The organism is Candidatus Kaiserbacteria bacterium (assembly GCA_016699245.1).
Taxonomy (GTDB): Bacteria; Patescibacteriota; Minisyncoccia; order Phycocordibacterales; family UBA918; genus Damh-18.
The window spans coordinates 57,672-519,044 of sequence record CP064968.1 but is presented as its reverse complement, the minus strand read 5'-3'; the positions used below and the strand labels follow the sequence as shown (position 1 = coordinate 519,044).

Here is a 461,373-nt window from a genome sequence, read left to right as displayed (position 1 = left end):
TCACGTCGAGCATGAGTGGCTGATGATCCGAAACAATATCAGGGAGAACCGAAAATGCTTCTACACGCACATCACCCTTCACAAACGCATAATCAGAGTGCAATAACTTTTTTTCTGGATACCGGTTCCACGTATGTTCATTCCGTGTCGTCTTGATCTCATACTCTTTGATAAGGTCACGGTATCCTTCGCTATCAAACATGGTAATACTTTCTGTGGTTGGAAGAAGATTAAAGTCTCCCATAATAATACGGGGAAGAGTATAGTGCGCACCTTTCTCAATGAGTGCCCTCGATGCAAATAGACGTTCGGGATTATCTTCTTTTTCGCCTGGATACGCAATACCATGAAAATTACAAATCCAGTATTTTTCGTTACCTCGTTCGACTATGACCCACTGATCAAGTCCTGTCTTTGGTATAGCAGAAAGTATCGTCCCGTGTTCATGAATCTTAATATCTTTGCGTATTAATATTGAAAGAGTATAACTTTCTTGCTCTGATATTGATTTTGCATGCTGAATACGTGTATATGAATCAAGAAAAGGTTCGACGATAGTATCAAATGCGTCAACTGTTTCTTGTAGACAAAAAATATCAACGGAGCGTGCGTGTGAATGAAAAAATTGGGTAATCTCATTTTTTAGTTTTCCCCCATACCACGTATTCAGACAAAGTATTTTCATAGACAAAAAGTGTAACATATCAGGATGAGTCTAAAAATCCCCCAGACGCCGTAGGCGTCTGGGGGATTGCATGTCTGATAAATTACTTCACGAGGTGATGGCTCTTTACGGTAAGTCGAGCACTGCGACCTTTGTCCAGCTTTGGTAAAATAATTTCAAGAAGGCCATGTTTCTCGCGCGCTTCTGCTTCATCAATGACAATTTCCTCAGGAAGGACGATAGAACGTGAGAAGGAGCCCCAGAAGAGTTCTCGATGGTAGTAGTCTTCGTCAGGTGCTTCCTGTACTTCTTCACGAAGACCCTTGAGAGTTACCATATCGCGGGTGATAGAGATATTGAGATCTTCAGGGCTTACACCCGCTACAAGAGCTCGAATCACTACGGTATCTCGTGTTTGATACATATCAATAGGAAGTTCACCATCTTGTTCCTCCTCGTCTTGTTGACGCCAGGTTTCTTGGTCTATGGTGTCATCTTCAGGGACATCGGCCTTTTCAAAATTTTGTGCCTCTCCAAATCCATCATCAGACGATGCATCGAGTTTAATTGAGCCAGTAATACGTTCGAGAAATGATGGTTTTTTCATATTATGCGACGATGCTTTTTTTCTAGTAACTTCACTTTTTCAAAGAGAATAAAGAGGACGACAATACCCATCCAGACAAACATAAAGACAACGAGGACGGTACCACCGCTTGCATCCATTATAGAGAAATTAAAGAGTGCATGCAATATGACAGCAAGGAATAAACCAAAGGTAGCAACGAGTACCTTTACCCAACTACGTGCATAGTATGAAAGTGCCATCGCGACACCTACCGTACTTGAGGCAAGTACATGAAGAAGTGTGGCACCAAGGAAACGGAAATTGCCGGTAATGAATGAGTTGGCAAATTCACCATCTTGGAGTGGATTAAAAATGAAAAAGGCGTTTTCGAGTGCAGAAAAACCGAGTGCAATCGTGAGCATGTAGATGATTGCGTCGATGGGTTCGTCGACTGCTTTGTTCCAGAGCACCACAATGAGTGCCGCAGAGTACTTTAATACTTCTTCAATAATTACCCATACAAAAATCAGGTTGTCGCCGTCGAAGCGCTCCATGGCGAATTGCTGAAGGGGAAGCACGAGCGGTACGATGAGCATTCCGGCGACGAATGATGTGGCGAGAAGTGCCTTTGGCTCGGGATGTGCCCTATCTTCACGGAGCCAAAACCACAGCCAAAAAAGTGCAGGAATAAGTCCTGCAAGAAAGGCGATGGCAAAGTTGAGCGAACCCATTTGACTATTGTACCATCTTAGATTAAGAAATCCCCGCAGTGGTGCTGGGAAGGAGAATTTCCTTTTTACCATTTGGGCTTGTCCATTCATCACACAGCCCTCTTGCGCTCATCTCCGCGTATGCTATCTGGAAGATGTTGCCAAATTGTTTCGGTTACAAACGGCATGAAGGGATGAAGAATCTTGAGGGAGGTAATGAGACATTCACGAAGCACGTATTGGCGCGCAGCACGAGCACCAGTATCCTCCCCATTCAATATTGGTTTTGATTCTTCGAGTATGACGTCTGCAAGTTCGTGCCAGACGTAGTGATAAGCTTTTTCCGCCGCGAGGTAGAGATGGTATTTTTCAATATCGGTAGTTATTTCTGCAACTGCAGTATGGAGTCCGGTAAGTATCTCGGTGTCACGTGGTGAAAGAGTGGGGGAGAAACTCAAGTCCGCATCAGCGATGTTGGTAAGGATGAAACGACTGATGTTCCAGACTTTGTTTGCAAAGTGCTTGTATCCACGCACCTTGTCTTCAGCAAGTGGTACATCGTTTCCGGGTGCGGCACCAATGATGAGTGAAAGACGTGTGGCATCAGCACCATACTTTTCTATCATATCGAGAGGGTCTATTACATTGCCGAGTGATTTCGACATTTTCTTCCCCTTTGCATCACGTACAAGGCCGTGAAGGTACACATGTTTAAAGGGCACTTGCCCGAGGTGGAATGTGCTCAGGAGCACCATACGCGCTACCCAAAAGAAGAGGATATCGTACCCTGTCTCGAGCAGTGTGGTGGGATGGTATCGCTTCATGTCGGCGGTTTCATTAGGCCAGCCGAGTGTCGAGAATGTCCAAAGACCTGAAGAGAACCAGGTGTCGAGTGTGTCGGGATCTTGCTCCCAGCCTTCGCCTTCTGGCGCAGTAATACCACAGTATATTTCTCCACCATTTGTATCGATGCCCTGCCCCAGGGCACCTTTATACCACACAGGAATACGATGGCCATACCAGATTTGGCGGGAAATACACCAGTCGCGAAGATTATTAATCCAGTTGTCGTATACACGTTCAAAACGGTCAGGAAAAAGAGTAATACCACCACCGGCCACAGCGGTATGCATAAGGGTTTTGAGAGTGACCGTGTCGCCTTCTGTAATTCCAGGAATTTCTGAGTGCCCCATGGTGAATTCCTTGTTCACATCAATCCACCATTGCAATTTCGGAAGCGGCTCAATGATTGCGCCCGTGCGCTCTGCGGTGGAGACGTTTTGCGAAATGACTTCTTCCTTTTGAAGAAGTCCTTCCTCACGAAGAAATGCAACAACACTCTCACGTGCCTCACCGACCTTCATACCGTTAAGGCGGCCGTCTACCGTCATTTTTGCATACTCATTGATTACTTGTGGGCGCGCAAGATTATGACGGTCTGCAATCTCCCAGTCCACTTGGCTGTGTGCAGGGGTAACACCGAGTGCACCGGTCCCAAAGTCTTTTTCAACATGCTCATCAGCAACCACGGTGATATGGAGTGGTACATCACAAAAGACCACATCATACTCCTTGCCCACGTATGCTTTGTACCGCTCATCATCAGGATGTACAGCAACAGCAGTGTCACCTACTTTGGTTTCGGGGCGTGTAGTTGAGATAGGAATAGGGAAGTCCTTGCTGTATGTAAACGTGTACATCGTTGTTGTGCGCTCCTCGTATACAATCTCATCATCAGAAATAGTGGTCTGACCCTTTGGGTCCCAGTTCACAATACGCGCACCGCGATAAATAAGTCCCGCATCATACATGCGCTTGAATGCAGTTGTAACTGCTTTATACCGCGCATCATCGAGAGTGAATGCGTAGCGACTCCAATCGAGTGAGGAACCCATGTGCTTCGTCTGATTGATTATGGTGTTTTTGCTTTCTTCGGCAAATGCATATATACGGCGCAGGAGTTCATCACGTCCTAAGTCGTAACGACTTTTGCCTTCTTCCTTGTATATCATTTTCTCCACCTTTGACTGCGTCGCAATAGCAGCGGAGTCGGTACCGGGGAGCCAGAGTGTTGGTTTCCCTTGCATACGATTGTATCGCACGAGAATGTCCTCGATAGCGAGCATAGCGGCATGCCCCATGTGAAGTGTGCCGGTTACATTTGGCGGAGGGAGGACGATAGAAAAAGCCTCTTTTGTTTCATCAGCAATTCCATCTTTGATGCAGGTGTCGGGATTAAAATACCCAGATTCTTCCCAGAATGCATAGGTCTTCTCCTCATGCTCTTGGGCATTATAGGGCTGTAAAAAAATCTCGGGAATGTGCGCAGTTTGCTGCGTGTCTTTTTCTTGTTCACTCATAGTAGCGTGATAATACCACGAAAATAAGCCCCTACGAAGAGTACGATGTGTTTCAGGAAATCGTGTGGACTCTATGTCTCAAGCGAAAGATTTCCATCTGCTTTGAGGTCGGCAAGCGCACTGTATGCCTGTGCATGTGCACTTTGCGCATGTCCAGCGAGCGCAATCATCACACTATTGTCGGTCGAAAGATTTTTTGGAGGAAAGTAGAGTGCGAGGTCGGGATATTCATGCTTGAAAAACGAAGTGAAGGTTTCGCGAATGTATGTGTTTGCAGATACACCACCCCCCACAATGAGTGTGTGAATACCATGAGCATCAATCGCACGCTCTGATTTTTTCAAGAGGACAGCAGTGACCGCATCTTCAAAATCACGCGCGATAGCATCGACATCATTTTCGCTTAACGTCTTGCCCTCTATAGCGTAGCGTACGGAAGTCTTGAGTCCAGAGAATGAAAAATCAAGATTGTCAGCATCAATCATTGGGCGAGGAAGGGTAGCAAATGCGGGGAGATTTTCTGCACGCGCTCGCGCAGCATGCACGCCAATCTCTGGCCCACCCGGATAGGGAAGTCCGAGCATACGCGCCACTTTATCAAATGCTTCCCCCACTGCATCATCACGTGTTTCACCAATCTTTTTAAACGAGAGCCATTCTTCCATAAGGACGAGTTCGGTGTGTCCACCTGAGATAAGGAGCGCGAGCGCAGGAAAGGGAATAGCAGGGATGCTGTCTGTGGTGAAAATGGAGGAAAGTACGTGTCCCTCCATGTGATTAATAGGAACTACGGGGATTTCCCATGCGTATGAAAGTGCTCGAGCAAAGTTGATACCGACCCAGAGTGCAGGCTCCAGCCCCGGGCCGCTCGTGACTGCAATGAGGTCAACTTTCGGCACCGCATACGATTGGAGAAATTCAGTAAAGGTATCACCCAGCCCTGGCTCACGGTAGAGGATTGTCTGAAGTGTTTCAGATTCTTCTGAGGTAAGCGTGTGCACGCGAGCCTCAAGAAGCCCTGCTTCTTCTAGAGCACGTATGAGCATCGGTACCAGCGTCTTTGCATGCTCCCGCTTAGCAAGTGCAGGGAAGACACCACCGTACTCACGATGTAAATCAATTTGTGAAAAAAGTGCATTACCGAGTATGTGATAGGTGGCATGAGGGAAATCACCCGTTGCCTCCACAATGCTCACTGCCGTTTCATCACACGACGTCTCAATACTAAGAATTATCATAGAGTCACTATACAAAAAGATTGCCAAGAATGCCACAAATCTCCCTAGGGGAACCCTAGGGAAGTTCTATTTTCTCTTATACAGAGTAAAGAGTGCAATCAGCGCTACCGCCATCCCCATGACCTGGTAACGGAAGGGGAGCATACCCGTATATGCGAGAACAAAGGCAAAAGGTGTTATCCCGATGAGCGTTGCAAACGTATACGTTGTCCATGAAATAGTACTAAAAAGACCAAGTATGTAACTGAGCATGTCTACAGGCACTGCCATCCGCAAGAACACAATAGACCAAAAGAGATTTTGTTGTGGAACTCTTTTTTCAAAAGCATCCACCTTTTCCCTTGAGAAAATCTTTTCAACTAAACCACGACCGTACTTTCTACTTATGCCAAATGCAATGAGAGCACCAATGAGCCAACCCACAATACTCGCAAGAGCCGTAATGATAGGTCCCCAAATGTTTGTCGCTATCGGCATAAGGGGGATACTGTTGAGAGGAGCAATAACCGTAGTGAGTACTGCGACAAGTGTATACGCAACTATTCCTAATAATCTTTTTTCACCAACCAAAAGCACAAGTTCGCCAGAATAGATTTGAGCGAAATAAGTGGAAGCCAAGAATAGCAGAATAAGTACCAGTAGTGAGAGTAGGGTCTTGAGTTTCATGGTTGATATAATGTACCGCAGTTGTATAGATGCCGCAAAAGATTTTTGGGTGGGGGTATATTTTCTCTAGGGTTAACCTAGATAGAAAGGGGACAGCTTTAATTACAGCTGTCCCCATTACTATTTTTTTGCTGTATTTAAAAATTGTTGGGCCAAAGTCGTGCAGTATGCCGAACGGTGAGTATCTCGATGGAGTGAGAATTGATACGATATACAACAATATACGAAGAGTGTATTACGAGTTCTCGCGTCCCGTCTACTCTACCCGGTCGTCCTGCTTTTGGATTATCGACTAATACCTCTTCAACTCGGTCAAAGATACTGTCCACCAGAGATACAGATGCTGATAGATTCTCTTTTGCAATGTATTCAAGGATAATCGAAATTTCAGAGAGGGACTCATTGGTCCAATAGATTTTCATGTCTTCTTAATCTGCGTATCAAGTGTTGCTCGGAGTTGTGTCCGTGCCTCAGTGGTCGACAATACATGTCCTGCCTCAGCATCGACAACACCTCGATGTACCGACGCTACAAAAGCCTCCTCTTCTGCGAGATATCGTTCAATAGCATCGTTTGCAAGAAACGACTTCGAACGACGAGTGAGTAAAGAGAGGGCGTCTAGTCTCTTACTCGTCTCAGGTTTTGTATGAACGGAAATAACCGAACGGTTGCTTTCGTTTGTTTCCAAAAGTTTTTGATTCATATGTATACATACTACTACATTTCAGAAGAAAAGGAAGTCAGAGAAAAGGGGGTACGGTTCACAAGACCCATTTATCTTGGGGTGGGGTTCATTACTGTCTCATTTTCTCATTTGTTTGTGCTACAAATCTCCCTAGGTTAACCCTAGGAAGATTGAAAGTCCGTCCTCCTGTTGCATCCGCAACAGTTGCGGCGTATCGCGCCCAGTGGTCACGAGTTGCTAAGTAAAATCAAACACTTTGTGTTTATTTTACTAAGCACTCTCGACCCCGCCTCGCGGTTTTTCTTTCAAGGAGAAAGAAAAACATCGCTGTGGCTCGCACCGAGGTCCGGAAGCAAAGCCTTTTGCTTCCTAGATTAAAAATGGACCATTCATATGAATGGTCCATTTTTAATCTCCCTCGGTGCGCGATACAGGACTTGAACCTGTGACCCCCACAATGTCAATGTGATGCTCTACCAGCTGAGCTAACCGCGCATACTATTCATTTGTATCTTTTTCTCACCTTTGCGCTCAATGTGAGTCCTTAACAGGACCTGTTCAGGTTGTATGATATTTTTCCTTACGTCAAAATATCGACAACCTCTTGCGAAATGGGTCCCCGACTTACAGTCGCTGTACACCTTTCGCAGAGACTGCTCAAGGTCTTGCGAAGCTGCGTAAACTCGCTTCTCACCCATTTCTCACTCTACCAGCTGAGCTAACCGCGCGGGTAACTACAAGTATACGTGAGCCCGCTACAAAAACAAGCAAACAAGCCACATAACAAGTGTTGACATATATACTAATATAGGCCATAATATAAAACTCTATAGTTCCTTATGGAAAGGGGAAAATATTGAATGAGGAGTATTTGGAGCAGAAGAAGGCAAACCTTTTTCGGCGGCGTGAATCGAAGGTGCGTATTCTCAAAAGGGGTGGCGAACAAGCACTTTCGCACTCCTATTACGATGTTACGCGAATTGATTTTGCTCTCAAGCGTATCGAAGAAGGTCAGTATGGCCTTTGCACGAGCTGTGGGGTGCCGATCCAAGAAGAGCGCCTCCAGATTATTCCGGAAACCCCGTTTTGCGCACATTGCGCAAAACTCATAGAAGTACAGTAGCCCAACTCATGCATGACTTTATGCATGAGTTTTATTTTGTGCGTGTGTAGTGTCGTACGATAAAACTGATACGTGCATCCTCAAGACGTTCCTGCTCTTCTTCAGTGAGTAATCGTTCGGGAAAATGACCTATGGGGAATCGAAATGAAATGAGTTGTACGTCCTCGGGTTGAATAGTGCCTTCACCAGAACGCGACACTTGTGCCGTATCAGGCTTTGTACGCCAAAGGTCGTGAGTAGGGGGATATCGTATGTTCGGTATGGAGATGTGTAGGTGAAAAAGAAATAACTACCTTTACCATACCCTCGACATCTTTTCCTGAAAAGCCTTCTTGCATCGCAGTTGAAAAACCACGAGATGACGCCATAATGCACATATTTGCATCACCTTCTTTGCTTTTCAGTGTGATAGGAGTTTCTTCGAGAACAAGATCTATTGCGCGCGTGAATGATTCGCTTCGTGCACGCAGCGTGGGATTGAATAAAATTTCAGCAACCACATTTTTTTCAGCAAGAATAAATCCAGCATCAGCGAGATCTTCTTCAAGATGTTCAAAGACTGCGACAGACTCTGGTGTGGTGTGTGCTAGGGCGCAAAATTCATGTGCCAGTCTCAGTGTTTCTGATTCAACGGATTCTTTTTGTGCTCTCGTATCTTCAAATCGCATATGTATCAAATTATGTTGATAATAGTAGCATATCGAATTTGGATGGGGATTTAAGTATGCATGTGGACATTTTCATATCACGTGTTATAATCCCGCCAGTCTCTGAATTTATCAGAGTGTACATATAGGAGAAACAAAGTATGAAAAAAGCAATGAAGGGTTTTTTCATGGCAGCAGATGCGGTACAAGTACCTCGGGGCGCAATCTCGCACATGGTGCAAAAACGTGTCGAAGCATCTGTCGGTAATCGTCCACTTTCGCATGGTGAAACGCGAGGTATTGATATACCCAATCACTTCATCAGCACTGTCCCGCGCCACCATAATCGCGATCATGTCGCTTCGACAATGGTTAATGGCGTGACAGTGTTCATTCACGAAGTTCCGCACGGGGATACACCAGCAGAACGTGTGTGGATTCCACAAAAACCCGATGGCAATGTTTTTGACGAAATATCTCTGATTTAAGCGCTACGGCGCTTCAAATCCCGGTGACACCCTGTGTCGCCGGTTTTTTCTTGCAAGAAAGACAGGTATACTACGTCAGATATAATTATGCATACCGAAACGAAAGAAATAGAAATGAAGCTGGCTTTGAGTCGGCCGTTTGCTTTCATGAAGCATGTCTCGCACGCGCACGCGAAGTGGCTTTTTGGTGTACTCCTCGTGATTTTTGTGGCGGAACTCGCGGGTACGAGTATTCCGTATATTTTCAAGATGTTTATTGATACGGCGGGCGAGATAGGGCGCGGCGAAGCAGTGCAGACCGACATCTGGCTCGTGGTGATTCTTTTTCCACTCATGACCGCACTCACATTTGTCTCATGGCGCTTGAGTGGTTTTATTGGTATGGAGTGGGCAAGTCGCGCAAACGCCACTGCGTACAAGACACTCTTCGGGTACCTCGCGCACCACAGCCACGCGTACTTTGCCGATCGATTTGCTGGCTCCCTCTCAAGCAAGATAAGTCATGCGAGTGAGGGGGTACAGTCGCTTTTTGAGGCATTTATGTGGAGTTACGTCCCCTCAGTTCTCGGACTTATTTTTACGGTGGGATTTATCTGGTTTTCGAGTCCGACTATCGCCTTTATCTTCATCGGACTCATTGTAATTCTCGTGCCGCTCAATATCGTGCTTGCGCGCCTTCGACGCCCGCATGTGGTGGAGTTTTCGGCACAGGCAACAAGAGCACGTGGCTACGCCGTGGATGCTATTTCCAACATGGCCGCCATTCGCCAGTACGTGCGGATGGATGAAGAAAAAAACGCCTTTGAAGCGCATATCGACGAGATGCGTCGTCTCAATATAAAACAATGGCGCATCAGTGAGTGGGGGCTTTTGCTCAATAATGCCATTATTGTGCTCTTTGAGGCTGCGATGCTTTTTATATCGGTGAAGCTTTGGATAAGTACACAACTCACCACGGGTGAACTCATTATGATTGCAACACTCATGATGAATGTGCAGAGTACCTTGGTCTTTATTGGTATGAGTATGAACGGTTTTATTCGTCGCTATGCAGAAATTGAAGAAGGACTTACTGATATCATCGTGCCCCACGAGATTCTCGATACCGAAGGCGCAGTGCCACTTGTTGTGCGGGAAGGAGCAATAGTGTGCGACCATGTGCATTTTGCATATGGAAATGAACCGGTATTTAAAGATTTTTCTCTCGCCATACGCTCGGGCGAGCGGGTGGGGCTTGTGGGTACAAGTGGCGCCGGCAAGACCACTCTTGTCTCACTTCTTCTTCGTCAACACGAAGTGCAAGAAGGAAATATCAGTATTGATGGACAAAACATCAGTATGATTACACAGGATTCACTCCGCAACCACATCGCCATTGTGCCTCAGGAGCCACTCCTCTTTCACCGTTCTATCCGCGAAAATATTGCGTATGGCAAGCCCCAAGCTACACAAGAAGAAATAGAAAACGCAGCAGAGAAGGCTCAGGCACATACCTTTATTTCAGCAATCAGTGAGGGGTACGACACGCTGGTGGGTGAGCGTGGGGTGAAACTCTCGGGTGGGCAAAAGCAACGTATTGCGATTGCTCGGGCTATTTTAAAAAACTCCCCAATACTGATTCTCGACGAGGCTACGAGTGCACTTGATAGTGAAAGCGAAGTGGCAATACAAAAGGCACTGCAGGAACTCATGAAAGGGAAGACAGTGATTGCGATTGCACATCGTCTTTCAACACTTCGCGAAATGGATAGAATTGTCGTCCTCGAAAACGGTGCTATTATCGAAGATGGGACTCACGAAACCCTCGCAAATGCTGGAGGCACCTACGCCCGTCTCTGGGAACATCAAGCCGGAGGCTTTTTGACAGAGTAGTATATCCAGACCAAGGTTAAACCTCGGGCTAGCCCGAGGTTTAACCTTGGGTCATCACATTTCACTTAAAAAACTTGTGTTATTAAAGAATATGTGCTCTAATATAGAGGGTAATTTGTGTTTAACTACTTAAGGAGAAGAAAGAAATGTTTATCGCAATTCCTGGAAAAACTGGTCTCGTTGGTACGCGCCACGAGACCAATCCACCGGCTGCAGAGCCTGCACAAAAGCAGGCCACACCGGAACCAAAGATAACCGTGAATCACCGCTGTGGATACGCTTGCTCGTGCAAGAGTATTCACCACGAGTTCAGCCGGAAGGATCCAGAACACATCAACAATCGGGTCGGGAAAGAACGCCGCAAGTGTACACATTCGCACTTTGGACGGCGCGGCCGTCGCGCAGTCGTTATATTCCACTGACAATCAGCGGAAACATAAAAGCCCACACGCATCACGTGGGCTTTTTTTAAATTCCCCCAGAAAACCGAAGGTTTTCTGGGGGAATTTTCATGTCTGTGTTCTTTGATACTTAGATTCGCTCAACGAGCATCATATTGGTTGCACCAGAACTTCCAAAGGGAATTCCCGCGCCGAGTACAAACACATCCCCCTTAGTCGCGACATTGTACTCAGAGAGTACCTTACGCGCCACCTTTTGCGCATCAGCGAGATTCTGTACTTTATGAATAAGTACTGGTTCACATCCGAAAGATATAAGACTCTGAGCATATGCTGCCTTGTTGGGTGTGAGTACAAAGATTGGCACAATCGGCTTGTATCTTGCTACCATACGGCTTGTGAGACCACTTTCACTAAAGGTTACAATAGCCTTTGCATCGGTGGTGATAACTGTCTTTGCAACCGACTTTCCAAGTGCCTCGTACGTCTCTTTTGCTTTGAATTCCCACTGGGTCATTCGTTCGCTAAAGAATGCATCTGTCTCTACTTCACGCGCAACTCGTGACATTACCTCCACAGGACGCTCAGGATGAACACCGATTGCGGTTTCATCAGAAAGCATGATGGCATCAGTACCATCGAGGATTGCGTTTGCGATATCGCTTACTTCAGCACGCGTAGGTGTTGCCTCTGTCTTCATTGAGTCGAGCATCTGTGTGGCAGTAATGACTGGCTTTCCTGCAAGGTTTGCAGCACGAATGATGCGCTTTTGGAGAAGAGGTACCTTTTCTGGAGGAACTTCAATAGCAAGGTCGCCACGAGCTACCATCACTGCATCGGTTGCATCGATAATTTCCTGCAAGTTTTCGATAGCATACTTCGTCTCAATTTTTGCAACAATCATGATTTGTCGTTTCTTGTCCTTGTTAATGAGTTTTCGAAGCAGATGAATGTCTGCTGCATTTCGCACAAAGGAAAGAGTAACAAAGTCAGGATTCTGTGTGAGTCCCCACACGAGATCTTTTTGTCTTTTGGTGTGAGAGAAGAGATAGAGAGATTTGCATCGGGTACATTCACTCCGCGTCGTCCGCGAATCGTGCCTCCGTGAATGATAGTGGTTACTATTTCGGTGTCGGTGCATGAGTCAACCACAAGTTTTAATTTGCCATCATTGAGGAAAATCGCCATTCCGGGCTCTACTTCCTTGGGAAGTTTTGCGTAGTTGAGTGATACACGAGACACCGTCCCCACGCATTTTTCTGTGGTGAGCGTAATTTTTTCTCCGGGGACGAGCGTCACCGTCTCCGTTGCAAAGTCACCGATGCGAATTTTCGGGCCAGAGAGGTCCTGAAGAATTGCAAGTGGTCGTTTCAGAGTTGCGGCAGCGGCGCGCGCATTTTTAATCTTGAGCGCATGCTCGGTATAATCACCATGGCTCATATTGATACGTGCCACATTAAGTCCCGAAAGAATCATCTTTTCGATTACTTTTACGTCTGTGGAATTAGGCCCGAGCGTCGCGACGATTTTAGTTTTTGAGTTAAAACACTTCTTCATAACGTATATTTCAGTATTGTAATAATAATTTAAGTGAGCAGTATACACTAAAGTGCAAATTATAGTATCGGTTATATGGTGATATAAAATCCCCCCTAGGTTAACCCTAGGGGGGATTTAACCTCTCTGGGTTACTCCTCAGCGTGATGCGGGTAATTATAAAAAAGCCCAGTCCTTTACGGGAACGGGCTTTTGAAGTGTCGTGTGTCTTATTCGACTAGTTTTTTTCCGAGTTGTCTGAGTACCCGCTGGCCTAGTTTCAAACAGGCCAAAACCTCTCGTGGTGTTATGTTCATTGCTTCAGCAATCTCAGTGATTGTTTGTTCATAACAATCATCAATACCACAATTCGTAAGGCCGAACTTTCGTATAAGCGCTTCTCGCACCAAGGGTTTCTTTTTTTCTGCTATCTTCGCATGGTCAATTAACGAAAGTAGTTTCGAAATGAGATCCCTATTCGCAACAGACTTTGGTACATCTTGTTTTGTATCCGCAATAGTGTCATGCAAGGTACTTTCATCTCTATCTCCATGCTCACTATCCATTGAATACGCACGATAACTTCCTCGAAGTTCTCGTACGCGCTTTTCAGGAAGACCAAGTTTTTCTGCAATGCGCCGATTGGTTACATTTTTCTCAGGCTCCGCTACCATGAGTGCATATTCAGCTTTGAGTATGCGACGCATGTCGGCCCAGATACTTTGCGATATCAGCACTGCCGATGATTTGTAAAATGCCTTGAAGATGGCACTATTTATCCAATTATAGGCATAGGTCGAAAATCGTATACCTCTTTTCGGATCAAAATGCTTGACCGCCTTGAGTAATCCAAGACTTCCACATTGTGCAAAATCAGCAAATTGCTCTGGTGATCGACTAAACTTTCGCGCCTGGTTCACAACGAGACGCAGGTTACAGAGAATGAGTCTCTCTCGCGCCGCTTTATTTCCATTTTGGTTTTCTATTGCCAGTGCATATTCCTCCGCGGGTTTCAGAAGTTTAAATTTTCTAGCATCTCCTTGAAATATATAAATCGATGCTCTTTCTGCATACGGCTCGAGTTCATGCTCGCTAGTTTTTTTGCTCACGGCAATGCTCCTTGAATGATTGTAAAAGTGCTACTAGTCACTAGTAGAGCACATAGAGTGCATCATGTACAGAGCCCTCCAGCAAAAGGTTAAACCTCGGGCTAGCCCGAGGTTTAACCTTGGTTTTGATGAACTAGGTAGTTTTCTTATAGTCCTTGGAGCATCTTTCTCATCTGTGCAATCTCTGCTGATTGAGAGGAGATTATTGCTTCAGTAAGTTCTGTAATCTCATTATGGGTGATGTATGGCTCTACACTGTGAGCCATCATGATTGCTCCCATGTGGTGCCCAATCATATCCTCGAGGAAAACTTGGTCGAGTTGCGCTCCTGAAAGGTTTTTTAATTCACGCATCATTGGCATGTATTTTCCATTATCTGCGTACTTTTCTCCAAACCATTCCTCATACCAATTCTTCATTTCAGCGATTTCTACTTCTTGAGCTACCACAATATTCTCCACCAGTTTTTTGATTTCGGGGGTAGAGCCACCACGTGCGATAACCTCCTTCGCAGTATCAACCGCTTCTTGGTGATGGGGTATCATTCCTTCTATAAACTCACGTTCGCTATCGACCATCATCGCCATCATGTGGTCCATTTGACTCATACTGCCCATATCAGGGTCATCATTATCCATCATCGTGTTGTCGTGCATACGATGCATCCCCATGGGACTATTTTCTGACATTTTTCCGTCATGTCTTTGCCCGTATGACATATCTCTATCTGCAACAGTGTACCCACCAACACCACCAATAAGGAGAGCAATAATACCAACAATAATAGTCTGATTAGTTATTTTCATTATCGTATTATACCTGGAAATCTGACAGGGACAATAATGTTGTAATGTGTGCATGGGCGCACCCCAGGATTTTTTTATGCACTAAAAAAGCACTTACCGTATATGTAACAGGTGTACAATATACGGTAAGCATGCAGAAATAGGTGTCATAGAAATTGGTGGTAGGTATCAGCTTCGATTCTCCCGTAAACAGTCTCCCAAACTGTTTACTCGTGGGGTCATGCAAAAGCCGCCCGAAGGCGGCGATTGCTTGCATGACCCTACAGAGCCTTGACTGGAACACCTTACAGGATGAGGTTATTAGGTGGCAAGAAATCTTGTACTGGTGTCCAAGCCTACAACTCAAGCTTCTTGCAGATAGAGAATGTGTAGCAAATTAAGCTCAATTAACAAATCTTGCTTCAGCAAACTCCAAACAGATAGGTAGTAGAACTACTTACTAACCTGTTTGAGTGCATCAATAAGTGGCTGAAGTATGTAGTGCGTATGTTCGTCAGTTGATACATCTTCAACTGTAGGTTCTGAAAATATGATTTTTCCGAAGATATTTTTGTGGAAAGGTATGTGTATCACCTTTAACTTTTCTGATGAAATGCAGGAAATATCAAATATATCTTTTGCCCCATTCGTATTTTCGTGAGTTGGTATCAGTGGCTTTCCATCGTTGAAATCATACTGCCAAACTTCAGCTATGGTGAGCACGAACTTCCCATTATTCTTAATGATTGAACTAGAAATCAAATCCATTGTCATCACTTTTTGTTCCTGATTCTGAAATGGATGGGCTATAACTACAGGAACATCGTCAATTCCCTTAAAAATAAAAGTAGTAGGAACAAGATATTTGTCTTTTTTGAGATTACTCACTGCTACTTGGGCAAAAAGCTTCATTTGAGAAAATGGGTACTCTGTAGGAAATAAACCATCTAACAGGGAGAGGGTTGCTTCTGATTTCCACTCGTCACCATATTTTTCACGGACTTTATCAAGATGAACAGAGTCACGTTGAATACTTTCAGTATGTGCCTTGATAGTTGCTCCATCTTCAAAACTAAAAATTAAGCAACGCTCTTGTTGCGTAAGCACCATACATTTCAATAGATTTTTGTCATTCAGCTCGCCAGAGCAATAGTCTCCAGTACTATGATTTTCTCTTTGTGGTAAAGCAAATCTTTGACTTGCATCAACGAGCATTTCAGAGAAAAAATAGTATGCCTGAGTAATTGCATTGAGTAGTTCGTACTCAGGTAATTTGTCATAGACCCATTTTCTTTCAAACTCAAATACGAGCCTACTTTTAATTTCCTCCGCAACTGGCAAGTGCCTTGCGAAAGTATTGTAGAAGCCTTGTGCGACATCATAGCTATCTTTAGTTGGGTCAAAAGTAAAAGCCATTTTCTGAAAATCTATCCAACCTTTTGTTCTTGCGGTGGCGACACTATGAAGTTTCAAATCTTCCTGTTTTACAATGACATTTCTAGCCTCGTGAAGCTCTTTGAGTATCGGATTGACTCGCATTTTTTCTTGCCAACCAGCGTACCAAATATCAAAGTCAGGCAAGTTATCTTTCTGCTTCTGGAGTGCAAAAGTGAGGTTTCTGAGTGCTTGAATTGCTGTATTTATTCCAGCTCGAAAATCGTCAATTCGATGATAACCATCAAGTGCAGTGTGCCAAGCTCTGTGTGCCTCGTCTAGGCGATTATATGCTGTATCTAATGGTGATACAGACATAGTTAAAAGTCTTCTAATGGATAAATATCAAAAGCCACTTCTTCATAAGGGTGTACTGCTTTGACTCTGTCAATAACATCTTTGAGAATTGCTCTAGGCACTAAAACTTCAATTCGGTCTTCTTCCACTGACTCGTACACTCCAGCTGTACCGACACTAGGATTTGTTTTTTCGTTACCCTGAAAGCGTCCAATTCCTCTTGTGGAGAATGAGCAAAAATCATAGTTTCCAATTTTTCCAGCACCAGCCTCACCTAAAGCAGTACGCACAATATCGGTATGTGTAAGAGGTACAAAAACAACAAGCTTTACGTTTAAGGAACTCATACGGACTTTTTAAGTAACTTTCTTCTGGCTACAATCATCAATACAAAAGACATATTTGTGAAAAAGAGACTTCCGATATAGAGGACAGTTGTCACATTATAGTTTTGGAGAGCAATAATACTCAAAACATTTGCAGTTCCACTCATTAAGAAAGTGCTTGCTGTCTCTGTAAATGGCTCTTGATAACCCTTTCGGAAAGTAGGTAAAAAACCTACGAAGTCTATGAGCGATACAGCTATAATCGCCCACACAGGATTTTCAATAGTGAAATAAATGACGATAGCAACGAGTGAGGCGAGGAGACAAAATCCATCAAACTTTGAAATGTTCTTTGTTCCATATTTGAAAGAGAGTAGGAAGATAGCAAAACAAAATACAGCACCAATCCCAAGAGCCCAAGCCCCGTATCCAGCACCCTCTTTCAGTTGTGCCATAACGCCAACTGTCTGCAAGATTGTCCATACAAGCCACGAATATGTATGTGGCTCAGTCTTTCGCTTCAAAATGTCCCTTATGTAAGGGGCGAAACACACAACAGCAAGAATAGATGATGCTATCCCAAAAAATAATTTAATTTCCATAACCCTTAAAGTTTAACATTATTGAGGTCGTATTTGCTATAATAAAAGTAAGCCAAAACTAAATCGTTCATTATCAGATAACCAGTGGTTACTCTATGAACGACATAGCCCCTAAACCCTATAAAATGACCCCTGAGAGGGTCGCAATCATTCTCGAAGCCCTAGGTGATGGAATGACTCAAAGAGATGCTTCTATGCTCGCTGGTATTAACGAGGATACTTTGTGTAATTGGAAGCGTACAAAATCGGAGTTTTCGGAGCAGATGGGTCAAAAAGCAATCGAGTACAAGCGTAAGATGATGAAGAAAATAGAAAAAGCAGGTGAAAAGGACTGGAAAGCAAATGCGTGGCTTCTTGAGCGTAAGTTCAAGAAAGACTTCTCGTTAGACCCACATTTTGAAAAAGAGCCAGTTTCTGATTTTCCAGCATTTGGATTTGACTACAGTGCAATTGCAGATAGGGTGATTGAGCGTATGTAGTAAAAAATAAAGCAGAAAATAAGCTGGTCTATAGCGGGATTTTTTGATATTATCAATCCACAGATGAAATAAAATTACCAGCCACAACATAGTTACCTAAGGTCTTGCCTCGGCAAGATACGGTACAAATAAAACCCATCCCTGATATAAAGCTCCTCGTCAGAGCACTCAGGGATGGGTTGTATCTGGAAACAGGTACAGGTGTCGCAAGGCATCACTGGCGGGGAGCTTTATGTTCCTGCCTAAATTGCAAACCCATCCCTATGCAAAAAACAACCTTTTCAATATCGACATTACTTTTCCTATGTCTTTTCTCAGTAGCACACGCCACCGACTACAACTATCTCCCTGCTGATGTAGGGATAAAGCAGAATGAAGCACTCTCAGCTCTGGAGTATCGACTCCAAACGCTTGAGGCACAAATCGCAAACAGTCCTCAGGTTTCAGTCGATACTATCAATGCTCGTATTAAAGCACTTGAAGCAGAGCGTGATACGGAGAAGCGATATGTTACGGGACTGTACGGAAGCTATGGTATCGGGAATCAACTCGATGCCAAGCTTGCTGAGATTGATGCAAAGTACGATGCCCAAATAAGTGAACTTGAAGACGAGAAAGATGAGCACTCGTCAGAAGTCTCTGCTCTTGCAAAAGCTGAGAAAGAGGCTGAAAAATTACGTCAGCAAATCCTAGAGTTACAAAAGCAAAACCTCTCACAGATTGAGGAATATCAAGAGCTCCTTGATGAGCAGATGGAGTCATACAGTACCCCTGAGGTATTCACTGATGCTGATATTTACGAAGGATTTGTCTATATGGATTCACTATCCCTCGCAGACGCCAGAGACTTCTTTGGGAGAATAAAAGCGAGCAGACCTGATATTTCTGACAGAATTGCGGTTCTGTATTACCAAAAATACCCGAACGGAAAGGAGGGTACAGCACAGCACGATGAGTATCTTGAGTCGCTTCCAAAGGAGGTGTCAGTGGTATCACCCGCAATAGCTCAAAAACCACTTGTGACGCCTGATATAGCTCCACCTGAGCCAAAAGAACTGTCGGAGGTTTTAGTGGCTCCTACAACAACTCCAGTTACTCAACTTCCAGTGGTTGAAGAAATACCTACGCCAGAGCAACCACAAGAGGATTTTGTGCAGAAAGTGGTTGGCTTTTTTAAGCAGTTGATGTTTTGGCGATAAATATGGAAGCACTTGCACACAAAATTGTTACGGCATTTTTTAATCTTGCTGAAATAATAGGTTTCTTATCAGCTTGCTTTGCTGGTCTAATCATTGGCGGGGCGGTGTTATTTATTGGCATTCAAATAATCTTTCTTTTTCTGAGATTTTTTCAGAATTAAGATTTGAGACCGAAACTGTTAGAATATCAGTATGTCAAAAGCTGAGTCTCAAGTTACAGGTTTTCTTCAGATATTAAACAAACCAGCAAACAGAAAACTCGCTGGTTTTTTGCGTATTAGGGCTGGCTTACCAAGTCGAGGACTAAGAACTGAACAGATTGACCTGACTAAACACGACATACATCGTATATGCCAAAATATGGCACTCTACAGAGCGAAATTGCTCATTAAGTATCCAGAGCTGTTTGATACGCTCATTAGCCAAGACGAGTCTTCTGTGGACTTTTGGACTGAGTATTTCATCTATGGTTATCCATTAGAAAAATCACGAGAAATCTTTAACATCTATGGATGTGAAGTCTTCAGTTTACCAAACGGATTCACTAAAAATAATATTGCTTTGCCTAAAGGTATCTATATCCGTTTTGGTACAAATAATTCAATAAAAAATCTCAAGGATTTTATTGCTCAAAACTCAAGAAACATTCTCAAGAAGCAGGAGCAGACTTTCGGTAAAATGAAGTTACCAAACCTAAAACCTAAAAAATACGAACTTAGAGACAAGGTTGTGACCACGCTTTATTTCACTGAAATGACACAACTTAAAAAACAAGCAATCGAGCTTGGTTTTGAGCGAAATCTACAGGATATCTACAGATATAGTGCGGTAGAAGCAAAAGAGAAAATCATCTGCTTGTTTGTTCAAAAACTATTTAAGAATAAACTAAGTAATGGCTCCATTCGTTCAATAGCTGAGGCAAACAAGCACTTACTGGATTAAACTAATCTAGTCATTTCCAGTATCTCTATAGCATTAGAAGTAGCACACACTACTTCAATGACCTTGGAGGAGTTCAAAAAACTTTGTGCAGACGATATAAAAAATCTTCCAGAAAAAGAAGTTGAGTCTCTTTTTCGTATTTCTACAAGCTTTGCAAACTTTGCTTACAAAAAATGGATTGAACAGAAAGTACTAAATCAGAAATAAAAAATGCTAAAATATAACTGCGATGACCCATCCCATCTACGCAATTGGATATGCTCGAATCAGTGACCCTAGTCAGCTTAAGGGTGACGGCTTAGAGAATCAAATAAAAGCTATTGAGCGTCATATCGAGAATAATCACTGGACTCTTTTTCCTGATGGGAAAGTAAGTAGAGAAATCTTTACTGGTAGAAAAGTTGAAGTAGCAAAAAGACCAAAATATAATGAACTGATTGATTTAATTAAGAAAAATCCTAACAAAATAAAGTATTTTGTTATAAACAGGATTGATAGGAGTACTCGCTCTGGTAGTGAAGAATATCTTTTAATAAAAAGCCAATTAGCAAGTCTTGGTGTTGAACTTCGTGATAGTCAAAATATAATCCAGCCAATATCAAACACTCTTGAACATCTTGGCATTTCCTTTGATTGGAGTAATAAGAGCCCAAGTCGTATCACTGAAATACTGCTTGCAGAGATGGGCAAAGAAGATGTTGCAAATATCCTTACTAGAACTGTAAACACGAGCTTCTCAAGAGCTAGTCTTGGCTTCAAGTTAAGAGAAGCTAATTATGGTTATAAAAATGTCGTTATTCTTGCTAATGACGGAAAGCAAAAAACAATACAACTTCCACACGAGCAGGAAGCACCTCAAATCATTGCTCTTTTTGATAAAACCGTTGAGGGAGTTTTAACAGAACAAGAAATCGTAGACCACATAAACTCGCTTGGCTACAAATCAAGAGATAGGAAACTTTGGAATGGAAAAAAGGGTGACAAAAGAATAATCGGTGTAAAAGTAGGCAATAAACTTACAATCAAGCAAATGCAGAAGTACAGGAAAAATCCTATCTACTGCGGAGTCAATATTGAGAATTGGGGCAAGATTCAAAAAAAGAAAATAATCACAAAGACCCAATACAAGGGATTGGTTAGCATCGAGAAGTTTAATCAAGCCAACAAGGGCAAAGTGTATGTTGAGGAATTACCAGAAAACAAAATCAAACTCTTTTACGACTTAAACCCTGAGAAAATACTCAAGAGAAGACAGAAGTTCCGTAAAGATTACCTGTTTAAGAATGTAGTCTTGTGCGATGTCTGTAAAAAACCTTTTTTAGCAAGTCCATCGACAAGCAAAAATAAGGAGAAATATTCTTTTTATCATTGTAGCCGTACACATAAATATTACGGGAAACCTCAAAGTGAGGTTGATAAGGCAATGATGACCTTTTTGAGTAAAATTAAGTTTAGTGATAAGTACCATTCTATCTTAAAAAAAGTCCTTACTCATAAACATAAACAAGAACAGGAGAAATCGCTTGATACTCAAATTGTAATAAACCAGAGAATCACAGGAATCCAATCTGAACTGAGAGAAACGCTGACTGCAATCAAGAAATCAAACTCTGAGTTGGTGAAAGACGAGATGGAGAGGGATTTTGAAAGACTAAGTATGGATTTACGACAAGTGCAGGGTGAAAGGAAGAAAATTGAGTTGAGTTACGAAGAAGTCACCTTGTTCTTAGAGTACTCAAAAAATCTAATGGAACACCCTATAGATATGTTCCTAGATATAAGTAGTTATGCCGAACAGATGGCAATTTACAAGATACTATTCTTGGAGTTTCCGACCTACAAAGAAGTACTTAGTGGAACACCTAAAATATCCTTGTTTTTCAAGGTAAGTGATGAGAATAGAGATGATAAATCTCTGGATGTGACCCCACGGAGAATCGAACTCCGATTTCCAGGATGAAAACCTGATGTCCTAACCGTTAGACGATGGGGCCGTATGTACCTTTTGCATCATTGTAGTTTTAGTCTTGCCGTGTGCGTCACTTTTTCTTCTGGGAAGAAGAAAAAGTGACTTGGCCTACTTTTTCATTTTGAAAGAAAAAGTAGGCAGACCAGAAGTTATTGTCGCTTGCGCTCAGTAACTTCTAGGCCACTCAGAAATTATAATCGCTTGCGCTCTTTAATTTCTGGCCACCGTTAGACGATGGGGCCGGACGAAATTCTTTGAATTTTGTACGGCCACATCGTCGATGACGATGGGTGAGAAAGTCTGGGGGACTTTCGCAAGACCTTGCCTGATATTTTTCAAGGCGTGAGCTGAAGAAAAATATCGACAAGGTGTACAGTCCCTGCAAGCAGAGCTTGCTAGGACGTCACTCGGTGCAAGTATGAGTAAAACTCCTACATGACACCTCGTTCGTCCTAGTAAGGGACAATACAATCCGAACCTCGCTATACTACCGAAAAATTGGAAAAAATGCTAGTTTAATAGTTCATACATTTGGAAGAGTCGCATAGTGGTTTAGTGCACCGGTTTCGAAAACCGGCATCGGGGAGACTCGATCGGGGGTTCAAATCCCCCCTCTTCCGCAACTGCCAAACCCAATGCGAAAGCATTGGGTTTGTTGCATGTTGCGAGAAGAGGGGGGATTCGAACGACGGAGCCGGGGCCCCTCTGGGCCGGCGAGTCGTGTCCCGCGGCACTTATGAGCGTCAGCGAATTAGTGACCGTCAGGACGAATCCCCCCTCTTCCGCCAATAGAACTTAGTATCGGCAGACCCGAGTACCTAAAAAGCTTGATCTGAGCTAAAATTAAGTCATGGAAAAGTTTGAAAAGCCAAAACAAGAAAGGAATCTGGAAGGTGATAAAAACTCATTTATTGAGACGATTTCTTCCGTTTTAGTTGAAGAAGTTCCCACCATATTTGATAAACAGTCAATTCAAGAACTTGCGGAGAGTATAGGAAACACCAAACTGTTCATCTTGGGCGAAATGCACGGAGTAAAAGAGAATGCAGATGTAATTTACACACTGTTCAAGAAATTCGGCTTCCGCCAACTTGCCCTAGAATGGGAGCCAGAGCTTAAAACAGTCGCTGAAAGGTATCTGCAATCGGGAGAGCTTGATTTTGATGCTATTAAGGATAGTCCGGATGGACGCATCACCGCAGGCCACTTTGCTCTCCTTAAGAAGCTTAAGTCCGAAGGAATGCTTGAAGGACTTGTCTGTTTTGACGGAGGTTCTGGTGGATACGGATGGAATGCGCGAGATGCGGCTATGGCGGAAAATATTCTCAACAATCTTTCAGACGTACCGACTCTCGTAGTTGCAGGAAATCTTCACACGAAGACTGAACCGATTACTTTTGATAATGAACCTGACGAACAGCATCCGATGGGAGAGAATATAAAGAGACAGATTCCTGGTATCACTTCGGGCAGGATTGAATATCTTATGGGCCAGTATCATAACTACGGTACGAAAGAATTCACAAAGCTTTCCGATGAGGAATTACCATCTATGGCAAGATTTTTTAAGGACGAAGACGGTTTATACACTTTTGAATTAGTTGAAGCACATGCCGCTACAGTTCCAAGTCCCAGTGAAAGGATTTAAATACTCCAACCCACATACCTCATTTCAACTCTTAAAACAATCCTCAAATATCCTTACATCATCTCACCGCTCTGATACTGAACCTACGATGCCTGCCAATACAAAATAGCCCCGCAAGGGGCATATTTTGTTGGCGGAAGAGAGTAAGCTCCGGGGGAGCTTACGCGGGGGATTCGAAAAGGTTGTCGAAAGTTTCGACTGCAAGGAGAAACTATCATACAACCTGAACAGAATCTGTGCCGCGTTCCAGTGAACGAAAAGATTCGAATCCCCCCTCTCGCGTCCAGTCCATCACACCCTCCATGCTATGATATACGCATGTTACGCAGTACTCGTTTGAAAAGGGCGGAGGCACATATTAAATCTGCGCATAAGCGCTCACCACTTTCCTCATATTTGAAGGAAGTAATCTATGGTGCGATAGACGGTATCATTACTACCTTTGCAGTGGTGGCTGGGTTTTCAGGCGCTGCACTTTCGAGTGATACCACCACACAACTTTCTTTTATGATGGTGCTTCTCTTTGGTCTTGCAAATCTTTTTGGAGACGGAGTCTCTATGGGTTTGGGAAATTTTCTTGCAGTACGCTCGGAGCAGGGGCTCTATAAAAATCTTTGGAAGCGTGAGCAAAGTGAATCGACAGAAAATGGAAGTGTAGAGGCACGCGAGACCAAGCTTGCCCTCATGGGAAAAGGATTTTCGGAAGAAGATGCGCAAGCACTCACCGAAATTTTTCGTCGGAACGAACCATATTGGGTGGATTTTATTGTGAGTAACGAACTCAAAGTGGCAAACCCTATGGGTGAAAGTCCTGTGTACACCGGTATCGCTACATTCACTGCCTTTATTTCATTTGGCTTAGTGCCACTGGTGCCATTTATGGTGATGGGTTCAATTGATCCTCACACAGTCTTTCAGTTTTCTGCACTCGGTGCACTTATTGCACTCATAATTCTTGGAATGTTTAAATGGAAAGTGGTGGGTACGCATCCCGTGTATTCGGTGCTTGAAGTAGTTGTGGTCGGCAGTATGGCTGCTTCAGTAGCATTTTTCATTGGTACACTCTTTACTCTCTAAAAGACCTCTCTATACACAGGATTGTACGTATGTTTATACACGTGTTTATTCACACGGATATACACAGAATGGCTTATTATAAAGCAATTTTACTGACTGATTTTTGGTATTGACGGAGAAGAGTGAAAGAGGGACACTAGAGAGGTCTTCTGGGTGTGGTGTTTTTCTTCACATATTTAGTGCTCGTAACAGAGTACGCTTGAAGGCCCAGAAGACATGCTCTACGTTGTATTAAGAAAAACCGCCAAGCCGTTGGCGGTTTTTCTCTGTCTGGTTTTTAAAGTAGGAAAAACTACCTAGTCTTCACATACACATAAATGTCTTCAAGTGCCTTTACGGCATCTCCTGCGGAGATGTTGTTTTGGTGGTAGTGAACGTTAGTGCAATCGCCGGCGGCCCAGATACCCTCAACACTGGTACGCTGAGTCCAAGGGTCTATGGTGACACGGTTGTATACATCAAGTGCGATGATGTCTTTTGCAAAATCAGTATTAGGAAGCATACCAATTTCTACAAAAATACCGCCGACTTGAAGTGTGTGTGACTCTCCCAGTGCATTCGTATAGGTGAGTCCGTTTACAAATCCATCTCCGAGAATTGCGGTGGTTTGAGCGTTCAAGATACCTGTCATATTGGGATGAGCGAGCACCTTTTCTACCGTGATAGGGTCTGCCTTATACGTATCGCCAGAGTTGAGCAGTGTGACGCTCTTTGTGTATGCGAGGAGTTGAGCGGCTGTCTCGAAGCCAGCGTTCCCACCACCAATCACTGCGACATCCATACCACTAAACATAGGGCCGTCACAGGTTGCACAGTACGTGAGACCTTTTTGGTCAAACTCAACTGCACCCGGTACGGTGAGTTTACGGCGGGAAGAACCGGCTGCAATAAGTACGGTGGTACTCGTGTGTACCGCCCCATCGCTTGTCGTTACCGTAAAGCCAGTTTCCGTTTTTGCAATGTGTGAAGCGGTAACACCGGGCATGATGGTGACGCACTCTTTGGCATACGCTTTGAGATGGTTTTCAAGGCTTTTTGCGAGGTCGGCTCCCGAGATTGCTATTGTGCCTATCCAATTGTGAATTTCTGAAGACACAACACTTTGTCCACCCCATTCTTTTGTAATAAAAAGTGTCTTGAGTTGTTTGCGTGACGCGTAGATGCCAGCTGAAATACCTGCCGGGCCTCCACCAATGATGATGAGATCGTACATAAAACTTAAAATTATTGTATGCGCATAGCATAGCATGCGAGGGTAGACATGTATACCCGAGGGGGGTATACTAGAAAAATATGAAAGCAATTCAGAATCGCATACGACGTGTGCGTGGACAAATGGTGAGTCTCGAGACCTCCATTGGTGAAGGGAATACGTGTGAGAATGTTATTCCCCAATTACTAGCAGTGAAAGGGTCGGTAGACGCACTCGTCCGGGTGTATCTGGAAACATCTCTAGATGGGTGTATGCAAGATAAAGACACCGATACCATGCGCCAACTTATTAAATTACTTATTGCAAAAACATGAACAAAGCATCACTCAAGTCAAAAGGATTTTTTACATACGCAAAATAATTCCTTGACTCACTATCTATAGGAAGCCAGCACCATACCCGGTACTTAATGAAAGAGCGACACGCGCGGGTGCGGGTATTATGTTTGTCCTTGGTTTTTTTCTTTTATGCAAGCGTTTTACGTAAAGGAGTATGTGTATCTCAAGTACGTAGTACTTTTTTTCTTTATTGATTTTCTGATGAAGGTGGTGATTGGGACACGCTTTTCCCCTATTAGTATCATTGCAAATTGGATAGTTCGTGCACAAGAGCCTGAATACGTAGGTGCAATTCAGAAGCGATTTGCATGGAGTATTGGTCTCGTGCTTTCGGGTACCATGGTTCTCCTCGTATGGATACTTGGTGTCACTGGTCCTATTAATCTCAGTATCTGTATGCTCTGTTTAACGTTTATGTTTCTCGAGACAAGTTTTGGTATTTGTGTGGGATGCAGGATATATAATTTTCTGCTTGCACACGGTGTGGTGAAAATGCCTGAGTATAAGCCGGCATGTCCGGGGAATGTGTGTGTTGTGGAATAATGTGCAAAACCAAAGAAATCCCGCGCTGATGGCGCGGGATTTGAATTTTAGAAATATGGTAGTGAATACAAGATAGGGAAACGCAGGAACCGATCACAAATCACTAAGTATATTTTTTCACTACGTTCAAAATCTACTAAGTGTTCGCGATCCCGCCTCGCTGTTTCGTCGCCCTAGGAAGGGTCGACTCATATCGCTCCGGCCCGCAGTTCCACATTTTTGTGCAATCCAAACTTATTTAAGTTTGGATCTGCGCAAAAATGCTGGAACTGCGCCCCAATCGTCATCGTTCTCTTCGTCGATGGCGTCGATGGGTTTTGGTTCACGTTGTCCGGGAGATTGTTGCTGTATTTGTGGGCGAGATTCTTCGCGTGTCATAGTCGGCTCCGAAGCGACAGGAACTGGCTCCTGAGTTCGTGGAGCACTTATCGAATTGAAAATGCGACCACGTGTCTCTAGTTTTTCCTCGGGAATAGATTCTGGCGCTTTTCGTTCGTTTGTCATGCGCACATGGGGCAGATGGTGTCCCGTGTCTGACTCAGGAAATCCTGTAGCAATTACAGTTACACGCACCTCATTCTTCTTCAGTTTTTCGTCTTTGATAGCACCAAAGATAACCTTTGCATGAGGGTCAATAGACTCGGTGATGATGCGTGCTGCATCTTGAATCTCGAGCATACCAAGGTCATCACCTCCCGCAATTGCAAAGAGTACTCCCTTTGCGCCCGTAATAGAGACTTCGAGGAGTGGAGAATTGATGGCTGCCCGTGCTGCCTCCTCCGAGCGTTTTTCACCCGTAGAAAGTCCAACACCCATAAGTGCAGAACCTGCGTTTTCCATGACGGAACGAATGTCGGCGAAGTCTACGTTGATGATACCTGGCATGGTGATAAGGTCTGAGATACCTTCCACTGCTTGCTTGAGTACATTGTCACAGAGTTCGAATGCCGCCTTGACGCTCGTCTCGCGGTCGACGATAGCGAGGAGTCGGTCGTTCGGAATAGTGATGAGTGCGTCTACTTCTTTTTTAAGATCTTCGATACCCTGAAGCGCAAGGCGCATACGCTCTTGTCCTTCAAAGAGGAAAGGTTTGGTTACTACTCCCACGGTGAGTGCACCTGTCTCGCGCGCAATCTTTGCCACCACCGGTGCAGCACCAGTACCAGTACCACCACCCATACCACCGGTGATGAAGATCATGTCGGAACCTTTGATTGCATTTGCAATTTCTTCACGTGTCTCTTCAGCAGCACGACGACCCATGTCGGGATTGCCTCCTGCACCAAGACCACGGGTAAGATTCTTACCAATGTTGATTTTCTTTTTTGCGAGTGAATGATGAAGGTCTTGTGAGTCGCTATTGATAGCGATAAACTCGACTCCCTTCACCTTTGCCCCAATCATGTAATTAACGGCGTTGTTTCCAGAACCACCGACACCTACTACGCGTATCCGAGCGAATGACTCAACGTCTGTTTTAATTTGTTCCATATAATTTCTTACACCAAACCTCCTCCTCTAATAATGTATGCCTATCATACAGTGCATAAAAATATCTGTCACTATATTGACAGTATTGTGTTTCGTGTGATTCACATTTTACATAAATGTGGTAAAAAAGTGGCTGAGAGTGAGGCTAGGGGAGGAATTGTTTGAGCCAGTTGAAGAATTTACCTCCTGTGTTCCGTGCGAGATTGATACCACTTTCTTCTTCGGTACCCGTCATTCCCCAGATACAGAGTCCATACGAGACTGCCCATGAGGCGTCGCGCACCTTGCCGTTTTGGCCAGGGTCGAGGGTAGCAATCTTTGACGGGAGACGAAGCGATGCACGTGCAAGGTCTTGCACGGTCGTGATACCGGAGCCACCACCGGTGAGGATAACTCCTGCAGGGAGAAGACCGTCGCGTTTCATCTTTTTGAGGTGAGCATCAATGAGTTCAAAAATATCAATAAGACGAGCAGAAATAATTTCGTCGAGTTTCTTTTTTGAATAGGGAATTGAGGTCATGCCACCACGTTTTAATTTTTCAGCTTCGTCGAGAGGGACTTTGAGGCCGAGCGCGATGTCGTTTGTAATATCATTTGAACCAATAGGGAAGACTTTGAGGGAAGTGGGAGTATTGTTTTCAAAAACGACTATAGAGACTGTTTCGGCACCTATATTGGCAAGGACGCACCCGGCGCGTTTCTGAGCCTTGGTGAGCATCACAAGGCTTCCTGCGAGAGGTGAGGCCATGACGTCGTCTACCTTGATACCAATACTTTCAATAGCGGAGACAAGGTCGTTGAGGTGTTGCTCAAATGCAGTAATAAAGAGAACATCAGTTTCAAGTTTGGTTCCCTTAAGTTCATGGGGACGCCCGTGCACTTTTTCGTTGTCGACGGTGAAATGAAGAGGAATGGCGTGGATGATTTTACGATTCGGGATGCGGTCTTTAATGTGCTCTTCACTTGCTTCAACTGCCTTATCAATGTCCGCCTGAGTAATGACTGAGTCGGCACGAGAGGTGATAGCTTCGCCATGGGCGTGGATTTCATCAAGACCAATGCCCCCCATAGAGATATATGCTCGCTTCACTTTTATACCACTGGCTTTTTCGGCCTGTGCGACTGCATTACGGACACTTCTTACCACGTCGCTTTCATTGATGATGTAGCCATTACGAAGACCACGGCTCTCGGCGTAGCCGGTGCCGATGATTTGTGGAACCCCTTTTGATTCGGGAGTGTTGCTCGCAATAACCACCTTCACGTGGTACGTGCCAACATCGATTCCTGTTACATAGAGTTGTTTCATATAAAAAACGCGGCTGTTGGTCGGTGCCTCAGAGAGATAATCATTATTTCAAATTGAATTTAGAAACAAATTTTTTCTCTGCTTTGTCCATTGTAGCCCCATGAGGGTACCCTTTCAAATGGAGTAACCCGTGGATAAACAGGTACCCTACGTATCCTTTGGGTGAAAGAGAGAATTTATATGCTTCCTTTTCGGCAACTGAAGGTGCAATGTATATTTCGCCCGCAGCATCAGAGAGTGGAAATGAAAGGACGTTGGGTACGTAGGTGGCGTTGCGGTAGGTTTTGTTGAGAGACTGTGCGCGCACCTTTCCAATAAAAGTGAGCGAGAGCGCATACTTCTTGCCAAGAATCGCGTCTTTCATTTCTTCGTAGGGAAGGGTGGGAAAGGTGCGCGCACTGTGTGACAGGTACAACATAATACGAGTAGTGTATCACGCTGGTACTCACAAATAAAAATGGCTTCCGCAGTAACTGCAGAAGCCATTCATGTAATTTCCCGTTTTCAGGAAGTTTGTGGTACGGGTCGTAAAGAATGATTTCGAAACCATTCCTTCATACGTGCAAATACACTTTTCCCCTTGGGGAGGTCGGTACATGCTTTGAAGAAATCATCACCGAGGTTTGCGAGTAATCCTATGCCGTAGAAGAGAGATACGTGACTCATTTCGGGTGTCGCTATGCCCGCAAGGACAAAAGGAAAGAGGAACACGGAAAGCAAAAGAGTTGCTTTTCTAAACCCTCTTCCAATAACTCTCCATCCATCAAGAATACTACTACCCCCTTTTCCTTCCGATTTTCCATCATGTATCTCGTCCTTAATGAGTGTAAAGATGAGCCATGACTGGTTCATAATCCAGAGAAGTGTGATTACGCCAATAAATATAGAGAATGCATGATCTCTGATGATTGCCGTTACGCACACTGGAATGATTCCAATTATCATCAAAAACTTCATTGTTGCAACAGGAACTCGTTTCGACCATCCAAATATTTTTCGGACGCGGTCACATATCGGTTGAAAAAGACGATCAATCAAGTAATCATCAAGCAAATCAAAAAGGTTAATATGCATGGCAGTTCTCCAAGGTTTGGTTTCAAAAGGCAATCCGTTGCACAGATTGCCATGCATACACCCATAAGTCAATAAAAATAAGATGGTCGACTTACGATGTCGGCCATGATGTGTGAGAGTGTGAGAGGCGCGGGCGCACATAACAAAAATCCTCACCGGGAGGTGAGGATTTTTTTATTTGCGACCGCGGACTGGTTCTTGAATCTTTCCCAACTTGAGCAGTTTTTCGTAGTTGACCTTGTTGGCCAATTTCTTGAGTCTGCTTGAGCGGACGACGAGTGGTGACTTTCCTCGAGCGAAATAGCGCTCTTTGCGAAGTCGATTGAGTACGCCCGAACCCTGTACACGCTTGGTGAAGCGACGAATAAGGTTTGCAGTGCTTTCCTGATTATTTTTCTTTACTTGAACGTTGGTTGCCATATGTCGCGAGAGAATACCATGGTGCGCTCCGCTTTGCAAGCGCAAGCCAATGGTCAGTTTTAATTATTATACGCAGGTTGCGTCTTGTAATTCACGGAGGTGGAGTGCTATTCCACATAACGGTATGTTTTTTTGATTTTGCAGTTTTAGGTCACGCACAATCACGTTTCCGTCAATAAACTCCTTATGCCCGAGAATGACCGCATAGCGAGAGTCTTTTGCCTCCGCATTTTTCAGTTGCTCACTGAGTGAGTCACTCGTAATGTTTTGGTGAACACTTACTCCTGCACGGCGAAGTTCCTCAATAAGGAGAAGACTCTTCACTTTGGGTCCAAAACCAAGCTGTACGAGATAAATTTCGGAATTGTGCTTGTTGCGTGGAGAAGGAATGTGTACAGGAGCTTTTTTGTCTGTGAGTATCACCACAGCGCCCGCTGCAGGGGTTTTTGTTTTGGTCATTTTGGTGACAAAGGTATTGTATCTACCACCACGAATGTAGAGTGGACTGTTTTTGATTTTTTCGTTGTCCTCATTCATGAGATCGATTGCAAAAAGAGCGTCAGAATAACATTCGTGGTGACCTACCAACTTTGGGTCTATTTCAAATGGTGTACCGCTTATGTCGAGGAACTCGACAATCTCCCGAAAATGTTTTCTGCTGCCATCGGTGAGATATTCAAGCGGATTAGGACTTTTGTGGACGAGTTCGTGATCTTTTTCAATAAGATGCATGAGTGCGTACATTGGGTGGTCCTTCATAAGTTCACGTGCTTGTGGGGGCATATCATCAAGTCGTTTCTTGAGGAAGGTAGTGAGGTCCCTGAGGTATCGTGTGACCGAGTCTTGGTCACCAAGAGAATTGATACGTACTGAATGCTTTTCAAAGCCCAAGTCAGTAAGGAATGAGCGAATGGTTTGAATAAGCAGTGCTTCTGCTATGCTCTTTTTTACATTGAGTACGTGAAAGGTGATTGCAATGTCGCCTGTACGTGGTACTTGTTCTGCAGAATAAAAAAGAGATGGTCCCTCAATGCCGTTCAATTTACCGTCAAAGTATGAGCACATGCCGGAAGTAAGCATACCGCTTAAGGAATCAGTTTTGCGGTCTTGTGCAGATGTTTTGTGTTGAACTTTAACCGAGCAATTTTTAGAATCAGGATGTGACTTCAATTTTTCGAGTGGAGAAAAACCAAAATGATGGGCAGTGTGCGAGGCTGATTTAATGAAATCAGGTACAGTTACATTTTGTGTCATAGAAGTCTTATTTTATGCTCGTAATATTGTTCTCTTTGAGAATATTGTGCTCACCAGGGAATACACCTACCTTTGTTATAGGAAAAAGACGAAGGAATGCACGCCCAACAATATTGTCTCGCTGTAAGACACCCCACGCTCGTGAATCAGAACTCGCATCGCGATTGTCTCCCATGACAAAGTACTCACCTTCGCCAAGGGTTTCAGTTAGCGTGGTGCTTGATTTCATACTGAGTATATATGCCTCGTCCAAAAGAACACCCCCAGGATTTTCTTTATTGGTAATGGTTACATCGTGTCCAGAAATGCTAATGGTGTCACCGGGAAGACCTATGACTCGCTTGATAAAAAACTTTGAAGGGTCCTTGGGGTAGCGAAAGACCACAACGTCCCCCCGCAAGGGTTCATCAAAATGGTAGGTGAGTTGGTCGACGATGAGGTATTGACCTGTAGAGAAGGTCGCCTCCATCGACGCACCAGAGACAATAAATGGCTGTGCAATGAAAAGTCGAATGGGAAGCACAATAAGAAGGGCTACGAGAGAGAAGCGAATAATCTCGCTCACCATACCTTCTTTTTTTTCTTCCGATTCGTGTGAAATAGCGTGCACAGTAGTATCTTGAGTAGAATTTTCTGTGTGTTGTGACTCGGGAATGCGCTCCATAAAATTGATTCGAACACCATTATAACGGTGCATTGTGTTTGACACAAGGCCTGTGAAAAAAAGCGAGAAAGAGTGTGCTCTGTGCGTGCAATATTTCGCGATAGAAACATGATACCTATGGTATTATTGAAAGCATTATGTTTACGGTGGTGGGCTTAGGAAATCCTGGGAAAGAATATCGCGACACGCGGCATAATGTGGGGTGGATGGTTTTAAGTGTCATTGTAGAGGAACGAAAACTCCCATCATTTTCAGAGTCTACTCGCTATCGAGCACTTATTTCTGAAGGGGTGATTGAGCATACTGATGTGGCAATGCTTCTCCCTATGACATTTATGAATAACTCAGGACTATCGGTATCGCGGTTCCTTAAGGATCATGAGTGTTTGGAGCGGCTTGTTGTAGTCCATGATGATGTGGACTTACCCTTTGGTGATATTCGCGTTTCATACGATAGAGGGGCAGGGGGACATAACGGCGTACAGTCTATTATTGATACCTGTGCCACAAAAAACTTTGCGCGTATTCGCGTGGGCGTCGCACAAAAAAGTTTTTTAGATGGGGAAGCACGACGTCCCCTCGGCGAAGCACTCTCAGATTTTGTCTTGGGGAAGTTCAGTAAAAGCGAGCGTGAGCAACTGGGCGCAATAAGCAAAAAAGTAGACGAAGCCCTCGTGCATATTTTCGAAAAAGGCGTCGAACATGCTATGCAGGAGGTGAATAAGGGATAATAAAAAAGCCCGCAACACTGAGTTGCGAGCAAATTGACGAGAGGAGAGGTTCTTATCCTGTTCTTGTCCTACGTGAGTAGGGAGGAACAATTACCCTTTTAGGGACCGAAGTCCACCTAGTCGTCAGTTAACGCATTATTTTTTTGGAAACGTTTCTTCGACGAGTTCACGAACAACACCTTCAATGAACTCCTGCGCTTCTTCGACTGGGATGCCGATTGCTTTCGCTTCGTTTCCGATATCGCGTTGAATGTGTTTTCCGATACGGAAACCATCTCTGCGCATCTGCATCTTGAGGACGAGTAACGCGATTTCACCTTTTCGTGCTTCAGTCATTGCCATGACGTACTCCTGAGTGACACTATCACATGATAGTTTAAGTATTATACAACATAAATGTAAAAATGCAACCTACAGAAAATCGTTCAGATGAGCGATTTATTGTAGGTTCTGATACAAAACAACCGGCGCCCAAAGGGCGCCGGTTGTTTGTTTGTGTTCGTTTGTCTATTAGCCTACGCTTTCTTTTTGAACGCGAGGGTCATACGCTGTTCCTTAGGCTCAAAGAGCGTAATGGTGAACTCGTATGATGAACCGAGTGAGAGTGATGAGCGAAGTTCTGCTTCAGTCGCAAACTCTGAAATATGTACGAGACCTGCCACACCTTCCTCGATTGAGGCGAGTGCGCCATGCTTGTTGTACTTGATGATAACACCCTGTACGACTTGGTCCTTGTGGTATTTCTTTGCGGCGCTTACCCATGGGTTTTCCTTGAGTTGTTTGATTGAGAGAGAGATCTTGTCATCCTTCACCTCAATCACCTTTACCTTTACTTGCTCGCCTACTTTGTAGAGTGAACGGGTATCTTCAACGAGTCCCCAGTCGAGTTCTGAGATGTGGACGAGTCCCTCAAGTCCTTCCTCGAGTTTTACAAACACACCAAAGTCTACTGCACCCGTGATAGTACCACCGAGTACGTCACCCACATTGTAGCGGCTTACTTTTTGCTCCTTCTCATCTTTTTCTTGTGGTCCCTTTTCTGAGAAGATGAGTTTGCCTTCCTTTTGGTCGGCAGTAATCATGATTACTGAGAGTGACTTACCAATGAGGTCATTGAGTGCGGTAAGGATTTTGTCCTTGTCGCCGTCCTCAACACGTGGATAGTGCTCTGCAGAAAGTTGTGATGCAGGAAGGAATCCTTGGATACCCTGCCATTCGATAATAAGTCCACCCTTGTTCGCCTCTTTGACGAGAAGTGACATGATAGTCTGCTTCTTTACCGCATCTTCAGCGTCGCTCCAGATGAGTGCCTGACGAGCCTCCTTGAGAGAGAGTTCGATATAGCCATCCTCATTACCCGCATCTACCACCTTTGCAGCAATAGTGTCACCCACGGATACCTTACGGAGGATGTCGCGTGCGTTCATGTACTCACGGCCGTAGATGATACCGGTACCAAATGGTACGAGTTCTACAAATACGCGTGCGCGTCCGATTGCGGACACCTTACCCTCAACAAGGTCACCGTCCTTAGGCGGGACTGGGCTACCCTCGACGAGTTGGTTCATGGGGCTTTTAATACGTGCGGCTTCTGCGGCTGCTTGCTTTTCGTCAAGCTCCTCAGCCTCTTTTACTGGAGCAACAGTACCGCGTACTGCAGCAGCAATTCGGTCTAAGACCGACTTTTCGTCTGACATAATTGTGTTATCTCGGCGATGGGTGTCCACGCAAACCATGTCTCGTAGCCGTGTGCTCGAACGTGGGATTACCCGCATGCCGTTAGAACTAATAATTCGAACACATATTCTGTAAAAGAATATGTGTTCTCTACCTTAAAAGGTGGGCGGAGTGTACTACAAAAACAAGATTTCGTCCACAGCCACTATATGCCGACATCGTAAGTCGGCAAAAAAGTATATATATGGCCGACTTACGATGTCGGTCATTTTTTGGTGGGGGATTTTTCTTTGCGCATCAGGGTGCTGTCTAGTATCATAGAGCGGTATGATTATCACACACCATGGAGGTCAGTGTTTTAAGGTGTCGTTTGGCAATACGACACTTGCGTTTGACCCGATTTCAAAGAAATCTAAACTTGCCCCTGTTCGTTTTGGTGCTGATGTAGCACTCGTTTCGCTCAATCATCCCGATTTTAATGGGGTATCTGAACTCGAATATGGTTCGAAACAACCTTTTGTCATTGATGGTCCTGGTGAATACGAGGTGGGTGAAATGACTGCGCGTGGCTACGGTATAGAGACTATGTATGAAAATGTGAAGCGATACAACACTATTTACCAAGTGAAACTTGAAGGTATTAATATTGTATTTCTCGGAACACTCGGTACCAGTGTTATTGACCCGCAGATTCTTGGTGAACTCGGAGATATTGATATTCTCTTTGTTCCCATAGGTGGCGGAGATGTGCTCGATGTACCCGCAGCTTCTAAACTTGCTACGAAACTTGAAGCAAGCTGCATTATTCCCATGCATTACACTGATACTGCGCTCAAGGCCTTTTTTAAGGAATTTGGTGTTGATCCTGTAAAGCCACTTGATAAACTCACCATCAAGAAAAAAGATCTTGCCGAAATGGAAGGGTCTATTGTCGTACTCAATAGTTAATGTATGGGCATATTCAAGCGTGTTCAAGAAAAAGACCCCATCGCAAAGACACAGTTTTCGCTGTTGGCCGCGGGTGTAATGACTGGGCTTATTGCGCTTGTGTGGGTGTCTACACTACCTGCACGCATAGGAGATACGATTTCAGTCGACAAACAACAACGCGCAAATGAAGAAAGCGAAGAAAGCGAAGGAGGTCTCAACTCGTTGATTGGCGAAACAAAAAATCAGTTAGGAAGTTTGATGGAGTGGAAAGAGAAACTTGAGAGTGAGACTTCGCCCGAATCCGACCCAGCAGAGGATTCCATATTGGATGAGGTTCCTACAGAAAATACTTCCTCTCTCGCTCTTGAATCACTTTCAGTTGCTACCACAAGCGAAGCGACATCTACCCCTATAGAATCAGCACCTCTACTCGCCACTTCGACTCCCATAGAAGTTGTACCCGTAGAGCCAGCCCCGCCACCTAAGATAATACTTATTGGCACCACTACCAGCCAAAAACCCGAATAATCTGATATACTAGGACCCATTCACTGAAATTAATACTATGCCTTCAAAGAAAAAAACATCGAGTGCGGGAGATAATAATGACCCAAAGAAACAGGAAGCATTGCCTATTTTGGGGCATCAAAACGTAATCACGCAGGATATTACGGGTGAAATGCGCACATCATATCTCGACTATGCGATGTCGGTGATTACGCAACGTGCGCTTCCTGATGTGCGTGACGGCCTGAAGCCGGTACATAGACGCATCCTGTACTCAATGCGTCTCAATGGTCTGACCTCAGGTGCCCGTTTTAAAAAATCTGCAACGGTAGTGGGAGATGTACTCGGTAGTTTTCACCCACATGGTGACGCGTCGGTATATGACGCAATGGTAAAACTCGCACAAGATTTCAATACACGCTACCCCCTCGTGTTGGGACAAGGTAACTTTGGTTCTATCGATGGAGACAGTGCTGCTGCGTATCGTTACACTGAAGCAAAAATGTCTAAAATCGCGGAAGAATTACTCCGAGATTTGGAAAAAGATACCGTCAGTTGGCGACCCAACTTTGATGGAACGAAAAAAGAGCCAGAAGTACTCCCTGCAGCGGTACCAAACCTGCTCCTTGCAGGTACGTTGGGTATTGCGGTAGGTATGGCGACGAATATCCCGCCACATAATCTCCGTGAAGTAGCTGCGGCGGTGGAGCACCTTATCGAGAATCCAGAAGCATCCACGAATGACTTGCTCCAATTTGTGAAAGGGCCAGATTTCCCTGTGGGCGGTATTGCCTTCAATCAAAAAGACATTGCACACGCGTATGCCAATGGTCGTGGAGGAGTGGTGGTACGTGGTGAGGCAGAGATTATTGAAGACAAGAAAGGAAATTTCTCGATTGTCATTACCTCCATTCCATACCGCGTCAACAAGGCAGACATGCTCGTAAAGATAGCCGACCTCGTCCGCGACAAGCGCATCGAGGGTATTCGCGATTTGCGTGACGAGTCCACCACCGACATTCGTGTTGTGGTTGAATTAAAGACTGGTGCACAGCCACAAACGGTCCTCAACAAACTCTACAAACACACGCAACTTGAAGATACATTCCACTACAACATGGTGGCACTCGTGAATGGTGTGCCACAGACACTGTCACTCAAAGCAATCTTAGAAGAATACATCAAACACCGTGAGGAGGTGATTCGTCGTCGTACACAGTTTGATCTCACGAAGGCACAAGACCGTGAGCATATCCTTCTCGGACTCAAAAAAGCGCTTGACCATATCGATGCTATTATCAAACTCATTCGCGCCTCAAAGGACGTGCCGACCGCGCATGCGGGCCTTATGAAGGAGTTTAAGTTTTCTGCTATTCAAGCACAGGCGATTCTCGATATGCGTCTCCAAAAACTTGCAGGTCTTGAACGAAAGAAAATTGAAGATGAATTGAAAGAAGTGCAGGCACTTATTAAGGAATTACAAGCAATTCTCGCAAGTCGCAAGAAGATGCTTTCCATCATTAAAACTGATTTGGCTGAAGTGGCTGAAAAGTTTGGTGACGACCGTCGCACCAAGATAGTGAAAGGTGGTGTAAAGATGCTCAGTGTGGAGGATTTGATTGCGGATGAAGAAAGTGTGCTCGTACTCACCCAAGGTGGATACATAAAACGCACCAACCCATCTGAATACCGTACACAAAAGCGCGGTGGTGTGGGTGTGGTGGATTTGGATACAAAAGAAGAAGATGTGGTGACCACACTCCTTACTACCTCAATGCATAGCGACCTCCTCTTCTTTACGGATAAAGGCAGGGTGTATCAAACTAAGATGTATGATATCCCCGAAGGACGCCGTGCGACGAAAGGCAAGTCTATTATGAACTTCCTTGCGCTCACCATGGAAGAAAAAGTCACTTCAGTGCTCGCGGTACGCAAGGAAGAATGGCAGGGTGACTGGTCACTTATACTCGTGACACGCGACGGTGTGGGTAAAAAGTCTGATGCAGCATCATTTAAGGATGTGCGTCGTAGTGGACTCATAGCAATTACGCTCAAGGATAGTGATGCGCTTATCTCTGCAAAATTTGTCGGAAAGGGAGATGAGATGTCACTCGTCACGGCAAAGGGTCAGTCAATCCGCTTTAAGGAAAGTGATGTACGTCAGATGGGACGCACTGCGGCTGGAGTGAATGTAATGAAACTCGGCAAGGGTGATGTGATCGTTTCTGCAGATGTGCTTTCAAAGGAAAGTAAAAGTGACGAAATACTCGTTGTGATGGAAAATGGATTTGGTAAAACAACACCGGCAAAGGAATACAAAGTCCAAAAGCGTGGTGGCTCTGGTATTAAGACTGCTAAAATTACCTCAAAGACAGGCACGGTCGTGGGTGCAGCGATTGTGAGTGCTGAAGATAAAGCCGAAGGCGAACTTATTGTGATGAGCAAGAAGGGACAGGTGATTAAACTCCCACTGAAGGATGTGCCATCACTCGGTAGACAGACACAGGGAGTAAAGGTGATGAAGATGCGGGTGGGGGATGCAATCGCCTCAATTGTCTATTTCTAACCAAACTTCCCAAAATTGTTGATTACTTCGTTGTGCTGCAAAAATGAAGACTCATCGTACATCTGTCTCTTACAGAGACGGTAAACCTTTCACAGAAACTGTTCAAGGTCTTGCGAAAGTCTCCCAGACTTTCTCACGCCTCGTCTTCATTTTCTTGCCCGACCTACGGTCGCTGTTCAGGTTGTATGATATTTTTATAAAATATCGACAACCTCTTGCGAAGCTCCAAGTATTCGCTTCTCACCTTGTACTCAATCAATTTTGGAAAGTTTGGGAGTCAAGCAAATTTCCTCAGCGCTGCGCGTTTGGGAGTGTGTGAAAATGAGCCAGAACTGCTTTGCAGTTCCGGCTCATTTTCCACTACTGCCCATACCGATATCCCTGCGACCCTGTATACTGTACATATGTATCCTACCCAACTTGGAAGGTTTGTAGACCCAGAGAATACCGTTACCCATTTCCATTTGCGGGAAGGTGATGTCGTCGCAGATTTTGGCGCGGGTAGTGGAGCATATTTAAAGCCTCTTTCAAGTGCCGTAGGCTTAAGTGGCATAGTGTACGCATGTGAGATTCAAAAAAATCTTGTTGACGCTCTTGGTACCAAAGCAGCAGAGCAGCGTCTCAATAACATACGACCTGTGTGGTGCGATATTGAAGCTCCAGGCGGTACAAAATTCAACGATGGTACCCTCGATGCAGGTCTTCTTTCAAACATTCTTTTCCAGTTTGTCCGTAAAGATACTGCACTCACCGAAGTGGCGCGCGTACTCCGAAAAGGTGGAAAATTATTCGTCATTGATTGGACGGATTCATTTGGTGGTCTTGGTCCTCGCCCTGAAGATGTTTTTAGTGAGACTGATGCTCGAAGTCTTCTTGAGCAGGCAGGTTTTTCCTGTGAAGGTACATTTTCCGCAGGTGACCACCACTACGGTCTCCTTTGTCATAAGAAATAGTTAAACATATATATATATGAATATCCGCCCTTTTGAAATCATACTTATCGCAGTGTTTGCTATAGGAGCCATAGGAGGGCTGATATATTTTGCGAAATATAAACCAGAATCAGACCCCACGGCAGTATTATATGGAGACAGTGTTGTTATATGGGGTACCCAGGATGCAGACAAGATGGAGGGTTTGTTCCTTTCTATCTCTAAAAATAATGAATCCTTCAATGTTGTCAGCTACCATGAAGTGGAAGAACGCTCATTTCAAAATGAGCTTCTCAATGCTATTGCTGACGGAAAAGCTCCAGACTTAATCATTATGCCGCATACGCTTCTCGTTACCTATCGTACAAAATTAAAACCCATATCATTTAAAACCATTACGCAAAAGGCATTCCGTGATACCTATATTGAAGGAGCTGAAATCTTTATGCGAAGCGATGGTATCTATGGTGTCCCTATCGCTGCGGACCCACTCATTATGTACTGGAACCGTGACATCTTTTCGGGGAGTGGCGTAGCTTCCCCCCCAAAGACATGGGAGACACTCACTGCACAAACCACCCGTGCAATCAATCGCACCGACAACTGGCTCAGTCTCACTCAGAGCGCTGTTGCTTTTGGGGAGTTTATGAATGTCAATCATGCAAAAAATATTCTGTCCATGCTTTTGTTGCAGGCAGGTAGCGAAATTGTCACTGAGAATGAAGACGGAGAATACGCAGTGACAATAAGCAAATCACAAGATGGGGGCATGTCAGCAGGAAGTGCAGTTCTCTCCTTCTATACCCAGTTTTCGACCCCAAGCAAGGAAGCATATTCATGGAATAGGTCAAAAAATATGGACCGAACTGAGTTTCTTGAAGGTAAACTTGCGCTGTACTTTGGTATGGGGAGTGAAAAAACTTCTTTAGAGCGGGATAACGCAAATTTAAATTACGATGTGGAAATAGTTCCGCAGGGAAGTGAGGCGACCATTCAACGTAATTATGCCGATTTCTACGCACTTGCTATTCCACGCTCATCTAAAAACATTGAGGGTGCATACGCCGTAGCCTCTTTCCTTGGGCAACCCGTGCAAGCAAAGAAATTTGCTGAAACGTTCAATTTTGCCCCGGTACACCGCTCACTCTATAGTGAAGATGTTGCAGATCCATTTAAAAATGTGCTCTACCGATCTGCACTCATCGCTCGGGGATGGCTTGACCCAAATCCATCCCAAAGCAGTGAAGCGTTCCGAGCGATGGTGGAGGATGCACTTACTGATCAAACAAACCTAAGTAAAATTATTAACGACACCGTGACATCACTGAAGTCACTTTTTAATAAATAGTAGTATGTCGCCTATATCTACAAAAATACATAAATATGTAATTCGAGTATTTACACTTAGCCCTTTATATCTACCTTTTGTGACCTTTGCTCAAGGTGCTACCCTGACTAATCCGCTGAGTTCAAAGACCATCCCTGAGTTCTTGCTTAAAATCATTGACATTCTCCTCGTTTTCGCGCTCCCGCTCATAATTCTCTATATCATGTATGCAGGATATCTCTTTGTGACTGCACAGGGTAACCCTGGTAAAGTAACGGAGGCACGCACCGCTCTCCTGTGGGCAGTGGTTGGTGGCGTGATTGTGCTTGCTGCTAAGATTATTGTGGATGTGATACAACAGACAGCGCGTGCGTTGTAAATTTAATAATAGCGTACATGACATCCATGCCAAACAATATGAAAAAATGTCTGTATACATATACATGTATATTGAGTGCACTTTACATACCGCACGCTGTGTTTGCTGACGATGGAAAATTTATTAATTGGCTTAAAGCAAAAGATATTCCGGAGTTTTTGCTTAATATTATCGATATCCTCCTCGTCTTTGCACTCCCGCTCATAATTCTCTACATCATGTACGCAGGGTATCTCTTTGTGACTGCACAGGGTAACCCTGGTAAAGTAACCGAAGCACGCACCGCGCTTCTGTGGGCAGTGGTTGGCGGTGTGATAGTCCTCGGTGCTAAGATTATTGTGGATGTGATACAACAGACAGCAGGAGCCCTCTAACACGAATACATTTTATGCATATCTTTATAGTCACACTTTTAGCACTACTTCCCCAGATAACGCTCGGTGCTAATGCACCAACAGATTTCAAAAGTCTCGTGTCTTTGCTCACTAACATTTTAGGTACGCTTGTGACACTCACTTTTGTACTTACCTTTATTGCATTTTTATGGGGTGTCGTGAAAGGATGGATTATTGATGGTGGGAGTGCTGAAGGTGTTAAAAGTGGTAAAAATGTGGTCATTGTGGGTGTCATTGCATTCGTTATAATGATTTCTGTTTGGGGAATTCTTACCATGCTTCAATCGTCTCTTTTTAGTCCGTGAAATTCTATATCCACAGGGTCTCTTCCACGGAGTGTCATTAAGGGCTACAATAGTTAAGATATTCTATAATTATTAAAAAATAAGATAAAAGTCCATATCGTATGAAAACATTACTCAAGATCCTTCCGTTTACTGCATTAACACCTATGCTTGCGCTTGCGCAAGGTGATATGACAGAGTTGGCGTCATTCATTTCAAACTTCGTTGCCTTTATAAATGGTACACTTGTACCACTTATTTTTGTAATCGCCTTCCTCGTATTCCTTTGGGGAATGTTCAAGACCTTTATTCTCGGTGGTAGCGATGAGGGCAAGCAGTCAGAAGGAAGGCAACTCATGGTGTATGCTATTGTTGCTTTCGTTGTCATGGTGTCGCTTTGGGGAATTGTGAATCTACTTGCTGATGCGTTTGGATTAGAAGGTCAAATTATTAACATACCAGACACTATTTCAATCTAGGTATCGTTAAGTTACAAAACTACAGATGATTGCATACGCAGCCGGGGGAGCACACATCACCGCAGCAAAGGCGATGCTGGCAAAGATAGAGAGTGCAATACTTTTTCCTCTCATGACACTCATGATGGCGGTTGCCTTCTTTATCTTCATCTGGGGAGCGTACCAATTCGTCCTGAATGCTGATGACGATACTAAGCGCACTGAAGGGAAGGCGCACATGTTGTATGGCATCATTGGGCTTCTTGTAATGGTCTCCGCAATGGCAATACTCACTATTGCACTGGGCACAGTCGGAGTAACTATTTGAAAAAAACACAACGATAAAAAAGCCCGGAAATCCATGGTGGATTCCGGGCTTTGTTGCTTCTCCCTACGGGCATGACTGCCGATAGGTCACTTCTTTTATGCCTTTTTTGGTGACCATAATGCGAAAACCTGTTCCTGCGACATGATCACCTCGTTGGTGAACTTCCCATTCCCCATCTACTCCTTGGTTGAGTACCTGGTATTCACGGCCATTGCCGTCCGAGTACAAAACCGTGCAGTAATCGGGGATTTGAATCGTCAAGGACGGTGTGTTGATGAGGATGCTTCCGTCAGGATTCAACTCCTCCCACACCACGCTCTTGGTCTCCCAATTTCTTCCTGCAGGTATGTTCCCAAGTTGCTTTGAAGAGGAGGATGAATCATCTTTCGTATCTTTGCTTTCGCTCAGCACTACGGATGACACACCTCCTTGAACCTTTTTCCAGACCTTGGGTGCATCTGCTCCAAAGAACAAGAGTCCACCGCCAACGATGATGAGTGCAGCCGTCTCAACCCACACGGTGCTCACTTTTTTGATGAGCCCGCGTACAGCCAGGATGAGGAGAATGCAGATTGCAATCCAAAGATTGACATCGACACCCCCAAGACCCGAAAGGCTATCTGCTGAGTAGAGCCATACGGCAACTACAAGTGCCACGATGCCGCCAAGTACCCAGACGAAACGACTCTTGAAACTGAGTTTGAAACTGCTGGGACTGCTTGGAGGAGCCGGAGCCCTTCTTGAGTTGGAGTCCCACACCATGAGGGTGAGGACTCCCAAAACCAGACCTGCTATCGATCCTCCTATAACAAATAGCAGTATTAATGCTACTGACATGTGATTCTCCTTCCGAATGTTTAGGTTTTAGTGCTGATGTCTTTCAATTCCTGAAGCATCGCTGCCTGGATAGGGTCGGCATTTCCGCCACCCCCACCCAACACCACGACAGCACGATCACCCGCAGCTTGGGCAGTACGCACATCACGTTCGGCAGCAAGAACTGCTAAACCAATGTGCCCACCCGCCTTCACTACAGCAATCTGCGCGTCTAACTGTGCAGCATCACCCTTCGCAAGTTCTTCCTTTACCTGACGCTCGACACGCGCAACTGCTAGACCAGCGGTCTTTTTTCCTATTTCGGTGCGCGGCTCAACCAAGGAGATGTCAGTGATGAGTACTTGCTTCATCCTGATACCTGGTGTCGCTGCTTCCTTCATAAGGATGTGTATCAGCCCGTTTGGACCAGAATCGTTTTTTGCAGCAAGGACTTCAGAAAGTGGGCGTGTCGGAGTGTATCCCGTCACGTCACTTTTGATTTCACTTGCAAGACGATCTGCCCAATCATCGGTTTGATACGCCACCATGAACGGGTTGTGTACTTGTGGTATAGATTCCACTTCAACACGCACCGTGCTCATGTCACTTGTGTCGGCCTCAGGTACTTCCACTGGGAACATAAAGTCGGCTACCCTGAAATGGTCGCTGTAATCCTGAGTTTCGACGATACTACCACCTCGTGCCTTTTTGAGGCGGTCGAGAGTGTACGTACGAACCCGCCGAAACGGATAAATACCGACACACACATACCCAGTCAAGTGATATACCCAGCGTTGCCATGCCCAAAAAAGAATGTAGATTCCATTTTTTGGTAGAGGGAATGGATGAGCGTCCTGACGACCAGGAGGTGTTTCAACAACTTCCCAATACTCGCTCGTAGTTTCCGATATACTCGAATCCACAAAGCCTTTAAAGGTGTGGCCGTTGTAACGCATGATACATCGAATGAATCGGTCGCCCGCTTCGATAATCTTTACTTGTCCCGGAGCGAGACTGGTAAAGAAGCCAAAGCTTGAAACCGGGTAATCCGCAATTTTGGAATCCCCGCGAAAACGATTCGGCCTGTTGCTCAGGCGTTCAACTGCTGTCGGGATGACAGGCAAAATGAACAGAAAAAGCATTACCGCTATGAGAACGCCGATGGGAACCATTATTAGGATGAATAGTTCAGTCATGATTTTAATCCTTTCAATTTTCAAAAAACTATGCACCCGAGAGTGCGGATTGTGGAGGGGTAGGGGACTACCCCTATCTGCTAAAATAGTAGCATAATTTGATATAAAAGTCAAGGTTTTGAGATGCAAGAAAAATAGAATATGCAGTATATAAGCCATTTTTGGCAATTTTTGTTTAGAATCGTCCCGATTTTGCACCTGTTTTACCCCAAAATAAGGTAGCAAATCCGCTTTGATGCGGTATCATGCTCTGTACTGGTATGAAAAAAGACTTAACACCACGGAAGATTTTGAAGGAAAAGGTGCAGGAAGCACATATTCCACGCACGACACTCTCGTTTTATCGGTATGTGCGGCTCAGTGACCCTATAGCGATGCGTAACACGCTCTTTCTCCGCATGAGTGAGTTGGACTGCATGGGGCGTATCTACGTGGCATCTGAGGGTATTAATGCGCAAATGAATGTGCCCACAGCAAACTTTGACGCACTTGATGCATATCTGCAATCAATTCCCGAGTTTGCGAGGGTGCCATACAAAGTTGCGGTCGAGGAAACTGACGTGGTGTCATTCTATAAACTCACTATCAAGGTGCGTCCGAAGATCGTGGCAGATGGACTCGATGATGATTCTTTTGATGTGACGAAGACAGGCGCATACCTCAGTGCTGCAGAAATGAACACCTATATTGATGACCCCGATGCGGTTATTTTTGACATGCGAAATGGCTATGAGAGTGAAGTGGGGCACTTTGAGCGGGCTATTCTACCAGACGTGGATACATTCCGTGAGGAATTGAAAGTCGCACCAGACATGCTTAGGGTACATAAGAACAAGAAAATCGCGATTTATTGTACCGGCGGCATTCGCTGTGAAAAGGCAAGTGCATGGCTCCGTCATAATGGTTTTACTGACGTCAAGCATTTGAAGGGAGGGATTATTGACTACAAGCGCCAAGTGGAAGAAGAAGGACTTCCGAATCGCTTTAAGGGGAAAAACTTTGTCTTTGATGAACGACTTGGTGAGCGCATCAGTGATGAGGTGATAGCGACGTGCCATCTATGTGCAAAAAATAAATGTGATGAGCATATTCATTGCAAAAATCAGGCCTGTCACGTGCTCTTTATTTGTTGTGATGAGTGCAAGAAAAAGAAGAAAGGGTATTGCTCATATAAATGCCTGATTTTTGATGTACTCCCAGAAAAAATTAAGAAGACACTGGTGAAAAATAATCACACAAAGAAACTCGAGCAATTTAAAAAACATCGACTCAAATCTGTAGTTCGGTAGGAAATCAAACTTACCGTATATGTAACAGGTGTTACATATACGGTAAGTTTGGTAAAATGTGTTTTAAGGTTATTTTTTCTTCTCGAATATGGGTAGGGAATCAAAATCCCCCAATCGCGAAGCGCTTGGGGGATTTTATAAGGGTGGGCGCGAGAGGACTTGAAACTTTTCGTTCACTGGAACGCGGCACAGTTTCAGTAAATCTTACAGATTCCGTTTAGGTTGTATGAAATTTTGACAAATTTCGACAACCTTCAAAAACAAATCGTTTTTGCCTTGTGGATATTTTACTTCGTCTCATCTGCCTGCCGGCAACTGAGACTCGCAAAATCTCTCACAAGGTCTTCGAGTCTTCTACCAAAAATAACTAATCCTCAGAAGTATCTGAGGATTAGTTATTTTGTGGGCGTAAGAAGACTCGAACTTCCATGCCTTGCGGCTCACGGACCTGAACCGTGCGCGTCTACCAATTTCGCCATACGCCCAACAGAGGAGATTTTAGCATAGACTGTAGGGGTGTTGAAGACGCCACGAGTTTCTTAGTATTTTCCTTCATTGCGTACAGAGATCATTAGTCTTCACAGATTACTAACTATAATTATTCACTTCGTACATTTTGGGTATATTTGTCGTTACGAGTCTCTTAGTATTTTCTTTCATTGCGTACCACCAGGGAATCGGTCATTACATGACCAGTAAATCTTACAGATTCCGTTTAGGTTGTAGGAAATTTTGACAAATTTCGACAACCTTCAAAAACGAATCGTTTTTGCCTTGTGGGTATTTTGCTTCGTTATCACTCGCAAAATCCCTCGCAAGGTTTTCGATCCCTGGCCGCGAGCAAAACAAATTGCTCGCTTGGGCGGACTAATTTAAAAAACCACACAAAATTGTGTGGTTTTTTAAATTAGTCCGCCCACCAGGGATCGAACCTGGGACCTTATCGTTAAGAGCGATCTGCTCTACCAGCTGAGCTATGGGCGGATGGAATTGAACAGTTGAGAGTGTACTAAAATTATGACATAAAAACAAGTGCTTGTACGCAGTTATATTAAATTTATGTTATGATACCGCCACGCCCGGGTGGCGAAATTGGTAGACGCGCAAGACTTAAAATCCTGTGGTTTATAAATGACCGTGCGGGTTCGATTCCCGCCCTGGGCACCAAAATAAAACACCAGATTCCTCTGGTGTTTTATTTTGGTCAAGATATATCAAGGCGACGCCTTGGCAATATTTTATCCCCACGAGGATAGGGAAGTAATTACCTGTGGGCTATACTAGAGTAATCAGTAGTAGCCTGTATGTTAATCTCTGAAGGCTTATACTGTTTATAAACTTTTATACTATGACTTCATTAGAAGGTGGAAACATGAGTTTTGGAATGGATGTAAAGCATCCTGATAGAAAAACGTGTGAGAAGGATTTACATGCCGCGCTTAATCCAGATTTGAACGAATCTGTTCTGTGCGAGTCTACTGAAGATGAAGAAGTTGTTGAGGAATTACGAAATATTGAGGTGGTTTCTCTAAATCCCAATACCATCATTGACCGTGAAGAAAGTTTTTCGGAACGCCTTCAGGGCACCGCACGTAAGGCTGCAAAAGTAATGATGCTCGTCACCGCACTTTCATCACTCTCAGTATTTTCAAATGACGCAGAAGCAGGTCAGTACCGTTACTATAAAGATACACCGCGAGCGGAGCAGGGAGAAAGAAATAATTTAGGGCAACCTGAAAGACAGAGACTTACACACGCAAGCAAATGGGCAGGAGAAAAGGTGAGAGGTGCGCAAAATGACTTAAAAGAAATTAAGACGGCACAAGATGCAGAATGGTTGGTGCGATTGTACGTAGATGGATTTGCGAACGAATTTTACACTCCTACTCATGGTTCTTCAAAACGGCCTATCTACAATGCACCTGCACGTGTGTACACCACTGATGATGCAAAATTTGCAATAGAGTGCGCAGAGATGCTAAAGGTGATTATGAAAGACCTACATGGTACGTTTGGTGTTGATAATTATGAAACGCGCGTAGCACGTCTCGATAAAGTTATTGTAAACCTAGACCAGCAGACATCGTACTCGTTTCAAAAAGAACAAGAAGCAAAGAGGAAAATGATGCAGCGATTTAGAATGAATCGCTATTAATCCAATAGTGTATGGAAACAAATCTTGAAAAACTAACGACTGTTCTGCAACACTCTGAACTTGCACCAGAAGACAAACAAATTCTTTTAGAGGTATTTGCGCAGGTAGACGATGTCGAACTCGAGGGATTACTCGAACTCTTTCTAGAAGATAATTCTTGGATTTCAATTATCAATGACAATTTTAAAGCAAAGCGTGCCGCATTCGAATCAGGAGATCCCCTCGTGATGGAAGAAGTGTTGAAGCAAGAAGAAAATTTACTGAATCAGATTAAAGAGTAGGTGCGATTCCTTGTCTCTCATGGTATATTCATTTCCATGCGCGGGTGGTGAAACGGTAGACACGCCTGCCTTAGGAGCAGGTGCCGCAAGGCATGGAGGTTCAAGTCCTCTCTCGCGCACAAAATGAAACACGACTAGTTTTCTAGACGGGTTTTATTTATGGTCGTTATTCAGTGAGATAATTTCCAGTTTGAGGAGTAAATGGTAGAGTAGATTGCCCTTGTTTGACCAGGTGGCGAAGCGGTAACGCATCGGTCTGCAAAACCGACATTCACGGGTTCAAATCCCGTCCTGGTCTCAAGTAAAAAACTCCACTCTGTGGAGTTTTTTTCTTGACCAAGGGATTTGAAGAGGTTGTTAATATTTTTAAAAAATATCTTACAACCTGAACGGAGTCTGTAGGACTCAAATCCCGTCCTGGTCTCAAAATATAATCCCCAGCGCCTTTGACATAGGGGATTTTCCTATTTTTTCCCATCCCCAATATCTTTTATAAGGAGATCAATGTGTTGGCGGTGGCGCTCACCATAATCAATAGCAAAGTCGATATTAGGAATGTAGCGCAACCGTGCATGCTTTTTGATATACTCACGTAATTCAGTCCCTTTGCGTTTGAGAAAAATAAGCGCATCAGCTTCACCTCCATCAGGGATGGTAGTGATATGCACGGATACACTTTTGTAGTCCGCCGATACCACAAGATTAGTAACCGTAATAAGTGGATTATGATTTGCTTCTTCACGGATAAAGCGCGCAATTATTTCAGTGAGCACGGAGCGTACCTTTTGGTGTTTGTCGAATTCCATATTACGTAATGATGATGTTGTATGCCTCGATATAGTCTCCTGGTGCGATGTCCACTTTTGTATCTAATTGCATACCAAACTCACCGTCAGTGATTGCCTGCACATTGGATTTTTGTTGTTGAAGATTTTTCAAAACTCCACGACCCATGTCTATATCGCGTCGGGTAATGCGCACGTGTTGATTCAGCGTAAGCGTTCCTGTTTCAAGGCGTCCGCCGAGCACATGGGCATTTTTTTGAACACTAAAGACTCGGAGTATCTTTGCGTTGCCCGTGATACGTTCCTCCTCCTTCTTTGGTGTGCGTGCTTTGACAGCTTCTTCGAGCCACTCAGAGAGTTTGTAGATAATATCAAACGTCTCCACGGCAACACCGAGACGTTCGGCAAGGTCAATAGCGGCACGGTCAGGCTTTACATTGAACCCCACAATAATAGCGTTTTCAGTCGCGCTCACATTTTGGACGTCATTTGCAGAAATGGTACCGACGCCTGTACCAATAATACGGACCATCACTCGATCGGAAACACATTTTTCAAGTTCATGGATAATCGCATCAATAGTACCGAGTACATCCGCTTTGATGAGAAGGGGAATAGTGGGTAGATTTGAAGTGTTGTTTTGTGCTGTTGCTTTTGGCTCTGCATTTTTACGAGAAAGTATGATTGCCTCGGCTTCTTTCTTTGTGGCAACAATAGTGAATGTATCACCAATCTTTGGTACCTCAGTCCATCCCACAATTCCGACTGGCTGTGATGCGTGTGCTTCACGAATAGTTTTCCCCGCCCAATCTTCCATAATGCGTACGGGCGCAAAACTCGTACCCGACACAATAAAGTCTCCAGAACGCACGATGCCGTCTTGCACCATGAGTGTGGCGGTGGCACCTCGTTTGCCATCGAGATTACCTTCAATGACACTTCCGGTACCAGGGGCAGTGTTGTCTGATTTGAGTTCTGCAATTTCTGCGGTAAGCAGGAGAATATCGAGAAGATCAGGAACACCCTGACCGCTTTTTGCGGAGATAGCAGTCCAGGAAATGTCGCCCCCCATACCCTCGATATAGATTTCGTTTTCAATGAGTGAAGATTGTGTACGCACGAGGTCAGCACCAGGCTTGTCGATTTTATTAATCGCAACAATATAGGGTATTCCCGCAACTTTGATACTCTCAAGTGCCTCAAGCGTTTGAGGCTTTACACCGTCTTCTGCAGAGACAATAAGTATTGCTATGTCGGCAACATCGGCACCGCGAAGACGCATCTTTTGAAATGCCGCGTGGCCTGGGGTATCAAGAAAAGTGATCTGTTTCTTTTCGCCTTCTTTGGTGGTGTGCTCCACACAGTATGCGGAAAGATGCTGGGTAATACCACCCGCTTCACCAGCGACAATGTTTGTTTTGCGGATGTAGTCGAGGAGTGTCGATTTTCCATGGTCAATATGACCCATGATAACGACAATCGGTGGTCGACTTCCGATATGTGATTGTGTAGTTTTTTGTTTTGCCATACCGTTCGGATTATTGAAAAACGCCCGAAAAAGGCGCAAAGCAGCGAATATGTGAGGAGTATAGCAGATATTTCTTTTGCATGGAAGTCAAGGGTATGGCATTATCAGCGAATGGAATTTTTCATTGCGAAAAAGAAAAAACGCATTCATCTTGATTATGCTTCGGCAACTCCGGTGCATGCTGACGTCTATAAGACAATGCAACCATATGTATGTGATATGTGGGCAAATCCAAGTGCATTGTATGCCGAGGGTGTCGCCGTACGAGAAGTGATTGAGAATTCACGAGAGAGACTTGCACGTGTACTTTGTGTACGGCCAGGTGATGTGACATTTACGAGCGGTGGCACTGAGGCAAATAACCTCGCACTCATTGGTGCGGTAGGAGCACAGCATAAAAAAGGACGTGCATATACTGATATAGAGATTATTGCGACGCGTATAGAACACCCTTCTATTATGGAGACACTTGCATATCTTGCGAAGCGGGGGGTGGTGGTTACCTATGTGCCTGTAGACAATGAAGGGTTGGTTGACATACAGGTACTTGAAACGCTTTTGAATACAAAAACAGTATTAGTGACTTTTGCGTATGTGAACTCTGAAGTAGGGGTGATTCAGGAGGTGAAGAAAATTACACGCATGGTACGCAAATGGAATGAGGCGCATAGTGAGCACGTACTCGTGCATACTGATGCCTCGCAGGCGCCACTCTGGCTTCCGTGTGCACTTGATATGCTGGGCGTCGACATGATGACTTTGGACGCAGGAAAGTGCTATGGGCCAAAAGGAGTCGGAGTGCTCGTGCATCGGCAGTGGGTGGAGATAGTACCGGTGGTATTTGGTGGCGGTCAGGAAGCGGGGTTGCGCTCGGGCACGGAGAGCGTCCCACTTATTGTGGGATGTGTGACGGCACTCCTTCGTGCACAGAAGGAGTGGCAGTCACGGAGCACGACGGTAGCCTTGCTTCGAGACCGTTTCATCACACTTCTTTCGACCATCCCCGGCATTGTCTTAAACGGCAGCGCCACTCTACGTGTTGCAAATAATGTAAACATCTCTATTCCTGGACTTGATACTGAATATGCGGTCATTTGGCTCGATGCAAAAGGTATCGCTGCATCCACAAAAAGTGCATGTGGTGCACAGGGAAGTACGGGTTCATATGTTGTTCGTGAGATGACTCATGATGAAGCACGTGCTACGGCAACACTTCGCTTCACGCTTGGTGAAGAAACTACAGAGACAGATATAGTGACGGCAACCACAGTCCTCGCATCATTTGCTGTACGCATGCATGAAGATAGCAGGGAAGCCACGAGTCGTTGACACTCGATAAAAATGTTGTACTATAATATATATTGAATTATAAGTGCATACGACGGGGAATACTGTTTTCTGTGAAGCGATACTCGCGTATAATATAGTTACCTATGCCAAATTTTCACAATTTCACATCACGCGCAAAAGAAGCTATACGAAAGGCTCATGAACTTGCTATTGAGCGTGGTCAAAATCATGTAAGCCCGACACATTTGCTCACGTCTCTTGTCATGCAGGACGAAAACACGGTTATTTCACTGCTTGACCGTCTTGATATCGACATTATTGCCTTTACCGACTTACTGCTTGAAGCACTCGAGGCCCCGGTAGGACAGACACTCTCACAGTCATATCAACTCTATCTCACGCCAGATTTGGCGCAGGCTCTCGAAGAGTCGGGACGTATTGCACAAAGCCTCAATGATTCCTATGTGGGCGTGGAGCATCTTTTCCTTGCGCTTCTCGAACACCCCGGACCTGCGATTGAAGTGATTGAACGTTCACATATTGATAAAAAGAAAGTACAAAACGCACTTCGTGAAGTACGTGAGCACAATATCGATGATGCACAGACGCCGAAGAAGTTTCGTGCACTTTCAAAGTATGCACGTAATCTTACGAAGTTAGCACAAGAAAATAAACTCGACCCGGTCATTGGCCGTGATGCGGAGATTCAACGGGTGATTCAGATTCTTTCTCGTCGTACTAAAAATAATCCCGTCCTCATTGGTGAGGCAGGTGTGGGCAAGACTGCTATCGCAGAAGGACTTGCGACCGCCATTGTGCAAGGTAATGTGCCTGAGTCAGTACGGGAAAAAGAAATTCTTTCCCTCGACCTTGGGCTCCTTATTGCGGGGACCAAATTCCGTGGTGAATTTGAAGAGCGTCTTAAGAATGTGATGAAGGAGGTGGAGCAGGCTCAAGGAATGGTGATTCTCTTCATTGATGAACTCCATACTATCGTGGGAGCAGGTCAAGCCGAGGGTTCTATGGATGCATCAAATATGCTTAAGCCTGCGCTCGCGCGTGGCGAAATGCGCGTCATTGGTGCGACAACCTTAAAGGAATATCAAAAGCACATCGAGCGTGATCCTGCGCTCACACGACGCTTCCAGCCCGTATATGTGAACGAACCTTCAATAGAGGATGCGGTCGCTATTCTTCGCGGGGTGGCAGAAAAATATGAAATCTATCACGGTGTACGTATTACCGATGACGCTATTGTTTCTGCGGTAAGTCTTTCCAGTCGATACATTACCGACCGTTTCTTACCGGATAAAGCAGTAGACTTGGTGGATGAGGCAGCATCAGCACTTCGTATCTCTCTTGAAAATAAGCCCGATGAACTCGTCTTCGCTGATCGTGCGGTGCGTCGCCTCGAAATCGAACGGGAAGCATTTCGGAAGGAAGAAGGAGTATCAGAAAATAAAGTAAAAATAAGAACACGTCTCAAGGAAATTGAACACGAGATAGGAGAATTGAAGCAAAAGACTTCAGCGCTTGAGACGAAGTGGAATAATGAAAAAGATGCGGTTACTGAAATTCGTGAAATGAAGAAAATGCTTGAGTCACTTCGCCTCGAAGCGGACTCTGCTGAAGCCAGTGCCGACCTGACCCGTGCAGCGGAAATTCGCTATGCGCTCATTCCAAAAGTCGAAAAAGACCTCGAGGCAAAATCAGGAAAACTGAAGAAACTCCAGCGCACACGTCGCCTCCTTAAAGAAGAAGTAACCGAGGAAGATATTGCTGGTGTCGTGTCACGCTGGACGGGTATTCCCGTCTCACGCATGCTCGAAGCAGAGGCCAAGAAACTTGCGCGTATCGCAGAGGTGCTTGCGGAGCGAGTTGTGGGACAGACCGAGGCGGTACGTCGCGTGTGTGATGCTATTAAGCGTTCGCGTGCAGGAATTTCTGACCCTAATCGCCCGATTGGTTCATTCCTCTTCCTCGGGCCTACCGGTGTGGGAAAGACCGAACTCTCTCGTGCGCTCGCGGAATTCATGTTTAACGACGAAAGTGCTCTCGTGCGCATTGATATGAGTGAATACATGGAAAAGCATTCCGTGTCTAAAATCATTGGGTCGCCACCAGGATATGTGGGACACGAGGAAGGGGGTGCGGTGACCGAGATAGTGCGTCACCGCCCATACTCGGTGATTCTCCTTGATGAAATTGAAAAGGCTCACCCAGAGGTGTTTAACATTCTGCTTCAGGTTCTCGACTCGGGGCATCTCACCGACGCAAAGGGGCGTAAGGTAAACTTCAAAAATACCGTCATTATAATGACATCGAACATAGGTGCGGAACATATCGACCGTATGTCTAAGTTTGGTTTTATGAGTCATTCCGATGAGACTACGCAGTACGAGCAAGCAAAAGACAAAGTGCTCGAAAGTCTTAAGAACTTTTTCCGCCCCGAGTTTCTCAATCGTCTTGATGAGATAATTATCTTTGATATTCTTTCAAAGGAAACTATCCGTAATATCGTAGGTCTTCAAGTGGAAATGGTTATCGAGCGTCTTGCACAAAAGGATATTCAACTCACGATTAGTGATGAGGTTATGGACTACATTGCAAAAGAGGGGTACGACCCAAAGTTTGGCGCGCGACCACTGAAGCGTGTCATTCAATCTAAGATTTTGACGCCAGTAGCTTCGATGATGATTAGTGAAGGAATGCTTCAAGGGGGAACCGTATCGGTCACCATGAAAAAAGGAGAAATTGCATTTGATGTAAAGAAAAAAGGGAAGAAGGAGCCACGGAAGGTACGAGAAAAAATTCAAGAAGCGGTGATGGTATAGAAAGATACAATTCTTCATCGAAATAAAATAAATGCCCAGACTGCGTAGCAGTCTGGGCATTTAAGAACATCACATCGACACATTGAGGTGGATTACTCCCGATGTTTTCAAAATGGTGAGTGTTCCAAGAACAAGGAGGACAAACGGAATGATTTTTTTGAGCAACTCCTTTTGGCTTAATTGAAGCGTTGCCTTAGGCCCTACACTACTACCGAGTGCGGAGCCGATACAGAGTGCGGCGACGAGATCCCATCGTTCGATGCTACCGTAGAAGACGTAACTCATAAAACCAACAAGACAAATGAGTACCTCCGCGAGTGTGGTGACACCTATTGCAGACCGATGCCCCTTTCCCATGACTACCTGTCCACCCGTGACGAGTGGACCAAAGCCACCTCCCGAGAGACCTTTATTGAAGGCAGAAACGATACCGAGAATAAACATCTTTCCCGTGGTGTACTCAAAGGTAAAACCCATCATAAGCACAAACGCCATAAGAAGCACGAGTCCTCCAATGGTGTAATTCAATGTGCTTTTTTCAATGATGTGCGTACCTACATATGCAGCAAACAGGCTGGCAAAAATACCGAGTACCGAAATGATGAGTACTGCTTTCGTGTCAGGCGAAAGTTTACCATCTATGCGGTTAAAGTATGCATTGCCAAGGATGTGATGCTGTCTCGCTGCGAGTGCGCCACCAATCATCTGTGAGATGAGAATGGCGGGTACTGCATCATGCGCACCAAACCCAAGAATGAGGAGGAGTGGCGAAAGAATCGTCCCATACCCCATACCAATTGATGAATCAATGAGTTCGCACACAAACGCTATTGTGCACAAAAAGAAAAAGACAAAGAGCATATTGCTCAACAGTGTTTCCATGACGGTGTACCTCCCTAATGTGTAAGAACAAATTCCCTATGAATATATACCTATAACTCAAAATGTACAGAAAAGATGTATTTTTAGCGAAAATCACCCTGTGGAGACCTTTGTTGACTTCGTGTCATACCGTGGTTGAATGGAAGTACTAATAATAATGGTTTAGAAATATGTTTGGATTCGGAGGAGAAAAGCCAAAGGCAGTAGGTGGAGAAATGGGGCAAGGAGAAGCACGTGAGGAAGAAAAGAGTTGGGCAGAAATGGTGGCAGAAAAAAAAGCTCAAGGACAGATGGGAGAACGAAAATTAGAACCACTCATGCGTCCTGACGAATCTGTGATTGAACCGGAAGGTATTTCACCAGAATCAATTAATCGCGGATACGAAGGAAGTGTCGCATCTGGAGTCGGATCTCTCGGAGAGCTAGTTCCTCAAATTGATATAGAAGCTGAGAAGAAAGAACAACTCGATGCAATGAGCGCCCGTATTGAAGAATCGTACAAACACCCCGGCGACGATGAAAGAATGGCAGCATAGTTAGAGAGGAACAACAGATAAAACCCGCGAGGCCTTTGGCCTCGCGGGATTTGCGATATACTATAAGATATGAAATCTAAACATAAAGACTTTAAATACTTTGTTCGAACATTATCTATCATTGTGGGGCTTGTATTGGTGTGGCGAGGTATTTGGCACATCATTGATGCTATGGACATTTATATCTTTGATGGAAACCGCCTCTGGACTGCTATTGGTGGAGTCGTTATCGGCATATTGATGTTATATATTCCCGACCATGACCTTAAAGAAATTGAGAAATTGTAATATATGAAAAAAATTATTTTTGCAGTGATTATTATTGCACTTGCAACACTTGCGATTGTTCTTGCGTTCTTCAGTGACGTAGATACTTCTGTACCAGAAGTAGTTAATATTCCCGATGAAGTAGTTGAAAAGCCCGTGGTAGCAAGCACCCCAAGTTCTATCGCCTACACTATTGATGGTACTGAATACCTACTCAATAACGGTTTGTATACTGCACCCGCTGCACCAGGAAGTGCGAGTATGACCACTGTGTCGATTTTTTCTGGTCCTGTGTATGGCGACCTCGATAAGGATGGAGATGAAGATGCTGCAGTACTGCTCACCTATAGCGCGGATGGCAGTGGCACATTCTTTTATGCAGCAATAGCGCGTAAAAACGGAGACAGCTATACGAGCACTAACACACTGTTCCTTGGCGATAGGATTGCGCCACAAACATTAGAAATTCAGAATGGACGCGCGGTATACAATTATGCGGTACGAAAAGAAAGTGACCCTATGACGACACCACCTTCCCTTGGTAAGAGTCTTTGGATTCACCTTGACCCCACAACAGGAGAAATAGGGGAGTGGGTAAAAGATTTTGAGGGAGAGGCGGATACTTCAAAAATGAATCTTGAAATGAAGAAATGGGGGTGGGTGGATAGTGTAGAAATGGGAGAGTATATGGTGCCCACAAATGCCGGAGCCTTTACACTCACCTTTAGTGACGGGAAGGTCTCAGTGGGAACTGATTGCAACACCATGGGTGGCACCTACACGACGAGCGGAAGTAAATTGACGTTTGGTCCGATGATGTCGACACTTATGTATTGTGAAGGCTCACAGGAAACTATGTTTGGCACAATGCTGAGTCAAGTAAAATCGTTTGCATTCACAAAAAAGGGAACACTCGAGATGCAATACGGAGAAGGAGGAGTTGCAACATTTAGGTAGCAGAGAAAATGAAATATAAGTTTTGAACATTGAAAACATCCGAGTAATGCCACTCCCTCGCTCCTTGATATTTATGATAAACGATGTATAGTCGATATAGTTTCAATTGAAAGGAGGTTTGCCTTGACCCCCCCCCCCCCCCTTTTTTTTTCCCGGGGGGGGGGGCCCCCCCCCCCCCCCCCCCCCGGCCCCCCCCCCCGGCCGCCCCCCACCGCAGACCCACACCCACCCACCCCCCCCCCCCCCCCCCCCCCCCCCCCCCCCCCCCCCCCCCCCCCCCCCACCCCCCCCATATGGGCCCCGAGAAATAACCAGCACGCAACATCGCTGGTTATTTTTTATTCTTGATAAGTCTACACATTCACTCCTCTGGTATGGGATACTATAGATACTATTTGATAAGTATTTTTTATGGAGACCATAATTTTCTTTGGTATTATCGCACTCTTTATGTGGTGCAAAAGTTTGAGTAATCGCCTTTCAGTGCTTGAAGGGAAGGATGCAAAAGAGGTGGTAGAGCCACATACCATGTACGCACCAGGTACATTTACTGCTCCGGCCAATGAACCCACTCCCGTAGATGTGTCTGAAACAGTGCCAGTATACACAGTACCTCCTCCACCTACAGAGGTGTATACAGAAACGCCAGTTCCAGTACCTCCACCACAGCCATCGGTCTCAACACCCAACCCACTCATGGAATGGTTTTCTGAAAACACACTTATCAAGATTGGTGCGTTTCTCTTTTTCCTCGGCGCAGTATGGTTTGTGAGTTATGCAATAGCACAGGGATGGGTAAGTCCGCTTATGCGTATCGTGATGGGTGTGACTCTCGGTATTGCGGTATGTGCCGTGGGCGTTTGGCGTAAATATACAAATATTGAACAGTATCTCGTTCTCACGACACTTGGTGTGGGTATTATCACGGCAAGTATTTTCACCGGCCAATTTCTTTTCAAACTTTTCCCACCAGTATTTGCGCTTGTACTTCTCCTCGGTACCATTGCGTATGCCGTAATGGTGAGTCTTCAGACACGTACTGAATGGCTTAGTGTGCTTTCGGCTATCACTGCGCTCCTCGCGCCAGTCTTGGTTACTATTTCTGACTTAGATCCCATACTTTTCCTCATCTATCTTCTCGCTGTTTCGCTCGGATTCCTTGCTGTGGTCTTTATGACGCACTGGCGCGGTGTCACGCTTACACTTGCCGTTGGTACGAGTATTTTTCTCTGGAATATATGTCTCGATAGCTCCGCTCTCTCGCCCGATATCGCATGGCTTTTTGTGATTCTTTTCTCGAGCATGTTCTATAGTGCAAGTTCGGTGAGTATGTTCAGAAATAAGAGTGTGGTAAGTGCCGATGTGACTACACTCGGATTTTCTGTCGTAACGTTTGTGACGATGGCGTATGCACTCATTGATGCAGAGGGTCTCGTGACTTTCATTGCTGCATTTATTGCTGCGGGCACAGGGTATGTACTCTATGTTGCACAGCGTCCTAAAGAAACAGTCTCTCTGTATGCTGGGCTCTCGGCACTGCTCATCTGTATTGCGACAGCATTTACTTTTGATGGATATACACTCACGATGGTGTATACACTTGAGATTACTACAGCACTTGTGCTTGCGCTTCATCTCAGACTCCCACACTATGTGGTCATCGTGACGACATGGCTCTTTACACTCCCTGTAGTGCTTTCTATCCGTGAGTTTGATGCTCCTGAGTGGAGTACGGGTATCTGGCATGGGCCTGCAGTTTCTATTTATACACTCACACTGGCGACTGCGGTAAGTGCGATGTATGCACTTATGGAGTCCAAACGGACTCAAAATTTCCTCTATCAGAGCATCGGGGGAGTGTTCACTACATTGTTTTGGGTGTATGCGTGTGCGTGTACTTCGGTGGTATGGATTGCACTCTTTGACGGTCAGCTTGTATATGCGCTTCAGTATATGACGTGGAGTGTTATTTGTGTACTCGTACTCGTGTTTGTAATACGACGCGGTATGCCCGCTTCGTGGATGCATCTCGCACTCTTCTCCTTCACCCTTCCTGTCTTTGTCTCATTCGGCGCATTATTTGATTCGAGGTGGGCAACAGAATGGCTTCATCCGAATGGAGTAGGACTCTATTTCATGACGCTACTTTCACTTCTCATCGGCGTGCGGTTTGTGCTATGGGGAATGATTCGCCAAAATGCATCTCTGCGGGGGATTGGCGGCATATGGCTTGGTATTTTCTGGATCTACATGCTGACCGCGTCGTCTCTTTTTTGGTCAGCTGTCTGTGTGGACCAGGGAATTACACAGGTGCTCTCGTACATTTCATGGGCAGTGGTGAGCTACTGCTTCATTAATGCGGCACTGCATCCAGCGCTTTCGTCACGCTGGCTCGCGCTTGCTTTTGTAACACTGGTGGTGCCTCTCGTCACCACGTTTGCTTCATTTGGTGCCCCTGCGTGGGGAAGTTCTGCGATTCATCCCGACGCAATGGGGCTCTACACATTCACCTTGTTTCTTGTACTTCTCGGGCTTACGTTTATCCGTATTAAACCAGGATATCAAGGTGATCATGAGATTCTCGATGCGTGCACACGCATTGTGTGGAGCGGTGTTGGGCTCTATGTCATATCGCTCGTGTGGCTCATTACCCATGCGGTTTTTGCGTCTCCCGATGTCGCGGTTTCGGTTGCACTCTTTGTCTATACGGTTTCAGGATTGGCTCTGTATAGTGCAGGAAAGAGTATGCAGAAAGATATAATTCGCTACGTCGGAATTATTCTCCTCAGTGGCGTGGTACTTCGCTTACTCATTGTGGATGTATGGGAGATGGACATTCTCGGTCGTATCGTGACCTTCCTCGGTGTCGGGCTTCTCTTTATTCTCACCGCACTCTTCGAAAAGCCATTTGAGAAAATAGGGAAGGATGGTGGCGGGAAATAGAAAAACTGCCGAAAATAAAATTCAATAGCGCCCGCACACGGGGCACCATTTTCTCAGTGTAGTTTTCTAATACCTTAAACCAAAGGAGCGTGGGAATAAGAGGGAATTTCCGTCTTTTGTTTTTCCTTCCACAATAGGAAGTTGTTGTGTATTTCTTGGCCAAGAGAGAGGGAGTGTGCCTGTGAATGGCTTTTTGCCAAAGAGTACATCACTCACACCCGCGCCCTCACTACCGGGAAGCCACGCAGCGACGACTGCATCCCATCCGGGTATTTCTTCAGTAATAATGATTGGCCGTCCTGTTACTAAAACAACAATAACTGCGTTACTCACTCCCTTTAGACGCGTAATGGTGGCAATATCTTCCGCACTCAGTGACGGATTAGGGTTGTCTCCCCAACCTTCTGCATACGGAGCCTCACCCACAACAGCAATACCAATGTCAGCTTTTGGTGAATTAGGAGAGAAGTTTGCATTTGTATCAAACTCAATAGCGGTTCCAAAGGGAGCATTCTCCCGTATACCCTGAAGGATGGAGGTGGCACCCGGGAGCCAATTCCCATCGATACCTTGCCATTCGACAGTCCAAGCACCTGCTTGTCTTCCGATATTATCTGCAGCACTTCCTGCAACTCGAATGGTACCAGCACTTTTTTTGATAGGGAGTAGCTCATTTTCATTTTTAAGAAGTACAAGTGATTTCGCTACCGCCTCACGCGCGAGTGCACGATGAGCGGATGACCCTAATGTGACAGTATCTTCCTCTGGCACCTCATCAAAAAGCCCCATCTGAAACTTTGCGGTAAGAATTCGTGCTACGGCATCATTGATTCTGGCTTCGGATGCGTCACCTTTTCTTACCGCACGTGTGACGTTCTTGATAAACTCTTCATAATCAAACGGCAGCATAACCATATCCACACCCGCATTGATAGCAGTGACTGCAGCCCTATAGTTGCCGCCAGGGATTTCATACACACCATACCAATCAGAAACCACAAAACCTTTAAATCCAAGTTCATCCTTGAGTACAGTTTGTATGAGATATGAAGAAGCAGCGAGTTTTGTGTCGCCCCAACTATTAAGCCCAGCCATAACACTCATTGCTCCCGTATCAACTGCTTTTTTAAATGGGGGTAGGTAGTGTGCACGAAGTTTCTTTTCATCTATAGGCGTTGTTCCTTGGTCAATTTTAAAATTTTCATTACTTGCAGTATTCCAAAGCATCCCTCCGGCACCAATGTAGTGTTTTGGCGTCGCTAATACTGCGATAGTGGAGGAAGGAGTGGACGGGTTTTCTTGGAGACCGCGAATATACGCACTTCCCAGTTTGCTCACCAATACTGGATCATCAGAAAATGTCTCATAGACGCGACCCCAGCGAATATCTTCAGGCATGTCGTAGGTGGGGGAATAACTCCAACGTATACTCGTAGCGAGGAGTTCATCTCTGGTTGCTCGTGCAACACTTTCAACTAATGTAGCGTCGCCACTTGCCCCGAGGCCAATCATATGGGGAAACACAGTAGCCCCCGGGACATTGCTGTGACCATGAATGGCATCAACACCATAGAGTATAGGAATACCAAGGCGAGACATGCGTGATACATCTACAAATGTATCCACCATATTCTTCCATCCCGAGTAAGTATTGTCTTCAGGCTTTCCTCCAAATCCGCTGAGCATCCCCCCTAAACTGAAAGTGCGAACGTCTGTGAGTCTGTTTAAACTGTTTTTTCCACGAGTGCCATTTGTCCGACTTTTTCTTCAAGTGTCATATACGAGAGTAGGTCGGCGACTCGGAGGGGAAGAGGAGCGTCACTATTTTGAAAGAGCGGGTTTTCGGGTACGTCTCGGGTTTGCAACTCATGTGCGAGATTCCATATATAGAAACCGGTTGCAACGCTTATGAGCAGGAAAGTAATGAGGAATGCACTCCAATACTTTTTTAAAAAAGGAAGTTTCATTTGTTCCAGTATACAGTATGAAATAAAAGCATAGATGCCAAACCTACTCCAGCCCAATGATAATCATAGCAATTGGTAAGTATTTTTAGTGAATGCGCTGGGCTGATGGCGGTTCGACAACAATGCCTAATTTAACTTACAAAATCTTGAGGTTGCTTATAGCGCAGTAATGCATTTTTTAGGAGTTATTCACCTGTGGTCATAGTGAAATTTTTTAAAATTGCTACACTTATGATAGTAACTTAATTTCATGTCCTTAATTTTTTAAGGAAGTTGCGTACATTTAGAGCAGTCGATTTTCTTTGGAGGTTATGATCCTGTCTAATTTCAGAAGTAAAAAATTACTATTCACTCTAACAGGTATATTTGTTTTTGTATTTTCTATATTGATATTTAATATTGAATCCATTCCTGCATTTGCGCAATTGGGATTATTTGTTTCAAATGATCAGAACATTAAAAAGAGGCTCTTTCAAGTTTGAAAGAGCCTCTTTTTTTAAACAAACAAGAAGTAGAAAAGATTTTTCTTGATGAATCTAGTGAAAGCAAGTCTGAGGTTCTTAGTTATATTGATATGGGCTTTTCTAGAAATGGAGATACAGAAGAATCTGTACCCAATCAAATTTCTGACATAAAAATATATTTTTATGTTTCTAATAATTCACAAAGATTTGATCGTTTTACTATAAATACCGGTATTCAAAAAGGAACTTTAAACTACATAAGAATTGAAGGAGCTACTGGATACAAATGGGAGAATGATGAATTAGTCATTGCATATGTTCCGCTTTCAGCGGGGGATTCAACGGTCGTTACTGTAACTGCACTACCACTAATATCGGAAAAGCCATTAGAAATAAAGGTTTCTCCTGTTGTAAAAAACAGGGAAGGGTCAGTTATGAATACTGGTTCTATTAAGAATAAAACGATTTATCCCACTTCTAGTTCTAATTTCAAAGAGATAAATACCAGAAGACTCAAACAAAACATTTCTGACATTCAATAGTTCATATGATCGTAACTACGAAATTAAAAACAAAAAAGTTGACGACCTTGTTTGTAATTTGTGTTTATCTGATCCAACTTTTTTCACCTCTTGCCATTTTAGTTACTCCAAGGACAGTAGATGCGGCAACAGGCGGTTCATGCAAGGCACCTTCCTCTGGTAGCCCTAAGCCTAATGTTACGCCAGACTATGGAGGGGTGGCTTTAGATAGGGCAGCAGAATTTTTGGCGGATATGGATGATATTACTGGTGCCTACTATGATGAAGAGAGCAACAGAATAGTTTTTATTGGTACAACCACTTCAACCTTACCTGAATTTAACAAGGATGACCTGGCTGTGGCGATTAGGGCGGTTATCTTCAACAACGCACTTCCCGCAGTGAGTATAGAGATGCGGGGGATAGATCCTGATCCAGATATAGATCCTGTGCAAGATGTTGTGTATACAGGTGAAATCGAAAATACAAATTTTGGAAAAGTCTTGTTTGATGCAGATATGATGTTGAAAAGATTTACGTTAGGCTACGATGAAAATGAGAATCCCATTTCAACTTCAGTCACAGGATATAAATCTGTATTTGAAAGATATATTGAGCTCGATCCCCTTTACCCCGACAAAGATGCATATTCAAGATACTGGATATCACCACAGGAAATAGTTTTGAAAGAAGCAACCTCCAGTGATACATTTATTTTTGATGAGGTTGTAATGCAGGTCCAGACTGAATCCATAATTGGAGATCCTGATCAGGCTTGGGTAGAAGCCTCTGAAGAATTTGTCACTCATCACACTGAACATTTTGATGAATTTGCTGAGGAAGTACCTTTTTATGCAAAGACTAAGCAGTTAGCTAAAATAGTTGGTGTAGTTAAGTGGATTAAAGATAATGGGATTGGTGTTGATTTTGAATGGGCGAAAAACTACGAACTCATAGCTACAAGTACACCCACTACAACCTTAATGATAGTCACGCCTGAAGTTGAAGCGAATGGATACATTTATGAAGCTTTTGGGGGCATTGATTACAACACCCCTAACACTTATGAGAATGATACCCATGGTACATCTACTCAACTTCAAACTGACTCTGAAGCTGCGGCCACTTCGTCAAGTGACGGTATTCACTGGACTTTCAATTCTGATGGAGAGTTATACGAGGCTGTCTCAGTATCTGCAGAAATTTTCAGAACAGCAGGGGCATACACTATTAGCGCGGAAGATATGTCTGCTCCGACCGCGTCCCCATTACCCCTTGAAGTTACTCGTTCTTATTCTTCGTTTGCTGTTGGTAATGATGTAGGTTTTGGTCCGGGATGGGATATATATCCTGCTTCGCTGTCTAACTTAAAACCGGGAGTTAAGACAACGTGTACAGTTTCTGGAGGATATTCTGGGTCTTTTCCAAAAAGTCTTGCAATTACTTCTCCTTATGGTCGAGAGACTTTTACATTCAGTTGTCCTACGGGTTACGTCGCAGATGATTCTAAATATCACTCGACCCTCAAACGTGATTCGGATGGAACATTTCGGATACAGACTAAGGATCAGAGCAATTATCTTTTCTATACAGGAAACGCTTCCACTACAGAGTATAAATTAATGAGGAGTTACGATGTTCACAGCGGAGACCAAAACAGTTTTATGCGGATTTATAACTGGGGTGCTGCTACAACAACGCTTTTGACGATTCAGGATATGAATCCTAATAGTTCAATTCCAACAACAACCAATGGTCACAATCTTGCTTTTGGATACGACGGTAATGGCAAAATTACAACAGTGACCGGTCCATCAGGTGTTGTTCATTATAGCTACAATGGTGCGGGTGATCTCGTGAAAGTCATTGATGCTCGGGGTGCTACCACTACATATACATACGATAACGATCATCTGTTAGAATCAATCACCGATCGTGAAGAAACAAAATTTGTTGATAACACGTACGATTCACTAAAACGTGTCATTACACAAACTGATGCTAATGATGTAACAAAAACGATTACATACAATGAAGAAAATCTGACCATGTCTTGGGTAGATAATAATGGACGTACTGGAAGGAGTGTCTACGATGAATTAGGTCGTCTTACACGAGAGGTAAATTCAATTGGTGCAACTACAACTCTTGCATACGGTACTTCGACTGAAGATGTTCCGAAACAAATTATAGATGCGCGGAATGCAACTTCAACATTTACCTATGATTCAAGGGGAAATCTGACCTCATACACAGCTCCTAATGGCGACCTCATTGCATATACTTGGAATGCTTCAAACACAGTATCTGAGATTAATGACCATAGATACACCTCATTATTTGGTAGTCCGCGAAAGACTAAATATTCGTACGATGTAAATAGTAATCTTACACAATCATCAATTGCCGGACAGGCAACAACAACGTATGCCTATACTTCGCGTGGACAGATAGCAACAACTACTGACAGTAATTCAGGTACAGTGGCATTTACGTATAACTTGTATGGTTTACCAACTGTAATGAAAAACAAGCTTGGACAAAATACTACCTACACATACGATAATTCAGGAAGAGTAACGCAAGTGCTCGATCCTGCAGGTGCGGCAACCAACTACACATATGACGTAAACGGAAATAGGCTTACTGCGAGTACTACCGTTGCTCTTTCTCAATACTCGTATGATTCAAATGATCAACTCTCTTCTTTTACTGATCCTAGTAACGCAAATACGACCTATAGCTATTCTTCTGTTGGTAAATTAGCTACTACAACCAATCCGTTAAGTGCAATTACAAATTATTTCTACGATAGTTATAATAATTTACGTAAAGTTAAAGATTCTCTTTCTCGTGAAACTTTGTTTTCTCATGATGCACTTAATCGTGAGATATCGGCCGAGACTCCTAATGGAAAAGTACGTTCAACACAATATGACGCAGGTAATAATCCGGTTGTGGCATCACAGCCAAATGGTACGGTTTCAACATCTACCTATGACTCACTTAATCGTCTTATTACATCAAAAAAAGGTGGAATCATGACAAAATACACCTATGACAGTGCTGGTCGGGTAAGTACTGTTGCAGATTCAACTGGAACAACTACCTATACTTATGACATTAGGGATCGAGTCACTCAGGTTACAAATCCTTATGGACTTACTGTAGGGTATGAATATGACGACCTTGATAATTTAGTGGAGATTACCTACCCAGATAACCAAACAGTAGAAAATGACTTTAATGCGGTTGGTCAACTAACTCAACAGACAGACTGGAACAATGACATCACTACTTATACCTATACATCATCAGGTCTATTGAGTACAACAACCATGCCGAACGGTATAACCATGAAGCGGGCATATGATTCAGCAAATCGACTTTCCTCTATAACGTATCGAAACGCCGCACATACGGTAATATTCCGTGAGACATATACACGCGATGCACGGGGCTTTATCACTGATGTTAGTGAAGATGGGGCTTTTACAGCCCTAACAGAAACTGATTATGAATACGATGCAACTGGGCGTCTTATTAATACAAATGGAGATGTGTTCGACCAAACATACGAATATGACACAGTGGGTAATTTAATAGAAAAATTTAATACTGATGCATCAACCACACATGAGTATTCAGATGATGATGAATTATCGACATCTACACTGGCGCTGAACGAACTCTTCAACTTTTTTGCAATGCTCGATTCAGTACCATCAACAGTAATGAATATGTTCATATCTGCGGCATCCTCATCGTATGCATTTGTGCACAGAGTATATGACACTATCAATAGTTCATCTGACGAAATCACCGATCCGGAAGAATCAGACCAAAACTTATTTGCATACAATAATAAAAACAATGAACCACTAGAATCTTCGACTGAACCTATATGGGGTACGGGTGGCGGTGGTGTATTAGCTATGCTAGAGCAGACAGGTTTTGTAAAAAAATTAGTAGGAATGAGTAAGCCCTTTACTCTAGAATTTGCACCAAATGACGGAGAGCATCTTTCTGCGGATGCCACAGAGATAGTTTCAAGTAGTACAGATTCTTCAAACACAGTTAGTAGCAATGATGATATTGTGTCTTCGTCTGATGAATTCCTATATGAAAATAATGAAAATGAAACAGGTTCACAACCAGTTATTGAGCAAACAGAGGAACCGGTTCCCACCAGTGATTTTTCAAATAGCCAGTATGTCGATCGAGGAAATAAATTCTCTCTGGAGATGGATGGGGGTAACCAAATTGAAATTTCAAAAATGAAACCTTCTGTAACATTTGAGTATTTTGGAGGCGAGAGTAGTTTCTCAGTTCTTTATGGTGATAATTCAACGCCGCAATTAATTGAAGGCAAAAAACTTAAGTACGCTGTGACACCGAAGGAGGCGGTACAGGTGTATCCACTTGAAGCTAAGAAAGGAATGGAGCAAGGTGGATTTGAAATGGAAGTTGTTCTTGATGAGGCACCATTAAGTAATGTATTTACGTTTACCATTGAAAATATTGACGATCTCGATTTCCTATATCAACCAGCATTAACACAGGAAGAGATAGAAGCTGGATCAGAACAACCAGAAAATGTTTCAGGCTCTTATGCTGTGTACCACAAATCTAAAAAGGATAATGAATATAAGACAGGAAAGATTGCACATATTTATAGACCTCACGTTGTTGATAGTGCAAACAATGAAGTGTGGGGGACTCTTGAGATAATAAATAATGAGCTCAAAGTTACGGTTCCAGAAGAATTCCTAAAGAATGCAACATATCCGGTTACCGTGGACCCTACATTTGGTTATACCTCCGTTGGTGGTACATCTGTTGCAGTAGGTACAGATCGCTTTAGTGGGTCATTGTTTACTACTCCATCTGATTATGGCTCATTCACAAGCATGTCGTACTACTGTGATAAGGCTACAAGTGGCAGCGAAAATTCCAAAGCATTGATTGTCGTGCATTCCACACTAAATCTTGCTACTAATGGTGTGGCGACATCTTCTTCCTGTGTGAATGGGTCTCCAGCGTGGAAGACTCCCGTATTTCCTACGAGTCCCTCACTCACTGCAAATACCGAGTATGTGCTTGGTGCTGTTTCAGAAGGTGTTCGCACACGACTCTACTATGATACCGGGGCAGCAAATCAGGGACATATTGATAGTACTAATAGTTACACGACACCTGCCAATCTTGGTTCTGCCACTCATGATACTCGTAAGTATTCAGTGTACATAACCTACGCTACCGGTAGTTCTAGCAACGCAACGGCGACCGCTCCAACTTCACTTGAAACTGAGGGGGCAACCAATCCAACAAATGTAACGGATTCAACTCCAGAACTTTCTGCAATATATAATGACCCTGATACCAATGATGTGGCTACTGCGTATCAGATCCAAGTCTCAACATCATCAATCTTCTCAAGTATTAAGTGGGACTCACTTAAAACGACTCTTTCAAGTTCAACACCACAGGGATCTCGTATAGCACCTATCTCCTATAGTGGCTCTGCTTTAGCATCGAGTACTACCTACTATTGGCGCATAAGATTTTGGGATACTGCCAATGCAACAGGAACAATGAGTACGGCCACATCAACATTTTCACTTGCCGCGTCTGCAACAAATACTGCACCCTCGGCCCCCAGCTCTCTTCTTGCAGAAGGACAAACAAACCCAATAAATGTGACGGATTCAACACCTGAATTTTCTGCAATATACAATGATCCGAATATATCTGATATCGCAACCTTATATCAGATTGAAGTCTCTACGTCATCAAGCTTTGCTGTTATTAAATGGAATTCAGGTAAAACCTCACTTGCAAGTTCTACTTCACAAGGAGCTCGTATCGCAGATATTTCCTATGGAGGTTCTGCCCTCGCTTCAAGTACCACATATTATTGGCGAATAAAGTTCTGGGATGCAGCTAGTGCGACAGGCACAGTCAGTACTGCCACATCGACATTCTCACTTGCAGCGTCTGCAACAAACACGGCTCCTTCAGCACCGTCATCACTTCTTGCTGAAGGGCAAATAAATCCTACAAGTACAACTGACTCAACTCCGGAATTCTCTGCAATATTTATTGATCCTGACACTGGAAACATTGCCATAAAGTATCAAATACAAGTATCAACATCATCGAGCTTCACAAGTACGAAGTGGGATTCAAGCTCAACAACTCTTGCAAGTACGACTTCAAATGGAACTAGAATTGCCGATATTTCATATAGTGGCACTGTTCTCGCCTCAAGTACGACATACTATTGGCGTATTAAATTCTGGGATGCCGCGAGCGCGGAAGGATCATGGAGCACAACAACTTCAACATTCTCACTTGCAGCAGCAAGTAGCTCAACAACATCTTCTACGAGTTATACATACGATGATAGTGGAAATTTGATTTCTGCAATAAAGGGAGCATTAAGTAAAATATATACTTGGAATCCATTAGGATTACTGGCGTCTGTGGTTATAGATGGTTTGTCAACGATCTTTACTTATGATGCAGAGGGTAATCGTATAGAAAAAGTTTCTGAGGGCGCAGGAGGGGAACAGGGTGGCGGCTCAGTAATATTTGCTGACTCATTTACTGAGGCAGCAGATACTTACCCCACAAGTCATACTCCTAATACTGGAATAAGTTGGTCATCTATTAATACGTCGGGTAGCGGTTCATCAAATAGTGTAAAAATACTCGCTTCTTCTGATACGCTTAACGGTAGTATATCTGATGCTACTGCCGGAGTTATGTATTCTGCAAATACAACATATAACTCTCCTGACTACCAAGTTAAATTCACTTTGACGACTGCACCAACCTTTGATGAATATCTCAATGTTGGACTTCGTATGGATGGTACGGGAGCGAACGGTTATCTTCTTGAAGGATGGTGGGCAGATAACCATGATCCTGCTATTTATAAAGTCTCTGGCGGTGTATTTACTGAGCTCGCTACTCACGACAGCACAAATGTCACTCTATTTAATAACGGTGATATAGTACGCGGTGAAGTATCCGGAAGTGACATTGTTATGTTTGATGAAAACGACATCGGACAAATATATGCATCGGATAGTACTTTTGCCTCAGCAAATAAAGCAGCTATAGGATTTGGAGCGTATCGAGATGTAGGCGGTGATATAGAAGTCAGTGTGCCGGTTGTGGATGACGTTGAAATTACTGAACTTGGAACCACAACGAGTTGGAGGAGCCCTGCCACAACAGGAGAAACCAACAATAATTGGGTGAACCCAACGAATGCATATTCATCAAATGATACTCGAGCTACAATAGTTGCGGATACGTATGTTGGTACTGGAGCACAAGACTATGGAGATTTTGGATTCAATATTAATTCTGGAAATGAAATACTCGGGATTGAAGTTAAGGTAGAATCTCTCACTGACTCATCAGGCTACCATGATCTTGCTGTTGCAGTATCGAAAGACAATGGAAGCAGTTGGTCTTCCGAAAAGACAATACGATATGAAGATTTCGATATCTCTGATGGAACAAAACTCGCCGGACACGCTCTTTCACTTTGGGGTTATACATGGAGTCCTTCTGAACTTTCCAATACTAATTTCCGAGTCAAAGTAAGACTCGCAGACAGAGAAACTTCTACAGTTGATGATCTAGGAATAGATCAAATTTCAGTAAAAGTGTTCTACATTCCGAGTTCTGGTGGCAATGTCACTAAACGTTATGTGAACGATGTATTGGCTCCGTACACCCTTGTTCTTGCGGAAACTGATGAAGAAAATGTCGTGAACCGTTTAAACATATGGGGTCCCAATGGCCTTGTGTCTACGGGGGGTGATACTGATACAGATAGGTATTACCCTCTAATAAATCACCAGGGCACCGTTCGCTTCCTTACGGATTCTTCTGGTAATCTTCTGAATTCTTATACCTACTCACCCCACGGCGAAGTGCTTTCTTCAGAAGAAGGCGAGACCAATCCATACCAATTTACAAGCGAACAATTTGACGAAGAGACAGGTCTTCTGTATCTTCGAGCAAGGTATTATGATCCAGAAACTGGTCGATTTATCTCTCGAGATCCAGTTCGTGGCACTCTTGATAATCCATTGTCTCAAAATCCATATGTATACTCATTGGATAATCCAGTTGCATATAGTGATCCGAGTGGCGAGTTTGTTTGGCAGGCATTACTGGGACTATTTGTTCCAATCGTTGAAGATCCCTGTACCGATATAAATCCTACGCAGGAACAGATTACTAAAGCTTACCTGACAGGAGATTTGTTCTTTATGGCAGAGATGATGTCTGGTGGCGGGCAGGCTGCAAAGAGCATCGTATCAAAAATATTTATAAAACATGAACATGCTATACAGCACATGATTGAAGGTGTGTCAGAGGAAGTTATTGATGCAGCGATAAAGGCAGATATTCTAGTAAAAGGTGTTGGAGCCGTAGGTAAGACCGTGAAAAGAGAGATCGTGGTTGCTGGCAGAACCCTTGAATATCGTGTTCATACAGTAACAGAGGATTTTATAAATGTAGGGACCTATTTTTTCAAATAGCCTCCAAAATCATGCTAGAAAAACAATACAGAAAATTGACCGAGAAGGAGTTTGCAATCTTTGAAAAATTAATGGAAAAGGATTTTTCGGGTAGAGATGTCATCCAAGAACAAGTGCTGCTAAGCGAGGTTACAGAACATACTGATGGTTCTGGTACACTTTTTTTTAAAATACCCACAACTGTTAAAAAAGCTGAAGTAAAACAACGTGTTCCTGTGGAAGGTCGTGTAGAAACAGAAAATGTGACCATGGATATACTCCTGCATGTTCTTGATGGAACAGTCAGTGAATTAGAGTTTGTCCGATATAAAGACGATGGTAACAATGTGTTGCCGGAGCCAGAACTTATTGTGGTTGAATGAACGTAAAAGGGGGTAAAAGGGGACAGCCACCGTTCTCTAGCCTTTCTTATGGCATAATATTAATCTATGCCACGTTGTGCGCGTGTTGACGTTGGAGGAGAAGTCTACCATGTACTTAATCGGGCAAATGGACGTCTGAAGATGTTTGAGACTGATGCTGATTATCTTCTTTTTGAAGAAATATTGAATGAAGTGAAGGAGTTGATTGATATGCGTATTCTTGCATATACTCTTATGCCTAACCACTGGCACATTGCTCTATATCCGCGTAACGATGGAGATCTAGGAACATTCATGCATCGACTCACAAACGCACATACACGTAAAGTGCACGCAAAAACAAATACGAACGGTAGTGGACATTTGTATCAAGGTCGTTATAAATCTTTCCTTGTCGAATCCGACAATTATCTACTCACTCTCATTAAGTACATTGAGAGAAATCCTGTGCGATCAAATATAGTCCAGTATCCATCAGAATGGCGATGGGGAAGTGCGTGGCGACGGGGGAAAGGGACATTGAACCAGCAGGCACTCCTCGCACCTTTACCTGTACCTTTCCCAACAAACTACCACACATGGATCAATGAGTTAGATGCGGAAGTTGATTTGATAGATATCCGAAATGCGATAACACGCGGTGTACCGTACGGAGGTGAATCATGGGTCGATAAGATGATAGATATACATGAATTACATTCGACTGTTCAAGCAATAGGGAGACCACGAAAGCGATGACTGTATTAGAACACACAAATCTGAGAACAATGGTGGCTGTCCCCTTTACCTCGTGTCCCCTTTACCTTGCAAATCTGAGAACAATGGTGGCTGTCCCCTTTACCTTCCCCTTTACCTTGAGTCCATACGAATATACAATTTCACTTAGGCTACGGTATCCTAATTCAAATCTCAAAGAAGAATATGCTGAACTTAGTAAAACTCCAGAAATTATTATGGGGAAGCTGAAAGAGGTGGGTGTGCAAGATTTGGGGTACCTGTCATCATAAAAAGGAATTATTGCGCATACGACATCCATACAGCATCATCTTTTCAGACACAAAAACATACTACCGATGTGTGGTAAAATGAAGTATGAAATACTTAACCATTGCAGTAGTTATTGGTGTACTTGTTATTGGTTCGTACTACTTTATTAAAAGTTCACCCACGGACACTCCTACTGAATTGAGTGTTGTGGTTGAGAAGGATAAGAACCCTGCTACCACAACACAAGTGGCAGTTGAGCCTCGGCCTGAACCGGTTGTGGAAGAAGACAAAACTAAAACGATTGTCGGTACATCTGTCGAAAATAGACCTATTACTGCGTATCATTATGGTACCGGAGAAACGGAACTTTTGTTTGTGGGTGGTATACACGGAGGGTACTCGTGGAATACTGCACTCGTCGCATATGAACTCATGGATTATCTAAAAGAAAATCCAAATGTGATACCGAAAGAAATAAGAGTAACTGTTATACCAGTCTTGAATCCCGACGGTCTCACAAAGGTTGTTGGTACCGCGGACATGTTTAAAAAGAGTGATGTTTCCACCTCAGAAGACATACTTGTTTCAGGTCGCTTTAACGCACATGATGTAGACCTCAATCGAAATTTTGATTGTGATTGGCAATCGTCAGGAACGTGGCAAAACAAGGTCGTGAGTGGCGGGAACAAGACTTTTTCGGAGCCAGAAAGCCAAGCGTTCAGAGAGTACATTACATCAAATACACCAGATGCGGTTATTGTTTGGTACAGTGCATCGGGTGGAGTGTTTGCGTCTAATTGTCATAGTGAAATCCTTGAGGAGACAACCGCAATACTGAATGTGTACTCTAAAGCTTCTGGATATATGGCATACAAGGACTTTGACTTCTATGCAATAACGGGTGATATGGTGAATTGGCTCGCAAAAAATAAAATTCCCGCAATAAGCGTTCTTTTGACGAACCATACTGACACCGAATGGAATAAAAACCAGGCTGGTATCGAAGCCCTGTTCAAATACTACGCAAAATGATTTTGTCACCTTTGCGGAAATCCTTTTTCATGGGCGGGGTTTTGGTTCTCGGAGTAGTTCTCTTTTTTGTGTTTTTTCGCTTCTCTAAAGAGCCTGTCCCTACTCCCGTGGAGGAGGAGATTCCACAGAATAAAGAAGAAACAACAGTCACCCCAGAACCGATGTCGCGTGCTGTTATCGGTGTCTCTGTGGAGGGAAGGGAAATTGAAGCATATACCTACGGCACTGGCGATACGCACCTATTGTTTGTCGGAGGCATACATGGGGGTTATGAATGGAACAGTGTGCTGCTTGCGTATGCGTTTATGGATTATTTTGAAGCGTCACCCGAGAAAATCCCTTCCAATATACGTGTCACCATCATTCCCTCTGCGAATCCAGATGGTGTGTATGAGGTAATTGGTAAGGAGGGGCGGTTTGAAGGTGCTGATGTGCCGCTTAGTACAGGAGGTGCGGGGAAGGGGCGTTTCAATGCCCATGACGTCGACCTCAATCGGAATTTTGATTGCAAGTGGAAGCCAGAGAGTACGTGGAGAAATAGCATTGTGAGTGCCGGTACTGCACCCTTTTCCGAACCCGAAGCATCCGCTATCCGTGACTTTGTGCTTAAATATAAACCCGCTGCTGGTATCTTTTGGCACAGTCAGTCCAATGCAGTATATGCTTCTGAGTGCACCGAGGGTATTCTTTCCGAGACTCGTACTCTTATGGATATATATGCAAAAGCAGCCGAGTATCCAGCGGTCGATTCCTTTAGTGCATATGCAATCACGGGAGATGTGGAAGGGTGGCTTGCGTCTATTGGGGTCCCTGCAATAACCGTTGAACTCAAGACCCATGAGACTATCGAATGGGAGAAGAATCTCGCTGGCGTCACTGCGTTATTTGCTCACTATAGCGAATAGTGTAGATGTGGAGGGCTTATTACACAGCGGTATATGAGCACCTGCACCATCCTGCAGGGCCTTCCTTTTTGAAAGCGAAGGTGCATTTAGTGCAGGGCAGTAATTGTTTTGTCATTGCTTGGTCAATGGTAAGTACTTTTTTATCGAGGGCTACACATTTGGCACATGATTTTTCTTGATGCGTGGTGATGTGTACTTTTTGGTACCCACGACGTTTGAATTCTTGTAATTGGAGCATGAAACCATTTCTTTGTATGTGATGGTACCTTTCCCCCGATTCAAACAAAAAAATTGCATGTTGAAAGTGTATTGATACTCCGACATTCGGATATATTGCAATTAGGTAATTTGAAATGTTCATGACCACCTCCTTACAGAGGGGTTCATTTGTGTTTCGCGCGCGAAGAATCGATTGGTGTTCACGGTACAGCTCAAGCAGCGAAATATCATTAACGTCTAAAAACTGCTTCATGGACTCCAAGAAATATCTGAAATGCTTGTAGTTTTTAAGATCGCCATCAAATACGTTTGCTTGTTCCTCCGTATAAATACTCTTTTCTTTTGTATACGGATGTGTCCTCACCATAATTTGTTCATGGCAAAAAGGGCATTTTTTACTTCTCTGTGGTACTGACAATAACTCTTTTTCACAAAGAGAATACGGACAATATACTCTTTCTACATATGTAGCATGAGTGTGTATTTGACCACGTGGATTCAATAGTGTCGAGAAGAATTCTTGTAAAAATGCCATATAGCAAAATAATGTCAAACTGTACCCATTTTTTACAAAATTGCAACCTTTTTGCAAAACTGAAGCAGAAAGACTCAAGTTTTTTCATATGTGAGATATTTGACGGACGTGTCGATTCACGGTGAGCTTTTGTTTTGTATATATACTATTTTTAAGTACGCTAAGCCTGAGGTGGTTCGAATCTTTGGCTTTAGTATAAAAAGAAACCGCCCGACAAAGCCGAACGGCTTCATCGGGCGATTGGAAGGATTTACGCGTCGCTGAAACGTTGCCAAAACTCCTTGCGCGTCATGACGGGCTTCACAACCTCAGCACAATGCAGGTCGAAGAGAAATTGTGCATACGGGTGCTCTGGAAAACCTCGGTCCATCCAATACTCTGCTGCTTCGGGTGACTTCTGTTCCAAGGCATTGATTGCCTGAGATTGGAGCACGATGTAGCCGGGGAAGTCTGGGATTTCGAGGCCTGTTCCCAAATCACGTACAATGTCACCTTTGTTTAGTGGTACACCATCGTGGGAAAACAGGCATGGTACTTCGAGCCCGACCCACTCCTCACGGACCCACGAAGGCACTCCGCCAAGGGGAACTGAAGTGAATCGAATCGTCCCCAGATCCTCCATTGTAACTTGTCGCATGACTACCTCTCTTTGAAGAACACATGCCGATGTAGGCAAGATGGAAGAAGTAAACTCCAACAATTAAACAAAGTCAACAGTTGTCCTTAAATTCACAGCAAGTGTTCCCATTTCTCCATCTCGGAAGGAAAATAAAGCGGTTGAAACATGCAAACACCTTATCTCTGAATAGGTGATTGACAGAAGTGTACACCAAAGTGTACACTTCTGTCATGAATACTAAATTTATTGGAGTGAAAGACTTTCGTCAAAACATCTCTGATTATGCTAAGCGTGCTCAAAAGAGTGATACTCGGTATATAGTGATGAATCGAAACAAACCTTTATTCGAGATTAAGGCATTTGCCGAGGATGAATATCTTGATTCATTTGTCGCAGATATAGCGAAAGCCGAGGCAGATGTTGCTCGAGGTAACTATCATACACATGAAGAAGTGATGAAGGTTTTAGGTATTGCGTAATCTATGCACGTGACGATTATTTATTCTGATGATGCTTTACGTCAGTTAAAAAAACTCAGTCCTGCACTTTCAAAACGTATCGTCCTAAAGATTGCCGATAATGTTTTACAGGATGACCCGCTCGTCCGTGCCAAAGCACTGCAAGGTACATTGTCAGGTAAATACCGGTATCGGATTGGTGATTATCGAGCTATTTTTACTATTGATGAAAATGGGAATATTACAATACTGACCATCTTAAGTATCAAGCATAGAAAAGATGTGTATAAGTAGAATGAGGAAAATGGGGTTGGCAGACCGAGAAATGGTGGCTGCGAACTGTCCCCTTTATCGAGTGCTCTCGCTTGAAGCAGAGTTCTTTATAGGTTAGGTGTGTCAAGCACCTCTTTTATTTGAGGGAGTATATATTGAAGCACTACTTTTTGATAGCCGATTTTGTTGTAGTGAATGCCATCAGAAATCTTATTCGTAGGGTCTAGAAATATATCTTCAACTATGAAAGGTACCAAAGGGATATTCTCGTCATTCGCAATTGTCACATAGAGGGTATCAAATTGTGCTTTATACAAAGTCCCTGCGTTGAGTGGTGCCTTCATTTGTAATAATAGTAACTGGGGAGGGTTTTCACCACTTCCTAGTATTTGTATGGTCTCTCGAATATTCTTTTCTGTTTCTTCAATAGGTAACGAGCGGAGTGCGTCGTTCCCTCCAATACCAATGATGATAATATCAGGGTCTTGAGAGCGAATAAAATTCACGCGCTCCACATTACCTCGCGTGGTCTCACCACTTACGCCCGCATTGATAATGCGTACTGCGTATCCTGCTTCTTGGAGTGCTTCTTCGAGTTGTGCAGGGTATGCCTCTCTTTGTAATACTCCGTACCCTGCAGTGAGACTATCGCCAAAAGCGATAATGGTACGGGTATTCTCTGGTACTGCTCGAGGCTCCAAAGTATCTTGTATTGGGACAGAAGTACTATGCATAAAAAACCACCATCCCGATACACCAAGGAGAAGTACTGCTATGCTCGTGTATATAAACAGTCTATTCATACGATAATAATTCACGCAACTGCATTGTATCCGTTTTGTATAAGTATAATGCAATCCCCACTATGAAGAAAATAATGAAGCATAAACCTATAATGATTTCGGCATCAAACAGGACAATAGAATCAAGTTTCAAGAAGGTCGTACTCATGATCGCTGTTACGAGAATACCAATACCATATGCAAGGAATGAGGCCACAAGTGTGATGGAAAGAGTCTCTAAAATGTACTGAAGGAAAGAAATATTTTTGCTGAGACCAAGTGCACGAAACCGAGCCCCCTCCCGCCTCCGTGTCGAGTATGAGGATACTACCAACATTGCGATGAGGAGTGTCGCAATAGAGAGTGGGGGAATGGTGACGATGAGCACAAGCACGAGAAGAGTACTCACTATCCGAAGGAGTAAGGGGCCTATTGATTGTGTTTCAAGTATTGAAACATTGGGGGCATTTGTTGCTAAAAAACGCCCGAGCTCTGCTTGTTTTTCGGGTTCATAGTACGAGTATCCAAAATAAATACTGGGGAATTGACCAATATCCTCAGGCGAGAGGACAAAATAGAAAAAGGGAAGCCCGGAACGTGAGTCGGTACTGCGTAGGCTCGTCACGGTACCAGAGATTTCGAACCCTTGAATAAAAAACGTTATCCGTGAGCCAAGTGAGATATTTGCTTGCTCCGCAAAATCTGCATCCACGGAGATTTCTCCTGGGGCACCATTTGACCACACCCCCTGCGTCACTGTCTCACTCGGAAGGAGTTCCGGTCGAGCGGTAAGGTTAAACTCTCTCCCTAATTCACCCGAGACATCGGTATTGCCTGCTTCAATTTCTTCTTGGATCATGAGTCCATCGATTGCAATAATGCGTGCACGAATATTAGAAAACAATTCTAATTCAGGAAACGCAGATACAATCTGTTCCTTTTGTGATGGTTGGATGTCGAGTACATAGGTAGAGGGGACGGTGCCACTCAGATCATTAATTAAAAAGCGTTCGAGTGAGACCTGAAGGAGTGCTAGTGTGCATAGGGAAGTGAGTGCGACAAAGAGTGATGTAAACGATATGATACCAAAGAGACCGTCTGCATACTTTTGACTGAGAATGCTACGTAAAAAGAAGTTGGTACGCGCCCGTATTGCATATAGACGATTTAAGGTGACTGTATACAGCGCAGCGATAATAATGTACGCAAGTGCCATTGCGCTAATGGCAACGATTCCTTGGAAGATACTTTGCAGAAGGAAGGATGCTAAGGCAATGAGTGGGGTGAGGGTAGAGATAGTGATTAGAGCAATTGACCCTATGGAACTTCGTTTGGTAGTGATTACACCAGCGCCAATGAGGATTTGCTTAGGACTCAAAGAGAGTATTCTATAGACGGCTGGTAGAAAGGACATCGCTGTAATTAATACAATCAGCATGACGGTGACACTGCTATAAAAGAGTACATCAGGGGTCGGCAGATCTACGAGGTATTTTTCTGAAACAAATTTTTGTACCTGTGTAAATATGAACGTGCCGAGGCCAATACCAATGATATTAGCAAGAAGTACAACGTACCCCAGTGCGGCACCGAGTATAGAGACAAGTCTATTTTTTCTAAGGCCAAGAGACAGTAGTACCGCGAGGCTCTTTCGTTCAATGGTGACGAGGTATAACACGCTGGCATACACATTCACGGCAGCGAGAATAGCAGTGATAAGGACGGCAATTATAAGAAAGTCAGACACCGTTGCTAATCCAAATTGCAACCCTCGTTGGTCCTGTCCTGCGATATCAATATCAAGCACAGGATTGGCGTCTTCAAGCGCTCTCAAGGCATCGATAGTGGTGGGGGTGAGGTTTGGGGCTATGACTGCATATATGTATTCAGCGCGTAATAGTTGAGGATCAATAGCAGCCTTCTCAAAACTGGCCTGACTCATAAATACTTTAGGGAGAAATTGGAATCCTCCGAATAGCGAGGTGGGCTCAGTGATGACCACGTCTCTTACCACAAGCGACACCTCGCCAAAAGAAACGACGTCACCAGGTTGTACGTTAAGGCGGTCAAGCCCATTTTCATCAATGAAAATCTCCCCGTCTGCTACTTGGCTAAAGATAGTGTCACGCAATACGATTTCACCATATAAGGGAAAATTCGTGTCTACGAGATTGATGGTAAAGGGTGCGGTGGCAGTGTTGCTCTGTAGTGTGCCTGAAAAAGTGATTTGCTCGGATACCTTTGTTGTTTCGACACCCGCAGTCTGTAAAAGTTCTTCACCATTGATAGGTGACGTGCTTTCAATAACCACATCGCCTCCCTGTAGTTCTCGTGCTTGCTCGGATAGTAAATCTGCACTTGCTCCAGTGAGGAGCAGAATAAGAATTAATACGATACTTGTGATTGCTAAGGAAAGAAATGGCAAAATAAACCGCCGCCACTCACGCCGAACAATACGGGTACTATATGAAAAGATGAGTTTACTTCCGTTCATGCAGTGTTCTATCTTTTAATTCAAATACGCGGTCCATGCGTTCTGCGATTGATTCATCATGGGTGATGATAAGTAGTGTCGTACCAATTTTTGAAACTGCACTCAGGAGCATCGACAAAACTTTTTCACCGGTTGCGCGGTCAAGGCTTCCTGTTGGCTCATCTGCCAGTATAAGTGTGGGTGTATTCATCAGTGCTCGTCCGATTGCGACGCGTTGCTTCTCACCGCCGGAAAGCGTGAGTGGTAGCGCATCTCTTCGCTCTGTTAGACCAAGATCATCAATTAAATGGGATACTGCTGTTTGAGATATCTCTCGATTACCGATTTCAAGCGGTGCCACAATATTTTCTTTGACGGTAAACGGTGAAATCAGTTCAAACGATTGAAAAATAAATCCAATATGTGTATTGCGAAATAATGCCTGCTCGTTCTCTGTGAGCATATGTATTCTCGTCCCTGCGATTTCGATACTGCCGTCAGTTGGACTATCGAGCAATCCGATACATGATAACAATGTGGACTTGCCCGAGCCTGACGGACCAATAATTGCCACTTTTTCACCTTTCCGCACCGTGCATGATACGTTCTCCAAAATCAGGAGCGGACCACTCGGTGTAGTAAATGTCTTACCTATGTTCTCAAGTTTTAAAATTATATCTGCATCATTCATTCTTCTAGTGTACCATTTTGTTATGTTGATGTGGCACAATACCAGCAATTATTATTCGCTTTGAGATACGTCATTTCACCTGTATATCCCACCATGGAGGAAGCGTGCTGTTTTTATAATTATTTTGTAATGAAAAGGAGTGAACTACGGCTCTTTACATACACAGTAGATTTATAGGTTAGAAATATCGTTGTAATTGTATGATATACAAAAACCATGATGAAGAAACAAAGGTCCAAAACCAAACACCTATTAAAATTACTCCACTCACAGATGACTTTCGGGAAGAATTGTACTATATGTACAAAGTGTACAGACCTCAGGCTGACAGAAACGATTACAACTATAGCACATAGCCCCTAGGCACCCACCAAAAAAAGACCGCAAGGTCTTTTTTGTTTGTGTGCGCAGAGTTGGAGATGGTTCGAACTGCGTGTGCTATGCTTTTGTGATATGGATCAACAAAACATAGAGATAACCAAGAATGGTTCTTTTAATTCTGTTCGAATTTTTGCACTCATCGGTCTATCGATTATTGGTGTGTCTGTAATTGCAGCTACTTATCTGTATATTGATTCGTTAATAATTAAGGAGACAGAGGATATTGTGCAGCAAGAGGATGATTCTATATGGAGACCTGATCTCGTTGACTTTGGAAATATGCCAATTCCTGACCAATCTATCTCATCAGGAACTCCGCCTATAGGTGATCCGATAATAACTGAGGACATTTTGACTTTCACAGAAGATGAGAAGATTAATGAGGAACAAAGATCACCGGAGACATCAACTGCAGACGAGAAATCTAGTGAAACGGTCAGTTATGTTTCAAAATTACCCACTAATTTCAAGGATGGTATATCTACTGAAATTCTTATAGATACTGACCTACTAACTCAAACAGTTTTATCAAATGGTTCGATTATGTCTGAGCATGAGTGTTTAATTGAGGATGTAGTTGTCATTTGTTATATCTTTGAGAATAATAAACTTAATATTAAGAAAAATCTTTCGGTTGAGTTCCGAAATATTAATTATGGACGCAGTCGATATATTGTAAAACTATTTTCCTCTGTGGACACAAATTCGGTTTATTTTACATCTGAGGGACTATTTGGTGGTTCAAATTGTTGCTCAGTTTTGCGATTTGATGGAAATAGTTTGGCTTTTGAAGACGTTGATTTCGGTTTTGATCCGTATGGTGGTGACAGATTGTCTCCGTCAAATAAATTAGTTGCGCGGTTAGCAGATGAAACAACTATCGAGATATACGATTATGAATTTGGAGCAGTGATTCAAGTGGTAAAAATAAATACCAATGAGAGTCTCCATCAAAGCGAGTTTGGATATGGTGGGGCCTATCCTAATATGGAGTGGGTGGATGGCAATTCATTAAAATACGGTGTATACAAACCATACGCTGATGATGGGAGAGAAGAAAATGAATTAATCGAATACAGAATAGCAAGTATTGGAATTTGATACGTAACGCTTACGTGTTATGTATGTTTGGTTTGTGCGCCGGGCTGGATTCGAACCAGCGAAGACCGAAGTCGACAGATTTACAGTCTGTTGTGATTGACCACTCCACCACCGACGCATGATTGTATTGTTCTTTTCAGACCTCTATAACTTAATAGTCTGTTGTGATTGACTCCTTTACAGGGACTGTTCAGGTTGTATGATAGTTTATCTCGCTTCACTCGTAAACTATCGACTGATAAACGAGTGTACAGTATGAAAGTTCACTTTCATACATGACACGAGTGCAATCAGAAAGCTTTTGCTTACAACCTCTTGCGAAATGGGTCCCGACTTACAGTTGCTGTACACCTTTCGCAGAAACTGCTCAAGGTCTTGCGAAGCTGCGTAAACTCGCTTCTCACCCATTTCTCACTCCACCACCGACGCATATATGTAATTATTTGTCTCCGTAAGGAGGACAGGCTCTAAAGTACCATAATTCACTTATAAGTAAAAGTACCTGAATGTACTATGGTACGATATAGGGAGCATGACCACCAACCACCGCATACTATTCACCACAGCACTCTTCCTTCTCACCGCCTCTGTCACGTACGCTGCAGGGCTTGTCCCCTGTGGTGGTGGTCCTCCCGAATCAATGTGTCGCGTCTGTGACTTTGTTGCTATGGGGCAGGGATTGATGACTTGGTTTATTGGTGCGTCTGCAAGTATCGTTGCCCTCATGTTCGCCTTTGGGGGTATGAAGATGGTGATGTCCGCAGGGAACACTGGAAAAGTCTCAGAAGGAAAAGAAATGATGTCGAACTCTATCATAGGTTTCTTCATCCTCCTCGGTGCATGGCTTATTGTGAATACGATACTTATGACCGTCATGAGTGATGGTAAAGGTGTTGAGGTGTGGGGTACGGTACAGTGTGTTGATAATCCTACGATGACCGCCACGATGACGGGGCCAAGTGGTGGTGCTACGACAAATACAGGTCCGGGTGGTATGACGAATCCGGGGGGAGGAAGTGGTATACAGTGTGGGAGCCTTAATCCGGCGTGCAGTGTGAATGCGCTTACAGCCGCAGGCTTTACTCCTTCACAAGCAAATGTCATGTCGTGTATCGCGATGACAGAGAGTTCTGGTAATCCTACAGCGCAAAATAAAAGCGGTAGTGCATGTGGCACATTTCAAGTCATTAAATCAACTTGGGAAAGTGCTGCAAAAGGCACGAGTTGCAGTAGTTTTTCGTCTTGTACCAATGCATCGTGCAACGCTGAGGTAGCAAAAAAGCTGGTGTCACAGAGCGGATATAGTAGTTGGACCTGTGCCAATTGTAATGCAAAAGCTCAAGCGTGTATTACAAAGTATGGACCATAAATTGTATATGAATAATAAAAGCATCATTATCGTCATTGTATTACTACTCCTTGGGGGGTTTGGTTTTTGGTTTTACATTTCAAATAATGCAGTGGATACTCCGTCTGAAAATCAAGGAACAGAGTTTCCGAGTAGCGGAACAAACGCCTCACAAAATCCAGATGGCACGTCCTCTACAAATACGGGTAGTAGTAATACGTTGCTCACACTCAATACAACATCGGGTGCTACTCTCTCGGTGCGTAATTTTATGAGTGACCCAGACACCGTGGCAGACCCTCAAAATGAGGGATATTACCACTTAGGTGAACACTTTCCACTTGATGGCTCTTTCGTAGAAACATACCCTCCTTTTACCATTATGTACGTTGCACAAACACAGTACTTCAATATTTCACTTACTTCAGAACCAATAAGCAAAGCCCGCACTGGTGCTGAGCAATATTTGCTTACCCATCTTGGACTCAGTGAGGAGCAGTTGTGCCAGATTGACTATATGGTGAGCGTTCCGTATTTTATTAATCAGTTTTACACAAGTCAGGATTTACGATTTAGTTTTTGTCCGGGTAGTGTTCCATTATAATGTCTAATTTTATTTTATGACCACCAACCAACGCATACTATTCATCACAAGCCTCTTCCTTCTCACCGCCTCTGTCACGTACGCTGCAGGCCTAGTCCCCTGTGGTGGTGGTCCTCCCGAACCAATGTGTCGCGTCTGTGACTTTGTTGCTATGGGGCAGGGATTGATGACTTGGTTTATAGGCGCATCTGCAACTATCGTTGCCCTCATGTTCGCCTTTGGTGGCATGAAAATGGTGATGTCCGCAGGGAACACTGGAAAAGTCTCAGAAGGAAAAGAAATGATGTCGAACTCTATCATAGGTTTCTTCATCCTCCTCGGTGCATGGCTTATTGTGAACACGATACTTATGACCGTCATGAGTGATGGCAAAGGTATTGAGGTGTGGGGTACAGTACAGTGTGTAGATAATCCAACGATGACCGCCACGATGACAGGACCAAGTGGTGGTGCTACGACAAATACAGGTCCGGGTGGTATGACGAATCCGGGTGGAGGAAGTGCAGGATCAATTGCTGCTGCTGCACTCGGGGCACAAGGTTTTTCAACGGCAGGAGGTCCTGGTGGTGGCTCACTTGCATGCGCATGGGCTGTAAACAAAGTACTAGAAGATGCAGGCATAAGTCCCATTGATGGTAATAGTGTGAAGTCAATGGAGCAAGCACTTGCAGGAGGTAGGGGAACATTGGTTGATCAATCAGCTGCGAAAGCTGGGGATATTGTTATTGTGACTGACGGTTCACGATCTCATACGGGCATTTGCATGAATGCAGGATGTACAAAAACAATTTCAAACAGTTCATCGAATAAAACATTTTCTTGGGTAAGTGATTCAAGTTTTAGCCCATCCTATAAAGCGGGACCTGGAAGAATCTATAGCATAAATAAAATTTAATAACTTCAATCTATGAATAAGATAATCATACTAGTTGGGCTTCTCGGAGTTATTGGATTAGGTTATTCTTTATGGGTCCTGTCACCAAACGAACTCCCAAAACCCCCAAATGGTAGTGTCTCAACTTTCCCCGTAGCATCATCTACTACAGGAACAACAGAAACGCCAATCAATCAAGAAGAACAAACGAAGCGTGTAGCGATAAAAAGTGCGTTTGAAAAGCAAGTCGTGACACCACTCCCAATCACTCTTGGATATACCATCATTGTTTCAAATTATGCCTTACAAGAATGGGATGATGGATATTCTGCAGGAGAATCAGTTTTTGTGTATACGGCAGAAAAAGGTTGGACAGTTATCCCAGAAGCCGCGGTCGTTTGGAGTGTAGAAAATCTTGTCTCTGTTGGTGTTCCTGAGTTAGTTGCACGGGAGATAATAATAAAAAGGAAGGCTAGCCAAGGTTATTAAATTCTTCATATAATCGTTGACCCCAATGCGTATTTCCCGTACTATAGGAGTCCTGGGCCTATATTTCAGTGGTAGAATTCTGGTCTCCAAAACCAGCGACCGAGGTTCGAGCCCTCGTGGGCCCGCCATATTAAAACACCTCATTTGATGAGGTGTTTTAATATGGCGGGCCCACGAAGCGCATCTGTTTGCGAATGCAAACAGGAGCACGGGCTCGAAGCCGTTGCGTGCTATTTTATGATTCGCAGAGCGAAGAAATAAAATAGCCACAACGGGTACTGAACATGTAATGTTCAAATCCTCGTGGGCCCGCCCAGATATACAAAAAGCTGTCATAAGACAGCTTTTTGTATATCTGGGCGGGCCCAAGCACAGTGCGGGGCACTGTGCGATCAGGATTTGAAGCCCTTTAGAGATATCTTTTCGAATGAAATGAAGAAAAGTATCCTAAAGGGGTACTGAAACTGTAAGTTTCGAGCCCTCGTGGGCCCGCAAAGGAACACAAAAGAACAGACACGAAAGTGTCTGTTCTTTTGTGTAGCAAGCAAACTGCTTTGCTTGCGGTCCTTTGCGGGAGACGGAACGATGCCGCTAGGCGAGTGAGTCGGGGTCGAGAGTGCTTAGACTTTTCTTTGAAAAGACTTAGATAAAATTTTCTGGGAGATAATTTTATCGTGACCGCAAAGAGGTGACCTGCGTCACGTACGTGCTCGACGGGGTGAAATAGTTTGGGAAACTATTTCACGAGCGTTGTGAGTCACTTTCAAAAAGTGATGAACAGCGAGCTGGGGTGGCCAGAAAATAATAAGCGTAGCGATTATATTTTCTGAGCCCTTCATAAATTCTTTTACATAAAAGAATTTATGAAGGTGCTTATTATTTTAGAAGCGAAGCGAACTAAAATAATTAGCAACTCGTGACCGCAAAACGAGCATTTACAGAGAATAGGTCCATGTAAATAAGATGCTCCAGTGATATAACGCGTTTGAGGAGTTCTTCATGCACTCTTTTGTTAAATTGTATTAGAATTCTTGAACTCATTACATACATGGCAATAAGTTGCTAACTACAGTTCTACATACTATAGTTAGCGTATATGGATTCCTTTATAATACTCGTACTAACCGCAGTAGTGCTAATTGTCGTAGCACTGATTGATTACTTTGTTAAAAATCTCAAGAAGGTGGAGAAAGAAGTGGTTGCAGACTTGCAAAATGCTCAAGCAAAGGGAGAGAGTGTGTACACCATACCTGAGGAATACAATAACGTATCTCTTGGAGTCGGTTCTGGAATCAAATTCGGTTTTGGTTTTGGGATAGGATTATTTTTTGCAGGTATAATTATAGCCCTAACGTCAAGTTTATTTTTTGGGTTTACAATATCAAAAATACTTTCGAATGTCTAAAATAACATTTGAGAAGATTTACTTTAGCCAATCCCATCCTTCTTTAGGTAACCATCCCTGAGCATCTAACGGATCAACTTTTATAACCATGTAATGTAAAGCACCCATGTGCTGTTTTACTAATTGATTTAATTGGTTTACGTTTAAATTCGTCTTTACCATATATACTGACCCACTGAGATAGTGCCACCATGCTGAAACATGTGTGGGGTATAAATTAATCGTAACAAAATTATGGAACTTTGTCAGATTGAAGGGGGGGTTACTGTTTGTGGCAATAAGATAGACATTCATACTAATTTTATGGGTTCACTCAATTGAACTTCTGAAATTGGGGATAATTCAAGTAAATCCTCATCTACGATAGGCTTGTTTGGATTCAAAATGGCCAAAACGTGTGTCGCTTTTGTACCAAGGGTATGTGTTTCATCTCCAATAAGAGACAAAGCTTGTTTTTGTATAACATGAGTTTCTGACCTGAGCATGTCTGGATTATTCTTGGCAAAATGTTCATAACTCCGCACAATCATGATAAGCACTATCGTTGGAAACAGTAGTGAAAAAAATCTTAACCATGAATTTTCCGAAAGAGTAAAAACAATGCATACAACTGCGACGGCAAAAACAAGCCCAATCAATAAAGGATACAATGCACTAGACTTACTTATTTTAGCTATCACTCCTTCAATCTGAGGTAAGAGATAATTCATCTTATTTCCACAACTATACCACAAATTTTTATTAATTAAAGTGTCTGTTCTTTTGTGTACCAATTCCTCACCTCACTACATCCCTCACCCCTCATACCCCCGAATCGCATTCATAAAAATCTCTCCAAACTGAGACAACTTCTTCTCACCCACACCACTGATGCTGAGGAACGCTTCATTCGTTTTTGGTTTATGAAGAGCCATTTCATGAAGTGCTTTGTCGCCAAAGACAATGTACGGAGGAACGCGAAGTCGTGCTGCTTCGCTTGTTCTCACTTGACGTAGTGCTTCAAATAATGAGACGTCATAACTCGCATTTTTAACTACTGACACAACTGACTTCGGCACCACCTTCTTAGTTTTTTGAATTATGAGTGGAGTGGGAGAAATACAGTAGTCACAGTTTCCGCAGTTTTGCTTTGTGTACTCTTCATTAAAATATTTAAGCAAAAACTTTCGACGGCATCCCGTTAGTTTTCCATATTGTACTGATTGTTCGAGATTGTACTGTACCTGTTGTTTTTCCACTGGGTCTGCGATTCTGTTGTTAAAAAAGTCATGTTTGAATTTATCAGCAAGAGAAAACAAGAGTACGCAACGTGCAGGGAGGCCGTCTCGCCCTGCGCGACCTGTCTCTTGATAGTATCCTTCTATTGATTTGGGGAGACTATGATGAATGACTAATCGTACATCGGGTTTGTCTATTCCCATGCCAAAGGCAATGGTAGCCACCATGATTTGGATATCGTCACGAATAAAGCGCTCCTGGTTGTCTCTGCGGGTATCAGCACTCAGACCTGCGTGATACGTACTTGCTTTATATCCTTGCTTATTTAATTTCTCTGCAACCGTTTCAGTGTCCTTTCGAGAGAAGCAGTAGATGATAATGCTTTCACCCTTATATAGAGACACAAGAGAAAGAATAGTGGAGAAGGAATCTTTTTTTGGTAACACTTCATAACTCAAGTTTTGCCGATTAAAGCTTGAAGTGAAAATGTGCGGTGAGGGGAGCGCAAGTTGGCTCACGATATCTGCACGGACTTTTTCCGTTGCAGTAGCGGTAAGAGCAATGATGGGAATAGAAGGAAATTTTTGTCGAAGTGATTTGAGGTTACGATAGTCTGGTCTAAAGTCGTGGCCCCACTCAGAGATACAGTGCGCTTCATCAATAGCGAATAGGCTCACTGGCAGTGTGTGTAAGAGTGCTTCAAAATGGGGAAGTGCGAGTCGTTCTGGTGTTATGTACAAAATTTTAAGTGACCCATTTTTTACCTTCTCTATTACTCCGCTGATTTCATCTTGACGGAGGGAACTATTAATAAATGCTGCGGGTATGCCGTTCCCCGTGAGTGCATCCACCTGATCTTTCATGAGTGAGATGAGTGGGGAAATGACAATGGTGGTGCCCGGTTGCAGCAAGGCGGGTAGTTGGAAACAGAGCGATTTCCCACCACCAGTTGGCATAAGGACGACACAGTCCTGTTTGTCCATTACTTTTTCAATTATATCTTTTTGCAACGGTCGAAATTCGTCGTAGCCAAAGTATTGTTTTAAGGTGCTGTACATATGAAATAATGCGTAGTGACACCTATTATCCCATACCTGATATAGAATCAAAACAAAAACGTTTCAAAACCTTGTGGTGTAGTGACCATTGTATCAAGGCGACGCCTTGATACAATTTGATGTAGTTGGTGGTTAGGTATTTAGGAATGCTTTCACCATTTCCTCGATTTTCTCAGATTCTTCTCTTTCAAACCATTGTATATCTTCATCTCTCTTGAGCCAGGTCATTTGTCGTTTTGCATATTGCCAACTTTTTGTTTCTATAAGGGCACACATCTCATTTTCTGTAATGATATTTTGAAGATATTTTGCAATGTACTCATACTCAATGCCGAGCTCGGTCATTCGCTCATACGAAAGACCATTCTTGTGGAGAGCGACAACCTCATCAATCATTCCCCTATCTAATCGCTCTATGAGGCGTGTGTGTATATTTTTGACCAATTCCTCCTTTTCGATACTAATGCCAATTTTAAGAGGATTATACAACTCCACAGCCTGAGTCTTCGGTACTACTTCAATAGCCGAAGCAATTTCAATCGCTCGTATGAGTCTTCTTCTATTATTCTGATCAATAGTGAGGGCTCGTGCTGTGTCCTGTTTCTGAAGTTTTAAAAAAAGTTCTTCAGTTGGGAGTTTCTCGAGTTCAGTACGTAATTCGGGGTTTGGTGAAACTTCTGGTGTTGAGACATCGCCAAGAAGTGCGTCTACATAGAAAAAGGTACCTCCAACAATAATGGGTAATTTTCCCCGTGAAAGGACGTCACTCATTGCTCTTCGGCCGTCGCGGACGTAGTCGTGGGCGGTGTACACCTCGTTTGGCTGTGCGACATCGAGGAGATGGTGAGGAATACCCTGCATTTCTTCCTGTGTCACTTTTCCCGTACCAATATCGAGTCCCGTATATACCTGCCTTGAATCAGCAGAAACAACCTCGCCACCAAATTTTTTGGCAAGTTCTATAGAAAGGGAAGTCTTTCCCGATGCTGTAGGGCCTACGATAACTATGGCCTTATGTTTTTTCATTGCTAAATTATTCGGAATAAAATTCCTTCCTCAGTATGTCTTGCGGAATGTATCTACTCGCCTGATTGAATATTTTTTTGAGCGTACCCAGTTTAATTTCCTTATGATTTGGGACTATAAGCACTTCTGTACCATATGCGGAAAAACGCTTTAATTTAATATGACTTCCCGTTTGTCCAGACAACTCAAAACCTTGAGTCAAGAGAATAGAAATAACATCCTTTTGAGAAAGACGTTTTAGTTTAGGCATACGTCAGTGCAGAAATTTCAAAGTTGGCGAGTACCGACGGAGCGCTCCCAAATCCAAGAGTCGAATAGTCCTCATTTTCAAAGTAAAGCGCAACGGCGTCTTTAATATTTTTAGCAAGTTCGTCAAGCGTAGGAGCGTCTGTCACAATCGCGACATTTACACCTTCGGCAATATAGTATCCATCTTCTTCTGTGATTTGAAATTGAATAATATTTTTCATTTGACCATTATATTACAAATTATCAATATATTCAAAGCGCATGCAAAGTCACATTTGCATTTATGCATAGAAGGCGTATGGTTTCAAATGGAAGCAGTCTTGTGGGTCCTTTAAATTAAATATGTGGAGGTGAATCGTGATTATTACAGGAAATAGTCCAGAAGTGGCTGTCTTGAAACAAGTGTGGAATTCTGCAGAAGGACGTGATGAGGATCTCATGGAAGACTTACGAAGGAGGTTGATGTTGCAGGTTTTAGTACCAGCCATGGAAGGATTCAGTGGTCATCTCATCCTCAAGTATCATGAATTTCTTACGAGGGTTTCTAACGGTAACCACAGTTTTGCGCGTGGTTCTGAGATGGAAACAAAGACTGTGTATTGGGTCTCGGTGGGACGCCTTTCGGGCTGTGACATTGAAGAAGTCCCTGAAGTGGTTCATCGCGTGCAAGGGGAAAATAAGTTCGTTACACCAAAAAAAGTCCGTTTACCAGTTCATTGGGAGACCTTTCTCATGCCTCAATATCAGAGTGGTGAATATCAAGCATATTTTGTCCTTGGGGAACCTAATGATATGGAAGAGAACAAGTTTGACATTTCATTGCTGGGCTATCACTTGTTCAGCCTCATGAAACCCCGCTTCGACTGGGCTACCAAGATTGAAATTGCAGTTGGCAACGAGTCAGTGGGCACGTGGCTTACGGAACGGAAGTCCGCACAAACGTTCAATATGCTCATGAGGAGGTGAAACCCGTCGCAACACGAAAACCCGTGCTTCACGACGGGTTTTTTGTTTTAATAAAGAGATTTCCGAAACACTGTGCTGGAGGAGGGACTTGAACCCTCAAGCCTTGCGGCATGCGATTTTGAGTCGCACGTGTATACCATTCCACCACTCCAGCACACTATTTCTGAAATTTGTAATTTTCTATGATAGAGGTGTTAACCCTCCCGCCTTATCGTTCTCTGAACGCCTCACAGGCGCGGTTCAGGTTGTATGATACTTTCTCCTTTTAGTCGAAACTATCGACTGACAAACAAGCGAGCAAAATAGAAAATTATTTCTATTTTCGAGCGCGAGCAGTCAGAAAGCTTTGCTTACAACCTCCTGAAATAATTTCCCAAATTATTTCAGCCTTGCGATACACGATTTTGAGTCGTGCGCGTATACCAATTCCGCCATCCCGGCATGTGCCCTAATAGGTGCCCAATGAGTGTATCAAATTATACACAGTGATGGAAATAATCAATATGATACAATATCCACCATGGCGTACGAAAGTAATTCGATTTTTTGGATCGAGGTAGAAAAAGTTGTCCCCAATCCGTTTCAACCACGGCGTGAATTTGATCAGGCAAAGTTGCAAGAACTGTCGGAGTCTATTCGTATGTACGGGGTACTGCAACCCCTCGTCGTGACACGACACGAGATTATAGGTGAAGATGGAGCATTTACCACTGAATATGAACTCATTGCCGGAGAGCGTCGTTTGCGTGCCTCTAAACTTGCAGGACTTTCACAGGTTCCGGTGATTATTCGCACTGGCGAAGAATCACAACTCATGAAACTTGAGTTGGCGATTATTGAAAACCTCCAACGTGAAGATTTAAACGCGGTAGACCGAGCACTCGCCTTTAAGCAACTCTCAGAGCAGTTTGGTCTCTCCCACATGCTGGTGGCAAAAAAGGTGGGACGGAGTCGCGAGTATGTTGCCAACTCTATTCGTCTCCTTATGCTTCCCGAGACTATCCTTGGTGCGCTTCGTCAAGGTGATATCTCTGATGGTCACGCACGTACACTCCTCATGCTCAATGATCGTCCCACAGAGCAGGATGTGGTCTTCCGTGAGATTCTTATAAAGAAACTTTCGGTGCGCGAGGTAGAGCGTATTTCTCGCAAGATTGCGACTGAAAAAGTACGAAAGAAAAACTGGCAGGACTCAGACCCGGAACTTATTGAAATTGAAAAACAGTTCACTGAGACTTTTGGAACGCGGGTACAGATTCAGAAGACCGACTTTGGTGGCAAACTCACCATCGACTATTTTGCATCGGATGATTTACGTAAGCTTCTCGAGGTGATTCATAAAGCCGAAACCAATGTGTACGGTGGTACCGCAACGAAGATGCTTGCACACATTGAAAGTGCGACACCGCTTGCAGCCACAATTCCGCATATTGCAGAGCCTCTGGAGCGTGCCGATATGCCCGCATCCCCTACGTATGAGGAGGATGTCTTTACTCGATATGACTCAATCGAAACTCCAGAGACAAGCGAAGCGGTGCTCCATGCAGAAGAATTACAGGCAGAGCAGGGCGACTTCGGTGTAGTGGAAGAAGTACTTGAAAAGGTATCGGAAGCACAAGATATGCCTGTAGTCGCATCAACTCCGATTCCAACTCCAACATACTCTTCATATGCACCTGCTCCAGTAACATCTCACGTACCTGAAGAAGTGACACCGAGAGTGCCCGAGTATAGAGCATATACACCCACTCCTTCCGTAGTTGCCCCAGCACCCATAGTGACGGCGGATATTGCTCCTACACCAACACCCGAGCCTGTAGCAGAACCTGAGGTGGTGCAAACACCAGTTCAGCCTGAACCAGTGGTTGACGACACCGACCTCTACGCAATCAAGAACTTTTCACTATAGGGTTTTGTTCGGCAAGTGCTGCGCGTATCTTGCGACGAGCAAGCGATGTTTTTGAATAATTGAGCCACTTACGCGTGGGCTTGTTTGCTTTGCCGGTGATTATTTCAACGATGTCTCCATTATTAAGTTCCGTACTGAGTTCGGTTAATTTGTTGTTAACTTTTGCTCCCGCAACATGGTCGCCAATATCGGAATGAATGGCGTACGCAAAGTCTATTGGAGACGCACCTACGGGTAAGTCAATCACATCACCTTCGGGTGTGAAGACGAAGATTCGATACGAGAAAAAGTCATCACGGTGACCATCAAAAAACTCGCGTTCGCTATCGCTTGTCTTGTGAGTGTCGGCAATTTCCTGAATCCACCTTGGGATCTTGAGTTTATGATCCTTGTCAGTCAATACTTCTTTTTGTGCATCAGGCGCCGCCTTACTTTTCCATATAAATGGCTTAAAGAGAGCGGGAACAAGTGATGCAAACCATGCAGCGGTACCACCAGACTCCTTTTGCCCCAATTGGCGATTTTTGTAAATGATGTGTGAGGCGATACCGTATTCTGCTTCACGATGCATTGCTTCGGTGCGAATTTGCACTTCGACAATAGTGCGGTTGGGGGTGATGACAGTGGTGTGAAGTGACTTATAACCATTTGGCTTCGGGAACGCAATATAATCCTTTACGCGCTGTGGAAGCGGACGCCAGACTTCATGGACAATACCCAGAACCTGATAACACTCTTCAATAGTGGGGACCACCACACGAATAGCAAGATAGTCGTATACACGGTCCATATCCCATTCACGACGCTTTAATTTTTGGAAAAGGCTATAGAGACCTTTTGAACGAAATGATGTATGAAAATCACGTATGCCACTTTCGGCGAGACGCTTCTGGAGTGCTTTGCGCGCACGTTCTAAATCGACTTCACTGCTCTTTGCGATGTGTTTGGTAACGTCAAGGACACGCTTGTGTTCTTCGGGATATACATAGGGAAACGCGAGGTCCTCGAGTTCTTTACGAATGCGTCCCATACCGAGGCGGTGAGTGACGGGAACATAAATTTCCAAAGTCTCACGTGCAATACGCAATTGCTTTTCTTGCGGTACATACTGCAAGGTCTGCATGTTGTGGAGACGGTCGAGCAACTTGATGATGAGGACACGTATGTCTTGACTCGTGGCAACAAAAAGTTTGCGAAGACTTTCATTGTGACGGTCGCTCCCGTAGTAGCGTACGGAGCCAAGTTTGGTGACACCCTGCACGAGAAAAAAGATTTCTTCGCCAAATTCGGCCTTCAGTTCTTCAGGGGTAACGTTTGTATCCTCGATACTGTCGTGAAGAAGGCCTGCAGCAACCGTGGGTGCACCCATACCTATTTCGGCAAGCATTTTTGCTACCGAAGCAAGGTGTGTGAGATACGAATCCCCCGAATAGCGTGTGCGCCCTTCATGTGCCTTTGCAGCATAGTCGTATGCACGACGAATAAGCGCTACATCATCGGGAGAGGTAATGGTAAGTACATCAATAATTTCCTGCGCAGTGATGAGAGTAGCCATACTCTTATAGTACACTCTGTTCCTCGGAGAGCAACAGAGCAAGCAGGAACTACTATTTTTTAGCGAGAAGTGCTATAGCGTCGTCTAGACTGAAGGTATCTATATTGGTGTTGTCGGGGAGCCAGATACGCGCGAATCCTCGGGTGAGATAGCGGCCTGATTTTGATTCGAAAACCTTAATCATTTTTTTGGTTTTTGGGTGTACGCCCACTTCTTTGAGGAGTTTTTCACCCGTACGCGTCTTCTTTGGTTCCTTTAGAATTTCAAGTGCACGGTTAAAAGTGACTTCGTATGGTGTGTCAGGATTCTTGAGTGATCGGAAGTCACCAACGTGACCGATGTATGGTCCGAAGCGCCCTGTGTTTGCGATAATAGGTTCTTCTGTGTCGGGGTGGGTACCCAATGTACGGGGAAGTATAAGGTAGTGGAGAGCGTCAGCAAGAGTGACCTCTGCAAGTGCTTTTCCTTTTGGAAGACTTGCGCGCTTCGGAGCAATGGCCTTCTTGCCCTTAACCTTCTCAGGAGTTTTGCCAACTTGTACGTAAGGGCCAAAGCGTCCATTCAAGAGATATATTTCTTCTCCCGTCTCAGGGTTGATACCCAACGGCTCGTCGTTTTTAATAAGTGAACCATCAATCATGCGCGCGCCATCACAGGCAGGGTAGGTAGCGCACGAAAGGAATTTGCCACCACGGCCAAGCTTGATAACCATTTCTTTGTTACAAAGCGGGCAAGGGAACTCTTTTGGTCCTGGGCCGAGGTTGGTGATTTTTTCAATATCTTCTTTCGAGAGCACTTTCTTATGGAACGGCTTGTAAAAGGCACTGAGGGTTTCGGTATAGCCGCGGGTGCCGAGGGCTATTTCGTCGAGTTTGTCTTCCATTTCACTCGTGAAATCATCACCGATGTATTCGGTAAAGTGTTCTTCGAGAAATGAAGAGACAAGGTCACCCGTGTCGGTAGGGAGAAGCGTGCGTCCTTCCTTTAGCACATACCCACGATCAATAATCGTCTTCATAATAGATGCGTACGTCGAAGGGCGGCCGATACCTCGTTTTTCAAGTTCTTTAATGAGTCCTGCTTCGGTGTATCGGCTGGGCGGCTGTGTCTCCTTACCCTCACTCTCGAGTATCGTGAGCGTGAGACTGTCACCAACTTTAAGAAGTGGTACCTCCACATCTTCTCCACGGGCACGGGTATCAACGGTGAGCCATCCGGGGAAGAGTACGCGCGAGCCTGTGGTAGCAAAGTCTGGGATACTTTCTGATGAGTCGGTGATATTTCCCGTGACCTTCGTGCGCTCTATTTGCGCGTCACTCATTTGTGATGCAACAGCACGCTCCCAAATGAGAGTGTATAGTTTCTTTTGGTCGTCAGTGCTCCCCGCAACTCGCTTAGCAAAGTTGCTTGGGCGCACCGCCTCATGGGCTTCCTGCGCTGACTTACTTTTTGTCTTGTACGTACGCGGTGCAACGTATTCTTTTCCAAATTCTTTTGCCACGAGCGCGATGATTTGCTTTTGTGCAATATCACTCATGTTGGTAGAGTCGGTACGCATATAGGTAATGAAGCCGGCCTCATAGAGTTTCTGCGCGGCTCCCATGGTGCGCGATGGTGAAAAGCCAAGACGCGTTGAAGCCACCTGCTGAAGCGTAGAGGTGGTGAAGGGAGGGCGGGGGACGCGCTTTTGCTCTGAGGTGGTGATGTTTTTCACTACCCATGGATGCGCACTTCCGATAGACACTATAGAATCTGCTTCCTCTTTTACTTTTGGTTCAATAACACAGGTAAGTGGGAGCGGAGTTTTGCTTGGAGTCTTTGTGTGTGCGGTAAGCACAAAGTATGCTTCAGGCACAAAGGCACGGATGAGACGCTCACGCTCCATAATGATGCGGAGAGCGGGGGACTGTACGCGCCCCGCAGAAAGTCCGTACCGTACTTTTTTCCAAATGAGTCCCGAGAGGTCGTACCCTACAAGACGGTCGAGAACACGCCGTGCTTCCTGCGCTTCTTTAAGGTGCATATCAATGTCGCGCGGATGGAGGAGTGCCTCCTTCACTGCTGGCTCTGTAATTTCATGAAAGACAACACGCTTCGGCTTCTTGGTTTGGTCCTTAATAAGTTCAGCCACATGCCACGCTATTGCTTCACCCTCGCGGTCGGGGTCAGTTGCGAGGAGAACCTTGTTTGCCTTCGCCGCTTCCTTCCTCAGTTCACTGATTACTTTTTCCTTACCTGCGGACTGAATATATTTTGGCACGAAGCCACCCTCGATATCTATGGCATCAGTACTGCTTTTGGGGAGGTCGCGCACATGGCCCACGGATGCACGCACGGTGTATCCATCACCGAGATATTTCTCAATAGTTTTCGCTTTTGCAGGTGATTCTACGATAACAAGTGTTTTACTCATGACCTCAATACATACTAGGGAACGGGAATACTGTCAAATGGTAACTTTGTATGCAATACCCACTAGACCCTTCAAAAAATACTATTATATGCAACTTTATAGCCAGAAAACTCTATATATGAGGAATTGAAGTGTCTTTTGAGTTACAAAGGAAAATATGCGGATTAATACATACGTTCTTAATGTAAAAGGACAAAAGTCGCGGAAAATATGATTAAAAGGTGCTATTGACAATATTTTGAGGTGTGCTACCATATTGGGACGTTCATGTGGACGTGATTACGAAAGGAGCTGCACCTTGAGGATCAAAACCGCTTTTGCGAATATTTTGAAAACCGATGACCTGATGACCATTTCCTTCGACAACGGCGCCAACGGCAATAATTGATCCAGGGCCGGCCGCCGGCCAGGGATACTATCGGCTAGCATTGTCTAACCGGTAGCATCAATGGCGTAACACCCCGAAATCGCCTCTTGTTCAACAAGGGCGGTTCTCGGGCAACTTGTTTGGCCTCTCGCCGCTCGCGCGTGAAGTACACCCGCTCCGGCAAGGCCGCGCCTGCGGGGGAATCCTCCCCCGCTAACCCCGGGGTGGCGAGAATCGCTCGCCGCCCCACCAGCCCTAACCAATCGTCGCCCACATCAAACGGCGACAAGTTCTTTAGGAAGGAGGTTCCTCACCACGAAAATCAATCCAAAAGGCAGACCCCGGTCTGCCTTTTTCTATTTTTCATAATAAAAAAGCCTGGTCGATTGACCAAGCTACTTAATCCAACGTGAATTTTTATTCCTCGCGAATTTCGTTTTTGTTCACCAGTTCAGAGTATGACTGGTGGTAATTCATTGATTTCCGCTTCGAGTTTTCGGATTTTTTTCAATGAGGGACGGTCAGTCGTTTCAATCTGAATGTGTATACCTTGAAATCCATTTACCGTTACTTTTGCTGATATTTTAAGTTTCGTGATTATTTCAGATATTGAATTTGCACATAAAACTTCTACAGCCTCTGGTTCGTGTGGGATATGGGTGCGTGGTCCACGTCGGACACGCAACAAGAAATTTTCACCATCCGTTTTAATCTCAGTCACCTTCACTTCTCTCTCCTTTTCCAAATGAACATACAGTTTCAGCAGTCATAAGTCTACTCCACTAGAAGTAGATTGCAATGCAAGCACTAGATTTTATAAAATACTCCGTTTTGCTCAGTGATGTAGCCACTCAGTTCCATTTTCATGAGGAGGGTGAGGGTTTGTTCGTGGGGGTAGGGGAGTGTACGAATAAGTGCATCTTGGTCCTTGGGTTCAGTGAGAAGAGTGAGGACAGAAAGTTCTTCTTCAGTGAAGAGTGTGAGTGAGGCGGGTACGCTCGATTTCTCTTCGATGTTGAGTGCTATTAAAATGTCTTCAGGTGACGTGACGGGTGTTGCGCCGAGTTTGAGAAATTGATGGACGCCCTTGCTGTTTTCGGAAAAAATATTTCCGGGTACTGCAAGGAGGTCACGGTTGTAGTCGGCAGTGAGGCGGGCGGTGATAAGTGTTCCCGATTTCTCTCCGGCCTCAATGAGAAGTACTGCGTGTGAAAGTCCTACCATAATGCGATTGCGCTTCGGGAATGACCACGGGGTAGCCATAAAGGTGGGTTCGAATTCACTGAGTAGACCACCACCATGGGTGAGTATTTCACGAGCAAGACCTCTGTTGGTACGCGGATACATGACCGAGTCGGCAATACCCGAGCCGGGAACGGCGAGAGTGTAGAGATTATTACTCATGGCGGCTTTGTGAGCAAGCGCGTCGATGCCAAGCGCAAGTCCCGAGATAATCGACACGGGGTATCCGCGAAGCCCACCGATGAGATACTCCACCACTTGTTTCCCATAGTTTGTGTAGTCGCGTGAGCCAACTACTGCAAAGCACTTCATGTTATGTGGTGGCAACTCCCCACGTACTGTCACTTCCACAGGAGGCTCAGGGATTTCAATGAGCCGACGAAGTTCTATCTCTACAGATACCGTTCGAATAGGAAAATCCATATGTATATAGAGTGTACCACCCTGTATATTCGCATGTCTCTTTAAATACGGTATAATCCACAGGTTAATTCGTACTATATGTTAGATATTAAATTCATTAGGGAGAACCTCGACCTTATAAAAATGGCTGTGGAAAAGAAGCGTATGTCCGTAGACCTTGATGGACTTGTTGCCCTTGACGACAAGCGCAAGCAACTCCTTGTCTCCATGGAGGCTAAAAAGGCTGAGCAAAACAATGTCTCACGCGAGGTGGCTACCATCACTGATGAAGCAGTGCGTTCGGTACGTATCGCCGAGATGAAAATTCTCAAAGATGATATTCAGAAAGAAGAAGAGGAGTTGCGCGGAGTAATGCAGAAGTGGCAGGAACTGATGCTCCAGGTCCCCAACATTCCCGATATGTCGGTCCCCGATGGAAAAGATGATTCAGAAAACAGGGAAATCAAAACATGGGGAGAAAAAACCATATTTCCTTTCGCGCCAAAGAGTCATGTCGACATCATGACCGCGCTCAAGATTGTGGATTTTGAGCGTGGCACCAAAGTGCATGGATTCCGTGGGTACTATCTCCAAAAGGGTGGTGCACGTCTTTCATGGGCGATTTGGAATTACGCACAGGACTTTTTCTTGAAGCGAGGCTTCGACCCACTCATTGTGCCTGCGATTGTGCGGAAGAGTAATCTCTACGGTACCGGCCATCTCCCGAATGATGCGGAGGATGTCTATAAGACGCAGGATGAAGATTATCTCATTGGTACTGCAGAAGTCTCTACGATGGGCTATTACGCTGATGATGTACTTGAGCGCTCGGAGCTTCCTATTAAGTGGCTTTCGTTCTCACCCTGTTTCCGTCGCGAGGCGGGGAGTCATGGGAAAGATACCAAGGGACTCATTCGCGTACATGAATTTTTCAAACTCGAGCAAGTGATTATCTGTGAGGCAAACCATGCAGAGTCAGTGAAATGGCATGAGTGGCTCAATGAAAACACAGAACAATTTATTGAGTCATTAGGGATTCCGTATCGCACCGTGGTGAATTGTGGGGGTGACTTGGGACAGGGGCAGGTAAAGAAGTACGACATTGAACTCTGGGTCCCTGGGGAAGAGACGTACCGCGAAATTAGTTCTGCTTCGTACTTCCATGACTTCCAGACACGTCGTTTTAATATCCGCTATCGTGATGAAGAAGGAAAGATGCGGTACGCACATTCACTCAATTGTACTGCTATTCCCACACCCCGCATTCTCGTGTCACTCATTGAAAACTTTCAACGAGAAGATGGTACGGTAACCATCCCACCCGTACTTGCTCCGTATTTTGGTGCGGATGTACTACAATAGAAAGCGTGGCACCACGACCCGAAACAACAGTCCGCGTACGCGGGCGACGTGATACACAGCACAGCTTTGTGTGGCAGATTATGCGTGGGGTGTTGCGACTTTTTGCTATAGGAGCAGTACTCGGACTAGTGTGGTATGTCACACGACTTCCTTTCTTTACTATTACCGATGTTACGGTGTCTGGAGGTGAGACTATTTCTCATGAAGAAATACGGACACACGTACGCACTGAACTTCAAGGAGCATATTTCCTCATTGTCCCCAAACAATTTACGTATCTCTATCCAAAAGAGCGTGTGAGTGAAGTGCTTTTAAAGAATCCACGTATACACGATGTAGTGCTCGAAAGGACAGATAGACATACTCTCAATGTATCCTTTAAAGAGTATGTACCGTACGCCTTATGGTGTGGCTATAGTGCAAGTACCTCGCCATGTTACTTTGTAACTGAAGGAGGGTACGCGTTTGCTCTCGCTCCCACCATGCAGGGTGGTGCACTCCCACGGCATATACTTGAGGGTGTCGATGAACTCCATGTGGGTGATATGCATATAGAAAAATCACTTTCTGAAATTGAAGTATTCATGAAGCGTGTATCTGAGCAACTGAATCTTCGCATTGCATCGGTGCTCCATAAGAAGAATGGTGATATTGAGTTTAGTATCAATGGTGGGGGTGCGATATTTGTGACTGGAAAAAAAGACCTCAATGTTGCCTTTGATAATCTCACCTCCGTACTCGCTTCAGATGAATTTAAACACATTGAACCCGGCAATTTTAAATATATTGACGTGCGGTTTGAAAATAAGGTGTTTGTAAACGAAAAAATTGCTGAGGAGAGTACGACTACAGTGGATGTGTCAGCGACACTTCCAGAATAAGGAGAAACGTGGTATCACTTGATTCTATGTCTTTCTGGCACACACTGCCCAAACCACTCATGGTATTGGCCCCAATGGCAAACGTCACTGACGCCTCCTTTCGTCGCATGATTGCAAAGTATTCTCGACATACTCGTAAAAACGGCACCATGGGTGGGCCCGATGTCATGTGGACGGAGTTTGTATCGGCAGATGGCCTCATGCGCGCAACAGAAGCAGGGAAGGCGATGCTTATGGCCGACTTACTCTATGGTGAGGAAGAACGCCCTATTGTGGCACAACTCTTCTCATCACATCCAGAGTACATGGAGAGGGCTGCGCGACTCTGTGCAGAACTTGGCTTTGATGGAATTGATATCAATATGGGATGTCCCGACAAAACGATTGAGCGCCAAGGCTGTGGCTCAGCGATGATTAAGAATCCTGTGGTTGCACGAGAGGTTATTCGTGCCGCTAAACGAGGAGCACCAGGGCTCGCAATATCTGTGAAGACACGTATTGGCTACAATACAAATGAAATTGAGACGTGGTTACCTGCACTTCTCGAAGCATTTCCTGATGTCATCACGGTACATGCGCGTACGCGAAAGGAAATGTCAAAAGTGCCTGCGCGGTGGGAGCATGTGGCACGTGCGGTGTTAATTCGGGATGAAGTCCAGAATGCAATTCCCCAAAATGAGCGGACACTTATTTTGGGAAATGGTGACGTGACGTCACTTGCGGACGCCGAATCAAAAGTCGCCGCAACAAGTGCAGACGGAGTCATGTTTGGACGGGCTATTTTTGGGAACCCATGGTTTTTTCATCCCGATATCAACTACTCACAGATTTCCATTAAGGAAAAACTCGAAGCACTTCTCGAGCATACGCGTCTTTTTGAAGAGATACTGTCCCATAAAAACTTTGCACTTATGAAAAAGCATTATAAGGCATACGTGCACGAATTTGATGGGGCAAAAGAACTCCGTGCATCACTCATGAAGACGCACAACAGCACTGAAGTTGCTCAGGTTGTAAACAGGTTTTTTGATACTAGGGTGAGTAATGATTAAAGTCTGATATACTAAGAATAATGAGTGAGATATTACACGCCAATATTTTCTTCTTTATCACTGGTATTGCCGTTATCGTAAGTTCGGCGATTTTATGTGTGGCATTGTTTCATGCCATCAAGGTCCTCAAGTCATTGCGTCGCATTATGCTTCGCATTGAAGAAGGAACTGAAACCATTGTAGAAGACATACATCAGGTGAGCGATTTTTTCACCCAAGAAGGTTTTTTTGCACGCGTATTTGCAATACTGACCGGCTCCGGAAGACGAGCAGGTACACGCACTGCGCGTGAACGAACAAGTAAACGAAGTGAGTTAAAAATAAGAGACGAAGCATAATACTATGGCACAAAAAAAATCTACAAGCGATTTAAGTAATGCTCAAAAGGTTGGTATCGGTTTTGGTCTGACTGCCGCTGCGGTGACTGCGGCAGGTGCATATTTTTTGTACGGAAGTAAAAAAGCAACGCAAAATCGAAAGAAAGTAAAAGGATGGATGCTTAAGGCAAAAGGAGAAGTACTTGAGACTCTCGAAAAGGCTGAGTCAATTACTGAAAACGAATATAAGGCACTTGTAGAGACTGCGTGTAAGGCGTACGGCACGGTAAAGAGCGCAACCGCTGGTGAAGTAAAGGATTTTCAAAAGGAAATGCAAGAGCATTGGGGGAAACTTCAGTCAAGCAAGGCACTCAAAAAACTAGTGGCAGCGAAAGCACCAACAGTTAAAGCACCTGCTAAAAAAGTAGTAGCAAAGCCTGCTAAGAAGGCTACACCAAAGACTGCAACAAAAGCCGCATCGAAAACTGCTCCTAAGAAGGCCGCATAAAAGGGTAAGACTTTCCCTTAATACAAAACGTATCCCCCGAGCGGGGGATACGTTTTGTATTTTTATCGGGATACACGGTATGCTATAGGTATGCGAACACGCGGTACTTCTTTTTTTGATGTTGTGATTTTTTATGGAGCGCTCACTGCCTTTGTGGCTTCGGTGGTTGGCGTTTTTTTGTTTTTGCTCCTCCCGACGCAGACGGAACAAGTGGTTGAAAGTGCTCCTGTGATTACTACGCTCACACAGCCACTCACGACGGATACGTGGGGTGTCTTCGACCCCAAAACGGGCATAGTCATCACGGGAGAAAATCTCGACACCGAGCGTCCTATTGCCTCCGTCTCAAAACTCTTTACTGCATATGTAGTCATGGAGAGTGATAAAAAAGATGATGCATTTACCATCACTGCTACCGATGTCGCCACGTATGGTCGTTCGGGGAAACTTACCTATGGTGAGATGGTGACACCGTACACACTCCTTTTCCCACTTCTGATTGAATCATCAAATGACGCTGCAGTCGCAATCTCTCGCTATATGGGATCTGAGTTTGAGACACAGATACACTCAGTTACAGAAACATTGGCACTTTCACATACTCATATTGTGGAACCTTCGGGCCTCAGTCCACGTGATATTTCAAGCGTACGTGACTTAGCAATTTTTTATGCCTACTTAGCGAAAAACAAGCCACATATTCTTGATATTACTCGTCTCCCAATCTACATTGCCCTTCGGGATGGGTATATGAATAACAATCCTGCAATCAAGATAGATGCATATAAGGGAGGAAAACACGGTTTTACCGACGAAGCAGGACGTACATTTGTGGGTGCCTTTGAGGGGGAGGATGGAAAGGATGTTGGTGTCGTTCTATTAGGAAGTACTGATTTAATTCACGATATTGAAATACTCAGAACGCAAGGTGCGAAGTTTGCCGTCGCATCTGATATAATGGCAGAATGACCGATATTTCACTTGCGCTCTATCGCAAATACCGCCCCAGTACCTTCGAAGAGGTACGCAATCAAGACCACATCATTAGGGTATTACAAGGCGCGCTTGCTAAAAAGATGATTCCTCACGCGCTCCTTTTTACGGGGTCACGCGGTACCGGAAAGACGACCGTGGCACGCATTTTCGCACATGCAGTGGGTGCTCACGACGTGGATATCTATGAAATCGATGCAGCCTCAAATCGTGGTATCGACGATATACGAGAACTCAAGGAAGCAGTACATACATCTCCCTTTGAGTCCCCCTACAAGGTGTATATCATTGATGAAGTACATATGCTCACCAAAGAAGCATTTAATGCACTTTTGAAAACACTCGAAGAACCTCCTGCACATGTGATTTTTATACTTGCTACTACTGAGCGCGATAAACTGCTTGATACGATTACCTCACGGTGCCAAGTGTTTGAGTTTCATGCACCAACTCGTGAAGAGTTGCGTGACACGGTGATGGCAGTAGCGCAAAAAGAAAAATTTACACTTGATGCACATGCGGCAGATGTTGTGGCACTTGCAGCGGATGGCTCATTCCGTGACGCACTGGGCATTACTCAAAAGGTGATAATGGCTTCGGGAGATGCGGTACTGACCGCAGACGAAGTCGCAGCTATTGTTGGTGCACCTAAAAATATTTTACTCCAAGAAGTATTTGCAGCTTTTGCGACAAAAAATCTTGAAGCAGGACTCGAGGCACTTGCGCGCGCCGATGTGGGACGCTTTGATATGAAGCTTTTTATGCGTCTTCTCTTAGAGCGCGTACGGACAGTGCTTTTAGTACGCTTTAATCCAAAGGATGCTGATTCTTTTTTGGTACAGTACAGTGTTGAGGATGCGGCAGCGCTTCGTGCTGCAGCAAAAGATGCAGTCACCACTATTAATTCAGCGCTCGTACTAAGGCTTTTGTCCGCAAGTGAGTCAGTAGGAAAGAGTGCCATCCCGCAACTTCCTCTGGAACTTGCGCTTATTGAGCATTGTTCATAGATTATGCATATTTACTTCGTACGACACGGATCCACGGTATTGAATGACCTTCACGTCCACCAATCCCCGGGCACAAGCCTTTCGCCAAAAGGATATGACCAAGCGCTTTCCGTGGGTGAATCACTGCGCAGTGTTAATCCAGATCTACTTATTTCAAGCGAGTATACACGCGCACGTGAGACTGCCCGAGTGATTGGTGAGTGTGTTGGGCTCACACCAGAAGTGAGTGATTTTTTCTATGAGGTGTCTCGACCCTCATCACTTTTTGGTAAGTCCCATTTTCATCCGAAGACACTCGTGTACGTGTTTTTATCTACGCTCATGCGAAATCGTCCTTCTTGGCATTTCGAGGACGCTGAAAATTTTTCGGACATAAAAATGCGCGCAACGCGAGCGCTCACGTATCTTGAATCACTCACCCCTACACATGCTTCAGTCATAGTAGTTTCCCATACTATTTTTATAAACATGATGATATCGTATATGTGTCAAAACAAGATGTATGATCTCAAAAGTCTCATACTGACCATACTGCATATCAAGCAGATGAAGAACACTGATGTAATTCATGTAGAGTGTATGGGTAGAACGAATAAAAATTCCTGTGTATGGAGCGTCGTGTATGAGGTATAATAATTGTCATGAAATTGCGGCCGAGAAAAGTAGCACCCACACGCACACTTTTTTCGCGCGCGCTCCGGCCAATACTTTATGTTGGAGTATCACTTTTTATACTTGGCGCTTCTGCACTGACATTTTTTGTATTTGAGAGTAGGCACATAGCGGCACCATCATCTTCTATCGAGGTGACACAAATTACTCCTGAATCAGCTGCCGTCATTGAAGAAACACTCGAGTCCTTTCCAGTAAGTGTAAATCCTGTGGAAAAAGAAATCAGCGAGGATCCTGCTCTTGCAAATTTTATAGGAGAGCATATTGCGCCTACAGACCAAGTACTGAGCCTGAATCCGTACTGGTTTACTCGTGCACTCGGAAAACTCGCTTTGATGGGGTGGTATCAAAATCTTGCATCTCTTTCCAGTCGAATTTTGGTGGTAGAGTCAGGTGAGCGCAAGGAGCAAGTTGCCGAGCACTTTGGAAAGATTTTGAAGTGGGATGCGGTAGAAAAAAAAGAGTTTCTGGCACTAATTGAAACTACTGCACCGGTACTCGAAGAGGGTAAATTGTTTCCTGGTGCCTACACAGTGAGCAAGGACGCGTTACCGGGAGAGGTTGCGGCTCTTGTGCTCGAACGTTTTAATACTGAGGTTCTCAAGCGGTACCCTCAAGATATTGAAGAAGTCGTACCACTTTCAGATGCTCTTACTATTGCATCCCTTCTTGAACGTGAAGCACGTGACTTTGATGATATGCGCCATATCTCTGGAGTCATTTGGAATAGACTTTTTACCGATATGCGTCTACAGATTGATGCGACACTGCAATATGCAAAGGGGAGTAAGGCTAATCAGCCGTGGTGGCCGCGAGTTGTCCCCGATGATAAATATTTGTCATCAGCATATAACACCTATAAAAATGAGGGACTCCCTCCGACACCTATCGCAAACGCATCACTTGAGGCTATCACAGCGGCACTCAATCCAATCGAAACCGAATGTATGTACTATTTTCATGACAAGAAAGGTGGTTTCCATTGTAGTGTGACATACGAGGAACACGTAGCATCACTCAAAGAATATTATGGCCGAGGAAAATAAATGATATGCTCCACACTATTGAAACATCACTTCTTTCGCTTGTGCACACATTACCGCTCGAGTGGTTTGTGCTTATTGCGTCGATTGTAGAGGAAATCGTTGCACCTATTCCTTCACCCACCGTGATGGTGCTCGCAGGCTCGGCTGCGTCTGTCCAATCGTATGGCTACATAGGACTTTTATTCCTCGTATGTATTGGTGCGGTAGGGAAAACCTTTGGAGCACTCGTTGTGTATGGCGTGGCGTACCATGCTGAAGATTTTGTGTTGCGCCATTTTGGAAAATTTTTTGAAATTACTCCACATGACATAGAGCGGTTGAGCGCAAAAATTGGTACAGGATTCCGCGCATATTGGACGCTCACTCTTTTCCGTGCATTACCAATTATGCCGAGTTCACTGGTGTCTGTGGGTGGTGGGGTACTCAAAGTCCCGGTGCGTATTTTTGTGGTATCGGCGTTTTTAGGAACACTTATTCGCGACGGGCTTTATCTCTATGCGGGATATGTTGGTACCGAGGCACTGAGTACATTTATTACGCAATCGACTCATATTGAATCATTTGTGCAGTATGGTGTACTCGGGCTTATCGTACTTGGGTGTGTATATTTTATCTATAAAAAAAAGTTCTTCAAAACACCAAAAAATACCTCGGTATAACAATCTGTTTATAGATGCGACTCTATACGTGTGGTATAGGCTATACTAGTACTATATGGGTAGTGCGATGTTCATTATAGATTTCGGATTGTGGTACTACACACGAGGCTTTATTGATGTACTTTCTGTGTGGTTTAATTTTATGTGGTTCATTACTCACTATTTTTCTATCCCACTCTTACTTCGTACACTTTTTTCCCCATGGAAGCGCATGACGGATGACGGAAGACCAAGGAGTATTGAAGCGTTCATGGAAGCGTTTATTATGAATACCATGTCACGTGTCTTCGGTGCTTTTGTACGCCTCGTCATTATTTTTGTCGGTCTTATTACACTGTGCTTAGGGGTAGTAGCGCTCGGAACTGTATTCGCGTTTTGGATTCTCGCGCCGTTTCTTCTCGCATATAGTTTTTTCTATGGCATAGCATTACTTGCATGAGTACACTTTCTTCAGAAATACGTCGGTACACACCTGCAATCTCACTTGATGTGTTTCTTTCGAAGAAGTCGCGTTCATTTGTGTTAAAGTTTTTATCAGCAATCTTGTCGCTCCTCGGCATCGCCATTGTGGGATTCGTACTCCGTGACTTTTTTGTACACCAGTCCTTTACAATGAGTAGTTTTAGTGGGGATGCACGGTATTTAGTGGGAATGTTTTGTATCATAGCAAGTTTTTATGGAGTGCTTGTTCTGTGTACCTTTTTCTATAACACATTGTACTTCAGAGGATTAAGTACGGTGTATGGGGAGGACTTGGTTGATGGAGAAGGTATCACTCTTGAAACTGCAGCGGTGTGTCTCTCCTATGAGCACGACCTCACGCAGGGATTTTTAATGTCGACTTATGGACACGAGATTATGATTCGCTCGGGAGTGGATTCTGAAGCAGTGCAAACTTTCCTACAAGGAGATAGACCAAAACTTCCGGCTGATACACTCACCATACAGAGAGGGAAGTTCATTTCCCTTCAGGACGTGGGTGAGTTTCTTTTAGAAAAAGACACTGCTTTTAAGACATTTCTCTTTAAGCATGCAGTTACCCCATCCCTTTTTAAAGGTGCGAATGAATGGGTGTGGCGTGTCCGTGCGGAGTATAAACGAAAGAATCGTTGGTGGAGTCGTGACAATCTGGGCACCGTAACAGGTATTGGTCGTGAGTTCTCGTATGGCATTGCAATGAGTTTGAAGCGATATCAAAGGGACATCAATACGTCATCAGCGTTTTCTGTTTTTCTCGGCAATACTGCCTATGCGAATGAAGTGATTGAAAAAATTGAGACAACGCTCACGCGCTCCAAGTCTGCTAATGTGATGCTCATAGGTGAACCAGGGGTAGGGAAAATGGACATCCTCATTGAGTTGGGACGACGCATGCGCGAAGGACATTCTATTGCATCACTCACTGCGAAGCGTATTGAGGTCTTTGATACTGATGTGTTTGTTGCTTCATATAGTACTAAGGGAGAGTTTGAAGCAGCATTCTTGAAACTTATGATTCAGGCAGAGCGCGCGGGCAACATCATTATGGTGATTGAAAATTTCAGTTCATTTCTTTCGAGTGTGTCTGCGCTCGAGGCGAATGCAGCCGATCTTTTGGGCAGATTCCTTACTTCCTCTAATGTACAAATAGTGGGGACGGTAGATCCACGTAGTTATCATGTATCACTCGAAACCAATCAACAGTTACTTCAGTATTTTGAGCCAATTCTTATTGAGGTGCCGGATAATACAAGCACCGTGCGAGTGCTCGAGGAGGCTTCGTGGATACAAGAACACAAGCACCATGTGTACTTCACCTACCCAGCACTAGAGCGCATCGCAGAAAGTGCTGATCAGTACATCATTGAAGGAGTGATGCCCGACAAAGCCGTGAGTCTCCTTGCGGAAGTGGCAGCAAGCGCGGGACAAGACAAAAAAGTCATTATCGACCCTGATTTTGTTGATCTTTGTGTAAGTCAGAAAACGGGTATCCCAGTAGGCCCCGTGAGCACTGGTGAGCGCGACATACTTATGCATCTCGAGGATGTGCTCCATAAGCGCGTAGTGGGGCAGGAGCGTGCCATCAGTGTGATTGCAAGTGCGATGCGTCGTGCGCGTGCGGGTATTCAGAGCAAAGAAAAGCCCATAGGCACATTCCTTTTCCTTGGCTCAACAGGAGTTGGGAAGACCGAAACCGCGAAAGCGCTTGCACACACATTTTTTGGTGATGAACGTAACATGGTGCGCTTCGATATGTCGGAGTTTAGTGATGAAAATAGTCTCACCCGCCTTTTGGGTACCGTTGATGCTGTCGGTATGCTTCCCTCTGCACTTCGCGAACACCCATACTGTGTGCTTCTTCTTGATGAATTTGAAAAGTCTTCGGTGGCGGTACATGACCTCTTCCTTCAAGTGTTTGATGAAGGAGTCTTTACTGATGCACGAGGTGATAAAATAAATGCACGGAACACGATTATTATTGCCACCTCAAATGCGGGGAGTGACCTTATTTGGAACTATGTAAAAGAAGGAAAGCATCCGGATGATGAAAAAGATGCAATCATCGATGCCATTATCGAGAGGCGCACCTATAAACCCGAATTACTCAACCGCTTCGACGCTATAGTGCTCTTTGAGGTGCTTAATGAAGGTGAGCAGCGCTCTATTGCAGAAATGATGCTAGTCGATTTGCAAAAGCGCATCAGTGAGCAAGGATTTACCCTCGTCGTGAATGACGTGCTCCTCAATGTGCTCATGAAAGAAGGCTATGACCCTGAGTTTGGCGCCCGCCCCATGCGTCGCGCGATTCAAGATTTAATCGAAGAGCGCGTTGCCTTCAAAATCCTCGAAGGAGGATTAAAACCCGGTGATATAATTGAATTTTCTGCATCAGATTTTGCACAGAAGTAACTACGTACAAAAAAGTCCTGCGTGCGTAGGTTATTAGTGATTTCTTGTAATTTTAGAGTCTGTTCAATGACCTCAGATACGAGGCGTCGAGGAGTGAAAACATGAGTCGTATTTTATTATACGGTGAATGTTAGAAGGACGAAAACCACGAAGTAGATGGGGTTAGTAGATAGACTCTATTTATTCCAGGGCATTTTCTCGAGAAGGTGTGAAAGTCCGCACCAGCCGGTGATACCGGCAAACATTTGTCCGCATCCAACTACAAGCGCGAGAAATACAAACTTTGGATTTACGGTGAGTGCGAGAATGACTCCGAGTGTCACCAAAAGTCCTGCAGTGAGGAGCATTTGTCGCATGATTGGGAGCCGATGTGTAAATACCTTTGTAGGGAAACCTGCTTTCTCCCAAGCTAGGATACCGCCCTCTAGGTTGATGAGTTCTGCTCCTACACCCAGATTCTCGAGAATGTCGATTGCATGACGAGCACGTGCTCCACTTCGACAGTGAATGTAGATAGTTTTTTTATCTTTAAATTCAGGGAGGTGATTCTGAAGAGTATCAAGAGGGACACTGCGCACTCCTTCAATATACTTTTCTTTGAACTCAGCTGAAGTACAAACATTAATAAAATCGACTGCATCATTACGTTTTTCGTTTTCGAGTGCTTCTTTGAACGCATGTGCATTGATTTCTTTCATATCATCAGTATACCGTACGGGATAGAGCACTTTGTGTGCTATTCAGTAATTATTTTTGTAGTTGAAGGAAGTGATTTTTGTATAACATCCAAATCAGCCTGTGAGTAATTGTTGCCAGTGAGGATAAGTTCTTTGAGGTTTGATAAATTACCTAATTCATGGGGAAGTCCCGTGAGTTCATTATGTGCAAGGTCGAGATACTCAAGGTCTTTCAGTTGCCCTATTTCCGCAGGAACACCGGTGAATTTGTTGTAACTCAGGTTGAGTGTGCGGAGCGAAGTGAGGAGACGTACTTCCGCAGGGAGTGACCCCGTGAGATTGTTGTTTGAGAGGTCGAGCGTGAGAAGGTCTGTTTTGGTAAACACATCACTTGAAACTTTGGTGAGTCCTGTGTGTGCGAGGACGAGTGTGTGAGCTGCATCAGCTTTTGCTGAAGGTGTAGATGGAGTTTGAGAAGCGGTTGCTTTAGGCTCATTTTTAACGTGTGAAGTTGTATCGTCTGCTTTTTCTTTCGACGTAGACACGTCCTCTGTGGGCGCAATACTTGTGTTTGACCAAATGAAAAAGCCGATGAGAGCGATAACGAGTACTCCTATACTGATGTTTTTATGCATCTACCCATAGTACGCCTATATAATGCACATTACTAGCACATGTTCTCCTGGTGATCTATACTTACATTCTACGCATAGTTCTTTCTACCCAGTGAGGGCTAGTTACTCAGTGAGACAAACGAGCATATGCTTGAAGGCGTAGCTATTCATCAGGTATGCGGCCGCAGGGTCAACTGAAAATAAGAAAAAAGAGGCCTCCCTTGTGAGAGGCCTCTTGTTAATCATGGTTTTGAACGATAACACTCAAATAATTTTCGAAATCCTACATAATTAGAGTACCGAGGTAGTTATACAAAACAAAACCCCCGCAAAAATACGGGGGTTTTGGTTTGTATTACTACGCTTTCTTCCTGGTCGTTTTTTTCGCAGTCTTCTTTTTCGCTGGAATCTTGCCTTTTACCGTCTTTGGTTTTCGGACTTTCTTAATTGGTGCGTCATCATCATCGCTTATATGGGCTGCCTTAGCCACATGTGCTGGCTTTGTAGGCGGTGTGGGTGGGTTTAAGAGGTCGAGGATGCGGTTAAGTCGTGATTCGATAGTCGTGAGTTGGCGCTTCATGTCAATTAAATCAGTATTCTTTGCTACCTGCGGAGCGGCCTCGTATGATGGTCGATGTTCTTGATATGGCTTTTCGTATGAAGCAGATTTGTGTGGCCGCGCATCGCTGCGATTCCCATATTCACGCGGTGTATTGCCACGTTCTTCGTCGCGACTTTTCATATTGAAACACGCGCTGCAAAATACAGGCTTGTCACCACTCGGACGGAAGGGGACTTCACAAGACTTCTTGCATGCACTACAGGTTGCCGCAAAAAGTTCAGATGAGCGTTCACGTCCACCTCTGTCACCGCCACCCACGCCACCACTTCTTCGTCGTTCTCCACCACCAAAACTACTTCCGCGCTTGTCTCCAAATCGTGCCTTACCGCCAAAATCGTTCCCTCGTTTCTTCCCGTCAACTCCTTTAAAGTTATTCATTTGAAAACTATAACACGAAAATATTATTATGGCAATTTATCGCGAGCGGTGTTTCTTTCTGCGCGTAAACTATCAGTATGAGTAGAAGTAAGATTGAGTGCGATATTGGGAAAAAAATCCATGAATACATAGTGTAATTTGAAGATACATCACGGAGCGTACTAAATATTCTGAATAAAATGTGATACGCTAGTACCACATGGAAAAACCAACCGTACTTATTGTCGAGGATGACAAAAATATTCGAGGAATGTATTCAGATGCCTTTACACTTGCGGGAATCAAGGTACTCACTGCAGAAGATGGAAGCGAGGGAGTGAAGCTCGCTCTCCTGCATCACCCAAATGCAATTCTTATGGATATTATGATGCCTGTTATGAATGGTCATGAGGCGATGAGCATTATTCGCAGAGATGCATGGGGCAAACATGCAAATGTGGTGTACCTTACCAATATGACTGATCCAGAAAATATTGTGCACGCAGTTGAACAGGGAAGTGAAGAATATATCATTAAAGCAAATCTGACTCCCAAAGAGGTTGTGAATCAAGTTCGCATGGCGATGAGGGCCTAAATAAAAAACAGACTGCCTAGGGATGTATCCCTAGGCAGTCTGTTTTTTTGATTCAATGAATACTCCTAAATTACGATTTTGACTTTTTGAAACAGTCGATACACTTTAGATTGGACGTATCGCGTGGTTCAAAGGGTAGGGATGTAATTGCAGTATCGCAGCCACTACACTTCCAATCGCCCGAAAAACGTGGTCGCTCACCCTCCTGTTTTTGCGGACGTGGGCTATCACCTTTTTTGTTTTGATGGCAATCCCGACACAAAAGCCCCGTGGTGTTTCGTGGTTCAAATGGTAACTCGGTGATTGCTCCTCCACACCCACTGCACACCCAATTTCCTTGATGCATATGATTTAATATATTAAGTAATGTAGTGTAAGTATACAGCAAACCTGTATAGAGAAATAATCATTTGCGCATAGCGACATGTGATACATGTGGCATTGTGGGATACACTTTATTCCTCCTACTTAATACATGGCTTAGCTTTGAGGAGTTCAATCGCATTTGGTACGGCACCCGCTTTGATTTCTGATACCCGTGAAGCACCGAGTGCCTCTACAAAACACGCCTCTTGCGTAGCGCTAATTGTTGAAGGAACTGCGGCGGGGTCGATGCCGAGAGAGGTCAGCGCCGACTTCTGTGCCTCGGAGAGAGTAAAGCCAGTAGACTGTTGTGTTCCTTCTGTGGTCGTGTCGGTACTTTCTTGTGCAGGGGCTTCCTGCTTCGCTCCATTTGCCTCTGATGACACATCACCAAAGATAAGTGGCTTAATATTAAGTGGATCAGCGATAAAGAAATATACACTGATACACAGAAGTACAAGAAATAGTGCGCCGAGTGTGACAAAAATCTGTGTGATGATATTTTTCATATGTTATCCGCGAATGAATTGAAAGATGGCGATGAGTACTACTGCACCGATAACCCCTACAGCGAAACTGCGAACCGTGAACCCGCCCACTCCACCTTTGCCGAGCGCATGCATAATATAGCCACCAATACTGGAGCCAATAATACCCACAACGATGTTGAGAATAATTCCTTGTTGTCCATCAGTACCCATGATTAATGATGCAATCCACCCCACAAGACCCCCGAAGAGAATCCATAATAAAATACTCATATATGTGTGTTCTTAATGATATTGTTAACAACGCTGTGTGCTTTGACTATTACTCAATAAATTCAAGTCGTTTCACCTCAGCACCACGCTCGGTCATCTGGCTGTATACATGAATCTTTGTACCACTCATGAATTGGTCAGGGACACAGGGTGCGTCAGTTTTCGGGGTGGTACGACATACAGTCTTAGTATCAAAGAAAAGTGGTACCACGTGTCCCTCCTCACCATCTTCAATAAAGACTATGTGCCAATTTTGTGGGTCGAATGGGGCGGGGAGGTTTTTGAGAAGATATCCTTCCTTTTCAAAACTAAATTCTCGAAGTGGGGCAAATTCGCCTGGAGTACACGCGACGCTATCAATGAACCATCCGTCACCGATACGTTTTAGCGTAAATACGGATTGAGCAGTGAGTTCTTTTTCTTTTGCCATAATCAGTATGCGGGCTTCATTCTCTCCTGTAGATACTACTCGTCCTGTTGCGCGCATAGGAGTGGTGGTTTGGCAGAGGATAGGGTCAATTTCTGTATTTAAACGACGTTCGCTTGCTATAAGCACAGCACGTAGTTCATCGCTCAGAATTTTTTCACTCGCAAGGCCGGTTGCATATGGGGTTGTCGTAGTGGACACAACTGCATCAAGCCATTTGTTATAGAAGTCGAGCGCAATATCAACAGGTTTTTCCTGTTTAACTTCTTGAATATAAGAAACTTCATTGGTTGGTTCATTAATGTTGCGGGACTTCGTATACAGTACACCAACAATAACCATAATTAGACATATTCCCAGTACAACAATAGCTCCTAAAATTTTTTTCTTGTTTTCCATGATAAATATACGTTCAATAATGTGACAAAACCACCAATGTTAAGTATCGGTCTATAATAGAAGCCGTTGTGGAAAGGTGATTATTACAGGGTATGAGTAGGGGGTATATACCTTCACACTGTGGGGGTAATAAAAATAAAGAATGTACGCATCAAACTATCTTCATATGCTCGTGCTAGTCCTTCCGTGTGCCGTCACGTTTGAAAAATGTCCAGATGTAGTACTTTTCCACTTTTTCTCGTGCCCAGGGGGTCTTACGAAGGAACGTGAGACTTGAATTTACACTTGGTTTCTCTGTAAAGCATTTGATTTTAATTTTTTGACTCAGTGTCTCAAAGCCATAGTGAGATACGAGTTCTTCGACGACGGTTTTAAGCGTAATGCCGTGGAGGGGATTATTCTTTTGAATAGACTTTGATTCCATATGCAGATTGTGATTGTATTGTAGAAGTATAGCAAATCATTACTCGGAAAAACAAAACACCGTGACCAATGGTCACGGTGTTTTACGTGTATTCATTTAACTTGCTCGTACCAGTTTAACAATAGCGAGTAAGGCCACTGCACCAACAACGGCAACTAAGAGGCTGTACAAATTAAATCCTGTGACGCCACCTGCACCAAAAAAATTCATTATGTAGCCACCAAGAACTGCACCAATAATACCGACAACAATATTAAGCATGACTCCTTGTTGTCCGTCAGTATTCATAATCAATGATCCAATCCATCCTGCAACTGCTCCGAGTATCACCCATAATATAATTTCCATATAAATTTTTTCTAAAAATAATAATTATTTTTTTGATCCGTCACTTGTGTTGCTCTACTCGACTAACTTTTGGTCTGCTTCCATTGAAGAAACTGATTTACTCATAATGAATAATCGAATCAAGGCAACCGTGAGAATCCAATATACGAGCATTGCGAGCAATGTTGTCCATTCAAACACGCTCGTTTCTACTCTCATATTTTTAAACACAGCCAGAAAGGGCAGTACAAATATATTCGACAATGAATATATGAGACTGGTAAAGAGCGCTTCTGGATTTGCGTTGAGCAGTTTCAGTATAAACCGGATTATGAGGAGCCCTTCAACCACTGAGAAGGCGTACCACACTATTTGCGCCCCTCTATACAGTGGGCGACTTGATTCGCTTATCATATTTTGTGATTAGTTTATTACATGTGTACTCTCTAGTCTTTGCTGAGATGTTTTGCTCAGACCTATCCCAAAGATTGTGCTTCATAGATTTTCTTCAGCATTGCAATACCCGATGTACTTGGACTGCACCTGTATTTTCAGATGTTGATTTGGAGGTGTATGCATACATGCCGTGCATGATGTGCTCCTATTACAAATCTTCCACACGGTCAAGTTGAGTATCTCATGATATCTATATAGCTAAACGTAGAATATCTGATCTGCATTGTTGTAATTTACTTCTGATTAAAACGGCTCACTCTGAGACGGGTCGATGCGCATATTCATCACTAATTTAAAATATTATGTCAGATATAGATACAAAAGATGTTGACGCAAAAGAAGCAGATGAAACGGTGAAAAACACTGAGAAGCAAGCAGAAGAAGATCATCAGAATGCTGCCGAAACACATGAGAGGGCAGCAGAAGAGCATACCAAAATCGCAAAAGAACATGAAGAAAACAAGTCTGAATAATGTACGTGCAGATGAAAAGCAGATCCGCAAAAAAGAAGCAGCTACCCTGCTTCTTTTTTGTATGTCCACCGAGGAAACACATACGCATTTTCTTGTCCTAGATTATTCGGTAACTTGAGTCGTTGGTGTGGTGATTGGCTTCACGGGGTCTGCAACTGGTGTCACTGGTTTTACCGGGTCGGGAACTGTTACATTAATGTTGGTGGTGCTTCCGGTTTCTGTAGCAAAGAAACCTCTTTGATACAAAACTGTACTCCCAATAATAATTGCAAAAATAATGACCAGTGCCACTATCCACCCACTACTCGCGTCGTCATTTGTGCCTGGAATGTTCGAAATAATTGTATCAGCCATAGAATTATATTTTAAATACACGGATAAAATGCCTTCTTATTAACCTGCCGTGTAAATAACAAAAGTATTACCAGATTTAGGTGTGGGGAAATGAATGTCCCTGTAGGGAACGGCAAACAAACCCCTAGTGGCAACCTCGGGATGTAATAAAATAGAAAAGACGCTATATACTCTCTGAGTGTATTTCTTTCAGATATTGCTGGTAACGTGCGTCAGTGATACTTAATTTGTAATTTAAACGTGTGAAGACAATTTTGTATGATTTGCCAAATATACCGCGTACCTCAGTATGAATCTGAAATGATGCTGTTGTCCCTCCAGGAATCTTTGCGTAGAGCAAGGTGCCCACGGTCACTTGTGTGATACCCGCACCGCGCACCCGTACATTTGCAGTAGCAATTGTGCCTGGAGCGGTGCCCTCAATCTGATACATAAAACCAGCGGTCTTTTTTCCTGAAGCAATAGAAAGGGGAATAAACACATTTGCTTGCTTTGCGGTAATGTCTATTTCAAGGTAAAACTTTGCTATCACTTTATCTGTTGCATCGTCTATTTTGATTCTTTCTGCATGTGCTTGTTTCTTTTGTATCTTTACTGCAATGTAGTCATCCTTTCCCTCGAGTTTATATGCGCGAACCAACTCTTCTTGGAGTACTTTTACTTCCGCGCCTAGTCCCTTTATGAGTTTTTTATCGTCTGCAGATATTTTTTTCATAAGCACATTATAGAATATTGAATAATGTATTTTTCAAATACATGAGGATAATGAAAGCGTGCTGGAAATAAGACCACGCATTTCAGGAGAGATTGAGACCACTAAACACCAAATGAATTACGTTTAGAATATTATTGTGAGCAATTACCAGAGAAATGCAGAAATCGGTGGGGTAGATAATTGGTTGCTATGCGGATGTATATGTTGTATAATCGTAGTTCTCATATGTGTTTAATGGTTTCGTTTGTGAATCAACACAGTGAGAGATTTTGAAAGGAAGTTGCCATGACAAGCACTCAGAAGCATTACGATAACGGGAAACTTGTTGGTCAAGTCGATATAAACACTCATCCAGATGGATCGTCTCATGCGTATGTTCATGAAAATCACTCAGGTTCTCTGGGGATGGGTTTCAAGGAACTCATCGCAGTCGTTCACACTGACCAGAACGGTAATACAAGTACTGATTATCGGAAGTAATTTTACGCTCGGCCAAGGACAAGCGTTTTAATACAGTTCTTTTATCATGAGATGATTGAGTATGTTTAGATGTCTTTAACATCCCTTATCATTTTGTAGTTGAATTACGCATTGTTTATGAAACGGTACTCGCTTCAATAACACCAACGCTCATGGGACACTTCCATGGGCTTTTTATTTTTTGCGAAAAGAATGCAATCTGTCTACATCTTTGCTCACCGTTTCCCTACGCATCAAAGAAAAAACTTTTTCTTGACTCAAGTTTTTTAATCAATTGATTCCAGTATTTCTGAATAACGTCTGAAAACGCAATTTTGTCTGTTTTATTTTTTATGATTGTATCCCAAGAAACGTTGTAATCCTTCCAAATAGATTGAGTCGTTTCCATGCTCATACTCAAAGGGTCAACCAATTTATCTGCAGCATACACGAATCGAGACTCAGGATTGTCTCGTCGTTCATATTCATGAATGGTAGCGAGTAAATCACCGAATTCTGGAAACTCTTGTTCTATCTGTATAAGTGCTGCGGCTTCTCTCGCAACTTTCGTCTTCTTGGCTTCTTCATCATGAATAGGGGTATCGCCGGCATAGGCTTCTATAAGATCGTGCGCGAGGGCATACTGTAAGACCTTTTCAAGATTGAGGTCTAATTTTTGCACAGAGACGATGTACCAACAGAGGAGGGTCAACTCAAATGTGTGTTCGGCAGTATTGGTCACTTCCTTTTCGTCGGGCCGTCTCGCTACACGCTTAACCCGCTCAACGTCATGAAGAAGCTTCATAAACTTTTCTAAATCTTCTATCGAATACTCCGTTTCCTGATTTTGCATTATAGAGTAAGTATATATTGATTTTAGATATCTCATAATATGTCTCCAGTCAGTCACACTCTAACGAAATGTGGCTTTATGGAAGAACGTAAGACAAAGGAGGGTAAATCGTCTATATACTTAATTAACCGCGTATACATATTCATATGAAAAAAGGCTTATATATCATCCCTGCACTCGTTCTTGTTGTATTTACTATTACCTCTAGCCCTGCACAGGCTCTCAGTTGTCTCCCTACCGACATGTATATCAGTAGCGTTGTGGGTAATGATGAAACGGTGATTTTTGCAGCGAAAACCAATAGCACAATCGAGGCCACCACATATACTGCTGAAGCACTCTCCGTCGTTACCGCCTATCAAGGCTATGTGGAAGGTAAATTAATGGCATACCATCAGAAAGATGAAACCTGGGGGTACCTTTGTAACAATGGACCGAAAGGTGACAACACTGAAGGTGTCTATATCGCGACTCGCGATCATACGGGCACGTACCAAGTCACCCAACGTCTTGAGATGAATAGTGACTTACTCCCCGAGATTAAGGACATGCTCAAAGATAAAAAAATAACCGGTGAAATTGTCGAATTCAACAAGACCGACCGCATAAACCAAATTACTACCACGATTAAAGATCTCTTATATGAGGTCATCAAACTCCTCAAGGAACAGATGTACTGGCAGTCACTCAAGTAGTCCTAAAATAATCTATTTAAAATACATAGAAAAAACAACCGTTCACGCGGTTGTTTTTCTGTAAGTTAGAGAGATATGGGAACAGTGAATAGCACCCTCTACTAATATTACGAAAACTTTTTTATTTGTAGAAATCGGGCTCTTCGTAATAGTACGATTGTTCGATACCCTTCATGAAGACGTCACGATCATCCACTTTTGAAGTAAGTGCGCTACGTAAAAGTTCTCTGATTTCGAGTGCGTTTACGGGACTGCGTTCCATGGCGTTTAAATAGTCCATCTTATCTATCTTTTGCCAATAAATGCATTGACACAAATTTTTCTTTAAAATCAAATCAAGCCAAATGCGCTGACTCCGACCATTGCCTTCCATGAAGGGATGAGCAACATTCATTTCCACATATTTAGTGACAATATCTTCGAATGTCTGCTCTTTAAGTGAATCAATTGCCTTAAGGCTATCGGCAAGATACAGACAAGACGCAAACCGAAATCCACCCTTACTTATATCTTTTGTGCGAATCTTTCCCGCAAAATCATACAGCCCTTTAAAAAGATATTCGTGTATCTGCTGTAAACCTCGTGTAGTACCCACCTCGAACATAGCCTGTTCTTGGCTCTCAAAGAGTTTAATTGCTCGCTCCTTGCTCTGTTCGTCAATGGTTTTCATATTCCAATTATAACATTTTCCTAGAGTTTTTCACGCTTGAATGTCTACGAAAAACAAGAAGTTGAATGATTGACTGAATTTCACTCATTAATAATAGTCATCTCCCGTAACTACCATAAAAGTAGATTACACAAAAATAAAAAACACCCCGCTGCCAAGTTCGGAAGCAAGGTCTTCAATGGAAAAGATTGCAGTCACCATTTAATTTAAAGATCGAATAATGGTGGTTGTCTCCGTTTTTCCTTCGAGCCAAGATTATACACTCGTAACTATTTGTCTATCTTCGATATTATAATAGGCAATGTGTGGCATCTTTGGATACGTTGGAACACGAACCGTTGAGCCTATTCTTATTGAAGGACTTCGTATGCTTGAATATCGCGGGTATGATTCATCAGGTATTTTTATTCCAGGATATGGTGTACTGAAAGCAGTAGGCCCTATAGACAATCTCGCTAGGAAAATTACGGGGACTATCCCTGGTACATCTGGTATAGCACATACGCGATGGGCAACACACGGAGCGCCCACCGAATCTAATGCCCATCCCCACACAGATAGAAGTGGTTCTATATGGATTGTCCACAATGGAATCATTGAGAACTTCCGTGAACTCAAGGAGGGCCTTGTTGCACGTGGTGTTACTTTTTCTTCAGACACTGATACTGAGGTGCTTGCAAAACTGATTGGTACCTTTGATCAGAACGACATTCGTGTAGCGGTACGCCTTGCACTCAGTTTGGTGCGTGGTACCTATGGTATTGCAGTACTGAGCGAACACGACCCAAATACTATTGTGGTTGCTCGGATGGGAAGTCCTATCGTACTCGGCATTGGTGACGACGGGAATTTTGTATCATCAGACGCATCAGCGCTTTTAACTCATACTAAGGATGTAATTTACCTAGACGATGGGGAACTCGCGGTGATTACAAAGGACGCATATGAAGTCACAACACTCCATGGACAAACAATGACAAAAGTACCCGTTAAGATTGAGTGGGATGTTGAGTCATTACAGAAGAAAGGATATGAACACTTTTTACTTAAGGAAATTATGGATATTCCAGAAACGATCGAGAATACGATTCGTGGCCGACTCATTACTGATAAGGGGAAAGTAAAACTCGGCGGTCTCGAGTATGTGCTCCCGAAACTTACTCAGATTGAAAGACTTATGGTGGTAGGGTGTGGTTCTGCTTTCTATGCAGGACAGGTGGGAAAATATATGTTTGAGGAATATGTGGGTATTCCTGTGGATGTAGAGTTGGGAAGTGAATTTCGATATCGTTCAATACTTCCACAAAAGAACGCCGCATTGCTCGCCGTCACACAATCAGGCGAAACAGCAGACACTCTTGCATCGGTACGAAAAGGAAAAGAACTCGGTCTCATTACTATTGGTATGGTGAATGTGGTTGGTTCTACTATTGCACGAGAAACGGATGCTGGAATGTACAATCATGCAGGTCCGGAAGTGAGTATTGCTTCCACTAAGGCATTCATTTCACAGGTAGTAAGTTTCGTTCTTCTCACACTACTTATTGGACGTGAGCGCGGTCTCACACAAGAAAAGGGAATCGAGATAGCACAGGCACTTGCGTCAGTTTCTACATATGCACAAAAGATTTTGGATACTGCACCTGTAATACAAAAGGTTGCTGAGCGGTACGCATCATATCGCGATATGATGTACATCGGTCGTCATATGCATGCCCCTGTAGCGTATGAGGGTTCACTGAAACTTAAAGAGGTTACCTATCTTCATGCAGAAGCATATGCGGGTGGAGAATTGAAGCATGGCCCTATCGCAATGCTCGATAGTGACTTTCCGGTAATGGCGATTGTCCCCCAAGATGCAGTCTATGAAAAGATGGTTTCAAATATTGAAGAAGTGAAAGCACGAAATGCGCCAGTGATTGCAATCGCGACAGAAGGCGATACGCGTATTGGGGAACTTGTTGATGACGTGATATTCATCCCCAAAGTGCATCCGATTGTGCAACCGATTCTCTCGGTAATACCACTTCAACTTTTTGCGTACTATGTTGGTGTTGCACGCGGACTGAACGTAGACCGTCCACGTAACCTCGCGAAGTCAGTAACGGTGGAGTAAATATGGACGTCCCTAGAACGTCCCTAGGAACGTCCCTAGGGGAACCCTAGGGATTTATAGTTCCTCTAGAGACATCTCTGGTTTTGGTTCTGGTATTTTTTCAAGCATAAAAAAAATTATACCTTTTATCGAGAATAAATGAGAGTTCAGGTTATACGTACTTTGCAACGTCCCTAGGGATTCAACAGAATTCCAGAATAAAAAACACCCCGCAGCCAAGTTCGGAAGCGGGGCGCTTCAAAGTAGTGCGGGGTGTGGCTATAGTGCAGTTACAAATAGAACTGGGGCACTGTAACCGTTGGTAGCCCTGTATGTGATGAAAGGCTTACCACCATACTCGGACGTCTCTTTCCAGTGACGGACCCTAACATGGGACTCTATGGAAGTACTAAAGACTACATAGCCGTGATCGACGACGCGAGTCTTTTGTGAGAACTTCCAGAACAAATACCCCAGGGCGAACGAAGTATCCTGCATTTCTGGAACAATGTCGCCAGTAAAATCATTGGATAGATGAGCACTGTACGAACATGGTACTTTCGCTCCCATCATTACTACACTGCGTTCGTTTAAAGGATTAAAGAGGTCGAGCATCATAAATTCCGACCATATTCTTGTTGCCACCACTGCGGCGATTTCTCTTTTTTTACGCTGGGTTCGTGGAGGGATATCATCAATATTTTGATTCTGAAGCAATGATACAAATACGTCCTCTACGAGGTCCTCAATAGTTCGTGGTGCGACCGCACTAAAAACAGAGAGAGGGTAGACCCGACAGATATCGAAACCACCCCCATACCGATTGTATACCACCAGTTGTCGATTATCACTGAGATCTGGTGGTATGATGCCCAATAGTTCTTCAGCAGATTTGATTATTCCCACTGCTGTATTGCGTGCATTGATGTGGGACAAGCGATGCGCCGCGTCGAGCGCGATTTCCTTACGAAATATGACTGGGTCAAGGCCGTGGCCATTTTCCTGTGGATGGAGAAAGAACCGGCGGTTTACGATGAGGTTGAGTACAACACTGCTGGCATGTGCCGCTTGTGCTGGGGAGAAGGTAAAATCGTCATAATAGCGCTTCATGAGGTGTTCCTTTCAGGAGTACCAAGTTGTGGAAAGATCAAGGGCGTTGCATCATTGCAGTGCCGTTGCTACTATGCTACAGAAAGTCACCAAAATCAAGTTTTTTCTCCATAGGTCAGACCTATGGAGACAGAAAATCATGCTAGGATACTCACACATGAAAAAACTTATTTTCTTTGACCTTGATGGCACGCTTATTGAGGGTAATAGTTGGTATGAATTCAATTTGTACTTCGGTATGTCACCTTCTGAAGATAAGACTTTAATGGATTGGTATAACCGCGAAATCATTACCTATAGTGAATGGGACAGTATTATTGTAAAGATACTCAAAGAGAAGAACCAATGTACGTCTAAAAGGGTGCAGGAATTTATTAAAACAATTATTCCTCGTCCAGAAACAAAGGAAGTAATCAATACGTGCAGAGAAAGGGGACATACTACGATTATTCTCTCAGGGACGATGAAACAGATTGCTGAAAGCTTTAATGAACAAGTCGGAGCCGACTTCGTGTATACCACATCTGAAATTATTTTTGACGCGGAGGGGAATTTTGAAACAATTAAAAATGAAAAGAAAGACGGTCTTGCAAAACGTATAATTTTTGAACGAGTGTGTAGTGAATACGGAGTGAACGCAGAAGAGACCATCCATGTGGGTGATAGCAGGAACGACATAGAAATTTTTGAGAAAACAGAGAAGGGGATACTGATTGGAAATTATGAAAAACTCAAGCCTCTTGCATGGAAGCAAATTCACCATCTTAAAGAAGTCATTGAGTTAATTTGAATCAAAAACTGTGCGTCGAACCATAATTTGATTACTTCTTTCCATAAGAGTCACCCAGTAGTGAATTACAGCAGGGAAGCAAGGACAGAATATTAAATTCTTGAACAGCATTAATTGACAAGATGCTAAATCTATATTATGGTGATTGACCCCTTAAATCACAACTAGGAGAAGTTTATGAGTTCCAAAATCGTTCACGCTCTTTCACACGGACAGCCGTTGTGTGGATTTTCCACTGATGCTCCTGCTTTTTGGCCTGCTGGGCACGTGTGGACTCGGGTCTCTGACCGCGAGAACATCAATTGCTCAGGTTGCAAGCAAATAATTGATGAGATGTCACGGCAGGCAGAATCCGCCACCTCAACAACTGGTTAATAAAACATCGTGCCATTCGACGATGCAGAAGAAGATTCAGGCTAAGCCATTCTTCATGTCTAGAATCTCAAAGAAGAATACTCGAAGTGAAATACTGCCGTCCAGCTTACAACTGGACGGCTTTTTTATTATTACATCGGCCCTTGTTTTATATTTTTCATAAGATCTTGGACTTTTCTAAAGTTGCGATGCAGGGCTGGTTCGTCAATATTTTGTACAAGCGCGGTGCTTGCTTCTGGAAGTTGGTCGGAAAAATCATCTAAGATTCTTTTTCATTCATCCTGACGAATAATACTCTTCGTGTCTGTCGGATGAAGTGTAACTGTCGTGCGGTCATCAAAATTTTCTACAAGCACCTCAAGTCCCTTTGAACGTAACACTTCTACTACATCACCAGGAATCAGCACGTCTGCATTATAAAAATCAATAAACTGATTTTTTGGGTCCTTTTCACTATAGCCCGACTGAAACGTTTTGTACCCTTTACTCTGTAAAGCAAAGACAGCGTCTTTTACCTGTGGTTCAAGGAAGTCAGCATATGCACCGATTTCATACTCTTCGGGAGTCGCGGTCCTCGGCTGTTCTTTTAGTTGCTTTTCACTCTCATGTATTGCTTGAGTACTAAAATAGCGCTCCATTTTATTTATAAAAGCTCCTGAGTCACTAAGAGAATTACGGAGACTGTCTGGATATTGCTTTTTCTCTGTATCAGAAAGATTTGAGAGAATATATGTGTATTCATCGTCAACATCAGCCCTGTTTACAAAATATTCTAATATTTTCTCTTTAAGAGGGTCTCCGTCATCAAGTATTTCATTCACCACTCCCTCGTATGTCTTTTTGATTTCGACTATTATTTCCCCCATTTCTTCTTTAGAAATTGTCTCCTCGTGCTGCTCAGATAGATTCTCTTCCCCCACACCATTTTCCAATTGTGATTCTCCAAGCCCTTGTTCTTGTGGTGGTGTTGACTCTGAATGTGATTCCATATATTTGTATTATACACTCCTCAGACTTTGTACTACTGAATAGGGTATACATAGGCCTTGCCTATGGAGGGAATGAGGGAGATCCTAGGGATTCTTCAAGTCCAACGTCTCTAGGGATTCTACTTAGTTATTCTTCCACTCGTTTTCAGAAATGCCTGATTGGAGGATAATCGATTTCATGGTTTTTGGGTGGATACTATCACCAGCGTGTACGGGTACACATACTTGTCTATCAATACCATTCACTTTGGCTACATAATAAAAATGGCTGCCCCGTGTGTGGGAATGCGTAAAAGAATGACGTTTCAAAAACTTCATGACTTGTGCCGCACTCCAGTTGTTGAAACCGCGAGGCATATTTATGAAACAAGTGCGGAAATTGGTTGAGAGGAGACTCGATAAATTTGCTTTCCTGTTTTTCTGTGTGGTTTTGACTGAGACTCCCACAGTTTTTCATATACAGGATCAGATTTTTGATTTAAAGTCCGAACAGAAAGTTTCGCCTTTTGGGCTGACTCAACGTACCCTTTTATTGCCTCATCAAGAAGCATCATCACCTCCTCTGGTGAATCTCCTACCTCAACAATGTTAAATTCGAGAGCAACACCAAACCACTCATCTTTCTCTCGAAAAATGATACTTCGAACACTACCGCTTCGGTGTGTGTTGAGTGATGCCATATACAAATTAATATTACACCTAATTACTAAATGTGGCGAGTTGGGTATAAGGACTCGAAGTTTACGACTTCAGTACACCTTGTCGCTATTTTGTTTCCTTACGTCACAAAATAGCAGGCAAGGTCTTCTCGTCCTTGACGCACAGTGTCCCACACTGTGCTTACCTCCAGCTTGTAACACAAAAAATCCCTTGCGGGACTTTTTGTTAACAAGCTGGGGTACAAGGACTCGAATTCTACGAATTCAGTACACCTTTCGGATATTATTCTTCGCTTCACTCGAATAATATCACGAGAAGGTTTTCGAGTCCTTGACGCACAGTGTCCCACACTGTGCTTACCTCCAGCTTGTAACACAAAAAATCCCTTGCGGGACTTTTTGTTAACAAGCTGGGGTACAAGGACTCGAATTCTACGAATTCAGTACACCTTTCGGATATTATTCTTCGCTTCACTCGAATAATATCACGAGAAGGTTTTCGAGTCCTTGACGCACAGTGTCCCACACTGTGCTTACCTCCAGCTTGTAACACAAAAAATCCCTTGCGGGACTTTTTGTTAACAAGCTGGGGTACAAGGACTCGAACCTCGATACTCAGGACCAAAACCTGATGTCCTACCATTAGACGATACCCCAAAATTATTACTTCGTTCTGATTTGTGCTGTATGATCCTGACGCGCGCGGAGCGCGCCGGCACCTATAATGACATAGGGGATGGCGGATTGTCCAGATGTGAATCTTAGGAAGGGGTTAATTCATCACTTCATCCATGAGTTCGTTTATTTTTGCTCTTGCTCTCGCATCACTTGTAATAGTGAGTGCAGTGACGAGCATGGCGAGTAAATCATCTCGGTGCTCTTTAGAATACAGAGGTCCGTCTGCAAGTTCTCCTTCTACAAGAGAAATAGTCTCAGCCACTTGTTGTTCTGGCGACTTTTTCTGTTCAAATTGTTCTCGCATATGAAATAATTGTGCGTGTTACACAGCACATATCTCATTGTGCCAAAATTCAAAGAAAGGGCAATGGGGAAAGTGATACAAGGTGAATGCTTGAAAATGACTCCTGTATAATGGTAGTCTCAAAGATATGTCTATACGACCACAAAAAAAAGAAGGGAAATCCTCTACCTCATGGGGAAAGGAGGCTTCGTGGTATAGCGACCACCTTGAGGGGCAGGACACGTATCATGCAAAGGTGATTTTGCCGAATTTGATTCGTGTCATTCTTCCAAAGAAGGGACTTACGGTGCTCGAGATTGGATGCGGGGAGGGGTTTTTTGCGCGCGCACTTGCGCAGGAGGGTGCAGAGGTGACTGCGTGTGATATTTCTTCGGAGCTTATTACGATTGGAAAAGAACAGGGGGGCGACATAGCGTACCACGTGTCGCCGGCACAGGATCTCTCCTGGGTAAAACCTGCATCGCAGGATGTGGTACTTGCAGTCCTTACTCTGCAAAACATGGACAAACTTGATGTCGTCATGAAAGAAGTGGCGCGTACGCTTAAAAAAGGTGGGCGATTCGTCTTTGTGCTCAACCATCCCATTATCCGTGTGCCGCAGGCAAGTGCGTGGGGCTATGATGAGGCTACGCACACGCAGTACCGTAGGATTGATGCATATCTCTCGGGCAAGAAAGTAACTATTGATATGCATCCCGGGAAAGGCGGAAAGCGCTCGCTCACGTACTCATTCCATCGCTCACTGCAGGAATACATGAAGGTGCTCCGTGGGGCAGGGTTTGCTATTGTGCGTCTTGAAGAATGGATATCACATAGGGTAAGTGAGCCAGGGCCACGCGCGAAAGCAGAAAATGCTTCGAGGAAGGAATTTCCCCTCTTTATGATGGTTGAAGCCGCTCCGTTTACAGTATAAAATAATACTATATGAAACATTCACCTGAAGGAGTACCAGAAGCGAAAACAATTCCAGGGTCTATGGGTGAATATCCGCACCTTACTCTTGAAGAGTCAAATACAATTCAATTGTTACTTATCAAGAGATATCTCGCAAAGTATCCAAAAGAATTCAATGAAGATTTGAACAAGGCGGAGGTGTGTGGACTCAAGCGTATGGAGATGTCTCCAGAAACTCTTTAAAGATGAACCCGACCTTGTGGACTTTTTCCACGAAGATCCAAAGCGATGTGTAGCACTCATTACGGAGAAACTATACAGCCATACCATACAATAATTTTCATACATAAAAAAAGTGGAGTATACTGTGTGTTCACTATTTTTAGTTAATATATATTATTATGGAAACACCAACACAGGTACCACAGGTAACCTTTAAGATTCGCGTACCGCATGAAGTAGCGACCGGCGTTTGTTCTGCTATTGATGCAGAATGGGGAACACTCAGTACCGATGAGATTTTTATGGGAAAGAAAGTGATTGTTTTCGCGCTTCCTGGCGCATACACACCTACCTGCTCGTCAACACACCTTCCTGGATACGAAGCGAAGTTTGAAGAACTTAAGGCACTCGGCGTCGATGCGGTGTATTGCCTCAGCGTGAATGATCCATTTGTCATGTACGAGTGGGGTCGCGCACAGGGGGTAAAGAACGTACAGTTTATTCCTGATGGGAATACTGAGTTTACCGAAAAGATGGGGATGTTGGTAAAAAAGGAAGATCTTGGCTTTGGTAACCGCTCATGGAGATACAGTATGTTTGTTGATAATGGCGAGATTAAGAAAGTCTTCAGCGAGGAAGGGAAGTCAGATAACTTCGGATCAGACCCATTTGCAGTAAGTGATGCAGACACCATGCTCGCCTACCTCATGGAATCAGCACAATAAAAATAATAAACGGCCGACATCGTAAGTCGGCCGTTTATATTTATTGCCGACTTACGATGTCGGCAATAATGAATTAGGGAATGACTGAAAACAGCTAGCCTTGTAGGGGGACGGCTGTTTTTCTAAACAGGACGGGCTTCGTAGGCTTGAGCGAGTTCTGCAGAAAAGTCTTTGATGGTGTATACCACTTCACCTCCAATGACGTAGTGATAGTGGTCCTCTATTTCAAAGCGTTGAATGCGCATGCCGAGAGTGTTTTCGATATTATATTGCACAAAAGGAATACCTGTTTCCGTTAGACCAAATGCACTGCCATCATCGCGCATGGTGAAGGTGTGTACTCGAGGCTGTGAGTAGAGAAGCCAGTTGTCATTGTTCCATCTAAATGACGCAGTCTGGTAAAAAGTACCCATGGTGAATGTCTCCTCGGCTGAGGCACTTTGTACAGGAAACAGTAAAACCACGAAAAGCACGACAAGAATAATAGGGCTGTGGATATGTGAAAACATAGGTATTGAGTACTGTCTCTAAAAACCTTCAAAAGTACGAATGGCGCCAAAATGAGCCATAAAAGACAACTAATTAATTAAAATAGTACACTCTTTTTAGTAGTTGTCAAGACATAGATAAACTATGGGCTATAGACAATAGTTGGATACATGGTAGCATTGTTATTAACAAAACACAGGCCTGAGGTAGTCGGATCAGTAGCACAACGGTTTTGATTAAAAAGATAAGAAGTATTTCAATCAAATGAAGGGAAAAATCGCTCGTCTTACTGACCGAGGATTTGGTTTCATTACTCCTGATGAGGGAGGTGATAAGGATCTTTTCTTCCACGCTCGATCACTCGTAGATGGACTTCAGTATGACTCTCTTAAGGAGGGTGATACCGTCTCATACGATGTTGAGGATGGAGACAAGGGACCTGCTGCTGTGAACGTAAAGCTCGCATAAGCAACCAAATATTAAAACCGCGTGCCATAGGCACGCGGTTTTTATATATTGTGTACAAGTCGCACTTTTTTATGCACTCATGTGTTTAAATAGAGTTACTATGAAACGTGAAAGTCTTGTTGCGGAGGTGATGAATTTTATCGTCTCAGGATATGTATACTTTGTAGCACTCACGCTTGTCTTTTATATGATTACCTCGCTCGTGACAGGGATTATGACGGTGGTGGCTGGCTTCATGGATATCTCTGGCTCAATACACACTATCCTTTCGGCACCTGAGCGCAACCTCCTCGAGCTTGATTTGCTCCATACTATTGCATTTACTATCGTGCTCGTGAAGGCATACAAAATTCTTGTCTCTTATGCGCAAAAGCGCCATGTGAGCCTTAAATACCTCATCGAAATTGCGATTATCGCGCCCACTATCGAGATAGTCTTTAATTCTACAAAATACTCGATTGAGGCAAACATGCTCTTTGCAGGCTTTGCACTTGCCAATCTCATCACATATCTCTATTTTTATGGCACCATAAAACATGTCAGTGACGACTATCAGCACGAAATGTGTCTTGAGCCAGAAAAAGCACTTGTGGTAAAGTCAGCGCGCACAAAGAAAACTACAAAAAAGGAAGCCTAGTGAAGGCCAAGAGATTCATTTAGGAAATGAATCTCTTTTGCTCTGAGAGCATACACTGCACCAGGCTTGAGCGCCTTGAGAGTAAAGTGAAGCATACGTGTGCGTTTTAACTGAGTGACTTGGTATCCAAGCGCTGCACACATGCGCCGTACCTGGTGCTTCTTTCCTTCGGTGAGGGTGATGGTGAACACGTATTCAGAGTGGGGCGCGCGCTCTGCGCGCGCCGGTTTTGTCATATAGCCTTCAATACGCACGCCCTTACTCATACCATTGAGAAATGTCTGTGTCACACGTTTATCAACTGTTATCTCATATTCACGCTCGTGGTTCTTTTCGGGATTGAGTATGCGTTCAGTAATGCGTCCGTCGTCAGTGAGTACCATGAGCCCCTCGGAATCTTTGTCGAGGCGGCCAACAGGGAAGAGTCCGGTAAGTCCGTGACGCGTGAGAATGTCTGAGGCAATATCAGTTTCACCTTGAGCTGGAGAGTGGGTAATAATTCCACGTGGTTTGTAGTAGAGTACGTAGCGGTGCTCTACCGGCTTGTGGTTCTTTATTTCCACACGGTCGGTCTCTGCAACTTTCTGGCCTAGCACAGCCATTTTACCATTCACAAAAACCTGCTTCTTTTCAATAAGCGTATCGGCGCCACGGCGTGTGGCAAACCCTTTGACGGCCAAAAACTTGTTAAGGCGCATTGGAAACTCGTTCTCTTTCATTTGAACGTTGATTATGCTATTATTTCGCCGTTATGTCAAACAATGACACATGGGACGTGATTGTGGTGGGCGCAGGGCCTGCGGGTATGATGGCGGCAGGGAAAGCTGCATCACGTGGTTTTCGTGTGCTTCTTTTAGAAAGAATGCGACGGTGGGCAATAAACTCTCAATCACGGGCGGTGGTCGCTGCAATATTGCTAATGTAGAGTTTGATATTCGCACGCTCCTCACGCACTACGGCGATGCGGCACCCTTCCTCTTTTCACCATTTTCACAATTTGGAGCACAGGATACTGTGGACTTTTTCCTGAAACGTGGATTGCCCTTTATTGTGGAAGACAGAAAGCGCGCATTCCCTCATACGGAGAAAGCGAGTGATGTGACACGAGTGATGGAAGCGTATGTACGTGAAGTGGGTGTAGAGATACGCACAGAGACTCCTGTGCGCTCAATACACATGCGTGAGGGTGTTGTCGTGGGTGTACTTACCGATAATGGCATACTTTCTGCACAGTCATACATTATTGCAAGTGGTGGCACCTCACGTCCCGAGACGGGTTCTACGGGCGATGCTATGCCGTGGCTCGAGACTCTCGGACACACGGTGGCAGTACCTAATCCAGATCTCGTACCACTTGTAGCGAAGGAAACGTGGATAAAGGAACTTTCGGGCACGACACTTACCGATGTCTCCATTACTTTTCGTTCTGGTACAAGAAAAGTGCGTCGTGAAGGCAACATACTCTGTACGCACTTTGGTGTTTCGGGACCTCTTATTTTGAATACTGCGCGGGAAGTGAAGGTGCTTCTTGCGACTGGTCCTGTGATGGCAACTATCGATCTTTTTCCACATGAAGATGTGGGTGCATTGCGTACACGCGTTACTACGCTTCTTCAAGCTCATTCTAATAAAACTTTGGAAAACGCACTTAGCGAACTGATGTCAAAAGCAATTGTTGAGGCAGTGCTTGAGATGTTTCCAGAAGAGCAAAAGGTACAAAAGTCTCACAGCGTCACCCGGGAGGTGCGTCACGCGCTTATAGAGCGCATGAAGGCTATGCCGCTTACCATCACGGGTACTAAAGGACTTGATTGGGCGATTGTTTCTGATGGTGGCGTTGATTTGCGCGAGATAGACACACGTACGATGCAATCTAAAAAGCATCCGAGCGTGTACCTGGTTGGCGATATGCTCGATGTATCACGCCCTTCAGGGGGATTCTCACTCCAACTTTGTTGGACAACAGGATTTGTGGCAGGGAATAGCGTGTGCAAAATAATAGATAATAGATAATAGAAAAAAGAGAATAGAGAATAGTAAATATAAATCCCCTGCAAAACCGAAGGTTTTGCAGGGGATTCCCACCGTACTTTTAAAGCGCAATAGATTTTGTCGTGTAGTACTTGAGTTCTGAAGGATTGAGTTGAAGTTGCTGTGTGTTGTTGAAGTTAAATGGGAGATTGGTGACTTGAAGACGATAGGTTTTTTCAGGATTCACCGTTTCTGGAACAAATACTACTGCAAGTGTAAATTTTTCGCACCACCTTTCTTTACTTTATACATACCATTAGTACCGAGAGTTGCATTGCTCAAAACTATTGCAGAGAACTTTCCTTTCACTTCCTTATCATTTTCATCGAGGATGGTGTATGAAACGGTACTCGTACTTGGCGCAAAACTTTGATTTTGTGCAAAGAACGGAAGGTAGACATCATGCTTTGCCATGCCAAAAGAGTAATCGATGGTAAAAAGCACACCTCCAGTCAGTGCTTCTGCGCTTTGTGCAGTGGTGAAGTATGCGTGAATAGGCGTTGCTATAAAGATGAGTGCAAGAAGTGCTCCTAAAAAACCAATACGTACGAATGAAATAGTGTGAGTCATGATGAAAAGGATTATAGAAGTATTATACATGACTGACACGAAAAAACCGCCTTCGCGGTTTTTTCGTGTCTCGCTGTTAATAAATTATAGAGTCTCTTCATCGTCAAGGATGTCCATTGCATCATCAGCAAGTTCTTCTGCTTCTTCTGCGAGGTCCTTTGCTTCCTCATAGTCTTCATCTTCAAGTGCAGCAAGTGCTTCTTCAAGCACATCTTCAGCGTCATCTACCTTGTCTCCCGCTTCTTCGTTGTCTGCATCATCGGATGCTTCACGAGCGTCGTCTATCGCGTCACCCGCATCTTCGATAGCCTTTTCTGCGTCACTCTCTGCGCTGTCGTCTTCTGCATCTTCAAGTTCTGCTTCAATAGCATCAGAAAGGTCATCGTCGAGGTCGCTTGCGTCATCACCATCGTCAATAACGTCTGCGACAGTATCGAGAACCTCATCAAGTTCAGTAGAATCTACGGTTACCTCGTAGTCTTCACCATCAAATGTGAATTCTACAGTAGTTTCACCGTCTTCTATTTCAACTTCAACATCAAATTCTTCACCATCTTCATCTTCATCATCCATTTCGTCTTCATCTTCATCATCCATTTCGTCCTCGTCCTCTACATCGTCATCACGATCATCATCTCCGTGTTCCATCTTCCACTTTTTGCAAAGTGGACCCATTCCCTTACCGCTTCCCTCGTGCTTGTCGCAACGGAGATTGAAGCGATCTTCTACCTTTTTTGCAATACCGGGAGCCTTAAGAAGTCCCTCTGGTACTTTGCCATTAAATCCCCTCACGGAGATACTCTTCAAGCATATCGCGTGTCTCACCGTTCACTTTTCCAGTGACCTCAAGGCCATGACGTGTTTGGAAACGCATTACAGCCTCCTTTGTGAGTGGGCCAAAATAGCCAGTCTTCCTTCCCTCTGGGTAAATTGTTGGATCTGTTGCAAGGAGTTCTTGGAGTTTTGTGATGTCTGTGTCAGTCATTCCCTCTTCGAGGCCATCTTTTATAAGACTTTTTACTTCGCCACGGATAGTAGAGAGTTGTTTTTGCAATTCCTCTACCTTTGCCATGAGTACCTTGATTTGTTCAAGCATCGCTTCGTTTGACGTGGTGGCTGCCTGCGCACCGGGTACTACGACTGCTCCCACAAGGAGAAGCGTAATCATTGCTGTATAAATATATTTCATCATGAGAAAATTATTATGTTAAAACTAAAAAACACTGCTAATACAAAAGCACTCCCGAAAAGGTTTGCTTATAATACAGTATATACGCTCGAGAAGGGAATTTGTTATATTTACCTGTGAAGAGCAAATAATAAAATTAATGTTAAAAGACTATCTCAAAAATTATTTCATTCCGCATGAGAAAAATGATTTTAAGCCAGACTTTCTTGAGCGTGCATCGATGGGCATCATGCTTGTGCTCGTGCTTCTTTCGTTTGCGATTGCAAATATTCAGGCGCTCGTCTGGATTGGTTCTGACTGGATGGTCTCTACTATTCTTCCTGCAGTGATAGTTGATCTGACTAATGAAGAACGTGGCGGAGACTCTCTTTCACGACTTTCACGCAGTGATGTACTGGATGCCGCTGCAGAACTCAAAGCGCAGGACATGGCAAAGAATGGGTATTTTGCACACTATAGTCCCACAGGAGTCTCTCCTTGGTTTTGGTTTGATAAAGTGTCATACAATTTCATTCATGCGGGAGAAAATCTTGCAGTGCATTTTACTGACTCTTCTGATGTGGTAGATGCATGGATGAATTCGCCGACACATCGTGCCAATATTATGAACGGTAATTTCAATGAGATTGGTGTGGGTACTGCAAAAGGTACCTATGAGGGAGAGCCTACAGTTTTCGTAGTGCAACTCTTTGGCACGCCAAGCGCTGTGGTGGCTCCACCGCCTGTGGTGGCACAGGCCATTTCACCGACACCAGCACCAGCACCTAAAACTGATATTCTTGGTGAAACGTCCAACACGCCTCCTATAAAGGTGGTGCCCGCAACGCAGCCTATTGAGGTGGCAGCAATCCCTGCATCGAGCACTTTGGTAATGGAAAACACTACTCCTGAAGCATCTACCACCATTACTGAAGCGGAAGAGAGTACTTCCACCACGATTGCCTCATACACGTATGATGGTACTACGGTGATGTATACCGACCTTGCCACTACTTCACGTGAGGGTGTACCGGCAACCATCGACCCCAATACACCTTCTTCAGTTGATACAAGTAGCCCTTCTTTGTTTGAAAAGTTTATGACCCAGCCCAGTGAATGGCTTCAGGTGGTGTATGGCGCACTTGCGCTCATTGTGTTTCTGGCACTTATGCTTTCTATCGTGATTGAGTGGCGTCGCCAAAACCCAATCCAAATTGTCTATGCCAGCGGACTTATTGCTGTTATGGCACTTCTCTTTGAAGTACATACTCTCCTCACGGGTGTTACAATAGTGTAATGCAAAATCAAAAATCCGAGAGTCGCGAGGCCACTGGAGAGGTGCTCGGTGGCGTAGCATCTTCTGATGCGCAATTTTCTATGTATAGTTCCCGTCCTCAGGCCGGCTTCCCTTCACCGGGCGATGATCAGATTGAAAAGGTGCTTGATATCAATGATTTAGTCGTGCGACACCCCGCATCGACCTTTTTTGTGCGTGTGGAAGGGGATTCAATGATAGGCGCGGGGATATTTTCGGGTGACGTGCTTGTGATAGATAGATCCATTACCCCAAAGGATGGGCTTATTGTGGTGGCAGCGGTGTATGGGGAACTGGTGGTAAAACGCCTTCGCTCCCGTGGCGACACGCACGAACTTATCTCAGAAAATGAAGCCTATCAGCCCATCACTGTCCAAGGTCACGACGATTGCTTCGTGTGGGGCGTAGTAGTAGGCAGTGTCCGCCAATTTATTTCTTAATCACTCCATCATGGTCGACTTACGATGTCGACCATAGTTACTATTTATTCATTGCTTTTGTATGGTCGACATCGTAAGTCGACCATACAATTTTATTCAAATGTAAGGTGTCTGATTGATTGAATATCTGTTTCTAAGGATATACTGCGAAGATATTTTTCTGCATGGCTCGTGTAGTTATTATTGAAAACACCTTGGAATAATGAGGTGGTGAGAATCGAAGGGAAGTTTTTAATACCCCAGTAGTCGAGGTAACTACTCCAGCGATATGATTTTAGATACGTTATTGCAGCATCGACATTATCTATTTTTTTCATTCTCCAATCAGATGTGCCTTCCTGCATGTCGAGTGGATTGAAATGAATGTAATTAAGAATATGAAGAAAATGAGCATCTGAGTCAATTAAAATCTTTTTTGTGCGGCCTTGGAATAAAGTCCCGATACGATTATATCGTTCATTAAAATATTTTGCGTATCCCACGTTAAGTTTTCGAAGAAATAGTGAAATACCACCTTCTATGCACTCACTCAAGAGCAGGTGATAGTGATTAGGCATAAGACACCACCCATGAATCTGAACAAGCCTTTCGTCTAATTGCCGACATCGTAAGTCGGCAATTTGGCTGTAACGAGTGTGATTTGCAGGGAGAGTTGAATTGAACTCGTACATATCATGCACAAAACGCGCATAATCTTGAGTATCAAGAAAAATAATCCTTTTATCGACACCTCTATTGAGAGCATGATAGAGATCCATATTAATTAACAATATCAAATATTGCCGACATCGTAAGTCGGCCATGTGCACATATTGCTCGCGCTTGTGATTAGATTGGCCGACTTACGATGTCGGCAATAATGAGATGTGATAGAGGTTTGGTATACTGGGTAGCATGTTTGGGTTGATGGATTGCAATAATTTTTTTGTTTCTTGTGAGCGGCTTTTTCGGCCGGATTTGGTGGGGAAGCCGGTGGCGGTGCTGTCTTCAAATGACGGCTGTATTGTGGCGCGCTCGCAGGAAGTAAAGGATATGGGCATTTCAATGGGTGTCCCAGTTTTTCAAATAAAGGAACAATGCAAAAAAGAGAAGATTACTCTTTTTTCATCAAACTTCAATTTGTACCGAGACATTTCTGCTCGAGTGATGAGTGCATTGAGAGCAGAATGTGGTGCTATTGAAATGTATTCAATCGATGAGGCATTTTTTGAAGTGCCGGGTGCTATTACTGAAAAAAAGATAGGGGAGATACGAACTAGAATCATACAAAAGACCGGTATTCCCGTGTCTATCGGAGTGGCAGAGACAAAAACTCTCGCAAAAGTAGCAAACAGTATCGCAAAAAAAAGAATGAATGGTCGACTTACGATGTCGACCATACACAGGCCTATTATAAATAACATTCATGGTCGACATCGTAAGTCGACCATAGAGGAGGGGGTTTGTGTGATGGATGATTCTCTATGGAAGGAATGTGCTGCGTCACTTTCGTGTGGGAGTGTGTGGGGGATTGGGCGTCAGACTTCTGCTTTTCTTACCAAGGCAGGTATTAACACGGTTGCAGAACTTTTGGCGCAGGACAGGGCATTTATTAAAAGTAGTTTTGGAGTTGTGGGTGAGCGACTGGTGCTCGAACTCAACGGCATAGCCGTGTCAAAACTCGGTGACCATGCGGGTGGTGTACAACAGTCAATTGCGAGCACTCGTTCCTTTGGAAAAATTGTAACTGATAAACTCATACTCCAAAGTGCTTTAGGGCATCATGTGGCTCACGTGACAGAAAAACTGCGCACCCAAGAACTTGTTGCATCAACAATTACGGTGGTGGCGCAAGGGAGTAGATTTGGTGAATTTTCGCATCGTGAGGGGATTATAACCACCACACTTCTTGTACCTACGGACGATACATTCGTCCTTACTAAAGAAGCAATGAGGCTTCTTGATAGACTCTTTGACCCAGAAATTCCCTACAAAAAAGCCGGAATTATTCTCGGTGGTATTGAGCCAAAGCACTTTGCGCCGATATCACTTTTCCCTGAAGAAAAACGAAATACTAAAACAAGTACCCTTAGTGTACTTTCGGATTCACTCAACAAGCGTTTTGGACGCGATACAATACGTCCAGGCATTACCCTTGGAAGAGAAAAGTGGCAGGAACATAAAGAAAAGTTATCCCCACAGTATACGACACGATGGACAGACATAGCACGTGTTAAAGCCATATAAAAGTATGTCCGAGAGTGTCCGAGACGACAATGTCCAATATACTTCTCTATTGAATATGTGTAAGTGTATAGACTCTTAGTTATCAACAGCATAAGTGATATAAAGCATTAAAGACGTTGTATACTATATAAGGTCGAGCGAGGAGTAAAAGTCAACTGATATGACTTTAAGTAAAACGGCTGTATCATTTTTTTGGTACGACTTAAAGAAATATCTCTCCACAGACTTTCCTCAATCGAAAACATTGTGTGTCGTACACAGTGAAAGTTATTTAAAAACATTTAATACAAAAGTACATGTACGTTTCTAAACGACAAGTTACTATGCAGAGCGGGATCGCGACCCTAACTGCAATAGCGCTTGTACTCTGGGCATTGGGTGCACACATGTTCACGACGGCTGAGGCAGTAAACCTCGTCTACGTGAAAGACACCCTCTCAGATTCAGCACCAAGCACACTCTCGAACCACACGCTAGAGTTCTTATCACCAGGAGCACTTGTAGGGGGAAATACCATAACGGTTACTTTCCCAAATCAATTCACCGGAACAAGTTCAGTGACTGCCACAGACGTTGACCTTGAAATCAGTGGTGTTGACGAAACTATTGGTGGAGGTGCAACCGAATGGGCATTTGCATGGGCAGGTCCAACAATGACACTTACCGCAGGTGCTAGTGAATCACTCCCCGCAAATGCAACGGCAACCATCAAAATTGGAAGTCATGCAACTGATGGAGGAGCTGGAGCTATGCGACTTATCAATCCATCAGCAACAACTTCATACGAGATTACACTCACCGCAGCAACAAACACAGGACAGACACGAGTAGCGATAATTCCTAATGTACTCGTTACCGCTAACGTTGATACCACACTTACCTTTACGGTAAACGGAACATCAACAGGTCAGACAATCAACGGAAGTCCTACAACGACTTCAGCAACAAGTACAAGCACTGCTCTTCCGTTCGGCACACTTGCAGCTAATGTATCAAAAGTACTTGGGCAAGACCTTACGGTTGCAACAAATGCAATTCATGGATATGTAGTCACTGTCGATCAAAAGCAAAATCTGCTTTCATCAACAGGTGCGGACATTGATGGATTTGTAGATGGTGCATACACGAATACCCCACAGTCGTGGGTAGGACCATTAAACAATATCAATCAAGAGAACACATGGGGTCACTGGGGTCTTACGACCACTGACACCACACTTCTTGGAGCTGGACCTGATTTCACAGCAAACCAATGGGTAGCAGCAAGTACCACGCCAAGAGCTATTATGGCTCACAATGGACCGGCAGATGGTACGACCAATCTCATTGGACGAGCAACAGTCGGATATCAGATCCAAATCACTGCACTGCAGGAAGCGGGTGATGACTACAACACTACGCTTACATACATTGCAACACCGACGTTCTAAGACTTAAAATATGCAAAAATCCTCGTACTATATTGTGCGAGGATTTTTTGTTGCTTGAATTTACATTGTAAGACTTTATGTACAGTTTACAGATAGAATTTACTTGATCCTGATGATACAATTGTCCAGATACGATATGAAGTTGCATCTAGTTTTTCTCGCAGCATGTTTCTTGTTTTTGTCTTTTAGTGGCAGTGTCAATGCTCAAAGCAATGCGGGTATTACACTTATTCCTGCAACTATTGAAGAACGTGCTGATCCTGGCACTACACAAAACCACACACTTAAAATTACTAACGTCAGCGATGTCGATAAAGAGTACTTTGTCTACAAACGCGACATTACTGGTGTTGAAGCAGGAGGAGTACCACTTTTTGCTGATGAAGGTACTGAACGCACTGGCTATGAGCTTACTGATTGGCTCGTACTTCCTTCTGAACCACTCAAGGTTGCTGCAAATGCCACTGTTGAGCTTCCGATTACAATCAACGTGCCTGCAGAAGCTTCTCCTGGGAGCCACTTCGGTGGTGTCTTTGTTTCCGCTGAGCCACCGAAACTTCGTGAGACAGGCGCAGGTGTGGGATACGAAGTTGTCTCCGTGATAAGTATTCGCATCAATGGTGACGTAATCGATGCGGCTCGCATTCGCTCATTTTCAACAGATAAACTTCTCTATGGTGCAAAGAATGTCCAGTTTACGGCGAAAATTGAAAACCAGGGGAATATTTTGATCCGTCCACGTGGCCCGGTTTCTATTACCAGTATGTTTAATAGTGACCCTGTTGTTTTTTCCGTAAATGAAAATCAATATGGTGTCTTTCCTGGGACAATGCGTGACCTCAATTTTGAGTGGAACGATGAAGGGCTTGGTTTCGGTCGGTATGAAGCAGTCCTTGCACTTGCATACGATGGTGAAGATGGACAAAAGACCATCGATGCATCACTCGTATTCTGGGTATTTCCTATGAAAGTAATGCTCGGTTTCCTCGTAGGACTCATAATTATAGTCGTGGGTGGATATGCATTTACTAAGTACTATATTAACCAAGCCATCATGCGTGCTGCGGGGGGACGTCGCATCGTGCCACAGAGGTACCGCAAGCAGGTAGGAGTTTCTCGTTTTGCTTTTGTATTTACTGCAATTATGGCAGCAGTGGTACTTTTCCTCCTTGTCCTTCTCATCTTCTCTGCATAGATGTGATAAAATCTAGTATATGCAGGTAAATCGATACCATAGTTTTCTTCGTATCGCGATGGTGGTTACTGCCTTTGTATTGCTTTTTGACGGAGGATTTCTCTTTCCTATTACCAAGCAACTTTCGGGAGTTACTAAATCATATGTAGCGAGTGTAGGAACAGGAATGTTTGCAAGTGTACCCGAAACTGAGATTAATTCTCTCTCGGCACAGATATCTGAAAAGCAACGTGAACTTGAGGCGCGCGAGGCAGCACTCAATGAACGTGAAATAGCTGCACGTGACTATGGAACATCTGATACCGCAAATAACTATTCTACATACATCATCAGTGTTATCCTCTTTATCCTTACAGTACTTCTCATCCTTAATTACGCCATGGACTGGGTGCGAGTAAGACAACTACGCTATGGCAAGTAAGTGGGTAAAAGGAATTTTTGTTGTGTGTGGAGCAGTGCTTCTTTCCACGCTTGGTATTTTTGCTGCTGATTCGATGCAGGGGATTAACGGCGGTATAGGGCAGATGGCTGGTGTAGGGAAAGCAGGTATTTGCAACGAGGGCGCAACGCCCCTTACAGTAGATGGCCGTGTGCTTTGTGTGGATGTATATGAAGCAAGTCCGTCAAAAAATTGCCCACACATGACGCTCGGTAATGTAATGCAAAGCGAGGAGAATAGCAAAAATGCCGAATGTTATGCAGCCTCAGTGGCCAATGCAACACCATGGAATTATGTGACGTTGCCTCAAGCACAGCGTATATGCGCGCAAACAGGAAAGCGTCTTCCCACAAGTGCTGAATGGTATCACATCGTGCTTGGCACTACCCCTGAGTCCTGCGCGATACAGGGAAATGCAGTGACACTGACAGGGAATACAAAATGTGTTTCCACTGCCGGTGCGTATGATGCAGTGGGCAATGTGTGGGAATGGGTGGATGAAGAAGTGGTGGGCAACACCTATGGCGGTAGACAACTCCCTGAGGAGGGATATGTGACTTCTGTGGACGCACAGGGTGTGGCAGTTACCTCCGGTGAAACCGCAGATGATTTATATGGCAAGGATTATATTTGGACAAAAAATGAAGGAGTGTTTGGCATGATTCGAGGGGGGTTTTATGGAAGCAATCAAGACGCAGGTTTGTACACAATTAATGCATCGGTGCCGACGGGCTTTGCGACGCAGGGTGTGGGCTTTCGCTGTGTAAAAGATGTGTTTTAGAGAATGAAGAAGGCGTATACTAAATAAATGAAATGGGGAAAGATTGTCCTGGTTATTTTTGGTGCACTTATGGTGACTGCGCTTGGCATTGATGCTGCAGATACAATAGGAGGAAGTGAAAGTACACTACTTGCACAAGTGATTAAAACGAACACAAAGTGTAAAGAGGGAATGATTCCTGTTGAGGGAGTGCAAGGGGTCGCATGTGTTGATACCTATGAAGCTTCTCCAAACCCTGATTGCAATTTTATGCGTCCTGCAAGTGTTCTTGAAAGTGAACAAAATTTAAATAATTCGAACTGTGGTGCATCATCACGAACGGGGGTGTATCCATGGACGAATGTGACACTTCCACAAGCACAACATGCGTGTGCGGCAGCGGGAAAGAGGCTTCCGACAAGTGAAGAATGGTACAAAATGGCTCTTGGGACAAATGAGGAGAATTGTATTATTCACGCCAATGAACCAGAAATGCTTGATAATAGATCGTGTAAGTCCTTAATTGGTGCAATTGATATGGTGGGAAATGTGTGGGAATGGGTTGAGGGAGATGTGTATGGTAACAAAATTGGAGAGCATATATTGCCACCAGAGGGGTATATCACTGGTGTAACAAGCTCTGGTTTACCCGCTACTTCAAATCCAAATACTGGCGATATACTTTTCGGTGCCGATTATCTCTGGGCAAAAGATGTAGGAACTTTTACAATGATACGTGGTGGTTTTTATGGAAGTGGAAGTGACGCAGGGGTGTATACGCTCAATGCATCGGTTCCAATTCAGTTTGCAGTACCAGGTATCGGGTTTCGTTGTGTAACTTCATAATGAGTATGAACGTCTTTACATAATAGTATGATAAAGAAAATTTTTGTCTTAGTAGGAATAGTTGCTGGTGCACTCATTGTCACAGCGCTTGGTATAGATGCTGCGGATACGATAGGGGGTGTGAAGGGCACACTTCTCTCACAAGTGATTTCTCGGAATGGAGGAGTGTGTCCCCCTGGCATGACTGAGGTGTCCGCTATCCCCAACATCACGTGTGTCGACACCTATGAGGCATCTGCAAAAGATACCTGCCCCACACCGGTGCCTGAGCAAATGATGGCTACAAAACAGAATCTTGATGCCATCACCTGTACTGCTGAATCACAGAAAGATGCTACACCGTGGCGTTTTATTACTCGTGATCAAGCAATGCAAATGTGCGCGCGTAGTGGAAAAAGACTCCCCACAAGTGCAGAGTGGTATGCAATCAGTCTCGGTATGACAAATGTTGAATCGGAATGTAATGTGTCACAAAAAAGTATTACCAAGACAGGCGCATTTACCAACTGTTTTGCACCAAGTGGAGCGTATGATTTAGTGGGAAATGTATGGGAATGGGTCAGTGACGATGTTATAAATGGTGTGTATAATGCAATACCGGTACCTGGTACTGGCTTCGTAACACAGGTGGATGCAAATGGAATGGCTACGATGGTGTCTGATACACCAAGTAATCTCTTTGACGCAGATTATTATTGGTCTCGCACAGATGGCGCGTTTGGAATGATTCGTGGAGGTTATTACGATAGTGGGACTGACGGAGGTGTATATACCGTACATGCTGATACTCCACCCACCACTGCTGGTACTGGTATTGGATTTCGGTGTGTTAAATAAACCTATCGTATATTGTGCAGTAATGTGGCGTAGGAATGTGCCGTAATGCGGTACAATAAAAGGGTACCATGCAACAGCTGGGATTTTTAGAGTACACAAAATCAAAGTGGCTTTTTGGCGTCATCTCTTTACTTGTGCTTCTGTGTGTATATCAGATTGTGTCGGCAGCAGCAATCACTAATTATAGTGATAGGATATCCACTTCTGCACCAGGTGTTACCGCAAACCACACCATTGATTTTATTACCACAGTTCCAATTCCTCCGAGTGGCTTCATCCGATTTACTCCAGACGATGGCGATTTTGAGATCCCCGCCTCGGTTGATTTTGATATCGATAATATTGCTCTTTATGTAGCAAATGGGGGTGAACATGTATTGCGTGTCGCCACGACATCTGCAAATGCTGTTGAAGATGGTATTGCATTTACGACAGGCACATCAGGAAATATTGAAATTACTCTCAATAGCAGTGAAGGTATTCCAGCGGGTGCACAGATCAGGCTTCTTATTGGTGATCATACTCCAAATGCAACCACAACTGACATTGGTATTACCAACCCACATGCAACAGGCACCTTTGAGTATTTTATTGAAGCAGGGGATGGTGTCACTAATTCACGAGTACGTGGCTTGTATGCAATTGTTGACCAAGTACAAATTCAAGATGTAGATACTCGAGAAACTGATCCTCCTATTCGATTTAACGGTGCCCCTACAGGAAACATTTCGGGTACTACACTTAATGTAGAAATGTCACTTGAAACAGATGAGTTTGCTCTTTGCCGCTACGCAGCTGCCACAGGGACACCATATTATTCTATGGGTAGTTTGTTTTCAACATCGTATCAAACAGTTCATTCAGTAACCATTCCCGTTGCTACGAGTACAACGTACACATTTTTCGTACGCTGTATTGATGATGAAGGAAACATTAACATAGACGACTATGTGATTTCATTTACAATACCTGAATTTCCAACGGGTGAACCTGGAGGGACTGGTGAGGGAGATGGTTCTGGTACGGGAGGAGGAAGTGGAACAGGAGATACGGGATCAGGAAGTGGTAGCACGAATGGTTCAGGAGGGGGTGGCGGGAGCGCGAGTGGTTCGGGAAGTGGCGGAGGTGGTGGTGGTGGTGGTGGGCCGAGTAGTGGAGGTGATGGAGAGGGAGGAGGGCTCGAAGGTACTAATAAGCCATATCAAAGTGGTGATGGACGCGTTATCATAAACGGTTATGCATTTCCGCGGAGTACCATTACCATCCTCGTTGATGGACAAATCGCAGATACAGTAACGAGTGGTGGGGATGGTGCATTTTCAAGCACGCTTGATGCTATCGCGCGCGGTGCATACACCTTTGGTGTATATGGTACTGATAAAGCAGGTATTAAATCGAGTACTTATTCCACCACCTTCACGGTGACTGGTGCACGAGGGTCTACGCTATCTAACATCAATGTAATGCCTTCGATAAAAGTTATGCCAAACCCCGTCGACCCTGGTGCTCAACTTACCGTGAGTGGATACTCTATCCCAAATGCAACAGTGACGATAGAAAATCAAAATGATAAATCAAGCGCTTCGCTCAAAACTTTTACCGCAACATCCGATAATAATGGTGCCTGGTCAGTCCAAATACCTACTGATGGCTTCAGTAAGGGTACCTACAAAGTACGTGCAAAAGCAAAACAAGAGGCAGGTATAAGTACCAACTTCTCGGGATATACTTTCTACGGAGTAGGGGAAGCCGCACAAGTTGCCCGTAGTTCGGACCTCAATCGTGATACGAAGGTAAATCTCATCGACTTCTCTATTTTGCTCTTCTGGTGGGGAAGTGCCGGAGGTAATTCAAACCCACCCGCCGATATCAATGGTGACGGTAAAGTGTCGCTCACCGACTTCTCTATTATGATATTTAACTGGACTGGTTAGAAAATAGAAAATAGATAATAGAAAATATTTAACAACGCGAAGCGTTGTCCTATTATCTATTCCATATCTTCTATTCTCTATCCGAAGGCGATTTGTGCATAACTGTTGGAAAAAATATTCAATGATGACGTATACTATACACGTATGTCCTTTTTGCAAAGACTGAAAGGCCGAGGTGTTCGTACCGAGCAACGCTTGCAATCAAGCGAGGAAGAAACCGCGCTCGATAAAATCGTACAGCTCGACGTGGATGTGTTTCAAACCACTGATCTTATTGTGGTGTACGCACAGGCTGCGGGTGCCGAGCTTTCTGATATCCACGTATCTATCGAAGGAGATGCTGATGTCGTGCTTATTGAAGGGAAGCGCCTTCGCCCGGTGCATCTTGCATTCGCAAAGAAGAAGCCGGATGGTGCTTTTTTCACTGAGGAATGTGTATGGGGTGACTTCTATCGCAGAATTATTCTTCCTGAGAGTGTCGACATTGCACGTGCAGAGGCAAAAGTAAAAAACGGAGTTCTCGTCCTCGTCCTACCACTCTTACGACCGGAGGAAAAGGAGAAAGTGAGACTTAAGATTAATCGGGTAAAAGGGAAACCGACCCGATAAGCACACTATTATGATTGTTCCTTCAGTACCTTACAGATTCACAAAAACACTAATACTCCTTGCGCTCCTTTCGAGTGTTTTTTGCATGTATGCCTCAAAAGCGTTTGCTGCTGATGTTGCAATTTCACCAAGCACTGGCTCATACTCAGTCGGACAATCATTTACAGTTACCATACAGACGAACCCACAAGGCAAGAGTGTTAATGCAGTGGAGACACAACTGAGTTTTGACAATACTGTCCTCGCCGTATCTAATGTTTCTAAAACAGGATCAGTATTTTCACTCTGGACCACCGAGCCAACGTATTCTAATGCTGCAGGTACTATTACTCTCGGTGGTGGCAGTCCAACACCTTTTTCTACACGTTCTAATCTTGTTTCAGTTACCTTTAAAGTTTTAAAGGAAGGCACGGGTGCCGTAACGGTGGCTTCGGCATCAGTACTTGCTGCTGATGGGCTTGGTACGGATGTCTACACTGGCCCCACCAACGCCTCATATACACTTACTGCTGCAACATCGCCGACTCCACCTCCGCCAAAGCCTGTAGACGAACCAGAGGAAACTCCTGAGGAGGTGGAAGAAGATAACGATGCAACTATTACGTTTGGTGACCCACCTCGACCGCCAGAAGCAGGCTCGGCTGTATTTCTTGACCCAGAAATATGGTATGCCACAAAAGTAGGTGTGTTTACATGGACAGTACCTTTTGATGTTGACGCTCTTGCTCTTGATATCGCTACCTCATCTGAATTTGATCCTGAGACTGAATATGATCCACCAATTGACCAATTATCCCTCACTCCTGAGATGCTCGTTGATGGTGTGCAGTACCTCACCATGCAGTACAAGAATCAGGTGGGTTGGGGAGGAATTCTTCATCGTAAGTTGCTTATTGACACACTTCCCCCAGAGGCATTCACCATCAATGTACGCGCAGGCAACTCACCTTCAGCTTTCCCACTCCTCACTTTTGAAGCAAATGACGTTACTTCAGGAATTAGAAAATATGAGTTAAGTATTGCAAATGGTGAGCCGGTAGAAATCACTCCTGATGAAGCAAAACTCGGCTACATGCTCAAGAACCTAGAGGATGGAACATACACTGTATCCGTCACTGCATTCGACTTCGCGGGCAACAAGACTGTATCCACTGTGGCTGTTCTCATTACTTCTGGATGGCATCCACCAGTCGAAGCAGTTGCAACTGGCTCTATCTGGGATATTTTTAAGGGAAAGAATTTGATAATCCTTCTCCTACTCCTTGCACTTATCGCTGAATTTGGGTTCATGTTGTACGCCAAAAAGCAGCACGAACAGAAAGAACAAAAACTGCGCAAAGAAACTCGCGAAATTCAAGATCAAATGGAGAAAATCTTCTCTGCACTTCGTGATGAGATATACGACCAGATTAATATGATTACAAAGCACGAACGACTTTCAAAGAAAGAGCGCGAGGCTGTAGAGGGTCTTAACCAAGCACTCGAAGTATCTGAAACACTCATAGAAAAGGAGATTACCGATGTGAGTAAGATTCTGAAATAGGATTTATTGAGCATTCTCTTAAAGTCGAGGAGAGTTTAAAAAAAAGACTTTCAGCACATCATAACGACGTCGCTTTTCTTCCGGGGGGAAGAATAGCGACGGGCTCCAAAAATATAGTCGGCTCCGCCTCATTATTTTTGGGCCATCCACAGTTATACCCCATCAAATCAAGGTTTGATGGGGTATAATTATAGTTGAGCCGTACTCTCTTTTGAGTATTGGCTCCCTTCATCGTGTGGTGAATTATTTCACGCAAAAAGTAGGAGACAAATTTAAAAAACTGATATTTAAAGCGCCGAAATGGAGAGTGTGGCGTTTTACTGTTGATGATAATTTTTTGAGTACATACAAGCCATTATCTCTTCGTATTTTTTCTGGATACTCGTTTATTGTTCTTCCAATTTTGCTCCTTGCTATCCATGTTTTCGTGTTTGCTAATACTGAAGATAAAACTCAGTTTGAATTTGAAACACTCAATATTTATCCCGACACGATCGAGAGTTCTGGTTGGAATAATGTTGGCGGTTTGTATAGTCATGACCTAAATCAAGATTCACTCTACCAAGAATTTAATAATCAAAACTCTGCTTCACTTAGCGATGGGAGTGAGCAAGTTGAACAATTCATAAATGACCAAGACAACCAACAAACTGATTCCGTTGATTCTAATTCAGGAAACACTGAAGAACCTTCTTCGTCTAATCCTGAAACAGAGGAATCTGCTGGTGAAGCAATTGATGTTATTGATGTAACGGAACCGTCAGAAGATTCTGTTGTTGCAGAACCAGCTGAAGAATCGTCAAATCAAGCAGACGAGTCAAATGAGGAAAATGCAACAAGCGAATCTGCACCTGATACATCAGTTGAGACGTCTGAGGAGGTGCAAGCTCATGAGACTACTCAACAATCAAAAAAACTTGCTCAGTACCTCTCTCCCTATTTTGTGACACGGTTGGTTACTGAAGCACTGCCCCTTGCAAATTTTATTGATGAAGCACCGATTGAAGAACAAATTACCCTAGAAGTTTCTGATGAGAATGTTACCGATGAAGTTGTCGAGGATGTAACTACACCTACCTCGCAAGAAATGGTAACTGAAGATCAGACGACACCTATTGAACCAGAAGTTACCGAGGATGTAGATGCTGGTATTGAGACTGTCGATGTGGTGGAAGAGGGCATTCAAGAAGAAATTGCAGAAAATGCAGCGGAAGAGGTTTCACCACAGGAGCCAACAGAAGCAAATCTTGATGCATATAGTTGCACTATTATCACTGATTGTGCGATGCCAATACTTGAATTTAGTGGTTTTACAGTCCCAGATTTTGAGGGGGTTACCAAAGTTGAAAGTGCGCAGTTGCGTATTTCAGTTGGTGCACAACGCCCAGAGTCAGCAGAGACTTTTTCTCATCTTCGACTCGTGTATAGTTTTGATCACACAACATGGGCTGATGCAGGAACAATTGTGATTGATGATGAGATTTCAAATGCACTCAATGGTGGATACTTTTTGTTTGCACTTCCAAGCAACATTGATAATGAAGCACTCCGTGCACTTACCGTGCGCGTAGCATATGAAGGAGACACTGTAGTTCCACCCGAGTTGTATATCGATAGTGTATGGGTTGAGGTGAATGCAGTTTCATTTTATGAGACAGAATTAGGAGAGACTGATCTCGATGAAATTGAATACGAGCGATCACTTATAACTCCAACGTATAACGATTTACTCGAACCCGTTTCCGATTTTCTTGCTGATGATTTGCCAGTATTCCAATTCAAATATCGTTCTCAGGAAAATATTATTGAGAGATTCTTCGAATTCCTTTTTAGTGATTCAAAGGAATATGCAATAGTCAAAACGAGACTTAATCATGCTCTCTATGGAGATGTCGAAGTTCCTTCTCAAATTGAGTATAACGACAATGGTACATGGACTCTCAGTTTTCTTGAGTATCCACAAAAGATGCATCCTGGAAAATATGTACTCACGATGGATATAGAAGAAGATGGGAACACTTACACAGACCAGATTGAGTTTTACTGGGGAGTACTTGCAATCAATAGTACTAAATCGATGTACCACAAGGGCGAACCCGTTTCGCTTAACATGGCTGCACTTACGGAAACAGGAGACACTATTTGTCACGCACACCTTGTGCTCACCATCACCTCTCCATCACATATCGTGTACGATGTACCCGTGAGCGAAGGAGGCGATTGTGGGCCAAATAATGTTACCGATGTACCTGATTATCTTGCTCAGTTTACTAACACAGATGAAATTGGTGAATACCACATATCACTTTCACATTTCAACAAAGATGGACAAGAAGTACATCACACAAAAGATATCTTTGAAGTACGCGAGTATATTCCATTTGATATTGAACGTACCGCACCAACACGTATCTATCCTCCAGCTCCATACACCGTGTCGCTCCACATAACGGCGAACCGAGAATTCAATGGCGTGATTTCTGAAGCACTTCCACGTGGTTTTGAAATTGTTGATGCCGGTGGTGGCTCTCTTACAACATTGGGGGATGTGAATTATCTCACGTGGGATGCCACACTTCATGAAGGAGATGAGCTTACACTCACGTACATGTTTGATGCTCCTGACGTCAGTCCGTACCTATACCTCCTTGGACCTCTCGATATGGATGGATTCAAGGAATTACGCGCATGGCAAATTGCATCGGATGCACTGAGTGGTGTTGCGTGGCTTGAGGGGACACAATCAGAAAATGGTACAAATTTGAATAGTTTGCCATCGCGTATGCTTTGGAGTACAAGCACGGTTGATACGTACTACTATAGGCACTCGACCACTACTCAGTCTGAGCGAGTTACCCTTAGACGCTCAGGAGACTACTACTTTGCGGTAACTCTCCCTCAGCAACGAGCGGATGCAAACGCAAACTTTACCCGAATAGGGATAGAAGTCAGAGTAAATGGTGTTGCGGTACCTCAAGGACTTGGAAGAAGTGGATGGATTCGAGGAAATAATAACCATTCTGAATCATCATCACACGCAAGTTTCTTGCTTACGAACGCACAACCAGATGATTACGTCGAAGTGTATGTGCAAGACCTTACTTCGATTGGTGCTGACACGGTAAATGTTACCGGTCAAGCAAGTATGTACATTGAGTATATACCTGCATCAAATAATGTCTTTGCGGGGACAGCGACGAGTACCGTTGCGTCAACAACTCTTAATACCGCATCCTCTTCTCCACTTACCTGGACAGAGACACGACAAGATGTTGCTGGTTTTTCGCACTCAGATTCACTCAATCCCGAAAACATTATAATTAGTAACCCCGGTACCTACATGGTACAGGTCAGTGTACCGCTTGAGACAAACCGTGCATCATCGGTAGCTATGAATGTGCTCGGAAGGGTTCTTCTGAATGGTGTACAAGTACCAGGGGGTGTATTTTCACAAGGGCTTGCCTATGGTAATGCTGTGGGTGGTTCAAATGACTTTTATTCTTCAATACACTGGTCGGGAATTGTTATTGCAACAACGACAAACCAAGTACTCACGATTACAACCGAGCAAGAAGCAAGTGCGGGAACGACCACGGTACCGGCAGGATTTGTTGGTTCTATCTTCATTAAAGAAATTCCAAGCGATGATACCATTGTGCTTCGAGGTAGAAACCTCGCAAGCACAACAAACTGGAGTGTCACTCCAGCTCAAAAACTACTGTGGGACACTCGCCCTGTCTATGATTCGGTAACCTTTACTCATGCCACAACATCTTCTTCAACGATGGGAGATATCATTGTAAATGAATCGGGTGATTATCTTCTTTCTTATAATGATGCTCTCACATCAGCGAACAACTACAGGAATACACGCATTTCAGTTGAAGTTGATGGTGTTCCTATATCTGGAGCACAGACAAAGTCACAGATTATTCGAAACGCAGGTAATCATAGCGACTCATCTGGTGCCCTTGTGTACTTGCTCCGAGGACTTATGGCGGGCCAAGTCGTGAGAGTTATGGTTGATGAAGAGGCAAATACAGGCGGTACTACAAATGATGTCACCGATGCCGTGCTTATGCTCTGGAAAAAGGCAGAACTCAATCTTGAACCACAAACTATTACTTTTTACGATACACCGTTTGACAGTATTCGATATTCATCCACAACACCAAAGTTTGAGTTTTCATCCGTTGATCCCGACGGCACTTCTGATGTGGTATATGAAATTTCGTGGTCAACATCTACATCATTTGCAGCATCGACAACAAAAACAACGGGAGTGGATGCTGGTTTTACCAATACTGCGTCATCAAGTGATACAAGCCCATTTGTTGAAGGTAATCGTATTCGCTATCAGGTAGAGGCAGGTGATGCATTTGCATTTGATTCGGTTTATTACTGGCGAGTTCGCGCGCGAGATGTAACCGGCTCAGGAAATTATGGAGACTGGTCGAGTATTCAGAGTATGACGATTACGAGTGGCATTGAGACACAGGATTGGTATCAGACCGTTGATGGTCAATTTGATACCAATACACTTGTTGGCACAAATAGTAATGGTAATGGAAGTATTGAAGTGACCGTTGATGATAACACTGAGGTTCTTTTTGCTTACGCAGAATCAGGAAACACAACACTTCAGTATAGGCTCTGGGATGGGACTGCGTGGGGGATAGAACAGGATGCACTTGATGTGGGAGGCAATATCAATTGGGTGGTAACCGATGCAGCACCAACACGGGATGAGTATATTGCCGGCACGCTTGATGCAAATAATGATATTAATTTCCAGGTGTACACTGCAGCTTCATCGACACCATGGAATCACCTCTATGAACTGACGACGACTGCAAGTAATGCTTCAAGACGAGGATTGGCGGTAGCGTATGAGACGGGTTCTGGAGATGCGCTTGCAATTGGTTGTGATGGAGATGCTGATCCATTCTATAGAATTTGGGATGGTTCTAATTGGTCTGCTACGGGGACGGTAGACATGAATAGTGTCAATAATTGTGAAATGCTTACCCTCGCATCTGACCCGACATCCGATGAAATTATTCTTGTTGCTCGTGATACCGGAGCACAATACGAGGCGCAAGTATGGGATGGAAATACATGGCTTCCAGGAAGTTCACAGATTCTCGGTTCAATGCAAGCAGGAGACGAAACCAAGGAGGGTCTCTCAGTGGTGTATGAAGCATCAGGTCACCAAGCAATTGTCGTGACGACCAATGGTTCAGGAAACAACTTCCTTTGGAATAGTTGGAACGGGTTAATATGGGGATCGAATACACCGGTAACATTACAAAATGATTTTGAAAACGGTCGACTTGTTGCTGATGAAGGTACCGATCGCATTGCGCTCTGCTACATAAATGACTCTAACTATATTGGTGCAGTTATGTGGGATGGAAATGGGTGGGGTTCAAACAGAAATCTTATACTAACCGGAAATGATGACCGTGGACGTGCCGTGGATTGTGAATTTGAGACATCTGCAGGACGTGATGGAAATATCATTGCTCCATACTCGGATACTGGTGTTGATGGTGACTACCACGGCGTGTACACAGGTGCATGGGCGACCTCAACAGGGTCTGATATTAACGACTCATTCTGGGTGCAAACAATACGCACTGGTGATGGGCTTATTCTTGGAATGCATTTTGATGATGAAACTGATGATATCGATTTTACGTATTGGAATGGTACCTCGTGGTCTACTCCACACGAGACACTTGAAGACACTCCTTCATCAGTAACCGTTCCAACGTATGAAACGGGTATGATGGCAGCACGTCGTTTTGTGAGTGAGACGGGTACTGTGGTGTCAACTCCTATTCGTCATAGTGCACAGACCGGTCAACCAACATGGGGTGATGTTTATTTTTCAACTACGGAAACATCCGGAACCAATGTAACCCTGCAAGTATATTATTCAAGCACGACCACCTGTGATACACCGATTCCAGACGGTGTCTTACTCGGAAATGCTGTCGGTTTCGATGCCACCAGTAGTCCCATAAATATATCGGGCATTTCGACGACGACATACAATGAGATTTGTCTTAAAGCGACACTCGTGCAGAATAGTGGAACATCACCAACACTCAACAGTTGGCGCGTAACATGGGAGCGTAGCCCAATTGTTGCCCAGAATAGTTTTCGGTGGTACGTAAACGGAAGTTTTTTCACTCCGACTGACCCATGGCCATTAGGGGTTAATGACCTCGCTGAGTTTACATCACTCTCAAGTAGTGAATCAATTGATTTGGGTGAAAAAATTCGACTGAGGATGTCGCTCAACGTTTCAAACGTGAACCTTCCTACCTCAACTGACGCATTTAAATTACAGTATGCGGAAGGTGCTTCGTGCTCGCTCCTTAATGGGTGGGTGGACGTTGGCGCAATCGGAAGTACTACAGCCCTATGGAGAGGGTATGGGAATGCAATTGTGGGAAGCGATTGGTATAGTGGCAACTGGGGAAGACGAGTGAAGATTATTGTCGATAGTGATCTTGTGGTGGGGAGCATCACTGATTTTCCTGTGTACGTAAATCTCGCAGACCTTCCTTCTGGATTTTTCAGTGCGGTCCAATCTGATGGAGATGATATTAGGGTAACCGGATCAAATGGAATCACAGAATTGCCATTCGAACTTGTATCGATAAATACCAGTGCACTCACGGGAGAGTTGCACTTTAAAGCAAACCTTTCTTCAACGACTGATTCAGAGTTTTTCATTTACTACGGGAATGCCACCGCGACGCCCTATGGCGCAACTGCGACGTATGGCTCAGAAAATGTATGGACTAATAATTTTGAATCCGTGCATCACTTCAAAGAAAATCCCGGAGGCTCTGCGCCACAGATGTATGATAGTACCGGAAATGGTCATAATGCGACCACCGACCTCATGGACGCTACAAACGCTACGAGTGGACGAATGGGGAATGGTATTGATGCGAATGGTACCAACGAATCCGTTGTTGCCCCTGGTTTTACGGGGCTTGGGACAGTAAATACCGCATACGGTATGGGTATATGGTTTAAGCCGGATACTGGTGAGACTGATGGAAACATTATTGGTATGTCTCAACTTAACCCACCAAACAGTTGGCGCCTTCCACCGCTTTCACTGAATGGAGGTTTCCTCCAGGGAATAAGTTGGACAGGAACCCAGTCGACCGCTATTGGTACCACAACGGTGACGCAAAACCAATGGCATCAAGGATACACCACATGGAATGCAGCAACAGGACTCAAAACGTATCTTGACGGAAGTATAGCGCGCACCGTTGCTCAAGGGACATATACCGCAAGTGGAGCTTCAAACTTCCTCCATATTGCGGGAGATGTCAATGCTGGTGCGGGAGATGAAGGACATTTTGATGGGAAAGTGGATGAACTTCGTGTGTATACGACGATAGTCGCCGCAAACTGGATTAGTACTGAGTTCAATAACATCTCAAATGCGACTGGGTTTTACGATATTTCGAGTGAAGAACTTATCAGTGATGGTCGTGAAATTCCCTCAACACTTTTGACTGCATCTGATGTACCTGAAACATACGAAGAGCAAAATCCTACCTTTGACAATGTGAGTGCTATTCCTGCAAATATGGATGGAGAGTGGGATTTTGTACTTGAAAATAATAACGCAAGCTCTTCTACTGAATACTGTTTCCGCCTTGTGTATAGCGATGGTGAACTGCTCAATGAGTACCTGTACTATCCGCAACTCATCACCAACGCACCACCACTTGTTCCTACACTCTCGTTACCATTTAACAATGAGAAAGTAGCATCCGCGACACCATTTTTCGAATTTGTAACGGACGATGAGGCAAGTGATGAAATCACGTATAACATACAAATTGATACTGACTACACTTTTAGTGGTCCTCCGTACATCAGTCAAGATTCAGAAACACATGCCTCACCATTTTCTAATCTGACCGTTTCCTCTGACAAAGATCCATTTACAAGTGGACAGACAATACGATATATTCCTGAGACATCACTTGTGCCGGGAACAACGTATTGGTGGCGTGTCCGTGCAAAAGACCCTGGTGGCTCAAATACATATAGCGAGTGGTCCGAATTACACAGCTTTACCTATGATCCAGCCGTTACCGTGACGACGTGGTTCCAGACAACTGACGATCAGTTTGGTACTGATATACTCGAAGACGCAACACCAAATGATGCTGGGAATGACGTGCGCCTTACCCCGTCATACAATTATGCAACGGTGACAACCGAGGGTATCGATTTTGATGATGGTGATCCTTCGCGGGGGAATGCATGGGGAACACTCACATTTACCGATCAAAATGATGTCACCTATAGTCTCGAATATCTGTCGGGAGCAGTGTGGGCACTCATTCCCGACGCAGATTTACCTGGTAATAGTACTGGATTCACTTCAGGAACGACATCACTTTTGGGACTTGATACCGATATATATAATGAGATACGCATTCGTGCGGTGTTGAGTGACGCATCTGGTGAACCGCGTCTCCAAGATTGGACGCTCTCATGGGGAAATCGTGTTGACGCTCCGACACTCATATCTCCATTCAATAACGCAAAAGTCGCGACGAGGACACCGACGTTTACCTTTGTAACGACAGAACCAGACGATAATACACTTGAATATGAATTTTCATTTTCAACGTCATCAACATTTACTGCATCAACGACCTATCTCTCAAGTGCATCTGGATTTAGAGACTTGGTGACTCCTGCATCATCCAGTCCTTTTGCATCGGGTCATACTATTTCTTACACCATTCAGCCAGCTAATGTGCTCACAAGTAGTTCAACCTACTGGTGGCGTGTTCGCGCACGAAATACTGCTTTTTCATTATGGTCAGAACCATATAGTTTTACGGTTGATGAATCGATTGTGGTCTCCACGTGGTTCCAGACTACCGGTGCACAATTTGATACCGACACCCTCACGACAACACAAGGAAACGCCCTTCTTGGACAGGCTCAGATTGATACCACACTGCATGAGGCGATGGTTGCATATGGTGAAGGGTCGGTGCAATCACCGAAGTATCGTCTGTGGGATGGTACAGGGTGGAGTGAAGAACTACCCGCGGAAAGTGTTGGAGCGCAGATAGATACTGTGGCACTTGTATCATCACCGACACGTAATGAGTATGCACTTGCAACTCTTGGTACTGATGGTGATACCAATATCCAGATTTATGATGGTGGGTCGTGGGATCTTCCGCATGAAATCAGTGTAACGAGTGCCGACACAAATATGCGTGGCTTTGATGTTGCCTATGAGACTGATTCGGGAGAGCTTCTCGCTGTCGCGTGTGATGGAACTGAGGCTGTCTTTGATGTGTGGGATGGTGCGAGTTGGACCGGTACATCAACGCTCCCGCTTTCGAACACGAATTCGTGTATGTGGGTAAAGTTGGTGTCTAATCCTGATGCAACTTCGGATGAAATTATCTTGGTAACCCGTAGTAGTAATGCGAGTACGAACGATTATGAAGTACAGGTATGGGATGGTTCGGCATGGGATGGTGTCAATAAACTTCAATTTGGAGAGATGGATGAAAATGCACATGAGGGAATCGCGGTCGAATATGAAGAATCAGGAGATCAGGCAGTTGTGGTGGTTTCTAATTGGACGAATCCTCGTTTTATGTACTCAACATGGAATGGTAGTTCGTGGGTCGCAACATCCTCAGCAACGGGTACCGTAACACTTGGTAATGACTTTGAATGGGGAACTCTGAGTCGCGATGAGGGGACTGATCGGCTTGCCTTGTGTTATATAGACGAGAACAATGACATGGGATTGGTAATTTGGAATGGTTCATCTTGGGGTGTGTTTAACGAGTTTGAAACACTTGGGAATGCAAAACAAGGTCGACCAGTTTCATGCCAGTTTGAGACTATCGGAGCACGTGATGGATACATCATGATTCCGTATAGCGATGATGGTGCGGGGGGTATTGGGGATGGTGGAAAATACCAGTATTATGCAACAAGTTCATTTTCTGGTGAAATTGATTTGGGTACCATCGAAGATTCATACAATGTCATTAGTTCCCGAGCAGCTGATGGTACTATACTCGCACTGTATCTCGACGACGTTGCGGATGATTATGTATTTACTGCATGGGATGGTTCAAATTGGTCGACACAAGAAATTCTTGATACCAATCCGTCCGTGACCGGTACACCATTTAACGAATCTATTGCGCTTGCCTCACGTAAGTATCCTGCATTTACCTCAGGCGCACTTCGTTCGACGATTATTGATTATGATGATGGTGTGGGCCCAAGATGGGAACGAGTTCGTTTTACTGACTCAACACCAGGTGCAAGTTCTATTACGTATCGAGTGTACTACAAAACAAGTACGACAACATTGCTTGTTCCAGAGGTATACTTGCCTGGAAATAGTGCTGGATTCACATCATCTCCGATAGATCTTTCCTTACTCAATAAGGTAATACATAACCAACTCCTTCTTGATGCTGAATTTGAGTGTGTGCTCGGTGTATGTCCGACACTTGCTGATTGGGCAGTTGAATGGGCAGAGGGTATCGATATTTCCGGATACGCGTATGAGTACGACACGACAACTCTTGTAACGAGTGGTTCAGTCTCTGTGGTGGTGAATGGAGAACTGCAGGTTGGAAAGACGGGAAGTATTCTTGGCGATGGGTCATGGATGATAGAAAACGTGACTGCGTTTGAAGGGGATGAGGTACTCGTGTTTATTGACGGGGTGGTGGCAGATGCAGACGAAGCCCTCGCTGCTGCAACCTACGATGGAGTGGGAGATATGGCAGGACTTCAGCTTTCAAAACGCCACTTCACTATAGGATCAAGTGATTCGGGTACGACAACACATGCAGGTCTTTCCGGATATGACGTCACTGACAATGAAAATATCTTCATGAGTGTGAGTAGTAATGACCTTACGCTGTGTGCCGATAGTGGTTGTGCTGATGCTCGGCTTATTGTCAAATCAAATGCGACGTATCAACCAGGGTCTGGGGCCGATGCGGTGGTACATGACTTCCTCAACTATGGTAGATATATACCAAATGGCAATACACTCCGTGTCAGTGGATCATGGTATGACTACGGAACAACAACTGCGGGAACTTCAACACTTATCTTTACTGCAACCACTTCCTCAGAGACGGTGACGACCGCATCTTCCTCGTACAACTTCTATAATGTCACTTTCGGGGAGACGCTCGGTTCTGCACTTTGGAGTATCACTAAGCCACTCGACGTAAACGGTACTCTCGCCGTTGATTACGGAACACTTTCGCGAGGGACGTCCTCTATCGCTATTGCGCAGAATGCACGTATTAGTACAGGAGGAGTGCTTACCGGTCTTGGAACCACAACGTTCGACGGCTCCGGAAATTACACATGGACTGATACCAGTGCTAGTTCGTCGAATATCGGACGCGTGGTTGTTGATGGTGTTGGGCTCACGGTCACGCTTGGGGGAAATGCCCGTGCTCAATCGATTTTTATTGGGAACGATGACACACTCAATGCATCGAATGGTGGATATACACTCTCTGTACTCGGTTCGTGGACAAATAACAATTCCTTCGTACCACTAAACGGCACAGTCGCCTTTATTGGTACCACCACAGAAACTATTCGAACAGGAGGTTCGTCATTCAATAATCTCACGTTCAATGCAACAGGAACATGGTACTTTGCGAGTTCAACTCTGGGACTCACGGGAAGTCTCACTATTGCAACAGGAACTGTAACGCTTCCTACGGGGACCACTACCATTGGAGGTTCATTCCTCAATGCAGGGGGAACATTCCTTCACAACAATGGTGTCGTCATTATGAATAGTACGGTAGCTGGACGTACCATTACGCTTGGTGGGACACCATTCCTCAATGCTCTCTACAATCTTTACTTTACCGGGTCAGGTTCATGGACATTTTCTGAGTCACATGCAACCACTTCAAATGATCTTCGTATACAAAGTGGTTCGGTGACAATGCCCACAGGCTCACTTACTGTAGGGGGTGATCTGGTGACAACAGGCTCTGGTTCCTTTGCTCATGCCGGAGGTGAAATTATTTTCCTGGTGAGAGGCTCAGACAGTATTACGACAAACGGATCATCACTTAATAATGTTCGTACTCGAGGAGTGACAGGAGCCTCATGGCTCAACAGTGCGTGGAGCTACCGCTTACCGCTTACTGTGCAAGCACTAAAGGTTGCCTCATCGACAACAGGGTTTCCGGTATATGTAAAACTTTCAGATCTCCCCAGTGCATTTTTTGCGAATGTGAAATCTGATGGAGGTGATATACGTATTACGAAGAGTGATGGTATCACCGAAGTTCCCTTTGAATTGGTGTCTATCAATACCGGTGCATCAACAGGTGAGCTGTACTTCAAGGGAGATATATCCTCTTCTACAAACACAACCTTCTATGTGTATTACAAAAATGCAAGCGCAAGCGGGTATGCATCGACCTCATCATATGGAAGAAATAATGTATGGACGAATGGCTATGTTGCAGTGCTCCACATGGAAGAAAATCCAGGAGGAACCGCTCCTCAGATGACTGACAGTACGTCAGGAGCACGCTCGGGAACAACCTTCGGTATGGCAGCGGGTGATCAGGTGGCAGGTCAATTTGGGAATTCGGTGAATCATGATGGTGGTGCAACTGATCGCGTGCGAGCAGGGAGTTTTGCAAACTTAGGAACCGTAAATAAGCCATATGCAATTTCTGTCTGGTTTAATGCTGATACCGGTGAGACTAATGGTAACCTGCTCCATGTTTCAAGCGGAGCTGATGGTTCTGGGTGGTGTCTGCCCATGCTCGCAATATCGGGTAGTGTTATTCAAGCAATCAGTTGGACCGGAAGCCAGGTGACTGCACTCGGTACGACTGCTATTACTCAAAATTCATGGAATCAAACATATGCAACCTGGAATGCTACTTCGGGACTGCAAGTGTATTTGAATGGTGTGCGTGAGAAAACGACTGCTCAAGGTACATTCACCGCAAGTGGTGCTTCAAATTATATTCACACTGGTTTTAACTACGGTTCGTGTGCAGGAAATACGGGAGCATTCGACGGCAAAATTGACGAAGTTCGTGTGTACAATGAACATAAGCCTGCAAGTTGGATCCAGACGGAATACAACAACCAGGCAAGTACGACGAGTTTCTATACAATCGGTGTGTCAGAGGAACCTCGCGTACGTACGTTCTCTGATACCAATGCAACGATACTTGGTAACTATATTGCTGAAACAGGAAGTGATGTAGTATTTCCAACAGGAATACTTTCTGTTGGGGGTTCATTCGATAACGACGCTACATTTTCTGCAAATAGCGGTACTGTACGGTTTAATTCAACCGCCGGGAGTGAAACAATCTCTTCTGGTGCCTCACCGTTTGCAACACTCGACTTCAATAGCGCTTCTGGCAATTTCACACTCGTTGACAGTGCTACTGCTACCGTCGTGACACTGACACAAGCACTTCAGTTTACTGCAGCAAGTAACACGACACTTACTGCAACGAGTTCATTTACAAATCAAATGGTGGCAGCCTCAACCACATGGACTGGTGCAACGCTCAAACTTACGGGGAATACTTCTATGTCACTTAACGCAAAATCGCATGGAGGTGATACATACGGAATACTTATGGGTACGGGATCCACAAAAGTTTCAATGTGGAATTCTTCTGCGAATATATACACAACGTTGGGGACATCATCTATATACTCCCAAGATCATGCCGGGGCTGATGGAGATCTATATCTGTTTGGTCAATATACACGTACGAGTGGTACGGAACACTGGAGCTATGCAACTGATTTTGATGGTGCGCTTCTCAGTACCTCAACCTCTCGTCAAGTAGATGTCCGCTTTGCAAGTGGTACCTCTGCAGTTTTTGATGCGAGTACGCTCAGTATCCTTGCGACATCCTCAGCAACAACATCTATTGCAAATCAAGGTGCTGGTACGTACGCGATATCGGTACTTCGCGGTACCACAACTGCGTCATTTTATGATTTTGCCAATTTCGGTCGTTCAGGGTTGGTGCTTGCGAGTTCAACGAAAGTCCTTGGACTTTCTGATGGCGCATTTACGCTTGGTATTGCATCGGGTACCGCTATGACGGTTTCATCGACCACTATTAATAATGCAACAAATTCACTTCAAATCTCTCGAGTCAATTTCTCTACGACAACAGCAATAACAGGACGTAATGTGACACAAAATGATGGAAATCCAAGTTTGTTCTGGTGGTTCCGTGATACAAGTGGGAATCTCGATGGAGAGTCATTTGATAATGACACGGGGAATCCCGGATCAATTCGATGGGATGATAGCTCACTCTCAATTGTTGTATCGGGTAGGGTATACAGTGACGATGGGGTTACGGGAATGGGTTCACCAACATGTAACGGCTCGACGCCAAATGTGAAGGTGATAGTGAATGCGGGTGAGGTTGCCACCTCAACCTGGTGTTCTGCCGTGGACGGCAGTTACAGTATTACCGTTGGAGGAATTGTGGGGGATGTCGTACTCACGACATTCCTCAACACCAATGGTGGACAGCATGGTGCAGTGGTAACCAAGACTCCGACAGGAAATATTGCGAATCACAATATCTACGCCAATAGAATTATTACCAAGCATCAAGATGTGATACCTCTCTCTATTATCGATATGGCGGTTTTTGATGGTACCGATGATACTGATTTGCGCTTTACGGCAGCAACGGGTACCGTGAATACGCTTACACTTCTCGCTAATACAGAACTTCATGTTGCCTCAAGCACCACCTTTAATGCAAATGGAGATATCACTATACGAGGAAATGCATCAACTACCTCATTTGATGGTTCTCTCCATATCGATGATAACGCAACATTCATAGGCTATGCTACTTCCACATACACGCTGGGGGGTAGTTTCTTCATGGATACCGGAGCTACCTTTAGCGCGGCATCGACGACAGTAATAATGAATGCGACCACGACCGGTAAGACCATTACGACAACGGCAATTCAAGAAATTGGATTTAATACGCTCACCTTTAATGGGGTCGGGGGTGCGTGGAATATAAATGGTGATATTCGTGTACAAAACGGCATTGCACTGACACAGGGTACTGTGACGGGAACTGCGGATATTACGGTTATGAACGGTTCCCTCGCTGGTAACGGTACACTATCTATGGGAAGTGGCACAACAACTATTGATCAGACCAACACACTCGGTGGCACAACACCATGGACATTTGGCAATCTCGTTTTAGGTAATGGTGCGAACGTGGGTACGACAACTCCTAGTGCCGCTACGACCACAGTCCTTGGGAAGCTCACTATTAATGGGGCGCACTACCTTCAGGGTGGTAGTTCAATATGGAATCTTGCGGGTACTGGAAATGTGTTTACCGAAAGCGGCACCTTCCTTGAAGATACTACTACCGTACGTTATTCAGGAATCGGTGCTACCAATGTCATCGGAACAACATACTACAACCTTGAACTCATGGCGCAGGGAAATTCTCCCACATATACTGCTGTTGGTCTCGGTATGATTGTGTCGAATAATCTGACTGTAGGTGGTGCTACGACCACAGCACTCAATTTTAGTACCAACAACACTGTTCTTGATGTCAATGGAAATGTACTCATTACGAATACGGGTACCTTTGTAGGAAGTGGAAGCGCATCAACCACGATTGCGGGTAATTGGACTAACAATGGCACGTTTACCGGTAGTGGTGGTACAGTCACCTTTGATGGGGCGGGTAGTAGTGCTATTAATGCAGGCAACTCACCATTCAGTAGTCTGTCATTGAATGGCACCGGTACCTACACTATTACGGACCACGCTACCACGACGAGTGCATTCACTCTCAGAAATGCAAGTGCATTTACCCTCGCAAGTGGCAAAGCTCTTTCTGTGGGAGGCATCTTCACGAATGAGCTCGGTGGTGCTACCACCGACTGGACGGGAAGTACACTGGCACTGGTGAGTGGCACTAACTACAGCATGAATGCGAAGACTATAAGCGATACCTACGAAACACTCCTTGTGGGCGCAAATACCGACATTCGTATGTGGAATAGCAACGCGACGACATACACGGTAGACGGCACTGGTTCACTCTATTCACAGGATCATGCAGACCAGCCTGGAGAACTTTATGTATATGGAAACTATCCGGGAAGTGGCACTGCTGATTACTGGAGTTATGCAACAGACTTTGATGGTGTTCCTCTCGGTGGCTCCTCGCGTACTGCGGATGTGTATTTCGCAAGTGGCGCAAGTGCCACGATATTGAGTGGAAATCTTGCTGTTATCGGCAGTCCAACAGGATCGACGACAATTCAAAATCAGGGAAGTGGTACATACAGTATCCGCATCGGAGGTACGGCATCGACTACATGGAATTATTACAGAATTCGTAATACAGATATCAGCGGTCTTACTTTTAGTGGTACACCAAATATCGTCTCTCTCTCGTACGGTGACTATGAAGTTTCACAGAATAGTGGAAGCGCAATTACCGTAGGTGGAACTGCAATTCAAGTGAGAACATTAGTGAATACATACTTTGGAACTTCTGGTGCATCACCTGCATATAATGTGACCGCAACAGGAACCACTCTGAATTCATGGAAGTTTACTGGACACGATGGTGCCATTGCGGGAGAAGCATACGATGTTGATCCTGGAGCAAATGGTGGAGATCCTGGATATATCGTATGGGACAATAGCTCCACCTCAATTTCTGTTTCAGGTGTGGTATATAGTGGCGAGGGTTCGGGTATATCGACTGCGTGTGATGGTTCTACTGCACTCAAACTGGTTGTTGGGGGTGTGACACAATATACAACGAGTTGTGATGGAGATGGTTTGGGAGAACAGGAGCATATATCTTTGAGGGAATATCGTTCAATATTGGAGACTCATTCATTGTGTATATTGATGGACAAGCAGAAAAAGCTGCAACTGTCTCTGAGGACACATTTTCAACTATCAGTAATTTTGACCTCTATGAGAATCGAGTAATTGTTCGTCATGAAGGTATTGACCCACTTTCGATTGCTGATATGGAGGTATGGAATTTCTCTGATGATATTGATATTCCCTTTACGGCAGTCGATGGAGCGCCTGACACACTCACCTTACCTTTGAATACAAAACTCATTGTATGGGCTGATAAAACCTTCCGTCCTGAAGGTAATGTGACGGTAAGTGGCGGAGGTGGTGGTGCGGCACACGATGGGACTGTAGAACTGTTTGCGAACGCATCTTTTGATGCAACAGGGAGCGAATCACACAGTATTGGCGGCAGCTTCATAAGTGGTTCGGGGGCAACAGTTGATGGTGAGACAGCGACATTTACCTTTACCACCTCAGGTGCTACTCGTACGATAGATACCAACGAAGCATCACTTTTCAATGCAGTTTTCAACGGCAGTGGTAGTTGGAATGTGACCAACACGGCATTCTCAATCGGAAATGATTTTACTATTACTCAGGGTACCGTAACACTTCCATCGGGTACAACTACTATTGGTGGCTCACTCACTGTTTCGGGAGGCTCGTTCAATGCAAGTGGCGGCACTATGGTGTTTACCAGTTCAGGTGCAGAAACCATTATTCCCCGTACTTCAAATTTTGGTGCACTCACCATAAATGGTTCGGGCTCATTTACTCTCGTTGGTACCAATGCGACTGCGACAAAGAGTGTGCGTATTCAGAGCGGTACATTCACGAGTGCTACCGGCACACTTGCTATAGGAAGTAACTTTGAAAACAGTGGAACCTTCACTCATGGTGGTGGAACACTCCGCTTTACCGCAACATCTTCTACACGTGTCACTGCGGGAGGCTCTGATCTTTCAAGCACCACCTTTGCGGGAAGTGGTCCGTTCACGTTTACTGACGGTAATCTTGCACTTCAGGGTTCACTCCGCATTGAAAGTGGGTCAGTAGCATTTGCTACCGGCACAATGTCAATCGGTGGTTCGCTCTTAAATCAAGGTGGCTCGTTTACGCATGCGACTACGGGCACATTGCTCTTTAATTCGTCTGATACGGGAGAAACGGTAAGTCTTGGGACGTCAACACTCAGTAATGTAGTCTTTGGAAGTGGAACTGGTGGATGGACTGTTCTCGGAAATGCAACCACCACGGGCAGTTTTGCAATTACGGGTGCATCGAGTTTTAAACAAAGTTCAAGCACACGACTCTCTGTGGGTGGTGTATTTACAAACACTGTGGGTGGCGGAGCAACAGATTGGTCTGGTAGTACACTGGTGATTAAATCAGGACTTGGCTACACCATCAATACAAAATCAACGGGAGGTGATGTGTATAACAATATTATTGTAGGCTCTTCAACGGCACTCCGTGCATGGGACAGTGCGGGTACCATTACCATGGCAGATTCACTCAGTTCATTCTACTCGCAAGACCATGCGGGAGTCCCTGGCTCGCTCTATCTCTATGGTAATTATCTTCGCACAACGGGTGCGGATTATTGGAGCTATGCGACTGATTTCGATGGTGTGAGTATGGGAGGTTCACCACGACCCGTGAATGTGTATATGGCACAGGGCGCTACCACAACCTTCACGGGAGGTACACTTAATATTGTCGGTGTAAGTGGTTCAGACACACTGATTGGTAATCAAGGAAGTGGTACCTACACTATGGATATTCTTGGTGGTGCACTCAATGCGCTGTACTACAGTTTTGATGATATGGATGCAGACGGTCTTAACGTGAATGGTAGTACGACACTTATTACATCATTGTCAGAAGGTAATTTCACTCTTGTGGTAAATGGTGGTTCACTTATTACACTCTCATCAACAACACTCAATTACAACTCGGGACTAACAATTATTGGTACTTCTTTTGCCACGACAACGGCAATTACCGGCGCAAACATTAAAGTGACAGGTACGACGACAAGTGCATGGACACTTACCGGTCACACTGGAAATCTTGATGGTGAGAACTATGATATTGATACAGGAGCCGCGTGTGGTTCGATTCAATGGGATGATAGTTTGTGTCTTCTCACACGACAGTCTGCGTATCGCTTCCGTATTGATGACGGTGGGGAAAGTGCACCTGATAGTGAATGGTATGATCTCTCCTGGACAAAGCGTAAGCGCGTCACGATTACAAATGCCGATCCAGTAGCATACACCAATGCTGTGGTAAAACTTACGGTGACGTATGAAACGGGAGATATGCAACCAGACTTTGAGGATTTGCGCTTTACCTCGAGCGATGGGACGACACTCATTTCGCACTTCATTGAAACATATACAGGAAGTACCAATGCGGTTGTATGGGTAGAAGTGCCAGCACTTGCTACTTCAACGGATACAGAAATATATATGTACTACAATAACAACGCGGTGAGCGACGGAAGCGCAGCAACAAGTACCTTTGCGTTTGCAGAGACATTCGAAGACAATAGCCTTTCTGAATATATTGGTGATTATCCTGAATTTGCAATCTCAGGAACGAGTGCATATGAACGATCGTATAAATTGGTGGCGAGTGATCCTGATAACGGTAAGACAGAATCTGGCGGTATGTATATCAGCGGTAATGTCGTACAACAAGGGCAGACACTTCGCACGATGGCATACATTGATACTGCATCAGGCTCTGGTGATGAAATGTGTACACTCTTTGGCACACAGGATCAAACACACAATTATGCTGTTTGCCTTGAACTCTTCGGTGTTGACCGTCTTTCTCTCGCAAAGAACGTGCTGCATCGTGACACCTCAGGTACCGTGCTTGCATCGACCACGGTAACGTACAGCACCGGTTGGTATGAGATAGAGGTTGATTGGGATACTGATGACCTTATGTTGGTGATTGTGTCAAAAATGGAACGTTGTTGCTACAACGAGTGCAATAGATGGTAGTAGTCCATGGACACGGGAGGTGTGGGATACACGCTATGGTCATATCATGGCGCTTGGGATGTGTATTCTGCGCGTACGCTCATTACAACAACACCAACCACGACCTTCGGTGGCGAGCAGGTACCAGGCGGTGCATCATGGAGCGGGGCACGTAACACTCCTGCTTCAGGTGTCGATGTTGGCGATGTGATTCGTCTACGTTTCGTGGTGGAGAATACGGGGCTTCAAGTCAATAATCAAAATTATGAAATTGAGGTTGCACCAAAGGGCGCATCACCAAGTTGTGAGGCAGTTAGCTATAATGACTTTGTGGAGATACCCAATCAGGTAAGTTGCATGGGAAGTCCATTCTGTATGCTGTCTTCTACGTATGTAGATAATCTTGAAGCAACAACAGACGTACTTGGTGGCGACGGTGTCTTTATAAGCGGACAAATGGTCGAAGACGGAAGTAATAACACTGGTAATATCACACTTCCACAAAATACATACACAGAAGTAGAGTATGTATTCACACCGACAAGTAATACTTCTGATTCGAATTATTGCTTCCGTGTGTCAAACGAGGGGACTGATCTCGATTCATATACGCGTGTGGCTGAAATGCGACTTCAATTTGCTCCTAACGTCTCGACGCTTACACTTAACGGTGGTGCAGATATTCTTCTTACCCCTGGTACAACGACACGTGTGTATGCTACGGGAACGGTAACTGATTCAAATGGTACGGTTGATCTTGCACAGGCTACTGCGACCATCTATCGCAGCGGGCAAGGTCCTGCATGTACCCCTGATAATAACAACTGTTACATTACAGGACCTGGACAATGCGAATTCACTAATTGTGCAGGGAATACGTGTGATGTGGAGTGTCATGTGGACATATTCTTCCATGCCGATCCTACGAGTTCAGGTACATATCTTGGTGAGCACTGGGCAGCATTTATCGAAGCGGTAGATGACTCGGACTTGATTGGTGTCGGTTCTGCACCTTCAGGTATAAATCTCATTACGATGCAGGCGATTGAAGTAAATGATAGTATTGGATACCCTGCACTTGAGGTCAATACCGATTCTGGTTTGACGAATGCCTCTACGACCGTTGTAAATATCGGTAACAATGCAATTGATATTGCAGTAGAGGGTACTGATTTGACTGACGATAACACCTCATACATTCCTGCGTCATATCAAAAGTTCGCAACATCAAGCTTCTCATACGGTGGTTGCGGAGATGCATGTAAAGAACTTTCATCGACCACACCTACAAATTTTGAAGTTGATCTTGCGAAACCAGTCACCGCTTCACCTGCCATCAGTGACGACGTCTTCTGGGGGATTGCAATTCCATTCGGTGTTGCGGGCACTCCTCATCACGGAACCAATATTTTCTACGCAGTTCCAGACTAGTGTGTTAATAACACACACCGAGTCTGTACCAAACAGGTGGTACACTTACTGTACATGATTCGAGCGCTTTCAACAGCGGTAGTAACGCTTTTTTGTATTGTGTACTTTGCACAGGTCTCTCCTCTTGTGCATGCTGCAGACACGGTACCGCCTGATATCACGAATGTGCAAATCACCAACGTTGCGGAAGATACAGTGACGATTACCTGGCAGACTGATGAAGATGCTGATTCAACTATTAATTATGGACTTCAAGAAGATTACGGTACCGTACGTATTCCTGAAGCGATTCGTACTGAGCATTCTGTAACGCTGAATACCCTTGAACCTGGTCGTACCTACTATTTTCGCGTTGTTTCTTCAGATGCTGATGGGAATCAGGGCATTTCTGCAAACTATAAAGTAGTCACTGACGGTGACCCACAATCTGGCGCTGAAGCAGGGGAGGGTAAAGAAACGCAGACTGAGACGAGCCAAACAGTGCAGAGTGAAAGCCAGTCTCAGTCTGAATCACAATCACAGTCACAATCTGAATCACAGACCGTGCAAGAAGTGCTCGAACAAATTAAACAAATCAATTCGCCAGAAAAACTCCAAGAAATTCTCAATGAAACGGTAAAAGCAATTCAAGGTATTACCGAAGATCTCACTATTGTGGGTCCTCCGACGGTGATTGTAGAAACCACAAGTGCACTCGTAAAATGGACTACCGACCGTGAATCTAGTTCTGAAGTTCTTTTTTCTCCATCAGATACATATACCGAAGGTCAATATGCCTTCTCTCAAGCAAGTACGGGTGGTAATACCACTGACCACGAGGTACGCGTGATTGGTCTTGATCCATATACCGAGTATCATTTCCAAGTGCGTTCGAAAGACACATACGGTATTGAGGGGAAGAGCCGTGATTATACATTCAAGACAAAGGCATCACGCCCTGATATAAAAAATCTTCGTATTTTGAAAGTGGAGGAAAACTCCGCAACACTCGCGTGGGACACTACAGTTCCAGCAAAAGCACTCGTCGAGTATCAAGACTTGACGAAGGGTACCCAAAACTCAATAGGTCGTCCTACCCTCGCCACCAATCATCAAATGCGTATTTCTGACCTTACATTAGGTACACGGTATGTTGCTTTTGTTATTGCAGAAAACGCAGGTGGCGACCGTGTAAAGAGCAATCCAATTACTTTTATTACGGTAAAGGACACAGCACCACCAATCATCAGTAATGTGACGAACGAATCCACACTCTTCCCGGGCGGGGAGTCACGTATTCAAACAATTATAGAATGGATTACGGATGAACCAGCCCATTGTGCTCTCTCGTATCGTGAAGGTATTACCGGTGGTATTGAACCTACGGTTATTGATTCAAAAGACACTGGTTTCGCTATGCAGCATGTAGAGGTGATTGTCGATTTTGCACCAGCAACGGTGTATCAGTTTTGGCTTGATTGTGCAGACGAATCTAAGAATAGTGTGAAGTCAGAAAACTTTGTGCTTTTTACGCCTATTCAAGAAAAGAATATCATCGACATTATTATTGAAAACTTCGAGAGCACCTTCGGTTGGGTTAAAAATATAAATGGTTAGAAGATAGAAGATATGGAATAGAAAATAGAAGATAGAAGATAGATAATATAGAATAGAAAATAGAAAATATGGAATATAGAATAGTAAAAATTGAAAATCTTGAAACAACGCGAAGCGTTGTTCTATCTTCTATTTTCTATCTTCTATTTTCTATCTCATACATTTTCTATTCCATATTTTCTATTTCATAGCTTATGGCAAAACCACTTATCACATGCCGTGACCTCACGATTACCTACAACAAAGGGAAGTCGAATGAGTTTAAAGCGCTCCAGCACGTCAATACCGACATCTATGAAGGGGAATACATTATTCTCTTCGGTCCTTCTGGATGTGGTAAGTCGACACTCATGTATGCCATACAGGGCTCTTTGCCACCGGGTGATGGGACACTTCTTATTCGTGGCGATGATATTTATGCATATCCACCTCAGGAGCGTGTGTATTTTCAACGGTATGTGATGGGTATTATTTTCCAGTCTTTCAACCTCATTGGCTCTCTCTCCGTACTCGACAACGTAGCGCTCCCCATGATTTTTTGTGATGCGAACAAGGCAACTCGTGAGCGTCGTGCGCAGATGCTCCTTGACCGTTTTGGTGTGGGTGCGGTATCTCACAAGATCCCCTCTATGCTCTCAGGAGGTCAACAGCAGCGTGTTTCGGTAGCTCGTTCAATGGTTAACGACCCACAGATACTTCTTGCTGACGAGCCTACCGGTAACCTTGACAGTATTTCTACTCAACAGGTTATGGATAAGATTGATGAGATCAATACGTTTGATATGCGCACCATTATCATGGTGTCACACAACGCCGCACACCTTTCTTATGCACATCGAGTCTATTACCTTAAAGATGGTTTTATTGTGCGAGAAGTGGTCAATCCACAGCGCAAACAAATAAAGCCGGTACGAGAAGGGGAGACCATCGTTACTGAGTTAGAGGAACTCGCACGTCTTTTCCCGTATGACTCGGTTGATACATTACGTGTGAAGAGTCTCACCAACTTTCTTACACAAGAGTATACCTTTAGTCAGCTTTCGCGTATTGAAAAAGCAATCCACTTACTCATCATGGGTAAGATACATAAAAAACTATTTGTCGATGCACTCGTGAAAAAATATGATGAAGGGGGAGTGGGTGTCGACAGAAAAATCGCAGAACATATGGCTAATGTGTCGGTATCGATTGTTAAACAGTCAACTGATATCAAGCGTTTTCGCAATGACAATGATTCTGATGCGGCCTTTTTCTCTCAGCATAAGTTTGCTGAACGTGTTCGTGAGTATCTTCTTCAACACCACAGTGTTCCGCTTACAAAAGTCACTGAAGCCAATCTTACGACAATGATTGCAGACCGATTATCGGGTATTCATGGCGAAAAAGAGTTTCATGCACAACTCATGGCTACATATAAAAATGGCGGGCTCCATCTCGATGAAAAGACAAGTGATGACTTAGCACGGTATATGGAAAAACTCATCGCTCTTGGTGTGGATGTGAGTTATAAGACGTAATATATAGAAGATAGAAGATAGAGAATAGAAGATAGAAGATAGAAAATAGAAAATAGATAATAGATAATAGAAGATAGAAGATAGAGGATAGAGGATAGAGATGGTTGAATATTTATCTATATCTTCTCTATTTCCTATTATTTTCTATCTTCTATTTTCTATCCTATATTCTCTATTCCATATTCTCAATTTTCTATTACTATATGTAGTATATGCAAGTAGCGGATCTCGCGCGTCTTTCAACGCGCATGTTTAAAACGAATCCGATGCGTACCTGGCTGACTATCCTTGGTATGGGTGTTGGTACAGGTGCTGTGGTGATTTTGGTGGGTCTTGGTTTTGGACTTCAGCAAATCATTCTTGAACAAATCGTCTTTGGAGACAGCCTTCTTTCACTTGGTGTGTCTGCTACTGGTGCACGTAACCTTTCAATTACAGACGAAGTGATTCAAGGCTTTGAAAAAAATGTAAATATTGAAGATGCAGCGCCGTTAGCCCGTTTTCCCGCTCTGATTACCTACAAGGGTCTTACGGGAAATATCTTTATCCAGGGCGCTGAACCAGCATATCTACGATATGCTGGTATTACTGCATCCTTCGGAGACACCTTTGTTGAGGAAGATATTGCTAATACGGGCGAAGTCATGCTCTCACCAGCCGTTCTTAAACTCTTCGGTGTTGAAGATGCTGAATCTTTTATTGGACAGGAGGTGTCCTTTAGACTCCTTGTTCCTACAGATGATGGCACAGACCTAGTTACGGAAATCAATATTGAGAAAAAATACCGTGTAAAAGGAATTACCAAAGAAGAAGGTGTGCTTAATGTACTCATGATGCTTCCTGAACTCCGTAACTATGTAGGAATAGAGGAGTACGACAGAGCACAAGTGAAGGTTGTATCGAACGAATTTTTGGCAGACGTTGAAAAATCACTTATTGAAGAAGGATATCGCGTGACTGCGCTTTCAAAGACAGTAGAGCAAGCATCCAAGATTTTCCAAGGAATTCAAGTTGTTTTGGCGACGTTTGGTGGTATTGCACTTCTTGTATCTGCTATTGGTATGTTTAATACCATGACAGTGACTCTTTTGGAGCGAACCAAAGAGATTGGTATCATGCGTACTATAGGCGCTTCACCACGCGATATTAAGTTTTTGTTTGTGTCCGAGTCAATCATTGTGGGTTTTCTTGGTGGAGTAAGTGGGATACTCATGGGGGTAACCTTGGGATTTGTTGTGAATATCATGTTGAATGTTGCAGCGAGTCAGTTCGGAGGGAAGAGTGTTGATCTCTTCCAGTTTCCTATAGGATTCCTTGTATTCATTGCTTTATTCTCGGGTTCAGTGGGGTATTTAACAGGAATTTTTCCCGCACGTCGTGCGTCCTTACTTAATCCACTCGATGCTATTCGTTATGAATAACAAACTGTGTATAACTAAGGTTTTGTTGAGCTTGAATAAAGTAGAATTATGGTAATCAGTTCATATTAGTATATGTCATATAACACAGATCATTTACGTACGGCAGGTAAAATTACTGTGTATACCACATTCATTGGTGTAGTAGTTTTTGCAATAGTATTCATTTTTAATCTTGGTGAAAGCCAGATAAAGCAAGCAGATGCGCAAAGTACTGCGAGCACGACGGTTATTGTTGTAAATACCCCTCCTGCATGGACGGCATCAACTACTGAAATAATAGAATCCTCCATTACAAACCCAACTAACGCTGGCGACGTAATTTCTTGGAAAGCAATCGGCACCGACTCAAACTCTGAAGACTACTGGCTTCTCATCTGTGATACCAGCGCTATGCCAACATCTACGTCAGGCGGTGCACCGCGATGTACCTCTGGTGTCCAATGGGCAGTGTCAGGCACCACAACGAGTGGTTCACTAGCAGTAGCAGCAACAACGACTCTTGATGGCTGGGCTGAATCAAATGCATGGTATTCCTGGATTTGTGACGGAAACGCTGGTAACCCACGATGTAGCGTCTCATATTCTCAAGGTGTAAACGCTACGAACTCATCGCCATTTGAAGTCAATCATCGTCCAACTTTCACCGCATTCTCTGATCCTGTAACTGGCATCCCTGGTCAAGCGGTAACTTTCTATAGTACCTCAACAGATAACGACAGTTCTGGTGGTGCTCAATTCGACCAAGTATTTCTCACCGTTTGTTCTGTGGCTGGCTTTTCAACAACAACAAACTCATGTAATGGTCCACTTGCTGTAACACTTGCAACGTCAACCATATATGTAGATGATGATGCTTCAGCATCGTATACCATAATTATTCCAACCCAGGACACTGACTTTGGAGTATACCCGTACATCATTGACAATCATGGATTTGAAGCATCGGGAGGTGAACAAGGTCAAGTGAATACGCTTACGGTAAACAACGTTGCTCCAACAGTGAGTGGAACTAGTATTTCTCTCACCCAACCAATCACAAATGACATTGTTTTGATTAATGAATCAAGTGAGACAACTGGATTTACTCTATCATTTGTAGCCTCAGATAATAATAGTTGTGATGCATTTGGTGGTCTAGATGACGATGAAATTACTGATTACAACCTATCAATTTACCGAACACCTACAGGAAATAGTTCTACAACGTGTACATCATCTTCAATCTTCGATCCCAATGACTGTTATCCAAGTGACATTGCACCGACTTCATGGAATCTTGTGTGTACCGCCTCATCAACAACCTGTTCCGGTTCATCTGACTCAGATATTCTTTATGAATGTACATTCCCGATGTGGTACATAGCTGACCCAACAGGAAGTACAACGGCGTCCTTCTACACCACAGACGACTGGCGTGCTCAAGTGCAAGGTATAGATGATGATACTGCTGTAGGAGCATATGCTGAAAGTACTGTAGGAGTTGATGTATTACCTCTTCTCGCCTTTAATCTCACTACAATTCAAATTCCATACGGAGCACTCGAACCGGGACAGAAAAATGAAGTCCTTACAGCAACGACAACTATGGTAGCAACAGGTAATGTTGGTCTCGACAAGGATGTTACAGGATCGTCGATGTGTAGTACCTACACAAATGCGTCACCTTGTATTCCATCACTCACCGCAACTATTCCAGAGTACGAGCAAGTGTTTGCTACTTCGAGTGTAGCGTATACTACCGCTGAAGGCCTTGGAAATACACTTTCCTCAACGACTCCAAAGGAGATTGAAATTAACATACCTAAGTCGACATCAACTTCAACTCCAGCGCAACGTGATGCATATTGGGGTATACGCGTTCCAGGAACTATTACTTTTGCAGGGGCATATACCGGTCAGAACACATTTACAGCACTCGTCGGTGAACCATTACAGTGGTAGTCCTCTAAACATAGATTCATTGAACCCGCGTTATACAGCGCGGGTTCTTGCGTTTATAGAGTAAGTACACGATAATTATAGTTATGGTGCATTAGCGCCTGCATATATATAATGGCACTGTTTCGCTCAATCATTTTTTCAGTAGCGGTACTTTTTGTTTTTGTGCATACTACGTATGCAGGTTTTGGTGTAACGCCACCATATGTAACGAACGTAAGTCTCACCCGTAATTCTGTATACGAACAGACTATTTATCTTGTCCGTAGTGATCCTACCACCGCCCTCAAAGCAACAGTGAATGTTGATGTTCCTGAAATAAATGGATGGATAGTTATCAATGAAGGTAACGAATTTCTCTTGCCACAAGGTGTTCAAAAAGTTCCAATGACCGTTAAAGTGACTGTTCCAAAGGATGCTGATTTTAAACAATATAAAGGGAATATTCGCATCAAAACTGGTGCCCCTGATGATCAGGTTGCTGGAGGTGCGGTGAGTATTTCTCTTGGTGCTCAACTCGATGTCGACCTCACTGTTATTGATAAAAAAATTAAGGACTTCAAAGTTCGTAAAATTGGTGTATCTGACTTAAACGAAGGACACAAAGTTGGCTGGCTATATTTCCCGGGAAAAATTCGATTCGAAATGCTTATTGAGAACATAGGTAACGTAGAGATTGCACCGTCTGATGTTGTGTTTAGAATTTACGATAAGACAGGTAATGTGCTTCTTGAAGAAGCTCATAAAAAGGGAAGTATTGATACTGTAGATCCATTTGCAACTGAATCTATTTTTGCTGAAATCCCCACGAAACTTCCAGCAGGGAGTTACCTCGCTCGTTTTGAAATTTTGAATGAAGAAGATGTAAAGCTCAGTGGTGAGGTCAATCTTAGTGTATTGCCATATGGTACTTTACAAACTGCGGGATTCGGATTCCTTGGTCTTTCACTCCCCCATCAACTTTCAGTAATCATCCCAGTGCTCTTTATACTCTTCGTACCATTCCTTATATTCATTCGGACACGAAGAAGAAAGTAATTCGCTATGCATATGCTATGCGTCTCAATGCGGCTATTTGTACCAGTGTTTTATGCAATAATTATCTTTAGTTGTGCATCAGATGTATTTGCAAATATTAGTGTTTCCACAACGACAGTTCGTATTAGCATTTGTGGAGACACTCTTGTTAATGAAGGTGAGGAATGTGATGTTCCGGGAGAGATTGGGACATATAGTACGACTATTGCAGGTAGGCAGTGTGGCACAGATTGTCTTTATGGTAATTACTGCGGTGACGCCATTTTACAGACACTTGAAGGAGAAGTATGTGACGATGGAAATAATGATGATGGAGACTTTTGTGCTGGTGACTGTAGTCGCCAAACAGCTGATAGTGGAGGAGGGTCTACGGGAGGAGGCGGTAGTTCAGGGAGCGGTGGTCGCGATGAGCCATTGGGTGAAACACAAGTAACCATCACTGGAAAAGCATTTCCGAACGCTACAGTAAATATTTTGATTGACGGTGACACGGTAGGAACTGTGCGTACCAACAGCAGGGGTGAGTTTCAGTTTAATGTGACGACTGATCCCGGTACTGCATCATTTAGTTTCTGGGCGACAGACTCATCGGGAACCCGCTCACTCACGGTGAACACGACGTTTGATGTAACGCAGGGGGCTGTAACAAGTCTTAATGGCATCATGGTGCCACCAACACTCCGTGCATCTACGGTGAATGTAAATCCGGGTGATACCATTACGCTCAGTGGGCAAACTATGCCCAGTGTCACCGTAGAAGTTTCCATTGATAATGGAAAGAAGATGCTCACTACTACTTCAGACGCACTTGGTGCATGGTCTATACCGTTTAATACGGGTACTGTATCAGTAGATACACATACGCTCAAAGCGCGATTTGTCTCTGGTACGGGAGCCTTAAAAATAGAAAGCCCCTACGGCACTGTACTTTCACTTTTTGTGGGTGTAGAAGGGAAAGCAACAAGTAACGCCGACCTCAATCGTGATGGAAAAGTAAATCTTATAGACTTCTCTATCCTTGTTTTCTGGTGGGGAACCCCCGGTGGCAATTCAAACCCACCCGCTGACATCAATCAAAACGGCAAAGTAGGCCTCGAGGACTTTTCAATCCTTTTGTTCAACTGGACGGGGTAGAATAGTGAATAGAGAATAGAAGATAGAAGATAGAGAATAGAAAATAGAAAATAGGGAATAGAAGATAGAAGATAGGGAATAGAAAATAGAGAATAGAAGATAGAAAATATGGAATATAAAATCAACACGAAGTGTTGTCCTATTCCATATTCCATATTTTCTATTCTCTATTTCAATCTTGTGTATAACTCACGCAAATTATTTTCTCATACGCTACAATGAAGTTACGCCTACTTGAGGTATGCAGTCCACACATGTGAGGAGTGTATATCGCTTGTAGGAGGTAGTAATACGTCTCTACTGCAAATGCTCACAGCCGGGCATTGTTGGGTAGGCGTAATACATTGAAAGTGAACATTAGAGAGGTGGAGACTTTCGTGTTTGCGGAGTGCAATTTTATGTTGGAAAGAGCACCAACTACGCACTACTCATTATTAGAGTCAATGTATTGATTAATACAACGAAAAGCCTATGACTCACACGGCAAGAACCGTGCGAACTCTTCAGGCTGTTGCGATGACGGTTGGACTTGCCTTATTCCTTTGGAGTACTGGTCTTCCAACATTCTTCCGCTTTGCGGAGGCGGCATCAATCACCAACGCAAGTGATACGCTGAGCAACTCAGCACCTTCTGTAACATCAAACCACACAATAGCTTTTGAACTACCAAATGGTATGGCAACAAGCTCAAACTTTACTGTTACTTTTGCTTCACAATTCGACACTTCAGGAGTTTTAATCGGCGATATTGACCTCAGTGTTAATACGGTTGATCAAACGCTTGCGGGTGCGAGTGGGGCAGGTACATGGGGAGTGACTGGTATTGGTACAGATGCGATTACATTCGAGACACCAACAGACGGCGGAACCGCTTCATCATCAGATATGATAATTAAGATTGGTTCAAATGCTACTGGCGGTGCTATAAAAATTGTAAATCCATCTGCTACGACATCATACCCAATTACAATTGCGGGTACGATGCAAGATTCAGGAGAGATGCGTGTTGCAATTGTTGACCAGGTTACGGTTTCGGCAAATGTGGATACGTCACTCACCTTTACGGTCACTGGAGTAAATTCCAGTTCAACAGTAAACGGTAGTCCCACGACCACTATTGCAACCTCAACCCCAACAACACTTCCTTTTGGCAATTTGCCAATCGGAGTATCACGTACACTTGCGCATGATCTCTCTGTTTCGACGAACGCCTCAGTAGGCTACACCGTAACAGTTCAACAAGCAGGCAGCTTGCAATCTACAACTGGTGCGACTATCGATGGCTTCATCGATGGGACAAACACTGTTACGCCTTCGGCATGGCAGGGTCCAGGAGGTCTGATTGCAAATCCAAATTCCTATGGTCATTGGGGATTAACCTCAAATGACACAGCAATTCTTGCCCGATCTGTACAGTTCGGCTCGAATGAGTGGGTTTCTGGAAGTACAACACCGATTGCTATCATGGGCCATAATGGTCCCTCTGATGGAACAACAATAAACTCCGGTGCTGCACGTGTCGGCTATCAGATTCAAATTTCGGCTTTGCAAGAAGCAGGTGACGACTACACTACGACACTGCGCTATGTAGCAACTCCGACGTTCTAAGCAACAGTACAAGAATAAGGAAAACCCTATCTCCCACCACGAGAAGGGTTTTTCCTTTTTTCTGTGACTTCGTCACAGAAAAAGGAAAATCCTATATCCAAGCCCCTATATTTTCTGGAGGCCGGCCCACGCCGCGTGACAGGACTAAATGTCACTTTGCAAGACTCATTGAGGGCTTTTGTGAATGAAGTGAAACAAAAGACCCAATGAGTGGACAGGTCCTGTAAGGACAATAATTTTGGAGCCTGTCTCCTTTTTCTCTCATAATGAAAAAGGAGACCTTTTCTTCCCCCCGGAAGAAAAAGTGACGTCGTAAGACCCCGTAGCGAATCTATATACCAAGCCCCAATATTTTCTGAGGCCGCGCATTTTCCTAAAAATTTTTGCGCGAAGACGGAATCAATTTCCCAAGCCCCTATATTTTCTGAGGCCGTGACCCGAAATTACAGAGCGAAGCGACAATAATTTCGGATTCTGTCTCCAAATATTTTAGTTATATACAAGTTCAAAGAAATAATTTATAAAATAAAGTATAATTACCACAGGTTGGGTGGGGGGTTTGGAAAGAATTGTAGCGGTAAGCGAGTTTAAGGAAAACAAATGTTGATTGGCTAACAAAAAGTATTGGTGAAATAAAAGATGGTATTAAAGATATTGCTAACAATCAGAGTATTGCCAAAGATAATAAGAGATTAACACTGATTGGTAATGCCTCCCCGTTGCGTTTACTTACAGAAGGTGAACGTGTTCTGAAAGATAGTGGCATGAAAACCTATATTGATTCCCATGAGAATGAACTGCATCAAAAATGCGGTTATAATTGCGACATTTCAGCATACGAAATTCAAGAGAAAGTCTTTGATCTGTTTGATGACATAGAATTTGATAAAGAAACAGATAAAATATTTAAAGATTTTGCCTACACCCAAGGGATGAATATTGAGACTATTAGACGGATTGGAGCAATCTACTTTAGAGATAAATGTCTCCAAAAATGTCAATTACACCCTACTGATGTGGATGCCACTAAGCCAAAAGAAGGTGAGTTGGTTCTGTAGAGACTTATTTTCTGAGTCTTTGATATTGAAGTTAAGAATAACGAAAGCCTTCTCGGTCTGTGTACAGTCCCCCTCCTTTTAAGGTTACGATTTGGTATACTTTTAGTTATATGATGGATATACGAGTGCGTATTGCTTTTTTTGCTGTATTATTTTTTGGGGTGATTGCCACACATGCGCACGCTGCAACATTGTACTTTGATCCTGGAAGCGCTGATATTTTTCGGGGAAATAGTGTCACGGTAGGACTTCGCCTTGATACTGATGAAGGAGAGTGTGTTAATACTGTCGATGCTACTATTCATTATGATGCAGCACTCAACGCTGTCGATATTTCTCGCGGTGATTCTATTTTGAACCTCTGGGTTGAATCTCCAAAAATTGATGAGATAAACCACACCATTCGTTTTGCTGGAGGATTGCCTGGTGGCTATTGTGGACGTATCGCGGGTGATCCAAGTCTTACCAATATGGTACTTGAAATCGTTTTTCAATCACCAGGCTTCACGATTGGTAGCGGAAGCGATAATAAATCGCCTCGTATTTGGCTCGATGAAAGTTCACAAGTGCTCTTACATGATGGGAGCGGTACTCCAGCACCACTCAAACTCCAAGAAGCACGTATTAATCTAGCAGATACCGCAGGTACCCAAATCCAAGACACGTGGAAGGATGATGTGCGCAGTGACAACGAAATTCCTTCAGACTTTACCATTACTCTTACCAAAGACGATGTTGCATTTAATAATGAATACTTCATAGTCTTTAATTCAAACGACAAACAATCTGGTATTGATCACTATGAAGTAATGGAAGAACCATTTGCAGAGTTCAGTGCATTCAGATGGGGACGTGCAGACGCGCCGTGGATTGAAACTGAAAGTCCCTATGTACTCAAGGATCAAACCCTGAATAGCACGATTCGTGTAAAAGCTATTGATAAGGCAGGTAACATTCGTGTTGTAACTCTGGTTCCTGATACTGCACTTCGTAGTATGTCTCGTGACATGCTCATTACCACTATAATCGTAACGGGGACTATTATACTTATAACCGCGCTTGTATTTTATGCACTCTGGAGACGTAAACAACGATTACTGAACGAAGAAACAATCGAAGAAGAAACACAATCATGAATTTATTTAAAAAGTACATACTCGGATTAACTCTTCTTCTTGGATGTTACATTGGTGGTACTCAACATGTTGAGGCTGCAATACTTAAAGTAAGCCCAAACACAGGCGTATATACAGCAGGTACAATCTTTACTGTTTCGGTCGTGCTTAATACTGAAGGAAAGTCAGTCAATGCAGCGGATGGGCAACTTTCTTTTAATCCGCGTGAACTCACGGTGACGAATGTCACTCGTGGTGGTTCGATTTTTAATCTCTGGACTGAAGAGCCGACATTCTCAAATACCGCTGGAACAATCTCTTTTGGCGGAGGTTCACCAACGGGCTACAAAGGTGCTGCAGGTACTATTATTTCTATTACCTTTAAGCCACTCGCCGCAGGCACTCCCAAAGTGACTTTTAAAAGTGGCTCCGTGCTTGCTGCAGATGGCATGGGCACCAACGTACTCACCTCGATGAACGGAGGAACATTTACTATTGCAGCAAAAGGTGAGTCACCAGCACCAGAATACATCCCGCCCGCAAACACACCCTCAGCACCAAAAATTGTTTCAAGTACACATCCTGATTCATCAGTATGGTACAAGGAAAAGAATGCGGCACTCAGTTGGACTTTGCCTGCTGGCGTGACTGCAGTACGCATGCTCCTTGATAATACGTCGGGTACCATACCTACAAAGGTTTACGATGAACCCCTTACCTCAAAAAAACTTGAAGACCTTCCTGAGGGGGTTTCATATTTTCATTTGCAATTCAAAAATGCTGACGGATGGGGACGCATTGCTGAATATATATTGCGTGTAGATACTGAAACACCAAAGAACTTTACAATTTCTGAAGAGACACCACGTGCGGATAATCCAAATAAAACTCTTCTTTTTGCCTTTGAGGATGTATCGCCTTTACGTGAATATAAAATTCAGATAGATGGCAAAGAGCCAATCATCTTCAAGGACGCCGAGGGATTAAAAAAGTATACACTCGAGTCCCTTATGCCGGGGTACCACACTATTTCAGTAGAAGCATTCGATAGTGCAGGAAATACTGCTATTGCGAGTCATTCATTTACTATTGATGCATTTGAAAAACCTACTTTTGTCGAGTTTCCCTCGCGCATAAATACTGAAGTCATTCCTGTTATTAAAGGAAAGACACGTCCGAATGCAACAGTTGCTATTGAAGTGATACGTACAAGTGACAATACCATCGTAAGCGTAGCAGAAGGTGACTCTGACAAAAATCCGTATGTAATACAGAGTAATGCAGATGGTGAGTTTAGTTTTATCCCGGACAACAAATTCGAAACAGGTGTATATTCCATTACCGCAGTTGCCCGTGATGCATTTGGAAGTGTCAGTGAAAAATCTGATGCGATTAAAATTATTGTTGAAATTCCAGGCTATGTCGCTGCAGGAACTATCGTGATTAATATTCTCTCGGTACTTGTGCCTATTGTTGCACTTCTCATCGTACTTATCTTTGGCTCGTGGTATCTTTGGCATCGTCTTGCACTCAGGAAACGAAAAGTGCGTAAGGAAACCATTGAGGCAGAAGAACGTCTCTCGCTTGAATTTACGAGTATTATACAAAACTTAGATGTGAGTATTGCAGAGCTCAAAGAATCACGAAAGGGTAAACTAACGAAAGCAGAAGCAACGCTCATTGAGCGTATTGAGAATGACCTAAAGAATGCACAAAGTAAGATTGGTAAAGAAATTGAAGATATTGAAAACGTACTGAAATAGTTATTTATGAAAAAAAATATACATATACACATTTTGATTTCATTTATTCTTTTGGGAATCGCACTTGTGTTTGTTGGTGGTGCATGGTTTGTGCATCATAATCAGCGTGCAATGGAGGCTGAGGTGCATACCATGCTTACAGAGGAGCTAGAGTACATGCGAACTCTTGCTGAAATTACTGATCAAAATGGGGCCGATGATATTACTGAAATTATTATTAGTGATTGTCCGCGTAGAAGCGAGTATGAAGAACTTCTCAATTCACTTGCAACACTCACCAAACGTGATTTGATTGCGGTACAGACTCTCAGAGAGAGTTGCGGTAGATTTTACTCGGAAAGGAAAGCGCTCATGGTCTCAAAACTTGAGCGCGAATTTACTCAATACACAAAATTACTCACACTCCTTGCAACACTCAGTGAACGTGACATAGAATCGTATTACAAAAAGGAGTGGGAAGAAATCGTATCACTTGAGAAATCACGCAGTACAGCACTTCGTGATCAAGAGCGTCTTCAGAGTGAAATTGTTACAGCACTCATTTCCGGAGAATCGGTACAAAGTGTGAAGGTAACAACCCTTGCACGCGATGCGCAAGAAATTGGCGAACTTCTGGTTGTATACAATAAACGTATTGACGAGATTCGTTCACGAGTGGCACCCTAATATATGTTTGAAAAACTCTGGCAACTTTTTTTCCCAAAGTATACAGGAAAGCAGTTTACTACCATCAAATATGCTTTCCCTGCAGTAGTGATTGCAGCGCTTTTTGCAAGTCTTGCTTCAGTTATATCAGAAAATAGTTCATATATCACCATTGCAACTAGTGAGACATCGGTTACTCGTGATCAAGAATTTTTTGTAACAGTCTCAGCTACAGTACATGTTGCAATTAATGCAGTTGATCTTGTGCTCTCGTACCCCGAAGATAAAATCGAGGTGGTGGGGATTGATACAGGAACCTCAGTGATTACACTGTGGACAGAAACACCCTATTTCAAAGACGGAAAAATATATCTTCGTGGGGGTACTTTTCGTAAAGGCTTCATTGGAGAACACTCCATTGCTCGTGTGAAACTGCGTGCAATTGAATCAGGGAGTGCACGTATTTTTGTTAGTGAGTCTGCGTTGGTGGCGGGGGATGGTAAGGGTACGCCTATCCCCGTAACCGAAAATGACGGAAAGAATGAAGTTAAGATTGCGGTGTTGGGTGAGGATGGGGTTCTTTCTGCTGAAGCAACTATTTCTATCATTACTGACATGGATGGTGACGGGAAGGTGGACTTGAAGGATATTAGTACCTTCATGGCTGCGTGGTTTACTAAGGCGAAAACATACGATTTTGATGGCGATGGACGCATGACATTTAGAGATTTTTCAATTATTCTTGCCGACTCATTCACACGCTAAACTGTTGATAATAATGTGGATAAGAGTGGGATACACTGTTATTATTAGTCATAGGTACCTTTTGTATTTAAGTTGGTGGAGGTATCAGAGTAAATCAAAATACGGCTAATATACTTGGTTTATGGAACGTAGAGCAATGAAACAACGGTATATAATGATAGGAGCGCATAAAGAAATGCGGGGTTTAGAGTATCTGGTATACAGTGCTTTTTCTCTTGTGCTACTCGTTGTACTTGTATTCCTGCCTCTCGCCCCTGTATTTGCAGATGAGGTTGTTATGGATAATGGAGAATTAGTTTTACGAGATCAAGATACAGAAGTAGAACAAGAAGAAGTCGGTATCACTGATGTAGTTGATATTGCAGATGATGCTCTTGAGGTGTCAGACACAGAAGAGGTTCCATTGACACCAATTGAAGCAAGTATTGTCACTGAAGGGACAGAAAATGTCACTAATGGGTCTATACTTGAAGAACCAGAAGCAACTCCTGTATTCGTAATAGAGGAAGTTACAGAATCATCATCTGAACCACTACTCGAGGAAACAATTAATTCACTATATGAAGAAGTAATAGAGGACACAACAAAACAATTGTCCGAGGCAGCCACTGAAGAAAAAGCAGAATCGTTGCCAAAAACCCCTATCGAAGTGACTGTTGATGAAGTCTTGTCTGAACGTGGAAGTACTACTGAGGAAGTAGTTGAAATTGAAACCCCACAAGAAGAAGTAATCCCTAAGGTCACTTTGCCTGAGGAAGTACTTCCTCTTGAGGATGTTACACCTGACCCAGAAAATATAGGAGAAGAAGTCTCTGCTACCCTAGAAACTACATCTAGCACAACTATGGAAGAGCCAATAGTGCATGTAGTCACAAATGATGAAAACAAGTTTTCATTTTCAAAAGATGAGTGTACTACGGTTGGTGATGGTAGTTTTTACTGTGCAACTTCGAAAGATGCTCCTCGTGTTCAGAACAACGACAGAATTTTTTCTGCAGTTGACGCCGAGGGTGACAAAGAGATATATGCCGAAAAAAATGCAGAGTTAGTAACACTTACTGATAATCAGTTGGATGATGAGGCGCCATACTTTGATGAAGTCTCTAATACTGCTGTATGGCACAGGCTTATAGATGGCCGATATCAAATCATTCAATTTGATTTTGAAACTGGAGAAGAGACACAACTCACCGATGATAGGTATAACAACATGCAGCCAAGTGTCTTTGGTGATGCGGTAGTATGGCAAGGGTGGGTAGGGAATGACTGGGAGATTTTCCTTGAGACAGACGGAGAACGTACAATGCTCACTGACAATACCACTCATGATATTGCTCCGAGTGTGAATGGTACCCATGTCGTGTGGCAGTCATTCGAAGAAGATGCATGGCGTATGCAGGTATACGATATGCGCTCTGGTGCCACTCATACCATCGAAGACGCCGACGGTGGATCGATTGAAAATCCACGCTTTGTATTAGTATATGATGCAAAAATGGACACGGGAGATATAGAAACTCGTGGATACGACCTCAAGAGTGGTGAGGTACTCAATCTTGCATCAAGACCTACACCTGTTCCCGAAGAGATTCCTAATCCCGAGCAAACTGGTGAGGAGCGCGCACTTGTTGCTCCTGTTACGCAGCCTAAGCCAAAGACCGACTCCGACGAGAATGATGACGTAGGCACTACGACTGATGATGGTCTCGATGAGGGTGATTTAGTGATACCAGTCTTTACTGAGGATGAAAGTAGTTCAAGCACACCTGAAGTGGCAGTAGAAGTGAGTGATGTAGTCATTCCTTCTTTCAGTGAGGGTACTACAACAGACGAAGTAATATCAATTGAGGACTTAGTAGTTGAGCCATATGTACCATTGGAGGATGTTCTGAACGAGGAAATTAAAATCTAGGGCACACCTAAACTCCAACTCCACTCCGAAATGTGCAATATAGTACGTTGCACATATAGCATGCAGAGAATGTCATACGTGGAAAATGTAGAACGTACGATGTGGCACATTTCTCAAGTGAAAGGAGAGAGGTGTGGCTATTTGTGTTGATATTATAAGGTGTTTTCACACAGGTGAGCAATTGTTTTACACTCGTAAGTACGCGATAATAGAGAGGAAATGCATGGAGGAATTTTTAAAAAACTCCGGGGTATTAGAGTCGCTATTTCCCTGTATTTGCTTGCCGTAATTCTTGTCGGGAGTTTTGGTGATGGACTTATTTTTCATCCCACACACATTGCAGAGGCTGCCGAAGCAACCATTGATCCCGATGCACACATTAACGGTACCGCACATCTTATATCAGGTTCGCAGACTGTCTTTACCGACGATCAGACAGGGTATAAGTTCTTCCGCGATGCCCCTGGCTACTGTGTGTACAGAAAGACAACCGACGGTGGAACGACATGGAGTGCGACGACTACTGTGGATGGGCAGGCTGACTGTATCCAGATATCCGTATGGTATGACCGATGGACTCCCGGAGACACTGGTACGATAATTCATATTGCGACACTTGACACAAACCCGGACGACGTCTGGTATAACAACCTTGATACATCCAGTGATAGTTTGTTGATGGGTTCCGCGCCGGTAAGTACGACAATTGGGCAAGGAGGTACTATTACTGAAGGATCAAACCTTGCCTCAATAACGAAGGGAACAGATGGGACAATTTATGTAAGTAACATTGATGGCTCCGATTCGTATGTGGTTGAGTGTTCTGCAAATTGTAACATCGCTGGAAGTTGGATTGAGACTGGTACGAATCCCTTTGGCCTTACGGCAAATTATGCAATTCTAGCGCCACTTCCTGGTGGTGATATTCTCGCGATTCATCGAGATATTGCCGCAGCAGCTGAGGATATGGGAAGTAAAGTATGGAACAATACGGGCGGAACCTGGGACGCGGCTACGACAACATTTGATACGAACGCCCCCGATAACACAACCTATGATGCGGGGATGGCTTTCACGGTAAGTCCAACAACAGGAGATATATATCTTGCGTACGTTGCTCAGAACGCTGCATTAGGCAACGACGATCAGATTCGTACCGCAGTGTACTCGGGGGGTGTATGGACTCTAAAGAAAGAGGTTGTGCGATACAGTGAGTATGGCGTCACAAACGTCGCAATTGCGCTCGATGTGAGCAATGATGATGTATATGTTGCATACAGTGCTCTTACTGTCCCCACAACCTTAGCAAGTGCAAATGTGTACTGGAAAAAATCCGCTGATGGTATGAGTACATGGACGTATGAAGAGGGTCCCATGAATGATGCCCCCAACGACATTTATGGGGTGGACCTAAATATAAGCAATCGTGAGCGAATCTATGCATCATGGTTTCAAAACACAGGAGACGATATTATGGGGGACACCATTGCAGACATTCATCCAGGGATACAGGTTACGACGGTGAGTCCTGATGGAGTAAATGATACTGATGCGTATACTATGGACACTATCGACAGTGACGCATTTATAACAGGGACGTCACACCATATTTCAGGATCACAAACTGTTTTTACCGACGATCAGACAGGGTATAAATTCTTCCGCGACGCTCCTGGCTACTGTGTGTACAGAAAAACTACCGATGGCGGAACGACATGGAGTGCAACGACCACTGTGGATGCACAGACTGATTGTGCCATGGTAACGGTATGGTACGACCAGTGGACGCCAGGGGACACGGGTACCTACATTCATATTGCAACATTCGATGAGAATCCAGATGATGTCTGGTATAACCGTCTCGATACTGCTGGGGACACTCTTCTTATGGGTACATCTCCCGTGAGTGTATTCATAGGTCCACCTGCACAAGGGGGGACACTTACTGCTGGATCAAACTCCATTTCAATAACAAAAGCCACAGACGGAACGCTGTACGCGAGTAGTATTGATGCTTCAGATTCTGTTGTCCTCATGTGCACTGCAAATTGTAATCTCGCTGCAAGCTGGGATGAGGCAGGAACAGATCCGTTTGGACGTACAAACAACTATGCAATACTTGCACCACTCTCTGGTGGCGACATCATAGCGATACATCGTGACATAGGCGCATCTGCAGAAAATATCGAAAGTAAAGTATATGATAGTGGCACCAATACGTGGGACGCTGCGTCGACGACGATTGATTCTGATGCTCCTGATAACACAACGTACGACATAGGTATGGCAGTTACCGTGAGTCCAACGACAGGGGATGTGTATCTTGCATACATTGCGCGAAATGCCACACCCGGCAGTGACGACCAAATTCGCACTGCCAAATACTCGGGCGGTGTTTGGACGGCTACTACTGACGTAGTCGCATCGACAGTATCAGGACTTACGAACGTCGCCATCGCACTCGATGCGAGCAATGATGACGTGTATGTTGCGTACAGTGCGCAGGGTATAGCAAACAGTGCTAATACAGCGAGTGTACTCTGGAGAAAGTCAACGGATGATATGGCGAGTTGGGGATTTATACAAGGCCCAGTAAACACGAGCCCTACGAGTATCTACGGTATGGACCTTAATCAAGTAAGTAGCGATAGGATTTATGCAACTTGGTTTGGTGATGTCACTGATGATGTATACGGGGCGACACTCATTGATCTCCCGAGTCCTACGATTCCGACGCTTGATAATCAGGTTGCAACAGTCAATGCAAGTACAAGTAATGTGTACATTGGAGGTACGTTTGTTATATACAATACGGATGTTTTAAACTCGTATAATGTGACAGGGATTACCCTTACGGAAAGCGGAAGTGTCGATGCATCAACTGATATTGCGAATGTGAAATTGTATTATGAAATGGACACCTCGTCTCCCTACACCTGTACAAGCGAATCATATGATGGTTCCGAGAGTCGCTTTGGTTCAACAGATGTGAATGGCTTCTCAGGCGCCGATGGAGTGTCTTCTTTTACGGGTAGTACTGTCTCCGTGAGTGATACGGGGACCCTCTGTGTGTACGTAGTTTTTGATGTGCTGGATACTGCTGATGGAGATTCTACTATCGAAATATCTATTGAAAACCCAGGATCTGATATTTTTGTTACGGGAGGTACGGCTGGCCCCGTATCTTCTCAAGATATTCCTGGAACGACGACAATTTACAATGACGCTCCGACACTTATGCATTATCACTGGAGAAATGATGATGGTGATGAGGTAAATGCAACATCAAAAACGGCCGGTGTCGAAGACACATCACTCACCACAATGCGACAGGGGTCCACAACACGTCTGCGTGTTGAGGTATCAAATGAAGGAAGTAGTTCGACACCTGCTATACAGTACCGGCTTGAGTACGCTCCAAACCCGAGTACCTGTGACGCTGCTACAGGCTGGGTAGATGTGGGGGCTATTGGTGGAGACTTTGATATGTCAGTATCAGGGAATTTAAATGACGGGGATAGTACCACAAACATAACTGTAGAGGGAAACGGAGCCGTGAGTGATGAAAATGCGCTTTTCCACTCACCGAACTACGCAGTCAAAACCACATCGTCGGAGACAGGTCCAATTGTCCTCACCACTACAGAGTTTGTTGAATTCGAATATTCCATTGTTGCGTCAACAACTGCTATTGAAGGGAACACATACTGCTTTAGGGTCAGTGATCAGGGAAGTCCACTCTCTGAATATCGCGTATATCCTCGAGCCAACATTTCCGCTGACATACTTGTAACCGTTGCCACCTCATCGCAGATGGTCAATTTCACTATTCCCACGACAACCCAATATATTGGGACAGGTTTTGTGATTACAGAGAATGTCGACTCTCGTGACGTTACGAGTATTACTATTACAGAAAATGGAACCGTGAATGCTGAGACAGGTCTCGATAACATTGAACTCAGGTATGATCTTGATGTTACTGCACCATACGATTGTGCTGGAGAATCCTATACTGTGGGCGACGACCAGTTTGGCTCCACTGACACCGATGGTTTTTCATCTCTCAATGGAACATCCACCTTCACAGGGTCTGTCACCGTAAGTACGACCTCGACGCTCTGTCTGTATCCAGTGCTTGATGTGACCTCGTCGGCGCAAAATGGTGAGACAATCAATATTGTGATGGAGAATCCATCTATGAATCTTACCGTCTCAGTTGGCTCAGTAAGTCCAACCATCACTCGTGACCTGAGTGGTGAGACGACACTGCTCGGAGCAGTACTCACACAGACACACTACCACTGGAGAAACGACAATGGAGATGAGACCACCGCAACATCGTTCACGGGAGGAAATGAGGATTCTCCTGCGGCAAACATTGCACTCACGTCACCTGTTCGTCTTCGACTACAGGTTTCAAATGAAGGCGCGGTTACTTCTGGTGACACAGCGCTACGCGTAGAATACGGAACAAAGATTACAACATGCAGTGACGTTGGCTCTTGGACTGATGTGGGTGCTTTGGGTGGTGCATGGAATATGGCAACCACGTCAAATCTTACTGATGAAAGCGATACCACGAATATTTTTGGATCTGCGGAAGGTGCAGTCACTGATGAAAATACAAATTTTGTGAGCCCAAATAGCGCCGTTAAGGAATTACTCTCAACAGTTGCAACAACGACTCTTTCCCCAATTCAATTTATTGAGGCTGAGTTCTCTATGAAGCCCACGGTTGATGCGGGATACGATATTACCTATTGCTTCCGTGTCTCAAATGGAGGAACACCACTCAATGCATATCCTATATATCCTGAACTCACTACTTCTCCTGAACGAGATTTTGAAATTCAAAGAGGAACAGTTAATTTTTCTACAAATGCAATCACTCTGGTAGCCGGTGTTGACTACATTGCACCATCTGCATCAACAAGTGCGTTCGTCCGTATCACGAATTCACACCATACCGGTGCTGGGGATAGTTCCGCGGGTGGTAATCAAAATGCAGACGATGTAACAGCATATATTTTAGATCCATCAAATATTACAACATCGTTTACCATCCAGCGTCCCGCAACTGCAGCGGCGACAACCACGAGAGTGTCGTGGGAAATAGTTGAATATATCGGTTCTATAGGGGCAGATAATGAAATGATTGTACGAAGTCAGGGTACTATTGCATATACCACAACGAGCCTCACAGCAACCACATCAGTCATCAGCGATATTGGTAATGATACTGATGTCGTCGTGTTTATTACCGGAGTTGGTAGTCCAGATACGGGAACTGCTGATTACAATACTATGCAATCTACATCTGAGTGGCTTTCAGCAAGTGATCAAGCAGCATTTACTCGTGGTGAAGCGGGTAGTGATGCTGTGGTGTTGAGTTACGCAGTTGTAGAATTTACTGGTTTAAATTGGGCAATACAACGAAGTGAGCATACATATAGTGCTGCGGGTACAACAGAAACAGAATCAATTACAGCAGTTAACAGTCTCGCACGTACTATGCTTCACGCACAGAAGCGTGTGGGGGGCGGTCTTGCAGGAATTGACGAATTTGGCCATGAAGTGTGGCTTTCAAGCATTGGCTACGTCTCATACTTCCTGCAAACAGGAGCGACAACACCAGGAAATCAGACCTCTGTGGCATGGATTATCGAAAATATGCAGACGTCTGCGGGAGCCATGGATGTGACCTACTCAAATGGGGATTCGTTAAACGGTGCAGAACCATTTACCCTCAGTGTTCCTATAGGTAAGACACTCACTGACATCACTAATGCATCTATTTTTGTAAATTCACGTGTCGCGGGAACAGACGGATCCTTTCCTCGACCGATAGCAGGAGCAACCATCGCCTCATCGACACACTATGAATTGTGGCGCTCTGACACGGGTGCACAACTCGCGTATCGTACGATTATAGTCGAGTGGCCAACAGCCGGACTTACCTATCGTCAAAATTATTATCGATTGTATGTTGACAACAATGCGCTACTGCCGCTCGATGCGTGGCCTATAGGGGATAGTGCGCTTGGCGAAAATGAAGCACTTACTGGATTAGATGAGCCTCTCGGAGAAGCTGAAACAATTCGCATACGTATGTCCGTGCGTGCCATAAATGCAACATTTCCTGCTGAGACTAAATCGTGGAAACTTCAATATGGACAAATGCTTACCACATGTAGTGCAATAGATGAAACCAATTGGAATACACTCGGCGACATGAGTTCAAGTACTATATGGCGTGGTGCTGATGCAACCAATCTAGCGGACGGTACACAACTCGTGGGGAGTCCAACAACAACGGTACTGAGTGTTTCAGATGTTGCGGGTACCTTTGAAGAGATGAATGATAGTGCTGTGAATGCGTATGCAGTCCCTGAGGGTGATGATATCGAGTATGATTGGCTTATTGAACAAAATGGTGCAAGTGCTGAAACATTCTATTGCTTCAGACTCGTGGAATCTAATGGGACATTGATGGGTAACTATGCAAATTACCCACAAATTCGCACTGCAAGTTTTACCCCAAAGACACAAAATTGGCGTTGGTATGATGATGTTCTGAACGAAACTCCCGTAAGCGCGCTTGCAAGTGAAAATACCGCACCTATCGACTTTGTAAACGGGAGCACGACGAAACTTCGTGTGACCGTAAAGGAAACAGAGAATATCTCACGTGACGACGTGCGTTTTAAACTGCAGTACTCTGAATCCCCTAATTTCAGTACTGCATTCGATCTCACTGCATCATCGACCTGTACCGCTTCCTCTACATGGTGCTATGACGACAGTAATGGGGCAGATAACGTGAAGATCACTACCAAGACACTTTCTGATGCAGATTCGTGTGTGAGTAGTGTGGGAGATGGTTGTGGTACTCACAACCTCTCGCCATTGCCACTTACTGGGTTCCGCCACAACCGTAATACTGCTGCAGAATACGAATTTACACTTAAGTCAGCAGGTCCACGCGTTAATCGCGTCTACTACTTCAGGCTTTTTGACTTAGTGCAGGGTATTCCGGTGACCACAAATATAGGTGAATCATACCCCTCACTCGTGACCGAGGGTGCCAGTCTCGACTTCACCATGGAAGGTATTGCTTCATCTACCGTTGTAGAAGGAGGAATAACACTTGATATCAATACCACTCCCACGACACTACCATTTGGTAAACTTGTTCCTGATGGTATCAAAGAAGGTGCACACAGACTCACTATTGATACGAATGGCACTGAGGGGTATCAGATATTCATGGTTATGGATAGCGAACTCACGAGTGGAATGGGCGCTACTATGAAGCCGCTTACGAGCACCAATGCAGTACCTGCAGCGTGGACTACAGGTTGTAGTGTGAGTGCTGCAAGCTGTTTTGGATATCACACAAGTGATGATACGCTAGACGGAGTTTCTACAGCACGCTTTTTGGCACCTGATACATTCGCTCGCGTGAGCACTTCAACGCTTGATGAGGTATCATATAGTTCACAGCCAGTCGCGGGTGAGACCACCGATGTGATATACCGCATTTTGATTCGAGGATTACAAGATGCAGGAGTATATGAATCAAGAATTCGCTATGTTTCAGTTCCAATCTTTTAAAGCACTCATATTCCGACTTTTATTACCCATGCTCTTTTTGTGCGGAGGTGCAAACGCACACGCAACTACATCGTACACGGTGAGTCCTATGGTCATCGACCTCAAGTCAGAGGCGCGTGATATTGTCGAAAAAGAAATTACTATCACCAACACAGGTACAGCACCCGTCACTATATATCCATCAGTCAACAATATCTCACTACAGGAGGGAGGTACGATTGATAAGTTTCTTGCGCCCGTAGAAAGCGACCGTACTACTTCGCTTGCTTCGTGGCTTGAAATCAGTCGTCTCGGTATTGATTTACAATCTGGCGCAGCGAAGACAGTGAAACTCACCGTTCGTGTAACGCCCAATCCTGTTCCCGGTACGTATCATGCGTTCATCGGTTTTGGTAACGGTGGTAATCGCGATGAAGCTGAAAAACAGGTAGTGAATGGCCAAGCACCGGGCATTGTTGTGACGCTCACGATTGCTGATGATACAAATGAGTTTCTAAAACTCTCAAAATTTATTGTGAGTCGCTTTGTGACCAAGGTTGACAACCAAGCCGCTGTGTTTACTTTTACGAACCCAGGAGATGAAGTATTAGTCCCACAGGGTGAAATCATTCTCTATGATAGCACTGGAAAAGAAGTGGGTACCATGCCTGTAAATAATGAAAATGTAAGCATTAGTCCGGGGGGTGAGTATACGTTTACGGGAGCAGTGCCTACGAAAGGATTATTCGGAAAGTATAAGGCATTTCTCTCTGTAGAATATGGAACTACACAGCGTGCATCGATTCAGGATACTTCCTTTTTCTATGTCTTCCCACTTAAACTACTTTTGATATTTTTGGCTGGATGTATCCTGCTTGTAGCCGTACTTGCCTGGTATGTCCACAAAAAATATTTTGGTGAAGACGATTTAGATGACCACAGTGAGCGACTTACGGTCCATGTGCGTGACTCACAAAGTGAACCAAAGCATCATGATGTCGATCTCACACATCCGTCTAAAACACCATGATGACTCGAATTCACAAAAATAGTGTGTATGTCTTCCTGTCACTTGTTCTGTTTTGTCTCTGTGTATCGTTTTCGTATGCGCAAGAAAAACAGGTGATGAGTGTGACACCGCCGCTCTTTCAACTTTCGATAAACCCAGGTGATATTTGGCAAAGTAGTGTGAAAGTAGTAAATGGAAATCCCTATCCGCTTACGGTGTATGCTGAGTTATTCAATTTTAAAGCCGTGGGTGAAGCAGGACAGGGGAGATTCATACCTCTTGGTGAAGCTGGTGGGGATAATGCTACACTTGCTGAGTGGATTACACTCCCTTCAGGTCCATACGTTATTCCCCCGGAACAAACTGCCGACGTGTCATTTTTTGTTGAGGTGCCCGAGAATGCTTCACCGGGCGGACACTACGCTGCGATTCAAATTTCTACGGAGCCACCTAAAAACACCAATGAACTTGCGGTGCTCACCTCACAAGTGGTGACGTCACTTCTTTTTATGCGGGTAGAAGGAGATATGCATGAGGCTGCAACTATCCGTGAGTTTCGTGCTCTCGATGCGTTTCTTGATGTGCCTGACGCCACGTTTTCACTTCGCTTTGAAAACAAGGGCAACGTTCATCTTCAACCAAAAGGAGATATTCAGATTACCAACATGTGGGGTACTGAACGAGGTACTATTCCTGTGAATTACCAGACACACTACGGCAATGTACTCCCCGGCACTATTCGTGATTTTAATTTCTCATGGAAAAGTGAGTTTAAAATGACTGATATTGGACGGTATAAAGCTATAGCGACTCTTGGCTACGGTGAAAATGAAATCAAAAATGTGACAGCCGTGGCATACTTTTGGGTGATACCTATTAAGTGGACACTTATCGTACTTACTATTCTTGGCATTTTTATCACACTCATTACGCTCATGGTAAAGGCGTATGTGCGACGCATGCTCATGCTTGCAGGTGTGGATGTCGACAAGAAAGAACGCGAAGAAGCGAAGAAAGAAAGTCTCTCAAATAAAACTCCACGAACACTTCATACGTATCATGCAGTTGCAGCTCCAATTCGTGATGGCGTCCTCGATCTGCGTACACGACTTACTACTGCAGAGGAGTCACTTGATGTCATTACTACTATATGGCGTTTTATGCTTAGTTATAAGTGGTTCTTTATTTCGATAGTTGCACTTATTACTATTTTTGTTGCGATTACGCTCTATATTAGCCATGCCACCAAGCAAAACCAAGACTACGAGGTGACGATAGAAGAAACAGTAACTACGAGTGCTGCTGTTGAATAAAATGTACACACACCCCATACTTAGTGGTATAATAAACGAAATTAGTCGCTAAGCATTTTGTATTATGGAACACCGACATATGACCGTAGCGTTTATTATCCTTGCACTCGTGGTCGTTGGCATGTTTGTTTTTGCATACCTTAAGAAAAGTGAGATCGCTGAGGCGCCTTCGGTAACTCCAGGCACACAGATTCCAGGAGAAGGACCGTATGCCAATATTACCCGCATCGACGCAAAGCATTTCTTTATAGCACCCACACATACACTCGCCGGGGAGATTCTCATGCCAACCCCCTGTGACCTTCTCGAGTACTCAGATGTTGTTATTCAAGAATCATCGCCCGAAACCGTGATAGTAAATTTCAAAGTTGTGAATCACGCTGAAACGTGCGCACAGACCGTCACACCACAACGTTTTATGGTGACCTTCGACGCACATAAAGATGCAACGATTAAAGCAACCTTCGAGGGTCGCCCTGTAGAATTGAATCTTATTCCCGCAGCAGAAGGTGAGACACCTGAAAACTTTGAACTTTTCATGAAGGGCTAAGAATGATTACCCTCACAGTAAAACAAAAGATTGGTCTCGGTCTACTTATTGGAATAGTGCTCATGTGCGGAGCAGTACTCTTTGCACTGCGCTCTCCACTCAGTCCATTTTCAGGTCTTCATAACGACCTTAAAACAATCGAACCTCCAGTGGAACAGTCATACACAGACTTAGACGGTAATCCAGTGAAACTTTCTGATTTTAGAGGGAAACCACTTATCATCAATTCTTGGGCCACATGGATGCCGTTTTCTAAAGAAGAACTCGAAGCACTCAGTACTCTGAAAGAGTCAAAGGGTGACGCACTTACGATTCTTGCTATTAATCGCATGGAGGATAAAGCGGTCATCCGTGCATATCTAGCGACATATAGCATTGATGATTCTAAGATTATTTTCCTTGTTGACCCTGCCGACACTTTCTACAAAGGGGTAGGGGGATATGCAATGCCCGAAACCGTCTTTTATGCTACAGATGGCGTCATAACCGTACACACCCGCGGAGTGCTTGCACCGGAAGATCTCAAAATCTCTGCTGAAGCACTACTCGACTAATCACTGTACTTTTGTTGTGAAGCGTGTTATAGTATAAATGTAGAGTTCTTCCGCTCTCGCTCGCGTCATGCATCTTTATTTTGCGCCGTATGTTCGTCCCATACGGTATATGTCGCAGCGCATTCACTATGTTTAGAGCAATTGGATTTGTTATCATTCTTTGGTACATCTCCTCACTTTTTTCGCAAACGTTTAGTTCTGCAGATTCAGCTCTCAGTGCTTCGTTTGGACTTCTCGAAGCCACGGCAACTGCATCACAGCAACGCTTTGTGTATTAGATAAAAGGCCAGACAGCATGTCTGGCCTTTATTCATACATATTTTCACTATACAATATACCTATGAGCATTACACCACAAAAATTGGTTGAACACATTTTCTTTTTTGGAATTTTAGGAGCGAGTGCATACCTTGTATGGGGTTTGTTTGTACCTTTTGTCGGAGCGCTTTCTCTTGCTGCTATTGTGGTAACTGTGTGTTATCCCATTCATGAACGTATTATTCTTAAAACCCCACGACGCAACCAAACGCTCGCTGCATTTATTTCTCTTGCATTTGTGCTTACGGTGGTTGTGCTCCCCCTGGGTATTCTTGCATCACTTATTTTACACGAGGCAGTTTCGGTATATTCACTCATAGGTACATCTGACAATATCAGTTTTTTTAATTCAATTGCATCTATTGAACAAGTAGTGCAAAAGGTGATACCCAATTTCACGTTGAACATCGCCATGATGATTCAGCAAGCAGCGACATTTATTGTCAATCATTTCGTCACCATTTTTACAACTACAGCGGCGACAGTGTTTCAGTTTTTTATTAGTCTGATTGCAGCATTTTACTTTTTTCGCGATGGACGCTACTTCACAACATATCTTATCAAGTTGAGTCCGCTTCGTGATAGTTATGATGAGCAAATTATCGCGCGTCTTGCCCGAGCGATACGTGCAGTCGCTCTTGGAACGGTGCTTGTTGCAATGGTACAAGGGACACTCACTGCAGTGGGTCTTACACTCTTTGGCTTCGATAGAGCAATTCTCTGGGGCTGCGTTGCAGCTATTGGTGCTTTGGTGCCTGGGGTGGGTACAGCGATTGTGTTTATTCCTGCAGTGGCGTACCTTCTCATTATGGGGGCACAACTGCCAGCCCTCCTCCTTACTATTTGGGGGCTACTCGCAGTGGGATTAATTGATAATCTCCTTGGTCCCTATGTAATGGGCAGGGGAAACAAGATGCATCCATTTTTAATTCTTATTGCAGTGCTCGGAGGAATTGTGTTCTTTGGACCACTTGGCTTTATTCTTGGCCCCGTTATTTTGAGCCTTTTTCTCGTGCTCCTCGAAATCTATCACTCACACATAAAAACTTCTCAGCAGGGAACATAAGAGATATATGAAAACGCGATTTTTTTGTATTACTGTATTTGTGTGCTTCGTTTTTATAACAGGGATAACTCCTTTTGTTGAAAGTGCTTCCATTATGCAGGATACGTGGAAAAACAAAATGTCGAATGCAGAAGAGAAGGATACGCTTCCATTATTTGCACCAGTGGCCAGACCCGGGACTTTACTTTTTGTGGGTGACATCATGCTTGCGCGCGCAGTGGAATCTCGCATGAAGAAATCAGGCATGAGGTATCCATTTGAAGCACTCGAGAGCACTCTTTCGTCACCCGATGCTACCATAGGAAATTTCGAAGGTGTTGTATCGAAGGTGCATTACCCAACCCCAAATTATACGTTTCAGTTCTCAGTCGAACCAGTATACCTTGCACACTTAAAAACGGTTGGTTTTGACGTACTTTCACTTGCGAATAATCATGCTCTCGACTATGGGAAAGCGTCACTCACGCACACACGCACGCTCTGTGAAGAATACGGACTTATCTGCGGTGGTGACCCAAAGGGACTTACCGAAAAAAGCATTAAAGTAGTAGAAGTGGGAACACATCACGTTGGGATACTTTTTGTGCACACTCTCTTTGGCGCACCAGCCTCAAATACGCTCAGAGCATCCATTACTGAATTGAATCAGCAAAGTGATATACAAGTAGCATACGTGCATTGGGGTGAAGAGTATGAACTTATCCATAATGACGTTCAGGAAGAACTTGCTAAAACACTTATTGACGAGGGAATTGATGTAGTGATCGGACATCATCCACATGTTGTGCAGGATGTCGAACTCTATAAAGATAAACCCATTTTCTACTCTCTGGGCAATTTTGTATTCGATCAATTTTTTAGTAAAAATGTGCAAGAAATGTTGGGTGTACACATGAAGATAGACAAAGCAGAGATTACATACACACTGATGCCGTTTTCAAGTGTTGATACAGAAAGCCAACCACACCACGCAGATGAAATGACTGCAAGTGGACTCCGTGAACGTATTTTAAGCAATCTAGGGAACGATTCGCATGTGGACGTTACCTTCGGTACCATCACGGTACCACGGTAGTTGCTTGCATGTTTTCTGAACACCGCTATTATAGTGAAGAATAAATAATGTAATCTATGAATCCATTCAATAAAACAGAAGCAATAGGAATTTTTTTTAGTATCGGAGTAATGGCGCTTGCTCTCGGCGTCATGCGTTTTCAGACTGATGTTTTTGTGGTTAATAACGCGGTAGACGGTGCTACACAAGGAGCGGTGATAGCGGTAAGTCAAGAAGAAAAGAATTCAGTAGAACTTGAAGACGCACTGAAGGATGCACATTCAGCAGGGGGCACTCTTGTTGAGATGGTTACTGACGACGTTCGCATAGGTACGGGTGATGCTGTTGTAAAAGAAGGTGATGCAGTTACCGTGCACTACATCGGTACGACTCAGGATGGTGTTAAGTTTGATTCCTCATATGACCGAGGAATACCATTTATATTTACCGTAGGTGATGGCAAGGTAATTGAAGGGTGGGAGAAGGGGCTTATTGGTATGAAAGTAGGTGGTCAGCGCATCTTGGTGATTCCTGGCAGTATGGCATACGGCAACATGCAAGTGGGTGCCATCCCTCCAAACGCAACCCTCGTCTTCGCCGTAGAACTCCTCGAAATCAAATAACACATAATGACGGACATCCGATGTCCGTCATTATGTGTAAGAAAGTGTAATGGCAAATCCTATTACTTTTGACATTGTGAAGCGCCAGTCGGGGACACGTGCCCGGGCTGGCGTTATTCGTACTCCCCATGGTGATATTGAAACACCAGCTTTTGTGGTGGTGGGTACAAAGGGAAGTGTGAAATCAGTGAAGGGGGAAGATTTGAAAGAATATGTAGGTAATCAAGTAACACTTGCAAACACCTACCATCTCTACCTCCAGCCAGGAACCGATATTATTGAGAGAGCAGGGGGGCTCAATAGGTTTGCAAATTGGCAGACACCCACCATGACAGACTCAGGGGGATTTCAGGTGTTTTCGCTTGGGGCAGCCTTTGGAAAAGGGGTGACAAAATTTGCAAAAGAAGATGTTGTGGTACCGGAAGACGCAGGACTTGCGGTGTATTCAGAAGAGCTTGCTGAGAGTCAAGGGAAACTCTGTGTCATTGATGAAGATGGAGTGACATTTACGTCACATATTGATGGTGGCATGCATCGCTTCACTGCAGAGCGCTCAATTGAGATCCAGCATAGTATTGGTGCAGATATTATCGTTGCCTTTGATGAGTGTACATCACCCACCGCACCCCGAGAGTATCAACAAGAAGCAATGGAACGCACGCACCGTTGGGCCAAGCGCTCGCTCCTTGCGCATAAACGTAATTATGAAGCACTACAGAAGCAAGGACTTTATGGAGTCGTGCAAGGTGGACGCTACTTAGATTTGCGACAGGAAAGCGCTCGTACACTTGCCGCTATGGATTTTGATGGTTTTGGCATTGGCGGTTCATTTTCAAAAGAAGATCTCGGGGATGCACTAGCGGTGGTGAATGATATTCTACCCGAGAATAAACCACGACATCTTTTGGGTATTGGTGAGCCTGCGGACATTGTAGATGGTGTCCAGATGGGGTGCGACACGTTTGACTGCGTATTACCGACACGCCTAGGGCGCACTGGTAGTATCTATACACATACACACGAGGGGATTAAGCGCATCTCACTAAAAAATTCACAATATCAAACAGATTTAGGAAAGCCAGATGAGGGCTGCGATTGCTACGTATGCACCCACTACACGCGTGCCTACCTCGCTCATCTTTTTCGTGCACATGAGATGCTTGGGCCCCATCTCGCATCACTCCATAACCTCTATTTCATCGTCAATTTTACAAAAAAACTTCGCGAACACATTTTGCTTTCAGCGTAGTACCTGTATGTACGTTTAACGCATTCTATGGTTTAATCCATTCGGTTGATTTTTGACGAAAGGAACTTCCATGCTCGAAGGTATTCGCAATCTGATTTTGATGTATCAGTCAAAAGATGAATTCTTCAGACGTCTTCGCCTGTATTTCCTCAAAGGGAGTATTGGATACAGTCTAATTGAAAAAGCGTACGACGAAACGATGTGCGCTTTTGAAGATATCAAACGTGACGGTGGTTCACCCTACTTTGGGCACCCTGAAGCGGTAGCAATCATACTTTTGGAACATTTACGCATTCGTGACCCACATGTAATCGCTGCTGCAATTTTGCATGACAATGTTGAGGACTTGCCCCATCTTGGGTGGAATGATGAATATATCCAATTTGCGTATAATAAAGATATCGCGGAACTTGTGTGGTGGGTCACAAAGTTTGACATTGTAGACTTTGGTGGAGATAAAAAGAAGCGGAATGCACTGTATCACGTGCATTTACAATCTGCACCACGACGACCCATAATGATCAAACTGGCCGATCGACTCCACAACATCATGACACTTTGGGCTCATGAAACGGAAAAGCAACAAAGGAAGATTCAAGAAACATATGATTTCTATATACCTCTTGCTGAAGAGCACACCATTCTCATCCACGAACTTGAATGTGCTATACGAGAGGTTGAAAAATCTTGGAACAAGTAGTGGCTTCAAAAGCCGGTCCGCATAACAGACCGGCTTTTTTTATGTGCAATCTGAATGTATACTCACAGATATGGAATTTGAATTAGCAACTGACAAAACGCCTGCAGGCGATCAGCCGGAGGCTATTAAAAAGCTTGTGCAGGGAATCAAGTCTGGTATGCGCCACCAGACGCTCTTGGGTGTGACCGGCTCAGGGAAGACGTACACCGCAGCAAATGTGATTGCCCAAATTCAAAAGCCCTCGTTGGTGATTGCACACAATAAAACGCTCGCTGCACAACTCGCACAGGAGTATCGAGACTTTTTTCCCAACAATGCGGTGCATTACTTTGTTTCATACTACGATTATTACCAACCTGAGGCGTACATGCCTATTTCTGACACCTACATTGAAAAGGAGGCGATGATTAACGATGAGATTGATAGACTCCGCCATGCATCCACGCAGGCACTGCTCACCCGCAAAGATGTAATCATCGTTGCATCAGTGTCATGTATCTATGGTCTCGGTTCTCCTATCGAATATGAGAAAGTTCATAAAAAGATTGAGGTTGGGGCAATACTTTCTCGTGGTGATGCACTTAGACTTCTTGTGGGAATGTATTTTGAACGAACCAATGCTGACCTCACGCCAGCGCATTTTCGTTCAGTAGGGAATACTGTAGAAATAATGCCGACAAACGAACGGGTGATTTATCGTCTTGAGTTTGCAGGAGATACTATTCAACACATTACAAAAATTGATGCGCTTTCGCGCTCCATTATTGAAATCTGTGAGTCATTTTTCCTTTTTCCTGCAAAACACTTTGTGACACCTGAAGCAGAGAGGAAGCGTGCAATCAAAGATATTCAAGATGAACTCAATGCACAACTCAAGGTGTTTGAAAGAGAGGGGAAACTGCTTGAGGCTCAGCGTTTAAAGCGCCGTAGTGACCACGACCTCGCCCTCATACGTGAAGTTGGATACTGCAATGGTATCGAAAACTACTCACGACATTTTGATGGTCGCGTAGCAGGGGAGCCGCCATACACACTTCTTTCCTATTTTCCGCGTGCACAAGATGGTACACCTGATTTTCTTACCATTATTGATGAATCACATGTCACCATTCCGCAAATCGGTGGAATGTACGCTGGTGACCGCTCTCGTAAAAATACGCTCGTAGAGCATGGATTTCGTCTACCAAGCGCTATTGATAATCGTCCACTGACTTTTGACGAGTTTTCAAAGAATGTTGGGCAGTGTATATATACATCAGCAACACCAGGGAAATTTGAATTCGCGCATGGTCCTGAAAATGGAGGACAAATTGTAGAGCAAATTATTCGACCTACAGGGTTGATTGACCCTATGATTGATTTACGTCCAGTGACTGAGCGTGGTGACTATCCGGGGCAGGTAAAAGATTTTATTGAAGAATCGGTTAAGACTATCAAAAAAGGGACACGCGTTCTCGTTACTACACTTACCAAACAGATGGCTGAAGACCTCTCCGAGTTTCTCACAGAGCGTGGGGTGAATTCTAAGTACCTTCATAGTGATGTAAAAACTATTGAACGTATTGAAATACTTACTGATTTCCGGAGGGGTGTGTTTGATTGTGTGGTGGGGGTAAACCTTCTTCGTGAAGGTCTCGACCTTCCTGAAGTAGAGCTCGTTGCGATTCTTGATGCAGATAAATCCGGCTTTCTTCGTTCGGAAACATCGCTCATTCAGACTATTGGTCGCGCCGCGCGGAATGTGAATGGGCGTGTACTCCTCTATGCAGACGAAATGACCCCCGCACTTACCTATGCCATCAGTGAAACTAATCGTCGCAGAGAAATTCAACTTGCATATAACAAAAAGCACAACATTACCCCCGTTACAATAGCAAAAGAAATTAAAGATATTACTGCAGAAATGCGCAGCGAGCATAGTAAAGCAGTATCAACACTCCTCACTATAGATACTGAACTCTATTTGAAGAACCCAAAAGCAGTAATTAAGGAGAAACAAGCGCAAATGGCGGAAGCAGTGAAAGAGCTCGATTTTGAAACTGCAGCAATCCTGCGCGACGAAATCCTATCACTTGAGGCACTTAAGAAAAAGAAATAGTTATTGACAGTCCACACACCTGCACAGGTCTTCTTCACGGTATACTAGTAGAACGATATGGCTGCCCGCGTGATGAAACCGACAGCAAAAACAAAAGTCCCGGTGAAAGCACCAGGACGTCTTACTGCATCTAAAAAAAAAGAGGAGAAAAAAATAATCTCCAGTAATGTAATGAAGCTACCCATTAAGCCGAAATCCACAATTATAAAACTCAAAAAAAATTCTGAGCCGAAAAATTTGCATATTCTCATAACTAATAATACTAAAAAATCAAAGGCACCCATAGCCCAATCCGTGTTAAAAGCGAAGATAGTAGAAACTAAAAAACCTTCCAAGCAAGCAGTATCCGTAATTTCTACCTCTGTACTTGAGAAGCCAGCCATACAATCACCATTCCGTTTTCCGATTCTTACTGAAAAGAGGCTTCCGATTGTCGCGCGTATTGCTGGTTTTTTCCTTATGTTTGTCGGTACATTTTTCTCACTTCTTAGTGCTCCAGCAAGTAGCGATGCAATGCTAACTTTTATCGGTAGCTCACAGACCGCTGCTCTCACTCAGACACCTGCAACTTCTACTACAAATGCTGCAACAGATGCTGGATTCACGGATATAACTCCAATACCAAACATTTTCATAGAAGGTGGCCCACTTCTCAGTGGAACCGTCCCCATTACAATTACCGTACCACAAAGTTCAAGTGTTAAAGTAATTCTTGATAATCGGAATTCGACACAGTCTATCGTTCTCGGCAGTGCACAGAAGGTAGACGAAAACACATGGAGGATTTATTGGGATACAACAAAATTCAACAATGCCGAATACCGTATCAAAGTAGTCGTAATGAATCATGACACAACATATGACTATACCGGTCTTGAAGTTTATGATGTTCGAAATAATACTCCAGAAATATCAAAAGATTCCGAGACAAATGCGAATGATATTGGAGCGATAGCGAGCACAAGCGAGGACTCACCTATAAACGAAAGTGAATCATCAATCAAGTTCACAACTTCAAAAACAGGAATAATTACAAAAGCGATGGAGTTTAAGGTTGTTGTCGATAACGCTACTCGAATAACCATACATGCACACAATATCAAATCAAGAGCGTTGTATTACGTTGGGCTTGCAACAAACCGTAATGGCAATGAATGGGGGCTCAACTGGAAGTCAGAACTTTTACCTGATGGCGAATATGACTTTTTTATACGCGCTATCGTGAATGGTAAGATAGTCGAAAGTTCACGAGTAAATTTGATAATTGCAAACCATCCTGTGGTACCACCTCCCCTCGCTACTACGACAGAAGAAAAACCAATAGCGCCAATAATTCTACTCTCACTTAGTGAAACATCCCCTGTATCAGGTTTTGTATACATTAACGTCTCTACGTCACCCGTTGATTGGGTTGAGTTCTACAGTAATTCTAGTAATTCTTTTTCAACATATTTTCTTGGTCTAGCGACGAAGCTTTCTGAAACAAGTTGGTCGTACGAATGGGACACATCACAAACTCCAAATGGTACCTATATTATTCATTCACGTGTTAAGACAGCATTTGGCTTTACTGAAAGTTCTCGTTTTGAAGTAGTTGTACGTAATCAGGTAATGGATGCATTTACTCCTGAACAAGAGGATGTCATTGATGGGCTTAAGAACATTGCATCAGACTTACCATCGTTGAGTGATGGTCTGGATGATGTGGTTGATGGTTCAACTATTTATGTTGAACCAGTTGATGTGTTTATAACAAGAATTCAACCTGACGAAGGTTCACGTTCAAATGTAAGTACTATTTTAAAACAGCATCGCAAGAAACTCAATATTTACTTGGATGCCCTTGCAAGCGCGCAACGTTCGGGAAATGTTGATGGAGTTTTTAAAGCAAAGGAGGATATTGAAAAACTTAAAAATGATACAGTGCAAGAACTTCCTGAAAGTATTAAGAAAAAAGAACTTATCGATCAAATTAATACCTATCTTTCTCAAATAACGAATGAGCTACAAGAGTTTACATTAAAAAATGAAGCTATTATAAAAGAACGTGTGGGTGATGCTATTACGAACGATTCCGATAAAGATGGCATTACCGACTATGATGAGATAAGTCTGTATAAAACAAATCCATTTGCTGCAGATACCGATGGTGATGGATTCATTGACAGTTCAGAAATTACTCTAGGGTATAATCCTCACAATAGCAATCCTGAAGCTCTCGTTGCATATCAATCTCCAAAAGAAACAGGTATTGTCCGTGAAGACTTGCTCACTATTGATACCTTGACCACTCTTACACCCGATACTCCAGAGCAAAAAACACGAGCATTTATTTCAGGGTCTGCTCTGCCAAATAGTTTTGTTACACTTTATGTCTATAGCACACCTATCATGGTTACGGTTAAGACACGAAGTGACGGAAGTTGGAATTACATTTTTGACAAAGAACTCGAAAATGGTGAGCATGAAATATATTTAACAATCATTGACAATGCAGGTAGTGTCATTGCAAAAAGTAACCCACTACCATTTGTAAAAACTGCAGATGCGTTTACCAGAGCAGACGCAATGAGTGCTGCCCTCGAGGCACAAAATGCACAACCTAGTTTTACAAATAAAAACAATATGATTTTTATTGCATCGGTTATTATTGTTTCACTCGGCTTAGTGTTGTTGCTCATTGGTGCATTTACCCGCAGTAAAAAAACAGTCTTAAAAACTTCACGTACTTCATGATTCAATCTGCTTTCTCACTCATTATAAGTGGTTACCGATATGTGCGAAAACATCCTGAATTACTCATGACTATTGTTTTGATGTGTGTCATACCAATCGCATTTGTAGCGAGTGGATTGCAATTTTTGAATGCTGCTCGCGACAATCAAGAAAGACTTGAAAAGGACAGGATTGGTATGATGCATGACGTCTATAAATCACTTATGGATACTGCGAAGTATGATCAGAATGTCATGCAAAGTGAATTAACACGCATTGCACAACTCAATGAAGACATAATTAATTTTGTCGTTGCCCGCGAAAATGGCCCATATCTTGATGTGGTTGCATCGCTTGATATTTCTCAGATAGGAACCATTGTTGAAAATCCAACTGAGTATCGTGTTGCAAACGCGGACCCAAACCGTTCCACGACAAAGCCACAAGCTCGTGATGGAGTCCGCTATTGGTTAAGTTATCGAGTCGTTAAGGCAGATACTGGTGATGATTATTATATATTTACCGAGACATCGCTCGTGCATACAGATGCACTTTTTGCCTCTCGCATCATCAATGCCTATTATTGGCTTTTTGGGCTACTTGCAGTTGTGTTACTACTCGTACTTCGTCATGTACGACTCATTGACTATTCGTATTTGTATGCTGAATCAAAAAAAGCTAATGAAATGAAGGATATGTTTACCAACATGATTGCGCATGAACTCAGAGCACCACTTACCGCGATGCGTGGCTTTGCGAGTATGATTGTTGAAAACAAAGACGTTTCTGATGAGATGCGTAAATATGCGCATAATATTGAAGACGCTGCAGAACGGCTTGTGCTTGTGGTGAACGATCTTCTCGATGTAGCGCGTATTCACTCAGGAAAATTATCTATTACATCTTCTGATACCAATATTCAAGAAGTTGTGTCTGCTGTTTTAGAGATAATGCAACCTATTGCAAAAGAAAAAAATATTGCACTCACACAAGATACAAAAATATACCCTATAAACAAAATATACCCCATTAAGATGTTTATTGACAAAAAGCGTTTTCACCAAGCACTTACAAATCTTGTCAGTAATGCTATCAAGTATACACAAGCAGGCTCTATAACGCTTTCTATTGAAGATAGAGATGATCGTTTAGAGATTCGTGTAAAAGATACCGGCATGGGCATCAGCGCAGAGAATCAAAAAAATCTTTTTGCCCCATTTTTCCGTGTGCAAATTGCTGAAGTTGATAATACCGTGGGCACCGGCTTAGGTATGTGGATTACAAAACAACTCATTGAACTCATGGGAGGCTCTATTGCAGTGGAATCAATCAAGGGTGTCGGCACTCATGTGGTAATCACCCTTCCTAAGGTGACCTATCTCAGGGAACCACACACTTCAAAATAGTATATTTTCCTGTATAATCGTATCTACATATCCATATGCGCCAACATATGGCCTCATGCTATGGCTCAGAAAAAACAAACTAAAACATCATGGGAGGAACCAAATGATCCAAAAATCATTATTCGTGGTGCGAGAACGCATAATCTCAAAAACATCAATTTAGAAATTCCACGTAATAAAATGGTTGTTTTTACGGGTCTTTCAGGAAGCGGGAAATCCTCGCTCGCGTTCGATACTATTTTTGCTGAAGGACAGCGTCGCTATGTGGAGTCACTTTCGTCATACGCACGACAGTTTTTGAAGCAAATGCAAAAGCCCGACGTCGATGAAATTTCAGGACTTTCGCCTGCGATCTCTATTGATCAAAAATCAGCCTCGCGGAACCCTCGCTCAACTGTGGCAACAATTACAGAAATCTACGATTACCTTCGTATTCTGTATGCGCGCATCGGCCAACCGTATTGCCTCGACACTGATGTGCAAATACAAAAACTGTCTCAGGACGAAATCCTCGGGATTATTTTAAAATCTATTGAAGACCGTGAAATAAAACATATGCATGACCCCAGTGCAAAAAATGTGATGGGCGTTGAGGTAAGTTCTGCGCGCGTTTCAATTTTTTCTCCAGTAGTGGTGGGGCGAAAGGGCGAGTACTACCAAATGCTGTATGACCTACTCTCAAAAGGATACGAGACAGTGCGTATTGATGGTGAAATCAAGATGCTCCGTGAGAAAATCATTCTCAATAAGAACAAACGTCATGACATAGACGTGCTCGTGGACGAAATATACGTAAGCGAATTTTCCCATTCACCAAAGAATGCACGTGAGCGCCTTTCTGAGGCGGTAGAACTTGCACTCCGCGAGTCGAATGGTCTTGTGAAAATGCGTACGCCAAATGGCGAGGAGCGAATTCTTTCAGCAAAATTTATCTGCCCAATTGATGGTTCGTCATTTCCTGAAGTGGAGCCTCGTCTCTTTTCTTTTAACTCCCCATATGGTGCGTGTCCGGAATGTAACGGGCTCGGTACGACCGGTATTTTCAATACTGATGAGTGTGGGGTGTGTAAGGGTGCACGTCTTCGTCCCGAGGCAATGCGTGTATATATAGGGGGAGATGGAAAAAAGAATCTTGGAAAAAATATCGTCGATTTTACCAATATGACTATTGGCGAAGCCGTGAAGTTTGTTTCTGAACTAAAGCTTTCAAAGAAGGATCAAGATATCGCATGGCCCGCGCTTCGTGAAGTTATTGAACGACTCGACTTTATGATAAATGTGGGTATTGAATACCTTACCTTGAATCGTCGTGCAAATACACTTTCAGGAGGGGAAGCCCAGCGCATCAGACTCGCATCACAACTTGGTTCTGGGCTCGTGGGTGCAATGTATGTTCTTGATGAGCCTACTATCGGCCTTCACCAACGTGACAACGAAAAGCTTATTCAAACACTCACGCATCTTCGTGATTTAGGCAATACCATCATTGTGGTAGAACATGATGAAGATACTATTTTTGCCGCTGACTATCTTGTCGATATTGGTCCCGGTGCGGGTATTCATGGTGGGGAAGTGGTGGTCAGTGGCTATCTCGACGCACTTCTTGCAGAAAAGAAAAATACATCGGGTTCACTTACCCTTTCTTACTTGCGCCGTGAGACTGCAATAGAAATCCCTGCTGAGCGACGAGATGGTGAAAAGGGCTCCATTAAGATTCGTGGGGGGAAGGCATTCAATATCAAGAATTTAAATGTTGATATTCCGCTTGGACGTCTCATTTCTATCACCGGAGTTTCTGGAAGTGGAAAATCTACTTTTATGTATGAAATTCTTCATCGTAATTTACGTTCTCGTCTCGACAAAAAATTTCGCACACCACATACCTATAACGCGACAAGCCTTACCGGCACTGAGTACCTTGGACGCACCGTGCTCATAGATCAGTCTCCCATAGGACGCACACCACGTTCTAATCCCGCCACGTACACGGGTGCATTTACGCATATCCGTGACCTCTTTGCGGCCACCGGTGAGGCGCGTGCACGTGGATGGAAGGCAGGACGCTTTTCATTTAATGTGAAAGGAGGACGTTGTGAGGCATGTCAAGGCAACGGCGAAATTGCGGTTGAGATGCATTTTCTACCTACCGTCTTTGTGACGTGTGATGTATGTGACGGAAGACGCTTCACCAAAGAAACTCTTGAGGTGTATTACAAAGGAAAAAATATTTATGAAGTACTTCATATGACTATTGAGGAGGCAGATGCATTTTTTATTGATGTTCCCTCTATTCATGAGCGACTCAGCTCACTCCTCGATGTGGGGTTGAGTTATCTTGAACTGGGACAAAGTGCCACGACCCTTTCAGGAGGTGAGGCACAGCGTGTTAAAATTGCATCTGAGTTGTATCGGCCACACACTCAAAAAACAATATACCTTCTTGATGAACCTACTATCGGTCTTCACTATGAAGATGTGAAAAAACTTATAGAGATTCTCCAGCAGTTGGTAAATCGCGGTAATACAGTCATGGTCATTGAGCATAACCTTGATCTTATCAAATGTACCGACTACGTACTTGATATTGGCCCAGAAGGAGGAGAAGGGGGCGGACAACTCGTTGCAAAAGGTACACCCGAGGAAATTGCAGCGAATCCTAAGTCACATACAGGAAGATATCTGAAAGAAATGCTTTAATTCATGCATGCAAAGAGAGAAAATACATTGGAAAGATGTACCTAACACCCCTGGGGTGTATTTCTTTTTGGGTGTCAAAAAAGATATTTTGTATATAGGAAAAGCGACGTCACTCAAACAACGGCTCGCAAGTTATTTCGGAAATGATATTGCAAAAAAGAGGAGTTTTGTAATTGAGAAGATGGTGGCAGATGCAGTACGGGTTGAATGGATGCAGACCGATTCAGTACTCGAGGCAATGCTCATCGAGACCAATCTTATTCGTACACATAAGCCAGTGTGCAATACACGTTCAAAAGACGATAAAAGTTTTAACCACGTTATCATCACTGATGAAAAGTTTCCCCGTATACTTGTGGTACGGGGGAAAGACTTGGCGTCATATACGTATACTCATGAGTATGGCCCTTTTCCCAACGGTACACTTTTCAGAGAAGCACTTAAAATTATTCGAAAACTTTTTCAATTTTATGATATCGTTGCTCCTCTCGATACATATAAGAATAAAATGCACAAGGGAAAAGTGGATTTCAATAGACAGATTGGCTTATATCCAGAGCAGTGTACACCAGTAGAGTATGCTCGGACTATTCGGCATATTCGACTGTTTTTTGAGGGGAAAAAGGAGAAAATTGTTGCGGACCTTGAAAAGCAGATGCACAGCAAAGCTCGCGCACAAAAGTTTGAAGAAGCACTGGTGCTCAAAAAGAAAATTTTTGCACTACATCATATACAGGATGTGTCACTTTTAAAGCGGGAAGTGCGTGAGTATCGTGATAACAAAAGTATGCGCATTGAAGCGTACGACGTGGCTCATATGCAGGGAGATGCAATGGTGGGTGTAATGACGGTGGTTAATAGAGGCGAAACTGTACCATCGGAGTACCGCAAGTTCATTATCAAAGAGTGTAACGGCCCTGATGACACAAGAGCCCTTACAGAGATACTCACACGACGTTTAAAACACGAAGAATGGACACTACCTGATCTTATTGTGGTAGATGGCAGTACAGCACAAAGAAATGCGGCACTCAGAGTGCTTGAAGGCAATATGAGCGTTATTCCTGTGGTTGGGGTGGTAAAAGACGAACATCACAAGCCACACCACTGTATAGGCCCCAAAAATATGATTGCAGAGCACAAGGACGCCATTTTGCTTGCGAATGCTGAGTCACATCGCTTCGCCATCACATTCCACAGAAAAAAGCGAAAACCAATCTAACCCACCTCACCAACCCTGCACAGGGTAACCCTGTGACACAGGGTTACCCTGTGACAAAACAAGAGTGGGGGCTTGTCAATGCAATAAGCGTATGCTGAATTAGAATCATTGCCAAAACCCCCTCCATACAGTATAGTAGCGCCCAATATGGCTATCACACGTAACGCAAAGAAAGCACACCGCGCAGCGCAAAATAAGCGCGTGTTTAACATCCGTACAAAGACTATCGTCCACGACGTCGTCAAAGACTTCCGTACCAATGTAACCAAAGGAGCAGTAACAGAAGCAGAAGCATTACTCCCAAGCGTATTCAAAGCAATAGACAAAGCAGCAAAGCGTGGCGTCATCAAAGACAACACTGCAAGCAGGAAGAAGTCACGTCTTGTTGCGTCACTCAGGAAGGTAGTAGTGAAGTAGATATAATTCAAACCCCGGCGCCAAGACGTCGGGGTTTTGTAATCTGTATCTTTTGATAGTATTCGTAAGTTAGCATGTATATGAAAGTTGGATTTATCGGGCAAGGATGGATTGGAAGGAATTATGCTGATGATTTTGAACAGCGTGGGTATCAGGTCGTGCGCTATGGCCTGGAGGAGCCTTATGTACGAAACAGAGATTTTATAGCAGATTGCGACATCGTGTTTATTGCCGTGCCGACTCCCACAACTCCAAATGGATTTAATATTGATACAGTGCGTGGAGTGCTTCATCTGGTAGGAAAAGAAAAAATTGCAGTTATAAAGTCGACTATTCTTCCCGGTACTACAGAAATACTGCAAACAGAGTTTTCAAATATTTATGTCATGCACAGCCCAGAATTTCTTGTAGAGAAGACAGCAGCGTATGATGCTGCACATCCAAACAGAAATATCATCGGTATACCATTTGAAAACGAAGCATATACAGAAAAAGCAAACCAAGTGCTCGAGGTGCTACCGAAAGCTCCATACGAAAGCATATTGCACGCTCGGGATGCTGAGTTTGTGAAATATGCAGGTAACTGTTTTCTTTTCACAAAGGTTATTTACATGAATATGCTCTATGACCTCGTCACAAAAATGGGTGGTGACTGGACTCGAGTAAAGGATGCCTTTATTCATGATCCACGTATTGGAGTGAGTCATACAGAGCCCGTGCATCAAACAGGGCGTGGTGCAGGTGGACATTGTTTCATCAAGGACTTTGAGGCTTTTAGGGATATGTATGATACGTATATGCAGGACGAAGTAGGCAGTCATCTTATAAAATCTCTCGCGTATAAAAATGTCCAACTCCTCGTCGATAGCAACAAGGATTTAGACTTACTTGAAGGAGTGTACGGAAACTTGAGTAGGCATCGTGTATGGAAAAATATCAACGAAACCGATCTTTAGTGAACTTCCCTAAAGAATAATATAGGTGAAATTGATTTTGCTGTGAGTAATGTCAGAGATGCTTCAAAGTGGCGTGGTACACTAAATACACATGAGGAAAGTACGTGTTGCTATTTTACGTGGAGGATTTGGGGATGAATATCGGGCTTCATTGTGGACGGGTGCTTCAGTACTCGAGCATATTGATCGTGCGCAGTTTGATCCTCTTGATATTGTCATTGCTAAGAATGGCGAATGGATTGTAGATGGCATCGTGCGCCTCCCAGAACAAATCCTTGGTGGAGTAGATGCAGTATTTAATGCACTTCACGGTACCTTTGGAGAAGACGGCACCGTGCAACGCCTCTTAGATCGATATTCTGTACCATATACGGGTAGCAAAGCTTTTTCATCAGGACTTGCCATGAACAAGCCTACGACCAAGCATATTCTAAAAGACTCGGGGATCAAGATGCCTCATCACATTCAAGTATCCAGAGATTCGCTCGGTGACCTTGGTCGCGTCGCAGAAAAAATAGTGGATACCTTTGGACCGCACTACATCATAAAGCCCCTGAACGCCGGCTCGTCTGTGGGCACTATGTCAGTTAAGAATCCACTCCTTTTGCAGCAGGCACTCACTGATGCACTCAGTACATACGAAGAAGTGATGGTCGAAGTTAAAATTCCGGGCAGGGAAGCAACCGCAGGTATTATCGATAGATATCGAGACAAGCGCGTATACGCACTACCCCCAGTCGAAATTGTCCTACCTCCGAATGCAGACTATTTTTCACATGAAATAAAACTGGGCGGCCTTGCAGAACAGCATTGCCCTTCACGATTTGATAGACAAACAAAAAATGAATTAGAGTTCATTGCACAACTGGTTCACGAAACTTTGGGTCTTTCTCAGTATTCACGTTCCGATTTTATTGTTGCAGACGATGGCATTTATTTTCTGGAGGTCAACACACTCCCAGGGCTTTCGAAGGAATCATCGTTTCCTAAGGCAATCACTGCGGTGGGCGCATCATATACGGACTTTATTACCCACTTACTTCAGGATGCAATTACTATGCAGCGTCGGTATAAATGATAGACTAGAGTATATCCATGGCAACAAAACCAAAAAAACTTTCAAGTACTGATGTAGTCAAAAAACTATCGCAGATTTCAGAGTGGACAGTCAATGCAAAGAGTACTGAACTCTCAAAGTCTTTTGAATCGGCGTCTTTTGTAGCAGGACTCTCCCTCATTGCCCGTATCGCAGTACACGCAGAAGTAATGGGGCACCACCCCACAATTGAACTTTCGTATCATAAGATTAAAGTAAAGTTAACTACTCACGATGTAAAAGGACTGACTCGTGCCGATTTCGAATTAGCAAAGAAAATAGACAGCTGCTGTCATTAAACAAAAACCGATGGCAAATGCGCCGTCGGTTTTTGTTAGTCTATATGGGAAGTGCCCCACACTTCCCGACAAAAACAAAGTCGGGCTACCGAGAATCGAACTCGGTCTACATCCACCCCATGGACGCGTACTACCGGTATACTATAGCCCGACTTTGTTTTTGTCCCCGACATGGATACGTTCTACTACTATACAACACCCCGACAGAAATGCTTTTGTTATGGAACATATGCTGGACAGTATAGCAAAATGCTATACTTTTAACATACTATTAGCACATAACACTATGGGGCATTTTGAATCAAATCTTTGGGCAATGACCGAAAAACAAAAGCGTGCGAACGGTGAATTTAAGATGACTGAAAAACAAAAACTTGCCCAACTACCAACTGAAAATGCACAAACAAAAGAATATGATTTTTCTGCAGCAGAAAGCATTTTCGGAGGAGATGATGACACTTTAGTTGAACCTAGACGTGACGAACCAACAAAACACTGATGAAAAGTAGCAGAAACAAAGTAACAACATATCAAATAAGTCTAAAGTCGCATGGCACATCCTTTTGAGAAAATGTTTTTGTTGGCACTAAAGAAAAGTAATGAAGAAGAAAATTTGGTACTGAAAGAAGCGGAGAAACTCATTCACAAGGGATATGCACCAAACGAGATCCATGATGTGCTATCAAAACTTGCTGCAGGGCTGATTTCAGATAAGGAAGTGGAAGTTATCACTGATGCACTTGAGGAGCTAGGAGAGCAATTTGATTTTGAGGATGATGTGGACGAAGAAGAATGATTCTAAAGTGCCCCCGTAAGAAGCTTTGCTTCGTACGGGGGGGTTCATAAAAATAAAGATACTTACGACTCCAAAAGCACACTCGTGAACTGATTGTTATCAAAAATACATACATCGTCAGCATATACCTGTTCAATCAAAGGAAATATATCTACGTGGAAACGTGTTTTGTCTGCAGTTATCCCTTGCTTTTTATAGACAGTATGCTTTTCACCGAGAGAGAAGTGAAACCCAAAAATACGCTCAAACGCAGTGATGTCTTTCAAGTAGTGCTCACGAGTAATTGCACGGTTCAGCCCAAAGCCAATCTCGCGCAGTATGGGTCGCTCATTTCTTTTTACCAACTCTACAATCTTCACAAAAGAGTCAGGAGTATTGTCGCTCCATCCTGTAACGAGCCCATCCTGTATGTCTATGCGAAAGGGCTCGTGCATACCGGTGTGGTAGTCGGTGTCTGCATACGCGTACACCATGAGTGAACCATCCATCGCGCTCAAATTCACTGCCTCGGTAAACACTTCACCAATAGGAAAGGTGCCGCCGATATTTTCCATACCTGTATAATCACCAATGTTTACTTTTGGAATCTCAAGCCCTCCCGTCACCACAAGTTCTACACCAGTACCGATGAAACGCAATGTGTTGGTATTTGCAAGTTTTTCCTGCAGTCTGCGTCCTACACCGCGATACCACTCTGGGTCGTATGCAAGCGCATTAATGTATGTCTCCCATGAGTCAGGAGTATTGCGATACAAGTGGAGATGATCAATCACTTTTAGTTTGCGCTGAAAGAGTTGAATACGAATACGAAACTCGTTGAGACGGAAGTCTGTGGATTGAATAAGTATCACCAAATCACGCGGGGCAAGCGCATCAAAGAGGGCTATGATTTCATCTTTGGTGTGCGTATTAAAATCGATAAACTGCGCATCAGGGAGCACATTTCTGTATGCATCAGTAATGATCTCTGAAAGTTCATTCTCGGTGTCATACACGACGAGCGCTTTATGTGGATGTGTATGAAGAAGCGCCACCGTAACCATGTCACGTACATTTTTTGTGGCTTTCTCTGTGAGCACTTCTCTCGTGGATAGGGTATTCATGCACTGATTATATGCCTCGTGCATAAAAAAGCACCCTTAGGGTACGAAGCATAATTTGTACATCGAAAAGTAACACCTTATACCAAGGATTATGTGCGCAAAATTCGATGTAGTAGTGATCAAGCGCTTCTTGGCTTCCTCCACTACGCTCTAATTTATGAGTGGCCTGATAGTGTCCGGTCATGCCAGCACGTATTCTGTCCTTCTCACAAAAACCATTCTGCGCAAGCACCCTGTGCACTTCAACATTTACAGGTCGGGGACCGACGATACTCATGTCCCCCATAAGTACATTCCACAGTTGCGGTAGTTCATCTAAGTAGATTTGCTTGAGTATCCAACCTATTAATATTAGGGAGCCATCGCGCTCGAGTGTTTTTGTATATATGAACTCTGAACGTGCACGCATACCATCAATCACCTCCTGCTTAAAGATATTGAATTTGAAGAGAGTAAAGAGTTTCCCCCCTGACCATCGTTCCTCTGAATAAAAAAGTGGGTCAAATGGTCGCATACGAATGCAGTGCTCACTGAATATAAGAACGAGAAAAAGTATAATAAGCGGAGAAAGGAGCATGAGAAGCAAAAGGCTTACCGTTATGTCAGAAAGCCGCTTCATGGGATGTGTGGGTACGATTTTCATTATCATGTATGTATAGCATGCGGTCATACATAACCAAAGGCTGAAAGGTGCTTCGGAGTGCGTGATATGGGAATGAAAATTACGTGACACAAACTGTACATCGTCTATACACAAGAGTGAATTCAAGCGTATACTAAGAGTATTAATCATAAATAAGTATTTTATGAAAAACTTTCTCATTGTAAGTACATTTTTTGTTGCAATACTCTCGTGCGGATTTGTAGGAGCACCACAAACAGCAGAGGCGGCGTGCAGTTGGAACAGTTACTATAACCCCAACGGTGCATGTGTCTCTTCTTCTGAGCAAAATGAAAATAGATATGAGTATCGTAATAATTGGGAGTGGAATCGTTCATACCGAGGGGACAACAATACCGAATACCTCAGAGCGCAGATCCATCAACTCATGATGATTCTTGCGAGTTATCAGCAACACAGGTATTCCTCAAGCGACAGTGATAACAATAATGATAGCGATGTAGACGTACGAACACAGAGCGCAACGGATGTAGATGAAAATAGTGCAACACTGCGTGCAATCGTCGATATGAATAATGAAGACGAAGCGGAGCTCTACTTTGAGTATGGGCGCTCGTCAGGTAATCTCTCACTCAAGACTTCGCGAGAGAATCTCGATGACAATGACGACGGCGACACTATAGAAGTAGAAGTGGATGATCTGAGTGAAGACACGCGCTACTACTATCGAGCAGTAGCAGTCGATGAAGATGGCGATAGGGACTACGGCACAACAAACAACTTTACTACGGACGGAGATCGAGACGACAACAACAATGACGATGATGAACCGGTAGTTACAACACGGAGTGCAACTGATATTGATGATGAAAGCGCAGAACTGCGAGGAACAGTCGACATGAATGACTTCGACAACGGGCGTGCATTCTTTGTGTATGGAGAGGATGAGGACGCTGTCTCAGATGTTGAAGACGACTTTGACTCATACGACGACGTGGATGAGGATGGAGATGACCTTCAAAAGGTGCTTGTCGACTCTGATGTAGATGACTTCGATGAACTGAGTGAGGACATCTCTGGTCTAAACGACAATACAGATATCTTTTTTGCACTCTGTGTTGAGTATGAAGACGAGGATGACGACAGCACCCTCTCATGCGGAGCGGTACGAGAGTTCACTACTGAGTAGACATAAATAGAGGAGCTATAGCAGCAAGGCGACACCTTGGTACACAATACAGTCCGCGCTTCGCGCGGACTGTATTCCCTAGGGTTCCCCTAGGGAATAACTGTTTTGATTACAGTCTTGTTTTCCTAGGGTTTCCTGGGGTAACCCTAGAAAATCAAAGCATGTTATGCTTTTACTATGAAAGAACCACTCGATACACCAGAGGAATTTTTTGTAGTGCAACGCGCAAAGAGTTTTACGTATGCATTGCGAGGTATTTGGCTTTTGATGAAGACAACACCCAATGCGTGGGTGCATGTGGTCGTTTTTAGTATTGCGTTGGGGCTTGGCTTCTATTTTGGGATTATGAAGACCGAATGGATACTCCTCATCCTTGCAGGCGGATTTGTACTCACTGCAGAGGCCTTTAATACCGCAATTGAAATTGATATTAATCTCACCTCGCCTAATTACCACCCCTACGCCAAAGACACCAAAGACGTAGCCGCCGGCGCCGTGCTTATAGCCGCCATCACTGCACTCGTAATAGGAATACTTATTTTTGTGCCGTATGTGGCGTAGGGGGAGTATTCACGAGGTCCGACCTCGGGCGCGAAATTAAAATGTCTCAAAGTAACCCCTTTACAAATTAAAAACTTGTCATACTATTATCGAGTGGAAGTGTTCGTTACATAGATTTTTTTAGGAGACTAAGCAATGGCTACGACTGCGGTACAAGAATGTCTTGCAAAGGTTCATCACCTCTTTTCAGAAGCGGATGAAATCGAGAATATGTGTAAGCAATGCGAGCACATTATCGATTTACTCTTTAAGCTTTATAATGATCAGAATGACGCAATCGGGCGCTTTGCAAGAGAAAAAGGTTTTGCAGATGATCATCCTCTGGCAACGCTCGAAGATCTTTGGATTTCTGACTCTGACGGAGTGGATCGCTTCTATTCAGAATTTAAGGAGAAGAACCCTGTACAGTACGAAGAGATAAGGAAGAGTTTTGACTTTTTTGTCTTTATGCTTTTACAAATGCTCTGGAAATGCGACCCAACGCATCTCTATCTTTTGGAAAAAAGGCTTGGTCATACAGTTGGGGCGGCTGATCTTTCTTTGTATTGTGATAATCCTGAAGATCCAGAAGCAGGTGCGCTGCGAAATTTACGTAGAAGGCTCAGACCTTTTGTTGAGGAAACCACAGAATAAAATGAAATGAAGAAGATACCCAGTGGCGGGCTACATGTTTTGTGTAGCCCGTTTTTTGTATGTTTTCTGGTGTGAATGGAGATAATATCGAACTTACTCTCACTACAATAATGTCCTTAGTGAGGACAGCACGAGAATAATAGCGACAGTCATGAACGATACGGAAAAATGAAGGGGCAGGGATTAGACTCTTTCTCACTCCAACTTAGTGAGATAGATTGACATTTTAGTTAAATTAGCTAAAATGGCTATTATGACTAATAAATCTATTACTGCAACAGAGGCAAAAAATCGTTTCGCCGATTTGGTTGATTTAGCGCGCATAGAGCCAATCACCATCACTCGCAACGACAGACCGGTGGCTATTGTGCTATCTCCAACTGAGTACGCCAGACTCACTACATCAGACGATGCATATTGGGGGGAGCAAGCGAATAGGGTGAGCGCCCATGAATTTATTTCCGCTGCCGAGAGTCAAGATTTCTTAAACACGATACTCAATGCACCAGATAAAGCTTCATAAACAAGTTGCAAAGTTCGTAGTCGGTCTACCTCCCAAGCAGCAACGTCAAATTGCTGCTGCATTAATTTCTTTACAAGAAAACAACCTACCTCAGGACGCAAAAAAGTTGCAAGGCTATCCGTACTACCGAATTGATTGTGGTGAATACAGAATTATCTACAACTGGGATGATGTAATGATTAATGTGTACGTTATTGGCAAAAGGAACGACGGTGACGTGTATCGAAAATTTCAAAGGAAGTTTTAATATTTTACTAAGGTTACACGAGGTGAGTGGTAACAAAAAACATAAATATATCTCACTTTAGCACTAAATTAACGTTTTCTTAAAAAATGTTAATTTACAATTTTGCTAGTGATAATTAAACTATAGTGTGGGAAGGCAAAAGTGCAACAACGCAAAAGAAACTAGATAGCAGATGCAGGCGTGGATGCATTCATGGGAGAAATTATGATGGTATCTACATACAGAACTGAGATACCTGGGTATCCAATCTCGTATACTCCACCAAGAGGGTGGACATGTAAGGATCCCTTTCAGGTTCCCTTGAAGTGAAATAAAAGTGAACGCGTAGTTAAATTGTAATCATACATTTCAATCATTATGGAATCAATACTTATAACGCTCGGAATCTTCCTTCGCGCCTTTATTGTTATTAAGTTCGACTTTAATAAGTTTCGGAAAGAGATCATTGCTATTGGATTATTCATCGCAATCTTTATTTCCAATATAGTAGTACCGAGTCAGGTAATGGATTTGAGATTATTAATCTCGTACCTTTTGTTTCAGTGCTTCTTGGGGTAATGTTCGCTCGACAAATGCTCTCTGGAGTCTATATTGTCAATTCCTTAGTATTTTGGGCAGTTGCACTCTACTTATTTTTAGTAAACACCTCAATACAACTAATACTTGATAAGTGGTTTTTGACTTTATATGCTTTATTAATCGTGATATTTGGAGGAATTGCATTACATTCTTTAATTAGGAGATCTGCTATTTCAGCCATCATTCGATACATTGCTTCAGTTTCATTTCTGCTTTTGAGTATCGTAACCTTTTTTCTTCTCTCCAATACACTGTATGCGTCACACGCAGACGGAACATTGAGTCTCCTTTCAAGTGTGTTATATGGTTTTATCTCACTACAATTTTACGCATACCTGGTGTATTTGATTATTGCGCTTATACCAACCCCGGCAACGAACAATCACAGTATTATTAATCAAGACTCTTTTGAAGGATTGGGCTTTAATACCAAAATGCGTTCAGCACTTGTCTATGGTGGAAAAGTACTTATTGCTAATGTTTTTTCAATAAAAGACCACATCAAGGTGGTAGTGTTCTCGATAGTTCAAAAAAACTATCAAGAACACAGGTTGCAGTAATCTTCTTATTATTTTCACTAGTCCTAGCGACTAATTATTTTGCCAAATATATTGATCCCATACTCATCTCAAGTGCAGTTCTCGCACTCGTAGGTGCTATATCTAATGAAAGTTCCAGAGGGTAACCCTAGGGAACGAGTTGACCAAATCGTGTAAAATGCGTATTATATTCGGGTTCTGAATCTTTCAGGAAATGGGCCTGTACTCGCAAAGCGACGCGGGCCCTCATTCGGACAAAATAAAAATAAACTTTTATTTTGCCCCTCATTTCGGGCCTGTACTCACTTCGTGACGCAGTGCCCGGCATTCGGAAAATGGAAAAGTAAACTTTTCCCCTTCCTCATTTGGGCCCGTAGCTCAGTTGGCTAGAGCGTCTGTTTTGCACTCAGAAGGTCGCAGGTTCAATTCCTGTCGGGTCCACCAATAAAAAATACCAGATTCTTTCTGGTATTTTTTATTGGAAGGGGTCGGGGGGATTGAAGACCTCGAACAGTTGCTGTGAGAGGTGTACCGAACATGTAATGTTCAATTCCTGTCGGGTCCACAGTTACAAAAATACCAGTCTTCTTGACAGGTATTTTTGTAACTGCCTGGGTGTGGCTGGAATTGAAGACTTTGTGAGAGATTTTACGAGTGTAAGCGAAGTAAAATATCCACAAAGTGTACCGAACATGTAATGTTCAATTCCTGTCGGGTCCACCAATAAAAAATACCAGATTCTTTCTTGTATTTTTTATTGGAAGGGGTCGGGAAGGGAGAATGAAGATATTGCAAAGTTTTTTGACTTTTATATAAAATACTGTATAGTATTTTTTGCTTTAAATTTGTTATTTTCATCGCCAAAAGAGCAAGCATTTTAGGCTTGACTCACGTACTAATCAAACCCAGAAAGGAGTTACACCGTGCAAAGAGAGAAAGATGACGAAATAATTGGCAAACGCGTTCGAGTCAAAAGTTGCGAAGCGCGTAACCATGGCGACAACAATGGGTGCGTCTGCCATCTTATCGGCAAAGGTAGTCGAAATCAAAGAACGGTATGAAACACCCTGGGCTGGCACTGCCTCATATCACATCAAAGGCATGACGCAACGCGTCCGTCGTAGCGAGGTCACGCTTTTGAAGGATCAGTCCACACCTCTGACTACCCCGACTACATCCGTCAAGAAACCATGGAATCCGTTTAAAGTGTTCTTGTGGTAATGACCAGTACCAATCATCCAAATATTGTCATCTCTTTCCCGGTAATAATACAGGTGGCCACGATTCCCCGTCCTCTTTCTATTATCACAACGCCAAGCCCTGCGAATGAGTCTTTTTTGACTTTTTAAAATTCGCGGGGGTTTTTATGTGAGCCAAGGGGGGGGGCTTGTCTTTTTTGCTGTTGATATTCCCCCCCCAGGAGGTGGGGTGGTGAGTTGCGTTCAAAAGGCAAGAAATACCCAAAGTAATGCCTTTATTTTAGGACGTACATCTGATATGATGCGCGAAAATGATGAATATTGCACATGCAGCAACTGAGGGTGGAATTGCGATTCACCTGAGTGCGCCTGTTTTGGGGCACTTTTTTGACATACCGATTACGAGCACTCTTGTGATGGTCTGGTTTGTTATGGCTATACTCATCGGAATTGCAATCTATTCAAAGCACACACTGAAGATGGTACCGTCTCGTGGGCAGGTGGTTGTAGAGGCTCTTATTGGGAGCACGTATGAATACATTGCAGAGACACTTGAAAGTCGTGAACTTGCGCGAAAGTATTTTCCGCTTATCATGACTGTCTTCATCTTCATACTCTCACTCAATTGGCTTGGACTACTTCCTGGCGTGAGTTCAATCGGCATTCACCTTGAACTACATGGTGAACAAACACTTGTACCTTTTTTATATCCCGCAAATACTGACCTCAATATTACACTCGCCTTTGCACTCATAGCATTTTTCACAATTCAATTCTCTGGGATTGCGGCTATTGGTGCCTTTAAGTACGCGGGGAAGTTTATCAATTTTTCTTCACCACTTGCATTTGCCGTGGGGCTCATTGACCTCATCTCGGAGATAGCGCGCCTTATCTCATTCTCATTCCGTCTTTTTGGAAACATCTTTGCGGGGAAAACGCTCCTTGTGGTAGTGATTTTCTTTGTACCCTATTTTGTTCCTGTACCTATTATGGCTTTTGAAGTCTTTGTGGGATTCATTCAAGCATTTGTGTTTGCGATTTTGACGTTGTTCTTTATCAAAATAGCAACTTCAGAACCGGCGCATTGATTCCGGTAGAAACTTTTTCTCACAGGGGAGAAAAAGTTTCTACAGGAATGAATAGTGGGTACTCTCGAGCAGTGAAGGTTTCACTTCTCGTATTGTCCATTAGAAATAATTAATTAGATCACATGACAGAAATCGAAATGGGCCTTCAGGCAGCAGAATTGAGTGCCGAGGCCGTCAAATCAATCGCTATGGCTGTTGCTATCGGCGTCGGTGTATTTGGTCCTGGTATTGGTATTGGTCTTCTCGTGTCAAAGGCACTTGAGTCAATCGGCCGCAACCCAGAAGCATCAAAGCAGATTATGACTCCGATGTTCATCGGTATCGCAGCGGTAGAAGCGCTTGCAATCTTTGCGTTGCTAGTAGCTTTTGTTATCAAATTCGCTTAATAATCCAGTGTTTCGAGCATGTTGCTCGAAATGGTGAATTTATAATTTTATTTAGATTTATGGAAGAAATCATCCACGCATTTGGCATCGACTGGCGACTCATCGTCATTCAGATTTTGAACTTCAGCATCCTCATGGGTCTGCTCGGGTATTTCTTGTATACACCGGTTCTCAAAATGCTTGCTGACCGTGAATCAAAAATAAAAAAGGGTATAGAAGATGCTGAGCATGCTGCACAGGCGCGCACTGACGCGCTTGCGGAGAAAGCGGTGATTGTGAAGGAGGCACACACAGAGGCAGGTGCTATTTACTCACGCGCAACGCTGAGTGCTGAAGAAAAGGAGAAAGCGATGCTTAGAGAAGCAGGAGAGAAAATCGCTCGCGATATTCAGAACGCGAAGCAACTTGCCGCAGATTTAAAGACACAAGCACTCAAGGAAAGTGAGGCGGAAATAGCAAAGGTTGCATTCCTTGCTGCAGAAAAAGTTCTCGTGTCACAACTTTCAAAATAATATGCACATCAAAGAGTACACAGAAGCCGCATACGAATCCATCACTCAAGGTATGGATGTTGAGGCTGTGCTCAATAACCTAGAGGCATTACTCGCGCGGAGAGGCTTGGGGAAGATGTACCCACGTGTATTGCGTGGTTTACTTGAAAAAATTGAGCGTAGGGAAGCAGGCGACACGCCAAAAGTGTTGATTGCACGGGAAGTGGATATGGAGCGTCAGCGCGGTGCAATAGAGGCCGCAGTGGCTCGCATAGTCCCAGAAGGCACATACAGTGTACAGACTGATGAAACCATTATCGGAGGATTTATCGTCACAGGAAAAGGAAAGCGGATTGACCATAGTTACAAAAGCACATTATTAGACACCTATCACAGACTAGTAGATTAATATGAGCACAATCATTGAGAGGATAAAGAAGGAAATCGAATCAATCAAGCCCGAGAGTGGACTTGAGGAAATGGGAACCGTGGTCGCTGTAGGCGACGGCGTGGCTGAGATTGAAGGGGTTAAAGATGCACGCATGATGGAAATGGTGCTCTTTGATGACACTGAAGGACGCTCACTCAAAGAGAGTATGGAGCATACGGGATCTCTTTTTGGTCTTGTGCTCAACCTCGAAGAAGAGTCTGTGAAAGTAGTGGTGCTTGGCGATGCGTCGCGCGTACACGAAGGTATGCTCGTGCGCCGCACGGGGAAACTTCTCAGTATCCCTGTGGGTGATGACATCGTAGGACGTGTGGTGAATCCACTTGGAGAAATTCTTGACGGAAAGGGAGCGTATACGAATACACGCGCTATGGCTATCGAGCGTGTTGCGTACGGCGTGATGGATCGTTCTTCAGTGAACGAGCCTATTCACACCGGTATCAAAGCAATCGACTCAATGATTCCTATCGGCCGCGGACAGCGCGAACTCATCATCGGTGACCGTGCTACCGGAAAGACGATTGTGGCTATCGACACCATCATCAATCAAAAGTACGAGCCAAAGGAGAAGCGCCCTATCTGTATCTATGTTGCTATCGGACAGAAGGAGTCAAAGACCGCACGTATCGTACGCACCCTTGAAGAGCAGGGGGCAATGGAATACACTATTGTGGTTTCCACTTCTGCCGCAGATCCCTCACCACTCCAGTTCCTTGCACCATTTGCAGGAGCGGCTATTGGTGAATATTTTATGGAGAAAGGCCAAGATGCACTCATTGTGTATGATGATTTGAGCAAGCACGCGGTGGCGTATCGCCAGATGTCGCTCCTCCTTCGGCGTCCACCAGGACGCGAGGCCTATCCTGGAGACATTTTTTACCTACACTCTCGCCTCCTTGAGAGAGCAGCAAAACTTTCAAAGGAACTCGGAGGAGGCTCACTTACTGCACTTCCTATTATTGAAACACAGGAGGGTGACGTGTCCGCGTACATTCCAACCAACGTGATTTCTATTACCGACGGACAGATTTTCCTAGAGACCGACCTCTTCAACAAGGGTATCCGTCCTGCACTCAATGTGGGTATCTCAGTATCACGTGTGGGATCGTCTGCACAGACAAAGGCAATGAAAAAGGTGTCCGGAAAGATTCGCCTTGAGCTTGCACAATTTCGTGAGCTTGAAGCCTTCATGCAGTTTGCCGGAGACCTCGATGAAGATACAAAGAAGCGTATTGAAAGCGGTCGCAGATACACAGAACTTTTGAAGCAAGACCAACACCAAACACAACCCTTCTACTTGCAAGCAATTTCTATCTTCGCCGCAAACGCAGGCATCCTCGAGGGTGCGTCTGTTCCTAATGTGCGTGTTATTGAAAAGGAATTTCTCGGCATGATGGAGCGCGACAAACCAGAGGTGATTGAGTTCATCAAAAAAGAGCGCACCATCAGTGATGAGATTGATGCAACACTTAAGGAGGCAATAGTCACCTTTCAAGTCTTCGTTCGCACATCTGTACCAGTAATTTTGTATGGCACTCAAGCTGATTAAAAACAAAATAAAGTCGACTGAGCGCACGAGCAAGGTGACGAAGGCGATGGAGGCGGTTTCTGCGGTGAAGATGCGCAAGAGCCAAGAGCGCGCGCTCAAGGGAAGACCCTTTGCACAGGCGTCACTTCGTATCCTCGAAAACATTTCACACAGTCTTGATATTCAGCACCACACCTTTCTTACGAGTGATGTGGGTACGCATGATTGTCTCGTCGTAGTTACTGCCGACAAAGGACTTGCAGGAAGTCTCAATAGCGCCGTACTCAAGGAAGCGACACAGTTTCTTTCGTCACGAGAAAAGGACAGTGTTGAAATTGTATGCTTTGGAAAAAAAGCGTATGAGTATTTCTTGCGCCGCGGCTACACGGTACCCAAACACTATCTCAACGTAAGTGATGACGTGAATATAGATAGTATGGAGGAGGTTGTCTCACATCTTACGATGGAATTTAGGACAGGAAAATACAAGAATGTGCACTTGATATATCAGCATTTCAAGTCCACTTTTGAGCAAAATGCAACCACGCGTCAAGTGCTTCCCATCAATTTTGAAACGGTGCGCCTCATGATACGCGACATCCTCCCCAAGCATGGAAAGTATAGTGACCACACGAAGATGAAGTACTCTCCCGTATACACCATCGAGCAAAATTATGAAACGCTCTTTGATTCCATCTTTAGCTCACTCGTGGAAATCATGCTCTACCACGCACTCCTTGAGTCAAAGGCGAGTGAGCACTCCGCCCGAATGGTCGCCATGAAAAACGCCACCGACAAAGCCAAAGACGTAGCAAAGATCCTCACGCTCAAGTACAACAAGGAGAGACAAAGTGTGATAACCGCAGAGGTATCAGAAATAACTGGCGGAATCGAAGCGATGAAGACGTAAGCAATCATCAAAAAGAAATTTAATTATTTATCATTTACTATTTAATATTCACCGTATGACTACAAAATCCACCGAAGGAACAATTACGCAAATCATCGGTCCAATCATTGACGTCTTTTTTGCTGACGGCGTACCGGGCATTGGCCATGCGCTTAAAGTGCAATGTGAAGACGGGAAGACATTGACCGTAGAAGTGGCACAGCACCTTGGTGGCAACCGTGTTCGTACAATCGCCATGCAGGACACCGCGGGTCTCACCCGTGGACTTGCAGTACTCGACACTGGCGCACCAATCAGTGTGCCCGTGGGTGAAAAGTCCCTTGGACGTCTCATGAATGTGCTTGGTGAAACACTCGACGGCTTGGGTGAAATCAAGGATGCACCGACACTTCCCATTCTCAGAAAAGCACCGCATTTCACCGAGCAGTCCACAAAGACAGAAGTGTTTGAGACCGGTATCAAATCTATCGACCTTCTTGCTCCATTCATCAAGGGAGGAAAGGTGGGGCTCTTCGGAGGAGCGGGAGTGGGGAAGACTGTTATCATCCAAGAGTTGATTCGCAACATCGCTACCGAGCACGGTGGGTACTCGGTATTCGCGGGAGTCGGCGAGCGTGTGCGTGAGGGTAACGACCTCTATCACGAGATGAAGGAGTCAGGCGTACTCGAAAAAACGGCACTCGTATTTGGACAAATGAATGAAGTGCCAGGGGCACGTGCGCGCATCGGCCTTACGGGACTTACCATGGCAGAATACTTCCGCGACGAGGGAGGGAAGGATGTGCTGTTCTTCATGGACAACGTTTTCCGCTTTACACAGGCAGGGCAGGAGGTGTCATCACTCCTTGGTCGTGTATCTTCAGCAGTGGGCTATCAGCCAACACTCGCAGAGGAAATGGGACAAATGCAGGAACGCATTACCTCTACCACAAAGGGCTCTATTACTTCAGTACAGGCCGTGTATGTTCCCGCCGACGACCTCACTGACCCCGCGCCAGCCACTACGTTCTCTCACCTTGACTCTACCGTGGTGCTCTCACGTGCACTCGCGTCACTTGGTATTTATCCTGCTATTGACCCCCTTGAGAGTAAGTCATCGGCGCTTGACCCACTCGTGGTCGGACGTGAGCACTACGACGTAGCTCAGGGTGTGAAGCAAGTGCTCCAAAGGTACAAGGACCTTCAGGACATTATTGCGATTCTCGGTATTGAAGAACTTTCTGACGAAGACAAGCAACTCGTGTACCGCGCGCGCAAGATTCAGCGTTTCCTCTCACAGCCATTCTTCGTGGGAGAAGTATTTACAGGAACTCCCGGTACGTATGTGCCACTCAAGGAAACCATTCGTGGCTTCAAGGAAATTCTCGAAGGAAAGCACGACGACATAGCAGAGCAATCATTCTATATGAAGGGAAGTATTGACGAAGTTACAAACGCAACATGACCCAACAATCTACATTTACCCTCACTATATCACGCGTTGATGAAATGCTCTTTTCGGGTGCCGCACACTCAGTCACCCTTCCGGGTGAAAAGGGACAACTCACTGTCCTTGCCCAACATGAGCCTATTATCACACTACTGAAAAATGGTATTATTACGGTCCGCACGAGTGAGGGCGAAGAGACCTTTCCAATCGGAAAAGGCATTTGCGAGGTGAGCAATAATCAGGCGACTGTCCTCGTGCAATCATAAAGAGCCTATCCACTAACCCCACCTACTTCGTTATCTTCGTCGTAAAAACATTCATCGTACATCAAGTACGCCTCATGTTTTTTCTCCTCGATGCCTCGTATCTGGTGTTATTGGATAGACTCTTGATTACTATTTTAAGATATTTGTATGTTTGAAAAAGCAAAAGGTTTTATGATGAAAAAGTTGCTTGAAAAGCAACTCAAGGATGCACCTCCAGAACAGCGTGAACTTATCATGACGCTCATCGAGAAAGATCCAAAACTCTTTGAGAAGATTGCGAGTGAAATGCAAGCAGAGATTAAGTCCGGAAAAACACAGATGGCCGCTGCAATGAAAGTGATGCCCAAGTACCAAGCAGAACTCAAAGCCCTCATGGGTGACAAAATGCCTGGAGGCGCACAAGGCCCCACTGCAAAATTCAACCCAAACGGGACGATTCATCGTTAAACTTCTTCACAGTTTATAAAAGCGCGTGGCAAAGCGGCGCATTTTCTGTGGTACCATATTTGTAATGAAAAAAATCTTGGTCTTCTTAGGTAACCCTACGAATAGTTCTTTCTCCGGTACTGTGGCAGACACCTACGAAGAGGCTGCACGTCTCGCGGGACATGAGGTAGAGCGGATCAATGTAGGGAGCCTTGCCTTCGACCCTGTACTTCACCGAGGATACAAAGAAATACAACAATTAGAGCCAGACCTGCTCCATGTACAAGAAGCAATCAGATGGGCAGACCATATTGTATTTGTATACCCGAACTGGTGGTGCTCTATGCCTGCTTTAATGAAAGGTATGTTTGATCGTATGTGGCTTCCTGGCTTTGCATTCAACTTTGATCCTCAAACTAAAAAAGTCGTCCCGCATTTAAAAGGGAAGACTGCACGAGTTTTTATTGTAAATGGCTCTCATAGCCCATTTATGACCTGGTGGAAATTTGGTGACTACACCAACGAACTTGCTCATGGCATCTTGGGCTTTGCAGGCATTAGTGCTTCCGTCAAAGCATATGGCCCCACTGAGCGCGTCGATGACGCAAAGCGCACATCATGGCTGAAGCAAGTTACCCTTTTCGCACAAAAGGGAATATAAAATCAGGATTCTTCAAGCCTGACAAAGGGCTACCCTTCGCAAAACAATCTTAAATCAATTAGCAGTTATTGATTTTTCTGATATATATTCATGTATTGACACTGTCACTACATTCTATATAATAGCATTATGAAAACACAAGACACAATACAAATTAGAATTGACTCAAAAACAAAAAAGGCTGCTCGCGCAACGCTTGATGAGTTGGGTATTGATATGTCGAGTGCAATTACATTGTTTTTAACAAATGTTGTCCATCGAAAAGGAATTCCACTTGATTTGCTCACTGAAAATGGTTTTACCCTTGCTCAAGAGCGAGCGCTTATACTTGAAACAGAGTTAGCCAAGAATTCTGCAAAACGTTTTGCTACCGTTGATGCTCTCATGAGCGACTTGGAAAAATAGGATATGGTGTACGAGATTGTCAGAACAAAACGCTTCAAAACTGCTTATAAGAGAGTCAAACAATTAAACAGTTTCAAAGAAGATGTATTTGCAGAAATCGTTCTCACATTAGCATCAGGTTTAGCACTTAATGAAAAGTATAGAGATCATAAACTCACAGGAAATTTAAAGGATTTTAGAGAGTGTCACATTGCTCCCGATATTTTACTCCTCTATCAGATTGATAACGGAATTCTTGTGTTAACACTCGTGAGTATTGGAAATCATGCTCAAATATTTAAATAAATTAAAACCACCCTCCTGCCGAAACAAGAGGGTGACTCTCAGGGCGAAGGGTGGCGCTATCTACATGTCGTCGTCCGAGTAGAACGTTTCGTAGTGAGCGTTCTCGCTGATCAACTTGAGATGCACGGAAGTATTGAACTTCTCAGCGAGCCTGACAGAGACTCCCTTCAGGAAGTCAATGTCTTGGTCGCCATACACCTCCAGAACCCATTTGCCATGAGTCGCACTCCTTGCTTCGTTAGAAAACCAGAGCACGCCCATGAACCGGCGGCGAGGGAGGCAAAAAATCTTCTGCCACCAGTTCAGCTGAAGAGCCGAATTAGCATCCAGGAGACCGAGCGCGCTTTCTGTTGTCAGTTGTTGGCATGATATGCCAGTACAACTCGCGAAGGCAATGTTGGGGTATTCTTCCCGCAAGAAACGTCCCACTTTAATGATGAGAGTCTCTGCAAAACTAACTTTTGTATTTGACATCAGGGTATCCTCAGTTGAAGGTACAAGTATGGCTTCGCCATACACCCACCCGAACAATTCAGGAAAGTTTATTAATAATGTCACATATAATGATATTGTCAAGTTTCAGTCTTGACGCACCTGTTTTCTGATGTAGTATTGCTTTGTCAGCACTTGCTGAATTTTTTCATTTTTGGAGAAAGTCAATGGATACCAATGCACCGCTTGGAAATAAATTTCTCATGGCTGACGGCAGTACCATGACGCGAGATGAAATTCTCACGCTCACAAAGAGAAGCCACACCGTCATTGCCTATGGAGTCTTCGGAAAACCTGCAGTCAAACCGCTCTTTTTGATTCAACATGCGAAGTCACTCATTACCGTGAATGGCGATACAAAGGACGCTGAAATCACTGTCGAAAAGCTCCATCTTGCTGTCATCAGAGCAACTCATATTGTGTGCAAGTTCGGTTCAGCCAAGATTAGTCATCGGCCCATGAAGGGTTAGTCAGTCACACTCCTCCATAAGAGAAAAGAAACAGCATGCCCCACAAGAGTATGCCACCCGCAAAGACAAAATCTTTGCGGTTTTATAAATTTGTATGTGTATATGAATTAACTTAATCAAAAAAACCGCGGTTGCGGTTTTTCTAGGATTATAGTGTGAGGAGTCGCTACGCGACCCCTCACCGCTAGAATGAATCACATAGTGATAACTACAGGGTCGCCCACTTGCCCCAAATGAAAGAACTTTTTTGCATCACCATTCGCTACCCTGATGCAGCCATGCGAGGCTGGATGTCCAGGCAACTTTCCTTCGTGGATGAAGTAATGTTCGTGGAAATGCATACTCCGCGGCATCGGAGCAGGCCTCCCTTTCTGGTCCTTATATCTGCGCGAATAATGCATGAACTCCTTGCTCTTTATACTGAAGTACCCAGTGGGGGTTCTGTGGCCCTGCGCCCCACTAGAGATTTTCGCACAGTGGAGCGGTACACCATTTCTGAAGTAGCAAATACTTTGAGCTTTGCCGACTGAGATTGAGAATCCATCCGGTATCGTCTCAACATCAAAATGTGTTGCGGAGGTAGAATCCTCAACAGCTTCTTTGATAACAGAATTTGCTTCAGATACCAGTGACTCCTCGACAGCAGAGGTGGCGTGGCTGAAACTAAGAACAAACAAAATCAAAATGTACTGAAGAACATTGGACTTGCGCACGATAGTCTCCTCGTAAGTAGTGTGTGGCAAAACGCCACATACAGTATAGATATAATTTTTCTAAAATCAAACAGTCTATCACAATCAATATAGTACTGAGTTTTCAAGAAATGTATTCCGTGTGCAATGTATACTACAAACAAAACTTGTACGAAAATCAAATGCATGTTAAAAAACGTATCTCTTCACAGTTGCAACTATAATTGTCTTCTTCATGAAAATCGCTATCACATCGGTATACGCTAACCCCCTTCATCCGGGGCATATAGACTGTCTCGAACTTTCCAAGCAACTTGCTGATGAACTGTGGGTGATTGTAAACAACGATCATCAGGCAGTACTCAAGCGGGGTGTCCCAAGTTTTCAAGATGAACAATTTCGTCTTAGAGTAGTTGATTCATTAAAAATGGTTGACCGCGCCATCCTTTCAATAGACACTACACCAAGTGTCTGTGATACATTGCAAAAAATACTCAAAGAACTTCGTGAACGTGATGATGTTGATGAAATTATATTTACAAAAGGTGGTGATAGATTTGCATACGAGATTCCAGAGCGCGCTATTCTTGAAAAATATGGTGTTCAAATTGTCGATGGTCTCGGCGCAAAGACTCACAATAGTTCATCATATGTTCAAAATATCGCCAACAAAGCAGATGAGGCAGACATAACCAAAAAGATTGCAGAAATGCCTGCTGAGTATCGCGAGGAAGAGTACATTGAAGTCGGCGCACGACCATGGGGAGTGTATTACGTACTCGAGGACAAGCCACAGTTCAAGGTAAAAAAGATTATTGTAAACCCTGGTGCACGACTAAGTCTTCAGAGTCATGAACACCGAAGTGAACATTGGGTGGTTGTTTCGGGAGTAGCGAGTGTAGAAATTCGTGAAAAGCAGGATCCATCACACATCGGACACCGAATCATTCGAGAGAATGAAAGTTGTTTTGTCCCAAAAGACCACATCCACCGCCTCTCAAATGCTCATACCGACCCCCTCGTCATTATTGAAGTGCAGTCAGGTAAATATACTGGAGAGGATGATATCAAGCGGTACGAGGATGACTACAAGCGCTCATAAATTAACAAATTATGTCTACCACAAGAGTATTTCTATTTTTCTAATTCGTATTCACTCATAAAAATGAGTCACTATGAGTCGGAATTGTAGGGTTGCCAAATTTCGGAAAATCTAAAAGCCCCACTGAAGAAAGATTCTTCAGTGGGGTAGGGCAGGGCGGAGTGCGACAGTGACTACAGCACATTGACTTTAGATAGACACGCCTTGACTACTAAGCGACCTGTCTCATCATCGTCAACTATTTGATTGTATGAACCGGAATAGCCTTTCACAATGATGTAGTCACTGGACAAGGATTGAAACAGGCCTCCAACAGTACTCCAATGATGCTGTATGGAAACAATAGCACCACCGCCGAAGTCAACTGAACCATGGTGCCCACTACCTTTCACAACCCACTGAGCTTTTCTTTCGAGAGGTAAGCCAAATAGTGGCGAGATGATCGAACAGTTAATGCTGATTGGAGCACCAGCAACTTTGTTGGAGATGACAGTAAAATTTTCCTCTACCATCACTGACGAGTTACCGGAGAAAATCAAAAATAAGACAACGGCTCCGCAGCCAGCAACTGAGCCAATAGCAGTGCCAATGGCTACCGCTAAGCACGATTTTAATGCGCTCATGAAAATAACTCCTTAGAATGTTGCTACTCAATTCCGCTGACACCATGCCAGATGAACTCAGTAACCTATATGAAGAACAGCAAATTTATTATGTCATAGATACTTTACATGTCAAGCAATTTTTGTAAGGATCATAGTGTTGATGACATCATTTCTTTGAAAAGACTTGAAAATCTGGTACTCTAGGCACTATTATATACAGTAGGGAATCTTTGTCTTCTAATTTGCTTCAAAAATAAAATATTATGTCGTTATCAGTCGGAATTGTTGGGTTACCAAATGTCGGAAAATCGACACTTTTTAATGCACTTACTAAAAACGCCGTCCCCGCAGAAAACTATCCATTCTGTACTATTGATCCATCAGTGGGTGTGGTGGCGGTGCCCGACCATCGGCTTGAGACACTCTCTAAAATTTCTAGTTCACAGAAAATTATTCCGGCGATTATTGAATTTGTAGATATTGCGGGTCTTGTAAAAGGTGCGTCTTCAGGGGAAGGGCTTGGGAACAAATTCCTTGCCAATATTCGCGAGACCGACATGATTGCGGAAGTAGTACGAATCTTTGAAGATCAGGACATCATCCATGTAAATGGCGCAGTGGACCCCATGAGCGACATTGAAGTGATTAATCTCGAACTCGTGATGGCGGACACCGAGACGGTCTCTAAGCGTTTAGGAAATGTGGAAAAGGATGCGCGACGTGGAGACAAAGATGCGCAAAAGGAGAAGGATGTGCTTGAAAGACTCATTAGGCATCTTGAAGCAGGGCAACTTGCACGCTCATTTGATTTTGCTGATGGGGAAGCACAGGCTATTCAACACCTCCACCTCCTCACCATGAAGCATATACTCTATGTGCTCAATAAAATGCATGGCGCATACAACTTTGATGAGACCAATGATGATAGGTGGACAGAACTCATGGACTTTATGGAAAGCACCGGCTCGGAGTATGTGCTCATTGACGCGGGTGTAGAGCATGAATTGAAGGATTTGGAAGAAGATGAAAAGACAGAATTTAGACGCGAGTATGCGACCCTTGATTCTGGAATCGACTCACTCATTCGCGCGTGCTATCACCGTCTCGGGCTCATGTCGTATTTCACCACAGGAGAAAAGGAGACGCATGCGTGGACCGTACGTCATGGTGCCACGGGCCCTGGAGGCAGGTGCGGCTATTCATACTGATTTTAAAACACGATACATACGCGCACAGGTAGTGGCCTTTGAAGACCTCGTCACCTGTGGTTCTCTCGCGAAAGCACGCGAGCAGGGCAAACTCCGTACCGAAGGAAAGGAGTACATCGTGAAGGATGGTGATGTAATTGAGTTCATGATTGGGTAATAAAAAACCACGGGATTAACTGGTTAATCTTGCGGGTTCGTTCTCTCGCCAATACTAGAACCCATCATCCAGTGTCCCGTGGTAGCCATTTGCCCAAAGCAAAAGTGCGGCTAACACTTTTTTAGGTAGGTAGAAATATAGTAACACTTTAAAGATTTATTTCAAATTAACTATGTGGTTGGTATACATGATTCGCTGTAGCGATGGGTCACTCTATACGGGAGCGACGACTGATGTGGAGCGTCGCTTTAAAGAGCACAAAGAGGGGAAGGTAGGGGCGAAGTATACGAAGGCTAAAATTCCCATAAGTGTGGTGTATGTGGAGTCCTGTGCCTCGCGGAGCGAGGCACAGGTGCGCGAACATCAACTCAAGAAACTAAAAAAAGAAGAAAAAGAAACACTCGTGAAATCACAGGGAGCAAGAAAGAAAAAGAAATCACAGGGAGCAAGAAAGAAAAAGAAATGAGGAGTATACTTATACACAGGAACAATGTGAAAGGAGGTGCATGATGTATAACGTATACGATGTTGGCTTAATGGCTGAATTTGTATTAAACGAAGAACAACTGCTTGAGTATCAAAACCTTATTGAGGAGAAAAAGTACCTTGCGGCAAGAATATATGTAGCGGGCGGTTTAGAAAAATATGTTCTTGAGAATGTCATCGAACGGTCATTTGCTCTGTGGTTCTATACCGTCATAGACATCCCAAGGGAAATGATTCTAAAGATGCGCGCAAGGCAGCACAAAGGAGGGGTTTCATAAAATATCTGCATGCAAATGCAGATATTTTCTTTAAAATTTGACTAAATGCAGAAAATGACGTATTTTATAGGGAATAACGCGCCTTTGCTGGCGCATTTTATTTTCATGAGCAAAGAAACACGAAACATAGCGATTATCGCACACGTAGACCATGGCAAAACTACGCTCACTGACGCTATCATGCGCCAGACTGGTGCCGTGACCGACACCACGGTAACCATGGACTCCAACTCACTTGAGCAGGAGCGCGGTATTACCATATATGCAAAGAATGCATCTATTGAGTACAAGGGTACCAAAATTAACATTGTGGATACCCCAGGTCACGCTGACTTTGGTTCTGAGGTAGAGCGCGTACTTCGCTCTATTGACTCAGTACTTCTCGTGGTAGACGCGCAGGAAGGCCCTATGCCGCAGACTCGTTTCGTGCTCAAGAAATCTCTCGAACTCGGCCTCAAGCCTATAGTCATTATCAATAAAATTGATAAGCCTGCTGCAGACCCACACAAAGCAGAGGAACAAGTGCTCGAACTCTTCCTTGAACTCGGTGCGAATGACGAGCAAGCCAACTTTACTACCGTATACGCTATTGGCCGACAGGGAATTGCAAAGCGCAAGCTTGATGATGAATCTACAGACCTTTCACCACTTCTCGATACTATTATAGAAAAAGTTGAACCAGCAAAAGGATACTCTGAGGGTGAGGTACTCCGTGCACAGGTCTTCAACCTCGGGTACGACAACTTCCTTGGACGTCTCGCTATTGCCCGTATTTACGAAGGTGAAATCAAGAGTAGTCAAAACGTTTTTATTCTCCACAACGGCCAAGCGCCTCGAAGAGGAAAAGTGACAAAGCTTTTTACATTCAAAGGCATTGAACGTGTAGAATCGGATATCGCGTATGCTGGAGATATCGTGATACTTGCTGGTTTCCCTGATATCAATATTGGAGAAACATTGAGCGATATAGAAGCGGCACAGCCACTTGATGCTATTGCAGTAGATCAACCAACCATTGCACTTGATTTTGTGGTTAACAACTCACCATTTGCTGGACGTGAAGGAAAGTATGTCACCACACGTCAGATTCGTGGACGACTTGAAAAGGAACTTGAAATAAATGTTGGGCTCAAAGTAGATTTTGAGGGAAGTGGCGACTCATGCAAGGTGTATGGTCGTGGTGAAATGCACATTTCGATTCTTCTCGAAAACATGCGCCGCGAGGGATACGAACTTCAAGTATCACAACCACAGGCTATTATCGAGGAACGTGAAGATGGTAAGTATGAGCCATTTGAAGAAGTGACGGTTGATATCCCGAGTGAGTATCAGGGGGCAGTGATTGAAAAGCTCGGTCGTCGTGCATTCATCATGCAGGACATGATTATGCATGAAAACCAAGTACGACTTATTCTCGAAGGCCCAACACGTGGACTCCTTGGATACAAAGGACAATTCATTATTGATACACGCGGAGAGGGAATTCTTTGTTCACGAGTGATTGGTTTCCGCCCCTATGCAGGTGAAATTAAAAAGCGTCAGGCTGGCTCGATGGTTTCTATGGCTGCAGGAAAGGCACTCGGCTTCTCACTCTGGAACTTGCAGGATCGTGGACAACTTTATATTGGCCCTTCAGTAGAAGTGTACGAAGGTATGGTGATTGGTAATACCTCAAAAGGCGAAGAAATGATGGTAAATCCAACAAAGGGCAAGCAACTTTCAAATGTTCGCTCTTCGGGTACCGACGAAGCACTTACTCTCGTCCCCCACAGAGAACTCTCGATTGAACTCGGCCTTGAAATTATGTCTGATGATGAATATCTCGAAGTGACACCGAAGTCAACTCGTTTGCGTAAACAGGTTTTGAGGGAAACAGAACGAGTAAAATCTCGACGTTAGATAAAACTACAAAAATTCGCACCCCGTGCTAATTTTTGTTTAGGAACGGACGACGCAGGACACTGTCCGTGTACAATTTTCTTTTTTTCTATGACTTGCTATACTATTTGTCATGAAAATAACTTATGTATATGGAATCCTTGTGGTTGCACTCTTGGTAGGACTTGTGTTTGTTCGCAACAATACTGAACCAAAAGAAGCCCCTGTAACTGCCGAGGCAGTATCAATCTATGATTCTTTTGCACAGTGTATCACTGATGCAGGAGCAAAGTTTTATGGCACATACTGGTGTCCACATTGCAAAGATCAAAAAGCACTTTTTAAAAACTCAAAGAAGTTGCCGTATATAGAGTGTTCAACTCCAAATGGTCAAGGACAATTACCCGTGTGTACTGATGCAAAGATCACTGGATATCCGACATGGGTTTTTACAGACGGCTCGCGACTTTCTGGACAACAGACATTTGAAACACTTGCAGAAAAAACGAATTGCGCAGTACCACAGCAATAAAAAAATCCCCGCAGCTGCGGGGATTTTTTAACTCATCTGATTCGGAGGAATCACATTTTGTACAGGACTGACGACATTAGGGTTCCATTCAGATTTAATCTCACCATGCGCTTTTTCAAATTGTGAAATTTCGTGCGTCAGGTACTGCTGCAAACGTTTTGTATGTCCGGGAGTGAGTGAAAAAATTGACGATTGTGAGCCAGAGCTAAGTCCAATAACAAAATACTCTGGGGTGAAGCCAACCTTAATGCTTTCACAAAACAATTTTGGCGCCTTCTGCATATCTTCTGATTTCATATATGTGGGGGATTAGGTTGAGAGTATAACATATCCTTGATTCTGTCTGGGTGTAGTCTTCTACAAGTATTAACCTCAAATTCTCACCCGGACCACCTTACCGTATACGTAACACCTGTTACGTATACGGTAAGTGTAAAAATGACTTCAGTTACTAACAAAGAACCCCCGGTCCTACACTTTTGAGTGTTGGGTTCTTTACTAGTCTGTCGCGCTTAGCGACATAAAAAATGCATCGGCGGTGGCCGATTCCTATGCTAGCAAAGAACCCTGGTCATACTCTTTCAGAGTGTGGTTCTTTACTAGTCCGTCGCGCTTAGCGACATAAAAATAGCATCGGCGGTGGCCGATTCCTATGCTAGCAAAGAACCCCTGGTCCAACTCCTCCGGAGTTGGGTTCTTTACTTTTCCCAAAATAAGCACACAATTTATATATTATGGAAAACACAGCTAAAAATTTTGCCCTTCAATTGGGCTCACTCGTCTCTTTATACGTAACTATCGTTGGTCTTATCATGCTCATGTTCAGTGTTATTACTGCACATTATCCAGACGCTGCACAGGGTTATTGGGAGGTAGAGAGCGCTGCTTCGACACTCCGTTTTAGTATTGCAATGCTCATCGTCTTTTTCCCGGTGTATCTGGTACTCACACGACTGGTGAACATCATCCGTCGAAATGAACATGGTACATACCTCATGCTTACCAAGTGGCTCATCTATCTTTCACTTCTCGTGGGGGGTGCAGCAATTTTGGGTGACCTTGTAAGTGTTATCAATGGATTCCTTAATGGTGAACTCACCATTCGCTTTGCCCTCAAAGCACTTTCTTTCTTTGTGGTGGTTACTACCGCATTTGTGTACTACCTTTTTGACGCAAAGGGATATTGGCAGGCTCACGAGCGTGAGTCTGTATGGTATGGTGCTGGTGCAACGGTGATTGTAATTGGAGCACTGGTACTTGGTTTTATGAATACGCAGACTCCAAATCAAGTGCGTGAGTATCGTCTCGATTCGACACAGACAAGTGATCTTTCGCTGATACAGTCAAATATTGAATCGTTTTACAGTACTGACAACACACTCCCCCAAACTCTTACTGAAGCCTTCCAGGGTATCGAGATCCCTGTAGCCCCTGAAGGAAGAACAGCATACGAATACCGCGTCACTGGTCCCACAACATATGAACTTTGTGCCACCTTTGCAAACGAATCAACTAAAGCAGAGCAACAGCAATTTGCACAGCCTATGTATGTGGATGACTCATACATAAAAGGAAACATGAATTGGACTCACGGAGCAGGTGAATGGTGTTTTGAACGCAAAGTGGCACCGCTCGATACGAAACCCCTGATGTAATAACTGGACATATTCCGTTTTAACGGCATAATGAAACAAATTAACAGTTGCTTGTTTTGTGTATGCATAAAAAGTTCAATCACGAGGAAATAGAACAGAAGTGGCAGAAATCCTGGAAAGAATCTGGGATATACAACCTCGGTGCACGCGACACAAACAAAGAAAAAGAGTATGTACTCGTCGAATGGCCGTATCCATCGGGCAATCTTCATGTTGGGCACTGGTTTGCTTTTGCGGTGGTAGACATCTACGTTCGTGCGAGACGCATGCAGGGAAAGCAAGTGCTTTTCCCAATTGGTTTTGATGCGTTTGGACTTCCTGCTGAAAATGCTGCTATTAAAAACAAACTTGACCCAAAAGCATGGACTGAATCCAATATCGCATACATGAAGAAGCAACTCGAGAGCATGGGTAATGCGTTTTCATGGGACGTTTCTGTAAGTTCTACTGACCCAGAATACTTCAAGATGACGCAGTGGATGTTTACACAGTTTTTTGAAAAGGGAATTGCGTATCGCGGTAAGGGTGTGGTGAATTGGTGTCCTGCATGCAATACCGTGATTGCAAACGAGCAAGTCACAAGTAGCAACACCTGTGAGCGTTGCGGCAACACCATTATAAAAAAAGACATGACGCAGTGGATGCTCAAAATTACTGATTATGCTGATAGACTCATCGATGATCTTGATACGCTTGCGTGGCCCGAACCCATTAAGGAAGCACAACGACAGTGGATTGGGCGTTCAAAGGGTGCCAAAATCCCTTTCACTCTCTCTACCGGAGACACACTCGATATCTTTACCACGCGCCCTGACACGCTCTACGGTGCCACCTACGTGGTCTTAGCACCCGAGCACGACCTTGTCCTCAAGAACAAAGAAGTCATCCAAAACTGGGCAGAAGTAGAGGCGTATATAAAAGAAGCATCGCAGAAGGATGAAATGCTTCGTACAAAAGTAGAAAAGGAGAAGACGGGCGTGTGCCTCACAGGCATCACCACCACTAATCCCGCTACGGGCAAAAGTATCCCTGTATTCATTGCTGACTATGTGCTCAAAGGCTACGGCACCGGTGCCATTATGGCAGTACCCGCACACGACGAGAGAGACTTTGCCTTTGCAAAGAAATTTACACTTCCTATTGTGCAGGTAATAAAAGGTAATGAAGAACTTCCATTTACTCTTTCGGATACACTGATCAACTCTGGAGAATTTACGGGCATGGACTCGGAAGAGGCTAAGGGTGCTATTACTCTGAAAGTTGGTGGGGAACTTACGAATACTTATCGCCTTCGTGATTGGTCTATTGGTCGACAGCGCTATTGGGGGGTACCAATTCCTATTGTGTATGACAAAGAAGGTACACCACACCCGATTCCTAAGGAACACCTACCATGGCACCTACCCACCGATGTCGACTTCACCCCCACGGGCGAACCGCCACTTGCGAAAAGTGTTGAACTTCGTGAACGCGTGACACGTATCTTTGGTGAAGGTTGGACTCCTGAAGTCGAGACTATGGATACGTTTGTAGACTCTTCGTGGTACTTTTTGCGCTATCTCGATACTCAGAATGCTGAAGTCCCCGCATCTCTTGAAGCACAAAAAACCTGGATGCCAGTCGATGTGTACTTTGGTGGTTCTGAGCACACCACGATGCACGTGCTCTATTCACGCTTCTGGCAAAAGGCACTCTTTGACCTTGATCTTGTGACCTCACCTGAGCCGTACAAGATGCGCATCAATCGTGGACTTGTCCTCGGTCCCGACGGCAACAAGATGAGTAAGTCAAAAGGCAACGTGGTCGACCCCGATGAACAAGTTAAAATTCTTGGTGCTGACACGGTGAAGATGTATCTTGCCTTCATGGGTCCGTATGGCGAACTCGCCAACTATCCCTGGGACATGGGAGGCATTGCGGGGCTTCGTCGATTCCTCGAGCGTGTGTATGGCCTTGCTGAGCATGTGCGTGAGACTGAATCACATGAGACAACATCCCTACTTCACAAGACGATTGAAAAAGTGTCGGCTGATATAGCAGTATATAAGTTCAATACTGCTATCAGTGCACTCATGATTTTCATCAATCATGCCGAAAAATTAGGTTTGACCAAGAATTCATATTTACTCTTTCTTCGGTTACTTGCCCCATTTGCACCACACATTACTGAAGAATTGTGGTATGAAGCGGGGAATAGTGGTTCTATCCACATGTCTAACTGGCCTGCCTCAAACCCTACATATTTAATCGAAAGTAGTGTTACTTTGAGTGTTCAAATCAATGGAAAGATGCGCGGAACCATCATTATCCCCATAGATTCGGCGGAATCCGAGGTACTTGCCGTGCTTAAAGCAGATGAAACTCTCGCATCAAAATTGCCCGCAAACATAACTCGAGTGGTATATATCCAAAACAAAATTATTAATCTGATAGGAGAGGCTTGACTCAATCCCTTTATCGTGATAAAAATAGGAACACATTTTTGAGCAAAAAACCAATAATTAGACCATACCATGATATCATTTAAACCAAAGCAAGTAACAAAAAAGCTTCTTTCAGTGCTCCCCGAGCGCGCTCGTGATGTACTTGAAAAACGATATGGTCTCGTGAATAGTGCTGAAACATGCACTCTTGAGTCTATTGGTCAGACATACAATATTACCCGCGAACGTGTGCGTCAGATTGAAAACTATGGTATTCAATCTATCCAGAAGTCACCTGTATATAAAGAATTTCAGGAAGTATTTGATGAGTTACAAACTGCACTCCATGCTCTTGGTGGAGTCATTAATGAACAAGAGCTTCTCACTGAACTTTCAAAAGATCAGTCACTTCGTAATCATATTTACTTTCTTCTCGTGATTGGCGACCCTTTCAAAAGAATCAAGGAAAACAATGCCTTTTCGCACCGTTGGTATGTTGAAAAAAAGATTTCTGACACGGTAGAAGGAGCACTGGTGAGTATCTTCAATTCCCTTGAAGAGGACGAACTTATTGCTGAAGATGAAATCATTGCTCGCCTTAAGGAACATCTTGGAGAAATTGAAGAGCAATATCGTGATGAAAAAATTCTCAAGCGATGGCTCTCAATATCAAAGCAAATCGACCGCAATCCACTCGGTGAATGGGGACATGCAACGAGTCCCAATGTACGTGCAAAGGGAATTCGTGACTATGCATACCTCGCGGTAAAGCGCCATGGATCACCGATGCACTTTAAGGAAGTTGCTGATGCTATCAAGGAACTCTTCAATAAAAGCGCACACGTTGCAACAACACACAACGAACTCATAAAGGACCGTCGTTTTGTGCTCGTCGGGCGAGGACTCTACGCACTCTCAGAGTGGGGATACTCTACCGGTGTTGTAAAAGATGTGCTTCGTGACATTCTCACCACACATGGTCCACTTACTCGTGAAGAGATCATTGATAAGGTGCGTAAAGAGCGTTACGTAAAAGACAACACCATTATCGTTAATCTTCAAGATACGACACTCTTCAAGAAACTCCCTGACGGCAACTACATCCTCACTGAATAATCTCATACACAGAATCCCCCATGAAGACGCAGTCTTCATGGGGGATTTACTGTACAATAATGTACATGATTGGCTTAATTGAAGGTCCGGTAAACACACTAGAAAAATTTGGTGCAAATGCTGCATGGCTTTTGGTGGGCATAGGACTTCTTGTCGCAATAGTTGTGTTTCAAAAACTCGATATTAATTCAAATATCGTGTACGAAATGATGGTGGTCTCATTTCCTATCTGGCTTCCAATTATTACCTTTGGACTCTTGTTTGAGTATTGGCTGTACTTCGTGCAGAAGAAATTTGATGTTGCACAGGGACGGGTAACTCTTGAAATCAAATTACCACAAGAAATCTTTAAATCACCTGAAGCAATGGAGCTTGTGCTTATGCAAATGTATCAATCTGCCGCTCCCGACAACCATGTGCAAACATACTGGGACGGCAAGCATCCGCCACGCTATGGGCTAGAGCTCGTATCTCGTGCTGGTGACGTACGTTTTTACATCAGTACCCCTAAAAAGAAATTTAAAAATATTGTTGAGACTCAGTTATATGCACAGCATCCTGGCATCGAAGTACACGAACTCGATATTGATTACACTGCTGAAATTCCATGGGATCCATCACGTTTTTCATATTTTTCTGTTCACTTCGGTCCAAAAAAAGCTGACGCATATCCTATAAAGACATACGTGGAATATGGTCTTCAAAATATGCCCAAAGAGGAAGAGAAAATTGACCCTATCACTTCAATGCTTGAGGCACTCGGTAGTATGGGCCCTGGCGAGCATATGTGGGTACAGATACTTATAGATGCAAACAGAGAAATGACTTTAAAAGAAGGTTCATTAGGTCTTGCACCGGATTGGAAAGGTCCCGCGCGTGCAGAAATGAAAAGCATCATCGACAAAGCAGTAAAAGAACGTGGGGATGAAGAGAAGAAAGGCAATGTCATGATGCTTCTCACTGACACAGAAAAAGACACCTTGAAAGCTATTGAGCGCAGTCTCAGTAAGAGTGCATTCAATGTCGCCATCCGCGGGATGTATATTGCAAAAAATGAAAACTTCAACCCCGGTGAACGACTCGGGACGCTCATCACCGCATGGCGTTCATACGACGACCTGAATCGCAATTCCATTGGTGTTAAGTGGCGTACTGACTTTGACTGGAATTGGTGGCAAGATCCTTCTGGAAGAAAGAAGGATGCACTCAAGAAACAGGAACTTGATGAATACAAAAGACGTACGTACACAAATCATAATAAGAATGACAAGACGAAAGTAATGACCACCGAAGAACTTGCAACTATGTTTCATATTCCTGGAAAGGTTGCTTCAACACCAACACTCGCTCGTATTCCTTCAAAACGTGCAGAACCACCTTCAAACTTGCCTATTGGTTAATGTATGGATTTTAAGGAATACTACACAGAGCGCAAGCGTCGTCGATTGTCTACACACATCTTTCTATCCACCGCATTTCTTGTACTTGCATTCGCTGGACTATCCTTTGGATATCGTTTCTACAATACGCCGCCGCACACATTTCCTCTTCTGACTGACATCGTCATTGATGAAGGACTTACGGTGAGTGCAATAACAGAAAAACTCAAAGCACAAAATGTCGTGCGATCTTCTCTGTATCTCTATATGATACTGCTCTATGAGTATAAGGAAGTCTATGTACAAGCAGGAACGTATTCATTTGAGATGCCCCTTTCTACTCGTGAAGTGGCTGAGGCAATCACATCAGGGGAACATCGCTCACCACTCGTGAGCATCACACTTCCTGAGGGATTCAAAGCGAGTGATATAGACACGTATCTCGCTGATGCTTTAGGCACCCTCGATACTGCGCTGTTTCTCCCGTACGAAGGGTACCTTTTCCCAGACACGTATTTTATTTCTACGAGCACTACGCTAGACGAACTCAGACTACTCCTTACAAATACAAGTGCGTCACGGCTGAGTGCATACACGGAAGCAATCACTGCGTCTGGATTCACCGAAAATGAGGTTATTATTCTTGCCTCTATTATCGAACGTGAGGCAAAGGACAATGTTTCAAAGCGTATGGTCTCCGGTATTTTACAAAATAGACTTGCTGCAGAAATGCCACTTCAAGTAGACGCAGTTTTTAACTACATTTTAGGAAAGACTAGTAGTGAACTCACGCTCGATGATTTAGCAATTGAATCCCCATACAACACCTATACCAACACCGGCCTCCCACCAACACCGATTGCAAATCCCGGAATTGAGTCAATTGAAGCCGTTCTATACCCAGAAAAATCAGACTATCTGTATTACCTCACCGCACCAGATGGCACATTCCATTATGCTAAAACCTTTGAAGAACACAAGATCAATAAGGCTCGCTATCTGCGATAGTATTTTGAGATTCACTATGCTATTTTGATGCTCATACTATGAAAGAAAACGTTTTTGTTGGGGTGTCGGGAGGAGTAGATTCAAGCGTCGCACTCGTACGTGTGCTCCGCGCTGGACACCGTGCCACAGCGGTCTTCATCAAAACTTGGCAACCTGATTTTATAACCTGTAACTGGGAAAAAGAACGTCTCGACGCAATGCGCGTTGCTGCCCACCTCGAAGTACCATTTATCACCTTTGACGGCGAGGAGGCATATAAGAATGAGGTGGCTGATTATATGATTCGAGAATACACGCTCGGCCGTACACCGAACCCAGATGTGATGTGTAACCAGCATGTGAAGTTCGGAGCATTTCTTTGCTTTGCAATCGAGCACGGTGCAACAAAAATTGCCACAGGGCACTATGCAGAAGTGCAGATGAACAATGGGCGGTATACGTTGCTTCGCGGAGTCGACTCAGATAAAGATCAAAGTTACTTTCTTTGGACGCTTTCACAGGAACAACTTGCACACACACTTTTTCCTGTAGGTGATACAGAAAAATCAGAAATACGAATTGAGGCGAAAAGAGCAACTTTGCCCACATCTGCAAAACACGACAGTCAGGGTATCTGTTTCCTTGGACCAGTCGATATTAAAGACTTTTTGTCACACTACGTCGACGTGGCGCCGGGAAATGTACTTAATGAGGAAGGGCAGGTGATAGGCTCACATGATGGTGCACTCTACTACACACGAGGGCAACGCCATGGCTTTTCTATCCTCCCCTCACAGGATGTAACACGTCCGTATTACATTGTTGAGAAAGATACACGTGCAAATACAATCACTGTTTCTACAGAACAGCGGACATGTGCGAACGCTCGCGTCGTGCTGTCTGACATCAATCTCATTACCGAATCTCTTCCCCCCACATGTGAGGCGCAATTCCGTTATCGTCAAAAACCTTTCAACGTTAGTGTAGAAATGACTTCTGAGAGCCATGCTATGCTTACTGTACAAGATGCACATGTCGACATGCCATCAGTGGGGCAGTCCTGTGTACTCTATGCAGGAAGAGCATGTCTTGGAGGTGGGATAATTAATGATATTTTATGATAATCACAAAAGCCGATGGCACAACTGAAGAATTTAAGTCACATAAACTTATATCTTCTCTTAAGAGAGCCGGTGCGCGACCGGAGGAAATCATGCGTATTTTGATGGAAGTAGAGACATCACTTAAGGAAGGCATGAAAACGCAATTGATTTATCAAAAAGCATTTCAGTTACTCCGTGAAAGTGATGATCCTGTTGCGGCAAAATACTCACTACGCCGTGCAGTATTCAGCCTTGGCCCTACGGGTTTCCCCTTTGAAGATTTTCTTGGAAAAATTTTTGAAGCAGAAGGGTACACGACAAAGCGTCGTCTTGTCCTACGAGGAAAATGTGCAGTACATGAAGTTGACCTTGCTGCTTATTCGCCCTCAGAAACATTCATTGCAGAAGCAAAATTTCATGCAAAGCCAGGTATCAAATCTGATTTGCAGGTAGCAATGTACTCATATGCGCGCTATCTTGATTTACAATCTGCACGCATTGGAAAACACGACACTAATGGTATTGTTGCCCTGTACCTCATCACCAACACAAAATTCACAAATGCTGCTATAAAGTATGCTGAGTGTAGTGGAATCAAATTACTCAGTTGGGATTATCCCAAGCATGATTCACTCCACAAAAAAATTGAGCGACTTGGCACATATCCAATTACAGTGCTCACACATTTGAGTACCGGGCAGAAACAGTACTTGCTTCAGCATGGATTCATCTTGTGCTCTGATATTAGTAAAAACCCTTCTGTTTTACACGAACTCGGGTTGCCAAAACAAAAATTTGATGCTGTGCTCCACGAAGCATCATCACTCTGTGGCTCAAAATAAGTTTTTTTGACAAGTTGTATATCAATTTGTCGAGTAATGTGGCTCACATCCTCATTATTGTTACATGGTATAATCAGCACCATCATTATTAAGCGTTATAGTCATTCGTACGAATATGTCAGAAGTTGAAAAGCAGGAGAGTCAGAAGACCGTTGTAGCGTTCATTACTGGTTTGCTCATTGGAGGTCTGCTTGTGTGGGTATTTTCTTCAACACCAGAAGCAAAGCAAGTGCCCGAAGAAAAGACTACCGATACTGAACAAGTTGAAAAAGCAGATGAAGAGAAGTCAGAAGAGGTGAAGGCTGATTCGAAAGAAGTGACGAAAGATGTCACATCAACTGATACAGTAGTTGGCAAAGGTGCACTCGACGTAAAAGACCAAGCAGCTGGAAAAGTAGTTACACTTTCGAAAGTTGAGTTTCCGACAAAGAACGGCTGGATAGTAGTACGCGATTATGTTGACGGTACCTCAGGTAAAGTCCTCGGCGCAGCGAGGTACAGCGAAGCAGAGGGACTTACACCTACATCGGTGGAGCTCATGCGAGGAACTATTAAGGACAGTTCATACCAAGTGGTATTTTTCACAAACGCCGGTGACGCTGGATTCTCACTTACTGAGGACAAGGTCATCGTTGGCGGAGAAGTTACATTCAAGGCAAACTAACACCATTAACGTGTAGTACAAAAAATCCTGCACATGCAGGATTTTTTGTACTACGATACATGATGATATACTGAAAGCTATGGGAACATTTGTAAAAAAGTATAATCCAAACAGAAATGCAGATTGGAATTACGGAGGATCAAAGTGGCGACTTTCACGCTCAAAAATTGATTTATTTGTAGAATGTCCACGATGCTTCTATATTGACAATAAACTCGGTACTGCACGTCCGCGTGGGCCAGCATTTACTCTTAATGTAGCGGTAGATGCTCTTTTCAAGAAAGAGTTTGATGTATACCGTGCTTCACAGACGGCTCATCCACTTATGGAAAAATACCACATCGATGCAGTACCCTTTGCCCATAAGCATATGGATATATGGCGAGACAACTTCGAAGGTATTGCATATGTTGATCCAGAAACTAAACTGACGATTTCAGGTGCAGTAGATGACATTTGGCTTAGGCGAGACGGTAAACTTATTGTTGTCGATTATAAAGCAACTGCAAAGGAGGGAACCATTCTGACACTTGCTGATTCTTCGTGGGAAGCACAGTACAAACGTCAGATAGGTGTCTATCAATGGCTTTTCACAAAGAATGGTTTTGAAGTGGACGAGACTGGATACTTTGTGTATGCAAATGGTCAAAGCAACAAAGATGGCTTCCATGATACACTTCATTTTGAAACTACCGTAGTACCATGCAAAGGAGAAAATGACTGGCTTCCGCCCACACTTATAGAGATTAAGGGGTGTTTAGATTCTGAGGTGTTTCCAAAGTCTGGAGATGCGTGCGAATTTTGCCCCTACCGTGAGTCATGTGGTCGAAAGCTTCAAGAAATTCATAAAAATGCCCAGAAATAAGTTCACGCACATGGGTAAAACAAACTGTGCAAATAGTGTACTGGTTGAGTATAATAACAAAGAAGAAATTATCAAAAGAGTTATTAAGTATACATTTCATGGATGCAGCAACAGAACTTAAACGAATAAACGAAGACAAGCAAAAACTTGAAGTTTCTCAACGAACAATCGCAAGCAAATTACAACAAATTGAAGCTCGTCTTAAATCAAAACAACAAGAAGTAAACACAGCAGAAGCCGAACTCTTGAAAATTCAACGTGAGGCGACAGAGATGCATACAGAGAATGCAAAACTTGCAACACAGCATTCAGTCCTTGCACAAAAATTTGCTGATGCCTCAAAGCGTGCAGATGATGAAAAGGCAAAAGCACAAGACGAAAAGAATAAAAAATAATCATTGTGGCCTACTCGTACGCAATAGAACAAGCAATTAAGGCTGCTTCAGTGCTTCACAAAGACCAGGTACGGAAGGGAAGTGTGCCGTATCCCTATGTCACGCATCTTTTTGCTGTGGCAACTATTGTGGCAGACTATACTACTGATGAGGATACTATTGTGGCTGCACTTCTCCATGATACGCTCGAGGATACTGACTACACAGAAAAGGAACTCGAGGACGACTTTGGTGGTGCAGTACGAGATATTGTTGTAGCACTCACTGAACCCCCTGTTTCCGATTACGATCGAAAAAATATCTTTTTCCAAAAAAAAGAGTACTTAAAACAAATTAAAGACGCATCGGAACGAGCACTCATTGTGGTTGCAGCTGATAAAATCCACAATATGCGTTCTATAGTTGAGGAGTATTTCGATGATCACTCATCATTTTTGTCTCACTTTGGTACACATATTGAAGATAGGCTCATGGTATACCAAGAAATTAGCAATGTGCTCAACAGACGTCTCAAAAATCAAATTCTCTCAGAGTTTAACAGCGTATTTACTGAATACAAAAACTTCTTACACGATGTCGAAAAAAAGCGTACTGAATACTAAGGCACAATTAGACCCAAAAGATTTACCCGTAAAAACACTGAGCAAAAGTGATTTTGCGTGGGTTGATTGGCAACCAAAACATTTTAGAAATTTTCCTAATAAAGCAATTTCTGAACTAAAGAATGATTACGATGTTATAAAGAAAATTCCATCTTCTGAACGTACATTTGAAAATACTGTATGTGCGTTGGAACAATGTGGTCGTGAATATGGCCAGAAAATTCATTACGTAGGCTTTTTGTCTGAAGTATCACCTAAAAAATCAGTTCGAGAAATGGCTCACAAGGTTACTGAAGAATTTTCGCACTTGATTGTTGATGTCGTGTACGACGAGGGTATCTATAGAGCACTGTGTGAGTACGCTGAAAAAAAAGAAAAACTTCACGGCGAAGACAAAATTCTTTTTGACGATACTATGCGTGGGTATCGTCGTATGGGCTTTGGTCTACCGAAGAGAAAACAAGAAGTACTTAAGAAAAATCTCAAGGAACTTTCTCGACTTTCAATTACCTTTAGAAAAAACATCAATGATTACAAAGACTATATTACACTCACTGCCGATGAGGCTATCGGCCTTTCGAATAGATTTCTTTCTAGTCTCAAAAAAGACAGCAGGGGGAGATATCTTGTGTCACTTGAGTATCCAGAAATTGGACCATTTTTGGAGAATTCTCCAAATGATTTAAAACGCAAGGAAATTGTTGATAAAAATGCACGAAAGGGGGGACCAGCAAACATCAAGCTCCTTAAGCGAATCATAGCTTTACGTCAAGCAAATGCGAAATTGCTGGACTATAAAACATTTGCACACTATGCAATAGAGGAGCGTATGGCAAAAACACCTGAAAACGTCATGAAGTTTCTCAATAGTATTGTGAAAAAAGTTGAAAAAGGTGCACAAAATGACAAGAACGAACTACTTTCGTTCAAGCGAGAATTTACAAAAAACCCTCGTGTCTCAATTGAATACTACGATTCGTATTATGTGAATCAACTACAAAAGCAAAAGTATTCTGTTGATTCAGAGAAAATTCGTGAGTATTTTCCTTTTGAAAAGGTGCGGGAAGGAGTTTTTGGAACATACCAGAAACTTTTCAGTGTAAAATTTGAAAGAGTTTTAGACTATCCTCTCTGGCACCCTGATGTTGAACTTTATGCTATTACTGAGAACAAAAAGATACTTGCATATTTTTCTATGGATCTTTTCCCCCGCGATGGAAAGTACGGACATGCTGCAGCATTTGACCTTATTGACGGCAGAGTCAAAGAGGGGCACTACATTGCTCCTCTTGCTGCACTTGTCTGTAATTTTTCAAAACCATCCAAAGAAAACCCATCTCTACTTTCGCATGATGAGGTTGAAACATTTTTTCACGAATTTGGACACATTATGCATGATGTACTTACGAAGACACGATACGAGTCGCAAGCTGGTTTTCATGTGGCGTGGGATTTCGTGGAAATGCCCTCACAAATGCTCGAGAACTGGGGGTGGAACAAAGATATTCTCAGAAAAATCTCTGGACATTATAAAACAAATGCACGATTACCAGAGATGTTAATTACAAACATGTTACGTGCACAAAAATTTAGAATTTCAACGATGTACTTGCGACAAATGCTTTTGTCTCTTTTTGACATGAAATTGCATTTTGAAAGAGCACCGGGTGCTCCACAAGAAATTTATCGTCAAATGGTAAAAGATATAGTTGGTCATACTCTACCTAAAACTCAACTTTTTCCAGCAGGATTCGGTCATATCGTCGGAGGATATGAGGCTGGGTACTATTCGTATGCGTGGGCAAAAGTGTATGCACAGGATATGTTTACAAGATTTGAAAGTGAAGGAATCCTTAACACAAAAACAGGGAATGACTACCGCACATGGATTTTGGAAAAAGGAGGCTCTATCGATGAAATGACCTTAATCAAAAAATTTCTTGGTAGAGCACCAAACAATAAAGCATTTCTAAAGTACATTAGCCAAGACCGTGCATAGTCATCGGAAAATCAAAAACCTTTGAAAACACGCTGATATAGAAAAAACTGTACAAATCTTGTATAGTGTCCTCACTATGTCTGGAAATGAAATTAGAGCAAAATATCTTGCGTATATGGAAAAGCGGGGGCATGCGATTATCCCATCCTCAGCGCTCATTCCTGAGAATGACCCAACCACGCTTTTTACCGGTAGTGGCATGCAACCACTCGTGCCTTTTCTTATGGGAGAAGAACACCCTATGGGCACACGCCTCGCCGATTCACAAAAGTGTTTTCGCGCAGAGGACATCGAGGAAGTTGGTGACAATCGCCACACCACATTCTTCGAGATGTTGGGCAACTGGTCTTTAGGTGACTACTTCAAAAACGAGCAAATTCCCTGGATCTACGGATTTCTTGTAGAGGAAATCAAACTCAATCCGGAAAATATCTATGTGTCGGTATTTGCAGGCGATGAAACAAACAACGTGCCCCGCGACACCGTGGCTGCTGAACTCTGGCAAGGACTTTTCGCTGTGCGTAATATCACCAATGGCGTTGCATTCATGGGTTCCGAAAGGGAGGGTGGGGAACGTGGCATGAAGGACGGCGAACGCATTTTCTATTACGATGCATCAAAAAATTGGTGGAGCAGAGCAGGAAAGCCAGAGAAAATGCCTATTGGTGAAATAGGCGGTCCTGATACTGAGATGTTTTATGACTTTGGGACACCCCACGATGAAAAATTTGGCCCACACTGCCATCCCAATTGTGATTGCGGACGTTTTCTTGAAATTGGTAATTCTGTCTTTATCGAATACATCAAAGCCGAAGACGGTACGTTCCAAAAACTTCCAAAGCAGAATGTTGATTTTGGTGGTGGACTCGAGCGCATGGCTGCGGCAGCTAATGGTAATGGAGATGTGTTCACCATCGACCTCCTTCAAAATGTAGTTACTAAAATTGAGGAACTCTCGGGTAAAAAGTATACAGAGCATCAGATGGCGTTCCGCGTCATTACCGATCATATTCGCGGAGCAGTTTTTATGATAAGCGAGGCAATTTATCCTGCCAACTCAGAGCAGGGTTACTTTACACGTCGTCTTTTGCGAAGAGCGGTACGCTATGCAGATATTGTAGGTGTCCCAAACGGTGAATTAAAACTTCTTGCAAAAAGTGTTATTGATACGTACAAGGAGCATTACACAAAGATAGCTGAACATGAAGCCGATATTATCGACACCATCCATGGAGAAGAAGTGCAGTTTAGAAAAACACTGGAAAATGGGTTGAAAGAATTCAATAAAATTGCACTCAAAGTCACTCTCCCCATAAAACGTGAAGAAGGAAAGGTGGTTGTGGATAGAAGCAAGAAAATTATCCCTCAAAAGTTTATTACGGGCGAAAATGCTTTTAATCTCTTTACTACCTACGGCTTCCCGATTGAACTCACTATAGAAATTGCAAAAGAGCGGGGTATGACTGTTGCGATGGGTGAATTCAAAAAACTCATGGAGGAACATCGTGAACTCTCGCGTGCGGGTGCAGAGCAAAAGTTTAAAGGAGGACTTGCCGACCATTCAGATACTGTAGTCATGTACCATACCGCCACCCATCTTCTTCTTGCGGGACTTCGAAATGAACTCGGGACGGGTGTGCATCAGGCGGGCTCTAATATTACTGGTGAACGTCTTCGTTTTGACTTCACCTATAATGAAAAGGTTTCTCCAGATGTACTCACGCGTGTCGAGGCATTTGTGAATGAAGCAATTACACACAACGCAAAAGTACGTGTTGACACACTCTCAAAAACTGAAGCAGAAAACGACCCAAGTATCGAAGGAAGTTTCTGGGAGAAGTATCCCGATCAAGTAAAGGTCTATTCAATCGTAGGCGATACCGGTGTCGTGTACTCTCGCGAACTCTGTGGTGGCCCACACGTAGAAACGACAGGCGCAATCACCGGCACCTTTAAAATTCAAAAAGAAGAGTCTTCCTCTCGTGGTGTAAGGCGCATAAAAGCAGTGCTCGAATAATAAAGTGACGTATTAAAGCCATGATTTATGGTGTTTTTGTGACGTCTGGTGACACTTGCTAGTACATGGATATGTGGTATAATATTTATGTTACTTTTTTCCTAGAAAGGGGAAATCATGAGTAAAGTTCTTTCACTTTTTGTTTTTGCTTTTACGTTTGTCTTCAGTGCAAGTTTTGCACTCGCTAATGAAGGTGACTATGTCGTTGAGAGGCCGATAACAATGCGGCCCATACCGCCAGAACCATATTACGCACCTGGCACCGAGGTGATTCCACCGCAACGATGGCAGTATATGCCTCCTCGTCGGTATCAACGTGAAGAGTATTTTTATGCTCCACCGCAAATACAAAGACGTGAAGTTTACATTTACAGGTTTGAAGTTCGTCCTAGACACTACAGGGATGACCGACACTACCGGGATGACAGACATGACTGGCGCCATCGACGTCACGAGCGTTAAAGGTGCAGGCCGGGGTTCCATTTTTTTGGAAACCCGGCCTTTTTGTATGAAACTACTCCATAAAGAAAACAAGATTCAAACTACATGACTGAGTATCTGATTTCAATTATTTAAAACTGTAGATTACTCACACTTTTGCAACGCGTCTCACGGTATACTATTGGTACATGTTTAATCTTCGCCACAACAGCAGCGATACTGTGTATGGTGTGCTCGTTGATATCAGTTCTGGAACCGTGGGAATTGCTATTGTTGCATCACCAAAGGGCGCGAAACTTCCGCAACTTATCTATACCCACCGTAACACCATGCGCATTACTGAGCACGGCTCTGAAAAGTCAGAAAATATCCGTCGCGTTCGAGAGGCACTTTTCTCTGCGTCGCTCATTCTTTCTCAGGAAGGGAAGCAGGTACTCAACGAGTTTGATTCGAATGCTGTCATAACGAAAATGTATGTTACGTGCTCCTCGCCATGGTCTTATACGGTAGCTCGCACTGTGCATTTCGAGGACAATGTACCATTTAGAATTACGAATTCAATCATTAATGACCTCATTCAGAGTGCTGAATCAGAAATTCTTAATCATATTCGTGGGGTAGAACATGTCACCAGTAATGGATTTAGTATAGTCGAACGCGCTACTGTCGATATAACCGTCAATGATTATCCGGTGGTTCACCCGTTAAATTTAAAAGGTACTATTTTAGGTCTTTCACATATCACAGGACTGGTTCCCCAGGAAATTCTTGATGCGGTGAATGAAGTACAAGAAAAATTATTCACTGAGACAGAACTTCGAACACACACATACATGCTCATTATGTATTGTGTTCTCCGTGATATTTTTCCAAGACTCAATACATTATGTATCGTTGACATTACGGGAGAAGAAACTGAATTTGCTATTGTGGAGAATGGTCTCCTCATCGAAAATTCCTCCGTCCCTGTGGGAAGCAATACTTTTATTAGAGAAATAATGAAAAGCACTGGAAAACCCTCTGCTGATATTCAATCTCACATGAGTCTTGTGGGGAATGAAGCACACCTCAATGCAGCTGAATTTACTCCTCATATAGAATCATACAAAAAACAAATTTCTGAAACACTCAGCCAACTTCTCGAGCATCGTTCTATTCCTGCTGATATTGTCATTACTGCTCACAAACCTTTCGAGCGATTTTTTGCACCAATTATTGAGAATGTCTTCAAAGACACTATCAAAAACGAACCGCGTATTCTATCAATTAGCCAAAATATCATCGATGAAATCTCACATGGGGCAGGAGATGATGTGTATTTGGCCCTCGGAGCACGGTTTTTCCACAAACTACACGGTTGCAGTGAACTACATTACGAATAAAGGTATATACTTATTACAATGGCTCAAAAATGGAATCTTCAAGATATCAAACCTGCAGGTGGAAAAGCACCTAAAGCGTCTTTAGTGCGTGAGGTTCAAATACAAGCACCAGAGCGTCGCCCTCGCACAGACATAGCACCACGCATCCAACGACCAGAACCAATCGAGACTCAGTTTGACGACTCAGACCTCTCTACTATCGACATAATTGATGGCAAGTCTGAAAAACGTCACCGAGTCATTGTGACCTCTGCTGTGTCCGTTTTCATTATTGCGCTTGTTTTTGTGGTCAACATTTTTCTTGGCGGTGCCGATGTTACCGTGCACCCAAAAATTAGAGACGTGGCAGTCCAATCGAGCTTCCTTATATACACTGCACCGCAAACAGGCGAGCTTGGGTATGAGTTACTTTCCCTCGAGGAATCAGGAGAGCGTCAGGTAAAGGCAAGTGGCAAAGAGCAAGTATCACTCCGATCGGAAGGCAAGATTTTTGTATACAACAAGAGCACAAGCCTTCAAAGACTCATCAAAAATACACGGTTTGAAAGCCCCGACGGTTTTGTGTATCGCATCAAAGAATCCATTGAAGTTCCTGCATCAATTAAAGACGCAAAGGGTGTTGTTGTCCCAGGTAGTGTTGTTGCCGATGTATTTGCTGACAGCACCGGTGAGAAGTTCAACATTAAACCTACAAAGTTCACTGTTCCAGGATTAAAAGGAAGTGACCAGTTTGATAATGTCTATGGTGAGTCAACGGTAGCCTTTACCGGTGGGTTTGAGGGAGAAAAGTACATATTAGACGAACAAGAACTCAATACTGCACAACAGGCACTTCATGTAGAGCTCCGCGATAAACTTCTCAAACGTCTTGAGGAAGAGAAGCCAGCTGGGTTCGTAGTCTACAAAGACGCGGTGACTTTTGTCTACGAAACGCTTCCTTCCACAGAGTACGGTGATTCACTCGCCACCATCAAGGAGCAGGCTCGTTTACAAGTTCCCATTCTCAAGGAGCCAGAATTAGCCGCATATTTAGCAAAGAAGTCTGTCACTGACTATAACAACGAATCCGTTTTACTTTCTGACCCACAAACACTTACCTTCTCCTACACTGATGCAACTACGGGAACAACTGATATCAAGAACAATCAATCACTCGATATAACTTTAAAAGGTAATACACAGATAGTCTGGAAATTCGACGAAGATGTACTCAAAGGAGAACTCGTCGGCAAGAAAAAGTCTGAGGCTGACTTAGTACTCAGTAAGTACAGTAGTTCTATCTCAAAAGCTCAATCAGAAATACGTCCTTTCTGGGCTAATTCATTTCCAAAATCTCCAAAAGATATCACTATAACGACCATAATCGGAGAATAGAAATACAGTGTAAAACAGAAGTGGATACAGGTAGTTGACTCTTTTAGTATAGTTTGTTAAAATCACGGTCGTTTGATGCAAGAAAAATCAGACAAAGAACAACTCGTCTATGGAACTGTAGAGGAGGCGCTCCCTAATGCGCTTTTTCGAGTTTTACTGGATGGAGCTGAGACACCGATAATTGCGTACCTAGCAGGGAAAATGCGAAAATTTAAAATTCGTGTTCTCGTTGGAGACAGGGTAGCAGTAGTTCCTGAACCATACGGTGGAAAAGCACGAATCTCTAAACGCCTTTAATTATGAAAGTTCGATCATCAGTCAAAAAAATTAGTCCAGACGACAAGATTGTCCGCCGTCGCGGTCATGTGTATGTTATTAACAAAAAGAAACCTCGTAATAAGCAACGACAAGGATAAATATGAGAATTTCAGGTATTACAATTCCAGATACAAAGCATCTTGAGTTTGGCCTTACAGCCGTTCATGGCATTGGTCATTCTCGAGCTATTTCTATACTCAAGGAATTACACATTGATCTCTATAAGACAACAGGCGACCTTACCACTGATGAGGAGAACGCAATCCGTGAAAAGGTTGAGTCTTTCACCATTGAAGGTGAACTGAAGCGTGAAGTGAGCGGTAACATTAAGCGTCTCAAGGACATCCAGTCATACCGCGGTAGTCGCCACGCAAAGCGTTTGCCCGCACGTGGACAGCGTACAAAGACGAACGCGCGTACACTAAAAGGTGTTAAAAAGACTATGGGATCTGGTCGCCGTAAGCTCGAAAAGACTTAATTTCATTTGATTATTTATACTAACGATTGACCTATGGGTAAGAAAAGAATTATCAAAAAAGGAGGAAACGATTCGAGTGCGTCATCACGCGCGCTTGCTCGTATTCCAAAAAAGAAAGTGGCTATCGGCACACTGAATATTCTTGCAACGTTCAACAATACACTCCTCACACTGTGTGACAACAAAGGAAATGCACTTATTGCTGCATCAAGTGGCGCACTTGGCTTCAAGGGTTCACGAAAAAGCACACCATTCGCAGCTGCAAAGGTTGGTGAAATTCTTGGCGAGAAAGCAACACAGATGGGCATGAAGGATGCCAATGTTATTATCCGCGGGATTGGCGCAGGTCGTGAGTCAGCACTCCGTGGTTTCTCAAGTAAAGGCATCACTATTACCAGCATCGTTGATCAGACACCGGTACCGCACAACGGTCCGCGTCCACCTAAGCCCCGACGAATCTAATTGAACGAATATGATAATTGGACCTAAATACAAAATTGCAAAGCGTCTCGGAGCACCAATCTTCGAAAAGACACAGACTCAAAAGTTTGCACTTTCAGAGGCTCGTTCAGCGCGCAACAAGACTCGTCGCCCAGGCATGATGTCTGACTACAAGAAGCAACTCATTGAAAAGCAAAAAATGCGTTTCAGTTACGGTATTTCTGAAAAGCAACTCTCTGGATATGTACATGATGCGGTAGAACAAAGCAATCAGCCTATTGGTGCGCTCATTGCTCGCCTTGAATCTCGTCTTGATAATGTAGTCTATCGTCTTGGTTTTGCAAAAACCAGACGTCTTGCACGTCAAATTGTTTCTCACGGTCATATTCTCGTCAATGGCCGACGCCTCAATATTCCCTCTCATAAGGTGAGTATTGGAAGCGTTATTTCTGTCCGTGAGCAAAGCAAACAATCTCCACTGTTTGTTGTCCTTGGTGAAGCGCTCGCAACACAGACCGCACCACACTGGCTTACTCTTAATGCGAAGGAGCTGTCCGGAGAGAAAAAAGCAGAACCGACCTATGAACCATCTGAAACACAGTTTGATCCTCAGCAAGTCCTTGAGTATTACAGTCGTTAATAATTAATACCATAACTAACGTACTATGCTTGAAACCAACGTCGCATTGCCATCAAAGCCACGAGTAATCAAAGAGGAAGAATTCTCTGGTGTTTTTGAGATTGATGGTCTGTACCCTGGGTACGGCCATACCCTTGGAAACTCACTTCGTCGCATCATTCTTTCATCACTCCCTGGTGCAGCTATTACCCAAGTCAAAATTGAAGGTGTACAACATGAGTTTTCTACGATTGCAGGCATAAAAGAGGATGTCGTGACGATTCTTTTGAATCTCAAACGTGTACGTCTTCTTATGCACAGCGATACACCACTCACCATTTCATTGAAGGCAAGCGGCGCGCAGGTGGTAACTGCGGCACAAATCAGCACTCCAAGTCAGATAACTATTCTTAACCCTGAACAAAAGATTGCTGAGATTACTGAGAAGGGAACAACGCTCGATCTTGAAGTGACTGTTGAACACGGACTTGGATACGTACCACGAGAGGTACACCAAAAAGAGAAGGTGGACATTGGTACTATTGCACTTGACGCTGTATTCACCCCGATTCGTCGTGTGAACTACGAGGTGGAGAATATGCGCGTTGGTGATCGTACTGATTACAACCGTCTCCGTGTCTTTATTGAGACCGATGGGACATTGACTCCACGTCAGGCCCTCGAAAACTCAATCGAGATTATGGTGCACCAGCTCAAGGCTATCATTGGCTTCCAAGATAGTATACAACGTCCAACTGAAGCAGTGCGTACCGACGCAGAAGAAGTAGAGGATGAGGTAGGAGAAGTAGATGCTGATGTGCTCAAGACACGCATCGAAACACTTGATTTTTCAACACGCACACTCGGTGCACTTGAGAATGCAAATATCAGAACGCTTGGTGGGCTTGTGCGAAAGAAAAAAGATGATATTCTAGCGCTCGATGGCATTGGTCCAAAAGGGGTAGAAGAACTTGAGGCTATCCTCGCCAAGATGAATTTAGGTTTTAAAGAATAACATGCGACACCACAGCCAAAACAGAACATTCGGACGATCACGCAGTCAGCGCACCGCGCTTCTTCGTGGTCTCGCACTTTCCCTCATTGAACACGGAAAGATACACACCACTGAGGCAAAAGCGAAAGAACTTCGCCCGTATGTCGAGAAACTTATCACAAAGGGTAAAAACGACACTGTCGCATCTCGCCGTCTCGTGATGAGTATTTTGGGAGAACCACACACCAATGTGGTCTCAAAGCTGTTTAGTGATGTGGCAAAAAGATACACAGAGCGTAACGGGGGATATACACGCATTATTAAATTAGGTGAAACAAAGGCAGGGCGCACAGAAGCGTACATTGAACTTGTATAACGATATGGAAAAGAAAGAATTTATCATTGATGCAACAGGAAAGCGACTCGGTCGCGTAGCAACAGAAGTTGCGTCAATTTTGCTTGGAAAGAATACGACACATGTCGCCAAGAACCTCGTCGAGCCTGTCACCGTAAAGGTAACCAACGCTTCTAAACTCGATATTTCTGAGAAGCGTGGAAAGGAGGAGTTTCAGAGTTACTCTGGATACCCAGGAGGTCGTCGTGTGGAGACACTCGATCACCTTGGCAAGCGACTTGGCTACGCAGAAGTGGTAACGCGTGTGGTAAAGGGTATGCTCCCTAAGAACAAACTACAGACACCACGTCTCCATAATCTCGAAGTAACTGAATAATGACTATGGCAACGAAACAATATATTGAAGGAATTGGACGACGCAAAACTGCAACCGCACGTGTTCGTGTCACTAAAGCAAATGAGACTCGAGTAATCGTGAATGAAAAGGCACTTGCTGAGTACTTCACCGCGGCAACACTCCAGAAAAATTTGCTCTCCGTACTTGAAACTGCAGATGCAGGAATCGAGAACTACGAAATCAGTGCACACGTGCAAGGAGGTGGACTCAGTTCACAATCAGATGCCATTAGACTAGGAATCGCACGTGCACTCTTGAAAGAGAAGGCAGAGCGCCGCATCCCACTCAAGAAAGCTGGCTTCCTCAAGCGCGACCCTCGCGCCGTAGAACGAAAGAAGTTCGGTCTAAAAAAAGCCCGCAAAAGCCCACAGTGGTCGAAAAGATAAAACAAATGCCCCCTTCGGGGCATTTGTTCTTTTCGACGACCGGAGCGATATTTTTCTGCCCCATGGCCTCAAAAAATATAGTCGCTCACGCTCATCTGAGTATGAGTCATTGGTATGGGAGATATTCTGGATTCTGCAAAGTTCAGTCGCTTCTTAACTTTTTTCTCTGGGGAGATAAAAAAGTGAAGGCCTCAAAAAATATAGTCGCTCACGCTCATCTGAGTATGAGTCATTGGTATGGGAGATATTCTGGATTCTGCAAAGTTCAGTCGCTTCTTAACTTTTTTCTCTGGGGAGATAAAAAAGTGAAGGCCTCAAAAAATATAGTCGCTCACGCTCATTATTTTTTGGGCACCTTGACGCTCCGCCATTATCGTGATTAAATAAAATTTGCTTCAGTTCCTGATTCAATTCAAACACTTTCACTTCAACCATATTTTGGAGGTACTCATGGCCAACTCTTTAACCCCTGTTGATGTAGATTTCTTTGCTTCATTTGCAGAAGCTGCTGGTTCACCATCTTTGTCGTTACACCATCGTATCGAGGAGATGAAAAGCGGTACGCTCACTGTTGCAAAGTTCATTTATGTCATCGAGGACTTGGTGTGTGAACTCGACGAAAGTCATAATGCATCAGTGACAAGTTCTCCTTACGACGCCGAAGTTCGCGAAATGGCATCAAAGTGGAGTCATTCCGCGCCAGAGATTTTTGATTTTCTGGAATCGGTCAAAGCGTTAAACAAGCAAGGTGATGTCACAGAGGACCATCTTGGAATGCTCGCGATCATCTATGATCTATTGAATAAGAGGATGCAAACATTCATCCAAGAAGGCCAACCCGCCTAAACACAACCCAAACTGCCCACGGACCTGTTGATTCATTCAGCAGGTCCTTTTCATTTTTGAAATGTATCAAGTATCAATGCGACGCCTTGATATATTTATGTGGCGATCCTATTTAATTTTCGAGAAAATACTTTTTTGACAGTACCATAAATCGCAGTTATAATGCACGCACTATGGTACATACACATGATAAAGACGAGGAGGAAGAGATTGTTACGGAGGATGACACTATACCTCAAGATTCCGAAATGGATTTAGAAGATGAGGAAGAGCAACTCAGTGATAAGTTAAATAACCTGCGCAGAAAACTTGCCGTATGTGAAGCAGAGAAGCAGAAGCATCTAGAAGAATTGCAAAGAACACGCGCCGATTTCCTCAACAGCAGACGTCGTCTCGAGGAACAGGTGGTGCGCGACAAAGAACGCGCAACCGACAAGATACTCGTGGAGTTACTTATCCTTGCGGACAGTTTCGACATAGCGATGAACGATAAGGAATGGGCTTCTGTCGACGCCAAATGGCGGTCAGGTGTAGAGGCCATCCAGGCCACACTCGCATCACTCCTCAGACAATACCAGGTGGCATCACAAGACCCCGTTGGCTCATCCTTTAATCCCGAAGAGCATGAAGCGGTCTTGAATACACCGGTCACCGATGAGACACAGATAGATACCGTCATCGCAGTACTGCAGAAGGGATACAAGCGCGGCGACCACATCATCAGACCCGCACGTGTCGTTGTCGGCACTGAATAATTACTCGCATTCACTATTAGATAGTTTTAAAAAAAATCATTATGGCAAAAATTCTTGGTATTGACCTTGGCACAACCAACTCAGCAATGGCGATTATTGAAGGCAGCGAGCCGACGATAATCGAAAACGCGGAGGGTAATCGCACCACACCATCCATTGTTGCTATTTCCAAAACTGGAGAGCGTCTTGTGGGACAAATTGCAAAACGACAGGCGGTCACCAACCCAAAAAATACCATCTACGGTATTAAGCGCTTTATGGGTCACAACTTTGACGAGAAGGTAGTTCAGAGCGACAAAGGAATTGTCCCATATGAAGTAAGAGAGGGAAGTGACAAAGGTGTCGTGGTGCACATGGGAGAGAAAGACTACCGCCCTGAAGAAGTTTCTGCAATGATCCTTTCAAAAATGAAAGCAGATGCAGAGGCGAAACTTGGTGAAAAAATTACTGAGGCAGTTATAACGGTGCCTGCCTACTTTAACGACGCACAAAGAAAGGCAACGCAGGATGCAGGAAAGATTGCTGGTCTCGACGTAAAACGCATCATTAACGAGCCAACTGCAGCAGCCCTCGCATACGGTTTTAATAAAAAGAAAGAGGAGAAAATTGTGGTATTTGACTTTGGAGGCGGTACCTTTGACGTTACCGTACTTGAAGTAGGTGATGACGTGATTGAGGTACAGTCGACTGATGGTGATGCGCACATGGGCGGCCGCGACATCGATCAAAAAATTGTTCGTCATTTTATTGCTGAGTTTAAGAGTCTTGAAGGCATCGACCTTGGCAAAGATGCGCTCGCACTCCAGCGTCTTGATGAAGCAGCAGAAAAAGCAAAACATGAACTTTCTTCAACAGGCGAAGCGGAAATAAATATCCCCTTCATCACCTCAGACGCCAATGGTCCTAAACACCTTCTCTTGAAGCTCACTCGTGCAAAACTCGAAGAAATTGCACACGAATACATCGATCGCTCAATCGAGATTACAAAGCGCGCACTCGAAGCATCCGGACTTAAAAAAGAAGAGATTGATGAAATCATTCTTGTGGGAGGGCAGACACGTATGCCCCGTATCGTCGAGCGTGTAAAAGAACTCTTTGGAAAGGAGCCAAACAAAACGGTAAATCCAGACGAGGTAGTAGCGCTCGGTGCGGCTATCCAAGCAGGTATCCTGCAAGGCGATGTGCACGACATCACGCTCGTGGATGTGATTCCACTTTCACTCGGTATCGAAACTATGGGTGGTGTGTCCACAAAATTGGTAGAGAAAAACACGCACATTCCCACCAAGCGAGAACAAATTTTTTCTACTGCTGCTGACAATCAAACATCAGTAGAGATTCACATTACACAAGGAGAACGCCCAATGGCAGGGGACAACAAATCACTCGGTCGCTTTATCCTCGATGGTATCCCACCTGCGCCTCGTGGCATGCCGCAGGTAGAGGTTATCTTTGATGTTGACGCCAATGGTGTACTTAATGTAATTGCAAAAGACAAGTCAACCGGCAAAGAACAGAAAATTCGTATTGAGGCAAACTCTGGTCTCACCCCTTCTGACATCGAGCGTATGAAACAAGAGGCAGAAGCACACGCTGGTGAGGACGAGAAAAAGAAGCAACTCATTGAATCACGCAACTTGGCTGATCAAATGATATACACTGCAGAAAAATCGCTTATCGACCACAAAGATGCTATTACTCCAGAACTCAAAGCAGGCGTCGAAGAGAAAGTGAAGGCGCTCCGTGAGGTCAAGGATAAAGACGACAACGAGGCAATCAAAACAAAAACGCAAGAACTTTCCTCAGAAATGCAGAAGATTGGTGAAGCAATGCAAAAACAACCACCACAGGAAAGTGCTGCGCAACCAGAACAAAAACCCGACGAAGGCAATATTCGCGATGCTGAATCTGGAGAAAAGCCAACTAACTAACATCGTATGAAAAACTATTACGAAATCCTCGGTATCGAAAAAAGCGCCTCAAAAGACGAGGTGAAAAAGGCATTTCGTAAACTAGCTGCAAAGTATCATCCCGACAAGAAGACGGGCGACGAAGCAAAGTTTAAGGAAATAAGCGAAGCATACGCAACACTCAGTGATGAGAAGAAGCGTGCTGAGTATGACACCTTTGGTCGCTCGTATACAGGAGGCGGTGCGGGAGCACAACAGGGTGGTCAGTGGGGTGGTTTCCAAAGTGGCTTTGGTGGTGCAGGAGTAGAATTTGATATCAATGATATCTTCCAAAACTTTGGCGACATGTTTGGTGGCGGTGGAGGTGGTGGACAGCGTCGTGCACGTGGAAATGACATCTCTGTGGACATCGAACTCTCTTTCAAAGAATCAATTTTTGGTACCAAGCGAACACTCAAACTCACCAAGAATAATGCCTGCAACACCTGTAATGGTACGGGTGCAAAGCCAAAGAGCGAGATGGTTACCTGTGCTACGTGTAATGGTAACGGTCGTATCCGCGAGACGCGCCAAAGTATCTTAGGACAATTTGCAACCGTGCGTGAATGTAGTGATTGTAATGGGACGGGAAAGATGTCAAAGGAGAAATGTGCCGATTGCGCAGGAGGCGGGGTGCGACGTTCTGAGGACATTATCGACATCAATGTTCCTCCTGGTATCGAACCGGGTGAGATGATTCGTATGACAGGCAGAGGAGAGGGAGTAAAAGGCGGTACCTCTGGTGACTTATACATAAAGGTGCATGTACAACGTCACCAGAGCATCCACAGGAGCGATAGCACCCTTGAGACGACCCTTAAGGTTAAACTCACCGATGCACTCCTTGGTGCGACGTACGGTGTTGAGACACTCGATGGCATCATTCAAATTAAAATCCCTGAAGGGGTGAAGCACGGTGAGATTCTGAGGATAAAAGGAAAGGGAGTTCCCGTGGGCTCATCCCGTGGCGACTTCCATGCAAAGATTTCTATCGACATCCCCGAGAAACTTTCAAGAAATGCACGAAGACTTGTCGAGGAATTGAGGAAGGAGAATATATAAAACACATTAACAAAACACCGCAGACCCAAAAGGTTTGCGGTGTTTTGTTTACACATACATTTGAAAAAATACCACACGTTCTAAACACCCCAAGCCCAAAAGTACTCATTAGTGAGTATAATATAACAAGTGAATCCTGAAGACATCATCACACTACTCAAGGAATCTGTATTTATGATTTCGGTTTTTGGTGTACTTCTTTTTTATGCCATGGCAAGAGGGCGTTATGCACTCATTAATGTAATTCTTGCTCTCTACCTCGCACTTCTTATCTCCATAAAATTTCCATACTATGAGCAAGTAGCACAGGGGGAGGGGGACGGCGCCGCTATAGCAAAAATTCTCATCTTTCTTGCATTTGTAGTCGTAGGTACACTTCTTTTTCGTCGCCATATTCCGGGCGACGATTATGAGCCTGCCTTTCATCGCTTTGGTAAAAAACTACTCCTCGCGGCCATGGGTACCATACTTGTCATGATATTTAGTTTTCACGCGCTCCCCGTAACCGAAATCATTACCCCAGGCACTCCTATTCAGTCTCTCTTCGCCCCCACAGAAAACTTCTTCTGGTGGCTCATCCTCCCACTTGTTGCTCTGTTTTTTGTGTAATGATTAAAAATATTCACTCAAGCAAATAATATTTTCATATGTACAAAAAGCAATTTAATGAATGGAATACTATCAAGAAGAATGTTGACACCTACTCGCACAAACCTCCGCTCTTTAAGGACAGAGAAATATGGTGGTGTACGTTTGGAGTAAATGTTGGTTCTGAAGAGTGTGGTAAAAATCTATTTTTTAGACGTCCTGTTTTGGTTATAAAAAAACTTTCACAGACATCATTTATAGGAGTACCACTTTCTACAAAATCAAATTCTGGATCATGGTATGTTGATGTAACTCATAGTGATGGGTTAAAAAACACTGCAAATGTTGCGCAAGTTCGATATATCGATTATAGAAGACTTGATAAAAGGATCGGGACTCTTGATTCAATCGATTTTAAAAAAGTTCAAGACCAGCTAGGGAAAGTACTGGGTATATAACATAAATCCCCGCCCTTGCGGGCGGGGGACGTGGCTAATGCCAAATGTATGTATATAATACCAGAGAAGGGCTGTATGTCAAAATGTAATATAGGCTTGTGAATGCCATGACCGAAATCATTACCCCAGGCACTCCTATTCAGTCTCTCTTTGCCCCCACAGAAAACTTCTTCTGGTGGCTCATCCTCCCGCTTGTTGCTCTGTTTTTTGTGTAACGTTTGATTCGATCATTGTAATTTAAAATAAACAACGTACACTTATTTTATGCTTACTGAATTCAGAGGGAAACAATGGTTTTTTGAAGAATTATATTCCGACCATACTTTTGGTTTTGAAGTTAGCGACGTGCTCGTTCCTGAGTACAATACTGGCTTTCAAAAACTAATGGTCCTTAATACGCCTCGATTCGGAAAAGTGCTTGTGCTCGACAATGTCGTGCAATTTGCGGAATTTGATGAATATTTTTATCACGAGAGTATGGCTCATACCGCACTTTTTTCTCATGAAAACCCTCAAAATGTGCTCATAATAGGCGGGGGAGACTGTGGAGTCGCACGCGAAGTACTCAAGCATCATACTGTTGAAAAAGTCACGATAGTTGATATCGACCCACACGTTACAGAAATTTCAAAACTACATTTTCCATCAGCATCTCATGCTGCACTCAATGATTCGCGACTTACCATTCTTCACGAAGATGCATCTCACATTGATACATTATCCGAACAAAACACATTCGATATAATCCTCATGGATACTACAGATAATACTGGTAACGCAGTACCGTTGTTCCAGGGAGCATTCACCGACAAGATATACTCACTTCTTACGACAAACGGTATTCTCATGCGACTTGGAGGATCAAGACTCCTTCAAGCAAATGAACTACAAGCAGTATCCCGGGATACAATACGAGTATTTGGAAATGATAATGTACTCAATGTCACATTCTGTGGAGCTGCAACGTACTATGGCGGCCCTTTCTCGCTTGTGATAGCAGGGAAAAATGCACCACTTACGTCGGGTCATAAAAATGCAAACTTGATTCAAGCCAATTGGTATTCGGAGTCTCAGCGAGTACACATGCTTTCACAGGTGATACCATAACATCGCATACACAATAAGCTATATGTATGAGGAAAGATTGTCCACAAGTGATTTGATTTTAACAACTATTGTGTTATAATCTAAAAACATGAAAGCCACAATTTGGAATTTTCGTTTTTACATTGACGAGACAGACCCTAAAAAGGTGTTTGAATTCGGTAAGTCAGCATTAGAAAAGGCTGAGTTTATGATGATTGGATTCAGTGAGCACCATTTTTATCCCTATGGCTACACAGCTTTATGGCTCATTGCCGAAAGCCATTTTGCTATCCACACGTTTCCAGAGCAAAAAACCACCTACTGTGAACTTTCGTCATGCAATTCTGCAAAACATGCGATTTTTGTAGAAGACATGAAAAAATATGGGGTGAAGGAAGTTGAGTAAAGAGATGAACATACTCGCAGTATCTGGAGATTTTTCAATCGTAGATATGTGCGATTTTTTTATGCGTGAAGGGCATACGCTAAAAGTATATCTCGATGACCCGGAATACAAAAAAAGTGCCGAGGGAAGATTCACACTCATCGATAATTGGCAGGATGAACTTGCGTGGGTAGGGAAGGACGGACTTATTGTGTTTGATACCACAGGTTTTGGTAATGAGCAGGATGAGCTTCGCCTGAACGGCTATACCGTCATTGGGGGGAGTAAGGAGGCCGAACGATGCGAAGAAGACCGTGAGTACGGTCAACAGGTACTTCGGGACGCAGGACTCACAATTCTTCCAACACATCATTTCAATAACAAAAATAATGCTATTCGTTTTATTGAAGATCATCCCAAAGAGTGGGTACTAAAACATAATGGCCATGTCGAAATGACCGCGACACATATCGGAAATGCACATGATGGCCAGGACGTAATCGACGCACTTTTAAATGAGGCTGATGTGAACGGCAACACTATCATTCTACAAGAACGCGTACATGGTGTTGAAATTGGTATTGCGCGGTATTTCAATGGCACCGACTGGGTGGGGCCGATTGAATACAATATTGAGCACAAACGCCTTGAAGATGGTGACACTGGCCCAACAACGTGGGAGATGGGTACGCTCATGTGGTTTGACCGTGATGAATCCAATAAACTTTTCAATGACACACTCGCTCGTCTCAAGCCATTTCTTGCACTGGCCAAGTTTCATGGTGACGTAGACATCAACTGCATCATTAACGAGCATGGTGTCTTTCCGCTTGAATGGACTGCTCGTTTTGGTTTTCCTGCACTGCAACTTCAGCGTGTACTTGTTACATCATCTTTTACTGATTTTCTGTATGATGTGGCGCGTGGGAAACAATGCGATTTTGAGTATTCTGAAGGATATGGAGTTACCGTACTTGTTGCAGTACCACCCTTCCCATACAGCACACCGCTTGAAAATGGTTCATGTATAGACACACCAATCACGTATAGTGCACCCCTCACACCTGAGGAACAATCGCGCATCCACTTGGAAGATGTGTATATGGATACCGAAGGAACAATGCGCATTTCAAGTGAAAATGGATTTGTAATGCATGTAAGTGGAACGGGAAGTACCGTAGAGGAGGCACGCCATAGTGCATACACACTCATTGAAAAAGTAGTACTCCCACAGAAGTTTTACCGTAAAGATATTGGGCTCTCATTCCTTGAGAAAAATCACAAACTTCTCAAACAATGGGGCTGGCTTTGATAATTAACTCTATTAAAAGATTGTTTGAATGCTTCTTCATGAAAACACTATTTATTACACTTGACTAAATATTGTGAATAGAGACAACGAATAGTTCGTAACAAGTGATATAATTTTCATAATGAGAATAAAAACAAAAGTTTTCTATGGAATATTTTGTGCGTTAATAATGCTCTCTGTTTCTGCATCATACTATCGCTTCATGGTGCTCCACGACTACATCATACAAAACGAAGTTGACTGTGACCCAACGTATGAAAGTTGTTTCGTATGGGAGTGTGACTCGGATGTGGAGGAGTGTACCGGCAATCCCGATGAAGATATTTGGTATTACAAAATAGCCTACCGCAATGCGAAAAATATTCCTGCGTGTGATGCAGGAGAAGAAGCATGTGATCAATTCACCTGCCCAGAAGGCGGCGAGGCCGAATGTAATGAAGTACTCTGTACGCCTGCAACTCTCGAGGAGCACAACATAGACCAAGCGTGTACTTTACCTGAAAATTTTGCTAATGAACTTATAATTGAGGAGTCTGAGGAAAATGTAATGTTTGATGCTGAAATACCCTCAGAGAAAACTATAATAATTGAAGAAAGTACTACTGATGAAATACCAGCTGATAATCAAGTCAACATAGAAATTTAATTCCAAACACATTTCTGTAATCTGACAAATCCAGATTTATTCCCTTGTTTTCCTGTTATAGTGAATTTTATATGTCAAAACTAATGCCAGCAATCGAGAAACTTGTCGAGTGTATGGTTCGGGTAAAAAGGAGATGGTAGTGGGTCTTTTTGTCATTCCTGGACTCATACTTATTCTCGGTATAGTCGTTGGCATGATTTTTAACAGGGCTTGAAAATTCATGTATGGGTTTATAAGTGAATACTAAATGGATATATAGAAAACTAGAATTTTCTTACTTTTACAAACAAACTACTTACCCGCTACAGCAATTTGCCGATGCGCAAATTTAGGGATGAATAATTGACTTATGATGTTATATATGTTTAAATATGTATAGTTAAAATTCTGAATGAAGGGGGTAGGAAATGCGTGCATTCTCAATTGCCCTGAATTCTATTAGGGCGTTCTTTGGTATAGAGAATGGAGACGACTACAAGAAAGTGTGTAGAAAAATCGTCTTTGTGGGGTTTAAAAGGTTTATGTACGTTATTCTTGACTACTGGCTTGCAGGAATAACTGCTGCTGCAAATCTTTTTCTTAAGGCATATGAAGTAGATATTGTGCTTGCTTTTATGGCGATGCTACTTCTCAATATGACCATATGTATTGTGTTTGTGATGACATACGAAAAAACAGGTGTTGATCTTAGCCTTGGAGTTGATCTTCGTCGTGCTGTCGACAAGATTCATACTGAATCAAAAACTGCCGGATATTTTGCAATTTTAATAGTAAGTATTCAAGCAATATTTTGGTCTGGGCCAGAACAAATTGTCATTTTCTTTCAAAAAGAATTACCTGGTTGGAAAAGGTGGGTGGCACTCCTAGTCTTAACAGCAATTCAAACAGTAATCTGGATGTTTTTGTGGAGAACTGGCTATGACGTAATTTCTGGAGGGTAGCAACATGCTACCCTTTTTTTATAGTATCGTATGATATTATTTAAATATGAATGAAGAAATTTTTAATAAAAATATTACTGAGCCACCACTCTCTATAGAAGCCGTGCCGGATAACGAAACTTCACTTGCAAACATTTTGAGACTTGAAAAATTATGCTTTCCCGCAGAGTGGCAATACGTTGATGGTGAAGAATATTTTGCAGATGCTCTCAGTGATCCTCAAAGCATAAATCTTTTTTTACAAAATGAAAATGACGTAATAGGTTATATACTTGCACGTCCACACCATTTAGCATTTGAAGAACTCATTGACGACGATCCTCTTCTCACTAGAAGTATCGGTGACCGTTATTATATTGAGACAATCCAAATAGTTCCAGACGAACAGGGTAAAGGCGGTGGCAATACACTTATTGTCGCTGTTTGTGATGAAGCAAAAAAAAGAGGAGTTACTCAGTTTTCAATTCACGCACGTACAAACAATCGATTACACGAGACAATCAAGTCTCTTTTCAAAGAAAAAATCACTCTTGTTCGACCTATAAGCTCTTGGGTGCATGCTTCAGGAGAACCATATGAGTATATTGAATGGAATATATGAAGACTATTATGTTAGAATATGATTGAACCTTAATTTTAAAATAAATGATTTGTCCTGATTATCTTCAACCAACTTTTTTGATTTTAACAGAAGGAGTGCCTAGTCTATTATACTATTCTCACTCAACTGCCATTGCTATTTCACTTTTTTTAGGAGTATTTGTCTATTTAAAGAATAGTAACCTTTATGCTTCTCGTGTACTTTTGTTGCTTTCAATCTGCTTTTCAACCTGGACGTTTATAAATTTAATAACATGGACAAACAACGCTAGTGACATAATTATTTTTTTCTGGTCATTTTTTGGAATTCTATATGCGCTCATCTGTGTCTTGTCTCTTTATTTTATCTACGCTTTTATTGATAAAAGTAGTCCATCAACTTCAGTAAATTTGATTTTAGGACTGTTATTTATACCGATAGTCCTATTTGCACCGACTAATGCCCACTTAACAGTTTTTAATATTCCATTATGTGGTGTAGCTGATGAAGGCTTACTCTACACCAATTATTATTATATATATGGATTTTTTATTTCCATTTGGGCACTGATTGTTTTGGTGTTGAGATACAAAGCAGCGTCAGGTTTGCTAAAGCGTGAGATATTGATTTTTGGAATTGGTATTGAATTTTTTCTTTTCTCTTTCTTTTTGACTGGATATATTCCAAGTCTTTTAACAGATAATTTCTTTGTGCTTGAGTTTTACGGTCTTTTCGGAATGAGTTTTTTCATGTGCATTCTTACATACATGATTGTCAAATTCCAAGCATTTGAAATTAGGCTTCTCGGAGCCAAAGCACTTGTATTTGTACTTTGGTTCCTTATAGGGTCACTCATTTTTGTTTCGGAATCAGTATTCACACAGATTGTTGCAATCATCACCCTCATTTTTATCACTATTGCGGGATACTTCCTTATTCAAAGCATACAGAGAGAGGCGAAGCAGCGGGAGCAACTTGAAGTCCTTACCGAGCAACTCGGGAAGGCAAATGACCGACTCAAAATCCTTGACAAGATGAAGTCGGAGTTTGTCTCTATTGCATCGCATCAACTCAGAAGCCCACTCACTTCTATTCGTGGCTATGCATCGATGCTTGCTGAGGGTTCTTATGGCAAACTTCCTGCAAAGGCAGAGGAAGCGGTGCAGAATATTGCTGATTCAAGCATGTTTATGGTGCGCTCAGTGGAGGACTACCTCAATGTCTCACGCATCGAAGCGGGGAATATGAAGTATGAGATGAGTGATTTCAGTTTCAAAGATACTGCAGAGAAAATTGTGGACGAGATGCGTTCTGTCGCACTCAAAAAAGGTCTTATACTTATATTCCGCACAGACTGTAGTAGTTCAGGGATGATTTATGCTGATGTCGGGAAAACTCGTCAAGTCATTCAAAATATTCTCGACAACTCCATGAAGTACACACCTTCAGGTACCATCAAGATACTTGTACATGATGATCTCAAAAAGAAAAAAATTACAATTACTGTTCAAGATACGGGCATCGGTATGAACAAAGAAACACAAGCAGAAGTGTTTGATAAATTTATACGGGCAAAAAATGCAAATAGCGTTAATGTAACTGGCACTGGCCTTGGCCTCTATGTAGCAAAGAAAATGGTTACTGAGATGAAGGGTAAGGTGTGGGCAGAAAGCGAAGGTGACGGGAAAGGGAGCACCTTCCACATTGAGTTTCCGCTTATTGCAGGGAAATAATAATAGGGGACTTGAATTAAAGGTAAAATGTAGTATAATGCAGAAAGTTTAGTTTTCCTCAATTTTTAGATTATTCCCTGTAGTATCAGGAGAAAGGCTACAAAATGAAAAGGATTTTTGCACTTTGCATGCTTGCTTTTCTTGCGTTTGCCACTGCTTTCGGAAGTAGTGCACATGCATATGAATCACCTTGGAACACCAACCTTTCGCTCCCCCCAACACTTACATCAACAGAAATTTCTGAAGCTGAAGAAGAATTACTTCCAGAAAACTGGAATACAACACGGGTTGCGTATGCAAGCGACCATGGTCAAGTAATGCCAGACACGATGGAAAAAAGTGCTGTGTACGCTGAGTTAAGCGTTGTACATCGAATTGGTAAGGCAAAGCGTGACAGCTCTACATCTAGTTCATTGTACATCGAAACTCCCATCCCTTTGGGGGAAGATCTCTCGGTTTTTGCAGTTGGATACTACGACCGTGAATTCCAGGAAGTATACGCTGGTCTTGCCAAGAAATTTGGCAACTGGCAGTTTGGACTTGGTTTTGGTAGTGCATGGAGCGATGGAAGTCGAAAAACAGTCATTGCACCCTGGATGTATTATGGGTCAGATGAGTACGAAGCTTCAATCCTCTTCGAACGCTATTTGAAGGATAGAAGTGAGCCTTATATTTATAAGGCATCAATTGAAAAAAAGTTTGGTGATTTTCAGTTTGGTGTCTACGCTGAAAAAGATTTTGGAACTGGACCACTTGTGACATGGAAGGTGTCATCGAAAATCAAATTCTTTGTGACGGTACCGGTGGTACATCTACCGGATGATGGGCGGATGAGAGTACTCATCGGAATGAAAATAAGCACTGAGTAGAAGGGAGGCAGGCGCTCATGCGTTTGCCTCTTTTTTCTATTATTACCTTTCATAGTTACTCATAATTTGGTACTATTTTGAGATATGAGCAACAAAAAACGACTCTTCACGGGGCTACAGCCTTCAGGGACACTCCATATTGGTAATTATTTTGGTGCACTTAAGCCTTTTAAGGATGTGTGTGGTGAGTACGAGAGTTATCTCATGATTGCCGACCTTCATGCGCTCACAAGTGTACGTGACGCACAACTGCTGCGTCAAAACACGCTTGATATCGTACGTGACTACCTTGCGGCAGGAGTGAGTCCTGATGATGTTGTTATTTTTAAGCAATCCGATATACCTGAACACACCGAACTTGCATGGATGTTTGAATGTCTCGTAACGGTACCTTTTCTCATGCAGGCGCATGCTTATAAAGACAAAGTTGCAAAAGGCATGGAGGCGAGTGCGGGGCTCTTCAACTACCCTATGCTCATGGCGGCAGATATTCTTCTCTACGATGCTGATATCGTGCCGGTAGGGGAGGACCAGCGTCAGCACATTGAGTATGCACGCGAAGCAGTGACGAAGTTTAATAATGCATATGGAGAGACCTTCATTGCACCAGCGGAGATGATATTGGAAAGTGTCGGCGTTGTGCCTGGCACTGATGGTCAAAAGATGAGTAAGAGTTACAAAAACACCATTCCACTCTTTGGGACAAGGGACGAAATTGCAAAGGCAGTCATGAGCATTGTGACTGATTCATCGGGTGAACGCCCACAGCATGTGTACGCCATTCACTCACTTTTTAGAACAGCTGAAGAACTTGAGGCACTGTACACCGAGCATGCAGGGAAGTATAAAAACCTCAAAGAAGCACTTATTGAAGACATTGAAACACTGGTTGCACCTATGCGTGAAAAACGAGAAGCTATTACTGATGAAGTGGTGCGCCAAGTGCTACTGGACGGAGCAAAGCGTGCTCGTGACCATGCTGAGTCAAAGATGCGTATAGTCCGTTCCAAGGTAGGTATCGTTGACTAATACGTTCTTGGCTTATATAGTAATGACATTACCACTGACGCAATTGACACTTGCCGAGGTACCGGGTGCGCCCGTATAGCGCATAAATGAGCTTTTTCTCTTGCAAAACCGAATGGTTTGCAAGAGAAAGGGAAGTAGGGTGGCACCGCGGAATCTCTCATGTTGGGTTTACGAAACCCAACATTTAGAAACCGCCCCTATCGATACATTATTCCTTAATATATCTGTGGGGGCGGTATTTTAATTTCCTCTGCTGACACATAAACGATATGGAAAGAATTTTAATTAAAGACCTTAAGGATTACCTTGAGCAAAATGTAACTATCCAAGCCTCGGTGAGTGTTATTCGTAACCAAGGAAAGGTAGCATTTTTTGATTTTCGTGACCGCACGGGTATTATTCAGGGAATCATCTTTGGTAAACCAGAGTTGCTCGCGTCGGTACAGGAGGTAAAGCCGGGCTACACACTTGAATTAACTGGCCTTGTACATGCGCGCCAAGAAAAGATGGTAAATGCAAAAGTGCAAAACGGTGACATTGAACTCGAAATTTCGGGAGTCACAGTCCTCGGTGTTGCACAAGCACTTCCGTTTGACCTCGATTCAGAACTCAACCTCGACACCCTTCTCGATAATCGCCCCATCACGCTTCGCCGCCCACGCGAACGTGCGGTATTTACCGTGCAACACACCATCATCAACGCCTACCGTGCATACCTCATAAGCCAAGGCTTCGTAGAATTTCAAGCACCAAAACTTGTGGGTGGAGATGCAGAAGGTGGCGCAGAAGTATTCCAAGTAGATTACTTCAACAATCAACGCGCGTACCTTGCAACCAGCCCTCAACTTTATAAGCAAATGATGGTGGGTGTCTTTGAGCGTGTCTTTACTTCAGGTACCATGTTCCGTGCAGAAAAAAGCGCAACGACACGTCATCTGAGTGAAATCTCAATGCTCGACTTCGAAATGGGATTCATCAAGGACCATACTGATGTGATAAAAATGGTGACCGGATTATCACGCGCAATCACGGAAGCAGTTGCAACAAAGTGTTCTGCGGAACTTGCACTTCTCGGTATGCCTGTACCACTTGCACCTGAAGCCTTTCCTGTAATGACCCTTCGTGAAGCACAAGAACTTATCAAAAAAGAAACGGGTGTGGATAAAACTAAAGAACCAGACCTCGAACCTGAAGACGAACGTTTCCTTTGTGACTATGCACACGAGCACCTCGGTTCAGACTTTGTGTTTGTTACCCATTTTCCCACAAAGAAACGCCCATTCTATACACATGTAGAGCCAGAGAATCCAGAGTTCACCCGTAGTTTCGACATGCTCTTCCGTGGGCTTGAAATGTGCTCAGGTGGACAGCGTGTGCATGACTACAACACCCTCATTGAACGCATCAAGGAAAAAGGGCTTGATCCGGAAAAATTTGAATTTTATCTTCAGGCCTTTAAGTATGGCATTCCACCACATGGAGGTATTGGACTTGGGCTCGAGCGTCTCACTGCAAAGTTTTGTGGGCTCTCAAACGTAAAAGAAGCAACACTTTTCCCGCGCGATATCAACCGCATCGACACACTCCTCTCTAAGCCACAAGACAATGCAGATTAACGTTGAAAAAACGGGAAAGTCAACGAGAGGTCACACTCAGGTGGTATTTACAGAAAAGGGCATCGAGCGAATCATTCGTGAGGGAAAAAGTGAAATACTCGAAATCAATATTGGGAAGTTAGCAAAAGTAACACCCCGTACCCTCCGCACACTTGTGCGTAATGTAATACAAACGGCAAAACGTCATAAGATAGAAAAAATTGCATTGACGTTTTCGTACACCACTTTTCCAAAATGCGCTCAGTATGATGAAGCGTGGTTCTGGAGTACCATTGCAGAAAATCTTATCCTTGCTAATTACGAATACACCACATACAAGAGCAAACAGCCAAAATACGCTCTCAAAGAAGTGGCTTTGCTTGTAGACGACGTGAAGACCGTGCGCGACTTCGTCGCGCACGGTATCACCCTCGCCACCTATACCAATATGTGCCGAGACATAGCAAACACCCCCGGAAGCGATATGACCCCCACAATACTTGCATCGAAGGCAAAAGAAATTCTCATGGGTACCAAAGCAAAGGTAACTGTTCTCGACGAAAAGCAAATTACAAAACTCGGTATGGGTGGCGTTATTGGGGTAGGGAAAGGATCGAAGCATAAGCCGCGATTTATTATTATTGAATACTTTGGCGGAAAGAAGACTGAGAAACCAATTGTATTAGTCGGGAAGGGAGTTACCTTCGATACTGGAGGACTCCAAATTAAGCCAGGTATGGCCATGTACGAAATGCATATGGATATGTCGGGTGGCGCAGCAGTTATTGCTGCTCTTGCGGCGATTGCAAAACTGGGGCTAAAGAAAAATTGTATTGGGCTTATTCCTGCAGTTGAAAACAACGTCGGCGATGATGCCATTCGTCCTGGTGATGTACTCACTATGATGTCGGGAAAGACCGTTGATGTTCTCCATACCGATGCAGAGGGGCGACTCATTCTTGCGGACGCACTCCACTACGCACGAAAGTATGAGCCGAAGTTGGTGGTCGATATTGCGACACTCACTGGAGCATCACTCGTGGCAGTAGGACAACATGCACATGTGATTATGACAAAGAGCAGAAAGCTTGAAGACGCCTTTCGTGACCTCGGCGAAGAGAGTGGCGACTACACCTTCCCACTACCACTCTGGGACGAATACACACAGTACACAAAGGGAGTACACGGTGATATTTCCAATATTCATTCTGGCGATACACGCTACGGAGGCACCATTACTGCAGGTGCATTCCTTTCGCACTTCACCAAGAAAATGAAATGGGTTCACATAGATATGGCACCACGTATGACGTCCGTAGCCAGCGACAAACTCGCCAAAGGCGCCACGGGGGAGCCAATGAGATTGCTTGTAAAAATCGCTGAAAAATTCTAGACAAACTTACATATCTGTGTCAACACAGGGTAACCCTGTGTATAAAACATTTCATAAGTATGTGTTCTCATAGGGATGACCTATGCAATACGATGGGGAAAGATGCGCACTCTGATTGCCGTGCTCGTGGTAAAATTGGATCAAATGAAAAATCTAGTTCAGATAATCCTTCTTACTGCAATAATTTTTGGAGTGATTTTAATATATTTTATCTTCACTAAGGATACACAAACAGAAATCACGGTAACACCGAATACACAGCAAAATTTTTCAGGACAAGATGACTCTAATGAGACAACATCAGAAAAAGTTGTAGAAAAGTTACCAATGGATGAACCCATTGTTCAAACGAGAGAATCTACAATTACAAAAGAACAAAATAGAACAGAGGCAGTATCTACATCAACAATAGTTACTGATGAAACAGTTCAAAATTCTATATCGAAAAAAGTTGTAACAGAGTTACCGATGGATAAACCCGTTGTTCAAAAAAAGGAATCTACAATTTCGAAAGAACAAAATGAAACAGAGGCAATATCTACATCCACTATAATTTTTGATGAAACAGTTCAGAATTCTATTAATGAATTAGTTATAAGCGAGAGGCAACTCGGATCAAATATTACTGTTGGCTACATCTGGCGAGCCTTTGATGGAAGCCCGAAGTTTAATAGTGTGAGAATTCCTATTTGGGATATTAGTGCACTCGGAAAAGAATACCAAGTTGATATTTGGGACGGTGATTCGTTTGTTTTTTATAAGAATGCAAAACCTTTAGTTGATGAGGTGATCTTTCCAAAAGGTGGTGCGAGCCAATTTAGAGTTTCAGGAATTGATCCATCTTTTGGAATTTGTCCTGCTGAGCACTCGCGTTTTACTTGGGGAGTTACTTTTACAGCAGATGGAATATTTAAGGGTGAACGTGTCCCCATAACCATAGACGGGGCTAAAAAGGATATGTCATGTAACGTTGTTCATTAACATTCTGGAAGACACCCTTATACATACAATTGATTGTCTGACTTTATATTTTGATTGTTTTTAGTGCTAAAATATCATAATGAACGTAGAACAAACACCACAAACGACAAGTCGTTTCAGTATCCAGACCGATGCGTATTCGGGGCCTTTGGATTTACTTATTGATCTCATTGAAAAACGAAAGTTTCTCGTGAACGATATTTCACTTGCTGCTGTCACTGACGACTACATGGCATACGTAGCGCAGTTTGAAAAAAATCCACTTCGAGAAATGGCAGACTTCATTGTACTTGCTGCAACGCTCCTCCTTCTCAAATCAAAATCTCTTCTTCCTGTGCTTGAACTCACGGAAACAGAAGAGGAAACAATCGAGTCACTTGAAAAGCGTCTACGGTACTATCAAATATTTAGAACTGCAGGAAAATTAATCGAATCTACCTTTGGGAAAAGAGTCCTGTATGAGCGTCCATTTGTCCCCGATAAAAATCCACTATTTCTTCCCGACAAGTACGCATCAGTGACCACCCTTCATACCGCCATGGGTGACGTTCTTCGTAATCTTCCAAAGAAAGTCGAAAAGCCAAAAGTACAGGTACGCACGGTAGTCTCTCTTGAATCAATGATAGACAAACTCACTCATCGTATCGAGCGCCAATTCACGTGCAAGTTTAGAGATTTTACGGGAAATACAAAAGAGCGCTCTACTATTATTGTTGGTTTTCTTGCTGTTCTTGAAATGGTGAAGCAGGGAAAAGTGATGGTACGGCAGAGTGCACACTTTCTCGAAATAGAAATAGAACAAGAACGAAGCACTACACCACGATATCAGTAGATTGCAACCCATTTTTATGCCCAGATGTACTTCGTAAGAGCTAAAAATCTGTGTAAAAATTGGTATACTACTCGCAATGGAACTTAATGCACGCATTGAGGCGATTTTGTTTTACAAAACTGAGCCTATGTCTTTGAAGGCACTTGCTGTTTTTTTGAGCGTATCCATTGAGGAAGTGACGGGAGGGCTCGCTACACTCGCCAACGTACTTCAGAATCGCGGCATACGTCTTCTTACTACTGACACCAGTGTGCAACTCATCACTGCACCGGAAGCGAGTGAGCTCATCGAACAACTCCGCAAGGACGAACTAAGCACTGACATCGGCAAAGCTGGTGCAGAGACGCTTGCTATTGTGCTATATCGTGGTCCTCTTTCACGTGTGGAGATTGATCGTGTACGTGGGGTGAACTCGGCATTCATCCTACGTAACTTACTCATTCGTGGTCTTGTGGAGCGACGTGCACATCCTACTGACTCTCGTTCTTTTATCTATGCAGTAACACCGTCTCTCTTACAACATCTCGGTATCACCGCTCGGGAAGAAATGCAAGATTTTGCTGAAGTGATGAACGCTATTGATGTCTTTGAAGAACAATCTATTGCAGAAGAGCAAACTTCTAATCCAATTACAGAGTAATCATGTCTAATTTCGAGAAAAATCACACCACGTCGATACTCGAAGACCCTGAAGTTTTTTTGCATGACTTAGAAGTGCAAAATGATGAAAAGGAAGTATCACCGATTCCTGTTGTACCTCAACTTGGAGTAGCGCTTGGTTTACTTGTGTTTGTGTTTGGTGTCACCTACTTAGGAGCGTCAAGCGCACTTACTAAAGAGAAGACGATTGATGTCAAGGTAAGCACCATACCCTCTGTGCAAGAAAAGGCAATGGCTCGAAAGGTTAATGCATTTGCTGATACTTCACTTGAAGCGCGCAGTGCCTTTGTGTGGGACGTATCGGCACAACGCATTCTTTTCAACAAAAATGGCGATGATGTCCGCCCACTTGCATCGATCACCAAGCTCATGACTGCACTCGTTACGTACGAACTTCTTGACCCCTCAGACCGTGTCTCAATCACGAAAAATGCAATCCGAGTAGAGGGAGACAGTGGTCTAAAAGAAGGTGAGAGCTTTACTGTTGAAAATCTCGTTGATCTCACTCTCATTTCTTCTTCAAATGATGGTGCGGCAGCACTTGGTGCACGTGCGGGACAAACAATAGATGCACATGAAGACCCAAATGCAATCTTCGTTCATGCAATGAATGTAAAGGCTAAAGAACTCGGCATGTCCAAAACTCGTTTTGAGAACACCTCTGGACTTGATGTGAGTGCGACAGAAGCGGGTGCATACGGAAGCGCTCGTGACATTGCAATGCTCATGGAATATGTGGTAACTCACATTACTGATGCAGTCGCGCTCACGACGCTTGATCTCACCACAGTGCGTAACGTAAATGGCGAAAGTCACACCACTAAGAATACCAACACCTACACCGGTGACATTGACGGTCTCATCGCTTCCAAAACTGGTTACACCAGCCTTTCAGGCGGTAATTTGGTCGTTGCAGTGAATGTGGGACTGAATCACCCTGTAGTTGTTGTTGTACTTGGCTCTTCACAGGAGGGAAGATTCAAAGATACTCTTGATCTCATTGAACGAGCTCGGGTTCATGTTTCTAATCAAGCAGAATAAATTCTTATATGGAAACTACAATCATCAAAGTCCTCGCACCTACAGCAATTGCTTTCATTTTTGGTATTCTCATTACGCCACTCATCACGCACTTTTTGTACAAATTTGAAATGTGGAAGAAAAAACCAGGAAAAGGTGCTGGCTATGGTGGCGGAGAAACACCACTTTTTGATGCGCTCCACCAAAAGCGTGATACCAACACTCCACGCATGGGCGGCATTGTCATTTGGGCGAGTGTTCTCCTTACTATTTTCTCTATTTGGATTTTGCAGTTTATTTGCCCGGATTCAATTTTTGGCTCACTCGATTTCCTCAGTCGATCTCAAACATGGTTACCGCTTTCTGCACTCCTTGTAGGTGCAGCAGTTGGGTTTCTTGACGACTTTCTTGTTGTACGTGGCACGGGTACACACTTTGCTGGCGGTTTACCCCTTTCACAAAGACTCATGGTTGTGAGCCTTACGGCACTTTTTGCCGGCTGGTGGTTCTATGAAAGACTTGATGTACACTCGATACAACTCATTGGCTACGGACCTCTCGACCTCGGTATGTTCTTCATTCCTTTCTTTGTAATTGTTGCTATTGCTATTTATGCATCAAGCGTCATCGATGGTATTGATGGACTTTCGGGCGGGACGTTCATGTTTATTTTTACCGCATATGCAGGTATTGCGGTCTATCAAAACCAAATAGACATAGCCGCGTATTGTGCGACCATTGTGGGAGGAATTCTCGCATTTCTTTGGTTTAATGTGCCTCCTGCACGTTTTTACATGACTGAAACAGGCATCATGGCACTCACGATGTCACTCACCATTGTTGCATTTATGACTGACTCCATTGGAGGTGGGGAAGGTGTATCTATACTTCCCATCATCGGGATTCTCCTTGTACTCACCGTGCTCTCGGATGTACTTCAATTACTTTCAAAAAAAATTCGTAAGAAAAAACTCTTTCTTATTGCACCTCTCCATCACCACTTTGAGGCAACGGGCTGGCCTGCAGAGAAGGTGACGATGCGCTATTGGATACTTGGTTTTGTGTTCGCGATTATTGGCACTTTGCTTGCTATTGCATTTTGACATGCACCATACACTCGACAGAACACTCCTCGTGCTTACCTACGTACTCGTGGTGATTGGATTCTCTATTTTCTCTTCTGCGTCACTTGGTCTTCTTGCCCGCGATGGTGCAAGTTTTTCTTCTGTCGCACTCGGGCAAATTGTGTTTGGTATTATTGGAGGAAGTGCTGCACTTTTTCTTGCGAGTATCGTTCATTACCGCTGGTGGCGTCAATATGCATTTTATATTTTTCTTGTAACTCTTTTTCTTACAGCGCTTGTTTTTGTACCTGGTCTTGGCTCATCACACGGCGGTGCTACTCGCTGGCTCGAGATAGGCGGATTCAGCATGCAGCCTGGAGAGCTTTTGAAGATTGGTTTCGTGATATATATCGCCACCTGGCTCTCCGGAATGAAGTCGCAGATGAAGAGTTTTACCAGGGGCACCATGCCATTTCTTGGCCTCATTGCAATAGCGGGTATTCCACTCCTCATGCAGCCCGATACCGATACCTTCCTCATGATGATAGCGGCAGCACTTGCAATGTTTATCACTGCTGGAGGTCGATACCGAGATGTTTTTTTCATGATTATGGGAGGAGTACTTCTCATTGCAGTCCTCGTTCTCACACGTCCGTACATCAAGGATCGTATCGAAATATTTTTAAATCCTTCGCTCGACCCACAGGGTTCTGGATATCAAATCAAGCAGTCCCTTATTGCGGTGGGCTCAGGCGGACTTATGGGACGTGGGTTTGGACAGAGTATTCAGAAATTTGAGTATCTTCCTGAGCCTATTGGTGACTCTATCTTTGCGGTCTACGCTGAAGAGTTTGGCTTCATTGGCTCAATGATACTTGTGATACTTTTTTCAGGCTTTGCACTACGTGGATATCGGATTGCCACTCACGCATCAGATCTTTTTGGGATGCTTCTTGTCGTTGGTATTATTACTATCATTCTCGCACAGGTTTTTCTCAATATTGCTGCTATGGTGGCCCTCGCACCACTTTCGGGACTACCTTTACCGTTTATTAGCCACGGTGGTACGGCACTGCTCGTGACTCTTGGTGCTGTAGGGATTGTACTCAGTGTGTCTAAATATCGCCGTCCATCGCAAGGGTAGCATGATATAATCTTCAGTATATTACTATGTTCAAAGGCACCAACATTGATTCCCATCGCAAAGTATTATTTGTCGGCGGTGGTACTGGTGGTCATTTTTACCCACTTATTGCTATTGCAGAACAATTTAATTTAGCCGGAAGCCGACCTGAACTCTACTATGCTGGTCCAAACGAATACGATTCCGAAACACTACGCAATGAAGGTATTGAGTTCATCAAGGTGAATGCAGGGAAGCGACGACGCTATGCATCAATTCTCAATTATTTTGATGTTTTCAAGACTTTTTTCGGCTCATTCACTGCGCTTATTAAGCTTTTCATCCTGTACCCCGATGTTGTGGTAAGTAAGGGAGGTTACACCAGTGTGCCCATAGTTATCGCCGCTGCCATACTTCGTATTCCTCTTATTGTCCATGAATCAGATGCAGTAGTGGGGAAGGCGAATCGTCTTGGACTCCGTTTTGCACGCCATGTGATAACTTCATACGACAATGTACCACTTCCTCCAACAAAAGCAGAACAACACCTACTTGGTATTCCTATTCGTCAAGTTTTTCTCACTCCTCCCACACAAAATGCATTTTCAACTCTTGGTATTGATGCAGAACGTCCCGTCATCCTCATTATCGGAGGTTCGCAAGGAGCAGAGCGCATTAATGCTATGGTACTCGACTCACTTGACGAACTTCTCCCCGACTGCACTGTTATCCACCAGACAGGCGAGCTTCATTTCAATATGTGCACGGCGACAGCAGACGCTCTTATCCCTGATCAAGAGTCTCGCAAGCACTATCACCCCATCGCATTTTTAAACTCGGTCATGTTAAATGACGCATATCATCTTGCTTCTCTTGTCATTTCACGTGCGGGTAGTACTTCCATATATGAAATTGCACTCCATGGTAAGCCCTCTATCATTATTCCTATTCCTGAAGATATCAGTCACGACCAACGCTCTAATGCGTATGCATACGCTCGTTTTGGGGCAGCTCTCGTCATGGAAGAAAAAAACCTTTCGGACAACTTGCTTCGCGCAGAAATAGAACGTATTATGCAAAATGGTGAAATTTACGACACGATGGCAGGAGCAGCACGCGCGTTTGCTAAAAAGGACGCAGCGCTCCACATCACCAACCTCATCACTAAAGTTTCAATAGAACACTAAACTCAATTATGTCAAAATTTCAGAATACGGCTGTGGTTACGCGCATGGCGCCAAGCCCCACAGGGCATTTGCATATCGGCACTGCACGTACGGCTCTTTTTAACTACCTGTATGCGAAAAAGTATAATGGTACCTTTATTATGCGCATCGAAGATACCGACAAAGAGCGCAGTAAGAAAGAATATGAGGAGGAAATTCTTGAGGGACTCGAATGGCTCGGGATGTCCTGGGACGCCCTGTACCGTCAATCAGAACGTACCGCCATTTATCGTGGATACCTTGAGCTAGCCATTTCAAAAGGCCGCGCATACGTAAGTCACGAGGAAAGTAAGATGCGCCCTGGTGAATACGTTGATGTAGTGCGCCTTAAAAATCCTAACACCACTATTACTTTTGAAGATGAAGTTCGTGGTGAAATTACTTTTGATACTACTGAACTTGGTGACTTTGTAATTGCACGCTCTATCGATGATGCCCTGTATCATTTTACCGTTGTCGTCGACGATCACGAGATGGGTGTTACTCATGTAATTCGTGGTGAAGATCATATCTCGAATACACCACGTCAGATTCTTATTCAAGAAGCCATAGGGGCTGAGCGTCCTATCTACGCTCACCTTCCGCTTATCCTTGCTCCCGATAGGTCGAAACTTTCGAAGCGTCACGGTGCAGTAATGCTCAGCGAATACGAACGCCAAGGCTTTATCAAAGAGTCCATCATTAATTACCTGGCACTTCTCGGTTGGAATCCTGGCACTGATCTAGAGAAGTACACACTCGAAGAACTTACTCAGGCTTTCGATATTTCTGGTATCCAAAAGAGCGGTGCGGTCTTCAATATTGATAAACTCAAATGGTTTAACAAAGAGTATCTTACGAACTATTCAGTTGAAGAGTTCGGTGCATATATTGAGACTATTCTTCCTGATGCTCTTTTTGCATTGCCGCAGTTTAGTCCGGATCGGCTTCGCAAAGTAATACCACTTATCAAAGAACGCAGTAGTACCCGTGATGAGGTTTTTAGTGACTTCGAAGCAGGGGAGTACGATTTTGCTTTTAAACCCCCCGAACACAATCCGAAACTTATAGCGTGGAAAAACGATGCAAGCCCACGAGAATCACTCTCTCGTCTTCAAAAACTTGCAGAACTTATTGCTCAAATGCCTGAAGAACTTTCATCTGATGAGGCACGATCTTTTATTTGGGATTATGCAGTAGACACAGGGAAGGGAGAAGTACTATGGCCACTTCGTGTTGCTCTTACTGGTCGTGAGCGATCTCCTGACCCATTCTGTGTGATACATATTATCGGTTCTGCAGAGTCATACAAAAGAGTCATTACCGCGTGTGATACAATTCTTAGAGCATCATAGACTTCCTTTGGTGCAGTAGAATCTATGCGAAAACCCTCATTCATTGCTTTTTTTAATTCTGTCTGTGTACACCTACTCATGGTAAGTGTACTCTTTTCTGTGAGTCTTCCTATTACACATGCGGCTACTGAGGCGGAGGTGCTCCAAACTGAAATCAACGAGCGTAACTCTCGTCTAAAAGAAATCGAGCAGGAAATTGCCGGGTATCAAACCGAGCTTAAAAAAGTGGGCGGTACAAAAAATACTCTTCAAAAAGCAATTTCGTCTCTCGAGCTTGAACGAAAAAAAGTACAGTCTGATATTAAGTACACCCAAAACAAAATCGGCGCTACTGATTTGGAAATTGACAAACTTGCTCTCGAGATAGATGTCACCGAGGCAAGTATCACACTCAATCAAAGAGCCGTAAGCGAAACAATTCAAATGCTCAGTGAGACGGACGACCGATCTTTTATAGAAGTACTTCTAGAATATGACAATGTTTCAGAGTTTTGGGGACGCATCGATGAGCTCGAACAAATGCGACTTGTCATGCGCGAAAAACTTACTGACCTGAGTGCTGAAAAAGAATTACTGAGCGGACAATTTGCAACACAAACACACAAGCGCGAGCAGCTTCTTGGCCTTAAAGAGCAATATAGTGATCAAAATGAAGTGCTTGTTGACAACTCAACTCAAAAATCGAGGCTACTGTCTGCTACTAAAAACAAAGAAGTTGAATATCAAAAACTTCTTAAAGCTAAGAAGACTGAGTATGACGCTGTACTGAAAGAGATGCGTGACTTTGAATCAAAACTTCAATTTATTCTTGACCCCAACACCATTCCTGCGCGTGGGACACAGGTATTCAATTGGCCAGTGTCGAACGTAGTAATCACTCAACTTTTTGGTGGTACTGAATTTGCAAAGCAAAACGCGTCAGTCTACGGTGGACGCGCATACCATCCAGGCGTTGACTTTGGTGTACCAACAGGATCAAAAATTATGGCACCACTTTCGGGTACGGTGCGCGCAACTGGCAACACTGATGCAGTCCCGGGCTGTTACTCATGGGGCAAGTGGACACTCGTCGATCATGCCAACGGGCTATCAACACTCTACGCACACCAGAGCGTTATAAGCGTTGTTCCTGGGCAACAAGTTGCGACAGGGGAGATTATTGGCTACTCGGGCAACACCGGCTACTCCACTGGACCCCACTTACACTTCACCGTATATGCAAAGGCCGGAGTTTCTGTACGCAAATTTAATGAAATAAAAGCAGTCACGAGCTGTGGTGCTGCAACAACGCCAGTGGCAGCATCCGATGCGTACATAGATCCAATGGTATACCTTCCGCAATAGATTACGTACTTTGTCAAGTTTTGCGTGTATGACGTTTGTGCTGTGCTGGTTATTGTGATTACATTACTATATATGAAGAGATTACTGCTCACCTTTATTCTCATAGGAGTCATCTACGTACTCGGACAAATGGTGACATCTGGCATCGAAACCTATTCAGAGGGAGCATCCGTACTATTGAGTGGAATGAGCACCGCTACCATACATGATGTGGTGCGTGCGCATTACAACGAACATATTGCGATTAATGATTTTGTGCTGCCCGAAGATGCACAGTTTGTCCTTACACCGGTACATCTCAACAGTGACCGCGACCTGGATGTTATTGCACGCATAGAGTCCGACGCTACCTGTGGTGGTGGCGGTTGTATCACAACACTCTTTATACGCTCTGAAGATGGTCTCCTTACACCTATACCATTTGCATACGCTGTAAAAGAAATCGAGGTTCTTGAGAGTGTCACCAGTGGCATGCATGACATACGACTTAATGGGAGCACTGATGGAACCATGGTATGGGACGGGAATCAGTATTCGACCAACACCTTTTAAAATACTTTTTGTGGAAATAATTGCGACACATGATAGCAACATCATGTTTCGTTTTATTTTCTCAGTCACAAGGGAAGAGTGAGTGCTGTATAGAACGAGGTAGAGAGCAACACCATTGAGTACAACAGGAAATACCATGCACAATGCACAAAACGCCTCAAAACGCATTATGGGCGTATGTGTATATACAACACCACGTATATATACTATACGTCGTAAAAGATATATTGTGCGACGCTTACCATATCCTAGAACAAGGTATTCCCTATGTGCTTTGGTATCCAGCAATTAAAAGTTATATCTTTGAGATTCTGTTCTATGCCCTACCCCACAACTATAAGAAATCTCCGGAATGATTTCCGAAAATATTAGTGTGCTCTAAGGAGAGTTTTCTTGATGGTGTCATAGTGCTCATTTTCGACACTCAAGTCTATCTCTACACTTCCCTCTCTCGTGAGTCTTGATTCAATCTCTGGATGCCGAGTCAGGTACTCTTTAAATTTTTCAGGAATAATCTCATCTTGAGAAATGATAGTGCAGGTGCGATTACAACGAATACACTCTTTGAGAAGTGTGTAGTGCGTACAACCGAGTACTACAGTATCGATGTTTGCATATTTCGGTTCACAAAGAACGTGTCGTACTTCAGTGCATGCACCCTCCAAATCGCCCGATTCTATGAGTGGCACGAGTGACGGTGTGGCATGCGTATAGAGTGTAAAGTCTGCATCACCTTTTTTGAGTTCAATAAGATACTTCTCGGAGCGAATAGTACGCTCGGTGCCAATGAGTAATACATTCTTAGCCGGTGTCGCGAGAAGTGTCTCTACTGTAGGAATAATCACCCCAAGAAGTTTTCTATCAGGATACTCACGTGCAAGCATTTCATCTTGATGGATACGCACTGAGCGCGCTGAAGCGGTATTGCATGCCACAATGACAATCACTGCCCCCGCATCAAAAAGACGTTTGATGCCTGCATACGTAAGCGTATGTATCTCCTCTTCAGATTTACTCCCATAGGGTACATTGGCGGTATCACCAAAAAAAATATAATCGTACTCCGGCATGTATGCACGCACCGCACGTAGAATAGTGAGTCCACCCATCCCCGAATCAAAGAAACCAATTTTCATATTATGTGGCAATAGGCACAAAAGCAGTTGAGTACATGTTACAAATACGCATAAAGTGTTTCTTTTCCACTGGTTGTACGGATAGTCGCATACCCGTTCTCACGACGAGCATATTTTTGAAATATGGGTCATTTTTGAGTTCAGCAAGTGTCATAGCCTCAGAAAACTTTTCAATAAATGAAAGATCGACTGCAGACCAGCGCGGATTTTCTTCCAAAGATTTTGCATCGTATTTGTATGATTGTGCATCAAACTGCGTGGGGTCGGGATACGCTTCTCTGTGCACCCGCGCAAGCCCTACCACACCCACGGGCTTTGTGCTCGAGTGATAAAAAAGCACCATATCACCCTTCTCCATATTCCGCATAAAATTGCGCGCTTGGTAGTTGCGCACATCATCCCACCTACCTATTCTATCGCGTTTAAGATCGTCAATAGAGTAACACGAGGGTTCACTTTTCATGAGCCAGTACTGCATACCCTTTTATTATACGCCCCAAGGCAAAGTAGGTAAACGACCTAGAACAACATCACATGTTCGACGTCGTACGTCGAACATTGGTCATAAGAAAATCTCCCCAAATGGGGAGATTTTCTGTTAACGCATTGCAATAGTATGTGACCAACAGGCTGCAGATGCAGTCCATGGTCGCGTACCTTGCCGTTCATAGAGATCACGAGCATACGCCATATTGTCGTACATGTCCTCGAGATTCAGGCCAAGTTCCCTCGCTTCTTCTCCGTGATAACGCATATTGATTTGCATTACCCCAGTGTCAGCGGGATCCACCTTTCCTCTAAGAACAGTACCGTCAGCGAGCGTTTGTCTGAATTGTGATTCACACCGCGCTATTTGTATCATGACGGGTATATCACTGAAGTAGGAACGAACTGCCGTTTCTGTGTTCGCACCAACCAGCCGGACTTCAGTGACTTGATCTTCTTTTGTTGCAATGTGCCCATATGCAGTATCGGCTACCGATACTACTCCCATGTTCGATACAGCAATTATTGCTGTAAGTAAACTAGATAATATAAGCCATTAGTCTTAACGAATACATTTTGTATGTCCCGCCGAGGCGAACCAAACAAAAAGACAGCCACAAGCCGTCCATAAAAAGTATACCATTTTGAATGAAAAAATCAAATTACATAACTATAAATATAGACTGTCAACTATTTGACAGTCTATATTTATAGCCGTTTTCTAGGTGAAGAACATTGACAAACTTTATTTTATGTTGCCTTGTTTTTCTTTGATGAGTGCCATCGCACCATAGAGTCCACCCTCATCTTTCAAGGTTGCATCGACTATCTTAGGGCATAGAAGAAGCCCGCCCAGGGCCTCTTCAGTATGACGAATGATGTCGGGGAGGAGAATACGGGGGTCACCAATTACCATAGAACCACCGAGTACAATAACGTCTGGAGACCAGTACACAATGGTGTTTTTAAGTCCAAATGCCAATATTCCCGCGAGCTCGTCCCATACATGATCTTCCTGAGATATTTCATATGGCTTCATTCCCTTTCGTTTTTCGAGCGCAGTGCCTGACACCATATTTTCCAGAGTTGGAGACACATGACTGCCAAGTATAGTTCTATCAATATCCAAAATCTGTTGGCCAGGCTCAAATCCGACACTTACTGCATCAATGTGCCCATGCACATATCGTGCACCCCCTACCCCAGTACTCACCGTGTGGTACGCCACTATGTCTGCTCCCTTCCCTGCACCGTAATGCACCTCTCCAAGACCAACTATGGCGGTATCGTTTTCGAGAAACACGGGTGCATGATATTTTTGGTTGAGGTCGCCAGTAATCGAGCGCCCAACCCAGTCCATCAAAACTTTTTCGCTCACAATTCCAGTCTTTTCGTGATTGAGAGGTCCTCGAATACCTCCCGCCATCGCGGTCACACTCTCACCTCCACGCACTGTTTCTATGGCTGCCACAATAGCCGCAAGACCTTCGGCATACGAGAGTGGAGTATTAAATTTTTCTACGCGAAGAATTGTCTCTAGGTCGTTTGTTGATGCTACTCGGGTTTTGGTGCCGCCGATGTCAAAAAGAATATACATACTAACTCAATTCTGCTCTTACATACTTTTTATAAAATTCCACACTGGGTTGGTCGAAGGTGTCGATGTTGAAGAGATATCCAATATACATTACTTCTGCCATGAGTGACGCAAGGAGAAAACCCACTTCGTACTCGGTGCATTTTTCTAACTTTGTGTAGCGATACGGAAGCATTTGGTCATTATATGCATGAAGCACACCTTCGGTAATAATATCTTTTATGACTGACGATTTTCTGTTTTTAAGAAACGGAAGGTGTTCGAGTAACCAATGAACCTGAGGCATTCGTGCGCTCGTGCGTTCAGTGTAGTACACAAAGTGTGTATAGATACCCGTATAGCCTCCTAAATACAGTTCTGCACTAGAGTGTAAATCTGCACTTGTTGATACAATAGGAAGCAACTGATGCATGAAGGGGGTCCCTGCTTTTGTAGTGCTTTTACCAGTACTTTCGGCGAGTAGCTGACGGTACCATAAACCACAAGAACGAAGTCGTCGGTTAAAAGAAAAAAAGTTGACTGTGTGCACTCCAGAATATGCATGGAGTGCAAGCGTAACTGCACTTTCTTCAACGTGAGTGAGTGCCTCACTTTTGACCGCATCAAGTGCACCTTTCAGTAACTGCGGTATATTTATTCCCAGAAGAGTGAGCGGTACAACGCCTACAGCAGAAAAAACGGAAAACCTTCCCCCAATAGAATGTGGAAGCGTAAAGCTCAGTATATTTTTTTTTGCTCCTGCTTCGAGAAACGGTGTGCCTTCATTGCCAATGAAAATAATTTGTTTTAAAAATGCCTCACCAAACTTTTTTTCCCAAAGTCCAATGATGTGAAGTGCATTGAGCATAGTCTCTGTCGTTGTTCCTGACTTACTCACTACGACAAGCACAATGTCACGTGCATCTTTGGTAACACTAATGATGCGGCGCATATCTTCTATGTACTTCTCTTCGATACTGTCAACAATACTCAATCGAGGAATTTCTTTACTGACACATGCATCATATACAGCTTGCACACCCTGCATTGAGCCGCCAATAGCAACCAAAATAACGTGTTTTGTGCCTGTGAATGGAGCGAGACGTTTCTTGATGTCTTTCTGGTACGCTCCATCGCCCGCGATACAGAGTGAGGACTCAGAACGTTCAAAAATACCACTTTCCTGCACTTTTTCTATTTTTAGTCTGTATGCATGGGCTTTTTTACTCACTTCTTTAACTAAGTCTTTGGGAAATGTACTGTTGTGAAATGTGGACTGCATACAAAAACAAATTATACCTGACGAGGTGCTTTGGGATCGACATGAGCAATGATGTACTCATATGCTTCATCAACTGTATCAACAACATGAATAAGAGAAAGGTCATCTTTACTTATGGTCTTGTACTCTTTGAGAAGCACTTTCTCAAAATATGATATGAGAGGTTCCCAAAAGTCTCTGCCATAGAGCACAACAGGAATTTTTGTAATTTTCTCTGTTTGAATGAGGGTGATTATCTCTAAAAGCTCATCGAGTGTACCAAATCCTCCGGGAAAGTAGACATACACTTCAGAAGCAAATGAAAGCATCACTTTCCGCGAAAAGAAAAAGTGGAAACTCTCTGACTCAGTAACATAGGGATTGAGCTTCTGTTCCATAGGCAATTGAATATTGAGGCCAACCGACTTTCCTCCCACTTTAAAAGCACCGACATTTGCGGCTTCCATAATACCAGGGCCACCACCAGTAATGATAGCGAACCCCTTTTTTGCGAGCTTTGCAGCAAGAAGTTCCGCAGCTTTATATGCTGGTTCTTGTGGTGAAAGACGTGCGCTTCCAAAGAAAGTGGCTGCCGTGCTGTACTTGCGGAGAATATCAAATCCATTAACAAACTCGGACATAATGCGAAAAATGCGCCATGACTGCACTGCACCATCCGCCTCAAAAAGGTCGGTCAGTATACGACAATGCATGTCGCGTTTGTCGGTTTTAATATCAAACTTTTTCGAAGCAACTGTGCTTTTTTTTCTTAATGCCATGTGGAGATTATATCATGTACCTAGAGCCATGGAATTGCATACTGTTCAAACTCGGGGAGAAGTTTTTTGCCATTTAATAGACGTGAAATAACCTCAGCATGCGAAAGGGCGCCAGTGAGTGCATTATGAGGTTCTGGCTCGTCTGGAATGCCGCAATAGTTCATGACAGCGTCGAGATTGAGTGCAGTACGGCGATGCTGAGGGTCGATAGGCGGCGTAATACCGTGCGTCACCATGTGCATATAGCAAAGAGAGTGCGTATCAATGGTGCGGTGCGCTATATTCCACGGTAAGTCTGCCCGATCACACGCTGCCCGAAGGAAATCTCTATCAAACGACACATTTTGACCTGCGAGTGTTCTGTCACTCATGTGCTCCGACCATTCGAGAAACATACGCGCAATTTCCGCTTCACTTTTTTTAGTGGGGTCAGTAATTTCTGCTTCCGTGAATCCATTTACCTCAAGAGCACCTTCCATTATGTGTGCACCATGCCAAATACAACATTCCTCATAAAACCGATTTTCTGGATGATCAAAATCTAATGCACCAATTGAAACAATAGAATGTTTTGCCCACTCGGTCCCCGACGCCTCGATGTCTATAACTATCATAGAAATAGCATACCATATTCATTTTGTGCAGTTTATCTCAATATAATTAATGTGCGCTATACTATGCAGAATGCATACGGATTTTGAATCATCGTGGAAAGAAGTCCTTAAGGAGGAGTTCCAGAAGCCGTATTTTGCTGATCTCATGCGCACGGTGCGCAAAGAGTACCGTACGCATAAGCCTGTGTACCCTCCTCTACCATTTGTTTTTAATGCTTTTTCAGTTTGCCCCTTTGATGCAATCAAAGTAGTCATTCTCGGTCAAGACCCCTACCATGGTGAAGGCCAAGCACATGGACTTTGTTTTTCAGTGCCAGACGAAGTTCGCATACCACCTTCACTTAAAAATATATTTAAAGAACTCCAAAATGATTTGGGGATTCCGCTTCGCACGCATGGTAATCTTACACACTGGGCGGAACAGGGGGTATTTCTTTTCAATACTACTCTCACCGTACGTGATGGCGCACCAAACTCACACAAGGACATTGGTTGGGAAACTTTTACCAATGCGGTCATTCAAAAAATTTCTAATGAAAAAGAACATGTCGTGTTTTTGCTTTGGGGTAATAATGCGCAAAAGAAAAGTGTGTTTATTGACACCACCAAACATCTCATACTCACCGCACCACACCCCTCCCCTTTTTCTGCGCGCTCAGGTTTCTTCGGCTCAAAGCACTTTAGTATGACAAACACCTATCTAAAACAAAACAAGAAAACACCAATAGTGTGGTGATTATTTATCGCCGTACATGATGAGATAGACAAAGTTGTCGAGTATGTGGGATGCGTGAGGAGATTCGCATATGGCATTTTCCACCGTACTTCCCTTCGGTAAATATGCTGGGTTTTTGGCACAACGAGAACGTATATCTTCCCCAGTAAGTTCGGGATGAAACTGAAGACTATAGCGCTTTGGCCCGAGTCGCAGAGCACTGTACTTGCACTGCTTGCCAGAAGCAAGGAGTGTCGCGTGTAATGGCATCTCAGAGAGCGAGTCCTTGTGTCCATACTGCACCGCAAATGATGGAGGAAGTCCTGCAAAGAGGGGGTCATTCCTTCCCTCATCAGTGAGCATAATGGTATGTGAGCCCATTTTTGCTTGGGACAAATCATTGTGCACACGCACACCTGCAAAATGCGCGAATATCTGATGCCCAAAACAAATACCAAGAAGGGGCATGTTTGTCTGAGTTATATAGTCAAAGAGCGGAGCATGCGTGCGTGCAAAATTACATGAACAAGCAACCGCCTCGTGTGCTGCATCGAGTCCTCCGTCAAAAAATAAATCCCCGGAACCACCTAGAATGATTGCATCAACTTCCACACACAGTAAATCAGGACTTTTCAAATCGAGTCCATCATGAAACGCACTTCTAAATGTAAGCGTAACGGGAAGGTGCTGAAATGCACGAGTATATATCCTCACCTCATCAACGATGTGCTCAGTATGCTTCCTGAACTGCAAAATAAGTATATTTTTCATGGTTAGGGTGCCTATCATAATATCTCGCATCGGCTTCGTCCAGGAGTGGTATACTTATAAGGTATGGCACAATATAAAATACTTGTTGTCGATGACGACGAAGCACTTCGTGAAGCATTACACACTGCACTTCTGAGTGCGGGTTACAAGGCACTTGAAGCAAAAGATGGTATTGAGGGTCTGCTTATTGCAGAAGCGGAGAAGCCTAATCTCATACTTCTCGATATTCAGATGCCAAAAATGGGTGGGCATGAGATGTTGGGGGCACTCAAAAAAACATCGTGGGGTAAAGATATACAGGTAATCCTTCTCACTAATGCTGATGACGCAACCAATATTGCGCACGGTGTAAGTCTTCATTCAGACGATTACATTATTAAGTCAAATACAAGTCTTGAAGAAATACTAAAGCGAGTAAAACAACACCTCGCCGGGTATTTCGATTAAATTCCTTTGCACACTTCTTCTTAGATTATCTTTGAGTCCATCCAATGACCCCAGATACGAGGCATCGAGGAGTGAAGACATGAAGCGTACATGGCGTACGATGAATGTCTGAACGACTCACTCGTCGCTTTTTCTTCCGTGGGGAAGAAAAAGCGACAGACTCGGAACGTATTGTCGCTACGCTCTGTACGTTCCGGCCACGAAGTAGATGGGGTTAGTGGATGGACTCAAATTCCTTTGCAGTTTGCGGCGGGTGTATACCCCGCCTTTTCTGCATCTGTTTTCGTTGCAAACCACACTTTGTTTTCATCCTTAATTTGCTTTGCTCCAGGACACCAGGGGAGATGGTATTTTGTACCACTTTTAGATGCCACGTATGTCTCTTTCACTACTTTTTCCTCAACGAGAGGAGTTGTGGTGCTTGTAATATCATGATTTTGAAGAGTATTTGATTCAATTATTGTTGCTTGTATCGGTATACGAGTTGCCTCACTGTGCCCGTTCCCTACAGAAACACGCCCGAGGTAAAATGATACGAATGAAACTGTAATTATGAGGATTAGAAGAAGATATTCAGGATTTGAGTACAAGCCCTTGAATTTTCGTGATAATTCTTGTATACTCATGCCCATTATTATACATGACGAGTGCGGGTACTTCCGCATTGCATTTTAGATAAAATAGTACTATGGCAACGAAAAAGGCTGGCGGAACCGCCAAAAACCTGACTGACTCAAATGCGCAGTACCTCGGTGTAAAGCGTGGTGATGGACAGGCAGTGAAACTTGGAGAAGTACTCGTGCGTCAGCGCGGTACAAAGATTGAAGCAGGTAAGAATGTGCGTGTCGGAAAGGACCATACACTCTACGCAGGGAAAGCGGGCAAAGTTTCTTTTGGAAACATGCGCAAAGTAAAGTTTGATGGTCGCGTCGTTTCAAAGAAGCGCGTTGCAATCATTGCTACAACCTAAACAACTAGAAAAAGAAAACGCCTGGAGTAATCTCCAGGCGTTTTCTTTTTCTCTCTACTACTCCCCTGCCTTAATATCTATAGATTCAATCACAACTGGCTCTACCGGCAAATCACGTTGCCCTACCTCAACTTTTGAAATTGCATCCACGATATCGAGTCCCTTGATTACACGTCCGAAAACTGGGTGCTTTGAAGAGAATGGCTCCTTGTTGAAATCAAGACCCGTGTTATCAACGGTATTGATAAAGAATTGGCTTCCACCTGAGTTTGGCTGTCCTGTGTTTGCCATTGCAATAGTGCCACGTACGTTACTCAAAAGTGAATCTTCTACAAACTCATCTTGTACTGTATATCCAGGACCACCAGAGCCGTATGAAAGGATGTCATTGCCCTTGGTATTTGGGTCTCCTGCCTGAATCATGAATCCATCAATGACACGATGGAACTTAATTCCATCATAGAAGTTCTCCAGAGCAAGTTTAATAAAATTCCCGGTGGTGATAGGCATCTTATCTTCAAAAAGTTCTATCTCGATTGTTCCTTTGTTGGTGCTGAATACTGCGACTCGATTCATAGTGTTTGTTATGTCTGGGTTATTTATAACTAATTCCTCTGGTGTCAGTGGCCCTGCAAGTTGTGTTTCAGTGTCAAGAAGTAGTGCTGGTTTTTCATTATTTTTGTCCACCCACCAGCCAATAATTGCCACGAGTACGAGAGAAATTCCAAGGACGAACGCTATTTGCTTAATACTTGCCATATTACTTTTTCACTACCACTAACGTACAGACCCCCGAAATACCAGAAAAGGATAACGGAATCTGATGCACACCTAGTTCCTTAATCGGATGTGCGAGGTGCATACTTTGTTTCGATAGCACAATACTCTCCGTTGCTTCTAGGTGAGCAAGGATGTCATCGACACTAATACCTTTGAACAAATGTCCTTTTTCGTTGGCCTCTACCGTGTAGGGAATTTGTTTTTCAGCAAGCTTTGCACATGCAGCTTTGAACGCCTCAAAAAGAGCCTCCTGTTGTGAGTCTTGCTGTCGTACCACCTCAGAGACACGGCGCAGCTGCTCAGGTGTAGCAATAATAGCCAATTTTTTTGGAATGAGAAAATTGAGCGCGTGTCCATCCGGTACATCCTTTACTTCAGATTTTCGGCCGAGGCGCGCTACGTCTTTAATGAGAATTACCTTCATATCGTATTAGTGTAATGGTCAGTTAATTACCCTATAATGCGTCACATCATAGCAGATTTTGTGAAGAGCACACACTAGACTAGTGTGTGAAAGTGGTACTTATTTTGCAAGAAATTCAAGCGCAGCGTCCATTTGTGGATCCTTTTCTGCTGCGCGGTCTTCGGCGGTACGCTCTACAACAATATTTGGAGTGAGCCCCCCTTCGGAAATTGAAACACCATTTGGTGTAAGCCAGCGTGCTACCGTCACCTTGAGAGACGAACCGTCATCAAGTGGCACCAATTCCTGTACTGAACCCTTACCAAAGGACTGTGCGCCCACAAGTGTCGCTACACCATGCTCCTCGAGTGCTCCCGCAAGAATCTCTGATGCTGATGCCGAACCACCGTCAATGAGTACTACCATTTTCTCCGGTGCATGTGCACCGAGTTCACGTCCAGTGCTACGATACACTTCTTCTTTGACGTCTCCACTAAAACTTTCTCGAACAATTGGCTTTCCTACTGGGAGGAAAAAACTTCCAATCGACACTGCGCTTTGTAGATATCCTCCTGGATTACCACGAAGATCGAGCACCAATTTTTTAGTATCACTCCTTACATACTCCCGAAGGGCCTTTTGCATTTCGAGTTCTGAAATTGCATTGAAGCTGTAGAGTGTGATAACGAACACGTCTCCACGCACTTCGGTTTTGCTTGTGGGAATAGTTATCGTATCCCGCACAACGGTAATTTCACGAAACTCTTCTTCTCCCTTACGGAAAATAGAAAATGTAACCTCTGTTCCTTTTTCACCACGAATGCGCTGAACGGCCTCATCAACACCAATCCCTTCGGTTGATTCATCATTGATGCGCACAATAGCATCGCCCGCCATAAGCCCAGCTTTTTCTGCGGGACTATCAGGAAGTGGTGAAATCACCGTAATAACATCCTCACGCATTCCCACTTCCATACCTACTCCACTAAAATTGCCACTGATGTCTTCTTTAAACATCGCAGCATCTTCAGGCGGGAAATACATAGTGTAGGGATCCCCGTAAGACCGCACAAGACCTTCTATCGCACCTTGAATTTTTTCTGCATCAGAAATAGGAGTGGTAGTGGCCGATGTGACGAACTTTTTGTCAAGCAAATCCCATACGTCCCAAAATTCAGAAAGATCAATAGAGTCATCTGCTTTTGTTTCGTTACTTCTAAGGAATGAAAAAAGATTGGCTTCGAGTTGCGTGTCATTGCCAAGATGGAGACCTGAAAAAAAAGTTGCCGTTGCTAGCAGTACTGCAAGCCCAATACCCAAAAGGGGCTGAGTGCGTTTCCCACTCGAGTCGTCTTCATGTACTCCACTCATCGTGGAGTCGTTCTGCTCTTCATTGTGTATCATTTTTATATTATCGCATTCTTCCCCACTTATACAAAACAGAGAGATTGGTATTAGTGTTGGTATGGTAACATTACACTATGATTGAACGTTTTAGACAAGGGAAACTCCTCTGGGTAAATCTCAAAAACCCTTCTGCTGAAGAAGTGCAAAAAGTACTCCGTGATACGGACATTCCTCCAACCCTCATGACCGACCTCACTGCCGTAGTGCCAAAAAATACTGTCCAACGTGCCGAAAACACCATTAAAGTCACGCTTGACTTCCCTACTATCAAAAACCTTGATGTTGAACATCAGTTTGAAGTGAAGTTTCTTATTTCTAAGGGTAATTTACTCACCGTACAATATGAAGAAATGGAAGGTATTGATCGCTACAAACGCCAATTTGAAGTGGCAACGACCCTCCGCAAAAATCAACGAGGCTTAACAGGTGTGCACCTTTTTGTGTCGCTTTTTAGTAACCTGTATGACACTGCACATTCTAAACTAGAGTACATTGAGTCAAAACTTTCTGAAATTGAATCAGAAATTTTCAAAAATAACGAAAAACGTATGGTATATGAAATTTCTTCGATTAGTAAACAACTTATTGCGTTTCGTCACATCATTCGTGGTCATGAGGATGTGCTTGAGGATTTATCGCAACATATTGAGGATATATACGGCGAGCAATTTGTAAGAGAAATGCGTGCTATTCATAATCAGTACAAACTTTTAAAGCATAAAGTAAATACTCAGTATGAAACTCTCTCCGCACTACGTGAAACCAACAGCGCCATGCTTACCACAAAACAAAATGAAATCATCAAGAAACTGAGTATTATGGCCTTTGTTACCTTCCCTTTAGCACTATTTAGTTCGATGTTTGGTATGAATGTAGTTTCTGCACCTATTATTGGTCAAGAGCATGATTTTTGGATTATTGTGGGTATTATGGTTTCTGTTACTATTGGCTTCTTTACTTTCTTCAAGCGCAATGGCTGGATGTAGCATGCAGGGTGTGTAAGTTTTTGCTACACTGTGCGTATTCATAATTTTTTAATATATGGGTTTTTTCGATTTTCTTTCTTCTTCACACGTTCAGGAACCACATCCTCCCCTCTATTTCTATAATTCTGCCACCAGGACAAAGGAAGTATTCATCCCCTTGAAGCCCGGCATCGTGACCATGTATTCATGTGGACCGACGGTCTACGATCATATCCATATTGGCAATTTACGCTCGTTTTTACTTACTGACCTCATCAAGCGTGTGTGCATATACAATGGCTACAAAGTTAAAAATGTCATTAACTTTACTGACTTTGGTCACCTCACCGACGACGCCGATGCGGGCGAAGATAAAATGATGAAGGCCTTAAAGCGTGAGGGTAAACCTATCTCACTTACCGCAATGCGTGAGGTGGCTGATACCTATATGCAGTCCTTCAAGGATGACAATGATGCTTTTCGCAACCTGCGCCCCACCAAGTACACTCCTGCGAGTGACTACGTCAGTGAACAGATTCGACTTATTCGAACCCTCTACGAAAAAGGCTATGCGTACGAAACTTCTGATGGTGTATATTTTGATATTACTAAATTCCCCAAGTACGGTGTCCTTGGAAAAATAAATCTTAACGATTTACAAAGTGGCTCTCGCGTAGCAGTCAATTCTGAGAAACGGCATCCTGCTGATTTTGCACTATGGAAAAAGGGATTACTCGGATGGGAAAGCACTTGGGGTAAGGGTTTCCCCGGTTGGCATATAGAATGTACTGCTATGATTTTTAGTACGTTGGGCAAACAAGTAGACATCCATACAGGTGGCGAAGACCTCATGTATACACACCATAATGGTGAAATTGCGCAGGCGGAATCGGTAACCGGCAAACCGTATGTTGCCTACTGGCTTCACAATGCACATCTTAAAATCAATGATACAAAAATAGCAAAATCTCTCGGTAATGGTATTCGCCTTTCAGGACTTGTCGACCGTGGGTATACACCCCTTGTATACCGCTATTGGCTCCTCACGGGACACTATCGCACTGCTATGAACTTCACCTTCGAAGCACTCGATGCAACAAAACAAGCGCTTTTCCGCTTACGTCGCTTTATCTTTGAAGAAAGCAAAAATATCTCCGGCACGGTAAGTGAATCCTACCGTGCACGCTTTCACGAAGCCATTAATGACGACCTCGACACACCAAGAGCAATCGCCCTTATGTGGGAAATAATCAAAGACCCGTCGCTTACGAATCCCGATAAAGTCGCTACACTCAAGGCAATTGATGCAGTACTCGATATTGGGCTCTCTGACGATGCAAGCGACATTGTACGCGAACTAGGAATAGTTGCTCGTGAAGAAGTCCCCGAAGATATCCAAGAACTACTCGATAAACGCGAAATTGCTCGCGCAACTCTTAATTGGAGCGAGGCCGACCTTCTCCGCCAAGCAATCAATCTTAAGGGTTATACCATAGAGGATAGTCCCCAGGGTCAAAAGATATCAAAATGTTGAGTAACGAATCATAATCCCTTATCCCCAAAATCCCCACTATCCCCTTTTTTACCTGAGAACAATTCTTCGTGATACAATGCTCCCACTATGGAAGATACCCGAGAAGACACACGGCCACATGGCACCAAAAGTAGGCTTCTTCGTATGCCTCCCCAAAACCTTGAAGCCGAAAGGGCGCTCCTCGGTGCTATCATTTTAAAATCTGAAGTGATGCACGATGTCTCGGTGACCGTGTATCCTGAGTCCTTCTACGCAGACAAGCATCGTGAAATCTTCCGTGCTATTCTCGACACCTTCATGCATGGTGACCCTATCGATATTCTTTCGATTACCACCAAACTAAAGTCTCGTAGCCTCCTTGAGCGTACGGGCGGTGCTGCATACATCACCGAACTTGTAGAATCAGTTCCTGCTGCAGGTAACGCACTCTACTATGCAGAACTTGTCCAAAACAAAGCAATCCTTCGCGGCCTGATTAATGCTGCGGATGAAATTGCAGAAATAGGCTACTCTGACCCCGAAAATATCGACGAAGCTATGGATGGTGCCGAAAAGCGCATCTACCAAGTAACCAATGCTCCAACCACGCAAAAATTTACCCCGATTGGGAGTTCCCTCACCGAAGCATGGGACCGTTTTGAAAGCCTCAATTCGTCAGAAGAAACCCACCGCGGTATTCCTACCGGTTTTTCCGGCCTCGACAATCTTCTTGCAGGACTTCAAAAGTCAGACCTTATCATTCTTGCTGCACGACCTTCAATGGGAAAGACAACGCTTGCGCTCGACATTGCACGTAATGCTGCGTGTATCCACCGTGCCTCAGTCGGTATCTTCTCTCTTGAGATGAGCGATCAACAGTTAGTCGACCGTATGCTCGCGGCAGAAGCAGGGGTTGACTCTTGGAAACTTCGCACGGGTAAATTACGTTCCGATAGTGAATTTGAAGCAGTGCAAGCCGCAATGGCACGTCTCTCAGAAGCACCAATTCATATCGACGACCAGCCAGGAAATAATATTCTCAAAATGCGCTCATCAGCACGCCGTCTTAAAAACGAGCACGGCCTTGACTTACTCATTGTAGACTATCTCCAATTAATGAGCCCGACGAGTTCAAAAGCGAGCGATTCTATGGTGCAGCAAGTGACCGAGATTTCACGCTCATTAAAAATTCTCGCGCGTGAACTCGATGTTCCTGTCATTGCTCTTTCACAGTTATCGCGTGCCGTTGAGCAGCGTGGTGGCAAACCACGACTCTCCGACCTTCGTGATTCTGGCTCGATAGAACAGGACGCCGACGTGGTGATGTTTATTCATCGTGAAGACAAAATTAACAAGGAATCTGATCGCCCCAACATCGCTGAAATTCTCATTGAGAAGCATCGTAATGGGCCCGTTGGCAAAACTGAACTCTACTTCGACGATAAGCACGTTCGCTTTATCAATCTTGATACACACCACACCGTAGGCGCAGACCGCGACGACTTCTAATTCATGACTACATTCGACAAACTCATCAAACATTTTGAGCATTTTCCTGGCATTGGCTCGCGCCAAGCAAAACGTTTTGCATTTCATTTACTCACGCTTCCTCCTGCTGATGTTGCAGAACTTTCTGAACTCATCCGCACTATTCGCACCCACGTCATCTCCTGCCCTTCATGTGCGCGCTTTCATACACTTCAAAGTACCGATCAGACGTGTAGTATTTGTCATAGTGCGCACCGTGACAAGAGTAAACTTACGGTCGTTGAGCGCGATACCGATATCGACGCGATAGAGCGCAGTGGCATGTATGATGGACTTTATTTAGTACTCGGTGGTACTGTTCCCCTTCTCGATACACAGGATGTTAAGAAATTGCGAGGCGGTATGTTGAAGCACATTGTAGAAACGCGCGCACCACTCGGTCTCAAAGAAATAATTCTTGCTTTTGCTATAAACCCCGATGGCGAAAACACCGGAAGATATGTAGAAACACTGTTACGTTCACTTATCGACGAGCACAATATCAGAGTCACCCATCTCGGCCGTGGACTCTCAACGGGTTCAGAACTTGAGTATGCAGACCCCGAAACTATTAAAAACGCACTCAAAAATAGAAGTTAGGACTTTTCTAAAACTTAAAACTAGAAACCATAAATAAAACAAACCCCGTGGCAAAAGCCGACGGGGTTCTAAGAACTGCAGTGGTTACTTATACTTCTCAGAGGTACAAAAACTGAGAAAGCCCCCAGCGATGGCGAACGCCATTGAGAGATCATGAGACACTGCTGGAATCATCAAAGTGACGATTCCAAAAAAGCCAAAGTACATGAGAAACATCGCTGTTCCTACCACAAACGAGTTACCCTTCGAGTGTGGACTCAATAATCGCGGAGAAACGCAGTGAGGCAATGTCTCACATGCATAGAGGATGGCCATTGCCATGATGAAACAACAGGCGTAGAGCACGACGTGACCTGATACCGAAAACATTCCAAGTTCCATACTATTTCCTTTCAGTTGAGTGGGTACTACAGTTGTAAAGATCAAGCAACATTATTATGACATGGTATATAATATTTGTAAAGAACCCCACCAAAGGTGGGACCAGGGTTCTTTGCTAGCAGAAGAATCGGCCACCGCCGATGCATATTTTATGTCGCAGAGTGCGACATACTAGTAAAGAACCCCACCAAAGGTGGGACCAGGGTTCTTTGCTAGCAGAAGAATCGGCCACCGCCGATGCATATTTTATGTCGCAGAGTGCGACATACTAGTAAAGAACCCCATTTAATGTGTATTTATGGCTGGAATAATTCAAAAAAGCCCCGCGCTTGTGGCGCGGGGCTTTTATTTCAAATTTATTTGAGGGCTTCAATCTTTACCTGTGCGTACTTTTGGCGGTGGCCAATTCGGCGGTCGCGGTTGCTCTTTGCCTTGTAGCGAACGATGTGAATCTTGTCACCTTTCTTTTCGCCTTGGAAAGTTGCCTTTACGGCTGCGCCCTTAATGTATGGTTCACCAATAGTCGTATCTGAACCATTGTCTACCATAAGTACTTTATCAAATTCAATTGCATCTCCTTCTTTGTGCTCGCCAAGAAGTTCAACAAGGAGCACATCCCCGACTGATACGAGGTACTGCTTCCCGCCTGTCTCAATAACCGCGAATTCGCTCTGTATTTCTTTTGTTGTTTCCTTCTTTGCCATATGTGGGGGTGATTCTACAAGAAAACACAAAAATATGCAACTCCCCAGCCGTACATACAGCTCTTAATGCATAGAACACAGAATTCTTTATAACTTTGCAATTATTAGAATGTGTGTCATAATTCCACTTGTTCTTTCACATATCCGGAGGTTCAAATGAAACTGATCATCAGTGTTGCATTTGCCATACTTTTCGTTATGGGCTACGTGTATTACACCGACCCCTCCCAAGCATCCACCGTCAAAGGTGACAAAAACCGGTTCGTAACGACAGGACAAGAGTACTGCAAAGACCATGCGTCGCTCAGTACTGTTCTTGTCGAAAGTAAAAGTCTTCTGATAAACAAGTTGAATGAGAAGAATGAGTTACATGAATCAAAATCGGCAGAAATTGTCATCATGTTTTTATGCAAGGATGAGTACATCTTCGTTCTCGCGGGGCCAGACGATTCAAAACTCAGCGTCTTCATGATAAAGCCAAAAGAAACATCTGTCACAAAAAAGAATAGATTGCTTATGTGATGCATCAGATATCTTCAAAAATGGCACGGACTTTGTTCCGTGCCTATTTTTATTTCATGGTATCTTCACATCTCTTACTCTACCAATTGCTGTGGTTTTTCGAGTGCGATAGACTCAAAATCGATACTACCGTCCGTAATCTTGGCAACATCTTTATCGACTTTTCCAAACTCTTTTTGTGCAGCATTGTAGTGACTCACGGTGGTACCGAGTGATGTACCTACTTTTTTGAAATAGTCGTCATACGCCTTCAGGTGTCGTGAAAGCCCCTCGACATGCTTCCCTATCTGTTTTGCAGACTCTTCAATCTTAAACGCACGGAAACCATAAAGGACTGACTGCAAGTATGCAGCAAACGTCGTTGGTGACACGATGATTACATTCTTATCCTTGTATGCGTAGTCAATGAGCGAGCGCGTATTTACCTTTATTGAGCCCACCTCATTTACGAGAAGGTCATAGTAGATTGCCTCTGCAGGAATATACATAAAAGCAAACGGGAGTGTCCCGTCCTTGGGACGAATATACTTCGCCGTTTCATCAATGCGCTTCTTCAAATCGTTTTTAAATTCTTTCTCAAGTTCCTCCTTTTTCTCAGCATTCGTTTCATCAACGAGCCGGCGATAGTTGTCGAGTGAAAACTTTGCATCCACGGGAATCAAACCGTCTTTAGTTTTAACAACAGCATCCACTGCCTCCCCTCCTGGAAAACAATACTGGAGTTCGTATACGCTAGCGGGGAGTATATTTTCGAGCGCAAGTTGGAGTGACGCTTCACCGAGGTTTCCCCGTTGTTTTTGGTGTGTGAGAATCTTTTCGAGGTTTTGGAGTTGATCAGCGATGGTAAAGACTTGCTTTGAGGATTCCGAAACTTCGGTCACCCCTTTCACCACATTACGCAATTGCTCATTCACTTCCCTGTTGATTTCTTGAATGAGTTCACGACTCTCACGAAATTGTGCCCGTGCTCCTTCTTGCATTACTTTATTACTTTCACCCATGCGCTCATTCATGGTGCGTGTGAGTTCTGCTAGTTGCTGCTGGAGCATGAGGAGTCCATCAGAGGACGTATCCTCCTTTTCCTCTTCCTTTTTTATAAAAAATACATACACCAAAATACCAATAACCGCGATGAGCAAAACCACAATAAGCAATTGAAACGTTTCCATAATCGCTATTCTACCACGCCCCAAAACCATACAAAGATTATACAAAGGGCCACCCTTCGCACAATTGCGAAGGGTGGCCCTTTGTATGGTGTGATTTGTGGTAGGATAGAAGCATTAAGTTAAATGGATTATGGATTTACACACACAAATTAGAGAAGAATTGAAGGAAGCAATGAAGGCACATGACGCGGTGAAACTCCGCACGGTGCGCAGTATGCTCACTGCCTTTACCAATGAGCTGGTGTCCACGGGCCGCACACCGCAGACTCCGCTCGACGATGCTGGCGTACTTTCAGTTATTAAGCGCCTTGCAAAGCAGCGTAAAGAATCTATTACGCAATTTGAGGCAGGAGGACGCGAGGACCTCGCTGTGGTAGAACGTGAAGAACTTGTGGTACTGGAGTCATATCTTCCCCAAATGATGTCCCGTGAGGAAATTAGACCTATTGTAGCGACAAAGATTGCTGAGTTGGGTGCTCCAGACAAATCAAAAATGGGTATGCTTATTGGCTCACTTATGAAAGAACTTCAAGGCAAGGCTGATGGAGGAGATGTAAAAGCAGTGGTGGAGGAATTGCTTTCATAACAGATTGAATCGTTGCTAACCTATACTATTCACCACATACAAAGAATAGAGACCCTGAAATACCATTAAATTTCAGGGTTTTTAATGCTTGCATGTATTAAATATGTGTTGTATAATCTTCTTTGATATAAACGTTCTTTGGAGGTCACAAATGAGTGTACGGAACCTTGACCAAGACGGTCAGCAAAAGCTAAAAAGAGTAATCGAACTCGCAAATGGTGATATTGCTGCCATTCCTCGTTCGGTAAGGGAAGTTTTAAAGCATGTGTCCGAGAATGGACGAAGAGAATACCTTCGCGGTGAACTTACTCGCCTTGCAAAAAAGGAAATCAACACCAAGAAGGTGCATGTCCCTGAAGTGAAACCTGCCACGACTCCAAGGGTCATCCTCTCCCGCAGAGAATGGGCGGATGCATGGCGTCACGAAACAGCGATGGTGTATAGTATGCCGAAACGTGACCGTTCATAAATGACCCGAAGAATGGCCCGAAACGCTTCGCGTTTCGGGCCATCAGTATATTGACATACCTCAAATTTGTATGTACTATATTATTGCACTATCGTAAGTTCATTTTTATAAGGGGAAACCAAATGTCAGTCCAAGATATGCCCAGAGTAATACTGGCTGTTGTGAAAGCGGGTGAAGCAAATGTAAGTCTCACCATTCCGACAATTCTTCTGCCGAGCATAAATGCTGAAGAGAAAATCGAAGTGGAATTAGAAACCATCAGAAATAGTAGCGAAGTTTCCGCACTCGCTAATGTACTCATGGCCTGGTATGACGGGGACTCACATTCCATCATCATAACCATACCAGTGAATCCATTCGCCGAGCAGGACACACTGAACCGAATGTTACTTTTGCAACATCTCGGAAAACGTGTTGCAGAGCGATCATTTCCGCTCGATCTTTCAAACCTCCGTGAAATTCAGCAAAAGATTCTCGAATAAAAAGTTCTTCAGTGACAAAACAGGGCGCTCGAAATTTGAGCGCCCTTTTCATATCTCAGTTTAACTAAGTTTCCGTGCATCTGAAACGCTATATGTTCCAATCCGTGTTCGTCGAAGACTTTGGAGTGTTGCAGGATAGCCAAGACGCTTTCCTAACTCTTCTCCGAGCGAGCGAATGTAGGTACCGCTTCCCACCGCAAAGCGAATAGTCGCCACACACTTCCCTTCACTACACGTAAGCGAAAGCAATTCTACTTCATCGACACGCATTGTACGCGCAGGTACGTCCTCTATAGTCTCACCGGCCTTTTCAGCCTTGCGCGCACGCTTATACATCGGAACACCATCTTTTTTAATTGCTGAGTACGCTGAGACGGGGAGCGAGATTTCTCCTTGCATTGTGTGAAGCACTTCCCGTACCACAGACTCTTGAAGTACAGGCACATCACATGATTCAATAATTACCCCCTCTAAGTCGCCTGTGCTCCTCCGCTCACCAATGCGCACCTCTGTTATATATTCTTTATCAAGTTTTAAATACTCACTCAGTTTCTTCGTACCACTTTCTATCCCAATTATCATGAGCCCTGTGGCAAGCGGGTCGAGGGTTCCTGCATGCCCCATTTTGCGGATGCCAAGTTCCCTCCGTAGCCGACGAATAACATCAAAGGACGTAATGCCGAGCGGCTTATCGATGAGAATAATATCTGCGGGAAGATTCATAGAGGCATAGTATCAGAAAGTTCATGGAGTCACTACTTTCACAACACGAAAAGAACCCCTCCAACTTTCCTTCGAAAGTTGGAGGGGTTCTTACTGTACTCTGTCACAGTACTAAACTATAAGCCCGTCCTATAGGACAAAGATATTTGGATTGATAATAAGTATCGCACCCAAGATAAGCATGAGGAATCCACCAATGAGAAGCGAGAGTTGTGCATACTTATGCCCATGTGATTCAAGGCGCGAGAAGCCCCAAATAGCGAGACCAAAGACAATGAGGTCGTCCACCATGTAGCCGAGTGTGTAGATAAGAATATAGAACTGTTGTGACGCGAAGGAAAGATCGTTGAGCTCGAGAATCTTGGTGAATGCCTGTGGAATACCAATGGAGCACGCAAACTCAATAATATTGACCGAAAACGCAATCGCGATTACGGCTAGTACCGTAACAATGGTAGTCGGTTGCTCGATAATCTTTTGAATACGGGCAATCGTCTTCCCCTGTGTCTCAAGATCAGAAACATCACAGATGAGTGGCTTGAAACGATTTTTCTTCCAACGATAGAGGAAGAACGCACCGCCAAAGAGAGCAAGTATTCCGACAAGTGGCGTCACAATACTATCAAGCCCTACAAAGTCCCATGTAGTAAACCACACATTGAGGATGAGATTGTACATAACGGCCTCCGCGACAATGAAAAGTCCTGCGACCAACATCATCTTCTTTTTGTCCCCCACCTGCGTAAGAAGAACGAGGAAGGTTATAAGCACCCACATCGCACAGGGATTGAAACCGTCGATAGTACCGAGTACAGCTGCAAGTGAGATGAGTGAAAAGGATTTAAAATCTACCACACCAATGATGGGCAGATTAAACATGTACATATTGGGGTTGGTGAGCGTGCCACACTCAGTACCATTTTCATCACAGCCCGCACCTTTGAAACTATCTGCTTGCTTTGGCGCGCGCGCAAGATGGTCCTCAATCGTGCGAATATCGCCCGCTCGCGCGCGCTCTACCGCATCCTTGATAAAGGTACCCGTGATTTCATCCGTGTCATACCCCTGAAATACCACATCACCAATCACCGTGACCGGTGTCACATGAGAAAGCTCGTGCTTCGCAAGCACCTTTTCATACAAGTCTTTAGCCGCATCATCCTCCGTGACATTAAAGTATTCATACGTCACTCCTTCTACCGTAGGCAAGTACTCAGCCAAAAATGCCTTTTCTTCCGCACAATGGGCACAGTCGTCGCGACCAAAAAAGAAGATGGTGACGTCGTCACCCGCAGCAAAAACAGGGCTAAAAAATGCGCTGAGTGCAAAAAGTGCAAGTCCAAAAAATGATCCAAATATTTTCATAATCCCCAGTATACCATCCCTAATCACTCTGATACAAAGTCATCCTACGTACCAAGTGTATGCATATCGCATGCACGCAGTTCATTCACATGAGACACATACTCGGGGCATGCGCGCGCGACATGCGCCCAAAATTGTGGCCCGTGATTAAGCTCGAGAAGGTGGCACAACTCGTGCACGATAATGTAGTCCGCAAGATGTGGCGGAAGAAAGACAATGCGGTAATTAAAATTGAGATTTTGCTTGCTTGAGCAACTCCCCCAGCGCGTCCTTTGGTCGCGTATCGCGACTCGGCCATACGAGCATCCATAGTGAGTACTCCAGTACTCGAGACGCTCATGCGCGAATGCACGAGCACGCTCCTTGTGCGAGAGGTAGTGCGCAGCACTCCCCTGGCGCCTGCGGCGCCGGGTCCTTTTCACTCTTCGTATCCCAAACCACACACCAACACCACGCATATTATTTAATCGTATACAAAAGTCTTCCGAGGCGAATGAGGTCGTAGTCATACGCCTCATCAAGTTCTTCAAAGACTGGCTTTAATTTCTCCGTGCCATGCTTTTCAAATGCTTTGGATATATGGGGGTACGCAGCAGTCCAAACAGCATCCGAAGGAATAAGATTTTCAATATGCTTCTTTCCTATCTCCTTATCCTCTGCAAGTTTTTCAATATGCGACCAGATGGTCGAAAGTGCCATGCCACGCGTCTTTGCAATATCGTGTGCGCTCATACATTTTTCCACAAGTTCTTTGGTGACCGCATACGTATTTTCGCGTACCGGCACACCCGCATGCTTTACCCTTCCCTCCACCTTTTCTGCCCACTTACCACCCGAGGCATTTACAAAGTTTTTCTGCATCGTGGTCACTTCTTCACTTTCCATTTCGGCAAACACAAACTCCGCATCATCCGACTCCTCGCGGAAGTGCTCATCCTTGTGTACCACACGCGGGTCCACAAGGAGCGCTTGTGAATTGAGGCCGATTATTTTCATTCCGGTAAGAGAGCGTACGCGGGAGAGTGCGACGTATCCTTGGCCGTAGGTAAAGGCATTTCTGAGGTCTATTTCTGCAGCATCAAGTGACATCCCTTGGCTCTTATGCACGGTAATAGCCCACGCGAGGCGTAGCGGCACCTGCGTGATTTCTCCCTTCACTTTCCCATCCTCTATGACCGACCATGATTGCGGAGCGATTTTAATACTTCTCCCATCACTCGTTTCAATCACGGGGAATCCGTCTTCCCTATCAAAGTCCACCACCCGCCCCAACGTTCCGTTTACATACCCCACTTCAAAGTTGTTTTTCGTGCACATCACCATCGCCTCCTTCCTCAGTTCGAGCGTCTCAGGTGAGAGGCAGTTTTTTACCAACGTCTCCACGACATATTTATTCCCCTTTGTATCCATCTTAAAATGGACACTCGCGGCATTGAGTTCTTTAAGGCGCGAAGTATTCATACTGTCGACATCACTGTTGTGCGTATAGAGTTTCGTCGGTTCGATATCGGTGTAGCCTACATCTGTTTGCTCACTGAGGAGCGTGTAGTGACTCTCGTCCACATCATTTTTGCGAATAGAATTGAGAAGCCCTAAGAGGAGTTCATCCTCCTGGCGGTGCTGCTCGGTGAGGTAGCACGTGAGGAATTTTGCACTCTCCCACGCGCGCGACTCAAAGGCAAAGCGCGACATCTCCCCTCTCCCTGCAATAGGTGGCAACTGAAAAAAGTCTCCCACAAGTACTACCTGCATCCCCCCAAAAGATTCTCCCGATTGCTTCACCGTGCGACACACCGTCTCCACCATATCGAGCACACGCCCATCGAGCATCGAGATTTCATCAATAATGAGCACGCGTGCTTTTTTCACACGGCGCACGGTCTTTTCATTCCCCATGATGTTGTCGAGGTCGTACTGCGTGAGCGTGTCGCGCGCACCAATACCCGCCCACGAGTGTATCGTGGTACCGCCAATGTGTGTCGCTGCAATCCCCGTGGAGGCTGTAATAGCCACCGGTATGTCGCATGCTGTGAGCCAATCAATATACCGATTGAGCACATACGTCTTCCCCGACCCCGGCTCCCCCGTAAGAAAAGCATTCGCCCCCGTCTTCAGTATTTCCAGTGTCTGCGCCTGTATCATGAGAGTAGTATACCATCTTCACAGATATCAATTTCATAATTACCAAAAGTCGGACTGAGACAGCAATGAATTTAGGAATATATTGTTCCTGTGTACTTATTTTATATCTTTCGAAAGATATGTATACTTAACATTATTGTCTATGTCTAAAGATAAATCATATTTGATTTGGCATCGTATTGGAATCGTTTCAGGCATTGTGTTACTCCTATTAATTTGTTTTGTCTTTACAATTGGAGTCCCAATTGTTTTTGACATACCTCATAAAGTAGAACTTTATCGAAGTCCTAGTGATTCCGAACCACTTGTGACAATGTCTATTCCGCGATACTACAAAGTACATAGCAATGACATTCACAATGTATCTTCAATAAAAAGCGAATATTGTAGCGAATTTGAAGATGTAAATAGTACTTTTATTGAGTTGCAATACTTCCTTTATGGGGAACATGATAATTCTGTATATGATACTCAAGAATTTCTTTTGCAATTAAACAATAGCAGTGCAAATCTACAAAAACCTGATGCAAAACAAATTACCTATACTGACCTAGGCTCAGTAGTTGTTGGAAACACAACTCTTAATAAGTTCATTTTGAAATATCCTGTAGTCTCAAATCCGTCAACTTATTATGTAAAACCTTATGACACAGGATACCTCGTGATACATACTCAAGGAGTATTTTGTAGTGGTCGCCAACAAGTCACTGACTCTGATATCCAGTCAATGCTAGATACAATTGTATTCAACAATTCGCTATAAGAGTTTATATCTACATAGGCAATTTCTCCATAGGCAAGGCCTATGTATGCACCACTAGAAAGTACTCTCACTGATTGAACAAATCATTGTGTGAACCGACATTCACCATAAAAAGCACAAGTTCTTTATTGGAAATCTGATACATCAAGAGAAGGTCTCCCTGTACATGGCATTCGCGATACTCTGCGTACACACCATGAAGTTGATGGTCTCTGTATGAAGGAGGTAACGGTGAACCGCTCGCTATTAAATCAATTGTTTCAATTATTTCTTTTTGTACTGACTTCTTTAGTCCTCCTTTGATTAATCTTGCCAAAGACTTCTCAAATCTCTTTGCGTAGACAATCTGATACATACCTAGTCCTTCTCTTTCATAATATCCGCAAACATCTCACTCGCGTTCGAGTATCGTTTCCCATGCTTCTTTGCCCATGCCACCTCCTTGTCATATTCATCTACAATTTCACGAGGTGTGCGTGTAGGTTTAAAAGGAATTCCCTGCTCTATTACCACCTGATGGAGAAACATCTTTACTGCACTCGACATATCAAGTCCAAGCGCAGCAAGTGTCTTTGCCGCTTCTTTCTTTGTCTTTTCTTCAATACGTATGCTTAATGTAGTCATGCATATAGTTTAATCGTATGTACTTACATTGTCAACACAATGTACGTACATAAGAAATTACCTGTAATGTTCCCTGTTCCCTAGTTTCTACACAGGCATTTCACCATAGGCAAGGCCTATGTAAGCGCTTTATTAAAATATAAAAATCTGGTATAACTACTTTTGCTGAGTAATCAGCATTTGAATTGAGAAAACGCTGGCATGTGTTTTACTCACCAATTCTGTCTTCACAGACAGTCTGGCCCTATCGTCTAACGGTGGCCAGAAATTAAAGAGCGCAAGCGACTATAATTTCTGAGTCTGTCACTTTTTCTTCTACCCAGAAGCAAAAGTGACGCAGGCGGCCAGATTTAAACTACAATGATGCAAAACGTACATTCGGCCCTATCGTCTAACGGTTAGGACACTTGGTTCTCATCCAAGAAATCCGGGTTCGATTCCCGGTAGGGTCATGGTAGAAGTTTTTAAAGAAAAATCCCTTATTCATAAGGGATTTTTCTTTGTTAAACTTCCCATGACCCTAAGAAGAGTCTGAGAGACTCTTCGTCCGGGAATCGAAGACCTTGCCTAGTATTTTGTGACTGAAAGGAAACAAAATACTGACAAGGTGTACTGAAGCAGTAGGCTTCGAATTTCCCGGTAGGGTCACAGTTGGCAAAACAAAAGAGTCGTTGTCTTGTTGAAAGACAACGACTCTTTTGTTTTAGTACACAAACTGCTTTGTGTACGGGCCAACTGTGAGGGCGGAGCGATATGAGTCGCCCCTTCCTAGGGCGACGAACCGCGAGCCGAGGTCGAAAAGTACTTACTAGAATTGGAGCAGAGCGAACAATTATAGTTAGTAACTTGTGACCACAATGCATTCCGCATGACCAAATATACTTAGCAACTTGTGATCACAAATTACACCATGAAATATTAAAGTTTATTGTCCCTGTCCCCCCTCACTTTCTTTAAATCATAGAATGTAACTCATGTACCTCTATCATCACACGCCTCCCTTTTAGCCTCGTTTCCCTGTCCACTTTTTTATTTTCTTTAGTACAATGAGGGTACCGTACTCCTTGTATCTTGACTTAAGTTAAACTTAAGTTAAACTTATTGAATGAGCACAAAAATTAAAAAAACGACCGTTGGACTTAAAGAACTCCGTGAGAATATGGATGCGTATATTACACGCGTCAGCAAGGGTGAGTCGATCACCGTTTTTCGTCGTTCTACTCCACTTTTTAAAATTACTCCCGTAGATGCAGATGAAGACGGGTGGGAAACAGTCGTTGATTTTACGAAAGAAACTGGACATGGGGTACCCGTAGAACAACTACTTGCCTCAATGAAAAAAATGCATGGACAGAAATCAAAAATTTCTTAAAAGGCTCAGCGACAAGGAGTTTGCCGCAGTAGAAAAAATTCTTCAGCAAATCCTGAGTCGAGATACTACAGATCTCGATATTAAAAAACTGTCTGGATACAGAGACATATACCGGGCACGATATGGGAGCATCCGAATTATTTTTCTCGACATGGGAAAAAACATTGAAGTCCTCGAGATTAGTCGTCGAAGTGAACAAACATACAGAAACTTTTAAATCAACACAGATATCAGAATTTGAAAATACTCTCATTCCCGAGGTCCGACCTCGGGAATTAATATATCTTGAACCCTTACCGAATCCCTGTATCACAGGAGATGTCCTGTGTACTTGCCTGACCTGATTTAACGGTAACGTTCACGGGCGCACACGAGGGCATTGGGGCGTTATTTACGGTGAGTGCGTGGAGCACGTAGGTACCCACCGGAAGATCTATCTTGAATGCTCCCATATTGTCACTCTGTACGGTCTTCATAACCACACTCTTCCCCACTTCACTAATCTCAATGGTGGTTGCATACGGTTTTGGTGAACACTGCGGTTCTTGTGGGACACGCTCTACAGGGCAGATAGGACTCAGTGTCACTCGCCCTGAGACGCTTCCTACCATCAATTGCGCTAGTGGTGTCATCGTGAATGTAAATCGGTAATCTGCTTTATTCAGGGTTGTTGTTGATTTGTTTTCGGGGATTACGTCAGTAAGCGTGATGGAGTATCCCTCAAAGACAACTGCCGACTGTTGCTTGAATACTACATCCGCAGTTGTTGTTCCCTTTTCAAGGCGTGTCTTTAGAGAAATTTCACCTGCCCATACGCACATCACGTCAGAGGGACATCGACTGTCTGCAGTGACTTCAAGTGGTGTGACAAATATTCCATTATTTAAAATCTTTTGATTGAGTGCGACCTTCCCTTCTTCTTTTACCTCCACAACAGGAACGGGAGCTGGGCACTCTGCAAACTCGCATGAGGGACCAGTGCGTACAACAGACGAACCGTCGGGGCAAATTTTCGCCTCGGTGGTACACAGAACAGGTTCAACCAGTACGACTTCTTGAGGTGGATAGTAATAAAACACCCCAATAAAACCAAGTATGACAACGAGAAGTATAATGATGATTGCTTTACTCATGATATGTACGCCGTTTCTTATCATTTTATATTACATGAGTCCCCAATGGCTCGATTGTTACCTCACAGGGTCACGTTAATTTTTGCCTGAGTTGTTTCATCGCGAAAAGTAATCAATTGATATTTTAACACAAAGGAAAACAGCAACGGAAGAAAAGAAGTCGTGAACATTCCCCTAGGTCAGTCCCCTAGGGTCCAGAGAAATTTTGCTAGAAATTTAAATTGTTGGAGCAGAACATTTTTATGTACTAAGATATTTTTGACTTGGTTTTTGAGTTACTGCCCAAAACAAGCACATTTCACAATCAAAAAGGAGATTACGGTATGACGACGAGAAAGTTTTGGTCATAATGTATAAAACAGATTCGCGATGGCACCGACTATGAGGGCTGGGTTAAGATCGGCGACACCAAGCTCTACTGGAGTTGGTGTTCGCACTTCCGATCCACCAGCCTCGACAGCACGGAAGCGTCCGAAGACGAGGATGAAATCCATCGCATGTTCCAGATCACCGTTAAGCGTGGCGACTCGATTCTCGAACTCAAGAAGGAAGAGTACATGTTTTTTCATCGCGACGATTGTGCCGTTCGCAAAGGAATTCTACGACCTCGAGCAAACCCAGAGACAGCAACGAAGGCATGGCGGGGATAATGGCTGCGCTTACTGAAGGTTTTGATTCGTATGGTTTCCTGACCGCCCAGTCGTATGACTTCCCGCTAGAGGTCCTGCGAGATGCTTAGTTCACCGGAAGTTCGGCTGTCAGTTGGCCGCCGCCTAAGCGAGACGAGACAGTCCCTATCAGAGTCCCTTGGAAATCCATTTCCCTCGGCTCTGTTTTATAAAAATTTCAACAAAGAGAGCCTCTTACTATTTTACCTCTACCATAGGCAGGGGCCTCTGGAAAAGATGTACTTTGATGCCAGCAACACATGTTGTCTTTGGAATATTGTCACACTCTCTGATACAACCATAACGTTGGGTCTGGTACCTGTTTAAAACCCACGTTCCCACCTTTCGGTATGAGAAACGCGGGCAAGTGCTCGCGGTGACTATTATGCCTGCATTATCTGCAACATCAGCTCAGTCGCTTTGAGCTTGTTTTGCTTCATGAGACGTAGGTATGGTCTATTTCGACACGATACGGTTGGACGGAGTGCAAGTCTGTTGCGTGGTTGCCATTCTTCCAGATATTCGTTGGATCTCCGACGAGCACGAATGCGTTTGCTACTCGCGGCACCACCGCACGAACCTCTCTTTTTCTCATACTTGAAGAAGCCGTAGTAGGTGGAACAGGGTGTAAACCGCACCGGCTCGCTGATTGCTTGATCGAGGTCACGAGATACTCCGGTTCGCCACTGTCCATTGCCCCACCCTTCTTGTGGTATTGCGAGAACCACACTCTGTCCGGCATTTGCACGAGTGTGTAGAAGTTCCCTGGAAGTGGACGTGTATTGCCAGACGGTTCCATCAGCTTTTGCCACTGCGACCGAGTAGGTCATACGGATCGGGTCCTTTACCGATACCAGAATGAGCACCTTCTTGAACACCAATCAGACGTACCATTGCCCCAGTCGTGTGGTACCAATGTCACACCAACCAACTCGTTACACCATATTCACTTTGATGGTGCATCGTCGATACCTCCTATACTGAGGAGACGCGCATGGCAAGACCATCTTCGATCTTGCAATGTTCCACCCAGTATTCGCCAGGACCCCGACCGAAATGATGTACGGGTCGATAATTTTGAGACCATGAGCTTCTGTGAGAATCGTACACATGTGCAAGGAAGACAGAGCAAGATATTCAGGCGCGCTGGATCCAGAAGTCGCGCCGCGAGCACCGGATCACGCAGCGCTTCGTTGGTGGAGTTGTCTTGCTCCTAGGGTTCCCTAGGGGAATTATAGTTGCTCCCTAGGGTTCCCCTAGAATTAAAAAAGTCTGAAGCATGGGAGGATAGCATGGAAAATGTGAATCGCTGATGAACTTCATGACATCAGCAGTCCTCCGCCGAATGTCATCTGCCAATACAAACAGCAATTGGTCATGCAGAAGTACATTGTTTGTACGAACCCATATCCCCAGTGGGTATCCCCATGTCAGTGCAGCAACTACACGAAATGCTTTTGCCTCTAAATCTGGCACATCACAATCGACCAGGAATTCTTCCAAGTCATGAAATGCCTTGAGGTTTCCAATGTTAAAGTCGATGGCTAATTCCCCTTGAGAGGAATTGTGTGTACGACTCGAGGATACCGTAACGTACGCACCGATTCACCAGGCATAAGCATTATCTTTTCATCGAGCACAGTAATCATATTGTCTTTGCCAACGATTTTGAAAAACAATGAATGGAAAGACAGAGACACTATGAGATACCCGCAGAAAGCAATGAGCATCACAAGTCCAAACTCATCACGACCACCATAAGCCCACAAAACAACAACGAGAATGGCGAGAATAAAAGAGTCTAAGAAAACCTGGTACCTAAACACTTTTGCTTCCGGACAGACGTCGAAAAATTCCTGTTTCATTTCAGTCCTTACTCCTGTCAAAAATGAATGAATTACCTTGCTTGATACTCTCAAGGTGCGGTTTCAATTGATACAATTTCCTCTAATAAACTACCACAGGACAAAGAAAAAAGTCCACGCTGCAGGGCCTTGACCACAAAAAAAAATCATAAAAGAACCCTCGCCATAAGCGAGGATCTGTAAAGGTGAAACTTGGGTTAGATGAGAAACGGTTTTTCATCCCCAACCTGTAGGGCTGCTTTGAGACTGGAAACCGTAATGCTGATGAACGAAGTCTTATCAGAACTCTGCTCACCTGCCAAGGTTTCCACTACATGCGCAAAAATAATGTCCGAAAAAATCGGGCGCTGTCTCACTTTGGTCATCAGCAAGATTGCGCACTTTGGCAAAGATGATTTCTTCGACATACTCACAGATTTCTTCGGGAAGACTATTTGATTTGATTGCGTTTAAGGCACGATTGTTCAAGGGGGACTGGCCAACCATGAGTGGTCGAGCAGTATCTATGTCCCAATCAAACTTCAATGAAAAGAGCAGTTTTTTATTCCCGGGTGATGAAAAGTTCAATTCTCGAATGAATATTTCCAAAATAGGAAACCTTTCAATATGCGCAAGTTCAAACTCTACATGACATAAACCCCGAAGTGGCACCAGGTGCGCATTTGTCGGGAATCTGCAAAAGTGTGTTTTTCTCGTGGTTTGAGAATACGCGTTTCATTGAATACGGTGAGTACTTCTTTCCTTCCCCTTACTAAAAAACAATTTTGGGACTAAGAGAAATACGCATAGTGCTGCGATAAAACAACACAGAGCAAGTGGTGTGCCAAAAATACCACTCAGTGAGTGAAAACAACGCACCCAATACCAAACAGCAGGAGTGATAAAATGAGAGAGGTCATTTTAGAACGATTCGCTGCCGAATACAATTTGAGAAATGACACTGTGGGACTATGGCTCATTATAGTGATACGCATGAGAGACTCCTTCCAGAGAATGGGAACCTTAGGAATGACTATTCACCTTTAGACTATACCAGCCGTTTCATAAAAGAGGCCCCGGGAAAGACTCGGGGGTTGGGGACCCATTCTGGGTGGGGGGCCGAGGTTCGGCGTGGTGCGAATTTCGGGGGTATTTTCCGCCCGGGGGGCCTTTCATGGGAGCCCCCCTTTTTCCCCGGTTTCCGGGTCCATTCCCAGCTGTGCTTCTTCAAATAACTGACGCAACTCATCTTTCGTTTGATGTATATACATTTCTCTCTCCTCTTGGTTAATGATGCGTTCGGATAATACAACTCTTTTAATTAAAAGACAATAATCATGTTTTTTAGGTGTATTTTGGGTCAAAAATTTTAAAAATTAATGAGGGGTGCTATAGTACACAGATATGCGATACATGATTGCACACATGATTAAAGGGGATGCACGAAAGTACCATGAGGACTTGAGCCGTGCCTTAGCACACCACTACCACCTTCGACCTGTGACCGCGAGTATCGACCCCCATCTCACCATCAAAGCACCCTTTGAGGCGCTCAGTACAGACCTTTTTGATGTTGAACGCCTTATTGCACGCTTTGTGGATACATACAGTCCTGTGGAGTACACACTCTCTGGTTTTGGTAATTTTGATGACCGTGTCGTGTATATGAATGTGGCTGCACCGAGTGAAATAGTGACTGCTGTTGAAGACTTCAAAGAAAAACTGAAGGAACTCCCTTGGATTGAATTTAAAATCCATGAAAATGATACAAAGTTTCATGCGTCACTTGCTTATCCTAAAGATGCTGAACAAACCACAGAAATAGTTGAAAAGCTTTCAAAAGGTAATGCGCCCTCATACACCTGCTCTTTCGATACTATTACTCTCCTCAAGCGTAATGATAGACGGTGGGAAGTGGTAAAAGACTATCACTTACTTGGGAGCAATATAGGGGACATCGTAATCTAGGATGTATATACTCATGATATGCGTTTTCACTACACACGTAAAATCGTAGTATAATAGAAAAGCATGTACTACTCACGCCAGACGGTACGGACGCTCACGACGATTGTACTTCTCGCTGTGCTTTCACTCGTGTGTGCTCTCCTTTTCATTGCACGAGAAAATATAATAAATAAATCTATCGTGAATGCTCCTGTGTCCACAAGCACACCCGAGACTCAGGTAGCGTACACCACGCCGCAGGTACCTGTATATACCCCAGGAGAAGTAGCACAGATAGCGACAAGTACCGAAGAAAGACTGGAAACCATCTCCAAGGCACCCGTGGAAAGAAGAGTGAGGACTACTTCCCCACCCCAAGTCGATTCCATAGTACGTGTAATACCTGCGCCTGAAGTAGAGCAACAGAGTGCAGTGGGCTTTGATGCATCAGTCATGCTTCATGCACACAATGAAGTGCGCGAAGAGCATGGCCTCACCCCTCTCACATGGTCAAACACCCTCGCAGAAAGTGCACGAGAATGGGGCAAAATACTTACAAAAAACGAATGTGATTTCTATCACGACCCCAACACATCCTATGGTGAAAACCTCTACTGGCAATGGATAACGGATAGCGATAATAGCAGCCTCATTAGCACTCCCGAAGAGGCGGTCACCTGGTGGGCGGATGAAATTCGTTTTTATAATTATAAAAAAAATACCTGTCGCCGTGGCGAGGATTGTGGTCACTATACGCAGATAGTCTGGGCAGACACCACGCAAGTAGGCTGTAGTGTAAATACCTGCTTTGATAGACACAATGACAATACACAAACAGACCTTTGGATATGTAGATACGACCCCCCCGGAAATATAGAAGGAGAAAAACCATACTAACGAAAAAAACATGGTCGACTTACGATGTCGACCATAGAAACACACGATTGGATAGTATATGGCTTAAATACGTGACTTGACGCTTCGTGATACTAGTAGTATAACATTCAAGGTAATGTTCTAGGCGATTTCGCCTGTTTTGAGTAATCAATATCAAGGAGATCTAAAGTGAGTCACGATGTTGCTGTTGAAAAGAAAAATTGGGAGCCTGGGGTTTTTACTTACCTATTGGTCGTCTTGGTCTGCATAATCTATGGCTACAGTTTGCCGAGTGTACCCGAGGATATGCAGAAGCCTATCGAATCCGTTATCATCGAAAAACTAAAACAAGCACGGCCTGGGGACTATGCGATAACGACTAACGGCGATGTCCTCCTCCTTAGTGGAAGGTCAATGGGATTAACTGGATTGGACGAAGAGTATATCCATTATTCCACACACTTCACACTGGAGGAATATACCGAGAAGAAATCTCTGTCCAGTGTGGCACGAATTACGCGCGACGTTGTGAATAGCGAAAGCAAAAATTACGCCACTGTGAGTCGCTGTTTCTCAAAGGGCAAGTCCGTCAAGTCGATGGGTGCTGGTAAGTGGGCCTGTCCCAAGTAAGAGGACCCGACCTCAACAAAGGCCTGAAGTGTGCGTGCACACTTCAGGCCTTTTATTATGTCTGTTTCCATACATTGCCGACTTACGATGTCGGCAATGTATTATTTAATTGTTTTCCACATGGCGTCCTGACGGACGAGCATTTCTCCTGCTTTTTCTGGCTCGGCCATGAGTTCCTCTACAAAGCGTTCCGCGCGAATAGATTGAGAGCCTTTTACTAAAATTGCATCACCCGCTTTAATAAAGTTCTGCAAGTCCTTCCCTGCACGAAGTGCATCATCAAATTCAAAAATATTTTTTGGGTCCATTCCTGCCTCAACAGCTCCCTTTGATATTCCACGAGAGCGCACTCCGATTGTGACCAAAATCTGTGCGTTCTGTGGCACAAGATGCCCAATACGCTCATGCTCTCGAATAGAAAACTGCCCCAGTTCCATCATGTCACCCATAACAGCGATACGGCGCTTCACACCCTTCAACTCACCCAAAGTGATAAGGGAGCGTTCACTTGCCGTTGGTGAGGAATTATAGGTGTCATCAATAATGAGTGAATCCTTGATACCAGGGATAAGACGCATACGTCCGGGAGGGGGCGTGTATGTACTGAGCGCGATTGCTGCATCATCGACACTAATACTAAATACAGAAGCTACAGCCGTGGCTGCAGCGTAATTGTATGCATGCTGTACTCCAAGTGAGCCGTTTGCACGCATAAGGACCGCAGTATCCATATGGGTGAGCAAAAATTCAAAACCAACAGCTTTTCCATTTTCATATATCACTCTATCTCCAGAGGCAGTAAAGGGTGAGAGTGAGTAGCGGCTATATCCTATCGAGCGCTGAAAAACTCCTTGAACAATCTCTACAATCTTTTCATCATCTTGATTATAGACAAGGACACCATCGGGCTTAAGCGCATCCACAAGTTTCTTTTTTTCACGTATGACAGCTTCAGGTGATTCAAAAAACTCTACGTGAACAGGCACATTCGGCAAGCGTGTAAGCACCACCACATCAGGGCGAATCCATGCAGTGAGTTTGTCCATGTCACCCGGTCTGTCGACACCCATTTCAAGAATGAGTAACTTTGGATATTCTCCGGGGTGCATCGCAATCAGTGCACCATCAATAATATTTTTAAGCCATTTAAATGGATTATTCCATGCGTTCGGGAGACCAAGCACAGAGAGAGGTACACCAATTCCTGAATTAAAACTCTTTTCACTTTTGCGCACATGGATTTTCCCTTTAAAGACCTCGTAGATAGCATCTTTAATAGAAGTCTTTCCTACACTTCCCGTCACCGCAATAATTTGCGGACGTGTGCGACGTAAAAGCATCTTTGCTTCAAACGTAAGAATAGCAACAACAATATTCTTAAATATTTCTTTCATACAGGATTATCTTATGAATGCAGATTAACGATCAGGGGGTAGTGCATAATAATTAATGAGAAATTGAACCAACTCAATGAAGGGATCAGTCAATGTTTCAGATGCATATTCTACCCCCTTCGGCTCCACAGTATACAGGAAAATAAGGAATTGGGGGTCATACGCGGGGAAATAGCCGAAAAATGAGTGTAAATAACGATCGTCGTAGTACCCGCCTGTGGGATCAGGAATCTGCGCAGTACCCGTTTTGGCGGCTATGGTGTAATATTCATTTTTTGCCTTTCCTCCCTTAAGCGCTTTATCGACTACGGTCACGAGCATGCGAGTGATGTCTTCGCTCGTCTTTTCGGAGAAGACACGCTCACCTTCGGCATACCCTACATCATGTGACGTGCCATCTTTAAATTCTACACGCTTCACCAAATGTGGAGTAATGAGCATGCCACCATTCGCAAGTGTTGAAAGTGCACGCACGGTGGCAATAGGCGTGAGTGCAATACCTTGCCCGAATGATGCATTTGCAAATTCCAACTCACGATTCTCCTCAAGGTTTTTTACCAATCCACGCCCTTCACTCGGTAAATCAATTCCCGTCTCTGACCCAAGTTTGAGTCCATAGAAATAATCTCGGAAACGTTCTCTTCCAAGAAGTGATGCAACGTGCGCTACACCCGTATTGAGAGACTGACTCAATATTTCCTGCACTCCAACTGTCCCTCGCGCGCGACCATCGTAGTTACAGATTTTCTTTTCACTAAGAATAATACACCCTGAATCATAATAGGTACTATTCGGAGTTATCACTCCTGCGTCAAGTCCTGCAGCCATCGTGAGCGGCTTGATGATTGAACCCATTTCGTACACACTTTCAATGAGTGGATTTTGGAAAGATGCTATATCAATATCACCTCGATTATTCAGATCATATGAAGGCACGACATTAAGCGCAATTATTTCACCATTTTTAGGATTGATGATGATACCGCCTGTCACGCTACTACTCCAACGCTTCTGTGCATCTTCGAGCACCCTGTCGAGAGTACGGGCAACAGTTGGCTCAATAGTGGTGACCACATCCCCTTCAGTTTTGTCAGATGCATCAAAGACGAGAGTACCTAGGTTGCTAAATAGTTCAGCAAAAAAATTGACACTCAAATGGTTGGTATCGCGTATGAGTGTGTCGTTGTAGTAGCGTTCAAGGCCATACTTCCCTACGAGCGCATCACCATCGTACCCAATGAAGCCTATCGTGCGTGCTGCAAGCGATTTCCCTGGATAGTAGCGCCATTGATTCCGATACAGTTTTACCCCCGAAAGAGTAAGTGCTTCAATTTTTTCAGCATCATCATTTTCGATTTGTCTCTCTATCTCTTGATATGTTTTATCTTTTCGACTGGCACGTTCAATAAACATGTCGTGATCAAGAGGAATCACCCCCGCAAGCGCACCATACGTTTGCTCTGCATCAATTACTTTACTTGGATCAATTGCAAGGAGAAACCCTGTTTTAATTGTAGCTGCAGAAACTTTTTCACCGTCTTTTGTCGTGAAATACACACTCCCACGATTGTATAGTTCTCGTACTGTATGCACATACTGGCTTTCTCCCGAAGCACGGTACTCATCCCCATGCATTACCTGTATAAAATAAAGACGTCCAATAAGCACGCACATAAGTGCGAGCACTACTCCGGTAATGATGCGTATTCTGGTTACTGCGTCACGCCTCATGTTTCAATACTAGTTTTGTAATAACGAAAGAGTGTCTGTTGTTCTGTCTATAAAAATCTTTTTTTCCGCCATGACAAAGCCCCGATGGGTCGCGATGTCACTACTCACATCATGTTGCATTTCAATATATGTTGATTCGAGATCACCAATAACTGTTCCCACCTCGGCAATGCGCGTATCTACTTCTTTCCGCATAACCACATTAAGGACAGAGGAACTAACGAAATACATGTATAAAAAGAGTACCATCACAAAACACGACAGCGCAAGGTAAAAGAGCCGTGACTCGTCTTTGTGTGCTGTTGTGGTTTTATACTTCCTCATGTTTCTCAAAAATACGTAATTTGGCGCTGCGTGCGCGGGGATTTTCTTGTAATTCTTCAGGGGATGCAATAATAGGTTTTTTGGTATGCACGATACCAATATGATCGTGTGCAAGGTTTTTAAAGAGATGCTTAACAATGCGGTCTTCAATACTATGGAAGGTAATGACCGCGAGTCGTCCGTGTGGCGAGAGGAGTGCAACTGACTTCTTGATAAAGTCTTCAAGTGCAAGAAACTCGTCGTTCACGGTGATGCGGAGTGCTTGGAAAGTGCGGGTAGCACAGTGGATGCGGGCGCGCTTGTAGAAAGCGGGCACTGCAGACTCAATAATGGCAACAAGTTCAAAGGTGGTTTCTATCGGTTTCTCTGCGCGCGCCTCGACTATGTGTCGTGCGATGCGTCCCGCAAAGCGTTCTTCACCGTATCCACGAAGGATATTGATGAGATTTTCTTCGTCCCACTCATTCACGATGTCGCGTGCCGTAAAGACATAGTCTTTTGGGTCACCAAACGTCATGAGGAGTGGCTCGTCCACTTGAAAGGAGAATCCTTTCCCGTTGCCACTAAACTGTTCCATCCGCCAACCAAGGTCGGCAAGAATTGCATCAGCATGCTCTATATGAAGTTGTTCTAAAATTGAGTCAATCGTTCTAAAGTTTCCGTTACAAAGATGCAGTGTGCATGCGCTTCCTCTGAGCACCTCGGTGCCCTTTGTAATCGCAGTCACATCGGCATCTATCCCGACAAACACTCCGCGTGAGCCGAGTGTTTCGATGATGCGCTTTGCATGGCCCGAAGAGCCCAGCGTTGCATCAACAACCACAGAAGAATCATTGATCGCGAGTGCGTCTACCGCCTCGTCTGTAAGTACAGTTTTGTGAGATTGCATATATCATGTAACTTAGAGGCTCCTAGAGAACTCCAATCTCGCCAAGTTTTTCAGCGAGAGCATCAGCCTGCTCTTCAATGCGCTTCTTGTACTCACTCCACCGATTCTCATCCCACATTTCTACACGATCATGGATACCCGCAAGGACGACCTTTGTGGTCAATCCAGCGAACACCTTTAAGAAATCAGGAACGAGAATTCGTCCTACAGTATCTACCTCCACTTCGACTGCCCCCGAAAGGAAAAATCGATTGAACCCTCTTGTATCCGCCTGTCCGAGCGGGAGTCTACCGATTTTCTCGGTAATTTTCTCCCACTCTTTCAAGGGATAAACAAAGAGACAGTTATCAAGTCCACGAGTAACCACCAGTTTCTTACCAAGTTCCTTCCTCCACTTAGAAGGTAAGGACAGCCGTTTCTTGGCATCGATATTGTGTGTGTACTCTCCAATCAGCATGTGAATGATTGATGAACTCAATACTGTTAAACTATTTTCATAGTCTACCACTATCTCCCACCACATGTACATTATATACCACTCTGCCCCACCGTCTACCACACCCCCACACAAATCTGTGCATAACTTATAAGGGAACTTAACTCTTTCTCGACCAACATTTTAAAATGCACGCATAAAAGCAAAACGTCGCACCCTTTGGGTGCGACGTTTTGCTTTTTGCTCCGCTCGCCCTGTGTGGGCTCCGCAAGGCATTTGAAAACGTTGGTCTCAACGAGTTTCGTAGGCTGCTCTAAAAACGTAATGCTTCGACAAGGACGCTTGTTAATTGATACGAACAGACACAGTACTGCTATAAGGGGGTTTCGAGCGCACACAGCGCGAGAACTTCAGAAAACACAAAACGTGAGTCGCATGCGACTCACGTTTTGTGTTTTCGTACCCTTATAGCAGTACTGTGTCTGTGTACTTGATTAGTATTCTTTCGGTCTCATGAGTGGGAAAAATTGGACGTCACGGAGGGGTTTGTTTTCGAGGATGGCAAAGAGGCGCTCGCCAAAGCCGAAGCCACATGCGGGAGGCATACCATGTTCGAGCATCTCGACAAATTCATCATCAGGCATCATCGCTTCCTCATCTCCTCCTTGGAGCAGTGCCTGCTGTACATCAAAGCGTGCTTTTTGCTCAAGAGGGTTGTTGAGTTCTGAATATCCATTCCCTACTTCGGTACCTGCAATGATAGGCTGGAAACGCTGGACACTCTCTCCTCCTTCATTTTCTTTTGCAAGTGGTGAGACGAGTTTCGGATGATCAATGAGGAACGCGGGTCCCGTAATATTCTTACGGCAATACTTCCATAAGGTATCCATAAGACGCTCTTTGGTGTCGCCTTCATACTGCACACCAAGTTCTTGAAGTTTTGCTTTTATTGCTGTCTCATCTGCATGTACGGGATGAAGTCCTGTCTGACGCTCTATTTCCTCGGCATAGCGAATACGCGGCCACTCATGTACAAAATCAAAGGTGTGCGCACCGTATGTAAACTCAGTCTTACCATACACTTCATGAGCAATGGTACGATACAAATCTTGCACCATCGCCATTCCCTCTTCGTAGTTCGCGAAGGCTTGGTAACTTTCCATGTTGGTAAACTCCTGAAGATGGTTGTGGCTTGTGCCCTCGTTGCGGTACACGCGACCAATCTCAAAGGTCTTGTCGTAACCAGCAGCAAGGAGACGCTTCTGCCACAGTTCACCAACTGAAATACGGAGAAATACATCGAGGTCGAAGTCGTTATGATGGGTGCGGAATGGGCGTGCCTCGGCACCACCAGTCGTCACCTCAAGTGTAGGAGTTTCTACTTCAGCAAAGCCTCGTGCTTTCATAAAGGTACGAGTCACATCCCAGAATCGTTCTTTACGATGAAAGAGTGCACGCAGTTCTGGATTACTCAAGATGTCGAGATAGCGCTTTCTAAAACGTTCTTCCTCGTCTTGGAGTCCATGATATTTATCAGGAAGTGGCAGAAGGCTTTTTGCAAGCATACCCCACTCAGTCACGAGTATAGACTTCTGACCTTTGTCAGTTGCAAAAATAGTTCCGGTCATCTCGATGAAGTCACCATTGTCGATGACTTCTTTAAAAAGTGTAAATGACTCCTCCTGTATCACATTACTTTTAAAGACCGCCTGAAACTTCACACCGTTATCAAAAATATCTGCAAAGAGAATAGCCCCCTGCCCCCGCACAATCATGAGTCTTCCGGCAATGGTGACGAAAGTGCCGTCTGATACCAACGTATCAAAGGAAGACAAAATATCTTCCACCCGGTGAGTGCGCTTCGTGGTCGCTGGATAGGGATTAATACCCTTCTCCGTAAGTATTGCTAACTTCTTCAAACGCTCCCCTCGTATTTCATCTATCGCTGACATAATGGGTCTATAGTAGCGTCGAATGGACAAAATGAAAACCCCGTGACTTGCGGAGCACGTCACGGGGTTTTCCTACAGAAACATAAACGTATGGTTACTTAGTCAACTAAGCCACTTTAAGTACGGTATACGTCTGCTTCCCTCCAGGGGTTTCGAAGGTAAATGAATCACTCTTTGCCTTACCCATGAGCGCTTCACCGAGTGGTGAAAGGTATGAAAGTTTATGTTCATGAATGTTTGCTTCCTCTGAGCCCACTATGGTGTAGGTACGATGTTCTGCGTCAGTACCCTTTTGAATGGTTACCTCAGAGCCGAGTCCGACCACATCCCCCTTGTTGCTACTTGCGACAATCTTTGCTTCTTTGATGACCTTCTCGAGATATTGAATACGCTCCTCGATAGCTGCTTGCATATCACGCGCTTCCTGATACTCAGCATTTTCTGAAATGTCTCCCAAACTACGTGCGTACTCGAGTGACTCTGCCACTTCCTTACGACGAACCGTTTTGAGGTGATCGAGTTCTTTCTTAAGTTCCTCAAACTTTTCTTGTGTTAAAAACGAGTCGTGTGGTTCATTCATATGTATGTGTAAATAAGTTAGTGAGTCAATTATACGTAGACCACCATTGAAGTCAACGTGGGGAAAAATCATTGTTCCTTGACTAATAATAATTTTTCCTTTATGTACCTATTCCTCTAAGTATTCAGGGCGATTTATCGCAATCCAATCAAATACTTTACCCATCACCGAACCCGCACCCACTGTGTTACTCCTTGGACCATTCTCCATAAAAAGAATAAATGCATATTTTGGCTTTTTATACGGGAAGTAACCTGCAATCCATGAGTTCACCGTGGCTTTGGTGGTACCGAGTTCTGCAGTACCTGATTTTGCGGCAATCTCCACATCAGTACGTTCAAGTGCACGTGCGGTACCGCCTACTTGAATCACCGTCCCACGCATACCCTCTCGCACAACTTTCAAATCTTCAGGAATAAGTCCAATATCTTTCTTTACCCCCACTTCTCCTAATATGAGATGCGGTGTCACTAATGTTCCGCCATTTGCGAGTGCCGCATACGCACGGAGCATCTGGAGTGGTGTAGTCTGAAATCCAAACTGTCCAATAGCAGTGAGGTACGTATCTCCCAAACGCCAATCGTCTTTGAATACTTCCTGCTTCCATTCAGGCGTAGGCACGAGACCTTTCTGCTCACCCGAAAGTGCAATACCCGTCGTTGTACCGAGTCCAAAGAGACGGAAATATTTATTGAGACGTGTAATACCTAAACCTTTTTGATCACCGTACCCTCCCCCAATAGTCATCAGAAACACGTTTGAAGAGTACGCAATAGCATCACGAATAGTCATCGCGCCGAGAGTCGAACGCCAGTCGCGAAAGACTGCAGGATTACTCGGGTCATACGGATTAGGGATAGTAATTGCACCGGTACTTACAATCACTTTGGTAGGACTAATAATATTTTCTGCGAGTGCTCCATACGCTACAAATGGTTTGACAATAGAGCCTGGTGTATACACACCTCCCACAACCTTATTGAGAAATGGAAAACGAGGGTCGTCGTTGTACGACTGAATAAGGTCAACGTCGTCCCCATCTGCGAGCACTTCAGGGTCATACGAAGGGAAACTTGTGAGCGCTACTATTTCACCAGTATTCACATCAATCATCGCCGCTGCACCGCTACGAAAACCATTCTTCTCTGTGGTGGTGGCAATAAGGTCGTACATCACTTCGGAGAGTGCTGCGTCAAGTGAAAGATGAATTTCCCCTCCTGGAGTTGCAGCATCTACGACGTTTTCTGCAATCACGTCACCATACACATTCACTTCCACCAATTGCTCACCATTTTCTCCATGGAGAGTTTCTTCATACGTTTCCTCGATACCATTACGTCCAATGTAGTCAGTACGAAAATAGAATCCCGACTTGTCTTTTTGTGGGTAACTCACGTAGCCAATGAGTTGTCCAAAACCGCGCCTATCGGTGTATGCACGCACGGGGAAATCATATTGCTCGGTGGTATCAATTTCATTCCATGCAACGAGTTCACCATAGCGGTCATATACAATACCTCTCTCTGCTACGACCACCCCTGTCTCAGTGCGGTTGTGTTCACTTTTTTCTGCAAGTTCTGAGCCTTGAATAATTTGGAGTTTAAAAAGTTGTCCCAGAAAGGCGAGCATGATACAGCCAAAGATAACGCCAACGCCATACATACTTTTGCGACTGAGTGGCAACTCGATACGTCCCTCCATACGCCCTGTATTAAAGGACGGAAGATTAGATGCATCGAGTAAAATCTCATCAAACGAGATTTCAGGTTTTTTCTTTTTTCTAAAAAATCGCATAGTTATGTATAAAAACGTAAAAGCGGGCGCACAGCCATGACGGAAAGCATCGCGAGCGCTGCAATACCTGTGTATATAAACCACACCCCACGTGCAGTATCACCAAACTGGGCGTCAATACACACTCCAAGAACAAGTATTTCATACGGCGCAAAGACAAATGCGTAGAGTGGTGCAAGACACGCAAACACCCACACAGGAAAGAAAAGTGCTGCAAGTAGTACACATATAAAACTAATGATACGAAAATACATCATGGTGTTGTCGTGGCAGTGGTTGTACTTATGAGCGTGGAAGTGGCACTCAAACGCACTCGTTCGTCTTCAGGAACGGAAATCATAAAACGCTTCTGCTCCTCTGCCTCTACCCGGGTACGTGCCTCGTCAAACGAAATCGCATTCACCGGCACTGTCCCTACACTCACGATGCGAATCGACTGGAGCGGTACACCAAGCGTCACATACGCATGTTGTTCCGGCTCGGTAGCAATAGACTGAATTTCATCTACGGTGCCGAGCGTACCGGTATGGAGCGATGGAAGCACCACTGCATCACCTTTGGTGAGGGGAATTCCTTGTGGGACACTCAGATGCACGACACCCCCTCCTTCACCATAGGCAGTGGTAAAAAGATTCGCCCCAAAAATATATACGGTGGATTCTACGCCGGGTGATGAAAAGAGAGTGACGTATGACATATGGGGAAATATCGCATGCACATAGCCAAGCGCAATACCCTTTCCGTGATACACAGGGGCATATTCCACAATGCCGTCATCACTACCCTTGTCGAGCACCATGGTGTCATATGGCGTGTATGGCGGGCGTGCGAGTACTCCTGCCACTATCTGCGGCGAAGATGAGGCACTGAGCAAATTGCGCAATTCCGTATTTTCCGCAGTTATATAGGCAAGAGTTGCAGCAATACCTTGACTGGATGCTAACTCTTGCTCGAGTTCCTGGGTATGACTGAGCAACTCCATTCGACTTCGGATAAATACAGGGACGGTAGAAACAGACGTTTGCATGTAATGTCGTACCGTATAGAGTGCATTTGGAACCCATGAAGACACGGTACTCACTATCCCCTTTCCCAGCATTAAAATACACAGTGCAGCAACAATCCACACCACATACTTCACACGCGATGACTCACGAGAGTTGCGGTGAAAGTTCTCCTTCGTTTTCACTGAGAAGTTCTTCATAGTGTTCAAAATCTTCAAGTACCGTGCCGATGCCACGAACTACCGCACGAAGCGGGTCGGGTACAATTACTACGGGCACCTTAAGTACATTTTCGAGGAGTCGTGCTACTCCAGGAATGAGTGCTCCCCCTCCTGCAAGACTGATGCCGCGCTGCATAACGTCGGCAAGCACCTCGGGGGGTGTGAGTTCTATGACGTCACGTGAGGCCTCCACAATTGCATTTACTGAATTGCCTATTGCTTGGCGAATATCGCTGTCGGTAATGATTACCTCGCGTGGGAGGCCAGTCACCACATCACGCCCACGCACCACTATTTCTTTTGATTCCCCCTCTTCCTCTACCGACGCAAGGGCGATTTTTGTGTCTTCGGCGGTTTTATCGCCAACGAGTACTTTAAATTGGTCTCGAATATATGCCATGATATCGTTGTTCAACTGGTCTCCGGCGACACGAAGGTTTTTGGCGGTCACAATACCGTTGAGAGAGATGACTGCAATATCAGTGGTACCACCACCAATATCAATAATCATACTCCCCTGTGCTTTGTGAATAGGAAGTTTCGAACCAATCGCCGCAACGATGGGTTCTTCAATAAGAAACACATCGCGTGCACCCGCATTGCGCGCCGCGTCGCGTGCCGCGCGCATCTCTACCGAGGTGATGCCCGACGGCACACCAATGAGTACCCGTGGCGCAACAAAGGTCTTTGTCCCGACACGCACTTTTGCAATAAGATACGCGAGCATCTCCTCCGTTACTTCAAAGTCAGAGATAACTCCGTGCACGAGTGGGCGTACTACTTCGATATGTGAAGGCGTACGGCCGAGCATTGTCTTCGCCTCATTACCAATAGCAACAAGCTGTCCGGTCTTTTTATTGAGTGCTACAATCGTGGGTTCATTAAGCACAATTCCCTTGCCTTTTATATAGACAAGTGTGTTTGCGGTACCCAAGTCAATCCCAATGTCCGTAGACAGTGAGTTGAGAAATGAATCGATGTATGACGTAATCCCTTTCATTATGCAGTCGTATTAAGGAACTTTTGGAAGAGTTCTTCCTCAGTCATGAAGAGTACATTACTGGTCGCACGTTCGACCACTTCGTACTTCCCTTCTTCTTTTGTTTTCTTACTTACCACGACACGGTACGGCATGCCAAGCAGGTCACTGTCATTAAACTTCTCTCCTGCACGTGCATCGCGGTCATCGTAGAGCACCTCGACACCACCCTCCTTAAGAGTGTTATAGAGCCCATCAGCTTCGTCTTTGAGTTCAGTATCACCACCTGAAAGTTCAATGAGGTGTATTTGAAATGGTGCCACACTCTCTGGCCATACAATACCTTTTGCATCTGAAAGCGTCTCAACAATAGTACCCATGATACGTGTAGGACCCATGCCATAGCAGCCCATGTACACTGGCTTTTTATTTCCCTCTTCATCGGTGTAGTAAAGGCCAAGAGGCTCAGAAAATTTGGTACCAAGATGGAAAATATTTCCTACCTCGATAGATTTCTTCTCGACGAGAGTACTCTTGTCGAGACCCAGTTTTGTAATCACCTCGTCGGTATACACTTCTTTATTAAGTGCAATGTGGCGTTCCTCATCAACATAAATAATATCTTCTCCCGCATCCGAAACCGTCTGAAACTCTTCAGAAAACTCACTAAAGATACCCCCCGATGCAAACGTCGGATAGGTAATCTCGCCGAGACCAAGCCGCTCGAACACCCGGATGTATGCTGCGCGCATACGACTATAAAATTCTTCATGTTCACCTGCATCACGAGAAAAATCGTACAGGTCTTTCATCAAAAACTCTTTTCCACGCATGATACCGCTTTTTGCACGGGTCTCATTGCGAAATTTGTTCTGGAATTGATATGCAGCACGAGGAAGATCTCTATATGATGAGATGTATGAGGTCATGATGCGTGTAATCGGCTCTTCATGGGTAATACCAAGCCCAACTTCAGTACCATTCTTAAGTGCACTCTTAAACCAAATATCCACTTTTGCATCATCCCATCTATCAGTCTTTTCCCAGATTTCTTTTTCTTGAAGAGCAGTCATCACCATTTCTTGCCCCCCTTCATGATTCATCTCTTCACGAATGATGCTTTTAATATTCTCAAGCACACGAAGCCCAAGAGGAAGATAGGAGTACACACCAGCCATTTCTTTATGCACATACCCAGCACGAATGAGGAGTTGCGCATTTTTTGCGGTTTCGTCTGCGGGTACTTCCTTTCGTGTGCGGGTGAAAAGTCTAGACTGTTTCATAATATGAATATGTGCAAATACAATACTAATGAACACTGTACCAACAAAAAAGCCCGTGTGTACGTGTTTTTTCTATTGTACCTTAAATGAGAGTGCGGTCAAAATATTTAAGGATTCCGTACAGTGTACGAACAACATTTGTGTTTTTCTGGCCTATCTACAGCAATTTTGCAATATCATTCCATGTTACGAGAACCATAAGGAGAATAAGAAGGAAAAATCCCACAGTGTTCAAAACTGCTACATATTGTGCCTTAATCGGTGTTCCCTTCACTGCCTCGATAATCACAAAGAGAAGTCTGCCTCCGTCAAGCGCAGGAAACGGCAAAATATTAATGACCGCAAGGTTAAGTGAGATAAATGCAGTAAACATAAGGAGTGAAGTAATGCCGTACGAGGATGCTTCGTCCACAAGACCCACAATACCCACCGGCCCCGCCACTTGCGAAAAATCGGCCTGCATACGCACTGTGTCTGCAAGAAGTGTCCAAATACCTACCGTAATATCTCGAATCGCCGTCACGACAAATACTGATGAATCAACAATAGATTCACCAAGTGAGCGTGAGACCGTATCCACAAGAGTAAGTGCGACACCAATAGCTGGCCGTGAGGAACCTTCAATAACACCTGTCGTTGGTGTCACCTGCACTGCACGCATTTCTCCTTCGAGCATATACGCAATCGTGACCGGTACATCTTGGTGCTTCGCGATGAAATCACTAAATGCTGTAGGGGTAAGTGTCGTGAGTGTGTCATCCCCCGCCTGTACCTCACGAATGACTGCTCCTGGAGTAAGCGCTGCCTCAGCAGCAGGACCATCGGGGAGTACTTGTGTAATAGCGAGTACAGCAGTAGCGGTCGCGTCTTCCTCAGAGACCGAACTTTTTACACCCATACTAAAAGCAAGCGTGATGAGAAACCATGCAAAAAGAATGTTCATGGTGATACCTGCAACAAGTACTGTCGCTTGTGCCCACTTCCCCTTTGACATAAATGAGCGTGAATTCGCGTCGGGGTGAGTTGCCTCCCCTTCAAGGAGAGCATCCTCACCATAGATTTTTACAAATCCCCCTATCGGAAATAGATTAAACGTGTACTCCGTCTCACCTCGACGAATACCAAAAAGTTTTGGAGGGAACCCGATACCAAATTCATCCACGCGCATCCCCGTCCACTTTGCCACTGCAAAATGTCCTAATTCATGTACCAAGACAAGTACAAAAAGAACAACTAAAAATATGAGGATTGACATTATATGTTGATTTCAGCCTCCTTTAAATCCATCAAGGTGGCGAGCTTATTATTAAAAGTGTCAATGTGTTTTTGAATGTCTTCTTTTGCATTAAATTTTTCATCCTGACTCATCTCACCTGCTTTTTCGAGTTTATCAATTTCCTTTATGGTCTCGTCGCGCGCACCACGAAGTGAGACGCGTGCTTCTTCGAGCTTTGCCTTAGCGATTTTAAGAAGTTGTACTCTGCGCTCACTCGTAAGCTCGGGGAAAATGACGCGGATACCTGAACCATCAGTCACCACAGACACGCCGAGATCTGCATCGACGATAGCCTTCTCAACGCTCTTTATAACGCTCTTGTCCCAGATAGACACACGGAGAGTGCGTGCATCTTCGGTATTTACGGAACCCACCTGCTGGAGTGGTACGCGCGCACCATATGACTCCACTAAGACGAGGTCAAGAAGTGTCGGTGTGGCACGCCCGGTACGAATACTCGAAAACTCTCGTTCAAGCCATTTGACGACATCTTCTGCACGTTCAGTAAATTGTTTTGTGTTGTATGACATAGTGTTGCTATTTTAACGTACTCTTGTACTTCTTCAAAGGGTAAGTGCGATGTGTTCAAAGAGCATCTTTTTGGAACTTCCCGGCATGGGCAAATACGTGGCGAGCATGAGTGAATCTTGTATAAGTGCTGCGTTTCTTCTCGTGTGCGCGTACTCCGCAAATCCTGCTGCAATTTCAGCAAAAAATGCATTATCTTCGGTATTTAGCTTTTTTGTGATAAGTAAAAGTCTTTCGCTGTATCCCAACTTTTGAAATGCGATGAATGAAGTATGCGTAGTAACAGAATCTTCAACAGCCATAATAGAAAGTCGAGAGCGCAGTGTGGGTAAGAGCATGTCCTCACGTGGAATGATGAGGTAGAAGCACGTATGAGCGTTTGGTTCTTCAAAAAGTTTCAAAAGTGCATTTTGGGCTTCACCAAGAATGGAATCTGCTGCAATGACAAATACACGAACATCATCTTGTACTGGCCGAAGCATTGCATCATGAATAAGTGAACGTACATCAGCAATCGCCATCCGGTCAAACTCGCGGAGAGAGACATCGGGATTTTCTCCTGTTGTGTTGAACCCTCCATACGCATACGCCCACGTACGACTCCCTATAAGTGCATTTGCATGATGCATATCTATGCAGTATGCATCATTTTAACCGCCTTGTCTCTTAGAAATCTTCTGTACCACACGGCGAAGATAGTGTTCAAAAGTTTCGTTTTGCGTAAAAATGATTCCCTGCTCATGATGCCATGCATCGACATATTGCTTAATGGCTTTGACAATTTTAGGATCAGCCTCGTCAAAGCGCCCTGCCAACACTTCGCCCATGCTCAAGACTCCCAACCTTTTGAAAAGGGGATGCTCAATACCTCCAGGACCAATACCAAAAAATCCACTCCCCGCAAACACATTCCAATCATGAAGCATTTTATCGAGTGTTTTTGTAATCTGAGACGAAAAAAGTTCTGTCTGTTTTATGACAACGTCATCGGTGTTGATTCCTTCATGTACAAGTGTTTCAGTATCGTTCTTTTCGACAATATTTTTCTTGGTCATTTTATTTTCCCGAATGGCGATAGGATCTTCTGATTCGAGAGTAGTTAAAGTGATAGGAGACGCTGATTCTGCAGTAGCAGCCCACTTTTCATAATCACTAATGCCATCAGTTACAAAACCAGAGATTGTATCGGGAAGTGGATTGAGTGTTTTGTGTACCGAACCAACAACCGCAGAAATAGTGCTATCTGTTTTTTCAAACGCGGAGTGCATTTCTTCAGAACGTGATGCTTCTGTATGCTCTTGTAAGCTTGGAAGACCTTGTTCTGATTCAATGCGCTCGAGAATACTCATACGCTCCGGGTCGTTTTCCAAATGCGTATTCAGTATTGGTGACAAAGATTTCTCTGGCAAAGAGATACCAATCTCTGATTCTGTGAGCGGAACAGGTTCTGTCGGAGGCACAAGCGTTGCAAGTGTCTCGGCAACAGATTCCAAAGGTACTGGTGTAGAAACAAGTTCAGGTGTAGTTTTTGGTTCAGAAACTATTTCGGGCGTTACTGCTTCGGGAACGAGGGTGGGTACGGCAGTAGATGGAGGGACCTGCTCTGTGTTTCTGGGTACCGCAGAAGATGAGGCCTTATTGCCTTCAATCAATTGATTATAGGCGAGTTCGAGTTCTAGTATTGCACTATCTACACTTACCGGACTACCTGGAGAGGAAGCCTTGAGTGCAGCGAGGAGCGCAGTCATGTATATCTTTCCGAGGTTGTTTGGCACCGCCATAAGTGCTACAGGATTTCCAAAATGCGTATTGACTGCACGCTTAATCTCTGCGACACGTTCCTTATACTCCTCCATACTCATAAAAGAATCCTTAGTCTCCTGAGGTTGCTCAGACTCTGATTGAATTACTTGTTTCGGTGGTTGAGAAATCTCTGTAGAAACAGGCTCAGGAACTAGGGGTGTGGGTTCTACGACTGTTTCTAGAGTTGGTGGCAAAGAAACTAAAACAGGAGGAGCATCGGGGGGAACTACTGATTCAGGAACTATTGCCACGGGCTCAGAAACAGGTACTGAAACTGATTGTGCTGGCTTTGTAACTTCAGGCTCTTTAACAGGTTGTGGTGCTTGAGGTATTTCCGCGAGCACAGATTCTTGTGGAAGAATCGACAAAGGAGTAACACTACCGACATCCACAGTACGTGACGGTGGGGTTGTCGAAGCACCGCCAAAGCGTGGGGCGACACGACGGGAATGGAGCGCGGGCTTAGGCTCAGGTGCTATATCTTTTATACTTTCCGTGGGAATCGTCTTTGGAGGTACCGCCACAGGGTTACTGAAAGTCGCCACGACGTCGTCAATGCGTTTTTTGTATTCAGCATCTCCCCCATGCTGAGCGTATTCCAGCACAAGATTTCGAAACTCAGCATACACTTCGGGTTTAAGCGCGTTTTTCCCTGCTTTGAGGAGCTCAGTAAGACCCTGCCAACTCTTAAGGTCAAATTTTTTCTGTGTTCCCCCATTATCAGACAACACAGCACTCTGTAAAGTACTATTACCTCCCATATTAATGATTATTGTACCATTGCATTGAAATCTCTAGCGCACGCGACCGTTGATAACTATGCAAGATATCGGGCACGTATTACCGCATCTACCTGTAGTCGTGGTGTACCGTACTTGAGTGTTGAGTATTCAATGAGTTGTTTTGCATACTCGGGATTAGGGTCATTTGGTTTCATGGTATGAATATTGAACGGCTGAGTGGGTGTGCCGTCCGCAAGAATACGTACATAGGCATTTCGGTTTTCGATATTCATGAGGTCCGACGTGAGAAATGTTGGTGCAAATTGCTTCTCTAGGAATGTGGCATCCTCGGTACCCACACGGAAGACTGCCATGGAGCCAACGTTACCGAAAATAGCATCACGAATTTTTTCATCTATCTGTGCAATATATTGGTTTGCAATCATAAGTCCAAGCTTATACTTACGCGCCTCAGACAGAATCGCTGATATAGAATCAGTAGTGATGTTTTGGAATTCATCTATATACAGATAGAACGGTGGGAAACCCTTTGTGGGGTCATCCACACGTGACAATGCTGCCATGAGTATCTTGCCCACAATGACCATACCGATGAGGCTTGCATTCAATTCACCGAGACGTCCCTTTGAAAGATTAACAAGGAGTATCTTCTTTGTATCCATGATGTCACGGAAGTTGAATGAAGATTTTTGCTGGCCGATAATAGGACGAATGTAGTCGTTGGCGGTGAGTGGGTCAATCTTTGAGGTAATATACGGTACAAAGTTTTCAAGCGACTGCTCACCACCGGCCTTCGTTGCAATCTTTTCCCAGAATTGTTTCACCACAGGGTTTGTTGCCTTAGCAAGTTTGCGTGCGCGGAATACGGGGTCAACCATAACGCGCGAGATGTCGAGGAGCGTGCTCCCCGATGCGGGATCTTCCATAACGAGCAATGTGGAGTTACGGAAGTACTGCTCAAACATAGGACCAAGTGCTTCAGGGTTTGCTCCGTAGAGTTTCTGGAATATCGAAAGCAACTCGTTCACAATAAAAGTCTTCTGCTCAGGCTTGTTCTCATCAAATTCAAGCATATTGAGCCCGATTGATGTTTCAAGATTTGCTGGATCAAAGTAGATCACATCATCAAGACGCTCAGGAGGTATTCCAGCGACCACATCCATAATATCCGTACCGTGTGGGTCAATAAAACACACACCTGCTCCATCCTGAATATCCTGCACAATCATATTCTTTATGAGTGTAGATTTCCCAGCACCAGTCTGACCAATGACATAGAAATGACGCAATCTATCCTCGGGCGTAAGGTATACGTTTGTGGTCACATTTCGATACTCGTTCGCACCAAGGAGTGTACCGTGTTTTGGAAGATTAAGTGGTGCTGAGACTCCCTTCGCACGTGACTGTTTGAATTGTGGTGTCGACTCAATACCCTCTGCAGGAAAGTGTATGAGAGTCGAAAGTTCGGTGAGTGAGAGTGGCACCGCAAACGAAGAATCAAACTCACGAAACGAAAAATCACGTAAAATCTTCTGCTGCTTCCCTCCGGAAAAACGTCTGAAAGAACACTGATTCCCTTTCATATCCTGAAACTGATTGAAGCAGGACTCTAGCTCGGTAAGTATTTGCTGTGCACGGGGTTGGGTTTCCGCAGACACCGCAAGGCGAATGTTGGTTTCTACCACGGGTGATTGAATCTTCTTTCCAAAAATTTCAATCTTTTCAGTGTCTACTTTATTATCAGCATTGGTTGGGGTCATCTTTCTTTTTTTGGTCTACCGCCATGTCTTTCACCAGTTCAAAAAGTTGACCGCCAAAACTGCTTTTACGAATCGATACTTCTGCTTTTTCACCTTTCTCCATACGTTTCACAATACTGCTATATTCGTCATGGTATTCATCAGCGCTATTGCCGACTACTATCTGAATTGCTGCACCACCGCCATTGCGTTCAATTTTTGAAAATGCATTCAAAATAACATTGAGTGGATCCTTCTCGAAAGTCTCATGGAGCTTGAGTGGATAGATGGGATGTTTTTTAAGTTCAAGGACAGACACCATACTTACACCACCATCCACAAAAATATTGTAATCGTTTTGCTGGGCACGGAGGACCGCATGTGGGAAAAGCGAAAGTGAATGTTTTTCAAACAGATTTTCAAACTCAGTAGGGACAGCAACATAGAAAATAATATCGTCACTTTTATCAGAGACAGCGATTTCAAGCGTGTAACACAAATGGCTCTTGCGTGCCGAAATGGTCTGCATGCCGGAATAAAATTGCTCCATTGCTGAAAAGATGGCTTTGATATTATCTTGCTTGGACTCATCGGGTTGATGTGGAAGAGATATCTCAAAAAGTGACATGTTGAGCACTTTCCAGAGCGGCATACTTTCTTTAAGGTCAGCGACCTGCGTTTCATTCCTAATAAGTCGCGCGAGTTCGCGATGGACTTCATCAGCGAGAAACGGGTCGTTCATACGCTCGAGGACCGACATCGCGTTCCTAATACCCTTTTCATACGCTATGTGGATTATCTCCTCCACTTTATGAGGTGCAATTTCCACATGCCCATGAGATTCGGCAACAGCCAGCGGCGTAAGTTGATGCTTCTTTTCAAGAACCATGACGGGATCATGCTCAGCGTACTCACGAATAACCTCCTTTCCCACACTGTCACGGTCGGCGGCATCCATCTCTCTATTACGAGAGAGGACCTCCTGCTCACGCCGTGCCATCTCTCCACGTAAAAAAGCAATCTCCTCCTCAGGGGTTTTAAATTTCTGCTGTGGTATTTCCATACCAGTATCATACCGCGCCATAGGCGTATCGTAAGTAACAAGGAGGGGAAAATAAAATGGCACCGTGTAATTTCACACGATGCCATGATGGCTCTGAGACTTTCTTAATATTACAAATGTGCTTCGTCAATCGAATACACATAGTGCGACGCAAGTTCAATCTCAGAGACCAATTTTGACACTTGACTCAATTCTTCAATACGCCCAAACCATTTTTTCTTGATGGTTTTGGTGACCACAATGACAGGTTTAGTAAGTGCAATCCTGACACGTTCGCCATTTTGCTCCAACACCCTTCCTGTTAGGAGAACACCGTACCGTTCGAACTTTACTGGTGCACCTTTTTCAAACTCCCGACGGGAGTACACGAATCCAAGCATTTGAGCCTCCGTAAAAAACTAAAATATAACGCTATTATTATACTATGGATATCAATGTAAGTCAATAATGGCGAAGAGACCCACTCGTGAAGTTATTCATCAATATAAACGTATATAGATGTTATCGCTTCGCGAGAATGGTGCGTTTGTAGATATCAAGATGCTGGAGTGCTTCACCGGTTCCCTTTGCAACGCAAAAAAGTGCTTGGTCGGCGAGTGCTGCGGTGACTCCCGTACGGCGTTTTACGAGTTCAGGAAAATTGCGCAACTGTGACGTACCACCCGTCATGATAATGCCATGATCGATAATATCTGAAGCGAGTTCCGGTGGGGTATCCTGAAACACGTCCTTGATTGCTTTTATCATTTCTCGCAACTCGCGGGAAATAGCACGCACGATTTCATTTGTTTTTACTTCTGCAGTGCGTGGAAGCCCCGTGAGTAAATCACGCCCACTCACATTCATACTGAGTTCTTCCTCAAGTGGCAAGGCTGAACCAACACCAATTTTAATATCCTCTGCAGTCTTGTCACCAATCGCAAGATTGTGCGTCTTCTTCACGTGATCAATGATGGCAGCGTCTATTTTATTACCCGCGCACTTCACTGAGTTCGACGACACAATGCCGCCAAGAGAAATAACTGCCACGTCAATGGTGCCGCCACCTATATCAACAATCATATGCCCTTGTGGCTCATAGATAGGAACCTTTGCACCAATCGCTGCAAGAATGGGCTCCTTCACCACATACACATTACGTGCGCCTGCTTTCAGGGTAGCCTCAATCACGGCACGCTTTTCTGTAGAAGAAACTCCTGCAGGTACTGACACAAGTACGTCTGGTTTAAAAATATTAAAACTACCGAGTGCTTTCTTCAAAAAGTAGCGGAGCATAGCCTCGGTCACGCGGTAGTCAGCAATGACTCCGTCCTTCATTGGGCGGTACGCACGTATGGTATCGGGAGTACGGCCAATCATGCGCTTTGCCTCGCTTCCCACGGCAAGAATCTCATTGAGCCCCGAGACCGCCACAACCGAGGGTTCATTGAGTAGAATTCCCTTTCCTTCGACGAACACGAGTACGTTCGTCGTACCAAGGTCGATTCCCACCTTCGGAGTAAAACTGTAAGCCATACGATATCCCCATTATAGGGGTTTTTCACGGTAAGTCGAATCCATCACAAAATGCATACGAGTCGGATTATCCACATATTGGAATTCCCGCTCCTACTTCCGTCATATAGCATAGATGCTATACTTATCAAATTATTGAATTAGCACGGCACGTATGTATACACACATAGGACAGCAAATAGCAGATCTCCGCGAGACGAGGGGTATGACCCAGGGCGAACTTGCAAAACTCCTCAAGACGACACAGAGCGCTATTGCTCGCATAGAAAGTGGTAATCAAAACGTGAGCGCTGATATGCTCAAAAAAATTGGTCGTGCGCTTAAGAAAAATCTTGTTACCCTCTCCCCTGGCTCTATGAATCTCGCGATAGAAGGTGGTAAAAAACTCCGCGGTACCGTGGTGACCTCAACGTCTAAAAACGGTGCGGTAGGACTTCTCTGTGCATCACTCATGAATAAGGGTAAGACAACACTTCGCCACGTACCCCGTATTGAAGAAGTGCATCGCATCATCGAAGTACTGCAGAGTATCGGTATGCGTGTGGAGTGGCATGGCAGTGATGTGACACTTACCCCACCAAAAGTATTTGCACTGAAGAAAATTGATATCGAGGCAGCACGCAAGACACGCAGTATTGTGATGTTTATTGGACCCCTCATCCACACACTCCATTCATTTTCACTTCCACAATCGGGGGGATGCAAACTTGGCAGTCGTACCGTGCGTCCACATTTCTACGCGCTTGAACATTTTGGTGTCGACATTGAGACTACTGCCACTGATTTCAAAGTATCGGTAACTCCAAAAAAACCCACAGAAATCATCCTCTATGAGTCAGGTGATACGGTAACGGAAAACGCCATTATGGCAGCAGCCCTCACACCAAGTACAACCGTTATTAAATACGCCTCAGCAAACTATCAGGTACAGGAGATGTGCACGTTCTTCCAAGCATGTGGTGTCGTCATTGAAGGTGTGGGCACAACCACACTTACCGTCCACGGCATTACCAAACTCAACATGGATATTGAGTACACACTTTCTGAGGACCCTACTGACACCATGTTTTTCCTCGCGACCGCTATTGTGACCAACTCGAGTATCAAAATTGAGAGATGCCCCATTGAGTTTCTTGAGATTGAACTTCTTAAACTTGAAAAGATGGGATTCAAATTCACAAAGTCAAAAACATACTTCTCTCATAACGGGGTAACGAAACTCGTCGATATCACTACCAAACCCTCCAAACTCGTTGCACTTCATGAAAAAATTCACCCTTCTGTCTACCCTGGACTCAATATCGACAACCTTCCCTTCTTTGCAGTAATCGCAACACAAGCAGAGGGACAAACACTTATTCATGACTGGGTATACGAAAAACGCGCACTCTACTTTACCGAACTCGATAAACTCGGTGCCGACACCGTGCTTGCCGACCCGCACCGCATCTACATCACCGGACCTCGCACCTTAAGACCAAACGAACTCATCTGTCCACCCGCACTTCGTCCTGCTACCATTCTCCTCATCGCGATGCTTGGTGCGAAAGGTCATTCCGTCTTACGCAACATATACAGTATCAATCGCGGATACGAAAACCTTGTTGAGCGCCTCACCTCTCTGGGCGCCGATGTGCAGTATCTCGACGAATTTTAATCGACAATGATACAACCCCCTGCTCGCGCGGGGGGTTTTCCTTTGAAACCACTGTGTATTTGCTAGAATACCGAGAATGTTCGTAATTACTGTTGTCCCTTTGCGTCGCGGTGTCACCATCGATTCTCTCTCCTACTTTTCGAGTATTTCGTATGCACCCGGAAGTATTGTCACTATCCCTGTGCGTAACTCATCTGCACTTGGACTCGTTACTGAAGTGCATGAGGTAAGCACCACAAAAACCGCGCTCCGTGCTGCCACCTTTTCACTGCGCAAACTTCCACCACAGAAAACACTTCATTCCCTCGGAGACGCATATGTTAAAACAGCAGAGGCACTCAGTCTTCAGTATGCGTCTTCCGTTGGTGCTGTGCTTTATGCACTCCTGCCTCCCGAAATTAGGAATGGTGAAATCGAGATTCCCCACACACATCATGTGACCCCCGAGGAGACACACGTGCCTCAAGTACTAGAAGCAAAAAAGAGCGACCGCTATTTGGCGTATCGTTCACTTGTGCGTGAGACTTTTGCACACAGTGGCTCAGTCTTGATTGTCGTGCCATCATCGATAGAAGCAACTGAGGTATGTACTGAATTACAAAATGGTATCACCGACCGCATCATCCTCCTCACTACCGCATGTACAAAATCAGAAATCAAAAAAGGGTTTGCGCGTCTTGAGGATTTTAGCAAAGCAAAACTCATTATCACCACACCTACCTATGCACTCATAGAGCGACACGACATTACCACCGTCATTATCGAACATGCGCGCTCACCGTACTACAAAGAATTGACGCGTCCCTATCTCGACTACCGCGACGTACTCCGCATCCATGCGCGCCACACGGGTCGCACCCTGCTCTTTGCTGATATCTTGCCACGTGCCGAAGAAGAGTCACTACGACGGGATGAACACTATGCAACCTTGGGTGAAACACCGAAGCGCATAGAACTTCCTGGCACACTTGAGGTAATAGATACTTCACCAAAGGAAGATGCTCTTGCAGCATCCTTTGCACTTTTTTCACCAGAAGTGGTGCAGGCTATTAAAGAGGTCCGCAAGAAAAAGGGGCGTATGTTTCTCTTTGCGGCTCGTCGTGGGCTCGCACCGGTGGTGTCGTGTATTGATTGTGGGTACATCTTTCGCTCAAAAGAAAGTGGCGCGCCGTACTCACTCATTCGTACCATGAAAGGTGGCGTCGAGGAACGCTGGTTTGTGTGTAGTGCTTCGGGCGAGCGCGTGCGCGCGAGCGAGACCTGTACCGCATGCGGGTCGTGGCGCCTTCGCGAGCGCGGCATCGGCATCCAGCAGGTATATGACGAACTGCATAAACAATTTCCCACCATCCCGGTCATTCTCTTTGACCACATCACCGCAAAGACTTATAAAAAAGCGCTGTTTCTTCGTGATACCTTCTACTCTGGCAAAGGGGTGATTCTGCTTGGAACACACATGACACTTCCCTATCTCACTCTGCCTGTCGACCTCTCGGTCGTGGTCAACATGGACGCACTCCTTGCAACACCCACCTGGCGTCTCGAAGAAGAAAATCTCGCCCTCCTCCTCCGTCTTCGCGAAAGCACAAAGGGTAAAGTATTTATTCAGACGCGCGCTCCCGAGGCACCCACACTCACCTTTGCACGCCATGGGTATGTGGAGAATTTTTATACCGAGGAGCTTGCACTTCGGAAATCATTTGCATATCCACCCTACGCCACCTTTGTGCACCTTACCTGGCAGGGCTCACCGCTTGTGACCAAAAAACTCGAAGAAGACATAACCGCAATCCTCAAGGACTACAAACTTTCCGTCTACCAAAGCCCCACCTCCACCAAAGAAGCACCTATAATGTACGGGCTCATGCGCATCCCGAGTAACGAATGGCCCAACCAAAAATTAAGCGCATTACTTCGCTCCCTCCCCCCCTCCGTCCGTATCGTCATCAACCCCGACCGGATTGTGTAAGATTGACTATATTTATCTATGTGGTATAATCTTTTTTGTCGTTAATTGCCAACAGTCCATAGAAAGGAAACAGAAAGTGGAAAAAATTGAGATCTGCGAAAACAAATACGGTTGGTACGTCTCCCGCAGTGCAGGAGACAAAAATAAGTCCTACCTGTATCTTCACAAGAACGGAAAATGGCGCACAGGTACTGATCACGATGGGAAATTTACTGGATACTTCTCCTCACGAGAAGAAGCCGAAGAGATGTTTAAACGGTATCCAAGGTGACCCGCTACGCAACGCACACATGCCCAGCAATTATACGCTGGGCATCTTTTTTTATAATATGGTCGGACATCGTAAGTCACTCACGCTTACCGTATACGTAACACCTGTTACGTATACGGTAAGCGTGTTGTATGGGCTTGCATTGCGGTAATATTTATTTTCTATCAATTCTGCGCTATAGTAGCAAAACGTATGTCTAAATTAGTCGCACAAAACCATCCCGCACTTCATGATATTGCTGATGAGGTTCCCGTAGAGGAAATCACCTCGCCAAAGATTCAGAAGATTTTGAAGGATATGCGCACCGCGCTTGATGCATACAACATCAATGGTTTTAATGGTGTCGCTATTGCGGCACCACAAGTTGGCGTACCACTTCGCATCTTTATTGTGCACAACACAAGCACCCTAAAGGAAGAAAAGGGCCTTCTCCCTGAAATCATTGCTATTAATCCGCGTATAGTGAAAATATCAAAGCGTTCAAAACTTGTGGGCGAGGGATGTCTCTCAGTGGGTGAAAACTACGGTGCGGTGCGACGCTCTACCCACGCCACCATTCGCGCCTATGATGAAAAAGGTAAGGAATTCGAGCGAGGTGCGAGCGGACTTCTTGCACAAATTTTTCAACATGAAGTCGACCACCTCGACGGCATTCTCTTCATCGACAAAGCAGAGCGTGTCTGGCACAAAGATGATGAAGAAGCCAAGCAACTCCACGAAGCAAAATAATATGAGCACTCCCCCACGCATTGCGTTCTTCGGCACACCACAGATTGCGGTGTGGGTACTTGAAGAACTTGAGAAGGCAGGAATTGTACCAAGTCTCATCGTCACGAACCCCGATGCACCCGTTGGGCGAAAACAAATCATGACCCAACCACCCGTGGCTACCTGGGGCAAGGCACATGGCATTCCCGTATTCCAACCCACATCACTCAAGAATCCTGACGATCTCCACACACTCACCGAAGCATCATGGGATTTATTTGTGGTGGTGGCCTACGGCAAGATTCTCCCCGAGTGGCTCATCAATCTCCCCACACACAAGACACTCAATGTGCATCCCTCACTCCTTCCCCTACTTCGCGGTGCAAGCCCTATCAGAAGTGCGATTCTCGGAGACATACGCGAAACTGGTGTCACCATTATGCACATGGATGCAGAAATGGATCATGGACCTATTGTGGCGCAAATCAAAACACCTACTCCAGCATGGCCTATCCCTGGTCTCGAACTCGATGAAATTATGGCACATCAAGGTGGCACACTTTTAGCAGAAGTAATTCCGAAGTGGCTACGAGGTGAGATAACACCCACAGAGCAAGACCACACCAAAGCAACATTTTGTACAAAGATTACAAAAGAGATGGGCGAGATTTCACTCAAGGGTGACCACTATCAAAACTTCCTTAAAATCTGTGCATTCGATGGCTGGCCTGGCACATTCTTTTTCACTGAGAAAAATGGCGTGCGCATGCGTATAAAAATAGTAGATGCAAAACTTGCCGAAGACGGCTCCCTCAAAATTCTCCGCGTCATCCCCGAAGGAAAAAAAGAAATGTCGTACGAGACTTTCATACAATAACTAAAAACAGTAGGTCTTTCTGACCTACTGTTTTTAGTTACATCACTATTCCCTATTTTCCGGAACGAATCATATCCTTAAGCATCTGCCCTCCTTTGCGCACGAGACTGTGGCGACGACCGTTCGCACGCTGCAACTCAGCTTTCAAATCGTTCCGTGCGCTGTCGATAGCTTGTTCCATTTCTTCTTCAGTTGCTTCGGTTCGAAACAACTTTCCATTTACCGTAAGATTGACTTCTGCACGATAAATTTTCCCTGATTGATGTTCGGCGACTTTCTCGAGTTCAACTTCACAGAGTACTTCATTTCTATCATCGAGTAATTTGCCGAGTGGCATAAACTTCTGATCAAGCAATGTTTCTAACTTGGGCGTGACAGTGTAGTTAGTTGCTTTTACATTGATGTGAGGAAACGTCATATGTTTGTTTGATTAAACTGATACCTACATCTCTACACTATACATTTTACTCCTATTTTGGTGTCCCGTCAGTAGGCGCACGTGCGTAGGAGAAACACCTAATTCCTGAGCCAAAACTTCCCGAATCCGCTTGTTGGCGAGATTTTGTGTTGCGGGCTCCTTTACGGAAATAGTAAAAGTGGTCTCGTCTTCACGTATCACCTTCTCTTTCTTTGCGTTAGGAATCGCATGAACACGTATGTACATATACTAGTGACTAAATGCATAGCGCATAATACCTGAGTATATCACCAATACCGCCCTACCCCCCTCCCACCCCATATTCCTCGCTATCCATTTGCAGACTCGCCATTTTTCTGTACAATGCTGTCTGTCCCTAATAGAGAGACAAAGTACACATTCCAGTATAGTTCAGCGGTGGAGTGAGAAGTGACACAAAGTCACTTCGCAAGAGGTTGTCGAGATTTTCGAAAGAAAATATCATACAACCTAAACAGCTCCTGTTAAGGAGGTTGACTGTCAGTCAACTGCTCCCAATACAGAAGTTTCACGCTAACAATGGCTATAATGGAATAGACTACACATTCCGGTGTAGCTCAGCGGTAGAGTGAGAAGTGACACAAAGTCACTTCGCAAGAGGTTGTCGATAATTTGAGTTTACGAAAATTATCATACAACCTGAACAGTTTCTGTAAGAAAGTTGACTGTCAGTCAACTGCTCCCCAAGAGATTGCTTCCACACTATCAATGAAGTACACAGAAAAAATACACATTCCGGTGTAGCTCAGCGGTAGAGCAGTTGACTGTAAACACGAACTCAATCGAGTTTCAAAATGCAGCTTCCTACTGAGAAGTAGGTCGAAAACAAGGTGAATTGTCTGGAAACCCTAGCAAGTAATGTTGTGGGCAATCAGCAGCCAAGCTTTGATGTGAAAACATCATTGAAGGTTCAGAGACTATCCCTAACGGGAGTAGCCCCAGAAATGGGTCGAAGCGCCTTGCATCCTATTCAGTTTTGAAAGGATGATGATATAGTCCACCCCCACTAGAAATAGTAGGACACGTGTAATCAATTGGCCGCAGGTTCGAATCCTGCCACCGGAGCAAATTAAAATAACCCCTCATGGGGTTATTTTAATTTGCGGAGGTGGAGAAATGTGCCTGCGCACATTTCGTCAGGATTCGAACGACGGAGCATGTTGCTTTGCAACAGTGAGTCGGTGCCCAGACAATTTTCGTTAGAAAATTAGTCGATGGAGAAATTCCTGCCACTGGAGCTTGTTAGCAAAAATCCCCTCTTTGGGGATTTTTGCTAACAAGCTCCAGTGGAGAAAGCAATACAAAATTGCTTTCGTCAGGATTCGAAAAGGTCGTCGACAATTTCGACCAGAGGAAGAAATTGTCATACGACCTAAACGGTCCATGTAATGGAAGAATCCTCCTGCCACCGGACCACCATTAAAATCAGAATCATAAGTTATTACCAATAAAAAATTGTGGCTGACCTTATTTTTCTGAAATTAAAACGTACTTATCCCCATTTCACTACACCACCGCTTCTCTTCCATTTTTTACTCAGGATTAGGCAAAATTTCTTGAACAATACCCTGCACCACGTCTCCTTCCTCAGGAGTTATTGGTTGGTGAGTGCTGTTTGTACTTTTTGGAAGCAGAATTCGACGACCATCTTTTTTATCATAGTATTTTATAGTCACATATTCACCACCAAGTAGCGCGACTACTCTGTCACCAGTTTCTGCCTTCTCTGCAAAACGACACAATACGAGGTCGTTGTCATTTATACCAGCCTTATTCATTGAATCACCAGAGGCACGGACAATGAAATATTTTGAGCCGGGTCTGATTTTTCTTTTTTCAACCTGTATCACGTCTTCAATATTTGATTCACCGAAAAGTGGCTCACCACAAGGCGCAGATCCAACGAGTGGAACTAGAACCATTTCCTCTACATATGGAGAAATAATACTTTCTGATACTGGCTTTTTAGTAAGTGTTGAAAGGTTCATTCTGTCTTTAAAGTATTTTTCAGTTTCTTTGTCTACAAAATATACATAGCACCCTTTCATTCCGCGTGTCATAAGGGTTCGATAAGTATTTTTAATTATCGACATAGCCTTTTCGGCTGTAACTTCTGGTCTTTCTTTTAATTCTTTTTTATATCCCTTCAATGAGGCGTCAGTTTTTGCACGTTCATGAGGATTAGTGATTACTTTACCGTTTCTTATAACAAAATCTCTACCCACAATAACTCCAACATAATCAACTTCTAGGCCTTGGCATGTGTGGATACAACCAATTTCATTTACAGACTTTGGCGATATAATCCATACGTTTCCATCACTCGCAAGGTTCCACTGCATACCAAAATCATGCTCTGGAATAAGAATGTCATTTAAACGCTTGTCTTTTTTACTGACCCAATCCCAACAATATCCTGCTACGAGTCGAGCCTTATTATTTATCTTATTTTTTTCAAAAATTAAATCTCTCAGCTCGTTAGGCGAGTCTATAACCCTAAAATCGTACTCTATACCATCCAGTGTGGTATTGGCAGTATCTTTAATACCGAGAATATTATCGAGCCACGATAAGTAGCCATCGGAACCATTGCACCGAAATTGCGATTCGAGCTTAAGGTTACAAACTTTAGCATGGATTTTATCAGCCCATTTTTCAATTTCTTCTTTTTTACCTATATCATGCCACGTCACTTTTTGATCCTCATCAATAAAAAATATTGAGCATTTTGCAGAATCAATAATTTCTTTTATTTGGTTTTCGCCTAAATTCTTAAACATCCCAGACTTTTTATTAAGTCTATGAGCTTCGTCTACAATTAGAGCATCAAAAATATTTTCCTTTTCTCCAACAAAGGAACCGGATCCTGTAAAAAAATTTGATATTTCTGATTTCTTAAATGTGCCCGTAAGTTTTGCTTCAAACACTCCCCGTGGCGCAGCATTCTTTGTTACATACTGTGTATTCAGTCCAAGTTTAGTAATTGCAACTAAAAGATTTATGGCTACAACTGATTTACCTGTACCTGGGCCACCTTCGATAATTAATACATTTTTATTTTGTTTTGATGATTTTTTCGTAAGAGATAGAGCAGTTTCGTATACAACTTTTTGTTCATCTATCAAAACAAATTCTTGATTACCTTTTAGCATTGAGGTAAGACTGTCAGCAAGATTTTTTGATGGGCGAATTTCTCCATTATCTATTCTATAAAGTGTATTTTTCTTTTCACCATGCTTTACAAATTTAGCGATAAAATCTTGAAGTTTTTCTTTGTCACCTTTACAAAATGCTGGGGCTTTATCCAAATACTCTTGATAAAATGGGCTTAAAATAACATCACTATCAATATGATTATGTAGGTATGCGCAAGGCTCTAGGCTAATTTTTTCTTCGTATACTGTTGCATTGAATCCATAAAGAAGAGCTGAGTATGACCAGGCTTGATATGAAGGATGCGGTTCTTCGCTCGGACCACTTTTGAAACGAGTCAAGACGACACCATCTTTGTCTGTCTTTTCTATATCAGTCCACTGTTTAAGTTCTATGATAATTATTTTTTCTTTTCCTTCATCATCTTCACCTGTAATAATAAAATCGATGCGATTTTTTGCTCGAGGTATTGAATATTCGATAGCTATGCCGGAATCATCTGGGATCTTATCTGTCTGCATTACTTTATACATTGCATCGCCAAGGGAATTTTTCCATGAGTTGTACTCGCTACTTCCAACTTGAATATCAATATTAAGTTTTTCCTTTACTCGAGACCTAACAATATCTTCAATTCCATTTGAAGCATCTTTTAAAAACCCCAGTTTCGTTGATTGATAAACAATCATATTAGAGTTCGGTATACTTGTCGGCCTTTCCTTTAGCTTTTTCTACTGGATACTTTACTTCATTTTTATACATTTTCTTTTCCAAAGCACCAATGAGGTCAATTTTGTAGTAATGTGCAAGCATAATGACCCAGTAAAAGACATCACTGAGTTCGTCTGCAATTTCTTCTTCTTTTCCGTTCTTTATCTCATTATCTTTCGTCCACTGAAAAAGCTCTAAAACCTCTGAGGCCTCTAACTGTAGAGAAATGGCAAGATTCTTTGGGTCGTGAAATTGCTTCCAATCTCGGTCGTCACGAAATTGAATTATTCTTTCTGTTAAATTCTCAAGTCTGTCTGAATTAGTCATAATATAACACTATCATCTCAACTCACTTTACTCAATTATTCTTGAAAATATGTCATTTTTAAAAGAAAGTCTTACTGACATAACACCACATCCTCCACATTCATCCCCAATTGCTCTGCAAACCACGCGCGAGCATCTTCCTTCCCTCCTATTTGATCGATGAGTTTGGCTTCTAATGCTAGTGGTGCGGGGAGGGTGGAGCCGTCGGCTAGTTTTGCTACGTCTTCTACAGGGAGATTACGATTCTGTGCCACTTCTTTTACAAAGGTGTCGTGGTAAATCTTTAAGTCGCGCTCAAAGAGTGCGCGCTCTTCTGCGGTGAGCGCCCTGTCTGGCGTGCCTGAATCCTTGAATTTGCCAGAGGAGAGTGAAACGTACTCGAGCCCCTGCTCAGCATTTTGCTTTGAGTAGTCGAGATATGACATGGTGATGCCAATGGAGCCCACGTCGGAAAATGGATTGGCGATGATGGTGTCGGCGCCGGTGGCTACGTAGTAGCCACCGGAAGCTGCATAGTCGAGAATAAAGGCCGCGACAGGAAGTGTACTTCCCTTCAACTCATCAGCAATCATCTTCGATGCTGATGGTGAGCCTCCTCCTGAGTCGATGAGCATGAGGATTCCCTGAATGTTGGGGTCATAATTTTCGGCAGTATTGAGGAGCGAAAGTGTGTCGGTCATACTTGTAGAGAGTGATGGAGGGTCACCCTCTTCCTCGCCTCCAAGTTCATATGGAAACGTAGTGATTTCTCCATCAATCGGAATCACCGCAATATTGCATTGACCATCACTTATATACCATCCTGCGTTGTATCCGCTCCATTCATCATGCCAATCTCCCCACAATAGAAGAGAAACATAAAAAATAGTAGGAATCAAAATTGCTACCAGGACTACTGCTCCAACAAATTTAACGACCTGTATGATTTGAGTTTTCATATAGTAGTAGCGTAGCATCTATTCAACTAAACACACAATTCCTCTATCTCCCCTATTCTCACTACAGCTTCATACCAGCCTTTTGGTACAGAGTCGATGCCGTAGAAGATGCCGGCGAGGTCTGACCTTTGTAACTGCTATTTAATTTTCTTAATATTTTTTGCAAGGAGCACTTTTGCGTTTTTCTTTGTGATTACTTTCTTTCCTGTTTTTGCCTCAATGTCTTTGCGCGCATTACCTGCAATACTTCCGCCTTCACGAGCAACAATCTTATTTTCGTCCAGCGTTTTTGGCTCACGTTTTTCTGAGATTTCTGTTGTTGCCGTCTCTGCGAGCATGTTGAGCACCAATTCAAGGTTGGTCATGTTGTCACGCAGATTTTCTTTTTTTAGTCCTTTTAAATTTTTGTATTCTTTGGTCGTCATGCCAGTCCATGCCTTGGTAATTTCGTTTGTGAGGATGGCAAACTCTAGACCTTCTTTTGCACCTCGCTTTTCCCATTCATCAGTGAGCGTCTTTCGGATTTCGATACTCTTCAGTCGTTGGTTAATCCAGTCTTTGCTGTATCCCTTTTGCAAATATGTCTTAAGAGAGCGTTGAATGGCCAATTCTGGGTCGGCAGTCTCTTCGAGGCGCTCGTAGCCCACACGCGCAAGCCAAAGCTTGAATGGCTCAGCGTTTGGGGATGGAATGGATTGGATGAGGCGGAGTAACACCTCTGTATCAGCGACATCAGTAAGATAAAACTTGCCGTCACTAGCCTGCATTTTCAGTTGTCCGATTTTTTCGGACACCTCACTTCCCTCTTTCTTAAGTTTAGTTTTCAAATCATTCCAGTATTTTCGTGGTCTGTCAGTTTGTGCTAATACTTGGATAATATCCATAATAGCAAAATACCAAAGTTCTTTTTCGTCGTCCCAATGACGTCGAATGTGACTGCCTTCAAAAATTGCAATTGCTTTATTTTTTGATTCTTTTTTCATAAATACATAAATATTTAAAACTCTTTTGAACGTATGTCGCTTGTGTAACTATTATCTCATACTGCTACACCCCTTCACTCGCAGCGGCCATTACCATGATGTATATGGTGAATACGAGAAATGCAAAGAGCATTTTGTTGAATGAAATTACAATCCCTTGTTTTATCTTTACCCAAAGAGACACGTCACGTTCACCTTCGGAGACGACGTGCCATAGCGCAAGGCCGTAAAACACGACGAATGCATATGTGGAAATCCATATATCTGTGAAAAGATTTTCTGATTCAAAATATAGCTCTGGCCAAAACCATGCTCAAAAAAGAAAATTGCACCAATGGTGACGAGCACAATTCGCCACAGTCCCCATATGAGATAGTTACAAATTTTGAGAAGGGATTTCGTAATTCATTATAATTATGCGACAATCAGTGAAATTCGGTGTATATTTAGATAGTGCCTGTGGGCGAAAGCCCCGTTCAGCCATCAGATTCTGTAAGCTGAAGCCAGGCATACCAAAGAACCCCTCTCAATGAGGGATTTTTTGTTATACGAGAGTACTTTTCATAAGTGTTGATAACTATTGTTATTTGCTATAAATACTGTATAATCTAAAACGTAGAAGCAATTCTACTAATTTTGCGGTCCCGCTTTAATTGGCGGGATTTTCGCTTTTATAGTTGCGCTTGCCTGTATAAAACTTTCCGAAGTCAATATATTTATCTTTAACTTCGTGTAATTCGGTCGAAACATGACCACGAACACCAACAACACCAATCGCCTTACCCTTAATTTTTAGACGCTCTAATGGGGCATACATATCAGAGTCACCAGAAAAAAGGAGAACTGTTGTAAATTTTTCGGTATCATCAAGTAAATCCATCGTCATTTCAACATCGAAATTACATTTTGGTTCTTCAATAACCAATCCTGATTCCTTTAATTGCTCTACAACTGTGACAATACTCGCTGAAATGGTTTCATCAAAGGTTGCTAATGTATTGCGTTGAAAGAATAGCCCTTCATGTATGTGTCTCTGTATAAACTTCATTGGTTTACTGCGAACAATAGCGCCTGTTTTGCGCAACCGAGAATGAAAAGCTTTAGAATTAAGTTCATCGCGTGGATTCTCGCCATAGTATAGTTTTACTTCTTTTATATTTGGGTATGAAAGAAGTTGTGTCATTAAGTCCTCAAAACGAAATTTCCAACCTAGTCTATCCTGCCAATGGAGCATATTAGTAAAGTCAAAATATACATAAATTGACTGCTGGGCTTCAATCCACTCCAAATAGTCTGGTCTAACCAAAAATTTATTGAGAATATTTTGGGGAATTTCCATACTCAAATATTTTATCACATACCATGTTCATTTTTTCAGAATATCACTGAGTGTTCTGCTGTCGACATCAGAACCTTTTCCTTCAAGAAATGTGATGCGAGGAGTTAAAATATTTTATTCTGGAAGAATTACTTCACGGGGTTTGCTCCCATCAGCAGGACCGATGATACCCCGCTTTTCGAGCATGTCTATGAGGTGTGCTGAGCGACCGTATCCGATTCGTAATTTTCGTTGCAAGAATGAAGTTGAGATTTTCCCTTCCTCAATCGCGCATGCTTTTGCCTCTTCGTAGAGGTCGTCTTCATCTTCGTCATCTTCTTTAAATACATTAATTGCTGGAGTCTGAATAGACTCACTCTCTTCAGAGACTGCATCAGTTGCATCCAGTTTGCAAATTTTTTGTACATTCTTGGTTATCTGCTCATCACTTATGAAGTATCCTTGCAGTCGTGTGGGCCATGGGGAGCCATCGCTGAGCATGAGCATATCACCACTGCCAAGCAATGTTTCTGCACCACTTTGATCGAGTATGGTGCGAGAATCTGTATATGAGGTGACCTGCAAAGCAATTCTGCTCGATATATTTACCTTCATAAGACCAGTAATCACCTTCACCGAAGGGCGTTGTGTTGAAATAATGAGGTGAATGCCTACTATCCTGCACTTTTGGAGCAAACGCAAAATACATGCTTCAAATTCCTTTGGGTATGCAGCCATTAAATCGGCAAGTTCATCAATCACGACGACAATGTATGGCATTGTTTCAATATCTTGCTTTGCGTACTTTTTGTTTCCTACTACTTTTTCGTGGTAATACGAAATATTTTGTACTTTGAACTCCATCAAAATATCTATACGTCGTTCCATTTCCTTAACACACCACTTCAAAGCAATCATTACCTTTTTTACATCGGTTATAGTTGGTGTGAGTAGGTGCGGTAGACCGATATACAGAGGTAACTCAACACGTTTTATATCGACCAGTATCAGTCGCAGTCTGTCAGGAGTATGTTTTGTGATGAGTGAGTTAATAATGGAATGCAATAACGTGCTCTTCCCTGAGCCTGTTGCTCCTCCGATGAGAAGGTGTGGCATTCTCCGCACGTCGATGTACATACTCTCATTAAATTCTGTTTTGCCGAGTGGTATCACAAGGTCGTCATTTTCTGTAAACTCTGGTTCCTGTACTACAGCGTTCCAGTCCAATGATAGCGGTTCTTGTTTTTTTACAATGGTGATACCTACAAACGGTTCATCCTTTAGAGGAGCTTCTATTTCGAGTGTGCTGATACCAAGCGCATAGCGTAAATCATCTTCAAATGCCTTTATTGCGCGCATGCGCACAGGCTCACGTGTTTTAATTTTAAAGTGATAGAAGCGAAGTCCTTCGGTAACATCTATAATCTCTATAGGTACCTCAAATGATAAAAAAGTATCGCTAATAGTTTGTGATAGTTTCTTCAGCACTTCCCTGCTCTCACAGGTGTGTATCATATTTTTCATACCATAAGTATACACCTGTTGCTAACGCGAACGGGCTTCCCTTGTCTATATGTGTACAGAGACACGGCCTGCGCGCAGCGCGGGCGGGTTTTGTACTTATACAAATATTTGTCGCTAATCCCTATACATCCCTGGTTAACCCATTGCCGAAGTTGCCGTGCTTTGCTGTTTCTCTGAATTGTGGGATGCGGAGATTGAGTGTCTCTATGATTGCGCGGGGCTGTAGTAGTCCACGGGGTTCTATAGCCAAAAGGGTAGACTAGTATTTTGTAACTAATCTGTCTTTTTTAGGCTACTTAGGATGATTAATTATTGAGACAATTATGTAGTGGGGTTCGACTATGTGAAAGTAGAAACGGTAATTTTTATCAATCCTTCCCTGCCAAAGATTTTCAAAACCTTGATACTTTTTTACCTTAAGCGAGTGGTGTCTGAAATCCTCAATGAGATATGAAAACTGCTTATCGGTCTTCTTCTGAAGTTGTTTTGGCAGTGACGTATACTGCTTTATTGCTCCATCGGTAAGCCTAATCAACATAGTTTTTAAGCTTCTTATGAAACTCAGCCGTGCTACCGAACTCAATAAACTTTCCCCGCTTGATATCTTCAAGACCCTGCGTAATAGCGTGTGCGAGTTCACTATCAATCGTTGATGTCTGCGGTTCAAGGATTATTTTTCCGTTTGTGTGCTCCACAGTGAGTATCTGTCCCTCTTTGAGCGAAAGGGCATCACGGAGTTTTTTAGGGAAGCGTGAGTAGTCCACGCTGTTGGAGTTTGATTGTATTCATAAATTCAGTATATATGAATTTCAGCTTTTGTACAATCAGGCTTTTTCATCACTGACTGCTAACCCAGACACAACACTACCCTTCCTAATTAAGGATACAAATGAATTTCGCTAGAATTTTAGGATGAACTTTTATTGAACTTTGATATAATTAATTTCTAACAATAACACTTAATATCTATGAAAAAAGCATCTGTTTGGTTTGAGATTTATGTTGATGATATAGAAAGAGCAACAAAATTCTATGAAAATGTACTTGATACAAAATTAGAATTATTAGGTGATCCAAGTCATCAAGGTTTAAAAATGATGAGTTTTCCTGGTGATATGGAGTCATATGGTGCGGGTGGCGCCTTAGTGCAAATGGAGGGTGTGCAAGCGGGTGGCAACAGTACCATTGTATATTTTGGTTCTGAAGACTCTGCAATAGAAGAATCAAGAGTAGTTAGAGCGGGAGGACGTATCATGAGGCCTAAGATGAGTATTGGGGAGTATGGTTTTATTTCTCTTTGCTTTGATACAGAAGGAAATATCTTTGGTATACATTCAATGAAATAAACGCTGTTGGATCGCAATTTCACATCAAAAATATGAAATATGGCGTGAATATATGCTAAAAAGTAATAGAAATTCACGGTGTTTCATAGGTGGTGCCGTTGTGTAAAAAATTGACTTTATTAAAATTCCATTATAGTGTTTTTACACCTTGCCGAAACAAGGCGTTCTTATCTCGTATATTTGCGCTACAAACTATTTTAGGTACCATAACCATTTGAGAGGAAATGCAAAATGGCAACCGTTTCTCCCGCTCATTCAAGTAGTCTCGTCACCACTATACAGTGGATTCGGAGAATCAAAGGTCAGGAATACAGACCGTCTGCAGGTGGTGCTCCGAGCTTCTTTCCACCCACAGACCTTATCCACTACCTATCGCGTTTAGCAACAATCATCGAAGCTGATGGCAGTTTAAGTGGCAGAAACCCTCATGCAGAAAGGTTCGCTATCTGCCTTGCACACAATGGCAGGCTAAGTGACGCGTTCCACCTCTTTCAAGCGATTGTTCTGGACAATTCTCAAATCCTCTTCCTCAATAAAAAACCCACCCGCCAATGTTCGGAAGCAGTGGCAGACAAGCCTGGAAAGTTGGGCTATGAAGGTTTGTATCGATTTGGCTTATTAGCGCTTAAGATGAGAAAGAAGCGGTTAGCAAAACGACTCTTTCTCGAGATAGTCGACAAGACGCCAACCGAATGCTTTCCCATCCGCCTGCAAGACATCCGGATCGAAAGTCTCGAACTCCTGAGTAAACTTGGTGTGAAGAAACTAGCATCTAGACGTTTGGTAATTGACGAGCATAAAGCTGCAAAATCTCATCAGTACTGACTAACCAACCACCCTACCGAAGCCGTCTGGCTTTAGTTGGGCGGTTTCTTTTTATACTCAATAGGTACTTACATCCAAAAATGTACAGTCTTTCCTCGGGATTGTTGAGTGAGAAAAATTTTTCCGTGAGTTCTCTATACAGTAGTCAATACGAGTGATAGAATCTGCTTTGATTTCTTGTTATTTAAAGGAGAATCCTGATGTTAGAATTACTGTTTCTGTATCTTGTTGGTTTTATCGTTGGTCTTGTGTTGGGTATATTTTCTCCCATACTCGTACCTGCATGGATGATTGTTCTTTTTGGGGGACTTGGGATTGCTATCGTTTCCGAGGCTGTGGGACATTGGGTTCGATTGAAGTATCTCTATTCACGAATGTTGGTGTGTACCGCTGAGTACTCATAGACGAATGAGAGTATATTGAATTTTCTAACTTGGATTATAAACAAATCCTTCCGCAATTTTCCAAACACCTTTCTCTCTGAAGGCAGGAATGTTTTGTCGGCGCGCAGCATTAGAGATTGCAGATGCTGATGCATGACTAGTTTTTGCATAATCAGAAAGAGTCACAATTTTATCACCCTTAAGATACGTGATTCTTTTATGGAGTGATTCCGTGAGAGCAAGAGCGAGTATCTTTTCCATTTTCTTCGCTGTCTTTTTGTCTCGATATTCAGTAAAGGTGCTGTAATACTCTTTCTTTTCTTTATCACGAATAATAATACCTGGAAACCCAAGTCTTTGTAATTGATAGTTTATAAGGACACGACCAATACGACCATTACCATCACAGAACGGATGAATCGTCTCAAACTCGAGGTGAAATTTTGCAATTTTATCCAAAAAAAAGTTTGAGAGATTACCTGTATATTCGGAAAGTAATGAGTCAATCATTCTTTCAACATGTTCTGGTGCGGGAGCGACATGTGTACCAACCCGAACGTATTCACCTGTCTTTCGAAAACGGCCTGCAATCTCATCGTTGATACCACTAATAAGCATCTGATGGAGAAAAAGAATTACTTCTTTATTTATTTCGAGCTCTTGCGATTTGTTCCTAATGTACGCAACTACTCGAGCGAGATTCTTTGCTTCAAAAACTTCTCGAACAGATACCTCTCGAGCCACAGCCATTTCCAAAAGAATCTTCTCTGTCTCTTTGAGTGTGAGTGTCGAGTTTTCGATAGCATTAGAGTTGTAGACTGCCTCAGCCACTTCAGCCTCATCTACTAGTACCAAGAGTGATTCTTTGCCTTTTTTGAGAGTCTCAAAGGCAATCTTGAGATTTTGGAGTCTCGTTATGATTGGTTTGGTGATAGCCATAATGTTTAGTTAATTAACCTTTAATATTATAGTGTTTTCACACCTTATTGTCAAAGTTTAGTGAATAGGTAGTTAAAATAGACACTTATTCACTAATATTTACTATGAGAGACGAGTAGCATAGTGATATACATACATCAGAAAATCCATAGGCAGTTTCTAAATGATAATATTTTAGAAACAGTATGCAAAGGAAAGAGTGTCTCTATACAGTAGTCAATACGAGTGATAGAATCTGCTTTGCTTTCGTGTTATTTAAAGGAGAATCCTGATGTTAGAGTTACTGTTTCTGTATTTTGTTGGTTTTATCGTCGGTCTTGGGTTGGGTATATTTTCTCCCATACTCGTAACCGCATGGATGATTGTTCTTTTTGGAGCACTTGGGATTGTTATCGTTTCCGAGGCTGTGGGACATTGGGGGTTTGGCCATCGCTGGCATGATCACCGTTTGGGTTTTTATATCTTATGGCCTGCGGTTGCTGTTTGCACTCTACTCGGCTTCCTTTTTGGGACCGGCACAGTGGGCAACTTCCTTGTCGCCGTTGGTACACTTCTCAGTTGATTTTCCCTACCCACAATCCACCAAAATCGCCTGACCTTGGTCAGGCGATTTTCTTTGTTCCCAGGGGAGCCCTAGGGAACTTAAATTGTCATACGACCTAAACAGTCCATGTAATGGAAGAATCCTCCTGTCGACGGAGCTTATTAAAAGTTTCCCGAGGTCGGTCCTCGGGAACCTTGAAAAAACCCCTCCTAATCCGTGTCTCACTTAATAGACACCAATAAGAGTACATCACTTGGAATGAATAATGGCTGAAACAATAATGTAATAAGGTTCAACTACGTGAAAGTAGAAACGGTAACTTTTATCAATCCTTCCCTGCCAGAGATTTTCAAAACCTTGATACTTTTTTACTTTTCTTTTCACTCTCCTTTTCACTTTTCATGTAGTAAGTTCGAACTTGTGGTATCGTATGAGATATGCAAACAACTCAAAAAAATATTTATATTATTATTGCTATTATCCTATTTGTATTTTTTGCTGTCGTATGGAAAAACGGTTCACTCAATAATTACCTTCCTTTCTTTATGACGACTGATGGCTGGAATAAATATGAACGTGAAATAAACACACAAGAACAGGATGAGTCGTCTATTGTTTCTGTCATATATCATTCTGGACAAGAGTCTCTCGCTGTCAATTTTAACAATTCACATAATACAGTTACTTTTACACACCCAAAAACCGGAACAATAACTTTGCCTCAAGCCATCTCTGCTAGTGGTGCTCGGTATGCTAATGCAGATGAAAGTATTGTTTTCTGGGAACACCAAGGGGAAGGTTCTTTGTCTGTGAGTAGTATTGAGGTCTTCAAAGGAACCCTTAATTCAAATGCCCCATCAGATGAAAATACAATTATGGTTAGATAATTGCGAACGGTTTTTCATTATACACCAGTCCGCGTTCAGGAAATAAATAAAAATCACACCTCATACGGTGAGCAAATTACAGTCCCTTACTCTTTCTTTGCATACATACATTTTTATATGCATGTTGATTATGTAGTATACTTGGGACTTATGTAACACATTGATATGCACGATAAAAAACCAACGATTTTTATTGTTCTCGACGAGTGGGAGCATCGCGAGGAAACTCTCGATAGTGCCATTGCGGAAACTCTTGCACTTTTTTGATACGATTCCCGGAGTCGGACCTTGAGAACAAGGATAATATACACTTCTAACATATACAGTGAAGTATAATAAAGTGTATGTCATCTGTTTTTATATATATCATAATTGTCTTTCCCCTAGCATTCAAAAATGATGTAATTGCGAGGTATTTGGGAAAACTATTCAGTCAGACAATTTTTTCTAATAAAAAGAATGAGACCTATTGGACGGTTGTTGATCGTGTAAAAAGAAAACGCGCATATATTATTCTGGCACTTATATTCCTGATACTTGGCATATCGTATCTGGCATATCAACTCTTTGTACATACGACGTACCTGCACGACACGTATATTTATAATGACGTGTGGTTTAGCATAATACTTCTTGTTGTTGCATATTTTGCTCAAGAATTCATTGTCCAAAACGGAACACATACTGATCACACAAAACACGTCGACAGAGTTACGATACAAAAAATTCTAGAAAACTTATCAAAAACGGCAGGCATCGAAACGCCACAACTGATTATGTATGCAGGAAATATGCCAAAACTCTTCTTACACCTAAGGACTATTGGTGCCCCACAACTACATGTCAGTACGAGTTTACTTCAATATTTTAGTGTGAGTGAAGCAGAAGCATACATTGCACATGAAATTGGCCACTATCTTTCCGATGAGATATCAACGAGAAGGACTGTTGAATGGTTAATTACTATAACTAAAGTTGTTGGGCTACTCTCATTCTTACTTCTCCTTGGAACCATACACCCGTTTTTACCACTCATATGGCTTGGAATGTATGTCGCAATTGTCGTCGGGATATTTTTAGATGAGCATAAATCATTAAACAACACTATTGGGGCTGGTTTAGTCTTTTTAGTGATGAACCCGATTCATTTGATTATCGTACTGATCACGGGATTCATTTACTACACCATGAATTATGGTGAGGCAATTTATGCAGACCTTAAAGCACTTGAACTTACTCGTCATCCACAAGCACTCTATTCTGCATTGAACAAAGTATTAATGATTGTACAAGATGAGACATATCAGGAATTTGCCTACTACTCACCTTTCTTTTTAGCAAGTACGTCAGAAAAAGATCAATCTTTCGAAGAACAACTCATTGAAGAAAGGTTACGACTAATAAAAAGTTTTGACCCTACAGTTACCGAGTCGTATAGCCCAATAAAATTATTAGCCTGCAGCGTGTGCGGCCATACACTTACACAGATTGATGCATTAGGGCCACACGACATACAGAGAAAGGCCTGGGTATGTGGTGTATGTATTAACATCTGGTTTGATAAAGGTTCATTCTATTCACTATCGAGTATTGACACCAAGGATTATTTTGTAAAATATCTAGACTCTGGTACACAACGGAGCAATACGCAGCAACCTTATATGTGTCCTCACTGCCTGGTACCACTATTCGACATACATGGTGGAACTATCCCAAAAGATATTCATATTTACTCTTGTTCCAGTTGTCAAGGTAATTTAGTAAGTATCAATGATTTCTTAAATTATACACAATATAGACTCTCGCTATAGGTTTTTGATGTCTGACCTCAAGAGCAACAGGACACAACTTTCTATCTTTTTTTAACATATACATATCTATAGATACACACAAATTATGTAGTATACTTGGAACTTATTTAAAATATTGATATGCACGATAAAAAACCAACGGTTCTCATTGTTCTCGATGGATGGGGGCATCGCGAAGAGACGCGCGATAATGCCATAGCAGAAGCGCCGACACCATTTTTTGATTCCTTGTGGAATACCTATCCTCATGCGCTTCTTGAAGCAAGTTCGGAGAGTGTCGGTCTTCCCTCTGGCCAGATGGGAAATAGTGAAGTGGGACACATGACCATCGGTGCAGGTAAAATTATTGATACCGACTTACTCCGCATATCAAAGGCGGTAAAAAATAATGAGTTTGCGACGAATCCTGCTTTTATAAAACTATTTGACCATGTAAAAAAGCACGATTCGGTGTTGCATATCAAAGGGCTCCTCTCCCCGGGAGGAATCCATAGTCACAGTAGCCATCTGTACGCTTTTATGAAGGCGGCAAAAGAGGCGGGTGTAACAAAAATAGCCATTCACGCATTTACCGACGGACGCGACACAGGGCCACGAAGTGCAGCACAGTATCTCAAGGAACTTGAGGACGTCATCGATGATTTAGGCATCGGATTTATTGCCACCACCGCCGGACGTTTCTATGCAATGGATAGAGACAACAACTGGGACAGGCTCGAGCGTGTTGAGGATGCAATTTTCCATGGACGATGTGATAACACTGAGCATACATGCAGACCATCTGAGATAATGGAGAAGTTGTATGCAGAGGGTGTCTTTGATGAGCATGTGAAACCCACCGTTTTCCTTGATGAAGAGGGGCACCAGTACACGGTGATGGATCATGATGGAATTTTCTTTTTTTAATTTCCGCTCTGATCGAGCGCGCATGCTCTCGAGTAAAATTGTGACGCATGCAGAGAAGAAGGATTTGTGTTTTGTGACACTTACCGAGTACGAGAAAGGAATTCCTGCGCATGTTGCATTCCCTCCAATAGAAATTACGACAACGCTCGCAAAAGAAGTTTCTGATGCCGGACTTTCACAGGCACACATTGCCGAAACAGAAAAGTATGCGCATGCAACATTCTTTCTCAATTGCTGCCATGAACTTCCCTACCCTGGTGAGGAGCACATTCTCGTACCGAGTCGCAAAGACGTACTCACGCATGACCTCGCGCCAAAAATGCGTGCAAAAGAAATTGCTGATAAGGCGCTCGAATCCATAGAGAAAGGAACTGACTTCATTTTTATCAATTTCGCTAATGCCGACATGGTGGGACACACCGGCAATACAGAAGCGCTCCACATTGCACTTACAGAAGTGGATACGCAATTGAAGCGTGTGGTGGAGGCGGCACTTTCACACGATGGGGTTGTGCTCATTACCGCAGATCATGGCAATGCAGAAGAAAATATCAACCATGAGACGGGTGAAATGCATACCGCACACACCACCAACCACGTCCCCGTTATTGTGACCTCCCATGAAGAAAAAATTGAAAACGGGACACTCGCTGATGTGGCGCCCACTATCCTTCACTTAATGAATCTTCCACAGCCGGCAGTAATGACCGGCAGATGCCTCGTACACCCATAACAAGGGTGTGACGAAAAATAACTTCCCTGTATACTGTGCACTTGCACTTTATATTTATTAACGTATTAAATAATCAGCATGTCTAAAATTGTAAACGTACAAGGACGAGAAATTCTTGATTCACGCGGCAACCCAACCATCGAAGTTTTGGTAACTCTTGAAAGTGGAACGGAGGGAGTAGCAATGGTCCCCTCGGGCGCATCCACCGGTGCACACGAAGCAATAGAACTCCGCGATGGTGATAAGGCTCGCTACAACGGAAAAGGAGTTTTGAACGCGGTCGCTCATGTAAACACCGAACTCAAAGAGGCTGTTATCGGTATGGAAGCAAGCGACCAAAAGGCACTCGATGATGCCATGATTGCACTTGATGGTACAGAAAATAAGGGACGCCTTGGAGCAAATGCAATCTTGGGTATTTCACTTGCAACCGCTCGTGCATCTGCACTCGAGCAATCAATTCCCCTCTATGCGCATATCAATACACTGTTGCACACTGATAAAAAAGTCGCGCTTCCCGTCCCTATGTTTAATGTCCTCAATGGTGGTATGCATAGTGACTCGGGACTTTCTTTCCAAGAGTTTATGCTCGTCCCTACGGGCATAGCAACATACAGCGAACAACTCCGAGCTGGAAGTGAAATATTTCACGCACTCAAAAAATTACTTGAAGCCAAGGGCTTTGTCACCAGTGTTGGAGATGAAGGAGGTTTTGCACCACGTCTCACGAGCCATGATGAGGCATTTGAGTACCTCATTAAAGCGATTGAAACAGCGGGGTACGTCCCTGGTGAACAGGTATCTATTGCACTCGATACCGCATCAACTTCATTCTATGACACGGGTCTCAACCAGTATCTCCTCAAGCCAGAAAATAAAAACCTCAGTACCGAAGCAATGATTGCACTCTACGAAAGTTGGATTCAAAAGTATCACCTCGTTTCCATTGAGGACGGACTTCAAGAAGATGATTGGACTGGATGGGCAACGATGAAAGAAACACTTGAATCAAAGAAGCGTTTCGTATTTGCGTCACACCCAGAAAAACTTGAAACAGCATTTATGCTCGTTGGGGATGATTTGCTCGTCACCAATCCAAAGCGCCTACAGCAAGCAATTGAGGGAAAGTCATGCAACGCAATTTTGATTAAGGTAAATCAAATCGGCACCCTCTCAGAGACTCTCGAGTGTATTCGACTCGCACAGACACATGATATCCGTGTTGTCGTGTCACACCGTTCAGGAGAAACCGTTGACGACTTCATCGCCGACCTCGCCGTAGGTACCGGTGCAGAGTGTATTAAAACAGGCTCCCTCTCACGCGGTGAACGCCTCGCAAAATACAACCGCCTCCTCGCCATCGAGTCCGAAATTTCTAATCCCTAAGGTTCCCCTAGGGATTACTTCCAATTTGAGCAGATAACTCAAAATCACCCATTACTGGGTGATTTTGTGTATGGGTGATTTCTTGTTTTTATTATTGGAGACGGTAGCCCATTTCACCGTGGCTCGCTATGTCGAGTCCCTCTTCCTCTTGCTTTGAGGTTACACGGAGTGGTGTAAACATCGAGAGCACTTTGAGAATGATGTAGGTCGCGACGAACGCATAGAGTGCGGTACATAGTACAGCAACAATTTGTGTCCATACGAGTCCTGCATTTCCAAAGAGTAATCCGTCGTTCCCAAATGAGTTCACGGCTTTCTCAGCAAAAACTCCCGTGAGTATTGCTCCCACGAGTCCTCCCATACCATGTGCTGCCCACACATCGAGACTGTCATCAATACTCGACTTATGCATGCGCCAGTACACCGCGAGATAGGTGACGACTCCCCCGATGAGTCCAATAGCAATTGCTGATACAGGACCAACGTAGCCTGATGCAGGAGTAATCGAAACGAGTCCACAGACTGCACCAATAGCCGCTGCCATCGCAGAAGGCTTTCCATTTTCCGCATATGAGAGAATGACCCACGCAAGGGCTGACGCCGCTGCTGCAATATTCGTTACAACAAATACTCCCGACGCAAGTGCTCCTGCACCAAGTGCAGAACCCGCATTAAAGCCAAACCACCCAAACCACAGCAATACAGCACCGAGAATAACAAACGGCACGTTGTTTGCATTTGAGGATGGATGTCCTGAGGTAATACGCTTACCAATGAGGAGTGCTGCTGCAAGTGCAGAAAAACCTGCACTCATGTGTACGACAGTACCTCCTGCAAAGTCGAGCGCTCCCGAGTCTCTGAGCCATCCTCCAATCCCCCACACCCAGTGTGCAATCGGGTCATAGACGAGTGTGGTCCAAAGTAAAGTAAAGGCGACAAGTGCTTTAAACTTCATACGCCCTACAAACGCACCAATAATGAGTGCAGGTGTAATAATGGCAAACATTCCTTGGAACATCATGAACATAAGGTGTGGAATTGTCGCTGCGTAATCAGCATTCGGGGCATACCCGACACCCTGAAGTGCGAAGTAATCCATGCCACCAATAATTCCTTTAATATCTGTACCAAACACAAGACTGTACCCTACAATCACCCATTGAATACTCACAAGTGCAAGAATAATAAACGATTGTTTAAGGACACTCACCACGTTCTTTGCAGATACCATGCCACCATAAAAGAAACCGACAGCAGGTGTCATAAGCATCACGAGCGCAGTAGCCATGAGCATCCACGCGGTATCCCCCGAATTAATACTTGCAGGATCAAAATCGCCCGCAGAACTTCCGGCATACCCCATTGCAAGGAGACTTACAAAGCCCCCGAGAATAAGTAGCCAGAGTGAATATTTTTTTAATGAGTTCATATTACTTTTGTGACTAATAAAATGGTCTTTCTAAGACTCACCCCTATATCACATTTCTTTATGCACACCTCAAAATGTATCCATAGGGGTGAGTCCGAGACGCTTAGAATTTTGTCCAAAGGAACTGGTTGGTCACCTCATGGTGATAGAGCACCTCGGATGCCTTAATGTAGCTTCCGAGTGCCTTCGGCGATCTATCGGCTGCAATTTGCTTGAATAACGCGATGCGCTCTTTACTTTCCTCACCTAATATTTTGCCAATGAACTTACTCGACTTAAAAAGAGCAATCGCATCGTTGATATTGTCGGGCAAGAAGCGAAGTCGGTCACGTTTATTTTCATCCTTCTTGAGTGATTCTCCCTCAAGCCCAATTTTGAGAATCGTAAAGAGAACGAGGTATGGATTTGCATCCGGTGCTACTGAGCGCACTTCAATACGAGCTGTTTTTTCATTTCCTACAGGAATACGAATCATTGAACCTCTGTCGAGTGCCGACACTTTAATTTGATTGGGCGCTTCAAAATGCGGGTCAAGACGTCTATAACTATTGACTGATGGATTGAAGATAAGACATATCTCCGGTGCGTGATTGAGCAATCGTGAAATAAACTCCCATGCAATTTTTGAAAGACCATCTTGACCCTTTGCTTCATGGAAAATGTTCTTCCCATTTTTTTTGAGTGAAAAATTCGTATGCATGCCGGAGCCATTGATACCGGTAAAGGGCTTGGGCAGAAATGTTGCCGTCATACCGAGGTTTCGAGCAACTTGTCTGCAAATGAGTTTATAGAGTTGCACATTGTCAGCAGCACGCATCACTTCCGCATATGAGAAATTCATTTCAAACTGCGACGGTGCTACTTCGGGGTGATCCTTCTCATTTTGGAATCCCATCGCTCGTTGTGCTTCAGCACACTGATCAATAAAGATGCGGAGTTTGTCCATGGGAAGCGAGTGGAAATATCCACCTGAGCTCACCAGTTTAAATCCCTCTCGTGAGGTAAAGTGTTGCTCAGCTTCCACCCCGTCGACAAGGAATCCCTCAATCTCACCTGCAGAATACGCAGTGAGACCCTGCTTCTTTTTTATCTCCGTTGTGTACTCTTTGAGTCTCCCTCTGAAATCATTTACATACGGAGTTCGGTCACGATTGAGTACGGTGGCAAAAAAAATGACCTTTCCAGGTCCGAATACATCTGCGGGGAAAAATCTAATACTTGCCCAATCTACTTCAATACGCAAGTCTGATTCATGTTGTTGTGTGAATCCTCTGATTGATGAACCATCGAAGGTGAGATTTGAAAGTGAACTCAAAAGAAAGTTCTTATCATAGTCAAGCATATGGAGTCTTCCTTCAACGTCACTAAAACATATAGTGACTGCCTTGATACGCTTCTCTTTCGTGAGGTATTCTGTGTACTGCTTTTGGAGTACCTCGGGCGAAAGCTTCTCTGCATCCTCTTTTGCTTTTAGATTGAGCGCTTCAAGTTCTGCGTAACTTAACTCTAAAAAGTTCTTGAGTTCTGATTTATATAAATTATTCATAAATTAATATAATTACTACCTAAACTATATTAATAGTATACATAGTTATTATAAAATAGATAATAATTAGCAAGAATAACACAATAAACTTACTTTTTAACAGTTTGTCAAAACACGCGTACTTATTGAATTTAGGCAATCACTGTTTGAACTACTCTGGAATAATGTATCTCGGAAGTAGCAGTTAATAAAAAACAACCCTGACAACAATTAAGTGTCAGGGTTGGGTTAACGTTCTCGCTTTTGATTCAACCAACGAGTTTCCACGGAATCTCGGAGCCTCCTTTGAAGACCTGAACGCCTCCGATCTTCTGCGGAACGACATGTGCCATTCGTTTGATGGTCATTGTCTCCGAACTCACCTTCATGCCATACAGCGCGAGAAAGTTCTCGGACATGAACGGACCGAGATGTTGGAGGGCGTTGTCTTCGTCGAAGATACCTGTGTAGAGCTCGACTGCTATCGGTGCGGTGAAGATGCCTGCCGCGCAGCCGTAGCAACGAGACTTCACACTTTCATCATGCGGAGCTGAATCGGTTCCTGCACCAAAGCGGCGATTGCCCGATGTCACATACTGCCGGACCCTTACGCGATGTTCTTCGCGCTTCGGCACAGGCTTGCAATAGTTGCCTGGGTTCATGCCACCCGAGAACATATCGTTGCGATTAATCATCAGATGATGAGCAGTCACCGTCGCATAAATGTCATGACTTGCTTGTGCTACGAAGTCAGCCGCGCGTCCATCCGTGAGATGTTCGAAAACCACCGGCAGTCCTGGGAAGGACTTGAGAATGGGCTCGAGGTCGCGCTCAGCAGAAACGATTTCGCGATCAAACTCATCAACATCATCTTCGACCGCTTCGAAGTGCCCGAGGAGCGGAATCCTGTGTTTCTCCATTGCCTCGAACACCTTATAGCGGCCGAGAAGATTCTTCACGCCGTGTGCAGACCCGGTAGTTCCACCTTGGCCTTTTTGATTGGCCATATAGAGTTTTACCGCACGCCAGACACCTTCTTCGAAACCACGCACAACTTCCTCGGGATCGATGTGATCCGTTAGATAGAGCGTCATACACGGTTCGAATTGATCTTTTGCATTCCCGATAAAAGGAACGCGATTCATGAAGTAATTTCCACGCACTTCACTAATCCGGTGACGATAGGCTTTCGCTTTCTCGATCGTGGAAATCGGATCTGCTAGGTTAGGCATGATGACCGCTCCCGTCGCACGCTGCCTGAGCGTAGACGGAAGAACGGCTTCCATCATGTCGTTATCGCGGATGTGAATGTGGCGATCAAACCACCGAGGGATTGTTACCGAGGTTTCTTTCATGAGTTTTCTCCTTCATTTCTTTGTTGACGAACGAGGTTGGTTTCCACGGAGTCCGCAGATGAATTGCTCCGAAACTAATCGCTTTCGCGCCGAGTTTCCGGAGTTTTTCCATGTCTTCGAATTCCATGACACTTGGACCAATCACGGGGATTAATCCTTGTTTTGCAAGGGCTTCAACTGCCACCCAGTTATGTTTCTGTGCAGGCTTGCCGGAGACGCCTCCGCCTCCGCCACCGACTTGCTTCTCGAGCTTTGCCAAAGGAGTCAGCTCACCGTTAGTGAAGACTGTCTTCCACGGTACGCTGTTGAGAGCAATCGCTTCAGCGATACCAACAAGTCCGCGCGCAATGGCGAGATAGTCTTGATCGGCTGAGAGTTTGACGATGATGGGATGACGCGAAGCGCGTTTGACCGCCTTCACACTATTCACCACCATCTCTGCTTGCTCGATTGCGTGGCCGCTATTCGGACATGAGACGTTCACTTTAAGCGCAACAAGATCAAAGCAATTGAGCATCTCCGCCATTTCCACCAGTTCCTTCTCCTCGCCAAAGATAGATCCGGCAGTCGGGAACTTTTGGAAATCGATTGTGGGACCGACTTCACGGCACCACCACTCGACACCAGGGTTGGTGAGCCCAACCTTGTTGACCGCTCCGCCTGGAATCAGGCGGACACACGTCCATGGCTTCCACCATCGCAAATTCCCAGGACGCGGGTTGCGCGTCAGAGACTTGATGACGGTAGTGAAGAGTTGGGGTTTGATGAGACCGAGCCACACGAATGGTCGTTCCCAAGGCCAGCCCCTGCCATCGAAGGCAAGAGATCCGCTTGCGACCATGTGTTCGAAAGCATGTCCATTTGTGAGAGTAATCATGAGAAAATCCTCCAGTTTTGGTTGTTTCAATGTTCAAAAGAGCACATTAAGCCGTGCTGTTGGCTTTACGAACTGAATCGACTCCAAAGATACCTTATCCGAAAATAGATATAAAATCAAACGTATTTGATTAAGACATGAGCAACTCCATTGTCTGAGATCATTACTAGTATGGACAATAAATAAAGTGTCGCAGTTACTCATTGCGCAAATATAATCTTTAGAATTCTTTTAGGAATTACACGAGATAATTACTCTATGGGACACACACCACTGCTCTTTTCTGAATCTGGAGAAGAGTCCTCGCCTTGTACTACCTGATACTTCGCATTAATATGGTCGATAATATTCTGTGATTCATATAGGGACACATCTTCATCAATGAGAAACGGGACTTGTCGTTTCCCTCCAAGGGTAATGAGTTCATTCATAACAGCATCATCTGCAATATTCTTCATTTCATACGGAACACTTTGTGAATCAAGTACCCCAAGCACTCGAGCGCAATATGGGCATCCTGTTTTTACATAGAGAGTTATCATAAATTGAGTATAAATAGATTAAGATGAAAATAAGAAAATATTTTTTCTAATACGGACAATGCGCGACCCTGTGCATGTAATCGTCTGCTCTGTATCGTCGTAGTATACCACTGTGCGTTTCCATAATTTCTTTCTTGCATGATTTATTTGTCATTCATAAATAGCAAAATCTTTTAGACTCCCCCATCAAATTTTATGTACCCTCGTACAAAGATTCTCATTCAAATCCTGTATACTATGTAAAATGAAAAAACATAGCCATATTTGGAAGATACTCATATTTGATATGTTTGTGATTGAGTTTGGCCCAGTGGGTGTATTCTTTGTTGCGTATTATCTCTTTGATTTTCTTAAGGCAGCCCTAGCCCTCGGTGCGGCAACGCTCGTAGCGCTTGTGCTTTCACAGTTTGTGAACAAGCGAGTACCGTGGTTTGCGATTTTTTCTGGCTCTATCACTATCCTCACTGCCCTGCTCACGTACATATTCACTGCCCCCTGGATACTTATCATAAAAGATTCTGTGTACTATGGACTTTTTGCTCTGTTTTTAGGCGTCAGCCTATGGCAGAAGAAGTCTCTTTTCAAGACTTTTTTTGGTCATATCTTTGCTATTACTGAGGAGGGCTGGCGCATACTCGAAGGGCGGTGGTTTATTTTTTTTGTATTCTCTGCTGTTTCGAATGAATTAGTACGTATGTTTCTCTCGGCCGATGAATGGGTGCTATATAAGCAAGCTATTGTATTTGTCTTCCTTGGTTTTGGCCTCTACCAATTCCGCGTCAGTATGAAACATCGCCTACCCGAAGCAGACGCTATCGGCCTACGGAAGCTATATAATAACTAGAATTGTTACTATCAATAATCCACATAATGAGGATTAAAGTATTATTTTTATATGTATATAATATATAATTAACCAGTGCAATACTCTTTTAATCAATAATAGTTTCAAACACATCTATTTTAGATCTATGCAAAAATTAATTACTACTTTCAGCATCGTTGCATTTATGCTCGTTGCTACCCCTATGGCTCAAGCACAAGTGGAAGTTGATGGAGTACCTGGTACAACCACAAATAATAGTGTTTCTTGTCTTAAGGCTACGGTAAAGACTCGAGAAGCAACACTCAAGACAGCAGTAACAACTTACAACACTTCAATCCTTAAAGCGTACACAGAGCGCGGAGAGGGGCTCGAAGATGCGTATTCGCAAGAAAATAGCAAAAATATTAAATCCTCAGTCAAAGAAGTGTGGGGAGCCTTCAAGAAAGATATAAAGGATGCGCGCACAGCCTGGAAAAATGCAAAGAAGGGCGCGTGGGCAGAATTCAAAACAGACCGTAAGGAATGTCGTACTGAAAGAGGTGTTGACGATTCAGCAAACATAGGAGGAGAAGTATAATACGCATACATCAAAAACAACTATCGAAGCATATTCGATAGTTGTTTTTTGTATACTATGTAATCATCTCCGCACGTACACCTGTTACACAGTGTGCAAAATAAGCATATACTTGAGTATATGGACCGAAGCACTGAAAAGCAGGTAAAACGCATACTTTTACGTATGTTCTCTTTCTTATGTATTCTTGCATGTTTATATGCACTATGGATTTTTTATCAAGGTTCTCGAAATAGTAATCAAGGTACTGTTCCCGGAAGCATTGAGGCAGTGATTACTCCATCGACTCCAAAAGCGAAAATAGACGAAGGAACAGAGGTTCCACCTCCCAAGAAACTTTTTACATTTATCACTATCAAAGATAGTTGTGATGTTCATTTTTTGGGCGAGTGTGTGCGTGTGCGCGGGGGCCCCGGTGTCTCCTTCCCCGTAGTCACGAAACTGCGCAATAATATTCTCCTTATGGTGAGCACGACTACTGTTGAGGCTGACGGTCATACGTGGTATCAGATTGTCTTTGATGAATCACTCGCCTATCCTGAGCGTGTTGCAAGCAAATGGTATGTGGCGGGAGACTTTGTTGATATTTTTACTGATGAAGGTAATAAAACAATCTGGGAAAACGAGAGTGCTACCACCACAAAGCGTGTCATTGTCGACAGGAGTGAGCAAAAGCTCTATGCGTACGAGGGCGAGACACCTTTTATGGAAATAAGTATTTCTACGGGACTTGAACTATCCCCTACTCCGCGCGGTACATTTACCGTATTTAAAATGACCCCGACACGATATATGCAAGGTCCACTTCCTGGGTATACCGATGTGTATGATTTGCCCGGAGTACCTTGGAATCTCTACTTTACTAATGAAGGCGCAGTGATACACGGTGCATACTGGCATGATAGTTTTGGTATACCCTACTCGCATGGTTGTGTAAATCTACTTCCGAGTGATGCAGGAAAACTTTACGCATGGGCTGAGTTGGGCATGAAAGTAACCGTGCGGGACTAGACCACGTAATGTGTATTGTTGGCAAGGGTACTCACACGGTACACTGATAACGTTTTGCTGAATACAAAGTTCATTGTTGGTGTTGTGTGCGCAAGTGCGATTTTTATCGCACTTGGGCTTATACCAAGCACTACCATTACGTACAGCGCTCCTATCCCTGCTACCACCATTAGTGCACCTATTACCGAGGTTGCTACTTCCTCGTCTCAGACTATTGCAGAAATAGATACAGAAGAAGAAGTAATGACTGAAGAACAGTCGCTACCAGAAATACTTCCTGAGCCAGAGCCCACCCCAGAAGTGGTTATAGAAGTGAAAGAAAAGTGCAACAACCGAAGGCTGATGTTACACAAAAGACAGATGTCTTCTCCGTTCCCTTCTATTCTCAACTCACCGACATCACAGCGCCTGCGTGGAAGAAAATAGGTTGTGGTATTGCAAGTCTTGCAATGCTCATTAAGTTTTATAATCCCGATTCATTCACCTCAGTCGACACACTTCTCAAGGAAGGTATTGCTATAGATGCATACTCGAGTGCAGGATGGACCTACGCAGGACTTATAGAAGTCTCACACAAATATGGTCTCGACGGCACCACGCACGATTTTGGAGGTTCGAGCATGGATGTCGCATTTGCTGCATTTGAAAAAGCACTCATCGTAGGACCAGTGATGGCATCGGTGCATTACACCTTCACTCCCACCAACCCCATTCCGCATTTAGTAATTGTAAATGGTATCAAGGATGATACGCTTTTCTATAATGACCCCGCGGAGCCAAGAGGCAATGGTTCTATTCCTGTTGCTCAATTCAAATCATCCTGGAAAAAGCGATACATAGAATTTTTCGTTTCGTAATCTAAACATCTAAACAGATCCTTCCTGTTTAAACAAAAAAGTTGTATCGTATCATTTAGCAGTTAGCATCGTGTCATTTTGATACGAAGTGATGGATAGATTGTACTGATTGGCAAAAAGTACTCACCGAAACAATAATTTTTGTTGATGAAATTATTGTTTTCATGTATCCTATATATATGAAAGAAGAAACCCTACAATATAACGTCATATTTACCCACGAACCGGAAGGGGGGTTTACGGCTCAAGTCCCGTCGCTACCGGGTTGTGTTAGTTATGGTAAAGACATTGCTGAGGCAAAAAAAATGATACTCGATGCCATAGAAGGATATGTTGCCTCGCTTGCAAAACACAACGAACCAATACCTTCAGATAAAGAAAACTACGTAAGCCTCATTTCTCTCCCGAGGGTAATGAATGTGTGACATGCCTAAGTTGCCTGCATTGACGTCTAAAAACGTTCTCACAATTCTGCAAGAGAATGGTTTTGAGATAGATCATACAACAGGAAGTCATCACATTATGTATCACTCAATTTCAAAAAAGCGTGTGACTCTGCCATATCATTCAAAGGACTTACCGAAGGGAACATTACTTTCCATTATTCGCATGAGTGGAATTGCAAGAGAATCTTTTAAGTAGATATGGAGAAATGGTAGCTGACCCCATTACCTCTCTACAAAACCCCAACAAACAGAATTCACATTCCGGGTTGTTGGGGTTTTAATTTTTGTCGACAGGCATCTAACTAAACAGGTCCTTCCTGTTTAAACTAAGGTCCTTCCTAACTAAACAGGTCTTTCCTGTTTAAATTAATGTTTCATGTATCAGTTATAAATTTGCAATTTACTGAGAGTTATTGCATAGTTGCAGTTCCGGCACATTTTATCAAAGGAGATACAAAGTGAAAAAAGAGGAGATAGCACGAGAAAATCATTTGTTCCTTGTAGTAAAAGTTCCAGCTTGCTTGTTTTCTGAATGTTTTCAAATGACGTTCAATGACGCATACTTCCTCATGCAAGACATCAGGATCGACAAGCGCGAACCTGGCCCGGAAGACTTTTGTCACTGTGCTTTCGATGGCGGGTATGTAGGTGTGACAGCGCAAGCGGCTGAAGTCATCAAAGATGAAAGTATTGACATGTTCACACTGGCGACTAAGCTGTACAATGCTTTCAAGCCGGGCGCAGATACAGGCGAAGTGAATGACCGCGTGACGGTAACGGTGGGAAATCATTCATTCGTTTTCGCAATCACTGACTATGAGACAGCTGATCCAGAACGGGGCTGGACTAAAGTTACCACCGACGACCTGCTTCAAGTACCGATTGAGCAGAAAGTAGATCGACGCGTCATCATCAGTCTTGCATAGTAGCCACCCCAGGGAAAAGCTTTCCCTCGGGTGGCTTTTCTTTTGTCCGTGAATTTATATTCGGAGATTCTCGATTGTTTTTTCAACAAGGTCCTTGAAGGCGACCAATTCCACATCAGTCTTGTGTGCAACTCCAAGGAGTGCGAGAGGTTTCAGAAAACTCATTTTGCACAAGAAAGCAGTCTGTTCAAGAGGGCGGAGTAGTTCCTCAATAGTAAATCTGTTGTATCCTCCATGCTGATACGCTTCCTCGGGACCAAATGCTGAAAGTACAATCTGCAACTTTTTGTCTTTTAATTTATCGCCCCCTTCACCATAGGCAAATCCGTATTCGAGAGCACGGTCTTCCCACTCCTTAAAAAGACCTGGAGTTGAATACCAATAAAATGGAGTCTGCACTACGATAATATCTGCTTTCAAAAGACTTTCTTTTTCTCTCGCAACATCAATCTCCCAATCAGGGTACGTTTCATAGAGCTTTCGAGTTTCCACACCTTCTTTTCCCTCAAATGCCTTTAATACTTCTTTATTCACGCGAGACTTATCGAGATTTGGATGTGTGACGATGTGATACACGTTTTTCATAAGATAGATTGATTATTGTAGGGGAATACTTCTTTATAAACTCAAATATTTTTGTGCCTTTTCCACTGCATCTTAGCACGGTGGCTCTTTTTTGTATTAAATTGGGAGAATACAGGCCCATTATTTATTTCTATTCCATCACAGAACCACAGCGCAAGCATTGACTTTCTTGAAATAATCATGTAGAGTTTTGGTCTTAGTTTCTTTATATTTTTTACCGTATGATTCAATCAATAACTGGTTTTCTTCGGAAAACAGTCGCTTTCTTTATGCCTCAAAGCACTCGTGCTAAGGTCTTTCGTATTGGAGGACTCATGTTGGTGCTTGTGATACTCGTTATCCTCGTTACTGGTGATGACACAACTACTGATGTAGCAGAGCCCTCCCTTCCTTCCGTCACTCTTGCGACCGTAGGGAATTTTGGTAGTGAAAGCACCTTTTCTGTAGTGGGTACCGTGCGTGCTATCTCCGAAGCAAGACTCCAAGCAGAGGCTGGTGGGCGTATCACCACCGTCAATACAAAAATTGGTGACCGCGTCACGGCAGGCAGCATTCTCGGCTCGATTGAGAATGGCAGTGAGCGTGCACAACTCCTTCAAGCAGAAGCTGGATATGAATCTGCACTCGCGAGTGCAGCGGTAAGTGAAATTTCTGTGGGGGACGCAGAGAGCGCACTCCTCTCTGCTGAAAACAGTGCCGTCACTACCTACCGCAATGCGTATATCTCTGTACACGACATCACGCTCGACACGGTTGATGTATTCTTTGGGAATCCTGAGTCACCCACTCCTGGTGTTCGTATTAGTTCTGAGGGTAAAAGCGACTACCTCAATACGTCACGCTATGCATTCGGAAAGACGCTTATACTTTGGCAAAAAGAAAGTACGTCACTCACGACGTCAAGTGACCTTGATGATGCACTTCGTGATGCAGAGGAACGTACAAAAGATCTTATTAGTATTTTAGATGCACTCGTCTATGCTGTAGGCAAGGCAGAAAATAATGATTCTCTCAAAGACAAGCTTGTCAGCGAATATATGCCCGGACTCAATAGTGCACGGACCTCCCTTAACGGTACCCTCAGTGCACTTGCAAATGCAAAAACAGCTCTCACCAATGCTCGCGAGAATGTGCGTCGTGCGCAAATTGGCGGCACCGAGAATCCCACAGCATCACTCGCAAATGCACAGGTGAAGCAAGCACTCGGCGGACTCAGAAGTGCACAGGTAAACTACGAGAAAACATTGGTGCGAACACCTATATCGGGCATCGTGAACGCGCTTAACATCACACAAGGTGAATACATCAGTATTGGTGCACAGACCGCAATTGTTGCAAACAACGGTCAAATCGCTCCTGCTATTGACCCCACAACGGGAAAGAGTGAGGTGAAAATTAGTGTCGATGAATCTCTTTCACTCAAGAATGGTAGTACGGTATCAGTCGTATTTTCTGAAAGTACAAAGAAGGAATCAACAGTAATAGTAGTACCCTTAAAGGCAATTAAAATGCTCGCCTCAGGCTCAGTGGTCTTTGGTGTAAGTGACACGAATACCCTTGAAGCGTATCCTGTGATACTTGGTGCAATACTCGGAGATTCAGTCGAGGTAACAGAGGGTATTACTCGCGAAAGTCGCATCATTACTGACGCCCGTGGACGCAAAGAAGGTGACCTTGTATCAGTAACCAAATAATAATATGCATGCACTTTGGTTTTTCTTTCTTCGAAAACGCGAATTTAGTCTGCTTCTCATTGCAGCGCTCGTTGGTATTGGACTCTATTCCCTCTTTGCGATTCCTAAGGAATCAGCGCCAGAAATCATTGTACCGATTGGTATTGTGAGCACGATATATCCTGGTGCATCTGCACTTGATATTGAAGAACTCATCACCAACAAACTCGAGCGAGAGATAAGCAATGTCGATAACCTCGACTCACTTACCTCAACATCGCGCGATGGTGCGTCTATTATTGTAGTCAACTTTGATGCGAGTGCAGATATCGACAAATCTATTCAAGATTTAAAAGATGCAGTAGATAGAGGTAAACAAGACCTTCCTACTGATGCCACCGATCCACAGGTAAACAAAGTAGATTTTGCCAACCAACCGATACTTCAACTCTCCGTATCATCTGATTTGCCGGCGCTTGAATTTACTGCACTCGCTGAGACCGTGGCTGATGAATTTAAAAATGTCCGTGGTGTTTCAGAAGTCACCATTGAAGGTGTTCGTGCACATCAAGTACAAGTATCAGTACGTGAATCGGCACTGAATGCATACGGACTCACCCTCAGTGATGTCTCACGTTCACTCGGACTCGCCAACCTCACGTTACCCATAGGTACCGTGGTGACTGATGACATTGAGTATGCAGTACGCTACGAAGGCAAACTCAAAGAAGTGAGTGAAATTGAAAACATTCCCGTGAGTATGGGTAGCGGCGTACCAGTGTACGTACGTGACGTTGCAACAGTGAAAAACGGAGTTGAGCGTGAGACGAGTATTTCTCGCGTTTCCGTAGCGGGTGCTCCGGCAGAGTCTGCATTCACACTCTCAATCTTTAAGCGTGCGGGTGTGGACGTAACCGAAATGTCGGCTGCTGCACTTGAAAGAATGGAATCCATGCAAAAAGAAGGTGGTCTCCTCGCCTCTTCACAAGTTCTTGTAGTCTATGACCAGGGAGAAACCGTGCGCACCGACCTTTCTGAACTAGTTACTACGGGTTTTGAGACTGTCGCGCTCGTCATCATCTGCCTCCTCCTCACGATTGGATGGCGCGAATCCCTTGTAGCAGCGCTTTCTATTCCACTTTCTTTTGTCATTGCATTTATCGGACTCTACGCGTCGGGTAACACTATTAACTTCATTTCTCTTTTTTCACTTATCCTTGCAGTGGGTATCTTGGTGGACTCAGGTATTGTGATTACCGAAGCGATTCATACACGCATGCAAAAGTACGGCAATGCGGATGAAGCGGCAAAAGCTGCAATCAAGGAATACGCATGGCCACTTATCGGAGGCACCATGACCACCATTGCAGTTTTTGCACCACTCTTTTTTCTCTCGGGAATTGTAGGTGAATTCATTAAGTCAATTCCCTTCACCATTATCTTTGTACTTCTTGCCTCCATTATTGTCGCGCTCGGCATGGTACCACTCATTGCGGTGTACCTCACCAAGCACTCGCATGCCAACCGTTTCGAAGCAAAGCAAGAAGAATATACAAGGCGCGCACAGGCATGGTATCGCAGTCATCTCATCACGTTTCTTAAGAATGCACGCGCACAACGATACTTCTTCATTTCCTTGGGTGTTGGCTTCCTTCTCGTCTTTATCCTTCCCATAAGCGGACTCCTTAAGGTTATCTTCTTCCCGCCTGAAAACGTGGACTTTGTTTTTGTGGAATTAGAGACGCGTCAGGGAACCACACTCGCGGAGACCGACCTTTCACTTCGTACTGCTGAAGAATTACTCTATGACAAAGGATACATTGAGTCATTTACCTCGACTGCAGGTGCGGGGTCTTCCTTCACGGGTGAGGGAAAAAGTGGGCAAAAATTTGCTAACATCACACTTACGCTGAAACCAGAACGTACTGAGTCAAGTGAAGAAATTGCGACAGACCTTCGTGACACACTCGACGTAATACCAAATATTGATGTAAAGGTTGCCGAACAACAAAACGGCCCGCCAACGGGTGCACCAGTGACGCTTAAATTTATTGGGTCAGACTTAAACGAACTTGCGCTCGCGGTGGAAAACGCAGGGAGACTTCTTGAATCCATTAATGGGACACGCGATGTAACACTGAGCACCAACAATAGCGCTACCGAGCTCATCCTCGAAGTTGATAGAAGCAAAGCAAGTGCTGCAGGTGTCTCACCAGGAATGATAGGCGAAGTGCTTCGTTCTGCAGTATTCGGCGTCACTGCGACGACTATCACCGAAGACGGTGACGATACCGATGTCATAGTAAAAATTGAAACTGATGCGAATGAAACTGATTTTGCCGCATCACCAAAAGTCACCCTCGATACCCTAAGGAACCTCACCGTCATAAGTGTGACGGGCAAGCCGGTGCTCGTCGGTTCTGTAGTACGCGACCGACTTGCACCCGCAAACTCAAATATTGCACATGAAGACGAAGAGCGTATTGAAACAGTCTCCGCGTATACCAAAGATGGTGTGACCGCCGCAGAGATTGTTGCAACATTTAAGGCGAAAGAGGCGGAACTCACACTTCCCTCCTCGGTACGCATCTCCTACGGTGGAGAAACAGAAGACATCAACAAGTCATTTACCGAAATGGGGCTTGCCTTCGTAGCAGGACTTGTCCTCATGCTTGCAATTTTGGTACTTTCCTTCAACTCTATCCGTTACTCTATCTACCTATTGCTTGCTGTACCGCTCTCACTCATTGGCGTCTTTGTGGGGCTTACTATCACTGGCCAAGCACTGTCCTTCACATCACTCCTTGGAGTCATCGCACTTGCGGGCGTTATCATCAATCACGCCATTATCCTGCTCGACTCAATGATCCACTACCACAATGCAATGAAGCCTGGGGATTCACTCATTGAGGTGGTTGCTGACGCGTCCGTATCTCGCCTTCGACCAATATTCCTTACCACCATCACCACCGTAGTTGGTATGATTCCACTTTCAACCATCTCTGATTTCTGGAGCCCGCTCGCATTCGCCATTATGTTTGGACTTTCCTTTGCAATGATTCTCACCCTCGTTCTCGTGCCTGCTCTCTTCTACAGAAACGAAAAGAAAATCGAAGAAAAAAGACGCGTGGTATAACTCATACCATCCCCAATTAATCCTCCAACACCAAGTCTCGATATTTTCGGCTTCGACGCATATCGTGTGTTTTCGTTTATTGCTTGAGGTATCTTCTTCGAACAATGAAAACCCCAAGGAGCGTGAGCGCAATTACGACACCGACGACGATGATACCGAGTGTATTGTATCGTGTCGAAACTTTGATTGACGTACTATTTCCTGCATGGTCATATGCAATAACAATTATCTTCGTCTTTCGTTCTTGATCATGTAATACATACACACCATTATTCACTTCTGTGGTCGTGGTGCCTTCCACAACTTCATACCTCGCGATTCCAGAGATATCATCAATTGCATTCCAACTCAAAAAATGCTTTCCATCATACGCATCTATATCTTGTGAGATTAGAATATCTTCAAAGCGAGGCGGTGTTGAATCGATCGATGCTGCGTTTATTTGATTTGGTTCATTCTGAGCAAGTGATACGGTGAGTGAACGTGAGGAAACACCTTCTTTAGTACCGATTCCATCACTCTGATATGCTGAGCCTCCGAGCCACGACGTGGTAATTTCTCCTGGTTTTTTTGAAAAGATTCTCATGCGAAATAGTAATACGTCTCCGGAAAATGTTTCGGGAGTGCCGCCGGTGAATCGAATCACCTTTTCTAAAGGTGAGTACTCAGGGATACTTGGCCAGAGTGTCAGTGCGGAACCACCGGTTTCAACAATAATTGAGGAGACGGCTGATAGTCCTGCACCAAAGAGCCCTATCGTACCCTCAACCGCATTAATGGGTACCCCATCCGGATTCATCCGCACTTCAATAATTGTTGCCGTATCATCGGGCACAAGTGCCGGAACCACTTCAAATGTCACGTGCGCTGCAAAGGTGATTTGCGCACAAAAAAACAATATGATAACCACACTGATTTTATAAAAATGAGAAAGATGCGTGAGTGTCATACAATTTATTTATAGAGAATCGGCTTTTTACCCCATTGTGTCAGAAGAATAGAAAAATCAACCACGTTTACTTTTGTGTCACTATTGATATCCACACAAGGATTGGGGAATGGTGCAGGTTTGTTATACGACATGAGGAAAATTGAAAAGTCGACCAAGTTCACAATCTTATCTCGGTTAAAGTCACCGCCCGAGCAAGACCGAGACTTACTTTTTGACCCACTGCTTCCCCCTCCTCCCCCACCACCACTGGGTTCACTCAGTGTCGTAAATGATTGGCTTGCATACGAAGAATCAGAGCCAAACAGGACTTGCACATGAAACCAGTAGTTGCCGATTATTGGTACCGTAGAACTAAGGCTCGTATCCCAACTCTCTCCCGGAAGAATAAGTTTTGCTGCGGTGGAATTAAAAATATCATCCCCTCCTCCACACAGATTAACGTCAGAATTCGTCACACACCACGTGTACTGGTACTCGTATGCAACCGCACCTTCGTTGGTAATTCTCACCGATGTACTGATAGTTGGAATGGTTACATCGCTCATACCAGTGACGAGTACCTGAGCGGGAGCACCCGGTGTTGCGCTCACCGGTGTAGAAGCGGGGCCTTGACCAATCGCATTCACTCCAGAAACCCTAAAATCATAGGAGGTATCATTGGTAAGACCCGTTACTGTTACTGATGTACTTGTTGAAACGGAGTCAACAAAAACAGCCCAAACGCCCCCAGTTGTGAGCTTATATTCAATCACATAATCAATAAGTACCGATCCCCCATTCGATGCTGGTGGCGACCATGAAAGATCGACACTTCTGTCAGAAATAGAGACTGCGAGATTGAGAGGGCTGAGTGGAGTAAATAAGCCCGTTGTTATGGTTGCATTAATATCTGCTGCATAACTCACCACAAAATAACTGAGAAAAGCAGTAGCGCACAGGATGAGTATAGAAAAAACAAAAACGTAAGATTTTGAGACCATTAAAATTACTCTTGTGTTTTCTTTTTTCGTAAGGAAACGTCCAGGGAAAAGAATCGCGCAAAGATAAAAGCAACGGCACCACACACGAGAAGCCCTAAGCCAATCCATGACCACGGTGCATATATCGTGAGAAATGTAGAAACTCTGTACGTCAGTGCGCTCCAAAGATTTGCATGTACAACATCAAAATAGAGTTTTGTAGCAACAGCAACACCTACCGATGTTCCTGGGCCACCCTCCGCAACTGGTCCGCTTTCGAGAAAAGCAAAATATTCTCCCGGATCAGTTTTCACCGGGACTGACATCGATATCTGAACTTCCTGACTTTCACCTGGTTCTATCGTGAACGTTGCAGGAGTAAAAGAAAACCATGATTTTCCTGGTCGTAGTTGTGGATTGTCCTGATGATACGCAATATTCATTCCATACGTAGTCGTTTCATCTCCGGTATTAAACACACGAAGGCTGGGAAGTGAGTAAATCCCCCCTGGCTTTATGGATTCTGTTACTCGAATCTCACCTGCACCCATCCCCACACCAACTTTCGCAAACATCTCCTCTGAGGAGAGTAAAAATAGTACAGAAACAATCCCAAAGACAAACAGAATTTTTACTAAAACTGAGTATGTGGCTAATCGCATGTAGATAGGTATACCATATTTCATCTAAATAGGTAATTATGGTGTCGTCACCTGCACGGTAATAGTGAGTGACTTTTGGACGAAGTCTGTGGAGACAGTTGGTGTCGTGAAGCGGAAATCAACGTTTTGATTTGTGAGTGAGGCAAACGTTGATGATGCGGTGAGATATACGTCAGTAGCCTGAAGCGTCCCGTATGTTGATCCCGTCGTTGTTGATACTTCGAGTTTAAAAATATCCGAACCAGGACTTGTGCCGAGAGTCCACAATGTACCATTTGTTGCATTGCTCGATTTAACATTAAGCACTGCAGCCGAACCATCATTAGAAACGGTTTGTGTTTGCGCGGTGCCAACGGTCGTTGTTGCGGTATTGAGCGCCACTGAGCCAAAGGCGATAGTACCATCAGAAACAGAGACTGCAAGATTCGTTGCGGTCACGGTAGCAGTCACCGTATCAGTACTCTGTGCAAAAGCATTCATACCACCAAAAACAATCGCGATCGAAAGCATACTTACTACAATGAAAAAAAGTTGGTGTCGTGCTTTTTCTATTACTCCAAAAAGTTGGTGGTGATTAAGATGGTACATAGTATTTAATTAATTCTATTATATTGTATCAAGTAACATCATGATTACTTCACGCTTATCAACATTTTTTATACTTTCTAAAACTATGGGGCGACGGCCTGGACTGTAATAGTAATTGATTTTTCAACAAAATCAGTGGTGCCGCTTGGCATCGTGAGTCTAAAATCAAAATCTACCGTACCACTTGGTGTCACAGACGGATCTGCAACCACGTATGTACTGCTATCGGGCATTGTTTTCCACGTTACTCCCGTCGTTGTCGAAAATTCATGAGTATACTGATTACTTCCAATTACTGATGCAAGAAGCCAGCTCGTCCCGCCAAGAGCGTTACTTGAACGAATATTTATTTTTTCATTAAGGCTTCCCGTATTTTCTGCTGCCTGTGTATCCCCACCAACGGTCGAACTCGCTACACTCAGGTCTACAAACCCATACTGTATTGTTCCATCACTGGTAATTGATATCGAATAGACTGGCACGGGTTCCGGCTCCACCCAACTAAAACTCACCATCGCAAAGTCCCATACGTTCACGGCATTCGTGGTACTTGCACCATCCGAGTTCGTTACGAGACTGAGTGACATCTCATTATTTAAGGTATCAATATAATCCTCAGGGTTTGTGAGGTACCCTGCCATACCTCCTGAGGTAATACCACCAACTATCAAGGGATCAGTGTATGTCATAGCAATTCCTGGTGAGGAACCGACGAGACTTCTGCCTCCTGTAAGGCCGGTGAATCCTGAGTAGTCCTTCACGGCAAGGCGCACCGTACCCGCTCCTGCACCGTTCATTGCGCGTCCTGCCCAGTAGATACCGGTGACAGCACTGTTTCCCGGTACCGCAACCGAAAACCCGATGGTTGCTGATCCCGCTTCCTCAATTGCTGCATCACCGTCGGTATCGAGTGCATAGTATGGAGTACTGTGATTCGTTGATTCATCTTGTGTCTGGATTGTCCATGCATCTCTGTTCCCGCCGGTGATATCAATGTTTCGTGTTCCGGTGCAATCATTTGCACCAAAGCTGTCGGTGCTCCGCAGCCCTGTGTTCGTCGCAAGTTTTTCGATGAGCCATTGGTTGTCTCCTGGAGCAGTGCCGTATCCTGCAACATAGAGATACCCACCCTCCTGTACGACGGCAAGTGGCTGGTCATCACCACCATCTTCAGAGAGTGTCGTACCGTTACCGGAGAACGTCGTCGAGGCACCTGTTGTTATGTCACGGGCATCAACACGCCACGCACCGTTGCTCACATTTCCAATCGCGTAGAGTGTGGTGTCATCGAGTGCGAGTGCGGTTATCCAGTCAGCACCGGTACTTGGGTTATATTGCATAATACCATCGGTATCGAATGCAGTTTCAAGTGCGCCGGTCGCGATATCGCGCTTTTCGATGCGCCACTGGTTGTTCGTGGTTGAGGAGTCGTATCCTGCAACGAAAACATGTGTGTCGGTAATGGCGAGTGCGCGTATTGTATCGACACCAGCAGAGGGGTTTGTCTGCACCACTCCATCGGTATCAAATGCACCTGCGGCACACTCCCCTCCACCCGCACAAAGTGCACCGGTGGTCTTGTTGCGCTTCTCGAGACGCCACTCGATGTTCCCGGAGAGGTTGTCGTATCCCCCGATGTACAGATAGTCGCCATCCACCTTGAGCGCCTGCGGTCGTTCGTCGCCCGAGGCAGCAAGCGTGCTCGTCGCGATACCATCTCCATCAAATGCGGTAACGAGTGCACCGGTGGTGATGTCATACTTATGAATGCGCCACGTACCACTCGTAGTATTTTCAACTCCTGCCACGTAGAGGTAACTCGCATCAGTGGCAATCGCATTGATGTGATCGAGGCTTGCTGAAGGATTTGTGGTGATAATGCCATCCGTATCAAACGCGGTTTCGAGCGTACCATCGGTACTATCGCGCTTCTCGATACGCCACTGCCCCGTGCCCGCTGCTGTGTCATACCCCGCAACAAATATCGCACCCGAGGTTGTGGCGATGGCGAAAATTTGGTCGGCACCAACTGAGGGATCGGTTGAGGTTGCGCCACCAACACCAAATGCCGAGACGAGGTCTCCGTCGGAAAGATTGCGCTTCTCTATGCGCCACTCATTATCGATTCCCGCACTGTCGTATCCCGAAGCGTACATATACGTACCATCTGAGGTGAGTGCTTGGATACGATCCGCTCCTGGCGCAGAGGGGTTTGAGGCAATGCGTCCTGCAGTGTTTGATCCAAATGATATTTCACAACTGTTCGTGTCGGTGTTGGTAGTGCCGAGCATGAGGTAGATGGAGTCGATGCGAATTTGTGTCGTCGAGTTTGAGAGCGCAGAGACACCCACCCATATTTCGTTTGACGCATTGATGTAGTCATCAATGACGATGTTGTTTAAGGCAAAGTTGTTGAAAAACCCGTTGGTAGAACAGTCGAGTGGTTGTGAAATATCTTCCCAGATACTGGTATTAAAATTGCGAATCTTGAATCGGTACTGGAGACCAGCCGTTGCGAGAGAACAGAGTGTCTCGGCGTTCACGAGAATGGTATTCATGCCGGTGTATGTCTTCACGTTCTTGAAGGTGAGGTAGAAGTTTGATGTAGTCGCAACCGTACCGGGGACACCGAGGTAGATATTATCACCGGTAGTCACCGCGAATTGTGCGGTCACGGAATGGCCGACGCTAAAGGTGTTGCCATAGTGGCCACTCGGCGTGCCGCCTGATTCCTGTACAAATCCTCCCGCGTGATAGACCGGGTCGACGACCGCGTACACACGAAGGTAGTCAATGGCGATTTCGGACACGCTCGATGAGGCAGAGAAGTATCGGAATTTCATCTGATCGGCACCGTTGAGGAAGTTCGTGAGTGGCGTATCAACCGCTGCTCCCCCGGTCGTGCCGGTAGACCAATACCCGTTATAAAGGTGCCACTGAAATGGGATACCGGTGCTGTGTACGAGGCGTTGCGGGCCTTGCAGTTCATTTTGTGTTGAGGGTACGCCACCCGCCACCCGTACATTCACTGTCTGCGGCATCGTCCACATCAGTTGATGACGTCCAGTCACAAATCTGTACCTCAGTTGCAAGAATGGTCGCATCGAGGTCAAATTCTGTTTGGACAATGAGTTTGTTGGCGCCGTTTAACTGTACCCCACCCATGGTGAGGTTGACATCAAGTCCGCTTGCTCCTGCCCCAGCGACGACCCAGTGATAGTTATCGTCGGAGAGTGTTCCCTTCCATGAACCCACATTGACTCCTTCAGTAGTATTTCCGGTAGCTGAGGTGATGGTGGTGGATGCGCCGGTGACGATGGTGCCATGCGTGGGGGTGAATTGATACGTGGCGCTTTCATGATCAGGATCCTCCACCCAACTAAAACTCACCATCGCAAAGTCCCATACGTTCACGGCATTCGTGGTACTCGCACCATCCGAGTTGGTCACGAGACTGAGTGACATCTCATTATTTAAGGTATCAATATAATCCTCAGGGTTTGTGAGGTACCCTGCCATACCTCCTGAGGTAATACCACCAACTATCAAGGGATCAGTGTATGTCATAGCAATTCCTGGTGAGGAACCGACGAGACTTCTGCCTCCTGTAAGGCCGGTGAATCCTGAGTAGTCCTTCACGGCAAGGCGCACCGTACCCGCTCCTGCACCGTTCATTGCGCGTCCTGCCCAGTAGATACCGGTGACAGCACTGTTTCCCGGTACCGCAACCGAAAACCCGATGGTTGCTGATCCCGCTTCCTCAATTGCTGCATCACCGTCGGTATCGAGTGCATAGTATGGAGTACTGTGATTCGTTGATTCATCTTGTGTCTGGATTGTCCATGCATCTCTGTTCCCGCCGGTGATATCAATGTTTCGTGTTCCGGTGCAATCATTTGCACCAAAGCTGTCGGTGCTCCGCAGCCCTGTGTTCGTCGCAAGTTTTTCGATGAGCCATTGGTTGTCTCCTGGAGCAGTGCCGTATCCTGCAACATAGAGATACCCACCCTCCTGTACGACGGCAAGTGGCTGGTCATCACCACCATCTTCAGAGAGTGTCGTACCGTTACCGGAGAACGTCGTCGAGGCACCGGTCGTGATATCGCGAGCATCAACACGCCACGCACCGTTGCTCACATTTCCAATCGCGTAGAGTGTGGTGTCATCGAGTGCGAGTGCGGTTATCCAGTCAGCACCGGTACTTGGGTTATATTGCATAATACCATCGGTATCGAATGCAGTATCGAGTGCGCCGGTCGCGATATCGCGCTTTTCGATGCGCCACTGGTTGTTTGTGGTTGATGAGTCGTATCCTGCAAGGAACACGTGTGCGTCGGTAATGGCGAGTGCACGTATTGCATCAATACCCGAAGAGGGGTTTGTCTGCACCACACCATCGGTATCAAATGCACCTGCGGCACACTCCCCTCCACCCGCACAAAGTGCACCGGTGGTCTTGTTGCGCTTCTCGAGACGCCACTCGATGTTCCCGGAGAGGTTGTCGTATCCCCCGATGTACAGATAGTCGCCATCCACCTTGAGCGCCTGCGGTCGTTCGTCGCCCGAGGCAGCAAGCGTGCTCGTCGCGATACCATCTCCATCAAATGCGGTAACGAGTGCACCGGTGGTGATGTCATACTTATGAATGCGCCACGTACCACTCGTAGTATTTTCAACTCCTGCCACGTAGAGGTAACTCGCATCAGTGGCAATCGCATTGATGTGATCGAGGCTTGCTGAAGGATTTGTGGTGATAATGCCATCCGTATCAAACGCGGTTTCGAGCGTACCATCGGTACTATCGCGCTTCTCGATACGCCACTGCCCCGTGCCCGCTGCTGTGTCATACCCCGCAACAAATATCGCACCCGAGGTTGTGGCGATGGCGAAAATTTGGTCGGCACCAACTGAGGGATCGGTTGAGGTTGCGCCACCAACACCAAATGCCGAGACGAGGTCTCCGTCGGAAAGATTGCGCTTCTCTATGCGCCACTCATTATCGATTCCCGCACTGTCGTATCCCGAAGCGTACATATACGTACCATCTGAGGTGAGTGCTTGGATACGATCCGCTCCTGGCGCAGAGGGGTTTGAGGCAATGCGTCCTGCAGTGTTTGATCCAAATGATATTTCACAACTGTTCGTGTCGGTGTTGGTAGTGCCGAGCATGAGGTAGATGGAGTCGATGCGAATTTGTGTCGTCGAGTTTGAGAGCGCAGAGACACCCACCCATATTTCGTTTGACGCATTGATGTAGTCATCAATGACGATGTTGTTTAAGGCAAAGTTGTTGAAAAACCCGTTGGTAGAACAGTCGAGTGGTTGTGAAATATCTTCCCAGATACTGGTATTAAAATTGCGAATCTTGAATCGGTACTGGAGACCAGCCGTTGCGAGAGAACAGAGTGTCTCGGCGTTCACGAGAATGGTATTCATGCCGGTGTATGTCTTCACGTTCTTGAAGGTGAGGTAGAAGTTTGATGTAGTCGCAACCGTACCGGGGACACCGAGGTAGATATTATCACCGGTAGTCACCGCGAATTGTGCGGTCACGGAATGGCCGACGCTAAAGGTGTTGCCATAGTGGCCACTCGGCGTGCCGCCTGATTCCTGTACAAATCCTCCCGCGTGATAGACCGGGTCGACGACCGCGTACACACGAAGGTAGTCAATGGCGATTTCGGACACGCTCGATGAGGCAGAGAAGTATCGGAATTTCATCTGATCGGCACCGTTGAGGAAGTTCGTGAGTGGCGTATCAACCGCTGCTCCCCCGGTCGTGCCGGTAGACCAATACCCGTTATAAAGGTGCCACTGAAATGGGATACCGGTGCTGTGTACGAGGCGTTGCGGGCCTTGCAGTTCATTTTTTGTGTTGAGGGTACGCCACCCGCCACCCGTACATTCACTGTCTGCGGCATCGTCCACATCAGTTGATGACGTCCAGTCACAAATCTGTACCTCAGTTGCAAGAATGGTCGCATCGAGGTCAAATTCTGTTTGGACAATGAGTTTGTTGGCGCCGTTTAACTGTACCCCACCCATGGTGAGGTTGACATCAAGTCCGCTTGCTCCTGCCCCAGCGACGACCCAGTGATAGTTATCGTCGGAGAGTGTTCCCTTCCATGAACCCACATTGACTCCTTCAGTAGTATTTCCGGTAGCTGAGGTGATGGTGGTGGATGCGCCGGTGACGATGGTGCCATGCGTGGGGGTGAATTGGTAGTGTGCAAGCGCCCGATTCGTCCTTATAAACTGCCCAACTTTTTCACCAACGAGAAGGTGTCGTGTGCCAAGAATACACACGCCCATAATAAAAAAACTAACACCCACCATGAGTATGTGTCTTTTCGACAACGCTCGTATGTATGGAAAGAGCCGCTCTCGCATCATGATTCACTTTTTACTTTACTGAACTCAAGTACGTTCTCTGAGGAATTAAATAGTGCTTCCCACGGCTTGCCATTTTCATCTGTAAATGGAAGGAGAAAGACTTTACTTTCCTGGTCATCTTGAAATGGAGTTGCAAATATTGATTCTTCATCAACAGCAAACCCAAAGAGTGTTTGTTGATTGCGATCAAGCCAAAATATCGTCCGTTTTTTAATACCGATCGGTGCATTCTCATCAACAGCCCCTCCTCCAAGAATTTTATTCCAAAAAACTGCACCTGATTGCGGGTCAGTGACGGAGTACCAAAACTCAAAGACTCCTCCTCTTTCGAGTACAACCGCTCGAATATTTTCCGATTGGACATCAGCCTTAATTGCACCAACGTCAAAATTTGGTTCGCTATCATTTTGTAGGGTGGGCGGAGCGACTTCCTCTATGACCGGTGCTCCATATCCGACTTCGAGTCGCATTGAATCAAAAATAATCTTCGTCGTTTCTCCATCACGAACGGTGTATCGAATAGCAACGCGTAGGTTTGGTATTGCATCAATACCTATAGGTGAAAGATCAAATACTGTATCCTGTGCATCATCAAATCCAACATTCCCAAGCTCTTGCCATGTCACCCCATCAATCGTATACCGCACTTCAAAGAACTTCTCAGCCTGATTTTCAATCAAAATATCTTCCGAGACAAATCCTGAAGTGGTCGAAATAGACTCAGTAATTATCACTTCAGGTTCACTTCCTTCAGTTATTACTATTGTATTTGTTGCAACTTCCTCTTCAATCTGCGCATTAACTAATGAATACAAATGATTCCATGAAACCTCCTCAAATCCCACAGTCTCCGATGAATTATCACTCGCTTCGGGAGGCGAATCAGAGGTGGATTCTTCTATAATTACTTCTTCAGGCTCATCAATACTGTCTACAGGAATAACCGCCTCTGAAGAAGGTTCTGTTTCTTCAGGAATAGCAACGTCTGGCTCTACAGGGAGTTCCTCATGCAATGATTCCCCTAATTGCTCTTCAGGCGTAGGTAGTTCATTCATCACCTCTTCATGAGTACTTTCTGGAGTCACCTCTTTTGGAGAATCTTCCACTGCCCCATCAGAGACCACGCGCGTCACCGGTGACCACGTAAGATGGAGTGTAATATTGTTTACAAGAGCATCTTCGGGAACAACTCCTTCAAAATCACTCCAAAAGTGTTCATACTGTATATATTTTTCAGTTCCTGACTCATGCGTCATCTCAACGCCCTGCTCGAGATACGTGTCTGAATGAAAAATAGCAACGTCTGCTTCTACTTTGAATGCTAATAAGACTGGGATAAGAAGAATAGCGAGCATCACAAAAAAATAGGTAGCGTATCGTGACCATAACATAGGTGCAACCGCGTGATCTCTGTATTTTATATCCCTCATTACAATCCTATTGTATCAAATCAAATGAATAAAAAATGATTCTATACACGAATTGAATTCATACTCGACAAGATACTGTATATTTCACCGTAGCATTCTGGATGAATGAGTATCATCACATTACTTCGCAACCTCTCGGCACACAAAATACAAGACGTTGACAAAAGCAGAGTGTTTCTAATATACTCCCTGAGGAATCACGAGGAAGCACCTACTACCACTTGTACTTGAAGGAGAAGCAAATGTCGTCTACGCATAATAACCCCCCAATTATTACCCCTAAATTAGGGGAAAGAGTCTGGCTCGAGCTTATTAAACCAATCGATAAGCTAATCGAATTAACTGTATTTAGCTCCAATAAACGTTCGAAGAAAGAATACCAAGCGGGATACTATCCAGCGACGTGGACGAAACTTCGATCCAGGGGAGAAGAACTTACAGTACTTCTCATTGATAACACCGACGCCGGTGTCGAAAAATCGACTTTGGACGATCTCATTGCAAAAGGTCACGCCTCCATTGCATAGGCACCAACGGTGCAAAAATCCCCCTGCATTTTCGGGGGGTTTTTCGTACACGGCTCGCTCACTTTCCTAAGTTGTGATATAAGGGTTATTGAATTTTCAAACTTTGTTCATTTTTAAGGAGAAGGCGCCATGCACCCCATAATCTATTTCACAACAGTGGTTGAGCATTTTTGCAATCTGCTTATATTGCAACTTACCACACTTTCCCGTCTTGATACAAAAGACCCCTTGTTTCACGAACTTTTTCACTCCTCAAGAAAAATAGCGCTTGAATTACTCAAGGTACTTGAACAGGTCGAAAATCAATGGTCTGGAGACGAACTAGATGCCGTAACGAAAGAGCTACACTTCATGATGAAAACCTATGAGTCTATTCAAGAAAACTTAATCGACGCATATCGAAGTAGTCATATCAGTCGCACAGACTTTGATCGACAGAATGCAGAAGCAGAAATGTATACTGAGCTGTTTAAGGACATCTTAATTGCTTATGAAAACTTCATGCAGAGGACATTTACTACTCAATTCAGGTATATGTGCAAGATTATTATTGACCCTGTGAAACAGTTTGATACCCTGCGACAACCCGTGACGATATAAAGTCTCCGCACCATGAATCCCCGACAGCGCAATTGTGCTGTCGGGGATCTTTATATGATGACTATTTCCTTGTCTTCACAGCATGACGCACATTGTGAACACATGTACACAAAAGTGAGATAAAAAGAACCCCGCGCTTCGCGCGGGGTTACGGGGTTAAGAACAGGTTTCAGAGTGATTCATTGGCCAAATCGGCAAGGCGTGAACGCTCACCACGCTGCAAGATGATGTGTCCCACATGTTTTTGACCTTTGAACCGATCAACGACATAGGTAAGACCCGACGACCCTTCCGTAAGGTAGGGTGAATCAATCTGCCCTATGTTGCCAAGACAAATCACCTTGGTGCCGGGACCGGCTCGCGTGATGAGAGTTTTCATCTGCTTCGGTGTAAGATTTTGAGCCTCGTCGATGATAAGGTATCTCCTGAAAAATGTACGGCCACGCATGAAGTTGAGTGACTTCACTTTGATACGATTCCTTATCAGTTGATGTGTCTCCTTTCGTGCTATGTCCGAAGGAATATGATTGATACCGTATGCACCGTCATCCTTGGAATGATTCCCATCCACTGATACGAGCACTTCAAGATTATCTTCGAGTGCACCCATCCATGCCCCCATCTTTTCTTCCTCGGTACCCGGAAGAAAGCCGATGTCCTCGCCAACTGAAACGGTGACTCGGGTCATGATGATGTCACCAAACCTATTTCCATCAATCGTCTGGTGAAGACCGGCGGCGATAGCGAGAAGGGTTTTACCGGTACCTGCCTGCCCAAGCAAAGATACAAAATCAATGTCCGGATCAAGGAGCAAATTACACGCGAAGTTCTGCTCACGATTTCTCGGGTGAATACCGAAGACAGAGTGTTTTTGATTCCGGTAATTCACGAGCGTCTGGAGCACTGCATGATCCCCTGACACTTCACGAACGATACATTCGAGATCGAGTGACTCCGACCAAAGCAACTGATTGACGTAAAAAGTAGAACAGAGTGGACCGGTAACACGATATGTTGATATCCCACTCTGCCTATCTTTCTTGGCCACCATACCGTCTGAATGATTTGACCAAAAATCATCAGGAAGTTCCAGAGCGCCCGAGTAGAGCAAATCTGAATCTTCAATTACCTTGTCATTCAGATAGTCTTCAACCATGTAGCCAAGCGCTTTCGCCTTGATATACATATTGATATCTTTGGTGACCAAGATAATCATGCAACCCTTATACACTTCACTGTCTTGCATGTGGGTGATCACCGAGAGAATTTGATGATCAACCTTGGTCATTGGAAGGGATGTAGGAAGTGCGCCTTCCATATTTTTGCTCTGCAAAAAGAGACGGCCCGTCGCAAGTCCTTCTGATGGACCAGTAAGATCGATGCCTTCAGTAATTTTGCATCCCTTTACATCCGCAAGTTCCTTGATTGCGCGTAAAACTTGACGCACATTTCGGTTTATTTCCTCTTTTCCCTTCTTGTGGTTATCGAGTTCATCAAGCGTCATCAACGGAATGAAGACGTCGTGTTCTTCAAAGCGGAAGATACACGTGGGGTCATGCATGAGCACATTGGTATCGAGCACAAAAATCTTTCTCATGCCTTCACCAATACTTGATACGTCGCACGCACGATTGGCAAATTTGCGAATTGCGCGCACGATGGGAAGTTCACGAGGTGGTTCTTGTCTTATTGATTTACGACCGGTAGCAGTCTTTAAGCGAGTGCCATTTCTTCTTTCAGCCACGATACACCTCCTGGTGTGTTAAATTGTTGAAGAACGAGGGGAATTACTACGCCTGTTATACAGGTATTTATGAAAAAAGCAATAAAAATATGGATATCTTATTAGTTTTCAGAGAATGATACTATAAAAATAATTTGAAATAATTTTTATTAAATAAAACCAGTTCAATTAAAAAAGCCGCCGAAAACCCTAGGGGCTTTCTGGCGGCTTTGCACATCATACTTCGATGCGTTTTGCTACTGGGTTTTCGGTAGAGATTCCTTGAATCTCGTACCATTCGTTTGGTGTAGTGACATACGGAGGAGATGAACTCATCACTGTCTGCACACACAACCTAGGTATACCCCCTTCGTTTTTGAGGCCTGAGCAGCACTCCGGGTGGTAGAAATACGAGAACACATCAGTTTGACTACCATCGCGATACAATTTGCTCCAGATGCAAGTAATAACCCCGAATTCAAAACTTGCACCAAAGCATATCTTGACGTCTTCAGGCTTCTTAATGTCTGCATCAACAAGCGCACAAGCCTTCTGCGCCAGCGCTACCAGAACTTCTTGACTGGATGACACAGTACTTCTCTCAGAATCTCCCATCTTTTCCTCCTCAGGAATATGAAATATACTCAAAAAACTGCACCATATTCTGCCACGGATATTATATGTGTCCAACACTTGTCCAGCCGACTCTCTAGACAAGGCCCACACTGAAGCACATAATCACAAAACCATGAACCAGTCTCAAGGTGAGAAAAGTATCGACATAAAAGACCAGGGCCAAACACCAACGACAACTGGTAGTGTGCGGGAAATACTTTCACGCCCAGGACCAATTCCTATTATTGAGTTTGTACAAACGTGTATTGAAGAAGCATACGCACTTCGTGCATCCGATATACACATTGACCCCACCGAACAAGATGCGGTCGTGCGTTTACGCATTGATGGTGTATTACAAGATAAGTGTACGTTCCCAAAAAATATTCTCTCTGAAGTCATTTCACGCATCAAAGTGCTTTCTGGGCTCCGCACTGATGAGCACCAGGCAGCGCAAGACGGGCGCTTTCGTATGCAAACCGGCACCAACGACACCAAGCCTATCGATATTCGTGTTTCTATCACTCCCACCTACTATGGGGAAAATGCCGTCTTGCGTCTCCTTGCCGATCACTCATCCAATTTTACACTTGAGATGCTTGGCTTTAGTCCTCAAGATCAAGAAAAAATTGAACGCGCCATAGCGCAACCCCACGGAATGATTCTCGCCACAGGCCCCACAGGCTCCGGAAAAACTACATCCCTCTATACGCTTATTAAAATGCTCAATAAAAAAGAGGTATCGATTATCACTATTGAAGACCCCATCGAGTACGCAATTCCGGGTATCACACAAATTCAAATTAATACTCGTACCAATCTCACGTTTGCACAAGGACTTCGCTCAATTTTGCGCCAGGACCCCAACATCATTATGGTGGGTGAAATACGTGATACAGAGACGGCAGGCATTGCAATCAACACTGCACTCACCGGTCACCTTCTTCTCTCCACACTTCATACGAATGACGCAGCCACCACACTTCCCCGTCTTCTTGATATGGGAATCGACGCATACCTTGTGGCATCAACAATCAATATCGCCATCGGTCAGCGTCTTGTTCGCAAAATATGTCCACATTGTACCGAAGCACACGCACTCACTGAGGCAGAGCGCCATAATCTCCTTCGCATACTCCCCGACCGCCTCAAACAAAATCTTAAAAACATTCCGAATACTTTTTATAAAGGTAAAGGCTGTGAAGCGTGTGATCGTACTGGATTTTCGGGGCGTATCGGAATATACGAAGTACTTGTTACTTCCCCTCGTGTGCGCGAAGCAATTCTTGAACGCAAATCTTCTGTCGTGCTTAAAAATATTGCGATTGAGGAAGGCATGACTACCATGTTTGAAGATGGATTACGTAAAGCAGTCGCAGGCAAAACCACCCTCGCGGAAATTCTTCGTACCATAAGTGAGTAACTTATGAAAACTTCATATTATTGACATTTTGTCAAAAAAGATGTACAATATACTCATATGAATTTTCTTTATGCGCTCCCAAAATGCGCTTTTAGTATCGCTATATTTTTAGTCATTTTATTTGGGTTTAGCCTGTCCGCACATGCAGCAGATGTAACCCTTACCGCCTCCCCTACCTCGGTGTCTATTGGTCAGTCTATTACTGTCTCATACAGTGTTGCTCCAACCTCATATAGATCGAGCGACAGTATTCTCATGGTGAACGCGGATACTAACTACATCGTGGCAACACAGCGTGTCGGTGATGCGCAAAGTGGAACCAAAACATTTTCCACCTTTAAGCCGGGTACCTATGTTTTTAAGTATCGTGCAAGTATTTCAAAATACCCCATACTTGCTACTTCAGAAAGCGTTACGGTCAACGTCCCGAGTGCATCCCTCTACACACTCTCGGTCAATAAGACATCGCTCCAGAGTGGTGAATCCCTCGTAATAACCTACGCAGCACCTACGGGCGCGCACCAATCTTCGGACAGTATTGTGCTTATTGATACGGCAACAAACAGAGTGGTGACTTCTGGGTCACTCGGAAAAATCTCTTCTGGCACAAAGACCCTTGTAGTACGTAATCCCGGCATATACACCGTAGGATACCGTCTGGGAATTACCGGCAGACCCATCATCAAAACCGTGGGGCCAGTGACCGTGAGCCTCCCCGATGCATCACAATATACACTTACCACCAATGCAACAACCCTACGCATGGGTGAGCCACTTATCGTAACCTACAGGAGTCCAGCAACTACCTATCAGTCTTCTGACAGTATCATCGTGTTTGATACCGTTACAAACCGTGTGGTTTCTTCTCAATCAATAGGCAAAACGAACACTGGGACGAAGACATTCATCCTCCGCACACCCGGTAACTACACTATAGGATACCGCATAAATATCACAGGGAGGCCCGTGGTAAAAACAGCAGGACCAGTCATCGTACAACTTCCCGATGCATCTCTCTATACCCTCTCGACAAATATAACTACAGCAGAAATTGACCAGCCGATTACGATAACCTACGCTGCACCGGCGTATGCTCACCAATCTGGTGACGACATTATTCTCTATGATGCTGAGACCGATAGACAGGTTTCCTCTGTGACGGTAGGCTCCTCACCCTCAGGAACTAAAACAATAAGAATACCAAAGGCAGGCACATACTACTTTGGGTACAGAATCTCTACTACGGGATATCCAGTAATTGTAAAAAGTGCGGAGATTAGTGTGGTGTATGTAAACCTCGAACGAATTGAAAACTATCCACTTCGAAATGGACCAGTCATTGCACTCGGTGACAGTATCACCTTTGGACGCGATGCGACGATTGGCAATGACTATGTTTCTCTCCTCAGTGAAAGACTGAGCGTGCCTATCATTAATGCGGGAGTAAATGGAGATACCACCACTGAAGCACTCGCCCGTCTCGATGCTGATGTGCTTTCAAAGAATCCTTCACTCGTTATTGTATTCCTCGGAGGAAACGACTTCTTGCAAAAAGTGAATACCGCAACAATCTTTTCAAATCTCGACACGATTGTGGAGCGTATCACGGATGATGGCTCCGCAGTGCTTATTCTCGGATACAAAAACTACTTCTTGATTAACTATGACTCACAGTACCGAAATCTCGCTTGGGACAATGGTGCAGCGTACACCCCCAATGTGATGGAAGCTATCCTCGGAAATCCATTCCGAACAACCGACCTCGTCCACCCCCGCGACAACGGCCACGACCTCATCGCCGACCGCGTAGAGCCATACCTGCGAGCCCTCTTGAACAGATAATATTGGAAATCAAGAAAATCCCCACGGCGTGCTCCGCACGCCGTGGGGATTTTCGTATCAAAGTATCAAGACGTCGCCTTGTTACTTTTTTTAAGACACCTCTGTCTCTTGACACTGACCCCATGACAGGCACATCATTTACATCACACTATGCACTCAAAACTGCAAAATCTTGTTGCACGATTTCGTGGACCATCTCGTGACCAAGTGAATAATACAATCACTTCACACACAACCTCCTTCCCTACTGCTTCAACTCTTTTTCTTCATTTTTCAATTCAAGAACAAGTCCTCTTTGCAAAGCGACTTTCATTCTTGGTGAAAGCAGGTGTCTCCATACTCGAAAGTATGACCATGATTCATGCGCAAACCAAATCAAAACGAAAGCGAATTATTTTTTATACAATCATTCAGGACGTTTCTGCGGGACAATTTCTTTCCACAAGTCTTGCAAGGTATGAACATCTATTTGGTGAATTCACCATTAACATAATTCGCATTGGCGAAAACAATGGCATTCTCTCAGAAAACCTTATATACCTCGCTGATGAACTCGCTAAAAAACAAGCATTAAAGCGTAAGGTGCAGAGCGCACTCGTTTACCCAGTTTTCATCACCATTGCAACACTCGGCGTAACGAGTCTGTTGGTGATGTTCATTTTCCCGAAGATTATGCCTATCTTTATATCTCTCAATATCGCCCTCCCTCTTACCACACGTATCCTCCTTGCGATAAGCGTATATCTAGAAACATGGGGGCTAGTAACTTTTTTTGGCTTGATTGGTGCCGTACTCGTCTTCATTATTTCACGGAACGTGTTCCCCCGGCTTCGCACTATCTCTGACTGGATTCTTTTACGACTTCCCATCATCGGCAACATAGCTCGCGCGTACAACTGCGCCAATTTCTGCCGTACAGTAGGGCTCAACATTTCTGCTGGTGTGGGTGTCGTGGAAGCAATGCGCATCACTGCCCGTGTTACCAAAAACACCATATACAAAAATGCATATCTCGATATTGCAGAGCATATTGAAAAAGGTGAAAAAATTTCTACCAGGATGATGCACTATCTCTCCATCTTCCCTGATATGCTTCCCCACATGCTTCTTATTGGCGAAACGACAGGGAGTCTTTCTGTTACGCTTAGTTATCTGTCGAGTCTCTATGAGACTGAAGTAGATGAAAGTACAAAAAGTCTTTCTAATTCAATTGAGCCTATACTTCTTATGACTATGGGTATTTTGGTAGGGCTCATTGCGGTGTCAGTCATTACTCCTATCTACGAAGTCACAAAGCACCTCAGTAATTAACACGAATAGTATGAGAGAAATTCTGCAAAGAGGATTTACATACATCGAACTCCTCATGGTTGTAGGGCTCACCGGTATCATCCTTTCCTTTGGCATAGTCATGAACATGGACTCTATTGCACGCGCGAGTGTTCTCCAGGAACGCGATCTTTTTGTATCTCTTCTTCTCTCTGGCGCGCGGGCGAAGGCTCTCGCAAATGCAGGTAATGTATCTTACGGCGTTCATGTCGATACCACAAATCATCGGTATGTACTTTTTGAAGGAGAGATCTTTATCGAAGGGACAGCGAGTAATCGTATTACTCCTTTCACGAGCGAACACATCACCATCACACACAGCGCTGCTCATGAAAATATTATCTTTGAACGGCTTTCCGGAAGTGTATCTGAAGGCGCAGGAATACTTACCATTTCAGGCAATGGTAAGGAGCAACAAATCACCATTAACGATGTGGGTCAAATTGATTGGTAAGACACTATGATATTTTTCCACATCGCAAAGTTATTTGAGAAAGGTGTGTGGGGACGAGGCCGTACCTCGTCCCCACACACCTTCACTTCCGGATTTTCCACTATCGAAATACTTATTGCATTTAGTGTCGGCATAATTTTTCTCTCTGCAGCAATAATGGTTGTCTTTAGTGACCCCACACTCGCCCGCCAAATATCACTTGAAAGTGGCCAAGCTGCAGCGCTTGATGCACTCCTCGACAGTCAGGGTCTTGCAAGTAGTTCCAATAAATTTGGCGCGCTCATGGGAAGCATCACCGAAAACTGGAGCGCACTCATCCCCACTACTGATACATCGGACTCCGTGGATATCTACACATACGCTTCACCCGAGGTTACCGATATTTCTCCCTGCGTAAAGGAAGTGCTGGGAAAAACAACCTGGACGTCACTTCGTGAGCGTCAACACCAAATTTCATTCGGGACTGCGCTCAGTAATGTCAATATTGCCGCGTCCTACGGCCGCGGCGCCTGTGATCCATTTCCTCCTGGCGATTGGGATAATCCAGAAGTTACTGGGTGGAGCGTTACACCAAGTTCTTTTACTGGTACCACTACCGATATGGATGTTGCGATACTTAATGGTACTTCGTACGTGTTTATAAGTGGGAAATCTGATACCACAAATGAGCCTGACCTCATGGTTATTGACATCACCAATTTAGAATATCCTACAGTTGTCGCTGAGGTCGATTTTACCCCATATGGGTATAATAAAATTATTGTGGTTGATCAGACGGCGTATGCACTTCAAAATGATACAACAAATCAGATTCACATACTCGATGTATCAAATCCTGAATATCCAACATTTGTGGGTGCCGTCACTATTCCCCACACAAACACTGCAGTTGGTCGAAGCCTTTTTTATTATGACGATAGTCTCTATGTGGGAACGCAGTACCTTGCGTGTCCTTCAAGTTGCGCTGTGACACAGAATAATGAGTTCCATGTATACGACGTAACTGCTCGCACTTCTCCTATACATATTAAAAGCCTTAACATCAACCACAACATTAACGATATTATGGTGAGCGGGACACACGCATATCTCGCCACCTCAGACAACACAGGAGAATTACAGATAGTTGACATACGTTTACCTGCGACAATGGTTCTTCCTGATGACTCGGGTATGAAATTCGATCCAAGTGGTAATGCTGATGGTATAAGCGTGTATGCGCTTGGCTCATATGTGTATCTTGGGCGTGCTCGTACCACGAACAGTGATTCTGATTTATATAAAATTGATGTCAGTGACTCAAACATACCCATACCTACAAAATGGAAAAAACTTGGTCTGGGAACAAATACTAAGGTGCTTGATATTATCGTGCAGAGTGATGTTGCGTTTTTGATAACCTCCGACCCGAGTCAAACATTTCATGTATGGGATGTAAAAAATGATAATGACACCATCATTTCCCCTATAAGCACCTGTGACAATACTTTGAGTCACTCAAAATCTGTTGCGCTTGCCTACTATCAAAGTTATATTCTTGTTGCAAATGAAAAAGATGCAAAGCTCGACATTATACGCGACCAACCACATGTGTGTACTCCATAATAAAAACGGCTTCACACTCATTGAAACCATAATCTATGTGGGGCTTTTTGGAATTATATGCTCAGGTATTTTCGTCAGTATTTACCCATTCTTCACCGGCGCCGAGCGGCTTTCCCGCAATATTACAAACGAAGATGAGTCTTCCTTTATTCTTGCAAAAATCCGATATGCACTGATCAACACCATCACTACCCCTCAGGGTGTCATCACCACGCCTGGCGAAGGAGAAACAAGCGACACCCTTGTACTTGAGCAAGACAGGCATGTCGCGTACATATTCACTCTCGATACGGGAAATGCCTTCTGTACGCCACCACTCATTTGTAGTCAAGTAACGCTCATGGACCATGGGAAGGACCCTCTTCCACTGAATGCTTCTCGTGTCACTATAGACAACATAACCTTCACCCATCACGCGCCTGTGGGCGACGCGCCACGTTCCCTCGAAGTATCTTTTCGTGTGGGTGATATTCCTGTTGGACCTATTCGTTATTACCTTCATTTCTAATATGAAAAACTACACATCACAAAAGGGTTTCATTGCACTCATGTCTATCACTATTTTGTCGATAATGTTTTTTGTAACAACACTTTCGCTTGCACAATTTGGTATTGCGAGTCGTTTCTTCATGCTCGAACTGGAAAATAAAAGTGCAAGCGAACATCTTGCTGAGGCGTGTGTTCATATAGCACGCATCGCTACGTACAATAATCCCTTGGCTGATATTTCAAATCGAATAATACCTGTGGGTGAAGAATCCTGCACCATTCTCAGCATCACTCCCCAGAATAATGAAAGCATTGTTGATGCAACTGCCAATCGCGGTAGCGCACAAACCACGTACCGTGTCGTGATACATAATGCTAATGGTGATTTCGTCTCATGGACTGAACTGTAATTTCTGAGAGCGAAAAATTGTTTCCACTTATACGCAAAAAGTATCTTGCTGAGATAGTGCAGCAGGAGTACCATTTTTGTACACCTTTTTGATTGATTATAAAAATTAATTGAATGTACAATGAACAAACGTACAAAAAGTAGACATGGGGGCTTCACACTTATTGAGGTCCTTATCGTTATTGGTATCATTGCAGTCTTGGCTGCAACCGTGCTCGTGGCGATTAATCCTTCACGCCAATTTGCACAAGCAAACAATACACAAAGGGCAAGTAATATAAATGCTATCTTAAATGCAGTTGGACAGTACACGTTAGATAATAAAGGGACTCTACCAAGTAATGTCGACGCCGGTGCAGAGGAGATTACTGATGCACTGTGTGATAATTTGATACCAAAATACCTTTCTGCTTTACCCACTGATCCAAAATCAACTAAAAAGGGTGCTCCAATAAAAGACTGCAACGATGTTGCCCCCGGTGCTGTTGGTTATGAAGTTTTAGCAGATACAAATAATAGAGTCGTTGTATCTGCACCCGATGCTGAAAAAATTGATAACGTTACACCAATCATTGAAGTTACTCGGTAAACCAATCCATTAATAAATAGTAGCAAGAACTCAAGAAATCCCTCGGCATATAGTGCATACCGAGGGTTTTCTTATAAACAATTATATATACGTAGCAAGGTGACGCCTTGATACGTATATATTACGAGTTCATGCGGTAGGCCAACCAAATACCGACGAGTGCACCGAGTGTACTAAAAATCAATGATGAAAAAGAGAAAAAGCCAGCTCCCCACAGTGCAGGAATGTATCCACCAACTACAGATCCGAGTGCCATAAATGTCCATGTATTGGAACCAGTCATAGGCATAAGTATATCAGAAGTATATATGGTAATTCAGCGAAGAAGTGTATGGTGTACAATATTGCCATGCTCACTCAGATATTTATATTCACGGTTGCGATACTTATTGTGATGCGGGGAGCGATGCTCTCCACAAAATACGCAGCACTCCTCGCGCGGAGTTTTCATCTTTCACAGTACACAGTGGGCTTCATTGTTGTTGCAATTATTTCTATCCTTCCGGAAACCTTTATTGCGTTCAATGCTGCGCTTGAGGGCATTCCCGAGTTTGGCTTTGGCATGCTCATCGGCTCCAATGTGGCCGACCTCACGCTTATTGTGGCACTTGTGACACTCTATGCGAGGCGTCCACTTCGTGTGGAGAGTAAGATTCTCGTAAGTCATGCACTCTACCCATTCCTGCTCCTTATCCCTATTGTGCTCGGGCTCGACGGACATCTCTCCCGTGTAGATGGGGGCGCACTTATTATTGCAGGACTTGTCTTTTATATACTTACCTTGAAACACACAAGTGGTACGGAGGCAAAAAGTGAGCCACGTGCGCGGAGAGTACGCGACATACTCCTCCTCATCCTTGGTATTGCACTCCTCCTCATTGGTGCACACTTCACGGTGTCTGCTGCGTCTTCACTTGCAGGCATGTGGGGTGTGAGCCCGGTGCTTATTGGTATGCTTATCGTTGGCTTAGGTACCACCATTCCTGAACTTTCATTTTCTATTCATGCCGTCAAGCATGCACACGACTCACTCGCCCTTGGTGACATACTCGGTACCGTACTCGCCGACGCCACAATCGTCGTAGGCCTTCTGGCGCTTCTAAGTCCATTCACCTTCCCTACCACCATCATTTATGTTGCAGGAGTCTTTATGGTTTCTGCAGCATTCATCCTCTTCAGTTTCATGCGTTCAGGCAGAATGGTAACAAGCAAAGAAGCGTTCGTGCTCATTGTTTTCTGGCTTACCTTTATACTCATAGAGTGCATTGTAAATATATAAGTACTCCACGTAAAAAACAGCATCTATTGTTTTTAAAAGGCGGGGGTAGGACTGGGTTTAAAAACAATAGATGCTGTTTTTTAATACACTACACTCATTTAAATGTTGCGACTTTTTTTAAGTATTCGTCGACGGTGATGACGTACTCGGCATGGCTCCAGACGAGGGGTGCGGTGGAGAGGTGTTCACCGGTGTAGGGGTGTATCTGCTCAGGCAAAATACCACTAAGCGTTGCTCTATCACACGTCCAATGAAGTATTTCTACCGCTCGTTCCAAATCCGCTTTACTCTTTGCGATACGAATGTAGTAGCGTGCTACCCAGAGTGTCGTAATACACCACGCATTCGGTGGTGCGCTCTCGCTTGTTTTGTAGTACCTGTCTCCCTCATAACGCATGAAGCCGCCAAATTTTCCGGGTACTTTAAGCCGCTCTATCGAACGGGCAAATGCTGATTGTACACGTCTATCCGTCACCTCAAGTACCCCAAAAAAGATAATGCCAAAGAGGCTACTCATATCGAGTGTTTTATCGTAGGAAATTTTCCCCTGCTCATGCCGTACAGACTTTATAAATGTTCCGGACGAAACATCATAGAGATAGGTAAGCATTGCTCGCTTGATACCCTCTGCAGTATTACGATAGCGAGTTGCATTGTCACGCTTTCCGAGAAGTGCTGAAAGTTCTGCGGCTCCCGTAAGCCCCGCATACACCGATGCAGCAGTATAGGTTGATGAACCATACTTCTCTTCCCAGAGGTCGTATGAGTCTATGGGTAAGCCGGTCTCCTCCTCGAGATAGCCATCCATAAAGTTTGCACAGGGCTCAATAAAAGAATTATACAAAGACTCGATGAATTCTAAATCTTTTGCATACCGATAATGGTCGGCGAGCATGCGAAGTACCGTTGCGGTTTCATCTTCTTGAATCGGTAATTTGAAAACACCATTTTGCACCCATGGATGCCATGAACTCCCCAACACTCCATCAACACGGTATTTATGCATGAGGTATCCGTCTGGCTCCATGCACTCTGCCATAAATTTATAAAAGCGTTGCGTGACATCAATATGTCCTGCTCCATCGAGAGCGCTCGCTATAACAGCCGCATCGCGAGGCCAGACGTACGCATACGTATCACGCCCCTGATTGAGCATATCGGAATCAGATGATGCAATAATACCGCCACGGTTGTCGGTGTGTGTGCGAATCACCGCAAGGGAGCGCTTGTACTCCGACACAATGCGCGCATCGAGGGTATCGAAGACGCGTGAATCTTTTTCGGTCCACGCTTGCCAGTAGCGCTCGGTAGACTCGAGGAGAGACAGAGGGGTTTCCTCGAGTATATGATGATGGAGCGCATGAGCTTCCTGAACCGAGTGCCCCACCGTTACCCAATACCATGCAGTCTCTGACGCATGTGCTGGTGCGTCGAACGTGAGTCCAATCACTGAGTCAACCGAGCCATGTTCAATTGGGTTACGCGAAAGGATACCGTCCTCTGCATCAGTAAAGGAGCCACGCTTCCCCTCAATATCAAAAAGTCCTACTGTGTAATCCTGAAAACTCTCACCTGCAAGTGTGGCGTGTACCAAGAATGCATTATGTCCTTTGTAGTGCATAACGGAGCGCACACGCGGGTCGTAAAAAGCGGTATCGCCACGTCTTGACTCAGTAATACGAAATTCCTGCCCGAAAAAGAGTTTTATTGTACGGTGTGCATCTCGTTCATTCGTAATAACAATCTTGCGAATGAAAAGATTTTTTTCATTGTGTACACCATCAGTAATATGAAGTGACACTCCCCGTGAAGAATTTTTTGCAAGAATATCGCTCGTGCCTGAATACGCCGAATATCGAACCTCAACCGACCATGATGGATCAGAAAGCCATGCGATAGCACCATCCACCCACACACCAATACGATGCACATAGGAACCACTTGCGCCGCTCACATGATTGGCATGTCCCACATACGGGAAATAAAAGTCACGCACCAAACCACGACTATCGAGGCCGACGAGAAGATTCCCGTTTCCAATAGTGATAGAGCGTGACATATACTAGATGCTGTAGATGCGGAGTCGAGTCACGACTACGTCATGTGCGGTGTTGAGTTTTTTTGATTTGCGAAATGTTTCAGCAAGCTCGGCGTCACCGAGGACATGTTGAATCCACTCAGCAAAGTCATTGCGTCCTTTTGAAACGTGGTACGCAAAAACGTCATCGGACATTGAAGCAAGTGCTTCTTTTAAATCGACAAGACTTGAAAGAACGCGACCATCAGTTGTCCAGAAACATTGCTCGCTTGGAGCATAGGCAAGCTCTGGCTTTGCCTTTACTTTTGAGGATGCTTTCTTTGTAACTTTCTTTGCGGGTGTTTTGGTAACTTTTGGTGCGGCCTTTGTGGCTACTTTTTTTGTGGGCATAAGAACTAATGAACTAAACTCTTTTTATTAAAATGTGCGTGGATGAACTTTTCGACGAATACGGTGCACTGCATCTCTTATGCGTCTGAATCCAGTACGGATGAATTCCCATACTCGAGACCAGAAACCTTTCTTCGGCGCTCGTACCACTTCTGGTACTACCTCCGGACGCAATGCGTGCGTTACCCTTAATTGTAAATTACTTAAGGCATTCATGAAAGCGATATACGCGTCATATGGGGATTGGTAGGGGCTGAAGTATGCGTGCACATCACCATCTTGAAAATATTTTGTACACATATAATAGAAATGATCGGAGGTTTGGAGGCGTCGCCACTTCTCGGTGATATCTTCATCATCAGCCTTGAGTACATCTTCCTCCATACGGTAGATTGTAGAAATGGCATCACGCTGAATGTCATTCCCTACCCATGCAGTGAGGTCGCGATCCGTGTCAGCCCAGGTGAGGATGTGTGGTACATCAATTTCTCCTACGGAGCCATAGGATTCAACGGTTTCACTTGCAGTTTTGAAACTCGTATCGCTACGGGAAAGTATTTTTTCTGGAAGTGCATTCAAGAAATTAAAGATTCCCGTATTTTCCCATTGGTGCTCACCAAAGGTTTCAAAGTCCATAAAGAGGTTAATGGTTTCACCATCTCCATGATGAGCGTGCACCCACTCAGCATACGTTTCTGAGGAAAGTGGATAACTTTCCCACCCTTGATTACCAAAACGAAATGCAATGTCGTCAGAGAGTTTATAATTTTTAAGAAGTACTTTAATCGATGAGCAATCTTTTGGTGTGTAGAGATAGTTGGGGCTGCGCCATCCGAGAATCGGGTCCCATCCCTCAGCCATGATACCGATATAGCCATTATCCTCACACCATTTCGCAAGTGAGTTGGTGTATGAAAGTTCGGTGTTGCGAAAAACGCGTGGTGTATACCCAAAGAGTTTTTGTACTTTTGCTTTATGCTTAGCCACCTGTGCTTCAAATTCTGAACGTGAATAGAAAAATGCGAGTGAGTGGTAATATGTATCAGCAAGAATCTCTACTCTCCCCGTTGCTACCAAATCTTGAAATGCTTTAAGAACCTCGGGTAAGTACTCTTCAAACTGATCGAGTACGGTACCGGAGAATGAAAGTGAGAAACGAAACTCGGGATAGCGTGCAAGCAAGTCACCAAGAAGTCGAGTCGTTGGAATATATGACTTCGCTGCCACCTTACGTAAAATGCGTTCGTTATTTAAATCGGTTTGATCGTTTGCATTAAAGTATTCATTATCTTTACCGATATCAAAGACACTGTATTTCTTGATACGATACGGCTGATGAACATGAAAATAGGGGCAAACAGTAAGCATACGATATTCTACCTTTTCGTGTGAGCCCAATCCAGTAACTTTTTGTATAATGCGTGTACTTTGTCTGCCGCCCTTAGCCAGGTAAGGCGGAGGAGTTCCTTTCGTCCTTCTTCTACCAACTGTTTATTGAGTACCCTATAATGAAGGGCGGCAATAATCTTATTGGCCATCTCATCAATATCCCAAAAATCCACCTTAAGTGCATGCGTGAGTACCTCTGCCACGCCTGACTGTTTCGAAATAAGGACCGGCGTACCATGCTGTATTGCTTCAAGGGGTACGAGGCCAAAGGGTTCAGAAACGGAAGGCATCACGAGTAAATCTGCTGCTTGATACATGCGATCACGATCATCATCCCAGAGTGCTCCTGCGAAAATGACATTCTTAGAAAGTCCAAGTGAGCCGACGAGATGCATGATTTGATGCTCCATATCTCCCCATCCTGAAATCACAAACACAACTGACGGGTCATAGTCAACCACCTTGCGTGCCGCCCGGATGAAATGGTCTACACCTTTCTGGATGGTAATGCGTCCGTTATAAAATACTATTTTCTTTCCCTGGGCTTTGAGTTCACTGAGCACGGGGGATAAAATTGGTGGCACAAGGGGCTTAATACCATTATGCACCACCGAAACCTTTTCTGGGTCAACACCATAATTATTAACGACAATACCTTTCGTGTAATTGCTGATGGCCACCACTGAATCGGCAGTCTGAAATGCATGGCGCTCGATAGCATAAATATCAGGATCAACATTATTGCCTCCCGCTTGATCAAATGCCGTAGCATGTACATGAAGCACTAACGGTTTTCCTGTTGCAAGTTTCGCTGCCACTCCCGCAAGGTACGAAGTCCAATCATGAGCGTGAATGAGATCAAATTGTTCACGCATTGCAATGCAATACGCTGCATCTGCATAGCGATACACCTCGTCAATGATACGGCGCGAAAACTGTAAACGTCGCCCTTCAGGAGTGAAATATTCTATAAATGACTGCGCATGCTGGTACGGCAAAAGTCCTGAGGGAAACACATGAATCGTTCCTGGTGTTCTGTTTGCAAAAATAAATCGCTGCCCCCCGATTGTGGGCTGCTCACGAGGTAACACAAAAACAATATCGAGTCCGAGTTCGATAAGTTCTTCCGTAAGGCCGTGGCACGCAACGCCAAGACCGCCGTTTTTCATGGGTGGATAATCCCACCCGAATGTCAAAACCCTCATGACGTATTAAAATAACTGTGCAAGTCAATAGACAGGAAGACTTCTACAGTCGTATTCATAATATCACGCCTTTACTTTATTTTGTGTACTCAATGATTCTTGAATAGTGCATAAGTATTATTTTTGTAGCAAAATATCCTCAGCACCCCTCCATAGAGGAGGTAAGACCATGGAGAGCAGATATTTTATTTAAGAATCACATCCTTTTCTGGCTCGATGATATGCGGAATACGAAGCGCAAGGAGTGCAACAAATGTCGAGAGAATAGCGGCAACATAAAACTGGAATCCAATAGCCATACCAATTGCGGCTGCAAACCAAAGACTCGCAGCTGTCGTGAGGTTACGCACAGAGGTTCCTTCTTTTAAAATGAGTCCTGCACCAAGGAAGCCAATACCGGTCACCACCTGTGCAGCAATACGTGAAGTGGACTCGGGATCAACCTGCATTGAAAGATAGGTAAAAAGCATAGAACCCAAAATCACCAATGAATGGGTGCTAATGCCTGCGTCTTTTCCGCGTGATTCACGCTCAATACCGATTGCAAGCCCAACAAGCAACGAAAGACCGAGATTAAATACAAACACCACATTTGGATCAGTAAACAACAAAAAACTATTCATACAAAAACTATACGGCACGATTGTTACTTTTCATAGTGCATGATACTGCATAAAGTGTCTCTCTATGAGTATCAAAGTATTGACAGTTTATGTTTTGTATATTACTCTTACGATACCTTAAGATTCTCGTGTAGGGCTCTCTAGGTTCGAATACCATTTCGGTTTATAACCTGCACAGCCCTCTCAAATAGAAAAAATTATGAACACATCAAACCGACCATCGCGTCGGGGTCCGTCTTCTGTGCGTACTGCCGGAGGACGAACTCCTTTTACTCGTACAACAACACAGGGCGCTCGTCAGAGCGATTCACGTGCACCGCGGAGCGCATCACACACCCCATCACATCGTCGCGAAGGCGGCCGTGATGCAGGAGGTGAACGCCCACGCACTTCACATGCACGCACTTCTGAACGTTCTTATGAACCACGTCGTGAAGGTGGTCGTGATAGTGGCCACGCACGTGGCAGCTTTAGTGGCGGCAGTCGCGGACGAAGTGGTAGCGGAAGTCGTCCCTTTACGCACAACAACAATAGTGGAGGTCAGCGCACCAGTCGCGGTCGTGTACTCAAGACCTTTGACGTATCAAAGTTCATTAACAAAAATCCCGTTGTCGATACTGAAACCGAAGTCTTTACTCCAAAGCACAAATTTACTGAATTTGGTTTGGACAAAAAACTTGCATTCACGGTAACCTCATCAGGTCTTACCACCCCTACCCCGATTCAGGATGAAATCATTCCACACATCATGGAAGGACGTGACGTAATTGGCCTTGCAAACACCGGCACTGGGAAAACTGCGGCCTTTCTGATTCCCCTTATCGACAAGACCCTTCGCGAATACTCACGCCAGACACTTATCCTTACGCCTACCCGTGAACTCGCGATTCAGATTGAAACTGAACTCCGCAAACTTTCAGCGGGCTTTAAACTGTATTCCACCACCTGTGTGGGCGGTACGAACATTCGTCCACAAATTCAGGGACTCAAGCGCAAGAATCACTTTGTGATTGGTACACCTGGACGGGTGATTGACCTCATTGAGCGTGGTGCGTTTAGAAACAGCGGTGTAAGCACGGTGGTGCTCGATGAAGCCGACCGTATGCTCGACATGGGATTCATCAACGACATGCGTCTCATTCTCTCAGGTATCAAGGCCGACCGTGAGACACTCTTCTTCTCGGCAACAATGTCTGACGATATCAAACGCCTCGTACACGACTTTCTCCGTGACCCTGTTACGGTGTCGGTAAAGAAGCAAGACATTACGAATAGCGTCCATCAGGATGTAGTCCACTACGGTCACAGCGACAAGTTTGAGACACTTACCAAATTACTTGGTGATCAAAGCCTCAAGCGTGTACTCATCTTTGGTGCAATGAAGCACAGTGTCGAGAAATTGAGTGAACAACTCATTGCTCACGGTGTCAGTGCTGAGTCTATCCACGGCAACAAGTCACACCCACAACGTCAACGTTCTTTGAAGCGATTCAAAGATGGTCACGCACGCGTGCTTGTAGCCACCGATGTGGCTGCGCGCGGTATTCACGTCGATAATGTGACACATGTCATCAATTACGACCTTCCGTCCAGTTACGAGGATTATGTCCACCGTATCGGCCGCACCGGCCGTGGTTCTGAAAAAGGAATGGCGCTGACCTTTGTACAGGGATAATAGCCACAAAAAAGACCTACGCTAGGTCTTTTTTTGTGCTTGTCTGCTATACTATTTCTCACATGTCTCATATCGTAGAATCTATTGAAGAAGAAATCCAACTCCATCTTTCCTTTCTTTTTAAGCTGAGTATGTGGTGGCGCATTTTCTACGGGTTTTTGCGTCTTATTTTGGGAACCTCTTTGCTTAAAATTACAGGACAACCTCTTTCTGAGTATATGTATTCACTCATGTCTCATGAACTCACAGGAAAGACAACTGATATTCTCCTCGGAAAGGCATACGTACTTTTAAATACACACGACATCACCGTCACCTATTTCATAGCATTTTATTTTATCTTTTGGGGGACTGTTGACATCATACTTTCCCTTTGTCTCCTCAAACATATAAAAAAGGCATTTCCTATTGCTATGGGTCTCATCGCACTTTTTATTTTCTATGGCATAGTACGCTTTACCATTACGCATTCACTCGTACTCGCAGGAGTCATTATCGTTGACCTTGTGATTCTCTACCTCATTCATGATGAGTACCGTGCGCTCTTCCGTACTACTTCAAAATCTTCCACACCTTCTGATCCTCTTCTCCATCAATCTTAAAGAATGCAACACCCTTGAGACCATACTTTTTTGCGAGGTTGATTTTATCCTCCATTGCGCCCACATCTGAATACCATCCCATTTGAAAATACACTTCCTTCCCTGTCTTATTGGCATATGCTAGTGCTTTCGCGGCAACTAATTGCCCTTTTGGTGTGTTTTTAGGAATTTTGAGTGAACTTGGGAATTTCACTTTAGAAGACTCTGGTAAATAGGTAAAACTCATTTCGCCTGCGTCATTGCGTGTTGGAGTCACTTTGTTTTCCTTTGCTATATCAAGAAGGCTTGGTACATTCATTGCACCAAGTTTCCAATAGTCACGATACCAATTGGGAGCCACCATCACCGCATAGTGATGCCCATATGAAGAAATACCAACAACAATTTTTTCTTTTGGAATATCTTTAAGTGTTTGCTGTATTACTTTTTCTACCCATTCTGCATCAGCGACAGGCATGTATGGCTTACCGGAGCGTTCTTCATTGAGTTTAATATCGGCGCGTTGTTGATCATATGCCATGATTTCTACCTGATCGCAGTATTTCGCGATTGCTTTGTAGTCATTAGCGTAATTTATGACAGCAGGTACTTCTTTGTACAGAGACGAAGGGGGTGTACGTGCTTCTATAGTGCAGAGGAGAGATTTCTCACCAAGTGCATCGTTTAGTTCCTTGAGAAAGAGTGAAAAATAGTTAATCGTCTCTGACTTCTTACCCTCATAGTCGATATCCACGCCATCAAACTTTCCTTTCTTCACCATCGTAGTAATTTCTTTGATATGTGCAGTACGAGTGGTGGTTGCACTCAAGACCGTATGAATGCTCGCCCCATCACTCCACATAACAGTGGGAATTACTTCCACTTTCTTTTTCTGTGCAAGTTTGATGAAATCTTTCCATTCTTTGTCAGTGAGCCCGGCCTGGTCACGAAGTTCGCCTTTGGTAGTCACCGTAAAGGCAAACGGGTACACCGCATCAATACTTCCCAGATGCTTTTTTGCATCTTTAATGGCCTCTGAATCACGCCAATAGGGCATCCAACCCGATACTTCTAAATCGTTTGAAGAAGTAGCGGCGCTACTTAAGGCTGGCGCTCCAATGAGCGTCATAAGACAAGAAATAACAAGGAATCGAGATATCATGAATTTTCAAGGAAATAATAAAATAGTAATGTGTACTTCTAGTGACGAATCTAGTAAGTATACCTTACACAGGTATATACCCTGTGCATCTTGTGTTTATTGTTGTGTAGTGTTATAGTCTTCCTTACGTTTTGAATGGTTCGAAACGTGTTTTTTCAACAAATGGGAGCAAGCAATGGCTAGAAAGAAACGCAACTGTGACCATGTACGGAGCATCAAGAGGGCCGTCGCAAATTGGCTGAAGCATGCCCAAGAACTTGATTACCAGTTCAGGCAAGAAGGTGAACATTTCAAGTTGGCAATCGGTATCGCAAAGCCAAACTCGCGAACCCCGATGCTCAATTCGGTGCATCTCGACGAAATCCAAAACTTTTTTGATACTCTCTTGAAGAAGTTCAATCTCGTCGTAAAGGAAATCGAGAGAGCGGCCCAACGTTTGGTGCTCTACTTCCAACTCCCGGTCTATACGACCTAGGCGCTCTCTGTGCCACATGAGGCGATTCTTCGGAATCGCCTTTTTTCATACTTCTTAAAAGTGCTATATTTGTATGTATGAATCCCTACCCTATATGGGCTACTGTAGAAAAAGCTGTCGGCGAGACGCCACTTGTGGCAGCGGAACGCTTGCGGGAATCCCTCAGGATTCCCGCAAGCGTTCCCTTTGCCTACGCCGGTCGACTCGACCCTATGGCGTCAGGAAAACTACTTATTCTCATTGGTGATGAGTGCAAAAAGCAAAAAGAATATCACTCATTTGATAAAGAATACTGCGTGGAAATACTCCTTGGTGCACGATCAGACACAGGTGATGTGCTCGGACTCATCGAGCCATGTTTCCTCCCGCCCCTTACACGAATGGACATCTCTGGAACACTCTCACGGCTTCGTGGACCTATTTCACTTCCCTATCCGCACTTCTCATCTAAAACAGTACGTGGCAAACCACTCCATACCTGGGCACTTGAAAAACGCCTTCATGAGATTGAAATCCCTATGAAGCACTCCATTATTCACCATGTCACACTCCAAAGTGTGCGCATGGTAACACGCGAGGAGGTACTTGAGAACGTCCGTACAAAAATCGAAACTATTCCCAAAGTCACTGAGAAAAGCAAGGCACTCGGAGCAGACTTTAGACGCGACGACGTGCGCGCGTCATGGAACCAGTTTGCAACTGAAGCACCTTCAGTACTCCCCCTCATCACCGTCACCATTGTCGCCTCTTCGGGTACGTATATGCGCTCGTTAGCGGGGTATGTGGGAGCACAATTGGGTACAGGCGGACTCGCATATTCTATCCACCGCACCAAAATCGGCCGCTACTTCTCCTTTGGTCCAAAGACCGGTCTTTGGACCAAGCGGTTTTAGGGCGGGAGCACCCAACCACGCTTCGTTGACTAATATCCTTATTTTTGGTACTATCGTCCCACTATGTCACAGGATAAACTAATTAAACTTGTCTCTCAGGGCGACTCAAAAGGTGTCGGAAAAGGTCATACGTATTACACAAGAAAGAATAAAAAGAAGCTCGCTGACAAGAAATTTGAGTTCAAGAAATTCAACCCAATCGCACAAAAACACACTGTTTACAAAGAGAAAAAATAAAGTAAAAGACGGGGTCAGTACCTCGTCTTTTTATTTATTTACCCTCATCTGCGGGATTGTACTTGCCCTGTTGTGCAAGACTGTTCATCTTTGAGCGGAAGAGAAGCATCTTTTGTGCTTGTGGAATATTTTCTGATTTACCCTGCCATGCTACAAGTACCGGTTCCTGAATCGCGCGTGAGTACGAGAATGTAATAGGCCACGGTTGTGGACCAAAGGCCGCAATAGCTTGGAGATTCTCCGTAGCACGCTTTGAGGTTTGCCCTCCAGAGAGAAATACGATTCCTCCCACCTCTCGTGGGACAGAAAGTTTAAAGGTGCGAAGTGTTGATGCAGCTACTTCTTCAGGCGTGGACTGCTCTTTGTATGCGTCGCCCGCAAGCACCATACTTGATTTGAGGATGAGTCCTTTCAGGTCAACATGGTATTTCTTCAGCACCGCAAAAAGTGTCGTGAGTGTACGGGTAGTCACCTCTTCTGCCTCTTCAAGAGAATGGTCACCTTGGAACATCACCTCAGGTTCCACGATAGGCACCATGCCCTGTGCTTGCACACTGAGTGCATACATAGCCATTTGAACTGCATTGAGTTCAATACATTCATCAGTGGGGACATTGTCACCAATGGTAATTACTCCCCGCCACTTGGTGAAGCGTGCGCCGATGTCATAGTATTCCTTAAGTCTATCTTCAAGACCATCAAGTCCACGCGTTATCACCTCTCCTGCTGATTCCGGAAATGGCTTTACACCCATATCCACCTTAATACCCGGAACAATCCCTCGTGCTACAAGAATATCAACAAAGGGTACACCTTGGTCGGTACTTTCTTTAATGGTTGAGTCATAGAGAATAACGCCCGACAGGTACTCCTCAATAGCTGGCGCTGTAAAGAGCATTTCGCGAAAATCTTGGCGGTTGCCTGGCTGGTTGGGTAACTTTGCAATCTCAAGACGCTTTCCTGCAGTTGCATCACTTTCGTCAGCAGCAAGCAGACCTTTCCCTGGCTGCATCAATTGCGCAACCGTATTATATAAATCAGTATTATTTCTCATATCAAAAATTGTACCACGTGCCAGCAAACAGTCCCGTACTCTTGTGTATATCAATCTTGAGTAATAGATTCGAAACACGTATAGTCTCAATATGAATCAAGATGAAGAGTGGCTACTCAAGGAAAAATACCACGGTGAGAAATCCGAAGGTTTTTCCACCGACTGTATGCGTCTGAAAAATGGTGAGCCGCTTGCATATGTAATTGGCTCAGTTGCCTTTTTAGGAACCACCATTTTTCTCGACATTCCTACAACGAGACTCACAGGCGCTCGCCCTCTCATTCCCCGCACCGAAACTGAGTTTTGGGTGGAAAAAGCGATAGCAGAAATGTCAATGCAAAAAGAAAAGTCGCTCCACGTACTCGACCTCTGTGCTGGCTCAGGCTGTGTGGGCGTTGCAGTATTACATGCTCTTCCCGAGTCGCACGTTGATTTTGGAGAAATAGCCGAACACCACCATCCTACGATTTTCAAAAATCTCACCGAAAATACGCTTGACCCATCTCGCTCCTGTATCTTTGGTGGTTCGCTCTTTGATGAAATCACTGGCACGTATGATTATATTTTGAGTAACCCTCCGTATATTGATAAAAACCTCGGGCGCGTAGCGCCCGAGGTCGAAACCCATGAACCCGCTCTCGCTCTCTATGGTGGCAAGGATGGCATGATATTCATTGAAACAATTATAGTGAGTGCGCCCGAGCATCTCTCCCCTACTGGTGTACTTTATCTCGAACACGAACCCGAACAAGTGACCGCCATTCATGCATTCGCTCGTATGGCAGGCCTGACTCCTACCACGCATCCCGACCAATATGGAGTTCTTCGGTACACACGATTTACTCGCGATACGTAAATATTTGTGTCACAATACTGTCTATGACGTCACCATTCTGGCAATATATGCATTTTACAAGTGAAATGCTTTTTTTTGTTCTCATTCTTTTTTTTACAATCCACGGCATCATTCTTAGTTACCATTGGTTCACCTACGGAACGAGTAAACAGATATCTCTTATAGCACTCGCGACATACCTCACCGGAGGCGCAGTCCTCTTCTTAACGCTTTCTCTCGGCATCAACACGCTATGAAAACTGAAAAGATTCAACTCGATGATGATGAGGAAATTCTCCTCCAAGTACGGAAACACTGGTTTGTACTTTGTATGCATGTGATTAGTATAGTTGTACTTGCTATCCTCCCCCTTCCTTTTTTTGGTGTTGCAACAAGTAGTACAACCATCACAAAACTCATCCCGATAAACGATGCCTTTGTCGTCACACTCTATTGTGCATGGCTCATCATACTCTGGATGGTGCTCTTTAGTATTTGGACCAACTACTACCTCGATGTGTGGACGGTCACCAACAAGCGACTCATTGCTACCGACCAGCAGGGTTTCTTCAGGCGCACTATGTCGAGTTTTCGCCTCGAACGTATGCAAGATATCAGCGTCCGTGTCGATGGCATTCTTGCGACATTCCTCGACTACGGTACCCTCGAAATCCAGACAGCGGGTGAGGAGAACCTCTTTAAAGTAACGGGCATTCCATGCCCCGCAGATATCAAGGCGCTTATTGTTAATTCGTCTGATAATCTCATGCCACATCGCTCCCCTCAGACTCAATCCGAGGTATAAATTCTTTCTTGTGTTCAGCACAACTTTCACATACAATAAAACTACATTATGACCAATAAATTAAGCACCGAGGCCTACAAAGGTACCCGAGACTTTTATCCAGAAGACATGGCCGTGCAAAGGTACATTTTTGATACCTGGTCAAAAACTGCTGAGTCATTTGGCTTTGCACGTTACGATGCGTCTATACTTGAACCCGCAGAACTCTATCGTTCAAAAACAAGTGAAGAGATTGTTAATGAACAAACATACACCTTTATCGACCGTGGCGAGCGAGAAGTGACGCTTCGTCCAGAAATGACCCCGACGGTAGCGCGTATGATAGCCGCACGGAAGCGGGACCTTTCCTTCCCCGTGCGCTGGTATGCTATTCCTAATCTCTTTCGGTATGAACGCCCTCAGCGTGGCCGACTTCGTGAGCACTGGCAATTGAACTGCGACATGTTTGGGGTCAATGATATCGCGGCTGAGATTGAAATGATTGCACTCGCCTATCACACACTCACCGCCTTTGGTGCTACTCCTGACACATTCAAAATCCGCCTCAACGATCGTGCGCTCATGGAAGCATGGTATGCGCACATCTTCCATCTCGACGCAGACTCTATCCGTGCAGTCACCCGTATTGTCGACCGCAAACATAAAGTAAGCGCTGCGGAGTTTAAAATGATGCTCGGTGCAATCGTGCCTGACACCGACAGACTCATAGCAGGCCTCGACGCGACAACACCTGAAGCGCTTCGTGAAGAAACCACGCTCTCAAAAATAATCGACGCACTCAAAGAACTTGGTATTGCCAATGTCGTCTTTGATGCATCCCTCGCGCGCGGCTTCGATTACTACACGGGGACTATTTTTGAAGTCTTTGATACTTCCCCCGAAAATAGTCGTTCAATGCTCGGTGGTGGCCGCTACAACAATCTCACGGGGCTCTTTGGAGGTGATGCTGTTTCGGGTATTGGCTTTGGCATGGGAGACGTCGTTATGAAGGATTTCCTCCTCACCCACAAACTTCTTCCCAAAGACATCCATGTCACCGCTCCAACACTCATGGTTATTCCTACAGACTCCGCATTCAATCTTGAAAGTGAAAAAATAGCACAGACTTTCCGTGCAAGTGACATCCGCACTGCAGTCGACATCAGCGATAAAAAACTTGCTAAAAAGATTTCCGCCGCAAGCGATGGAGGTGCGCAGTATGTGCTTGTCGTTGGAAGTGATGAATGTGCATCACAGTCATTCATACTTAAACAGCTCTCCTCAAAGCAGGAGACCAAGGGCATTATTCAGGACCTGGTAACTTCTCTTACTGCGAATCATGCCTAAAATGTAATTGTATGCGATACGTCGTCTTTGACCTAGAAACTCAAAATACTTTTGCTGATGTCGAAAGTAATGACCCTAAGGACCTTTCGATATCGGTAGGGTGTGCATACGATTCACTCACGAATGAGTACACCACCGTGGCCATTGATGAGCTTCAGAAGCTCTGGCCCATTATCGAAAAGGCGGATGTACTCGTGGGATACAACAGCGACCATTTTGATATTCCTCTCCTCAATAAATATTATCCCGGTGACCTCACCAAGATGAAAAGCATCGACATCATGTCGTCGATTCGAGAATCACTTGGCAGACGCCTGAAACTCGACTCCGTAGCACAGGCAACTGTCGGCACAAAAAAGGCAGGCAACGGCCTCATGGCTATCAAGTGGTGGCGCGAAGGCGACATTGCCTCTATTAAAAAATACTGTAAACAAGATGTAAAAGTGACAAAAGAGATTTTTGAATACGCTCTCACAAATCATAAAGTCTTCTACAAAGAAGGCTCAAAAAAACTCGAAATCCCCCTCAACACCTCTAATTGGACCGCCGAAGCCGACCGCTCCACAACCTTCTCCCTCCCCTTCTAGTAATCATAAATTAAAAATGACGGACATCGGATGTCCGTCATTTTGTTTGTTATATCTATAGGTGCTTTCGCCATACATATGCGGTTGTCGCGAGGAGGGCGCCGAGGGTGTCTGCGAGCATGTCCTTTTGAGCATCCCAGATGTCGCCTTGGCTTCCGAGGTATGCAATGCCTGCTTCTGGATTAGCAACTGCTGCATATATCCACTCTATGAGTTCATAACTCATAGCCACGGTCGCAATCACAAAGATGGGATACGTAAAGAGAAGAAACTTATTGGCTACCAAGCGCTTTGTATAGAGCCACTCAGCCACTGGGTATGCATAAAAGCCCACGGAGAAGTGTGCAATACGATCAAAGTGATTACGCTCGAAATCAAAAAAATTGGTCACGTAGTCAAACGGTACAAGCGCAAAGGTCCAGTGACCGCCAATCGTATGCAGATACACGAGCACAAACATAAGTATGTATGCAACCGAAGAAAAACGAATACCTCGTGCATAGAGTATGAGTATGGCCGAGAGAACTATCCATATAGTGAGATTCTCATCAAACCAAATTGAGCGATCCACGGGGTTAAATGCGAGGATGGTAAAAAGTACTGCATAGCCCATAAGGAGCCATGAGAGTGTTTTATTTTGAAACATATCTTAAGTATACAGCACCCGACAACACAAAAAATAATTACCCACTCCCTCTGGGATAGCCATTTTTATTGCCGACTTACGATGTCGGCAATAGGATACGTTATTCCTTGGGGGTGATGTCTTTGTCTTTGGGGAGGCCCCACTGCCATTTGGGTTTTTCGCCTTTCTTGTAACAGACTGCTATGAGCACTCCTATGTAGAGCACGATGCGGAGAAGAAATGCGATTGGGGGGACGTCGGTGGAAGAGAGCGGTTGTGCAGTACGTATGGAATCAGTTACGAGTATGACGATGAAGCCGAGTATTGCCATCCACCCTTGCCACGTGACCGGCGTCCATCCCCACCCATACAACTTTCGTTTAAACCAAAGACCTTTTGGGTTATCCTTCATGTATGCACGATATTCATTTAAGATGTTCATAGTGATGTGATTAAAATACTTTTGATAATTTAGAAATGAAAGTGTTGAGTAAGTTAGAATTGCAAGATTGAGTAGAGTTCGAGGCGAAACGAAAATTACGACTGAGCCGCCTTTAATCCTTGGATCGCCTGTTTTTTCTCTGGAGGGGGGGGCTTATTGTAACGACTTACGACGTCGATTTTTCCTCCGGGGGGAGAAAAAATCGACGGACTCGACAATCATAGTCGCTTGCGCTCTTTGATTGTCGGTCACCCGAAGAAGGCTACGAAGAGGACAAAACAGGCGAGAGTAATCCGATACCAAATAAATGGCCAGAGGGAGTGATTCTTTATGAAGGTAATCATAAAGTGAATCGCACAAAGTCCAACCACAAATGCCACACCTGCACCGATACCGATGGGGACCCATTCAACCTGCGTGGAAGACGTGATAAGTTCGAGGAGTTTCTTCATACCTGAACCGAGAATAACGGGAAGGGCGAGCAGGAATGAAAAACGCGCAGCATCAGAGCGCGTCAGTCCCATGAGCATACCACCTGCGATGGTTACCCCCGAACGTGAAAAGCCAGGGATAAGCGCGAGCGATTGAAAGAGGCCTATCTTAAAGCCGGTCTTGGTATCAATTTCTCCCGTATGAAAATTATTGTCATAGACGTACTCTGCATACATAAATAAGAATGCACCCAAAATAAGTGTACCTGCGACAAGAATCGGATTACGAAAGATACTCTCCATGTATGACTCGAGAAAGATTCCCAGGATAACCGCAGGTACCGTACCGATAGCGAGCGCCTTTACAATGAGTAAATCCTTTGGATTAACGGGAAGTCGACCCAAAGCGCGAAAGACTGTTTGCACAAGGGCATAGAGTTCATCAAAAAAATACACGATGACAGCGAGTGCTGTCGCGAGCTGGAGAACTGCATCAAACGCAAGAGAATTAACTGCCTCTACATCGAGGAGTATATGCGCGAGCACCAAGTGTCCCGAGGAGGAAACAGGAATAAACTCTGTAATTCCTTGTACAAAACCAAGGAAACTGGCCGACAGAATATCCATATACCTACAGTATATCATGCGAAAAAATGACTGTGGTATACTTTTCCGTACACAGTGATTAATAATATAATCGAGCAATGCACATGAAATGTGCATTGATAATAAATTACGTATGCCAGAAGAAACCACACCACCACAACCGACACGACCACCGCAAGCCCCGCGCAACGCTCTTGGTGTACCGATAGCCATTGTGTTCTCTGCACTCCTCATAGCGGGTGCGATTGTCTATAGCGGTAATAGTAACGGAGGTAATCCAACACAAATCGGAAATGCAAAGCCAGGTACTGAGCAAGTCACGGGCAAAATGGAAGTAGCGCCTGTTACCGAGAAAGATCATATCTATGGTAATCCTAATGCGCCAATTATGATTGTCGAATACTCAGACTTTGATTGTCCATTCTGTAAAAACTTCCATGAGACTATGCAGAAAATCATGGAGACCTATGGTAAGGATGGTAAAGTAGCGTGGGTGTATCGCCAATTCCCTCTCAAGCAACTCCACCCGAATGCACCTAAAGTGGCAGCGGCATCTGAGTGTGTCGCGAGTCTTGGTGGCAATGATGCATTTTGGAAATTTGCAAACCTTCTCATTAGCGACCGCGGTGTGAACGAACCATCAAACCTAGCAAAACTTCCTGAATATGCAGTGAGCGCAGGTGTCGACAAAGCAAAATTTACGTCATGTGTTGAAGCAGGTACCTTTGATGCAAAAATCACTGCAGACGTAGAAGCAGCAATAAAAGCGGGTGCAAAGGGCACACCATACTCAGTAATGATTGTGGGCGACCAGCAGGGACCTATCGACGGTGCGCAACCATACGATGTGGTAAAGAAAATGATAGATACTATGCTCACACAACTTTCTGGGGATGTGGCAGAATAATATCTTATCGATTTCTGAGTTCTGACACTAGATGGCAATACGAAGACGTAGTTGGGTCACACGGCGCGTTTAAAAACGTGCCGTGTGCTATTTCGAGTCCCACACGGATGATTTCTGTTTTGAGTGCTTCAATTTCTTCCTCGGTGATAACATACGTTTCTTCATGAATCACTCCCTTTTCATCAGGCTCTATGAACGAGAGCGTACCCGTACGCGATGCGAGGCGTTCGTCACCCGAGAGTGCGAGGATGAGTGCGTAGAATGTGAGTTGACGCTTGTAGTCACCATTTGAATCTTTGGTAGTGCCTTCGATGTAACCACGCGTGCGTGGCTTTCCTGTCTTATAATCCACAACCCGTATGAGGATGCCATCAGTCCCAAAATCAAGACGGTCGAACATGCCCGTAAGGGGGATCTGCGGTAAATCAGTATTTCCTGTTTCAAGAACCACCTGTAATTTATACTCTTCCTTGGTCTCATGCGGGAGGGAGTCTTTTATATAATCGAGATATGAAAGAAGAACCGCAAAGCCCGCTTCATGGTGGCGAACATATTCCTCCTGGGTAATAGGAAGTTTCCCCAATTCTCGTTCGAGGTAGCCTTTTATCGTAGTAGCGTCAGGAAGTGTTCCCGTGTTGTGACGGTAGCGGAAAATACTTTCGAGCGCGCCATGAAGCGCGGTACCAAACTGTGCTGTCTCTGGCTGTACCTCAGGAATATGGAGCACGTTGCGGTAAAGATAGTCCCATGGGCTCCTCAAGTAATTATTGAGTGCGGTCGCGGAGAGACCACGTGTACGTACGGTGTGTATAAGGAGTGTCGTGTCGATAGTTTCTTTTGGCAATTGCAGTGTGATAGTGTCGCCGGGATTAAATGTGTCTTCATACTCCTGTGCACTTGGGTGAATAATAAGTGCTTCTCCAACGCCTTCAAGTAATCTCGTCGGCAATAGAGTGCGTCCTTCAATATTGGTTGCTGAAGAACTGAGGTAGAGTCCCACTTTTGCCCGCGTGAGTGCCACGTAGAGTAACTTACGCTCATCTTCGAGTGGGTCAAGCGCATCGGATTTGATGTGTTTAGCCACAGGAATTTTAAAATACTCCGCGCGTGCGCGGCCTCCCCACTTATTGTCGGTAAGGTGCGGGACGAACACGTGGAGAAATTCAAGTCCTTTTGCTTTGTGTGCCGTCATGACCTGTACCGCACTCCTTTCCGTATGAATATACGGTGCATTGAGTGCGATATTGTGAAGCACACACTGCGCAAACATTTCTTCTACATCTTTGAGCGTCAAGACCTTTCCCTGTTGTACCAAAACTTCCACTTCATCGTACAGACGACGAATAACGCGACTGCCCTCGAAAGGGTCATGCGCCACAGCATGATCGAAAAAACCACTTTCTTTGAGTATATACTCAAGAAGGCGATGTGGTGCTTCAACACCCATGCGATTGCGCGCATCGTCAAGCAATTTCACCATATGCATGACAGACTCAGTATCCTCGACTCCAATTGACTCAAGAAAATCAACATCCATCACCATACGCGCGAGGGGATTACTATAGGAACGATGCTGTGTAATACGTACAAGATCGGGCGTACGTACACCACTATAGCCGCTATGAAGCAGTTCAAAGAGTGCCCGTTCGTCGCTTGGATTTGTGATAGCGCGAAGCAGAATGCGAACGTGCGCAGTAATAGGATGCGTCAAGATATCACTGTCTGCCGATGACTCCGCCTGCACACCCTTTTTCCGAAGAAGCGTTGCTATCTCTTCGACTTCCCTATTCGTTCGCATGATAATAGCCACTTCATTTGCCGGAACATTTTCCGCAATGAGTTTCTCTACGGTATCGACTATATATGTATGTTCTACCGCCTCATGGCTAAAGTTTCGTGATTCAATATGGGCAGTTTCACCCCGTACTGCGGTAAGCGCTACGCGCAAGGCTGATGCAGGTCCCACCTCTGCAGTAATGAGTTCATGGGAGAGGTCGAGAATACCCTGCGCAGAGCGATAGTTTTCGATGAGTGCCACCGTGGTTGTGTGAGGAAACTTTTCCTCAAAGAAAAGGAAGTTTTCAAGTGACGCGCCTTGAAAACGGTAGATGGACTGTTTTTCATCTCCCACGACAAAAAGATTCGGACGCTCGTGAAATGACGCAAGGAGTTCGAGAATACGATTCTGGCTACCGTTTACATCCTGGTGCTCATCTGCGAGGACGTACTGATATTGCTCCTGGAGTGAGCGAAGCATGTCTTCATTATGCTCCAGTGCTTTTACCGTTTCAAAAATCATATCGTCGTAATCAACGAATCGTTGCTCCGCGAGGGCAGCCTCGTATGCACGATACACGAAAAGAAGTTCACGATTTTTCTGTACACCTTTTTCGCGGTCAATGTACTCGCTTCGTATTTTGCCTTTATGTGCACCTTTTTCATGAAACTGTGGTGTTGCATTGAGCACTACCTCTTGTTCATCAATAATATGTGCGAATGCATCAGGAGTGATATATTCTCGCTTCATGAGTGAAAGCGCATTCATGATAGGTGCAATATAAAATTGCGGATTGCCTCGTGGTCGCAAGAGTGCAATATTCGACCCACTCAGAATAGACTCAATGAGAGTGATTTTTTCAAGATCGGCAATCGGGCGTCCACCGACCGCCCGTTCATAGGCGTCGGGGAACGCACGAATAAGTCCTCCCGCAAATTCGTGAAAGGTGTGAATAGGCACGCGGTAGGCGGGCGCTCCTATATACGAGGCGAGACGCTCACGCATCGCACGAGCGCCTGACTCGGTAAAAGTAAGTGCCAAAATACTTTCTGGAGACGCGTCCGTCATGCGCAAAATATTTGCAATACGCAAGGTAAGAATCTGCGTCTTTCCGGTACCAGGACCTGCAATCACCATCACAGGACCCTCGATAGTATCCACAGCTTTTTTTTGTGCAGAATTGAGTCTGTTGTACGCCTCCAAAAATAATGATTCATTCATACAAATCTATTATACAGGGTTCTTCACAAGAACTCATTTCAACACCCTCACCCGTACCTTACTGTATATGTAACACCTGTTACATATACGGTAAGTATCAAAAAATCACAAAGAAGCCCTAGATCCACCAAAGGTGGGCTTCTTTCCTAGTCCGTCGCGGAAAGCGACATTAAACTTGTATCGGCGGAGGTGAGGAGTGACTAAATGTCACTCGCAGAGGTTGATGTAAACACAACCTACCGAAGAAGACTCTTCTGCTAGCAAAGAAGCCTGGTCCCACCTCTGGTGGGCTTCTTTACTAGTCCGTCGCGCCTAGCGACATTAAACTTGTTGGGGGATCTTCTGCTAAAGCCCCCGCTTGGTTGTCCAGAAAGCCGTCGGGTGGCTGAATACATAAAAATAGACGAGCTTCGCACCCTGGTTCCACCCTCAAGTTTGTCGCGCTCAGCGACATAAAAAATAGCATCGGCGGAGGCCGATACCTTCGCTAGCAAAGAAGCCTGGTCCCACCTCTGGTGGGCTTCTTTACTTTCCAAAACATAGGAGTATCATTTATGTATATGGAGATACGCGATATTACAAAAGAAGCGGTTCTCATCCCCGAAGATGGCACCTTTAAAGATGCAATCGCACTCATGATGAAAGAACAAACCAATTCTCTATTGGTAGTCGGTGATGATGGCGTTCTAACGGGAGAGGTGAACGTATCTGACCTTCTCGATGCTATCATTCCTACCCATCTCGATGGTGATAAGGTGTTTACCCAACTCGGCACGGAAGAACTTTTTGAATTAGCAGTTAGAGATGCTGAGGATAAGGAAGTGCGAGAATTCATGAGTGTGGATTTTCAATCAGTCCGAGTCGATGATTCTCTCATTACCATCGCGGGCACGGCAATTGCACATCAAACTGCACATATTCCTATCGTCGACCACGACGACCGCCCTATTGGCGTTATCTCACGCCGAGGACTTAAGCATATACTTGCGAAGTACCTCGGTATTCGTGATAATGCGTAAACTAAACCCAAAAAAATACTTAATTAGAAAATTCAGTCTGCGACACTACTAAGAAAACCACTGATCTTTTTGAGCATCAGTGGTTTTCTTTTTCATGTCATTAATAACTCTTTAGCCTTCTCGCTTTATCGTGTTGGCGAATCTTTTCGAGCGCTTTTGCTTCAATTTGGCGAATACGTTCACGGGTTACACCAAACTCCTTTCCCACTTCTTCGAGTGTGTGATAGGTGCCATCGAGGAGTCCATGACGCATCTCAAGAATCTTTCGTTCCTTGTCAGAGAGTGATGCAAGAATTTCCTGCATCTGGTCCGCAAGAATGCGGTGCGCTACTTCCTGGTCAGGAGAAATGATTTTATCATCCGCAATAAAGTCGGAGAGTCGTGAGCGGTCGTCGTCATCACCAATAGGAAGTTCGAGCGAGATAGTGTCCTGGCTGATTTTTTCAATTTGGTAGATTTTCTCTACTTCTACATCCATCTCAGTAGCAATCTCCTCTGCCATGGGGTCACGGCCAAGGTCTTGTGCAAGACGACGCGCCACTTGCTTGTACTTCGCCATGGTTTCTACCATGTGTACGGGAATACGAATCGTTCGTGATTGGTCTGCGAGCGCGCGAGTAATCGCCTGACGAATCCACCAGGTAGCGTACGTCGAAAACTTAAAGCCCTTGGTGAAGTCAAACTTATCTACCGCTTTGAAGAGGCCGAGATTTCCTTCCTGAATAAGGTCAAGGAGCGTGAGATCAGGACTTCGCCCAACATACTTCTTTGCAATAGAGACCACAAGACGAAGGTTTGCTCGGGCAAGAAGATTTCGTGCTTCAGAATCACCATCCACGATTCGCTTAGCAAGCACGCGCTCTTCGTGTGCGGTCAGAAGTGGGTACTGACCAATTTCACGCAAGTACATCTGAATAGAATCGTACGCATTGTCGTTGCGCTTGTATACATTCTTCCTATCCGTGAGGAGGTCGCCACCGGTCTCGTCGCCGAGCATGCCACCGCCGCCGATTACATCGATGCTTGCAGTCGCAAGACGCTCATAGAGTGTCTCAAGAAAATCTACATCACGCTCAATGGTCGGAAACTCTTTGAGAATCTCATCATAGGTGACGTAACCACGGCCGCGACCAATGGTAAGGAGTCCTTCTGCCTTATGCTCTTGAAGTAATTCGGTCTTTGAAAGTTTCTTCACCACCACTTTCTTTGCAGGTGCTTTTTTTGGAGCAACAGCTCTCACCACCTTCTTAGGAGGTGCTTTTTTTAGTACTACTTTCTTGATTACTTTCTTTGGAACAACTTTTTCTTTGGTGCTGGTGCTTTTTTGACTACTTTTTTAGCAGGTGCTTTTTTGAAGCAACCTTCTTTTTTGTAGGTGACTTAATAATCGCCTTTTTTGCAGGCGACTTTTTTGCTACTTTTTTCTTTTGTACTACAGCCTTTTTTGCCATTATGCGGGCAATTATACCCTAAAACACAGAAAAGTCCACAGTATCGCAGGGAAAACGCAGTGAGCATAATATTATTGTTTCTATAACGATATGCTATTGTATATGTTCCGCTTGCAGAGTGGTATGTTGTTTCCCCAGTCATATTGGACGCTAAAGCGCCCCTCCTTGGGGCCTTTATTCTTTATCAATTTTAACCGGTGCCTGCAGGAGTTTCTCTGCCTTCTTCATTTCAGTCAGAATCTCAATTTCTTTGACATCGTCCACACCTGCCTCAAGTAATCCTAGTTGCTTACGGAGTGCGCCAAGGTGGTCACGCGCCATAGTGTGGGTATAGTGTGTAAGTACGTCAGACACCTCTTCAAGAAAGTACTTTTCACGGAGCCCTTCAAGATGCTCTTCGAGAGTAAAAATCTCTGCTTGAATGAGGGGTGTGACCTCCGCTTCCTTGAATGCACTAAACGCCTCGGGGCTCAGAATTGTTTCCATATGAGCAGCAATACGCTCCCCTATCCATGAACGTTCCTCGACACATACATGCATAAGTGCACAAATATGATTATAGAGTCCTGTTTGGCGATTGGTGGTTAGCACTTCCTTACGGAGAACTGGAGAAGCATCGTGTGTACTCGGAGCCTTGGGCGCATTCTTATGGAGTGCTTCAAGTCGCTCTACTTCGTAGTGCACACCTTCTTTTGTAGCACCAATCTGTTCGGCAATGACACCTTCAAAATGCTCTCTATCAATACGATTCTCCATAGTAACGAGAAGGGGTAAAATTTCCTCTCGAACGCGGAGTTTATACGTACGCTCATCTTTCATACCTTCTTTGAGTACCCCAAGGAGAAATTCGACGACATGCACCGCATGCCCCACAAAGTGTTTAAAATCGACGGGGTTTGCCTTGATGATATCTGCAGGATCCTTCCCTCCTTCCATGCGCGCCACTTTTACATCCATACCCCGCGAAAGCATCATGCCTGCAATACGCTTTACCGCCGTCACGCCCGCTCTATCAGCATCAAGTGCAAGCACAATGCGTGTTGAAAGACGCTCGAGGAGTGAGAGGTGGTGTGGAGTAAAGGCTGTCCCTGAGACAGCTACTGCATTCGTGTACCCTGCCTGATGGGAAAGGACGAGGTCAAACTGTCCTTCCACGAGAAGCGAAAAATCATAGTGCCGAATCCCCTGCTTTGCCTTATCATACCCATAGAGGATGTCAGACTTAACAAAGAGTTCTGTCTCGGGTGAATTAACGTATTTTGGTGTACCTTCTTCCTTTTTCATAGTCCTTCCTGAAAATGCCACGACGCGCCCTGAGGTATCAAAAATCGGGAACATGATGCGATCACGAAAGACATCGTATGGCTCTTTCCCTTGGTCAGTTTTTTTAATGAGACCAGCAGCCAACATCTGTGCATCGGTATAGCCTTTCACACTTAAGTGTGTGCGGAGTGAACGCCATTCGTCTTTGGCGTAGCCAATGCGCCACGCATGCATAGTCTGCATGGTAACCCCACGCTCAAGGATATACGCATCAACGAGAGGCGCGCTCTCACGTGTTTTAAAAAAGTATTGTGTCGCCTCTTCGAGAAGTGCATATTGTATTTCACGCGCATCACGTTTTTTAGGGTCCTCAGGGACAAGTTCTACATGTGCCTTCTCGGCAAGAATCTTTAACGCACCTTTAAAATCAACCCCCTCCATTTCTTGTACAAAGGTAAACATGTCACCCCCCTTCTGTGAGGAAAAACAGTAATACATCCCCCGGTCAGGCGAGACGTAAAATGAAGGGGTTTTTTCATTCGTAAAGGGTGACTTGGCCTTATAGTTTTTTCCCGCGTTTTTGAGCTCTACATACGAGCCCACCACCTCCACAATGGTAAGGCGTTCTTTTATTTGTTCAACTGCCGTGCGTGACATAGTGTGGGTATTATACCCGATGTTCACCCGCACAAATAATTTGACATCAAATAATATTCGTGTTTGTACAGGGTAACCCTGTGTTTTTGAGAAATATCAAAAAAATAGCAAGGCGCCGCCTTGCTATTTTTTATGTTCTATTTTCTATTATCTATTGATCACGCACCCTCCTCGTCGAGGTGGAATTGTTTAATCGCTTCGTACTTGTTACTACCGACAAATCCTGTTCCGGCAGGAATAAGACGTCCGATGATAACATTTTCCATGAGTCCCGTGAGTTTATCTTCACTTCCGCGTACGGCTGCGTTGATGAGTACTCGGGTCGTATTTTGGAATGACGCTGCTGAGAGGAAACTCTTTCGTGAGAGCGAGGTCTCGGTGATACCGAGGATAAGGCGGTCTGCCTTTGCAACCTCCTTCCCTTCTGCCTTGAGTTTTTCATTGACCTCTACAAAGTTCCATTCCTCAGTAATATCACCAATAGTGAAATGACTTTCGCCCACGAGGGTAATCTTCACACGACTCATCATCTGCTTCACAATGAGTTCAATGTGCTTGCGCGCAATGGTCACACCCTGAAGTTCGTAAATCTTATTGGTCTCATTGATGATGTATTCCTGTGTCGGTACTTGTCCTGCGTACTTGAAGAGATCAGGAAGATGTACTGAGCCGTCAGTAAGGAGTTGCCCTTGCTTAACAGAATCACCTTCTCGTACCATAACCACACGACGGAAGTGCACACCATACTCAATAGAGTCATTCTTCTTTGTCGCATACTTCGAGCCAAGTGTTGGTGCAACGGTGATGATTTTCTCCTTTCCTTCAGTACGAATACTCGTCACAATACCGTCGGTCTTTGAAATAACTGCAGGAACCTTTGGTGAACGCTTTTCAAACACTTCTTCCACACGAGGAAGACCCTGAGTCACGTCTCCACCGACTGACGCAGCACCTCCTGCGTGCTTGGTATTCATCGTAAGCTGTGTTCCTGGCTCTCCAATAGCTTGTGCAGCCACAGTTCCTACTGCCTCTCCAATATCCACCAGTTTGTTCGTCGTGAGGTCGATACCATAACACTGCTGACACACACCATGAAGTGTCTTACACGTCATCGGTGAGCGTACCTCGACAGACGTAATGTCTGACTTCTCCACAACCATTGAGTCAGTACGTGAAAGGAGATGCCCTTTCTTGAAGAGTACTTCGCCAGTAGTCGTTATCGCGTCCAAGGCGAGGATGCGTCCACGAATCGCTTTGCTAAATGCAATCTCAATTCCTGATGAAGAGACGCGACCAATAGTGACACCGTCCTTAGTCTTGCAGTCTGGCTCAGTCACAATAGCATCCTGTGCTACCACGAAGAGACGACGGGTGAGGTATCCAGCCTTTGCTGTCTGGAGCGCGGTATCGGCAAGTCCCTTACGTGAACCGTGCGTGGTAATGAAGTATTCAATTGGGCTCATTCCCTCCTTCATGGAAGAGGTAATTGGGAACTCGAGTGTTTCTCCTCGTGTGTTGATGATGAGACCCTTCATACCAGCCATCATGGCAATCTGTCCCCATAGAACCGCGGGCGCCAGACTTCCACATGTCGTATACCGAACCATTCACATCAAGTGTCTCAGGTAATGTGCCTTCAATCTCGGTCTTCGTGCGGTGCCAGATTTCAATAATCATGCGGCGTCGTTCATCGCGAGAGATGAGACCCTCGTTAAAGAACGCGAGTACCTTTGCTTCTTCGCCTCGCGCTTTCTCGATGATTGCTTTCTTTTGCTTTGGCACGACCACATCGTCGATACCCCATGTGGTACCAGACTTTTGTTGCGTACTCAAATCCAAATCGCTTCATGCGGTCAACAATCTTTGGTACTGCGCCAATACCATCTACATCGATAATCTCAATGATGATGTTAAAGAGTGTGCGCTGCGTGATGACATCATTAATGTAATCGTGGTCACTTGGGAGCACTGAGTTAAAGAGAAGGCGTCCAACTGAAGTCTCAAATACCTCGCCCTTATACTGTGCATACTTCTCGGTATCAGTCGCAAGCACTTTCACCTTTGCACGAAGGTCAATAACCCCAAAGTCATAGGCAATAATCGCTGCGTTAGGGGAAGCAAAGAATTTGCCCTCGCCAGTTTGCACCTTCGATAATCTTGGTCATCCAGAATGCACCGAGTGCCATATCGAGAAGTTTTTCTGATACGACAGGGTCTGCACTTCCTGGCTTCAAGATGTTCTTGTTTGCAGAGATGATTTCCCGTGCCTCAAACTGTGCTTCTTCACCGAGCGGTACGTGTACCGCCATCTGGTCACCGTCGAAGTCGGCGTTGAACGCGCGACACACGAGCGGGTGCACCTGAATAGCATTACCTTCAATAAGTACAGGGCGGAATGCCTGAATACCCTGACGGTGGAGTGTTGGTGCGCGGTTGAGAAGTACGTGTCGATCTTTAATCACATTTTCGAGAATCGCCCACACTTCAGGTACGCCATCTTCAATCAAGCGTCCTGCACCACGAATGTTGTATGCGAGTTCTTGCTTCAAAAGCTGTGCAATAACGAATGGGCGGAAGAGTTCAAGTGCCATGTGCTTGGGGAGACCACACTGGTCGAGTGAGAGGTCTGGACCAATCACAATCACGGAACGTCCCGAGTAGTCTACTCGTTTTCCGAGAAGGTTCTGGCGGAAGTAGCCTTGCTTACTTTTCAAGTAATCTGAAAGTGACTTGAGTGGACGTCGCTGTGCCTGACTCATTGCAGAGTATGCGGTGTTGCCGTGACGAATAGAGTTGTCGATAAGTGCATCGACTGCCTCCTGAAGGATACGCTTCTCGTTACGGAGAATCACATCCGGAGCCATGATGTCGATGAGTTTCTTGAGACGATTGTTTCGGTTGATGACACGGCGGTAGAGGTCGTTGAGGTCTGAAGATGCATGACGTCCACCCTCAAGCGCCACCATAGGGCGAAGTGCTGGTGGAATCACGGGGATACGCATAAGGAACATCCACTCAGGACGTACCTCTGCATGAATCATTCCCTTAATGAGCGAAAGACGCTTGTCGAGCTTCGTACGCTCTGCAGCACCGGCGGTCTCACGCGCCTTTTCGAGTTGGTCGCGAAGGAGTACGAGGTCGAGTTTCTTGAAAATGTCGTAAATCGCCTCCGCACCAATTCGTGCGTCAAAGAGTGTTGAGTACTTCATTGAGTACTTGTGGTAGTGCATCTCATCGAGAATAGAACCAACGGTGATTGATTCAATTTCGTGCTTGATGTCACTCATGCGACCTTGGAGGTCTTCACGAGCAGTGTCTGAAGTGAGTTCCTTGTACTTTGTTTTAAACTCAGTGTCGAGTTCTTTCAAAATACGATTCTTCTCATCCTGACTTACCTTGGTGACGATATATCCCGCAAAGTACACCACCTTCTCGATTGATGCCGCTGAGGTACCGAGAATAAGTGCAATACGGCTCGGGACGCCACGGAGGAACCAAATGTGTGACACCGGTACGCAGAGGTCGATGTGACCCATACGCTCACGACGTACGATAGAGCGAGTGATTTCTACACCACACTTCTCACAGGTGATACCTTTGTAGCGTATACCACGATACTTCTTACACGCACATTCGTAGTCTTCCACGGGTCCGAAGATTCTCTCGTCAAAGAGACCGTGCTTCTCGGGGCGCTGGGTGCGGTAGTTGATGGTCTCGGGCTTGGTGACCTCACCCTTTGACCACTCGAGAATACGCTCTGGTGATGCGAGTTTGAGCGAAATTTCGCTGAATTGCTGGGGAGCTTGTGTTTTCATATGATGATTAAAAACTACGAATTAATAAGCGCGGTCGCTCGGCTCCTTTCGTAAATCGATGTCGAGTGAAAGGCCACGTAACTGATTGACGAGCACATTGAATGCTGCCGGTGTGTGTGGATGACTAATCTTTTCGCCACGGACGATGGCGTCGAATGCGGCAGAACGTCCCACAATATCGTCTGACTTAATCGTGAGCATCTCGCGGAGCGTATACGCTGCTCCATAGCCGAGAAGTGCCCATACTTCCATTTCTCCAAATCGCTGACCTCCCACCTGTGCTTTTCCGCCGAGTGGCTGCTGGGTGATGAGTGAGTAGGGGCCAATTGAGCGCATGTGGATCTTGTCTTCTACCATGTGGTGCAGTTTCAAGATGTACATGTAGCCCACAGAAATACGCTGTGCAAAGGTGTCACCGGTGCGACCATCACGGAGCCACAGTTTTCCATCTGAAGGGAATCCAGCGGCAACGAGTTCGGTCTTTACATGATCTTCAGTCGCTCCTGCAAATGGAGGCACAATAGCCTGGTAGCCGAGCGTATTCGCCGCCATACCGAGGTGCAGTTCGAGAATCTGTCCGAGGTTCATACGTGAAGGTACGCCGAGTGGTGTGAGAATCACATCAACAGGCTTGCCGTCTTCAGTGTATGGCATATCTTCCTCAGGAAGAATACGTGAGATAACACCCTTGTTACCGTGACGTCCTGCGAGTTTATCTCCGACGGATACATTACGTACCTGCGCGACGGTGATATGAATACGCTTGATAACACCGCTTTCGAGTTGGTCACCATTTTCACGGGTGAAGATTTTCACGCCAATAATGCGACCACGCTTTCCTGCTTCAAGGCGAAGGGAAGTATCTTTCACATCTTTTGCTTTTTCTCCAAAGATTGAACGGAGGAGGCGTTCCTCAGGAGTAAGTTGTGTCTCGCCCTTTGGCGTCACCTTACCCACGAGAATGTCTCCAGGGCGCACTTCTGCACCAACACGAATGATTCCTTCTTCATCAAGATTGCGGAGTTTCAATTCACTCACATTTGGAATATCTGGCGTGGTGACCTCAGGGCCAAGTTTTGTGTCACGCACGGAGACTTCGAGTTCATCGAGGTGAATGGTTGAGAACTTACTATCCTTTACAACACGTTCAGAAATAATGATGGCATCCTCGTAGTTGGCACCTGACCAACTCATAAAGGCGACGAGCATGTTTTGTCCGAGTGCCATTTGGCCCGTGTCAGTCGATGAAGTATTTGCGAGTACGTCGCCACGCTTTACCTTATCTCCTACTGAGACGGATGCGATGTGGTAGAAGGCAGAGAAGTCGTTGGTGCGCTGGAACGTCGTCAGTGTGTATTCCTTCTTCTTGCCATCTTTATTCTTTACGACGACGTGACGAGCGTCTACTTCCACTACTTCACCTGCTTCGAGGGCGGTAATCATACGGCCCGTATCACGTGCAGAGAGTTCCTCGACACCGGTGGCGACGAGTGGTGCTTCCTGAATGATGCAGGGAGTTGCCTGCTTCTGCATGTTACTACCCATGAGTGCGCGGTTGGCGTCATCGTGATTGATGAATGGAATCATTGAAGTCGCTACTGAGAAGGCTTGATTGGTAGCGATGTCGACAAACTCAATATTCTTTTTTGGCACAATGACTGGCTCGCCCTTAAAACGCGCTTCGACGATATCGGGCTTTATCTTCCCTGCATCATCAACTTCAATAGCAGCGTGTGCAATGTGGTAGCGCTCTTCTTCGTGAGCGTTTAGGTAGATAATTTCATCGGTCACCACACCTTTCTCTACCTTTGCGTATGGAGTCTCAATAATACCGAAACGATTGACGCGTGCGTACATCGCAAGACGAAGAATAAGACCAATGTTTGGACCTTCTGGTGTGTGAATAGGACAGAGGCGGCCATAGTGTGAGGTGTGTACGTCACGTACCTCAAAGCCTGCACGCTCACGGGTGAGTCCACCGGGACCGAGTGCGGAAAGCGTACGGAGTCCTTCAAGTTCTGCAAGCATGTTTTGCTGTTGCATAAACTGTGAAAGTTGGTTTGTGGTGAAAAACTCCTTAATCGCTGCTTGGAGTGGTCGGGGATTGATGAGTGACATCGGGAGCGATGTTTCTGCCTCAATCGTCGACATGCGGTCTTGTATGTTGCGCTTCACGCGAGTCATACCCACACGAATACGCTGTTGGAGCATCTCTCCAAAGTAACGTACACGGCGGAATCCGAGATGGTCGATGTCATCGGCAATAGCACCGGGGGTGTGATTTTGCTCAATGATGTTTTTGATGATAGTCACCAAGTCTTCTACAGACACAATGCGCTGTGCATCTGCCTTTGCATCTGTGGAAAGTCCGAAACGCTCGTTGAAGTGATGGCGACCAATTTCTGAAAGGTCGTAGCGAGTGGTGCTAAAGATGGAGTTAATAAACTCCTTTGCGTTGTCGACTGTGGCAAGGTCACCGTCACGAAGGCGACGGTAGATTTCGATGTATGAATCATCAGCCTGCTTTGCTGGATCCTTTGCAAGGGTACGGGTGATGTACTCATCAGCATGAGCAATACCCTTAAAGAGCTTGAGCATGTCTTTGTCGCTCGTCACACCAAGTACACGGAAAAGGGATGAAATAGGGAACTTGCGCTTGCGGTCTATTTTTACATAAATCACCCCATCAGCCTCAGACTCAATCTCTACCCACGCACCGCGAGCAGGAATGATTTTTGCACCAAAGAAGGTACGGCCCTTTGATTCATTTGTGGTAAAGAAAATACCGTATGAACGGGCGAGTTGTGGCACGATAACGCGCTCAACACCATTGATGATGAAGGTACCATTTTCGGTCATCACCGGAATGTCGGCGAGAAAAATCTCTTGCTCCTTCTCACCACCAAAGGTCTTGTTGTTGAGCGCAACGAGTGCGCGGAGTGGTGCCTCGTACGTGAGTTTGTTTTCACGTGCGTGCTCGGGAGTGGTCTTTGGCTGACCCAATTCATACTTTTTGAAAATGAGGTCGAATTTCTTATCAGAATAGTCACTGATAGGTGAAAACTCCTTAAAGACTTCCTTGAGTCCTACCTCAATGAAGTTGGTGTATGACAATCGTTGTGGTTCAACGAGGTCAGGCAGTGACACACGTGCGTCACGAAAATTTTGGAATCGCTTCTTTGGAAGCATTCCCACTGAGGCTCCTCCGTGCTGTGGTGCGTTAGACATACGTATACGTGTTATGTATAAAAGCAAAAACGGCATAACAACAAAATAACCGCACCCAAAGTGCGTTGTTCTAATGTCGTTTTTACTGTGCGAGTAATGTGTACATCACGTGGTCGTGATTACGGAACTTAGGTTCCCTGGTGCTCTTTCATATACAGCGCTGTATATGACCCCCCTCCAAACATCGCACATCCATGACTCATCCGAGATCTATTGCGTGCCGGAATAATACCAGACCCGCTCAAAAAGGTCAACAGTTACCTGTGGATTTTGGTATTCCCCACTCTTTTGGGAATGTCGGTGTCAAAACTCTTTTTCGGCACCACTTTATATCTGCACGCATAAGCCCCGAAAAACAAATCCTTTGGATTTTATTTTCGGGGCTTTGCTCCGCTCGGCCTGTGTGGCCTTGCGCGAGGCACCTAATTTTTAAGGAGCCGAACGGCGACTATAAAAATGGATGTACTCTCTGTGGTGCATATCTAAAGTGGTACCTCAACGAGTTTTGCTCTAAGCTTACAAAGTGAACAAATTCGTTGAGGCACAACTTTTGCAGGGCCTCGCGGACGTGAGAAAGTCTGGGAGACTTTCGCAAGAGGTTGTCGATATTTTGAGTTTACGAAAAATATCATACAACCTGAACAGCGACTGTAAGTCGCTCAGGGGAGGAGCGGAGCAAAGGCCTGGAAACTAAAAGCATTGCTTTTAGTTTTCATGCCTTATGCGTGCCCTGCAAAAGTTCGTGCCGAGAAAGGATTTGTGGTTCTTGTTGTGGTATCGAATAAGAGTTTTGAGGTACTCGAGATTGACTCACTAAACATCACTTCCTGAGCATCATACTCACGAGAAATATCCTGAGACATTTCCTTTACCGAAGGTCAAGCGAGTGTATCATCTGTAGAAATACATTAATAATTCCAATTAGTAGGTGCACCGGTTGTTCCTGTTGGCATGGGGTACGCGTCACCAATTCGAGCATCCATTGTATCGCAATTGAGGCCCGCTGTATGTTCAGACCATTGTTCGCTGTTACCATAATAGTATGAATTGCCATTTGCTTTCTCTGATTGGAGTGCAAATGTAGCACAAAGTTCAAACTCACCCACTCGCTCAGTGCCTCGAATAGTACTTGGTGTCACAATACGGTATGTGTATGCTGTGCCTGTTTCTGGGTCGGTCATCGATGCATTGCAATAATAATCGCGTGAATTTTTAAGATCATCAAGTGTTGCGGGAAGTACTTCATAAGTAATCGCATAGGAAGAAACACAATTTACAAGATTAGTGAGGTCGCTTGCACGGGTCACATCAAACGTCCGATTTCGCTCTGTCTTCGGAGAACCGCCCGCGAAGAAACCGAGAACAATCGCCACAGTCACTAGACCTGTTGTGAACATACCGAGGGACTTAAAGATTGAACGAGGTATATCTAACTGATACTGGACTTTCTTTCGTTCCAGATAATAGAACGCAAATATCATTCCTGCAATAACAAGGATAGTGAGTGCTTTCAAGAAGAAACGTGCTGATGCTTCTCCCTGCAACATCTTGTATACGACAGTAATAAGATCTCCGACTACCGTGACCGCAGCAACGAGTAACACGAGGTATGTAAGCCACTTGGTGAGTTTTGATTCAGAACGTCCTTCATCTTCTCTGAATTTCTTAAACCAGATGTGCATGGCGAAAAAGTAGAGCGGGTACGCAATGAGGAGTGCGGCAATTGCATAGTGAATAACATCGGTCTGCCAAGAAGAATCATACCAATAATGGACGGTGGCATCGAGTGGGTCTTTTATGAACTTATTGATGACTTGGTAGAAAAGCGTTCCAAGAGATGTGGCGGTGATACCGAGAAGAATGAAAGAGAAAAAATTGACCACCACATCAACCGTCGAAGATTTCTTCGTAAATATTTGACGATTACCTTCAGTGGGAACTGGTGTACCGAATACGACAAGCGCTGATTTGTATGCATGCGCACTTTCCTCTTCAGACCAACCGACGGCAAGCAGTTCTTCTTGCACTTCTGCCTTTGTAACACCGGCTCGTATACGGTTCGCAACATACTCCACTAGTGCATTGTCCATATCTAATAGTTATAGAGTTAATACAGTAAGTATAGTACGGAAAGGCAAATCATCAATGACGAGGTGGAGACAGACTACTGTGCATACCGTATCACCCCACACCAAACCCCGCAGCCCTTGAAGTGTTTTATCAAATTTAATTACTTTTTTTTCTCTCCTGTATCACCTTGTGATCCCCCGAGAGAAAGACCGGTGGGACTTTGTATTCTTTTTTCTTGTATGTGAGGATCTCGGGGCGGGTGTACATTTCCCCACTTGAGATACGTTCTTCTTCGAGAGATTCAAAGGTACCAAGGACTCCGGGGACTTGGCGGGCAATGGAGTCAATGATAGCGAGTGCGGGAAGTTCTCCTCCGGTGAGCACATAATCACCCACAGAGACTTCCTCTGCATTCAGTATCTGAAGGACACGCGAATCAATACCTTCGTACCTGCCTGAGATAAGTACGAGGTGCTCATACTTCCCTGCAAGTTTCTTTGCCATTGCGGTATCAAACTTCGCACCGCGGGGTGACATGATGAGTGTCTTCACTTTCCCCTTATCCTTTTTTCGCCCCACTGCCTTTTCCCACGCTTTGAGTATGGGCTCTGCGTACATCACCATTCCTGGGCCCCCGCCATAAGGACGGTCATCCACTTTGTGGTGCTTATCGGTCGTGTACTCACGAGGATTATAGTACGTCACCTCGATTTTCTTTCCACGATGCTTCGCACCTTTTCCCTTCTCCGTCTTTTGCGCACGACCAAGAATAGACGAATCGGTATATGCCTCGCAGATTTCGGGAAATAAGGTTATGACGTGAAAATGCATGATGATGACTAGTGGTTAAGGGCTCTTTTTTTCTAAAGATTTGCCCCCGCCCCCCCCCCGCAAGGGGAAGGAAAAGGGGGTGTTCCCCCCCCCCGGGCCCCCCCCCTTCCCGGCTGTTTTTTTTGGTCGGGGCTCTTTTCCACACAACTTTTAACCGGAAACCAACCAGAGAGGGTTTTTTTTCCTTTTTTTTTGGGGAACCCCCCCCCCCCCCCCCCCAGTCCCCCCCTTGGGGGGGGTTTTCTCCCCCCCCCCCCCCCCCCCCCCCCCCCCCCCCCCCTATTTTTTTTTTTACTTTTGTCCCCCCCCCCCCCCCCCCCCCCCCCCCCCCCCCCCCCCCCCTTTTTTGGGGGGGGGGGGGGGCGAAAAAAAAATTTTTCCTCCCCCCCAATAAAAAGAAATGGTTATTCCCGTATAATCAATACCCTTAATCATACAAATAGTCTTACACAACTCCCCCATTTAAACAAACGAATAACCGCGCGACGAAGATTTACAGAAGTGAACCTATTGTCTTGTTGCGAACATCTGCAGGCATCGAGCCGGTCAAATCAAAAACGTCAGACGGATGTCTGACGTTTTTGATTTGTCGCTGCCGAAGCCGTAAGAAAATTCCGCTGGGAATTTTCTGGTCGCAACAAGACAATAGGTGAACGAGTTTAGATACTCAGGGTCAAGTTGCTAGATGCGTAAGCCATCTATGGCTTCATCCAAAGATTTTGGAGCGGCTGGTGCATCATCGGCACCACCGTCAATAGCGCCCATATCAGCAGCAACTGCTGAAGGGACTGAGCGTGTACCACCTTCTGGTTCATTAATCTTGAGATTAACACGCGCATCATTCTTCATACCCACAACACGAAGGAGTGTGCGGATTGCCTTTGCGGTGTTTCCTGAACGTCCAATAATCTTTCCCATATCCTCTGCGTGTACATCCAAGGTAAGCAATACGCCCATCTCGTCAACGGTTCGATTAATCTTTACGGTTTCTGGGTGGTCGACAAGTGCCTTTACCACTTGTTCGAGAAATTGCTGATCTAACTCCATACTATGTGAATTGAGAACTTATTCTGTTAAGCGTCCATCTACGTTCATTATCAGGAACGTACTATAGAGAATGGTAGCAGGTAGAGGCTATACGTCAATACGCGCACATGAGGAGAATTCTCATGTGCGCGTATTGTGTGGTTTGAGTATTATGCAGCGACTGTCTCTTCTGCGGGAGTTTGTGCTACTTCTACAGGTGCTTCTGCGGCCTCCTTGGCTGCTTTTTCTGCGGCTTCCTTAGCGGCTTTTGCCTCTGCTTCTGCTTTCAATTTTGCTTCGTCAATGATTGGAGATTTTCGTGAGAGTGCATTCCTCTTCTTTCCTTCAATAATCTTTTCTGAAATGAGGAAGTTGTACACAGTATCTGAAGGCTGTACGCCATGACTAAGCCAATGCTTTGCCTTTGCGGCATCAATTTGAAAACGTCCGAGGAGTGGGTCGTACGAACCAATGAAATCAACATGACGCCCGCGTGAAGGGGCATTTCGAGAGTCAGTAACAACAACACGATATGAAGGGTTATTCTTGCGACCAATTCGTTGTAAACGCATCTTTAACATAGTGGGGTGAACAATACCAGAATGAGTACTAAAGGTCAACCCCGAGTATGAGCCACTTAAACCCCAATATTGCCGACATCGTAAGTCGGCAATATTAATCGTCCTCAATCTACAATTTTGATTGCCGACTTACGATGTCGGCAGTTTTATAGAAAAAAGGCCAGCTTCCCTTTTGGGGGTCGCTGGCCTTTGTACGAAGGGGAGGAACGGTTTAGCCTTAGATGCACAAGAGTCGATAACGCGTGAAAAGGCAGTTTTCTTGCGGACCGCAATTCCGGCAATTAGTATCTGTCTTACATTCGAAATATAGCACCCATGGATGTATGCCTAGATCACCTTCAACCGAAAAAATCGGCGGTTTGCATACTGGTTGTTCCAATACAAATGTCCTGTACAGGAATCTCAAGATTGATTTCTTCCGCTCCTAATCTGGGAGATTACACCTATATGGTTCCGGACGCAAGTCCGTGATACTATCAAGACCACATGGAAAAGAATACAGCAATATATGAAGGGGTTATTATGATTCGTGGAAAAGGTATTGGCTACGTTGCCCTACCCGACCAAGAGGAAGACATAGTCATCCCTACCGAAGCACTCTCATTCGCACTCGACGGCGATATCGTCGAAATTGAACTGAAACCAAAAGTCACCGGGAAGCGCCAAGAGGGCGCTGTCGTGCACGTAGTCACGCCAAAGCACACTGAGTTCATTGGTACCGTCCAAAAGAAGATGGGTGCCTACCGCCTCCTCCCCGACAACAAGCGTATTCATATTCGTCCCATTCTCCCTGGTGCCACAGACACCCACGATGGTATGAAGGTAGTAGTACACATTGATGCGTGGAAGAATCCTCTTACCGACCCCATTGGCACCATTGTGGAAGTCCTTGGGCGCGCGGGTGACCACGAGACCGAAATGCAGGCGATTATTCGGGGTGGCGGGTTTTCAGAAAACTTCCCTGAGCACGTCGCAAAAGCCGGACAGGAACTCTATGCTCGTAAAGAGCAAATTTTTGCTGATGCAGTGGAAGCGACCCTTGGTGACAAGGTGAATGCCGAAGGCAGAGAGGGTGTCCTGGGGCAAAGTCCAAAACGACGCGACATGCGCGACCGTACGACTTGCACCATTGACCCCGTCGACGCAAAAGACTTTGATGATGCTATTTCATTTTTCGTACTCCCCAATGGTAACTATGAGATTGGTATTCATATCGCCGATGTATCACATTATGTAATTGAGGAAGACATTATTGACGCTGAGGCGCAAGAACGTGGTACCTCTATCTACCTCGTCGATCGCGTGATTCCTATGCTCCCTGAGGTACTCAGTAACGACCTCTGTTCCCTTCGCCCCAATGAAGACCGACTTTCCTTCTCGGCAGTTTTTGAAATGGACGCACAGGGTAATACCCATGGTGAGTGGTTTGGTCAGACCATCATTCATAGCAATAAACGCTTCTCGTATGAAGAGGCACAGGAAGTGCTCGATAAAGGCGAAGGAGTCATGCATACCGAGTTACGTATCCTTATGGATATAGGACGCATCCTCCGCAAACAACGATTCTCTGATGGTGCGATTGCTTTTGACCAGCCTGAGGTAAAATTTGAACTCGACCCAAACGGCAAGCCTATTCGTGTCTATACTAAAGTACGTACCGAAACCATGCTTATGATTGAGGACTACATGCTTCTCGCCAATCGCCGCGTTGCGGAATTTGTGTATGAGCACACCAAGAAAAGCGGCCGCGACGCGGCGTTTGTCTACCGCGTACACGATGTCCCAAACCCTGAAAAAATCGAATCCCTTGGTATTTTCCTTCGCGCCCTCGGTCATGAATTCAATACCAAAAAAGGCGTTATCCAAGCAAAGGATATTAATGCGCTCCTTAAATCTATTGAAGGTACTCCTGAAGAAAACCTTATCAAGACCGCGACGATTCGCTCTATGGCAAAGGCAGTCTACACAACCAAAAATATTGGACACTTCGGGCTTGCCTTTAAATACTACACACACTTCACCTCCCCGATTCGACGATACCCCGACTTGATGTCACATCGCCTTTTGCGCAAGCACCTCGATGGCTCCATAATTCAAGGTCGCGAAATTGCGAAGTACGAAAAACTTTCTATCCAGTCCTCAGAACGTGAAATGACTGCAGTCTCCGCAGAGCGCGATTCTATAAAATACAAGCAAGTAGAGTATATGCTTGATAAAGTTGGACAAGAGTTTGACGGCATTATCACCGGTGTCACCGACTGGGGGATGTATGTTGAAGACAAGGTCTCACGCTGTGAGGGTATGATTCGTCTTTCAAGTATTAAAGGTGACTTCTTCACCCACGAAGCCACAAAATACCGCATCCGGGGTAATCGTACCGGAGTCACCTACACACTCGGTGGTGAAATACGTATCAAACTCACGCGCGCCGACATGGAGGAACGTGTCCTTGACTACGAACTCGTTGGAAAATAGGAGCATAGTGTGTCTTCATTCAGACATGAATCATTTCAACAGAATGATATGCACGATGTCTTGCTTTTTCTTGCATCTATTGTATAATATAGATTGTCAATTTAATGTTTTTTTGAAAGGAGAACGTCGTGAAGACCATCGCACATGACAGTAATCGCTGCAAAACAGAAGGTATCCTAGAGCTACACATGCTCGACGATGCAGTTTTGGATGAGTTGTGCAAGACACTTCATAGAAAGTACAACTTCTCTATCGTTTATAAAGAAAAATTCAGTCAAGAAAAGTTTTGGCTTCACATTCTGAGTGAAGGAATACTTCTCGAAGAAGACGTTGATCTCGCGTGTCGGGGGATGGTTCTACAGTGTCCTCCATTAAACCAAGCTAAAGTCCCCCAGATTCATATTTCTCTGGGGGCTTTTCAATTGTTTCAATTCCCGACGAGAGAAATTGCATTTGCGTAAAACCAATATTTGTTACATAATCTTCACGTCACTTCTACAGAGGAGAGGGATTACAAGAAAGGACTTTGAAAATTTTGCTGACAAAATAGTATGGCCGCATACATGCAACTAAACATGTTTGTATCATCAACGTAGAGGAGTTCAAAATGGTCAAGTACACACTCGTTGTCACGGGGACGGATTTCGGAATCACTGATTTTTTGACGGCACTGCAAAAGATATTTGCGTTTGTTGTCTTAGAAACACCAAAGCGTGAACCCGGTCGCTATGAAGCCCAAGTACATTTTTCAAGGCAGGTGAACGATGAGCAATTAAAGAACTATTTGTCTCAATTCCATCCGTATGCAGGCGGCAGTATCAGTGATGTCGAAAATACGGCACCTGTACTTGCAAGTGCCTGCTGCTGCGAAGAATCAGTAGCATTGTAAAAGGACCACGAGCGCTACGCGCTCGTGGTCCTATTTCATTTCGCCACGCTCACTGCTTCGTCAAATTTTACAGAGAGGAGTTTTGAGATTCCATCACCTGCCATAGTCACACCATAGAGCACACCGGCGCGTCCCATAGTCTCACGGTTGTGAGTAATAAGAATCAACTGTGACTTCTGTGCAAGTGCAGAAATCATTTCACCATAGCGGCGGCTATTTGCTTCATCGAGTGCTGCATCGGTTTCATCGAGAATCACAAAGAGTGGCGGATTCACCTGACTCATCGCAAAAATGAGGGCAATCGAGGTAAGTGCCCGTTCGCCCCCTGAGAGCATATCAAGGCCACGTACACGCTTGTTGGGAAGCTTCACATCAATCTCAATTCCCTCCTCGCTCTCTTCCATAATTTCTTCAGAACCTTCCTCTTCGAGGCCACCTTCGCTTTTTTGTACCACTTTCGGTTTCACGCGTACGAGGTCTGCACTACCGCCACCAAACATAAGCGTGAAGAATGTATGAAACTCCGTACTTATTTTTTCAATACCACTCACAAACTGTGCATTTAAATCACTCGTCAATTCTGCAATAAGTGCTTCAAGTTTTGTAACCGACTCTGTGAGGTCGGCAACTTCATGGACGAGAAATTCATCTCGCTCCTTTACCTCCTTATACTCTTTGAGCACGTCCTCATTTGAGCCAGTACCGAGTTCCTCAAGGCGTATTTTCATACGTTCGAGTTCATGTTTTCTATTTCGTTGAAGAGTTCGGTCCTCACCTACAAGTACATCGCTCGAGAGTGGTTTTCCCTCTACATCCGTCACCACATACTCAAAATACATGCTCGCACCACGACCAATAAGCGACACTGCTTCTTGTAACTCACTTTTAAATTCTTGCCTGTCACGCTCGAGGACAATAAGTTCACGATCGATTGCATCAATAGACTTTTCTACTTCCCGTTGCTCATTCATAATGGCAAAGACCTCACGTTCTGCTTCACGACTCTCCGTCTGCTCTGATTCAATACTTCGTTTCAGGCTTTCGTACTCTTCCGCAAGTTTCTCTTCATCAACCTTGATGTGCAGAGACTGTTCCTCCACATGCTCACGTTCTTTCTGTTTCGTATGAAGTTCATGTTCCAAATCACGCACCTCGTCCTGCGCATCCGTATTCGCATAGTTGTGTGTGAGAAGTTTTTTGAGCGCATGAAGAATATCGTGAAGCGCACGTACGTAACCTTCGACATCAGTTTCTGCGTGTGCAGACTCTGAAAGTTTTTCTGCCTGCATAAGCACCTTTTCTACTTCTCCTCGCGGAATCGGCTCCGATGACTGTGATTCTTGTTTCTTTTTCTTTTCAGAAATTTGTCGTTCTATAAAAAGGATTTGTCCTTCTATCTTCCCAATAGTACGGGCGACTTCTTGTCGTGCATGACGTGCATCACGAATTCGTGTTTCGAGTGCAATGAGTGCATCACGTGTATCGTCGTGCTCGCGTACAACAAGTTTTTCTTTGGCGCGTGTGAGAAGCGTAGCTAGCTCGTCGCGGCGCGCAAGAGGGATACGCCTCGCTTCTGTATATCTATCATAGTGGTACGCGATATACGTATCCTCGCGCTTAAGGTAATCAGCATAGACAATCTGTAATTCTTCTTGGAGTGCCACGGAACGTTCAATCTTTTTTATTTGACGCTCAAGGAACTTAAGATGCGGAGCAACCTCCCGACGAAGTGACTCAACGTTCAAAATATTTTCACGCGTCTTTTTGAGTTTGCGTTCACTCTCAGCTTTTTTGAATTGAAATACTTTAAGTCCGAGTGCATCTTCTATCATTTCGCGGCGCTCACGCGCACTTGCAGAAAGAATGCGATCTGCTTCACCTTGAGAAATAATATGGTGCCCCGTGGGACCTATGTTGGCTGACGCAAGAAGTTCTTGCACATCCTTGAGGCGGGTCTTAGAACCGTTAATCGCATATTCATTCACACCATCGCGATTGACCACACGCTCCACAATAATTTCATCAAAATCGAGAGGAAAAACGCGCGTTCCATTTTTCGCAGGATTGAGAAGTGTAATCGTCACCGAAGCCCTATTGGCACGTGAGACACTCTCTGAGCCATTAAAAATTAAATCCTCACCCTTCTTACCCCGAAGTGACTTGATGGACTGTTCACCCAAAACGAATCGGAATGCCTCTGCGACATTTGATTTCCCCGACCCATTTGGACCCACTATGGCAGTAATCGGCGTCGTGAATGCAAGTTCGCCCTTACGCGCGAATGATTTGAATCCGTGAATAGTGAGCTCTTTAAGGTACATAGTTACTGAAGAATAATCACGTACGATGCCAATGTTGGGGTAACGCCAGAAGCAACATCAGCATACGGTCCCGCGCCACAGACAGCTGCAAAATTACCATTACTTGCAATCTCCATAGAAAGCGCAACAACAACTGTGTGTGGGGTCCCTGCACAGGTGTATGCACTTCGGTAATAATACTGATTCGTGCCTGCATTAATTGGGTCTTTTATTATATCCGTAACATAGGGAGCAATAGTCGTATCAAAACCAACTCCATCACCCAGAACTTCTGCAGGATTTGCTGGGGGTAATATTCCATCAGAGATAAAATCTTGATATGAACGAGACGCAACTTTCACGATTTTTAAATCACTCATACGTTGCTCATCACGAGCATGCTTTTTTGCATCTTGCATATTTGCATACGCAATCGTCACAATAAAACCAATGATTGCAATAATCATGAGTAACTCAATGAGTGTGAAGCCTTTTCTTTGTAGAGAGAAATTTCTCATTGTTTTATTCTATCATGAGTACCAGCCTGAATATAGAAATCATATATGCACATCTTACGCAATATGTTCTAAAATGTATTGGGTATGCATTTTAAAGCGGGTTCAAAAATTATATTCACTAAAGCTCATTAATTTCTGACCACCCCGCAACTTTTCTTTTGTATAGGTAGGGATGTTAATGAACAACACGAGAATTACCTTTTTCTTTTATAGCTATTTCCTTTAGGTTACGTAAATCGATGTGATCCACTTTTCTATGAATAGAGTTAATTTAGGCGCTCATACCATAATACGCAGGGCCTATGATGACTCCATAGGTGCTCGGGCTTGTCCCACCACTATAGGTACCACACACTGATGCCCAATTTCCTCCACTCTCTCTCTCCATAGTTTTTACATACACGACTGTGTAATCTATGCCGTTACAAGTGTAGACACTGTCATAAACATACTCGTATTTTGTATCAGTTGTACTTCCCCGTGGGTCACCGCGCATAATGGCTGTTAGATATGGCCCAAGGCCTGATGTTGCATTGTCGAGCGAACCACCTTCACCAATAACAATCCCCCCATATGACACGGGAACTTCGGAATTCATCTCCTTATACATACGAAGCGCAAGTACAATCTGTTTGATATCATTTTCACGTTGAGAATCTCGCGCAGTTTTTCTTGCTTCTCCTACACTGATAAGTACAATAGACGCAAGTACAAGTACAATCCCAACTGCAACGATTATCTCAATAAGCGAAAACCCCTTTTTATTATATATCATGCAAAAAAAATCTTAATACATCTCATATAAACATTCTATCATATGATTCTACTGAGAATACGGGGTGTGTTTATAGTCTGTCTAGAGCCAACCCTTTACCACTGCGCCTGCTTCTGCAGCAACTTGTTCGGCTTCTTGCTTTGAGCGTCCTTTTCCTTCGGCAATTTTTTCAGAACCGAGAAAAACACCTACCGTGAAGATGCGATCATGATCGGGGCCTGTTTGACTTAATGTATCGTAGTTGGGAGTGATATTTGAGTGTTCCTGCGCTAACTCCTGAAAGCGGCTCTTTGCATCCTGCCAAAGGCGCTTTGCAACAATAGTATCCGTCCTATCAAAAAGATTACGCCCCACAAATTCCTTTGCAGCCTCATACCCCTGATCGAGATACACGGCACCAATAATAGACTCAAATGCATTTGCAAGAATGTACTGGCGTGCGCGGCCCGTGTCTTTCTCTTCACCTTTTGAAAGCAAGAGGTATTCATTAATGTTGAGCTTCGCCGATACCTCAGCAAGGGAGTTGGTATTCACGAGTGCTGCACGAATAGCCGTGAGTTCCCCTTCAGGCTTTTCGGGATATTTATGAAAAAGAAAATCAGTAATAATAAGTTCAAGAACAGCATCACCAAGGAACTCATACCGCTCATTATGAGCCTGCATGGCCTCACGATGCTCATTGAGATACGAGCGATGGGTCATTGCAGTGAGGAGATGCTTCCGCTCATCAAAAGTCACTCCAATGAGTGTTTCCAGTTTAGTGAGGCTTGCATTGATATTTTGTGGGTCTGTCATGGGCGTAGGGTAGCAGAAATATGTAAAATTGGGAATAGCAGGTAATATCGAGAGTATTTCAGGCTCTATTTTCTATTCACTATTTTCTATTTTCTATCTTCTATCTTCTATTTTCTATTTTCTATTCAACATCCTACTTCCTACTCACGAGTACCGTGACTGCCTTGGTAACAATGGGCAAAATATCTTCATAAAAGTTAAGTTCGAGAATATCGGCAACCTTAAACCACTGTGCCGCATCGAGTCCTCCCTTTTCTTCGAGGGCGAGATTTTCGTATGGCGCACGTGCGAGGTAGTATACGACTTGCTTGCGCACCTTGCCCTTTTCAGGATGCGACGCAACATATTCATTTTTACCAAGTTCGGTCTCAAGTTCAACGGTGAGACCTATTTCGTCTTTAATTGAACGCGCTGTGCCTGCTTCAATTTCTTCACCTTCAACAAGTTTCCCCTTTGAGAGCGTCCAATGACCAAAGATATCGTGGACGAGGGCCAGGTACATCGTACCCTCGTGAATTGCATACACGACAGCCCCTGCGAGACGCTCAATGTCCATCTGCTCAAAAGGAATTTCGCGTTTCTTTTTAATCTTGGAACTTTCTTCCTTGCCTGGCTCCCCGATTTCTTTATATACGGCACCAAGTACACCGTTTACAAAACGGCTTGAATTGTCTCCACCAAACTGCTTCGCAAGTTCAATGGCTTCATTGATAGCGACTTTTGCGGGTACTTCATTGCGGTCTGAGAAAAGCAGTTCATAGAGACCGAGACGGAGAATATTGCGATCTACAGGAGCGATTCTATCGATAGGCCATTCGGGTGCAGCCTTCTCGATGATGAGGTCTAACTCAGATTGCTTTTGGAGTACACCATCAAGAAGCTTCTCCATGAATGGCGTATCGGACTTGTTGGGTGCAAATTCTTCGACGTTGCGCATGAGGGTCTCCACCATTGCGCTTTTTTCTATACTATTTAAATCCCACTCAAAGAGTGATTGAAGAACGATTGATCTTGAAAGGTGCCGATTTGCCATAAAAAATAATGAACTGTTACTACCCACTAGTGTATCAGACTTTCCTACTGAAACGTCCCCATTTCTGGGGACGTTGTGGATTCTTTTCTCTCTGGGTTATTTCTCTTTTGAAAGAATTTCTTTCGTCTCTGCTACGGGAGTGGGTACTTCGGGTGACGAGCCAAGCTCATTTTTGATTTGCTCGTGCTTTGCCTTGATACGTGCATCGCGCTTCGCCTTTTCGGCAGCGAGGTCAATGACCTGCCGACCATTATAGTAACCACACTCGAGACACATGTGATGTGGACGGCGTGAAGCACCACAGTGCGTACACTTTGAAAGTGTCTCCGCTTTTATTGCGTGGTGTGAACGACGGTTCCCTGTATGGGCCCGTGTATGTCGCATTCGTATAACCATAGTGGGAGAACTATAGCAGATATCTTCTAAAACGCAATAGAAAAGACAGGGTATATAATCCTTGGATTTTGGGGGTATTTGCCACCAGAGACACGTAAGACCTACCGGGGGTATCTCCTACTGGAATCTCTTGGTGAAGGAACGGCGATGGATTGGGGAGAGGCCATGAGTGAGGATTGCCTCAATATGCTTTTTGGTTCCATAGCCTTTGTGGATATCAAAGAGATATTCAGGGTGTTTGCGCGCAACACGCACCATGTGTGCATCGCGTGTGACCTTCGCACAAATAGAGGCGAGTCCAATAACCTTCTCTTTTGCATCTCCTTTTATAATAGTCTCCTGGTGTATGTATTCAGAGGGTGCGTGGAGAAGTCCATCGAGAAGAATCATGGTGGTTTTAGGGGAAGCATCAAGGGTCGCCAGACATTTCACAATTCCCTTTTGTACCGCGTGCGTAATACCGATTTTGTCGATGGTCGATGCGGGTATGAGTGCGGTAGCAAAATTAAGGGCTTCCTCTTTACGAAGACGTGCGGCAAGGCGGAAAATCGCTTCGCGATTTTCCGCCTTTACTTTCTTCGAATCCCCCACTCCCGGAATATGCGCCCAGTTAAAATCTACGGGTACAAGCACCGCACCAACCGCTACAGGCCCCGCTAATGGACCCCTACCGGCTTCATCGACTCCAATAATATGTACGATTCTCTTTTTCACGCTACTACTATACAATAGTCCCACTATGGAAGAAAAAGAGACTTTAAAATCTGGCTTCATCCACCTCCACGTTCACTCGCACTATTCTCTTCTCAATGCCCTACCGACGCCAAAAGAGTTGGCCCAGCGCGCAAAGCGTGATGGTATGCACGCCCTTGCGCTCACCGACAACGGCGCCCTCTATGGTGCCGTCAATTTCTATAAGGCGTGCACCAAAGAAGGTATAAAGCCTATCATCGGTCTCGATGGGTATCTTGCACCCCGCACCCGCTTTGACAAAGATGCCGGTATCGACAAGCCGCGCGGGCGGGTGGTCTTTCTCGCCAAAAATAATGAGGGGTATAAAAACCTCATCAAGATAGTGACCGAATCCTACGTCAACGGTTTCTACTACAAACCCCGCATCGACCATGCACTCATCGAAGAATTTCACAAAGACCTCATCTGCATCATTCCCTCATTTAGCGGCGAGCCCGTACTTTCACTCAAGGACAATTTCATCGAGCAGGCTGAAGCCTCGCTTGATTGGTACAAAAGCATATTTGGTGACGATTGCTATTTAGAAATTACCCATCATCCCGAGATAGACGGCCACGAAGCCCTCCAAAGAAGTATTCTTGCGCTTGCCGAGAGGACTAACACACCTCTCGTCGCTGCACACGACGTCTACTATCTTGAGCAACGTGACTACCTCGCGCGCGAGACGATGATAAAGATTCAAAGCGGTGGTGTGGTAGAGACACAGGACAAGGAAGGTGAACTTGCGCCAAACTTCTCGTTTATTTCGAGTGAACGTGCACAAGAACTTTTTGTACGTGAGGCGGAAAAGGAGGCACTCGCAAACACCATTACAATCGCCGAAGCGTGTAACGTCACGATGACTCCGGGTGCGACATGGTATTTCCCTGACTATAAAATCGAAAGCGGCAAAGAGCCTGACGTCGAACTCCATGACATGGCATATGCGGGCATTGCGTGGCGCGGGCTTTCACGTGAGGACAACGCTGTTATGGAACGCCTCGACTACGAGCTCGGTGTTATTAAAATGAAAGGCTACGCAAAGTACTTTCTCGTTGTGGGGGACCTCCTTCGTGAGGCACGCGAACGCAAAATCCTCACCACCATTCGAGGATCGGTGGCGGGCTCGCTCACCACGTACGTGCTCGGGATTACGAATGTAAATCCCCTTGAGTACAATCTTCCCTTTGAACGTTTCCTCAACCCCGAGCGCCCTTCTGCACCTGATATCGACATGGACTACGCCGACAACAGACGAGACGAAATCATTGCGTATGCGCGTGAAAAGTATGGCGAAGAAAACGTCGCACAGATTGGTACCTTTGGAACGATGATGGCACGCGCTGCCGTACGTGACGTGGCTCGTGCCCTTGGCCACCCGTACGCCATCGGCGACCGTATTGCAAAACTCATCCCTATGGGTA

At 44.3% G+C, this 461,373-nt stretch carries 443 protein-coding genes, 15 tRNA genes and 4 pseudogenes (2 of these 462 running past the window's edge); 272 read left to right on the top strand and 190 right to left on the bottom strand.

Annotated features, from left to right (window positions below; translation table 11 throughout):
• The 9 genes from IPH92_02510 to IPH92_02470 form a co-directional block, all read right to left on the bottom strand.
• Positions 1-685, bottom strand: partial view of an endonuclease/exonuclease/phosphatase family protein gene (locus IPH92_02510; GenBank protein QQR65425.1) — the 5' portion only. 11 nt of this gene lie to the left of the window's left edge; 685 of the gene's 696 nt are visible here — the first part of the coding sequence; the start codon lies at positions 683-685; its stop codon lies beyond the left edge, outside the window.
• Between the two features lie 82 nt (positions 686-767).
• Complete coding sequence (locus IPH92_02505; GenBank protein ID QQR65424.1) at positions 768-1,271, bottom strand: Hsp20/alpha crystallin family protein; 504 nt, start codon at positions 1,269-1,271, stop codon at positions 768-770.
• A complete protein-coding gene (locus IPH92_02500) occupies positions 1,268-1,963 on the bottom strand; it encodes a PrsW family intramembrane metalloprotease (protein ID QQR65423.1) in 696 nt (231 codons plus the stop codon). The genes IPH92_02505 and IPH92_02500 overlap by 4 nt, the downstream gene beginning before the upstream one ends.
• Before the next feature lie 89 nt (positions 1,964-2,052).
• Positions 2,053-4,302, bottom strand: a complete 2,250-nt coding sequence (locus tag IPH92_02495) for a valine--tRNA ligase (protein QQR65422.1) — start codon at positions 4,300-4,302, stop codon at positions 2,053-2,055.
• A gap of 71 nt (positions 4,303-4,373) precedes the next feature.
• The gene (gene tsaD, locus IPH92_02490; protein QQR65421.1) at positions 4,374-5,540 is read right to left on the bottom strand and encodes a tRNA (adenosine(37)-N6)-threonylcarbamoyltransferase complex transferase subunit TsaD; all 1,167 of its coding nucleotides are present in this window, start codon (positions 5,538-5,540) and stop codon (positions 4,374-4,376) included.
• Between the two features lie 66 nt (positions 5,541-5,606).
• Positions 5,607-6,158, bottom strand: coding sequence for a TVP38/TMEM64 family protein (locus tag IPH92_02485; GenBank protein QQR65420.1), 552 nt, complete (start codon positions 6,156-6,158; stop codon positions 5,607-5,609).
• A gap of 185 nt (positions 6,159-6,343) precedes the next feature.
• Positions 6,344-6,628 (bottom strand): type II toxin-antitoxin system RelE/ParE family toxin, encoded by a 285-nt coding sequence (locus IPH92_02480; protein ID QQR65419.1) that lies wholly within the window; start codon positions 6,626-6,628, stop codon positions 6,344-6,346.
• Entirely contained in the window at positions 6,625-6,909 is a 285-nt protein-coding gene (locus IPH92_02475) for a CopG family transcriptional regulator (GenBank protein ID QQR65418.1), read from the bottom strand. Before IPH92_02475 ends, IPH92_02480 begins: the two co-directional genes overlap by 4 nt.
• Positions 6,910-7,313: 404 nt before the next feature.
• Positions 7,314-7,386, bottom strand: a tRNA-Val gene (locus IPH92_02470).
• Positions 7,387-7,762: 376 nt separating this feature from the next.
• Between IPH92_02470 and IPH92_02465 the strand changes: the two genes are divergently transcribed.
• Positions 7,763-8,014: a TraR/DksA C4-type zinc finger protein gene (locus IPH92_02465; protein QQR65417.1), complete on the top strand. Its 252-nt coding sequence runs from the start codon at positions 7,763-7,765 to the stop codon at positions 8,012-8,014.
• Positions 8,015-8,045: 31 nt separating this feature from the next.
• Here IPH92_02465 and IPH92_02460 read toward each other — a convergent pair whose 3' ends face one another.
• Both IPH92_02460 and IPH92_02455 read right to left on the bottom strand, forming a co-directional pair.
• Complete coding sequence (locus IPH92_02460; protein QQR65416.1) at positions 8,046-8,213, bottom strand: hypothetical protein; 168 nt, start codon at positions 8,211-8,213, stop codon at positions 8,046-8,048.
• Positions 8,214-8,223: 10 nt separating this feature from the next.
• Positions 8,224-8,682, bottom strand: a complete 459-nt coding sequence (locus IPH92_02455) for a hypothetical protein (GenBank protein ID QQR65415.1) — start codon at positions 8,680-8,682, stop codon at positions 8,224-8,226.
• A gap of 140 nt (positions 8,683-8,822) precedes the next feature.
• Between IPH92_02455 and IPH92_02450 the strand changes: the two genes are divergently transcribed.
• Positions 8,823-9,149: a hypothetical protein gene (locus tag IPH92_02450; protein ID QQR65414.1), complete on the top strand. Its 327-nt coding sequence runs from the start codon at positions 8,823-8,825 to the stop codon at positions 9,147-9,149.
• 87 nt (positions 9,150-9,236) lie between these two features.
• The gene (locus IPH92_02445) at positions 9,237-11,021 is read left to right on the top strand and encodes an ABC transporter ATP-binding protein (GenBank protein ID QQR65413.1); all 1,785 of its coding nucleotides are present in this window, start codon (positions 9,237-9,239) and stop codon (positions 11,019-11,021) included.
• Between the two features lie 531 nt (positions 11,022-11,552).
• Here the strand turns inward: IPH92_02445 and pyk are convergent.
• The 7 genes from pyk to IPH92_02410 form a co-directional block, all read right to left on the bottom strand.
• Positions 11,553-12,437: a pyruvate kinase gene (pyk, locus tag IPH92_02440; GenBank protein ID QQR65412.1), complete on the bottom strand. Its 885-nt coding sequence runs from the start codon at positions 12,435-12,437 to the stop codon at positions 11,553-11,555.
• Entirely contained in the window at positions 12,323-12,979 is a 657-nt protein-coding gene (locus tag IPH92_02435; protein ID QQR65411.1) for a hypothetical protein, read from the bottom strand. Before IPH92_02435 ends, pyk begins: the two co-directional genes overlap by 115 nt.
• 209 nt (positions 12,980-13,188) lie before the next feature.
• Positions 13,189-14,067, bottom strand: a complete 879-nt coding sequence (locus IPH92_02430; protein ID QQR65410.1) for a sigma-70 family RNA polymerase sigma factor — start codon at positions 14,065-14,067, stop codon at positions 13,189-13,191.
• Positions 14,068-14,213: 146 nt separating this feature from the next.
• Positions 14,214-14,873, bottom strand: a complete 660-nt coding sequence (locus tag IPH92_02425; GenBank protein ID QQR65409.1) for a DUF305 domain-containing protein — start codon at positions 14,871-14,873, stop codon at positions 14,214-14,216.
• A gap of 432 nt (positions 14,874-15,305) precedes the next feature.
• On the bottom strand, positions 15,306-16,604 hold the full coding sequence (locus IPH92_02420; GenBank protein QQR65408.1) for a hypothetical protein: 1,299 nt from the start codon (positions 16,602-16,604) through the stop codon (positions 15,306-15,308).
• A gap of 2 nt (positions 16,605-16,606) precedes the next feature.
• Positions 16,607-16,930, bottom strand: a complete 324-nt coding sequence (locus IPH92_02415; GenBank protein ID QQR65407.1) for a hypothetical protein — start codon at positions 16,928-16,930, stop codon at positions 16,607-16,609.
• Positions 16,927-17,511 carry a hypothetical protein gene (locus IPH92_02410; protein QQR65406.1) on the bottom strand — a complete coding sequence of 195 codons (585 nt, stop codon included), beginning with the start codon at positions 17,509-17,511 and terminating at the stop codon, positions 16,927-16,929. Before IPH92_02410 ends, IPH92_02415 begins: the two co-directional genes overlap by 4 nt.
• A 125-nt stretch (positions 17,512-17,636) precedes the next feature.
• Between IPH92_02410 and IPH92_02405 the strand changes: the two genes are divergently transcribed.
• The 5 genes from IPH92_02405 to IPH92_02385 all read left to right on the top strand — a co-directional run bounded on the left by IPH92_02405 (position 17,637) and on the right by IPH92_02385 (position 22,091).
• The gene (locus IPH92_02405) at positions 17,637-17,990 is read left to right on the top strand and encodes a hypothetical protein (GenBank protein ID QQR65405.1); all 354 of its coding nucleotides are present in this window, start codon (positions 17,637-17,639) and stop codon (positions 17,988-17,990) included.
• A gap of 263 nt (positions 17,991-18,253) precedes the next feature.
• Positions 18,254-19,189, top strand: coding sequence for a hypothetical protein (locus IPH92_02400; GenBank protein ID QQR65404.1), 936 nt, complete (start codon positions 18,254-18,256; stop codon positions 19,187-19,189).
• 192 nt (positions 19,190-19,381) lie between these two features.
• Positions 19,382-20,131: a hypothetical protein gene (locus tag IPH92_02395; protein ID QQR65403.1), complete on the top strand. Its 750-nt coding sequence runs from the start codon at positions 19,382-19,384 to the stop codon at positions 20,129-20,131.
• A gap of 57 nt (positions 20,132-20,188) precedes the next feature.
• Positions 20,189-20,338, top strand: coding sequence for a hypothetical protein (locus IPH92_02390; GenBank protein ID QQR65402.1), 150 nt, complete (start codon positions 20,189-20,191; stop codon positions 20,336-20,338).
• Positions 20,339-20,360: 22 nt separating this feature from the next.
• Positions 20,361-22,091 carry a recombinase family protein gene (locus tag IPH92_02385; GenBank protein ID QQR65444.1) on the top strand — a complete coding sequence of 577 codons (1,731 nt, stop codon included), beginning with the start codon at positions 20,361-20,363 and terminating at the stop codon, positions 22,089-22,091.
• Here IPH92_02385 and IPH92_02380 read toward each other — a convergent pair.
• Positions 22,054-22,125: transfer RNA gene (locus IPH92_02380), tRNA-Glu, on the bottom strand. The genes IPH92_02385 and IPH92_02380 overlap by 38 nt on opposite strands.
• Positions 22,126-22,633: 508 nt before the next feature.
• On the opposite strand from IPH92_02380, the gene IPH92_02375 reads away from it, so the two are divergent.
• The 3 genes from IPH92_02375 to IPH92_02365 all read left to right on the top strand — a co-directional run bounded on the left by IPH92_02375 (position 22,634) and on the right by IPH92_02365 (position 24,825).
• Positions 22,634-22,720, top strand: a tRNA-Ser gene (locus IPH92_02375).
• Positions 22,721-22,950: 230 nt separating this feature from the next.
• Positions 22,951-23,748 carry a hypothetical protein gene (locus tag IPH92_02370; GenBank protein QQR65401.1) on the top strand — a complete coding sequence of 266 codons (798 nt, stop codon included), beginning with the start codon at positions 22,951-22,953 and terminating at the stop codon, positions 23,746-23,748.
• 318 nt (positions 23,749-24,066) lie between these two features.
• A complete protein-coding gene (locus IPH92_02365; GenBank protein QQR65400.1) occupies positions 24,067-24,825 on the top strand; it encodes a VIT1/CCC1 transporter family protein in 759 nt (252 codons plus the stop codon).
• 292 nt (positions 24,826-25,117) lie between these two features.
• Here the strand turns inward: IPH92_02365 and IPH92_02360 are convergent, their stop codons facing one another.
• Positions 25,118-26,038, bottom strand: a complete 921-nt coding sequence (locus IPH92_02360; protein QQR65399.1) for an FAD-dependent oxidoreductase — start codon at positions 26,036-26,038, stop codon at positions 25,118-25,120.
• An 80-nt stretch (positions 26,039-26,118) separates the two neighbouring features.
• On the opposite strand from IPH92_02360, the gene IPH92_02355 reads away from it, so the two are divergent.
• Together IPH92_02355 and IPH92_02350 are read left to right on the top strand one after the other, a co-directional pair.
• The gene (locus tag IPH92_02355) at positions 26,119-26,352 is read left to right on the top strand and encodes a metal-sensing transcriptional repressor (GenBank protein ID QQR65398.1); all 234 of its coding nucleotides are present in this window, start codon (positions 26,119-26,121) and stop codon (positions 26,350-26,352) included.
• A 153-nt stretch (positions 26,353-26,505) separates the two neighbouring features.
• Complete coding sequence (locus tag IPH92_02350; GenBank protein QQR65397.1) at positions 26,506-26,919, top strand: DUF4395 domain-containing protein; 414 nt, start codon at positions 26,506-26,508, stop codon at positions 26,917-26,919.
• A 234-nt stretch (positions 26,920-27,153) separates the two neighbouring features.
• Here the strand turns inward: IPH92_02350 and ftsZ are convergent, their stop codons facing one another.
• The 7 genes from ftsZ to lepB all read right to left on the bottom strand — a co-directional run bounded on the left by ftsZ (position 27,154) and on the right by lepB (position 33,164).
• The gene (gene ftsZ / locus IPH92_02345) at positions 27,154-28,410 is read right to left on the bottom strand and encodes a cell division protein FtsZ (protein QQR65396.1); all 1,257 of its coding nucleotides are present in this window, start codon (positions 28,408-28,410) and stop codon (positions 27,154-27,156) included.
• A 145-nt stretch (positions 28,411-28,555) separates the two neighbouring features.
• Entirely contained in the window at positions 28,556-29,719 is a 1,164-nt protein-coding gene (ftsA, locus tag IPH92_02340; GenBank protein ID QQR65395.1) for a cell division protein FtsA, read from the bottom strand.
• Positions 29,720-29,762: 43 nt separating this feature from the next.
• On the bottom strand, positions 29,763-30,137 hold the full coding sequence (ybeY, locus tag IPH92_02335; GenBank protein QQR65394.1) for an rRNA maturation RNase YbeY: 375 nt from the start codon (positions 30,135-30,137) through the stop codon (positions 29,763-29,765).
• A gap of 86 nt (positions 30,138-30,223) precedes the next feature.
• Positions 30,224-30,850, bottom strand: a complete 627-nt coding sequence (locus IPH92_02330; protein ID QQR65393.1) for a hypothetical protein — start codon at positions 30,848-30,850, stop codon at positions 30,224-30,226.
• 117 nt (positions 30,851-30,967) lie between these two features.
• Positions 30,968-31,213: a 30S ribosomal protein S21 gene (locus tag IPH92_02325; protein ID QQR65392.1), complete on the bottom strand. Its 246-nt coding sequence runs from the start codon at positions 31,211-31,213 to the stop codon at positions 30,968-30,970.
• 66 nt (positions 31,214-31,279) lie between these two features.
• On the bottom strand, positions 31,280-32,467 hold the full coding sequence (locus IPH92_02320) for a hypothetical protein (GenBank protein ID QQR65391.1): 1,188 nt from the start codon (positions 32,465-32,467) through the stop codon (positions 31,280-31,282).
• 7 nt (positions 32,468-32,474) lie between these two features.
• Positions 32,475-33,164 carry a signal peptidase I gene (lepB, locus tag IPH92_02315; GenBank protein QQR65390.1) on the bottom strand — a complete coding sequence of 230 codons (690 nt, stop codon included), beginning with the start codon at positions 33,162-33,164 and terminating at the stop codon, positions 32,475-32,477.
• Between the two features lie 104 nt (positions 33,165-33,268).
• On the opposite strand from lepB, the gene IPH92_02310 reads away from it, so the two are divergent.
• Positions 33,269-33,862 carry an aminoacyl-tRNA hydrolase gene (locus IPH92_02310; GenBank protein ID QQR65389.1) on the top strand — a complete coding sequence of 198 codons (594 nt, stop codon included), beginning with the start codon at positions 33,269-33,271 and terminating at the stop codon, positions 33,860-33,862.
• Positions 33,863-33,997: 135 nt separating this feature from the next.
• Here the strand turns inward: IPH92_02310 and IPH92_02305 are convergent, their stop codons facing one another.
• Together IPH92_02305 and IPH92_02300 are read right to left on the bottom strand one after the other, a co-directional pair.
• Positions 33,998-34,198: a hypothetical protein gene (locus IPH92_02305; GenBank protein QQR65388.1), complete on the bottom strand. Its 201-nt coding sequence runs from the start codon at positions 34,196-34,198 to the stop codon at positions 33,998-34,000.
• 179 nt (positions 34,199-34,377) lie between these two features.
• Positions 34,378-35,559: a S1 RNA-binding domain-containing protein gene (locus IPH92_02300; GenBank protein ID QQR65387.1), complete on the bottom strand. Its 1,182-nt coding sequence runs from the start codon at positions 35,557-35,559 to the stop codon at positions 34,378-34,380.
• A gap of 307 nt (positions 35,560-35,866) precedes the next feature.
• Here IPH92_02300 and IPH92_02295 point away from each other — a divergent pair, with 307 nt between their 5' ends.
• The 10 genes from IPH92_02295 to IPH92_02250 all read left to right on the top strand — a co-directional run bounded on the left by IPH92_02295 (position 35,867) and on the right by IPH92_02250 (position 43,645).
• Positions 35,867-36,487, top strand: coding sequence for an MBL fold metallo-hydrolase (locus tag IPH92_02295; protein QQR65386.1), 621 nt, complete (start codon positions 35,867-35,869; stop codon positions 36,485-36,487).
• 3 nt (positions 36,488-36,490) lie between these two features.
• Positions 36,491-36,997 carry a hypothetical protein gene (locus IPH92_02290; GenBank protein ID QQR65385.1) on the top strand — a complete coding sequence of 169 codons (507 nt, stop codon included), beginning with the start codon at positions 36,491-36,493 and terminating at the stop codon, positions 36,995-36,997.
• Between the two features lie 37 nt (positions 36,998-37,034).
• Positions 37,035-39,542: a DNA gyrase subunit A gene (gene gyrA, locus IPH92_02285; GenBank protein QQR65384.1), complete on the top strand. Its 2,508-nt coding sequence runs from the start codon at positions 37,035-37,037 to the stop codon at positions 39,540-39,542.
• 404 nt (positions 39,543-39,946) lie between these two features.
• Complete coding sequence (locus tag IPH92_02280) at positions 39,947-40,495, top strand: class I SAM-dependent methyltransferase (GenBank protein QQR65383.1); 549 nt, start codon at positions 39,947-39,949, stop codon at positions 40,493-40,495.
• Between the two features lie 16 nt (positions 40,496-40,511).
• A complete protein-coding gene (locus tag IPH92_02275; GenBank protein ID QQR65382.1) occupies positions 40,512-41,822 on the top strand; it encodes an extracellular solute-binding protein in 1,311 nt (436 codons plus the stop codon).
• Positions 41,823-41,901: 79 nt separating this feature from the next.
• A complete protein-coding gene (locus IPH92_02270) occupies positions 41,902-42,180 on the top strand; it encodes a hypothetical protein (GenBank protein QQR65381.1) in 279 nt (92 codons plus the stop codon).
• 71 nt (positions 42,181-42,251) lie between these two features.
• Positions 42,252-42,554 carry a hypothetical protein gene (locus IPH92_02265; protein ID QQR65380.1) on the top strand — a complete coding sequence of 101 codons (303 nt, stop codon included), beginning with the start codon at positions 42,252-42,254 and terminating at the stop codon, positions 42,552-42,554.
• A 14-nt stretch (positions 42,555-42,568) separates the two neighbouring features.
• Entirely contained in the window at positions 42,569-42,880 is a 312-nt protein-coding gene (locus IPH92_02260) for a hypothetical protein (GenBank protein QQR65379.1), read from the top strand.
• A gap of 101 nt (positions 42,881-42,981) precedes the next feature.
• Positions 42,982-43,338, top strand: a complete 357-nt coding sequence (locus IPH92_02255) for a hypothetical protein (protein ID QQR65378.1) — start codon at positions 42,982-42,984, stop codon at positions 43,336-43,338.
• Positions 43,339-43,363: 25 nt separating this feature from the next.
• Entirely contained in the window at positions 43,364-43,645 is a 282-nt protein-coding gene (locus IPH92_02250; GenBank protein QQR65377.1) for a hypothetical protein, read from the top strand.
• Between the two features lie 63 nt (positions 43,646-43,708).
• On the opposite strand, the gene IPH92_02245 is transcribed toward IPH92_02250, so the two are convergent.
• Positions 43,709-44,482, bottom strand: coding sequence for a hypothetical protein (locus IPH92_02245; protein QQR65376.1), 774 nt, complete (start codon positions 44,480-44,482; stop codon positions 43,709-43,711).
• 20 nt (positions 44,483-44,502) lie between these two features.
• A complete protein-coding gene (locus tag IPH92_02240) occupies positions 44,503-45,657 on the bottom strand; it encodes a hypothetical protein (GenBank protein ID QQR65375.1) in 1,155 nt (384 codons plus the stop codon).
• A 260-nt stretch (positions 45,658-45,917) separates the two neighbouring features.
• Between IPH92_02240 and IPH92_02235 the strand changes: the two genes are divergently transcribed.
• Positions 45,918-46,946, top strand: coding sequence for a rhodanese-related sulfurtransferase (locus tag IPH92_02235; GenBank protein QQR65374.1), 1,029 nt, complete (start codon positions 45,918-45,920; stop codon positions 46,944-46,946).
• Between the two features lie 403 nt (positions 46,947-47,349).
• On the opposite strand, the gene IPH92_02230 is transcribed toward IPH92_02235, so the two are convergent.
• Positions 47,350-47,431 (bottom strand) — tRNA-Leu (locus IPH92_02230).
• Between the two features lie 426 nt (positions 47,432-47,857).
• Positions 47,858-47,930 (bottom strand) — tRNA-Lys (locus IPH92_02225).
• 93 nt (positions 47,931-48,023) lie between these two features.
• On the opposite strand from IPH92_02225, the gene IPH92_02220 reads away from it, so the two are divergent.
• From IPH92_02220 to IPH92_02200, 5 genes are all read left to right on the top strand, one after another.
• Positions 48,024-48,113, top strand: a tRNA-Leu gene (locus tag IPH92_02220).
• 181 nt (positions 48,114-48,294) lie between these two features.
• The gene (locus IPH92_02215; protein QQR65373.1) at positions 48,295-49,101 is read left to right on the top strand and encodes a hypothetical protein; all 807 of its coding nucleotides are present in this window, start codon (positions 48,295-48,297) and stop codon (positions 49,099-49,101) included.
• Positions 49,102-49,112: 11 nt separating this feature from the next.
• The gene (locus IPH92_02210) at positions 49,113-49,382 is read left to right on the top strand and encodes a hypothetical protein (protein QQR65372.1); all 270 of its coding nucleotides are present in this window, start codon (positions 49,113-49,115) and stop codon (positions 49,380-49,382) included.
• A gap of 38 nt (positions 49,383-49,420) precedes the next feature.
• Positions 49,421-49,501 (top strand) — tRNA-Leu (locus tag IPH92_02205).
• Between the two features lie 107 nt (positions 49,502-49,608).
• Positions 49,609-49,680, top strand: a tRNA-Cys gene (locus IPH92_02200).
• A 166-nt stretch (positions 49,681-49,846) separates the two neighbouring features.
• On the opposite strand, the gene IPH92_02195 is transcribed toward IPH92_02200, so the two are convergent.
• Positions 49,847-50,188: a ribosome-binding factor A gene (locus IPH92_02195; protein ID QQR65371.1), complete on the bottom strand. Its 342-nt coding sequence runs from the start codon at positions 50,186-50,188 to the stop codon at positions 49,847-49,849.
• Position 50,189: 1 nt separating this feature from the next.
• Positions 50,190-51,695 carry a translation initiation factor IF-2 gene (gene infB / locus IPH92_02190; protein ID QQR65370.1) on the bottom strand — a complete coding sequence of 502 codons (1,506 nt, stop codon included), beginning with the start codon at positions 51,693-51,695 and terminating at the stop codon, positions 50,190-50,192.
• Positions 51,696-51,806: 111 nt separating this feature from the next.
• On the opposite strand from infB, the gene IPH92_02185 reads away from it, so the two are divergent.
• Together IPH92_02185 and IPH92_02180 are read left to right on the top strand one after the other, a co-directional pair.
• Positions 51,807-53,024, top strand: a complete 1,218-nt coding sequence (locus tag IPH92_02185) for a cysteine desulfurase (protein ID QQR65369.1) — start codon at positions 51,807-51,809, stop codon at positions 53,022-53,024.
• Between the two features lie 104 nt (positions 53,025-53,128).
• On the top strand, positions 53,129-55,819 hold the full coding sequence (locus IPH92_02180) for an AAA family ATPase (GenBank protein ID QQR65368.1): 2,691 nt from the start codon (positions 53,129-53,131) through the stop codon (positions 55,817-55,819).
• Positions 55,820-55,888: 69 nt separating this feature from the next.
• On the opposite strand, the gene IPH92_02175 is transcribed toward IPH92_02180, so the two are convergent.
• Entirely contained in the window at positions 55,889-56,701 is an 813-nt protein-coding gene (locus tag IPH92_02175; GenBank protein ID QQR65367.1) for a sulfite exporter TauE/SafE family protein, read from the bottom strand.
• Between the two features lie 170 nt (positions 56,702-56,871).
• On the opposite strand from IPH92_02175, the gene IPH92_02170 reads away from it, so the two are divergent.
• The 4 genes from IPH92_02170 (at position 56,872) to IPH92_02155 (ending at position 61,404) form a co-directional block, all read left to right on the top strand.
• Entirely contained in the window at positions 56,872-57,237 is a 366-nt protein-coding gene (locus tag IPH92_02170; protein ID QQR65366.1) for a hypothetical protein, read from the top strand.
• A gap of 69 nt (positions 57,238-57,306) precedes the next feature.
• Positions 57,307-57,525 carry a hypothetical protein gene (locus tag IPH92_02165; GenBank protein QQR65365.1) on the top strand — a complete coding sequence of 73 codons (219 nt, stop codon included), beginning with the start codon at positions 57,307-57,309 and terminating at the stop codon, positions 57,523-57,525.
• Positions 57,526-57,528: 3 nt separating this feature from the next.
• Positions 57,529-58,461, top strand: a complete 933-nt coding sequence (locus tag IPH92_02160; GenBank protein QQR65364.1) for an META domain-containing protein — start codon at positions 57,529-57,531, stop codon at positions 58,459-58,461.
• A 411-nt stretch (positions 58,462-58,872) separates the two neighbouring features.
• Positions 58,873-61,404 carry a DUF2339 domain-containing protein gene (locus IPH92_02155; protein ID QQR65363.1) on the top strand — a complete coding sequence of 844 codons (2,532 nt, stop codon included), beginning with the start codon at positions 58,873-58,875 and terminating at the stop codon, positions 61,402-61,404.
• A 66-nt stretch (positions 61,405-61,470) separates the two neighbouring features.
• On the opposite strand, the gene IPH92_02150 is transcribed toward IPH92_02155, so the two are convergent.
• Both IPH92_02150 and IPH92_02145 read right to left on the bottom strand, forming a co-directional pair.
• Entirely contained in the window at positions 61,471-63,033 is a 1,563-nt protein-coding gene (locus tag IPH92_02150; GenBank protein QQR65362.1) for a glycoside hydrolase family 3 protein, read from the bottom strand.
• A gap of 95 nt (positions 63,034-63,128) precedes the next feature.
• Positions 63,129-63,371 (bottom strand): hypothetical protein, encoded by a 243-nt coding sequence (locus tag IPH92_02145; GenBank protein ID QQR65361.1) that lies wholly within the window; start codon positions 63,369-63,371, stop codon positions 63,129-63,131.
• 478 nt (positions 63,372-63,849) lie between these two features.
• Between IPH92_02145 and IPH92_02140 the strand changes: the two genes are divergently transcribed.
• The 6 genes from IPH92_02140 (at position 63,850) to IPH92_02115 (ending at position 76,209) form a co-directional block, all read left to right on the top strand.
• On the top strand, positions 63,850-64,377 hold the full coding sequence (locus tag IPH92_02140; protein ID QQR65360.1) for a hypothetical protein: 528 nt from the start codon (positions 63,850-63,852) through the stop codon (positions 64,375-64,377).
• Positions 64,378-64,382: 5 nt separating this feature from the next.
• Positions 64,383-72,923 carry a hypothetical protein gene (locus IPH92_02135; GenBank protein ID QQR65359.1) on the top strand — a complete coding sequence of 2,847 codons (8,541 nt, stop codon included), beginning with the start codon at positions 64,383-64,385 and terminating at the stop codon, positions 72,921-72,923.
• A gap of 11 nt (positions 72,924-72,934) precedes the next feature.
• Positions 72,935-73,285, top strand: coding sequence for a hypothetical protein (locus IPH92_02130; GenBank protein QQR65358.1), 351 nt, complete (start codon positions 72,935-72,937; stop codon positions 73,283-73,285).
• 66 nt (positions 73,286-73,351) lie between these two features.
• Entirely contained in the window at positions 73,352-74,023 is a 672-nt protein-coding gene (locus IPH92_02125) for a transposase (GenBank protein QQR65357.1), read from the top strand.
• 354 nt (positions 74,024-74,377) lie between these two features.
• Positions 74,378-75,304, top strand: a complete 927-nt coding sequence (locus IPH92_02120; protein ID QQR65356.1) for a hypothetical protein — start codon at positions 74,378-74,380, stop codon at positions 75,302-75,304.
• Positions 75,301-76,209 carry a hypothetical protein gene (locus IPH92_02115; GenBank protein ID QQR65355.1) on the top strand — a complete coding sequence of 303 codons (909 nt, stop codon included), beginning with the start codon at positions 75,301-75,303 and terminating at the stop codon, positions 76,207-76,209. Before IPH92_02120 ends, IPH92_02115 begins: the two co-directional genes overlap by 4 nt.
• A gap of 19 nt (positions 76,210-76,228) precedes the next feature.
• On the opposite strand, the gene IPH92_02110 is transcribed toward IPH92_02115, so the two are convergent.
• Both IPH92_02110 and IPH92_02105 read right to left on the bottom strand, forming a co-directional pair.
• Positions 76,229-76,795: a hypothetical protein gene (locus IPH92_02110; protein QQR65354.1), complete on the bottom strand. Its 567-nt coding sequence runs from the start codon at positions 76,793-76,795 to the stop codon at positions 76,229-76,231.
• 418 nt (positions 76,796-77,213) lie between these two features.
• Positions 77,214-77,600, bottom strand: a complete 387-nt coding sequence (locus IPH92_02105; protein QQR65353.1) for a hypothetical protein — start codon at positions 77,598-77,600, stop codon at positions 77,214-77,216.
• 212 nt (positions 77,601-77,812) lie between these two features.
• Between IPH92_02105 and IPH92_02100 the strand changes: the two genes are divergently transcribed.
• Positions 77,813-78,061 carry a hypothetical protein gene (locus IPH92_02100; GenBank protein QQR65352.1) on the top strand — a complete coding sequence of 83 codons (249 nt, stop codon included), beginning with the start codon at positions 77,813-77,815 and terminating at the stop codon, positions 78,059-78,061.
• 9 nt (positions 78,062-78,070) lie between these two features.
• The gene (locus IPH92_02095; protein ID QQR65351.1) at positions 78,071-78,334 is read left to right on the top strand and encodes a type II toxin-antitoxin system RelE/ParE family toxin; all 264 of its coding nucleotides are present in this window, start codon (positions 78,071-78,073) and stop codon (positions 78,332-78,334) included.
• An 86-nt stretch (positions 78,335-78,420) separates the two neighbouring features.
• Here the strand turns inward: IPH92_02095 and IPH92_02090 are convergent, their stop codons facing one another.
• From IPH92_02090 to IPH92_02080, 3 genes are read right to left on the bottom strand one after another with little or no spacing between them, the layout of a single operon-like run.
• Positions 78,421-79,116 (bottom strand): arylesterase, encoded by a 696-nt coding sequence (locus tag IPH92_02090; protein ID QQR65350.1) that lies wholly within the window; start codon positions 79,114-79,116, stop codon positions 78,421-78,423.
• Positions 79,109-81,589 carry a hypothetical protein gene (locus IPH92_02085; GenBank protein ID QQR65349.1) on the bottom strand — a complete coding sequence of 827 codons (2,481 nt, stop codon included), beginning with the start codon at positions 81,587-81,589 and terminating at the stop codon, positions 79,109-79,111. The genes IPH92_02090 and IPH92_02085 overlap by 8 nt, the downstream gene beginning before the upstream one ends.
• Positions 81,576-82,259: an ABC transporter ATP-binding protein gene (locus IPH92_02080; GenBank protein QQR65348.1), complete on the bottom strand. Its 684-nt coding sequence runs from the start codon at positions 82,257-82,259 to the stop codon at positions 81,576-81,578. The genes IPH92_02085 and IPH92_02080 overlap by 14 nt, the downstream gene beginning before the upstream one ends.
• A gap of 453 nt (positions 82,260-82,712) precedes the next feature.
• Between IPH92_02080 and IPH92_02075 the strand changes: the two genes are divergently transcribed.
• Positions 82,713-83,741 carry a hypothetical protein gene (locus IPH92_02075; protein ID QQR65347.1) on the top strand — a complete coding sequence of 343 codons (1,029 nt, stop codon included), beginning with the start codon at positions 82,713-82,715 and terminating at the stop codon, positions 83,739-83,741.
• Between the two features lie 35 nt (positions 83,742-83,776).
• Here the strand turns inward: IPH92_02075 and IPH92_02070 are convergent.
• Positions 83,777-83,859, bottom strand: a tRNA-Tyr gene (locus tag IPH92_02070).
• A 414-nt stretch (positions 83,860-84,273) separates the two neighbouring features.
• Between IPH92_02070 and IPH92_02065 the strand changes: the two genes are divergently transcribed.
• The 6 genes from IPH92_02065 to IPH92_02040 all read left to right on the top strand — a co-directional run bounded on the left by IPH92_02065 (position 84,274) and on the right by IPH92_02040 (position 88,461).
• Positions 84,274-85,110, top strand: coding sequence for a transglycosylase SLT domain-containing protein (locus IPH92_02065; protein QQR65346.1), 837 nt, complete (start codon positions 84,274-84,276; stop codon positions 85,108-85,110).
• Positions 85,111-85,117: 7 nt separating this feature from the next.
• Positions 85,118-85,693: a hypothetical protein gene (locus IPH92_02060; protein ID QQR65345.1), complete on the top strand. Its 576-nt coding sequence runs from the start codon at positions 85,118-85,120 to the stop codon at positions 85,691-85,693.
• A gap of 16 nt (positions 85,694-85,709) precedes the next feature.
• On the top strand, positions 85,710-86,588 hold the full coding sequence (locus tag IPH92_02055) for a hypothetical protein (GenBank protein QQR65344.1): 879 nt from the start codon (positions 85,710-85,712) through the stop codon (positions 86,586-86,588).
• Positions 86,589-86,600: 12 nt separating this feature from the next.
• The gene (locus IPH92_02050) at positions 86,601-87,056 is read left to right on the top strand and encodes a hypothetical protein (protein QQR65343.1); all 456 of its coding nucleotides are present in this window, start codon (positions 86,601-86,603) and stop codon (positions 87,054-87,056) included.
• Between the two features lie 54 nt (positions 87,057-87,110).
• Positions 87,111-87,184 (top strand) — tRNA-Trp (locus IPH92_02045).
• 968 nt (positions 87,185-88,152) lie between these two features.
• Positions 88,153-88,461 carry a hypothetical protein gene (locus IPH92_02040; GenBank protein ID QQR65342.1) on the top strand — a complete coding sequence of 103 codons (309 nt, stop codon included), beginning with the start codon at positions 88,153-88,155 and terminating at the stop codon, positions 88,459-88,461.
• Between the two features lie 290 nt (positions 88,462-88,751).
• Here IPH92_02040 and IPH92_02035 read toward each other — a convergent pair whose 3' ends face one another.
• The 5 genes from IPH92_02035 to IPH92_02015 form a co-directional block, all read right to left on the bottom strand.
• On the bottom strand, positions 88,752-89,171 hold the full coding sequence (locus IPH92_02035; protein QQR65341.1) for a hypothetical protein: 420 nt from the start codon (positions 89,169-89,171) through the stop codon (positions 88,752-88,754).
• Between the two features lie 84 nt (positions 89,172-89,255).
• Positions 89,256-90,737 (bottom strand): ATP-dependent DNA helicase RecQ, encoded by a 1,482-nt coding sequence (locus tag IPH92_02030; GenBank protein ID QQR65340.1) that lies wholly within the window; start codon positions 90,735-90,737, stop codon positions 89,256-89,258.
• Positions 90,738-90,869: 132 nt separating this feature from the next.
• Positions 90,870-91,763, bottom strand: a complete 894-nt coding sequence (miaA, locus tag IPH92_02025; GenBank protein QQR65339.1) for a tRNA (adenosine(37)-N6)-dimethylallyltransferase MiaA — start codon at positions 91,761-91,763, stop codon at positions 90,870-90,872.
• A gap of 7 nt (positions 91,764-91,770) precedes the next feature.
• A complete protein-coding gene (locus tag IPH92_02020) occupies positions 91,771-92,013 on the bottom strand; it encodes a type II toxin-antitoxin system HicA family toxin (GenBank protein ID QQR65338.1) in 243 nt (80 codons plus the stop codon).
• Positions 92,006-92,233, bottom strand: coding sequence for a DUF1902 domain-containing protein (locus tag IPH92_02015; GenBank protein QQR65337.1), 228 nt, complete (start codon positions 92,231-92,233; stop codon positions 92,006-92,008). The genes IPH92_02020 and IPH92_02015 overlap by 8 nt, the downstream gene beginning before the upstream one ends.
• Before the next feature lie 136 nt (positions 92,234-92,369).
• Between IPH92_02015 and IPH92_02010 the strand changes: the two genes are divergently transcribed.
• On the top strand, positions 92,370-92,978 hold the full coding sequence (locus IPH92_02010) for a hypothetical protein (protein QQR65336.1): 609 nt from the start codon (positions 92,370-92,372) through the stop codon (positions 92,976-92,978).
• Positions 92,979-93,051: 73 nt separating this feature from the next.
• Here IPH92_02010 and IPH92_02005 read toward each other — a convergent pair.
• A tRNA-Leu gene (locus tag IPH92_02005) sits at positions 93,052-93,132 on the bottom strand.
• Positions 93,133-93,498: 366 nt separating this feature from the next.
• On the opposite strand from IPH92_02005, the gene IPH92_02000 reads away from it, so the two are divergent.
• A complete protein-coding gene (locus IPH92_02000; protein ID QQR65335.1) occupies positions 93,499-94,887 on the top strand; it encodes a ParB/RepB/Spo0J family partition protein in 1,389 nt (462 codons plus the stop codon).
• Here IPH92_02000 and IPH92_01995 read toward each other — a convergent pair.
• The 4 genes from IPH92_01995 to dprA form a co-directional block, all read right to left on the bottom strand.
• A complete protein-coding gene (locus IPH92_01995; GenBank protein QQR65334.1) occupies positions 94,868-96,442 on the bottom strand; it encodes a bifunctional (p)ppGpp synthetase/guanosine-3',5'-bis(diphosphate) 3'-pyrophosphohydrolase in 1,575 nt (524 codons plus the stop codon). The two genes, IPH92_02000 and IPH92_01995, sit on opposite strands and share 20 nt — an antisense overlap.
• Positions 96,443-96,494: 52 nt before the next feature.
• A complete protein-coding gene (topA, locus tag IPH92_01990; GenBank protein QQR65333.1) occupies positions 96,495-98,855 on the bottom strand; it encodes a type I DNA topoisomerase in 2,361 nt (786 codons plus the stop codon).
• Positions 98,856-99,673: 818 nt separating this feature from the next.
• Positions 99,674-99,967 carry a hypothetical protein gene (locus tag IPH92_01985; protein QQR65332.1) on the bottom strand — a complete coding sequence of 98 codons (294 nt, stop codon included), beginning with the start codon at positions 99,965-99,967 and terminating at the stop codon, positions 99,674-99,676.
• Positions 99,968-100,029: 62 nt separating this feature from the next.
• Positions 100,030-100,887, bottom strand: a complete 858-nt coding sequence (gene dprA, locus IPH92_01980; protein QQR65331.1) for a DNA-protecting protein DprA — start codon at positions 100,885-100,887, stop codon at positions 100,030-100,032.
• A gap of 78 nt (positions 100,888-100,965) precedes the next feature.
• On the opposite strand from dprA, the gene serS reads away from it, so the two are divergent.
• The 12 genes from serS (at position 100,966) to IPH92_01920 (ending at position 112,252) form a co-directional block, all read left to right on the top strand.
• Positions 100,966-102,228: a serine--tRNA ligase gene (serS, locus tag IPH92_01975; protein QQR65330.1), complete on the top strand. Its 1,263-nt coding sequence runs from the start codon at positions 100,966-100,968 to the stop codon at positions 102,226-102,228.
• A 5-nt stretch (positions 102,229-102,233) separates the two neighbouring features.
• The gene (locus IPH92_01970) at positions 102,234-103,109 is read left to right on the top strand and encodes a hypothetical protein (protein QQR65329.1); all 876 of its coding nucleotides are present in this window, start codon (positions 102,234-102,236) and stop codon (positions 103,107-103,109) included.
• A gap of 59 nt (positions 103,110-103,168) precedes the next feature.
• Positions 103,169-104,161: a tRNA-dihydrouridine synthase gene (locus IPH92_01965; protein QQR65328.1), complete on the top strand. Its 993-nt coding sequence runs from the start codon at positions 103,169-103,171 to the stop codon at positions 104,159-104,161.
• Between the two features lie 20 nt (positions 104,162-104,181).
• Positions 104,182-104,499 (top strand): hypothetical protein, encoded by a 318-nt coding sequence (locus IPH92_01960; protein ID QQR65327.1) that lies wholly within the window; start codon positions 104,182-104,184, stop codon positions 104,497-104,499.
• A gap of 4 nt (positions 104,500-104,503) precedes the next feature.
• Entirely contained in the window at positions 104,504-104,986 is a 483-nt protein-coding gene (locus IPH92_01955; GenBank protein QQR65326.1) for a hypothetical protein, read from the top strand.
• 90 nt (positions 104,987-105,076) lie between these two features.
• A complete protein-coding gene (locus tag IPH92_01950; GenBank protein QQR65325.1) occupies positions 105,077-105,955 on the top strand; it encodes a D-alanyl-D-alanine carboxypeptidase in 879 nt (292 codons plus the stop codon).
• On the top strand, positions 105,952-106,986 hold the full coding sequence (gene dnaX, locus IPH92_01945; protein QQR65324.1) for a DNA polymerase III subunit gamma/tau: 1,035 nt from the start codon (positions 105,952-105,954) through the stop codon (positions 106,984-106,986). The genes IPH92_01950 and dnaX overlap by 4 nt, the downstream gene beginning before the upstream one ends.
• 3 nt (positions 106,987-106,989) lie before the next feature.
• The gene (locus IPH92_01940) at positions 106,990-107,619 is read left to right on the top strand and encodes a histidine phosphatase family protein (GenBank protein ID QQR65323.1); all 630 of its coding nucleotides are present in this window, start codon (positions 106,990-106,992) and stop codon (positions 107,617-107,619) included.
• Between the two features lie 8 nt (positions 107,620-107,627).
• Positions 107,628-108,704 (top strand): endolytic transglycosylase MltG, encoded by a 1,077-nt coding sequence (gene mltG, locus IPH92_01935; GenBank protein QQR65322.1) that lies wholly within the window; start codon positions 107,628-107,630, stop codon positions 108,702-108,704.
• Between the two features lie 5 nt (positions 108,705-108,709).
• Positions 108,710-109,363 carry a VTT domain-containing protein gene (locus IPH92_01930; protein ID QQR65321.1) on the top strand — a complete coding sequence of 218 codons (654 nt, stop codon included), beginning with the start codon at positions 108,710-108,712 and terminating at the stop codon, positions 109,361-109,363.
• A gap of 55 nt (positions 109,364-109,418) precedes the next feature.
• Entirely contained in the window at positions 109,419-109,802 is a 384-nt protein-coding gene (locus IPH92_01925; GenBank protein ID QQR65320.1) for a hypothetical protein, read from the top strand.
• Entirely contained in the window at positions 109,799-112,252 is a 2,454-nt protein-coding gene (locus tag IPH92_01920; GenBank protein ID QQR65319.1) for an ATP-dependent Clp protease ATP-binding subunit, read from the top strand. Before IPH92_01925 ends, IPH92_01920 begins: the two co-directional genes overlap by 4 nt.
• A gap of 176 nt (positions 112,253-112,428) precedes the next feature.
• Here the strand turns inward: IPH92_01920 and IPH92_01915 are convergent, their stop codons facing one another.
• The 3 genes from IPH92_01915 to IPH92_01905 all read right to left on the bottom strand — a co-directional run bounded on the left by IPH92_01915 (position 112,429) and on the right by IPH92_01905 (position 114,543).
• Complete coding sequence (locus IPH92_01915) at positions 112,429-112,950, bottom strand: rhodanese-like domain-containing protein (GenBank protein QQR65318.1); 522 nt, start codon at positions 112,948-112,950, stop codon at positions 112,429-112,431.
• Between the two features lie 38 nt (positions 112,951-112,988).
• On the bottom strand, positions 112,989-113,564 hold the full coding sequence (locus tag IPH92_01910; protein QQR65317.1) for a leucine-rich repeat domain-containing protein: 576 nt from the start codon (positions 113,562-113,564) through the stop codon (positions 112,989-112,991).
• A 337-nt stretch (positions 113,565-113,901) separates the two neighbouring features.
• On the bottom strand, positions 113,902-114,543 hold the full coding sequence (locus tag IPH92_01905; protein ID QQR65316.1) for a hypothetical protein: 642 nt from the start codon (positions 114,541-114,543) through the stop codon (positions 113,902-113,904).
• Positions 114,544-114,742: 199 nt separating this feature from the next.
• Between IPH92_01905 and IPH92_01900 the strand changes: the two genes are divergently transcribed.
• Positions 114,743-115,117 (top strand): response regulator, encoded by a 375-nt coding sequence (locus IPH92_01900; GenBank protein ID QQR65315.1) that lies wholly within the window; start codon positions 114,743-114,745, stop codon positions 115,115-115,117.
• Between the two features lie 70 nt (positions 115,118-115,187).
• Here IPH92_01900 and IPH92_01895 read toward each other — a convergent pair whose 3' ends face one another.
• The 7 genes from IPH92_01895 to IPH92_01865 form a co-directional block, all read right to left on the bottom strand.
• Positions 115,188-115,463: a hypothetical protein gene (locus IPH92_01895; protein ID QQR65314.1), complete on the bottom strand. Its 276-nt coding sequence runs from the start codon at positions 115,461-115,463 to the stop codon at positions 115,188-115,190.
• A gap of 118 nt (positions 115,464-115,581) precedes the next feature.
• Positions 115,582-115,989 (bottom strand): hypothetical protein, encoded by a 408-nt coding sequence (locus IPH92_01890; protein QQR65313.1) that lies wholly within the window; start codon positions 115,987-115,989, stop codon positions 115,582-115,584.
• Between the two features lie 3 nt (positions 115,990-115,992).
• Positions 115,993-116,241, bottom strand: a complete 249-nt coding sequence (locus IPH92_01885) for a GlsB/YeaQ/YmgE family stress response membrane protein (protein QQR65312.1) — start codon at positions 116,239-116,241, stop codon at positions 115,993-115,995.
• 49 nt (positions 116,242-116,290) lie between these two features.
• On the bottom strand, positions 116,291-117,067 hold the full coding sequence (locus IPH92_01880) for a hypothetical protein (GenBank protein QQR65311.1): 777 nt from the start codon (positions 117,065-117,067) through the stop codon (positions 116,291-116,293).
• Between the two features lie 175 nt (positions 117,068-117,242).
• Positions 117,243-117,491 (bottom strand): DUF2132 domain-containing protein, encoded by a 249-nt coding sequence (locus IPH92_01875; GenBank protein QQR65310.1) that lies wholly within the window; start codon positions 117,489-117,491, stop codon positions 117,243-117,245.
• A gap of 96 nt (positions 117,492-117,587) precedes the next feature.
• Entirely contained in the window at positions 117,588-117,839 is a 252-nt protein-coding gene (locus tag IPH92_01870; GenBank protein ID QQR65309.1) for a GlsB/YeaQ/YmgE family stress response membrane protein, read from the bottom strand.
• A gap of 54 nt (positions 117,840-117,893) precedes the next feature.
• Positions 117,894-118,232: a YggT family protein gene (locus IPH92_01865; protein ID QQR65308.1), complete on the bottom strand. Its 339-nt coding sequence runs from the start codon at positions 118,230-118,232 to the stop codon at positions 117,894-117,896.
• Positions 118,233-118,576: 344 nt separating this feature from the next.
• Here IPH92_01865 and IPH92_01860 point away from each other — a divergent pair, with 344 nt between their 5' ends.
• Entirely contained in the window at positions 118,577-118,747 is a 171-nt protein-coding gene (locus tag IPH92_01860; protein ID QQR65307.1) for a hypothetical protein, read from the top strand.
• A 102-nt stretch (positions 118,748-118,849) separates the two neighbouring features.
• Here the strand turns inward: IPH92_01860 and IPH92_01855 are convergent, their stop codons facing one another.
• Both IPH92_01855 and IPH92_01850 read right to left on the bottom strand, forming a co-directional pair.
• Positions 118,850-119,101: a hypothetical protein gene (locus tag IPH92_01855; protein ID QQR65306.1), complete on the bottom strand. Its 252-nt coding sequence runs from the start codon at positions 119,099-119,101 to the stop codon at positions 118,850-118,852.
• A gap of 163 nt (positions 119,102-119,264) precedes the next feature.
• Complete coding sequence (locus tag IPH92_01850; GenBank protein ID QQR65305.1) at positions 119,265-119,816, bottom strand: hypothetical protein; 552 nt, start codon at positions 119,814-119,816, stop codon at positions 119,265-119,267.
• Between the two features lie 285 nt (positions 119,817-120,101).
• Here IPH92_01850 and IPH92_01845 point away from each other — a divergent pair, with 285 nt between their 5' ends.
• The gene (locus tag IPH92_01845) at positions 120,102-120,296 is read left to right on the top strand and encodes a hypothetical protein (protein QQR65304.1); all 195 of its coding nucleotides are present in this window, start codon (positions 120,102-120,104) and stop codon (positions 120,294-120,296) included.
• Positions 120,297-120,522: 226 nt separating this feature from the next.
• On the opposite strand, the gene IPH92_01840 is transcribed toward IPH92_01845, so the two are convergent.
• Positions 120,523-121,128, bottom strand: coding sequence for an HD domain-containing protein (locus IPH92_01840; GenBank protein QQR65303.1), 606 nt, complete (start codon positions 121,126-121,128; stop codon positions 120,523-120,525).
• 146 nt (positions 121,129-121,274) lie between these two features.
• Here IPH92_01840 and IPH92_01835 point away from each other — a divergent pair, with 146 nt between their 5' ends.
• Positions 121,275-121,823 (top strand): hypothetical protein, encoded by a 549-nt coding sequence (locus IPH92_01835; GenBank protein QQR65302.1) that lies wholly within the window; start codon positions 121,275-121,277, stop codon positions 121,821-121,823.
• Positions 121,824-121,944: 121 nt separating this feature from the next.
• Here IPH92_01835 and IPH92_01830 read toward each other — a convergent pair whose 3' ends face one another.
• Entirely contained in the window at positions 121,945-122,493 is a 549-nt protein-coding gene (locus tag IPH92_01830) for a Fic family protein (protein ID QQR65301.1), read from the bottom strand.
• A 301-nt stretch (positions 122,494-122,794) separates the two neighbouring features.
• Here IPH92_01830 and glmS point away from each other — a divergent pair, with 301 nt between their 5' ends.
• Entirely contained in the window at positions 122,795-124,609 is a 1,815-nt protein-coding gene (glmS, locus tag IPH92_01825) for a glutamine--fructose-6-phosphate transaminase (isomerizing) (protein QQR65300.1), read from the top strand.
• 258 nt (positions 124,610-124,867) lie between these two features.
• On the opposite strand, the gene IPH92_01820 is transcribed toward glmS, so the two are convergent.
• On the bottom strand, positions 124,868-125,698 hold the full coding sequence (locus IPH92_01820; GenBank protein ID QQR65299.1) for a hypothetical protein: 831 nt from the start codon (positions 125,696-125,698) through the stop codon (positions 124,868-124,870).
• Between the two features lie 157 nt (positions 125,699-125,855).
• Between IPH92_01820 and IPH92_01815 the strand changes: the two genes are divergently transcribed.
• Positions 125,856-126,488 (top strand): HAD family phosphatase, encoded by a 633-nt coding sequence (locus IPH92_01815; GenBank protein QQR65298.1) that lies wholly within the window; start codon positions 125,856-125,858, stop codon positions 126,486-126,488.
• 177 nt (positions 126,489-126,665) lie between these two features.
• Positions 126,666-126,863: a hypothetical protein gene (locus IPH92_01810; GenBank protein ID QQR65297.1), complete on the top strand. Its 198-nt coding sequence runs from the start codon at positions 126,666-126,668 to the stop codon at positions 126,861-126,863.
• Positions 126,864-127,135: 272 nt separating this feature from the next.
• Here the strand turns inward: IPH92_01810 and IPH92_01805 are convergent, their stop codons facing one another.
• The 5 genes from IPH92_01805 to IPH92_01785 form a co-directional block, all read right to left on the bottom strand.
• A complete protein-coding gene (locus tag IPH92_01805; GenBank protein QQR65296.1) occupies positions 127,136-127,852 on the bottom strand; it encodes a hypothetical protein in 717 nt (238 codons plus the stop codon).
• A 123-nt stretch (positions 127,853-127,975) separates the two neighbouring features.
• Entirely contained in the window at positions 127,976-128,209 is a 234-nt protein-coding gene (locus IPH92_01800; protein QQR65295.1) for a type II toxin-antitoxin system HicA family toxin, read from the bottom strand.
• Between the two features lie 2 nt (positions 128,210-128,211).
• Complete coding sequence (locus tag IPH92_01795) at positions 128,212-128,532, bottom strand: type II toxin-antitoxin system HicB family antitoxin (protein QQR65294.1); 321 nt, start codon at positions 128,530-128,532, stop codon at positions 128,212-128,214.
• A gap of 565 nt (positions 128,533-129,097) precedes the next feature.
• Positions 129,098-129,168 (bottom strand) — tRNA-Gln (locus IPH92_01790).
• 115 nt (positions 129,169-129,283) lie between these two features.
• Positions 129,284-129,493, bottom strand: coding sequence for a hypothetical protein (locus IPH92_01785; protein ID QQR65293.1), 210 nt, complete (start codon positions 129,491-129,493; stop codon positions 129,284-129,286).
• 127 nt (positions 129,494-129,620) lie between these two features.
• Between IPH92_01785 and IPH92_01780 the strand changes: the two genes are divergently transcribed.
• The 3 genes from IPH92_01780 (at position 129,621) to IPH92_01770 (ending at position 131,334) form a co-directional block, all read left to right on the top strand.
• On the top strand, positions 129,621-130,406 hold the full coding sequence (locus IPH92_01780; GenBank protein QQR65292.1) for a methyltransferase domain-containing protein: 786 nt from the start codon (positions 129,621-129,623) through the stop codon (positions 130,404-130,406).
• Positions 130,407-130,417: 11 nt separating this feature from the next.
• Positions 130,418-130,630: a hypothetical protein gene (locus IPH92_01775; GenBank protein ID QQR65291.1), complete on the top strand. Its 213-nt coding sequence runs from the start codon at positions 130,418-130,420 to the stop codon at positions 130,628-130,630.
• Positions 130,631-130,788: 158 nt separating this feature from the next.
• Positions 130,789-131,334, top strand: coding sequence for a peroxiredoxin (locus IPH92_01770; GenBank protein QQR65290.1), 546 nt, complete (start codon positions 130,789-130,791; stop codon positions 131,332-131,334).
• A gap of 122 nt (positions 131,335-131,456) precedes the next feature.
• Here the strand turns inward: IPH92_01770 and IPH92_01765 are convergent, their stop codons facing one another.
• A complete protein-coding gene (locus IPH92_01765) occupies positions 131,457-131,843 on the bottom strand; it encodes a hypothetical protein (GenBank protein ID QQR65289.1) in 387 nt (128 codons plus the stop codon).
• A gap of 244 nt (positions 131,844-132,087) precedes the next feature.
• Here IPH92_01765 and IPH92_01760 point away from each other — a divergent pair, with 244 nt between their 5' ends.
• Both IPH92_01760 and IPH92_01755 read left to right on the top strand, forming a co-directional pair.
• Positions 132,088-132,291, top strand: coding sequence for a cold shock domain-containing protein (locus IPH92_01760; protein ID QQR65288.1), 204 nt, complete (start codon positions 132,088-132,090; stop codon positions 132,289-132,291).
• A 100-nt stretch (positions 132,292-132,391) separates the two neighbouring features.
• On the top strand, positions 132,392-132,928 hold the full coding sequence (locus IPH92_01755) for a hypothetical protein (protein QQR65287.1): 537 nt from the start codon (positions 132,392-132,394) through the stop codon (positions 132,926-132,928).
• Here IPH92_01755 and IPH92_01750 read toward each other — a convergent pair.
• Entirely contained in the window at positions 132,925-133,647 is a 723-nt protein-coding gene (locus IPH92_01750; protein QQR65286.1) for an rRNA pseudouridine synthase, read from the bottom strand. The genes IPH92_01755 and IPH92_01750 overlap by 4 nt on opposite strands.
• Before the next feature lie 32 nt (positions 133,648-133,679).
• On the opposite strand from IPH92_01750, the pseudogene IPH92_01745 reads away from it, so the two are divergent.
• Positions 133,680-134,941: pseudogene (locus IPH92_01745) on the top strand (aminoacetone oxidase family FAD-binding enzyme).
• A gap of 222 nt (positions 134,942-135,163) precedes the next feature.
• Here IPH92_01745 and IPH92_01740 read toward each other — a convergent pair.
• From IPH92_01740 to IPH92_01730, 3 genes are all read right to left on the bottom strand, one after another.
• Positions 135,164-135,529, bottom strand: coding sequence for a hypothetical protein (locus IPH92_01740; protein QQR65285.1), 366 nt, complete (start codon positions 135,527-135,529; stop codon positions 135,164-135,166).
• An 84-nt stretch (positions 135,530-135,613) separates the two neighbouring features.
• Positions 135,614-136,321, bottom strand: a complete 708-nt coding sequence (locus tag IPH92_01735; protein ID QQR65284.1) for a hypothetical protein — start codon at positions 136,319-136,321, stop codon at positions 135,614-135,616.
• Positions 136,308-136,721, bottom strand: a complete 414-nt coding sequence (locus IPH92_01730; protein QQR65283.1) for a peptidoglycan-binding protein — start codon at positions 136,719-136,721, stop codon at positions 136,308-136,310. Before IPH92_01730 ends, IPH92_01735 begins: the two co-directional genes overlap by 14 nt.
• A gap of 136 nt (positions 136,722-136,857) precedes the next feature.
• On the opposite strand from IPH92_01730, the gene IPH92_01725 reads away from it, so the two are divergent.
• Together IPH92_01725 and umuD are read left to right on the top strand one after the other, a co-directional pair.
• Positions 136,858-137,994, top strand: coding sequence for a hypothetical protein (locus IPH92_01725; protein QQR65282.1), 1,137 nt, complete (start codon positions 136,858-136,860; stop codon positions 137,992-137,994).
• Complete coding sequence (gene umuD, locus IPH92_01720; protein ID QQR65281.1) at positions 137,994-138,452, top strand: translesion error-prone DNA polymerase V autoproteolytic subunit; 459 nt, start codon at positions 137,994-137,996, stop codon at positions 138,450-138,452. Before IPH92_01725 ends, umuD begins: the two co-directional genes overlap by 1 nt.
• A gap of 92 nt (positions 138,453-138,544) precedes the next feature.
• On the opposite strand, the gene IPH92_01715 is transcribed toward umuD, so the two are convergent.
• The gene (locus IPH92_01715) at positions 138,545-139,210 is read right to left on the bottom strand and encodes a transposase (GenBank protein QQR65280.1); all 666 of its coding nucleotides are present in this window, start codon (positions 139,208-139,210) and stop codon (positions 138,545-138,547) included.
• Positions 139,211-139,346: 136 nt separating this feature from the next.
• Between IPH92_01715 and IPH92_01710 the strand changes: the two genes are divergently transcribed.
• The 46 genes from IPH92_01710 (at position 139,347) to IPH92_01485 (ending at position 218,112) form a co-directional block, all read left to right on the top strand.
• A complete protein-coding gene (locus IPH92_01710) occupies positions 139,347-140,678 on the top strand; it encodes a Y-family DNA polymerase (GenBank protein QQR65279.1) in 1,332 nt (443 codons plus the stop codon).
• Positions 140,679-141,001: 323 nt separating this feature from the next.
• On the top strand, positions 141,002-142,108 hold the full coding sequence (locus tag IPH92_01705; GenBank protein ID QQR65278.1) for a hypothetical protein: 1,107 nt from the start codon (positions 141,002-141,004) through the stop codon (positions 142,106-142,108).
• A 136-nt stretch (positions 142,109-142,244) separates the two neighbouring features.
• The gene (locus tag IPH92_01700) at positions 142,245-143,303 is read left to right on the top strand and encodes a hypothetical protein (protein QQR65277.1); all 1,059 of its coding nucleotides are present in this window, start codon (positions 142,245-142,247) and stop codon (positions 143,301-143,303) included.
• A 19-nt stretch (positions 143,304-143,322) separates the two neighbouring features.
• Entirely contained in the window at positions 143,323-143,724 is a 402-nt protein-coding gene (locus tag IPH92_01695) for a hypothetical protein (protein QQR65276.1), read from the top strand.
• On the top strand, positions 143,714-144,523 hold the full coding sequence (locus IPH92_01690; protein QQR65275.1) for a hypothetical protein: 810 nt from the start codon (positions 143,714-143,716) through the stop codon (positions 144,521-144,523). The genes IPH92_01695 and IPH92_01690 overlap by 11 nt, the downstream gene beginning before the upstream one ends.
• 27 nt (positions 144,524-144,550) lie before the next feature.
• Positions 144,551-145,348: a hypothetical protein gene (locus tag IPH92_01685; protein QQR65274.1), complete on the top strand. Its 798-nt coding sequence runs from the start codon at positions 144,551-144,553 to the stop codon at positions 145,346-145,348.
• A gap of 27 nt (positions 145,349-145,375) precedes the next feature.
• Positions 145,376-146,185 carry an SUMF1/EgtB/PvdO family nonheme iron enzyme gene (locus tag IPH92_01680; GenBank protein QQR65273.1) on the top strand — a complete coding sequence of 270 codons (810 nt, stop codon included), beginning with the start codon at positions 145,376-145,378 and terminating at the stop codon, positions 146,183-146,185.
• Between the two features lie 68 nt (positions 146,186-146,253).
• On the top strand, positions 146,254-148,119 hold the full coding sequence (locus IPH92_01675; GenBank protein ID QQR65272.1) for a hypothetical protein: 1,866 nt from the start codon (positions 146,254-146,256) through the stop codon (positions 148,117-148,119).
• Between the two features lie 144 nt (positions 148,120-148,263).
• Positions 148,264-148,728, top strand: coding sequence for an Hsp20/alpha crystallin family protein (locus tag IPH92_01670; GenBank protein ID QQR65271.1), 465 nt, complete (start codon positions 148,264-148,266; stop codon positions 148,726-148,728).
• 10 nt (positions 148,729-148,738) lie between these two features.
• Positions 148,739-150,271, top strand: coding sequence for a hypothetical protein (locus IPH92_01665; protein QQR65270.1), 1,533 nt, complete (start codon positions 148,739-148,741; stop codon positions 150,269-150,271).
• A gap of 211 nt (positions 150,272-150,482) precedes the next feature.
• Positions 150,483-167,363, top strand: coding sequence for a hypothetical protein (locus IPH92_01660; GenBank protein ID QQR65269.1), 16,881 nt, complete (start codon positions 150,483-150,485; stop codon positions 167,361-167,363).
• On the top strand, positions 167,270-170,254 hold the full coding sequence (locus IPH92_01655) for a DUF2341 domain-containing protein (protein QQR65268.1): 2,985 nt from the start codon (positions 167,270-167,272) through the stop codon (positions 170,252-170,254). The genes IPH92_01660 and IPH92_01655 overlap by 94 nt, the downstream gene beginning before the upstream one ends.
• A 6-nt stretch (positions 170,255-170,260) precedes the next feature.
• Entirely contained in the window at positions 170,261-171,664 is a 1,404-nt protein-coding gene (locus IPH92_01650; protein QQR65267.1) for a hypothetical protein, read from the top strand.
• Positions 171,665-171,718: 54 nt separating this feature from the next.
• Positions 171,719-173,260, top strand: a complete 1,542-nt coding sequence (locus IPH92_01645; GenBank protein ID QQR65266.1) for a fibronectin type III domain-containing protein — start codon at positions 171,719-171,721, stop codon at positions 173,258-173,260.
• A 194-nt stretch (positions 173,261-173,454) separates the two neighbouring features.
• On the top strand, positions 173,455-174,777 hold the full coding sequence (locus IPH92_01640; protein QQR65265.1) for an ABC transporter ATP-binding protein: 1,323 nt from the start codon (positions 173,455-173,457) through the stop codon (positions 174,775-174,777).
• A 212-nt stretch (positions 174,778-174,989) separates the two neighbouring features.
• Entirely contained in the window at positions 174,990-176,198 is a 1,209-nt protein-coding gene (locus IPH92_01635; protein ID QQR65264.1) for an ABC transporter permease, read from the top strand.
• Positions 176,199-176,270: 72 nt separating this feature from the next.
• Positions 176,271-178,139 carry a hypothetical protein gene (locus IPH92_01630; protein QQR65263.1) on the top strand — a complete coding sequence of 623 codons (1,869 nt, stop codon included), beginning with the start codon at positions 176,271-176,273 and terminating at the stop codon, positions 178,137-178,139.
• Positions 178,140-178,250: 111 nt separating this feature from the next.
• Positions 178,251-179,174, top strand: a complete 924-nt coding sequence (locus IPH92_01625) for a hypothetical protein (protein QQR65262.1) — start codon at positions 178,251-178,253, stop codon at positions 179,172-179,174.
• Between the two features lie 27 nt (positions 179,175-179,201).
• Entirely contained in the window at positions 179,202-180,308 is a 1,107-nt protein-coding gene (locus IPH92_01620) for a hypothetical protein (GenBank protein ID QQR65261.1), read from the top strand.
• A gap of 471 nt (positions 180,309-180,779) precedes the next feature.
• Positions 180,780-181,916 (top strand): hypothetical protein, encoded by a 1,137-nt coding sequence (locus IPH92_01615; GenBank protein QQR65260.1) that lies wholly within the window; start codon positions 180,780-180,782, stop codon positions 181,914-181,916.
• Between the two features lie 764 nt (positions 181,917-182,680).
• Complete coding sequence (locus tag IPH92_01610; protein ID QQR65259.1) at positions 182,681-182,974, top strand: hypothetical protein; 294 nt, start codon at positions 182,681-182,683, stop codon at positions 182,972-182,974.
• A 110-nt stretch (positions 182,975-183,084) separates the two neighbouring features.
• Entirely contained in the window at positions 183,085-184,110 is a 1,026-nt protein-coding gene (locus IPH92_01605; protein QQR65258.1) for a hypothetical protein, read from the top strand.
• Entirely contained in the window at positions 184,107-185,852 is a 1,746-nt protein-coding gene (locus tag IPH92_01600) for a hypothetical protein (GenBank protein ID QQR65257.1), read from the top strand. Before IPH92_01605 ends, IPH92_01600 begins: the two co-directional genes overlap by 4 nt.
• 6 nt (positions 185,853-185,858) lie before the next feature.
• Complete coding sequence (locus IPH92_01595) at positions 185,859-186,518, top strand: hypothetical protein (GenBank protein QQR65256.1); 660 nt, start codon at positions 185,859-185,861, stop codon at positions 186,516-186,518.
• A gap of 3 nt (positions 186,519-186,521) precedes the next feature.
• Positions 186,522-187,262, top strand: a complete 741-nt coding sequence (locus IPH92_01590; GenBank protein ID QQR65255.1) for a hypothetical protein — start codon at positions 186,522-186,524, stop codon at positions 187,260-187,262.
• A gap of 121 nt (positions 187,263-187,383) precedes the next feature.
• The gene (locus IPH92_01585) at positions 187,384-189,174 is read left to right on the top strand and encodes a hypothetical protein (GenBank protein QQR65254.1); all 1,791 of its coding nucleotides are present in this window, start codon (positions 187,384-187,386) and stop codon (positions 189,172-189,174) included.
• Between the two features lie 219 nt (positions 189,175-189,393).
• Entirely contained in the window at positions 189,394-196,791 is a 7,398-nt protein-coding gene (locus IPH92_01580; protein QQR65253.1) for a hypothetical protein, read from the top strand.
• Positions 196,751-197,800: a hypothetical protein gene (locus tag IPH92_01575; protein ID QQR65252.1), complete on the top strand. Its 1,050-nt coding sequence runs from the start codon at positions 196,751-196,753 to the stop codon at positions 197,798-197,800. Before IPH92_01580 ends, IPH92_01575 begins: the two co-directional genes overlap by 41 nt.
• Positions 197,797-199,092, top strand: a complete 1,296-nt coding sequence (locus IPH92_01570; GenBank protein QQR65251.1) for a hypothetical protein — start codon at positions 197,797-197,799, stop codon at positions 199,090-199,092. The genes IPH92_01575 and IPH92_01570 overlap by 4 nt, the downstream gene beginning before the upstream one ends.
• A gap of 64 nt (positions 199,093-199,156) precedes the next feature.
• Positions 199,157-199,642: a hypothetical protein gene (locus tag IPH92_01565; GenBank protein QQR65250.1), complete on the top strand. Its 486-nt coding sequence runs from the start codon at positions 199,157-199,159 to the stop codon at positions 199,640-199,642.
• 2 nt (positions 199,643-199,644) lie between these two features.
• On the top strand, positions 199,645-200,196 hold the full coding sequence (locus IPH92_01560) for a TlpA family protein disulfide reductase (protein ID QQR65249.1): 552 nt from the start codon (positions 199,645-199,647) through the stop codon (positions 200,194-200,196).
• A gap of 128 nt (positions 200,197-200,324) precedes the next feature.
• The gene (locus IPH92_01555; protein QQR65248.1) at positions 200,325-200,474 is read left to right on the top strand and encodes a hypothetical protein; all 150 of its coding nucleotides are present in this window, start codon (positions 200,325-200,327) and stop codon (positions 200,472-200,474) included.
• 62 nt (positions 200,475-200,536) lie between these two features.
• Positions 200,537-201,580 carry an AI-2E family transporter gene (locus tag IPH92_01550; GenBank protein QQR65247.1) on the top strand — a complete coding sequence of 348 codons (1,044 nt, stop codon included), beginning with the start codon at positions 200,537-200,539 and terminating at the stop codon, positions 201,578-201,580.
• Positions 201,581-201,587: 7 nt separating this feature from the next.
• Complete coding sequence (locus tag IPH92_01545; GenBank protein ID QQR65246.1) at positions 201,588-202,655, top strand: CapA family protein; 1,068 nt, start codon at positions 201,588-201,590, stop codon at positions 202,653-202,655.
• A gap of 110 nt (positions 202,656-202,765) precedes the next feature.
• On the top strand, positions 202,766-203,257 hold the full coding sequence (locus tag IPH92_01540) for an FKBP-type peptidyl-prolyl cis-trans isomerase (protein ID QQR65443.1): 492 nt from the start codon (positions 202,766-202,768) through the stop codon (positions 203,255-203,257).
• Positions 203,258-203,306: 49 nt separating this feature from the next.
• Complete coding sequence (tgt, locus tag IPH92_01535; GenBank protein QQR65245.1) at positions 203,307-204,506, top strand: tRNA guanosine(34) transglycosylase Tgt; 1,200 nt, start codon at positions 203,307-203,309, stop codon at positions 204,504-204,506.
• Positions 204,507-204,606: 100 nt separating this feature from the next.
• Complete coding sequence (locus IPH92_01530; GenBank protein ID QQR65244.1) at positions 204,607-205,206, top strand: bifunctional (p)ppGpp synthetase/guanosine-3',5'-bis(diphosphate) 3'-pyrophosphohydrolase; 600 nt, start codon at positions 204,607-204,609, stop codon at positions 205,204-205,206.
• A 70-nt stretch (positions 205,207-205,276) separates the two neighbouring features.
• Entirely contained in the window at positions 205,277-207,304 is a 2,028-nt protein-coding gene (uvrB, locus tag IPH92_01525; GenBank protein ID QQR65243.1) for an excinuclease ABC subunit UvrB, read from the top strand.
• Between the two features lie 57 nt (positions 207,305-207,361).
• Positions 207,362-210,040 carry a hypothetical protein gene (locus IPH92_01520; GenBank protein QQR65242.1) on the top strand — a complete coding sequence of 893 codons (2,679 nt, stop codon included), beginning with the start codon at positions 207,362-207,364 and terminating at the stop codon, positions 210,038-210,040.
• Positions 210,037-211,425 (top strand): HAMP domain-containing histidine kinase, encoded by a 1,389-nt coding sequence (locus tag IPH92_01515; GenBank protein QQR65241.1) that lies wholly within the window; start codon positions 210,037-210,039, stop codon positions 211,423-211,425. Before IPH92_01520 ends, IPH92_01515 begins: the two co-directional genes overlap by 4 nt.
• A gap of 60 nt (positions 211,426-211,485) precedes the next feature.
• On the top strand, positions 211,486-214,122 hold the full coding sequence (gene uvrA, locus IPH92_01510) for an excinuclease ABC subunit UvrA (GenBank protein QQR65240.1): 2,637 nt from the start codon (positions 211,486-211,488) through the stop codon (positions 214,120-214,122).
• A gap of 7 nt (positions 214,123-214,129) precedes the next feature.
• Positions 214,130-215,344, top strand: a complete 1,215-nt coding sequence (locus IPH92_01505; protein ID QQR65239.1) for a GIY-YIG nuclease family protein — start codon at positions 214,130-214,132, stop codon at positions 215,342-215,344.
• Between the two features lie 147 nt (positions 215,345-215,491).
• Positions 215,492-215,761, top strand: coding sequence for a 30S ribosomal protein S20 (gene rpsT / locus IPH92_01500; GenBank protein ID QQR65238.1), 270 nt, complete (start codon positions 215,492-215,494; stop codon positions 215,759-215,761).
• Positions 215,762-215,841: 80 nt separating this feature from the next.
• Entirely contained in the window at positions 215,842-216,717 is an 876-nt protein-coding gene (locus IPH92_01495) for a hypothetical protein (GenBank protein ID QQR65237.1), read from the top strand.
• Between the two features lie 91 nt (positions 216,718-216,808).
• Positions 216,809-217,795 (top strand): ATP-grasp domain-containing protein, encoded by a 987-nt coding sequence (locus IPH92_01490; GenBank protein QQR65236.1) that lies wholly within the window; start codon positions 216,809-216,811, stop codon positions 217,793-217,795.
• A gap of 17 nt (positions 217,796-217,812) precedes the next feature.
• A complete protein-coding gene (locus tag IPH92_01485) occupies positions 217,813-218,112 on the top strand; it encodes a 4a-hydroxytetrahydrobiopterin dehydratase (GenBank protein ID QQR65235.1) in 300 nt (99 codons plus the stop codon).
• Positions 218,113-218,192: 80 nt separating this feature from the next.
• On the opposite strand, the gene IPH92_01480 is transcribed toward IPH92_01485, so the two are convergent.
• Positions 218,193-218,263: transfer RNA gene (locus IPH92_01480), tRNA-Pro, on the bottom strand.
• Between the two features lie 69 nt (positions 218,264-218,332).
• Here IPH92_01480 and IPH92_01475 point away from each other — a divergent pair.
• Both IPH92_01475 and IPH92_01470 read left to right on the top strand, forming a co-directional pair.
• Positions 218,333-218,611 carry a hypothetical protein gene (locus IPH92_01475; GenBank protein QQR65234.1) on the top strand — a complete coding sequence of 93 codons (279 nt, stop codon included), beginning with the start codon at positions 218,333-218,335 and terminating at the stop codon, positions 218,609-218,611.
• 51 nt (positions 218,612-218,662) lie between these two features.
• Complete coding sequence (locus IPH92_01470; GenBank protein QQR65233.1) at positions 218,663-218,908, top strand: hypothetical protein; 246 nt, start codon at positions 218,663-218,665, stop codon at positions 218,906-218,908.
• 62 nt (positions 218,909-218,970) lie between these two features.
• On the opposite strand, the gene IPH92_01465 is transcribed toward IPH92_01470, so the two are convergent.
• Both IPH92_01465 and IPH92_01460 read right to left on the bottom strand, forming a co-directional pair.
• Positions 218,971-220,011 (bottom strand): hypothetical protein, encoded by a 1,041-nt coding sequence (locus tag IPH92_01465; protein ID QQR65232.1) that lies wholly within the window; start codon positions 220,009-220,011, stop codon positions 218,971-218,973.
• Positions 220,012-220,018: 7 nt separating this feature from the next.
• Positions 220,019-220,654: a sugar transferase gene (locus tag IPH92_01460; GenBank protein ID QQR65231.1), complete on the bottom strand. Its 636-nt coding sequence runs from the start codon at positions 220,652-220,654 to the stop codon at positions 220,019-220,021.
• Positions 220,655-220,817: 163 nt separating this feature from the next.
• Here IPH92_01460 and IPH92_01455 point away from each other — a divergent pair, with 163 nt between their 5' ends.
• From IPH92_01455 to IPH92_01360, 20 genes are all read left to right on the top strand, one after another.
• Entirely contained in the window at positions 220,818-221,822 is a 1,005-nt protein-coding gene (locus IPH92_01455; protein QQR65230.1) for a fibronectin type III domain-containing protein, read from the top strand.
• Between the two features lie 177 nt (positions 221,823-221,999).
• A complete protein-coding gene (locus IPH92_01450) occupies positions 222,000-222,383 on the top strand; it encodes a diacylglycerol kinase family protein (protein QQR65229.1) in 384 nt (127 codons plus the stop codon).
• A gap of 135 nt (positions 222,384-222,518) precedes the next feature.
• Positions 222,519-223,016, top strand: coding sequence for a hypothetical protein (locus IPH92_01445; protein ID QQR65228.1), 498 nt, complete (start codon positions 222,519-222,521; stop codon positions 223,014-223,016).
• Positions 223,017-223,269: 253 nt separating this feature from the next.
• Positions 223,270-223,539 (top strand): type II toxin-antitoxin system Phd/YefM family antitoxin, encoded by a 270-nt coding sequence (locus IPH92_01440; protein QQR65227.1) that lies wholly within the window; start codon positions 223,270-223,272, stop codon positions 223,537-223,539.
• On the top strand, positions 223,517-223,786 hold the full coding sequence (locus IPH92_01435; protein QQR65226.1) for a type II toxin-antitoxin system RelE/ParE family toxin: 270 nt from the start codon (positions 223,517-223,519) through the stop codon (positions 223,784-223,786). Before IPH92_01440 ends, IPH92_01435 begins: the two co-directional genes overlap by 23 nt.
• Positions 223,787-224,487: 701 nt before the next feature.
• Positions 224,488-224,925, top strand: a complete 438-nt coding sequence (locus IPH92_01430) for a hypothetical protein (protein QQR65225.1) — start codon at positions 224,488-224,490, stop codon at positions 224,923-224,925.
• Positions 224,926-225,271: 346 nt separating this feature from the next.
• Positions 225,272-225,348, top strand: a tRNA-Ala gene (locus IPH92_01425).
• 507 nt (positions 225,349-225,855) lie between these two features.
• Positions 225,856-226,125, top strand: a complete 270-nt coding sequence (locus IPH92_01420; GenBank protein QQR65224.1) for a hypothetical protein — start codon at positions 225,856-225,858, stop codon at positions 226,123-226,125.
• Between the two features lie 289 nt (positions 226,126-226,414).
• The gene (gene atpB / locus IPH92_01415; GenBank protein QQR65223.1) at positions 226,415-227,191 is read left to right on the top strand and encodes a F0F1 ATP synthase subunit A; all 777 of its coding nucleotides are present in this window, start codon (positions 226,415-226,417) and stop codon (positions 227,189-227,191) included.
• 137 nt (positions 227,192-227,328) lie between these two features.
• Positions 227,329-227,577, top strand: coding sequence for an ATP synthase F0 subunit C (atpE, locus tag IPH92_01410; protein QQR65442.1), 249 nt, complete (start codon positions 227,329-227,331; stop codon positions 227,575-227,577).
• A 59-nt stretch (positions 227,578-227,636) separates the two neighbouring features.
• Complete coding sequence (locus tag IPH92_01405) at positions 227,637-228,089, top strand: ATP synthase F0 subunit B (protein QQR65222.1); 453 nt, start codon at positions 227,637-227,639, stop codon at positions 228,087-228,089.
• Complete coding sequence (locus IPH92_01400; GenBank protein ID QQR65221.1) at positions 228,049-228,477, top strand: F0F1 ATP synthase subunit delta; 429 nt, start codon at positions 228,049-228,051, stop codon at positions 228,475-228,477. The genes IPH92_01405 and IPH92_01400 overlap by 41 nt, the downstream gene beginning before the upstream one ends.
• A 1-nt stretch (position 228,478) precedes the next feature.
• Positions 228,479-230,065 (top strand): F0F1 ATP synthase subunit alpha, encoded by a 1,587-nt coding sequence (locus tag IPH92_01395; protein QQR65220.1) that lies wholly within the window; start codon positions 228,479-228,481, stop codon positions 230,063-230,065.
• Positions 230,046-230,954, top strand: a complete 909-nt coding sequence (atpG, locus tag IPH92_01390) for an ATP synthase F1 subunit gamma (GenBank protein ID QQR65219.1) — start codon at positions 230,046-230,048, stop codon at positions 230,952-230,954. Before IPH92_01395 ends, atpG begins: the two co-directional genes overlap by 20 nt.
• Positions 230,955-231,009: 55 nt before the next feature.
• Positions 231,010-232,398: a F0F1 ATP synthase subunit beta gene (atpD, locus tag IPH92_01385; GenBank protein ID QQR65218.1), complete on the top strand. Its 1,389-nt coding sequence runs from the start codon at positions 231,010-231,012 to the stop codon at positions 232,396-232,398.
• Positions 232,395-232,649, top strand: a complete 255-nt coding sequence (locus tag IPH92_01380) for a hypothetical protein (protein QQR65217.1) — start codon at positions 232,395-232,397, stop codon at positions 232,647-232,649. Before atpD ends, IPH92_01380 begins: the two co-directional genes overlap by 4 nt.
• 147 nt (positions 232,650-232,796) lie before the next feature.
• On the top strand, positions 232,797-233,096 hold the full coding sequence (locus IPH92_01375; GenBank protein ID QQR65216.1) for a hypothetical protein: 300 nt from the start codon (positions 232,797-232,799) through the stop codon (positions 233,094-233,096).
• A gap of 64 nt (positions 233,097-233,160) precedes the next feature.
• Complete coding sequence (locus IPH92_01370; GenBank protein QQR65215.1) at positions 233,161-233,736, top strand: NAD(P)H-dependent oxidoreductase; 576 nt, start codon at positions 233,161-233,163, stop codon at positions 233,734-233,736.
• A gap of 129 nt (positions 233,737-233,865) precedes the next feature.
• Positions 233,866-234,141 carry a type II toxin-antitoxin system RelB/DinJ family antitoxin gene (locus IPH92_01365; GenBank protein QQR65214.1) on the top strand — a complete coding sequence of 92 codons (276 nt, stop codon included), beginning with the start codon at positions 233,866-233,868 and terminating at the stop codon, positions 234,139-234,141.
• Positions 234,142-234,144: 3 nt separating this feature from the next.
• Complete coding sequence (locus IPH92_01360; GenBank protein ID QQR65213.1) at positions 234,145-234,426, top strand: type II toxin-antitoxin system YafQ family toxin; 282 nt, start codon at positions 234,145-234,147, stop codon at positions 234,424-234,426.
• 60 nt (positions 234,427-234,486) lie between these two features.
• On the opposite strand, the gene IPH92_01355 is transcribed toward IPH92_01360, so the two are convergent.
• Complete coding sequence (locus IPH92_01355; GenBank protein ID QQR65212.1) at positions 234,487-234,900, bottom strand: hypothetical protein; 414 nt, start codon at positions 234,898-234,900, stop codon at positions 234,487-234,489.
• A gap of 143 nt (positions 234,901-235,043) precedes the next feature.
• Between IPH92_01355 and IPH92_01350 the strand changes: the two genes are divergently transcribed.
• On the top strand, positions 235,044-235,388 hold the full coding sequence (locus tag IPH92_01350; GenBank protein ID QQR65211.1) for a hypothetical protein: 345 nt from the start codon (positions 235,044-235,046) through the stop codon (positions 235,386-235,388).
• A gap of 194 nt (positions 235,389-235,582) precedes the next feature.
• On the opposite strand, the gene IPH92_01345 is transcribed toward IPH92_01350, so the two are convergent.
• A complete protein-coding gene (locus tag IPH92_01345; GenBank protein ID QQR65210.1) occupies positions 235,583-236,131 on the bottom strand; it encodes a L,D-transpeptidase in 549 nt (182 codons plus the stop codon).
• 400 nt (positions 236,132-236,531) lie between these two features.
• On the opposite strand from IPH92_01345, the gene IPH92_01340 reads away from it, so the two are divergent.
• Positions 236,532-237,182 (top strand): phosphomannose isomerase type II C-terminal cupin domain, encoded by a 651-nt coding sequence (locus IPH92_01340; GenBank protein ID QQR65441.1) that lies wholly within the window; start codon positions 236,532-236,534, stop codon positions 237,180-237,182.
• A gap of 173 nt (positions 237,183-237,355) precedes the next feature.
• Here the strand turns inward: IPH92_01340 and IPH92_01335 are convergent, their stop codons facing one another.
• Positions 237,356-237,805 carry a hypothetical protein gene (locus IPH92_01335; protein ID QQR65209.1) on the bottom strand — a complete coding sequence of 150 codons (450 nt, stop codon included), beginning with the start codon at positions 237,803-237,805 and terminating at the stop codon, positions 237,356-237,358.
• A gap of 245 nt (positions 237,806-238,050) precedes the next feature.
• Here IPH92_01335 and ychF point away from each other — a divergent pair.
• The 5 genes and pseudogenes from ychF (at position 238,051) to IPH92_01310 (ending at position 242,326) form a co-directional block, all read left to right on the top strand.
• Positions 238,051-239,152 (top strand): annotated as a pseudogene (gene ychF, locus IPH92_01330) (redox-regulated ATPase YchF).
• A 172-nt stretch (positions 239,153-239,324) separates the two neighbouring features.
• Positions 239,325-239,618 carry a GIY-YIG nuclease family protein gene (locus IPH92_01325; protein QQR65208.1) on the top strand — a complete coding sequence of 98 codons (294 nt, stop codon included), beginning with the start codon at positions 239,325-239,327 and terminating at the stop codon, positions 239,616-239,618.
• Positions 239,619-239,658: 40 nt separating this feature from the next.
• The gene (locus IPH92_01320) at positions 239,659-239,916 is read left to right on the top strand and encodes a hypothetical protein (protein ID QQR65207.1); all 258 of its coding nucleotides are present in this window, start codon (positions 239,659-239,661) and stop codon (positions 239,914-239,916) included.
• 105 nt (positions 239,917-240,021) lie between these two features.
• Positions 240,022-241,815 carry a translational GTPase TypA gene (typA, locus tag IPH92_01315; protein QQR65206.1) on the top strand — a complete coding sequence of 598 codons (1,794 nt, stop codon included), beginning with the start codon at positions 240,022-240,024 and terminating at the stop codon, positions 241,813-241,815.
• 112 nt (positions 241,816-241,927) lie between these two features.
• On the top strand, positions 241,928-242,326 hold the full coding sequence (locus tag IPH92_01310; protein ID QQR65205.1) for a hypothetical protein: 399 nt from the start codon (positions 241,928-241,930) through the stop codon (positions 242,324-242,326).
• A gap of 27 nt (positions 242,327-242,353) precedes the next feature.
• Here IPH92_01310 and IPH92_01305 read toward each other — a convergent pair whose 3' ends face one another.
• Positions 242,354-242,623 (bottom strand): hypothetical protein, encoded by a 270-nt coding sequence (locus IPH92_01305; protein ID QQR65204.1) that lies wholly within the window; start codon positions 242,621-242,623, stop codon positions 242,354-242,356.
• A 437-nt stretch (positions 242,624-243,060) separates the two neighbouring features.
• Between IPH92_01305 and IPH92_01300 the strand changes: the two genes are divergently transcribed.
• From IPH92_01300 to IPH92_01050, 51 genes are all read left to right on the top strand, one after another.
• Positions 243,061-243,981, top strand: coding sequence for a hypothetical protein (locus IPH92_01300; protein ID QQR65203.1), 921 nt, complete (start codon positions 243,061-243,063; stop codon positions 243,979-243,981).
• A 62-nt stretch (positions 243,982-244,043) separates the two neighbouring features.
• Positions 244,044-246,425, top strand: coding sequence for a leucine--tRNA ligase (locus IPH92_01295; protein QQR65202.1), 2,382 nt, complete (start codon positions 244,044-244,046; stop codon positions 246,423-246,425).
• A 69-nt stretch (positions 246,426-246,494) separates the two neighbouring features.
• Complete coding sequence (locus tag IPH92_01290) at positions 246,495-247,520, top strand: hypothetical protein (protein ID QQR65201.1); 1,026 nt, start codon at positions 246,495-246,497, stop codon at positions 247,518-247,520.
• 65 nt (positions 247,521-247,585) lie between these two features.
• Positions 247,586-248,920, top strand: coding sequence for a hypothetical protein (locus IPH92_01285; protein ID QQR65200.1), 1,335 nt, complete (start codon positions 247,586-247,588; stop codon positions 248,918-248,920).
• Positions 248,921-248,923: 3 nt separating this feature from the next.
• On the top strand, positions 248,924-249,907 hold the full coding sequence (gene mltG, locus IPH92_01280) for an endolytic transglycosylase MltG (GenBank protein QQR65199.1): 984 nt from the start codon (positions 248,924-248,926) through the stop codon (positions 249,905-249,907).
• Positions 249,908-249,945: 38 nt separating this feature from the next.
• Positions 249,946-251,007 carry a tRNA 2-thiouridine(34) synthase MnmA gene (gene mnmA, locus IPH92_01275; protein QQR65198.1) on the top strand — a complete coding sequence of 354 codons (1,062 nt, stop codon included), beginning with the start codon at positions 249,946-249,948 and terminating at the stop codon, positions 251,005-251,007.
• The gene (locus IPH92_01270) at positions 251,004-251,831 is read left to right on the top strand and encodes an ATPase (GenBank protein QQR65197.1); all 828 of its coding nucleotides are present in this window, start codon (positions 251,004-251,006) and stop codon (positions 251,829-251,831) included. The genes mnmA and IPH92_01270 overlap by 4 nt, the downstream gene beginning before the upstream one ends.
• Before the next feature lie 115 nt (positions 251,832-251,946).
• Positions 251,947-252,495 (top strand): hypothetical protein, encoded by a 549-nt coding sequence (locus IPH92_01265; protein QQR65196.1) that lies wholly within the window; start codon positions 251,947-251,949, stop codon positions 252,493-252,495.
• Positions 252,496-252,574: 79 nt separating this feature from the next.
• Positions 252,575-253,360, top strand: a complete 786-nt coding sequence (locus IPH92_01260) for a PD-(D/E)XK nuclease family protein (GenBank protein QQR65195.1) — start codon at positions 252,575-252,577, stop codon at positions 253,358-253,360.
• Between the two features lie 98 nt (positions 253,361-253,458).
• Complete coding sequence (locus IPH92_01255; protein QQR65194.1) at positions 253,459-253,755, top strand: hypothetical protein; 297 nt, start codon at positions 253,459-253,461, stop codon at positions 253,753-253,755.
• Positions 253,756-253,760: 5 nt separating this feature from the next.
• A complete protein-coding gene (locus IPH92_01250; GenBank protein ID QQR65193.1) occupies positions 253,761-254,357 on the top strand; it encodes a bifunctional (p)ppGpp synthetase/guanosine-3',5'-bis(diphosphate) 3'-pyrophosphohydrolase in 597 nt (198 codons plus the stop codon).
• A complete protein-coding gene (locus IPH92_01245; GenBank protein QQR65192.1) occupies positions 254,329-256,356 on the top strand; it encodes a Zn-dependent oligopeptidase in 2,028 nt (675 codons plus the stop codon). The genes IPH92_01250 and IPH92_01245 overlap by 29 nt, the downstream gene beginning before the upstream one ends.
• Positions 256,357-256,432: 76 nt before the next feature.
• The gene (locus tag IPH92_01240; GenBank protein QQR65191.1) at positions 256,433-258,373 is read left to right on the top strand and encodes an alanine--tRNA ligase; all 1,941 of its coding nucleotides are present in this window, start codon (positions 256,433-256,435) and stop codon (positions 258,371-258,373) included.
• A gap of 629 nt (positions 258,374-259,002) precedes the next feature.
• Positions 259,003-260,196, top strand: coding sequence for a hypothetical protein (locus IPH92_01235; GenBank protein QQR65190.1), 1,194 nt, complete (start codon positions 259,003-259,005; stop codon positions 260,194-260,196).
• Between the two features lie 18 nt (positions 260,197-260,214).
• Positions 260,215-261,570 carry a hypothetical protein gene (locus IPH92_01230; protein ID QQR65189.1) on the top strand — a complete coding sequence of 452 codons (1,356 nt, stop codon included), beginning with the start codon at positions 260,215-260,217 and terminating at the stop codon, positions 261,568-261,570.
• Between the two features lie 75 nt (positions 261,571-261,645).
• Positions 261,646-261,867, top strand: a complete 222-nt coding sequence (gene infA, locus IPH92_01225; protein QQR65188.1) for a translation initiation factor IF-1 — start codon at positions 261,646-261,648, stop codon at positions 261,865-261,867.
• Between the two features lie 2 nt (positions 261,868-261,869).
• A complete protein-coding gene (gene rpmJ / locus IPH92_01220; GenBank protein QQR65187.1) occupies positions 261,870-261,986 on the top strand; it encodes a 50S ribosomal protein L36 in 117 nt (38 codons plus the stop codon).
• Positions 261,987-261,988: 2 nt separating this feature from the next.
• Positions 261,989-262,366, top strand: coding sequence for a 30S ribosomal protein S13 (rpsM, locus tag IPH92_01215; protein QQR65186.1), 378 nt, complete (start codon positions 261,989-261,991; stop codon positions 262,364-262,366).
• 33 nt (positions 262,367-262,399) lie between these two features.
• Positions 262,400-262,828 (top strand): 30S ribosomal protein S11, encoded by a 429-nt coding sequence (gene rpsK, locus IPH92_01210; protein ID QQR65185.1) that lies wholly within the window; start codon positions 262,400-262,402, stop codon positions 262,826-262,828.
• 10 nt (positions 262,829-262,838) lie between these two features.
• Positions 262,839-263,447, top strand: coding sequence for a 30S ribosomal protein S4 (gene rpsD / locus IPH92_01205; protein QQR65184.1), 609 nt, complete (start codon positions 262,839-262,841; stop codon positions 263,445-263,447).
• 25 nt (positions 263,448-263,472) lie between these two features.
• Complete coding sequence (locus IPH92_01200; GenBank protein QQR65183.1) at positions 263,473-264,441, top strand: DNA-directed RNA polymerase subunit alpha; 969 nt, start codon at positions 263,473-263,475, stop codon at positions 264,439-264,441.
• 1 nt (position 264,442) lies between these two features.
• On the top strand, positions 264,443-264,796 hold the full coding sequence (gene rplQ, locus IPH92_01195; protein ID QQR65182.1) for a 50S ribosomal protein L17: 354 nt from the start codon (positions 264,443-264,445) through the stop codon (positions 264,794-264,796).
• 4 nt (positions 264,797-264,800) lie between these two features.
• Positions 264,801-265,151, top strand: a complete 351-nt coding sequence (locus IPH92_01190) for an uL13 family ribosomal protein (protein ID QQR65181.1) — start codon at positions 264,801-264,803, stop codon at positions 265,149-265,151.
• A 5-nt stretch (positions 265,152-265,156) separates the two neighbouring features.
• Positions 265,157-265,558: a 30S ribosomal protein S9 gene (gene rpsI / locus IPH92_01185; GenBank protein QQR65180.1), complete on the top strand. Its 402-nt coding sequence runs from the start codon at positions 265,157-265,159 to the stop codon at positions 265,556-265,558.
• A gap of 450 nt (positions 265,559-266,008) precedes the next feature.
• Complete coding sequence (locus IPH92_01180; GenBank protein ID QQR65179.1) at positions 266,009-266,404, top strand: hypothetical protein; 396 nt, start codon at positions 266,009-266,011, stop codon at positions 266,402-266,404.
• A gap of 173 nt (positions 266,405-266,577) precedes the next feature.
• Positions 266,578-267,159, top strand: coding sequence for a nucleotide exchange factor GrpE (locus IPH92_01175; protein QQR65178.1), 582 nt, complete (start codon positions 266,578-266,580; stop codon positions 267,157-267,159).
• A gap of 41 nt (positions 267,160-267,200) precedes the next feature.
• Positions 267,201-269,090, top strand: a complete 1,890-nt coding sequence (gene dnaK, locus IPH92_01170; protein ID QQR65177.1) for a molecular chaperone DnaK — start codon at positions 267,201-267,203, stop codon at positions 269,088-269,090.
• Positions 269,091-269,096: 6 nt separating this feature from the next.
• Positions 269,097-270,170: a molecular chaperone DnaJ gene (gene dnaJ, locus IPH92_01165; GenBank protein QQR65176.1), complete on the top strand. Its 1,074-nt coding sequence runs from the start codon at positions 269,097-269,099 to the stop codon at positions 270,168-270,170.
• Between the two features lie 129 nt (positions 270,171-270,299).
• Positions 270,300-270,779 (top strand): hypothetical protein, encoded by a 480-nt coding sequence (locus IPH92_01160; protein ID QQR65175.1) that lies wholly within the window; start codon positions 270,300-270,302, stop codon positions 270,777-270,779.
• Positions 270,780-270,817: 38 nt separating this feature from the next.
• Positions 270,818-271,216 (top strand): type II toxin-antitoxin system PemK/MazF family toxin, encoded by a 399-nt coding sequence (locus IPH92_01155; protein ID QQR65174.1) that lies wholly within the window; start codon positions 270,818-270,820, stop codon positions 271,214-271,216.
• 264 nt (positions 271,217-271,480) lie between these two features.
• Positions 271,481-272,323, top strand: coding sequence for a fused MFS/spermidine synthase (locus IPH92_01150; protein ID QQR65173.1), 843 nt, complete (start codon positions 271,481-271,483; stop codon positions 272,321-272,323).
• An 88-nt stretch (positions 272,324-272,411) separates the two neighbouring features.
• Positions 272,412-272,708 carry an S-adenosylmethionine decarboxylase gene (locus tag IPH92_01145; protein QQR65172.1) on the top strand — a complete coding sequence of 99 codons (297 nt, stop codon included), beginning with the start codon at positions 272,412-272,414 and terminating at the stop codon, positions 272,706-272,708.
• Between the two features lie 61 nt (positions 272,709-272,769).
• Complete coding sequence (locus IPH92_01140) at positions 272,770-273,999, top strand: hypothetical protein (GenBank protein ID QQR65171.1); 1,230 nt, start codon at positions 272,770-272,772, stop codon at positions 273,997-273,999.
• A gap of 121 nt (positions 274,000-274,120) precedes the next feature.
• Positions 274,121-274,645, top strand: a complete 525-nt coding sequence (locus tag IPH92_01135; GenBank protein QQR65170.1) for a hypothetical protein — start codon at positions 274,121-274,123, stop codon at positions 274,643-274,645.
• A 407-nt stretch (positions 274,646-275,052) separates the two neighbouring features.
• Positions 275,053-275,586 carry a hypothetical protein gene (locus IPH92_01130; GenBank protein QQR65169.1) on the top strand — a complete coding sequence of 178 codons (534 nt, stop codon included), beginning with the start codon at positions 275,053-275,055 and terminating at the stop codon, positions 275,584-275,586.
• A 46-nt stretch (positions 275,587-275,632) separates the two neighbouring features.
• Entirely contained in the window at positions 275,633-276,187 is a 555-nt protein-coding gene (locus tag IPH92_01125; protein ID QQR65168.1) for a GNAT family N-acetyltransferase, read from the top strand.
• Positions 276,188-276,933: 746 nt separating this feature from the next.
• Complete coding sequence (locus IPH92_01120; protein QQR65167.1) at positions 276,934-277,899, top strand: HAMP domain-containing histidine kinase; 966 nt, start codon at positions 276,934-276,936, stop codon at positions 277,897-277,899.
• 104 nt (positions 277,900-278,003) lie between these two features.
• Complete coding sequence (locus tag IPH92_01115) at positions 278,004-278,768, top strand: hypothetical protein (protein QQR65166.1); 765 nt, start codon at positions 278,004-278,006, stop codon at positions 278,766-278,768.
• 84 nt (positions 278,769-278,852) lie between these two features.
• Positions 278,853-279,797, top strand: coding sequence for a tryptophan--tRNA ligase (gene trpS / locus IPH92_01110; protein QQR65165.1), 945 nt, complete (start codon positions 278,853-278,855; stop codon positions 279,795-279,797).
• Positions 279,798-280,066: 269 nt separating this feature from the next.
• Positions 280,067-281,413: an aspartate--tRNA(Asn) ligase gene (gene aspS / locus IPH92_01105; GenBank protein ID QQR65164.1), complete on the top strand. Its 1,347-nt coding sequence runs from the start codon at positions 280,067-280,069 to the stop codon at positions 281,411-281,413.
• Complete coding sequence (locus IPH92_01100) at positions 281,403-282,785, top strand: leucyl aminopeptidase (GenBank protein ID QQR65163.1); 1,383 nt, start codon at positions 281,403-281,405, stop codon at positions 282,783-282,785. The genes aspS and IPH92_01100 overlap by 11 nt, the downstream gene beginning before the upstream one ends.
• 144 nt (positions 282,786-282,929) lie before the next feature.
• The gene (locus tag IPH92_01095) at positions 282,930-283,766 is read left to right on the top strand and encodes a hypothetical protein (protein QQR65162.1); all 837 of its coding nucleotides are present in this window, start codon (positions 282,930-282,932) and stop codon (positions 283,764-283,766) included.
• A 79-nt stretch (positions 283,767-283,845) separates the two neighbouring features.
• Entirely contained in the window at positions 283,846-284,598 is a 753-nt protein-coding gene (locus IPH92_01090) for a segregation/condensation protein A (GenBank protein ID QQR65161.1), read from the top strand.
• A 76-nt stretch (positions 284,599-284,674) separates the two neighbouring features.
• Complete coding sequence (locus IPH92_01085) at positions 284,675-285,238, top strand: SMC-Scp complex subunit ScpB (GenBank protein ID QQR65160.1); 564 nt, start codon at positions 284,675-284,677, stop codon at positions 285,236-285,238.
• 2 nt (positions 285,239-285,240) lie between these two features.
• Positions 285,241-286,299: a D-alanyl-D-alanine carboxypeptidase gene (locus IPH92_01080; protein QQR65159.1), complete on the top strand. Its 1,059-nt coding sequence runs from the start codon at positions 285,241-285,243 to the stop codon at positions 286,297-286,299.
• 8 nt (positions 286,300-286,307) lie between these two features.
• Positions 286,308-287,381, top strand: a complete 1,074-nt coding sequence (locus IPH92_01075) for a hypothetical protein (protein QQR65158.1) — start codon at positions 286,308-286,310, stop codon at positions 287,379-287,381.
• A gap of 1 nt (position 287,382) precedes the next feature.
• Positions 287,383-288,486 carry a cell division protein FtsW gene (locus tag IPH92_01070; protein QQR65157.1) on the top strand — a complete coding sequence of 368 codons (1,104 nt, stop codon included), beginning with the start codon at positions 287,383-287,385 and terminating at the stop codon, positions 288,484-288,486.
• Positions 288,487-288,512: 26 nt separating this feature from the next.
• Positions 288,513-289,652: a UDP-N-acetylglucosamine--N-acetylmuramyl-(pentapeptide) pyrophosphoryl-undecaprenol N-acetylglucosamine transferase gene (locus IPH92_01065; protein ID QQR65156.1), complete on the top strand. Its 1,140-nt coding sequence runs from the start codon at positions 288,513-288,515 to the stop codon at positions 289,650-289,652.
• An 8-nt stretch (positions 289,653-289,660) separates the two neighbouring features.
• Positions 289,661-291,025 carry a glutamate--tRNA ligase gene (gene gltX / locus IPH92_01060; GenBank protein QQR65155.1) on the top strand — a complete coding sequence of 455 codons (1,365 nt, stop codon included), beginning with the start codon at positions 289,661-289,663 and terminating at the stop codon, positions 291,023-291,025.
• 24 nt (positions 291,026-291,049) lie between these two features.
• Complete coding sequence (locus IPH92_01055; GenBank protein ID QQR65154.1) at positions 291,050-292,369, top strand: peptidoglycan DD-metalloendopeptidase family protein; 1,320 nt, start codon at positions 291,050-291,052, stop codon at positions 292,367-292,369.
• 72 nt (positions 292,370-292,441) lie between these two features.
• A complete protein-coding gene (locus IPH92_01050) occupies positions 292,442-292,921 on the top strand; it encodes a hypothetical protein (protein ID QQR65153.1) in 480 nt (159 codons plus the stop codon).
• Positions 292,922-293,289: 368 nt separating this feature from the next.
• Here IPH92_01050 and murI read toward each other — a convergent pair whose 3' ends face one another.
• The 7 genes from murI to IPH92_01015 all read right to left on the bottom strand — a co-directional run bounded on the left by murI (position 293,290) and on the right by IPH92_01015 (position 298,773).
• Complete coding sequence (gene murI / locus IPH92_01045) at positions 293,290-294,057, bottom strand: glutamate racemase (GenBank protein ID QQR65152.1); 768 nt, start codon at positions 294,055-294,057, stop codon at positions 293,290-293,292.
• A 1-nt stretch (position 294,058) separates the two neighbouring features.
• A complete protein-coding gene (locus IPH92_01040; GenBank protein ID QQR65151.1) occupies positions 294,059-294,535 on the bottom strand; it encodes an EVE domain-containing protein in 477 nt (158 codons plus the stop codon).
• A 120-nt stretch (positions 294,536-294,655) separates the two neighbouring features.
• Positions 294,656-295,051 carry a hypothetical protein gene (locus IPH92_01035; GenBank protein QQR65150.1) on the bottom strand — a complete coding sequence of 132 codons (396 nt, stop codon included), beginning with the start codon at positions 295,049-295,051 and terminating at the stop codon, positions 294,656-294,658.
• Positions 295,052-295,288: 237 nt separating this feature from the next.
• Positions 295,289-296,140: an ROK family protein gene (locus IPH92_01030; protein QQR65149.1), complete on the bottom strand. Its 852-nt coding sequence runs from the start codon at positions 296,138-296,140 to the stop codon at positions 295,289-295,291.
• A 1-nt stretch (position 296,141) separates the two neighbouring features.
• Positions 296,142-297,401, bottom strand: coding sequence for a hypothetical protein (locus tag IPH92_01025; protein ID QQR65148.1), 1,260 nt, complete (start codon positions 297,399-297,401; stop codon positions 296,142-296,144).
• Positions 297,402-297,412: 11 nt separating this feature from the next.
• Positions 297,413-298,093, bottom strand: coding sequence for a TIGR00730 family Rossman fold protein (locus IPH92_01020; protein ID QQR65440.1), 681 nt, complete (start codon positions 298,091-298,093; stop codon positions 297,413-297,415).
• A gap of 86 nt (positions 298,094-298,179) precedes the next feature.
• Positions 298,180-298,773: a 3'-5' exoribonuclease gene (locus IPH92_01015; protein ID QQR65147.1), complete on the bottom strand. Its 594-nt coding sequence runs from the start codon at positions 298,771-298,773 to the stop codon at positions 298,180-298,182.
• 70 nt (positions 298,774-298,843) lie between these two features.
• Here IPH92_01015 and ung point away from each other — a divergent pair, with 70 nt between their 5' ends.
• Positions 298,844-299,509 carry a uracil-DNA glycosylase gene (gene ung, locus IPH92_01010; protein QQR65146.1) on the top strand — a complete coding sequence of 222 codons (666 nt, stop codon included), beginning with the start codon at positions 298,844-298,846 and terminating at the stop codon, positions 299,507-299,509.
• Here the strand turns inward: ung and IPH92_01005 are convergent, their stop codons facing one another.
• The gene (locus IPH92_01005) at positions 299,510-300,259 is read right to left on the bottom strand and encodes a type 1 glutamine amidotransferase (protein QQR65145.1); all 750 of its coding nucleotides are present in this window, start codon (positions 300,257-300,259) and stop codon (positions 299,510-299,512) included.
• 63 nt (positions 300,260-300,322) lie between these two features.
• Here IPH92_01005 and IPH92_01000 point away from each other — a divergent pair, with 63 nt between their 5' ends.
• The gene (locus IPH92_01000) at positions 300,323-300,706 is read left to right on the top strand and encodes a response regulator (GenBank protein ID QQR65144.1); all 384 of its coding nucleotides are present in this window, start codon (positions 300,323-300,325) and stop codon (positions 300,704-300,706) included.
• Positions 300,707-300,933: 227 nt separating this feature from the next.
• On the opposite strand, the gene IPH92_00995 is transcribed toward IPH92_01000, so the two are convergent.
• Positions 300,934-301,332 (bottom strand): hypothetical protein, encoded by a 399-nt coding sequence (locus tag IPH92_00995; protein ID QQR65143.1) that lies wholly within the window; start codon positions 301,330-301,332, stop codon positions 300,934-300,936.
• Between the two features lie 62 nt (positions 301,333-301,394).
• Here IPH92_00995 and rpmA point away from each other — a divergent pair, with 62 nt between their 5' ends.
• Entirely contained in the window at positions 301,395-301,676 is a 282-nt protein-coding gene (gene rpmA, locus IPH92_00990; GenBank protein QQR65142.1) for a 50S ribosomal protein L27, read from the top strand.
• Positions 301,677-301,733: 57 nt separating this feature from the next.
• Here the strand turns inward: rpmA and IPH92_00985 are convergent, their stop codons facing one another.
• From IPH92_00985 to IPH92_00975, 3 genes are all read right to left on the bottom strand, one after another.
• The gene (locus IPH92_00985; protein ID QQR65141.1) at positions 301,734-302,435 is read right to left on the bottom strand and encodes a peptidylprolyl isomerase; all 702 of its coding nucleotides are present in this window, start codon (positions 302,433-302,435) and stop codon (positions 301,734-301,736) included.
• Between the two features lies 1 nt (position 302,436).
• Positions 302,437-302,880, bottom strand: a complete 444-nt coding sequence (rplI, locus tag IPH92_00980) for a 50S ribosomal protein L9 (GenBank protein ID QQR65140.1) — start codon at positions 302,878-302,880, stop codon at positions 302,437-302,439.
• A 99-nt stretch (positions 302,881-302,979) separates the two neighbouring features.
• On the bottom strand, positions 302,980-304,263 hold the full coding sequence (locus tag IPH92_00975) for a S41 family peptidase (protein QQR65139.1): 1,284 nt from the start codon (positions 304,261-304,263) through the stop codon (positions 302,980-302,982).
• A 77-nt stretch (positions 304,264-304,340) separates the two neighbouring features.
• Here IPH92_00975 and IPH92_00970 point away from each other — a divergent pair, with 77 nt between their 5' ends.
• The 4 genes from IPH92_00970 to recR all read left to right on the top strand — a co-directional run bounded on the left by IPH92_00970 (position 304,341) and on the right by recR (position 308,871).
• Complete coding sequence (locus IPH92_00970) at positions 304,341-305,252, top strand: CorA family divalent cation transporter (GenBank protein QQR65138.1); 912 nt, start codon at positions 304,341-304,343, stop codon at positions 305,250-305,252.
• Positions 305,253-305,307: 55 nt separating this feature from the next.
• Positions 305,308-306,765 (top strand): cysteine--tRNA ligase, encoded by a 1,458-nt coding sequence (locus IPH92_00965; protein ID QQR65137.1) that lies wholly within the window; start codon positions 305,308-305,310, stop codon positions 306,763-306,765.
• Between the two features lie 87 nt (positions 306,766-306,852).
• A complete protein-coding gene (dnaB, locus tag IPH92_00960; protein QQR65136.1) occupies positions 306,853-308,253 on the top strand; it encodes a replicative DNA helicase in 1,401 nt (466 codons plus the stop codon).
• 3 nt (positions 308,254-308,256) lie between these two features.
• Positions 308,257-308,871 (top strand): recombination protein RecR, encoded by a 615-nt coding sequence (gene recR / locus IPH92_00955; GenBank protein QQR65135.1) that lies wholly within the window; start codon positions 308,257-308,259, stop codon positions 308,869-308,871.
• A gap of 84 nt (positions 308,872-308,955) precedes the next feature.
• Here the strand turns inward: recR and IPH92_00950 are convergent, their stop codons facing one another.
• Together IPH92_00950 and rplU are read right to left on the bottom strand one after the other, a co-directional pair.
• Positions 308,956-309,252, bottom strand: a complete 297-nt coding sequence (locus IPH92_00950) for a hypothetical protein (protein QQR65134.1) — start codon at positions 309,250-309,252, stop codon at positions 308,956-308,958.
• A gap of 356 nt (positions 309,253-309,608) precedes the next feature.
• Positions 309,609-309,956: a 50S ribosomal protein L21 gene (rplU, locus tag IPH92_00945; GenBank protein ID QQR65133.1), complete on the bottom strand. Its 348-nt coding sequence runs from the start codon at positions 309,954-309,956 to the stop codon at positions 309,609-309,611.
• A gap of 156 nt (positions 309,957-310,112) precedes the next feature.
• Here rplU and IPH92_00940 point away from each other — a divergent pair, with 156 nt between their 5' ends.
• A complete protein-coding gene (locus IPH92_00940; protein ID QQR65132.1) occupies positions 310,113-310,478 on the top strand; it encodes a hypothetical protein in 366 nt (121 codons plus the stop codon).
• Positions 310,479-310,552: 74 nt separating this feature from the next.
• Here IPH92_00940 and IPH92_00935 read toward each other — a convergent pair whose 3' ends face one another.
• The gene (locus IPH92_00935; GenBank protein ID QQR65131.1) at positions 310,553-311,647 is read right to left on the bottom strand and encodes a DNA recombination protein RmuC; all 1,095 of its coding nucleotides are present in this window, start codon (positions 311,645-311,647) and stop codon (positions 310,553-310,555) included.
• Positions 311,648-311,777: 130 nt separating this feature from the next.
• On the opposite strand from IPH92_00935, the gene IPH92_00930 reads away from it, so the two are divergent.
• The 3 genes from IPH92_00930 to IPH92_00920 all read left to right on the top strand — a co-directional run bounded on the left by IPH92_00930 (position 311,778) and on the right by IPH92_00920 (position 313,184).
• Positions 311,778-312,233 carry a GatB/YqeY domain-containing protein gene (locus IPH92_00930; protein QQR65130.1) on the top strand — a complete coding sequence of 152 codons (456 nt, stop codon included), beginning with the start codon at positions 311,778-311,780 and terminating at the stop codon, positions 312,231-312,233.
• Between the two features lie 151 nt (positions 312,234-312,384).
• Complete coding sequence (locus tag IPH92_00925) at positions 312,385-312,702, top strand: hypothetical protein (protein QQR65129.1); 318 nt, start codon at positions 312,385-312,387, stop codon at positions 312,700-312,702.
• 122 nt (positions 312,703-312,824) lie between these two features.
• Positions 312,825-313,184 (top strand): hypothetical protein, encoded by a 360-nt coding sequence (locus IPH92_00920; GenBank protein ID QQR65128.1) that lies wholly within the window; start codon positions 312,825-312,827, stop codon positions 313,182-313,184.
• Positions 313,185-313,244: 60 nt separating this feature from the next.
• On the opposite strand, the gene truB is transcribed toward IPH92_00920, so the two are convergent.
• The 4 genes from truB to IPH92_00900 all read right to left on the bottom strand — a co-directional run bounded on the left by truB (position 313,245) and on the right by IPH92_00900 (position 317,414).
• Positions 313,245-313,907, bottom strand: coding sequence for a tRNA pseudouridine(55) synthase TruB (truB, locus tag IPH92_00915; GenBank protein QQR65127.1), 663 nt, complete (start codon positions 313,905-313,907; stop codon positions 313,245-313,247).
• A gap of 129 nt (positions 313,908-314,036) precedes the next feature.
• Positions 314,037-315,272, bottom strand: coding sequence for a glutaredoxin family protein (locus IPH92_00910; GenBank protein ID QQR65126.1), 1,236 nt, complete (start codon positions 315,270-315,272; stop codon positions 314,037-314,039).
• Between the two features lie 44 nt (positions 315,273-315,316).
• Complete coding sequence (locus tag IPH92_00905) at positions 315,317-315,730, bottom strand: M48 family metallopeptidase (GenBank protein ID QQR65125.1); 414 nt, start codon at positions 315,728-315,730, stop codon at positions 315,317-315,319.
• A gap of 1 nt (position 315,731) precedes the next feature.
• Positions 315,732-317,414, bottom strand: coding sequence for an AAA family ATPase (locus tag IPH92_00900; protein ID QQR65124.1), 1,683 nt, complete (start codon positions 317,412-317,414; stop codon positions 315,732-315,734).
• A gap of 142 nt (positions 317,415-317,556) precedes the next feature.
• Here IPH92_00900 and IPH92_00895 point away from each other — a divergent pair, with 142 nt between their 5' ends.
• Positions 317,557-318,177: a hypothetical protein gene (locus IPH92_00895; GenBank protein QQR65123.1), complete on the top strand. Its 621-nt coding sequence runs from the start codon at positions 317,557-317,559 to the stop codon at positions 318,175-318,177.
• 67 nt (positions 318,178-318,244) lie between these two features.
• On the opposite strand, the gene IPH92_00890 is transcribed toward IPH92_00895, so the two are convergent.
• Entirely contained in the window at positions 318,245-318,493 is a 249-nt protein-coding gene (locus IPH92_00890; protein QQR65122.1) for a type II toxin-antitoxin system YafQ family toxin, read from the bottom strand.
• 41 nt (positions 318,494-318,534) lie between these two features.
• Positions 318,535-318,801, bottom strand: a complete 267-nt coding sequence (locus IPH92_00885; GenBank protein ID QQR65121.1) for a type II toxin-antitoxin system RelB/DinJ family antitoxin — start codon at positions 318,799-318,801, stop codon at positions 318,535-318,537.
• Between the two features lie 380 nt (positions 318,802-319,181).
• Between IPH92_00885 and IPH92_00880 the strand changes: the two genes are divergently transcribed.
• From IPH92_00880 to IPH92_00870, 3 genes are all read left to right on the top strand, one after another.
• Positions 319,182-319,253, top strand: a tRNA-Glu gene (locus IPH92_00880).
• A gap of 653 nt (positions 319,254-319,906) precedes the next feature.
• Positions 319,907-320,173, top strand: coding sequence for a type II toxin-antitoxin system prevent-host-death family antitoxin (locus IPH92_00875; protein ID QQR65120.1), 267 nt, complete (start codon positions 319,907-319,909; stop codon positions 320,171-320,173).
• The gene (locus IPH92_00870; GenBank protein QQR65119.1) at positions 320,148-320,390 is read left to right on the top strand and encodes a hypothetical protein; all 243 of its coding nucleotides are present in this window, start codon (positions 320,148-320,150) and stop codon (positions 320,388-320,390) included. Before IPH92_00875 ends, IPH92_00870 begins: the two co-directional genes overlap by 26 nt.
• 76 nt (positions 320,391-320,466) lie before the next feature.
• Here the strand turns inward: IPH92_00870 and IPH92_00865 are convergent, their stop codons facing one another.
• The 6 genes from IPH92_00865 to IPH92_00840 form a co-directional block, all read right to left on the bottom strand.
• Complete coding sequence (locus tag IPH92_00865; protein QQR65118.1) at positions 320,467-321,306, bottom strand: hypothetical protein; 840 nt, start codon at positions 321,304-321,306, stop codon at positions 320,467-320,469.
• 344 nt (positions 321,307-321,650) lie between these two features.
• Positions 321,651-321,875, bottom strand: a complete 225-nt coding sequence (locus tag IPH92_00860; protein ID QQR65117.1) for a hypothetical protein — start codon at positions 321,873-321,875, stop codon at positions 321,651-321,653.
• Positions 321,876-322,357: 482 nt separating this feature from the next.
• On the bottom strand, positions 322,358-322,804 hold the full coding sequence (locus tag IPH92_00855) for a hypothetical protein (GenBank protein QQR65116.1): 447 nt from the start codon (positions 322,802-322,804) through the stop codon (positions 322,358-322,360).
• Between the two features lie 714 nt (positions 322,805-323,518).
• On the bottom strand, positions 323,519-323,839 hold the full coding sequence (locus IPH92_00850; GenBank protein ID QQR65115.1) for a hypothetical protein: 321 nt from the start codon (positions 323,837-323,839) through the stop codon (positions 323,519-323,521).
• A 291-nt stretch (positions 323,840-324,130) separates the two neighbouring features.
• Positions 324,131-324,427: a hypothetical protein gene (locus IPH92_00845; GenBank protein ID QQR65114.1), complete on the bottom strand. Its 297-nt coding sequence runs from the start codon at positions 324,425-324,427 to the stop codon at positions 324,131-324,133.
• A 563-nt stretch (positions 324,428-324,990) separates the two neighbouring features.
• Positions 324,991-325,182, bottom strand: a complete 192-nt coding sequence (locus IPH92_00840) for a hypothetical protein (protein QQR65113.1) — start codon at positions 325,180-325,182, stop codon at positions 324,991-324,993.
• A gap of 40 nt (positions 325,183-325,222) precedes the next feature.
• Here IPH92_00840 and IPH92_00835 point away from each other — a divergent pair, with 40 nt between their 5' ends.
• Together IPH92_00835 and IPH92_00830 are read left to right on the top strand one after the other, a co-directional pair.
• Positions 325,223-325,786 carry a 2'-5' RNA ligase family protein gene (locus IPH92_00835; GenBank protein QQR65112.1) on the top strand — a complete coding sequence of 188 codons (564 nt, stop codon included), beginning with the start codon at positions 325,223-325,225 and terminating at the stop codon, positions 325,784-325,786.
• Positions 325,787-325,849: 63 nt separating this feature from the next.
• A complete protein-coding gene (locus tag IPH92_00830) occupies positions 325,850-326,662 on the top strand; it encodes a hypothetical protein (protein QQR65111.1) in 813 nt (270 codons plus the stop codon).
• Positions 326,663-327,372: 710 nt separating this feature from the next.
• On the opposite strand, the gene IPH92_00825 is transcribed toward IPH92_00830, so the two are convergent.
• The 20 genes from IPH92_00825 to IPH92_00730 form a co-directional block, all read right to left on the bottom strand.
• Positions 327,373-328,665, bottom strand: a complete 1,293-nt coding sequence (locus IPH92_00825) for a UDP-N-acetylmuramoyl-tripeptide--D-alanyl-D-alanine ligase (protein QQR65110.1) — start codon at positions 328,663-328,665, stop codon at positions 327,373-327,375.
• A gap of 24 nt (positions 328,666-328,689) precedes the next feature.
• A complete protein-coding gene (locus IPH92_00820; GenBank protein QQR65109.1) occupies positions 328,690-330,396 on the bottom strand; it encodes a penicillin-binding protein 2 in 1,707 nt (568 codons plus the stop codon).
• A 9-nt stretch (positions 330,397-330,405) separates the two neighbouring features.
• Positions 330,406-330,720, bottom strand: coding sequence for a hypothetical protein (locus IPH92_00815; protein QQR65108.1), 315 nt, complete (start codon positions 330,718-330,720; stop codon positions 330,406-330,408).
• A complete protein-coding gene (gene rsmH, locus IPH92_00810; protein QQR65107.1) occupies positions 330,707-331,609 on the bottom strand; it encodes a 16S rRNA (cytosine(1402)-N(4))-methyltransferase RsmH in 903 nt (300 codons plus the stop codon). Before rsmH ends, IPH92_00815 begins: the two co-directional genes overlap by 14 nt.
• A gap of 22 nt (positions 331,610-331,631) precedes the next feature.
• Positions 331,632-332,132: a division/cell wall cluster transcriptional repressor MraZ gene (gene mraZ, locus IPH92_00805; protein QQR65439.1), complete on the bottom strand. Its 501-nt coding sequence runs from the start codon at positions 332,130-332,132 to the stop codon at positions 331,632-331,634.
• Between the two features lie 407 nt (positions 332,133-332,539).
• A complete protein-coding gene (locus tag IPH92_00800) occupies positions 332,540-333,997 on the bottom strand; it encodes a lysine--tRNA ligase (protein QQR65106.1) in 1,458 nt (485 codons plus the stop codon).
• A 106-nt stretch (positions 333,998-334,103) separates the two neighbouring features.
• Complete coding sequence (gene greA, locus IPH92_00795; GenBank protein ID QQR65105.1) at positions 334,104-334,577, bottom strand: transcription elongation factor GreA; 474 nt, start codon at positions 334,575-334,577, stop codon at positions 334,104-334,106.
• A 108-nt stretch (positions 334,578-334,685) separates the two neighbouring features.
• The gene (locus IPH92_00790) at positions 334,686-336,371 is read right to left on the bottom strand and encodes a hypothetical protein (protein QQR65104.1); all 1,686 of its coding nucleotides are present in this window, start codon (positions 336,369-336,371) and stop codon (positions 334,686-334,688) included.
• Positions 336,372-336,373: 2 nt separating this feature from the next.
• Positions 336,374-336,628, bottom strand: a complete 255-nt coding sequence (locus IPH92_00785; GenBank protein ID QQR65103.1) for a hypothetical protein — start codon at positions 336,626-336,628, stop codon at positions 336,374-336,376.
• Positions 336,625-337,575, bottom strand: a complete 951-nt coding sequence (locus IPH92_00780; protein ID QQR65102.1) for a rod shape-determining protein MreC — start codon at positions 337,573-337,575, stop codon at positions 336,625-336,627. Before IPH92_00780 ends, IPH92_00785 begins: the two co-directional genes overlap by 4 nt.
• The gene (locus IPH92_00775) at positions 337,523-338,596 is read right to left on the bottom strand and encodes a rod shape-determining protein (protein QQR65101.1); all 1,074 of its coding nucleotides are present in this window, start codon (positions 338,594-338,596) and stop codon (positions 337,523-337,525) included. Before IPH92_00775 ends, IPH92_00780 begins: the two co-directional genes overlap by 53 nt.
• A complete protein-coding gene (locus IPH92_00770; GenBank protein QQR65100.1) occupies positions 338,596-339,858 on the bottom strand; it encodes a prolyl-tRNA synthetase in 1,263 nt (420 codons plus the stop codon). The genes IPH92_00775 and IPH92_00770 overlap by 1 nt, the downstream gene beginning before the upstream one ends.
• A gap of 157 nt (positions 339,859-340,015) precedes the next feature.
• Complete coding sequence (locus IPH92_00765; protein ID QQR65099.1) at positions 340,016-341,113, bottom strand: site-2 protease family protein; 1,098 nt, start codon at positions 341,111-341,113, stop codon at positions 340,016-340,018.
• Positions 341,113-341,664, bottom strand: coding sequence for a ribosome recycling factor (frr, locus tag IPH92_00760; GenBank protein QQR65098.1), 552 nt, complete (start codon positions 341,662-341,664; stop codon positions 341,113-341,115). Before frr ends, IPH92_00765 begins: the two co-directional genes overlap by 1 nt.
• 33 nt (positions 341,665-341,697) lie before the next feature.
• A complete protein-coding gene (locus tag IPH92_00755) occupies positions 341,698-342,291 on the bottom strand; it encodes a hypothetical protein (protein ID QQR65097.1) in 594 nt (197 codons plus the stop codon).
• Between the two features lie 21 nt (positions 342,292-342,312).
• Positions 342,313-344,226, bottom strand: coding sequence for a hypothetical protein (locus IPH92_00750; GenBank protein QQR65096.1), 1,914 nt, complete (start codon positions 344,224-344,226; stop codon positions 342,313-342,315).
• A 56-nt stretch (positions 344,227-344,282) separates the two neighbouring features.
• Positions 344,283-345,968, bottom strand: coding sequence for a DUF87 domain-containing protein (locus IPH92_00745; GenBank protein ID QQR65095.1), 1,686 nt, complete (start codon positions 345,966-345,968; stop codon positions 344,283-344,285).
• Positions 345,949-347,010: a hypothetical protein gene (locus IPH92_00740; GenBank protein QQR65094.1), complete on the bottom strand. Its 1,062-nt coding sequence runs from the start codon at positions 347,008-347,010 to the stop codon at positions 345,949-345,951. Before IPH92_00740 ends, IPH92_00745 begins: the two co-directional genes overlap by 20 nt.
• A gap of 110 nt (positions 347,011-347,120) precedes the next feature.
• The gene (locus IPH92_00735; GenBank protein ID QQR65093.1) at positions 347,121-347,390 is read right to left on the bottom strand and encodes a hypothetical protein; all 270 of its coding nucleotides are present in this window, start codon (positions 347,388-347,390) and stop codon (positions 347,121-347,123) included.
• A gap of 121 nt (positions 347,391-347,511) precedes the next feature.
• Positions 347,512-348,525 carry a rod shape-determining protein gene (locus tag IPH92_00730; protein ID QQR65092.1) on the bottom strand — a complete coding sequence of 338 codons (1,014 nt, stop codon included), beginning with the start codon at positions 348,523-348,525 and terminating at the stop codon, positions 347,512-347,514.
• Between the two features lie 154 nt (positions 348,526-348,679).
• Between IPH92_00730 and IPH92_00725 the strand changes: the two genes are divergently transcribed.
• The 4 genes from IPH92_00725 (at position 348,680) to IPH92_00710 (ending at position 354,007) form a co-directional block, all read left to right on the top strand.
• Positions 348,680-350,182, top strand: a complete 1,503-nt coding sequence (locus IPH92_00725; GenBank protein ID QQR65091.1) for a UDP-N-acetylglucosamine 1-carboxyvinyltransferase — start codon at positions 348,680-348,682, stop codon at positions 350,180-350,182.
• Positions 350,183-350,258: 76 nt separating this feature from the next.
• Positions 350,259-352,151, top strand: coding sequence for a hypothetical protein (locus IPH92_00720; GenBank protein ID QQR65090.1), 1,893 nt, complete (start codon positions 350,259-350,261; stop codon positions 352,149-352,151).
• A gap of 463 nt (positions 352,152-352,614) precedes the next feature.
• A complete protein-coding gene (gene def, locus IPH92_00715) occupies positions 352,615-353,151 on the top strand; it encodes a peptide deformylase (GenBank protein ID QQR65089.1) in 537 nt (178 codons plus the stop codon).
• A gap of 1 nt (position 353,152) precedes the next feature.
• Positions 353,153-354,007: a methionyl-tRNA formyltransferase gene (locus IPH92_00710; GenBank protein QQR65088.1), complete on the top strand. Its 855-nt coding sequence runs from the start codon at positions 353,153-353,155 to the stop codon at positions 354,005-354,007.
• Between the two features lie 52 nt (positions 354,008-354,059).
• Here the strand turns inward: IPH92_00710 and raiA are convergent, their stop codons facing one another.
• The 10 genes from raiA to IPH92_00660 form a co-directional block, all read right to left on the bottom strand.
• Complete coding sequence (gene raiA / locus IPH92_00705; protein QQR65087.1) at positions 354,060-354,425, bottom strand: ribosome-associated translation inhibitor RaiA; 366 nt, start codon at positions 354,423-354,425, stop codon at positions 354,060-354,062.
• Positions 354,426-354,449: 24 nt separating this feature from the next.
• Complete coding sequence (locus tag IPH92_00700; GenBank protein QQR65086.1) at positions 354,450-354,671, bottom strand: DUF167 domain-containing protein; 222 nt, start codon at positions 354,669-354,671, stop codon at positions 354,450-354,452.
• Positions 354,672-355,996: 1,325 nt separating this feature from the next.
• Positions 355,997-358,306 carry a DUF2075 domain-containing protein gene (locus tag IPH92_00695; GenBank protein QQR65085.1) on the bottom strand — a complete coding sequence of 770 codons (2,310 nt, stop codon included), beginning with the start codon at positions 358,304-358,306 and terminating at the stop codon, positions 355,997-355,999.
• Position 358,307: 1 nt separating this feature from the next.
• Complete coding sequence (locus IPH92_00690) at positions 358,308-358,655, bottom strand: nucleotide pyrophosphohydrolase (protein QQR65084.1); 348 nt, start codon at positions 358,653-358,655, stop codon at positions 358,308-358,310.
• A gap of 71 nt (positions 358,656-358,726) precedes the next feature.
• Positions 358,727-359,593, bottom strand: a complete 867-nt coding sequence (gene sppA, locus IPH92_00685; protein QQR65083.1) for a signal peptide peptidase SppA — start codon at positions 359,591-359,593, stop codon at positions 358,727-358,729.
• A 137-nt stretch (positions 359,594-359,730) separates the two neighbouring features.
• Complete coding sequence (locus IPH92_00680; protein ID QQR65082.1) at positions 359,731-360,576, bottom strand: hypothetical protein; 846 nt, start codon at positions 360,574-360,576, stop codon at positions 359,731-359,733.
• Between the two features lie 649 nt (positions 360,577-361,225).
• Positions 361,226-361,915: an NYN domain-containing protein gene (locus tag IPH92_00675; protein ID QQR65081.1), complete on the bottom strand. Its 690-nt coding sequence runs from the start codon at positions 361,913-361,915 to the stop codon at positions 361,226-361,228.
• A 114-nt stretch (positions 361,916-362,029) separates the two neighbouring features.
• Positions 362,030-363,418: a DNA translocase FtsK gene (locus IPH92_00670; protein QQR65080.1), complete on the bottom strand. Its 1,389-nt coding sequence runs from the start codon at positions 363,416-363,418 to the stop codon at positions 362,030-362,032.
• Between the two features lie 292 nt (positions 363,419-363,710).
• Positions 363,711-363,956: a hypothetical protein gene (locus IPH92_00665; GenBank protein ID QQR65079.1), complete on the bottom strand. Its 246-nt coding sequence runs from the start codon at positions 363,954-363,956 to the stop codon at positions 363,711-363,713.
• Entirely contained in the window at positions 363,946-364,182 is a 237-nt protein-coding gene (locus IPH92_00660) for an AbrB/MazE/SpoVT family DNA-binding domain-containing protein (GenBank protein ID QQR65078.1), read from the bottom strand. The genes IPH92_00665 and IPH92_00660 overlap by 11 nt, the downstream gene beginning before the upstream one ends.
• Positions 364,183-364,386: 204 nt before the next feature.
• Here IPH92_00660 and IPH92_00655 point away from each other — a divergent pair, with 204 nt between their 5' ends.
• The 3 genes from IPH92_00655 (at position 364,387) to IPH92_00645 (ending at position 365,993) form a co-directional block, all read left to right on the top strand.
• Complete coding sequence (locus tag IPH92_00655) at positions 364,387-364,764, top strand: VOC family protein (GenBank protein ID QQR65077.1); 378 nt, start codon at positions 364,387-364,389, stop codon at positions 364,762-364,764.
• Between the two features lie 231 nt (positions 364,765-364,995).
• Positions 364,996-365,589 carry a hypothetical protein gene (locus IPH92_00650; GenBank protein ID QQR65076.1) on the top strand — a complete coding sequence of 198 codons (594 nt, stop codon included), beginning with the start codon at positions 364,996-364,998 and terminating at the stop codon, positions 365,587-365,589.
• Positions 365,590-365,789: 200 nt separating this feature from the next.
• Positions 365,790-365,993, top strand: a complete 204-nt coding sequence (locus IPH92_00645) for a hypothetical protein (GenBank protein QQR65075.1) — start codon at positions 365,790-365,792, stop codon at positions 365,991-365,993.
• 24 nt (positions 365,994-366,017) lie between these two features.
• Here IPH92_00645 and IPH92_00640 read toward each other — a convergent pair whose 3' ends face one another.
• Positions 366,018-366,911, bottom strand: coding sequence for a Fic family protein (locus tag IPH92_00640; protein QQR65074.1), 894 nt, complete (start codon positions 366,909-366,911; stop codon positions 366,018-366,020).
• 271 nt (positions 366,912-367,182) lie between these two features.
• Here IPH92_00640 and IPH92_00635 point away from each other — a divergent pair, with 271 nt between their 5' ends.
• From IPH92_00635 to eno, 5 genes and pseudogenes are all read left to right on the top strand, one after another.
• Positions 367,183-367,473, top strand: a complete 291-nt coding sequence (locus tag IPH92_00635; protein QQR65073.1) for a hypothetical protein — start codon at positions 367,183-367,185, stop codon at positions 367,471-367,473.
• 419 nt (positions 367,474-367,892) lie between these two features.
• Positions 367,893-368,342 carry an MliC family protein gene (locus IPH92_00630; protein ID QQR65072.1) on the top strand — a complete coding sequence of 150 codons (450 nt, stop codon included), beginning with the start codon at positions 367,893-367,895 and terminating at the stop codon, positions 368,340-368,342.
• 344 nt (positions 368,343-368,686) lie between these two features.
• The gene (locus IPH92_00625) at positions 368,687-370,153 is read left to right on the top strand and encodes a M48 family metalloprotease (GenBank protein ID QQR65071.1); all 1,467 of its coding nucleotides are present in this window, start codon (positions 368,687-368,689) and stop codon (positions 370,151-370,153) included.
• Between the two features lie 120 nt (positions 370,154-370,273).
• A pseudogene (locus IPH92_00620) lies at positions 370,274-371,792 on the top strand (2,3-bisphosphoglycerate-independent phosphoglycerate mutase).
• A gap of 78 nt (positions 371,793-371,870) precedes the next feature.
• Positions 371,871-373,178: a phosphopyruvate hydratase gene (gene eno, locus IPH92_00615; GenBank protein ID QQR65070.1), complete on the top strand. Its 1,308-nt coding sequence runs from the start codon at positions 371,871-371,873 to the stop codon at positions 373,176-373,178.
• Positions 373,179-373,269: 91 nt separating this feature from the next.
• Here eno and IPH92_00610 read toward each other — a convergent pair whose 3' ends face one another.
• The 5 genes from IPH92_00610 to IPH92_00590 form a co-directional block, all read right to left on the bottom strand.
• Positions 373,270-374,541, bottom strand: a complete 1,272-nt coding sequence (locus IPH92_00610) for an ammonium transporter (GenBank protein QQR65438.1) — start codon at positions 374,539-374,541, stop codon at positions 373,270-373,272.
• Between the two features lie 169 nt (positions 374,542-374,710).
• Positions 374,711-376,153, bottom strand: coding sequence for a glutamine synthetase (locus tag IPH92_00605; GenBank protein ID QQR65069.1), 1,443 nt, complete (start codon positions 376,151-376,153; stop codon positions 374,711-374,713).
• A gap of 248 nt (positions 376,154-376,401) precedes the next feature.
• Positions 376,402-377,487 (bottom strand): dihydroorotase, encoded by a 1,086-nt coding sequence (gene pyrC / locus IPH92_00600; GenBank protein QQR65068.1) that lies wholly within the window; start codon positions 377,485-377,487, stop codon positions 376,402-376,404.
• Positions 377,450-378,394 carry a hypothetical protein gene (locus IPH92_00595; protein QQR65067.1) on the bottom strand — a complete coding sequence of 315 codons (945 nt, stop codon included), beginning with the start codon at positions 378,392-378,394 and terminating at the stop codon, positions 377,450-377,452. The genes pyrC and IPH92_00595 overlap by 38 nt, the downstream gene beginning before the upstream one ends.
• Positions 378,395-378,615: 221 nt before the next feature.
• Positions 378,616-378,906, bottom strand: coding sequence for a glutaredoxin family protein (locus IPH92_00590; protein ID QQR65066.1), 291 nt, complete (start codon positions 378,904-378,906; stop codon positions 378,616-378,618).
• Between the two features lie 244 nt (positions 378,907-379,150).
• Between IPH92_00590 and IPH92_00585 the strand changes: the two genes are divergently transcribed.
• The 8 genes from IPH92_00585 (at position 379,151) to IPH92_00550 (ending at position 383,549) form a co-directional block, all read left to right on the top strand.
• Positions 379,151-379,750: a septation protein IspZ gene (locus IPH92_00585; protein QQR65065.1), complete on the top strand. Its 600-nt coding sequence runs from the start codon at positions 379,151-379,153 to the stop codon at positions 379,748-379,750.
• Positions 379,751-379,877: 127 nt separating this feature from the next.
• Positions 379,878-380,309 (top strand): hypothetical protein, encoded by a 432-nt coding sequence (locus IPH92_00580; GenBank protein QQR65064.1) that lies wholly within the window; start codon positions 379,878-379,880, stop codon positions 380,307-380,309.
• A gap of 120 nt (positions 380,310-380,429) precedes the next feature.
• Entirely contained in the window at positions 380,430-381,320 is an 891-nt protein-coding gene (locus IPH92_00575; GenBank protein ID QQR65063.1) for a L,D-transpeptidase, read from the top strand.
• 54 nt (positions 381,321-381,374) lie between these two features.
• Complete coding sequence (locus IPH92_00570; protein ID QQR65062.1) at positions 381,375-381,746, top strand: hypothetical protein; 372 nt, start codon at positions 381,375-381,377, stop codon at positions 381,744-381,746.
• Positions 381,644-382,177, top strand: a complete 534-nt coding sequence (locus IPH92_00565; protein ID QQR65061.1) for a C39 family peptidase — start codon at positions 381,644-381,646, stop codon at positions 382,175-382,177. The genes IPH92_00570 and IPH92_00565 overlap by 103 nt, the downstream gene beginning before the upstream one ends.
• A 179-nt stretch (positions 382,178-382,356) precedes the next feature.
• On the top strand, positions 382,357-382,602 hold the full coding sequence (locus IPH92_00560) for a type II toxin-antitoxin system HicB family antitoxin (protein ID QQR65060.1): 246 nt from the start codon (positions 382,357-382,359) through the stop codon (positions 382,600-382,602).
• Between the two features lies 1 nt (position 382,603).
• Entirely contained in the window at positions 382,604-382,819 is a 216-nt protein-coding gene (locus IPH92_00555) for a type II toxin-antitoxin system HicA family toxin (GenBank protein ID QQR65059.1), read from the top strand.
• A gap of 346 nt (positions 382,820-383,165) precedes the next feature.
• Positions 383,166-383,549, top strand: coding sequence for a hypothetical protein (locus IPH92_00550; GenBank protein ID QQR65058.1), 384 nt, complete (start codon positions 383,166-383,168; stop codon positions 383,547-383,549).
• A gap of 54 nt (positions 383,550-383,603) precedes the next feature.
• On the opposite strand, the gene IPH92_00545 is transcribed toward IPH92_00550, so the two are convergent.
• On the bottom strand, positions 383,604-384,134 hold the full coding sequence (locus tag IPH92_00545; protein QQR65057.1) for an NAD(P)H-dependent oxidoreductase: 531 nt from the start codon (positions 384,132-384,134) through the stop codon (positions 383,604-383,606).
• Positions 384,135-384,355: 221 nt separating this feature from the next.
• Here IPH92_00545 and IPH92_00540 point away from each other — a divergent pair, with 221 nt between their 5' ends.
• Both IPH92_00540 and IPH92_00535 read left to right on the top strand, forming a co-directional pair.
• Entirely contained in the window at positions 384,356-385,828 is a 1,473-nt protein-coding gene (locus IPH92_00540; protein ID QQR65056.1) for an HlyD family efflux transporter periplasmic adaptor subunit, read from the top strand.
• A gap of 4 nt (positions 385,829-385,832) precedes the next feature.
• Positions 385,833-388,943, top strand: a complete 3,111-nt coding sequence (locus IPH92_00535) for an efflux RND transporter permease subunit (protein ID QQR65055.1) — start codon at positions 385,833-385,835, stop codon at positions 388,941-388,943.
• Positions 388,944-389,019: 76 nt separating this feature from the next.
• Here the strand turns inward: IPH92_00535 and IPH92_00530 are convergent, their stop codons facing one another.
• The 7 genes from IPH92_00530 to IPH92_00500 form a co-directional block, all read right to left on the bottom strand.
• Complete coding sequence (locus IPH92_00530; GenBank protein ID QQR65054.1) at positions 389,020-389,892, bottom strand: hypothetical protein; 873 nt, start codon at positions 389,890-389,892, stop codon at positions 389,020-389,022.
• A gap of 5 nt (positions 389,893-389,897) precedes the next feature.
• Positions 389,898-390,875, bottom strand: coding sequence for a fibronectin type III domain-containing protein (locus IPH92_00525; protein QQR65053.1), 978 nt, complete (start codon positions 390,873-390,875; stop codon positions 389,898-389,900).
• A gap of 5 nt (positions 390,876-390,880) precedes the next feature.
• A complete protein-coding gene (locus tag IPH92_00520) occupies positions 390,881-391,516 on the bottom strand; it encodes a hypothetical protein (protein QQR65052.1) in 636 nt (211 codons plus the stop codon).
• A 36-nt stretch (positions 391,517-391,552) separates the two neighbouring features.
• Positions 391,553-392,104: a hypothetical protein gene (locus tag IPH92_00515; protein ID QQR65051.1), complete on the bottom strand. Its 552-nt coding sequence runs from the start codon at positions 392,102-392,104 to the stop codon at positions 391,553-391,555.
• 83 nt (positions 392,105-392,187) lie between these two features.
• Positions 392,188-395,208: a hypothetical protein gene (locus IPH92_00510; GenBank protein ID QQR65050.1), complete on the bottom strand. Its 3,021-nt coding sequence runs from the start codon at positions 395,206-395,208 to the stop codon at positions 392,188-392,190.
• On the bottom strand, positions 395,090-398,440 hold the full coding sequence (locus IPH92_00505) for a hypothetical protein (GenBank protein ID QQR65049.1): 3,351 nt from the start codon (positions 398,438-398,440) through the stop codon (positions 395,090-395,092). The genes IPH92_00510 and IPH92_00505 overlap by 119 nt, the downstream gene beginning before the upstream one ends.
• 53 nt (positions 398,441-398,493) lie before the next feature.
• Positions 398,494-399,927 (bottom strand): hypothetical protein, encoded by a 1,434-nt coding sequence (locus IPH92_00500; GenBank protein ID QQR65048.1) that lies wholly within the window; start codon positions 399,925-399,927, stop codon positions 398,494-398,496.
• Between the two features lie 713 nt (positions 399,928-400,640).
• Here IPH92_00500 and IPH92_00495 point away from each other — a divergent pair.
• Positions 400,641-401,054, top strand: a complete 414-nt coding sequence (locus IPH92_00495) for a hypothetical protein (GenBank protein QQR65047.1) — start codon at positions 400,641-400,643, stop codon at positions 401,052-401,054.
• Between the two features lie 169 nt (positions 401,055-401,223).
• On the opposite strand, the gene IPH92_00490 is transcribed toward IPH92_00495, so the two are convergent.
• Entirely contained in the window at positions 401,224-402,651 is a 1,428-nt protein-coding gene (locus IPH92_00490; GenBank protein QQR65046.1) for a PhoH family protein, read from the bottom strand.
• Here IPH92_00490 and IPH92_00485 point away from each other — a divergent pair.
• Positions 402,650-402,820, top strand: coding sequence for a hypothetical protein (locus tag IPH92_00485; protein QQR65045.1), 171 nt, complete (start codon positions 402,650-402,652; stop codon positions 402,818-402,820). The genes IPH92_00490 and IPH92_00485 overlap by 2 nt on opposite strands.
• 194 nt (positions 402,821-403,014) lie before the next feature.
• Here the strand turns inward: IPH92_00485 and IPH92_00480 are convergent, their stop codons facing one another.
• A complete protein-coding gene (locus tag IPH92_00480; GenBank protein QQR65044.1) occupies positions 403,015-403,425 on the bottom strand; it encodes a hypothetical protein in 411 nt (136 codons plus the stop codon).
• 100 nt (positions 403,426-403,525) lie between these two features.
• Between IPH92_00480 and IPH92_00475 the strand changes: the two genes are divergently transcribed.
• From IPH92_00475 to IPH92_00440, 8 genes are all read left to right on the top strand, one after another.
• On the top strand, positions 403,526-404,815 hold the full coding sequence (locus tag IPH92_00475; GenBank protein QQR65043.1) for a type II/IV secretion system protein: 1,290 nt from the start codon (positions 403,526-403,528) through the stop codon (positions 404,813-404,815).
• A 57-nt stretch (positions 404,816-404,872) separates the two neighbouring features.
• The gene (locus tag IPH92_00470) at positions 404,873-406,657 is read left to right on the top strand and encodes a hypothetical protein (protein QQR65042.1); all 1,785 of its coding nucleotides are present in this window, start codon (positions 404,873-404,875) and stop codon (positions 406,655-406,657) included.
• 150 nt (positions 406,658-406,807) lie between these two features.
• Positions 406,808-407,968 (top strand): type II secretion system F family protein, encoded by a 1,161-nt coding sequence (locus IPH92_00465; protein QQR65041.1) that lies wholly within the window; start codon positions 406,808-406,810, stop codon positions 407,966-407,968.
• A gap of 10 nt (positions 407,969-407,978) precedes the next feature.
• Positions 407,979-408,440, top strand: coding sequence for a type II secretion system protein (locus tag IPH92_00460; protein QQR65040.1), 462 nt, complete (start codon positions 407,979-407,981; stop codon positions 408,438-408,440).
• 6 nt (positions 408,441-408,446) lie between these two features.
• Complete coding sequence (locus IPH92_00455) at positions 408,447-410,045, top strand: hypothetical protein (protein ID QQR65039.1); 1,599 nt, start codon at positions 408,447-408,449, stop codon at positions 410,043-410,045.
• On the top strand, positions 410,029-410,553 hold the full coding sequence (locus tag IPH92_00450; protein QQR65038.1) for a type II secretion system protein: 525 nt from the start codon (positions 410,029-410,031) through the stop codon (positions 410,551-410,553). The genes IPH92_00455 and IPH92_00450 overlap by 17 nt, the downstream gene beginning before the upstream one ends.
• Before the next feature lies 1 nt (position 410,554).
• Positions 410,555-410,944, top strand: coding sequence for a hypothetical protein (locus IPH92_00445; protein QQR65037.1), 390 nt, complete (start codon positions 410,555-410,557; stop codon positions 410,942-410,944).
• A 120-nt stretch (positions 410,945-411,064) separates the two neighbouring features.
• On the top strand, positions 411,065-411,532 hold the full coding sequence (locus IPH92_00440) for a type II secretion system protein (protein QQR65036.1): 468 nt from the start codon (positions 411,065-411,067) through the stop codon (positions 411,530-411,532).
• A 121-nt stretch (positions 411,533-411,653) separates the two neighbouring features.
• Here IPH92_00440 and IPH92_00435 read toward each other — a convergent pair whose 3' ends face one another.
• Positions 411,654-411,815: a hypothetical protein gene (locus IPH92_00435; protein QQR65035.1), complete on the bottom strand. Its 162-nt coding sequence runs from the start codon at positions 411,813-411,815 to the stop codon at positions 411,654-411,656.
• 66 nt (positions 411,816-411,881) lie between these two features.
• On the opposite strand from IPH92_00435, the gene IPH92_00430 reads away from it, so the two are divergent.
• Entirely contained in the window at positions 411,882-412,811 is a 930-nt protein-coding gene (locus IPH92_00430) for a sodium:calcium antiporter (protein ID QQR65034.1), read from the top strand.
• Positions 412,812-412,905: 94 nt separating this feature from the next.
• Here IPH92_00430 and IPH92_00425 read toward each other — a convergent pair whose 3' ends face one another.
• The 5 genes from IPH92_00425 to IPH92_00405 form a co-directional block, all read right to left on the bottom strand.
• Positions 412,906-414,870 (bottom strand): glycoside hydrolase family 15 protein, encoded by a 1,965-nt coding sequence (locus IPH92_00425; GenBank protein QQR65033.1) that lies wholly within the window; start codon positions 414,868-414,870, stop codon positions 412,906-412,908.
• A gap of 3 nt (positions 414,871-414,873) precedes the next feature.
• Positions 414,874-415,239, bottom strand: coding sequence for a hypothetical protein (locus IPH92_00420; protein ID QQR65032.1), 366 nt, complete (start codon positions 415,237-415,239; stop codon positions 414,874-414,876).
• A gap of 27 nt (positions 415,240-415,266) precedes the next feature.
• Positions 415,267-416,607 carry a polysaccharide deacetylase family protein gene (locus IPH92_00415; protein ID QQR65031.1) on the bottom strand — a complete coding sequence of 447 codons (1,341 nt, stop codon included), beginning with the start codon at positions 416,605-416,607 and terminating at the stop codon, positions 415,267-415,269.
• Positions 416,608-416,615: 8 nt separating this feature from the next.
• Positions 416,616-417,797, bottom strand: a complete 1,182-nt coding sequence (locus IPH92_00410) for a glycosyltransferase family 4 protein (GenBank protein ID QQR65030.1) — start codon at positions 417,795-417,797, stop codon at positions 416,616-416,618.
• Positions 417,798-418,018: 221 nt separating this feature from the next.
• On the bottom strand, positions 418,019-418,456 hold the full coding sequence (locus tag IPH92_00405; GenBank protein ID QQR65029.1) for an MgtC/SapB family protein: 438 nt from the start codon (positions 418,454-418,456) through the stop codon (positions 418,019-418,021).
• Positions 418,457-418,655: 199 nt separating this feature from the next.
• On the opposite strand from IPH92_00405, the gene IPH92_00400 reads away from it, so the two are divergent.
• Positions 418,656-420,131, top strand: coding sequence for a DEAD/DEAH box helicase (locus tag IPH92_00400; protein QQR65028.1), 1,476 nt, complete (start codon positions 418,656-418,658; stop codon positions 420,129-420,131).
• A 62-nt stretch (positions 420,132-420,193) separates the two neighbouring features.
• A complete protein-coding gene (locus IPH92_00395) occupies positions 420,194-420,733 on the top strand; it encodes a DUF2127 domain-containing protein (protein QQR65027.1) in 540 nt (179 codons plus the stop codon).
• On the opposite strand, the gene IPH92_00390 is transcribed toward IPH92_00395, so the two are convergent.
• Positions 420,684-421,874, bottom strand: coding sequence for a hypothetical protein (locus IPH92_00390; protein ID QQR65026.1), 1,191 nt, complete (start codon positions 421,872-421,874; stop codon positions 420,684-420,686). The genes IPH92_00395 and IPH92_00390 overlap by 50 nt on opposite strands.
• A gap of 175 nt (positions 421,875-422,049) precedes the next feature.
• On the opposite strand from IPH92_00390, the gene IPH92_00385 reads away from it, so the two are divergent.
• The 3 genes from IPH92_00385 to rpmG all read left to right on the top strand — a co-directional run bounded on the left by IPH92_00385 (position 422,050) and on the right by rpmG (position 423,479).
• Entirely contained in the window at positions 422,050-422,349 is a 300-nt protein-coding gene (locus IPH92_00385; GenBank protein QQR65025.1) for a hypothetical protein, read from the top strand.
• Between the two features lie 77 nt (positions 422,350-422,426).
• Complete coding sequence (locus IPH92_00380) at positions 422,427-423,242, top strand: hypothetical protein (GenBank protein ID QQR65024.1); 816 nt, start codon at positions 422,427-422,429, stop codon at positions 423,240-423,242.
• Between the two features lie 63 nt (positions 423,243-423,305).
• The gene (rpmG, locus tag IPH92_00375) at positions 423,306-423,479 is read left to right on the top strand and encodes a 50S ribosomal protein L33 (GenBank protein QQR65023.1); all 174 of its coding nucleotides are present in this window, start codon (positions 423,306-423,308) and stop codon (positions 423,477-423,479) included.
• A gap of 34 nt (positions 423,480-423,513) precedes the next feature.
• Here the strand turns inward: rpmG and IPH92_00370 are convergent, their stop codons facing one another.
• Complete coding sequence (locus IPH92_00370) at positions 423,514-424,533, bottom strand: fructose-bisphosphate aldolase class I (protein QQR65022.1); 1,020 nt, start codon at positions 424,531-424,533, stop codon at positions 423,514-423,516.
• Positions 424,534-424,624: 91 nt separating this feature from the next.
• Between IPH92_00370 and IPH92_00365 the strand changes: the two genes are divergently transcribed.
• Genes IPH92_00365 through IPH92_00345 form a run of 5 tightly spaced genes read left to right on the top strand, consistent with a single transcriptional unit; the run spans position 424,625 to position 428,086 of the window.
• Positions 424,625-425,389, top strand: coding sequence for a peptide chain release factor N(5)-glutamine methyltransferase (locus IPH92_00365; protein QQR65021.1), 765 nt, complete (start codon positions 424,625-424,627; stop codon positions 425,387-425,389).
• A 47-nt stretch (positions 425,390-425,436) separates the two neighbouring features.
• Positions 425,437-425,625: a hypothetical protein gene (locus tag IPH92_00360; protein QQR65020.1), complete on the top strand. Its 189-nt coding sequence runs from the start codon at positions 425,437-425,439 to the stop codon at positions 425,623-425,625.
• A complete protein-coding gene (locus tag IPH92_00355; protein ID QQR65019.1) occupies positions 425,622-426,173 on the top strand; it encodes a PH domain-containing protein in 552 nt (183 codons plus the stop codon). The genes IPH92_00360 and IPH92_00355 overlap by 4 nt, the downstream gene beginning before the upstream one ends.
• 48 nt (positions 426,174-426,221) lie before the next feature.
• Positions 426,222-427,499, top strand: coding sequence for a histidine--tRNA ligase (locus IPH92_00350; protein QQR65018.1), 1,278 nt, complete (start codon positions 426,222-426,224; stop codon positions 427,497-427,499).
• Between the two features lie 11 nt (positions 427,500-427,510).
• A complete protein-coding gene (locus IPH92_00345) occupies positions 427,511-428,086 on the top strand; it encodes a ribonuclease H-like domain-containing protein (GenBank protein ID QQR65017.1) in 576 nt (191 codons plus the stop codon).
• Positions 428,087-428,141: 55 nt separating this feature from the next.
• Here the strand turns inward: IPH92_00345 and IPH92_00340 are convergent, their stop codons facing one another.
• The 3 genes from IPH92_00340 to uppP all read right to left on the bottom strand — a co-directional run bounded on the left by IPH92_00340 (position 428,142) and on the right by uppP (position 430,211).
• The gene (locus IPH92_00340; protein QQR65016.1) at positions 428,142-428,732 is read right to left on the bottom strand and encodes a DUF2238 domain-containing protein; all 591 of its coding nucleotides are present in this window, start codon (positions 428,730-428,732) and stop codon (positions 428,142-428,144) included.
• 100 nt (positions 428,733-428,832) lie between these two features.
• On the bottom strand, positions 428,833-429,123 hold the full coding sequence (locus IPH92_00335; GenBank protein QQR65437.1) for a hypothetical protein: 291 nt from the start codon (positions 429,121-429,123) through the stop codon (positions 428,833-428,835).
• A gap of 278 nt (positions 429,124-429,401) precedes the next feature.
• Complete coding sequence (uppP, locus tag IPH92_00330) at positions 429,402-430,211, bottom strand: undecaprenyl-diphosphatase UppP (protein ID QQR65015.1); 810 nt, start codon at positions 430,209-430,211, stop codon at positions 429,402-429,404.
• Between the two features lie 112 nt (positions 430,212-430,323).
• On the opposite strand from uppP, the gene IPH92_00325 reads away from it, so the two are divergent.
• Positions 430,324-431,097 carry a DsbA family protein gene (locus IPH92_00325; protein QQR65014.1) on the top strand — a complete coding sequence of 258 codons (774 nt, stop codon included), beginning with the start codon at positions 430,324-430,326 and terminating at the stop codon, positions 431,095-431,097.
• A 4-nt stretch (positions 431,098-431,101) separates the two neighbouring features.
• On the opposite strand, the gene IPH92_00320 is transcribed toward IPH92_00325, so the two are convergent.
• Positions 431,102-434,095 carry an ATP-dependent helicase gene (locus IPH92_00320; GenBank protein QQR65013.1) on the bottom strand — a complete coding sequence of 998 codons (2,994 nt, stop codon included), beginning with the start codon at positions 434,093-434,095 and terminating at the stop codon, positions 431,102-431,104.
• A 560-nt stretch (positions 434,096-434,655) separates the two neighbouring features.
• Between IPH92_00320 and IPH92_00315 the strand changes: the two genes are divergently transcribed.
• Entirely contained in the window at positions 434,656-435,114 is a 459-nt protein-coding gene (locus IPH92_00315; protein ID QQR65012.1) for a CBS domain-containing protein, read from the top strand.
• A gap of 100 nt (positions 435,115-435,214) precedes the next feature.
• On the opposite strand, the gene IPH92_00310 is transcribed toward IPH92_00315, so the two are convergent.
• The 11 genes and pseudogenes from IPH92_00310 to rpsP all read right to left on the bottom strand — a co-directional run bounded on the left by IPH92_00310 (position 435,215) and on the right by rpsP (position 450,036).
• On the bottom strand, positions 435,215-436,309 hold the full coding sequence (locus tag IPH92_00310) for a sigma-70 family RNA polymerase sigma factor (GenBank protein QQR65436.1): 1,095 nt from the start codon (positions 436,307-436,309) through the stop codon (positions 435,215-435,217).
• An 86-nt stretch (positions 436,310-436,395) separates the two neighbouring features.
• Positions 436,396-436,565 (bottom strand): annotated as a pseudogene (locus tag IPH92_00305) (histone H1).
• 174 nt (positions 436,566-436,739) lie between these two features.
• Entirely contained in the window at positions 436,740-438,485 is a 1,746-nt protein-coding gene (dnaG, locus tag IPH92_00300; GenBank protein ID QQR65011.1) for a DNA primase, read from the bottom strand.
• 158 nt (positions 438,486-438,643) lie between these two features.
• Complete coding sequence (locus tag IPH92_00295; GenBank protein QQR65010.1) at positions 438,644-440,020, bottom strand: hypothetical protein; 1,377 nt, start codon at positions 440,018-440,020, stop codon at positions 438,644-438,646.
• A 176-nt stretch (positions 440,021-440,196) separates the two neighbouring features.
• A complete protein-coding gene (locus IPH92_00290; protein ID QQR65009.1) occupies positions 440,197-440,631 on the bottom strand; it encodes a hypothetical protein in 435 nt (144 codons plus the stop codon).
• On the bottom strand, positions 440,594-442,300 hold the full coding sequence (locus IPH92_00285; protein ID QQR65008.1) for a hypothetical protein: 1,707 nt from the start codon (positions 442,298-442,300) through the stop codon (positions 440,594-440,596). Before IPH92_00285 ends, IPH92_00290 begins: the two co-directional genes overlap by 38 nt.
• Positions 442,301-442,321: 21 nt before the next feature.
• Positions 442,322-445,489 (bottom strand): DNA-directed RNA polymerase subunit beta, encoded by a 3,168-nt coding sequence (locus IPH92_00280; protein QQR65435.1) that lies wholly within the window; start codon positions 445,487-445,489, stop codon positions 442,322-442,324.
• A 947-nt stretch (positions 445,490-446,436) separates the two neighbouring features.
• On the bottom strand, positions 446,437-447,618 hold the full coding sequence (locus IPH92_00275; protein QQR65007.1) for a hypothetical protein: 1,182 nt from the start codon (positions 447,616-447,618) through the stop codon (positions 446,437-446,439).
• 136 nt (positions 447,619-447,754) lie between these two features.
• Complete coding sequence (gene trmD, locus IPH92_00270; protein ID QQR65006.1) at positions 447,755-448,429, bottom strand: tRNA (guanosine(37)-N1)-methyltransferase TrmD; 675 nt, start codon at positions 448,427-448,429, stop codon at positions 447,755-447,757.
• 681 nt (positions 448,430-449,110) lie between these two features.
• On the bottom strand, positions 449,111-449,476 hold the full coding sequence (locus IPH92_00265) for a KH domain-containing protein (GenBank protein QQR65005.1): 366 nt from the start codon (positions 449,474-449,476) through the stop codon (positions 449,111-449,113).
• A 149-nt stretch (positions 449,477-449,625) separates the two neighbouring features.
• Positions 449,626-450,036 (bottom strand): 30S ribosomal protein S16, encoded by a 411-nt coding sequence (gene rpsP / locus IPH92_00260; GenBank protein QQR65004.1) that lies wholly within the window; start codon positions 450,034-450,036, stop codon positions 449,626-449,628.
• A gap of 486 nt (positions 450,037-450,522) precedes the next feature.
• Here rpsP and rnr point away from each other — a divergent pair, with 486 nt between their 5' ends.
• From rnr to IPH92_00245, 3 genes are all read left to right on the top strand, one after another.
• Positions 450,523-452,511, top strand: a complete 1,989-nt coding sequence (rnr, locus tag IPH92_00255) for a ribonuclease R (protein QQR65003.1) — start codon at positions 450,523-450,525, stop codon at positions 452,509-452,511.
• 188 nt (positions 452,512-452,699) lie between these two features.
• Complete coding sequence (locus tag IPH92_00250) at positions 452,700-452,972, top strand: hypothetical protein (protein ID QQR65002.1); 273 nt, start codon at positions 452,700-452,702, stop codon at positions 452,970-452,972.
• A 146-nt stretch (positions 452,973-453,118) separates the two neighbouring features.
• Positions 453,119-453,400: a hypothetical protein gene (locus tag IPH92_00245; GenBank protein QQR65001.1), complete on the top strand. Its 282-nt coding sequence runs from the start codon at positions 453,119-453,121 to the stop codon at positions 453,398-453,400.
• A 35-nt stretch (positions 453,401-453,435) separates the two neighbouring features.
• Here IPH92_00245 and IPH92_00240 read toward each other — a convergent pair whose 3' ends face one another.
• The 7 genes from IPH92_00240 to IPH92_00210 form a co-directional block, all read right to left on the bottom strand.
• On the bottom strand, positions 453,436-455,721 hold the full coding sequence (locus IPH92_00240; GenBank protein QQR65000.1) for an AAA family ATPase: 2,286 nt from the start codon (positions 455,719-455,721) through the stop codon (positions 453,436-453,438).
• Between the two features lie 2 nt (positions 455,722-455,723).
• Positions 455,724-456,218 carry a type II secretion system protein gene (locus tag IPH92_00235; protein ID QQR64999.1) on the bottom strand — a complete coding sequence of 165 codons (495 nt, stop codon included), beginning with the start codon at positions 456,216-456,218 and terminating at the stop codon, positions 455,724-455,726.
• Positions 456,219-456,489: 271 nt separating this feature from the next.
• On the bottom strand, positions 456,490-456,993 hold the full coding sequence (locus IPH92_00230) for a type II secretion system protein (protein ID QQR64998.1): 504 nt from the start codon (positions 456,991-456,993) through the stop codon (positions 456,490-456,492).
• An 81-nt stretch (positions 456,994-457,074) separates the two neighbouring features.
• The gene (gene rnc, locus IPH92_00225; GenBank protein QQR64997.1) at positions 457,075-457,788 is read right to left on the bottom strand and encodes a ribonuclease III; all 714 of its coding nucleotides are present in this window, start codon (positions 457,786-457,788) and stop codon (positions 457,075-457,077) included.
• A gap of 133 nt (positions 457,789-457,921) precedes the next feature.
• Positions 457,922-458,821, bottom strand: a complete 900-nt coding sequence (nusB, locus tag IPH92_00220) for a transcription antitermination factor NusB (protein QQR64996.1) — start codon at positions 458,819-458,821, stop codon at positions 457,922-457,924.
• 96 nt (positions 458,822-458,917) lie between these two features.
• Positions 458,918-459,217, bottom strand: a complete 300-nt coding sequence (gene rpmF / locus IPH92_00215) for a 50S ribosomal protein L32 (GenBank protein QQR64995.1) — start codon at positions 459,215-459,217, stop codon at positions 458,918-458,920.
• A 117-nt stretch (positions 459,218-459,334) separates the two neighbouring features.
• Positions 459,335-459,931: a ribonuclease HII gene (locus IPH92_00210; protein ID QQR64994.1), complete on the bottom strand. Its 597-nt coding sequence runs from the start codon at positions 459,929-459,931 to the stop codon at positions 459,335-459,337.
• A 25-nt stretch (positions 459,932-459,956) separates the two neighbouring features.
• Here IPH92_00210 and dnaE point away from each other — a divergent pair, with 25 nt between their 5' ends.
• Positions 459,957-461,373, top strand: the start of a protein-coding gene (dnaE, locus tag IPH92_00205) for a DNA polymerase III subunit alpha (GenBank protein QQR64993.1). 1,832 nt of this gene lie beyond the right edge of the window; only the first 1,417 of its 3,249 coding nucleotides appear in the window; the start codon lies at positions 459,957-459,959; its stop codon lies off the right edge, out of view.

Bases quoted from the DNA above. Each gene is read 5' to 3' on its own strand.
- IPH92_02505 (QQR65424.1), bottom strand. From the start codon at position 1,271: ATGAAAAAACCATCATTTCTCGAACGTATTACTGGCTCAATTAAACTC.
- IPH92_02500 (QQR65423.1), bottom strand. From the start codon at position 1,963: ATGGGTTCGCTCAACTTTGCCATCGCCTTTCTTGCAGGACTTATTCCT.
- IPH92_02495 (QQR65422.1), bottom strand. From the start codon at position 4,302: ATGAGTGAACAAGAAAAAGACACGCAGCAAACTGCGCACATTCCCGAG.
- tsaD (QQR65421.1), bottom strand. From the start codon at position 5,540: ATGATAATTCTTAGTATTGAGACGTCGTGTGATGAAACGGCAGTGAGC.
- IPH92_02480 (QQR65419.1), bottom strand. From the start codon at position 6,628: ATGAAAATCTATTGGACCAATGAGTCCCTCTCTGAAATTTCGATTATC.
- IPH92_02475 (QQR65418.1), bottom strand. From the start codon at position 6,909: ATGAATCAAAAACTTTTGGAAACAAACGAAAGCAACCGTTCGGTTATT.
- IPH92_02455 (QQR65415.1), bottom strand. From the start codon at position 8,682: ATGCGATTTGAAGATACGAGAGCACAAAAAGAATCCGTTGAATCAGAA.
- IPH92_02450 (QQR65414.1), top strand. From the start codon at position 8,823: ATGAAAAAAGCAATGAAGGGTTTTTTCATGGCAGCAGATGCGGTACAA.
- IPH92_02445 (QQR65413.1), top strand. From the start codon at position 9,237: ATGCATACCGAAACGAAAGAAATAGAAATGAAGCTGGCTTTGAGTCGG.
- IPH92_02435 (QQR65411.1), bottom strand. From the start codon at position 12,979: ATGAAGAAGTGTTTTAACTCAAAAACTAAAATCGTCGCGACGCTCGGG.
- IPH92_02425 (QQR65409.1), bottom strand. From the start codon at position 14,873: ATGAAAATAACTAATCAGACTATTATTGTTGGTATTATTGCTCTCCTT.
- IPH92_02420 (QQR65408.1), bottom strand. From the start codon at position 16,604: ATGTCTGTATCACCATTAGATACAGCATATAATCGCCTAGACGAGGCA.
- IPH92_02415 (QQR65407.1), bottom strand. From the start codon at position 16,930: ATGAGTTCCTTAAACGTAAAGCTTGTTGTTTTTGTACCTCTTACACAT.
- IPH92_02410 (QQR65406.1), bottom strand. From the start codon at position 17,511: ATGGAAATTAAATTATTTTTTGGGATAGCATCATCTATTCTTGCTGTT.
- IPH92_02405 (QQR65405.1), top strand. From the start codon at position 17,637: ATGACCCCTGAGAGGGTCGCAATCATTCTCGAAGCCCTAGGTGATGGA.
- IPH92_02400 (QQR65404.1), top strand. From the start codon at position 18,254: ATGCAAAAAACAACCTTTTCAATATCGACATTACTTTTCCTATGTCTT.
- IPH92_02395 (QQR65403.1), top strand. From the start codon at position 19,382: ATGTCAAAAGCTGAGTCTCAAGTTACAGGTTTTCTTCAGATATTAAAC.
- IPH92_02390 (QQR65402.1), top strand. From the start codon at position 20,189: ATGACCTTGGAGGAGTTCAAAAAACTTTGTGCAGACGATATAAAAAAT.
- IPH92_02385 (QQR65444.1), top strand. From the start codon at position 20,361: ATGACCCATCCCATCTACGCAATTGGATATGCTCGAATCAGTGACCCT.
- IPH92_02370 (QQR65401.1), top strand. From the start codon at position 22,951: ATGGAAAAGTTTGAAAAGCCAAAACAAGAAAGGAATCTGGAAGGTGAT.
- IPH92_02365 (QQR65400.1), top strand. From the start codon at position 24,067: ATGTTACGCAGTACTCGTTTGAAAAGGGCGGAGGCACATATTAAATCT.
- IPH92_02360 (QQR65399.1), bottom strand. From the start codon at position 26,038: ATGTACGATCTCATCATCATTGGTGGAGGCCCGGCAGGTATTTCAGCT.
- IPH92_02355 (QQR65398.1), top strand. From the start codon at position 26,119: ATGAAAGCAATTCAGAATCGCATACGACGTGTGCGTGGACAAATGGTG.
- IPH92_02350 (QQR65397.1), top strand. From the start codon at position 26,506: ATGCAAGCGTTTTACGTAAAGGAGTATGTGTATCTCAAGTACGTAGTA.
- ftsZ (QQR65396.1), bottom strand. From the start codon at position 28,410: ATGGAACAAATTAAAACAGACGTTGAGTCATTCGCTCGGATACGCGTA.
- ftsA (QQR65395.1), bottom strand. From the start codon at position 29,719: ATGAAACAACTCTATGTAACAGGAATCGATGTTGGCACGTACCACGTG.
- ybeY (QQR65394.1), bottom strand. From the start codon at position 30,137: ATGTTGTACCTGTCACACAGTGCGCGCACCTTTCCCACCCTTCCCTAC.
- IPH92_02330 (QQR65393.1), bottom strand. From the start codon at position 30,850: ATGCATGGCAATCTGTGCAACGGATTGCCTTTTGAAACCAAACCTTGG.
- IPH92_02325 (QQR65392.1), bottom strand. From the start codon at position 31,213: ATGGCAACCAACGTTCAAGTAAAGAAAAATAATCAGGAAAGCACTGCA.
- IPH92_02320 (QQR65391.1), bottom strand. From the start codon at position 32,467: ATGACACAAAATGTAACTGTACCTGATTTCATTAAATCAGCCTCGCAC.
- lepB (QQR65390.1), bottom strand. From the start codon at position 33,164: ATGCACCGTTATAATGGTGTTCGAATCAATTTTATGGAGCGCATTCCC.
- IPH92_02310 (QQR65389.1), top strand. From the start codon at position 33,269: ATGTTTACGGTGGTGGGCTTAGGAAATCCTGGGAAAGAATATCGCGAC.
- IPH92_02305 (QQR65388.1), bottom strand. From the start codon at position 34,198: ATGACTGAAGCACGAAAAGGTGAAATCGCGTTACTCGTCCTCAAGATG.
- IPH92_02300 (QQR65387.1), bottom strand. From the start codon at position 35,559: ATGTCAGACGAAAAGTCGGTCTTAGACCGAATTGCTGCTGCAGTACGC.
- IPH92_02295 (QQR65386.1), top strand. From the start codon at position 35,867: ATGATTATCACACACCATGGAGGTCAGTGTTTTAAGGTGTCGTTTGGC.
- IPH92_02290 (QQR65385.1), top strand. From the start codon at position 36,491: ATGGGCATATTCAAGCGTGTTCAAGAAAAAGACCCCATCGCAAAGACA.
- gyrA (QQR65384.1), top strand. From the start codon at position 37,035: ATGCCTTCAAAGAAAAAAACATCGAGTGCGGGAGATAATAATGACCCA.
- IPH92_02280 (QQR65383.1), top strand. From the start codon at position 39,947: ATGTATCCTACCCAACTTGGAAGGTTTGTAGACCCAGAGAATACCGTT.
- IPH92_02275 (QQR65382.1), top strand. From the start codon at position 40,512: ATGAATATCCGCCCTTTTGAAATCATACTTATCGCAGTGTTTGCTATA.
- IPH92_02260 (QQR65379.1), top strand. From the start codon at position 42,569: ATGCATATCTTTATAGTCACACTTTTAGCACTACTTCCCCAGATAACG.
- IPH92_02255 (QQR65378.1), top strand. From the start codon at position 42,982: ATGAAAACATTACTCAAGATCCTTCCGTTTACTGCATTAACACCTATG.
- IPH92_02250 (QQR65377.1), top strand. From the start codon at position 43,364: ATGATTGCATACGCAGCCGGGGGAGCACACATCACCGCAGCAAAGGCG.
- IPH92_02245 (QQR65376.1), bottom strand. From the start codon at position 44,482: ATGTCAGTAGCATTAATACTGCTATTTGTTATAGGAGGATCGATAGCA.
- IPH92_02240 (QQR65375.1), bottom strand. From the start codon at position 45,657: ATGACTGAACTATTCATCCTAATAATGGTTCCCATCGGCGTTCTCATA.
- IPH92_02235 (QQR65374.1), top strand. From the start codon at position 45,918: ATGAAAAAAGACTTAACACCACGGAAGATTTTGAAGGAAAAGGTGCAG.
- IPH92_02215 (QQR65373.1), top strand. From the start codon at position 48,295: ATGACTTCATTAGAAGGTGGAAACATGAGTTTTGGAATGGATGTAAAG.
- IPH92_02210 (QQR65372.1), top strand. From the start codon at position 49,113: ATGGAAACAAATCTTGAAAAACTAACGACTGTTCTGCAACACTCTGAA.
- IPH92_02195 (QQR65371.1), bottom strand. From the start codon at position 50,188: ATGGAATTCGACAAACACCAAAAGGTACGCTCCGTGCTCACTGAAATA.
- infB (QQR65370.1), bottom strand. From the start codon at position 51,695: ATGGCAAAACAAAAAACTACACAATCACATATCGGAAGTCGACCACCG.
- IPH92_02185 (QQR65369.1), top strand. From the start codon at position 51,807: ATGGAATTTTTCATTGCGAAAAAGAAAAAACGCATTCATCTTGATTAT.
- IPH92_02180 (QQR65368.1), top strand. From the start codon at position 53,129: ATGCCAAATTTTCACAATTTCACATCACGCGCAAAAGAAGCTATACGA.
- IPH92_02175 (QQR65367.1), bottom strand. From the start codon at position 56,701: ATGGAAACACTGTTGAGCAATATGCTCTTTGTCTTTTTCTTTTTGTGC.
- IPH92_02170 (QQR65366.1), top strand. From the start codon at position 56,872: ATGTTTGGATTCGGAGGAGAAAAGCCAAAGGCAGTAGGTGGAGAAATG.
- IPH92_02165 (QQR65365.1), top strand. From the start codon at position 57,307: ATGAAATCTAAACATAAAGACTTTAAATACTTTGTTCGAACATTATCT.
- IPH92_02160 (QQR65364.1), top strand. From the start codon at position 57,529: ATGAAAAAAATTATTTTTGCAGTGATTATTATTGCACTTGCAACACTT.
- IPH92_02155 (QQR65363.1), top strand. From the start codon at position 58,873: ATGGAGACCATAATTTTCTTTGGTATTATCGCACTCTTTATGTGGTGC.
- IPH92_02150 (QQR65362.1), bottom strand. From the start codon at position 63,033: ATGGTGGATACATTTGTAGATGTATCACGCATGTCTCGCCTTGGTATT.
- IPH92_02145 (QQR65361.1), bottom strand. From the start codon at position 63,371: ATGAAACTTCCTTTTTTAAAAAAGTATTGGAGTGCATTCCTCATTACT.
- IPH92_02135 (QQR65359.1), top strand. From the start codon at position 64,383: ATGATCGTAACTACGAAATTAAAAACAAAAAAGTTGACGACCTTGTTT.
- IPH92_02130 (QQR65358.1), top strand. From the start codon at position 72,935: ATGCTAGAAAAACAATACAGAAAATTGACCGAGAAGGAGTTTGCAATC.
- IPH92_02125 (QQR65357.1), top strand. From the start codon at position 73,352: ATGCCACGTTGTGCGCGTGTTGACGTTGGAGGAGAAGTCTACCATGTA.
- IPH92_02120 (QQR65356.1), top strand. From the start codon at position 74,378: ATGAAATACTTAACCATTGCAGTAGTTATTGGTGTACTTGTTATTGGT.
- IPH92_02115 (QQR65355.1), top strand. From the start codon at position 75,301: ATGATTTTGTCACCTTTGCGGAAATCCTTTTTCATGGGCGGGGTTTTG.
- IPH92_02110 (QQR65354.1), bottom strand. From the start codon at position 76,795: ATGGTGAGGACACATCCGTATACAAAAGAAAAGAGTATTTATACGGAG.
- IPH92_02105 (QQR65353.1), bottom strand. From the start codon at position 77,600: ATGCGACAAGTTACAATGGAGGATCTGGGGACGATTCGATTCACTTCA.
- IPH92_02100 (QQR65352.1), top strand. From the start codon at position 77,813: ATGAATACTAAATTTATTGGAGTGAAAGACTTTCGTCAAAACATCTCT.
- IPH92_02090 (QQR65350.1), bottom strand. From the start codon at position 79,116: ATGAATAGACTGTTTATATACACGAGCATAGCAGTACTTCTCCTTGGT.
- IPH92_02085 (QQR65349.1), bottom strand. From the start codon at position 81,589: ATGAACGGAAGTAAACTCATCTTTTCATATAGTACCCGTATTGTTCGG.
- IPH92_02080 (QQR65348.1), bottom strand. From the start codon at position 82,259: ATGAATGATGCAGATATAATTTTAAAACTTGAGAACATAGGTAAGACA.
- IPH92_02075 (QQR65347.1), top strand. From the start codon at position 82,713: ATGGATCAACAAAACATAGAGATAACCAAGAATGGTTCTTTTAATTCT.
- IPH92_02065 (QQR65346.1), top strand. From the start codon at position 84,274: ATGACCACCAACCACCGCATACTATTCACCACAGCACTCTTCCTTCTC.
- IPH92_02060 (QQR65345.1), top strand. From the start codon at position 85,118: ATGAATAATAAAAGCATCATTATCGTCATTGTATTACTACTCCTTGGG.
- IPH92_02055 (QQR65344.1), top strand. From the start codon at position 85,710: ATGACCACCAACCAACGCATACTATTCATCACAAGCCTCTTCCTTCTC.
- IPH92_02050 (QQR65343.1), top strand. From the start codon at position 86,601: ATGAATAAGATAATCATACTAGTTGGGCTTCTCGGAGTTATTGGATTA.
- IPH92_02040 (QQR65342.1), top strand. From the start codon at position 88,153: ATGGATTCCTTTATAATACTCGTACTAACCGCAGTAGTGCTAATTGTC.
- IPH92_02035 (QQR65341.1), bottom strand. From the start codon at position 89,171: ATGAATTATCTCTTACCTCAGATTGAAGGAGTGATAGCTAAAATAAGT.
- IPH92_02030 (QQR65340.1), bottom strand. From the start codon at position 90,737: ATGTACAGCACCTTAAAACAATACTTTGGCTACGACGAATTTCGACCG.
- miaA (QQR65339.1), bottom strand. From the start codon at position 91,763: ATGAAAAAACATAAGGCCATAGTTATCGTAGGCCCTACAGCATCGGGA.
- IPH92_02020 (QQR65338.1), bottom strand. From the start codon at position 92,013: ATGCCTAAACTAAAACGTCTTTCTCAAAAGGATGTTATTTCTATTCTC.
- IPH92_02015 (QQR65337.1), bottom strand. From the start codon at position 92,233: ATGAAAAATATTATTCAATTTCAAATCACAGAAGAAGATGGATACTAT.
- IPH92_02000 (QQR65335.1), top strand. From the start codon at position 93,499: ATGGCGTACGAAAGTAATTCGATTTTTTGGATCGAGGTAGAAAAAGTT.
- IPH92_01995 (QQR65334.1), bottom strand. From the start codon at position 96,442: ATGGCTACTCTCATCACTGCGCAGGAAATTATTGATGTACTTACCATT.
- topA (QQR65333.1), bottom strand. From the start codon at position 98,855: ATGAGTAAAACACTTGTTATCGTAGAATCACCTGCAAAAGCGAAAACT.
- dprA (QQR65331.1), bottom strand. From the start codon at position 100,887: ATGGATTTTCCTATTCGAACGGTATCTGTAGAGATAGAACTTCGTCGG.
- serS (QQR65330.1), top strand. From the start codon at position 100,966: ATGTTAGATATTAAATTCATTAGGGAGAACCTCGACCTTATAAAAATG.
- IPH92_01965 (QQR65328.1), top strand. From the start codon at position 103,169: ATGGTATTGGCCCCAATGGCAAACGTCACTGACGCCTCCTTTCGTCGC.
- IPH92_01960 (QQR65327.1), top strand. From the start codon at position 104,182: ATGAGTGAGATATTACACGCCAATATTTTCTTCTTTATCACTGGTATT.
- IPH92_01955 (QQR65326.1), top strand. From the start codon at position 104,504: ATGGCACAAAAAAAATCTACAAGCGATTTAAGTAATGCTCAAAAGGTT.
- IPH92_01950 (QQR65325.1), top strand. From the start codon at position 105,077: ATGCGAACACGCGGTACTTCTTTTTTTGATGTTGTGATTTTTTATGGA.
- dnaX (QQR65324.1), top strand. From the start codon at position 105,952: ATGACCGATATTTCACTTGCGCTCTATCGCAAATACCGCCCCAGTACC.
- IPH92_01940 (QQR65323.1), top strand. From the start codon at position 106,990: ATGCATATTTACTTCGTACGACACGGATCCACGGTATTGAATGACCTT.
- mltG (QQR65322.1), top strand. From the start codon at position 107,628: ATGAAATTGCGGCCGAGAAAAGTAGCACCCACACGCACACTTTTTTCG.
- IPH92_01930 (QQR65321.1), top strand. From the start codon at position 108,710: ATGCTCCACACTATTGAAACATCACTTCTTTCGCTTGTGCACACATTA.
- IPH92_01925 (QQR65320.1), top strand. From the start codon at position 109,419: ATGGGTAGTGCGATGTTCATTATAGATTTCGGATTGTGGTACTACACA.
- IPH92_01920 (QQR65319.1), top strand. From the start codon at position 109,799: ATGAGTACACTTTCTTCAGAAATACGTCGGTACACACCTGCAATCTCA.
- IPH92_01915 (QQR65318.1), bottom strand. From the start codon at position 112,950: ATGAAAGAAATCAATGCACATGCGTTCAAAGAAGCACTCGAAAACGAA.
- IPH92_01910 (QQR65317.1), bottom strand. From the start codon at position 113,564: ATGCATAAAAACATCAGTATAGGAGTACTCGTTATCGCTCTCATCGGC.
- IPH92_01905 (QQR65316.1), bottom strand. From the start codon at position 114,543: ATGAATAACTTTAAAGGAGTTGACGGGAAGAAACGAGGGAACGATTTT.
- IPH92_01900 (QQR65315.1), top strand. From the start codon at position 114,743: ATGGAAAAACCAACCGTACTTATTGTCGAGGATGACAAAAATATTCGA.
- IPH92_01895 (QQR65314.1), bottom strand. From the start codon at position 115,463: ATGCATCAAGGAAATTGGGTGTGCAGTGGGTGTGGAGGAGCAATCACC.
- IPH92_01890 (QQR65313.1), bottom strand. From the start codon at position 115,989: ATGAAAAATATCATCACACAGATTTTTGTCACACTCGGCGCACTATTT.
- IPH92_01885 (QQR65312.1), bottom strand. From the start codon at position 116,241: ATGAGTATTTTATTATGGATTCTCTTCGGGGGTCTTGTGGGGTGGATT.
- IPH92_01880 (QQR65311.1), bottom strand. From the start codon at position 117,067: ATGGAAAACAAGAAAAAAATTTTAGGAGCTATTGTTGTACTGGGAATA.
- IPH92_01875 (QQR65310.1), bottom strand. From the start codon at position 117,491: ATGGAATCAAAGTCTATTCAAAAGAATAATCCCCTCCACGGCATTACG.
- IPH92_01870 (QQR65309.1), bottom strand. From the start codon at position 117,839: ATGGAAATTATATTATGGGTGATACTCGGAGCAGTTGCAGGATGGATT.
- IPH92_01865 (QQR65308.1), bottom strand. From the start codon at position 118,232: ATGATAAGCGAATCAAGTCGCCCACTGTATAGAGGGGCGCAAATAGTG.
- IPH92_01860 (QQR65307.1), top strand. From the start codon at position 118,577: ATGTCAGATATAGATACAAAAGATGTTGACGCAAAAGAAGCAGATGAA.
- IPH92_01855 (QQR65306.1), bottom strand. From the start codon at position 119,101: ATGGCTGATACAATTATTTCGAACATTCCAGGCACAAATGACGACGCG.
- IPH92_01850 (QQR65305.1), bottom strand. From the start codon at position 119,816: ATGAAAAAAATATCTGCAGACGATAAAAAACTCATAAAGGGACTAGGC.
- IPH92_01845 (QQR65304.1), top strand. From the start codon at position 120,102: ATGACAAGCACTCAGAAGCATTACGATAACGGGAAACTTGTTGGTCAA.
- IPH92_01840 (QQR65303.1), bottom strand. From the start codon at position 121,128: ATGCAAAATCAGGAAACGGAGTATTCGATAGAAGATTTAGAAAAGTTT.
- IPH92_01835 (QQR65302.1), top strand. From the start codon at position 121,275: ATGAAAAAAGGCTTATATATCATCCCTGCACTCGTTCTTGTTGTATTT.
- IPH92_01830 (QQR65301.1), bottom strand. From the start codon at position 122,493: ATGAAAACCATTGACGAACAGAGCAAGGAGCGAGCAATTAAACTCTTT.
- glmS (QQR65300.1), top strand. From the start codon at position 122,795: ATGTGTGGCATCTTTGGATACGTTGGAACACGAACCGTTGAGCCTATT.
- IPH92_01820 (QQR65299.1), bottom strand. From the start codon at position 125,698: ATGAAGCGCTATTATGACGATTTTACCTTCTCCCCAGCACAAGCGGCA.
- IPH92_01815 (QQR65298.1), top strand. From the start codon at position 125,856: ATGAAAAAACTTATTTTCTTTGACCTTGATGGCACGCTTATTGAGGGT.
- IPH92_01810 (QQR65297.1), top strand. From the start codon at position 126,666: ATGAGTTCCAAAATCGTTCACGCTCTTTCACACGGACAGCCGTTGTGT.
- IPH92_01805 (QQR65296.1), bottom strand. From the start codon at position 127,852: ATGGAATCACATTCAGAGTCAACACCACCACAAGAACAAGGGCTTGGA.
- IPH92_01800 (QQR65295.1), bottom strand. From the start codon at position 128,209: ATGCCTCGCGGTTTCAACAACTGGAGTGCGGCACAAGTCATGAAGTTT.
- IPH92_01795 (QQR65294.1), bottom strand. From the start codon at position 128,532: ATGGCATCACTCAACACACACCGAAGCGGTAGTGTTCGAAGTATCATT.
- IPH92_01785 (QQR65293.1), bottom strand. From the start codon at position 129,493: ATGCGAGAACAATTTGAACAGAAAAAGTCGCCAGAACAACAAGTGGCT.
- IPH92_01780 (QQR65292.1), top strand. From the start codon at position 129,621: ATGTCTATACGACCACAAAAAAAAGAAGGGAAATCCTCTACCTCATGG.
- IPH92_01775 (QQR65291.1), top strand. From the start codon at position 130,418: ATGAAACATTCACCTGAAGGAGTACCAGAAGCGAAAACAATTCCAGGG.
- IPH92_01770 (QQR65290.1), top strand. From the start codon at position 130,789: ATGGAAACACCAACACAGGTACCACAGGTAACCTTTAAGATTCGCGTA.
- IPH92_01765 (QQR65289.1), bottom strand. From the start codon at position 131,843: ATGTTTTCACATATCCACAGCCCTATTATTCTTGTCGTGCTTTTCGTG.
- IPH92_01760 (QQR65288.1), top strand. From the start codon at position 132,088: ATGAAGGGAAAAATCGCTCGTCTTACTGACCGAGGATTTGGTTTCATT.
- IPH92_01755 (QQR65287.1), top strand. From the start codon at position 132,392: ATGAAACGTGAAAGTCTTGTTGCGGAGGTGATGAATTTTATCGTCTCA.
- IPH92_01750 (QQR65286.1), bottom strand. From the start codon at position 133,647: ATGAAAGAGAACGAGTTTCCAATGCGCCTTAACAAGTTTTTGGCCGTC.
- IPH92_01740 (QQR65285.1), bottom strand. From the start codon at position 135,529: ATGACTCACACTATTTCATTCGTACGTATTGGTTTTTTAGGAGCACTT.
- IPH92_01730 (QQR65283.1), bottom strand. From the start codon at position 136,721: ATGATGAAATATATTTATACAGCAATGATTACGCTTCTCCTTGTGGGA.
- IPH92_01725 (QQR65282.1), top strand. From the start codon at position 136,858: ATGTTAAAAGACTATCTCAAAAATTATTTCATTCCGCATGAGAAAAAT.
- umuD (QQR65281.1), top strand. From the start codon at position 137,994: ATGCAAAATCAAAAATCCGAGAGTCGCGAGGCCACTGGAGAGGTGCTC.
- IPH92_01715 (QQR65280.1), bottom strand. From the start codon at position 139,210: ATGGATCTCTATCATGCTCTCAATAGAGGTGTCGATAAAAGGATTATT.
- IPH92_01710 (QQR65279.1), top strand. From the start codon at position 139,347: ATGTTTGGGTTGATGGATTGCAATAATTTTTTTGTTTCTTGTGAGCGG.
- IPH92_01705 (QQR65278.1), top strand. From the start codon at position 141,002: ATGCAGAGCGGGATCGCGACCCTAACTGCAATAGCGCTTGTACTCTGG.
- IPH92_01700 (QQR65277.1), top strand. From the start codon at position 142,245: ATGAAGTTGCATCTAGTTTTTCTCGCAGCATGTTTCTTGTTTTTGTCT.
- IPH92_01695 (QQR65276.1), top strand. From the start codon at position 143,323: ATGCAGGTAAATCGATACCATAGTTTTCTTCGTATCGCGATGGTGGTT.
- IPH92_01690 (QQR65275.1), top strand. From the start codon at position 143,714: ATGGCAAGTAAGTGGGTAAAAGGAATTTTTGTTGTGTGTGGAGCAGTG.
- IPH92_01685 (QQR65274.1), top strand. From the start codon at position 144,551: ATGAAATGGGGAAAGATTGTCCTGGTTATTTTTGGTGCACTTATGGTG.
- IPH92_01680 (QQR65273.1), top strand. From the start codon at position 145,376: ATGATAAAGAAAATTTTTGTCTTAGTAGGAATAGTTGCTGGTGCACTC.
- IPH92_01675 (QQR65272.1), top strand. From the start codon at position 146,254: ATGCAACAGCTGGGATTTTTAGAGTACACAAAATCAAAGTGGCTTTTT.
- IPH92_01670 (QQR65271.1), top strand. From the start codon at position 148,264: ATGTCCTTTTTGCAAAGACTGAAAGGCCGAGGTGTTCGTACCGAGCAA.
- IPH92_01665 (QQR65270.1), top strand. From the start codon at position 148,739: ATGATTGTTCCTTCAGTACCTTACAGATTCACAAAAACACTAATACTC.
- IPH92_01650 (QQR65267.1), top strand. From the start codon at position 170,261: ATGGACACGGGAGGTGTGGGATACACGCTATGGTCATATCATGGCGCT.
- IPH92_01645 (QQR65266.1), top strand. From the start codon at position 171,719: ATGATTCGAGCGCTTTCAACAGCGGTAGTAACGCTTTTTTGTATTGTG.
- IPH92_01640 (QQR65265.1), top strand. From the start codon at position 173,455: ATGGCAAAACCACTTATCACATGCCGTGACCTCACGATTACCTACAAC.
- IPH92_01635 (QQR65264.1), top strand. From the start codon at position 174,990: ATGCAAGTAGCGGATCTCGCGCGTCTTTCAACGCGCATGTTTAAAACG.
- IPH92_01630 (QQR65263.1), top strand. From the start codon at position 176,271: ATGTCATATAACACAGATCATTTACGTACGGCAGGTAAAATTACTGTG.
- IPH92_01625 (QQR65262.1), top strand. From the start codon at position 178,251: ATGGCACTGTTTCGCTCAATCATTTTTTCAGTAGCGGTACTTTTTGTT.
- IPH92_01620 (QQR65261.1), top strand. From the start codon at position 179,202: ATGCGGCTATTTGTACCAGTGTTTTATGCAATAATTATCTTTAGTTGT.
- IPH92_01615 (QQR65260.1), top strand. From the start codon at position 180,780: ATGACTCACACGGCAAGAACCGTGCGAACTCTTCAGGCTGTTGCGATG.
- IPH92_01610 (QQR65259.1), top strand. From the start codon at position 182,681: ATGAAAACCTATATTGATTCCCATGAGAATGAACTGCATCAAAAATGC.
- IPH92_01605 (QQR65258.1), top strand. From the start codon at position 183,085: ATGATGGATATACGAGTGCGTATTGCTTTTTTTGCTGTATTATTTTTT.
- IPH92_01600 (QQR65257.1), top strand. From the start codon at position 184,107: ATGAATTTATTTAAAAAGTACATACTCGGATTAACTCTTCTTCTTGGA.
- IPH92_01595 (QQR65256.1), top strand. From the start codon at position 185,859: ATGAAAAAAAATATACATATACACATTTTGATTTCATTTATTCTTTTG.
- IPH92_01590 (QQR65255.1), top strand. From the start codon at position 186,522: ATGTTTGAAAAACTCTGGCAACTTTTTTTCCCAAAGTATACAGGAAAG.
- IPH92_01585 (QQR65254.1), top strand. From the start codon at position 187,384: ATGGAACGTAGAGCAATGAAACAACGGTATATAATGATAGGAGCGCAT.
- IPH92_01580 (QQR65253.1), top strand. From the start codon at position 189,394: ATGCATGGAGGAATTTTTAAAAAACTCCGGGGTATTAGAGTCGCTATT.
- IPH92_01575 (QQR65252.1), top strand. From the start codon at position 196,751: ATGAATCAAGAATTCGCTATGTTTCAGTTCCAATCTTTTAAAGCACTC.
- IPH92_01570 (QQR65251.1), top strand. From the start codon at position 197,797: ATGATGACTCGAATTCACAAAAATAGTGTGTATGTCTTCCTGTCACTT.
- IPH92_01565 (QQR65250.1), top strand. From the start codon at position 199,157: ATGGAACACCGACATATGACCGTAGCGTTTATTATCCTTGCACTCGTG.
- IPH92_01560 (QQR65249.1), top strand. From the start codon at position 199,645: ATGATTACCCTCACAGTAAAACAAAAGATTGGTCTCGGTCTACTTATT.
- IPH92_01555 (QQR65248.1), top strand. From the start codon at position 200,325: ATGTTTAGAGCAATTGGATTTGTTATCATTCTTTGGTACATCTCCTCA.
- IPH92_01550 (QQR65247.1), top strand. From the start codon at position 200,537: ATGAGCATTACACCACAAAAATTGGTTGAACACATTTTCTTTTTTGGA.
- IPH92_01545 (QQR65246.1), top strand. From the start codon at position 201,588: ATGAAAACGCGATTTTTTTGTATTACTGTATTTGTGTGCTTCGTTTTT.
- IPH92_01540 (QQR65443.1), top strand. From the start codon at position 202,766: ATGGCGCTTGCTCTCGGCGTCATGCGTTTTCAGACTGATGTTTTTGTG.
- tgt (QQR65245.1), top strand. From the start codon at position 203,307: ATGGCAAATCCTATTACTTTTGACATTGTGAAGCGCCAGTCGGGGACA.
- IPH92_01530 (QQR65244.1), top strand. From the start codon at position 204,607: ATGTATCAGTCAAAAGATGAATTCTTCAGACGTCTTCGCCTGTATTTC.
- uvrB (QQR65243.1), top strand. From the start codon at position 205,277: ATGGAATTTGAATTAGCAACTGACAAAACGCCTGCAGGCGATCAGCCG.
- IPH92_01520 (QQR65242.1), top strand. From the start codon at position 207,362: ATGGCTGCCCGCGTGATGAAACCGACAGCAAAAACAAAAGTCCCGGTG.
- IPH92_01515 (QQR65241.1), top strand. From the start codon at position 210,037: ATGATTCAATCTGCTTTCTCACTCATTATAAGTGGTTACCGATATGTG.
- uvrA (QQR65240.1), top strand. From the start codon at position 211,486: ATGGCTCAGAAAAAACAAACTAAAACATCATGGGAGGAACCAAATGAT.
- IPH92_01505 (QQR65239.1), top strand. From the start codon at position 214,130: ATGCAAAGAGAGAAAATACATTGGAAAGATGTACCTAACACCCCTGGG.
- rpsT (QQR65238.1), top strand. From the start codon at position 215,492: ATGGCTATCACACGTAACGCAAAGAAAGCACACCGCGCAGCGCAAAAT.
- IPH92_01495 (QQR65237.1), top strand. From the start codon at position 215,842: ATGAAAGTTGGATTTATCGGGCAAGGATGGATTGGAAGGAATTATGCT.
- IPH92_01490 (QQR65236.1), top strand. From the start codon at position 216,809: ATGAGGAAAGTACGTGTTGCTATTTTACGTGGAGGATTTGGGGATGAA.
- IPH92_01485 (QQR65235.1), top strand. From the start codon at position 217,813: ATGGCAACAAAACCAAAAAAACTTTCAAGTACTGATGTAGTCAAAAAA.
- IPH92_01475 (QQR65234.1), top strand. From the start codon at position 218,333: ATGGAACATATGCTGGACAGTATAGCAAAATGCTATACTTTTAACATA.
- IPH92_01470 (QQR65233.1), top strand. From the start codon at position 218,663: ATGGCACATCCTTTTGAGAAAATGTTTTTGTTGGCACTAAAGAAAAGT.
- IPH92_01465 (QQR65232.1), bottom strand. From the start codon at position 220,011: ATGAATACCCTATCCACGAGAGAAGTGCTCACAGAGAAAGCCACAAAA.
- IPH92_01460 (QQR65231.1), bottom strand. From the start codon at position 220,654: ATGAAAATCGTACCCACACATCCCATGAAGCGGCTTTCTGACATAACG.
- IPH92_01455 (QQR65230.1), top strand. From the start codon at position 220,818: ATGAAAAACTTTCTCATTGTAAGTACATTTTTTGTTGCAATACTCTCG.
- IPH92_01450 (QQR65229.1), top strand. From the start codon at position 222,000: ATGAAAGAACCACTCGATACACCAGAGGAATTTTTTGTAGTGCAACGC.
- IPH92_01445 (QQR65228.1), top strand. From the start codon at position 222,519: ATGGCTACGACTGCGGTACAAGAATGTCTTGCAAAGGTTCATCACCTC.
- IPH92_01440 (QQR65227.1), top strand. From the start codon at position 223,270: ATGACTAATAAATCTATTACTGCAACAGAGGCAAAAAATCGTTTCGCC.
- IPH92_01435 (QQR65226.1), top strand. From the start codon at position 223,517: ATGCACCAGATAAAGCTTCATAAACAAGTTGCAAAGTTCGTAGTCGGT.
- atpB (QQR65223.1), top strand. From the start codon at position 226,415: ATGATGAATATTGCACATGCAGCAACTGAGGGTGGAATTGCGATTCAC.
- atpE (QQR65442.1), top strand. From the start codon at position 227,329: ATGGGCCTTCAGGCAGCAGAATTGAGTGCCGAGGCCGTCAAATCAATC.
- IPH92_01405 (QQR65222.1), top strand. From the start codon at position 227,637: ATGGAAGAAATCATCCACGCATTTGGCATCGACTGGCGACTCATCGTC.
- IPH92_01395 (QQR65220.1), top strand. From the start codon at position 228,479: ATGAGCACAATCATTGAGAGGATAAAGAAGGAAATCGAATCAATCAAG.
- atpG (QQR65219.1), top strand. From the start codon at position 230,046: ATGGCACTCAAGCTGATTAAAAACAAAATAAAGTCGACTGAGCGCACG.
- atpD (QQR65218.1), top strand. From the start codon at position 231,010: ATGACTACAAAATCCACCGAAGGAACAATTACGCAAATCATCGGTCCA.
- IPH92_01380 (QQR65217.1), top strand. From the start codon at position 232,395: ATGACCCAACAATCTACATTTACCCTCACTATATCACGCGTTGATGAA.
- IPH92_01375 (QQR65216.1), top strand. From the start codon at position 232,797: ATGTTTGAAAAAGCAAAAGGTTTTATGATGAAAAAGTTGCTTGAAAAG.
- IPH92_01370 (QQR65215.1), top strand. From the start codon at position 233,161: ATGAAAAAAATCTTGGTCTTCTTAGGTAACCCTACGAATAGTTCTTTC.
- IPH92_01365 (QQR65214.1), top strand. From the start codon at position 233,866: ATGAAAACACAAGACACAATACAAATTAGAATTGACTCAAAAACAAAA.
- IPH92_01360 (QQR65213.1), top strand. From the start codon at position 234,145: ATGGTGTACGAGATTGTCAGAACAAAACGCTTCAAAACTGCTTATAAG.
- IPH92_01355 (QQR65212.1), bottom strand. From the start codon at position 234,900: ATGTCAAATACAAAAGTTAGTTTTGCAGAGACTCTCATCATTAAAGTG.
- IPH92_01335 (QQR65209.1), bottom strand. From the start codon at position 237,805: ATGAGCGCATTAAAATCGTGCTTAGCGGTAGCCATTGGCACTGCTATT.
- IPH92_01325 (QQR65208.1), top strand. From the start codon at position 239,325: ATGTGGTTGGTATACATGATTCGCTGTAGCGATGGGTCACTCTATACG.
- IPH92_01320 (QQR65207.1), top strand. From the start codon at position 239,659: ATGATGTATAACGTATACGATGTTGGCTTAATGGCTGAATTTGTATTA.
- typA (QQR65206.1), top strand. From the start codon at position 240,022: ATGAGCAAAGAAACACGAAACATAGCGATTATCGCACACGTAGACCAT.
- IPH92_01310 (QQR65205.1), top strand. From the start codon at position 241,928: ATGAAAATAACTTATGTATATGGAATCCTTGTGGTTGCACTCTTGGTA.
- IPH92_01305 (QQR65204.1), bottom strand. From the start codon at position 242,623: ATGAAATCAGAAGATATGCAGAAGGCGCCAAAATTGTTTTGTGAAAGC.
- IPH92_01300 (QQR65203.1), top strand. From the start codon at position 243,061: ATGGAAAACACAGCTAAAAATTTTGCCCTTCAATTGGGCTCACTCGTC.
- IPH92_01295 (QQR65202.1), top strand. From the start codon at position 244,044: ATGCATAAAAAGTTCAATCACGAGGAAATAGAACAGAAGTGGCAGAAA.
- IPH92_01290 (QQR65201.1), top strand. From the start codon at position 246,495: ATGATATCATTTAAACCAAAGCAAGTAACAAAAAAGCTTCTTTCAGTG.
- IPH92_01285 (QQR65200.1), top strand. From the start codon at position 247,586: ATGATTGGCTTAATTGAAGGTCCGGTAAACACACTAGAAAAATTTGGT.
- mltG (QQR65199.1), top strand. From the start codon at position 248,924: ATGGATTTTAAGGAATACTACACAGAGCGCAAGCGTCGTCGATTGTCT.
- mnmA (QQR65198.1), top strand. From the start codon at position 249,946: ATGAAAGAAAACGTTTTTGTTGGGGTGTCGGGAGGAGTAGATTCAAGC.
- IPH92_01270 (QQR65197.1), top strand. From the start codon at position 251,004: ATGATAATCACAAAAGCCGATGGCACAACTGAAGAATTTAAGTCACAT.
- IPH92_01265 (QQR65196.1), top strand. From the start codon at position 251,947: ATGTCAGAAGTTGAAAAGCAGGAGAGTCAGAAGACCGTTGTAGCGTTC.
- IPH92_01260 (QQR65195.1), top strand. From the start codon at position 252,575: ATGGGAACATTTGTAAAAAAGTATAATCCAAACAGAAATGCAGATTGG.
- IPH92_01255 (QQR65194.1), top strand. From the start codon at position 253,459: ATGGATGCAGCAACAGAACTTAAACGAATAAACGAAGACAAGCAAAAA.
- IPH92_01245 (QQR65192.1), top strand. From the start codon at position 254,329: ATGTCGAAAAAAAGCGTACTGAATACTAAGGCACAATTAGACCCAAAA.
- IPH92_01240 (QQR65191.1), top strand. From the start codon at position 256,433: ATGTCTGGAAATGAAATTAGAGCAAAATATCTTGCGTATATGGAAAAG.
- IPH92_01235 (QQR65190.1), top strand. From the start codon at position 259,003: ATGTTTAATCTTCGCCACAACAGCAGCGATACTGTGTATGGTGTGCTC.
- IPH92_01230 (QQR65189.1), top strand. From the start codon at position 260,215: ATGGCTCAAAAATGGAATCTTCAAGATATCAAACCTGCAGGTGGAAAA.
- infA (QQR65188.1), top strand. From the start codon at position 261,646: ATGCAAGAAAAATCAGACAAAGAACAACTCGTCTATGGAACTGTAGAG.
- rpmJ (QQR65187.1), top strand. From the start codon at position 261,870: ATGAAAGTTCGATCATCAGTCAAAAAAATTAGTCCAGACGACAAGATT.
- rpsM (QQR65186.1), top strand. From the start codon at position 261,989: ATGAGAATTTCAGGTATTACAATTCCAGATACAAAGCATCTTGAGTTT.
- rpsK (QQR65185.1), top strand. From the start codon at position 262,400: ATGGGTAAGAAAAGAATTATCAAAAAAGGAGGAAACGATTCGAGTGCG.
- rpsD (QQR65184.1), top strand. From the start codon at position 262,839: ATGATAATTGGACCTAAATACAAAATTGCAAAGCGTCTCGGAGCACCA.
- IPH92_01200 (QQR65183.1), top strand. From the start codon at position 263,473: ATGCTTGAAACCAACGTCGCATTGCCATCAAAGCCACGAGTAATCAAA.
- rplQ (QQR65182.1), top strand. From the start codon at position 264,443: ATGCGACACCACAGCCAAAACAGAACATTCGGACGATCACGCAGTCAG.
- IPH92_01190 (QQR65181.1), top strand. From the start codon at position 264,801: ATGGAAAAGAAAGAATTTATCATTGATGCAACAGGAAAGCGACTCGGT.
- rpsI (QQR65180.1), top strand. From the start codon at position 265,157: ATGGCAACGAAACAATATATTGAAGGAATTGGACGACGCAAAACTGCA.
- IPH92_01180 (QQR65179.1), top strand. From the start codon at position 266,009: ATGGCCAACTCTTTAACCCCTGTTGATGTAGATTTCTTTGCTTCATTT.
- IPH92_01175 (QQR65178.1), top strand. From the start codon at position 266,578: ATGGTACATACACATGATAAAGACGAGGAGGAAGAGATTGTTACGGAG.
- dnaK (QQR65177.1), top strand. From the start codon at position 267,201: ATGGCAAAAATTCTTGGTATTGACCTTGGCACAACCAACTCAGCAATG.
- dnaJ (QQR65176.1), top strand. From the start codon at position 269,097: ATGAAAAACTATTACGAAATCCTCGGTATCGAAAAAAGCGCCTCAAAA.
- IPH92_01155 (QQR65174.1), top strand. From the start codon at position 270,818: ATGTACAAAAAGCAATTTAATGAATGGAATACTATCAAGAAGAATGTT.
- IPH92_01150 (QQR65173.1), top strand. From the start codon at position 271,481: ATGCTTACTGAATTCAGAGGGAAACAATGGTTTTTTGAAGAATTATAT.
- IPH92_01145 (QQR65172.1), top strand. From the start codon at position 272,412: ATGAAAGCCACAATTTGGAATTTTCGTTTTTACATTGACGAGACAGAC.
- IPH92_01140 (QQR65171.1), top strand. From the start codon at position 272,770: ATGCGTGAAGGGCATACGCTAAAAGTATATCTCGATGACCCGGAATAC.
- IPH92_01135 (QQR65170.1), top strand. From the start codon at position 274,121: ATGAGAATAAAAACAAAAGTTTTCTATGGAATATTTTGTGCGTTAATA.
- IPH92_01130 (QQR65169.1), top strand. From the start codon at position 275,053: ATGCGTGCATTCTCAATTGCCCTGAATTCTATTAGGGCGTTCTTTGGT.
- IPH92_01125 (QQR65168.1), top strand. From the start codon at position 275,633: ATGAATGAAGAAATTTTTAATAAAAATATTACTGAGCCACCACTCTCT.
- IPH92_01120 (QQR65167.1), top strand. From the start codon at position 276,934: ATGATTGTCAAATTCCAAGCATTTGAAATTAGGCTTCTCGGAGCCAAA.
- IPH92_01115 (QQR65166.1), top strand. From the start codon at position 278,004: ATGAAAAGGATTTTTGCACTTTGCATGCTTGCTTTTCTTGCGTTTGCC.
- trpS (QQR65165.1), top strand. From the start codon at position 278,853: ATGAGCAACAAAAAACGACTCTTCACGGGGCTACAGCCTTCAGGGACA.
- aspS (QQR65164.1), top strand. From the start codon at position 280,067: ATGGAAAGAATTTTAATTAAAGACCTTAAGGATTACCTTGAGCAAAAT.
- IPH92_01100 (QQR65163.1), top strand. From the start codon at position 281,403: ATGCAGATTAACGTTGAAAAAACGGGAAAGTCAACGAGAGGTCACACT.
- IPH92_01095 (QQR65162.1), top strand. From the start codon at position 282,930: ATGAAAAATCTAGTTCAGATAATCCTTCTTACTGCAATAATTTTTGGA.
- IPH92_01090 (QQR65161.1), top strand. From the start codon at position 283,846: ATGAACGTAGAACAAACACCACAAACGACAAGTCGTTTCAGTATCCAG.
- IPH92_01085 (QQR65160.1), top strand. From the start codon at position 284,675: ATGGAACTTAATGCACGCATTGAGGCGATTTTGTTTTACAAAACTGAG.
- IPH92_01080 (QQR65159.1), top strand. From the start codon at position 285,241: ATGTCTAATTTCGAGAAAAATCACACCACGTCGATACTCGAAGACCCT.
- IPH92_01075 (QQR65158.1), top strand. From the start codon at position 286,308: ATGGAAACTACAATCATCAAAGTCCTCGCACCTACAGCAATTGCTTTC.
- IPH92_01070 (QQR65157.1), top strand. From the start codon at position 287,383: ATGCACCATACACTCGACAGAACACTCCTCGTGCTTACCTACGTACTC.
- IPH92_01065 (QQR65156.1), top strand. From the start codon at position 288,513: ATGTTCAAAGGCACCAACATTGATTCCCATCGCAAAGTATTATTTGTC.
- gltX (QQR65155.1), top strand. From the start codon at position 289,661: ATGTCAAAATTTCAGAATACGGCTGTGGTTACGCGCATGGCGCCAAGC.
- IPH92_01055 (QQR65154.1), top strand. From the start codon at position 291,050: ATGCGAAAACCCTCATTCATTGCTTTTTTTAATTCTGTCTGTGTACAC.
- IPH92_01050 (QQR65153.1), top strand. From the start codon at position 292,442: ATGAAGAGATTACTGCTCACCTTTATTCTCATAGGAGTCATCTACGTA.
- murI (QQR65152.1), bottom strand. From the start codon at position 294,057: ATGAAAATTGGTTTCTTTGATTCGGGGATGGGTGGACTCACTATTCTA.
- IPH92_01040 (QQR65151.1), bottom strand. From the start codon at position 294,535: ATGCAGTACTGGCTCATGAAAAGTGAACCCTCGTGTTACTCTATTGAC.
- IPH92_01035 (QQR65150.1), bottom strand. From the start codon at position 295,051: ATGGGAGTAGTATCGGTAGCCGATACTGCATATGGGCACATTGCAACA.
- IPH92_01030 (QQR65149.1), bottom strand. From the start codon at position 296,140: ATGTATATTCTTTTTGACATCGGCGGCACCAAAACCCGAGTAGCATCA.
- IPH92_01025 (QQR65148.1), bottom strand. From the start codon at position 297,401: ATGCAGTCCACATTTCACAACAGTACATTTCCCAAAGACTTAGTTAAA.
- IPH92_01020 (QQR65440.1), bottom strand. From the start codon at position 298,093: ATGCATTGTCGTATACTGACCGACCTTTTTGAGGCGGATGGTGCAGTG.
- IPH92_01015 (QQR65147.1), bottom strand. From the start codon at position 298,773: ATGATAGTTATAGACATCGAGGCGTCGGGGACCGAGTGGGCAAAACAT.
- ung (QQR65146.1), top strand. From the start codon at position 298,844: ATGCATACGGATTTTGAATCATCGTGGAAAGAAGTCCTTAAGGAGGAG.
- IPH92_01005 (QQR65145.1), bottom strand. From the start codon at position 300,259: ATGAAAAATATACTTATTTTGCAGTTCAGGAAGCATACTGAGCACATC.
- IPH92_01000 (QQR65144.1), top strand. From the start codon at position 300,323: ATGGCACAATATAAAATACTTGTTGTCGATGACGACGAAGCACTTCGT.
- IPH92_00995 (QQR65143.1), bottom strand. From the start codon at position 301,332: ATGAGTATACAAGAATTATCACGAAAATTCAAGGGCTTGTACTCAAAT.
- rpmA (QQR65142.1), top strand. From the start codon at position 301,395: ATGGCAACGAAAAAGGCTGGCGGAACCGCCAAAAACCTGACTGACTCA.
- IPH92_00985 (QQR65141.1), bottom strand. From the start codon at position 302,435: ATGGCAAGTATTAAGCAAATAGCGTTCGTCCTTGGAATTTCTCTCGTA.
- rplI (QQR65140.1), bottom strand. From the start codon at position 302,880: ATGAAGGTAATTCTCATTAAAGACGTAGCGCGCCTCGGCCGAAAATCT.
- IPH92_00975 (QQR65139.1), bottom strand. From the start codon at position 304,263: ATGATACACAATGAAGAGCAGAACGACTCCACGATGAGTGGAGTACAT.
- IPH92_00970 (QQR65138.1), top strand. From the start codon at position 304,341: ATGATTGAACGTTTTAGACAAGGGAAACTCCTCTGGGTAAATCTCAAA.
- IPH92_00965 (QQR65137.1), top strand. From the start codon at position 305,308: ATGGGTTTTTTCGATTTTCTTTCTTCTTCACACGTTCAGGAACCACAT.
- dnaB (QQR65136.1), top strand. From the start codon at position 306,853: ATGGAAGATACCCGAGAAGACACACGGCCACATGGCACCAAAAGTAGG.
- recR (QQR65135.1), top strand. From the start codon at position 308,257: ATGACTACATTCGACAAACTCATCAAACATTTTGAGCATTTTCCTGGC.
- IPH92_00950 (QQR65134.1), bottom strand. From the start codon at position 309,252: ATGGAACTTGGAATGTTTTCGGTATCAGGTCACGTCGTGCTCTACGCC.
- rplU (QQR65133.1), bottom strand. From the start codon at position 309,956: ATGGCAAAGAAGGAAACAACAAAAGAAATACAGAGCGAATTCGCGGTT.
- IPH92_00940 (QQR65132.1), top strand. From the start codon at position 310,113: ATGAAACTGATCATCAGTGTTGCATTTGCCATACTTTTCGTTATGGGC.
- IPH92_00935 (QQR65131.1), bottom strand. From the start codon at position 311,647: ATGGAAACGTTTCAATTGCTTATTGTGGTTTTGCTCATCGCGGTTATT.
- IPH92_00930 (QQR65130.1), top strand. From the start codon at position 311,778: ATGGATTTACACACACAAATTAGAGAAGAATTGAAGGAAGCAATGAAG.
- IPH92_00925 (QQR65129.1), top strand. From the start codon at position 312,385: ATGAGTGTACGGAACCTTGACCAAGACGGTCAGCAAAAGCTAAAAAGA.
- IPH92_00920 (QQR65128.1), top strand. From the start codon at position 312,825: ATGTCAGTCCAAGATATGCCCAGAGTAATACTGGCTGTTGTGAAAGCG.
- truB (QQR65127.1), bottom strand. From the start codon at position 313,907: ATGAATCTTCCCGCAGATATTATTCTCATCGATAAGCCGCTCGGCATT.
- IPH92_00910 (QQR65126.1), bottom strand. From the start codon at position 315,272: ATGAAAATATTTGGATCATTTTTTGGACTTGCACTTTTTGCACTCAGC.
- IPH92_00905 (QQR65125.1), bottom strand. From the start codon at position 315,730: ATGCGTGGTGTTGGTGTGTGGTTTGGGATACGAAGAGTGAAAAGGACC.
- IPH92_00900 (QQR65124.1), bottom strand. From the start codon at position 317,414: ATGATACAGGCGCAGACACTGGAAATACTGAAGACGGGGGCGAATGCT.
- IPH92_00895 (QQR65123.1), top strand. From the start codon at position 317,557: ATGTCTAAAGATAAATCATATTTGATTTGGCATCGTATTGGAATCGTT.
- IPH92_00885 (QQR65121.1), bottom strand. From the start codon at position 318,801: ATGACTACATTAAGCATACGTATTGAAGAAAAGACAAAGAAAGAAGCG.
- IPH92_00875 (QQR65120.1), top strand. From the start codon at position 319,907: ATGAGCACAAAAATTAAAAAAACGACCGTTGGACTTAAAGAACTCCGT.
- IPH92_00870 (QQR65119.1), top strand. From the start codon at position 320,148: ATGGACAGAAATCAAAAATTTCTTAAAAGGCTCAGCGACAAGGAGTTT.
- IPH92_00865 (QQR65118.1), bottom strand. From the start codon at position 321,306: ATGAGTAAAGCAATCATCATTATACTTCTCGTTGTCATACTTGGTTTT.
- IPH92_00860 (QQR65117.1), bottom strand. From the start codon at position 321,875: ATGAAAAAACATGTACTCTTCCTTCTTGAGTTCGAGAATCGAGTCGCC.
- IPH92_00855 (QQR65116.1), bottom strand. From the start codon at position 322,804: ATGACCTACTCGGTCGCAGTGGCAAAAGCTGATGGAACCGTCTGGCAA.
- IPH92_00850 (QQR65115.1), bottom strand. From the start codon at position 323,839: ATGAAACAGGAATTTTTCGACGTCTGTCCGGAAGCAAAAGTGTTTAGG.
- IPH92_00835 (QQR65112.1), top strand. From the start codon at position 325,223: ATGCGATACATGATTGCACACATGATTAAAGGGGATGCACGAAAGTAC.
- IPH92_00830 (QQR65111.1), top strand. From the start codon at position 325,850: ATGTACTACTCACGCCAGACGGTACGGACGCTCACGACGATTGTACTT.
- IPH92_00825 (QQR65110.1), bottom strand. From the start codon at position 328,665: ATGAAAGAAATATTTAAGAATATTGTTGTTGCTATTCTTACGTTTGAA.
- IPH92_00820 (QQR65109.1), bottom strand. From the start codon at position 330,396: ATGAGGCGTGACGCAGTAACCAGAATACGCATCATTACCGGAGTAGTG.
- IPH92_00815 (QQR65108.1), bottom strand. From the start codon at position 330,720: ATGAGGAAGTATAAAACCACAACAGCACACAAAGACGAGTCACGGCTC.
- rsmH (QQR65107.1), bottom strand. From the start codon at position 331,609: ATGCAATCTCACAAAACTGTACTTACAGACGAGGCGGTAGACGCACTC.
- mraZ (QQR65439.1), bottom strand. From the start codon at position 332,132: ATGTGGTGGGAGATAGTGGTAGACTATGAAAATAGTTTAACAGTATTG.
- IPH92_00800 (QQR65106.1), bottom strand. From the start codon at position 333,997: ATGTCAGCGATAGATGAAATACGAGGGGAGCGTTTGAAGAAGTTAGCA.
- greA (QQR65105.1), bottom strand. From the start codon at position 334,577: ATGAATGAACCACACGACTCGTTTTTAACACAAGAAAAGTTTGAGGAA.
- IPH92_00790 (QQR65104.1), bottom strand. From the start codon at position 336,371: ATGCGATTTTTTAGAAAAAAGAAAAAACCTGAAATCTCGTTTGATGAG.
- IPH92_00785 (QQR65103.1), bottom strand. From the start codon at position 336,628: ATGATGTATTTTCGTATCATTAGTTTTATATGTGTACTACTTGCAGCA.
- IPH92_00780 (QQR65102.1), bottom strand. From the start codon at position 337,575: ATGAAGAACTTCTCAGTGAAAACGAAGGAGAACTTTCACCGCAACTCT.
- IPH92_00775 (QQR65101.1), bottom strand. From the start codon at position 338,596: ATGAAAGGGATTACGTCATACATCGATTCATTTCTCAACTCACTGTCT.
- IPH92_00770 (QQR65100.1), bottom strand. From the start codon at position 339,858: ATGAAACAGTCTAGACTTTTCACCCGCACACGAAAGGAAGTACCCGCA.
- IPH92_00765 (QQR65099.1), bottom strand. From the start codon at position 341,113: ATGTCAATCCTCATATTTTTAGTTGTTCTTTTTGTACTTGTCTTGGTA.
- frr (QQR65098.1), bottom strand. From the start codon at position 341,664: ATGTCATACAACACAAAACAATTTACTGAACGTGCAGAAGATGTCGTC.
- IPH92_00755 (QQR65097.1), bottom strand. From the start codon at position 342,291: ATGCATCATGCAAATGCACTTATAGGGAGTCGTACGTGGGCGTATGCG.
- IPH92_00750 (QQR65096.1), bottom strand. From the start codon at position 344,226: ATGGGAGGTAATAGTACTTTACAGAGTGCTGTGTTGTCTGATAATGGG.
- IPH92_00745 (QQR65095.1), bottom strand. From the start codon at position 345,968: ATGACCCCAACCAATGCTGATAATAAAGTAGACACTGAAAAGATTGAA.
- IPH92_00740 (QQR65094.1), bottom strand. From the start codon at position 347,010: ATGGAAATACCACAGCAGAAATTTAAAACCCCTGAGGAGGAGATTGCT.
- IPH92_00735 (QQR65093.1), bottom strand. From the start codon at position 347,390: ATGCTTGGATTCGTGTACTCCCGTCGGGAGTTTGAAAAAGGTGCACCA.
- IPH92_00730 (QQR65092.1), bottom strand. From the start codon at position 348,525: ATGGCTTACAGTTTTACTCCGAAGGTGGGAATCGACCTTGGTACGACG.
- IPH92_00725 (QQR65091.1), top strand. From the start codon at position 348,680: ATGTATACACACATAGGACAGCAAATAGCAGATCTCCGCGAGACGAGG.
- IPH92_00720 (QQR65090.1), top strand. From the start codon at position 350,259: ATGTTCGTAATTACTGTTGTCCCTTTGCGTCGCGGTGTCACCATCGAT.
- def (QQR65089.1), top strand. From the start codon at position 352,615: ATGTCTAAATTAGTCGCACAAAACCATCCCGCACTTCATGATATTGCT.
- IPH92_00710 (QQR65088.1), top strand. From the start codon at position 353,153: ATGAGCACTCCCCCACGCATTGCGTTCTTCGGCACACCACAGATTGCG.
- raiA (QQR65087.1), bottom strand. From the start codon at position 354,425: ATGACGTTTCCTCACATCAATGTAAAAGCAACTAACTACACTGTCACG.
- IPH92_00700 (QQR65086.1), bottom strand. From the start codon at position 354,671: ATGTACATACGTGTTCATGCGATTCCTAACGCAAAGAAAGAGAAGGTG.
- IPH92_00695 (QQR65085.1), bottom strand. From the start codon at position 358,306: ATGATTGTTTATCAATCAACGAAACTGGGGTTTTTAAAAGATGCTTCA.
- IPH92_00690 (QQR65084.1), bottom strand. From the start codon at position 358,655: ATGACTAATTCAGACAGACTTGAGAATTTAACAGAAAGAATAATTCAA.
- sppA (QQR65083.1), bottom strand. From the start codon at position 359,593: ATGAAAACTCAAATCATACAGGTCGTTAAATTTGTTGGAGCAGTAGTC.
- IPH92_00680 (QQR65082.1), bottom strand. From the start codon at position 360,576: ATGAAAAAAGAATCAAAAAATAAAGCAATTGCAATTTTTGAAGGCAGT.
- IPH92_00675 (QQR65081.1), bottom strand. From the start codon at position 361,915: ATGGAAATTCCCCAAAATATTCTCAATAAATTTTTGGTTAGACCAGAC.
- IPH92_00670 (QQR65080.1), bottom strand. From the start codon at position 363,418: ATGAAAAATATGATACACACCTGTGAGAGCAGGGAAGTGCTGAAGAAA.
- IPH92_00665 (QQR65079.1), bottom strand. From the start codon at position 363,956: ATGTTGATTAGGCTTACCGATGGAGCAATAAAGCAGTATACGTCACTG.
- IPH92_00655 (QQR65077.1), top strand. From the start codon at position 364,387: ATGAAAAAAGCATCTGTTTGGTTTGAGATTTATGTTGATGATATAGAA.
- IPH92_00650 (QQR65076.1), top strand. From the start codon at position 364,996: ATGGCAACCGTTTCTCCCGCTCATTCAAGTAGTCTCGTCACCACTATA.
- IPH92_00645 (QQR65075.1), top strand. From the start codon at position 365,790: ATGTTAGAATTACTGTTTCTGTATCTTGTTGGTTTTATCGTTGGTCTT.
- IPH92_00640 (QQR65074.1), bottom strand. From the start codon at position 366,911: ATGGCTATCACCAAACCAATCATAACGAGACTCCAAAATCTCAAGATT.
- IPH92_00635 (QQR65073.1), top strand. From the start codon at position 367,183: ATGTTAGAGTTACTGTTTCTGTATTTTGTTGGTTTTATCGTCGGTCTT.
- IPH92_00630 (QQR65072.1), top strand. From the start codon at position 367,893: ATGCAAACAACTCAAAAAAATATTTATATTATTATTGCTATTATCCTA.
- IPH92_00625 (QQR65071.1), top strand. From the start codon at position 368,687: ATGTCATCTGTTTTTATATATATCATAATTGTCTTTCCCCTAGCATTC.
- eno (QQR65070.1), top strand. From the start codon at position 371,871: ATGTCTAAAATTGTAAACGTACAAGGACGAGAAATTCTTGATTCACGC.
- IPH92_00610 (QQR65438.1), bottom strand. From the start codon at position 374,541: ATGGGGTATGCCGGAAGTTCTGCGGGCGATTTTGATCCTGCAAGTATT.
- IPH92_00605 (QQR65069.1), bottom strand. From the start codon at position 376,153: ATGAATAATTTATATAAATCAGAACTCAAGAACTTTTTAGAGTTAAGT.
- pyrC (QQR65068.1), bottom strand. From the start codon at position 377,487: ATGAAAGAAACCTCGGTAACAATCCCTCGGTGGTTTGATCGCCACATT.
- IPH92_00590 (QQR65066.1), bottom strand. From the start codon at position 378,906: ATGATAACTCTCTATGTAAAAACAGGATGCCCATATTGCGCTCGAGTG.
- IPH92_00585 (QQR65065.1), top strand. From the start codon at position 379,151: ATGAAAAAACATAGCCATATTTGGAAGATACTCATATTTGATATGTTT.
- IPH92_00580 (QQR65064.1), top strand. From the start codon at position 379,878: ATGCAAAAATTAATTACTACTTTCAGCATCGTTGCATTTATGCTCGTT.
- IPH92_00575 (QQR65063.1), top strand. From the start codon at position 380,430: ATGGACCGAAGCACTGAAAAGCAGGTAAAACGCATACTTTTACGTATG.
- IPH92_00560 (QQR65060.1), top strand. From the start codon at position 382,357: ATGAAAGAAGAAACCCTACAATATAACGTCATATTTACCCACGAACCG.
- IPH92_00555 (QQR65059.1), top strand. From the start codon at position 382,604: ATGCCTAAGTTGCCTGCATTGACGTCTAAAAACGTTCTCACAATTCTG.
- IPH92_00550 (QQR65058.1), top strand. From the start codon at position 383,166: ATGACGTTCAATGACGCATACTTCCTCATGCAAGACATCAGGATCGAC.
- IPH92_00545 (QQR65057.1), bottom strand. From the start codon at position 384,134: ATGAAAAACGTGTATCACATCGTCACACATCCAAATCTCGATAAGTCT.
- IPH92_00540 (QQR65056.1), top strand. From the start codon at position 384,356: ATGATTCAATCAATAACTGGTTTTCTTCGGAAAACAGTCGCTTTCTTT.
- IPH92_00535 (QQR65055.1), top strand. From the start codon at position 385,833: ATGCATGCACTTTGGTTTTTCTTTCTTCGAAAACGCGAATTTAGTCTG.
- IPH92_00530 (QQR65054.1), bottom strand. From the start codon at position 389,892: ATGACACTCACGCATCTTTCTCATTTTTATAAAATCAGTGTGGTTATC.
- IPH92_00525 (QQR65053.1), bottom strand. From the start codon at position 390,875: ATGGTCTCAAAATCTTACGTTTTTGTTTTTTCTATACTCATCCTGTGC.
- IPH92_00520 (QQR65052.1), bottom strand. From the start codon at position 391,516: ATGCGATTAGCCACATACTCAGTTTTAGTAAAAATTCTGTTTGTCTTT.
- IPH92_00515 (QQR65051.1), bottom strand. From the start codon at position 392,104: ATGTACCATCTTAATCACCACCAACTTTTTGGAGTAATAGAAAAAGCA.
- IPH92_00510 (QQR65050.1), bottom strand. From the start codon at position 395,208: ATGCGACCATTCTTGCAACTGAGGTACAGATTTGTGACTGGACGTCAT.
- IPH92_00505 (QQR65049.1), bottom strand. From the start codon at position 398,440: ATGGTGGGTGTTAGTTTTTTTATTATGGGCGTGTGTATTCTTGGCACA.
- IPH92_00500 (QQR65048.1), bottom strand. From the start codon at position 399,927: ATGAGGGATATAAAATACAGAGATCACGCGGTTGCACCTATGTTATGG.
- IPH92_00485 (QQR65045.1), top strand. From the start codon at position 402,650: ATGCCTTCACCAATACTTGATACGTCGCACGCACGATTGGCAAATTTG.
- IPH92_00490 (QQR65046.1), bottom strand. From the start codon at position 402,651: ATGAGAAAGATTTTTGTGCTCGATACCAATGTGCTCATGCATGACCCC.
- IPH92_00475 (QQR65043.1), top strand. From the start codon at position 403,526: ATGAACCAGTCTCAAGGTGAGAAAAGTATCGACATAAAAGACCAGGGC.
- IPH92_00470 (QQR65042.1), top strand. From the start codon at position 404,873: ATGAATTTTCTTTATGCGCTCCCAAAATGCGCTTTTAGTATCGCTATA.
- IPH92_00465 (QQR65041.1), top strand. From the start codon at position 406,808: ATGCACTCAAAACTGCAAAATCTTGTTGCACGATTTCGTGGACCATCT.
- IPH92_00460 (QQR65040.1), top strand. From the start codon at position 407,979: ATGAGAGAAATTCTGCAAAGAGGATTTACATACATCGAACTCCTCATG.
- IPH92_00455 (QQR65039.1), top strand. From the start codon at position 408,447: ATGATATTTTTCCACATCGCAAAGTTATTTGAGAAAGGTGTGTGGGGA.
- IPH92_00450 (QQR65038.1), top strand. From the start codon at position 410,029: ATGTGTGTACTCCATAATAAAAACGGCTTCACACTCATTGAAACCATA.
- IPH92_00445 (QQR65037.1), top strand. From the start codon at position 410,555: ATGAAAAACTACACATCACAAAAGGGTTTCATTGCACTCATGTCTATC.
- IPH92_00440 (QQR65036.1), top strand. From the start codon at position 411,065: ATGAACAAACGTACAAAAAGTAGACATGGGGGCTTCACACTTATTGAG.
- IPH92_00435 (QQR65035.1), bottom strand. From the start codon at position 411,815: ATGACTGGTTCCAATACATGGACATTTATGGCACTCGGATCTGTAGTT.
- IPH92_00430 (QQR65034.1), top strand. From the start codon at position 411,882: ATGCTCACTCAGATATTTATATTCACGGTTGCGATACTTATTGTGATG.
- IPH92_00425 (QQR65033.1), bottom strand. From the start codon at position 414,870: ATGTCACGCTCTATCACTATTGGAAACGGGAATCTTCTCGTCGGCCTC.
- IPH92_00420 (QQR65032.1), bottom strand. From the start codon at position 415,239: ATGCCCACAAAAAAAGTAGCCACAAAGGCCGCACCAAAAGTTACCAAA.
- IPH92_00415 (QQR65031.1), bottom strand. From the start codon at position 416,607: ATGCTTACTGTTTGCCCCTATTTTCATGTTCATCAGCCGTATCGTATC.
- IPH92_00410 (QQR65030.1), bottom strand. From the start codon at position 417,797: ATGAAAAACGGCGGTCTTGGCGTTGCGTGCCACGGCCTTACGGAAGAA.
- IPH92_00405 (QQR65029.1), bottom strand. From the start codon at position 418,456: ATGAATAGTTTTTTGTTGTTTACTGATCCAAATGTGGTGTTTGTATTT.
- IPH92_00400 (QQR65028.1), top strand. From the start codon at position 418,656: ATGAACACATCAAACCGACCATCGCGTCGGGGTCCGTCTTCTGTGCGT.
- IPH92_00395 (QQR65027.1), top strand. From the start codon at position 420,194: ATGTCTCATATCGTAGAATCTATTGAAGAAGAAATCCAACTCCATCTT.
- IPH92_00390 (QQR65026.1), bottom strand. From the start codon at position 421,874: ATGATATCTCGATTCCTTGTTATTTCTTGTCTTATGACGCTCATTGGA.
- IPH92_00385 (QQR65025.1), top strand. From the start codon at position 422,050: ATGGCTAGAAAGAAACGCAACTGTGACCATGTACGGAGCATCAAGAGG.
- IPH92_00380 (QQR65024.1), top strand. From the start codon at position 422,427: ATGAATCCCTACCCTATATGGGCTACTGTAGAAAAAGCTGTCGGCGAG.
- rpmG (QQR65023.1), top strand. From the start codon at position 423,306: ATGTCACAGGATAAACTAATTAAACTTGTCTCTCAGGGCGACTCAAAA.
- IPH92_00370 (QQR65022.1), bottom strand. From the start codon at position 424,533: ATGAGAAATAATACTGATTTATATAATACGGTTGCGCAATTGATGCAG.
- IPH92_00365 (QQR65021.1), top strand. From the start codon at position 424,625: ATGAATCAAGATGAAGAGTGGCTACTCAAGGAAAAATACCACGGTGAG.
- IPH92_00360 (QQR65020.1), top strand. From the start codon at position 425,437: ATGCATTTTACAAGTGAAATGCTTTTTTTTGTTCTCATTCTTTTTTTT.
- IPH92_00355 (QQR65019.1), top strand. From the start codon at position 425,622: ATGAAAACTGAAAAGATTCAACTCGATGATGATGAGGAAATTCTCCTC.
- IPH92_00350 (QQR65018.1), top strand. From the start codon at position 426,222: ATGACCAATAAATTAAGCACCGAGGCCTACAAAGGTACCCGAGACTTT.
- IPH92_00345 (QQR65017.1), top strand. From the start codon at position 427,511: ATGCGATACGTCGTCTTTGACCTAGAAACTCAAAATACTTTTGCTGAT.
- IPH92_00340 (QQR65016.1), bottom strand. From the start codon at position 428,732: ATGTTTCAAAATAAAACACTCTCATGGCTCCTTATGGGCTATGCAGTA.
- IPH92_00335 (QQR65437.1), bottom strand. From the start codon at position 429,123: ATGAAGGATAACCCAAAAGGTCTTTGGTTTAAACGAAAGTTGTATGGG.
- uppP (QQR65015.1), bottom strand. From the start codon at position 430,211: ATGGATATTCTGTCGGCCAGTTTCCTTGGTTTTGTACAAGGAATTACA.
- IPH92_00325 (QQR65014.1), top strand. From the start codon at position 430,324: ATGCCAGAAGAAACCACACCACCACAACCGACACGACCACCGCAAGCC.
- IPH92_00320 (QQR65013.1), bottom strand. From the start codon at position 434,095: ATGAATGAATCATTATTTTTGGAGGCGTACAACAGACTCAATTCTGCA.
- IPH92_00315 (QQR65012.1), top strand. From the start codon at position 434,656: ATGGAGATACGCGATATTACAAAAGAAGCGGTTCTCATCCCCGAAGAT.
- dnaG (QQR65011.1), bottom strand. From the start codon at position 438,485: ATGTCACGCACGGCAGTTGAACAAATAAAAGAACGCCTTACCATTGTG.
- IPH92_00295 (QQR65010.1), bottom strand. From the start codon at position 440,020: ATGAAGGGTCTCATCATCAACACACGAGGAGAAACACTCGAGTTCCCA.
- IPH92_00285 (QQR65008.1), bottom strand. From the start codon at position 442,300: ATGAAAACACAAGCTCCCCAGCAATTCAGCGAAATTTCGCTCAAACTC.
- IPH92_00280 (QQR65435.1), bottom strand. From the start codon at position 445,489: ATGCTTCCAAAGAAGCGATTCCAAAATTTTCGTGACGCACGTGTGTCA.
- IPH92_00275 (QQR65007.1), bottom strand. From the start codon at position 447,618: ATGGACAATGCACTAGTGGAGTATGTTGCGAACCGTATACGAGCCGGT.
- trmD (QQR65006.1), bottom strand. From the start codon at position 448,429: ATGCATTTTCACGTCATAACCTTATTTCCCGAAATCTGCGAGGCATAT.
- IPH92_00265 (QQR65005.1), bottom strand. From the start codon at position 449,476: ATGGAGTTAGATCAGCAATTTCTCGAACAAGTGGTAAAGGCACTTGTC.
- rpsP (QQR65004.1), bottom strand. From the start codon at position 450,036: ATGTTAAAGATGCGTTTACAACGAATTGGTCGCAAGAATAACCCTTCA.
- rnr (QQR65003.1), top strand. From the start codon at position 450,523: ATGGAAAAGAATACAGCAATATATGAAGGGGTTATTATGATTCGTGGA.
- IPH92_00250 (QQR65002.1), top strand. From the start codon at position 452,700: ATGCTCGACGATGCAGTTTTGGATGAGTTGTGCAAGACACTTCATAGA.
- IPH92_00245 (QQR65001.1), top strand. From the start codon at position 453,119: ATGGTCAAGTACACACTCGTTGTCACGGGGACGGATTTCGGAATCACT.
- IPH92_00240 (QQR65000.1), bottom strand. From the start codon at position 455,721: ATGTACCTTAAAGAGCTCACTATTCACGGATTCAAATCATTCGCGCGT.
- IPH92_00235 (QQR64999.1), bottom strand. From the start codon at position 456,218: ATGAGAAATTTCTCTCTACAAAGAAAAGGCTTCACACTCATTGAGTTA.
- IPH92_00230 (QQR64998.1), bottom strand. From the start codon at position 456,993: ATGATATATAATAAAAAGGGGTTTTCGCTTATTGAGATAATCGTTGCA.
- rnc (QQR64997.1), bottom strand. From the start codon at position 457,788: ATGACAGACCCACAAAATATCAATGCAAGCCTCACTAAACTGGAAACA.
- nusB (QQR64996.1), bottom strand. From the start codon at position 458,821: ATGGCAAATCGGCACCTTTCAAGATCAATCGTTCTTCAATCACTCTTT.
- rpmF (QQR64995.1), bottom strand. From the start codon at position 459,217: ATGGTTATACGAATGCGACATACACGGGCCCATACAGGGAACCGTCGT.